At 40.7% G+C, this 461,373-nt stretch carries 380 protein-coding genes, 27 tRNA genes, 1 other RNA gene, 5 pseudogenes and 1 riboswitch (2 of these 414 cut by a window edge); of the genes and pseudogenes, 261 read left to right on the top strand and 152 right to left on the bottom strand.

The window, feature by feature from the left end; genetic code table 11:
• The 15 genes from csrA to AC0L4E_RS13820 all read left to right on the top strand — a co-directional run.
• Nucleotides 1–132, top strand: the 3' portion of a protein-coding gene (gene csrA, locus AC0L4E_RS13890) for a carbon storage regulator CsrA (protein ID WP_473679663.1). The gene continues 69 nt to the left of window position 1, outside the view; only the last 132 of its 201 coding nucleotides appear in the window; the start codon falls outside the window, past its left edge; its stop codon occupies nucleotides 130–132.
• A 495-nt stretch (nucleotides 133–627) separates the two neighbouring features.
• A tRNA-Ser gene (locus AC0L4E_RS13885) sits at nucleotides 628–719 on the top strand.
• Between the two features lie 23 nt (nucleotides 720–742).
• Nucleotides 743–819: transfer RNA gene (locus AC0L4E_RS13880), tRNA-Arg, on the top strand.
• Nucleotides 820–850: 31 nt separating this feature from the next.
• Nucleotides 851–927: transfer RNA gene (locus AC0L4E_RS13875), tRNA-Arg, on the top strand.
• A gap of 34 nt (nucleotides 928–961) precedes the next feature.
• Nucleotides 962–1,038, top strand: a tRNA-Arg gene (locus AC0L4E_RS13870).
• Between the two features lie 22 nt (nucleotides 1,039–1,060).
• Nucleotides 1,061–1,137, top strand: a tRNA-Arg gene (locus AC0L4E_RS13865).
• Between the two features lie 6 nt (nucleotides 1,138–1,143).
• Nucleotides 1,144–1,235, top strand: a tRNA-Ser gene (locus AC0L4E_RS13860).
• 69 nt (nucleotides 1,236–1,304) lie between these two features.
• Nucleotides 1,305–1,381, top strand: a tRNA-Arg gene (locus tag AC0L4E_RS13855).
• A 757-nt stretch (nucleotides 1,382–2,138) separates the two neighbouring features.
• The gene (locus tag AC0L4E_RS13850; protein WP_473679662.1) at nucleotides 2,139–2,381 is read left to right on the top strand and encodes an OadG family transporter subunit; all 243 of its coding nucleotides are present in this window, start codon (nucleotides 2,139–2,141) and stop codon (nucleotides 2,379–2,381) included.
• A 15-nt stretch (nucleotides 2,382–2,396) separates the two neighbouring features.
• Nucleotides 2,397–4,193: a sodium-extruding oxaloacetate decarboxylase subunit alpha gene (oadA, locus tag AC0L4E_RS13845; protein WP_473679661.1), complete on the top strand. Its 1,797-nt coding sequence runs from the start codon at nucleotides 2,397–2,399 to the stop codon at nucleotides 4,191–4,193.
• Between the two features lie 8 nt (nucleotides 4,194–4,201).
• Nucleotides 4,202–5,332, top strand: a complete 1,131-nt coding sequence (locus tag AC0L4E_RS13840) for a sodium ion-translocating decarboxylase subunit beta (RefSeq protein WP_473679660.1) — start codon at nucleotides 4,202–4,204, stop codon at nucleotides 5,330–5,332.
• A gap of 768 nt (nucleotides 5,333–6,100) precedes the next feature.
• Nucleotides 6,101–7,399 carry a CmpA/NrtA family ABC transporter substrate-binding protein gene (locus AC0L4E_RS13835; protein ID WP_473681668.1) on the top strand — a complete coding sequence of 433 codons (1,299 nt, stop codon included), beginning with the start codon at nucleotides 6,101–6,103 and terminating at the stop codon, nucleotides 7,397–7,399.
• A 197-nt stretch (nucleotides 7,400–7,596) separates the two neighbouring features.
• Nucleotides 7,597–8,553: an ABC transporter permease gene (locus AC0L4E_RS13830; protein WP_473681666.1), complete on the top strand. Its 957-nt coding sequence runs from the start codon at nucleotides 7,597–7,599 to the stop codon at nucleotides 8,551–8,553.
• Nucleotides 8,554–8,604: 51 nt separating this feature from the next.
• Entirely contained in the window at nucleotides 8,605–9,447 is an 843-nt protein-coding gene (locus AC0L4E_RS13825) for an ABC transporter ATP-binding protein (protein WP_473679659.1), read from the top strand.
• A gap of 45 nt (nucleotides 9,448–9,492) precedes the next feature.
• Entirely contained in the window at nucleotides 9,493–10,761 is a 1,269-nt protein-coding gene (locus AC0L4E_RS13820) for an alginate export family protein (protein WP_473679658.1), read from the top strand.
• Nucleotides 10,762–10,843: 82 nt separating this feature from the next.
• On the opposite strand, the gene AC0L4E_RS13815 is transcribed toward AC0L4E_RS13820, so the two are convergent.
• Nucleotides 10,844–12,091 (bottom strand): dicarboxylate/amino acid:cation symporter, encoded by a 1,248-nt coding sequence (locus tag AC0L4E_RS13815; protein WP_473679657.1) that lies wholly within the window; start codon nucleotides 12,089–12,091, stop codon nucleotides 10,844–10,846.
• Nucleotides 12,092–12,455: 364 nt separating this feature from the next.
• On the opposite strand from AC0L4E_RS13815, the gene AC0L4E_RS13810 reads away from it, so the two are divergent.
• The 6 genes from AC0L4E_RS13810 (at nucleotide 12,456) to AC0L4E_RS13785 (ending at nucleotide 20,460) form a co-directional block, all read left to right on the top strand.
• Nucleotides 12,456–12,878: a YqaA family protein gene (locus AC0L4E_RS13810; protein WP_473679656.1), complete on the top strand. Its 423-nt coding sequence runs from the start codon at nucleotides 12,456–12,458 to the stop codon at nucleotides 12,876–12,878.
• 171 nt (nucleotides 12,879–13,049) lie between these two features.
• On the top strand, nucleotides 13,050–15,881 hold the full coding sequence (locus tag AC0L4E_RS13805; RefSeq protein WP_473679655.1) for a M16 family metallopeptidase: 2,832 nt from the start codon (nucleotides 13,050–13,052) through the stop codon (nucleotides 15,879–15,881).
• A gap of 276 nt (nucleotides 15,882–16,157) precedes the next feature.
• Nucleotides 16,158–17,747, top strand: coding sequence for a glutamate--cysteine ligase (gene gshA, locus AC0L4E_RS13800; protein ID WP_473679654.1), 1,590 nt, complete (start codon nucleotides 16,158–16,160; stop codon nucleotides 17,745–17,747).
• Entirely contained in the window at nucleotides 17,744–18,193 is a 450-nt protein-coding gene (locus AC0L4E_RS13795) for a hypothetical protein (protein ID WP_473679653.1), read from the top strand. Before gshA ends, AC0L4E_RS13795 begins: the two co-directional genes overlap by 4 nt.
• Nucleotides 18,194–18,440: 247 nt before the next feature.
• Complete coding sequence (locus AC0L4E_RS13790) at nucleotides 18,441–19,058, top strand: transglycosylase SLT domain-containing protein (RefSeq protein ID WP_473679652.1); 618 nt, start codon at nucleotides 18,441–18,443, stop codon at nucleotides 19,056–19,058.
• A gap of 223 nt (nucleotides 19,059–19,281) precedes the next feature.
• Nucleotides 19,282–20,460: a methyl-accepting chemotaxis protein gene (locus AC0L4E_RS13785; protein ID WP_473679651.1), complete on the top strand. Its 1,179-nt coding sequence runs from the start codon at nucleotides 19,282–19,284 to the stop codon at nucleotides 20,458–20,460.
• A 64-nt stretch (nucleotides 20,461–20,524) separates the two neighbouring features.
• On the opposite strand, the gene purK is transcribed toward AC0L4E_RS13785, so the two are convergent.
• Together purK and purE are read right to left on the bottom strand one after the other, a co-directional pair.
• Nucleotides 20,525–21,634: a 5-(carboxyamino)imidazole ribonucleotide synthase gene (gene purK / locus AC0L4E_RS13780; protein WP_473679650.1), complete on the bottom strand. Its 1,110-nt coding sequence runs from the start codon at nucleotides 21,632–21,634 to the stop codon at nucleotides 20,525–20,527.
• Nucleotides 21,634–22,125 (bottom strand): 5-(carboxyamino)imidazole ribonucleotide mutase, encoded by a 492-nt coding sequence (gene purE, locus AC0L4E_RS13775; protein WP_473679649.1) that lies wholly within the window; start codon nucleotides 22,123–22,125, stop codon nucleotides 21,634–21,636. The genes purK and purE overlap by 1 nt, the downstream gene beginning before the upstream one ends.
• 234 nt (nucleotides 22,126–22,359) lie before the next feature.
• On the opposite strand from purE, the gene AC0L4E_RS13770 reads away from it, so the two are divergent.
• From AC0L4E_RS13770 to AC0L4E_RS13750, 5 genes are all read left to right on the top strand, one after another.
• Nucleotides 22,360–23,208 carry a hypothetical protein gene (locus AC0L4E_RS13770; RefSeq protein ID WP_473679648.1) on the top strand — a complete coding sequence of 283 codons (849 nt, stop codon included), beginning with the start codon at nucleotides 22,360–22,362 and terminating at the stop codon, nucleotides 23,206–23,208.
• A 185-nt stretch (nucleotides 23,209–23,393) separates the two neighbouring features.
• Nucleotides 23,394–24,659 carry a YfbK domain-containing protein gene (locus AC0L4E_RS13765; RefSeq protein WP_473679647.1) on the top strand — a complete coding sequence of 422 codons (1,266 nt, stop codon included), beginning with the start codon at nucleotides 23,394–23,396 and terminating at the stop codon, nucleotides 24,657–24,659.
• A gap of 114 nt (nucleotides 24,660–24,773) precedes the next feature.
• Entirely contained in the window at nucleotides 24,774–25,370 is a 597-nt protein-coding gene (locus AC0L4E_RS13760; RefSeq protein WP_473681664.1) for a sigma-70 family RNA polymerase sigma factor, read from the top strand.
• On the top strand, nucleotides 25,363–26,301 hold the full coding sequence (locus AC0L4E_RS13755; protein WP_473679646.1) for a hypothetical protein: 939 nt from the start codon (nucleotides 25,363–25,365) through the stop codon (nucleotides 26,299–26,301). Before AC0L4E_RS13760 ends, AC0L4E_RS13755 begins: the two co-directional genes overlap by 8 nt.
• A 209-nt stretch (nucleotides 26,302–26,510) precedes the next feature.
• Entirely contained in the window at nucleotides 26,511–29,786 is a 3,276-nt protein-coding gene (locus tag AC0L4E_RS13750) for a S41 family peptidase (protein ID WP_473679645.1), read from the top strand.
• Nucleotides 29,787–29,972: 186 nt separating this feature from the next.
• Here the strand turns inward: AC0L4E_RS13750 and AC0L4E_RS13745 are convergent, their stop codons facing one another.
• Nucleotides 29,973–30,416, bottom strand: a complete 444-nt coding sequence (locus AC0L4E_RS13745; RefSeq protein ID WP_473679644.1) for an OsmC family protein — start codon at nucleotides 30,414–30,416, stop codon at nucleotides 29,973–29,975.
• Between the two features lie 400 nt (nucleotides 30,417–30,816).
• Between AC0L4E_RS13745 and AC0L4E_RS13740 the strand changes: the two genes are divergently transcribed.
• From AC0L4E_RS13740 to AC0L4E_RS13725, 4 genes are all read left to right on the top strand, one after another.
• On the top strand, nucleotides 30,817–33,786 hold the full coding sequence (locus AC0L4E_RS13740; protein ID WP_473679643.1) for a TonB-dependent receptor: 2,970 nt from the start codon (nucleotides 30,817–30,819) through the stop codon (nucleotides 33,784–33,786).
• 108 nt (nucleotides 33,787–33,894) lie between these two features.
• On the top strand, nucleotides 33,895–38,235 hold the full coding sequence (locus AC0L4E_RS13735) for an alpha-1,6-glucosidase domain-containing protein (RefSeq protein ID WP_473679642.1): 4,341 nt from the start codon (nucleotides 33,895–33,897) through the stop codon (nucleotides 38,233–38,235).
• 279 nt (nucleotides 38,236–38,514) lie between these two features.
• Entirely contained in the window at nucleotides 38,515–39,411 is an 897-nt protein-coding gene (locus AC0L4E_RS13730; protein WP_473679641.1) for a multidrug transporter, read from the top strand.
• A gap of 127 nt (nucleotides 39,412–39,538) precedes the next feature.
• Entirely contained in the window at nucleotides 39,539–40,795 is a 1,257-nt protein-coding gene (locus tag AC0L4E_RS13725) for a DUF481 domain-containing protein (protein WP_473679640.1), read from the top strand.
• A 9-nt stretch (nucleotides 40,796–40,804) separates the two neighbouring features.
• Here AC0L4E_RS13725 and AC0L4E_RS13720 read toward each other — a convergent pair whose 3' ends face one another.
• From AC0L4E_RS13720 to AC0L4E_RS13710, 3 genes are read right to left on the bottom strand one after another with little or no spacing between them, the layout of a single operon-like run.
• A complete protein-coding gene (locus AC0L4E_RS13720) occupies nucleotides 40,805–41,503 on the bottom strand; it encodes a phosphatase PAP2 family protein (protein ID WP_473679639.1) in 699 nt (232 codons plus the stop codon).
• Nucleotides 41,500–42,507: a ketopantoate reductase family protein gene (locus tag AC0L4E_RS13715; RefSeq protein ID WP_473679638.1), complete on the bottom strand. Its 1,008-nt coding sequence runs from the start codon at nucleotides 42,505–42,507 to the stop codon at nucleotides 41,500–41,502. Before AC0L4E_RS13715 ends, AC0L4E_RS13720 begins: the two co-directional genes overlap by 4 nt.
• A gap of 11 nt (nucleotides 42,508–42,518) precedes the next feature.
• The gene (locus tag AC0L4E_RS13710; RefSeq protein WP_473679637.1) at nucleotides 42,519–42,893 is read right to left on the bottom strand and encodes a VanZ family protein; all 375 of its coding nucleotides are present in this window, start codon (nucleotides 42,891–42,893) and stop codon (nucleotides 42,519–42,521) included.
• Between the two features lie 169 nt (nucleotides 42,894–43,062).
• Here AC0L4E_RS13710 and AC0L4E_RS13705 point away from each other — a divergent pair, with 169 nt between their 5' ends.
• From AC0L4E_RS13705 to hpf, 4 genes are all read left to right on the top strand, one after another.
• On the top strand, nucleotides 43,063–43,548 hold the full coding sequence (locus tag AC0L4E_RS13705) for a YajQ family cyclic di-GMP-binding protein (protein ID WP_473679636.1): 486 nt from the start codon (nucleotides 43,063–43,065) through the stop codon (nucleotides 43,546–43,548).
• Nucleotides 43,549–43,837: 289 nt separating this feature from the next.
• Nucleotides 43,838–44,872 carry a plasmid segregation protein ParM domain-containing protein gene (parM, locus tag AC0L4E_RS13700; protein ID WP_473679635.1) on the top strand — a complete coding sequence of 345 codons (1,035 nt, stop codon included), beginning with the start codon at nucleotides 43,838–43,840 and terminating at the stop codon, nucleotides 44,870–44,872.
• 12 nt (nucleotides 44,873–44,884) lie between these two features.
• Entirely contained in the window at nucleotides 44,885–45,799 is a 915-nt protein-coding gene (locus tag AC0L4E_RS13695) for a hypothetical protein (RefSeq protein ID WP_473679634.1), read from the top strand.
• A gap of 532 nt (nucleotides 45,800–46,331) precedes the next feature.
• Nucleotides 46,332–46,688, top strand: coding sequence for a ribosome hibernation-promoting factor, HPF/YfiA family (gene hpf / locus AC0L4E_RS13690; protein ID WP_473679633.1), 357 nt, complete (start codon nucleotides 46,332–46,334; stop codon nucleotides 46,686–46,688).
• 73 nt (nucleotides 46,689–46,761) lie between these two features.
• Here the strand turns inward: hpf and AC0L4E_RS13685 are convergent, their stop codons facing one another.
• The gene (locus tag AC0L4E_RS13685) at nucleotides 46,762–47,484 is read right to left on the bottom strand and encodes a YebC/PmpR family DNA-binding transcriptional regulator (RefSeq protein ID WP_473679632.1); all 723 of its coding nucleotides are present in this window, start codon (nucleotides 47,482–47,484) and stop codon (nucleotides 46,762–46,764) included.
• Between the two features lie 262 nt (nucleotides 47,485–47,746).
• Between AC0L4E_RS13685 and AC0L4E_RS13680 the strand changes: the two genes are divergently transcribed.
• Nucleotides 47,747–48,004, top strand: coding sequence for a TIGR02922 family protein (locus AC0L4E_RS13680; RefSeq protein WP_473679631.1), 258 nt, complete (start codon nucleotides 47,747–47,749; stop codon nucleotides 48,002–48,004).
• Nucleotides 48,005–48,206: 202 nt separating this feature from the next.
• Entirely contained in the window at nucleotides 48,207–49,256 is a 1,050-nt protein-coding gene (locus tag AC0L4E_RS13675) for an alkene reductase (protein ID WP_473681662.1), read from the top strand.
• A gap of 177 nt (nucleotides 49,257–49,433) precedes the next feature.
• On the opposite strand, the gene AC0L4E_RS13670 is transcribed toward AC0L4E_RS13675, so the two are convergent.
• A complete protein-coding gene (locus AC0L4E_RS13670) occupies nucleotides 49,434–52,160 on the bottom strand; it encodes an EAL domain-containing protein (protein ID WP_473681660.1) in 2,727 nt (908 codons plus the stop codon).
• A 385-nt stretch (nucleotides 52,161–52,545) separates the two neighbouring features.
• On the opposite strand from AC0L4E_RS13670, the gene AC0L4E_RS13665 reads away from it, so the two are divergent.
• Complete coding sequence (locus AC0L4E_RS13665) at nucleotides 52,546–52,887, top strand: zinc ribbon domain-containing protein YjdM (RefSeq protein ID WP_473679630.1); 342 nt, start codon at nucleotides 52,546–52,548, stop codon at nucleotides 52,885–52,887.
• A 191-nt stretch (nucleotides 52,888–53,078) separates the two neighbouring features.
• On the opposite strand, the gene ssrA is transcribed toward AC0L4E_RS13665, so the two are convergent.
• Nucleotides 53,079–53,433: a transfer-messenger RNA gene (gene ssrA, locus AC0L4E_RS13660) on the bottom strand.
• A 72-nt stretch (nucleotides 53,434–53,505) separates the two neighbouring features.
• A complete protein-coding gene (gene smpB / locus AC0L4E_RS13655) occupies nucleotides 53,506–54,003 on the bottom strand; it encodes an SsrA-binding protein SmpB (RefSeq protein ID WP_153913340.1) in 498 nt (165 codons plus the stop codon).
• A 201-nt stretch (nucleotides 54,004–54,204) separates the two neighbouring features.
• On the opposite strand from smpB, the gene AC0L4E_RS13650 reads away from it, so the two are divergent.
• The gene (locus AC0L4E_RS13650; protein ID WP_473679629.1) at nucleotides 54,205–54,642 is read left to right on the top strand and encodes a type II toxin-antitoxin system RatA family toxin; all 438 of its coding nucleotides are present in this window, start codon (nucleotides 54,205–54,207) and stop codon (nucleotides 54,640–54,642) included.
• Nucleotides 54,632–54,967 (top strand): RnfH family protein, encoded by a 336-nt coding sequence (locus tag AC0L4E_RS13645; protein ID WP_473679628.1) that lies wholly within the window; start codon nucleotides 54,632–54,634, stop codon nucleotides 54,965–54,967. The genes AC0L4E_RS13650 and AC0L4E_RS13645 overlap by 11 nt, the downstream gene beginning before the upstream one ends.
• 109 nt (nucleotides 54,968–55,076) lie before the next feature.
• Here AC0L4E_RS13645 and AC0L4E_RS13640 read toward each other — a convergent pair whose 3' ends face one another.
• Nucleotides 55,077–55,613 carry an outer membrane protein assembly factor BamE gene (locus AC0L4E_RS13640; protein WP_473679627.1) on the bottom strand — a complete coding sequence of 179 codons (537 nt, stop codon included), beginning with the start codon at nucleotides 55,611–55,613 and terminating at the stop codon, nucleotides 55,077–55,079.
• A gap of 329 nt (nucleotides 55,614–55,942) precedes the next feature.
• On the opposite strand from AC0L4E_RS13640, the gene AC0L4E_RS13635 reads away from it, so the two are divergent.
• The 6 genes from AC0L4E_RS13635 (at nucleotide 55,943) to AC0L4E_RS13610 (ending at nucleotide 64,449) form a co-directional block, all read left to right on the top strand.
• Nucleotides 55,943–56,791 (top strand): SAM-dependent methyltransferase, encoded by an 849-nt coding sequence (locus AC0L4E_RS13635; protein ID WP_473679626.1) that lies wholly within the window; start codon nucleotides 55,943–55,945, stop codon nucleotides 56,789–56,791.
• A gap of 28 nt (nucleotides 56,792–56,819) precedes the next feature.
• Nucleotides 56,820–57,026, top strand: a complete 207-nt coding sequence (locus AC0L4E_RS13630) for a hypothetical protein (RefSeq protein WP_473679625.1) — start codon at nucleotides 56,820–56,822, stop codon at nucleotides 57,024–57,026.
• 9 nt (nucleotides 57,027–57,035) lie between these two features.
• On the top strand, nucleotides 57,036–58,754 hold the full coding sequence (locus AC0L4E_RS13625; RefSeq protein ID WP_473679624.1) for a GGDEF domain-containing protein: 1,719 nt from the start codon (nucleotides 57,036–57,038) through the stop codon (nucleotides 58,752–58,754).
• Between the two features lie 1,145 nt (nucleotides 58,755–59,899).
• Entirely contained in the window at nucleotides 59,900–61,555 is a 1,656-nt protein-coding gene (gene aceB / locus AC0L4E_RS13620) for a malate synthase A (protein ID WP_473679623.1), read from the top strand.
• 361 nt (nucleotides 61,556–61,916) lie between these two features.
• Complete coding sequence (locus tag AC0L4E_RS13615) at nucleotides 61,917–63,392, top strand: HDOD domain-containing protein (RefSeq protein ID WP_473679622.1); 1,476 nt, start codon at nucleotides 61,917–61,919, stop codon at nucleotides 63,390–63,392.
• A 130-nt stretch (nucleotides 63,393–63,522) separates the two neighbouring features.
• The gene (locus AC0L4E_RS13610) at nucleotides 63,523–64,449 is read left to right on the top strand and encodes an alpha/beta hydrolase (protein ID WP_473679621.1); all 927 of its coding nucleotides are present in this window, start codon (nucleotides 63,523–63,525) and stop codon (nucleotides 64,447–64,449) included.
• Between the two features lie 148 nt (nucleotides 64,450–64,597).
• Here the strand turns inward: AC0L4E_RS13610 and AC0L4E_RS13605 are convergent, their stop codons facing one another.
• The 4 genes from AC0L4E_RS13605 to AC0L4E_RS13590 form a co-directional block, all read right to left on the bottom strand.
• The gene (locus AC0L4E_RS13605; protein WP_473679620.1) at nucleotides 64,598–65,074 is read right to left on the bottom strand and encodes a nuclear transport factor 2 family protein; all 477 of its coding nucleotides are present in this window, start codon (nucleotides 65,072–65,074) and stop codon (nucleotides 64,598–64,600) included.
• Between the two features lie 45 nt (nucleotides 65,075–65,119).
• Entirely contained in the window at nucleotides 65,120–65,944 is an 825-nt protein-coding gene (locus tag AC0L4E_RS13600) for a M90 family metallopeptidase (RefSeq protein ID WP_473679619.1), read from the bottom strand.
• Nucleotides 65,945–66,144: 200 nt separating this feature from the next.
• Complete coding sequence (locus tag AC0L4E_RS13595; protein WP_473679618.1) at nucleotides 66,145–66,546, bottom strand: CopG family transcriptional regulator; 402 nt, start codon at nucleotides 66,544–66,546, stop codon at nucleotides 66,145–66,147.
• On the bottom strand, nucleotides 66,506–67,252 hold the full coding sequence (locus tag AC0L4E_RS13590; protein ID WP_473679617.1) for an AAA family ATPase: 747 nt from the start codon (nucleotides 67,250–67,252) through the stop codon (nucleotides 66,506–66,508). The genes AC0L4E_RS13595 and AC0L4E_RS13590 overlap by 41 nt, the downstream gene beginning before the upstream one ends.
• Before the next feature lie 594 nt (nucleotides 67,253–67,846).
• Between AC0L4E_RS13590 and AC0L4E_RS13585 the strand changes: the two genes are divergently transcribed.
• Nucleotides 67,847–68,059, top strand: a complete 213-nt coding sequence (locus AC0L4E_RS13585) for a DUF3820 family protein (RefSeq protein WP_473679616.1) — start codon at nucleotides 67,847–67,849, stop codon at nucleotides 68,057–68,059.
• 58 nt (nucleotides 68,060–68,117) lie between these two features.
• Here AC0L4E_RS13585 and AC0L4E_RS13580 read toward each other — a convergent pair whose 3' ends face one another.
• The 4 genes from AC0L4E_RS13580 to AC0L4E_RS13565 all read right to left on the bottom strand — a co-directional run bounded on the left by AC0L4E_RS13580 (nucleotide 68,118) and on the right by AC0L4E_RS13565 (nucleotide 72,502).
• Complete coding sequence (locus AC0L4E_RS13580; protein ID WP_473679615.1) at nucleotides 68,118–68,660, bottom strand: GNAT family N-acetyltransferase; 543 nt, start codon at nucleotides 68,658–68,660, stop codon at nucleotides 68,118–68,120.
• Between the two features lie 139 nt (nucleotides 68,661–68,799).
• Nucleotides 68,800–69,102 carry an NrfJ gene (locus tag AC0L4E_RS13575; RefSeq protein ID WP_473679614.1) on the bottom strand — a complete coding sequence of 101 codons (303 nt, stop codon included), beginning with the start codon at nucleotides 69,100–69,102 and terminating at the stop codon, nucleotides 68,800–68,802.
• Between the two features lie 250 nt (nucleotides 69,103–69,352).
• A complete protein-coding gene (locus tag AC0L4E_RS13570) occupies nucleotides 69,353–71,152 on the bottom strand; it encodes a bifunctional metallophosphatase/5'-nucleotidase (protein ID WP_473681658.1) in 1,800 nt (599 codons plus the stop codon).
• Nucleotides 71,153–71,338: 186 nt separating this feature from the next.
• Nucleotides 71,339–72,502 (bottom strand): CNNM domain-containing protein, encoded by a 1,164-nt coding sequence (locus AC0L4E_RS13565; protein WP_473679613.1) that lies wholly within the window; start codon nucleotides 72,500–72,502, stop codon nucleotides 71,339–71,341.
• Nucleotides 72,503–72,672: 170 nt separating this feature from the next.
• Here AC0L4E_RS13565 and rlmN point away from each other — a divergent pair, with 170 nt between their 5' ends.
• From rlmN to der, 8 genes are all read left to right on the top strand, one after another.
• Nucleotides 72,673–73,794 (top strand): dual-specificity RNA methyltransferase RlmN, encoded by a 1,122-nt coding sequence (rlmN, locus tag AC0L4E_RS13560; protein WP_220753080.1) that lies wholly within the window; start codon nucleotides 72,673–72,675, stop codon nucleotides 73,792–73,794.
• A gap of 35 nt (nucleotides 73,795–73,829) precedes the next feature.
• Nucleotides 73,830–74,612, top strand: a complete 783-nt coding sequence (pilW, locus tag AC0L4E_RS13555; protein WP_473679612.1) for a type IV pilus biogenesis/stability protein PilW — start codon at nucleotides 73,830–73,832, stop codon at nucleotides 74,610–74,612.
• Nucleotides 74,612–75,628 (top strand): RodZ domain-containing protein, encoded by a 1,017-nt coding sequence (locus AC0L4E_RS13550; RefSeq protein WP_473679611.1) that lies wholly within the window; start codon nucleotides 74,612–74,614, stop codon nucleotides 75,626–75,628. Before pilW ends, AC0L4E_RS13550 begins: the two co-directional genes overlap by 1 nt.
• Nucleotides 75,629–75,666: 38 nt before the next feature.
• A complete protein-coding gene (gene ispG, locus AC0L4E_RS13545; protein ID WP_473679610.1) occupies nucleotides 75,667–76,782 on the top strand; it encodes a flavodoxin-dependent (E)-4-hydroxy-3-methylbut-2-enyl-diphosphate synthase in 1,116 nt (371 codons plus the stop codon).
• Nucleotides 76,783–76,934: 152 nt separating this feature from the next.
• The gene (gene hisS / locus AC0L4E_RS13540; protein WP_473679609.1) at nucleotides 76,935–78,209 is read left to right on the top strand and encodes a histidine--tRNA ligase; all 1,275 of its coding nucleotides are present in this window, start codon (nucleotides 76,935–76,937) and stop codon (nucleotides 78,207–78,209) included.
• A 49-nt stretch (nucleotides 78,210–78,258) separates the two neighbouring features.
• The gene (locus AC0L4E_RS13535; protein ID WP_220753075.1) at nucleotides 78,259–78,879 is read left to right on the top strand and encodes a tetratricopeptide repeat protein; all 621 of its coding nucleotides are present in this window, start codon (nucleotides 78,259–78,261) and stop codon (nucleotides 78,877–78,879) included.
• A gap of 12 nt (nucleotides 78,880–78,891) precedes the next feature.
• Nucleotides 78,892–80,079, top strand: coding sequence for an outer membrane protein assembly factor BamB (gene bamB / locus AC0L4E_RS13530; RefSeq protein WP_473679608.1), 1,188 nt, complete (start codon nucleotides 78,892–78,894; stop codon nucleotides 80,077–80,079).
• Between the two features lie 79 nt (nucleotides 80,080–80,158).
• Nucleotides 80,159–81,625: a ribosome biogenesis GTPase Der gene (der, locus tag AC0L4E_RS13525; RefSeq protein ID WP_473679607.1), complete on the top strand. Its 1,467-nt coding sequence runs from the start codon at nucleotides 80,159–80,161 to the stop codon at nucleotides 81,623–81,625.
• 146 nt (nucleotides 81,626–81,771) lie between these two features.
• On the opposite strand, the gene AC0L4E_RS13520 is transcribed toward der, so the two are convergent.
• From AC0L4E_RS13520 to AC0L4E_RS13505, 4 genes are all read right to left on the bottom strand, one after another.
• Entirely contained in the window at nucleotides 81,772–83,214 is a 1,443-nt protein-coding gene (locus tag AC0L4E_RS13520) for a DUF3300 domain-containing protein (protein WP_473679606.1), read from the bottom strand.
• 145 nt (nucleotides 83,215–83,359) lie between these two features.
• On the bottom strand, nucleotides 83,360–84,685 hold the full coding sequence (locus AC0L4E_RS13515) for an ATP-binding protein (protein ID WP_473681656.1): 1,326 nt from the start codon (nucleotides 84,683–84,685) through the stop codon (nucleotides 83,360–83,362).
• A 128-nt stretch (nucleotides 84,686–84,813) separates the two neighbouring features.
• Entirely contained in the window at nucleotides 84,814–85,488 is a 675-nt protein-coding gene (locus tag AC0L4E_RS13510) for a response regulator transcription factor (RefSeq protein ID WP_473679605.1), read from the bottom strand.
• A gap of 2 nt (nucleotides 85,489–85,490) precedes the next feature.
• Nucleotides 85,491–85,874 carry a PepSY domain-containing protein gene (locus tag AC0L4E_RS13505; RefSeq protein ID WP_473679604.1) on the bottom strand — a complete coding sequence of 128 codons (384 nt, stop codon included), beginning with the start codon at nucleotides 85,872–85,874 and terminating at the stop codon, nucleotides 85,491–85,493.
• Nucleotides 85,875–86,207: 333 nt separating this feature from the next.
• On the opposite strand from AC0L4E_RS13505, the pseudogene AC0L4E_RS13500 reads away from it, so the two are divergent.
• From AC0L4E_RS13500 to AC0L4E_RS13490, 3 genes and pseudogenes are all read left to right on the top strand, one after another.
• Nucleotides 86,208–86,758: pseudogene (locus AC0L4E_RS13500) on the top strand (cytochrome b).
• 117 nt (nucleotides 86,759–86,875) lie between these two features.
• The gene (locus tag AC0L4E_RS13495) at nucleotides 86,876–87,094 is read left to right on the top strand and encodes a hypothetical protein (RefSeq protein ID WP_473679603.1); all 219 of its coding nucleotides are present in this window, start codon (nucleotides 86,876–86,878) and stop codon (nucleotides 87,092–87,094) included.
• Nucleotides 87,095–87,326: 232 nt separating this feature from the next.
• On the top strand, nucleotides 87,327–88,325 hold the full coding sequence (locus AC0L4E_RS13490) for a choice-of-anchor H family protein (protein ID WP_473679602.1): 999 nt from the start codon (nucleotides 87,327–87,329) through the stop codon (nucleotides 88,323–88,325).
• Nucleotides 88,326–88,439: 114 nt separating this feature from the next.
• Here AC0L4E_RS13490 and xseA read toward each other — a convergent pair whose 3' ends face one another.
• Complete coding sequence (xseA, locus tag AC0L4E_RS13485; RefSeq protein ID WP_473679601.1) at nucleotides 88,440–89,768, bottom strand: exodeoxyribonuclease VII large subunit; 1,329 nt, start codon at nucleotides 89,766–89,768, stop codon at nucleotides 88,440–88,442.
• A gap of 121 nt (nucleotides 89,769–89,889) precedes the next feature.
• Here xseA and guaB point away from each other — a divergent pair, with 121 nt between their 5' ends.
• The 3 genes from guaB to tadA all read left to right on the top strand — a co-directional run bounded on the left by guaB (nucleotide 89,890) and on the right by tadA (nucleotide 93,764).
• Nucleotides 89,890–91,362: an IMP dehydrogenase gene (gene guaB / locus AC0L4E_RS13480; protein ID WP_220753066.1), complete on the top strand. Its 1,473-nt coding sequence runs from the start codon at nucleotides 89,890–89,892 to the stop codon at nucleotides 91,360–91,362.
• 150 nt (nucleotides 91,363–91,512) lie between these two features.
• Complete coding sequence (gene guaA / locus AC0L4E_RS13475; protein ID WP_473679600.1) at nucleotides 91,513–93,090, top strand: glutamine-hydrolyzing GMP synthase; 1,578 nt, start codon at nucleotides 91,513–91,515, stop codon at nucleotides 93,088–93,090.
• Between the two features lie 77 nt (nucleotides 93,091–93,167).
• Nucleotides 93,168–93,764, top strand: coding sequence for a tRNA adenosine(34) deaminase TadA (gene tadA, locus AC0L4E_RS13470; RefSeq protein ID WP_473679599.1), 597 nt, complete (start codon nucleotides 93,168–93,170; stop codon nucleotides 93,762–93,764).
• 182 nt (nucleotides 93,765–93,946) lie between these two features.
• Here tadA and mltF read toward each other — a convergent pair whose 3' ends face one another.
• The gene (mltF, locus tag AC0L4E_RS13465; protein WP_473679598.1) at nucleotides 93,947–95,410 is read right to left on the bottom strand and encodes a membrane-bound lytic murein transglycosylase MltF; all 1,464 of its coding nucleotides are present in this window, start codon (nucleotides 95,408–95,410) and stop codon (nucleotides 93,947–93,949) included.
• Between the two features lie 397 nt (nucleotides 95,411–95,807).
• Between mltF and purL the strand changes: the two genes are divergently transcribed.
• Nucleotides 95,808–99,689 carry a phosphoribosylformylglycinamidine synthase gene (gene purL / locus AC0L4E_RS13460; protein ID WP_473681654.1) on the top strand — a complete coding sequence of 1,294 codons (3,882 nt, stop codon included), beginning with the start codon at nucleotides 95,808–95,810 and terminating at the stop codon, nucleotides 99,687–99,689.
• A 155-nt stretch (nucleotides 99,690–99,844) separates the two neighbouring features.
• Here the strand turns inward: purL and AC0L4E_RS13455 are convergent, their stop codons facing one another.
• On the bottom strand, nucleotides 99,845–100,492 hold the full coding sequence (locus AC0L4E_RS13455) for a hypothetical protein (RefSeq protein ID WP_473679597.1): 648 nt from the start codon (nucleotides 100,490–100,492) through the stop codon (nucleotides 99,845–99,847).
• 1,929 nt (nucleotides 100,493–102,421) lie between these two features.
• Here AC0L4E_RS13455 and AC0L4E_RS13450 point away from each other — a divergent pair.
• The 3 genes from AC0L4E_RS13450 to cydX are packed head-to-tail and all read left to right on the top strand — an operon-like array spanning nucleotide 102,422 to nucleotide 105,269.
• Nucleotides 102,422–103,978, top strand: a complete 1,557-nt coding sequence (locus tag AC0L4E_RS13450; protein ID WP_473679596.1) for a cytochrome ubiquinol oxidase subunit I — start codon at nucleotides 102,422–102,424, stop codon at nucleotides 103,976–103,978.
• A gap of 15 nt (nucleotides 103,979–103,993) precedes the next feature.
• Nucleotides 103,994–105,133, top strand: a complete 1,140-nt coding sequence (cydB, locus tag AC0L4E_RS13445) for a cytochrome d ubiquinol oxidase subunit II (protein ID WP_473679595.1) — start codon at nucleotides 103,994–103,996, stop codon at nucleotides 105,131–105,133.
• Between the two features lie 13 nt (nucleotides 105,134–105,146).
• Nucleotides 105,147–105,269 (top strand): cytochrome bd-I oxidase subunit CydX, encoded by a 123-nt coding sequence (gene cydX / locus AC0L4E_RS13440; RefSeq protein ID WP_473679594.1) that lies wholly within the window; start codon nucleotides 105,147–105,149, stop codon nucleotides 105,267–105,269.
• A gap of 95 nt (nucleotides 105,270–105,364) precedes the next feature.
• Here the strand turns inward: cydX and AC0L4E_RS13435 are convergent, their stop codons facing one another.
• From AC0L4E_RS13435 to AC0L4E_RS13420, 4 genes and pseudogenes are all read right to left on the bottom strand, one after another.
• Nucleotides 105,365–105,847, bottom strand: coding sequence for a DM13 domain-containing protein (locus AC0L4E_RS13435; RefSeq protein ID WP_473679593.1), 483 nt, complete (start codon nucleotides 105,845–105,847; stop codon nucleotides 105,365–105,367).
• Between the two features lie 180 nt (nucleotides 105,848–106,027).
• Nucleotides 106,028–108,031 carry a methyl-accepting chemotaxis protein gene (locus AC0L4E_RS13430; RefSeq protein WP_473679592.1) on the bottom strand — a complete coding sequence of 668 codons (2,004 nt, stop codon included), beginning with the start codon at nucleotides 108,029–108,031 and terminating at the stop codon, nucleotides 106,028–106,030.
• A 169-nt stretch (nucleotides 108,032–108,200) separates the two neighbouring features.
• A pseudogene (locus tag AC0L4E_RS13425) lies at nucleotides 108,201–111,232 on the bottom strand (efflux RND transporter permease subunit).
• A gap of 38 nt (nucleotides 111,233–111,270) precedes the next feature.
• Nucleotides 111,271–112,383, bottom strand: a complete 1,113-nt coding sequence (locus tag AC0L4E_RS13420; RefSeq protein WP_473679591.1) for an efflux RND transporter periplasmic adaptor subunit — start codon at nucleotides 112,381–112,383, stop codon at nucleotides 111,271–111,273.
• A 259-nt stretch (nucleotides 112,384–112,642) separates the two neighbouring features.
• On the opposite strand from AC0L4E_RS13420, the gene AC0L4E_RS13415 reads away from it, so the two are divergent.
• Both AC0L4E_RS13415 and AC0L4E_RS13410 read left to right on the top strand, forming a co-directional pair.
• Nucleotides 112,643–113,287 (top strand): TetR/AcrR family transcriptional regulator, encoded by a 645-nt coding sequence (locus AC0L4E_RS13415; protein ID WP_473679590.1) that lies wholly within the window; start codon nucleotides 112,643–112,645, stop codon nucleotides 113,285–113,287.
• A 155-nt stretch (nucleotides 113,288–113,442) separates the two neighbouring features.
• On the top strand, nucleotides 113,443–114,372 hold the full coding sequence (locus tag AC0L4E_RS13410; RefSeq protein ID WP_473679589.1) for a DUF6268 family outer membrane beta-barrel protein: 930 nt from the start codon (nucleotides 113,443–113,445) through the stop codon (nucleotides 114,370–114,372).
• 98 nt (nucleotides 114,373–114,470) lie between these two features.
• On the opposite strand, the gene AC0L4E_RS13405 is transcribed toward AC0L4E_RS13410, so the two are convergent.
• From AC0L4E_RS13405 to AC0L4E_RS13390, 4 genes are all read right to left on the bottom strand, one after another.
• Entirely contained in the window at nucleotides 114,471–115,043 is a 573-nt protein-coding gene (locus tag AC0L4E_RS13405; RefSeq protein WP_473679588.1) for a chalcone isomerase family protein, read from the bottom strand.
• A 67-nt stretch (nucleotides 115,044–115,110) separates the two neighbouring features.
• Entirely contained in the window at nucleotides 115,111–115,590 is a 480-nt protein-coding gene (locus AC0L4E_RS13400; protein ID WP_473679587.1) for a DUF2947 domain-containing protein, read from the bottom strand.
• Between the two features lie 165 nt (nucleotides 115,591–115,755).
• Nucleotides 115,756–117,330, bottom strand: coding sequence for a methyl-accepting chemotaxis protein (locus tag AC0L4E_RS13395; RefSeq protein WP_473679586.1), 1,575 nt, complete (start codon nucleotides 117,328–117,330; stop codon nucleotides 115,756–115,758).
• A gap of 400 nt (nucleotides 117,331–117,730) precedes the next feature.
• Complete coding sequence (locus AC0L4E_RS13390; protein WP_473679585.1) at nucleotides 117,731–120,022, bottom strand: peptidase U32 family protein; 2,292 nt, start codon at nucleotides 120,020–120,022, stop codon at nucleotides 117,731–117,733.
• Nucleotides 120,023–120,148: 126 nt separating this feature from the next.
• Between AC0L4E_RS13390 and AC0L4E_RS13385 the strand changes: the two genes are divergently transcribed.
• On the top strand, nucleotides 120,149–120,811 hold the full coding sequence (locus AC0L4E_RS13385) for a glutathione S-transferase (protein WP_473679584.1): 663 nt from the start codon (nucleotides 120,149–120,151) through the stop codon (nucleotides 120,809–120,811).
• On the opposite strand, the gene AC0L4E_RS13380 is transcribed toward AC0L4E_RS13385, so the two are convergent.
• Nucleotides 120,808–121,590: an SDR family NAD(P)-dependent oxidoreductase gene (locus AC0L4E_RS13380; protein WP_473679583.1), complete on the bottom strand. Its 783-nt coding sequence runs from the start codon at nucleotides 121,588–121,590 to the stop codon at nucleotides 120,808–120,810. The genes AC0L4E_RS13385 and AC0L4E_RS13380 overlap by 4 nt on opposite strands.
• Before the next feature lie 117 nt (nucleotides 121,591–121,707).
• On the opposite strand from AC0L4E_RS13380, the gene AC0L4E_RS13375 reads away from it, so the two are divergent.
• Complete coding sequence (locus tag AC0L4E_RS13375; RefSeq protein ID WP_473679582.1) at nucleotides 121,708–122,052, top strand: winged helix-turn-helix transcriptional regulator; 345 nt, start codon at nucleotides 121,708–121,710, stop codon at nucleotides 122,050–122,052.
• Nucleotides 122,053–122,155: 103 nt separating this feature from the next.
• Here AC0L4E_RS13375 and AC0L4E_RS13370 read toward each other — a convergent pair whose 3' ends face one another.
• Together AC0L4E_RS13370 and AC0L4E_RS13365 are read right to left on the bottom strand one after the other, a co-directional pair.
• Complete coding sequence (locus AC0L4E_RS13370) at nucleotides 122,156–123,592, bottom strand: endonuclease/exonuclease/phosphatase family protein (protein ID WP_473679581.1); 1,437 nt, start codon at nucleotides 123,590–123,592, stop codon at nucleotides 122,156–122,158.
• 484 nt (nucleotides 123,593–124,076) lie between these two features.
• Complete coding sequence (locus tag AC0L4E_RS13365; protein ID WP_473681652.1) at nucleotides 124,077–126,662, bottom strand: acylase; 2,586 nt, start codon at nucleotides 126,660–126,662, stop codon at nucleotides 124,077–124,079.
• Between the two features lie 474 nt (nucleotides 126,663–127,136).
• On the opposite strand from AC0L4E_RS13365, the gene AC0L4E_RS13360 reads away from it, so the two are divergent.
• The 3 genes from AC0L4E_RS13360 to AC0L4E_RS13350 all read left to right on the top strand — a co-directional run bounded on the left by AC0L4E_RS13360 (nucleotide 127,137) and on the right by AC0L4E_RS13350 (nucleotide 130,109).
• Nucleotides 127,137–129,215 carry a protein-disulfide reductase DsbD family protein gene (locus AC0L4E_RS13360; protein WP_473679580.1) on the top strand — a complete coding sequence of 693 codons (2,079 nt, stop codon included), beginning with the start codon at nucleotides 127,137–127,139 and terminating at the stop codon, nucleotides 129,213–129,215.
• 100 nt (nucleotides 129,216–129,315) lie between these two features.
• Nucleotides 129,316–129,837 carry a protein disulfide oxidoreductase gene (locus AC0L4E_RS13355; protein ID WP_473679579.1) on the top strand — a complete coding sequence of 174 codons (522 nt, stop codon included), beginning with the start codon at nucleotides 129,316–129,318 and terminating at the stop codon, nucleotides 129,835–129,837.
• 212 nt (nucleotides 129,838–130,049) lie between these two features.
• Complete coding sequence (locus AC0L4E_RS13350; RefSeq protein WP_473681650.1) at nucleotides 130,050–130,109, top strand: prepilin-type N-terminal cleavage/methylation domain-containing protein; 60 nt, start codon at nucleotides 130,050–130,052, stop codon at nucleotides 130,107–130,109.
• A gap of 191 nt (nucleotides 130,110–130,300) precedes the next feature.
• On the opposite strand, the gene AC0L4E_RS13345 is transcribed toward AC0L4E_RS13350, so the two are convergent.
• The 7 genes from AC0L4E_RS13345 to AC0L4E_RS13315 all read right to left on the bottom strand — a co-directional run bounded on the left by AC0L4E_RS13345 (nucleotide 130,301) and on the right by AC0L4E_RS13315 (nucleotide 138,934).
• Entirely contained in the window at nucleotides 130,301–130,981 is a 681-nt protein-coding gene (locus tag AC0L4E_RS13345; protein ID WP_473679578.1) for an oligogalacturonate-specific porin KdgM family protein, read from the bottom strand.
• A 362-nt stretch (nucleotides 130,982–131,343) separates the two neighbouring features.
• Nucleotides 131,344–131,419 (bottom strand) — tRNA-Arg (locus tag AC0L4E_RS13340).
• Nucleotides 131,420–131,654: 235 nt separating this feature from the next.
• Nucleotides 131,655–134,105 (bottom strand): 6-hydroxymethylpterin diphosphokinase MptE-like protein, encoded by a 2,451-nt coding sequence (locus tag AC0L4E_RS13335; RefSeq protein ID WP_473679577.1) that lies wholly within the window; start codon nucleotides 134,103–134,105, stop codon nucleotides 131,655–131,657.
• A gap of 134 nt (nucleotides 134,106–134,239) precedes the next feature.
• The gene (gene neuB / locus AC0L4E_RS13330; RefSeq protein WP_473679576.1) at nucleotides 134,240–135,313 is read right to left on the bottom strand and encodes an N-acetylneuraminate synthase; all 1,074 of its coding nucleotides are present in this window, start codon (nucleotides 135,311–135,313) and stop codon (nucleotides 134,240–134,242) included.
• A gap of 8 nt (nucleotides 135,314–135,321) precedes the next feature.
• Nucleotides 135,322–136,491, bottom strand: a complete 1,170-nt coding sequence (gene neuC, locus AC0L4E_RS13325; protein ID WP_473679575.1) for a UDP-N-acetylglucosamine 2-epimerase — start codon at nucleotides 136,489–136,491, stop codon at nucleotides 135,322–135,324.
• Between the two features lie 46 nt (nucleotides 136,492–136,537).
• Nucleotides 136,538–137,683 (bottom strand): LegC family aminotransferase, encoded by a 1,146-nt coding sequence (locus AC0L4E_RS13320; protein ID WP_473679574.1) that lies wholly within the window; start codon nucleotides 137,681–137,683, stop codon nucleotides 136,538–136,540.
• Nucleotides 137,684–137,743: 60 nt separating this feature from the next.
• Nucleotides 137,744–138,934, bottom strand: coding sequence for a UDP-N-acetylglucosamine 4,6-dehydratase (locus AC0L4E_RS13315; protein WP_473679573.1), 1,191 nt, complete (start codon nucleotides 138,932–138,934; stop codon nucleotides 137,744–137,746).
• A 317-nt stretch (nucleotides 138,935–139,251) separates the two neighbouring features.
• Here AC0L4E_RS13315 and AC0L4E_RS13310 point away from each other — a divergent pair, with 317 nt between their 5' ends.
• From AC0L4E_RS13310 to AC0L4E_RS13300, 3 genes are read left to right on the top strand one after another with little or no spacing between them, the layout of a single operon-like run.
• A complete protein-coding gene (locus AC0L4E_RS13310; RefSeq protein ID WP_473679572.1) occupies nucleotides 139,252–139,896 on the top strand; it encodes an acetyltransferase in 645 nt (214 codons plus the stop codon).
• Nucleotides 139,897–139,906: 10 nt separating this feature from the next.
• Nucleotides 139,907–140,968 (top strand): nucleotidyltransferase family protein, encoded by a 1,062-nt coding sequence (locus AC0L4E_RS13305; protein WP_473679571.1) that lies wholly within the window; start codon nucleotides 139,907–139,909, stop codon nucleotides 140,966–140,968.
• Nucleotides 140,965–141,654, top strand: coding sequence for an acylneuraminate cytidylyltransferase family protein (locus AC0L4E_RS13300; RefSeq protein ID WP_473679570.1), 690 nt, complete (start codon nucleotides 140,965–140,967; stop codon nucleotides 141,652–141,654). Before AC0L4E_RS13305 ends, AC0L4E_RS13300 begins: the two co-directional genes overlap by 4 nt.
• 90 nt (nucleotides 141,655–141,744) lie before the next feature.
• Here the strand turns inward: AC0L4E_RS13300 and AC0L4E_RS13295 are convergent, their stop codons facing one another.
• Genes AC0L4E_RS13295 through AC0L4E_RS13285 form a run of 3 tightly spaced genes read right to left on the bottom strand, consistent with a single transcriptional unit; the run spans nucleotide 141,745 to nucleotide 144,522 of the window.
• Nucleotides 141,745–141,993: a hypothetical protein gene (locus tag AC0L4E_RS13295; RefSeq protein ID WP_473679569.1), complete on the bottom strand. Its 249-nt coding sequence runs from the start codon at nucleotides 141,991–141,993 to the stop codon at nucleotides 141,745–141,747.
• Nucleotides 141,983–143,290 carry a motility associated factor glycosyltransferase family protein gene (locus AC0L4E_RS13290; RefSeq protein ID WP_473679568.1) on the bottom strand — a complete coding sequence of 436 codons (1,308 nt, stop codon included), beginning with the start codon at nucleotides 143,288–143,290 and terminating at the stop codon, nucleotides 141,983–141,985. The genes AC0L4E_RS13295 and AC0L4E_RS13290 overlap by 11 nt, the downstream gene beginning before the upstream one ends.
• Nucleotides 143,291–143,340: 50 nt before the next feature.
• A complete protein-coding gene (locus tag AC0L4E_RS13285; RefSeq protein WP_473679567.1) occupies nucleotides 143,341–144,522 on the bottom strand; it encodes a flagellar assembly protein T N-terminal domain-containing protein in 1,182 nt (393 codons plus the stop codon).
• Nucleotides 144,523–144,810: 288 nt separating this feature from the next.
• Here AC0L4E_RS13285 and AC0L4E_RS13280 point away from each other — a divergent pair, with 288 nt between their 5' ends.
• Complete coding sequence (locus tag AC0L4E_RS13280) at nucleotides 144,811–145,521, top strand: FlgO family outer membrane protein (protein ID WP_473679566.1); 711 nt, start codon at nucleotides 144,811–144,813, stop codon at nucleotides 145,519–145,521.
• On the top strand, nucleotides 145,518–145,976 hold the full coding sequence (locus tag AC0L4E_RS13275) for an LPP20 family lipoprotein (protein ID WP_473679565.1): 459 nt from the start codon (nucleotides 145,518–145,520) through the stop codon (nucleotides 145,974–145,976). Before AC0L4E_RS13280 ends, AC0L4E_RS13275 begins: the two co-directional genes overlap by 4 nt.
• Before the next feature lie 207 nt (nucleotides 145,977–146,183).
• Here AC0L4E_RS13275 and AC0L4E_RS13270 read toward each other — a convergent pair whose 3' ends face one another.
• The 3 genes from AC0L4E_RS13270 to flgA form a co-directional block, all read right to left on the bottom strand.
• A complete protein-coding gene (locus tag AC0L4E_RS13270) occupies nucleotides 146,184–146,609 on the bottom strand; it encodes a flagella synthesis protein FlgN (RefSeq protein ID WP_473679564.1) in 426 nt (141 codons plus the stop codon).
• A 65-nt stretch (nucleotides 146,610–146,674) separates the two neighbouring features.
• The gene (gene flgM / locus AC0L4E_RS13265; RefSeq protein WP_473679563.1) at nucleotides 146,675–147,004 is read right to left on the bottom strand and encodes a flagellar biosynthesis anti-sigma factor FlgM; all 330 of its coding nucleotides are present in this window, start codon (nucleotides 147,002–147,004) and stop codon (nucleotides 146,675–146,677) included.
• Nucleotides 147,005–147,076: 72 nt separating this feature from the next.
• Nucleotides 147,077–147,799, bottom strand: a complete 723-nt coding sequence (gene flgA, locus AC0L4E_RS13260) for a flagellar basal body P-ring formation chaperone FlgA (protein WP_473679562.1) — start codon at nucleotides 147,797–147,799, stop codon at nucleotides 147,077–147,079.
• A gap of 319 nt (nucleotides 147,800–148,118) precedes the next feature.
• Between flgA and AC0L4E_RS13255 the strand changes: the two genes are divergently transcribed.
• The 50 genes and pseudogenes from AC0L4E_RS13255 to AC0L4E_RS13010 all read left to right on the top strand — a co-directional run bounded on the left by AC0L4E_RS13255 (nucleotide 148,119) and on the right by AC0L4E_RS13010 (nucleotide 197,390).
• Entirely contained in the window at nucleotides 148,119–149,039 is a 921-nt protein-coding gene (locus AC0L4E_RS13255; RefSeq protein WP_473679561.1) for a chemotaxis protein CheV, read from the top strand.
• Nucleotides 149,040–149,204: 165 nt separating this feature from the next.
• On the top strand, nucleotides 149,205–150,038 hold the full coding sequence (locus AC0L4E_RS13250; RefSeq protein ID WP_473679560.1) for a CheR family methyltransferase: 834 nt from the start codon (nucleotides 149,205–149,207) through the stop codon (nucleotides 150,036–150,038).
• A 149-nt stretch (nucleotides 150,039–150,187) separates the two neighbouring features.
• On the top strand, nucleotides 150,188–150,586 hold the full coding sequence (gene flgB, locus AC0L4E_RS13245; RefSeq protein WP_473679559.1) for a flagellar basal body rod protein FlgB: 399 nt from the start codon (nucleotides 150,188–150,190) through the stop codon (nucleotides 150,584–150,586).
• Between the two features lie 2 nt (nucleotides 150,587–150,588).
• On the top strand, nucleotides 150,589–151,005 hold the full coding sequence (gene flgC, locus AC0L4E_RS13240) for a flagellar basal body rod protein FlgC (RefSeq protein ID WP_473679558.1): 417 nt from the start codon (nucleotides 150,589–150,591) through the stop codon (nucleotides 151,003–151,005).
• A 24-nt stretch (nucleotides 151,006–151,029) separates the two neighbouring features.
• The gene (gene flgD / locus AC0L4E_RS13235; protein WP_473679557.1) at nucleotides 151,030–151,800 is read left to right on the top strand and encodes a flagellar hook assembly protein FlgD; all 771 of its coding nucleotides are present in this window, start codon (nucleotides 151,030–151,032) and stop codon (nucleotides 151,798–151,800) included.
• Nucleotides 151,801–151,904: 104 nt separating this feature from the next.
• Nucleotides 151,905–153,269: a flagellar hook protein FlgE gene (flgE, locus tag AC0L4E_RS13230; RefSeq protein WP_473679556.1), complete on the top strand. Its 1,365-nt coding sequence runs from the start codon at nucleotides 151,905–151,907 to the stop codon at nucleotides 153,267–153,269.
• 224 nt (nucleotides 153,270–153,493) lie between these two features.
• A complete protein-coding gene (flgF, locus tag AC0L4E_RS13225) occupies nucleotides 153,494–154,237 on the top strand; it encodes a flagellar basal-body rod protein FlgF (protein WP_473679555.1) in 744 nt (247 codons plus the stop codon).
• Nucleotides 154,238–154,248: 11 nt separating this feature from the next.
• The gene (gene flgG, locus AC0L4E_RS13220; RefSeq protein WP_473679554.1) at nucleotides 154,249–155,037 is read left to right on the top strand and encodes a flagellar basal-body rod protein FlgG; all 789 of its coding nucleotides are present in this window, start codon (nucleotides 154,249–154,251) and stop codon (nucleotides 155,035–155,037) included.
• 25 nt (nucleotides 155,038–155,062) lie between these two features.
• A complete protein-coding gene (flgH, locus tag AC0L4E_RS13215) occupies nucleotides 155,063–155,737 on the top strand; it encodes a flagellar basal body L-ring protein FlgH (protein WP_473681648.1) in 675 nt (224 codons plus the stop codon).
• A gap of 64 nt (nucleotides 155,738–155,801) precedes the next feature.
• Nucleotides 155,802–156,863, top strand: a complete 1,062-nt coding sequence (locus AC0L4E_RS13210) for a flagellar basal body P-ring protein FlgI (RefSeq protein WP_473681646.1) — start codon at nucleotides 155,802–155,804, stop codon at nucleotides 156,861–156,863.
• Nucleotides 156,864–156,880: 17 nt separating this feature from the next.
• On the top strand, nucleotides 156,881–157,990 hold the full coding sequence (flgJ, locus tag AC0L4E_RS13205; RefSeq protein WP_473679553.1) for a flagellar assembly peptidoglycan hydrolase FlgJ: 1,110 nt from the start codon (nucleotides 156,881–156,883) through the stop codon (nucleotides 157,988–157,990).
• Nucleotides 157,990–159,924 (top strand): flagellar hook-associated protein FlgK, encoded by a 1,935-nt coding sequence (flgK, locus tag AC0L4E_RS13200; protein WP_473679552.1) that lies wholly within the window; start codon nucleotides 157,990–157,992, stop codon nucleotides 159,922–159,924. The genes flgJ and flgK overlap by 1 nt, the downstream gene beginning before the upstream one ends.
• Before the next feature lie 11 nt (nucleotides 159,925–159,935).
• Nucleotides 159,936–161,138 (top strand): flagellar hook-associated protein FlgL, encoded by a 1,203-nt coding sequence (gene flgL, locus AC0L4E_RS13195; protein ID WP_473679551.1) that lies wholly within the window; start codon nucleotides 159,936–159,938, stop codon nucleotides 161,136–161,138.
• Nucleotides 161,139–161,241: 103 nt separating this feature from the next.
• The gene (locus AC0L4E_RS13190) at nucleotides 161,242–162,069 is read left to right on the top strand and encodes a flagellin N-terminal helical domain-containing protein (RefSeq protein ID WP_473679550.1); all 828 of its coding nucleotides are present in this window, start codon (nucleotides 161,242–161,244) and stop codon (nucleotides 162,067–162,069) included.
• Nucleotides 162,070–162,306: 237 nt separating this feature from the next.
• Nucleotides 162,307–163,131: a flagellin N-terminal helical domain-containing protein gene (locus AC0L4E_RS13185; protein WP_473679549.1), complete on the top strand. Its 825-nt coding sequence runs from the start codon at nucleotides 162,307–162,309 to the stop codon at nucleotides 163,129–163,131.
• Between the two features lie 117 nt (nucleotides 163,132–163,248).
• A complete protein-coding gene (locus AC0L4E_RS13180; protein WP_473679548.1) occupies nucleotides 163,249–163,632 on the top strand; it encodes a flagellar protein FlaG in 384 nt (127 codons plus the stop codon).
• 87 nt (nucleotides 163,633–163,719) lie between these two features.
• Nucleotides 163,720–165,087 (top strand): flagellar filament capping protein FliD, encoded by a 1,368-nt coding sequence (fliD, locus tag AC0L4E_RS13175; protein ID WP_473679547.1) that lies wholly within the window; start codon nucleotides 163,720–163,722, stop codon nucleotides 165,085–165,087.
• 6 nt (nucleotides 165,088–165,093) lie between these two features.
• Complete coding sequence (locus AC0L4E_RS13170) at nucleotides 165,094–165,414, top strand: hypothetical protein (RefSeq protein ID WP_473679546.1); 321 nt, start codon at nucleotides 165,094–165,096, stop codon at nucleotides 165,412–165,414.
• Between the two features lie 12 nt (nucleotides 165,415–165,426).
• Complete coding sequence (gene fliS / locus AC0L4E_RS13165) at nucleotides 165,427–165,831, top strand: flagellar export chaperone FliS (RefSeq protein WP_473679545.1); 405 nt, start codon at nucleotides 165,427–165,429, stop codon at nucleotides 165,829–165,831.
• A gap of 447 nt (nucleotides 165,832–166,278) precedes the next feature.
• On the top strand, nucleotides 166,279–167,709 hold the full coding sequence (locus tag AC0L4E_RS13160; protein WP_473679544.1) for a sigma-54 dependent transcriptional regulator: 1,431 nt from the start codon (nucleotides 166,279–166,281) through the stop codon (nucleotides 167,707–167,709).
• 145 nt (nucleotides 167,710–167,854) lie between these two features.
• Nucleotides 167,855–169,132, top strand: coding sequence for a sensor histidine kinase (locus AC0L4E_RS13155; protein WP_473679543.1), 1,278 nt, complete (start codon nucleotides 167,855–167,857; stop codon nucleotides 169,130–169,132).
• A complete protein-coding gene (locus AC0L4E_RS13150) occupies nucleotides 169,125–170,474 on the top strand; it encodes a sigma-54-dependent transcriptional regulator (RefSeq protein ID WP_473679542.1) in 1,350 nt (449 codons plus the stop codon). The genes AC0L4E_RS13155 and AC0L4E_RS13150 overlap by 8 nt, the downstream gene beginning before the upstream one ends.
• 206 nt (nucleotides 170,475–170,680) lie before the next feature.
• On the top strand, nucleotides 170,681–171,022 hold the full coding sequence (gene fliE, locus AC0L4E_RS13145; protein ID WP_220754729.1) for a flagellar hook-basal body complex protein FliE: 342 nt from the start codon (nucleotides 170,681–170,683) through the stop codon (nucleotides 171,020–171,022).
• A gap of 109 nt (nucleotides 171,023–171,131) precedes the next feature.
• On the top strand, nucleotides 171,132–172,751 hold the full coding sequence (gene fliF / locus AC0L4E_RS13140) for a flagellar basal-body MS-ring/collar protein FliF (RefSeq protein ID WP_220754753.1): 1,620 nt from the start codon (nucleotides 171,132–171,134) through the stop codon (nucleotides 172,749–172,751).
• Complete coding sequence (fliG, locus tag AC0L4E_RS13135) at nucleotides 172,741–173,787, top strand: flagellar motor switch protein FliG (protein WP_220754730.1); 1,047 nt, start codon at nucleotides 172,741–172,743, stop codon at nucleotides 173,785–173,787. Before fliF ends, fliG begins: the two co-directional genes overlap by 11 nt.
• Before the next feature lie 76 nt (nucleotides 173,788–173,863).
• Nucleotides 173,864–174,982 (top strand): flagellar assembly protein FliH, encoded by a 1,119-nt coding sequence (fliH, locus tag AC0L4E_RS13130; protein ID WP_473679541.1) that lies wholly within the window; start codon nucleotides 173,864–173,866, stop codon nucleotides 174,980–174,982.
• Entirely contained in the window at nucleotides 174,951–176,288 is a 1,338-nt protein-coding gene (gene fliI, locus AC0L4E_RS13125; protein ID WP_473679540.1) for a flagellar protein export ATPase FliI, read from the top strand. Before fliH ends, fliI begins: the two co-directional genes overlap by 32 nt.
• On the top strand, nucleotides 176,288–176,734 hold the full coding sequence (fliJ, locus tag AC0L4E_RS13120) for a flagellar export protein FliJ (RefSeq protein WP_473679539.1): 447 nt from the start codon (nucleotides 176,288–176,290) through the stop codon (nucleotides 176,732–176,734). The genes fliI and fliJ overlap by 1 nt, the downstream gene beginning before the upstream one ends.
• 208 nt (nucleotides 176,735–176,942) lie before the next feature.
• Entirely contained in the window at nucleotides 176,943–178,514 is a 1,572-nt protein-coding gene (locus AC0L4E_RS13115) for a flagellar hook-length control protein FliK (RefSeq protein ID WP_473679538.1), read from the top strand.
• 96 nt (nucleotides 178,515–178,610) lie between these two features.
• The gene (gene fliL / locus AC0L4E_RS13110; RefSeq protein WP_473679537.1) at nucleotides 178,611–179,135 is read left to right on the top strand and encodes a flagellar basal body-associated protein FliL; all 525 of its coding nucleotides are present in this window, start codon (nucleotides 178,611–178,613) and stop codon (nucleotides 179,133–179,135) included.
• Between the two features lie 27 nt (nucleotides 179,136–179,162).
• Nucleotides 179,163–180,191 carry a flagellar motor switch protein FliM gene (gene fliM, locus AC0L4E_RS13105; RefSeq protein ID WP_220754736.1) on the top strand — a complete coding sequence of 343 codons (1,029 nt, stop codon included), beginning with the start codon at nucleotides 179,163–179,165 and terminating at the stop codon, nucleotides 180,189–180,191.
• Nucleotides 180,192–180,200: 9 nt separating this feature from the next.
• Nucleotides 180,201–180,587, top strand: coding sequence for a flagellar motor switch protein FliN (gene fliN / locus AC0L4E_RS13100; RefSeq protein ID WP_248984009.1), 387 nt, complete (start codon nucleotides 180,201–180,203; stop codon nucleotides 180,585–180,587).
• Between the two features lie 36 nt (nucleotides 180,588–180,623).
• The gene (fliO, locus tag AC0L4E_RS13095) at nucleotides 180,624–181,052 is read left to right on the top strand and encodes a flagellar biosynthetic protein FliO (protein ID WP_473679536.1); all 429 of its coding nucleotides are present in this window, start codon (nucleotides 180,624–180,626) and stop codon (nucleotides 181,050–181,052) included.
• 5 nt (nucleotides 181,053–181,057) lie between these two features.
• A complete protein-coding gene (fliP, locus tag AC0L4E_RS13090; protein ID WP_473679535.1) occupies nucleotides 181,058–181,804 on the top strand; it encodes a flagellar type III secretion system pore protein FliP in 747 nt (248 codons plus the stop codon).
• 12 nt (nucleotides 181,805–181,816) lie between these two features.
• Nucleotides 181,817–182,086 (top strand): flagellar biosynthesis protein FliQ, encoded by a 270-nt coding sequence (gene fliQ, locus AC0L4E_RS13085; protein ID WP_220754739.1) that lies wholly within the window; start codon nucleotides 181,817–181,819, stop codon nucleotides 182,084–182,086.
• A gap of 3 nt (nucleotides 182,087–182,089) precedes the next feature.
• Entirely contained in the window at nucleotides 182,090–182,896 is an 807-nt protein-coding gene (gene fliR, locus AC0L4E_RS13080; RefSeq protein ID WP_473679534.1) for a flagellar biosynthetic protein FliR, read from the top strand.
• Between the two features lie 7 nt (nucleotides 182,897–182,903).
• Nucleotides 182,904–184,034, top strand: a complete 1,131-nt coding sequence (gene flhB / locus AC0L4E_RS13075; RefSeq protein WP_473679533.1) for a flagellar biosynthesis protein FlhB — start codon at nucleotides 182,904–182,906, stop codon at nucleotides 184,032–184,034.
• Between the two features lie 116 nt (nucleotides 184,035–184,150).
• On the top strand, nucleotides 184,151–186,250 hold the full coding sequence (gene flhA, locus AC0L4E_RS13070) for a flagellar biosynthesis protein FlhA (RefSeq protein WP_473679532.1): 2,100 nt from the start codon (nucleotides 184,151–184,153) through the stop codon (nucleotides 186,248–186,250).
• 30 nt (nucleotides 186,251–186,280) lie between these two features.
• Nucleotides 186,281–187,666, top strand: a complete 1,386-nt coding sequence (flhF, locus tag AC0L4E_RS13065; RefSeq protein WP_473679531.1) for a flagellar biosynthesis protein FlhF — start codon at nucleotides 186,281–186,283, stop codon at nucleotides 187,664–187,666.
• Nucleotides 187,667–187,670: 4 nt separating this feature from the next.
• The gene (locus AC0L4E_RS13060) at nucleotides 187,671–188,552 is read left to right on the top strand and encodes a MinD/ParA family protein (RefSeq protein ID WP_259651356.1); all 882 of its coding nucleotides are present in this window, start codon (nucleotides 187,671–187,673) and stop codon (nucleotides 188,550–188,552) included.
• On the top strand, nucleotides 188,545–189,264 hold the full coding sequence (locus tag AC0L4E_RS13055) for an RNA polymerase sigma factor FliA (protein WP_220754744.1): 720 nt from the start codon (nucleotides 188,545–188,547) through the stop codon (nucleotides 189,262–189,264). The genes AC0L4E_RS13060 and AC0L4E_RS13055 overlap by 8 nt, the downstream gene beginning before the upstream one ends.
• 44 nt (nucleotides 189,265–189,308) lie before the next feature.
• A complete protein-coding gene (cheY, locus tag AC0L4E_RS13050; protein WP_080916243.1) occupies nucleotides 189,309–189,692 on the top strand; it encodes a chemotaxis response regulator CheY in 384 nt (127 codons plus the stop codon).
• 14 nt (nucleotides 189,693–189,706) lie between these two features.
• On the top strand, nucleotides 189,707–190,444 hold the full coding sequence (locus AC0L4E_RS13045) for a protein phosphatase CheZ (RefSeq protein WP_473679530.1): 738 nt from the start codon (nucleotides 189,707–189,709) through the stop codon (nucleotides 190,442–190,444).
• 16 nt (nucleotides 190,445–190,460) lie between these two features.
• On the top strand, nucleotides 190,461–192,716 hold the full coding sequence (locus AC0L4E_RS13040) for a chemotaxis protein CheA (protein ID WP_473679529.1): 2,256 nt from the start codon (nucleotides 190,461–190,463) through the stop codon (nucleotides 192,714–192,716).
• A 24-nt stretch (nucleotides 192,717–192,740) separates the two neighbouring features.
• Nucleotides 192,741–193,886 (top strand): protein-glutamate methylesterase/protein-glutamine glutaminase, encoded by a 1,146-nt coding sequence (locus tag AC0L4E_RS13035; RefSeq protein WP_473679528.1) that lies wholly within the window; start codon nucleotides 192,741–192,743, stop codon nucleotides 193,884–193,886.
• 13 nt (nucleotides 193,887–193,899) lie between these two features.
• Nucleotides 193,900–194,342, top strand: a pseudogene (locus tag AC0L4E_RS13030) (membrane anchored protein in chemotaxis locus).
• Nucleotides 194,343–194,372: 30 nt separating this feature from the next.
• On the top strand, nucleotides 194,373–195,164 hold the full coding sequence (locus AC0L4E_RS13025; RefSeq protein WP_473679527.1) for a ParA family protein: 792 nt from the start codon (nucleotides 194,373–194,375) through the stop codon (nucleotides 195,162–195,164).
• Nucleotides 195,148–196,389, top strand: coding sequence for a chemotaxis protein CheW (locus AC0L4E_RS13020; RefSeq protein WP_473679526.1), 1,242 nt, complete (start codon nucleotides 195,148–195,150; stop codon nucleotides 196,387–196,389). Before AC0L4E_RS13025 ends, AC0L4E_RS13020 begins: the two co-directional genes overlap by 17 nt.
• 8 nt (nucleotides 196,390–196,397) lie before the next feature.
• On the top strand, nucleotides 196,398–196,892 hold the full coding sequence (locus tag AC0L4E_RS13015) for a chemotaxis protein CheW (protein ID WP_102529032.1): 495 nt from the start codon (nucleotides 196,398–196,400) through the stop codon (nucleotides 196,890–196,892).
• 99 nt (nucleotides 196,893–196,991) lie between these two features.
• Entirely contained in the window at nucleotides 196,992–197,390 is a 399-nt protein-coding gene (locus AC0L4E_RS13010; RefSeq protein WP_473679525.1) for a DUF2802 domain-containing protein, read from the top strand.
• Between the two features lie 9 nt (nucleotides 197,391–197,399).
• On the opposite strand, the gene AC0L4E_RS13005 is transcribed toward AC0L4E_RS13010, so the two are convergent.
• The gene (locus tag AC0L4E_RS13005) at nucleotides 197,400–197,699 is read right to left on the bottom strand and encodes an EscU/YscU/HrcU family type III secretion system export apparatus switch protein (RefSeq protein WP_473679524.1); all 300 of its coding nucleotides are present in this window, start codon (nucleotides 197,697–197,699) and stop codon (nucleotides 197,400–197,402) included.
• A 26-nt stretch (nucleotides 197,700–197,725) separates the two neighbouring features.
• A complete protein-coding gene (locus AC0L4E_RS13000; RefSeq protein WP_473679523.1) occupies nucleotides 197,726–199,780 on the bottom strand; it encodes a hypothetical protein in 2,055 nt (684 codons plus the stop codon).
• 320 nt (nucleotides 199,781–200,100) lie between these two features.
• On the opposite strand from AC0L4E_RS13000, the gene AC0L4E_RS12995 reads away from it, so the two are divergent.
• Both AC0L4E_RS12995 and AC0L4E_RS12990 read left to right on the top strand, forming a co-directional pair.
• Complete coding sequence (locus tag AC0L4E_RS12995) at nucleotides 200,101–200,901, top strand: MlaA family lipoprotein (RefSeq protein WP_473679522.1); 801 nt, start codon at nucleotides 200,101–200,103, stop codon at nucleotides 200,899–200,901.
• Between the two features lie 50 nt (nucleotides 200,902–200,951).
• The gene (locus AC0L4E_RS12990; protein ID WP_473679521.1) at nucleotides 200,952–202,121 is read left to right on the top strand and encodes a response regulator; all 1,170 of its coding nucleotides are present in this window, start codon (nucleotides 200,952–200,954) and stop codon (nucleotides 202,119–202,121) included.
• A 378-nt stretch (nucleotides 202,122–202,499) separates the two neighbouring features.
• Here the strand turns inward: AC0L4E_RS12990 and AC0L4E_RS12985 are convergent, their stop codons facing one another.
• A complete protein-coding gene (locus tag AC0L4E_RS12985; RefSeq protein ID WP_473679520.1) occupies nucleotides 202,500–203,972 on the bottom strand; it encodes a peptide MFS transporter in 1,473 nt (490 codons plus the stop codon).
• Nucleotides 203,973–204,586: 614 nt separating this feature from the next.
• Between AC0L4E_RS12985 and AC0L4E_RS12980 the strand changes: the two genes are divergently transcribed.
• The 4 genes from AC0L4E_RS12980 (at nucleotide 204,587) to AC0L4E_RS12965 (ending at nucleotide 207,828) form a co-directional block, all read left to right on the top strand.
• Nucleotides 204,587–205,147 carry an OmpA family protein gene (locus AC0L4E_RS12980; RefSeq protein ID WP_473679519.1) on the top strand — a complete coding sequence of 187 codons (561 nt, stop codon included), beginning with the start codon at nucleotides 204,587–204,589 and terminating at the stop codon, nucleotides 205,145–205,147.
• A gap of 22 nt (nucleotides 205,148–205,169) precedes the next feature.
• On the top strand, nucleotides 205,170–205,994 hold the full coding sequence (locus AC0L4E_RS12975; RefSeq protein ID WP_473679518.1) for a mechanosensitive ion channel family protein: 825 nt from the start codon (nucleotides 205,170–205,172) through the stop codon (nucleotides 205,992–205,994).
• Nucleotides 205,995–206,144: 150 nt separating this feature from the next.
• Entirely contained in the window at nucleotides 206,145–207,170 is a 1,026-nt protein-coding gene (gene ltaE, locus AC0L4E_RS12970; protein WP_473679517.1) for a low-specificity L-threonine aldolase, read from the top strand.
• A gap of 289 nt (nucleotides 207,171–207,459) precedes the next feature.
• The gene (locus AC0L4E_RS12965; RefSeq protein ID WP_473679516.1) at nucleotides 207,460–207,828 is read left to right on the top strand and encodes an acyl-CoA thioesterase; all 369 of its coding nucleotides are present in this window, start codon (nucleotides 207,460–207,462) and stop codon (nucleotides 207,826–207,828) included.
• 80 nt (nucleotides 207,829–207,908) lie between these two features.
• Here the strand turns inward: AC0L4E_RS12965 and AC0L4E_RS12960 are convergent, their stop codons facing one another.
• The 4 genes from AC0L4E_RS12960 to AC0L4E_RS12945 all read right to left on the bottom strand — a co-directional run bounded on the left by AC0L4E_RS12960 (nucleotide 207,909) and on the right by AC0L4E_RS12945 (nucleotide 212,632).
• Complete coding sequence (locus AC0L4E_RS12960; protein ID WP_473679515.1) at nucleotides 207,909–209,210, bottom strand: NAD(P)/FAD-dependent oxidoreductase; 1,302 nt, start codon at nucleotides 209,208–209,210, stop codon at nucleotides 207,909–207,911.
• A gap of 541 nt (nucleotides 209,211–209,751) precedes the next feature.
• A complete protein-coding gene (locus tag AC0L4E_RS12955; protein ID WP_473679514.1) occupies nucleotides 209,752–210,117 on the bottom strand; it encodes a cytoplasmic protein in 366 nt (121 codons plus the stop codon).
• Nucleotides 210,118–210,595: 478 nt separating this feature from the next.
• Nucleotides 210,596–211,744 carry an L-threonine dehydrogenase gene (gene yiaY / locus AC0L4E_RS12950; RefSeq protein ID WP_473679513.1) on the bottom strand — a complete coding sequence of 383 codons (1,149 nt, stop codon included), beginning with the start codon at nucleotides 211,742–211,744 and terminating at the stop codon, nucleotides 210,596–210,598.
• A gap of 267 nt (nucleotides 211,745–212,011) precedes the next feature.
• On the bottom strand, nucleotides 212,012–212,632 hold the full coding sequence (locus AC0L4E_RS12945; RefSeq protein ID WP_473679512.1) for a peptidylprolyl isomerase: 621 nt from the start codon (nucleotides 212,630–212,632) through the stop codon (nucleotides 212,012–212,014).
• Nucleotides 212,633–212,951: 319 nt separating this feature from the next.
• On the opposite strand from AC0L4E_RS12945, the gene AC0L4E_RS12940 reads away from it, so the two are divergent.
• Nucleotides 212,952–214,235 carry a DEAD/DEAH box helicase gene (locus tag AC0L4E_RS12940; protein ID WP_473679511.1) on the top strand — a complete coding sequence of 428 codons (1,284 nt, stop codon included), beginning with the start codon at nucleotides 212,952–212,954 and terminating at the stop codon, nucleotides 214,233–214,235.
• A 38-nt stretch (nucleotides 214,236–214,273) separates the two neighbouring features.
• A complete protein-coding gene (locus tag AC0L4E_RS12935; protein ID WP_473679510.1) occupies nucleotides 214,274–215,338 on the top strand; it encodes a CobW family GTP-binding protein in 1,065 nt (354 codons plus the stop codon).
• Nucleotides 215,339–215,495: 157 nt separating this feature from the next.
• On the opposite strand, the gene nadK is transcribed toward AC0L4E_RS12935, so the two are convergent.
• A complete protein-coding gene (nadK, locus tag AC0L4E_RS12930) occupies nucleotides 215,496–216,374 on the bottom strand; it encodes an NAD(+) kinase (protein WP_220754827.1) in 879 nt (292 codons plus the stop codon).
• A 98-nt stretch (nucleotides 216,375–216,472) separates the two neighbouring features.
• Here nadK and grpE point away from each other — a divergent pair, with 98 nt between their 5' ends.
• Nucleotides 216,473–217,090 (top strand): nucleotide exchange factor GrpE, encoded by a 618-nt coding sequence (grpE, locus tag AC0L4E_RS12925; RefSeq protein WP_220754826.1) that lies wholly within the window; start codon nucleotides 216,473–216,475, stop codon nucleotides 217,088–217,090.
• Nucleotides 217,091–217,213: 123 nt separating this feature from the next.
• Here grpE and dxs read toward each other — a convergent pair whose 3' ends face one another.
• From dxs to xseB, 3 genes are read right to left on the bottom strand one after another with little or no spacing between them, the layout of a single operon-like run.
• Nucleotides 217,214–219,100 carry a 1-deoxy-D-xylulose-5-phosphate synthase gene (dxs, locus tag AC0L4E_RS12920; RefSeq protein WP_473679509.1) on the bottom strand — a complete coding sequence of 629 codons (1,887 nt, stop codon included), beginning with the start codon at nucleotides 219,098–219,100 and terminating at the stop codon, nucleotides 217,214–217,216.
• 20 nt (nucleotides 219,101–219,120) lie between these two features.
• Complete coding sequence (ispA, locus tag AC0L4E_RS12915; RefSeq protein ID WP_473679508.1) at nucleotides 219,121–220,002, bottom strand: (2E,6E)-farnesyl diphosphate synthase; 882 nt, start codon at nucleotides 220,000–220,002, stop codon at nucleotides 219,121–219,123.
• A gap of 2 nt (nucleotides 220,003–220,004) precedes the next feature.
• Nucleotides 220,005–220,241 carry an exodeoxyribonuclease VII small subunit gene (xseB, locus tag AC0L4E_RS12910; RefSeq protein ID WP_102529053.1) on the bottom strand — a complete coding sequence of 79 codons (237 nt, stop codon included), beginning with the start codon at nucleotides 220,239–220,241 and terminating at the stop codon, nucleotides 220,005–220,007.
• 417 nt (nucleotides 220,242–220,658) lie between these two features.
• Here xseB and pomA point away from each other — a divergent pair, with 417 nt between their 5' ends.
• The 3 genes from pomA to thiI all read left to right on the top strand — a co-directional run bounded on the left by pomA (nucleotide 220,659) and on the right by thiI (nucleotide 224,217).
• Nucleotides 220,659–221,426 (top strand): flagellar motor protein PomA, encoded by a 768-nt coding sequence (gene pomA / locus AC0L4E_RS12905; protein WP_248983975.1) that lies wholly within the window; start codon nucleotides 220,659–220,661, stop codon nucleotides 221,424–221,426.
• Nucleotides 221,427–221,429: 3 nt separating this feature from the next.
• Nucleotides 221,430–222,371, top strand: a complete 942-nt coding sequence (locus tag AC0L4E_RS12900) for a flagellar motor protein MotB (protein WP_473679507.1) — start codon at nucleotides 221,430–221,432, stop codon at nucleotides 222,369–222,371.
• Nucleotides 222,372–222,762: 391 nt separating this feature from the next.
• Nucleotides 222,763–224,217 carry a tRNA uracil 4-sulfurtransferase ThiI gene (thiI, locus tag AC0L4E_RS12895; RefSeq protein WP_473679506.1) on the top strand — a complete coding sequence of 485 codons (1,455 nt, stop codon included), beginning with the start codon at nucleotides 222,763–222,765 and terminating at the stop codon, nucleotides 224,215–224,217.
• A gap of 193 nt (nucleotides 224,218–224,410) precedes the next feature.
• On the opposite strand, the gene AC0L4E_RS12890 is transcribed toward thiI, so the two are convergent.
• Complete coding sequence (locus tag AC0L4E_RS12890; RefSeq protein WP_473679505.1) at nucleotides 224,411–224,647, bottom strand: hypothetical protein; 237 nt, start codon at nucleotides 224,645–224,647, stop codon at nucleotides 224,411–224,413.
• Between the two features lie 181 nt (nucleotides 224,648–224,828).
• Here AC0L4E_RS12890 and AC0L4E_RS12885 point away from each other — a divergent pair, with 181 nt between their 5' ends.
• The 4 genes from AC0L4E_RS12885 (at nucleotide 224,829) to rlmM (ending at nucleotide 228,248) form a co-directional block, all read left to right on the top strand.
• Entirely contained in the window at nucleotides 224,829–225,743 is a 915-nt protein-coding gene (locus AC0L4E_RS12885) for a transcriptional regulator GcvA (RefSeq protein WP_473679504.1), read from the top strand.
• Between the two features lie 50 nt (nucleotides 225,744–225,793).
• Nucleotides 225,794–226,525: an alpha/beta family hydrolase gene (locus AC0L4E_RS12880; RefSeq protein WP_473681644.1), complete on the top strand. Its 732-nt coding sequence runs from the start codon at nucleotides 225,794–225,796 to the stop codon at nucleotides 226,523–226,525.
• Between the two features lie 38 nt (nucleotides 226,526–226,563).
• Complete coding sequence (locus AC0L4E_RS12875) at nucleotides 226,564–226,953, top strand: DUF423 domain-containing protein (protein WP_473679503.1); 390 nt, start codon at nucleotides 226,564–226,566, stop codon at nucleotides 226,951–226,953.
• 200 nt (nucleotides 226,954–227,153) lie between these two features.
• Nucleotides 227,154–228,248 carry a 23S rRNA (cytidine(2498)-2'-O)-methyltransferase RlmM gene (gene rlmM, locus AC0L4E_RS12870; RefSeq protein WP_473679502.1) on the top strand — a complete coding sequence of 365 codons (1,095 nt, stop codon included), beginning with the start codon at nucleotides 227,154–227,156 and terminating at the stop codon, nucleotides 228,246–228,248.
• A gap of 132 nt (nucleotides 228,249–228,380) precedes the next feature.
• Here the strand turns inward: rlmM and AC0L4E_RS12865 are convergent, their stop codons facing one another.
• Entirely contained in the window at nucleotides 228,381–229,391 is a 1,011-nt protein-coding gene (locus AC0L4E_RS12865; protein ID WP_220754816.1) for an isocitrate dehydrogenase, read from the bottom strand.
• A 481-nt stretch (nucleotides 229,392–229,872) separates the two neighbouring features.
• On the opposite strand from AC0L4E_RS12865, the gene AC0L4E_RS12860 reads away from it, so the two are divergent.
• Nucleotides 229,873–232,635 (top strand): S9 family peptidase, encoded by a 2,763-nt coding sequence (locus AC0L4E_RS12860; RefSeq protein WP_473679501.1) that lies wholly within the window; start codon nucleotides 229,873–229,875, stop codon nucleotides 232,633–232,635.
• Nucleotides 232,636–232,752: 117 nt separating this feature from the next.
• Here AC0L4E_RS12860 and AC0L4E_RS12855 read toward each other — a convergent pair whose 3' ends face one another.
• From AC0L4E_RS12855 to AC0L4E_RS12835, 5 genes are all read right to left on the bottom strand, one after another.
• Nucleotides 232,753–233,220 (bottom strand): DUF3192 domain-containing protein, encoded by a 468-nt coding sequence (locus AC0L4E_RS12855; RefSeq protein WP_473679500.1) that lies wholly within the window; start codon nucleotides 233,218–233,220, stop codon nucleotides 232,753–232,755.
• A 3-nt stretch (nucleotides 233,221–233,223) separates the two neighbouring features.
• Nucleotides 233,224–234,000 carry a flap endonuclease Xni gene (gene xni / locus AC0L4E_RS12850; RefSeq protein WP_473679499.1) on the bottom strand — a complete coding sequence of 259 codons (777 nt, stop codon included), beginning with the start codon at nucleotides 233,998–234,000 and terminating at the stop codon, nucleotides 233,224–233,226.
• A gap of 174 nt (nucleotides 234,001–234,174) precedes the next feature.
• A complete protein-coding gene (gene ppnN / locus AC0L4E_RS12845) occupies nucleotides 234,175–235,539 on the bottom strand; it encodes a nucleotide 5'-monophosphate nucleosidase PpnN (RefSeq protein ID WP_473679498.1) in 1,365 nt (454 codons plus the stop codon).
• A gap of 35 nt (nucleotides 235,540–235,574) precedes the next feature.
• On the bottom strand, nucleotides 235,575–237,131 hold the full coding sequence (locus tag AC0L4E_RS12840) for a GGDEF domain-containing protein (protein WP_473679497.1): 1,557 nt from the start codon (nucleotides 237,129–237,131) through the stop codon (nucleotides 235,575–235,577).
• A gap of 171 nt (nucleotides 237,132–237,302) precedes the next feature.
• Nucleotides 237,303–239,462 carry a tetratricopeptide repeat protein gene (locus AC0L4E_RS12835; RefSeq protein ID WP_473679496.1) on the bottom strand — a complete coding sequence of 720 codons (2,160 nt, stop codon included), beginning with the start codon at nucleotides 239,460–239,462 and terminating at the stop codon, nucleotides 237,303–237,305.
• 186 nt (nucleotides 239,463–239,648) lie between these two features.
• Between AC0L4E_RS12835 and AC0L4E_RS12830 the strand changes: the two genes are divergently transcribed.
• Complete coding sequence (locus AC0L4E_RS12830; RefSeq protein ID WP_473679495.1) at nucleotides 239,649–241,454, top strand: M61 family metallopeptidase; 1,806 nt, start codon at nucleotides 239,649–239,651, stop codon at nucleotides 241,452–241,454.
• A gap of 141 nt (nucleotides 241,455–241,595) precedes the next feature.
• Here AC0L4E_RS12830 and rdgC read toward each other — a convergent pair whose 3' ends face one another.
• A complete protein-coding gene (rdgC, locus tag AC0L4E_RS12825; protein WP_473679494.1) occupies nucleotides 241,596–242,507 on the bottom strand; it encodes a recombination-associated protein RdgC in 912 nt (303 codons plus the stop codon).
• A 344-nt stretch (nucleotides 242,508–242,851) separates the two neighbouring features.
• On the opposite strand from rdgC, the gene AC0L4E_RS12820 reads away from it, so the two are divergent.
• From AC0L4E_RS12820 to AC0L4E_RS12795, 6 genes are all read left to right on the top strand, one after another.
• The gene (locus AC0L4E_RS12820; RefSeq protein ID WP_473679493.1) at nucleotides 242,852–243,811 is read left to right on the top strand and encodes a porin; all 960 of its coding nucleotides are present in this window, start codon (nucleotides 242,852–242,854) and stop codon (nucleotides 243,809–243,811) included.
• 217 nt (nucleotides 243,812–244,028) lie between these two features.
• Nucleotides 244,029–244,718, top strand: coding sequence for a phosphate regulon transcriptional regulator PhoB (gene phoB / locus AC0L4E_RS12815; RefSeq protein ID WP_102529072.1), 690 nt, complete (start codon nucleotides 244,029–244,031; stop codon nucleotides 244,716–244,718).
• 219 nt (nucleotides 244,719–244,937) lie between these two features.
• Nucleotides 244,938–246,236, top strand: a complete 1,299-nt coding sequence (gene phoR / locus AC0L4E_RS12810; protein ID WP_473679492.1) for a phosphate regulon sensor histidine kinase PhoR — start codon at nucleotides 244,938–244,940, stop codon at nucleotides 246,234–246,236.
• 267 nt (nucleotides 246,237–246,503) lie between these two features.
• Complete coding sequence (locus tag AC0L4E_RS12805; protein ID WP_473679491.1) at nucleotides 246,504–247,448, top strand: hypothetical protein; 945 nt, start codon at nucleotides 246,504–246,506, stop codon at nucleotides 247,446–247,448.
• Between the two features lie 258 nt (nucleotides 247,449–247,706).
• Nucleotides 247,707–248,678 carry a PstS family phosphate ABC transporter substrate-binding protein gene (locus AC0L4E_RS12800; RefSeq protein WP_473679490.1) on the top strand — a complete coding sequence of 324 codons (972 nt, stop codon included), beginning with the start codon at nucleotides 247,707–247,709 and terminating at the stop codon, nucleotides 248,676–248,678.
• A gap of 207 nt (nucleotides 248,679–248,885) precedes the next feature.
• Entirely contained in the window at nucleotides 248,886–250,610 is a 1,725-nt protein-coding gene (locus AC0L4E_RS12795) for a M1 family metallopeptidase (protein WP_473681642.1), read from the top strand.
• Between the two features lie 2,342 nt (nucleotides 250,611–252,952).
• Here the strand turns inward: AC0L4E_RS12795 and AC0L4E_RS12790 are convergent.
• The gene (locus AC0L4E_RS12790; protein WP_220755581.1) at nucleotides 252,953–253,438 is read right to left on the bottom strand and encodes a glutathione peroxidase; all 486 of its coding nucleotides are present in this window, start codon (nucleotides 253,436–253,438) and stop codon (nucleotides 252,953–252,955) included.
• Between the two features lie 380 nt (nucleotides 253,439–253,818).
• On the opposite strand from AC0L4E_RS12790, the gene AC0L4E_RS12785 reads away from it, so the two are divergent.
• A complete protein-coding gene (locus AC0L4E_RS12785) occupies nucleotides 253,819–254,358 on the top strand; it encodes a YfaZ family outer membrane protein (RefSeq protein ID WP_473679489.1) in 540 nt (179 codons plus the stop codon).
• Between the two features lie 99 nt (nucleotides 254,359–254,457).
• Here AC0L4E_RS12785 and AC0L4E_RS12780 read toward each other — a convergent pair whose 3' ends face one another.
• From AC0L4E_RS12780 to AC0L4E_RS12745, 8 genes are all read right to left on the bottom strand, one after another.
• Nucleotides 254,458–254,619: a small highly charged protein gene (locus AC0L4E_RS12780; protein ID WP_220755583.1), complete on the bottom strand. Its 162-nt coding sequence runs from the start codon at nucleotides 254,617–254,619 to the stop codon at nucleotides 254,458–254,460.
• A gap of 164 nt (nucleotides 254,620–254,783) precedes the next feature.
• On the bottom strand, nucleotides 254,784–255,254 hold the full coding sequence (locus AC0L4E_RS12775) for a copper resistance protein NlpE (protein WP_473679488.1): 471 nt from the start codon (nucleotides 255,252–255,254) through the stop codon (nucleotides 254,784–254,786).
• A gap of 51 nt (nucleotides 255,255–255,305) precedes the next feature.
• Nucleotides 255,306–256,451 (bottom strand): patatin-like phospholipase family protein, encoded by a 1,146-nt coding sequence (locus tag AC0L4E_RS12770; protein WP_473679487.1) that lies wholly within the window; start codon nucleotides 256,449–256,451, stop codon nucleotides 255,306–255,308.
• Between the two features lie 217 nt (nucleotides 256,452–256,668).
• Nucleotides 256,669–258,384 carry a proline--tRNA ligase gene (locus tag AC0L4E_RS12765; RefSeq protein ID WP_473679486.1) on the bottom strand — a complete coding sequence of 572 codons (1,716 nt, stop codon included), beginning with the start codon at nucleotides 258,382–258,384 and terminating at the stop codon, nucleotides 256,669–256,671.
• A 229-nt stretch (nucleotides 258,385–258,613) separates the two neighbouring features.
• Complete coding sequence (locus tag AC0L4E_RS12760) at nucleotides 258,614–259,231, bottom strand: acyltransferase (RefSeq protein WP_473679485.1); 618 nt, start codon at nucleotides 259,229–259,231, stop codon at nucleotides 258,614–258,616.
• 78 nt (nucleotides 259,232–259,309) lie between these two features.
• The gene (gene tsaA, locus AC0L4E_RS12755; RefSeq protein ID WP_473679484.1) at nucleotides 259,310–260,047 is read right to left on the bottom strand and encodes a tRNA (N6-threonylcarbamoyladenosine(37)-N6)-methyltransferase TrmO; all 738 of its coding nucleotides are present in this window, start codon (nucleotides 260,045–260,047) and stop codon (nucleotides 259,310–259,312) included.
• Between the two features lie 24 nt (nucleotides 260,048–260,071).
• Entirely contained in the window at nucleotides 260,072–260,467 is a 396-nt protein-coding gene (rcsF, locus tag AC0L4E_RS12750; protein WP_473679483.1) for an Rcs stress response system protein RcsF, read from the bottom strand.
• A gap of 153 nt (nucleotides 260,468–260,620) precedes the next feature.
• On the bottom strand, nucleotides 260,621–261,025 hold the full coding sequence (locus AC0L4E_RS12745) for an H-NS histone family protein (protein ID WP_473679482.1): 405 nt from the start codon (nucleotides 261,023–261,025) through the stop codon (nucleotides 260,621–260,623).
• A gap of 446 nt (nucleotides 261,026–261,471) precedes the next feature.
• On the opposite strand from AC0L4E_RS12745, the gene AC0L4E_RS12740 reads away from it, so the two are divergent.
• The 3 genes from AC0L4E_RS12740 (at nucleotide 261,472) to AC0L4E_RS12730 (ending at nucleotide 265,892) form a co-directional block, all read left to right on the top strand.
• Entirely contained in the window at nucleotides 261,472–262,221 is a 750-nt protein-coding gene (locus AC0L4E_RS12740; protein ID WP_473679481.1) for an electron transfer flavoprotein subunit beta/FixA family protein, read from the top strand.
• A gap of 2 nt (nucleotides 262,222–262,223) precedes the next feature.
• Entirely contained in the window at nucleotides 262,224–263,147 is a 924-nt protein-coding gene (locus AC0L4E_RS12735) for an electron transfer flavoprotein subunit alpha/FixB family protein (protein ID WP_220755591.1), read from the top strand.
• Between the two features lie 891 nt (nucleotides 263,148–264,038).
• Nucleotides 264,039–264,259: riboswitch (Lysine riboswitch) on the top strand.
• A gap of 76 nt (nucleotides 264,260–264,335) precedes the next feature.
• The gene (locus AC0L4E_RS12730; protein WP_473679480.1) at nucleotides 264,336–265,892 is read left to right on the top strand and encodes a Na+/H+ antiporter NhaC family protein; all 1,557 of its coding nucleotides are present in this window, start codon (nucleotides 264,336–264,338) and stop codon (nucleotides 265,890–265,892) included.
• Nucleotides 265,893–266,066: 174 nt separating this feature from the next.
• Here AC0L4E_RS12730 and AC0L4E_RS12725 read toward each other — a convergent pair whose 3' ends face one another.
• Nucleotides 266,067–268,202 (bottom strand): M3 family metallopeptidase, encoded by a 2,136-nt coding sequence (locus AC0L4E_RS12725; protein ID WP_473679479.1) that lies wholly within the window; start codon nucleotides 268,200–268,202, stop codon nucleotides 266,067–266,069.
• Nucleotides 268,203–268,553: 351 nt separating this feature from the next.
• Between AC0L4E_RS12725 and AC0L4E_RS12720 the strand changes: the two genes are divergently transcribed.
• Nucleotides 268,554–269,132: a thymidine kinase gene (locus AC0L4E_RS12720; protein WP_473679478.1), complete on the top strand. Its 579-nt coding sequence runs from the start codon at nucleotides 268,554–268,556 to the stop codon at nucleotides 269,130–269,132.
• A gap of 191 nt (nucleotides 269,133–269,323) precedes the next feature.
• Here AC0L4E_RS12720 and AC0L4E_RS12715 read toward each other — a convergent pair whose 3' ends face one another.
• Nucleotides 269,324–271,114, bottom strand: a complete 1,791-nt coding sequence (locus AC0L4E_RS12715) for an acyl-CoA dehydrogenase C-terminal domain-containing protein (RefSeq protein ID WP_473679477.1) — start codon at nucleotides 271,112–271,114, stop codon at nucleotides 269,324–269,326.
• A gap of 212 nt (nucleotides 271,115–271,326) precedes the next feature.
• On the bottom strand, nucleotides 271,327–272,235 hold the full coding sequence (locus AC0L4E_RS12710) for an alpha/beta fold hydrolase (RefSeq protein WP_473679476.1): 909 nt from the start codon (nucleotides 272,233–272,235) through the stop codon (nucleotides 271,327–271,329).
• Nucleotides 272,236–272,453: 218 nt separating this feature from the next.
• Between AC0L4E_RS12710 and AC0L4E_RS12705 the strand changes: the two genes are divergently transcribed.
• The gene (locus AC0L4E_RS12705) at nucleotides 272,454–273,050 is read left to right on the top strand and encodes a TlpA family protein disulfide reductase (RefSeq protein ID WP_473679475.1); all 597 of its coding nucleotides are present in this window, start codon (nucleotides 272,454–272,456) and stop codon (nucleotides 273,048–273,050) included.
• Nucleotides 273,051–273,204: 154 nt separating this feature from the next.
• On the opposite strand, the gene AC0L4E_RS12700 is transcribed toward AC0L4E_RS12705, so the two are convergent.
• Entirely contained in the window at nucleotides 273,205–274,548 is a 1,344-nt protein-coding gene (locus AC0L4E_RS12700) for a coproporphyrinogen III oxidase family protein (RefSeq protein WP_473679474.1), read from the bottom strand.
• A gap of 468 nt (nucleotides 274,549–275,016) precedes the next feature.
• On the opposite strand from AC0L4E_RS12700, the gene AC0L4E_RS12695 reads away from it, so the two are divergent.
• The 3 genes from AC0L4E_RS12695 to AC0L4E_RS12685 all read left to right on the top strand — a co-directional run bounded on the left by AC0L4E_RS12695 (nucleotide 275,017) and on the right by AC0L4E_RS12685 (nucleotide 276,975).
• Nucleotides 275,017–275,508 (top strand): DUF1097 domain-containing protein, encoded by a 492-nt coding sequence (locus tag AC0L4E_RS12695; protein ID WP_473679473.1) that lies wholly within the window; start codon nucleotides 275,017–275,019, stop codon nucleotides 275,506–275,508.
• 335 nt (nucleotides 275,509–275,843) lie between these two features.
• The gene (locus AC0L4E_RS12690; protein WP_473679472.1) at nucleotides 275,844–276,293 is read left to right on the top strand and encodes a hypothetical protein; all 450 of its coding nucleotides are present in this window, start codon (nucleotides 275,844–275,846) and stop codon (nucleotides 276,291–276,293) included.
• A gap of 280 nt (nucleotides 276,294–276,573) precedes the next feature.
• A complete protein-coding gene (locus AC0L4E_RS12685) occupies nucleotides 276,574–276,975 on the top strand; it encodes a hypothetical protein (protein WP_473679471.1) in 402 nt (133 codons plus the stop codon).
• A gap of 153 nt (nucleotides 276,976–277,128) precedes the next feature.
• Here AC0L4E_RS12685 and AC0L4E_RS12680 read toward each other — a convergent pair whose 3' ends face one another.
• The 3 genes from AC0L4E_RS12680 to AC0L4E_RS12670 form a co-directional block, all read right to left on the bottom strand.
• A complete protein-coding gene (locus AC0L4E_RS12680) occupies nucleotides 277,129–278,430 on the bottom strand; it encodes a hypothetical protein (protein WP_473679470.1) in 1,302 nt (433 codons plus the stop codon).
• 328 nt (nucleotides 278,431–278,758) lie between these two features.
• Nucleotides 278,759–279,307 carry a hypothetical protein gene (locus tag AC0L4E_RS12675; protein ID WP_473679469.1) on the bottom strand — a complete coding sequence of 183 codons (549 nt, stop codon included), beginning with the start codon at nucleotides 279,305–279,307 and terminating at the stop codon, nucleotides 278,759–278,761.
• A gap of 235 nt (nucleotides 279,308–279,542) precedes the next feature.
• The gene (locus tag AC0L4E_RS12670) at nucleotides 279,543–280,313 is read right to left on the bottom strand and encodes a sulfite exporter TauE/SafE family protein (protein WP_299573569.1); all 771 of its coding nucleotides are present in this window, start codon (nucleotides 280,311–280,313) and stop codon (nucleotides 279,543–279,545) included.
• 336 nt (nucleotides 280,314–280,649) lie between these two features.
• Here AC0L4E_RS12670 and azu point away from each other — a divergent pair, with 336 nt between their 5' ends.
• From azu to AC0L4E_RS12655, 3 genes are all read left to right on the top strand, one after another.
• On the top strand, nucleotides 280,650–281,117 hold the full coding sequence (gene azu / locus AC0L4E_RS12665; RefSeq protein WP_473679468.1) for an azurin: 468 nt from the start codon (nucleotides 280,650–280,652) through the stop codon (nucleotides 281,115–281,117).
• A 1,448-nt stretch (nucleotides 281,118–282,565) separates the two neighbouring features.
• On the top strand, nucleotides 282,566–282,772 hold the full coding sequence (locus AC0L4E_RS12660) for a hypothetical protein (protein ID WP_473679467.1): 207 nt from the start codon (nucleotides 282,566–282,568) through the stop codon (nucleotides 282,770–282,772).
• Between the two features lie 511 nt (nucleotides 282,773–283,283).
• The gene (locus AC0L4E_RS12655) at nucleotides 283,284–283,652 is read left to right on the top strand and encodes a hypothetical protein (protein ID WP_473679466.1); all 369 of its coding nucleotides are present in this window, start codon (nucleotides 283,284–283,286) and stop codon (nucleotides 283,650–283,652) included.
• A 416-nt stretch (nucleotides 283,653–284,068) separates the two neighbouring features.
• On the opposite strand, the gene AC0L4E_RS12650 is transcribed toward AC0L4E_RS12655, so the two are convergent.
• The 8 genes from AC0L4E_RS12650 to AC0L4E_RS12615 all read right to left on the bottom strand — a co-directional run bounded on the left by AC0L4E_RS12650 (nucleotide 284,069) and on the right by AC0L4E_RS12615 (nucleotide 293,011).
• Entirely contained in the window at nucleotides 284,069–284,725 is a 657-nt protein-coding gene (locus tag AC0L4E_RS12650) for a 3-oxoacid CoA-transferase subunit B (RefSeq protein WP_473679465.1), read from the bottom strand.
• Between the two features lie 10 nt (nucleotides 284,726–284,735).
• Nucleotides 284,736–285,452 carry a CoA transferase subunit A gene (locus AC0L4E_RS12645; RefSeq protein ID WP_299573555.1) on the bottom strand — a complete coding sequence of 239 codons (717 nt, stop codon included), beginning with the start codon at nucleotides 285,450–285,452 and terminating at the stop codon, nucleotides 284,736–284,738.
• Between the two features lie 102 nt (nucleotides 285,453–285,554).
• Complete coding sequence (locus tag AC0L4E_RS12640; protein WP_473679464.1) at nucleotides 285,555–286,478, bottom strand: hydroxymethylglutaryl-CoA lyase; 924 nt, start codon at nucleotides 286,476–286,478, stop codon at nucleotides 285,555–285,557.
• A gap of 2 nt (nucleotides 286,479–286,480) precedes the next feature.
• The gene (locus tag AC0L4E_RS12635; RefSeq protein WP_473679463.1) at nucleotides 286,481–288,535 is read right to left on the bottom strand and encodes an acetyl/propionyl/methylcrotonyl-CoA carboxylase subunit alpha; all 2,055 of its coding nucleotides are present in this window, start codon (nucleotides 288,533–288,535) and stop codon (nucleotides 286,481–286,483) included.
• A complete protein-coding gene (locus AC0L4E_RS12630) occupies nucleotides 288,535–289,368 on the bottom strand; it encodes an enoyl-CoA hydratase-related protein (protein WP_473679462.1) in 834 nt (277 codons plus the stop codon). Before AC0L4E_RS12630 ends, AC0L4E_RS12635 begins: the two co-directional genes overlap by 1 nt.
• Before the next feature lie 39 nt (nucleotides 289,369–289,407).
• Nucleotides 289,408–291,015: a carboxyl transferase domain-containing protein gene (locus AC0L4E_RS12625; RefSeq protein WP_473679461.1), complete on the bottom strand. Its 1,608-nt coding sequence runs from the start codon at nucleotides 291,013–291,015 to the stop codon at nucleotides 289,408–289,410.
• A 193-nt stretch (nucleotides 291,016–291,208) separates the two neighbouring features.
• Nucleotides 291,209–292,378: an isovaleryl-CoA dehydrogenase gene (locus AC0L4E_RS12620; protein WP_220755177.1), complete on the bottom strand. Its 1,170-nt coding sequence runs from the start codon at nucleotides 292,376–292,378 to the stop codon at nucleotides 291,209–291,211.
• Between the two features lie 237 nt (nucleotides 292,379–292,615).
• Nucleotides 292,616–293,011, bottom strand: a complete 396-nt coding sequence (locus tag AC0L4E_RS12615; protein ID WP_220755178.1) for a MerR family transcriptional regulator — start codon at nucleotides 293,009–293,011, stop codon at nucleotides 292,616–292,618.
• Nucleotides 293,012–293,396: 385 nt separating this feature from the next.
• Between AC0L4E_RS12615 and AC0L4E_RS12610 the strand changes: the two genes are divergently transcribed.
• Both AC0L4E_RS12610 and AC0L4E_RS12605 read left to right on the top strand, forming a co-directional pair.
• Nucleotides 293,397–295,316, top strand: a complete 1,920-nt coding sequence (locus tag AC0L4E_RS12610; protein WP_473679460.1) for a propionyl-CoA synthetase — start codon at nucleotides 293,397–293,399, stop codon at nucleotides 295,314–295,316.
• A 276-nt stretch (nucleotides 295,317–295,592) separates the two neighbouring features.
• Nucleotides 295,593–296,069, top strand: coding sequence for a hypothetical protein (locus tag AC0L4E_RS12605; RefSeq protein ID WP_473679459.1), 477 nt, complete (start codon nucleotides 295,593–295,595; stop codon nucleotides 296,067–296,069).
• Between the two features lie 196 nt (nucleotides 296,070–296,265).
• Here the strand turns inward: AC0L4E_RS12605 and AC0L4E_RS12600 are convergent, their stop codons facing one another.
• From AC0L4E_RS12600 to AC0L4E_RS12565, 8 genes are all read right to left on the bottom strand, one after another.
• On the bottom strand, nucleotides 296,266–297,015 hold the full coding sequence (locus AC0L4E_RS12600) for an SDR family oxidoreductase (protein WP_473679458.1): 750 nt from the start codon (nucleotides 297,013–297,015) through the stop codon (nucleotides 296,266–296,268).
• A gap of 251 nt (nucleotides 297,016–297,266) precedes the next feature.
• Nucleotides 297,267–298,277, bottom strand: a complete 1,011-nt coding sequence (locus AC0L4E_RS12595) for a LysR family transcriptional regulator (protein ID WP_473679457.1) — start codon at nucleotides 298,275–298,277, stop codon at nucleotides 297,267–297,269.
• A gap of 309 nt (nucleotides 298,278–298,586) precedes the next feature.
• A complete protein-coding gene (locus AC0L4E_RS12590) occupies nucleotides 298,587–299,117 on the bottom strand; it encodes a hypothetical protein (RefSeq protein WP_473679456.1) in 531 nt (176 codons plus the stop codon).
• 11 nt (nucleotides 299,118–299,128) lie between these two features.
• On the bottom strand, nucleotides 299,129–301,354 hold the full coding sequence (locus AC0L4E_RS12585; protein WP_473679455.1) for an aldehyde ferredoxin oxidoreductase: 2,226 nt from the start codon (nucleotides 301,352–301,354) through the stop codon (nucleotides 299,129–299,131).
• Nucleotides 301,355–301,375: 21 nt separating this feature from the next.
• Nucleotides 301,376–302,023, bottom strand: coding sequence for a 4Fe-4S dicluster domain-containing protein (locus tag AC0L4E_RS12580; protein ID WP_473679454.1), 648 nt, complete (start codon nucleotides 302,021–302,023; stop codon nucleotides 301,376–301,378).
• Between the two features lie 581 nt (nucleotides 302,024–302,604).
• Nucleotides 302,605–303,138 carry a hypothetical protein gene (locus AC0L4E_RS12575; protein WP_473679453.1) on the bottom strand — a complete coding sequence of 178 codons (534 nt, stop codon included), beginning with the start codon at nucleotides 303,136–303,138 and terminating at the stop codon, nucleotides 302,605–302,607.
• Between the two features lie 11 nt (nucleotides 303,139–303,149).
• Nucleotides 303,150–305,375: an aldehyde ferredoxin oxidoreductase gene (locus tag AC0L4E_RS12570; protein WP_473679452.1), complete on the bottom strand. Its 2,226-nt coding sequence runs from the start codon at nucleotides 305,373–305,375 to the stop codon at nucleotides 303,150–303,152.
• Between the two features lie 21 nt (nucleotides 305,376–305,396).
• Entirely contained in the window at nucleotides 305,397–306,044 is a 648-nt protein-coding gene (locus tag AC0L4E_RS12565) for a 4Fe-4S dicluster domain-containing protein (RefSeq protein WP_473679451.1), read from the bottom strand.
• A gap of 391 nt (nucleotides 306,045–306,435) precedes the next feature.
• On the opposite strand from AC0L4E_RS12565, the gene AC0L4E_RS12560 reads away from it, so the two are divergent.
• The 3 genes from AC0L4E_RS12560 to AC0L4E_RS12550 all read left to right on the top strand — a co-directional run bounded on the left by AC0L4E_RS12560 (nucleotide 306,436) and on the right by AC0L4E_RS12550 (nucleotide 311,315).
• Nucleotides 306,436–308,835 carry an OmcA/MtrC family decaheme c-type cytochrome gene (locus AC0L4E_RS12560; protein WP_473679450.1) on the top strand — a complete coding sequence of 800 codons (2,400 nt, stop codon included), beginning with the start codon at nucleotides 306,436–306,438 and terminating at the stop codon, nucleotides 308,833–308,835.
• Between the two features lie 333 nt (nucleotides 308,836–309,168).
• Nucleotides 309,169–310,698 carry an NADP-dependent phosphogluconate dehydrogenase gene (gene gndA / locus AC0L4E_RS12555; RefSeq protein WP_473679449.1) on the top strand — a complete coding sequence of 510 codons (1,530 nt, stop codon included), beginning with the start codon at nucleotides 309,169–309,171 and terminating at the stop codon, nucleotides 310,696–310,698.
• Nucleotides 310,699–311,177: 479 nt separating this feature from the next.
• Nucleotides 311,178–311,315, top strand: a complete 138-nt coding sequence (locus tag AC0L4E_RS12550) for a hypothetical protein (RefSeq protein ID WP_473679448.1) — start codon at nucleotides 311,178–311,180, stop codon at nucleotides 311,313–311,315.
• 78 nt (nucleotides 311,316–311,393) lie between these two features.
• On the opposite strand, the gene AC0L4E_RS12545 is transcribed toward AC0L4E_RS12550, so the two are convergent.
• Complete coding sequence (locus AC0L4E_RS12545; RefSeq protein ID WP_473679447.1) at nucleotides 311,394–312,266, bottom strand: 1,4-dihydroxy-2-naphthoate polyprenyltransferase; 873 nt, start codon at nucleotides 312,264–312,266, stop codon at nucleotides 311,394–311,396.
• Nucleotides 312,267–312,502: 236 nt separating this feature from the next.
• Here AC0L4E_RS12545 and tesB point away from each other — a divergent pair, with 236 nt between their 5' ends.
• The 3 genes from tesB (at nucleotide 312,503) to AC0L4E_RS12530 (ending at nucleotide 315,193) form a co-directional block, all read left to right on the top strand.
• Nucleotides 312,503–313,366: an acyl-CoA thioesterase II gene (tesB, locus tag AC0L4E_RS12540; RefSeq protein ID WP_473679446.1), complete on the top strand. Its 864-nt coding sequence runs from the start codon at nucleotides 312,503–312,505 to the stop codon at nucleotides 313,364–313,366.
• A 5-nt stretch (nucleotides 313,367–313,371) separates the two neighbouring features.
• Complete coding sequence (locus AC0L4E_RS12535; RefSeq protein ID WP_473679445.1) at nucleotides 313,372–313,767, top strand: YbaY family lipoprotein; 396 nt, start codon at nucleotides 313,372–313,374, stop codon at nucleotides 313,765–313,767.
• Nucleotides 313,768–313,942: 175 nt separating this feature from the next.
• A complete protein-coding gene (locus AC0L4E_RS12530) occupies nucleotides 313,943–315,193 on the top strand; it encodes an MFS transporter (RefSeq protein WP_473681640.1) in 1,251 nt (416 codons plus the stop codon).
• Nucleotides 315,194–315,830: 637 nt separating this feature from the next.
• Here AC0L4E_RS12530 and AC0L4E_RS12525 read toward each other — a convergent pair.
• The 9 genes from AC0L4E_RS12525 to gltX all read right to left on the bottom strand — a co-directional run bounded on the left by AC0L4E_RS12525 (nucleotide 315,831) and on the right by gltX (nucleotide 318,699).
• A tRNA-Glu gene (locus AC0L4E_RS12525) sits at nucleotides 315,831–315,906 on the bottom strand.
• Nucleotides 315,907–316,022: 116 nt separating this feature from the next.
• Nucleotides 316,023–316,098 (bottom strand) — tRNA-Glu (locus AC0L4E_RS12520).
• A 108-nt stretch (nucleotides 316,099–316,206) separates the two neighbouring features.
• A tRNA-Glu gene (locus AC0L4E_RS12515) sits at nucleotides 316,207–316,282 on the bottom strand.
• Between the two features lie 107 nt (nucleotides 316,283–316,389).
• Nucleotides 316,390–316,465, bottom strand: a tRNA-Glu gene (locus AC0L4E_RS12510).
• A gap of 107 nt (nucleotides 316,466–316,572) precedes the next feature.
• Nucleotides 316,573–316,648, bottom strand: a tRNA-Glu gene (locus tag AC0L4E_RS12505).
• 118 nt (nucleotides 316,649–316,766) lie between these two features.
• Nucleotides 316,767–316,842, bottom strand: a tRNA-Glu gene (locus AC0L4E_RS12500).
• 108 nt (nucleotides 316,843–316,950) lie between these two features.
• Nucleotides 316,951–317,026: transfer RNA gene (locus AC0L4E_RS12495), tRNA-Glu, on the bottom strand.
• A gap of 82 nt (nucleotides 317,027–317,108) precedes the next feature.
• A tRNA-Ala gene (locus AC0L4E_RS12490) sits at nucleotides 317,109–317,184 on the bottom strand.
• Between the two features lie 105 nt (nucleotides 317,185–317,289).
• On the bottom strand, nucleotides 317,290–318,699 hold the full coding sequence (gene gltX, locus AC0L4E_RS12485; protein WP_473679444.1) for a glutamate--tRNA ligase: 1,410 nt from the start codon (nucleotides 318,697–318,699) through the stop codon (nucleotides 317,290–317,292).
• A gap of 823 nt (nucleotides 318,700–319,522) precedes the next feature.
• On the opposite strand from gltX, the gene AC0L4E_RS12480 reads away from it, so the two are divergent.
• The 7 genes from AC0L4E_RS12480 to AC0L4E_RS12450 all read left to right on the top strand — a co-directional run bounded on the left by AC0L4E_RS12480 (nucleotide 319,523) and on the right by AC0L4E_RS12450 (nucleotide 320,279).
• A tRNA-Val gene (locus tag AC0L4E_RS12480) sits at nucleotides 319,523–319,598 on the top strand.
• A 40-nt stretch (nucleotides 319,599–319,638) separates the two neighbouring features.
• A tRNA-Val gene (locus AC0L4E_RS12475) sits at nucleotides 319,639–319,714 on the top strand.
• A gap of 37 nt (nucleotides 319,715–319,751) precedes the next feature.
• Nucleotides 319,752–319,827 (top strand) — tRNA-Val (locus AC0L4E_RS12470).
• Between the two features lie 37 nt (nucleotides 319,828–319,864).
• Nucleotides 319,865–319,940, top strand: a tRNA-Val gene (locus AC0L4E_RS12465).
• Nucleotides 319,941–319,977: 37 nt separating this feature from the next.
• Nucleotides 319,978–320,053: transfer RNA gene (locus tag AC0L4E_RS12460), tRNA-Val, on the top strand.
• 37 nt (nucleotides 320,054–320,090) lie between these two features.
• Nucleotides 320,091–320,166, top strand: a tRNA-Val gene (locus tag AC0L4E_RS12455).
• A gap of 37 nt (nucleotides 320,167–320,203) precedes the next feature.
• Nucleotides 320,204–320,279, top strand: a tRNA-Val gene (locus AC0L4E_RS12450).
• 280 nt (nucleotides 320,280–320,559) lie between these two features.
• Here the strand turns inward: AC0L4E_RS12450 and AC0L4E_RS12445 are convergent.
• Nucleotides 320,560–322,389 (bottom strand): ABC transporter ATP-binding protein, encoded by a 1,830-nt coding sequence (locus tag AC0L4E_RS12445; protein ID WP_473679443.1) that lies wholly within the window; start codon nucleotides 322,387–322,389, stop codon nucleotides 320,560–320,562.
• Between the two features lie 184 nt (nucleotides 322,390–322,573).
• Here AC0L4E_RS12445 and AC0L4E_RS12440 point away from each other — a divergent pair, with 184 nt between their 5' ends.
• The 8 genes and pseudogenes from AC0L4E_RS12440 to sstT all read left to right on the top strand — a co-directional run bounded on the left by AC0L4E_RS12440 (nucleotide 322,574) and on the right by sstT (nucleotide 331,413).
• The gene (locus AC0L4E_RS12440; RefSeq protein ID WP_473679442.1) at nucleotides 322,574–324,199 is read left to right on the top strand and encodes a DNA-3-methyladenine glycosylase 2 family protein; all 1,626 of its coding nucleotides are present in this window, start codon (nucleotides 322,574–322,576) and stop codon (nucleotides 324,197–324,199) included.
• Nucleotides 324,189–324,743, top strand: coding sequence for a methylated-DNA--[protein]-cysteine S-methyltransferase (locus AC0L4E_RS12435; protein WP_473679441.1), 555 nt, complete (start codon nucleotides 324,189–324,191; stop codon nucleotides 324,741–324,743). Before AC0L4E_RS12440 ends, AC0L4E_RS12435 begins: the two co-directional genes overlap by 11 nt.
• 134 nt (nucleotides 324,744–324,877) lie before the next feature.
• Nucleotides 324,878–325,057 (top strand): annotated as a pseudogene (locus tag AC0L4E_RS12430) (hypothetical protein); the annotation flags it as partial.
• 187 nt (nucleotides 325,058–325,244) lie between these two features.
• A complete protein-coding gene (locus tag AC0L4E_RS12425; RefSeq protein ID WP_473679440.1) occupies nucleotides 325,245–326,573 on the top strand; it encodes a DEAD/DEAH box helicase in 1,329 nt (442 codons plus the stop codon).
• A gap of 119 nt (nucleotides 326,574–326,692) precedes the next feature.
• Nucleotides 326,693–327,163, top strand: coding sequence for a phosphatase domain-containing putative toxin (locus AC0L4E_RS12420; protein ID WP_473679439.1), 471 nt, complete (start codon nucleotides 326,693–326,695; stop codon nucleotides 327,161–327,163).
• Nucleotides 327,164–327,285: 122 nt separating this feature from the next.
• Nucleotides 327,286–328,803, top strand: a complete 1,518-nt coding sequence (locus AC0L4E_RS12415; RefSeq protein WP_473679438.1) for a phospholipase D family protein — start codon at nucleotides 327,286–327,288, stop codon at nucleotides 328,801–328,803.
• 87 nt (nucleotides 328,804–328,890) lie between these two features.
• Complete coding sequence (locus tag AC0L4E_RS12410; protein ID WP_473679437.1) at nucleotides 328,891–329,769, top strand: chemotaxis protein; 879 nt, start codon at nucleotides 328,891–328,893, stop codon at nucleotides 329,767–329,769.
• A 420-nt stretch (nucleotides 329,770–330,189) separates the two neighbouring features.
• Complete coding sequence (sstT, locus tag AC0L4E_RS12405) at nucleotides 330,190–331,413, top strand: serine/threonine transporter SstT (RefSeq protein WP_473679436.1); 1,224 nt, start codon at nucleotides 330,190–330,192, stop codon at nucleotides 331,411–331,413.
• A gap of 100 nt (nucleotides 331,414–331,513) precedes the next feature.
• On the opposite strand, the gene AC0L4E_RS12400 is transcribed toward sstT, so the two are convergent.
• Together AC0L4E_RS12400 and AC0L4E_RS12395 are read right to left on the bottom strand one after the other, a co-directional pair.
• Nucleotides 331,514–332,173, bottom strand: coding sequence for an RluA family pseudouridine synthase (locus AC0L4E_RS12400; RefSeq protein ID WP_473679435.1), 660 nt, complete (start codon nucleotides 332,171–332,173; stop codon nucleotides 331,514–331,516).
• Nucleotides 332,174–332,287: 114 nt separating this feature from the next.
• Complete coding sequence (locus tag AC0L4E_RS12395; protein ID WP_473679434.1) at nucleotides 332,288–332,884, bottom strand: acyl carrier protein phosphodiesterase; 597 nt, start codon at nucleotides 332,882–332,884, stop codon at nucleotides 332,288–332,290.
• A gap of 180 nt (nucleotides 332,885–333,064) precedes the next feature.
• On the opposite strand from AC0L4E_RS12395, the gene AC0L4E_RS12390 reads away from it, so the two are divergent.
• The 6 genes from AC0L4E_RS12390 to secF all read left to right on the top strand — a co-directional run bounded on the left by AC0L4E_RS12390 (nucleotide 333,065) and on the right by secF (nucleotide 338,997).
• Nucleotides 333,065–333,262, top strand: coding sequence for a hypothetical protein (locus tag AC0L4E_RS12390; RefSeq protein ID WP_473679432.1), 198 nt, complete (start codon nucleotides 333,065–333,067; stop codon nucleotides 333,260–333,262).
• 223 nt (nucleotides 333,263–333,485) lie between these two features.
• A complete protein-coding gene (queA, locus tag AC0L4E_RS12385) occupies nucleotides 333,486–334,526 on the top strand; it encodes a tRNA preQ1(34) S-adenosylmethionine ribosyltransferase-isomerase QueA (RefSeq protein ID WP_473679431.1) in 1,041 nt (346 codons plus the stop codon).
• A 144-nt stretch (nucleotides 334,527–334,670) separates the two neighbouring features.
• Nucleotides 334,671–335,804 (top strand): tRNA guanosine(34) transglycosylase Tgt, encoded by a 1,134-nt coding sequence (gene tgt / locus AC0L4E_RS12380; RefSeq protein WP_220754786.1) that lies wholly within the window; start codon nucleotides 334,671–334,673, stop codon nucleotides 335,802–335,804.
• A 31-nt stretch (nucleotides 335,805–335,835) separates the two neighbouring features.
• Nucleotides 335,836–336,168 (top strand): preprotein translocase subunit YajC, encoded by a 333-nt coding sequence (gene yajC / locus AC0L4E_RS12375; RefSeq protein WP_153913152.1) that lies wholly within the window; start codon nucleotides 335,836–335,838, stop codon nucleotides 336,166–336,168.
• A gap of 17 nt (nucleotides 336,169–336,185) precedes the next feature.
• Nucleotides 336,186–338,036: a protein translocase subunit SecD gene (secD, locus tag AC0L4E_RS12370; RefSeq protein ID WP_473679430.1), complete on the top strand. Its 1,851-nt coding sequence runs from the start codon at nucleotides 336,186–336,188 to the stop codon at nucleotides 338,034–338,036.
• A gap of 13 nt (nucleotides 338,037–338,049) precedes the next feature.
• Nucleotides 338,050–338,997 (top strand): protein translocase subunit SecF, encoded by a 948-nt coding sequence (gene secF, locus AC0L4E_RS12365; protein WP_473679429.1) that lies wholly within the window; start codon nucleotides 338,050–338,052, stop codon nucleotides 338,995–338,997.
• Between the two features lie 156 nt (nucleotides 338,998–339,153).
• Here the strand turns inward: secF and AC0L4E_RS12360 are convergent, their stop codons facing one another.
• Both AC0L4E_RS12360 and AC0L4E_RS12355 read right to left on the bottom strand, forming a co-directional pair.
• Nucleotides 339,154–339,375, bottom strand: a complete 222-nt coding sequence (locus AC0L4E_RS12360) for a hypothetical protein (protein WP_473679428.1) — start codon at nucleotides 339,373–339,375, stop codon at nucleotides 339,154–339,156.
• A complete protein-coding gene (locus AC0L4E_RS12355; RefSeq protein WP_473679427.1) occupies nucleotides 339,372–339,770 on the bottom strand; it encodes a DUF3224 domain-containing protein in 399 nt (132 codons plus the stop codon). The genes AC0L4E_RS12360 and AC0L4E_RS12355 overlap by 4 nt, the downstream gene beginning before the upstream one ends.
• Before the next feature lie 130 nt (nucleotides 339,771–339,900).
• Between AC0L4E_RS12355 and AC0L4E_RS12350 the strand changes: the two genes are divergently transcribed.
• The 5 genes and pseudogenes from AC0L4E_RS12350 (at nucleotide 339,901) to AC0L4E_RS12330 (ending at nucleotide 343,607) form a co-directional block, all read left to right on the top strand.
• Entirely contained in the window at nucleotides 339,901–340,218 is a 318-nt protein-coding gene (locus tag AC0L4E_RS12350) for a putative signal transducing protein (protein ID WP_220754780.1), read from the top strand.
• A 380-nt stretch (nucleotides 340,219–340,598) separates the two neighbouring features.
• Nucleotides 340,599–341,539: pseudogene (locus AC0L4E_RS12345) on the top strand (precorrin-2 dehydrogenase/sirohydrochlorin ferrochelatase family protein).
• A 141-nt stretch (nucleotides 341,540–341,680) separates the two neighbouring features.
• A complete protein-coding gene (locus AC0L4E_RS12340) occupies nucleotides 341,681–342,217 on the top strand; it encodes a YaeQ family protein (protein ID WP_473679426.1) in 537 nt (178 codons plus the stop codon).
• Nucleotides 342,218–342,473: 256 nt separating this feature from the next.
• A complete protein-coding gene (locus AC0L4E_RS12335; protein WP_220754777.1) occupies nucleotides 342,474–343,049 on the top strand; it encodes a CBS domain-containing protein in 576 nt (191 codons plus the stop codon).
• Between the two features lie 96 nt (nucleotides 343,050–343,145).
• The gene (locus tag AC0L4E_RS12330; protein ID WP_473679425.1) at nucleotides 343,146–343,607 is read left to right on the top strand and encodes a GNAT family N-acetyltransferase; all 462 of its coding nucleotides are present in this window, start codon (nucleotides 343,146–343,148) and stop codon (nucleotides 343,605–343,607) included.
• Between the two features lie 120 nt (nucleotides 343,608–343,727).
• Here AC0L4E_RS12330 and AC0L4E_RS12325 read toward each other — a convergent pair whose 3' ends face one another.
• The 14 genes from AC0L4E_RS12325 to AC0L4E_RS12260 all read right to left on the bottom strand — a co-directional run bounded on the left by AC0L4E_RS12325 (nucleotide 343,728) and on the right by AC0L4E_RS12260 (nucleotide 360,760).
• On the bottom strand, nucleotides 343,728–344,057 hold the full coding sequence (locus AC0L4E_RS12325) for a rhodanese-like domain-containing protein (protein WP_473681638.1): 330 nt from the start codon (nucleotides 344,055–344,057) through the stop codon (nucleotides 343,728–343,730).
• Nucleotides 344,058–344,133: 76 nt separating this feature from the next.
• On the bottom strand, nucleotides 344,134–344,352 hold the full coding sequence (locus AC0L4E_RS12320; RefSeq protein WP_473679424.1) for a YgaP family membrane protein: 219 nt from the start codon (nucleotides 344,350–344,352) through the stop codon (nucleotides 344,134–344,136).
• Between the two features lie 11 nt (nucleotides 344,353–344,363).
• The gene (locus AC0L4E_RS12315) at nucleotides 344,364–347,639 is read right to left on the bottom strand and encodes an efflux RND transporter permease subunit (protein ID WP_473679423.1); all 3,276 of its coding nucleotides are present in this window, start codon (nucleotides 347,637–347,639) and stop codon (nucleotides 344,364–344,366) included.
• 4 nt (nucleotides 347,640–347,643) lie between these two features.
• Nucleotides 347,644–348,726: an efflux RND transporter periplasmic adaptor subunit gene (locus AC0L4E_RS12310; protein WP_473679422.1), complete on the bottom strand. Its 1,083-nt coding sequence runs from the start codon at nucleotides 348,724–348,726 to the stop codon at nucleotides 347,644–347,646.
• Nucleotides 348,727–348,918: 192 nt separating this feature from the next.
• Entirely contained in the window at nucleotides 348,919–350,181 is a 1,263-nt protein-coding gene (locus tag AC0L4E_RS12305) for an OmpP1/FadL family transporter (RefSeq protein WP_473681636.1), read from the bottom strand.
• A gap of 381 nt (nucleotides 350,182–350,562) precedes the next feature.
• Complete coding sequence (gene putP, locus AC0L4E_RS12300; RefSeq protein WP_473679421.1) at nucleotides 350,563–352,014, bottom strand: sodium/proline symporter PutP; 1,452 nt, start codon at nucleotides 352,012–352,014, stop codon at nucleotides 350,563–350,565.
• Nucleotides 352,015–352,157: 143 nt separating this feature from the next.
• Nucleotides 352,158–352,859 (bottom strand): DUF3379 domain-containing protein, encoded by a 702-nt coding sequence (locus AC0L4E_RS12295; protein ID WP_473679420.1) that lies wholly within the window; start codon nucleotides 352,857–352,859, stop codon nucleotides 352,158–352,160.
• Complete coding sequence (locus AC0L4E_RS12290) at nucleotides 352,852–353,415, bottom strand: sigma-70 family RNA polymerase sigma factor (RefSeq protein ID WP_220754765.1); 564 nt, start codon at nucleotides 353,413–353,415, stop codon at nucleotides 352,852–352,854. The genes AC0L4E_RS12295 and AC0L4E_RS12290 overlap by 8 nt, the downstream gene beginning before the upstream one ends.
• A gap of 72 nt (nucleotides 353,416–353,487) precedes the next feature.
• Nucleotides 353,488–355,113, bottom strand: coding sequence for a BatD family protein (locus AC0L4E_RS12285; protein WP_473679419.1), 1,626 nt, complete (start codon nucleotides 355,111–355,113; stop codon nucleotides 353,488–353,490).
• The gene (locus AC0L4E_RS12280; RefSeq protein ID WP_473679418.1) at nucleotides 355,107–357,107 is read right to left on the bottom strand and encodes a vWA domain-containing protein; all 2,001 of its coding nucleotides are present in this window, start codon (nucleotides 357,105–357,107) and stop codon (nucleotides 355,107–355,109) included. Before AC0L4E_RS12280 ends, AC0L4E_RS12285 begins: the two co-directional genes overlap by 7 nt.
• Nucleotides 357,107–358,153 carry a vWA domain-containing protein gene (locus AC0L4E_RS12275; protein WP_473679417.1) on the bottom strand — a complete coding sequence of 349 codons (1,047 nt, stop codon included), beginning with the start codon at nucleotides 358,151–358,153 and terminating at the stop codon, nucleotides 357,107–357,109. The genes AC0L4E_RS12280 and AC0L4E_RS12275 overlap by 1 nt, the downstream gene beginning before the upstream one ends.
• Nucleotides 358,141–358,686 carry a DUF4381 domain-containing protein gene (locus AC0L4E_RS12270; protein WP_473679416.1) on the bottom strand — a complete coding sequence of 182 codons (546 nt, stop codon included), beginning with the start codon at nucleotides 358,684–358,686 and terminating at the stop codon, nucleotides 358,141–358,143. The genes AC0L4E_RS12275 and AC0L4E_RS12270 overlap by 13 nt, the downstream gene beginning before the upstream one ends.
• Nucleotides 358,687–359,631 carry a DUF58 domain-containing protein gene (locus AC0L4E_RS12265; RefSeq protein ID WP_473679415.1) on the bottom strand — a complete coding sequence of 315 codons (945 nt, stop codon included), beginning with the start codon at nucleotides 359,629–359,631 and terminating at the stop codon, nucleotides 358,687–358,689.
• A 172-nt stretch (nucleotides 359,632–359,803) separates the two neighbouring features.
• Nucleotides 359,804–360,760, bottom strand: a complete 957-nt coding sequence (locus AC0L4E_RS12260; protein ID WP_473679414.1) for an AAA family ATPase — start codon at nucleotides 360,758–360,760, stop codon at nucleotides 359,804–359,806.
• A 397-nt stretch (nucleotides 360,761–361,157) separates the two neighbouring features.
• Here AC0L4E_RS12260 and fadI point away from each other — a divergent pair, with 397 nt between their 5' ends.
• Both fadI and fadJ read left to right on the top strand, forming a co-directional pair.
• Nucleotides 361,158–362,468 (top strand): acetyl-CoA C-acyltransferase FadI, encoded by a 1,311-nt coding sequence (gene fadI / locus AC0L4E_RS12255; protein WP_299574271.1) that lies wholly within the window; start codon nucleotides 361,158–361,160, stop codon nucleotides 362,466–362,468.
• A 5-nt stretch (nucleotides 362,469–362,473) separates the two neighbouring features.
• Nucleotides 362,474–364,594 (top strand): fatty acid oxidation complex subunit alpha FadJ, encoded by a 2,121-nt coding sequence (fadJ, locus tag AC0L4E_RS12250; RefSeq protein ID WP_473679413.1) that lies wholly within the window; start codon nucleotides 362,474–362,476, stop codon nucleotides 364,592–364,594.
• Nucleotides 364,595–365,274: 680 nt separating this feature from the next.
• On the opposite strand, the gene AC0L4E_RS12245 is transcribed toward fadJ, so the two are convergent.
• From AC0L4E_RS12245 to AC0L4E_RS12235, 3 genes are all read right to left on the bottom strand, one after another.
• Nucleotides 365,275–366,324, bottom strand: coding sequence for a hypothetical protein (locus tag AC0L4E_RS12245; protein ID WP_473679412.1), 1,050 nt, complete (start codon nucleotides 366,322–366,324; stop codon nucleotides 365,275–365,277).
• 80 nt (nucleotides 366,325–366,404) lie between these two features.
• A complete protein-coding gene (locus AC0L4E_RS12240; protein WP_473679411.1) occupies nucleotides 366,405–370,694 on the bottom strand; it encodes an EAL domain-containing protein in 4,290 nt (1,429 codons plus the stop codon).
• Nucleotides 370,695–370,965: 271 nt separating this feature from the next.
• Nucleotides 370,966–373,773: an insulinase family protein gene (locus AC0L4E_RS12235; RefSeq protein WP_473681634.1), complete on the bottom strand. Its 2,808-nt coding sequence runs from the start codon at nucleotides 373,771–373,773 to the stop codon at nucleotides 370,966–370,968.
• A gap of 198 nt (nucleotides 373,774–373,971) precedes the next feature.
• Between AC0L4E_RS12235 and sixA the strand changes: the two genes are divergently transcribed.
• Nucleotides 373,972–374,445, top strand: coding sequence for a phosphohistidine phosphatase SixA (gene sixA / locus AC0L4E_RS12230; protein ID WP_473681632.1), 474 nt, complete (start codon nucleotides 373,972–373,974; stop codon nucleotides 374,443–374,445).
• Nucleotides 374,446–374,529: 84 nt separating this feature from the next.
• Here sixA and smrB read toward each other — a convergent pair whose 3' ends face one another.
• Complete coding sequence (gene smrB, locus AC0L4E_RS12225) at nucleotides 374,530–375,057, bottom strand: endonuclease SmrB (RefSeq protein WP_473679410.1); 528 nt, start codon at nucleotides 375,055–375,057, stop codon at nucleotides 374,530–374,532.
• A gap of 80 nt (nucleotides 375,058–375,137) precedes the next feature.
• Here smrB and prmB point away from each other — a divergent pair, with 80 nt between their 5' ends.
• From prmB to AC0L4E_RS12195, 6 genes are all read left to right on the top strand, one after another.
• On the top strand, nucleotides 375,138–376,082 hold the full coding sequence (gene prmB, locus AC0L4E_RS12220) for a 50S ribosomal protein L3 N(5)-glutamine methyltransferase (protein ID WP_473679409.1): 945 nt from the start codon (nucleotides 375,138–375,140) through the stop codon (nucleotides 376,080–376,082).
• A 42-nt stretch (nucleotides 376,083–376,124) separates the two neighbouring features.
• On the top strand, nucleotides 376,125–377,219 hold the full coding sequence (aroC, locus tag AC0L4E_RS12215; protein WP_153913125.1) for a chorismate synthase: 1,095 nt from the start codon (nucleotides 376,125–376,127) through the stop codon (nucleotides 377,217–377,219).
• Nucleotides 377,220–378,392 (top strand): MFS transporter, encoded by a 1,173-nt coding sequence (locus tag AC0L4E_RS12210; protein WP_473679408.1) that lies wholly within the window; start codon nucleotides 377,220–377,222, stop codon nucleotides 378,390–378,392.
• A 61-nt stretch (nucleotides 378,393–378,453) separates the two neighbouring features.
• Nucleotides 378,454–379,644 (top strand): ATP-NAD kinase family protein, encoded by a 1,191-nt coding sequence (locus tag AC0L4E_RS12205; protein ID WP_473679407.1) that lies wholly within the window; start codon nucleotides 378,454–378,456, stop codon nucleotides 379,642–379,644.
• 3 nt (nucleotides 379,645–379,647) lie between these two features.
• Entirely contained in the window at nucleotides 379,648–379,923 is a 276-nt protein-coding gene (locus tag AC0L4E_RS12200) for a YfcL family protein (protein WP_473679406.1), read from the top strand.
• A 73-nt stretch (nucleotides 379,924–379,996) separates the two neighbouring features.
• Nucleotides 379,997–380,563 (top strand): RNA methyltransferase, encoded by a 567-nt coding sequence (locus AC0L4E_RS12195; RefSeq protein ID WP_473679405.1) that lies wholly within the window; start codon nucleotides 379,997–379,999, stop codon nucleotides 380,561–380,563.
• Between the two features lie 4 nt (nucleotides 380,564–380,567).
• Here AC0L4E_RS12195 and AC0L4E_RS12190 read toward each other — a convergent pair whose 3' ends face one another.
• Nucleotides 380,568–381,029: a hypothetical protein gene (locus AC0L4E_RS12190; protein WP_473679404.1), complete on the bottom strand. Its 462-nt coding sequence runs from the start codon at nucleotides 381,027–381,029 to the stop codon at nucleotides 380,568–380,570.
• 88 nt (nucleotides 381,030–381,117) lie between these two features.
• Complete coding sequence (gene mnmC1 / locus AC0L4E_RS12185) at nucleotides 381,118–383,097, bottom strand: FAD-dependent 5-carboxymethylaminomethyl-2-thiouridine(34) oxidoreductase MnmC1 (protein ID WP_473679403.1); 1,980 nt, start codon at nucleotides 383,095–383,097, stop codon at nucleotides 381,118–381,120.
• 265 nt (nucleotides 383,098–383,362) lie between these two features.
• Between mnmC1 and fabB the strand changes: the two genes are divergently transcribed.
• The 14 genes from fabB to lepB all read left to right on the top strand — a co-directional run bounded on the left by fabB (nucleotide 383,363) and on the right by lepB (nucleotide 400,723).
• Nucleotides 383,363–384,574 carry a beta-ketoacyl-ACP synthase I gene (gene fabB / locus AC0L4E_RS12180; protein ID WP_473679402.1) on the top strand — a complete coding sequence of 404 codons (1,212 nt, stop codon included), beginning with the start codon at nucleotides 383,363–383,365 and terminating at the stop codon, nucleotides 384,572–384,574.
• A gap of 241 nt (nucleotides 384,575–384,815) precedes the next feature.
• Nucleotides 384,816–385,958 (top strand): 4-phosphoerythronate dehydrogenase, encoded by a 1,143-nt coding sequence (locus tag AC0L4E_RS12175; protein WP_473679401.1) that lies wholly within the window; start codon nucleotides 384,816–384,818, stop codon nucleotides 385,956–385,958.
• Between the two features lie 2 nt (nucleotides 385,959–385,960).
• Complete coding sequence (locus AC0L4E_RS12170) at nucleotides 385,961–386,977, top strand: aspartate-semialdehyde dehydrogenase (protein ID WP_153913116.1); 1,017 nt, start codon at nucleotides 385,961–385,963, stop codon at nucleotides 386,975–386,977.
• Nucleotides 386,978–387,156: 179 nt separating this feature from the next.
• Nucleotides 387,157–390,642 carry a FimV/HubP family polar landmark protein gene (locus AC0L4E_RS12165; RefSeq protein ID WP_473679400.1) on the top strand — a complete coding sequence of 1,162 codons (3,486 nt, stop codon included), beginning with the start codon at nucleotides 387,157–387,159 and terminating at the stop codon, nucleotides 390,640–390,642.
• Nucleotides 390,643–390,757: 115 nt separating this feature from the next.
• The gene (truA, locus tag AC0L4E_RS12160; RefSeq protein WP_473679399.1) at nucleotides 390,758–391,543 is read left to right on the top strand and encodes a tRNA pseudouridine(38-40) synthase TruA; all 786 of its coding nucleotides are present in this window, start codon (nucleotides 390,758–390,760) and stop codon (nucleotides 391,541–391,543) included.
• Between the two features lie 60 nt (nucleotides 391,544–391,603).
• Nucleotides 391,604–392,932 (top strand): bifunctional tetrahydrofolate synthase/dihydrofolate synthase, encoded by a 1,329-nt coding sequence (gene folC, locus AC0L4E_RS12155; RefSeq protein WP_473679398.1) that lies wholly within the window; start codon nucleotides 391,604–391,606, stop codon nucleotides 392,930–392,932.
• A 4-nt stretch (nucleotides 392,933–392,936) separates the two neighbouring features.
• The gene (locus AC0L4E_RS12150) at nucleotides 392,937–393,524 is read left to right on the top strand and encodes an SPOR domain-containing protein (RefSeq protein WP_473679397.1); all 588 of its coding nucleotides are present in this window, start codon (nucleotides 392,937–392,939) and stop codon (nucleotides 393,522–393,524) included.
• Nucleotides 393,525–393,639: 115 nt separating this feature from the next.
• Nucleotides 393,640–394,128: a CvpA family protein gene (locus tag AC0L4E_RS12145; RefSeq protein WP_473679396.1), complete on the top strand. Its 489-nt coding sequence runs from the start codon at nucleotides 393,640–393,642 to the stop codon at nucleotides 394,126–394,128.
• Between the two features lie 33 nt (nucleotides 394,129–394,161).
• Nucleotides 394,162–395,673, top strand: coding sequence for an amidophosphoribosyltransferase (purF, locus tag AC0L4E_RS12140; protein ID WP_220754945.1), 1,512 nt, complete (start codon nucleotides 394,162–394,164; stop codon nucleotides 395,671–395,673).
• 320 nt (nucleotides 395,674–395,993) lie between these two features.
• Complete coding sequence (locus AC0L4E_RS12135) at nucleotides 395,994–397,061, top strand: DUF4382 domain-containing protein (protein WP_473679395.1); 1,068 nt, start codon at nucleotides 395,994–395,996, stop codon at nucleotides 397,059–397,061.
• A gap of 193 nt (nucleotides 397,062–397,254) precedes the next feature.
• Entirely contained in the window at nucleotides 397,255–397,500 is a 246-nt protein-coding gene (locus AC0L4E_RS12130) for a DUF2164 domain-containing protein (protein ID WP_473679394.1), read from the top strand.
• A 117-nt stretch (nucleotides 397,501–397,617) separates the two neighbouring features.
• Nucleotides 397,618–398,508: a dienelactone hydrolase family protein gene (locus AC0L4E_RS12125; protein WP_473679393.1), complete on the top strand. Its 891-nt coding sequence runs from the start codon at nucleotides 397,618–397,620 to the stop codon at nucleotides 398,506–398,508.
• Nucleotides 398,509–398,610: 102 nt separating this feature from the next.
• Entirely contained in the window at nucleotides 398,611–399,669 is a 1,059-nt protein-coding gene (locus AC0L4E_RS12120; RefSeq protein ID WP_473679392.1) for a DUF1254 domain-containing protein, read from the top strand.
• 334 nt (nucleotides 399,670–400,003) lie between these two features.
• A complete protein-coding gene (lepB, locus tag AC0L4E_RS12115; protein ID WP_473681630.1) occupies nucleotides 400,004–400,723 on the top strand; it encodes a signal peptidase I in 720 nt (239 codons plus the stop codon).
• Nucleotides 400,724–400,784: 61 nt separating this feature from the next.
• On the opposite strand, the gene AC0L4E_RS12110 is transcribed toward lepB, so the two are convergent.
• On the bottom strand, nucleotides 400,785–400,967 hold the full coding sequence (locus tag AC0L4E_RS12110; protein WP_473679391.1) for a hypothetical protein: 183 nt from the start codon (nucleotides 400,965–400,967) through the stop codon (nucleotides 400,785–400,787).
• Between the two features lie 411 nt (nucleotides 400,968–401,378).
• Between AC0L4E_RS12110 and AC0L4E_RS12105 the strand changes: the two genes are divergently transcribed.
• From AC0L4E_RS12105 to AC0L4E_RS12080, 6 genes are all read left to right on the top strand, one after another.
• Nucleotides 401,379–403,397, top strand: coding sequence for a DNA topoisomerase III (locus AC0L4E_RS12105; RefSeq protein ID WP_473679390.1), 2,019 nt, complete (start codon nucleotides 401,379–401,381; stop codon nucleotides 403,395–403,397).
• 114 nt (nucleotides 403,398–403,511) lie between these two features.
• Entirely contained in the window at nucleotides 403,512–404,390 is an 879-nt protein-coding gene (locus AC0L4E_RS12100; RefSeq protein WP_473679389.1) for a prohibitin family protein, read from the top strand.
• A 179-nt stretch (nucleotides 404,391–404,569) separates the two neighbouring features.
• Complete coding sequence (locus AC0L4E_RS12095; RefSeq protein WP_473679388.1) at nucleotides 404,570–405,505, top strand: heparin lyase I family protein; 936 nt, start codon at nucleotides 404,570–404,572, stop codon at nucleotides 405,503–405,505.
• 201 nt (nucleotides 405,506–405,706) lie between these two features.
• Nucleotides 405,707–406,153 (top strand): hypothetical protein, encoded by a 447-nt coding sequence (locus tag AC0L4E_RS12090; RefSeq protein ID WP_473679387.1) that lies wholly within the window; start codon nucleotides 405,707–405,709, stop codon nucleotides 406,151–406,153.
• Between the two features lie 270 nt (nucleotides 406,154–406,423).
• Complete coding sequence (locus AC0L4E_RS12085) at nucleotides 406,424–407,410, top strand: HlyD family secretion protein (protein ID WP_473679386.1); 987 nt, start codon at nucleotides 406,424–406,426, stop codon at nucleotides 407,408–407,410.
• Between the two features lie 211 nt (nucleotides 407,411–407,621).
• On the top strand, nucleotides 407,622–408,116 hold the full coding sequence (locus AC0L4E_RS12080; protein ID WP_473679385.1) for a hypothetical protein: 495 nt from the start codon (nucleotides 407,622–407,624) through the stop codon (nucleotides 408,114–408,116).
• A 273-nt stretch (nucleotides 408,117–408,389) separates the two neighbouring features.
• Here AC0L4E_RS12080 and AC0L4E_RS12075 read toward each other — a convergent pair whose 3' ends face one another.
• Nucleotides 408,390–409,688, bottom strand: coding sequence for an alpha/beta fold hydrolase (locus AC0L4E_RS12075; RefSeq protein WP_473679384.1), 1,299 nt, complete (start codon nucleotides 409,686–409,688; stop codon nucleotides 408,390–408,392).
• 400 nt (nucleotides 409,689–410,088) lie between these two features.
• Here AC0L4E_RS12075 and AC0L4E_RS12070 point away from each other — a divergent pair, with 400 nt between their 5' ends.
• From AC0L4E_RS12070 to AC0L4E_RS12040, 7 genes are all read left to right on the top strand, one after another.
• Nucleotides 410,089–410,733 (top strand): MBL fold metallo-hydrolase, encoded by a 645-nt coding sequence (locus AC0L4E_RS12070; protein WP_473679383.1) that lies wholly within the window; start codon nucleotides 410,089–410,091, stop codon nucleotides 410,731–410,733.
• A gap of 258 nt (nucleotides 410,734–410,991) precedes the next feature.
• Nucleotides 410,992–412,029, top strand: coding sequence for an XdhC family protein (locus AC0L4E_RS12065; RefSeq protein ID WP_473679382.1), 1,038 nt, complete (start codon nucleotides 410,992–410,994; stop codon nucleotides 412,027–412,029).
• Nucleotides 412,029–412,685 carry a nucleotidyltransferase family protein gene (locus tag AC0L4E_RS12060; RefSeq protein ID WP_473679381.1) on the top strand — a complete coding sequence of 219 codons (657 nt, stop codon included), beginning with the start codon at nucleotides 412,029–412,031 and terminating at the stop codon, nucleotides 412,683–412,685. The genes AC0L4E_RS12065 and AC0L4E_RS12060 overlap by 1 nt, the downstream gene beginning before the upstream one ends.
• 3 nt (nucleotides 412,686–412,688) lie before the next feature.
• Nucleotides 412,689–413,156, top strand: a complete 468-nt coding sequence (locus tag AC0L4E_RS12055) for a (2Fe-2S)-binding protein (RefSeq protein WP_299574163.1) — start codon at nucleotides 412,689–412,691, stop codon at nucleotides 413,154–413,156.
• Nucleotides 413,157–413,158: 2 nt separating this feature from the next.
• Nucleotides 413,159–415,432 carry a xanthine dehydrogenase family protein molybdopterin-binding subunit gene (locus AC0L4E_RS12050; RefSeq protein ID WP_473679380.1) on the top strand — a complete coding sequence of 758 codons (2,274 nt, stop codon included), beginning with the start codon at nucleotides 413,159–413,161 and terminating at the stop codon, nucleotides 415,430–415,432.
• Nucleotides 415,433–415,902: 470 nt separating this feature from the next.
• Nucleotides 415,903–417,228: a DUF6602 domain-containing protein gene (locus AC0L4E_RS12045; RefSeq protein WP_473679379.1), complete on the top strand. Its 1,326-nt coding sequence runs from the start codon at nucleotides 415,903–415,905 to the stop codon at nucleotides 417,226–417,228.
• A gap of 98 nt (nucleotides 417,229–417,326) precedes the next feature.
• Nucleotides 417,327–417,833 (top strand): GNAT family N-acetyltransferase, encoded by a 507-nt coding sequence (locus AC0L4E_RS12040; RefSeq protein ID WP_473679378.1) that lies wholly within the window; start codon nucleotides 417,327–417,329, stop codon nucleotides 417,831–417,833.
• Between the two features lie 217 nt (nucleotides 417,834–418,050).
• On the opposite strand, the gene AC0L4E_RS12035 is transcribed toward AC0L4E_RS12040, so the two are convergent.
• The 10 genes from AC0L4E_RS12035 to AC0L4E_RS11990 all read right to left on the bottom strand — a co-directional run bounded on the left by AC0L4E_RS12035 (nucleotide 418,051) and on the right by AC0L4E_RS11990 (nucleotide 427,936).
• Nucleotides 418,051–418,857 carry a substrate-binding periplasmic protein gene (locus tag AC0L4E_RS12035; RefSeq protein ID WP_473679377.1) on the bottom strand — a complete coding sequence of 269 codons (807 nt, stop codon included), beginning with the start codon at nucleotides 418,855–418,857 and terminating at the stop codon, nucleotides 418,051–418,053.
• Nucleotides 418,858–419,123: 266 nt separating this feature from the next.
• Nucleotides 419,124–419,933 carry an exodeoxyribonuclease III gene (xthA, locus tag AC0L4E_RS12030; protein ID WP_473679376.1) on the bottom strand — a complete coding sequence of 270 codons (810 nt, stop codon included), beginning with the start codon at nucleotides 419,931–419,933 and terminating at the stop codon, nucleotides 419,124–419,126.
• Nucleotides 419,933–420,232 carry a YciI family protein gene (locus tag AC0L4E_RS12025; RefSeq protein WP_473679375.1) on the bottom strand — a complete coding sequence of 100 codons (300 nt, stop codon included), beginning with the start codon at nucleotides 420,230–420,232 and terminating at the stop codon, nucleotides 419,933–419,935. Before AC0L4E_RS12025 ends, xthA begins: the two co-directional genes overlap by 1 nt.
• 16 nt (nucleotides 420,233–420,248) lie before the next feature.
• Nucleotides 420,249–420,794, bottom strand: coding sequence for a septation protein A (locus tag AC0L4E_RS12020; protein ID WP_473679374.1), 546 nt, complete (start codon nucleotides 420,792–420,794; stop codon nucleotides 420,249–420,251).
• Nucleotides 420,795–421,103: 309 nt separating this feature from the next.
• Complete coding sequence (trpA, locus tag AC0L4E_RS12015; protein WP_473679373.1) at nucleotides 421,104–421,913, bottom strand: tryptophan synthase subunit alpha; 810 nt, start codon at nucleotides 421,911–421,913, stop codon at nucleotides 421,104–421,106.
• A gap of 9 nt (nucleotides 421,914–421,922) precedes the next feature.
• Nucleotides 421,923–423,128 carry a tryptophan synthase subunit beta gene (gene trpB, locus AC0L4E_RS12010; protein ID WP_473679372.1) on the bottom strand — a complete coding sequence of 402 codons (1,206 nt, stop codon included), beginning with the start codon at nucleotides 423,126–423,128 and terminating at the stop codon, nucleotides 421,923–421,925.
• 71 nt (nucleotides 423,129–423,199) lie between these two features.
• A complete protein-coding gene (gene trpCF / locus AC0L4E_RS12005) occupies nucleotides 423,200–424,678 on the bottom strand; it encodes a bifunctional indole-3-glycerol-phosphate synthase TrpC/phosphoribosylanthranilate isomerase TrpF (protein WP_473679371.1) in 1,479 nt (492 codons plus the stop codon).
• Nucleotides 424,678–425,718, bottom strand: coding sequence for an anthranilate phosphoribosyltransferase (gene trpD, locus AC0L4E_RS12000; protein ID WP_473679370.1), 1,041 nt, complete (start codon nucleotides 425,716–425,718; stop codon nucleotides 424,678–424,680). The genes trpCF and trpD overlap by 1 nt, the downstream gene beginning before the upstream one ends.
• A complete protein-coding gene (locus AC0L4E_RS11995; protein ID WP_473681628.1) occupies nucleotides 425,718–426,326 on the bottom strand; it encodes an aminodeoxychorismate/anthranilate synthase component II in 609 nt (202 codons plus the stop codon). The genes trpD and AC0L4E_RS11995 overlap by 1 nt, the downstream gene beginning before the upstream one ends.
• A gap of 59 nt (nucleotides 426,327–426,385) precedes the next feature.
• Complete coding sequence (locus tag AC0L4E_RS11990) at nucleotides 426,386–427,936, bottom strand: anthranilate synthase component 1 (RefSeq protein WP_473679369.1); 1,551 nt, start codon at nucleotides 427,934–427,936, stop codon at nucleotides 426,386–426,388.
• Between the two features lie 478 nt (nucleotides 427,937–428,414).
• Here AC0L4E_RS11990 and rnm point away from each other — a divergent pair, with 478 nt between their 5' ends.
• From rnm to AC0L4E_RS11860, 26 genes are all read left to right on the top strand, one after another.
• Nucleotides 428,415–429,275: an RNase RNM gene (rnm, locus tag AC0L4E_RS11985; RefSeq protein WP_473679368.1), complete on the top strand. Its 861-nt coding sequence runs from the start codon at nucleotides 428,415–428,417 to the stop codon at nucleotides 429,273–429,275.
• Nucleotides 429,272–429,889, top strand: coding sequence for an L-threonylcarbamoyladenylate synthase (locus AC0L4E_RS11980; protein ID WP_473679367.1), 618 nt, complete (start codon nucleotides 429,272–429,274; stop codon nucleotides 429,887–429,889). Before rnm ends, AC0L4E_RS11980 begins: the two co-directional genes overlap by 4 nt.
• Nucleotides 429,890–430,124: 235 nt before the next feature.
• On the top strand, nucleotides 430,125–430,913 hold the full coding sequence (locus tag AC0L4E_RS11975; protein WP_473679366.1) for a segregation and condensation protein A: 789 nt from the start codon (nucleotides 430,125–430,127) through the stop codon (nucleotides 430,911–430,913).
• Between the two features lie 32 nt (nucleotides 430,914–430,945).
• Nucleotides 430,946–431,533, top strand: coding sequence for an SMC-Scp complex subunit ScpB (gene scpB / locus AC0L4E_RS11970; RefSeq protein WP_473679365.1), 588 nt, complete (start codon nucleotides 430,946–430,948; stop codon nucleotides 431,531–431,533).
• Complete coding sequence (gene rluB, locus AC0L4E_RS11965; RefSeq protein ID WP_473679364.1) at nucleotides 431,534–432,406, top strand: 23S rRNA pseudouridine(2605) synthase RluB; 873 nt, start codon at nucleotides 431,534–431,536, stop codon at nucleotides 432,404–432,406. It begins immediately after the preceding gene.
• A gap of 364 nt (nucleotides 432,407–432,770) precedes the next feature.
• Nucleotides 432,771–433,103 (top strand): hypothetical protein, encoded by a 333-nt coding sequence (locus AC0L4E_RS11960; protein WP_473679363.1) that lies wholly within the window; start codon nucleotides 432,771–432,773, stop codon nucleotides 433,101–433,103.
• Nucleotides 433,104–433,214: 111 nt separating this feature from the next.
• Nucleotides 433,215–433,305, top strand: a tRNA-Ser gene (locus tag AC0L4E_RS11955).
• A 1,140-nt stretch (nucleotides 433,306–434,445) separates the two neighbouring features.
• Entirely contained in the window at nucleotides 434,446–435,462 is a 1,017-nt protein-coding gene (locus AC0L4E_RS11950) for a hypothetical protein (RefSeq protein WP_473679362.1), read from the top strand.
• Between the two features lie 92 nt (nucleotides 435,463–435,554).
• Nucleotides 435,555–436,019, top strand: coding sequence for a GNAT family N-acetyltransferase (locus AC0L4E_RS11945; protein WP_473679361.1), 465 nt, complete (start codon nucleotides 435,555–435,557; stop codon nucleotides 436,017–436,019).
• Between the two features lie 187 nt (nucleotides 436,020–436,206).
• The gene (locus AC0L4E_RS11940; RefSeq protein ID WP_473679360.1) at nucleotides 436,207–436,728 is read left to right on the top strand and encodes a nuclear transport factor 2 family protein; all 522 of its coding nucleotides are present in this window, start codon (nucleotides 436,207–436,209) and stop codon (nucleotides 436,726–436,728) included.
• A gap of 17 nt (nucleotides 436,729–436,745) precedes the next feature.
• Nucleotides 436,746–437,144 (top strand): ACT domain-containing protein, encoded by a 399-nt coding sequence (locus tag AC0L4E_RS11935; protein ID WP_473679359.1) that lies wholly within the window; start codon nucleotides 436,746–436,748, stop codon nucleotides 437,142–437,144.
• Between the two features lie 422 nt (nucleotides 437,145–437,566).
• A complete protein-coding gene (locus AC0L4E_RS11930; RefSeq protein WP_473679358.1) occupies nucleotides 437,567–438,739 on the top strand; it encodes an HlyD family secretion protein in 1,173 nt (390 codons plus the stop codon).
• The gene (locus AC0L4E_RS11925) at nucleotides 438,729–439,778 is read left to right on the top strand and encodes a DUF2955 domain-containing protein (RefSeq protein ID WP_473679357.1); all 1,050 of its coding nucleotides are present in this window, start codon (nucleotides 438,729–438,731) and stop codon (nucleotides 439,776–439,778) included. The genes AC0L4E_RS11930 and AC0L4E_RS11925 overlap by 11 nt, the downstream gene beginning before the upstream one ends.
• A 52-nt stretch (nucleotides 439,779–439,830) precedes the next feature.
• Nucleotides 439,831–440,853 (top strand): helix-turn-helix domain-containing protein, encoded by a 1,023-nt coding sequence (locus AC0L4E_RS11920; protein ID WP_473679356.1) that lies wholly within the window; start codon nucleotides 439,831–439,833, stop codon nucleotides 440,851–440,853.
• Between the two features lie 292 nt (nucleotides 440,854–441,145).
• The gene (locus AC0L4E_RS11915) at nucleotides 441,146–442,264 is read left to right on the top strand and encodes an AI-2E family transporter (protein ID WP_473679355.1); all 1,119 of its coding nucleotides are present in this window, start codon (nucleotides 441,146–441,148) and stop codon (nucleotides 442,262–442,264) included.
• Between the two features lie 6 nt (nucleotides 442,265–442,270).
• Complete coding sequence (locus tag AC0L4E_RS11910; protein ID WP_473679354.1) at nucleotides 442,271–442,930, top strand: ion channel; 660 nt, start codon at nucleotides 442,271–442,273, stop codon at nucleotides 442,928–442,930.
• Nucleotides 442,931–442,995: 65 nt separating this feature from the next.
• On the top strand, nucleotides 442,996–444,600 hold the full coding sequence (locus AC0L4E_RS11905) for a hybrid sensor histidine kinase/response regulator (protein WP_473679353.1): 1,605 nt from the start codon (nucleotides 442,996–442,998) through the stop codon (nucleotides 444,598–444,600).
• A gap of 269 nt (nucleotides 444,601–444,869) precedes the next feature.
• Nucleotides 444,870–449,426 (top strand): response regulator, encoded by a 4,557-nt coding sequence (locus AC0L4E_RS11900; RefSeq protein ID WP_473679352.1) that lies wholly within the window; start codon nucleotides 444,870–444,872, stop codon nucleotides 449,424–449,426.
• Between the two features lie 36 nt (nucleotides 449,427–449,462).
• A complete protein-coding gene (locus AC0L4E_RS11895; RefSeq protein ID WP_473679351.1) occupies nucleotides 449,463–450,482 on the top strand; it encodes an HD-GYP domain-containing protein in 1,020 nt (339 codons plus the stop codon).
• Nucleotides 450,483–450,794: 312 nt separating this feature from the next.
• Nucleotides 450,795–451,388: a lipid-binding SYLF domain-containing protein gene (locus AC0L4E_RS11890; protein WP_473679350.1), complete on the top strand. Its 594-nt coding sequence runs from the start codon at nucleotides 450,795–450,797 to the stop codon at nucleotides 451,386–451,388.
• Nucleotides 451,389–451,896: 508 nt separating this feature from the next.
• Nucleotides 451,897–452,541: a UvrY/SirA/GacA family response regulator transcription factor gene (gene uvrY, locus AC0L4E_RS11885; RefSeq protein WP_102527121.1), complete on the top strand. Its 645-nt coding sequence runs from the start codon at nucleotides 451,897–451,899 to the stop codon at nucleotides 452,539–452,541.
• Nucleotides 452,542–452,589: 48 nt separating this feature from the next.
• The gene (uvrC, locus tag AC0L4E_RS11880) at nucleotides 452,590–454,422 is read left to right on the top strand and encodes an excinuclease ABC subunit UvrC (RefSeq protein ID WP_473679349.1); all 1,833 of its coding nucleotides are present in this window, start codon (nucleotides 452,590–452,592) and stop codon (nucleotides 454,420–454,422) included.
• A 45-nt stretch (nucleotides 454,423–454,467) separates the two neighbouring features.
• Nucleotides 454,468–455,016 carry a CDP-diacylglycerol--glycerol-3-phosphate 3-phosphatidyltransferase gene (pgsA, locus tag AC0L4E_RS11875; RefSeq protein WP_473679348.1) on the top strand — a complete coding sequence of 183 codons (549 nt, stop codon included), beginning with the start codon at nucleotides 454,468–454,470 and terminating at the stop codon, nucleotides 455,014–455,016.
• A 383-nt stretch (nucleotides 455,017–455,399) separates the two neighbouring features.
• Nucleotides 455,400–455,475 (top strand) — tRNA-Gly (locus AC0L4E_RS11870).
• A 14-nt stretch (nucleotides 455,476–455,489) separates the two neighbouring features.
• A tRNA-Cys gene (locus AC0L4E_RS11865) sits at nucleotides 455,490–455,563 on the top strand.
• Nucleotides 455,564–455,619: 56 nt separating this feature from the next.
• Nucleotides 455,620–455,705: transfer RNA gene (locus tag AC0L4E_RS11860), tRNA-Leu, on the top strand.
• Between the two features lie 483 nt (nucleotides 455,706–456,188).
• On the opposite strand, the gene AC0L4E_RS11855 is transcribed toward AC0L4E_RS11860, so the two are convergent.
• A complete protein-coding gene (locus AC0L4E_RS11855; RefSeq protein WP_473679347.1) occupies nucleotides 456,189–457,064 on the bottom strand; it encodes a polysaccharide lyase family 7 protein in 876 nt (291 codons plus the stop codon).
• A gap of 463 nt (nucleotides 457,065–457,527) precedes the next feature.
• Here AC0L4E_RS11855 and AC0L4E_RS11850 point away from each other — a divergent pair, with 463 nt between their 5' ends.
• Nucleotides 457,528–458,082, top strand: coding sequence for a TetR/AcrR family transcriptional regulator (locus AC0L4E_RS11850; RefSeq protein WP_473679346.1), 555 nt, complete (start codon nucleotides 457,528–457,530; stop codon nucleotides 458,080–458,082).
• Nucleotides 458,079–459,170 carry an alcohol dehydrogenase family protein gene (locus AC0L4E_RS11845; protein ID WP_473679345.1) on the top strand — a complete coding sequence of 364 codons (1,092 nt, stop codon included), beginning with the start codon at nucleotides 458,079–458,081 and terminating at the stop codon, nucleotides 459,168–459,170. Before AC0L4E_RS11850 ends, AC0L4E_RS11845 begins: the two co-directional genes overlap by 4 nt.
• 9 nt (nucleotides 459,171–459,179) lie before the next feature.
• Here the strand turns inward: AC0L4E_RS11845 and AC0L4E_RS11840 are convergent, their stop codons facing one another.
• Nucleotides 459,180–460,019: an SGNH/GDSL hydrolase family protein gene (locus tag AC0L4E_RS11840; protein WP_473679344.1), complete on the bottom strand. Its 840-nt coding sequence runs from the start codon at nucleotides 460,017–460,019 to the stop codon at nucleotides 459,180–459,182.
• A gap of 108 nt (nucleotides 460,020–460,127) precedes the next feature.
• Complete coding sequence (gene yqfB / locus AC0L4E_RS11835) at nucleotides 460,128–460,445, bottom strand: N(4)-acetylcytidine aminohydrolase (protein WP_473679343.1); 318 nt, start codon at nucleotides 460,443–460,445, stop codon at nucleotides 460,128–460,130.
• Nucleotides 460,446–460,608: 163 nt separating this feature from the next.
• Between yqfB and AC0L4E_RS11830 the strand changes: the two genes are divergently transcribed.
• A protein-coding gene (locus AC0L4E_RS11830; RefSeq protein WP_473679342.1) for a leucine-rich repeat-containing protein kinase family protein crosses the window boundary here: on the top strand, nucleotides 460,609–461,373 show its 5' portion. Its footprint extends 603 nt past the window's final position; only the first 765 of its 1,368 coding nucleotides appear in the window; it begins with the start codon at nucleotides 460,609–460,611; its stop codon lies off the right edge, out of view.

The following is a 461,373-nucleotide window of genomic DNA, read 5'->3' as shown; positions in this document are numbered from 1 at the left end:
GGTGTTAAAGGTAACCAAGTACGTATCGGTGTGAATGCACCTAAAGAAGTATCAGTTCACCGTGAAGAAATTTACCAACGTATCCAGTCTGAAAAATCTGGAAACACTTCACCAGAAGGTGGCAATTTCTGATAAATCAGAATTGTGAAGCGTTATACCATTAAAGCCAGTGTCAGCTGGCTTTTTTGTGCCCCCAATTTGATATTTTAGTTTATGCCTGTTCACTACTTTCATAGTACAGTTTTGCACTCTTAACCCCTTAAGTTATCTTTCTCGGTAGGTTTTCAACGCTTATATTTTTACGTTTTAAATAACAGCCTCACTCACTAATAATGATGCCTGTTATGGCTGTTTCAATACTCTTTCAATTGTGAATCTCATTTGTGGTTTGTGTATAAATCAAATAATCACCAAAAGTTGATTTAAAATTTAGAACAAGCCGTTTTCCGATGAGGGTTAAATCTAGATTCAATTGTTTTAATCGTAAAACACAAAAATCGGCACAGTGAATTGACAATATTTGTGGCTTAAGTCGGCAATATGATTAAAAACAGTTCAAATGAATATATGTTTCTGAAAAAGGGTTTGACTTATTTTCTTCAAACAGTAATATACCGCCCAAGAAACGGAGAGGTGGCCGAGTGGCCGAAGGCGCTCCCCTGCTAAGGGAGTATGGGCTTTAACTCCCATCGAGGGTTCGAATCCCTCCCTCTCCGCCATTTCTTAAAAAATAGTAAGCGATGCGGATGTAGCTCAGCTGGATAGAGTACCTGGCTACGAACCAGGCGGTCGGAGGTTCGAATCCTCCCATCCGCACCATTGCTATTTTTGTGTTTGAATTATTTAATGAGCGGATGTAGCTCAGCTGGATAGAGTACCTGGCTACGAACCAGGCGGTCGGAGGTTCGAATCCTCCCATCCGCACCATTAAATCATTCAAAAGCTTTACCATTTTATATATGCGGATGTAGCTCAGCTGGATAGAGTACCTGGCTACGAACCAGGCGGTCGGAGGTTCGAATCCTCCCATCCGCACCATATAAAATTCATACCAAATTATGCGGATGTAGCTCAGCTGGATAGAGTACCTGGCTACGAACCAGGCGGTCGGAGGTTCGAATCCTCCCATCCGCACCATAATTCGGAGAGGTGGCCGAGTGGCCGAAGGCGCTCCCCTGCTAAGGGAGTATGGGCTTTAACTCCCATCGAGGGTTCGAATCCCTCCCTCTCCGCCATTATTTGCATATATTGAATATGCAACTAAGCTCAATTAGCACTGAGTATGAAGTGATAGTAAAAAATTTGCGGATGTAGCTCAGCTGGATAGAGTACCTGGCTACGAACCAGGCGGTCGGAGGTTCGAATCCTCCCATCCGCACCATGATCAAGAAAATACCCTGTAGTTTACTACAGGGTATTTTTTTGCCTGAAATTCACTCATTCTAGATCTTATTTAGAATTCGCCTCAATACTTATCTGTTGCAACCACGCCTTATATACAAGTCGTTCTGACTGAATACGCTTTAGGTTTCCGCACTAGTAAATGAAGAGCATTAAGAGAGACTCAGTGCCATTCATCATAGTGAGCAGAATACTTCACTAGTTTTAATTCCCTTTAGACTATTTATTTCATATTTAGTCATTTTCAAGTGATAAAAATGGCATATTTATGCTTTTCGGCATTACTGCACAGGTTTGGGGCGCTTGGCTGTTCTTATTCTTGATATCTCTTTTTATAGCTAAATCGTCATGATCTTGTCATTTTTTGATTAAAACCTACAAAATTGAATAATTCTCAGTAATACCTTAGTTATTTTGTTGAATTGTCACATAGTGAGGTCGAATATTATTATTTTTGGTCTGACCAATTTACAAGGTGTTGGATTAATTGTTATAGATTAGTTATATTTTTCGTCGATGAAGAATTTAATATAACCAAACCTATTAGTTTAAGCTCTTTTATATAATCTGAAATTGGTTAATATGGACTGAATAATTATTCTAAGTAGCGTTAATCCAATACTTGATGCTTAAAAATGGTGCATCGTTTATTGAGCTAAAAGGCTTCATCGGCTTTACGCAATTAAAATGGATCCTATGTGCAATCGCTGATTGAACATTAAGACAAGAGAGGATGTATGACTTCAATATCTGAGCAGTTATTTAACGCCCTAGGCGTGATGATAATGGGGATGAGCTTAGTATTCATATTTTTAAGTATGCTAATTGTCGGTATTAAAATCGTCGCCAGATTATGTAAGTCAGAGAATCAACCTGCCGTTGCTCATGTGCCAGCACCTGCCGCAGCATCAGCAACACTTGATCCTAAGTTAATAGCAGCAATTACTTCTGCTATTCATCAGTATCGTGCAAAAGATTAAAGTTTAGGAGTTTTTATGAGCAAGCCTTTAGCGTTAACAGATGTAGTATTACGAGACGCCCATCAGTCTATTTTGGCAACCCGCCTTCGTTTAGACGATATGTTACCTATCGCTCCTTTACTGGATAAAGTTGGTTTTTGGTCTTTAGAGTCATGGGGTGGTGCAACGTTCGATTCTTGTATTCGTTATTTAGGCGAAGATCCTTGGGATCGTATTCGCGAACTTAAAAAAGTTATGCCAAATACACCACAGCAAATGTTATTGCGTGGTCAGAATTTATTAGGTTACCGCCACTACGCTGATGACGTAGTGACGCGTTTTGTCGAACGCGCCCACACAAACGGTGTTGACGTGTTCCGTGTGTTTGACGCCATGAACGATGTACGTAATCTCGAAACCGCAGTTAAAGCAGTTAAACAGGTTGGTGGTCATGCACAAGGTACGATTTCATTTACTACTAGCCCAGTTCACACGGTTGATACTTGGGTTTCAATGGCTAAAAATCTTGAAGATTTAGGTTGCGATTCGCTTTGTATTAAAGATATGGCTGGCTTACTTAAGCCAATGGAAGCCTACGACCTTATTAGCCGTTTAAAGTCGCAAACTGATTTAACTGTGTCTATGCATTGTCATGCGACAACAGGCTTGAGCACTGCAACTTACCAAAAAGCCATTGAGGCAGGTATTGATGTGCTTGATACTGCGATTTCATCTATGAGCCAAACCTATGGCCACTCAGCCACTGAGACGCTGGTAGCAATGGCAGAAGATAATGGCCGTTCTACTGGCTATGACATGGCAACGCTTGAAGAGATTGCTGCTTACTTCAGAGAAGTACGTAAAAAGTATGCTCGTTTTGAAGGCGCACTAAAGGGTATTGATTCACGTATTCTTCGCGCTCAAGTTCCTGGCGGCATGTTAACTAACATGGAAAACCAACTAAAAGAGCAGGGCGCTGCAGATAAAATGGATGCCGTGCTTGAAGAAATCCCACGTGTTCGTGAAGATTTAGGTTTTTTACCTCTAGTGACTCCAACATCTCAAATTGTCGGTACTCAATCAGTCATCAACGTATTAATGGGTGAACGTTATAAAACTCTGGCTAAAGAAACTGAAGGCGTACTGAAAGGTGAATACGGTGCTACACCTGCCCCAGTTAACGCTGAGCTACAGGCACGCGTGTTAGATGGCGCTGAAGCTATTACATGCCGCCCAGCAGACCTTATCGAGCCAGAGCTTGATAAGCTTCGTACAGAGTTAGCTGACATTGCTAAGAAAGACAACTTTGCCTTAGCTGCTGAATCTGATGATGATGTAATGACTTACGCATTGTTTAATCAAATCGGCCTACAGTTTTTATCAAACCGCGGTAACCCTGATGCATTTGAGCCTGTACCAAGTGCAGATGATATGGCTGTACCAGCTGCAAAAGCTGAAAAAGGTCCTGAGACTTACACCGTAAATGTACAAGGTCAAAACTTTGTGGTCGAAGTCAGTGAAGGCGGTGACATTAGTCAAATTGTTCCAACTGAAGCAGCATCTGCAGGTTCACAAGCTCCAGCGCCACTTGCGCCACACGCACCAGTGAGTAATGAAATCAAAACCACAATGAATGCGCCGCTTTCAGGAAATATTTTCAAAGTCTTGGTTAAGGATGGCGATCAAGTTAATGAAGGTGATGTGATCATCATTTTAGAAGCGATGAAAATGGAAACCGAAGTTCGTGCTGCAACTACCGGTGTTATTCGTAACGTATCAGTTAAACAAGGTGATGCTGTGACAGTTGGCTCGCCACTGTTGGCATTAGCGTAGGAGATAGCATGGAAGGATTAATGGCCTTTTGGTCTGAGACGGGTATTGCTAACTTCGCACCTGATCAATTATTCATGATGGCGATAGGGGGTTTATTACTTTATCTCGCTATCGCTAAAGGATTTGAACCGCTACTTTTAGTGCCTATTGGTTTTGGTGCAATTCTAGCGAACATTCCTAATGCAGGTTTTACCGACGAAGGTGGCTTACTTTGGTATGCCTACTACGTGGGGATTGAAACTGGGATTTTCCCATTGTTGATTTTCATGGGCGTTGGCGCACTAACTGACTTTGGTGCACTGATTGCAAACCCTAAAACATTGTTATTGGGCGCTGCTGCGCAGTTTGGTATTTTTGCCACTTTGCTTGGTGCAATTGCCCTTAACTTAGTACCTGGTTTTGAATTTAGCATGCAAGATGCAGCTGCCATTGCGATTATTGGTGGTGCTGACGGACCTACGGCAATCTTCTTAGCCTCTAAACTTGCCCCTGACTTATTGGGTGCAATAGCGGTCGCTGCATATTCATATATGGCATTAGTACCGCTGATCCAGCCTCCGATTATGCGTCTTCTTACAAATGAGTCAGAGCGTAGCATCAAGATGGAACAGCTGCGTGAAGTGAGTAAGAAAGAGAAAATCATCTTCCCGTTGATGGTTGTTGGTATGACTATTCTATTTTTACCTGCAGCCACACCGCTGGTAGGGATGTTCTGTTTAGGTAACTTAATGCGTGAGTCTGGCGTAGTTGATAGATTATCAAGCACAGCACAAAATGAGTTGATCAACATTGTGACCATCTTCTTAGGTCTTGCTGTAGGCTCTAAGTTACAGGCTGAAGAGTTCTTACGTATTGAGACTTTAGGTATTCTGGTATTAGGTGCTGTAGCGTTCAGTATTGGTACGGCTGCTGGCGTGACAATGGCAAAAATTATGTCTAAGGTTTCAGGCGGCAAGATTAACCCATTGATTGGTGCCGCTGGTGTCTCAGCAGTGCCTATGGCCGCCCGAGTTGTGAACAAGGTAGGTTTAGAGTCCAATCAGCAAAACTTCCTGTTAATGCATGCCATGGGACCTAACGTTGCAGGTGTACTTGGTAGTGCAGTTGCTGCGGGTGTATTACTGGCAGTACTAGGCTAGTGATATAGGCATAGCTATTGTTAACACTGATTTAAGTTTTAAAGCCACTCATTGAGTGGCTTTTTTATTGGCCTAATTACCTTCCCGTATCTATAGGTCTTTTAATTCAACAGCCTTTTAATTTAATAGCCTTTTAATTCGATAGGCTTTTAACTCAATAGCCTTTGAAGTCAATAGTGTTTTATTTCAACAGCGTTCGATTTCAAGGATTGGCGAATTACCACAACATCAAACACTTCAGCTTGAATCTGCTCTTAAACAAAGCTTTTAAACAAAGTTTGGGGTAAAGCTCTCGAGACAAAAATCCAACTTAGTTTTAGTAAATACTTTGATTGCACCTCTTTAGGGTAGGTAGTTGTGTTAAGGCTACCCATTTAGGTGCGGTAGGATCGAGTTCGCACTAAATTGGTACTACCCTTTATAGGTACTACCTTGCTGTATAATAATATTTTTATTTAAAACAATAGGTTGTTAAGTTGGCACGGTTGCTGAATAGTAAAATACAGCTATTAAATAAATTAATGTCTCTTGTTAGTCACGATTAATGGCGATTATTTAGCCTTGTTTCGTGATTTATGAGAGTGAAAACCAGATAACACATTTAAGCAAAGGCGCTTAATTATTCCTAAAGGAGTAATTAGGCGCCTTTTTTTGTTTTGCCTATTTAAAACTTAACTTTTTAAATTTAACAAGGATAAAAAGATGAATTGGAAAAAAGCACTTAAACATACCTTATTGGCGGTATCGTTTACCGCGGCGGTGCCAGCAATGGCGGAAGTCGGCTTTCCTGAAAAAGAAGAGTTAACTTTCGGTTTTATCAAATTAACTGATATGGCACCGATTGCTATTGCTTACGAAAATGGCTACTTCGAAGAAGAGGGCTTATACGTCACCATTGAGGCTCAAGCAAATTGGAAAGTGTTATTAGATGGGGTTATTGATGGACGTTTAGATGGCGCGCATATGCTAGCGGGTCAACCTATTGCAGCTACTATTGGTTACGGAACTGAAGCTCACATTATCACGCCTTTTTCAATGGACTTAAATGGTAATGCGATTACTGTATCAAACGATATTTGGAAGAAAATGAAGCCAAATATTGCTAAAGACAGCGAAGGTAAACCTGTTCATCCGATTAAAGCTGATGCATTAAAGCCTGTAGTTGAGCAGTTCACTGAAGAAGGTAAGCCTTTTAAAATGGGCATGGTATTCCCAGTATCAACTCATAACTATGAACTGCGTTATTGGTTAGCGGCTGGTGGAATTCACCCAGGTTATTATGCACCGCATAAAGGCGATACTTCAGGGCAACTTGATGCTGAAGCTTTCTTGTCTGTAACACCTCCACCACAAATGCCTTCAACCCTTGAAGCCGGTACTATTTACGGTTACTGCGTGGGTGAGCCTTGGAACCAACAAGCAGTATTTAAAGGGATCGGAGTACCGGTTGTTACTGACTATGAAATTTGGAAAGACAACCCAGAGAAAGTATTTGGGATTACAGCAGAGTTTGCTGAAAAATATCCTAACACCACTATTCGTTTAACCCGAGCGCTGATCAAAGCCGCAAAGTGGTTAGATGATAACGATAATGCTAATCGCCCAGCAGCAGTTAAAATTCTGTCGCAATCTAATTATGTTGGCGCAGATTACGACGTCATTGCAAACAGCATGACAGGCACCTTTGAGTATGAAAAAGGTGACAAGCGTGCAGTCCCTGATTTCAACGTGTTTTTCCGCTACAACGCCACTTACCCATATTACTCTGACGCGATTTGGTACCTCACTCAAATGCGCCGTTGGGGACAGATTTCAGATGATAAGCCTGACGCTTGGTACAAGGACATTGCTGCCAAAGTTTATCGCCCTGATATTTACGCAAAAGCTGCACAGTCGCTGATTGATGACAAAACCATTGATGCAAAGCACTTCCCTGATTTTGCAACAGAAACCGGTTTCAAAAAGCCACAGCAACACTTTATTGATGACATCGTTTATGACGGCAGTGCGCCAAATGATTATTTGAGCAAGTTCGCGATTGGTTTAAAGCAAGGCGACAAACTATAAGCGTTTGTTCCTATGAGGGAATTAGTAAACCGAGGTTAATAAACAAAGGTTTATAGGTGAAGGTTAGTAAGCACAGTTTTAGTAAACAGCGATTAGTACACAACGATTACATAATGGCTGGGTTTACCGCTTACTAACCTTGTTAAGTCGTTAAGGAATACATGATGACAAGCATTACACGGTTAACAGATCGATTAATGATAGATAAAAGTAAGGTGACTTCTTTTTTATCTTTAATGAGTCAAGCCAGCAAAGCGTTATTGCTACCTGTTATTGGCATCACTGTCTTTTTAGTGATTTGGTCAATTGCAGCCAACAGCATCAATACTTCATTGGGTAAATTCCCAGGCCCAGTAGCCGTGGCGGGGCAGTTTGGGGCTTTATATGAAGAGCACAACGCTGAAAGAGTAAAAGCTGAAGCTTTCTATGAACGCCAAGAAGTACGCAATGCAGCAAGGTTAGAGGCCGACCCGACCTATAAAGTTAAAGTGCGGGCTTATACAGGTAAAGAAACCTTTTTAGACCAGATTTTTACCAGTTTAATCACTGTGATGTCAGGTTTTATCTTAGCTGCGTTGATTGCCATACCAATGGGAATTTGGATGGGGTTAAGTCCAACGTTAAATGCAGCGCTTAATCCTATTGTGCAGATTTTTAAGCCTGTTTCACCTCTAGCTTGGTTACCTCTGGTCACTATGGTGGTGAGCGCGCTTTATGTATCACCAGATCCCATGGTGTCTAAGTCTTTCATTAACTCTCTATTGACCGTCACCTTATGTAGCTTGTGGCCAATGATGATTAACACCTCGCTTGGGGTCGCCAATATTGATTCAGATTTGGTCAACGTTAGTCGTGTATTACGTTTATCGCCGTTAACTCATGTGCAAAAAATCGTCTTACCTGCATCAATTCCACTGATATTTACCGGCATGCGTTTATCGCTTGGTGTGGCTTGGATGGTATTGATTGCCGCAGAAATGCTCGCGCAAAACCCTGGTTTAGGTAAGTTTGTTTGGGATGAATTTCAAAACGGTAGTTCAGAATCATTAGCACGCATTATGGCTGCTGTGGTGGTTATTGGTTTGATTGGCTTTTTACTCGACCGAGGTGTGCTAGCACTGCAACGCTGGTTCTCATGGGATAAAAGCAAATAGCTTTTTAAAGTCGCGGTTTAAATAAAGTAGTCATTGAAAGAGGACAGTCTAATGAGCACCTTTTTAGATATAAGTAACATTGATATGGATTTTCCCACTCCAAGTGGGCCATTTAAAGCGCTTAAGGAAGTAAACCTTAAAATTAATAAAGGCGAGTTTGTCTCACTGATTGGCCATTCTGGTTGCGGTAAATCGACCGTTTTGAATATTGTTGCGGGTTTATATCAAGCGACCAAAGGTGGGGTGATTTTAAATAGCACTGAAGTGACCGAGCCTGGGCCTGAACGTGCGGTAGTGTTTCAAAATCATTCGTTATTACCTTGGTTAACGGCTTATCAAAACGTGGAGTTAGCGGTTAAGCAGGTTTTTCAGCAGAAAATGAATAAAGCTGAAATGAAGCAATGGATTGAGCATAACCTTAAGTTAGTACATATGGATCATGCGATGCATAAGCGTCCTAGTGAGATTTCAGGTGGTATGAAGCAGCGTGTAGGCATTGCACGTGCATTAGCCATGCAACCTGATGTGTTACTGATGGATGAACCATTTGGGGCACTGGATGCGTTAACGCGCGCCCATATGCAGGACTCATTAATGGAGATCCAAAATGAGTTAAACAATACCGTCATTATGATCACCCATGATGTTGATGAGGCGGTGTTGCTGTCAGACAAAATTGTGATGATGACAAATGGACCAGCTGCAACAGTGGGTGAGATTTTAGAGGTTAACTTGCCGCGTCCAAGAGCCCGATTAGCACTGGCTGAGGACAAAGAATATAACCGTTTAAGAGCTGAGGTATTGAAGTTCTTGTATGAGAAGCAACGTAAAGTTGAGAATATTAATATTAGTAAATCCTCAATTAGTAGTAGTGAAACTGCCAAAGTAAGCTAAGATTTTTGTGATGGACAAGTTTTAAAAAAAACAAAGGGAAATATGATGAAGAAGACTCAACTTGCAGGCTTTATTAAGGAAATGTGTTTTAAAAACAAGTGGACCAAACCAGCATTAAGTGCGCTGGCACCAGTATCGCTAGCACTGGCAACAGCCACAAACGTACATGCTGCAGAAGCCACTAGTATTGCTGAAGCGGTGACCGAAGGTAAAGTGAACCTAGATATGAACCTTCGTTATGAAATGGTAGAGCAAGACAATGCGCTTAAAGACGCAGATGCATTTACATTACGAACTCGACTGACTTATGCCACAGCTGATTACTATGGCTTTTCATCACTAGTCGAATTTGAAGATTCACGTGTTGTTGCAGGCGTTGATGATTACAACAATACCTTAGGTAAAAATCCTGATTACTCTGTAATTGCCGATCCTGAAACCACTGAACTTGACCAATTATTCCTTAAATACAAATTTAAGGGCTTTAGTGTTAAGGGCGGTCGCCAAGTGATCACCTTTGATAACCAGCGTTTCGTTGGTCATGTGGGCTGGCGTCAAGACAGACAAACCTTTGATGGTGTCATGCTTGAGTATCAGTTCAATGATGTTTTCAAAATCGACTACGGTTACATCACTCAACGTAATCGTATCTTTGCCGAAGAAAAAGATATCGATTCAAAAGATAACTTGATTAACGCTTCACTTAAAACAGGTTTTGGTACCTTAAGTGGTTATGGTTATTTACTTGAAGTGGATAATGACATTGAAAACGGCTTAGACACCTATGGTCTTCGTTTTGCTGGTAGCACTGATGTTGCCGATATCAAGATCTTGTACTCAGCAGAATATGCGACTCAGGACTCAGATAACGCAGATCAGTCTTATTCAGCTGATTACATGAGCCTTGAGGGTGGAGTAGGGCTTTCAGCTGTGACCTTCAAAGTGGGTTATGAACTGCTGGGCTCTGATGGTGGCGACTATGGTTTCTCGACGCCACTGGCGACATTGCATGGTTTTAACGGTTGGACAGATCAGTTTTTAACTACACCGAGTCAAGGTTTAGCTGACTTGTATGCCTCTATAGGCGGCAAAGTATTAGGTGGTAAGTGGGCTGTGGCATACCATGAATTTGATGCTGATGAGTCGAGCGAAAATGTCGATGATTTAGGTTCAGAGGTTAATGCTGTATTTAGTGTGCCTGTGTACGACCATTACACATTAGGTGTTAAGTATGCATCGTACTCTGCAGGTGATGTTGCAGCGGGTAAAGTGGATACGGATAAAGTATGGTTATGGGCCAACGCTAAATTTTAGTTCTAGTTCTAGTTCTAGCTAATAAAAATGGCAGATGATTTCATCTGCCATTTTTAGTTAAATCTTAAGTGCGCTTTAACTATTACGCGGTTTGCTCAACAACTTTATCATTTGAGTTGAATTGCGCTTCATCAAACTGACCTTCGCTCTTACCAATTACAACAGCAGTCATCATATCGCCTGTGACGTTAGTTGCTGTACGGATCATGTCTATCACACGGTCAATGGCAGCAATAAAGGCAATCCCTTCAAGCGGTAAGCCAACAACACCTAAAGTCACGGTTAACATCACCATCGCGCTACCAGGAACACCTGCAGTACCAACAGAGGCAACTGTTGCTGTGACAGCAATTAGCATGTAATCAGTCATATCTAACGGAATACCGTAGATTTGGGCAATAAAGATAGCGGCAATAGCTGGATAAATACCACCACAACCGTCCATGTTCATTGTCGCACCAAGCGGTAATACAAACGCGCTATAACGCTTTGATACGCCCATAGATTCAGTACATTTACTACTGGCTGGTAATGTACCAAAGCTTGAAGCGGTACTGAAAGCCACTAACTGCGCAGGCATCGCTTTACGGAAAAACTGCACTGGGCTTAATTTCGCCACAAACTTAATCAAGCCGCCATAAACGAAAATAATATGGATTAAGGCTGCAACGTAAATGGCTAAAATGAACTTACCTAGTGGTAATAAGGTTGATAAACCATATTCGCCAACAACCCATGCCATTAAACCAAATACACCGATTGGAGTGAGCTTTAAAACCATGCGGGTTAATTCAAACATCACTTCAGCGCCAGCGCTAATGGTGTTTTTTAATGGCGCAGCTTTTTCGCCAACGGTGTTAATTGCAATACCTACTAAAGCTGCAAAAACGATTATCTGTAATACTTTGCCTTCAGCTAACGAAGCAAAAGGGTTTTCAGGGATCATATTAAGCAGTACTTGGGCAAATCCAGGAATATCGCGGTCACGCACTTCAGATGTGGCCAGTTCAATACTGCCGCCCATATCAAATGAGCTACCAATGGCAAGACCAATAAATGATGCAGCCGTGCCCGTTAACATAAACAGTCCCAAGGTTTTTAAGCTGAGTCGTTTGAGGTTCGCTTGGGTACCTAAAGAAGTGATACTGACAACGATGGCACAAAATACTAACGGCGCAACCAGCATTTTAATGGCACTAATGAACAAGTCGCCAAGAGGTTTAAGCATTACGGCGCTATCGCCAAGGGCGATACCCGCTAATATACCGAGTCCAAAACCTGCCAGCACTTTCTGCCAAAAAGGAATACGTTTCAAGGTTTGAAAAATCATTTCAATTCCAACTATTTATTATACTTGCTCTTTAAAGTAAGCAAGGGGATTATTATTTCAATAACCTAACACAATCACACATAAAGGCCATTGATAGTCATTGTTGATTTGTTTGTAAGAGAGTAGCAATGCGTCGATAAGCAACATCATGTTCAGCTTATTTTAATATTGCTTAACTACAGTCTTTAGCTGAACAATTTTCGAATTGTATTGAGTGTTCCAAGATGGAACAAACCGTTTTTGATATAAGTTATATCATTTACATAATATGTTAAATGCACTTTAAAATTCAACAACTTGCTAACTTGGTTGTATTGTGTTTTTAAAGTGTTTAAAACTCTATAGATATCATTAGGTAAAGTGAATGACTGCGTTATGGTTAATGTTTAGTGGGGCTTTTTTAGCGGCAACTTTGTTACCTGGAGGTTCAGAAGTTTTACTTGTGGCCTTATTAACAGATGCTCCCGAAACTTGGTTGTCTTTGTTAGTGGTTGCCAGTGTGGGTAATTCATTAGGGGCTATCACTAGTTATTATTTAGGCTATTTAGGCCGCTTTGCTAAGACTCCAGACGACTTTGCCTCTAAAAAATACCAACATGGATTAAAATTAATCGAGAAATATGGCTACTGGGCATTACTACTTTCTTGGTTGCCATTAATAGGTGATATTTTGTGTTTAATTGCCGGTTGGTTAAAGCTACCTATTGTGCCGTCTACCATTATGATTTTGACAGGAAAAACAATTCGATACTCTTTAATAGTAGCGGCCTTTATGTGGGCGTGGTAAAAGAGAAGTCATGGTATTGAGAATGAATCAAATTTTATAAAACGCAATGTTCAGTGAGGGTTTTTTCGGCTATTGAATTAATCGGGAAGTTAAAAATGAAACCCTATTAATACAGTGTTGTCTGACATGTATCTAGCAAACCTCATTGACCTTTTATTCAAGGAGAATAAAGTGAAAAAATGGATCTTGGCAGCGGCAATTTCTATTGCGATTAGTGGTTGCGCCCATGAAGCGACAACCTCTTCTGCATTACCTGAAGGCGTGACCTTACTTGAAACCGTTCAAGTATCAGATGCGATAGGCATCCCTTATAAAAAATACCAACTTGAAAATGGCCTAACGGTCATTTTGCATCAAGATAGCTCAGATCCTTTAGTACATGTCGATGTGACCTACCATGTGGGCTCAGCCCGTGAAGTAGCTGGCCGCAGTGGTTTTGCTCATTTATTCGAACACATGATGTTCCAAGGTTCACAAAATGTCGGTGATGAGCAACATTTCAAAGTCATTACCGAGGCAGGTGGTACCTTAAATGGCACCACAAATACCGATCGTACTAACTATTTTGAAACTGTACCAAGTAATCAGTTAGAAAAAATGTTGTGGCTAGAGTCAGATCGTATGGGTTTCTTGCTTCCAGCTCTGACTAGCGAAAAATTCGAAGTTCAACGTGAAACGGTTAAAAATGAACGAGCACAACGCATTGATAACCAACCTTATGGCCGTTTAAATGAGCGCTTTAATCAAGCGATGTTTCCTGCAGGGCACCCATACTCTTGGCCTGTAATTGGCTGGCCAGAAGATTTAGAACGTGCCACCGTAGATGATGTTAGAAACTTCTTTAAACGTTGGTATGGCCCTAACAATGCAACACTTACCATTGGCGGCGACTTCGATGAAGTACAAACCCTTGCGATGGTGAATAAGTATTTTGGTGAGTTAGCCCGCGGTCCTGAAGTTAAAGCTGACCCTAAAACGCCAGTAAGTTTAGATGAATCTCGTTATATCTCTATGGAAGATAAAGTGCATTTACCGCTTATCTATATGGGGTTCCCAACAGTGTACGCTCGCCACGAAGATGAAGCTGCATTGGATTTGTTAGCCAACATTTTAGGTGGTGGCAAAACCTCACTGTTTTATAAAAACTTAGTCAAAGATGGCTTTGCTGTACAAGCGTCAGTGGGACATCCGTGTCAAGAGCTATCGTGCCGGTTAACTTTATATGCGTTAGCCAATCCAGCAAGTGGTGCAAACCTTGCTGACCTTGAGCAAAAGATGAATGACTCAATTGCTGAGTTTGAGCAACGTGGGGTGACTGATGATGATTTACAAAAAGTAAAAGTACAATTTGAATCAGATACAATTTACGGCATGCAAAGTGTTAAAGGTAAGGTGTCGACACTGGCTTACAACCAAACCTTCTTTGATGACCCAAATATGATTGCAAGCGATCTTGAGCGTTATGCGAATGTCACCAAAGAAGATGTGATGCGTGTATTCAACACTTACATCAAAGGCAAGCCTATGGTGGTGATGAGCGTTGTACCAGAAGGTGGCAAACAATTAATTGCCAAGCCAGATAACTTCACGCCGACCATGTTACCTATTGCTGAAGAGGCTGTAACTGGTACTGAAAATGTTCGTCAGATTACTTCAAGCTTTGATCGCAGTGTGATGCCTAAAGTGGGTGAAGCGCCAGTACTTAAAGTGCCAGAGTTGTGGACGGCAAAATTAGATAACGGCATTGAAGTCATGGGCACTGAAAGTGACGAAACGCCAACGGTTGCGTTATTAATTTATCTTGAAGGCGGTAACCGATTACCAGAAATGGATAAAGCAGGTTTAGCGTCAATGACTGCGTCAATGTTGAATGAATCAAGTGAGAAACGTACCACAGAAGAGCTAGCTGGCGCACTTGAAATGCTAGGCAGTAGTATCTCGTTTGGTGCTTCAGCGACTCAAAGCTTTATTCAAGTATCGAGCTTAACGGAAAACCTAACCCCAACTTTAGCTATCTTACAAGAAAAGCTATTTTCGCCAGGGTTTGTTGAGGCTGATTTTGAGCGTTTAAAGCAGCAAGAAATTCAAGGACTGCAGCATCAAGAGTCAGATCCTAACTTCCTTGCAAACCGCGCTTTTTCAAGCTTACTTTATGGTGATGACAGCCACTTAAGCGCTAATGCAGGCGGAACACTTGAAACCGTATCTGCGCTAACACTTGATGACGTTAAACAGTTTTATCAGCAGCAATACAAAGCAGGTAATGCACAAATGGTCGTGGTGTCTGATTTGAACCAAAAAGAAATCATGCCGTCGTTATCTGTGTTTGAACAATGGCAAGGAAAAGCCAATGACTCAATGACGTTACCAACACTGCCTGACCTTGCTGGTGGCACCATTTATGTTATTGATAAGCCTGAAGCGGCTCAGTCTGTGATAAAAATTGGTAAACGTGCATTACCTTATGATGCTACAGGTGATTATTTCAAATCCTTCTTAATGAATTACCCATTGGGCGGCGCGTTTAACAGTCGCATAAATCTGAATCTACGTGAAGATAAAGGCTACACCTATGGCGCACGTACAGGCTTTAATGGTAATGATTTAACCGGACGTTTTGAAGCATCCGCAAGCGTTAGAAGTGATGTTACTGCTGAGTCGGTTACTGAGTTTGTCAACGAAATTGAGCGCTTTCAGAAAGATGGCATGACGGAAAAAGAGTTAGCCTTTATGCGCAGTTCTATTTCTCAAGGTAAGGCGCTAGATTATGAAACGCCTTACCAGAAAGCTGGCTTTATGCGTATCATCCAACGCTACCAGCTGGCCGATGATTTTACCGAAAAGCAAGCTGAGATAGTGGAAAACGTTACAGCGGCTGAGTTAAATAAATTAGCGGCAGAACAGCTTAAATTATCCGAAATGATCATGGTAATTGTGGGTGATAAGAAAGCAATCTATCCAAAATTAGAAGCATTGGGCTATCCTATTAAAGAGATTAAATAAGCTTAGCTATTGCATTTGAAACTATCGACCCTATATAGGTTTTATAGGGTCTGATACAATAAAGTAATACGAATAACGGTGACAATATAAATGTTACCGTTTTTTCTTTATTTGACGTTTAATAACTGAGCTTTATTTACTGATGAAACGTAAATTTACTCATCAATTGTATTTATTTATGCAATCTGAGAAATAATGTCGTTTAATATCAGGTCTAGCAGTTTGAATGTCGCGAATGAGTGCGACGAATACGAGCAACAATAAGAGAACAGCAAATTGAATTCATTCAATAAAATAATCGATCTTCTTTCTAACGGCGAAGGCCGTGATTCTTTACTTGGTATGCAACGCGGTATTGAGCGTGAAGCATTACGTATCGATGATTCTGGTCAATTAGCAAAAGATAGCCACCCAGAAAAGCTAGGCTCTGCATTAACTCATTCTCGTATTACCACTGATTACAGTGAGTCACTGCTTGAGTTCATTACCCCTGTAAATACTAATATTGATACCTTATTAGAAGGTCTGACTAAAACTCATGCCTACAGCGTAAAAAACATGAACGGTCAGTCGCTATGGCCTGTCAGCATGCCGTGTTATGTCGGCGATGAAAAAGACATCCCAATTGCGCGTTATGGCAGCTCAAATAACGGCAAGATGAAAACCTTATATCGTAAAGGCTTAACACATCGATACGGTCCGCTAATGCAAATTATTGCTGGTGTGCACTTTAACTTTTCGGTTTCAGAGCAACTTTGGGATACCTTGTATGAGAACAGTGACAAAAGCTTATCTCGACAAGATTTTATTTCAGAGTCTTATTTTGGCATGATCCGTAATTACCGACGCCTTGTTTGGGTGTTGCCGTATTTCTTTGGCTCGTCTCCTGCACTGTGTAGCTCTTTCGTGAAAGGCCAAGATGTCGGTTTTGACTTTAAGAAAACCGGCAAAGGCACCTTATATCTCCCATATGCAACATCACTGCGTATGAGTGATTTAGGTTATACCAATAAAGAACAAGAACAGCTTAATATTAGTTACAACTCGCTGCCTGAATATTTATCTGGCGTGGGTGAAGCCATTAGAATGCCTTCGGCAAGTTTTGCTGAAATTGGCGTAAAAGTTGATGGTGAATATCGCCAGCTTAATAGCAATGTGTTGCAAATCGAAAATGAGTTTTACTCGCCAATCCGTGCAAAACGAGTAGCTAAATCAGGTGAAAAACCTTCTGAGGCGCTAGCAAGGGCTGGGGTTGAATATATCGAAGTGCGTGCATTAGATGTTAATCCATATAGCCCTATCGGCATTGATGCGAGTCAGGTGAAATTCCTCGATTTATTCTTGTTGTATTGTTTGTTGTTGTCATCAGACAAAACGGATGATGCTGGTGAAGCTGAAATAGCAGCCAATCTTAAAGCGGTTGTTGCTGAAGGTCGTAAGCCTGGGCTTGAGCTTAGCCGTAAAGGCGAACAAGTTGCCCTAAGTGAATGGCTCAATGATATTTTCGAACCAATGAGCCGTATTGCAAAACTGCTTGATGGCGAAGGTAGTCAATATCAAGATGCATTGACCCAGTGGCATGCAGCAATTAGTGATCCAAGTAAAACGTTATCAGGTCGCGTACTTGAAGACGTGGTTAATCAAGGTATTGATCATGGTGTGTGGGTGAAGCAATTATCTCAGCAATACCATCAATACCTAGTAAATTACCCGTTGTCTGAAACTGCGATGGCTGGGTATGAAACAGAAGCCAAGCTATCACTACAGCAACAACAAGAAGTTGAAGCACAAGTGACCGTTAGCTTTGACGAGTTTCTAGCGGATTACTTTGCTGATCTAGCTGAACCAGCTGCTGTAAACCAATGAACAAAGCTGCGTTAATAACAGTAAAGATTGCACTAACATTAACGACTGTTGCGTTGCTGCAAGGCTGCGCAACATCAAATGAAGATGAGTTTACCTGCGGCTCGGTAGCGAGCTATATTACACCGCCGACAGCAGATAACTTATATCGTGTTGTTGTCACCCACCTTAACGGCAAACCAGTAATTTCTCGGCCTTATTACAAATTAGCTGCTGGTAGTCATGAGTTTACTGTCGCAGAATTAATTGAGTCAGCTGATCTCAAAGTCAAACTAGCCGCAAGGCAAACTAAAGCCATCACGGTGGAAGTTGAACGTGAGCAGCGTTACCACTTAGCTGCAGAGTTTAAACAAGATAAAGTTTACAGCGGTCTCAATACTGACTACTGGCAACCTGTTGTATGGCAACAAGAGTTTCATGAATGCGTCTTTGCTAACCCAATGGAATAACTCTTTATAAGCTTTTCTTTTCTAACCTTCAAATGCACTATTCATCTGTTGATGTTTACCTCATATATTTATTACTCTTTTACAAAATAGTGTCATTTTATTCCCTTGATAAGTCGCCTTATTAATCAATAAGTACAAAGGCTAATTTTATGCCAATCTCGATTGCATCTACATCCTATAGATGTGAAAATCGAGCCAATGTATTGAATTTGCATTCAGTTGATTTAATTTGTTTATAAGGGTTTTTATGAAGTGGTTTTTCCGTGCCTTTAGCGCCGTTATTTTTCTACAACTTACAGGCTGTGCCACACCACCACCCAAAGAACCTGATAATTTATGTTCTATTTTCCAAGAGAACCGGTCTTGGTATAAAGCTGCGGTGAATACCCGTGATAAATGGGGAGTGCCAGTGCACATTCCGTTAGCGATGATGTATCAAGAAAGTTCGTTTAAACATAATGCCGCACCACCAATGGAGTACTTTTTAGGGTTTATTCCTACAGGGCGTGCAAGTGATGCCTATGGTTATGCACAAGCCAAAACCATGACATGGGATGACTACGTACGTGAAACGGGGAACTCATGGTCGAGCCGCAGCAATTTTGATGATGCGATGGATTTTATGGGCTGGTTTATTTATAAAACCCATAAAATTAATGGCGTTTCAAAATGGGATGCTAAAAATCAATATTTGAATTACCACGAAGGTTGGGGCGGATATAAACGCGGTACCTATAAAGCTAAAGCTTGGTTAGTGCCAGTGGCAAACCGTGTGGATGCTCGTTCTAAAACCTATGCCGCTCAGTACCGAACCTGTAAAGAGGACTTAGATTCTTCTTGGTTATGGCGCTTATTCTTCGGCTAAGTTAGCCCTTTTATAAAGCCCCGCAAAGTCGGGGCTTTTTTATGTCATAAATTCCATCCTAAACCCACAATAAATCTAAACTTTCCTCAGCATCTTCCGATAACAAATGTAGCTATTGTGTTAATTGCGCTTTTCGCTTGGTAATTGACCTAAGAATTTGTAAGTCTCTCAAATAATAAGAACGATTATGTTCATATAATAAAAATTATTCCCGGAACTCTATATGCAAAATTATAATGATAATAAATTGCAGACGAAGTTACTTTTACCGTTGCTTTCGTTAGTGCTACTGACAGTTGTTGTAACCCTATTTTTACCAGAACCCATATCAAAGACTCAAATCGTATGTCTGCTCATCAGCTTAGGTGTAGCTCAACTTATTGTTGGTGTTTATCTGTTTAAGCAACACATTCAGCAAAGATTGAATAAATTAGGCCATTATTTAAGTTTAGTGATCAGCACTGAAACCGCACCAGATAAGCCATTAACAGATAGCAGTGATGATCAAATTGCGGCGATTACTAATAACCTCAGTGATTTTATTGAGGACTTAAAATCTGTTATCGATAATATTCGCACCGACGCAAATAATGTGCGAACAGGGTCTTATGAGCTTGCATCACAAATGGGCGCTGCAGAGTCTTCAGTGAATAAAAGCACTGATGAGAATGAACAAATTACCACATCGCTTTCTGAAATCGTGCACACTGCGGATGAGCTTTCTAACAATGCTGATGAGTTAAAGTCGACTTCAGTTCAGGTTAAAGAGCTACTAGAGCAAGGGACTGTTGATGCACAAAATAACCAAAGTTCTATGACGACTTTTGCTGATGGCATTGAAAGTATGGTGTCTGACTTAGATTTACTGAATATCGACAGTCAGAAAATCGGTAATGTTCTTGAAGTGATTAAAAGCATTGCAGAGCAAACGAACTTGTTAGCGCTGAATGCGGCGATTGAAGCCGCTCGAGCTGGTGAACAAGGTCGAGGTTTTGCCGTAGTTGCTGATGAAGTGCGTGCGCTTGCCCACCGCACTCAAGAGTCTACGGTAGAAATCCAATCAATTGTTTTAGAGTTACAAGCTAAAGCTGGCAACGCTGTTAATGCCATTGGTGAAAGTCAGCGTGTTACCCAAGAAAGCTTGCAACAATGCCAGCGAGTGAATCAAGCATTTGCTGATATCGGTATCGCATTCCAGCAGCTTGACAGTGTCGCTGGTAACATGACCTACAGCATTCAAGGTCAGCAAACATCAACTGGCAGTATTAATAATCGTGCAATAGAAATTTCGCGCTTAAGTCACGAAGTTCAGCTTAATCTAAAAGCGATTTCTGATAGAGCACAGCAGCAAAAGGCCAGTTCTGAAAACCTTGAGCAAGTACTGACAAGGGTATGTATCTAAAGTGATCAAAAAAGGAGCCGGTGGCTCCTTTTTTGTAATCAATCAGTAGTGACAATCAAAAGGTTTAGTCATTAAACTCTTCTAAAATCCACGCTAATGGTGCTTGATATTGCGTTGGCATCCACTGTTGCAGCTGAGCGATACTGTCATTGACCATATCTTTACTGTGTGCAGAAAGATTTAAATGACCGACTTTACGACCGACACGTACTTCTTTGTTGTACCAAAATAACTCAGCGTTAGGCAGGCTTAACCAGCGATCATCTTTATCGACACCGATTAAATTGACCATAACACACTGAAAGTTAACTTGTGGCTTATGGATAGGTAGTCCACAAAGTGCACGAAGATGTAATTCAAACTGGTTAATGTGACAACCTGATTGAGTCCAATGACCTGAGTTATGTACTCGTGGTGCTAACTCGTTTACCAATAAGTCATCACCAACTCTAAAGCACTCCATTGCCATCACACCAACATATTCAAGCTCATCCATCACGGAAGTTAGCATGGCTTCAGCTTGAGCTTGTAAGTGGTCTAGGCGGGTTAATGGTGCAATTGAGGCCATTAAAATGCCATCTTGATGTAAATTAAGCGTTAGCGGGTAAAAAACACATTCACCGGTTTTGGTTCTGACACCAACAATAGACACTTCTTCATCAAAATTAATCGCTTGTTCAGCAATCGCTTCATTTCGCCAATCAGCTGGGATTTGTGTTGCTTCAGCCTGCTTAAGCCAATGCTGGCCTTTACCATCGTAACCACCAGTGCGGCGTTTTAATAATACTCGATCACCGTATTGCTGATGTAAGGCATCAGCTTGAGTATTGTCATCAACTAACTCCCAAGGAGAAGTTGGTACTGATAACTCATCTAACAAGCTTTTTTGAGTAAAGCGATCTGCTAGGCGACCAAACACTGGGCCATTAATAAAATGCGGATGCTCGCTGAGTTGTAAGCTTAAGTTTGATTCAGGCCACTGCTCACGTTCAGCTGTAATTACATCGCTATCTTTCAGCGGTAAGCGCTCGTCAGATGGGGTCATGATATCAACTGGACGAACATTAATCGCTAGTGGTTGACCTGCATGAGCAAGCATTGCTCCCAATTGGCCATCACCTAATACCCAGACATTATGCTGTTTAGCGGATTGCTTAAGATCTTGCTGAGGCATTAAGCTTCCCTCGGATCTGGATTTTCAAGGATAGTGTTAGTTTGATCTTCGCGGAAGGCATCTAAACGAGTTGCAAGTTCAGCATCTGTCACAGCCAAAATTTGGCTAGCTAATAAACCAGCGTTAAATGCACCTGCGGTGCCAATGGCTAAAGTACCAACAGCAATACCTTTAGGCATTTGAACAATTGAAAGTAGGCTATCCATACCAGAAAGGGCTTTACTTTGAACTGGGACACCTAGCACTGGTAAGCGGGTTTTTGATGCGATCATACCCGGTAAATGGGCCGCGCCACCAGCACCACCGATAATGACTTTATAGCCTTTATCTGCTGCAGTGCTAGCAAAGTCCATTAGTTTGTCAGGAGTGCGATGTGCTGAGACAACTTCAACATGATACGGCACCTGGAGCTTGTCCATAATTTCTGCGGCGGCTTCCATGGTAGGCCAATCACTCTTAGATCCCATTACTACGGCAACAAGGGCTTGCATGATAACTCCTTAACACACTTATATTATTAGGTTATTTATACTTCTTCCCTGTGTAGGGTACAGGGTTTATAACAGGGAAATACCCCGCTATAAAAAAGGGGCTAGATAATATCATGTTGGCCTTATTTTGGCTGCTTTTCAGTGTTTTGTGCGGCTGAAACTCAGTTTCTGATTGCGAATGCTAAAAGTCTCCTCTAATGTTAGTTGCATAGGCTTTAAACTCGGAGGCACTCTATGTCATTCCAAAGGTTAAAGACTAAGGGACTAGTTTTTTACATTTCATTTATTTTTTTTGTGTTAAATCAACCTGCTTATGCCGAAGTACGTGCGGTGATCTTGACTGAGGTTGATGAAAATATTGTGTCTATTTCCGGTAATGAGGAGATGGAAGCAATTTCGCTATTAACGGAGTTTAGCGATAATCAGCTGACATTTGAGCAACAGCAAGTGAGTATGACCCGTGGTTGGCTAGAATTGTCTAAACAACAAAATAGCTGCATGTTCAATAAAATTAAAACGCCTGAACGACTTGATGTAGCGACCTTTTCCCATTACCCCATAACTGTTTATCCACCATTACGCTTGATTGTGTTGACTAAAAACCAGCATATTTTTGCCAGCCAGCTGGACTTAGCCCAATTACCCGAAAATACCCAAGGCGAAATAGGTGTCGTAAAAGACAGAGCTTATGGTGAATATATCGATAGTCAAATAGCGAAAACTCCCCATGAATTTTACGTTCGTGGTGGGGTCGGATCTTCAAACAAACTCATTGAAATGTTAAATGCTCAGCGGGTGTTAGGGATTATTGAATATAGCGAAGTAGTGGATGCTTACTTGCGGAACAACGACAAGACTCTTGATTATGTTTCAATTCCCATTCGTCATGTTGAACAGGCTATTTATGGTTATATTGCCTGTTCAAAAGGAGATAAGGGTGACAAGGTTATTGCTGAAATCGACCATGTGATGAGCCAACAAAGCTTTCAAGAGGCGTTTATTCGTATGCATGATGATTTTTTTGGTGAAGCCGAAAAAGCCATCTTAATCCCTGAGTTAGAAACACTGTTTAACCTGAGGTAACGCATTTGGATTCAATATGAATGCATCGGGTTAAGCTACCAGTGTAAGGATTAATGCTTAACTGCAATCGATAAGTTAAATCCTACTAAGTGAAACTTTTCGAAAATAAATAACCCTTTTTGACTCTGTTTACGTTATTACTAATAAGGTTGATATCAATCAACGACTTGGTAATGAGGCTAAACATGACAAAGCAAACTAAAAATGGTTTTCAACATCAACTTTATCTCGGATTATTTCCCTTAGTTTTTGCGGTTTGTGCATCCGTTAACGCTGCAGGCATTCACTCTGTTGAACAAAGCCAACTTGAAACCCAAACCGTTCCTGCTACTGAAGGGGTCAAACGTGTGCAAGCAATCACTCCTGAGCCATTGTCTTTACCGAAAAAACCACCTTATCCACCCGTAAAGCCTGGTTATTACCAAGGCGATCTTGCCATCAGTGGTCATGGCGGGAATATGGTGACTGGAGAAACACCTGTGTCGCAATTCAGCTTTATATCGAGTCAAGCCGATTATAAAGCGTTGCAGCAAGCCGTGAGTCATGATGATTTACCACAGCGTAATAGTATTAATAGCCATCAATTACTCAATCGCTTTGATTATCAGTTTTATAATACTGAAGCGGTTTCAACTAACTATGCCATCGCGACAGAACTTGCTCCATCACCTTACAATCAAGGTACTCATCTACTGTTAGTGAATGTTGAGCTTACAAAAAGTGCCAGTGACAAAGCGGCACTTGGTTTTAATTGGTTACAAGCTAAAGTTAAATTTAATCCACGATTAGTGTCAGAGTATCGCTTAATTGGCTTTGAAAATGCTTATCAAACTTCGTCACGTAAAAGACAAGTCACTGTCGGTAATTCTCGTCAGTATATTGCTTTATATGAGCTCAGATTTAACGAACAAGCTGAATATGCAACGACCAAAAATGTTCAGCCAGCCAACAACTCAATACATGCCCGTTACAGTGCTAAAGATCTGGCAGTTATTTCGTTATCTGATGGGCGCTCAAGCTCAGGTCAGCAATTTATTGATCAATATCCGATTGATATTGGTCAGCAACAAAAGTTTTTTGAGCAATCGAGTGATGATTTTAGGTTTGCTGCTGCGGTTGCAGGTTTAGGGCAACTGATTAATCAGAATAATTATATCCATGATTTTAATTACAACAAATTAATTGAGATCGCCATCGAAGCAACTGATGGGAACCTTGACGCGACGCGATCTGAATTTATAGCACTGGCTAAATCAGTGGCAGTTATTGCAGCAACTAAAGTTAATAATGGTTCAAGTGAAAGAACTGGAACACCAGCGCACCAACAAGAGCCTTACCCAATGCCGCAGCCAATAAAAACCAAACCGATTGGGCAGCTTCCTGAAGGTAAGCAGCAATTAATTGTACCTGTTGTGCCACCTCAACCTAAACCGGTAAATAAACATATTTAGTAGACAATAACATCTGCGCTGGGCACACTGGTTTAATGCAATTAAAACAGCACATAAACGAGTGTTTAACCCAAGGTAACCTGAGTGACTGAGACAGAGTTAAGTAATAATGCGATGACAGCTACAAGCATGTCAGATGAGCAATTAATGTTGAACTATCAGCAAGGTGATACAAGTGCTTTTGAGCTGTTATACAGCAAACACAAAGGCCCCTTATATCGCTATTTTGTGCGTCAATTAAGTAATCATTCGCTTGCTGAAGACTTATATCAAGATACGTGGGGCAAAGTGATTAACGCTGCTGGCAATTATCAAGTGACAGCCAAATTTACCACTTGGTTATATCGCATCGCCCATAACCTACTCATAGACCATGTTAGAGCTGTTAAGCCTTTAGATAAAGTCGAAGAGTTGGGAGGTGAAGGTATGGATAATTTTGATGCCAATATCACAAATGAACACGCACATAGTCGCCCAGATGAACAACTCGAAGATGTGCAAAAAGCCAAGTTACTTAAATCATGTATTGCCAATTTACCTGCAGTGCAAAAAGAAGCTTTTTTACTCAATATTGAATTAGGACTTACTGCTGCTGCCATCAGTGATATTGCGGATGTGACATTAGAAGCCACAAAAAGCCGTATTCGTTATGCTTATCAAAGCATTAAGCAATGTGTTGCAACCAAATGGCAAGGGGTGACTCATGAGTGATAAAGATAAGCCTCAGTCGGGGACGCAAACAGATGCTGTCAACATGACCGACGAAGCATTTAATGCATTGCAACAAGACATTAAAGCTTTATATCAGCAGCAAGATCTTGAAAGACCATCTGCTGCGATAGATGCGGCGATTTTATTGCAAGCTAAAGCCGTTCAAGGTGCTGGCGGGAGTAAAGCCAAGCAATTACATAACAATGTTGTGCCGATAAGCTTTTGGAAAAAACATCGCTTACCTTTATCAAGCGCAGCGTCTGTGATGCTAATCGCATCTGTTATGTTACTTAACCCTGATTTTAGCCAACATGCTAAAACTGAACTTGATGATAGTGTACCAGTCATGGCAGACACTGCTGCGCCTACACCAACACCTACACCTGCAATGATGCGCAGTGCGCCGCTTTCTAGTGAACAGCCAAGCACTCAGTCAAGTGCTCAGCTAGATATTCAACCAAATATTCAGAGTAGTAATCAATCTACTAACGAGCCAAGCAACTCTGTTGATGTTATTAATCAAGAGCAAGCTATCACTAAAAGTGCTCAGCCTAAATCGGTTCAGCAAGTTGCTTCACAAGCACAAACTAAAGGTCAAACTCAGGCAAAAGTACAAGCATTTGATATGCAAATACCTAACGATAATGCGATTAATAACGAGCGTGCTGGTGTTGAAATGAACCAAGCCGAATTACAAGTTATTGAAGAGTTTGCATCGAAAGAACAACAGTCTTTGACAGCCCCAGTTATGCAACATGACTCAGCAACTAAGGCGGTAGATAGACTTAATCAATTGGTAAAAGACAAAGACTATGTAGAGGCTGAGCGTTATATGCTCACTATCGAGCAGCGTTTTCCTGATATTGTTAATCCAACGCACCCGCAACATAAACAATATGCTGAGTTAAAACAGCTATTAACCACTAAGTAATGCTTGTTTTCGTCGAATGACGTTAACGGCTTCTAAGATTGGAGAGCCCTTTTTATATAGAAAGGGCTTTTAGGCCTGGTAACGCTCATTTAGTTACAATTTCTCGTCAGTAAATTAGCCTTTAAAGACTAATTGATACTGCTAAGTTGCAATTAATTTGCTAATTTGAGTCCTTGAAAATAATAATATTTACAAGGACTTTTCTGGCTATGAAACTTCGTCACTCTGTTACCGCTTGTTTATTGGCTTTAGGCTTGAGTAGTGCATCAGCTTTTGCGCTGAATACCGATAATCAAGGTTATTACCGCGCTCCCGCATTACATGATCAAACTGTAGTATTTACCGCCGAAGGTGACCTATGGGCCAGTCAGTTAAATCAAACCAATGCCAAGCGTATTACCACACAAGCGGCGGAAGAGTTAGATGCTGCGATATCTAAAGATGGTCAATGGATAGCGTATACAGCTAATTACGAAGGCGCCACAGAAGTCTATGTTATGCCAATAGGCGGTGGCGTGGCGAAGCGGGTGAGTTTTGAAAATAGTCGAGTCCGTCTTCAAGGTTGGACTGCATCAGGTGAAGTCCTTTATTCAACCGATAATGCCCATGGCCCTGCAAACTACTGGGTGCTTAAAACCGTAAACCCAACCTCATTAGCCATCACCAATTTACCCTTAGCTGATGCCATCGAAGGCACGATTGATGAGCAAGGCAAATATGTCTATTTTACCCAATTTGGTCTGCAAGCCAGTGGTGATAACGCTAAAGTATATCGCGGCGGGGCTTTAGGTGAAATTTGGCGTTTTGAACTTGGCAGTGACAATGAAGCGCGAAAGCTAACGACATCTCACGAAGGTTCAGTAAGACAGCCCATGCTTTGGCAAGACAGGTTGTACTTTGTCAGTGACCAATCAGGTAATGATAATATTTGGTCGATGCAACTTAATGGTACTGACATCAAGCAACACACACAGTTTGACGAGTGGCAAGTTCGCGATGCGACGTTAAATCAAGGCCGCGTTATTTTTCAGCATGGCGCAGATTTAAAAGTGTTTGATATTGCAGCGGCTGATTCGTCAATTCTTGATATAAGTCTGACATCTGATTTCCCTCATCGACGTGAACACTGGGTTAACGACCCAATGGAATACGCAACATCAGTTGAGTTTGCTGCTACTGGAGACAAAGCGGTCATTACAGCTCGAAGCCATGTGGCGATAGCGAGTCATGATGGTCGACGTTTAGTCCAGATCCAGAGTCCTGCAGAGTCGCGTATTCGAGATGGTATTTTAAGTATTGATGGAAAATGGGTTTATGGCATCAGCGATGCTTCAGGTCATCAAGAAATATGGCAGTTTCCAGCCGATGGAACCAAAGGGGCTAAACAATTAACCAAAGATGGCACTAGTTTACGTACCAGCTTACATTTATCTCCAGATGGACGTTATATCGCCCATGATGATTATGATGGCAATGTGTGGCTATTAGATTTAAAGAAAGGCAAAAACCAAAAGATTATTATTAATGGTGAAGGTCTTGGGGAATACCCCAATATCGTCTGGTCTGCTAACAGTCAATTCATCGCAGTCACTAAAGCGGAAATAGGTAAGCAGCGCCCGCAAATCGTGCTGTATTCTTTGTCAGAAGAAAAATCAAAATCCCTCACCAGTGACAAGTATGAATCTTTCTCACCAAGCTTTAGCCCTGATGGTCAATGGCTGTACTTTTTATCAAATCGTCATTTTGATGCGACTCCAGGTTCTCCTTGGGGGGACAGAAATATGGGGCCGATATTCGATAAACGGACTCAAGTTTTTGCTATTGCGCTGAAGGAGAAAGCAGTTTTTCCATTTGTTAAACCAACAGAGCTTAATACAAGTCAATTAGCTGAACAGTCTGATGACACAGATTTCGCCACTAAAAAAGTTAGAATTGATTGGCAGGGGATTAATCAGCGACTTTGGCAAGTTCCGATTGCATCAGGTAATTATGACCAATTAACCGTGTTAAAAGATAAATTCTATTTATTGGACACACAGGCCAATAAAACCAGTTTGAAATTGGTTAAGTTTGATCATTTATCCCCTGAGTTGAGCGAGTTTGGCAGTGATATTGCTGCCTACAAGGTGTCAGCTAATGGCGAAAAACTACTCATTACTAAACAGTCTAACCCTAGCGAACTTCATATTGTTGCTGTTGGCGATAAACTGCCAGCGGAGCTTAAAAATACCAAAGTTGATACCGCACAATGGCAATTAGCTATTTCGCCAATGCAAGAGTGGCAACAGATATTTGAAGATGCTTGGTTAATGCATCGTGATTCATTTTACGACAAAAATATGCGAGGTAAGAACTGGGCTGAAATTAAGAAAAAGTACCAGCCTTTACTCGCAAGGCTGACTGATAGAAACGAACTGAATGACATATTCAAGCAAATGATGGGTGAACTGGATGCACTCCATTCGCAGGTTAGAGGTGGCGATATTGCTAAAAATGACACTGCTGCAGGGGCAAGTTTAGGCGCTAGGTTATCGCAAACTTCAAAAGGGATTGTGATTAGCCATATTTATCAAAACGATCCAGAACTTCCAAGCCAAGCATCGCCATTAGCGCGGATTGAGGTGGATGCAAAGGTAGGTGATATTATTCTAGCCATTAACGGCAAGCCGGTGACCAATATTGCTGAAGTGACTCAAGGTCTTAGAAACCAAGCTAAAAAGCAGGTGTTACTGGATATCAAACGTGGCAAAAACAGCCATAGCACGATTGTGGTTCCACACGAAAATGCGACGGATGCTAAGTTACGCTATTTAGATTGGGTGAATAATAATGCCAATAAAGTTGCTGAAGCCAGCAACGGAGAAATGGGCTACTTGCACCTGTATGCCATGGGGTCTGGCGATATAGAAAGCTTTGCACGTGAGTTCTATACCAATTATGACAAAGCGGGTTTAATCATTGATGTTCGCCGTAACCGAGGTGGCAATATTGATAGCTGGATTATTGAAAAACTACTGCGCCGTGCTTGGGCATTTTGGCAACCAACAACTGGCTCAGCCAATGCTAATATGCAGCAAACCTTTAGAGGTCACTTAGTGGTGCTAGCGGACCAAATGACATATTCAGATGGCGAGACCTTTTCAGCAGGTATTAAAGCACTTGGCATTGCCCCAGTTATTGGTAAGCAAACTGCGGGTGCTGGGGTGTGGTTAACGGGTCGAAACCGCCTCACCGACAAAGGGATGGCAAGGGTGGCTGAATTTCCTCAGTATGCAATGGATGGCCGTTGGATTGTCGAAGGTTTTGGTGTAACACCTGATATTGAGATTGATAATTTACCTCATGCCACGTTTAACGGTGTGGATGCTCAGCTTAATAAAGCGATTAGTTACCTTAAAGATGAAATGATTCAAACGCCTATTTTACCTTTAAAGGCACAACCGATCCCTGCAAGCGGTGCGGCAGCGGATATTTTGCCGAACTAGTTATCATCTCCCCTTGAGTTTTAAAGCCGCTATCGAGTAATCACGTTAGCGGCTTTTTTATCTAAGTTTGATTGTTTAAATATGTATTACATGCATACTCAAACGGTTAATTTAGAGACAAAAAAGCCACTCATTGAGTGGCTTTTTTAGTTTTATTTAATAGCTCAATAGCGTATCTGTTTAGAATTAAAGGTTAATCTCTACTTCAGAGTTAATGCTATTTGCGATAAAACAATTTGCATGAGCTTTATCGTGAATTTTTTGCAGTACTTCTTGGCTAACTTCAACGCCATCTGCAAATATCACTTGTGGGTTTAAGCTCATTTTAGTGACGGCGAGTTTGCCCGTCTCATTTTTGCCTAATTCGGCAACAGCATTGTCAGTATAACTGGTAACTGATAGACGTTTTAAATGTGCTATCGCTAAAAACGTTAACATATGACATGACGATAACGCAGCTAATAAACTCTCTTCAGGATTAACCATAGCCTCATTCCCTTTGAATTCTGGGGCTGATGAAGCATTAATCACTTGGCCTGTACCAAACTCTATTTGATGATCTCGGTTAAACTCTGGCGCAGTATGCTCAAAATGATCTGCTTGCCATTTTACCGTTAACTTAAAACCCATCTAAAAATCCTTTATTAACAATATCAAATATTTAGATAAGCTTGATTTGAGTTTAACTCAAATAGTTTCAAACAATTATCTAGACATTTTTAGCTGAACAAGCATTTTACCTAAGTGACTGATGAAATCTACTAAAGCTTAGATATTTAACGACTAGCCTAGATGTAAAAATACCTTTGCATTTTTATTTGAACGTTTTTTATGCGCTATTTCATTCGCTTAGCTGTGATTTGATAATACGCGTTGTTAATCAAATGTTATGAATACGTATGCAATAAATTGAGGCTAATACTTATCCATGACTAGTATAGAAAAATAATAATGCCTGATATTCCATTAGTCTGAGTCGTATAACTGAATGTTGGGTGACTATAAAGTCAGTAAGGTGAGGGGAAACTCAATGTTCAATTGTAAACCTAGTGTTTTATCGCTAGCGCTAGCGGCAGCAGGAGTCAGTTTTATCTTAACTCCTAATCACGCATTTGCGGCTGAAGAAGTTAAAACGCAAACCATTCAGTCATCAACAGCAGATGTTGAAGTTGATGCTACTGAAACCACTGCGCCAACCAATGTGTTAGCAGAAAACGAACAAGAAGCAGATGATGACACTGGTATTGAGCGTATCAATGTTACCGGTTATAGCCGTAGCTTGATTGATTCACTTAATTCAAAACGTTATGGGGATACCGTTTCAGAGCAACTTTCTGCAGATGATTTAGGAGCGCTGCCAGATGTTTCGATGGCGGATGCATTAACTCGTCTTCCAGGTATTTCAGCCGTGCGAACCGGTGGTCAAGCCGCGGAGATAAACATTCGCGGTATGTCAGGTGGCTTCGTTTTTTCTACATTAAATGGCCGTGAGCAAGTCTCTACTAGTGGTTCTCGTAGCATCGAATTTGACCAATATCCATCAGAGCTTATTAGTTCAGCTGCAGTTTATAAATCGCCAAAAGCTTCACTGATTGAAGGTGGTGTAGCAGGTACTGTTGAGCTCACGACAGTCAGCCCATTAAGTAAAGAAAAACAACATAACTTTACTGCCAATGTGCGTGGTATGTATAACGATCGCGCTGATGAGGTTTATGGCGCAGAAGAGTTCGGCCATCGTTTAAGTTTCTCATATCAAGGTAAGTTCCTAGAAGATACTTTAGGTGTAGCAGTAGGTTACGCTCGCCTTGAGCAACCAAGCGTGGCAACTCAATTTATTGGCCTTGCTTACAATGACTCTAAAGATGTTGATGGTATTGATGGCGATACCAATGGCCCTGAAGATAACCCTGCTAATGAGTACATAAGTGAAGGTTTTGAAGTTCAACATTTAGGTGGTGTTGAAATTCGTAACGGTTATATGGCCGCCATTGAATGGGCACCAGTTGATAACTTTGTTCTAAAGGCTGACGCCTTTATGTCGCGCTTTGATAGTGAATCATTTGCCCGTGGGTTTAGAACAAAATTTGGTGGTTCAAGTGCTAGCGTATCAAACCCAACTTATGACGGTAATTCTGTCATCGGTGGCACCTTTAACCGAACCTCGAAAAGCTATACCCGGGTAGAAATTGTCAACGATGATAACCAAGACTTTGATGAAGTCGATAGCTTTGGTATTAACGGTGATTGGCAAGTTACAGATCGCTTAAATGTTAATGTTGATGTGTCGTTATCCGCAGCTAAAAGTGACTTCCGCAACGGTTTACTTTGGTCAAACGTGGCAGTTGATGCCAATGCAGATTCTCCTGTTTTTGATGAAAATGTATCAGTGAGTTATTTACTCAATGGTTTAGATTTACCAGATGTTGGCTTTAATCAAGCCGATGCTTTTTCTGATATTGACCGAGTGATGGTAAGTAAGTACGGGATCTACCCGTTTGAAAATGAAGATGAAGTAAAAGCGTATCGCGTCGACTTTACTTATGAATTAAATAATGACTTTATCTCGAGTGTTGAATTTGGCGCACGTTATTCTGACAGAACTTATTCTAATGACCGTTCAGTATTTGAATACGGTAATGATGGTGCCTTTTCTAACTCTGAGCCGCCTTTAAAACTCACAGACGACATGACGACAGTGGTTGATTGGGAAGGTGACTTCTCATACTTCCCATCTTACTTAGCGATTGATTTAGACAAAGCACTTAATGCGTGGTTCCCTGACGGTACACCTGACCCTGTACAAACTTGGGGTAATGCAGGTGGTGTGATTGATCCACAAGGCTATACCACAAACTACTCATGGTCAGTACTGCAAAGCGGCGATGTTTACGAAGAAGTCTTATCTGGTTACGTAATGGCGAATATTGATACTGAAATCGGTGGACTACCGATCACTGGTAACTTTGGTGTTCGTGTGGTCAATACCGACCAATCTGCCACTATGCTGCAAAACGTTGAAGGCGACCCAACATTAGGTGCGCAAAATATTACCGATGAAATTGGCATTATTAACCAAAACTATGCACCTACAGTACAAGGTGTGGATTACACCGATTACCTGCCATCAATTAACTTAAATTTCAAAGTGTCAGATGACTCACAAGTGCGTTTTGCTGCGGCAAAAGTGATGTCTCGTCCACCGATTAACCGTCTTGCTGGTGATATTAGTGCATCGGTTTCTGATGATGGTGAAATCAATGGTTCGAGTACCAATAACCCATTTTTAATGCCGTTTTATGCGAATCAGTACGACATATCTTATGAGTATTACTTCGATGAAGGTGCGATAGTCGCAGCGCTTTTCTATAAAGATATTGATTCATTTATTGATACCGTCGCCATTGAAAACTTCGACTTTAAAGGTAACGGATTTAACGTACCTGACTACATTATTGATGAAGACAGCGGCGAGCAAATTGAAACCACCAATGGCACCTATACCACCGCAGTAAACAATGCCGAAGGCGGTTATATTCGCGGACTTGAACTTGCTTATACCCAAGTGTTTGCATCATTGCCTGCGGGTTGGTCTGGACTTGGCTTTAACGCAAGTTACTCCTACACAGAGTCAGAAGTGCAATCAATTACCAACTTAGGTGGTGATACAGCTACTCAAGATCTTCCTGGCTTATCAAACAATGTTGTGAGCGCAACCTTGTTCTATTCCTATGAAGGTTTTGAAACGCGTTTAAGTGGTCGCTTCCGTGATGACTTTGTTTCTGAACAAGTCGCGATTAACGAACAAGTGGTGAACTTTGACGGTGAAACAGTACTTGATTACCAAGCGTCTTACCAAGTGACTGACGGTCTAGGCGTGTTGTTCCAAGTGAATAATTTAACCGATGAACCAACAAAGAGTTACTTCGGCACCGAAAACAAAACCGGCACCATTCAATACTTTGGTCGTGAATACTACTTGGGGTTCACTTATGCCATGTAATCAAAACAATAAAAACAACCTAACGTTAATTCGAGTGATGGGTCATCAAATTAAAAATAACAAACTGATGGCGCAATTTAATCAACATTTTATGGGGAGAAGTCACTCATGATGAGTATTTCTAAAGTCTTAAAGTTATCAGCAGTGGCGGCAAGTTTAGCTACGCTCGCTGGTTGTGGTGGTGGGGATTCATCTGAGCCAGGTGAAGTGCTTTTAACATGTAACGTGCCGAATATACCTAATGCAGCGGGTACAGAATGCATACCACCACCGCCGTTAAGCTGTCCAGCACCTAAGTTTCCTGATGCTAAAAATGAAAGTTGTATTGTGGGTTACAACCCTGAGCTTTCTGAACCAGTGGCTTATGCTGGCGAAAACCAAGCCGTGCTGTATTACAACCGCATAAAAGATAACGATAATAGTGATAGCAACACTAATTATCCCGGTTATAAGTTACATACTTGGAATAACGATACTTGTGATAGCTATGCCGCGCCATTTGACTCAACTGATTGGGCAAATGGTCATTCGTTTGATGGTATCGACCCTAATTACGGTGCGTATTGGATTATCAACCTCAAAGAAGGTTATGGCGAATGTGCTAATTTTATTGTTCACATTGGTACTGAAGGTTCTGGTAAAGCTTTAGGAGATGGTGATTTAGTCATGAACCTTAAAGTACTGGCAGAAGACGGTGAGCCAGAAGCAAACTTCAATCGCACTAACTTTACTATTCATGGTGAAAGTGATGTTTATGACTATCCTATTCTAGATGTTGGGTTTTCGATTGCTGGCGCCAGTGCACATTGGTTAGATCAAAACACCTTTGTGTGGAATGAAGATCCTGACGGCATTGCTAAGTTTGTTATTCATCATTCTGACAGCGCAGGTATTGCTGCTGACAATGATGGCAATATCACTGGAACACAAGTTGAAGTGATGTCCAGTGAGCTTACTGATGAGCAAAAAGCATTAGTACCACATTTAGCTGATTGGCCAGCTTATGAGGCGAACTTCAGTGCCGAAGAAGCTAAAATGATTGCTAAAAATCAATTAGTGATGGCAGCGTATGATGGCGATAACAAGCCTGTAGCTGCGAGCCATGTACAAGTGGCTAAAGTGCTAGATGCTTTGTATACCTCAGGTGAAAGCGATGCTGATGAAGCTGACTTGGGTATTATCTATGATGGTAGCAATATCATGGCCAAAGTGTGGGCTCCTACTGCGCAAACGGTTAATTTAAAAGTTTATGATGCTAGTAAAAACCTAACCAGTACTGAGGCTATGACGCTAGATGCTGATACCGGTATATGGTCATTTAGCGGTGATATGAGCTTAGACAGAATGTATTACCGTTATGAGTTAATGGTATTTCACCCAGTCACTAAAGCGATTGAAACTTTAGAATCTACAGACCCGTATTCGCTTAATGTCTCTACTAATGGACGCTACAGTCAGTTTATCAATTTAAGTGATGATGACTTAAAGCCTGATGGTTGGGATGACCACGAAGTGATGACGGTCGCCAACCCAGAAGATATTGTTATTTACGAAGGGCATGTCCGTGACTTTAGTGCACGTGATGAGAGCACTTCTGAAGCCAATCGCGGTAAGTATTTAGCCTTTACAGAAGAAGGTAGCGCGCCAGTTGAACATCTGCGTAAGCTTGCACAAAGCGGTGTGACTCATTTTCACTTGCTGCCATTAACTGATATTGCGACGATTAATGAAGATCCAGCCGAGCGTATTGATATCACAGATACCTTAGGCAGCTTGTGTGACAAGATTGAAGACAGCGCAGATGCGTGTGTGACTCAGGATAAGTCAGCGACGATTCAATCTATTCTAGAAGGGACATTACCGGGCTCAAAAGATGCCCAGGCACTCGTTAATGCCATGCGTGGTTATGACAGTTTTAACTGGGGATATGATCCTCAGCACTTTATTGCACCAGAAGGCAGCTATGCCAGTGATGCAGATGGGATTACCCGCGTTAAAGAGTTACGTGAAATGAACCAAGCACTGCATGGTTTAGGCCTGCGCGTAGTGCTAGATGTGGTGTATAACCATACCAGTTCATCTGGGCTTTGGGATAACTCGGTACTCGATAAAGTGGTACCAGGCTATTACCATCGCTATAACGAAATTACCGGCAATATTGAGTCATCAACCTGTTGTGATAATACGGCGACTGAACATCGTATGATGGACAAGTTTGTGACTGACTCTATGGTGATTTTAGCTGAGCAATATGGCTTCGATGGTTTCCGTTTTGATGTCATGGGCCATATGCCTAAGAGCAGTATTTTAGCAGCCCGCGACGCGGTTCAAGCAGTAGATGCTGATAACTACTTTTATGGTGAAGGTTGGAACTTTGGTGAAGTTGCAGACAATCGCTTATTTGAGCAAGCTGTTCAAGCCAATATGGCAGGGAGTGAAGTCGGTACATACAATGACCGTATTCGTGAAGCCGTTCGAGGTGGTGCTTTATTTGCTTTAGAGCAGAAAGATGATTACCTGCGCGATCAAGATACCTTACGTTTATCAATGGCGGGTAACTTACAAAACTACGTACTTAAAGACTTTAACGGTAATACCGCAACGGGTAGCAGCTTTAGCTGGAACTCACAACCTACAGCGTATGCGTTAGACCCTGCTGATAGTATTAACTACGTATCAAAGCATGATAACGAAACCTTATGGGATATTCTGCAGTACTCAAACGACATTGGTTTATCGTTAGATAGCCGTGTACGAGTGCAAAATATCGCCGCAACCATTCCATTAATGAGCCAAGGTATTCCATTTTTACAAATGGGTGGCGACATGTTGCGCTCTAAATCATTAGACCGTAACACGTATGACTCAGGAGATTGGTTTAACTGGGTCGACTTTACTAAGGGAAGTAACAACTGGAATGTTGGCCTTCCGTTAGAGCAAGATAACGCAGAAAAAATGGATCAAATTATTGAGCTTGCAGGTAACCCTAATTCAGCGCCATCTATGTCTGAAATAGAGTTTGCTTCAAACGTCTTTAATGAGTTCTTGTCCATCCGTAAAACAAGCCCATTACTACGCTTAACAACTGAACAAGACATTCTTGACCGTGTTGGTTTCCATAATATTGGTACAAACCAAACCCAAGGCGTGATTGTCATGAGTGTTGATGATGGTGCAGGGTTGGTGGATGTTGACCCTGCTGTTGACGCTATGGTTGTGATGATAAATGGTAGTGAAAATGAGCAGTCTCATACAGTACCAACCGCAGCCGGATTTAGTTTGCATCCGACGTTATCAATGTCGATTGATTCAACAGTGCAAAACGCAAACTTTAGTGAAGGCACCGAAGAGGGAACCTTTACCGTCCCTGCTTATTCCACGGCAGTGTTTGTTAAAAATCAAGGTGATAGCCAAGGTGCTGGCTTAAGTGCCAATGCGACAGCAGGTGCGCCTGATGTAGTTCCTTACGGTAGCACAGAGGTGTTCGTTCGTGGCGGCATGAACGGTTGGGGCGAAGTTGATAGCTTTACCTATATTGGAAATGGCGAATATCGCGTAGCGATTACATTAGCAGCTGGCGGTTATGACTTTAAGATTGCCTCTGCTGATTGGAGCGCCGTTGATTTTGGTGGCGTATCAGATGCTGAAGCTGGTGTCGAAGAAGATGTGGCTGAGCAACTTGCAGCTGGTGGCGCTAACCTAAGCTTTACAGCAGCAACTGATGCAACTTACGTATTCTCACTCAATGCTGCAGATAAAGATAACCCAGTGCTAACGGTATATAACGAAGAGCCATTTGTTGGCACCAGTGTCTATGTTCGTGGCGGCATGAATGGTTGGGGTGAAACTAATGAGCTTGTATACATGGGCGGCAGCATCTATCAAGCAGAAATCCTAGTTTCAGCTGCAAATCATGAGTTCAAAGTGGCTTCTAGTGACTGGTCTACGGTTGATTACGGAAGTTTAGATGATAATGGCGCAGTGACTTTGGGAACTGCAAAAGTGTTAGCCGTTTCAGGCACCAATATGAGCCTTAACTTTGAAGCGGAAGAAATGTACACCTTCACGTTTGATATGAGTAATCGTTCAGAGCCTGTGTTAACCGTCAACAAAACCGATATGTTTGCTGGTAACACTGTGTATATTCGTGGCGGTATGAATGGCTGGGGTGAAGTTGATGCTCTGAGTTATCAAGGCTCGTCAGTTTACACTGTAGATATCGCGCTTGATGCAGGTAATGCTGAATTCAAGATCGCCACTGGCGATTGGTCAACTGTCGACTTAGGTGCAATTGCAGGTGAAGAAACGGTCATTGAAGGCGACATGAAAACCTTAGCTTCAAAAGGTGCAAACATGATGTTTGACGTTGCAACAGCGGGAACTTATCGCTTTACTGTGACAGGCCCTAGCACTAGCTCACCGGTTTTGACTGTGACTGCGGTTAACTAAAACAGATGAGTCATACAGTGATAATCATGCATTGATAATCATACAGTGATAATGCTTGTTAATTAGAGACTAAGTTACATGTGATTAGTACTTTATTGCAAAAGCCAGTTGGGTTCCCAGCTGGCTTTTTTATTTTAGGGTAACTGTCGGTTTCTATAGGATGAACCTCGCAATATTTTTCATCACCAACAAACATAAATAGCTCAAACTTTCCCCGTATCATATAGCTCAATGTGATAGGTTATAGGCCTCAAACCTCTGAATTATTGGGCATCATTAATGTGGATAGCACTTACGATACTTGCTGCTTTTATGCAGTCTTGGCGAAATGCATTTCAAAGCGAGCTAAGCCAGCAGGTTAAAGTCAGTGGTGTCACACTCGCACGCTTTATCTGGGCAGGACCTATTGCTGCAGTCTATTTATTTAGCCTCTATCAAATCCAACCTAGCGAACTCCCTAGCTTTAGTTATCAGTTTTATGGTTTTGTGATTGGCGCATCGCTAATGCAAATACTGGCAACGGGATTGATGGTTAAACTGTTTCAATTAAAAAACTTTGCAGTAGGGGCAGGGCTTGCTAAAAGCGAAGCGCTAGTCGCTGCTATTTTAGGTGTATTGTTTTTTGGCACTAGCTTGAGTTTATTGGGCTGGATTGGGGTGATTCTTGGCGCAGTGGCAGTGATGTTACTGAGCACTCAGCGCGGCGTTAAGCGGTTATCTCTCAATACTATTCTATTAGGTTTAGGCAGCGGTGTTGCGTTTGCATTTACTTCTCTTTGGGTCAGAGAGGCAAGTTTACTGTTGATTTCAGATGCAGGCTTGGTTAACCCAATTCCTTTTACCCATAGAGCAGCTTGGGTGTTGCTATCAGTGATAGGTCTACAAACGCTGATATTAGTGACATATTTAGGCATAAAAGACCGATTGACCTTAATGGCATTGTGGCAACGCCCTCGACTGACATTACTCATCAGTGTTTGTAGTTGCATAGCATCAATTGGTTGGTTTAGCGCTATGTCGCTGCAAGCGGTTCCTTACGTTAAAACCTTAGGTCAGATTGAAGTATTCTTTACCATGTTGATTAGTGTTTTTTGGCTTAAACAAAAAATAAAAATTAATGAAGTATTAGGGTTAGTGTTAATTGCTGTTGCGGCGATTTTAGTCATGTGGACATAGAGAAAACCATAGGTATTTGGCTTTGAAATCAATAAGGAATAATACCTAATTGTGATTTCAATTTGTTGTTTTTTCATACTATACTGGCGAAGATAAAACCAAGAAATCATTATTCAGGGAGAGTTTTATGGATCTGGTTGCTCATCGTTTCGCGCGCAAAAAAACGTCGTTAATAGTCACGTCGCCAATAGTCTCGTCGCCAAAAGTCACTAAGTGGAGCACGACGTTGAGTTGTGCAAGTTTGTCATTATTGCTCAGTTCAAATGTGCTCGCAGCGACAATTTCGGAAGAAGGGATCCTTGAAGACACAGGAACCCCTACAGCTCAAGCTTCAGTTGTTTCAAAGGCGACTCTTGATGAGTCAGCAATCGTTAAAACTTCCTTCACTCCCGAACAGCTGAGCTTACCTCAAGATAGCAAATACGATTGGCTACAATTCACTTCGTTAGAGCTGTTAAAAGGCGAAATTAAAAACTTATATGACGATAAATTAGAATTCGAAAGTGATGAACTGGATACCATTTTTATTGATTGGGAAGATGTAAAAGTTCTGCAAAGTGCTGGTGTTGTGAGTATTGGTTTTTTAGATTTATCTACTCACAGTGGTCAGTTACTGGTTAAAGACGGCATTATGTATATCGATGGCCAAGAGTTTGACCGCAGCCAAATATTGACGATTATTGCAGGTGAGCAAAAAGAGTCGAATTACTGGTCGAGTAAAATCTCCTTAGGGGCAAACTTCCGCTCAGGAAATACAGATCAAATCGATTATAGCGCTATCGCCAAAACGGTTCGCCGCACCACTGAATCTCGCTTTAATTTTGATTATATTGGCAATTATTCAAAATCTGACGATGAAGAGAAAATTAACAACAATCGTATTAATACCAATTTCGATTGGTTCTTATCAAAGCAATTCTATTTAAGACCCATATTCGCTGAAATCTATACCGACAAGTTTTTGAATATTGAATACAAACTCACAGTAGGTTCGGGTTTAGGTTATAACATTATTGATAATGCTAAAACGGAATGGAGTATTTCAGGCGGTCCAGCTTATACCTACACAAAATTTGATAATGTAGAAGACGGTGAAGACACTGATAGCGGTTCGGCTACTGTAGTCATTGAAACGATTTATGACACTGAAATAACCAGTGATATTGATTTTGTTACTTCTTATCGAGTCCAGTACGGTAATGACGATTCAGGTGGTTACACACATCACGCCTTGGCGACATTAGAGATTGAACTGACCGATATGTTCGATTTGGATCTATCGTTTGTTTGGGATCATACTGGCAGCCCACAACCAGATTCAGACGGGATCACGCCCAAGGAAAATGATTATCAATTTATTGTCGGTTTTGGTATCGATATTTAGATTGAACGATTAATGAGAAGGCTCAGTTTGGGCCTTTTTTTGTGCCTGAAAAAAGTGAATGTAGCCATTAATTGTCAGCTGACTTACTAATGTTCCAATAACTGCGCCAGCCAGTAAATCACCTAAATAATGATAATTCTGCCCGAGTTGCCCAATGATGACTGCAGCCATGCAAAATATCCAAAACAGTCTAAATCTCGGTGCAAAGTGCCAAAATAAGCTGGCAAAAGCGAAGGTGAGCAATGCATGCCCTGATGGAAAAGAATGAAAGCTATTGGAAAGTGAAAAGGGGTGAAAGCTTTCGACACCATGGCTAATCCATGAAAGGTTATCGTCTGTCCAAGTCTCAGGCCAAGTACGGCCAAATATTATTTTAGCGCCAACTCGAATACTGCTGGCGAAAATGGCTACCAGAATAATGATCCGCCGAATATGAAATAGCCTAGTTTGATAACGCTTATTGAAACTCATAAGCACAATCGTTGCCGCGAGTATTTCGAGCAACAAAGGTATTTTTGAAAAGCCTTCAAACATCAAGTTTGATTGGCTGTGTTGATGCATAAATTCGGCAATGCTTCGGTCAAAATAAATAACACTAAGCAGAGCTGCCATCCCAGCGAGAAGGTAAGCTGAGATAATTACAGGGCTAAAAGAGATTGGTGTTGGACTCAACAAGTGACTCATCGCTTGTTGTTTAGCAAATTTCACAGCGCGTTATCTTTGGTTAGCTGGTTAATTTTTGCTGCTAAAGCATCGTTAACCGGAGTCGAAATACCAAGCAGTTGTGCTCTAGCTGCAACAAAGCCATTAATCTGCTCAATTTCAGTGATGCGTTGATGTGTTACATCTTGGTGCATGGAGGAGTAGTTATTGGCGGTGAGCTGAATAACATTATAAATGGTACTGAGAGACTCAGTTAGCGAAAGTGAAACTCCTTCAGCCTTTGCCACTGCAACGCACTCAGTGGCAATAGCATTGATTTGATCTTGATATTGCGCTTGTGCGAGTTGGCCGTTATTACATTGCTCGATTGCAGTGAGTGGGTTGATGGCGCAATTGACAATGAGTTTTTGCCATAAAGCCAGCAAGATATTCGAGTGAGTCTCACTATTTGGAATCGCACTTAAAAGTATTGATTCCATTTGCTGCGTTATTGCCGCTCCGCGGACTTTGCCAATAACAGTTTTGCCTGTGCCAGTTTGGCGAACATGGAGTTGACCTAGTTTTAATGCGGCTTGAGAAGTTGTTCCAAGATATAAACTGATATCGTTACGTTGATGAGCTTCAATAAGCTTGATGACTTGAAGATGCGGCCCCAATCCATTGTGCAGCAATAGTAAGGTGACGTTAGTTGGCAGTTTATCAATGAGCGCTGCAACGGCATCATTCACCTGATAAGACTTAACGCACACAATAACCAGCTCAATATTCGATAGCTGTTCAGCCGTCACATCACTAAGATTATTAACCAAGCAAGGCTGAACTATGGTGTCATTGATTAATGGATTATCAGAAAACGTTTCAACACTCAGGGATTGCATCTGATGATCAGCTGTCGATAAACAGAAGTTTCGACCGAGTAAAAGTGGTTGAGTGGTTTCTGATGGATTGTTTTTAGGGGAATTCGTGTGAGTCAGCTGATGATAAATCAGCATGCCAATAGCGCCAGCGCCGATGATTGCAATATTGGGGGCAAGTTGATTTGAGCGCATATGTCACTCGCTTATGACGTTTTCGATGAACGTTTAGGAAACAGTTTAGCGGACTGATACTTTCTCAATACATACAAGAGCATATAAAACAAAGCGATACCAAATATATCAGCGACGACATCAGCCACAGAAGCGCTTCGATAAGGGATTTGAGATTGAATGACTTCAATCAATATTGCGTAAAAAGTCAGTACTGACCACATCCAATACCACTTAGGTTTAAATGCGAAATAAGCTAAAAAAGCTAAGCCGAAAAAGCTCAGAGTATGGCCAACTTTGTCCATGTTATTAAAAGTAATGGGGTAGTTCGGCTTTGAGAAAACAAGATAACTGACAACAAGAACAGCTAAAGCAAATGCAGCAGTGAAAAATAATTTTAATTTCATGTTGTCGTTTACTTAACCTGATGCCATATCGTCTGAGTGAAGCAATAATAAAAAAAGCCGCGGCTAAAGTCATTAAATTCCAGTTAATTAATGTTTTCTATTTTACGGAGGGTTTGCGCTTCCCGTTAAAATGGTATTATTAGCACAATGATTAAATGGGAGAATAACTATGCCATCAATGGACATCGTTTCAGAAGTCGATGAAGTTGAATTACGTAATGCTGTTGAAAATTCACGTCGCGAACTTGCAGGTCGTTTTGACTTTCGCGGTAAAGAAGCTGAGATTGAACATAAAGATCATACCGTTACGTTAAAAGCTGAAGATGATTTTCAATGTCGTCAGTTAGTGGATATCTTACGTATTCAGTTAAGTAAACGTAACGTTGAACCATCTGCAATGGATGTTGACGAAAAGTCAGTGCATAGTGGTAAAACCTTCAGTTTGAAAGTGAATTTCAAACAAGGTATCGATAGCCTGATTGCTAAAAAGCTGGTTAAACAGATTAAAGACAGCAAGTTAAAAGTGCAGTCATCTATTCAAGGCGACTCAGTGCGCGTTACTGGTAAGAAACGTGATGATTTACAAGCGGTCATGCGGTTAGCAAAAGAGTCTGAATTAGGCCAACCTTTTCAGTTTAATAACTTTCGCGACTAACTTTCGCGACTAATTTTTAAGGCTATTTTTCGCGACGAATTTTAAGACTACTTTTCGCGACTAAAAACCTTGGAAAACTGACTCGATTAATCAGTCGATTGGTAATGGCTTAAGCGTCATAAGAGATTAATGCTGTAACAGTAAACTGTTGCAGCATTTTTTTATTCTCTAAAAGTTACCTCTGCTATTTGCATATAACTAAAATTTTATTGGTTTTCATTTCAGTTGTTACCACTTGCTGTCGCCTTGGTGCTGCATACTTTTAAATTGCGACGTTAAGATCTGAGTTATGACCACTGCAAAAATGAAATTCGCCATCGATGATGGTTCTACCAATGTAAAAATCAGCTGGATAAAAGACGAAAAGGTGCATTGTATTACTTCGCCCAATTCTTTTCGTAAAGATTGGAAGAGTGCAGCATTACTTAATGGAAAGAAGATTTTTAACTATCAAATTGGCTCAACAAAATACACGTTTGACGCCACTTCAGACAGAGCTTTATCCACCACTCACGTCGCATACCAGTATGATGATTTAAACCTACTTTCAGTCCATCACGCGCTATTACAAACAGGTATCACTCCTTGTCCTGTTAGTATTTTAGTGACCTTACCCATTACTGAATATTACAACGCAGACGATTGCCAAAAGAACGAAGCTAACATTGAGCGCAAAAAAGCCAATTTATTGCGTGAAATTTCGCTCAACAAAGGCGACTTATTTGACATTGTTGAGGTAGAAGTCTTGCCAGAAAGTCTACCAGCAGTACTAACCACATTAGTGGATTCGGGCATTAATGCCTTTACTAAATCATTAGTTATTGATGTTGGTGGAACGACTCTCGATATGGGGGTGATTGTTGGTGAATTTGATGATGTATCAAGCGTATACGGTAATGCCACAATAGGTGTATCTATGGTAACTGACGCGGCCAGAAAAGCCTTAGCAGCAGCTGACAGCGATGCCAGTTACCTAGTTGCGAATGAACTGATTAAGAACCGTCATAACCGCGAATTTGCATGTGAAGTGATTAATGACTTAACCAAAGTGGATTGGGTACTTGAGCGTATCGAGCATAAAATCGAAGAGCTAGGTAATGCCATTGCCTATGAAGCGAAAACCTTTATGCGTAACCCTAACCGTGTTTATTTAGTTGGCGGTGGCGCAACCCTAATCGAAGCTGCTGTGCATGAAGCATATCCAAGCCTTGGCGAAAAAATAGTGTTACTTGAACAACCTCAAGAAGCCTTATCCCGTGAGATCTGTTGTTATCACGCAGCTGAAAGTAACGACGTCGATACTGATGACTCTGCAGCAGCTTAATAGGTAAAGTGTATGCGTATTCAATGTACTTTTAATCTAGCACCAGAACTTCATGAGCAGCATGGTTACGCCATTGAGAATCTGCGAGCATGGCAAGTCAGTGAGAAAGAACGCAGCGATGAAAAGGATATCGCCCAGCAAAGGCGCAGCATTTTTCATCGTGACATTTATTTGTCTGGTTTGTATTTGCATCAGTTATCGCCTGAGTTACCAAAACTTGTCAGTGAGCAATATCGTCCAAATGGCGTTAATGCAAAGCGAATTACTCAGCAAATATCATTGTTTGATGATGAGTTGGCTCGCGAGTCTCAACAATCTATTGATGAGGCTCCAGCTCTAGCTAAAGCAGTACTTGCTGATAGCCAATGGCTGAAGTTTGAAAAAATGCTCGCAGCGCATCAACAAACACACAAGCAAGAGCAAGCTGATGTAGATGCTAAAGCAAAGATAGAAACAGAAGCGAAGCATGGGCAGTTAATCGAGCAGTTAAGCGAACTTCTTAATAGTCAGTTTTCAGCGCAGTTGAGTCAATTTCAAACTCAAAATGAGCAAATACTGGCAGAGCTAAAAGTGCAAGCTGTAGCTCATTCACCTATTACAGATTCTTCAGGTGTTAGCTCAGCTGAAGCTAGCTCAGCCGAATTAAGTTTAGCTAAATCGAGCTTAGCCGAATCGAGCTTAGCGGCAATTGAAACAAGACTAGATGATAACAACGTCGAATTACTGAACGCCATTAACGCTAACCAACAAAGCTTACTCTCGGCATTTAACAGTATTAAAATACAAATGAGCAGTTTAAGTGATCAGGTAACTCAAAACTTGGCTAATGGTCATAAAGCCTTGTCGGCTGATGATCAAGCACAAGTGAAACAACTCAATACCCAGCTTCAACGTGCCAGTAAAGTTAAAGCTAAAGGGCTTTGGTAGTTTGAGTCAGTAAGTTGGACAGATAGTTAACGTCAGCATTTACAAAAAGCCCAACTTAAGCTTGGGCTTTTTTATGTTTTAAAGAAATAAAGCCGCTAAATAATGATTAAAAATAATATTGATAACTGAGTTGAGTGAACTGGTTTGATTAATGTTTGAACATCTTCATTGCTCAGATACTTGCTAAAAATAATTTATTTAACAGGGTAATGCACAAAACATAGAATCAACAGGATGAAAAACAAACGAAATATAAGCTTAATTGTTTGAAAAATGACAATAAATACAAATTCATCGTAAAGACGACAAAAGTTGCAGATTTTGTTGGAGTTTTATGTCTATACTAAAGCTGTAAAGCACGTAAATGACATACGTATGAAAAGCAGATAGTTTGTTTGTAAAGTTAACAATAATTTATACAACTACCCTTGTGATCTAGAACAAACGCCCCAAAATCTACTTATGTAAGAATAAATATCTGCTAGAAAGTGAAGTATATAGCAAGGCTATATTATTAAAGGATAAGTTATCTATGAAAATAAATCTTTCAGGTCACCATGTTGATGTTACAGATACTGTAAAAGAAGACGTTAGCGCAAAGTTCACTAAAATTGCCAGCCATTTCCCTACGTTAATATCGCTCGATATTATCATCTCAAAAGAACACGGCGAATTTGAAGTTGAAATCACGACAAATTATGAAGGAAGTCGTATAGCCGCAAAATCCTCAGACCCTGTTATGTATCCAGCACTTTCAAGTGCAGGCAAAAAACTCGATGCAGCACTAAAGCATCGTAAAGGACAACTTAAAGCTGATTTGCACAATAAGCCAAAAGTAACAACGCCTGAAATCGCGCATGAAAAAGTTCAAGAAATGGATCTAAAATAAGCGATTTACGTTAATTAACGTATAAAAAAACGCAGTCAATTGACTGCGTTTTTTATTGCTTTAAATAAACGAATTAATCGTTGATTTCAGCATTGTGGTAAACGTTTTGTACATCGTCACAATCTTCTAAAGCATTAATGAACTTGTCGAAGGTTTCAACATCTTCGCCTGTTACTTCAGTCATTGTTTGCGGTACAAAAGTGATGTGCTCAACTTCGAAGTTGATATCAGCATTATCGTCAGTTAATGCAACACGAACCTTGTTAAATTCAGTAATTGGGGCAAATACGCTGATCATACCGTCTTCTAGTTCAACGTCAGTAACATCAACATCTGCCATCATCAATAATTCTAAAATGGCTTCATCGTCTTCACCTGCAAATACAAACACAGCTTGGTGATCGAACATATGAGAAACAGTACCTGGGCCGCCTAACTTAGCGTCGTTTTTAACGAATGCTTGACGTACTTCAGTAAAGGTACGTTTAACGTTGTCAGTTAAGCAATCAACGATGACTGAACAGCCACCAGGACCAAAACCTTCATAACGAGCAGTATCGTAATCTTCACCACCACCGCCTCGGGCTTTTTCAATGGCACGTTCAATAACGTGAGTCGGTACTTGGTCTTTTTTGGCGCGGGTAATTAAGCTACGAAGCGCTAAGTTACCATCAGGATCAACACCACCATTTTTGGCACAAACGTATATTTCTTTACCGTAGCGCGAGTAAATACGCGTTTTTTGGCCGGCAGTCTTTGCCATAGATTCTTTGCGGTTTTGGTATGCTCTTCCCATCTTGATCTCGTTTTTAATGTCGAAAATTGCCGCTGATTCTAACAAAAATAATCGCAGCTGTTTAGTCTATATAGGCACTGCAGTTGATGCAGATCAGCCGATAGAGGATTAGTGAGTTCAATTTACCATAGATGCTGTTAAATTTGTGTAAGATATTGATTGCAAGAATGAGGTATAAGTTTCAATATTCGTCTAGACTGATACGAGTGTTATAAAAACCATATCGTAAGCATGTAGTTAGCATCGGTAAGAGAGTAAAAATATGACAAAAGAGAGTCAAGAAACCGCCAGCACCAATGAAGATAATAAAGCGACGGTAACAGTATTATTTTATGAAGCGCCAGTAGGGCTGTTAATGAAAAATATAGTACTAACAGGTTTAGATGTGAGTGAGACGGGAAGGGTAATGCTTCCCAATGAGTTTAGGGCGGGAAAATCAATCATTGCTGTACTTGATGGTGAATGTAAAATTCTTAACTCACTAGGTGAGCGTGTGTATTCCCAGAAAAATTTAGTCTGATGTAGAACTAATTTTTTATTTATAACGTACCTAAATGTTAGTAAAAATAAGGCGACTACTTGTGAGTCGCTTTTTGTTTTTATTGAATATAGATAATTCGACCCCATCTATTAAATTAACAATGAAAAATTTAAGCTAAGTTAAACCTCCAGCTTAAGTTTTAAATAACAGCGAATCGCTATTTCAAGGAAGTACTATGCCAATGCCTGCTACGTTATTTACCCCGTATAAACTCAATGACACGCTTACCCTTAATAATAAAATCTTAATGGCGCCACTCACACGTTGTATGGCTGACGATGACTTAGTCCCAACTCAAACGATGGCTGATTACTATGCTCGCCGCGCTGATGCTGGCCTAATCATCAGTGAAGCCACCATTATTCGTCCTGATGGGCAAGGTTACGTCAATACACCGGGTTTATATACTCAAGCGCAAATTGATGGCTGGAAAGTCGTGACTCAAGCTGTACACGATAAAGGCGGGAAGATTTTTGCCCAGCTGTGGCATACCGGCCGCGTCGCTCACCCGTTCTTTTTTGGTGAAGAAAACGGTGAAGTGTTATCAGCATCAAATATAGGAATCGAAGGCACTATTCCACGTAATCGAGATTTGACATATCAGGAGCCTAAAGCGGCGACAATTGAAGATATTGCCTCACTAGTCGCTGACTATGCAACCGCTGCAGATAATGCCATAAAAGCCGGTTTTGATGGGGTCGAAATTCATGGTGCAAATGGTTACTTAATCGATCAGTTCTTACATTATTCATGTAATAACCGCACCGACGAATACGGCGAAACCCCAGAAAATATGGCACGTTTTGCCGTTGAGGTTATTGATGCCATTATCGAAAAAATTGGTAGTGATAGAACAGCGATTCGTTTATCGCCGGGCGCCTATTTCAATATGGAGCCAGACAACCGTGACCGCGCTGTATTTGATACCTTATTAAAGCAACTTGAACCGCGCGATTTAGCATTCATCCACTTAGGCATATTTGATGATGCTATGGAGTTTGACTATTTAGATGGCCAAGCCTCAAGCTATTTACGTAAGCAATATAATCAAACGATTGTTGGTGTCGGAAGTTATACCGCGCAAACGGGTAGCGATGCGATTGATAATAATCAGTTTGATTTATTAGCCATTGGCCGCGCTTTTATTGCTAACCCTGATTACGTCGCTAAAGTCCGCGATGGTCGTGAATTAACTGCTTATGATGATGCTATGCTCGCTGAGTTAGTTTAATTATTTTAACTATTGAGTCATTGCGACTCAGCATTAAGTCAAAAAGCTAACTTACGACTTGCTAGAAATTAAAGACCACGAAGTATCGTGGTCTTTTTCGTATGAGTGTTTGTATTAATGTATGTGTGAATCGAAAATCGAGAAGATTAAAACCATAAGTACATACGCATCGAACGTCTAAAGTGTTTCTGTATCTTGATACGCCAATGCTGCTTCTATAGTAGGCGCAGGCTTACCCAATAAATAGCCTTGAGCATAATCAATCTTATATTGCTTTACTTGCTCAAGCACTTGCTTGGAGTCCACAAACTCGGCAACAGTTTCAATACCCATTTTTTTAGCAAAATCCGTTACAGTGGCAACCAAATATTGGGCTTTTTCATCTTTATCTAAATAGCGAATAAGCGAGCCATCTATTTTAATAATATCGATGTCTAATCTCATCAAATGCACAAAATTAGAGTAACCCGCACCAAAGTCATCAATGGCAATTTTACAGCCATAGGGTTTTACTTTGCCGATAAAGTCATGGACTAAATCGTAATTGGTGATCTCTTCACTTTCTAGTAGTTCAAAGGTCAACCTTGTGGCTGTTTCAGGATAACTTTTAAGAAGTGTAAGCAATGTTGCTACTCGTTCAGGATCGGCAATGTCTTCAAGAGAGATATTGACTGAAAACTCATAAGGCAGCGAGTTAAATAATGAAAACGACTTTTCAAGCATTACTTGCATCATTTTTGGATAAAGACGCGAACGAACTGCCGTTTGCATAAACTGAGCCGGTGTCAGCACCTTGCCGTTAGCTAAGCAAATTCGCATTAAACATTCGAATTTCGGTTTGGCACTTATTACTTGGTTTGCACTTTCTGGACTGTCATTAATTGAAAGTGGTTTGATTAGCTGCACATAAGGGGTAACTAGGTTGTTTTGTACTGCTGAAACCAGTAACCGACTTTGATGCATATTGGCTTCAAAAGCTTGAGGGTTAGACATGTCAGCTGTAAATAAACGGTAGCGTTGGTAATGACGCTTTGCCATACGTCTGGCTAGGTCAGCATGTTGATGTAACTGAGAATACTGCTCATTGATACAATGGGCGCCGCCAGCACTTAAAGTAATGTAGAGTTCGTTTTCATCAATCACAATCGCTTGGTGGGAAATATGATCGATTAGCTGCTCGGCTAAGTCTTGTAATTGATGGTCATCAAACGTGCTGATAACCAAAACCACAAATTCATCAACCCCAGTTTTATATAAAATGTGGGGAGTGGCATTCATTTCGATACTATTAGCCACTTTTTGAATAATTATATCGCCGGTTTTTACACCATAAAAGTCATTAATTTCGTCAAAATCAGTAATACTGAATACTAACAATGAGCTGGCTTGATGTTGTTTTAAATCGGCATACAGCTTTTTACGGTTGGGTAAGCCTGTGAGGTTATTGAAATAAGCCTCATTAAAGAGGTTACTGTTTTGCTGCTCAATCTTATGGAAGCTCTCGGCTAGCGACTGTCTCATGACTTCAAAATTATCACCAAGCTGTTGGATTTCATCTTGGCTGTTGATGTTCAGCTTTTGGCTAAGATCACCTCTGACAATTTTTTGAGTCCAATTGGTTAATGTCAGAATATCTGCAGTGACAATTTTCCCGACACTCATCAATAACCAACTGGCTAAACTAAGCACGCCAGACAGTAATAGCAGCTGAAATAATAAGGTGTTGAGTAGTTCTGCGCCGTACAGCTTGACTTGCATTGAACCACCGTAAAAACCTTGCAGCTGACCACGGGAAATAATTGGTTGCATCACTTGGCTAAAACCCAATACCCATTCACTTTGACGTGTTTTATTGGTTTCAACATGACGTATTGCTGGAGGACGTTTGGCGGTGACTAGTTGCCCGTTAAGGGCGTTTTCTTTTACCTCGGGAATGAGGTTAGCCCACATGCCTTTGATGAAGTAATCATGAGTATTAGCAAACCCTAGCTTTTGAGCTCGGTTTAATTGAATTGATTGATTTTGTTGTCGATGATGCAGCGAAATCAACTCGCCATTTTTATCTAATACGGCAAAGTCAGATAAAGTGATTTGAAACAGGCTGGTTTGCTTTTTATCTATTCGAGTCGTTGCTTGTGCAAAAAATTGATCAATAGCATTGTTTATTTGCTGTTTTTGGTTATTTAAGTCATTAAAATCAATATGGTTACTGGCTAATACCAAATGCATATTATGTAAGGTATCACTGATACTGAGTTTTATCAGTTGTCTGTTTTGATGTAATTGATAGCTAAAGAAGATGATTTGGATACAGATTAAAATTAGCACATTCGACAGCATCAATTTGCGATAAAGCGGCATTTTCAAGTGTAGTAACCAATACAGTAATGGCTCTAACAAGCAATACAATAAAAATGCGCCTATAACTGCCAACGTTAACAGTCGACTAATCACAGCCACCTTTGGCCAGTCTGCTATTTCAATAAGAGAGTTTTTATCTCCCCAAGGGTTAATGGCTGTATTAGGGTTGTTGGGGTCTAAAATCCAAATCGCATCAGCTTGTCCCTCAACCTCTAACACCAATTTATATTCAATATCGCCTGGGTGTAATGGGAGTTGGTAGTGCCACTGGTTTTCGCCTGAAGGCCGCATCTGATAAAAGGGGTCATCGCTATGCCAGTCAGAAAAACTGCCACTTACAAAAACGTTGGTAACATGACTTGTAGATGTTAGCCCATATTCTTGATTGAGCTTGTCTGAAAGGGGGAGCGATAAATTGATCTCGTAAGGCGTTAGTGCACTGGTTGCAAGGTAAGATACAAGCCAAGTTTGAAGCGGCCATAAACATAATAAGGCTAATAGGATCCCCAGCCTTAATTTCCATTTATGTAAATAATGAGCCACTAAACTCAATGAAAAACCTTACTCATAACCGTAATCAACCCGAAAGATAAAAGTTGAGTTAATAATCACAGTGAAGTTGATGTAATTATTAACAATTATGTATCAATATGGGCTGAATTTTAGACAAGGTCAACAGGGCGATAGAGAAAATTTATCATGTCATTATTAAAAAGGGAGCGAGTTTATTGAACGCTAGAAAGGAGAGTGAGTAAGCGCTTAATATAGCTTTAAGTCATATTCAATCACTGAACTGTGATGCGAGCAGCATTCAGTTGCTAGCCGATATTTAAGATGTTACGTATAATGTAAACCATCTATTTCTGTTAATTGGCAATGTTATTGTACAAATTCAGCAGAAAGCCTTTCAAATTAAAGAGAAAATATCATGAGCACTATCCCACCATGTCCTAAATGTGAATCAGCTTACGTATACGAAGATGGCTCACAACTTATTTGCCCTGAATGTGCTCATGAATGGAACCCAAACGAAGAAATCGTTGATCCAGATGCCATCATCTTAAAAGATGCTGTAGGCAACTTACTGGCTGAAGAAGACAAAGTAACCCTAATCAAAGATCTTAAAGTAAAAGGTTCTTCATTAGTGCTTAAAGTCGGCACTAAAGCTGTTATAAAACGCTTTGTTGATGCTGACCACGATATCGATTGTAAAGTCGATGGTCACGGCCAAATGATGCTTAAATCTAAGTTTGTAAGAAAGCAAAACTAATCTAGTTTTAGCGCTTAATAAAAACTTGAGAACACCTGCTAAATAGCAGGTGTTTTTTTATGTGTGAAATAGGAAAACGTAAAAAGGAAACATAGACCTGAGTTCAGTTCCCGCTGCCACATTTGATCCGTAAGGTGAAACTCAGACAAACAAAAAGGGCTTAGCATTGCTGCTAAGCCCTTTTTATAATTTGGTGGAGGCGGCGGGATTTGAACCCGCGTCCAGAAAGCCTACATCCAAGGCGCTACATGTTTAGTCTCTCTTTTGGTTAACCAAGTACACTCCGAAAGACAGGATTGCAATTGGCGAGTCCGATACTATTTCGCGGTTCACCCTCGGACGGAGTTCCCTCGCTATCAAATGTAATATGACCATCTTGAATCCCTGCCCATTTGAGAGACGTGGGTAAGATGGCTAGCTAGCCTAAGCTGCTAGAGAGTAGTTAGAGTCGTTAGCAACTATAACAGTGCGGCTTTTTACGAGGCCAACCGCCCCTCGACATGCTCCCAGGGTTTCGTGAATCCTGTCGAATCCAGAATCGCCCCCAAAGTTTGTTGATTGTATCGGGTAAACACTAAAAAACCTAATGCATTTCACCAATTAACAATCGTTTGTTCATTATCCGTCCAGTCGACTCTTTTTCATGACACGTGATTGTTCAACTTTCCACTCACGTTCTTTAGTGTCTTGGCGCTTATCGTGATCTTTCTTACCTTTACCTAAACCAATTTCTACTTTTACCCATGCGCTTTTACGCCAGTATAGAGAAAGTGGCACTAAGGTGTAGCCTTGACGCTCAATTAAGCCTTCAAGTTTGTCGATTTCGCTGCGCTTCATCAGTAGTTTTTTAGTACGAATAGGATCGCACACTACATGAGTTGTTGCTGTGTTTAGCGGCTGAACGGTACAACCGTGCATGAATGCTTCACCGTTTTTGATGAAGACATAACAGTCGGCTAAGGTGACTTTACCCATACGCAGAGATTTAACTTCCCAGCCTTGTAGCTCAAGTCCAGCTTCTATTTTTTCTTCAATTTTAAATTCAAAGGTCGCGCGCTTATTACGTGTAATCGTAGCGGGTGGATTCTTTGATTTTTTCGAATTCTTTTTTACCATAATCGCGTGTACTGCCCGCTGTTATCCCATTTAAAAGATCTGATCATTTTTAATTGTGACAGATATGGGGGAGAGAATAATCTAATCAAGGGATTATACCCAAAACACTTAAAGATGCGAGTTTATTCATTAACCGTAATAGATGCGTTTTAATGTAGGCGTGTTAAAATTGGCATATTGTTATCGAAAGTGTTGTTATTCATGCCAAAAATTTCAAAAAATGTACTCGTTCGTTTCAGTGCAATGCAAATGTATGATCTGGTTAATGATGTTGAGTCTTACCATGAGTTTTTACCTGGCTGTGTAGGCGGTAAAGTGCTTGAATTTGATGGTAAAACAATGGTGGCTTCGGTTGATGTTTCAAAAGCAGGCATTCGTAAAACCTTTACCACGCGTAATCAGGTTGTGCCGGGTAAAACGGTATCGCTAACCCTTGAAAATGGGCCATTTAAAAATCTTGATGGTATTTGGCGATTTACAGAGTTAACAGAAGATGCCTGCAAGGTAGAGTTTGATCTAAATTTTGAGTTTTCAAATCCACTAGCTGATATGGCATTTGGACGGGTATTTAAAGAGTTAATGAACTCAATGGTGACGGCTTTTACTGATAGAGCCAAGGTGATTTACAATGACAAATGAAGTTGAAACATTCGCTGTTGATGTGATTTATGCGCTGCCAACTCAGCAGAAAATTATTACAGTGAATGTCACACCTGGCACCACTTTTATTGAAGCGGTTAAGCAAAGCAATATGGTGAGTTTTTTTCCTGAGATTGATCTTGAAAAAGTAAAGCTAGGTGTTTTTAGCCGACAAGCTAAACACGATGAAGAATTACAGCAAGGTCAGCGTATTGAGATATACCGCCCTTTAATTGCCGACCCTAAAGATGTGCGCCGTAAGCGTGCTGAAAAAGCCAAGGAAGAAGGGCGTAGCAATAAAATTACTGGAGCTAAGTTAAATTAGCAGTTAACGATAGTTGTTGGTAGCTGAATAACTGCACCCATTAAAAAAGCGGAAAGAATTATCTTTCCGCTTTTTTGATTTAAGCTTGTTTATTTAGAAGTGTAAAACCCTAATCGGCTTTGTCATTTCCTTGAGAACCACCAGTCGGTACATTGTTCTCATTTTCAATACGTTCTTCTTCAACTAATGGCTTCGCATCACCACGAATTGCTTTTTTAGGCTCTTGCTCTGGTAACAAAGGAGCCACAACTGGAGCTGACACTGTTGGCAAGGCGCCTTCATTAAGCGGTGTATCAAAGTCATCACTTAATTTGTAATCACCTTCTACTCGCTCGAGTAAATCACCATCAAAATACAAGATAAGCTCTTTATGAGTCACGCTGGCATCACGGCCACTTTTAAAGTGATAAACGTAGTACCAAATATTATCAGCGAAGCTATCACGAAGAACTGGGCGACCTAAAATATATTCTGCCTGCTCTTTGGTCATTTCAACACGTAGCTTTTCTACTTGTTGTAACTCCATGTAGTTACCTTGTGGTACATCAGGCTTATAGATTAACCAATCAAAAACACTACACGCACTTAAAGATACTGAAAGCGCAACGGCGCCTAAAAGGGTAAGACTTTGTTTTTTGTTTATCATTGTCTGCGCTATTTCCTAAAAATCTGACGCCATCATACCCAAGGCTTCCCTATGCTGACAAGTGGCTATTAACTGTTGAATGCTATAACGGTGTGAATAGTAGAGTAGATAGCGCTAAGTTAGTTCCTTAATAGTGGAGGAAAGTCGTCTATTTACCCCGAAAATGTATATTGAATGTTATGAAGTTGTAGAAATTCGTGGTAAATCCTTGTGTAATTATATAAATTTGAATTATGGGGATTAACTGAGTTCGATAATATCTATTACCTAAGTCAATTCATCAACCTATACAGCCCAACCCATCTGACTAAAAAGAATAACGATTAATAATGTCACTAATAAAAGCAGCTGAAATAAATAAAGACTCATTATCACTCCCCAAAAGTGCAGGTAGGCTGACTTTTGTTGGTACTGGTCTGCAGCTTGCGGGACAGATTAGTGTATTGAGTAAAAGCTATATCGAAAATGCTGATTTAGTTTTTTCACTTGTACCTGATGGCTTTACTGAAAGCTGGCTTGTAAGTTTAAATTCAAATCACCGCTCCCTTCAGCCTTATTATGCCCAAAAAGGTGAAGTTAAAAATCGTCGGGATACCTATTCGCAAATGGTAGAAGCGATACTTGAACAGGTAAGGTCTGGGTTAAATGTGGTGGTTGCCTTATATGGTCACCCAGGGGTATTTGCTTGTGTGTCCCACTTATCGATTAAGCAAGCGAGGCAAGAAGGACATCAAGCGGAAATGTTACCTGGAATATCGGCAGAGGCTTGCTTGTGGGCTGATTTAGGTATAGATCCAGGTACATCTGGGCATCAGAGCTATGAAGCCACTCAATTTATGCTGTACCAACACATTCCTAACCCTAAAACTCATTTGTTGCTATGGCAAATAGCTTTGGCTGGCGAACACACTTTGACCGAGTTCTCAACAACATCAGAACGCTTAGAGATTTTAGTGGAACATTTATCTCAATGGTATCCACTTGCACATGAAGTTGTTATTTACGAGGCTGCCAACTTACCGCACTTAAAACCTAGAATTGAACGTTTCAGCCTTAGGAAGTTGCCTTATGCTGAGCTAAGCACCATCAGCACATTATTAATACCTCCTTCAGAGAAGCTCGCTTTAAATGTCGACATATTAAAGCGTCTTGGGATTGAAGCTGGCGATATTGGATAATCTTTTCAACACAAAAACGGGAATTACTATGTCAAAACTTAGCTCATTTTTAACCGACTTAAGCTCGGATGCGAAATTAAAACAAGCATTTGAAAAATCGCCGCAACAAGTCATGCAAGATTACGGATTGAATAAAGAAGAGCAAGAGGCATTGTTGTCATGTGATGAAAGTAAAGTATGTGCGTTAATTGGTGATGTTGATAAATCTAAAATATTGTTTGTTCATCATTCCTAGGTTATTGACTTGAAGCATATTTTATTGTTTTTGGTTTTTCTAAGCTCTTTTGCTTTTGCCAATATTGAACAGCAAATTGACTTAGAGTTATCGCAATTAGAAAAAACAATGAAAACTTCCCCTGATGAAGGGGAAGTGCTCTTTAGCGCCTTACAAGATAAAAAGTCGATTTTAAATAATGATCAGCTTGCTAGATTATGGATGATTGATGCCCAAAGACAAATAATGATAGGCAATTTTGAAACTGCACTTATTCGTCTAGATGAAGTACAGAATGTAGCAACAGATAGAGTATTATTGACACAATCCTATATGTATAAGGTCACTTCATACATAGGTTTAAAAAATTACACTTCCGCATTTATCGAATTAGAAAATAACCTCGCTCGAGTAGAAAACTACCAAGATATCGAATTAAAACTAGAGTCATATTTACGCATTTTAAATGTATACCTAGATATGGATGCATATAAAGAAAGTAAACGAATTTCTAAAAAAGTATTGGCCTTGAACAAACAACAGTCACCTAAAAGCCATTGCTATGGACTTGTAGGGCTAGGCTACAGCAATTTGAATTTGAGACTCTATCGAGAAGCTTCCTCCACTTTTGACGAAGCATACGCTTATTGCCAAACTCACGAGTTTTCTCTTGTTGCGGCTATGGCTCTTAAAGGGTTAGCTGAAATCAACTTAGAAATGAGTGAATATAGTACTGCGAAACAACAACTTGAAATAGCTTTGGTCGTTTATCAGAGATTCAATTTTAGCTATGAGCTATCAAGGACTAACGCACTATTAGCGATAGTTCATTACCATATTAATGAATACGAAACTTCGATGTATTACGCCGAACTGGTTAACGCATTACCAAATGACTCTATTTATATGTTACCCAAGAGAAAAGTAAGTGAAATTCTATCAATGCTTGCAAATCAACAAGGTAATTATAAGGAAGCTTATCAATATCAAGTTCAAGCTCACGCCTTGGATATGCAGATAATTAATGAGAAAAAAGTAAAAGAAAATGCTTACCAAATGGTAAAGTTTGATTCAGCAGAGAAAACCCGCGAGTTGAACCAATTAGTCCAAGATCATGAAATGATAGCTAAACAACGAAGTATTTTGAATAATGAAAAGAGTTCCTCTTTCATGTTCTCTACGGTGCTTGTTGGTACGGTTGTTTTTTTGACCTTAATGTTATCGGCGGCATGGATGCAACGTAATCAGTTTCGTAAGCAAGCTCAAATCGATGCGTTAACTGGATTATACAATCGTGGTGCAGGGCTTGAAAAAGCAGAGAATGAATTTGTACATGTACAAGCTCGCGATGAAAGCTTTAGTATTATTGTGATTGATTTAGATTGGTTTAAAAAGATTAATGACAGCTTCGGTCATGCTACGGGTGATTGGGCGTTGAAAAAGGTCTCAGAGACGATTAATAGCTGCGTTAAGTCTAGTGATATTGTTTGTCGTCTGGGCGGAGAAGAGTTCGCGATATTTATGCCATGTACAAATATCGACATTGCTTATGAACGTGCACAAGAGTTGTGTGATGCTTTTGCGAATATCAATACACGTTATTCTGGACATCAATTTACCATTACTGGCAGTTTTGGCGTCAGTGAACTAACTAAAGATGATTTAAGCTTAGATCCAATTCTAAATCGCGCTGACAATGCGCTATATCAAGCCAAGTCAGAAGGCAGAAATCGAGTGGTTAAGTCTTGATAATCTGTGAGCTATATTAAAAAACACTTTTGATACTTACATCTAATATAAAATACTAGCTGAATGATTCATGCTCCGTTAGGAGACTGGCTAATAAGCTCTAAATACAGCAATCAGCAACTTCAACTCTTTAAGTAAACAATTAATATTGAATGGTTTTATTGCACATCCTTAAGTTATTAGTACTTCCTTAAATATTACCTCTTATCGTTTTCTCTTAAACTTTTATGCCCCTGTGCTAACTCTAAGTGCTGTCTTTTAATATTAGAGCTATAGCTCATTACTATTGAATGAAATTTTGATATTTAGTCACTCAAAATATATCGACTACATAATTAGATTGTAGTCTTAGTGCCATTAAGTAAACACACACGCCATTTTAAGGTCTAGTCACCTTAAACATCTGAAGATGATTCCTCTTTTAAGTGTTGTAAATAGGCTTAGATTTCAGCTAATAAATCGAAAAATGACATTTTTTTTACTTTTTTATAAAAAATATCGTTTTTTTTCAATGAAACCAATAAATTTTGTGATGTTGATCGGGTAACATCTACCTTGGCGTAGAGTGAATGCTCTAGAAATGTTATCTAGTTTACGTTAACGTCAAATTGAAACGGTTGTTTGAATTTTGTAATGGAGGGCTTTTGGTTAAGTTGTTGTTTTAAATTGAATTATCGTATTTACCTTTAGGTTAGTTCAAAACAAAAGCCTGATTCTACTTTGGTATAAATATAGAAAATATATGTAAATATATTTATACGGCTGGTAATTTTATAACTATATATAAATACGGGCGTAGTTATTGGATAAGTTGTAAGACAACTTACCATGATAAAAGTGTTTTTAATTTTTTGGTTGTTATTTACGTTCTTTATCAATGGTTTATTGTTTATTTTCTTTTGGTAATACCAATTTGTTGAATTGTTTTTGCTTGTTTTTACTCCATTTTGTGTTGTTGCAAATGCAACGGTTTCTCGTTAGGTTTTAGTTCGAAACAAACATTTGGTGGTTAAATATTGGCAGGTTTGTGTTGAAGGTAGAGAAAGTGAGGTATTGAAGGTTAAGTGCGGCAATATTAAGCCGACGAGTTTCAAACTTGCTTACTTCTCTCTTTTTAAAACGGACTAATGCTCAAGGGGCTTAATATGACAGCAGAACAATTAATGGCTAGATATGCTAAATCACAGCCAAGTGCTGAAACTGAATTACCTACTAGTGTAGATCTTGCACTAATCGGTCCTAAGGTCCCTGGCCAAGAAGCGATTTTTAATGACGGTGCGCTTTCTTTACTTGCAGCGTTATGTGAAGAGTTCAATCAAGAAGTCCCGCAACTATTGGCTAAGCGTAAGCAAAAGCAACAACGTATTGATAATGGTGAGTTACCAGATTTTTTACCAGAGACACGTGCCATTCGTGATGGTGAGTGGGCTATTCGTGGTATGCCTGAGGACTTAACTGACCGTAGAGTTGAAATAACGGGTCCAGTTGACCGTAAAATGATTATTAATGCCTTGAATGCCAATGTAAAAGTGTTCATGGCTGACTTTGAAGATTCACTGGCTCCAAGTTGGGAAAAAGTGGTTCAGGGTCAAATTAACCTTCGTGATGCAGTAAGAGGCGACATCAGCTTTACTGCTGAAAATACAGATAAACATTACAAATTAGAAGAAGACCCAGCGGTATTAATTTGTCGCGTGCGTGGTCTGCATTTAAAAGAAAAGCATGTGGAATTTAAAGGCGAACCCATCCCTGGTGGGTTATTCGATTTCGCCATGTATTTTTACCATAACTATCACCAGTTATTGGCGAAAGGAAGCGGACCATATTTCTATATCCCTAAACTTGAAAGCCATATTGAAGCGCGTTGGTGGGCAAAAGTCTTTGCTTATGTTGAAGAACGTTTTTGCTTAAAGCCTGGCACTATCAAATGTACTTGTTTGATTGAGACATTGCCTGCAGTGTTTGAAATGGATGAAATTTTATATGAACTGCGTTCAAACATTGTTGCATTGAACTGTGGTCGTTGGGATTACATCTTTAGCTACATCAAAACGTTAAATAAGCATGCTGACCGTGTGTTACCTGATAGACAAGCGGTCACCATGGATACACCATTTTTAAGTGCTTATTCAAGATTATTAGTTAAAACCTGTCATAAACGCGGTGCATTAGCTATGGGCGGTATGGCTGCCTTTATTCCGGCAAAAACACCTGAAGCTAATGAGCAAGTATTACAGAAAGTAAAAGGCGATAAAGAGCTTGAAGCACGTAACGGCCACGACGGTACTTGGGTAGCACATCCTGGTTTAGCAGATACTGCCATGTCAATTTTTAATGACTATATCGGTAATGGTACTAACCAGTTGCATATTACCCGTGATGTTGACGCGCCTATTTTAGCCGATGAGTTATTAACGCCATGTGAAGGTGAACGTACAGAAGAAGGCATGAGATTAAACATCCGCATTGCATTACAGTATATCGAAGCTTGGATCCAAGGTAATGGCTGCGTGCCGATTTACGGCCTAATGGAAGATGCCGCTACAGCCGAGATTTCACGTACTTCAATATGGCAGTGGATCCAGCATGAAAAATCATTATCAAATGGCAAACTTGTCACTAAAGCTTTATTTAAAAGCATGTTGAGTGAAGAGCTTGGCACAGTAGAGCAAGAGTTAGGTAGTGACAGATTTAACCAAGGAAAGTTTAATCAAGCAGCGACGTTATTTGATGAAATTACGACATCAGATGAACTTGTCGACTTCTTAACCTTGCCAGGATATGAATTATTAACGGCTTAATCTTAACAGAGTTTATTGTTAGAAACGTTTAACCAGAAAGAGTTGCTTTAATTAATGACTTATTTCTGAACCAATTTAGCTGCTTTGCAGCTGATGTCCCCCGGGGTTACTCACCTACAGGTTACACCGGGTTTTTTATCCAGTATTCAGAATATTAGCGCAAGCTAGTTGTGGTTCTTAATGCGAGGATTTTTAACTTCCTACCCAGTAAGTTTTCAACCATTCGCTTGTGTTGCGGCTCTTCGGAGTCGTTTTTTTTGCGAAAAATACCGAAGAAAAGCTGAATCGATTACATATTTGATACAATTGGTATTGGTAAAAGGTTATAGTAAAAATACTGTCATAATTGATGAGTATGGACTTGAAAACCTCACTACCAATAACAAAAGGTGTCGATTACTGGACTAAACGTATCAGTGATCAAGAAATGCCTGCTTTGTGTTCCACTATAAGAGACTTAGAGAAATTAGCTAAGGATGATGTGTCTTCTTTAGCCTCTCTTGGCCGCAGTGTTATGCATGATAATGCGCTCACGACTCGTATTTTACGGGTGGCGAATAGTGCTATTTACAATAAAGGTACCAGTCATGTCACCACGGTTAGCCGTGCTGCTGTGGTTTTGGGATTTGATACTATTCGTAATATTTGTATTACTGCTAAATTACTCACAAGCCTGCTTGAAAACCACAACCTATCAGAATCCGTTTATCAAAGATTAATCAAATTGATGGCCCATTCTTTTCAAGCTGCAATGCTCTCTAGAGTGATGTTAAAAGACTATGATGAAGCGTTACGTGAAGAGGTGTTTATCGCGTCTTTGCTGTATCGCATTGGTGAAAGTGCTTTTTGGAGTGTCGGCGGTGATTTTGTTGATCATTTAGACCAAACATTGCTTACTGCTACTTCGACTAAAGATGAAAAAGCGATAGTCCGTGAACATCTAGGCACATCTTTTTCTCAATTAACTCAAAGCATAGCTAGAGCTTGGGGCTTAGGTGATGTACTGACCACTTCATTGTCACACCCTGATGAGAGGATGCCTGAAATACGCAGTATATTTTTGGCAAATGAAATTACAGATGCTTTAAATCAACCCCATATCAATGCAGAAAAACTCAATGAGCTATTAAGCGCAGCTGCTGAAATTCAGAATATTAGCTTAGAACAATGTAAAGCTAGGTTTAGTCGCTGTGCTGAGGCGACGATTCGTTTAGCAGAAGATTATGGTGCTATTGAGTTAGTGCAGCATTTACCTGAAACCGCTGAGATCATTTCAGAGCTAGATAAGCCTGCAGAAAAGCCGGTATTTCGTGAAGCTAATTTAGTTCTGCAACTAAAAAAACTGCGTGAATTGACAGAACTTGCGATTCAAAAAGCTGACTTTAACCAAGTAGTGCAAACGACATTAGAAGGCATATTAGATGGTGTTGGCGTCGATCGTTGTGCAGTGATGCTGTTGTCGCCTAACCGAAAGCAATTATCACCGCGCATTGCATTTGGAGAAGGGGCTGAAAAGTTTAAACAAGAGTTACTGATTGAAATGCAAGGTGGCAGCAACCCATTTATGCAAAGCATTAATCATAAACAAGCAAATTGGTTACATGAGTTTGATGAACGAAAGCTAAGTGAGTTAGCTTCTTTTGTGAGTGCTAATTTTAACCATAACAATTTTAAATACGGTTTCATGATTGCGCCGATTGTTGTTAATGAAAAAACGATTGGGTTGTTTTATGCGGATAAATATATTTCATCAAAACAAATAACTCAGCAAGATTTTGATAGTTTTTGCCATTTAACTCAGTTAGCTAATCTTTGTTTCGGGCTATCAGTCCATTAGAGTCTCGACTCATTTTCCGTTAATTAACATAGGTCATTCAACATTGTTTAAACGACTTAATCATACGAGTGTCTATTTTTCGATATTGTTCAATGCCCCTATAACTAGAGTTCTAGTGTCAAGAGCACTAATGACAAGTATATTAGTACCATGCGTGCTCATATCAAACGTGATTGCAACTGAGTTAACTCACTCACCCTCTACCCAACAACTTCGCTCAGACAGTATCATTGCTGAAGATAAATCACGGCAACGATTGATTCCAGTTGAGCTTTATTACCCTGTAGCAGAGTTTAATTGCACTGGAAACCGTCAATGCCCTGTGATGATTTTGAGTTCGGGGTACGGCCTGCTTCATACTGAGTATCAATTTATAAGCCAGCACTTTCAAAAGCGAGGGTATTTGGTTATTGCGGTGCGTCACGAGTTACCTTCAGACCCTCCTTTATCAAGAGTTCAGCCTTTTTTACAAACCCGTGCTGAAAATTGGCAACGTGGGGCTGATACGCTGAATTTTATTCAGCACTATTTTAGTGTTCAGTACGTTAATGCAGATCAGTCACCGCAGGATGTATATCCTTATGTGAATTCGAATTTTGATTTTGAACATATTACTCTGATCGGTCATTCAAATGGCGGTGATATTTCAGCATTACTGGCAACCACTGGTACGACTGTTTTTGATGTAAATGCTCTTGATACAAATGCTCTTGAAATAAAGAACCCTGATGAACAAGGTGTGGCTGTAATCAATGATAAGGGTGAATCATCGGATGCTAACCAGTTTGAAAAGAGCCTGGTGGATTACATCAGCCGTATTATTACCTTAGACCACCGTAGAGTGCCTTTACCAAGAGATCCAGCAATTGACGTGCTTTCAATAAGAGCAAGTGATTACCCAGCTGACGAAGGCGTTCTTCCTACTGAGGCAGAAGATGCAACAAATATTGCTGTGGTTATGATTAATGACTCAAGGCACAACGATATGAGTGATTATGGGCCTATGTGGTTAAAAGAGCGGATACTTAGCATTATCGATGAGCATATGCAGTTTTAGCTGTTAAATGGACTTGATGATTAAACAAAAGGCCTGTGGATTGACTAATTCACAGGCCTTTTTGTTGGAGGAGTAATTTGAGCTTAGTTCTTTTCTATTCGCCACTTAACTATTCTTCTTTAACTGCAAGCTCATAACTAATTAAGGGTTAATTCTCTTTAATAAGCTTTGCTACCGCTTTAGCATCTTCATTAGGCACAGCAATGCTTAAATGGTATTGGACTATCTTCCAGCCATCATCGGTTAATTGTAGTGCTCCTGTACCACGGCATAAGCCGTAACTGGCGCTTTCAAGTAACTCATCAAATACGATAGTGTTGTCAAACTGCAATAACTGGCGAGATTTAACCTCATAATGCCAACCATCTGTAGGTCTTGCATAGCCTGAAAATTGCTTCATATCCCAACGTTCAGTGGCATCGGTTCCGAGGAATATAGCGTTTGCATGATACAAAGAAAAGTAGCTGTCCCAGTTGGCATCACTGGCGTCTTGGTGGAGTTGATCTAATAGCGTATCAGCCTGTTGTTTAGACTCTATTGAGATCATGTCCTTGGCTTCAGCGGGAAGTGATGACATCACCCATAAGCTGCTAGTTAATAGGAAGGTAAGCAGGGCATTTTGCATGGGAATTCCTTGTGCATTTTTATGATAAATCAACTAACAATGAAATTACTGCCAGTTGATTGGGTCAAGCTGATAAAAGTGACTTAACTCTTTATAAAGCAAATTGTGTTGTTGGTAAAATTCTTGTGGTTTTTCAAAAAAGGTTTCGCTAATAACTGCAAAAAATTCAGCAGGATTGGTTGCGCCGTAATAGTTAAACAAAGAAGGGGTTTGCTGCCTCGCACAATGCTGTAAGTTTTCAAACTCTTGGCCTAATACCATTGACCAAGCTGAATAATCCGTAATATCTCTCAGTGGCGGAGCGCCATTCGCTTGGCCGTTTTCTTGGTCAAGCTGGTGGGCAAATTCATGGATAACAACGTTTTGACCATCAAATGGATCTGCAGCGCCATCAAGGGTGCTTTTCCAAGAGAGAATAATTTTACCATTGCCCCATGATTCGCCCAGTAAAACATTACGCTGATTGGACTCAACACCCGCAAAATCAGTTCCTCTTTTTTCGACAATAAAGGCGTATGGGTAAACCAAGATTTGTTTGAGTTTTGGATAAAAATCAGTTTGTCGATTCAGTAATAATAAGCAAGCTTGCGCTGCAATAGTGACTTTGACTTCGTCAGTAATTTGAAAACCATCACAGCCTACAAACTCTTTTTCTTCGATAAAAATTTGGATGTGTTTTTTTAATTGTAATTGCAGATCGGTTGGCATGGCTTTGAAGTAGGGAAATCGACGTTTAAGGATTTGACGCCATGCTTTCGGGAAGGGCTGTTGAACGATTCTTTCTCTGCGTCGCTGAGTTCGCTTTGGTTTAGAGACAATGAGACCAATGGCAATCACTGAAATAATGATCAGAGCCAACAATGCAAACATATGCCTTCCTTGATGAGTAATAAGCTTAAATAAGTTATTGGGCGATTGTTTGATAAATTCAAGGGCAGTTTAGTGAATACTAATTAATATAATTTATTTGTTATAAAAAAACTGGCAAACAACGTACGTTGATGCCAGTCAAAGAGGAGGGAGGGATTATTGTTTTTCTTGTACGCTATCTAATAACTAATGGTAATTCTTTACTTTATTTTTATTCCACTTTCTATTGCCCGCTGTTCTTTTTCGGATAATAAAAAGTGCTGTTGGATAAGTTGCCTTATCAGTTTCGATTTTGCACTATGACTGCTTAAACTTAGTGCCGTAAGTTGCTCTATAGCTGCCTCACTTAATGTAAAGGTTGCCCTTCTAAAAGGCTGCGGTTTACCAGTTAAGTGCGGTGTTTCATTTAATGGGTCATTGGCTTGTGTTAATGCCAATAGTTGCTCCATTGCTTGTTTATTAGAATCGTCTTGAATTCTATTATTGGGCTGTTTACCCATAGCGTATAAATTTGCCGCTTCAATAAAATCATCAACCGACATTTGCGGTGAAAATTGAGATTTACATGGCGTAACGTTTTTCTTGAGATCTGCTAGCCCCATAAGTCCCCCTCAGCTGCGTAACATTACCGGCTTCATTACGTTGTTGGATAAGTTGCTGTGCATTTTTAACTTCCAGCAATTCACATGCAATATTGCGAATTTCGTTAGCCGCTTTTCCGCTAGGGTCTATTTCAATAACAGATAAACCTGATTCTTCACTGTCATCGTAAATGTTACGGCTGTAAGTTATTGACTCAAGTACATTGATATCAAAGGTATTGCACACTTCTTTGGCTTCAAAAATTCTACCCGCTTGATTTGGTAAACTTGGGCATTGAGTGATGACAAATGAAGCTTTCATTTTTGGGTTTATCATCTTACAAGTCGCGATGATGTCATCCATATGTTCCACGGTTTTTAAATCGCGACGTTTAGGACGTAAAGGCATTAATGCATGGGAGGCAACTGACAGTGTGGCACGTAAAGCTAAGTTATCTTGGCCACCACAATCGACGATGACATAGTCATAATGTTGCTCAAGGCTGAGTAAATCATTTCGGATCTTTCCATATAACTGCACGCAATTGATGGCAGGCAGTTCAGGATTATTATTTCTTGCTTGGATCCAGTCTGATGTTGTTCTTTGTGGGTCACAATCAACCATGATGATGCTTGACTTGGCGTCTTTTGCGAGAAAAACAGCAACGTTTTGTGCGAGACAGCTTTTACCACTCCCACCTTTTTCTCCACCGACTAATATGATCATCTTTACTTCTCCTGATGGGACAACGAGAACGACTTTATAAACACTCGTTGTTGTTATACTCAGCCATATACAAATCAAACAAAATGGTGCAGCAGAAGTATTTAAAAATACTATTTATCGGCAACATTTAGCTTTAATGTTATTAACTTTATGTGGAGAGTTGTAACAGGTCAATTGGCGGTAATTTGACGTTAAAGTCCTTTTGACTTGTTCATGTATTTTTGACAAATGCATGAGTGAGGCGTTTTTTTGACTGATTAAGTTTTTAGCAAAACTTATTAGTTCAACCCTTTAATTATGAGTAACTTAAGGCGTAAAAACATTGACGCTAATATTTCAGTCATCAGTTAATGCTTCTCGACTAGTTAGCCGTCTTTCAAATTCATAGCTAAATAGTATTATAAAGCTTATTGATATTCCTAAACGATATACTGAGATTTGTATAATAAAGTGCAATCGAAAGTGAATTATCACAGTAAGCTTGATTAGGTATCCCTTTACTGTAAAAATCCATCACTAAATAATTGAGCTGTGATTATTGTATTTTTAGATTATTTTGCACCAGCTTGAGAAAAATTGTGGGATGACTAATTTATGAATGAAGCTCTACTGTTAGAGGCAATTAATCAAAGAATGCCTTTTGGAAAGTATGCGGGAAGAAAACTGCTAGAATTGCCAGAGCCATATTTAGTTTGGTTTCATGGTAAAGGCTTTCCAGAAGGGAAGTTAGGTGAGCAGTTAGCTTTGATGTATGAAGTGAAGTTAAACGGCTTAGAAGAAATGCTGCAGCCTTTATTGAAAAAGTAATACTGGTTAAACAGCTAGTGGCTGAATTACATGACGAGTTAATAAGCGAAATGTTTATTTAAGGTCTATCTAACTCCTTAGTCATATAGAACCCGTTAATAACTTGGTTTTTGGTTATTTGGTAACTCGGCTGGATCTGCTTAAAATTTTGTTTCAGAAAAAAGCCCTTTGATAAGTATGATGCATCGACACTTAAAGATGAGTAACCTTGGCTCAGGGCCCAAGTTTCAAGTGTTAGGTAGAGTTTTTCAGCAAAGCCTTGGCGTTGTAATGAAGGCAAAATATATAAACTGTCTATATACCCTCGGCTGTGAAAATGAGTCTCGACATTGATCAGTCCAATTACCTCCAGTGTTTGTTCCTGTGTTTCATCCTGTTGAGTTTTGCTGACAAGTAGCCAGCTTTGACTGCGTTGCAGTCGTTGTAGCCAATGCCTTTTGGAACGAGGTGCGCTAGACCAAGCATTTAATTGCTGCTTACTGTATCGAGGATGGTCAATGTGTTGAACACATTGATGAACCAGTAGGCTTACTGGTAGGGCGAATTTTGGTGCAAAAGGAATAATGGAGATATCATTATTTTTCATGTTTTGAGATTTCATTGAAAATGCTAATCTTATTTCAAACGATATTAAGCCTAAGTATGAGTTCAAATCAAAATATTCGACTCAAAAGTTAACCCCAAAAAAAATCGGCTAATAAAAATTAGCCGATTATCGATTTATCTGAAACTAAAGCGAGTTATTTTTTCTCGATTTTGCCTACAAATAATAACTCATCAAAGGTTTTGTTTAGCGTGCTGCTTGTGAAATCGTTCATCCACATTTGCTCATTCATGCTAACAGTATCGCCTTTAGTGATTTCAACTTGAGGACCTGCTGCCCAGAAAGTTTTATCTTCAGCTTTAACTTGTACGTAAGTGTAGCCACCGCTGTTCATTGTTTCTAGAACTTCACCTTGGTGCATAATACCAGCAGCCCAAGCTGAAGATACGCCTAACGCTAATGTTGCTGCAGCTGCTAATTTGATTAATTTTGCTTTCATGAAATCGTTTCCTATTTGATTAGGCTAATATTTGCAATGATTCAAGTCATGAATCCACATAAAGATACAGCATTAAATCATGAAGCCAGCACAGGGTCTGTGATCAGCTGCAGATTTGTGAATACTACATTATCATAAATAATATTAACCTTAACTAATGTATAGGGTTTTGTTTTTGATAATTGTTTAGCCAGTGATAATTGTTGGTAGGTGATAACTGACATTGAGACAATTTATCGCCTAATTCGCGTTACCTGTGACTGACGTAGTACACATTGGGTTGTAATGGGTTTTCAATTAAGTTGCCGTGCTGAGATACAAAGTCTACAAATGCTTCAGGTAAGGTCATGGTATTCAAATCTTGTTGCCAATGGGCTTTTAGCAGTGCGTCGTAGCCTTCTTTACCTGCCGCGGTATATGCACTGGATACACCTATATAAAGCTTCTCTGTATCGATTTCACGCCATTCACCTTGCTGAAACTCTTCAATGAGTGTGATGCGATGGTTCATTGCAAGCTTGCCATCATAAAAGTAGCGTATGCCATAAGCATAAGGGAAGCTACCTGCACCAGTACCTGTCACGCCATTATTCGTTGCTGAGTTAATCGCAGATTCCAGCACTTGGTATAAATACTTACCTTGGATTTGATATTTAACTAATGGCAGCTCGAATGGCAATATCCGACCGAGTACATCTGCAACTGATAAGTTTCCTTTATTAAGCGACTGCCTAACGCCGCCAGCATTATGTAAAGCGAAGTCTAATTCTGGTTCAGACAATTTGGTCGCTTTGTACATGCTACGACACACCCATGGGGCAATTTCGCTGCCATGAGGAAAGTGCTTACTTGGTAAACGGGTGTGGATTAAATCTCGTGGAATATGGGCCAGTACTTGCTCTTCTAGTGCGTTAAGTGCAGGGCGGTAATCGCGCATAATCGTTTGGTGCACTTCAGCGCAAGCCTCACTGCCTAACACACCAGGGTGCGCTTTTAATGTTGCGATTACTGTTGATATTTGTTCAGCAGTTATTATTGGCTCAGCTGTTATTAATGGTGAGGCATTTTTAGATTCTGGTGTATTCGAGCTTGTGCTTTCTTTGCTTGATGGCAAGTAGGATACTTCAACCTGTTCATCAAGCATAAAGTAGTTATTGCCATTGATTGCCGTGCAACGTCCTTGCTCATCAAATTCAATGTCGGCAAGTCCCAATACTTCGGCGTATTTACTGGCGTGAATAATCGGCGTGTTGTTAATGGTTTCTGCGTAATCCGTGTGGCTTAAGCCTAAATCGCTAAAGCTACCTTGCAAGGTGTGCGAGTGACCGCCGACAATAATACTGATACCGTCAACTTTTTCTGCTAGCTCTCTGTCTTGGTCAAGGCCAAGATGACTGAGGATAATAATATGGTTAATGCCTTGCTTTTTAAGCTTGTCGACTGTGTTTTTAGTCGTTTCGATGGCATTAATGAAATGAGTATCAGGATCTGGCCGAGCGATTAGCGGCATTTGGTCAAGAGTAATGCCGACAATGGCGATTTGCTTATCATAAAAAGGTTTTAGCAAAACCTTGGCACATTGCTGTTCGTTATCATAATCCAGTAGCATCGGATGATCTTTTAAGCGTCCTTCCTTATCTAATAGCTCTTCTGTTAAATCCATATTGCCGGCCAATAGCGGGAATTCAATTCGATTTAAAAAGGCTAAAACTGGGCTGTTACCGGCATCAATTTCATGATTACCCAACACCATGGCGTCAGGTTTGAGCATATTTAATAAATGCGCATTGGCTGCGCCTTGAAATTCGCGAAAATATAAAGTGCCTTGAAAGCTGTCACCGCCGTGAAGAAACATGAATGCTTGGTCTGTGTTTTGGGCTTTTGTTCTGGCAACTTCGATTTGATAACTGAGGCGAGCATAACCACCGGTTTTGGTTTCTGCTTGAAATTGTTGACCATCAACAGTCAAGTTAAATTGAATTTTGCTGGGCTCGAAATTTGAATGCGTGTCATTGATATGAGCGAGCGAAAGCGGGTAATTTTTAGGCATCATTTCCTCTGTATTTACAAGGTAAACAGTTAAAAGTTCCCTTGTTAGGTGACAATTATGGCAGCGTCAGATTGCACCTGTTATTTACGCTTTTAAAACTATTTTTAGTCAAAAAAGGGAGCAATGCTCCCTTTTATTTGATGGTTACTTAACTTCAACATGCTCTACTTCAATAAACTCTGATATTCAGTCTATTGACGTATCACTAGCAGGTTTTGAGGCAGCTTGAGTACTGGCAACTTGAATTTTGGGTTTGCCATTTAAGCTTTCATTATTGCCCATGCTTTCTCGTTTAGAGAACTCACCATCATCTGACAATACGATACCTTTATGTTTCATGCGTGTGCTCCATAACTTGCGAGCCAGCTGCTGCATATCGGTAACAGGGTCGTTTGAGTCGACAATTTCTAAACCAAGTAACGATTCAACAATGTCTTCTAAAGTAACAATACCCTCACCAGAACCATACTCATCAACAATCATGGCAATTTTAGTATTGCGCTTAATCATTAATTCGAATATTGGTAAGATTTTCGCCGTTTCAGGGATCACTAGCAGGTTCTTTTTCAATACACCGATAGACTCTTTAGGCGTATAGCGTTCTGCTTGAATGATATTGTTACGGTTGACGTAGCCGATAATGTTATCCGGGTCGTCTTCATAAACCGGAATACGGGTAAAAGGCTTAGCCAAATACTGTTGTACAAACTCACCTTGAGATAAATGTAATGGCAGTTTAAACATAACCGTTCTTGGGGTCATGATTGCAGATACTGGCATTTCTTTTACTGACAGCATTTGGGTCAAAATAGCTGACTCTTGCTTGTCTAGCTCGCCTGAACGTAGGCCTATCTCAGCCATTGCACTCATTTCTTGGCGAATATATTGGCCTTCGTCACCTTTGCCCATTAATTTGGTCACTTGAGATGACATCCAAATTAGCGGCTTGGTGAGCCTTTCCATCCAAACCAAAATCAATGACACAGGTGCTGCGAGTGAACGCCAGTAATTTGCACCTAATGTTTTAGGGATGATTTCAGAAAAGAATAAAATTAAGAAGGTAAGCACACCGGAGAATACACCGAGCATTTCATCACCAAAAACTTTTGCAGCTTGTGCACCTGCAACAGCAGCACCAACAGTATGGGCTATGGTATTTAATGTCAGAATAGAAACCAGTGGTGATTCCACATTTTGTTTCTGTTTATCAAGCCGCTCAGCAGCTTTCGGGTTAGTTTTTGCCAAATTGGCAATATAACTAGGGGTAACAGACAGCAGTACCGCTTCAAATACACTACAAAGAAATGAGATTGTAATAGCGATAAATACTATAATGATAAGAGTTATCATAAAGGTGGAATTACACCTCCATATGGCAGACCAATATTAGTCCACATAAATTTTAGCAATAGTAACGAAAGTATCAAAGCTTTAATGCGAGTTCACTGGCCAAATTTTGTAAGGATCTGTATAATTCGCCGCCCGCTAGCAGGTTTTAGGTTTTTTTGAGGTTAGACAACATGAGTGAGAAAAAGATCAATTTATTGGATCTTGATCGTAAGGCAATGAGAGCGTTATTCACCGAAATGGGCGAAAAACCATTCAGAGCCGATCAATTGATGAAATGGCTTTATCACTTTGGTGTTAGCGACTTCGAAGAAATGAACAACATTAACAAAGCATTGCGCGCTAAATTAGCTCGTAAGTGTGAAGTGGTTGCGCCAGAAATCTCAAACTTCCAAAAGTCTGAAGATGGCACCATTAAGTTCGCGATTAACGTGGGCCAAGGCCAAGAAGTAGAAACCGTTTACATCCCAGAAGAAGACCGCGCGACCTTATGTGTATCATCTCAAGTAGGCTGTGCATTGGAATGTACTTTCTGCTCAACAGCGCAGCAAGGCTTCAACCGTAACTTAACGGTATCTGAAATTGTTGGCCAAATCTGGCGTGTATCACAATTTTTAGGTTTCCAAAAAGATACTGGCGACCGTCCAATCACTAATGTCGTGATGATGGGAATGGGTGAGCCGTTACTTAACTTAGCTAACGTGATTCCTGCAATGGATATCATGCTAGATGATTTCGGTTTTAGCTTATCAAAGCGTCGCGTAACATTATCAACCTCAGGTGTGGTACCTGCGCTTGATAAACTCGGCGATGCATTAGATGTCGCACTTGCAGTCAGTATACATGCACCAAACGATGAACTACGTGATGTATTAGTACCAGTTAATAAAAAATATCCATTACAAGAATTCCTTGCAGGTATCCGTCGCTATTTAGCTAAATCAAACGCTAACCGTGGCCGCGTGACCGTAGAATATGTAATGCTCGATCATATCAACGACAGCACAGACCAAGCACATGAGCTGGCTAAGTTGATGAAAGAAACTCCATGTAAAATTAACTTAATTCCATTTAACCCTTATCCTGGTTCGCCATATGGTCGCTCTTCTAACTCTAGAATTGACCGTTTTTCGAAAGTATTAATGGAATATGGGTTAACCGTGATTGTGCGTAAAACCCGTGGTGACGACATTGATGCTGCTTGCGGTCAATTAGCGGGTGATATTCGTGATCGAACTAAACGATTAGCGAAAAAACGCATGCAAGACAATGCTATTTCGGTCACAATGGATTAACTGTTTGTTTGTATAGATTAATAGGCGTAAGAAGCATGCACGGATTGCCGAAACTTTTAATTATTGTTGCCATATCATTACCTTTAGTGGGTTGTGTTACCGAAAGAACGTATAGTGGTACGGATATTCCAGTTTCTGAAAGGACATTGGATAAAACCTCAGCTGCAAAAGAGAGAATGCAGCTGGGTTTGACCTACTTGAATCGTGGCAACATGGAACAGGCAAAGTTTAATTTGAATCGTGCAGTTGAGTATGCACCGCAGTTAAGTGCAGTGCATACAGCTATGGCTTATTACTATCAAACTGTTGATGATGTTGAACGCGCAGAAGAATCTTATCGCAAAGCCATTAACACCAGTGATGCTACTGGTGATGCGATGAATAACTTTGGGGTGTTTTTATGCCAACAAGAGAAATACAGTCAAGCTGAAGTGATGTTTAAAAATGCGATTAATGCCAAAGAATACACCCGCACGGCATCAAGCTACGAAAACTTAGGAGTGTGTAGTCTTTCGAATGGCGAGTCTGAAAAGGCCAAACAGTATTTTGAAAGTGCATTACGTTACGATCCAAGACGACAGTCCACATTGATGGAGCTGATTGATTTAGCTATCGCTGAAAATGATTATGATGCGGCTAAATCAAACCTACAGCGTTTTCATCGAGTGGCACAGCAAACGCCTGAAAGTTTAGCTTTAGGAATTAAAATATCGCGTGAGTTGGCGGATTATGAAGCGCTTCAGCGCTATGGCATTACTTTAATAGCCAAATATCCAGCCTCTGAGCAAGCGAAAGAATATAGGGCTACTTTGCATTAATGACAAATAATAACAATGAGACTTCCCAGATAGATGGGAATGACGCTGAGCAAACTGAGTTACTAGAAGAAGTATCAACTGCTGGTATGCTGTTACGTACAGCGCGTGAAGCAAAAGGCTTATCAGTCGATGCGGTTGCAACTCAGTTGCACTTGCGTCCTAGCGTCATCGAAGATATTGAAAATGATATTTTTGATAATATCTCGTCGGCAACATATGCCCGAGGCTACGCTAAAAACTATGCTAAATATGTAGAGGCTGATGTTGAAGCCCTACAACAATGTTTAGCTCAACAACTACCTGACGAAACTGCTGCAATGCAAAGTTTTTCTCGTAAAACGACTCGTGATGCTCGTGATAGTCGTTTAACGATAGTAACTTACCTAATCATTTTAGCTTTATTAGCCTTGTTAGTTGTTTGGTGGGTGCAAAAGGACTCTTTGCTCAGCGGTATAGATTTGTCTAAACCGACAGCTGAAGAAGTTGCTGCAGCCAATGTACCTGCAGTCAGTCAAACAGAAGATTTATTAGAGCCAGAAATCGATCCGAATATGGCCTATATAGAACCATCACAAATGCCTGTAGAGACTGCATCGGGAGCAAATGCTGATACACAAGCAGCCTTAGGCTTGGCTAATGATGCAACGCAAAGCGTAGAACCTGCGGTTGATACACTGCAGTCTGCTAGTGCATTAGTTGCTAACACAGACGTTACTAGTACTGATCTAGTAAACACTGATGCAGCGCAAAATACAGCTGAGTCATTAGCAGCTAATGATGCAATATCGATGAGTTTTACCGCCGACTGCTGGGTTAACGTAGTTGATGCAACTGGTAAAACTTTAGTTGATGGCGTTAAAGGTTCTAGTCGAGTCGTTGAAGCTAAAGGTGTTGCGCCATTTAAACTTATTTTAGGCGCACCGCAAGTCGTGAAGATTCAATTTAATGGTGAAGATGTCAGCTTAGCTGACTTCTCAGAAGGCCGTGTGGCTAGGTTAACCTTACCAAGAGTGTAATGTTAGCTGTAACTAAGTAAGCAGTAGAGCAATAGATTATGTATAACGAATCTCCTATTATTCGCCGTCCTTCAAGTCGTATTTATGTTGGCGATGTGCCTATCGGTGATGGTGCCCCGATAGCTGTTCAATCAATGACGAACACTAAAACGACTGATGTAGAAGCAACAGTGGCGCAAATTCGTGCACTTGAAAAAGTGGGCGCGGATATTGTGCGTGTTTCTGTGCCGACGATGGATGCTGCTGAGGCATTTAAGATAATTAAACAAAGTGTCAATGTGCCTTTGGTGGCTGATATTCACTTTGATTACCGTATTGCACTAAAAGTGGCTGAATACGGCGTAGATTGTTTGCGAATTAACCCTGGTAATATCGGTAACGAAGAACGTATTCGTAGTGTGGTTGAATGTGCTCGTGATAAAAACATTCCAATCCGTATTGGGGTGAATGGCGGTTCTTTAGAGAAAGATCTCATGGATAAATACCATGAGCCAACGCCAGAAGCTTTGCTTGAATCAGCCATGCGTCATGTGGACATTTTAGACCGTCTTAACTTTGACCAGTTTAAAGTCAGTGTTAAAGCATCAGATGTTTTCTTAGCGGTTGAGTCTTACCGTTTATTGGCAAAACAAATTAAACAGCCACTGCATTTAGGGATCACTGAAGCGGGTGGTGCTAGAGCTGGCTCAGTTAAATCAGCCGTCGGTTTAGGGATGCTACTGGCTGAAGGTATTGGTGATACGTTACGTATTTCACTTGCAGCCGATCCAGTTGAAGAAATTAAAGTTGGCTTTGATATTTTAAAGTCACTGCGTATTCGCAGCCGCGGCATTAACTTCATTGCGTGTCCTTCTTGTTCGCGCCAAGAGTTTGATGTAATCAACACGGTTAATGCTCTTGAAATGCGCCTAGAAGATATCACCACAGCAATGGATGTTTCTATCATTGGTTGTGTCGTAAATGGACCTGGCGAAGCGCTAGTTTCCGATATTGGTTTAACGGGTAGCCATGGCAAAAGTGGTTATTACGATGACGGAAAACGTCAAAAAGAGCGTTTTGATAACAATGATTTAGTGGATTCATTAGAAGCTAAAATTCGTGCAAAAGCAGCGATAATGCAAAATAGAATCGATATTAAAGACGCAACAGAATAAGTTTGTTTTAGACAATAAATACACCTTACCAGCGATGGTAGGTGTATTTTTGTGTAAGGCATGTAGATTAATTTAAGCCCTCGGTCATCGATTTTAAATCGAACAAATCGATTAATGTTAAACCAAGGCAAGTTAACTCAAGTAGGCAAAACGTGGCTAAACAGATCCAAGCAATTCGCGGAATGAACGACATTCTGCCAACGCAAAGCCCAGTATGGCAAAAAGTAGAAGGGGTTATCCGTTCTACTGTTAGTGCATATGGCTATAGCGAAATCCGTACTCCGATCGTTGAATCAACAGATCTTTTCAAACGTTCTATCGGTGAAGTTACCGATATCGTTGAAAAAGAAATGTATACCTTTGCCGATCGCAATGAAGACAGCTTAACCTTACGTCCGGAAGGTACTGCTTCTACTGTTCGTGCGGGTAACGAACATGGCTTACTGTATAACCAAGAACAACGTTTATGGTACATGGGACCAATGTTCCGCCATGAACGTCCTCAAAAAGGCCGCTACCGTCAATTCCACCAGTTTGGTGTTGAAGTTTATGGTATTCCAAGTGCAGACATTGATGCTGAAGTATTAATGTTATCAGCGCGCCTCTGGGAATCTTTCGGGATTACTGAACACGTCAAGTTAGAGCTTAATACATTGGGCGATCCAGCTGAGCGTGCAGCCTACCGTGATGCATTGATTGCGTTTCTAGAGCAGCATAAAGAGCAGCTTGATGAAGATTCACAGCGCCGCATGTACTCAAACCCACTGCGCGTATTAGACTCTAAATCACCACAAGTTCAAGCATTACTGGCCGATGCGCCAGCATTAATGGAGTACTTAGGTGAAGAGTCAAAAACACATTTTTCAACCTTATGTGAACTCTTAGACGCTGTTGGCATCCAATACACAGTTAATCCTCGTCTTGTTCGCGGTTTAGATTATTATAACCGCACTGTTTTCGAGTGGGTTACTGACAGTTTAGGTTCGCAAGGCACTGTATTAGCTGGCGGTCGCTATGACGGTTTAGTTGGTCAGCTTGGGGGTAAAGATACTCCTGCTGTGGGTTTCGCAATGGGCCTTGAGCGTATTGTGTTATTGCTTGAAACCCTGGAACTGAACAAAGACGTTGCACCTGTTGTTGATGTTTATGTCACAGCAATGGGCGAAAACTGTTTAGTTGAAGCAATTAAAATTGCTCAAGAGTTGCGTCAAAGCCTGCCACAGCTTAAAGTCATGAGTCATTGTGGTGGCGGTAACTTTAAAAAGCAGATGAAACGTGCTGATAAAAGCGGCGCTGAGTATGCATTAATCATTGGTGAGAACGAAATCGCAAACCAACAGGTTGCAGTTAAGCCATTGAGAAATAAGAACGAACAACTTTTGGTTGCCCGAGACGATTTGGCGACCACGATTAAATCATTATTTTAATATTGGCTTATAGCTAATAAACAGAACTGAATAGAAAGGGGAAGTGCGCGTGGATATTTATAGCACAGAAGAACAACAAGTAGATGCTATTAAGCAGTTCTGGAAAGATTACGGCAGCTCTATCATTGTAGGTGCAGTAGTAGGTCTAGGTGGATTGTACGGTTGGAATTATTATTCTGACGTGAAAATTGAAAATGCTGAAGCAGCTTCAGAAGCGTTTCAAAGCATTGCCGCTAATAGCGCAGACAGCACAGCTGTTATGGCTGCTGTTAGCGATTTTGGTCAGCAACATGATCAACAAGGTTATCAAGCACTGCTTGAGCTAATGTCTGCAAAAGCTGCAGTAGATGCGGGTGATTTAGATAAAGCTGAAGCGGCTTTCACTAAAATCATCGCAGCTAACCCAGGTGCAGCACTTAGCTCTTTAGCGACGATTCGTTTATCTCGAGTTCAAGCTGAGCAAGGTAATTTAGGCACAGCATTAGCAACTTTAGACCAAGTTAGCGATGAAGCATTTAATGCACAACGTGACGAATTAAAAGGTGACTTCCTAGTGCGTCAAGGCGACATGGACAAGGCAAGAACTGCATACCAAGCAGCTGTAGACAATGGCGGCTCGTTATCAAGTCCTGCACTACAAATGAAGCTAGACAATTTAAACAAGGCATAAGGAATTAGCCGAATGAAGTCTTTATGCAAAACCTTGCTAGCAGCGGGCTTAAGTGTCGCGCTGCTATCTGCTTGTTCTTCTAATGATAATGAAGAAGAAGTTGTAACAGAACTTACTGAAATCCAAGCTACAGTATTTCCAGAAGTAAATTGGAGCGTCAGTGTAGGCAATGGTGTGGGTGACTATTACTCACAACTTAAACCAGCCGTTTTCTATGGTCATGTCTATGTTGCTGACCGTAACGGTACTGTTGTTGCTTACGATCAAGAAACAAGTAAGGTCGCTTGGCGTAAAGACTTAGCGTCAGAATTTAAAGATACTGCGCTGGCTAAAACCAAAGAAGCACGTATTGCAGCTGGCGTAACTGTTGGCCGTAATAAAGTCTTTATTGGTGGTGAATCAGGTTTGCTTGTTGCACTTGATGCCAAAACAGGTGACGTTGCTTGGCATGCTATTGCTAGTGGTGAGCTATTATCGCCACCAACAGTTTCTGAAGATTCTGTAGCTGTGCATACCAGTGACGGTAACTTTGAGTCATTCTCAATTGAAGATGGCAGCAAGTTATGGACCCACGAAATGCAACTGCCAAACTTGACCCTGCGTGGTACAGGTTCAGCTGCATATGATTCAGGTGGTTTCTTCCTAGGTACAGCTGATGGTAAAATATCAGTTATCGTTAAAAACAACGGTCAAGTGGCTTGGGAACAAGCGGTATTCAGTCCAACTGGCGGTAACGAGTTTACTCGTATGGCCGATGTGGACATGACACCGTTAATTTTGGGCGATAATTTATACGCGGTAAGTTACAATGGTAACTTGGTGTCAATGGAGCTAAGAACAGGTCGTGTTGTTTGGACACGTAAGTACTCAAGCTTTAATGAATTAGCCGCAGCAGGTGTTGGACTTTATGTCGTTGATGACCATAGTCGTATTTACTCAGTAGATAGACGTAATGGTTTGGAACTTTGGAGTAATACTACGTTAACAAACCGTGGTTTAACTTCTCCTGCAGTTATTGGTTCTTATATTGTGGTAGGTGACTTTGAAGGTTATCTACACTTTATCGATCGCAACACTGGCGAAGTCGCTGGTCGAGTTGAGGTTGATAGTGATGGTTTATTCTCGCAGCCGGTTGTGGCTGGAGACAAAATTTATGTGCAAGGTCGCAGCGGGAAGCTAGCTACTGTAATCCTGCCATAAATTAACCAGTAAACCTTATTAGAGCCCCTGGAAGTGTGTTCCGGGGGCTTTTTATTTAAAAGTTTTTAGAGGCAAAATCATGATCCCTGTAGTGGCCCTTGTGGGGCGACCTAATGTTGGTAAGTCAACTTTATTTAACCGTCTTACTCGCACAAGAGATGCGCTTGTCGCCGATTTTCCTGGTTTAACTCGTGACCGTAAATATGGTCGTGCGTTTTTATCTGGTTACGAATTTATTGTGGTTGATACTGGTGGTATCGATGGCACTGAAGAAGGGATCGAAACAAAAATGGCTGAACAGTCGCTTGCTGCGATTGAAGAAGCTGATGTCGTATTATTCTTAACTGATGCTCGTGCTGGTTTAACTTCTGCTGATCTTGCGATTTCAGAGCATTTACGTAGCCGTGATAAAACCACCTTTGTTGTTGCCAACAAAGTTGATGGTATTGACGCTGATTCAGCTTGTGCTGAGTTTTGGTCGCTGGGTTTAGGTGAAGTTTATCAAATGGCAGCTGCGCAAGGCCGCGGCGTGACCAATATGATTGAATATTCTTTAGCACCTTATGCTGAAGCAATGGGTATTACTCGCCAAGATTCAGATGAAGAAGGTGAAGAAGTACGCGAGTACACCGAAGAGGAAGCCGAAGCAGAACAAGAGCGTCTGCAAAGCTTACCAATTAAATTGGCTATCATCGGTAAACCAAACGTAGGTAAATCAACACTGACTAACCGTATTCTAGGTGAAGAACGTGTGGTGGTTTATGATGCGCCAGGTACGACTCGTGACAGTATTTATATTCCAATGACGCGCGAAGATCGTGAATATGTATTGATTGATACTGCGGGTGTTCGTCGCCGCAGTAAAGTACATGAAACTATCGAGAAATTCTCGGTCATTAAAACCCTTAAAGCTGTAGAAGATGCCAATGTTGTTTTACTGGTTATCGATGCACAAGATGGTATTTCTGAGCAGGACTTAGGTTTATTAGGCTTTGCATTAAACGCAGGTCGTGCAATTGTGATTGCAGTGAACAAATGGGATGGTTTAGACCAGTCATTTAAAGAAGGTGTTAAAAGCGAACTTGATCGCCGCTTAGGCTTTATTGATTTTGCCCGCATTCACTTTATTTCAGCATTGCATGGTACGGGTGTTGGTCATTTATACGAGTCTATTGAAGAAGCGTATGACAGTGCGACGCGCCGCGTAAGCACTTCAATGTTGACTCGTATTATGCAAATGTCACAAGATGATCATCAGCCTCCATTGGTTCATGGTCGCCGCGTTAAGCTTAAATATGCCCATGCTGGAGGTTACAACCCGCCAATCGTTGTTGTGCATGGTAATCAGGTCAGTAAGTTACCTGATTCATACAAGCGCTACATGATGAACTATTTCCGTCGTTCATTAAAAGTAATTGGTACGCCAATTCAAATTCGTTTCCAAGAAGGTGCGAACCCATTCCAAGGTCGTACTGAGAAACTGACGATTAGCCAAGAGCGTCGTCGTAAACGTGCTATGAGCCATATCAATAGCCGCAAGAAGTAATCTTCTGACAGCGTTTATTAAGATAATAAAAAAGCCTGAATTGAAAAATTCAGGCTTTTTTTATGCTAATCAATCGCTAAGCTAATCAATTTATAAACTAATCAATAGCTTCGTTAGTTCATCATTGAGTTAATCAATCACTTTAGTTATCTAGCCTTTTGTTGAGGCGCAGATGAACGATGTCTTGAATGACTCTTACTCGAAGAGCGGTTATGACTTTTTGATTGTGCTGTTGATCTCTGTGTTGTTGCTCTTTGGTTCGACGACCTTTGAGTTGTCGCTCTTTGTGTCGAAGAACGCTGCGTAGCGGCTCGTTGGTTCGATTGCTTATAATGAGTTGCCTTATTTGACGAACTCGGACTTTGCGAAGCTTTATGTTGAGAAGCCTTATGCTGCGACGTCTTATAATGCGAGGTGTTATAACTTGGCGACTTGTATTTGCTCGAGTTATTCGAACGGTTGTGATTCACCTTCGCCGTCTGATTGACCGATTTGTTATAAGTGCTTTTGTTATGACTCGCTGTATTTCTTTTATTATCCTTTAATGCCTTGTTAACGCGACTCTGTTGCGACTGTTTTGCGTAGTTGGCTTTATGCTTACTATTAACCGGCTTTACTGCTGGGTTATGTGAAGGCTTATGAACTGGTTTATGAGCAATACTGGCCTTGTTATAACGTTTTTTGTCATAACGATGGCTCACTTTTGGCGCTTTGTAAGCAACGCCACGTCGATGAGCGGGTTTATGTTTCCAACGTTGCGAACCAGTGCTGTATGCAATTTTATGTGGTTTACGGTAATAACGAGTATTACGATGGTTAACTACTACGACGCGATGATGTGACCAATGTACAGCGCCAAAGAAGTAGTTAAAGTTAATGTATACGCTAGGACCCCAATAAATTGGACGGTGTGGGCGATAATATGCGTACGCTGGATAATGCCAGTAAACTGGAGGATAAGCATGCCAGCGCCAATGACCGTAAACCACTCGCGGATCGTACACTGGTACATAAATAACTTCAGGCTGTGCTGGTTCAATAATAATCTGCTTTTCAACACGGGTAACAGTCATGTTATCCATTTCATTAAAGCTATCAGCTTCGTCCGCTTGCTGTCTAAGAGTCTGAATACTGGCAAGTACCATTGCTTCATCTTCTAAGAAGGCTTCGCCTAATTCTTGAGTCCAGTCTAAATCTTCATTTAACTTTTCAAGTACAGTCGGAAAAGCAACCAGTGCTGTTACGCTAGGATCCCAAGACTCAAGTTCAGCCTGTTGCATTTTTTGCTCGTTGCTCAAACTATTATGTTGTTGCTCCCAACGACGGGCTTGAACAATCTCAAGTGGGTAAGTCGCTGCTATTAATATATGGGTGAGCAAACTGTCTGGATAAAGGGCAATAGGCGCTAACATTTGCGCTAGCTGAGCTTCTGAAGGCTGAGTTTGCTCATATTGCGCGTCACTATTTCTTTCAACAGCATTACTTCCAACAGCATTGCTATCAACAGCCATTACCGCTGCTGATGACATTAGGCATAAGCTAATAAGCCCAGCCTTAATGAGTTTTGTGGGGATAGATAATCGGATCATTTTATCTCCAGGTACCAAACATCGGTACTTTACGAATGTTAGAGATAGCATAACTAAGTGAAAATGAACGTAAGATGAAAGCTAATCACGCAAGGGGAGTTATTTGAGAAAAATGCCGATAATTAAAGCGGGTTTACATAGTAAGCTAGCTGGCAAAGGTTACTGTAAATTTAGCGCCACCATATAGCTCTGATTGGGAAACGGCTAGTTCACCTTGATAGGTCTTCACTAAGTCTTGAACGATAGCCAAGCCAATACCGTGACCTTGGTGATAAGTGTCAGCGCGAATACCACGTTCGAATACATTTTGGCGCTGTTGCTCAGTGAGCCCGTCACCATCATCTTCAATAATAAAACGTAGAGTTGAATCAGTTTGCTCTACCGATAAACACACTTGTGATTTTGCAGCCTTACAAGCGTTATCCATTAAATTGCCAAGCATCTCGTGTAAATCTGCTTCTTCACCCTTAAACATTAGCTTTGGCTCAGCTTGATAATCAATATCCACATAAGATTGCTGATAAATTTTTGCTAAGGTTCTAATGAGTTTACTGGCTACATCATCGATGCTTATGCCTATATGCCAAGCTTGATTAGCGCTGGATTTCGCTTTGTTTAGTTGATAACTAATGATGTTATTAATATTGGTGGCTTGCTCTTTTGACTCAGCACTTAAATCAGTTTGGCTTTGCAGTACCGCTAACGGGGTTTTTAAACTATGGGCTAAATCAGCGAGTGCATTTCGGTAACGCTGCCTTTGTTGCTGCTCTGTGTTAAGTAAAATATTGAGTTGATTAGCCACCGCATTTAATTCGTTGGGGTAATCCTGTTTTAAGCGAGTTTGTTGACCCTTATCAACCAGTGCAAGCTCTTTGGTAAATTGATTTAATGGTTTTAACGTCCAAAATAGCCAAATCCCTTGTACGAGTGCCAGTACCAACATTAAAACAATCAGCCAAGTCCATAAGGTGGTATTAAACTCACTAATCTGTTGTTGATAATCGGCGTCATCTTTAACAATGTGAACTGTGATTGCCAGCGGCTTTTCATTGGTTTCAAAACTAACGCTAAAGCTATAAACCACGTGGTTGTTATCGCCATTGCCGGCTAAATCATCAAAGCTAACTTGAGTCAGGGCTCCTTGCCCCATCAGTGGAGTAGGCAGTGCTAAGGCTGTTGAGCTGGTTGTTGGCAGGTTTAAACCAAAAAAGGATTCGGAATACCAAAGCAGTTGATTGTCTGAGGTGATCAGCGCATATAACCCTGAGCCAATGACATTAAACTGATTTTCTATCAGATAATTAGGCATGACGACTTGATCGTCTTTAACCTCGGCGACCGCAAGCACTGAATAAACATAAGCTCGCAGTTGATTGTTTATCGATTGAGTAATTTGATGTTGGAAAGCGCTATTAACAGTCACGCCGATCAGCGGCAGTAATACTAAAATTAGTAATAAACCGCTAAGCATCAACCGAAACTTGAGTGAGTTTACGCCGCCAGATAAAAAGGCTTTTTTAGGAGTGTTAGACCAGCGTGCTTTAAATGAACTTAGCCCACTGGTTAACTTACTTATAGCAGCAAACCTCATCATGGCAACTAACTTAATTGTCGCAGGCGATAACCTTGACCGCGCAAGGTTTCTATCAATTTATAATCGCCATCGGGGTCGAGTTTTTTACGTAATCGACGAATAAACACTTCAATCACATTAGAGTCTAAATCAAAGTCTTGATCGTAAATATGCTCAATTAAGGTGGGCTTAGAAATCACTGCACCTTGGTGCAGCATGAAGTATTCAAATAGCTTAAATTCAGAGCTGCTAAGGATGATTGGATTTTGTAAGTGCTTCAATTCAAGGGTACGAGTGTTAAGGCTAAATGGCCCGTTAGCCACAATAGGACTAGCTTGTCCTGCTGAACGTCTAATTAGGGCATTTAGGCGGGCAACCAGTTCTTCTGGTTGAAACGGTTTAGTTAAATAATCATCCGCGCCAGAATCTAAGCCCAATACTTTATCTTGCCAGCCATCACGGGCGGTTAAAATCAAAATAGGGTAATCAATTTGCTTATTTCTCAGTTGAGTAATTAAGCTCAAACCATCGATTTTAGGTAAGCCAACATCGATAATAGCGGCGTCATACTGATATTCTGTCGCTTGGAATAAGCCATCTTCACCATCCGATGATATATCGACACTATAATTCGCGGCTTGTAAATGCTCAGATAAGTTACGCTGCAAGCCTACATCATCTTCAACTAACAATATTCTCATGGTTAATTCCTCGAAACTGAACCAGTACGTGCATTAACGGTGGCATAAAATACCATTCCCTGATTAGAGAGCATTTTGACTCTGTAACCTGGCGAACCGCCTACTTTTGTCGATTGAACTGATAACACTTTTGCAGAATATTGTCGTTTGGCGAGTTGAGCTGCCTGTGAGGAGCTTTTAACTGCTAAAGATTGAGACTTACCTGAGCCACCCTTTGATTTGTTATTGAAGCCTGGGTGTTTGAAGTTTACTGAAGATGACATGGAAATAGCACTGCTGATATTGCCTGTCACTGACAATGGGGCAGCCTGAACAGACCATGTTGTCATTGAAAACAACATGAAAGATAACAGGGTAATGCCTAATTTGTTGATTAATCTGCTCATTCGCGGCGTCCACATCAATATATATCTTTAAAATCAGTTCTCAGTGTAAAAGATCCCTTTCAATATAGAAACATCTGCATAACCGAAAATCACCTAGCTCTAGTGACGATGTTAATTATGGGGGGACTTAAATGAATAGAAGATGAATGGCAAAAGATCTATTGGAGGATACAGATGAAAATGAACAACTTAAATGTGCAAAGTTATGTCAATCGAGTTGTAGTACTAGGCGATAACCTTTAAGTTTACAGGGTGATTATTTTGTTGTTTCAAAATGCGGCGCTAGTTGAAATATAGCTGAGCATTTGAATAAATTTACACGGAGAAAATGAAATGCAACTCGACACCTCGACGACTTTGAGCCCTATCACTCGAACGCTACACTGGATTGTCGGTGTTGGCATGATTTCTCTGCTTGCCATTGGCGTATTTATGGCAGAAACCAAAACCTATAGCCTGTATTCTTGGCATAAATCATTTGGCTTTATCATCTTTTTTGTAGTGCTATTACGCGTGCTGTGGCGTATCAAAAATGGTTGGCCATCTCCAGCAGGTAACTACACTCAAATAGAACATAGTTTGAGTAAACTTGTACATGGCTATTAATTCTAGGCACCTTATTATTGCCTATCTCTGGCTTTTTAATGTCGTCATTAGGTGGTAATGGAGTTGATGTATTCGGGCTTGAAATTGTTGCGCGCAATGTTGACCCTGCTAACCCTCAAAAAGCACTGGCACATTATCCGCAGATCGCTTCATTTTTTCATAGCGTTCATCATTGGGCTGGCTATGCCATTATCGCATCGGTATTTTTACATGTGGTAGGTGCGCTAAAACATCATATTATTGATAAAGATAATACCTTGAAGCGCATGCTTAAATAATATTGCTGTAATTAAGGTATGAACTTTTTGAAGTAAAATAGAGAGACGTGCTCTATTTTACTTCAGTTATAAAATAACATACGTTAATCTTTCTGAGTCTATTTAATAAGGATATTTATGGATTTTAAAAACAACAAATGGATTTGTTTTACCCTTGTAATATGTCCAATCATTATCGTGTTTAGTGTCTATGAATTGGGGCGGTTATTGGGTTATCTAATTTATTCAGATAATGCCTTAGCGTCCTATGCAAATGTTGGCCAGCTTGGTTTATTTGCAGCTGCGATTTGGGCTATAGGCGAGTTATATCGAACATACAAAGCTTTGAATCCGTAGGAGCAATAATTCCATTTTTTGAGTCATAGATTAACTACTTTATTTAGTCATATTCCTTTCTACTTCCTTTCTGTTTTATTCCGGCGCCAACTATTTATTTAGCTTTGGCGCTTTGTTTGTTCATCTTGCATTCATTTTAAGTGTTCTTAAATAAAGGAACTTAAATAACATTCGCACACCATGGGTTAATTTAATTAATTTTGGTGCTGATTCTGAATGAGAGGGAATAATGATGGATATTCAAATTAATAAGCAAAATCGCTTCAATCAGATGGCGACAGTTATTGGATGCGTATGGATGCTGACACTCAGTTTACCCGTAACAGCACAAGATACGCTTAACCCAAATATCATTGTGGTGAGCGAAGGGCGGCAAGTAAATAACGCATCGTTTGCTGTTGGAAGTGCTCCCGCTTTGACCGCAGAGCAGCAACAATCATTAAAATTGTTAGTGGCTGAAGAAAGAGCGAAGCGTCAAAGTGATATCGCCCAAGGTAAACCTATAGCTGTACGGGCTAGTCGTGAACAAATCACTTCTGAGCGTAAGGCGGGAATATTGTCAGCGGCAGCACAGCGAAGCGTTAATGATGCTAATGCTATTGAAAAAGCATCCGCTGAAAAGGCCAAAGTGTCAGATAGCGCAACTGACACTAACCTTGGATTAAATCAAGAATCTAATCATTTATCTAATCATGTGCGGCAGCAATCAATTGTCGGTTATCGTGATTTTGATATTTATGATGCTTATAGTCGTTTGTTCGACGATTTTGATGAAGATGGGTTTTATCAAACTTTTAGTGTGACCTTTGATGCCGATGTCTATGGTTTTACTCAAGGTGAACCTGCCAATGTTTATGCAGAGCTTTATTTAAGTCGTAATGGTGGACCGTGGGAGCATTATTATTCTACTGAAGTATTTACTATTTATGGTGATGCTACAGACGATGACTACGAGGTACTCACAACCTTAGCCCAAGGCTATAAAACCGATTATTACGATGTGTTGATTGATTTATATGAGCTAGGTTATGAAGACATTGTTGCGACATTAAGTGCCGATGAATCTGACGGTTTATATGCTTTGCCACTGGAAAGCAGTGACAGAGATGAAGTGTACGAACAAGAGTATGTTGAAGTGGTAGAGACTGAAGTGATTGTCAGTGGCGGTAGTGTGTCATTAACAGCTTTGTTGATGCTATTGATGATGAGGCTTTATCGTCTTAAGGCATAAGTTAAACATTAAGTTTTTAGACGAGCCTAAAAAAGTCATCCCGCTCATGGCGGGATGACTTTTGTTTTTACTCAGAACAGAACGGATGCACTATAGAGCTATAGCATTATTGCTCTACTGAACAACTGACTTAATCTCACCTTGATTTAGGGTCGTGGTCAGTGTGTCGCCAGCATTAACTTGCTCAGCATTATTTAAAATCTTCCCTTCAGCGTCACGGGTAATACTGTAACCACGGCTTAATGTAGCTAATGGACTAACGGTTTCTAGCTGATGGGCACTGTAACTCACTTGCTGATTGGCATTGGCAAGCCTTGCTTTCATTGCTTCTTTTAAACGGCTGGTGAGATAACCCACTTTGTTTTGCTCTAAGGTTAACTTATGAGCGGGTGATCGCTGTTGCAGTCGGCTTTTAAGTTGTTGCTGAGCTAGCGTGGCATTAGCAAGCTTATGACGCAGGGCTGATTCAAGCTTTAACTGCATTTCATCAAAGCGCTGCTCAAGTTGTTGTAGTTGCCTCTTAGGATCTTCACGTTGCAACTGGTGGTTTAGCTCAGTCAGCTGTGTGCTTTGGTGTAATAAGTAATGACGCATAGCTTGGCGCAATCTTGAAAACGTCAGGTTGAGCTTTTGGGTTTTATTGCCCTTATCGTCCGATAATAATTCAGCACCCGCAGACGGAGTCGGGGCGCGCACATCTGCTACATAATCACTGATAGTGGTATCAATTTCATGGCCCACAGCGCTGACAACGGGCAGGGCGCTATTATAAATCGCGAGTGCTAGGTCTTCATCGTTAAAGCACCATAAATCTTCTAATGATCCACCACCACGTGTAAGCAATAAGATATCGACCTCTAAACGTCTATTGGCCGTGGTAATTGCATTGATGATTTGTTTCGCTGCTGTCGCGCCTTGTACTTGGGTTGGGTAAACCACCACTTCAATTGATGGGTCGCGAGTAGAAAGCACTTTAACCACATCACGAACCGCAGCTCCAGTTGCCGAGGTAATAACACCAATTCGTTGAATATTTTGTGGCAATGGACGCTTGGTTTCTGTTGCAAATAAGCCTTCGGCCGCCAATTTAAGTTTAAGTGCTTCATATTGCTGTGCCAGCAATCCATCACCAGCTGGCAACATTGACTCAAGCAGCAATTGATAATCACCACGGGGTTCGTAAACACTGATGGAGCCTTTAACTAATACTTGTTGACCATTAACCGGTGTGAAAGGAACCGTTTGATTACGACCTTTGAACATCGCACAACGAATTTGTGAGCGACTATCTTTTAATGTCATATACCAATGACCTGAATTTGGGGAAACAAAGTTCGAGATTTCGGCCTCAAGCCACACCTTTCCTAGCTCACCTTCAAGCAGCTGGCGGACTTCACCGTTTAATCGGGAAACGGTGTAAACATTATTTTTCGAGCTTTTCATCAAATTCAACCGACCAAGAGTATTTTTTCACTATTTTCCATTTACCAACCTAAATATGCAAGGTATAATCCCGCCGCAATATTTACCCTTTCTAAACCCTACACTTTCTGGGAGATGTTGCATGTTAAGATTAAGAAATGACGCACTAACATTTGATGATGTACTACTAGTGCCTGCTCACTCAACCGTCCTCCCAAATACCGCTGTTCTGAAAACTCGTCTGACTAAAAAAATTGAATTAAACACACCTATCGTGTCTGCAGCTATGGATACCGTAACTGAAGCTCGCTTAGCGATCGCGATGGCGCAAGAAGGTGGTTTAGGTTTTATTCATAAAAACATGACGATTGAACAACAAGCTGAAGAAGTACGTAAAGTTAAGATTTACGAAGCTGGTATCGTTCAACAACCTGTGACAGTAACACCAAGCACTACGCTTGCTGAGCTTAAGCAATTAACTGAACGCAATGGCTTCGCTGGTTACCCAGTGATTAACGATGCGAATGAGCTTGTCGGTATCATCACTGGTCGTGATGTTCGCTTTATCACTGATTGGAGCCGCACAGTAGAGCAAGTTATGACGCCGAAAGATCGTCTTGTCACTGTACTCGAAGGCACTAAGTTAGATGAAGTTCAAACGCTAATGCATTCACACCGCGTTGAAAAAGTATTAGTGGTTGATGACAACTTCAAGCTTAAAGGCTTAATCACGGTTAAAGATTTCCAAAAAGCAGAGCGTAAACCAAATGCATGTAAAGATGAATTAGGTCGACTACGTGTTGGCGCAGCTGTTGGCGCTGGTGCAGGTAACGAAGAGCGTGTTGAAGCATTGGTTAAAGCCGGTGTTGATGTATTGCTAATTGACTCTTCACACGGCCATTCAGAAGGCGTTTTACAACGTATTCGTGATACTCGTGCTGCCTTCCCTGATTTACAAATTGTTGGCGGTAACGTAGCAACAGCTGAAGGTGCTTTAGCCTTAGTTGAAGCAGGTGTTGATGCCGTTAAAGTCGGTATTGGCCCAGGATCAATTTGTACTACTCGTATCGTTACAGGTGTTGGTGTTCCGCAAATTACAGCAGTATCAGATGCTGCAGAAGCGATTAAGCATTTAGACATTCCTGTCATTGCAGATGGCGGCATTCGCTTTTCGGGTGATTTGGCTAAAGCATTAGCTGCTGGCGCGTCATGCATCATGGCAGGCTCAATGTTTGCTGGTACTGAAGAAGCACCGGGCGAAACTGAGTTATACAACGGCCGTGCATACAAGTCATACCGTGGTATGGGTTCTTTAGGTGCAATGACCCAAACTCAAGGTTCATCAGACCGTTACTTCCAAAGCGATAACGCTGCTGACAAATTAGTACCAGAAGGTATTGAAGGTCGCGTTGCATACAAAGGTAAGTTGAAAGAAATCATTCACCAACATATGGGCGGTTTACGTTCATGTATGGGTCTTACTGGTTGTGCAACCATTAAAGAATTAAATGAAAAAGCTGAATTCGTGAAAATTACATCGGCAGGTATGGGCGAGTCTCATGTCCACGATGTGACGATCAGTAAAGAAGCGCCGAATTACCGTAGCGGTTCTTAATTAAATAAAGGCGGCAATGTGATTGTCGCCTTTTTTCAATCTGCATAATGTAATTAACGCATTTATGAGTGACGAGTTTATTCGTAAAGCGCTTAATGCGTTTAGATTGAAGTACACCTACTCTAAGCAAAACCAGATATAAGGTATCCCATGAGCAACATTCATGAGCATAAAATCCTGATCCTAGACTTTGGATCGCAATACACGCAGTTAATCGCCCGCCGTATTCGTGAAATCGGTGTTTATTGTGAGCTTTGGGCTTGGGATGTATCTGAAGAGCAAATTAAAGAATTTGCTCCTAATGGCATCATCTTGGCCGGTGGCCCTGAAAGTGTGACGGCAGATAATTCGCCTCGCGCTTCTGAATACGTATTTAATGCTGGCATACCTGTACTGGGTATTTGTTATGGCATGCAAACCATGTCTGAGCAATTAGGCGGTAAAGTTATTCAAGGTGTTGGTGAAGGTGAATTTGGTTACGCACAAGTTGAAGTGCAAACTGAATCAGCATTATTCAAAAGCATTGAAGATGCTATCAGTGCTGAAGGCAAGCCATTACTTGACGTATGGATGAGCCACGGTGACAAAGTATCAGAAATTCCTGAAGGTTTTGTTACTGTCGCTAAAACCGAAACATGTCCTTTTGCTGCCATGGCAAACGAAGACAAAAAATTCTACGGTGTACAGTTCCACCCAGAGGTGACACACACTCGTCAAGGTAAGCGTATGCTTGAGCATTTTGCCCTTGATATCTGTGGTTGTGATGCCAACTGGAAGCCTTCATCAATCATTGAAGATGCTATTGAACGCTTGAAAAAGCAGATTGGTGATGACGAAGTTATCTTAGGTTTATCAGGTGGCGTTGATTCATCGGTAGTGGCAATGCTGCTGCACCGCGCTATTGGTGACAAACTAACGTGTGTATTCGTTGATAATGGCTTATTACGTTTGAATGAAGCTGAGCAAGTGATGGATATGTTTGGCGATCACTTCGGACTTAACATTGTTCACGTTGATGCGGAAAACCGTTTCCTAGACGCGATGGCTGGCGAAGCAGACCCAGAAGCTAAGCGTAAAATCATTGGTCATGTATTCGTTGATATCTTCGATGAAGAATCAAAGAAATGCGTTAATGCTAAATGGTTAGCTCAAGGTACTATTTATCCTGATGTGATTGAGTCAGCTGGTAGTGCAACAGGTAAAGCCCATGTGATTAAATCTCACCATAACGTTGGCGGATTGCCAGATGATATGGAAATGGGATTAGTTGAGCCATTACGTGAATTGTTTAAAGATGAAGTACGTAAAATTGGTTTAGAACTAGGTCTGCCATACGACATGCTTTACCGTCATCCTTTCCCTGGACCGGGTTTAGGTGTGCGTGTTTTAGGTGAAGTGAAAAAAGAATACTGTGACTTATTACGTTTAGCTGATGCTATCTTTATTGAGGAGCTGCATAAAGCAGATCTTTACAATAAAGTCAGCCAAGCATTTACGGTATTCCTACCAGTACGTTCAGTTGGCGTAATGGGTGATGGTCGTAAATACGATTGGGTTGTATCATTGCGCGCTGTTGAAACCATTGATTTCATGACTGCACATTGGGCACACTTACCATATGACTTCCTAGGTCGTGTATCTAACCGCATCATTAACGAAATCGACGGTATTTCGCGTGTGGTATATGATATTTCAGGTAAGCCACCTGCAACAATCGAATGGGAATAAGCTCCGATTAGATTGAAAAAAGGCGCTTAGGCGCCTTTTTTATTGCAACTAAAATAGAACGTAAATAAGAGACACTAATGACTCAAGCCAAAAACAACACTTATGCTCACACTCATCAAGTAAAGCAATTAACTGATGAAGAGTTAACGCAGCGTGATATTCAAGATGAGAAGTGGATGCGTGTGGCAATAGAGTTGGCGACAAAAGCAGAAGCCTTAGGTGAAGTACCTGTGGGTGCTGTTTTAGTTAAAGATGATCAGATGATTGCATCGGGTTTTAACTTGAGTATTACTGAACACGACCCGAGTGCTCACGCTGAAATGCAGTGTATACGCGCAGCAGGGAAAATCCTCGAAAACTACCGCATGTTAGGGGCAACCTTGTATGTCACCTTAGAGCCATGTCCAATGTGCGCGGGCGCGATGATCCACAGTAGAATTGAGCGAGTGGTATTTGGCGCCAAGGATTTAAAAACAGGAGCGGCGGGCAGTGTGATTAACTTATTACAAGACTCGCACTTTAATCACCAATTAACGGTTGATTCAGGCGTGTTAGCTGAAGAGTGTGCGAGTCAATTGAGTCAGTTTTTTAAACGTCGCCGTGATGAGAAAAAAGCACTTAAAAAGCTGCTAAAACAGCAATCAGACTTGTTGCTGCAAAAAGGCAAAGAATAGCTTTTGACGATTTAGCATTCTACGTTGTTTTAATTTAATACTGCTGCGACGGCGAGCATTATTATTCATATTCGGTCTTCTCATTATTCACCTACTTTAAGCTACGGATACACGGTTATGATAAACCGTTTTGATGACTGTTTTATTGCGCTGATGCCTGCGCAATTTTGCTAATGGCGGACTTATTTCGCTGACGATTGAGTAATATCTTCAGGGTTTTCGGTATTTTCTGCATTAAGACTGCTGGCATCATCAAGTTCAGTTTCAACTTCTTCTAACGATTCTTGCTGTCTGTTTTGATTGTCTACCCAGACTAACGTGTCGTAATAGCGGCGAATATTATCGACATAATGGGCGGCTTCACTGCCTCTGGCGTAACCGTAGCGTGTGTGCTGATAATATTTGCGTTGCTGTAATAAGGGTAAAACTTGTTTTACATCACGCCAAGCACTGGGATCTTTACCCATGCCGTCGGTAATTTTACGGGCATCTTCTACATGACCTAAACCAATGTTGTAGGAAGCTAGGGCAAACCAAATTCGCTGACTATCAGGGATTGAATCTGGTAATCGGTCGATCATTTTTTGTAGATATATAGCGCCGCCGCGAATACTTTGCTCAGCATCTAAACGGTTATCAACACCCACAGAGCTTGCTGTAGGCTGGGTGAGCATCATCATGCCGCGAACACCAGTTGGCGAGCGAGCTTTAGGGTTCCAGTGTGATTCTTGATAACCCGCTGCCGCCAGTTTTCGCCAATCTAAATCACCTGCATACTTTTCAAATAAGGCTTGGTATTCAGGCAGTACATTATCAATCGCGCGAATAAAGGCGCGAGTATCAACATAGTCAAAACGCTTTACATGGCCAAAATATTTTTCATTTAAATGTTCTAAAGTGCCATTTCGCTTTTGGATATGCCAAAACGATAACAATGAACTCAATAAATGATCGCTATTAACCGGTGGAAGTAACCACACCACCTCGGTCTTTTCATCCAGTACGATACCTTCTCGTAGTTCGGGTAAATAACGTTGATTGATAAGCAAGCTGTTTGAGTCTGCAATGGTGTAGAGCACTTCACCTGACGCCACCATTGAGAGCAATTCTTCATTGTTTTTATCGTAGACCTGCTGCCAAGTTAAATTGGGATTGGTTTGCTGCAGTTTAATGACGGTCTCAACGGCTGCTGATTCAGGGATAACCGTAATGTCGCCCTGAAGGTTATTAAAGTCGCGAGGTTTAAGATTACCAGATTTGTATATCAGTACTTGATTAACTTCATAAAGGGTAGGGCCGAGCAAGAACTGTTCGCGGCGATTATTGGTTGTCGTAATAGCGGCAGCGACAATATCAATTTCGTTTAGGTGCAGGGCGTCAAACAATAACTCTCGACTATGATACGGTACCATTTCTAATGGCACATCGAGGTACTTGGCAAACTTTGCCGCCATTTCATAATCAAAGCCACTCTCGCCTTGATCTGAGTTTAAGTAGGTTTGCGAGCCGTAAAGGGTCCCTACCTTTAACACGGTACGATCAGGCGTATGTTCAATAAATTCTGTTGCTTTCATATTCGCTTGATGACAAGCGCTAAGTAGCAAGCTTATTGAAATAATTGAGACTATCGTTATTAGTTTGGTCATGTCCCTCGAAAAATGAAGTGAGTAGGCTGGAGATAGAAATTAGTCGTTAATAGGCACGAATTCTCTAGCTTGTCGCCTATTTGTACTTCAAAGCGTCATTTAAAAAATCTAACTCTATAAAGATACTGTAGCAGTAGTTTTGTATTTCACCTAGTCTAATGCCATTGGCTGTTAAATTATACGGTTGAATTTATTAGTAAAATCGAATTTAAAAAAATAAAATAATAATGAAATGTTGCTGAAACATTACTACGAAAACTAGCCGATTATTTTTGATTGTTTTCATTAACGGGAAACACTGTTCTAGCAAGCCTTCTTAGGTGATTTATAAGGTGTGATTCCCTATAATAGCGCCAATTCTTACCCTGCCAATATAATCATAAGGTGAATTGACGTGATTGAGATCATTCGCGGAGCCCCAGCACTTTCAGCTTTTAGAATCCAAAAGCTTATGGAGGCCTGTGAAACTGCAGCCCTTCCTGTTGAGCAAATCTACGCTGAGTATGTCCATTTAGCTGATATCAGTGACAAGCTTGACGATAAAGAATATCAACAGCTTGAAACGATTTTAACCTACGGACCTGCCATTGAATCTCATGCTCCAGAAGGTTCATTATTTTTTGTTACTCCTCGTCCGGGCACCATTTCTCCTTGGTCTTCAAAAGCAACTGACATTGCTAAAAACTGCGGTTTAAGCAAAGTAAAACGCCTTGAACGTGGTGTTGCTTATTACGTCGCAGGTGCGTCACTGACCACAGAGCAATTAGCGCAAGTTAAAGGCCTAATTCACGACCGTATGGTTGAAGTGATTTTACCTGAGTTTGCTGCAGCATCTGTGTTGTTTGAGCGCACTGAACCACTACCGTTTAAGAGTATTAATATTCTTGCAGAAGGTCGCCGCGCGTTAGAAGTCGCCAACGTTCAGTTAGGCCTGGCTTTAGCAGAAGACGAAATTGATTATTTAGTGGATAACTTTGTTCGCTTAAACCGTAATCCTAACGACATTGAATTAATGATGTTTGCTCAAGCTAACTCAGAACATTGTCGTCATAAAATCTTCAATGCTGATTGGACTATTGATGGTGAAGTGCAGCCTAAATCATTATTCAAAATGATTAAGAACACCTTTGAAGTTACCCCAGACAATGTGTTGTCAGCTTATAAAGATAACGCAGCGGTAATGAATGGTAGCGTTGCGGGTCGCTTCTTCCCAGATCAAGACGGTGTGTACAACTACCACACAGAGCCAATGCACATCTTGATGAAAGTGGAAACTCACAACCACCCAACAGCAATTAGCCCATACCCAGGCGCAGCAACAGGTTCAGGCGGTGAAATCCGTGATGAAGGCGCTACAGGTCGTGGTTCAAAACCTAAAGCGGGCTTAACTGGCTTTAGTGTATCTAACCTTAAAATCCCAGGGTTTGTACAACCATGGGAAGGCGATTACGGCAAACCTAGCCGTATTGTTACGCCATTAGAAATTATGACTGAAGGCCCATTAGGTGGCGCAGCATTTAACAACGAATTTGGTCGTCCAGCACTTGTGGGTTACTTCCGTACCTACGAGCAAGAAGTATCAAGCCACAACGGTGTTGAAGTCCGTGGTTACCACAAGCCAATCATGCTTGCTGGTGGTCTAGGTAACATCCGTGAAGACCATGTTCAAAAAGGCGAAATTACTGTCGGCGCTAAGCTGATTGTTTTAGGTGGCCCAGCAATGAACATTGGTTTAGGCGGCGGCGCTGCTTCATCAATGGCATCTGGCCAATCTAGCGAAGACTTAGACTTTGCTTCAGTACAACGTGAGAATCCAGAAATGGAGCGTCGTTGTCAGGAAGTCATCGATCGATGCTGGCAGATGGGTGATGACAACCCAATTCAATTTATTCACGATGTGGGCGCGGGCGGTTTATCAAATGCCTTCCCTGAGCTTGTGAATGATGCAGACCGAGGCGCACTATTTAACTTACGTAATGTGCCTTCTGATGAGCCAGGCATGAGCCCACTTGAGATTTGGTGTAACGAATCACAAGAGCGCTACGTGATGTCGGTTGCGCCAGAGAACTTAGAAACGTTCAGAAAAATTTGTGAACGTGAACGTGCGCCGTTTTCAGTCGTAGGTGATGCAACAGAAGAGCAGCACCTAACCCTTGAAGATAGCCACTTTGATAACAAGCCAATTGATTTACCGCTTGAAGTGCTGTTAGGCAAGGCACCTAAAATGAGCCGTGATGTGGTGTCAGCAAAAGCGACCTCACCAGCTTTAGAGCAAGGTTCAATTGATATTAAAGATGCGGTTTCTCGTATCCTACATTTACCAACCGTTGCTGATAAGTCATTCCTTATCACCATTGGTGACCGTTCAGTAACAGGTTTAGTTAACCGTGACCAAATGGTTGGCCCTTGGCAGGTACCTGTTGCCGATTGTGCCGTTACCGCGTCAAGCTTTGACAGCTACGCTGGTGAAGCAATGTCAATTGGTGAGCGTACTCCGCTAGCATTATTAGATTTTGGTGCATCAGCTCGTATGGCCGTTGCTGAATCAATTTTAAACATTGCCGGTACTGATATTGGCTCATTCAAAGACATTAAGCTTTCAGCTAACTGGATGTCTGCAGCAGGTCACCCAGGTGAAGATGCTGGTCTTTATGAAGCAGTAAAAGCAGTCGGTGAAGAACTTTGTCCAGAGCTTGAGTTAACTATCCCAGTAGGTAAAGACTCAATGTCGATGAAGACTGCTTGGAATGATGAAGGTCAAGACAAGACAGTGACATCACCAATGTCGCTAGTGATCACCGCATTCGGTGTGGTTAAAGACGTTCGTCACACAGTGACTCCAGAACTTCGCACTGATAAAGGCGAAACTGAGCTGCTATTAGTTGATTTAGCTAAAGGCCAAAACCGTTTAGGTGGTTCTTGTTTAGCACAAGTATTTAGCCAACTTGGTGATGTTGCACCAGATTTAGATGATGCAGCAAGCTTACGTGGCTTCTTTGAAGTGATTCAGCCATTAGTCGCCGAGCAAAAAGTGATTGCTTACCATGACCGCAGTGACGGTGGCTTATTCACCACACTGGTTGAAATGGCATTTGCTGGTAACACAGGTCTGAACATTGATTTAGCTGCATTAAACGGTAACGACTTAGAGCGTTTATTTAATGAAGAACTTGGCGCAGTTATTCAAGTCACTCAAGCTGATAGCGCAGCGATTAAAGCACAATTTGCCGCCGCTGGCGTTGATTGTCATAGCGTTGCGACATTAACTGCTGATGATAACATCACTGTAGTTGACGGTGAGCGCGCAGTATTCAGTGATACTCGTGTCGCACTTCGCACTATGTGGTCAGAAACGACTTACCGCATGCAAGCTATGCGTGATAACCCAGAATGTGCCAAAGAAGAATTTGAGCTTAAGCAACAAGCAAAAGACCCAGGTCTGACGGTTGATTTAAGCTTCAACCCAAGTGAAGATGTTGCCGCGCCATATATCTTAAAAGGCGCAGCACCTAAGATGGCGATTATTCGTGAGCAAGGCGTTAACTCTCACGTTGAAATGGCCGCCGCATTTGACCGCGCAGGTTTCGAAAGCCGCGACGTTCATATGTCAGACATCTTATCGGGTCGCATTAGCCTTGAAGAATTCCAAGGCCTAGTGGCTTGTGGTGGTTTCTCTTACGGTGACGTACTGGGCGCAGGTGAAGGTTGGGCTAAATCAATCTTATTTAACGAACGTGCTCGCAGTGAGTTCTCACAGTTCTTCGAACGTGATGCAACATTAGCGCTGGGTGTGTGTAATGGTTGTCAGATGTTATCTAACCTGAAAGAAATCATTCCAGGTAGTGAGCATTGGCCACACTTTGTCCGTAACCGTTCAGAGCGCTTTGAAGCCCGCGCAAGTTTGGTTGAAGTACAAAAGAGCCCGTCGTTGTTCTTTGCTGGAATGGAAGGTTCACGCATGCCAATTGCTGTATCACATGGTGAAGGTCGCGCTGAATTTAAATCTGTTGAAGCACTAGCAGCGGCAGAAGCCTCTGGTACAGTGGCACTGCGTTATGTTGATGGTAATGGCCAAATCGCAACGCAATACCCACAAAACCCGAATGGTTCGCCAAATGCGATTACCGCATTAACGACAACAGACGGTCGAGTAACAATCATGATGCCGCATCCAGAGCGTGTATTCAGAACTGTTGCTAACTCATGGCACCCAGACGAGTGGGCAGAAGACAGCCCATGGATGCGTATGTTCCGTAACGCACGTGTTAAGTTAGGTTAAGCTTTACTTAACCTAATATTGAGTTAACAGTAAAAAGGCGACCAAATGGTCGCCTTTTTTATTGGATAGGACTTGTAAAAATAGACCTAAAAACGAATGCTCTTTTTAGAGAGGGTATATCGAGTTATTTGGCAGACATCAATATGATAGAGTTTTCACACATCTTCAGGTTTGTTAGTTGGCTTAATAGTATTAAATTTAGCGTCACTGACAGTGACTAAAGCAGCAATAAAAATGATTGCTAATAAATCAATTGAGATTGTTTGAACTGGTAAATTTTCTGTGTATTGATTAAAAGTAAAGCCTGGAGAAAATAACGCATTAATTCCAAACTGTAAGTTAGAATCCCAACTTATATTAGCGTAGATACCACCAAGTCCTGAATATGTAGCCGAAATAGCTCCAATTGCAATGTTAGGAACTTGAAGTGACTGGTTTAGTATTGAAAGCCAATAATATTTGTAATTTTCCTTTATTGCAGTCAAGCCAGCGATTAAATTAAGCGCTATCAAAGGTAAAGATACTGCGGTACTCAGTAGTGATGCAGAGCCATCAAATATTGAGGTGATGTAAAAAAACAAAATTGCTACAGCAGCAGTAATTTGAAAATAACCTATTACTTTAACCCGACTTTCAGCAAGCGAGAATGCTGTAGCCTTTTCATGTTCTCGTTTTTCATTTATTTCACCCTGCCTATTGGATAGTTCGCTAATTAAAGCTGCATAGTTAGGCGTACTGGGATCTATATTTTTTACATCAAGTAGTTCATCAGTTGAGTATTTAGAGTAGTCAATTGAGCTCATAACTTTCCTTGTTGTGATTACAGTTCATTGAGTATTGTTTTTGATAAGTCTTCGATTAAGTTGTTGATATACAGAATTTTACATTTGCATTGTAATTAATGTAAAGCCATTACTATTTAAGGGTTCTGATTAGGGCATGTTTACAATAAAGTCGTGGTGCTTCGCCCACACCAGACGAAAGGGAAACAACAGCATTTCCCTTCTCGACATCCCTTGCCGCCCCTTCGAAATTGCTCTGAAAAGCGAGCAAGCCTCATGCTTATTCGAAAATAGCTAACGCTTTAGAAAGGCCATCCATGGCCAACTAAAGCTAGCCTGACGTCCTGTCAGGCTTACGCCATTTTCTTCAAAGCATTTCTGCAATTTCAATGGGGAACATCAAGGCTGCAGGTTCGCTTATAGTTCCTAATTTTTTAGAAGCCAATTTTATTTGTTTTTTGATGCTTTTGATCTTCTTTGAATGTTCAATTTGAATTGAGGTAAGCAAGAAAATCGCGTGAGTCCAGACATGGATGTCTGGCTAGCTTTCGAGGGGAAGGGACGCCCCATCGGGAGCGTTAGTGATTTTTGTAGCTTGCTGAAGCGGGCTGCAAAGGAAGGTTAATGCTGGATGATTCTCCGTTGGAAATTTTGCTGTTTAAATTTCGCCGGAGCTGCGGGGTGTTCTAAGAGGGAGTCGCAGTTCACTCCCTTTTAGTCTGGTGTGGGCGAAGCGCCACGACGTTGACTTAATCCAAACGAAGTTTGGACAATAGGTCAATTCACAGCCCAAAGTTGATCAACAACCCAATATCAAACGTATGTTTGAATAGTTCCATTTTAGATATAAAAAGACATTAAAAAGCCCCTTAGAATCGAAATTCTAAAGGGCCATTCAATGCTCTATGTTGCAAGTGAGCTGCAAGAGCTGTTTTGCGCTAACAAAACATCAAGGGTAACGTCCGATGACTTTAGCAAGCTGACTGCATACTCAAGACATCTTTCGTTGTATTGCCGCTAACGGGTATCAAAAGGTAAGACACAAACGTTAGCAACAACAAAAAGCGATTTAGTACGCTTGGTACATCTCAACAAATACTTTTTTGTAGCTGTTGATGAAACGCTCAAATAATTTAGTCATTTTTAAATCTCCACTCAGTAATATTGTCAAATTAGTAGAGTTGGGGATGCAACTTGAAATCCATTCTGTTCAAGTTCAATCGGCCTTCTCTGAATACAGGATGTATTCTATGCCTGTTCAAAAAATAGCTCAAACGAATAAAATTAATCTTTAGGATTAGTAAAGCTAATGCAAAATGCTATTTTGGTTTAAGCTTGAAATGCTTTGTTGTGAGAAATTCTTTTAATATCATGGGTTAGTTGTGTTTTGTTGGTTTTATTTTGGGTTAAATATTCTATTGCAAAAATGTACAAAGTTGTTTTTTGTCACTAAGGGTGTTTTTATTAGTATTAGGTGGTTTAGGATTGTTGATTTTACAAAAATGTAAACAAATCCCTAGCAAGTATCTGCGTTTGTGTCAACTCCTAAAAGGTGGTAGTTTGCGCACCTGCTCAAAACCCGCATAAAAGCCATTTTTTATGACTGATTATGTTGATTGGTATCAAATTTCGGTGATATAAATTAAGGGTAAACAGTATTTGATTTTTGACTTAAGTGGTTGATATTAAGTGAATTATTGATATTGAGCACTTTAGTTTTTTAGTGTTAAGTCACCTTTTAAGGTTAACTGTGATGAATATCTCATTTATAAGGTGTTTTAACAAGATAAACTGAGCACGCGATTGAAACGTAGTTTAGCCTCGATTTAACAAGGTGTTAACCTGTTGTTTTGAGCCCTACTTTAGATTAATAAATTTTCCTGCAATGGCACTTGTTGTGATTGATGGGAATCGTCATGACAATTGGATGTACCGAGTAAGGAGTCACCAATGATTATTGAAGAGGTTGTAGAACTGTCACGATTGCAGTTCGCGCTTACAGCCATGTACCACTTTCTGTTTGTACCGTTAACCTTAGGTTTAGCCTTTATTTTGGCGATCATGGAATCACTTTATGTGATGACAGATAACCAAATCTATAAAGATATGACTAAATTCTGGGGTAAGTTATTCGGGATTAACTTTGCTTTAGGTGTGACCACCGGTTTAGCAATGGAATTCCAGTTCGGTACTAACTGGGCTTATTTCTCACATTACGTGGGTGATATTTTCGGCGCACCATTGGCCATTGAAGGCCTAATGGCATTCTTCCTAGAGTCGACTCTAGTAGGTATGTTCTTCTTCGGTTGGGATCGATTCAGCAAACGTCAGCATTTAGCAGTCACTTGGTTAGTTGCTATCGCTTCTAACATGTCGGCTTTATGGATTTTGGTTGCAAACGGTTGGATGCAAAACCCAGTAGGTTCTGTGTTTAACTACGAAACAATGCGTATGGAAATGACCAGCTTCGCTGAAGTGGTATTTAACCCAGTAGCGCAAGTTAAGTTCGTTCATACCGTAGCATCTGGTTATGTTGCTGGTGCGATGTTCGTTCTTGCAATCAGCTCGTACTACATCCTTAAAGGTCGTGACTTACCGTTTGCTCGTCGCTCGTTTGCGATTGCAGCAAGTTTCGGTATGGCATCTATCCTGTCTGTTATCGTATTAGGTGATGAATCTGGCTATAAAGTCGGTGAAGTACAACGCGTTAAGTTAGCAGCAATTGAAGCTGAGTGGCACACTGAGCCAGCTCCAGCAGCATTTACTGCTGTAGGTTTCCCGAATCAAGAGAAGATGGAAACTGACTTCGCGATTAAGATCCCTTATGCAATGGGTATCATTGCAACGCGTTCTATCGATGAAGAAGTGACAGGTATCATTGACTTAATCGACGAGCATGAAGTACGTATTCGTAACGGTATGGTTGCTTACTCATTCCTTGAGCAGCTAAAAGCTGGCGATGAAAGTCCTGAATTGCGTGCAAATTTTGAAGCAACAAAAGGTGACTTAGGTTACGGCTTATTGCTTAAGCGTTACACTGAAAACGTGGTTGACGCGACTGAAGAACAAATTAAAGCGGCTGCTAAAGATTCTATTCCTAACGTAGCGCCTATGTTCTGGTCATTCCGTATCATGGTTGGTGCTGGTGTGATTATGTTATTCGTGTTTGCTGCTGCATTCTGGCAAAGCACGCGTCATAAGATTGAAGAGAAGCCTTGGGTATTACGTGCTGCACTATACAGCTTACCGTTACCTTGGATTGCGATTGAATGTGGTTGGTTTGTGGCTGAATACGGTCGTCAACCTTGGACCATTTCAGAAGTGCTTCCGACCTTTATGTCAGCGTCGAGTCTAACGACTTCGGATCTGTGGTTCAGTATCATTTCTATCACTGTGTTCTACTCGATTCTATTAGTGATTGAATTGTTCTTAATGTTTAAGTTTGCTCGTCTAGGCCCATCAAGCCTTAAGACAGGTAGATATCATTTTGAAAACCAAGATGCTTAATCTGAGGACCTGATTATGTTTGATTATGAAATACTAAGATTTATCTGGTGGGCTCTGATTGGCGTATTGCTAATTGGGTTCTCTGTGACCGACGGTTTTGATATGGGTGTAGGTGCGTTATTACCAGTGATTGGTAAAGACGATACTGACCGCCGTATTATGATCAACACCATTGCACCGCACTGGGATGGTAACCAAGTTTGGTTAATCACCGCAGGTGGCGCACTGTTTGCTGCATGGCCTATGGTTTACGGCGTATCTTTCTCTGGCTTCTATGTGGCTATGATGTTGGTACTGTTTGCCTTATTCCTACGTCCAGTTGGCTTTGATTACCGCTCTAAGATTGAAGATCCAAGATGGCGTAAGTCGTGGGATTATGCGTTATGTATCGGTGGCTTCGTACCACCGCTGATTATCGGTGTTGCGTTTGGTAACTTACTCCAAGGCGTTCCATTTGATTTTGATCAGTTCTTACGTGCAACTTACCACGGTGGTTTATTTGGCTTACTAAATCCATTCGGTTTATTAGCAGGCTTAATTGCAGCATTTATGTTCGTGATGCAAGGTGCATCTTGGCTACAAATGAAGACGGAAGGCGAACTACGTGTTCGTGCAGCAAAAGCTGCTCAAATTACTGGTCTTCTCGTTGCTGTATTATTTGCTATTGCAGGTGTTTGGTTAGTAAACGGTATTGACGGTTATGTGATTACTTCTGCTATCGATACTGCTGGCCCTTCAAACCCAACGACTAAAACCGTTGCTGTTGAAGCTGGCGCTTGGTTAGCTAACTACGACAAGTACCCACTGACTATGCTATTCCCTGTATTGGGTCTGCTTATGCCTGTACTGGTTGTACTTGCTAGTCGCTTAAACCGTAGTGGTTTTGCCTTCTTATTTAGCTCATTAGCTATTGCAGGTATCATTTTGACTTGTGGCGCAGCAATGTTCCCATTCATCATGCCATCTTCTTTAGACCCGAATGTGAGCTTAACCATGTGGGATGCCACGGCGAGTGAGATTACACTTAATGTAATGACTTGGGCTGCAATCATTTTCGTACCGATTGTACTGAGTTATACCGCTTGGACTTATTACAAGATGTTTGGTCGCTTGAACCGTGAGTTCATCGAAAAGAACAAAACATCACTATATTAATTAAGGAGCCATTATGTGGTATTTCTCTTGGATACTAGGTGTATTACTAGCCTGTGCTTTTGGCATCATTAATGCGCTTTGGCTTGAGAACACTGAAAACTTAGACAGAATCAAAGAAGCTGACTCTGATAAGTAACAAGTAGTTTAAGCTAGAAAAATAAAACCCTGCACTTGCAGGGTTTTTTATTGGCTGAAAATAACAGTAGAAATAGCTGAGGTTTTATTTAACGATTAAATTGACTGATATTGCGCCGCAGTTATGAATTGATTGAAGCTTTCGCACCAAATGATAATGGTGTTGTAGTCGGCGACATTGACCTCAGTAGTGATTGGCACAAGAAAGTTATCGAAGGTTTTCACGTCAGCTACTTGAACCATGGTTGATTTTAAACGTATGAAGTCAGCTTCGGTTTCGACAAACTCTTTAGCCAAATACACTTTAAAATCAGGCCCAGGTGAGAGGTTACCATTGAGGGTAATAAACTCATCACCAATGGTGACTTTGCCTTCGCCCCAATGCAATGCATCGCTGTCTTTTAGGTCTCGGGTAAATTCAGTGGAAAAGCGTTGTTGGCTGTCGACTGATAATACTTGCTCGCTGCTAGGTGCATCTGGCGCGGTCAAAATAGGAAGTGCGTAAATACCGGCGCCAAAGCCCACGGTGAGTACGAGTGCATGGCTTGAAAATAATGCTGCTATGGTACGTTTTTTCATGCTTTTCCTTATCAATTTGAGCGAGTCATTTAAATCTGTCTTTAATTTTTGCTATTACGGCCATTTGCTATAAAACAAAAGGGCATGAACTTTTCAGTCCATGCCCTAATAAAGACCTGAGTTCGCTAAGGTTTATTTCAGCTAATAAAAAATCTTCTATCCAGTTAATGCTTAATAAGCCTAAACCTTAAAGAAATTAATCTTAGTTTTAAGATCACCAGCGAGTTCTGTTAATCCATCTGCTACTTCAACGGTCTCTCCAGCGCGCACTTGGCCTTCATTGGCGAGCGAAGATATTTGGTGAAGATTACGGGTAATTTCGTCTGCAACCGCGCTCTGTTGCTCTGTAGCGCTGGCTATACTGCTAGTGAATGTAGCAAGCTCACCGATACTTTCGGTGATTTGGCTTAATTGGTGACTGGTTTCCATACCTTGTTCAGCAGAGTGGGTTCCCAATTTGTGGCTATCTTCCATTTGCTGGGCAGTGCTTTTAACCTGTGACTGCAACTGGCCAATGGTTTTACTGATTTCTGAAATCGAGCTTTGAGTGCGCTGAGCAAGGGAGCGAACTTCATCAGCTACTACAGCAAAGCCGCGTCCTTGCTCACCAGCTCTAGCCGCTTCAATGGCTGCATTTAACGCCAATAAGTTAGTTTGTTCGGCAATACTGTTGATCACTTCGGTAACTTGGTTAATGGCTTCACTTTCTTTACTGACATTTTCAATGTTAGCTTGGCTTTCATTAAGCTGGGTTTTAAGTGAATTGAGTGACTCAACGACTTCGGTTAGTTGTTGATGACCGCTACGAGAAGACTCATCTACTTGTTGGCTTTTCGCTGCGCCTTCATTTGAGTGACTTGCCACATCACGAATAGAGGCTGACATTTCTTCAATGGCGGTGGCTATTTGATTGGTTTGCATCATGAGTGATTCAGACTCATCACCGTTCTGCCTTGCCATCTCTTGGGCTTTTTGCGCCTGAGATTCTAAGGTTTCAACTGAGTGCTGCAACGAGTCAATCAAGTCTTTTAAGTTTGCGGACATGTCTGCTGCGCTGGCGGTAATTTGATCTATTTCATTATTGCTATTGGGATCTCTTAGCTCAAATCGCTGTGACAAATCGCCTTTGCCTAATGCCTGCAATTGTTGCTGTAAAACCAGAAGTGGCGCCATTGCTTTAACTTGCGACATTGCCAGCAAACCGCTGATTAAAATAATCCCCAAGACAGCAACGCCAGCGGTGATATAAAGCAGCTGCATACTTTCGTTATTAAGCTCTGACGCTTCAGTTAAGCCGATTAACGTCCAATTCCAACCAGGGATATTAATGCTATTGGCAAACATGGTTTTCTGCTGATTATTGAGATACTCGTAACTAAAATGATTGCCGATCATTTTATTGGCATCTAAACCATTTAAAATTTCAGGACTGAGTTCATCCCCAGTATTAAATCTAGGGTGGGAAATTAACCTTTTATCGCTGTTTCTTACCAGCATATAGTAGCCAGACTCTTCAACCACCAGGTTGTTGATGGTTTTTTGCAGCTCAGTGATTGACTCTGTAATGTCAAAACCGATATATAAAATACCAATAACTTCGCCGCTATCGTTTTTGATTGGGCGGTAAACTGTCATGTAATCTTTGCCGAATAACTTGGCATACCCTTCGTAGGTTTCACCCTTAATTAGGGTTTGATAACCTGGGTGTCCTTTACCTAAATAGGTCACTAATGCACGTGAACCATCGACTTTTTTAAGCGAGGTTGAGATCCGTAAAAAGTCATCGCCATCTTTAACAAAGATAGTTGCAGTGCCGCCAGTGAGATTTGAAAAGCGATCTACTCGACTTTTGGTGGCGTTAATTTGGGTATTTTCATGAACGAGTGCAGGGGTTTGAGTACTGTAAATTCTGACACTGCGGTCAGGTTTATGAAAATTGCCAGGGTACATGGCACGAAGAATATCGGCATTTCGGCGGGCAAGGTTTAACAAGCTCACATATTGCAGCTCGATGAGCGCGGCATTACTTTGCATTTGCTCATTCATCGAATCAATGGCTTTTTCTTTTAATACATTCGACGAGCTGAAATAGGAAACGGAAGAAATAATACTGAATACCAGTACCGTAAGCGCTAACGAAAAGTACGTTATTTGTTTTGTTATTGACCAACTTCGATAGTTCATTTGATAAGTTCCGAGAAAAAGGTGAATACAATTTAGTAGATATACTCACAAATTGACTTGATTAAGATCATGAGAAGAATGAGAAATATCAGTAATTAGTTATTCAACATATTAAACAAAAAAACGACGCATTAATGCGTCGTTTTTCTATGGTTAGTAGTTGAAAATATTAAATTTGTACGGGCGACAATATTTCAATTTTCTGTGATTTTTTCTTCATTAAAATAAGATACATTGTCGGTACCCAAATCAGCGATAACATGGTGGTTAACAAAGTGCCGCCGGCGATAGCGATAGCGAAAGGTGGCCAGAAGCCGCCGCCTGCAATAATCAACGGTAAAAATCCGCCAATAGTGGTGATCGTGGTGGAACCAATATGTCTGCCGCAACCACTGACCAGTTCAATTATGGTGTCAGTATTGCCAAGCCTTGCTTCGGGGACATCTTCTAATTCGGCCAAAATCACAATGGCGGCATTAATCGCTAAGCCCATTAATCCGAGTAAACCTATGATCACCGTAAAGCCAAACGGATAACCAAATAGGTAAACAGCCAGTAAGCCTAACCCCGCAGATTGAAATGCACTGAGTAAGATGATGGCGGTTAATCTAAATGAGTTAAACGACAGTACTACTGTGGCGAGTAATAGAGTCACCACCACCACGATATTGGACAGTAAGTTACCTACTGCTTCATCACGTTTAGCACTCTCACCGCCAATTTCTAAATGGTAGCCAGAAGGCAGTTCAATTTGCTCAAGTTTTGCTTTGACATCATTTAGCACTTTACCGGGCAGCACGCCGCTGACAATATAGGCTTCAATAGTATTGACGCGCTCACCATTTCGACGTGGAATACCGCCGCGACTAACATTGATTTCATTATGAGATATAGCAGAAAGCGGAATGGTATCGCCTTGGCTTGAGACAAGGTTAAGTTCTGCTAAACGGGTGGCTTCCTCCCTTGAAGAATCAGCTAAACGCACTCGAACGGGCAGTGATTCTGTTTGCTCTAAAATGCTGCCGCCAATGATCCCTGTGGTCGCCATTTCAATTTGTTTGGCAATATCGGTCAGACTTAAGCCGCTCATTAAGCTGGCATCTTCATTAATTTGTAGCCACACCTTTGGCGTGCCAGCACTTAAAGTCGCGCGAGTATGAATCACATCTTCTGTTTGCATTAACAAACCGCGTGCTTGTTCGCCTAGCTGATTTAAAGTGTCTAATGATGGGCCGTATATTCGCAGTTCAACAGGTGCGTTAAATGGTGGGCCTTGTTCAAGCTTTCTTACTAGGATTTGTGCTTGGGGGAAGTCGGTATCAAATTCTCGTTGCAAGGATAAAATCAACCGATTAGCTGCATCAAAATCGGTGACCTTCACCATGGCCTGAGCGTAGTTGGTCGCACCTTGTTGACGCTGGGTAAGGTTGTAATAAAACGAAGGCGTATTGCCGCCCACAACCCAAGTGATCATTTCGACATCGTCGATGGATTCAAGGCGCTCATCAATGGCTTTAACTTGTTTTAAGGTGTTGTCTAAGCTCACATGAGGCGCTAAATACACTTCAATCTGAAACATGTCTCTGTCAGAGGGGGAAAGAATTGCTCTGTCATCTTGGTTGAGGCAAAAAAGCCTACCAGCGGTAGCACACCAATTAACAATGCGATGATTATTGGGCGTTTTAGGGCAAAGGCTAAGCTGGCTTTAAAAGCATGACCGAGTCGAGGGAAGGCCATGCCTTTTTGATACCAAGCCATTGATTCATTATCTTGACTAAATCGACCTGCAAGCCCAGCAATAATGGTATGCGAAATAAGGTAAGAGCCTAAAAGGGCAAACATCACCGAGATAGCAATACCGCCAACAAACTCACCAGCGGCGCCGGGCATTAAGACAATCGGTGCAAAAGCGAGCATGGTGGTTATGGTTGAGCCAGCTAATGGCAGCCATAAGTGGTGCAAGGTTTTACTGACGGCTTCAAGTTTACTTAATCCTTGTTTGCGGCGCTGAGCAATGGCATCAACAATCACAATGGCATTATCGACCATGATCCCAAGTGCAACCACTAGACCTGTCACCGACATTTGATGAATAGGAAGGCCGGTGTATTTCATACAAGCTAGAGTAAAAAGGGCGGTTAATGGTAATGACAAGGCAACGATAACAGCGTTTCTGAGCCCTAAGGTCAGCATTAAAACAAATAGGATAATTAAGAAACCTTGAATAAGGTTTATCACTAAATCACCAAGACGTACGCTGGTGTAGCCTTGTTGATCAAACAGCCATTGCACTTCGATGTTAGCAGGCAGGTTTGCGCTAAAGCTGTTTACCACTTGGCTCACTTGAGCCTGCCATTTATCGACGCGGTTATTTTCAATCATACGGGCTGAAACCAACACCCCAGACTCGCCATTAATGAGTGCGATACTGGTGGCAGGTGTTTTTGGCTGACGGCTTACTTTCGCTACATCAGCAAGGCGAATAATTTGGCCATTGCTATCTATTTTTAGCGGCACTTCGCTTACGCGGGTGATTGAATCTAGCTCACCAGATACTTCAATTAGGGCTTTAAATGTGGCGTTATTGATTTCACCTGCGGAGATCTTACTGTCAGCGTTAGCCAGAATAGCGGCAATACTGGCAGGAGTGAGCTTAAGTTGGCTGATTTTGTTACCGTCTAACTCGACTAAGATTTCTTCATCAGGCGTGCCTGATAATTTAACAAAATCAGTACCGCTTAATACCCGTAATTTACTTTGAAGCTCTTTAGCGTAGCGATTTAGCACATCAGTACGAATAGGTGTGTCGCTTTGCCACACTAAACCTAAAATGGCAGTGTTGGCATAACCAGTTTGATCATCTAGCAGACTATTTTGCGCCGAGGTGGGTAGCTGATATTTACTGTCAGAAATTAAATCTCGCGCTCTAGACCACACAGGCGCAGTATCAATAACGGTATCTTTCAGTTCAAGTTGAATCACTGAAATTCCAGGGCGCGAAGTCGATTGCACTAACTTTAATTCTTCTAAGCGGCGCAGTTCATTTTCCAGCACCTCAGTGACCAGAGCTTCAACTCGCTCGGCTGACGCACCAGGGTATTGAGTAACAACTGTGGCAAAACGGTTAGTAATGGTGGGGTCTTCGGTACGAGGCAAACTGCTTATGGCACCTAAACCTGCTACCAATAGCAGCGCTATCATTAAGCTGGCGAGCCTGCCATTTTCTACAAAGGCCTTTATCATAATGACCTCGCCACAGTCTCTGAAGTTGGTTTAACTAATTGGCCAACTACTAGTTTATGTAAGCCTTGGGTGACGATGACATCATCTTTATGGATTGCACCATTGATGTAAGCTTGCTGCTCAGTGGTATATAAAATATCTACGTCGCGGCGTTCAATTCTTGCCAAACCATCTTCATTTTTTTGCACCACAAATACGTTCCATAAGCCCCTCACACCATCGGTGAGTGAAGATATTGGCACCCAATAACCTGCAACCGCAATGTGTTGTTGGTACTCAAGGTAGGCTATTTCACCATTTATCACTTGCTTATTACTCGGTAAATCTACTCGTAATTGTACTGTGCGAGTGACAGCATCAATTTCGGCGCTGATCCCTGCAATGCGTCCTTTATAGATATTTTGACCAATTTGAATATCAACAATTTGATCTGTTTTAAGGTTTTGCGCCACGGTATTGGGGACACCAATGTAAGCCTGTTGTTGGCTAGTGCCGATTAAGGTAAATACCGGACTGCCTAAGGCAATGACTTCACCTAGATTATGATGACGCTTACTGATGGTGCCGTTAAACGGTGCGATGAGTGTTGATTTTAAAATTTTAAGTTCAGTGGCATATAGCGAAGCTTGTAAACGCTTTTGATTGGCTATAAGACTGGCAACTTGTTGCTGGTTTTCATCGAATTGCTGTTCAGACACATACTGCTTCTCCTTGAGTTCAATGGAGCGCCCCAAGTTACTTTGGGCTAGATCTAAGTCAGCTTGGGTTTGTTGCAGTGATGCACTGAGCTGTTGCTGCTCAGCTTCAAGTAATTGAGTATTTAACGTGGCAAGCTTTTGACCTTTAACAACAGCGTCACCACTATCGACTATGATATCGCTGAGTTTACCCGCAAGTTCAAAACCTACCCCAGTTGTGTCGGCTGAGCGAACTGTACCGGTATAACGCTGCTGATGCTCATAGCTCGGATTAAAGCTTAACGGTTGGGTTATCACATTAGGCACAGTAACAGCTACGCTGGGAGAAGCATCTTGTTTGCTACAGGCACTGAGCAAGAGTAACGAGATGGCGAAACTTATCGCTGTGAAAGAATGAGGCGCTGTTTTCATGGGAACATTCCTATTGCTAATGCAACTTCCTTGGCAATTCAATATAGATGATATTGACCTGCGAATAACATCGTGTGATGCTTGAATTAAGAACTAGACTGTCTAGTCCATTTTGTAATTAGTTTATTTCCATAAAACTAGACTGTCCAGTCTAATTTGTGATTAAATGTTAATTCTCGTAACAAGTTTGCTGCGGGAACATGTAAAAAAGGCTTTAAATCAATAAGCAAAGCCTCAAAAAATAAAAGATGAATTTATTATGATAACTGCGAAACACTCAACACTTTGCCAACATAATGCGCCGAAAACGCGTAGTGAGCAGAAATGTGCCCAAATACTAGAGGCGGCGATTGAGCTGTTTTGTGTTCAAGGGTTTCCAAATACCAGCATGGATTTAGTGGCGAAAAAAGCTGGGGTTTCAAAGCAAACCGTCTATTCTCATTTTGGCTCTAAAGATGAGTTATTCATTGCTGCCATTGAATCTAAATGTGTGGTGCATCAACTAACAGGTAACTTGTTAGAAGACGCGGCCAATGCCGAGCAAACCATCAGAATGTTTGCCACTCAATTTGGTGAGCTTATAGTCAGTGATGAAGTTCTCGCAGTATTCAAAACCTGTTTAGCTCATACCGATTCACATCCTGAATTATCTAAGCTTTATTTTGATGCAGGCCCTAAGCATATTCTTGGGCTATTAAGTGACTACTTTACTCGAGTCAATGAGCTAGGAGAGTTACATTTTGCTAATCCACACGATAGCGCCGTTAGACTGTGTTTAATGCTGTTTGGTGAGTTAAAAATGCGCTTAGAGTTAGGGCTTGATGCCACTGATTTACTCAAAGACAGGCAGAGCTATATTGATGAAACAGTGAGCCTATTTTTACATGCCCACCGCAAATCGTAAACGGGCACTGTTGTGAAAACCAAAAACTGTGTAATATCTCATAATATATTGAATTTGTGATCCAAATTGAATTGGTCATGGTATAGACCTTAGGATTTATCATAGATAATTTTGATACTAGACCCTAAAAATAATAATGAGAAAGGATGCAGTTAATGAAAGTTATTCCCAGCTTGTTCCAGGCTAATCAGCTTGATGTAAATTCTGTTAAAAAAGCAGTCAAGTTAACAGCGCTTGCTGGTCTGCTCCTCGCACCTCAAGTTATCGCGAGAGATTACTCCCCATTTAAGTTCCATGTTTCGCGCACTTCAACAGATTCTGCCCAAGTGGGTGACACAAATGCAGAGTTGCAGCGTGATGTTTGGCGCTTAAAGTTGTCGGGTTCTATGCCTATCAATAAAGAGTGGATGATCGGCGCTAATATTGGTTATGACAATTTAGATTATGGCTTTAAAAACATCGACAGCGATGTGTTAAATGGCCAAGTCACGCCATGGAACTCAATCAATAAATACAGCGCAGGTTTGTCATTCATTTATCGTCCAAATCAAAACTGGATGTTTATGGTTGCGCCTAAACTGCAATATTCTTACGCCAATACCGCGTCATCTTCAGATGCGCAAAGCTATGGTGTAGTTGGCTCGGCGATGTATCGCTTTGAGTCTGGCAACATGTTGGGTTTTGGTGTGGCATATCTTAATGACATTTCAGAAGTTAAAACCGTACCTTACATTGCAGTGCGCTGGAAAATTACAGATAAGCTAACCCTAGGTAACCCATTTGAAGCAGGTTTCAGTGGCCCAGCAGGTTTGGAATTATCTTATGAAATGAATGAAAAGTGGAATTTTGGGGTGGGAACATCTCGCCGCTCTGAGCGCTTTTTAATTTCTGATAGTGAGCAAACCATCGAAATGGAGGAGTGGGTAGGCTTTGTTCGTGCTGGATGGCACATTAGTGAGAAAGCGACTATTAATGCCTATGGTGGTTACTTCTTTAATAGTGAAATGGAGCTCAGTGAGCCAGATGTTACCGATGAAATTGAAAATCAGGCAGCGATTGGCCTAGCGTTTGATATTAAGTTTTAATCAGTAAATAATTCGATTATTGTGATAAACAAAAAAGCGACTAAATGGTCGCTTTTTTGTTCTGCTTAGATTAACAGTAAGAAAATTGAATTAAGCTATTATTTAGCCAACATATTCTTACGTAAGCTTTTTTGTGCAGGGTCGTCGCCTAACCAAATTTTAAGCAGTGCTTGTCTAAAAGCTTCGCCTTCAATAGTGGCTTGTTCAACGCCATTTTTAAAACTGGTTACGCCAGCACCTTTATGAGTCACAAAGGTAAATTGATCGCCTTTGCTAACTTCTTCAGTAAACAGTCCCATAAATTGTTCTATGTTTTTGTCTATTGATGCTGTATTGCCGTCGGTTGCGCTATCAAAACCTTCGTTAATGGCATCGACCATTTTATCTGAGGTGATCATACCTGAGGTAATGTTAAGGCGTACAACTGCTATTGATTGTTCTAATACAGATGCTAAATCTGTTGCTGGCGTTGCGATATAAAGGCTGCCAACATACAAATCCATAAAGAATTTACTGCGAACACCTGCGCCATTTAAGGCAAGAGATTGCTCGGCGATAGTCAGGTTATCAGCAAGCTCGACACCTGATACGGTTTTAGCTTGAGCCAATGTCGAGGTAAGTAAACTGGTTGAGAGAACTGCGGTTAGAGCGATTGTTGAAAATGCTTTCATAGGGGACTCGTTTTATAATTGTAATAGCCACGAGGGTATTAATCTGAGTACTCGTGGCAAATCGGTTTTAGCTGCGCATCCCTAGCTTGTATTGTCCATTTTGTTCAAACATGATTGCTTGTTTTTTCTTGGGAGCAATCAGGATTGGACCGTCATCAAAAAACAAAAATGCTTTCCAATTGCGGGCAAATACCGCCCAAGTTGTTTCGATAATTTGATATTTTTCATAACAGAAGAAGACTTGAGTCTCGTCATCCCAGTCAATGAATTCAGCAATGGGCTCCAATAATGCGTTGTCATCAGAATCCCATGCTGATTGCCAATGCTCTGTGTGTTTCCAAGCATCTTGTTTAGCCGCCCAGTCACCTTTTGAGAATAGTTCAGCACGATTACACTTATTACTTATCCATTGATTCCAGACTGTCATTGCACTCTTGTCGGTGAGAGGCTTGATTAACGCTTTATCTGTATCTAACACTGGCAAATCTTTATGGTTAAAAATCCACTTGCGCTTGTATGCATCTAATGGGATGTAAGTGTGTGCCAAAAATAGCTCCTAGGTTTTGAAAGAGGTTGGTCTAAATTAAGACAGGGATTATAACCACTCGGTCATCATAGTGCTAGGGGCAGCTGGGAAGGGTTATATTAATACAACAAGAAAGCTTGATGCGCAGTACTCACGGGGAGTGTAGAGCGCTGCGCACCAAACTTTTTAAACTCTAAAGCGCCTGATCAGCGAATGAAAAATACCGATAGTGCTTTCAAGTGATTCGCTCGCCGTGAGTGACTTATTGGCTGCATTGGCAGTATCAGATGCGCCGTCTGCGATATCGATAATCTGCTGGTTAATGTGCTCGGCCACTGCGCTTTGCTCTTCAACTGCAGAAGACATTTGAAAGGTCATGTCGGTAATATTAACCACCGCATCTTTAATTTCGCTTAGTGCATTACGGGTGTTTTCAACCACTTCTACACCGTGTTTTGCAGCAAGCTCACCTTGGGCCGACATTTCAACTGCGCTGGAGGTTCTTTGTGAGAGCTGTTTAATCACGCCATGGATTTGGTCGGTTGATTCGCGGGTTTTAAATGCAAGGGCGCGGACTTCATCTGCAACTACACTAAAACCGCGACCTTGCTCACCAGCGCGAGCAGCTTCAATGGCCGCATTTAACGCTAATAAGTTGGTTTGATCTGCAATGGATGAAATGAGGTTAGCGGCTTGACCGATTTCAGCGGTTGAATCAGCTAATTCCTTAACGGTAACAGCAATACTGTCGACGGTATGACTGAGTTGATGAATCGATGACAATGACTCATCGGCTAGGTTTGAACCCGCATCCACAAATTGAATGGCGTTTTCTGCGCTATGTGAGTTCTCTTCAATTTTTTGAGCGACTTCTTGAATCGCTTGAGACATCTCGGTGATTGCAGAAGCTATCTGTTGAGTGGCTAAACCTTGTTGTTCAACAGAGGTTTGGGTGACGGCGACTTGGGTTTTACTGATATTGGAGATTTCACCTAAACCAGAAACCGACTCGTTAATGCGAGTTAACGCTGTGCGGCACCTTGCCATTTCGCTGATAAAGGCAAGTTTTGCTTGAGCACTAATGCCGACATCGTCAAAGTAGGTTTGAGCTACGGTGGCATCAGCAAACGATTTAGGACTGATATTCAATAGTTGCTGCCAATGATTACCTTGCTGTTTAAGACTCCAAAAGCTGCTAAGCACAGCAGTGACAAGTGTTGCAAATAAACCAGTGTGATTGCCTTGAAAGCCGAAATATCCCATAAGCGCTAGGCTAGGTAGAGCAATAGGCAGTATCTTTGCCAGATGATGACCTAGCTGAGCCATTAATGGGGTTGCTGATTGCCCAGCAAGAATACGTGAATACGCCTTGGTCGCTCGCTGCTTTTCTGATGGTTCAGCGCAAACTCGCACTGACTCATAACCCACTAAGGTTTTGCCATCATATACAGGAGTAACAAACGCGCTGACCCAATAATAATCGCCATTTTTGCGGCGGTTTTTAACTAATCCCATCCACACTTTTCCAGCTTTAAGCGTTTTCCACATGGTGGCGAAAACGGCTGCAGGCATATCAGGGTGGCGAACTAGGTTGTGGGGATTTCCAATGAGCTCTTCACGGCTATAACCACTGGTATCGATAAAAGCTTGATTGCAATGGGTAATGATCCCTTTGGGATCGGTGCTGGAAACGAGCGGGGTATCGGGTGAGAAAAAGTACTCTTGGTTATTACCAGTACGGCTTGCAGTATGATTATCCATAATTCTTCTTATATTAAACTGCAGAGGTCATAAAAATACTCAAACTGTGATGTTGACCTCAAAATATACGGGCAATGTAATCTAAAAAATGTACAAATAAAAGTATACAAACCAACTGCTTACCATAGGGTATTTAGAATAAAATTCTGCAAGGCGATAAAAACCTTAGTTTAAACAGGTGTTTAAATGCAACTAGGTGTAATGTCGCTGTAACAATTTAATACACTTTTATTACAATTTAAGCTAATTCAAAGGGTTGTAATAAAGAATAGGCGAGTTATCTGCGGGGGGAGCCTGTCTAAGGGGATAAAGTTATTAGGCATAAAAAAGCCCAACGGTTAAGTTGGGCTCAAGTGCAGTTAGTTTAAGCTAATTGAACTGGTGTTGGTTTGATTAAGACTTATAAACCGTTTTTATACTGTAAATGAGTTGATTCAGGCACCATGGTGGCAAGCGTGCTGCTGACTTCATCTTTACCATCTAGTAAAGCTTCAAACTGCTTAATCAGTTCAACCTTATCTGGCGACTCTCTATCACCTGCACCAATATTGGTTAAATCAATCATAAAGCCATCGAACATATGACTTAAATCGTCAATGATCTCAGTATTTAAGAATTGGTCTTGGTTGTAGATGCTTGGGTAACCGGCTTTTTGTTTATCAATGGCGAACGAGTCACCTTTGAGATTTTTAATGCTGGTGGACTTATCACATGACAACATACAGCCATTATCAATACGCGGTTTTTCACAGCCAACACTTTGCTGGAAGAAACACTGACGGCTGGCCATTAATAGAATTGGGTGATAAATACTGTAAAGCATTTTAAAGTTATTCGGTCTGGCGATTTGCTTAATTTGTTGCTTGTTAATTTCATTTGAAATAAACGCGCCCGCACAGTCGAAGCCTTCTTTCATCGCCAATAACGCATAAGAGTTAGTGGTATTTAAAAACGGCCCTGCAATCCATTTAACACCGAGCTGTTGAGCGCGGTAAGCGATACCTGTGTTATTGGTGACAATAAGTGGTGGTTTTACTTGCTCTAAAATATTCAGCGCAACATCGTAATCTTTGCCAATAAGTACTGGCGGGAACCAAGGGATTAATCTTGGGTTTTGCTGTAAAAAATCAACGTACTTAGTGCAGCCACGTTTATAAGCGTCAGGTAACTTGAAGTAAATATCGCCTTCGGTCACATCGGCAAGATTGACATCTTCTTCGTCACAAATCAGCATCGACAGTGCAGGCTTTTGCTCAGCTGGTTTTGCATGGCGCTCAAGTTTTGGCAATTCCACTTCTGCTATGACTTCAATACCGTCATTCAAATAAGCTAATAGCTCATTTTTAAGTGTGGTGATTTCACGGTAAGGAATACTCATGCCATCGGTAAGTTTGTCAGTTTCAAGCTCAACTAAATCATAGTTAGCGTTATTGATATTTTTAAAGCGTTTTTCTATTGCTTCTTTATCAACACTTAATTTTTCACTTGGGCGCATTAAACTTATTGAGCTAAACATCACCGTTTTAGTGTCAGCATCAGCTAAGTCACTGCTGTTTTTTTCTGTGGTGACCGTTAATGTCAGTGGCTTATCTTGTTCACTGGCAAAACTTAACTTGAGTTTAATTTTCTCAATGCTTAAGTGAGCTATTTTATCGTCAACCGATGCATTGATTGCCTGCTTATCGAGTTGCAGTTGCTGCTGCGCATCATGGATTTGCACCACAGAAATAGACTCGCCTTTATCGGCTTTAAGTTGATCAACCAAGTGGTTTTTAGAGTTATCACGTGGATTATCAATAAACATTGACTGGTTTAAGTCACCGCGCAAAAAGGCATTAGTGAAATCACGGTTAAAGACTTTATATAAACGCTCGCCATCTTGGGTTAACTCACCTGTTTCAACATAGCCGTCAATTTGCTTACGGAAGCTATCAATAACAGTGTGAACGTAACTTGCACCTTTAATTCGGCCTTCAACTTTAAATGAATAAACCCCAGCATCAATAAGTGCAGGTAAGTCAAAAAAGGCGGAGTTGTCTTTAATGTTCAGTGGGAAGTTATTGCCAGATTCAGTGGTTTCGTATTCTTCACGGCATGCTTGGCTGCAACGGCCACGGTTACCAGAATTACCCGCACTGGCTGAGGTTGAATAACATAAACCTGAGAATGCGACACATAATGAACCATGAACAAACACCTCTAATAAAGTGTCATGCTCTTTAGCCACGGTTGCCAGTGTGGTGATTTCACGCAGATTTAACTCACGAGATAAATTAACTCGGGTTGCGCCAAGCTGTCTTAAAAACGGAATTTGACCCGCATTGTGGGTCGTTAACTGAGTCGACGCATGGATATCTAAGGTCGGGAAGTGTTTACGCAACACATAAAGCAGCCCCATATCTTGCACAATCACGCCATCTAAAGTGGTATTAACCAGTTTATTCAGCAGTTTCATCAGTGTCTTAAATTCTTGCTCTAAAATGACGATATTGAGCGTTAAGAAAATACGACAATCGTATTGATGGGCAAGTCTTATGATCCCGACCAATTGATCGAAGGAAATATTAGCAGCGCGATTACGGGCATTAAATGTATCTAAGCCGCAATAAACAGCATCTGCACCCGCAATAATGGCCGCTTTAATCGCTTCGACATCACCACCAGGGGCTAATAATTCAATCTTCGATTTCATGTTCTAAAAGGTTCTCAGTTAATTTTAGTGAGGGGATGTTACCCGTATATTTTGCTAATGAATATCGTTAAAGTACATTATTAATTAGTAAGCTCGTATATAAGTTGTAGGGAAAACAGCACAACAATGAATAAAATCATGGATTTACCCGTACTCTATTCGTTAAGAAATTGTCCGTTTGCAATGCGGGCAAGAATTGCGATTTATAAGTCACAGCAAGCTGTTTTACTGCGCGATTTAGTTTTGAGCGATAAACCCGCAGAAATGTTACAGGCTTCACCCAAGGGAACCGTGCCTGTTGTGGTGACCCCAAACGGCACCGTTATCGAAGAAAGTTACGAGCTGATGCTTTGGGCCTTAACTCAAGGTGATCCTGATGATTTATTGTTTGCTGATAATGATGAAGTACTCGATGTAATGCTGACGCTTATTTATCAATTTGATAGTGAATTTAAGCGCTGCTTAGAAAACTATAAATGCGCTAAACGCTATAGTGAGTCGAATATTGTTGAGTGCCGACAGGCGTGCGAAACCTATATCGAACAGTTGGAAAGACTATTGTCTCAGCATAGTTATTTAATGGCAGACAGAGAAAGCCTTGCTGATATCGCGTTATTACCGTTTATTCGCCAGTTTGCTCGTGTTGAGCGTCAATGGTATTTACAGTCGCCATATCCCAATTTAAGAGCTTGGCTTAATCGTTATTTGCAAAGCAAGATGTTCAGTAAAGTGATGACTAAACATCCGCTTTGGCTTGATAACCGCGAGGAGGTGGTTTTTGGTGGCTAGTTTCTACCGGCCATAACACCGCCATCCACATCCCAAACTGCGCCAGTGACCCAGCTTGATTGCTCAGTCAGTAAGAAGTCGATTGTTGCAGCGACATCATCGACTGCGCCAATGCGACCTATAGGATGAAAACCATCAAATGTGGCTAAAGTCTCGTCCATCACGTCTTGGTCTATGAAGGCGCCGTAAATCGGCGTTTTGACTACAGCAGGTGATACTGCATTCACGCGAATATTACATTCAGCTAGTTCCATCGCCATATGCTGGGTTAGTGAGTGCAAACCCGCTTTTGCCATAGAGTAAGCTGATGAAGGCGTGGCTTTAACCGCTTGTTTGCCCCACATTGAGCCGACATGCACGATTGAGCCACCACCGAACTTGCGCATATTGTTAGCAATTGCTTGCGAGATAAAAAAGCCGGCGCGGTTTAAGTTTAAATAACTGTCGTAGTCAGCAAGTTGGTGGTCTAAAAATGCGGTTGGTACGAACTTTCCTGCAGCGTTGACGAAATGACTGATGGGTTGCTTTAGCTCAGTGACAAACTTTATGATGCGCTCGATATCTTGAGTTTGATATAAATTGGCTTGTAAGGTTTGCACCTTGGCCTGCGGGTTAAGGTGCTCAAGTGCTGATTTAGCCGTTTGTAGTTTATCGTTTGAGCTGCCGATAATAATAGTATCGACACCTCGCTTGAGTATACGTTCAGCGCTGGCAAACCCGATACCGCTTGAACCACCCAGTACGATTGCTATCGAGTTTGGATTATTTGAGCTTTGCATGATGACTCCAATATAATTGTTGTGATGAGTTAATTTATGGACTCAGTGTAAGAAACTCATTAGGCTATTGAAAAGTAGGCACAATCTGGTGTTATAGGTACTAATTGGTACATATTTATGAAAACTAAAGAGAAAATATTTTCAAAGAAGTCTGCACCTGAAAAAAGTGCGCGAATGGTAGAAACGATTTATGGGTGTAAGTGGTCACTGACCGTGTATCAGCTATTAGCAAACGATATCAATCGCCCTGGTGCTATGGTTAATCATGTTGAAGGCTTAACCACCAAAGTGCTGAATGAATGCCTCAAACGAAACGTTGAGTTTGGTATTTTAGAAAGACTGACATTTAATGAAATACCGCCAAGAGTGGAGTATCAAGTTACCAAATTCGGGCAAAAGTTTTTACGGATTTTAGATGAGTTAGAAAAACTTCAACTAGAATTAGAAGCGGATGAAAACTAAGATAATCTGCGAGTAACATTGTAAATTAGACAATAAAAAAGCCCGCTAATTGCGGGCTTTTTAGTCTCAGTTTTAAGACTGAATTATTGTGTTTACTGACAGATTAAAGCTCAACGTTAATCCATACTAAACGGTGATCAGAAGAAACTGATTTTCCGCCGCCGCCCCAAGTTCCAACGCGCTCATCGTTCATCATTAAACGACCATCTTCAAATGATGCTGGCCAGAATACGCCTGAGTCAGTCACATTTAAGTCGCTAGATGGGATAACGTGGTCTAAACGAAGACCTGAAGTACTAGTCACAACATCTGGATACTTAGTGCCCCAGTTTGACTCGCGACATTCGCCATTAGATAGACACTCAGGGCCGCCTAAGCTGCTAGGTGCGTAAATACCATGAGTGGCAAGTTGGTTTACTTGCTCGCTGTACATAAGATCTTTGATGGTATCTAAGTAGCCGTCGCCTGATTCAGGGTCAGCATTTAAATCACCTAAGATAACAAATGATGCGTCACTGTCGATGCCGCCTTTATTGCCTTCGTCATCATAAATGTAGCTACCGTTACCTGAAATGTAGTCATCCCAGAATTTGATTTCAGCGCGGTTTAATAATTTATTATTTTCAGTCACTGTATCGAAAATTGGCGGTGTAGGGTGCGACATTAATAAGTGAATCACCTTGTCACCATCGTCAGTTGGGATGATGATTGGCGCATCTACGTGGTTTTTAGAAGACATTGGTTTTTCAGCCCATGCTTCAGCTGTGTACCATTCGTCACCACAAGCCATTCCTTCAGGAATTGGGTTGTTTTCGTCTTCACAGTTGATGATAGTTGGGTTGGTTTCACCTGGCATGTCTTTCCATTTGAAGTCTTGGAAAGTACGTACGTTGGCAGTATCGATTGGGTATTGTGATAGTAAACCGAAAGCGTATTGACCGTGGTAGAAACCAAAGCCCCATGCATCGCCTGGAAGCGCGACAGTGCCGTTACGGTCTAAATCATGATCGCTTAATAAGCCAGTGTTTGTTGCGAAGCTTTCAGCGTAACCAAATTGAATAGGCTCAAGCATTTCAGGCGCTTGGCCGTCACCTTCAACGTCAGTGTGCCATGTTGCACCAGCAGCTTGCTGAGGTACTGAAAGGTAGTTTAAGCGGAAGCCTTGAATCGCTTCTTGATCTTCACCAGTGCCGTCGTTGTTGAATTCACCCATTAATAATACTGCTGGGCGCTCTGTTTGAATAATGGCGGCAACGTTACGGATTTGAATCACTTTTTCTGCAACAGCTAGCTCTTCGTCAGTTAAGGTGCCGTCGAACCACTTGTCCATTAAATCTTGTTGTACAGCTGGAGTCAGCTTCATTTCTTCAACAAGATCTGAGTAGGTGTTTCTGTCAAAAGAAAGGTTATAAGCACCAATGCGCACATCGGTAGTTTCTGGTGCTGGTTCACCAGGGTAATAGTTATTTGTTTCGTCGTTACAACCCGCAAGTAATGCCACACTAACAGCAAGTGCTGCAGCCGTTTTTAATACTTTCATTTTAAAACCCCATTTTTTTATTTGTGCTTCCTTTTATAGGAAGTCGGTCGGGATTTTATACATGTGCAACTGTAGGCTCCAAATAAATACATGCTTTGTAAATTTATTGTGCACTCACAATTGATCTGGTTACTTATTTGTTTCGCTTGTGATTGTTTAAGGTTGTTTTTACGTTTGTTTTTATAGTGTTTATCATGAGGCGCTTAAGTTGCTTTTAAGGTGTAGATTGTTGCGGCTGTTACGATTTTAAGCTGTTGAACTGATGCGCTCTGTTTGCTAGGTAACAGATGTGTGACCTATCTTATATGTTGATTTTTTGCTAACAAAAAGCCCGCAAGTCGCGGGCTTTTTAATCATATTATTTATCAGTAGCGGTTATTCCGTTCCTGGAATAATATTTTCGATTGTGGTGAATAGCCTTTTGAAAGCTATTTACTCTTTTGAAGCTACTCACTTTTTTAAAAGTTACTCACTCTTTTAAAAACTATTCGCTCTTTTGAAAAGTGAGCTCTGTGGTGCTTTCAACCGATGCCGCAATGTCTGCTTCAGTGAATAACAACGGACGGAACTGCTTTTCAGTTGAATATAGTACACTTTGATCTGCAAACGATGGGCTAAGGACATTACTAGACTCTGAGTAAGTAAGAATACCTTTTGCCACAGGGCCATCGTCAGTAAAGCTTACTGCCATCATCCAGCTTGAACCATATCGGATTTGGTAACCTTCTGCAGTTAATCCTGAAGAAAGCGCAGCACCCGATACGGCATCCATCACTGCAGCATATTCATGCTGGGGTATTAAAGTATCATCGCCAGATAAACTGGTTGAGAATACATTAAATCCACCTTCAGCATTGTGAGTGCCAGGCCAAGGAAGTTTAGTGCCAGAAGCGCTGCCATCAGGCAATGATTTTTCTACAAACTGCACAGTGCCCATAGGCGCATCGACACTAAAACCTGCCGCTTCGACATTAAGTGCTGCTCGTGCAAGAGCAACCAGTGCGCTGCCGTCAGTGGCTAATGTATTAGGGGTCATTGCCGCATTTTGAAAATCAAATGGCACAGTTAACATGCTGTTTTGATCAAACTGATGTGCAAATTCACGAATTAACGCGCCGCCGACACTGTCGTTATCTTGCTTACCATTCCAACCTTTTAGCGCCATACACGCAGAGCTGATGTCTTTAGATATGGTGTCGCTAACCATAACAGCGGTGTCGCCTTGAGCGTCACATTGACTGATTAAATCTGTAAAAATTAAATCGTTTAAGTAAATGCGATTTGATAATGCTGCAGTTTCTAACTCATCAACGCTGAACTTGCCATCATCACCTGCGGCATCTTCCATTAATGTCAGTGCCATACGGGTACGAAGTGATAACTGGCCACGCTCCTTGCCATACATTGGTGAATAATCTTCTAATGGCTCTGCGAGGTTGGTTGACCAGAATGAATTATTCGAGTTTTGCACAAAGTCTGTACGTTCAAGTTTCGGTGCACGGTGATATGGCATCGGCCCGTCAAAATCAAAGATAGAAGTATTACCGGGTAGAATCGTAAAACCAGCTTGCTCTCTGGCTGCGATAATATCTGGGTTAGTTTTAAGTAATGATACGGCAAAGTCACTTAAGCCCGGCACTGTTGAGTCATCAATGTAAAACGCATTACCTTCTTTATCGGCGTACATGGTGTTATTAAAAATAACCCCGTCATAGTTTTTAAATGCTTGCTGAAATTCATCTTTATTACTGGCACGATTCATCGCAAACCAATGATCGATAGGATCTTTATTCGCCATGTTGGCATCTTGCAGCATAAAGGCTTGGCCATCATCCCACCCAAAAGGAGCAAGGGCCGCTGGCGCTTCAACAATCGGGCCTTTTGCTGTGGTGTATATGTCTTTTTCAGCAATTAACATGCCCGCTGCGCCGCCATTCACCACGACTTGTACGGTTTCTTTGGTAATCGGCATCGGTTTACCTTCGTAAAGGTATTGAAGGCGATCGCCACTGACAAGTTCAAGGTTATACATCACGAAATGTTCAGCGGTTGAGAAGGTGTGTGTCCAAGCTAAATCTTTATTAAAGCCAATATTAATTAAGCCTGGCATACCGACTAATGAGCCGCCCATAACATCCAGTTGGCCTGGAATAGTGATATGAGATTGCCAAAAACGCAGGTTACCTGTATGCGGGAAATGCGGATTACCTAATACCATGCCTTTACCGTTTTCGGTTTTATCTTTACCTAATCCCCAGCCGTTTGAGCCTAAATCACGTGGATTAGTTTCTGGGGTGGTAATGGTATTAGCGCGAGCGATTAGCTTACTGTTCACATCTTGGATAAACGCGGTTTGAGTGGCTGAAGGTGCTGGCCCAACAATGCGTGGTAAGTACTCTTCGCCATCACCTGGGTTTGCGTAAAAAATCAGGTCTAAGAAGTTTGCTGCGCCCGGAAGCAGGGCGATTGAAAATAAATAATTGGCAATATCCACGCCTTCGATGGGTTTTACCCAAGGCTGGCCTGCACAAAATGGCTCAGCTTCTTGCTCGCCTGCTTCAACATCGGCTAGGAATTGATTATAGCCTGCGCTAAATCCTTCCATTAAGGCTCGTGAGTTATAACTAAATTGAGGATACTGGGCTTCAGCCATTTCTCGTATTTTTAATGCCTTGTAAGCAAAGTCTGAGACTAAGTTGCCGTTATCTTCTGATGTCGGTAAACCTGTAGCAAAATCAATTGAGGCGTGTGGGCCAAAGTACATTGAACGTTCTGAGTTTGCTTTTACGAATCCGTCAGCCATGACACATAAATTGTCTTGAGCTTGAGCGTAGCCGCTTCCAAAGCCCAAGCTTTCAAGGTTGTCAGCTTGAATGTGCGGTACTCCGTAGGCTGTGCGGCGAATTTGCGCTTTAAGCATCCCATCTGGCGCAAAAGCTTGTAGAGGTGGGGTAACTTCTGGTTCAGGGGTAACTTCAGGGGAGCGGGAGTAGTCGGTGTCGTCACCACAACCTGCAAGAAAGACGGTTGATGCAACACCAACAGCCAGCATGATCTTATTCAAGTGCATTACTTTCATGGAAAAATATCCTTTTTTATTGTTGTCTCATTTCGCTTGTGGAGATGAGTGAGTCTTGCCTTTCCTTGTGCCTCAATTTCATTCATTTGCTTGCCCAATAAATAGCAAATGATGAAATACAACAAAGACACTGTATTTGATTAAATCAATCATTCAAACGTATGTCTACATTTTACCTGTTTCTGATTGTGTCAATTTTTTTGTATCAAAGTATTGAGTTTGTCTTTGAGGTCAAAACTGTTCAATATGGCCGTAAAATGCGTACATTGGCGAGCCTGTTCACAAATCTAACAATCAGAATCACATTTATGTGGGATAGATGAACTAATTTATCGGCTATACGGTCTATTATGCTGAGCTAGATTTGCCCGTATTATTGTTCTAAGAATTAACCCAAGACTTAATCCATGTATTAACCCGCTATTTCCACATGTTTGAAAACGGAAAAAGTAAGAGGAACGTTTGTTGAATATCGTCAAAATTTTATTAATTGCTTTGCTGACGCTTGTCTCAATCAGTATTCATCCATTTGCTAGTGCTGCCACAACTGGTTGGCTTGTGAATGATAATCACCCACCAGTTAAAGTACGCTTTATGCTGACGGGAGAGTTAGATGAAGACACCCAAACAGTTCCGGCCATTTTAGATGTTCAGTTAGATGATGACTGGAAGATGTACTGGCGTACGCCGGGAGAGGGCGGAATTGCACCTAAAATAGATTGGAGTGAATCGTCTAACCTTGGTGTGGTGGATTGGCAATGGCCGACCCCGCAGCAATACACCATTATGGGTTATAAAACGCAGGGCTATCAGCACGAAGGTGTATTTCCTATTCACCTGAAAGTTGACGATATTAACGCGAATACGGCTCTGAAAGGCAAATTCACCTTGTCTTCGTGCACCACAGTGTGTGTATTAACTGACTATGAACTTGAATTAGACTTTGTCGCTGACCAGCTTACAGCTGATACCGAAGCGATGTTCGCATTTAACAAGTCAGTTTCTACTGTCCCGCAACTGGTTGATTCAGAAATATCTGCAGAAAATATCAACATTGGCTGGGACAGCGTACAAGAATTACTGCAAGTCACAGTATTAGATAGCCAGTGGCGCAGGCCGCAAGTGATTGTTGATGGTGATAAAGAGACTAACTTCAATCCTATTGGCGTGACTCGTCAATCTCAGCCCGATGGCAGCGATGCTTGGGTAGCGCAATTTGAAGTATCAAATTGGTCTGGCGATCCAAAATTATTAGAGAAACAGCTTAATGTCACGGTGAGCGACAATCAACGCGCATACGAATATAAAACAGGGGTGCAGCCAACTTCAATTGAAGCTGCTGGCAGCTCACTGTTAACCATGATGTTGTTCGCCCTTATTGGTGGCTTAATTCTTAACGTCATGCCGTGTGTATTACCAGTATTAGGCATGAAACTGAGCTCAGTAATTGCTGCACCTGATCTACAAAAAAATCAAATTCGTTCACAATTTATTGCCTCAGCTTTAGGCATCATTGTGTCATTTTGGTTATTGGCCGCTTTCGTTATTACGCTTAAATTTACTGGGCAAGCAATCGGTTGGGGCGTACAGTTCCAAAATCCTTGGTTTATTGGCTTTATGGTGATTGTGACTTCGGTATTCGCGCTCAATATGCTTGGTGCGTTCGAAATTAATCTGCCATCGAGTTTACAAACTAAACTGGCTACCACTGGCGGTAATGATCATCGAGGTCACTTTCTACAGGGTATGTTCGCCACATTATTGGCTACTCCTTGTAGTGCACCGTTTTTAGGCACGGCAGTTGCGTTTGCCCTAGGCGCTGATGTATTGAGCTTATTGGTGATATTCACTGCGTTAGCCATTGGTATGGCGCTACCTTGGATATTAGTGGCAATGTTCCCACAAATTGCTCGTTACTTCCCTAAACCTGGGCGTTGGATGAACATCGTTAAAGTGTTCTTCTCGGTATTGTTATTGATAACTAGTTTGTGGTTAATCAGCTTGTTATCTAGCTTTATCAGCGTAATGGCATTGTGGGTAGTTGCGGCATTACTAGTGATTGTTTTCTTTGGTCTGATGGCTAAACAATATGGTCTGCCTGCTGTGATTGCCAGCTTTAGCATGGTGTTGATGATTGCTGCTATTGGCGCGTTTGCCACCTCAGATGATTGGTCAAATCCTCTGCCGACAGATTTAACATGGACGCCACTCGAGCAAACCGATATTGCTAACAGCGTGGCTCAAGGTAAAACGGTATTTGTTGATGTGACAGCAGATTGGTGTATTACCTGTAAAGCCAACAAGGTTGGGGTAATACTTCAAGATCCTGTTTATTCTGCGTTAAAGCAAGACAACATAACCTTGGTTGAAGGTGACTGGACAACGGCGTCTCAGCCAATAACGGATTACTTGCAAAGCCATGGTCGCTTTGGCGTGCCATTTAACGTTGTATACGGCCCTAACGCGCCAGAAGGTATCAAGCTGCCAGTGATATTAACCACTGAGCAAGTACTTGCTGCCATTGAGCGTGCATCAGGTAATTAATCAATTTTAATGTGTTGAACTGAATACAAAATAGATAATGCTCGGTCTTATCTATTAAGTGAAGCATCATCAGTAAACACATTGGAATGAATAATAGAACATGGCTGATTTAGATAAAAAAACTTTGACTCAAAAAGGATTAAGCGGCTTAAAGCAACTAGGCATAATGGTGCTGTTGTTTTTAGTTGTTTCTACTGCAGTTGATTTGTGGCGCGGTAAGGATATTCCCACAGAAGCTTTGCCGCCTATAAGCGCCTTGGACTTGGATGGTAACTTAGTTGATGTGATGGCCATGAGTCAAGAAGGCCCTGTTTTAGTCTATTTTTGGGGAACTTGGTGCCCAGTGTGCAATTTTGTTACCCCAGCCGTTGATATAATGAGCGAGCATTATCCTGTGGTGTCAGTGGCGATGAGCTCTGGTAGCGATGACAGGTTGAATCACTTTTTAGCAGATAAAGGTTACACCCTGAGTACGATTAATGATCAACAAAGTTTTTTAGCTAGAGAGTGGTCAGTACAAGTTACACCCACTGTGATGGTATTTAAAGGCGGAGAGCTTACGTCTTACACTACTGGTTTTACGAGCTTACCTGGCATGTGGTGGCGAATGGTGTTTGCCTAGTAGCAATAACCGTTAAGGTTTAACTCGGTCCTAATTCATTGCGGATTTTATTAAGGCTGACATGATTTTCATGTCAGTCTTTTTTGTCAGCTAAAAATCATAAAAAGTGGAATAAATAAAAACTTGTCAGTTACTTGAATGATAAAAAAGCACCTTAGGTAGCACTGTAGTAACGCGCGAAAACTTAAAAAACACGAGTTAATGAATATGACATTTCAATAGAAAGTCAGTTTAACGGTTTTACGTTAATTGAAATGCTTGTAGTGATGTAAAGGGAACAGATGTTCCCTTTATTGTTGTAGTGCTAGATAAATATTAGCTAAAGCTTATTATAAACAGAATGTTAGCCGTGTTTGTCGCTGGTGCATTGATTTATTTTATAAGCTATTAAATGTTTAAAATGCTTAATTACGATGAATAGCTTAACTATTTGTCCGACAAAAGTTGCTTTTAAATTGAACACCTAAAAGCTGTAACGTATACCTACTCGACTTCTTAATTCTCGCTGACTAGAATCATTTGCAACTGAAACATCACCAAACTCAACCCAAGGGGTCCAATTTCCTATCTTATAATGTGCAGTTAAATTATTCTCATAGTTAGTTCTGCTGTCGTTATAGAGCAGGTATTCTGAGTTGTCTGCGTAGTAATAGTTACCTTCAAAGCCAAATGACCATTTTTGGTATTTGTAACCTATATTAACCGTATAACGATGACGAAATTGTTTGATGTCTTCACCTGGTTTTACATCTAAACGATAGCGGCCACTTAATGACAGACCTTCAATGTTTTTGGGCGCATAAGTAAGTCGTAACTGGGGTTTGTAAGTCGCTCCTGAAGAACCAAACTCAATTGGCATACCTGGAATTAGCGTCCATTGGTCAGTTAGTTTTATCCTATAACCTAAATCTAATTCAGAACCATTTGATTGTAAGTCTTGCATAAACTTACCATCTTCACCTTTAAATTTTAGCTCTAAACTGACAGAAAAGTTACTGTCAAAAGTGTGTCCCATCTTCACACGACTTGCATGCTGATCAGTGCTGCTTTTATATTCCTGACGGAAATCAAGTGAGGCAGCATTAGCTTTAAAACTGAGTAAAGATACAACACAAATCAACAAAACTAATCGAGTAGATGACATGGCAAACTCTAGCAGTAACTAAGTTAATTTGTATTACAATATGAATATATAGAACTTCCAATATCGATTTTTTGAAATTGTGATCAGCGCCATGATTAGCCATTTTATGGCCTGATTTATTGGTAACAACTAGCCATATAAATTACCGAACGTTAACCCAGTAACCTATCTCGCTATGTTTTAACAACTTGGTATCATAGGTGTACCTTTGAATCGTTTACTTGTAAGAGCGGATGATTTGATTGGGAGAATGGTTAGCTCAATGTAAGGATAAGAAGTTTACTTAGGTTGAAGTAACAAAGAGTTTAGAGTGATTTCTGATGATTGAGGCTGAATAGATTTGAGGTATTAGAGTTTAAATATGGTCTCCCCACAAGGACTCGAACCCTGATCGATCGCTTAGGAGGCGACTGCTCTATCCTGTTGAGCTATAGGGAGACAAGGCAATTATACAAGGTTTGGTTTTGATTAAAAGTCTTGATATTTAGTTGGTTACTAGTTGCTTGTTAATTAAGCTAGTAAGGGCATGACATGAGAATGTAGCTGAGTTAGAAACTTTAAAATCACAACATTTTAAGTTTAACGGCTACTGATTTTATCTAATCAGTTTTAATCAGAACGAGTGATTTAGTGCAGCATCATTGTAGATGCTGCACTGACATAAAAGGTATGACTATTGAGACATATTCGATAGGTATTTTTGAGCGGTTAAGTTGCTTGGATTAATATTTAATACATTCTTAAATACTGTTTCTGCTGAATTTATCTCATTAACCTTAATTAGAAACATGCCAAATTTTATGAGTGTTTTTTCATCATTAGGGTTTTTATCGAGATAATCTAAATACACATTTAACGCTTTCTGATTGTTACCTGTCAAAGTAAGAATATTCGCATATTGAGGAAGATATTCTTCACTTATTTCTATTAACTTAACAAGAGTCTTTTCTGACAGCTCAACATCTAACAATTCGAATGACAGTAGTAATATTTGTCTTAGTTCTAATTCGGTTTGAAGATTTTGATCCATTCTTAGTAAATTATCTAGGGCAGCAGTTGGATTTTGCTCAAGAACACACAAATAGCTAGTGGCTAGGTAATATAACCTTTCAGCATATTTGTCTTCTTCAATAAGAGGGAAGACACCTTTCAGTAATAGCTTAAGTCCTGTGACGTTCTTGGTATTTTTTAACAGTAGTATTTTTTCTAAGGTATTTTCTAACGATGTATTGGTTTTTGCCTTGGAGAAATATGAATGCTTAAAGTTTGTTAGTTGATCTTCGTATTCTTCAGCTAATTGCTGAAAAATAATTTTATCTTCAGCACAAAGCTTAACGTTCGGGTTTAATTTTTGCCAAACTAATACTCGTCCAGGTTGATTGTCTTTACGCCACTGGGTGGCTAGCTTTTCTATTGAAGGAAGTGGTTTAAGCTCTTCAAGTCGTATCTTGAGTCTTTCAATAGTGCTTATAAGGAGGGTATGAAACTTTTTTGATGAGGTTAATAATGCAGAATAATATGCCTGCATCATCTCTTTCATGCTCTCTGTCGTCCAGTTATCAGGAGACTTTGTTGTTAAGAATTTTAAAAATTCACCATAGCCATAATCTTTGATAATTAAGGTCATATTTTCATGTTTACGCTTTATCTTTTCTTCAATGACCTCTATAGCATTAGAATCGTTTGGGCTGAGTATTTTTTTATTACAAAATACTAAAGCTTTGTTGGATAGGGCTATTATTTTGTCTACTTCTTTTGCCATTTTAATGAATTCTTTTAAATCACTTTCAATAACAGTCGTTGTTTTATCTATTGATGCTTTATCAATTAATTTAAGTAAATCTGAGTAAGTGTATTCATTACTGCCAATAGATATTTCTTCATGTTGTAGATGATCGATACCCTTAATTTTAGCCGCATTCGCGCCAAGGTTGATGAACCTAGCTTGTGGGTTATTGGCGACTTGTTGTTGCAGAGAGAGCGCTGCTTGCACAAAAGCGACAGGGGATTCAGCAAGGTGGCCTGAATAAGTTTCTACCCATTCATCGATACTACTGTTATTGATACCTGACGCTGACTCTACTGAGCCTTTAGCATGGGTTAATCCTTCAGCTGAATGGCAAAGGTCGACTCCTGAAAGAATGAGTTGCGTAAACCCTAACTCTAGCGCGACATTAACTGCAGTGTTGGTTACAGTTGGCCCTACGGTGACAATATTATTAGCTGTGTCGTCACACCAAGGATGCCTAGTATCTAAATGCAAAGATTCACCTTGCCATTGAGATAAGATTCTGTGGTTTACATAATGAGAATGAATAAACAAACTTTCTCGACTCAGCTTCATTATATCGCGATTCACTTCAAAGCTAATGTCGTAGGGATCGACCGAAACAATAATTTGAGCAGGTATACCAGCTTGGGAAAGTTTATAGGCCATTCTGGATACTGTAATAATAAATAAACGACTGTAGTTCTGCTTTATCCATTCAATATCATCATCTAGAGATGGGCCTCCACCGATGATCAGGCATGTTTTTCCTTTAAAGGTATTTCTAATAATCGATGCTGGGGTGACATTTTCAGTCAGGTTTTTTAATTCTTGAGTGACAAAGACTTCTTTAGAAGATTCAGCTTTTACTTTAAACGTTCGCGTTTTTATCGTTTGTAGGACAGCGTTAAAGAGTGTCGAGTACTCTTCAACTATTGCTGAGGTCGCAGCAATAGATTTTACAATTTTTACTTGGTTTTTAGCTAAGTACAATTTAGGTTTGTCAGAATTTATGTATTCAAAAAATTGCTCAGAATTATTGACGGATAAACTATCTTGGAACTCTTCAGGTATATCTATATTGAGAAATGACAGTACTTCATCAACTTCTACGAAGAAAAATATACTGTCTGCAGGCATTTCCATTTCTAAAATGTAATTAGCGAGAAGACCTGAATCAAGGCCAATAATAATATAAAGGGTGTTTTCAACACTCAGCGTTTTTTTGATCTTTTTATCAAAAAGTGTTCTTGAGTCTATGTTAACAAATGCATCTCGATTGACGCTTGTGAGATAGTATTCCCCAAATTCATTTACTGAAAATTGATTCTTTACTACTGACTCTGATCCGCTCATCGTATATGACCCTTGTTACCTTGATTGACACAATTTTGACTATTTTTAGCAATGCATGATTCATGCCTTTGTTTGTATTTTCAGGGTAATAGAGTATTAAGTCATTAGAATCTAAAACTCTAAGAGCATGGCTGTTAATTAACTATTAGCTCACCTGCTTTATAGGCTTGTTTAGCTATTTCGCCAATCGTAGACCAATAGTTTACTGGCGAAAGTCCTGAACCTGGCCTTTTAATGCACAAGTTGAGTTCTGTGAACTTTTCTCCTGCTTGAATATCTTTAGCTGCGACAATGCTTTTTCTCGCTATTTCTTTATTTTTTACTTCTGAAGGGGTTGGCGCTTTAACACTCGAACCTAGCGCGACTTCAACTTGACGAATAGCGCTCACCATACTTTTAAGTTCATTGGGATCAAGTGAAGCTTTATGATCAGGTCCTGGCATGTTTTTATCTAATGTGAAATGTTTTTCAATTATCACGGCGCCTCGAGCAACAGCCGCAATTGGAATCGTTATGCCTTTGCTATGGTCAGAGTAGCCTGTGGGTAAATCAAAAGCTTGGGCTAATGTGTCCATCACTCTTAAGTTTATCTCGTCAATTGGGGCAGGGTACTCGGTTGTACAGTGTAAAACTGTCACCTTGTCTTTCAGTGCTTTTTGTCCCTCTTTTGAGGAGTAAGCTTGCTGAAAAGCTTGTTTGCTGGGCAAAGCGTTTATATCTGCGGTATAACCGAAAGCAATCACTTCCAGCACAGCCTCAACTTCTGAAATATTAGCCATTCCAGTTGAGACAATTAAGTCACAACCAGTGCGAGCATGTTCAAGTACTAAAGGGGCGTTTGTAATTTCACCGGATGGGATTTTCAGTCGAGTTAATCCTAGTTCGTTGACTAAAAATTGTAAGCTTTCAGAATCGAAGGCTGTCGACAAAAACTCAATACCGAGCGTTTTACAGTGTTCGACAAGCTGTAGATGAAAATCATAAGAGAGCTCTAATCGGCTCAGCATCGATAGTTGTGACTCTACTTTTTGAGTATTTGATATTTGATATTCAGCTTGAACGGCACTTTCGGTTACAAGGTTTTTTGCTTTGAATGTTTGAAATTTTACTATATCCGCACCAGCTTCATATGCCGCATCTACTAACTGAAATGCAAGTTTCTCATCGCCATTATGGTTCACACCTGCTTCTGCAATAATTAACGTCATGCTCTTCCCTAATTCACTTTATTGAAACTGACATCATGAAAAGTTTTACAAGGATTAAACCTTAGCGATTTAACCAGTTCTATCACTTTTAAACTTGTGTTGCCTTGTCCATAAGGGTTAATAATTTTTTCATCTTTGTCTTTGTATTTTTGTGATATTGCATCGCTAATTGCTTGAATTATATTGTTGGTTGTTACTGTTGAATGTAAGACACTTTTAGCAGCTATACGACCTTGCTGACGAGAGCCAATATTCACTGTTGGAACGTCAAATGAGGGAACTTCGATAATACCGCTTGATGAATTGCCAATGACAGCTGCGGCATATTTTACAGCGCTGAGATAACGAAGGTGCCCTAATGAAGGAAGAGCGATAACTCGAGTACTATTTTGAAGCGCATACTTTTCGATAATTGGAATGATTTTACGTCCACCATCATCAGCATTTGGGTATGTCAAAATTACTTGATGGTCGGGGAATGTGTCAAGCGCCGTCAATATTGCGTGCATACTGGCTTCTGGCGATTCATCACTTAATGTTACTGGATGATAAGTAACGATAAAAAAGGGTTGTGTTATTTCAAAATCTAGAGAATTAGACAACTCTTTTAAAGTCATTAAATTGGAGCGTTGTAAGTGGTCTAAACCGATTGCGCCCACATTATGGACTCTTGTCGGTGCTTCACCTAACTGAATCACTCGTTGACGATATTCTTCTGTTGAGGTGCAATGTAAGTAACTTAATTTTGTAATCGCATGACGGATAGCGTCGTCATAAGCTCCTTCTGTGAGCTCTCCACCATGTAAATGTACAATAGGAATGCGAAGTATCATTGCTGTTTGAGCGGCTGCTAAAGCTTCAAACCTGTCTCCGAGTATGACTATTGCATCAGGTTGAAGTCTTGATAGTGCATCAGCAAAACCGATAACACCGAGCCCTATGCTTTTTGCAGTACCAACGGCAGAGTTTGAAGATAATAATATTTCGATTTTTTCATCGACAACAAAACCATCATTTTCAATTTGATGGAATGTCTCCCCAAATTCAGGTGATAAATGTGTCCCAGAAACTAATAATTGCAAGTCTAGTTCAGTGGAAGATTTAATATCTTTTAGTAGCCAATAAAGCAGTCCATATTCAGCTCTAGTACCTGTAAATACAGCAATTTTCTTATTCATTTTTACTACCTGTAGGTGACATGGTAAATAGCCTCACTTTTCTGTTTCATTGCTGCATCGGGCTACTAGGAAGGTTAATCAAATGCGCTTCAATATGCTCAGATACCGTTAATTTTCCGCGAGGCGCGTTTTTAAACATGGGTAAGCGGTGCATTAATTGCCAAACTGGTCTGGTCATTACGCCAGCTTGATTAGTTTCTTTTAGGAGTGAATCTCTAATATCGACTGACGGACACACTATTGCGTTTAACCAGTAGTTTGATTTGGCATATTCAGGCTCAACCATAAATTTAAAATCACTGCATTCAAAAAAGTCTTTATAGTGGTTCGCAAGTATTCTTTTCTCTGCTAAAAACTGTTCTAAAACTTCCATTTGAGCACAACCAAGGGCAGCGTTTAAATTTGGCATTCGGTAGTTAAATCCAGCTTCATCATGGAAAAATTCGTAAGGATGCGGAACTTTAGCTGTTGTTGTTATGTGTTTTACTTTTGCACCGAGCTTTTCTGTTTTGCATAAAACCATTCCTCCACCACCAGAAGTAATAATTTTATTTCCGTTAAAACTGATTGCTGCGTAATCGCTATAAGTACCGGTATGTTTGCCTTTGTAGAAAGAACCAAGGCTTTCTGCTGCATCTTCTATTAATTTAATGTTCCATCTCTTGCAGACGCTAGCAAGTTCATCTAATTCGACTGGGTGGCCGAAGGTGTGCATAGGAACCACAGCTCGGATAGGTCGTTTGGTTTGTTTATGGATACATTTAGCTTCAATTATTTCGGCATTAATAGTCAAATACTCCTCCATAGATTTCGGACATAATCCGAGACTCACTGGAGAAATATCGATGAAAATTGGTTCAGCTCCCATATGATGTATTACATTGCATGTAGCAACAAAAGTCAGCGCTTGAGTAAGTACAAAGTCACCGTGCTGAACCCCAGACATATATAAAGCGGTATGAAGCGCTGCTGTTCCGTTTGTTGTCGCAATAGCTTTTTCGCAGCTTGTGTATGAGGCTATTCGTTGCTCAAACTCATCGACATATTCTCCTACACTAGAAACAAAAGTGCTTTGGATCGTATCTAATACATACTTTTGCTCATTGCCATTAAATGTAGGTGCATGTAACGGTACAAAATCGTTAGTTTTGTACATATCACGAACAAACTTAATAATTGATGATGGGTTCATTGTTAAATCGCTATGTTAAGGATGAACTATGTTGAGTTACAAATGGCATTATTGATTTTATTACATTTTACTGTCGAGGTATTTTCCTGCTTCTTTGTGTGCAAAGTCTGGCAGCATAGTAAAAAACAGATCCACAATATCTTTTTTATTCCATTGTAAGTCCTGCTTCATTTTTCCGACTGTTTGCTCGAATAAATCCAGTAATTCAGGTTGGTAATCTGGCTTGCTTTTGATTATTCCTAGATTTTCAAATCGCTTCATATCTAATGTTTCTGCATCAGTATAAAACTCCTCAAAATCTTTCTCTCCAGTGGTATCACTGCTTGTAAAGTAACAAGGCCACTTTCCTTGTTGTGGAATAACTTTCACTAAATCACGGGCTTCATCTTCACTAGAGCAAAGGTGAGTTTCAAATCCTTGCAGCTTGATATATTTTTCTGCTATTTCCGCAAATGAAAGTAGGTGAAGTGACTCACTAAGCTTTGGAAAGAAGATATCTCTATTAGCGCCTAACAGGCATGACATTAAACACAGTTCGCCAGATTCCTGCGGAGTAACAAAATATCGCTTTATATCATTAGGGGCGACAATGGGCTGCTTTTTCTGAATGCGTTGGTTGAAACCATGTAAAAGAGAACCATCGGAGAAAGCCACATTTGCAAATCGAGCCGTAGAAATAGCAATTTGTTCACTTTTACGGGTTAAGAACATTTCCATTATTCGTTTTGATGCTCCCATCATGTTGACTGGGTTTGCTGCTTTATCTGTGGAGACACAAAAATACTTTTTGACACCATTATCTATTGATTGTTGTATCGTTTTTTCAGTGTTGAAAATATTGACATCAATCATCCGCATTAATGTGAATGGATCTTTTTCACTGCGAACATGCTTTAGGGCTGATAAATTTAAAACATAGTCATATTGCCCATCAGATTTAATGAAAGCATCGTATTCAATTGAGCCAATATCTAATGCAAATGTTTGAAAGTCTCCAGCGATGTAGCCTAACGAACTGCGGATATCTCTAACTAACTCAACCATGTTATTTTCACTGATATCAACAACGTGTAGCTTAAGAGGTTGGCGTTTAAAAATCTCTTTAGTTACAGCTTGGCCAATTGAGCCAGCCCCTCCAAGGACGAGAAATCTAGAACTTTCTACTATTTGGTTTAGTTGCTTTGCATGAGCCTTGATATCAAATTCAAATAAAGCTTTTTCTCGACCAATTAGTGGCAAAATACTACTCATTGATTGCTATCCTTGAGTTGGTTGTTATCGCTAGTTTATGAGCTTATTGAGTTTAAATCTTACAATCTTAAACACTTAAGATAAAGTTTAGTCATGACTTTAGTGATTCATTGTATAAAATTGAGTGTTGGGATGAATACTAGGCTAAAGGTTTCAGTGCTTTTTTAAGCAGAGGCTTCTGATCAACTGTCAATATTTATAGGCATGGAATTTGCTTTGGTTAATAACAGCGTCAGATTAACTAAAGTTATTCCCAATTAATTTATGTGGATATCTAATTGCGTATTGAATTAAACGGTAATAAGGAAATTAGACTTTTGGAAAGACATAACCATAAACCTGTCATTATCATCGGTGGTGGCGGCCATGCGAGTGTTTTAGTGGATATTTTACTTTCACAAAACAGAAGTATTATCGCCGTTTTTTGTCCTGACGAAATTTTGAATCAGTCTGTTTTTTCGGGGATCACGCAATATAAAAATGACGAAGATATTTTGACGTTTCAAGCTGAAGATGTCGTGCTCGTCAATGGTATTGGAATGTTGCCAAAGTCAGATTTAAGGTTGAAAACGACTCAAAAATTCCTTGCTAACGGTTATGAGTTTGAAACCGTTATAGCAAATGGCGCTTGTGTGTCTAACTATGCTCAAATTGAACAAGGCGCTCAAATTTTTACTGGCGCTGTTGTTCAAACAGGGGCATGTGTAGGCGCGCATAGCATCATCAATACCAATGCTACCATCGAACATGATTGTAAGGTTGGACAAAATAGCCATGTGGCACCGGGGGCTATTTTATGTGGTCAGGTTAATGCTGGTCATGGTGTTTTTATCGGGGCGGGTGCGACGGTAATTCAAAATATTCAGATAGGTGACGAAAGTGTTGTAGGTGCAAGCGCGTTACTGCGACATGATTTAAATTCGAATCAGGTTTATTACCCTAATAAAGCAGTTATCAACTAAAGGTATCAAGATGGATCTTCAATGGAAAAATGTACTGATACAATCTGACGCATCGATTTTAGATGCCTTAAAAATAATTGATGCAGAAGGGCTACAAATTGGTCTCGTTGTCGATCAGGAGCTAACCCTACTGGGTGTTGTCACTGACGGAGATATTCGAAGAGGAATACTAAGTAACATTGCTTTAGATGCCTCAGTCTTGGATATTATGAAAAAGTCGCCAATAGTTGCATCTGTCGAAACGCCTAGAGAAGAACTAATTCGAACGATGGAGCGAAGTCGTATCTTAGCTATCCCTTTGTTAAAGGGGAGTCGCGTAGTCGGTTTAGAGACACTTCATCAGTTATTTGAAAGCAAAAAATATAAAAACCCAGTATTTATTATGGCTGGAGGGTTTGGTACTCGCCTGAAACCAATGACAGATTCATGCCCCAAACCAATGCTGAAAATTGGCGGGAAACCAATTCTAGAAACAATTTTAAATCGGTTTATTAAGGCTGGGTTTACTAACTTCTATATTTCTACTCATTACATGCCAGAACAAATTCAAAGCTACTTTGGTGATGGTTCTAATTTAGGTATAAAGATTAATTATATACATGAAGATACGCCCTTAGGTACAGGTGGAAGCTTAGGTCTTCTTCCAAAAGATTTGCCTAAAGACTTACCTTTAATCATGATGAATGGAGACGTGTTAACTAAAGTCGATTTTACTCGATTATTGAAGTTTCATGAACAGCATAAAGCCAATGCCACTATGTGTGTCAGAGAGTACGACTATCAAATTCCATATGGTGTGATTGAAGGTGAGGGGAATTTAATTACTAGCATGGTGGAAAAGCCCGTTCAGCGCTTTTTTGTTAACGCTGGTATCTATATTGTTTCGCCTGAAATTGTAGCGTCAGTACCTGAAAATCATCGCATAGACATGCCGGTTTTACTTGAACAACATATGGATTTAGGTAAGCAGGTATTAATGTTTCCAATACATGAATACTGGTTAGATATTGGGAGATTAGATGACTTTAATCGTGCTCAAGCCGATATCCATACGTTAGGGGTTTTGAATTGATTGATAATAAGAGAGTTGTCGCTATTATTCCTGCTAGAGGTGGTAGTAAGAGGTTACCCCGTAAAAATATTTTACCATTTTCAGGGAAGCCGCTTATTGCTTGGACTATATGCTCAGCAACTCAATCAGGTTATATCGATCAGGTCGTAGTTAGTACCGATGACGAAGAGATTGCCTCGATTGCTAATCAATATAAAGAAAACATTTCTAGCCAAAGGCCCGAGAAACTTGCGTCAGACTCCGCGACTACTGAATCGGTCATACTTCATGAATTAACGAAACTAGATATTCAAGCTGATATTGTTTTGATTTTACAGCCTACCTCTCCATTAAGAGACTCCGCTCATATTGATGCTGCCTTGGAGTTGTTTATTAATAAAAAAGCTTATTCCGTTGTATCGGTCACTGAATGCGAACATTCACCTTTGTGGGCAAACACGCTTCCCGATGATGCGTCTATGGAAAATTTTATTAAGCCAAGTGCATTAAAAAGAGCACAGGATCTAGAGTGCTTTTATCGGTTGAATGGGGCTATTTATATATATGATGCCGAGACAATAAGATTAGAACAAAGCCTTCAATATAAGAGTGACAGTTTTGCCTATCACATGGACAAAAAGTCATCTGTTGATATCGATGACATCGATGATTTTGAGTTAGCGGAATATTATGCATCACGCAGGTGATGTGTGATGACTGAATCAAGAGTAATGGCTTGAATACTCATTCAAGTCATTGAAAATCATTTCTAAATCGACTTATCAATCTACATACACTTATAAGAATGACGTAAGTTCATATTCTAGGATATCGGCTAAACCTAACCAGTCATGCCTTTGTTGGGCATCTAACATTTGTGGTACTAGAGCAAGAATTGATTGTTTGTTTTCATGCTTTTCAATTATAGGTATTAAATAGTCCAGACCCAATTTCAGAAGATGAGATCCCTCTACTTCTTTGCCTAATCTAAATTCACTACTCGCTTTTTGAAAGTTAAGAATAAGTTCTTGGTTATTAGTGAGCATATTCTTCATGTCCCTTAAACGTTGTACCTAAAATTGCAGCTGAATTTAATGATGTTTGATAAAACTTGACTGTTTTTTTATTATTTCTAATAAATATCTCTAAGCTTCGAAGGTAAGAGCGAAATCCAAGGTGTGTTGGATTCTTATTTCCTAAACCGTTAAATACCCAATGAGTTGCAGTGTTGGCTGCAGGACCAAGGTGGCCATCATCCCATTGAGCATGGGTTTTATTACCAGGATAGGAAAAGTCGCAACCAAATAAACTTATTTGTTGGCAACCTAGATGCACAGCGAGATCGATTGCTGGATGAATAACACTGCCATTAGTAAATAAGCGAGTTTTTGGTATCTTTTGATTTAATTCATCGTAATTAACACTCGAACTGTAAGCGTTATACTTATTGCCTTTCCATGATTCTATTAACGTATTAGATGTAGAAGGAAAATAGACTAATGTAATTGATTCTGGAATTGGCTCGTGTAAGTGCTTTTTAGTGATAACCTTATCGATAGTGACTAGAATATCAGGAACAATATCGTTTGTTAGTAGAGGGCTTAATGCAGTATCAACAGCGATGATCAAGGGTCTCTTGTCTTCTGGTTTTTGTCGTTGTTTTCTTAAAAATGAGTAATGCTCTTCAAGAGTTGGCCCAGTCGCTATAACAAACACTTCTTTTTGCTTGAATACCTTTTTTAGTTCAACAACATCAGCGTCTCTATTTAATGCTTTTAAATTTGATTCTATTCTTTTTTCAAATTCGGGATCGGTAGTTTGATGTTTTTTATTGGCAAATTCTCGGTTATTTTCGTAAACCAATAAATCTCTTATTACAGCGTTTTCATCACTGGCAAGTTGTAAGTCTGGAGTTATCGCAAGATAATTAGTTGCTATGGCTTGTTGGTCTTTAATCGTCAATAATTGAACTTTAGGATGGCTTAACCATTCAGTTTGATCAGTGTAACTTAGCAATAAACTTAATAAGGCAAGATTTAAGGGCACAACAGATATTGACTCTAATTCCTCATTATCAATTAGAACGCTGGGAACATCTCCCATACCAAGGCCATATACAGTGACTTGTTTAGTGCTGGTTGCTATCTGACTTATGATTAAGTTTGCTTCAGCAAGCCGGTCATATCGGCTGCTGAGCTGAACACCGTCAACACTTATTGTTTGTTGCGCCGCAGATACCAGTTGTGCATCAAAATTGGTTATATTTTGCTTTATTAATGAATCGGCTATTTCAGGCCAGCGCTGTTTGATTACGCTATTATTTAATTCAAATAATTCTGTCATCTGGTTCTCAATCTAAGGCTGTACAGCTCAAATACATTCGACATTAACGTTTAAATCTTTATCACAATATCTTGAACTTGGATATTGCCCGTGCCTTCAACGCCTTCTAACACCGCGGTGGCACTTTCTTCTGATACTTGCTCAATAGTCACTGTAGCACGGTTTTTTGTCGCGACAGCGCGCATTAAGTTGACTCTATCAGGGATATTTTGCTGCAAAACGATTTGGAAATTATCGCCCATTTTGACGTTATTTTTACGGCCTAAGTTGATAATGATTCTGTTGCCTTGTTTCGCCACAATTTGCCCAAGTAGCGGGCGGCAATTAAGCAAGTTATCAATATCCTGTGTGCTTTGTTGTAGCAATTGGTTCATTGCTTGTCCGTATTCAGAACCCCAGAACCGCTGTGTTGATGGTGACACGGTTTCATCTCGGTCAAATTCCCATACAGCCATTGCTGAGTAATCTCTGCTCCAGACTTTTTCACCGCTGATACCATGGAACAAAGTAAAGCGTAAATTGATTTGACGCTCAGGATAATTGCTCCATAGGCCGAACATTGAGCTTTGATACGGCTCAGTGGAAATGTCTAACACTTCAGGTTGCAATATATATTGGCTATCGGTGATCTCTCCTAGCCAACTTGGGATCCTATTACCTTTGAAGTTAATAAGTTCGTTTCTATGGTCGAGTTTTTCCTCTGAATGCATGTGAGCAAAACTATATTCTGATAACCCATTAATCACTGAACCGTATTGTTGAGATAGAGCTTGCTCAAACTTAGCAAGTTGGCCGTAGCGTAATTGCGAGCGGTCACGCATGGTCGCTTGCGGGATCATTACCGCTGCTTTGAGTTGTTGGCTATGGCATTGTTGAGCCACTTTTTGTGACTGCAGGTTAAGCCTTAATAAAACGGTAATATCTGCTTTGGTAACTATTTCAGATACCAGTTCAATATTGTTGGCTTCGCCCATTCTTTGAATGTGAAATGCGTCTTGAGTCAGGTTGCCTTGATTGATGGTTTGCTGGCTATTGAAATTCACCCCAGCTTTTAAGCTGGCATAGTTAAGTGCCTGATTGATTGCCGCTTCACGGGCTTTATCGATATTCCCGTCAATGATTTTTGCTTGGCCTGATACTTCAACTTGTTGTGCCAAAGCTAAGCTACTAGCACTACTTGAAAGTATTGCTAGTAAGAAGAAAACGAATAATTTAAGGCTTAAATTTGGCATGTTCATTTCACTTTTGACAAATCAGTACAATTGCAGTGCCAACTAAATGACTTTTGGGCACTGTTTTTATTAATGTCTGAAATAAAGCAAAAACTGTGCCTGTTATTACCAAACTTGTTTTGTCAGCTCTGATTAATTTATCGCTCATTCTTGGTAAAGTTTTTAAGTAACCTGCCGATAAGTTTGAATAGAATGTGATTTTGATCACTTGGTATAAATTCAATAATGTTTCTATCGTTGAATTTGAAAACTGACTTCATTCAAATGCAACTGATTTAAGGGAAGGCTATGCGATCACTGATATTAATCCCCATTGCTTTAATGGTGGTTGCTTGTGCTAATAAAGAGCCAGCAGCTCCAGGTGAGCTGTCTTATGCCGTGCAGCCTACAGATACTAACTATTGGTTTGCATCAGAGCCAGAGGTTGAGTCAAAAAAAGAGCTTTACTATGACATCGAAAAAGTGGGTTTAGCCCCTAAATCTCAAATCAATATTCTTGCTGAAAAAATAGTGAATGAGTTGGTTTTACAAAATGATAGTTTGCGCTCAGATCAACCTTTGTTAGTCACTACCCCTGTAAAAGTGGGCGAGTTTAGTCAAACCGATGCATTAGGTTTACAGCTTCAACAGGGTTTTGTTGCTGCGTTTCACGCGCATGAATTTAACCTTGTGGATATGAACGTAGCTAATGCCATAAGAGCCACTGAACAAGGTGAATTTATTCTTAGCCGTGACTGGAAATTATTACCTTCTGATTTACCGGTTTCTCATGTAGTGGTCTCGACAATGGATACCACTACTCAGGGATTAGTCCTAAACGCTAGGATTGTTAATGTGACCAACAATCGTGTTGTATCGGCAGTGCAGACTTTCGTGCATCTAGCGAGCTTACCGGGGTTTTTATCACCATCCAATAAAGTTACTTCGCAAAATGGTCTGTTATTTCGTAATGAGCAATCGGGATTAGGTAAGGTTGCAGTATTAGGTGAACAATTATGAAAAAACTAGTAATTACAATGATGTCGGTTGTGGCACTATCTTTAGGCGGCTGTGCGAGTAGCGATAAATACGTGCAATGGGAAACTGAAGCGCCTGAGCAGTTCCCGACGTTAACCGCTATTGGTTATGCACCTCTAAAGACTCAACCGGCAAAAGATCAATCTCATAAAGTGTTAATGGCAATGCAAGCCTCTAAAATTGCTGCTTATCGTGAATTGGCTGAGCAAGTTTATGGCCAACAAATTGATGCAAATAGTCAAATGAGTGATTGGCTATTAAATAGCGAAACCGTTTCAGCTAATGTATCTGGCATGATTAAAGGCGCTAAGGTGGTTAAAAGTTATCCTGCTGGCGATATGTACGTGACTGAATTGGAGTTAGATTTCGCTCAAGTATGGGATCTTTATCAGCAAGCTAATCGACCAAGAAAGATTAAAGAAGTGACTTACTTTTAGTCGTATTATTAAGCTAGTTAGTGTTTGGTATGTGGACTCAAAGATATAAAATAAAGCCGCTGATAAGCGGCTTTTTTGTATCTATAGTGTTAATGAAACCAGTAAGTTGGTTGCAAGGCTATCACTAAACCTAATCTTAAAATCTATTCTTAAAAACCTAAATTTAAAACCTTTGATTTAATTCTAGGCTAACATCTGAGTCCATACCTAAGCTTTTAGGTTAGAGCCTAATGAAGAGATAGTTGAAGTATGGCCTTTATCATTATAAGTCAGGCTGGTGGCATTACGGCTCATTTGCATTGCTTGAGAGAAACGATTCAGGCTGGCAATATTAAGTTCGATGAGGCTGGCATTCTGATTATTGATGTCTTTGCATTGCTCTAAAATGACCTTGGCTTCTTCTACCTTTTGAACTAAGACAGCATCAGTACTGAGCAATTCTTTGTCTGGGTGATTGGCAAGTTTCTGGTCATTTTGTTGTAAATTATTAAGGCAGGTGATTTTTTCTCGAGCCAAGGCTAATAGAGTATCAGCGTCTTGGTCTGTTAATGCTTGTTTTTCTGCAGATACGAGTTTTTTCAGCGACGACAAGGTGCCGTGCTGAAAAGATAACAGCTGTAGTAATTCGTTCATAAGTTACTCTTTATAAAATCCACATTACTGGTGTAATGCTTAATTAGCCAAGAGTCATTATGATATTACTCTTGGTCGAAATTTAGTCCGCTCATGTCAGCTTCAAAACTTGCAATGTTAGCAGCGAGCTTTTCTGGGTCAACTTTGTATCGACCTTCTGAAATCGCTGTTTTAATTGCATCAACTTTGCTTTGATCAATTTCTGGTAACGATGCCATTTTGCTCTGAGCTCCTTGCAGCTGTTGCGCTTGCGAGGTGATGCTGACCGAATCAGTTTTCACAGCTGCTTTATCACTGCTTGGTGTTTCTGCAGTATTAGTCGCAGCACTTGAGTTACGATTAGTGCGTAACTGAGTGTGTGAAGCTGTTTTTAGATTGTTAATATCAATTGCCATGTAAGGCTCCAGCGTAATTTATGGTATTCCTAACAGGGTATCGGCCTTGCTGGAAAGAACTTTAGGATTATTTTACATCCTAACTTCAACTTCTCCAACACCTGTGACAATAACATCTAATCTTCTGTTTGAATTAGAGTTTTTGACTCTGATAGTATCTCCCAGGTTACCATCTCGCAGTGCTTCTCCTGCTGTTTTTATTTCAAAGCTACTTGTTTTTGCGTATATCGATACCGAATCGCCTTTACAGACAAAACATAGGTTATTATTAAGTAATGGTGCTTTTGCTGCGACTCGCCTTTTTGAACGCGTGCCAATAATGTCTGATATACCTGAGAAAAATTGACCTCGAATACTGTGTTGATCAACATAGTTGATTTCAATGGTGTCGTCAGTGATGAGCTCGCCTTTTTCGATAATACCTTTGGCGGTAACAACTGGGTAGAGCACCTCAACTTTTACAGATAAATACATTTGCCAAGGGTAATCGTACTCTGGACTTATACAGCTAATTTTGACGGTATTGGTACGGTTAATGGGTCGGTCACTGGCCATTTCTACCTGAATGGGTGGATAACAAGAAGGCGGGCTAAGCCTTCCTTCTAATCGTTGCGGCAAAATGTTTATTTTGGCATTGCTATTAAATGAAGGCGAGTCAGCAATTTTTTTTGCGACTGTCTCTTTAGCTAATGCGGTGATGGTCGATAAAGAATAGGTGATAGTACTGTCTTCACTGGCTAACGCCGGTAAAGGTGGGAACAGTATGATTAGTAACAATAGAATGTTTTTCTTCATATTTTGTTTCTAGCGAGTGGAGCCAGATGACCTCTACACATAAGATTAACGGTTTAAATCCGTTGATTTAAAAAGATTCGTATTGAACTCATTAATAGGTTAACTACAAGTCAGAAGTTTGACTTTTTCAGCTAAGAATATTGCTTTTTACTGATATTGTTTTAATTAAAGCAATAATTATGCCTATTAAGGTAAAGCTGAACATATAGTGGCAAAATCGAATTTAGCGTGTGTTACAATTTGATGGTAATTGATTTACTGTCGCTCTAAATCTAAGAAAAACGCCCATAAGGGTTGTACAAATAAACAAGGCAGGGTTATGTCGAGTATTCTTGAATCAGTCAATAAACGTACCCAACTCGTTGGCCAAAACCGACTTGAGTTGTTACTTTTTAAATTGAATGGCCGTCAACGTTTTGGTATTAACGTTTTTAAAGTAAAAGAAGTTTTACAGTGTCCGCCATTGACGACATTACCGCGTCTTAGCCCTATGATAAAAGGCATTGCTCATATACGTGGTTCGACTATTTCTGTGATTGATTTGAGTGCGGCAACGGGTGGCCGCCCATTAACGTCGACAGAAAACTGTTTCATCATTATTGCCGAGTATAACCGCAGTATCCAAGGCTTCTTGGTCAGTTCAGTTGAGCGAATCATCAATATGAATTGGGAGTCCATTATGCCGCCGCCACAAGGTGCAGGGCGTAACTCATATTTGACGGCGGTGACAGAAATTGAAGGTGAATTGGTAGAGATTTTGGATGTTGAAAAAATCTTAGATGAAATATCACCGGTTAAAACTCAAATAAGTAAAGAGGCTGATGAAGCGTTAACTATTGATCGTGAACAGCATTATCATATTATGGTCATTGACGATTCAGCGGTCGCGAGAAAACAAATTATACGCTCTCTTGAGTCATTGAATTTGCAAATCGATACAGCGATTGATGGTAAAGATGCCCTTGAAAAGCTCAAAGCCATTGCAACTGAAATGGATAATGTTGCTGACGAGATCCCATTAATTATTTCAGATATTGAAATGCCAGAAATGGATGGTTACACGTTGACCGCTGAAATACGTGATGATCCTAAACTTAAAGACATAAAAGTGGTATTGCACACCTCTTTAAGTGGAGTTTTCAACCAAGCCATGGTCGAGAAAGTAGGGGCTAATGATTTTATCGCAAAATTTAACCCAGATGAATTAGCATCTGCTGTGAATAAACACTTAATTTTATAAGCATTGTGGCAATAGTCTGTCTATTATTATATGCAGAGACAGTATATACAGAGGCAGACTTAGGTTTATTATGCCTTTTCGATAGGTTAAACAAGTTAAATAGTTAAGTGACCGGTTCACACTGAGATAGCCATAAGGGTAATCTCTTTATAATAGGGTGTAAATGTGACTAATAAATCACTCGCTGAAGCAGAATATAATCAGTTTAAGCTCTTTTTAGAGCAGCACAGCGGCATTGTATTAGGTGACAATAAACAATATTTAGTAAGAAGTCGTTTAGCACCTTTAATGGGGAAGTATGATCTTCCTTCATTATCTGAAGTGGTTAAACGTTCGATGAAGCCAACAGAAAGGCAATTAAGAGCAGAAGTTATTGATGCGATGACCACAAACGAGACATTGTGGTTCAGAGATAAATATCCTTTTGAATTGCTTCATAATACCCTATTGCCAGAATATAGCCGTTTAGGCCGTCCATTAAAGATTTGGTCAGCGGCTTGTTCATCAGGGCAAGAACCCTATTCTTTAGCAATGACTATTCTTGAATATCAGCAACGAAAGCCTGGTGCTTTACCTGGTGGTGCAACAATCCAAGCTACCGATTTATCACCGTCTATGCTTGACCGCTGTAAAAATGCGGAATATGACAGTTTAGCTTTGGCGCGAGGCTTGTCTCCAGAACGTAAACGACAGTTCTTTGATCCATTACCATCAGGCAATATGAAGGTTAAAGATAATGTTAAGCGTTTAGTGAATTTTAGAGCCCATAATTTGCTAGAGAGTTATAGCTTACTTGGCAAATACGACATTATTTTCTGCCGTAATGTACTGATTTATTTTGCCCCCGAGGCAAAAGCTAAAATACTGCGGCAATTTGCTGCCGCTCTAAACCCAAACGGCATATTATTTTTAGGGGCGTCAGAATCTATTTCAGGCTTAACTGATGAATTTAATATGGTTCGATGTAATCCAGGTATTTACTACCAAAAGAAAAAATAATATCAAGGCATTGTAATTAAAGGTTTTTTAGCTATTTAAATGCCAGCGTTCGCTGGCATTTTCTTTTTTATAATTTGTTTCAACTTTTCTTTTATATTGTGGCATAGCCTTTGCTTTATTCATCACAGTTAGCTGATGGAGGCAATTTTATGGCGATTAATTTTGAAAATGGTTTGGGGATACATCAATACTCGTTGGGCATACGCGCTCAAAGGGCTGAAGTGCTATCTAGTAACATTGCCAATTCAAATACGCCTGGCTATAAAGCGCGTGATGTGGATTTCGCATCAGCGATGAATAGCGCACGCTCACATCAGCAAGGGTTGCAGATGAGTCAAACAACTGACAAGCACTTTGATTTAAAGGCTCTTAGCCAAGAGCATGTTAAGTTTCGCGTACCGAATCAACCTGATACAGGTGATGGCAACACTGTTGACTCTCAGCAAGAACAAGCCGCTTTCATGCAAAATTCATTAGAATATCAAATGTCTTTGGGATTCCTTGAAAGTAAGTTTACTGGCATGCGTAAAGCGATTAGAGGTGATTAATCATGAGTCTATTTAATATTTTTGATGTGTCAGGTTCGGGCATGTCAGCTCAATCAGTGAGACTTAATACTACGGCAAGTAACATAGCCAATGCTGACTCAGTCTCTAGTAGTGTTGAGCAAACGTATAAATCACGTCACCCAATTTTTGAAGCTGAATTGGCTAAAGCAACAAGTCAGCAGAATAGTTCTCACAGTGTTAGCGTTAAAGGCATTGTTGAAAGTGATAAGCCGTTATTAAAGGAATTCTCTCCTGATCATCCGATGGCTGATGGTGATGGTTTTATCTATAAACCTAATGTGAATGTGATGGAAGAAATGGCAGATATGATTTCTGCTTCTCGTTCATACCAAATGAATGTTCAAGTGGCTGATGCGGCAAAGTCAATGCTGCAACAAACGCTTCGTATGGGTAAGTAATATGAATTTTGTTGGAGGTAACAGATGAGCCTCGTTAATCCTTACAGTAGTCAAAGTTTGCCGCAAACCCAGTCAGCTAGCACTACGGGTATTGCTTCGAATACCACGCAAACTGAAACGAGTAATAATGCTTATTTAGACAGTGTTCAGCATGCTGCGGCTGCTGAAACGCCTGAACCCAATAGCCAAGAACTGACTCAAGCTGATTTCTTTGCATTGTTAAGTCAGCAACTGTCGATGCAAGATCCATTTAAACCCGTTGAAAACGATCAAATGATTTCTCAAATGGCGTCTTTTTCTACTGTTGATGGTATTGCAAAGTTAAATGAAGAAATTCTAAACCTAAGTAACTTAACCAGTTCAAGTCAGGCTTTACAAGCGTCAGGGCTTGTTGGTCAGAAAGTACTGATTCCATCTGATACCGGCCATATCTCTACTGATAGCCCTGAAGTGAAAGGGGTGATCAGTACGCCAACACCGATTGATAGCATTACGGTCAATATTGAAGATGAAAGTGGTCAAGTGATCAGAACATTTGAAGTTGATGGTTCTGCTGGCGGTAACGTTGATGTTGCTTGGGATGGCCTTGATAAAAATGGTGAACCAGTGCCAGAAGGTAACTATGCCATTAAAGCTAACGGCAAAGTAGATGGTAAATCTGAAGATTTAGCAGTGTCTACTTATGCACACGTGACCAGTGTTTCATTAGGTAATTCGACGACTGGCGCAATATTAAATCTTCGCGGTATTGGTGGTATTCAATTATCTGATGTACTCGCAGTTGCTGAAAGTTAATTTGCGGCAAGCAAGATATCGGCAAGCTTAAAAACTAAATTACGATAATTGCCAGAATATTGGCGATTAAAAACAAATAGAATTAGTAAGAGAAGGGGTAAATTATGTCGTTTAACATTGCTTTGAGTGGTATTTCCGCTGCTCAAAAAGATCTCAACACTACAGCAAATAACATTGCCAACGTTAACACTATCGGCTTTAAAGAGTCCCGTGCAGAATTTGCTGATGTTTATGCTAATTCTATCTTTTCTAACAGTAAAACAGCAGTTGGCGGCGGCGCAACGACGACTCAAGTTGCGCAGCAGTTCCAGCAAGGTAGTTTACAGTTCACCAGTAATTCACTTGATATGGCAATCAGTGGCGGTGGCTTTTTCGTCACAGCTTCTGAAGTGGGCACACAAGATCATTCATTTACTCGTGCAGGTGCTTTTAAAGTAAACTCTGAAAGCTTTATGACAGATTCTGCGGGTAATTACCTTCAAGGTTTCCCTGTGGATGCTGACGGTAACTCTACGTCGGTGAGTTTATCAAGCACAGTACCAATTAAAATCCCTGATACTGCTGGTAGCCCTGTAAAAACAAGTAATGTGGGCTTACAGATGAACTTAAATGTCGGTGAGTCAGCATTAGATCCTGCGAACTTTGATCCAAATGACCCTGATACCTTCAATAATTCAACCTCAGTAACCATTTATGACTCACTTGGTGAAGCACACATTATGACCACTTACTTTGTTAAGCCTACTGATGGCGCTTACACCGGCGAGAGTAACTGGGTTGCTTTTTATGCGGTTGATGGCAAACAAGTGGATATCGATCAAGCTAATGGTGGTTCATACGGTGTTGATACAACAGGTGATGGTATTGCTGATGGTACCGCACTAGCTGAAAATGCTTCTGGCTGGAAAGGTTCAGTATTAAAGTTCAATGATGCGGGTGCTTATACTGGCTCTGACCCAACCACAGTAGAAACCGTAGAGCTTGGTGTTAACGGTGCCAATGTTTTAGGTCCTGGCGCTGATGGTACCCAAAAAATTACCCTTGGATTTAATAACCCAACACAATACGCATCACCTTTTGAGGTGACAGAGTTAACCCAAGACGGTACTACAGTTGGTCGTTTAACTAATGTTGGCATCGGTGAAGATGGCTTAGTCACAGCAAGTTACAGTAATGGTACAACAGAGCCATTAGCACGAGTTGCTTTAGTTCGTTTTGCTAACGAGCAAGGTTTGACTCAAGTGGGTAATACATCTTGGAAGGCGAGCTTAGATTCTGGCGCCGCATTAGCAGGTGAAGCAAATAGTGGTACATTTGGTGGAATTCGCTCATCAGCGCTTGAGCAGTCTAACGTTGATTTGACCACTGAGTTAGTTGATTTGATTTCTGCTCAACGTAACTTCCAAGCTAACTCTCGTACGCTTGAAGTTAACAACACCTTGAACCAATCAATTCTACAAATCCGCTAAACATATTAAGAGTCTACAAGTTTAGCTCGTCAAAGAGTTGCCGCAATGGCAACTCTTTGCCATTTCTATTGTTACATACTCCCACATTCTTCCCTCTTTCAATATTTTATTTCATATTAAATTCATTTGGTTAGTCTTAATTCTTACTCCTTTAATATTTTGGCACACTGATTGCTAGTTCTGTATATATCTTTTGTTATGTAGAAAGTTTGACGGAGCAGCAAATGGACAAATTACTTTATGTTGCCATGAGTGGGGCAAAGCAGAATATGAATGCTTTGGCTGTTCGTGCCAATAATTTAGCTAATGCCAATACTGATGGTTTTAAAGCTGATCTAGCTCAAGCTCGCTCTATGCAAGCATTTGGCGAGGGATTACCTACGCGAGTGTTTGCCATGACAGAAAGTCCTGGACATAACTTTAACTCTGGCCCAATTAAAACAACGGGTCGCGATTTAGATATTGCGATTAAAGATCAAGGTTGGATTGCGGTGCAAAGTAAAGAAGGCGGTGAAGCTTATACCCGTTCAGGAAGCCTAAGTTTTGACAGTACAGGGTTACTCACAAATGGCCGAGGTAATCCGGTTATGGGTGAAGCAGGGCCGATAGTACTGCCGCTGCCAATCGATAAAGTTCAAATATCACCTGATGGCATTATTTCAGTAAGACCGCAGGGTGCAACTGCAGATGTGATCGAAGAAGTTGCACGAATTAAATTAGTTAACCCAAATAACGCAGAAATGATGCGCGGTGAAGATGGTTTATTCAGACTGACTTCGGGCTTAAATGCACCCAATGATCCTAATGTGACCGTTGAGAGCGGAGCAGTTGAGGGCAGCAATGTTAATGCTGTATCGGAAATGGTGGCGTTAATTGATATTCAACGTCAATACGAAATGCAAGTGAAGATGATGAAGAATGCCGAAGATCTTGATCGCGCCTCGTCATCTTTAATGAGAATTAGTTAGGAGTAATTATTATGCATCCCGCTTTATGGATAAGTAAAACTGGCCTAGACGCCCAACAAACCGATATTGCAGTTATTTCTAACAATGTGGCAAATGCCAGTACCGTTGGCTATAAAAAAAGCCGCGCGGTATTTGAAGATTTACTTTATCAAACGGTCAATCAAGCTGGTGGTATTAGTGCTGATAACACTAAATTGCCAAATGGTTTAAACATTGGTGCGGGTACCAAAGTCGTCGCGACTCAAAAGATGTTTACCCAAGGTAATATGTTAACCACTGATAATTCATTGGACATGATGATTGAAGGACCGGGTTTTTTTGAAGTCGAAATGCCCGACGGTACAGCTGCTTACACTCGAAATGGTCAGTTCAGTCTTGATGAAAATGGCCAGATAGTCACCCCAGGTTCTGGCTATGTATTGCAACCTTCAATCACTATCCCTGACGATGCCACATCGATTACGGTTTCAGCTGAAGGTGAAGTGTCAGTGAAATTATCTGGCGCGACCGAAAGCACAGTCGTTGGCCAACTCTCGATGAGTGATTTTATTAATCCATCAGGGCTCGATCCATTAGGGCAAAACCTTTACACCGAAACGGGTGCAAGTGGCACACCTATTCAAGGTACCGCTTCGCTAGACGGTTTAGGTGCAATTCGACAAGGTGCGCTGGAAACGTCAAATGTAAACGTGACTGAAGAGTTGGTGAACCTTATTCAAAGTCAGCGAATTTACGAAATGAATTCGAAAGTAATTTCAGCTGTCGATCAGATGATGTCTTACGTGACGCAAAACTTATAACGTCTGGTGATTAGGAGAGGGGATGATGAATAAATATCTAGTCTTAGCATCAGCGATTATATTGACAGGTTGTAGCTCAACTCAGCAAAAACCTATTCCTGATGATCCATTTTATGCACCAGTGTATCCAGAGGCACCACCAACAAAGACAGTGTCTACAGGTTCTATTTTTATTGATCACCAATCGTCGAGTTTATATTCGGATATTCGGGCCCATAAAGTTGGCGATATTATTACTGTTTTGCTTAATGAGTCGACTCAGGCTAAAAAAAGTGCCAATAACGAAATTAAGAAAGACTCAAATTTAAGTGTTGATCCAATATATGCCGGTGGTGGCAATGTCACCATTAAAGGGGTACCGCTTGATTTGCGTTACTCAGATGAAATGAATACCAAACGTGAGTCAGATGCCGATCAGTCAAATAGTTTAGATGGCAGTATCTCAGCCAATGTTATGCAGGTTTTGAGTAACGGTAATTTAGTGATTCGCGGCGAAAAATGGATTTCGATTAATAACGGTGACGAGTTTATTCGTGTTACTGGCATGGTCCGAAGCCAAGATATCACCCCAGAAAATACCGTAGAGTCAACCCGCGTTGCTAACGCACGTATTCAATACAGTGGTACAGGTACTTTTGCTGATGTCCAAAAGGTGGGCTGGTTAAGTTCATTCTTCATGGGCGAATGGTGGCCTTTCTAAGGAGTATGCCATGAAGATTAAATCATTTTTTGTGAGTGTTGTTATTTCCGCTGCGACTGTTGCGATGTTAACAGTCTCAGTGCCAACTCAAGCTCAGCGGATTAAAGATATTGCCAATGTTCAAGGGGTACGAAGTAACCAGTTAATTGGTTATGGTTTAGTGGTCGGTTTACCTGGAACCGGTGAAAAAACCCGTTATACCGAACAAACCTTTAGAACCATGTTGAAAAACTTTGGTATTAATCTTCCTGATAACGTCAATCCGAAAACTAAGAATGCAGCGGTTGTGGCAGTCCATGCTGAGATGCCAGCATTTATCAAACCCGGTCAAAATCTTGACATTACGGTATCCAGTATCGGTGAAGCAAAAAGCTTACGTGGCGGGACATTACTGCAAACATTCTTGAAAGGTGTGGATGGTAATGTCTATGCGATTGCTCAAGGCAGCTTAGTGGTGAGTGGATTTAGCGCCGAAGGGTTAGATGGCTCGCAAGTGATTCAAAACACACCCACCGTTGGCCGTATTCCAGGTGGAGCTATGGTCGAACGTAGCGTTATGTCGCCATTTGCAACGGGCGATCATTTGACTTTCAATTTACATCGCTCTGACTTTTCTACTGCGAAAAGTATGGCTGATGCAATCAACAGTTTTTTAGGTCCTGGAATGGCTCGTGCTCTTGATGGTACTTCTATTCAAGTGAGTGCTCCACGAGATGCTTCACAGCGAGTGTCATTTTTAGCCACACTTGAAAATGTTGAAGTAGAGATAGCCAGTGAGTCAGCCAAGGTCATTGTTAACTCTCGTACTGGCACCATCGTCGTTGGTCAAAATGTGAAATTAATGCCTGCTGCGGTTACTCATGGCGGCTTAACGGTTACGATTGCTGAAGCGACGCAAGTATCCCAACCTAATGCTTTTGCCAATGGTCAAACCGTTGTCACTACTGACAGTACTATTGATGTTGCAGAAGCTGATAGTCGCATGTTCCTATTTGACCCTGGTACCACCCTAGATGAGCTGGTTAGAGCGGTTAATTTAGTTGGTGCAGCCCCTTCAGATGTACTTGCGATATTAGAAGCGTTAAAGATGGCAGGCGCTTTGCATGGTGAACTTATCATCATCTAAAAATTGTCGGTACGACTATGGAAAAGCTGTCAAATTCATCGCACTTTCTGGATCTAGGGGGACTAGATTCATTACGTTCTCAAGCCCAGAAGGACGAGAAAGGGGCGCTTAAGGAAGTCGCAAAACAGTTTGAAGGCATCTTCATTCAAATGCTAATGAAAAGCATGCGAGATGCCAATGCGGCTTTTAAGTCAGACAGTCCGATGAATAGTCAAACCACCGAGTTTTTTGAAAACATGCGTGATCAACAAATGTCGGTGGACTTGTCTGATAAGGGAATGCTGGGTATCGCTGACTTAATGGTTCAGCAGTTATCTCCACAAGACACTCCATTCAAACCCGCATCAGTGTTACGCGGTGATATTGATTCAAAAATCAGTCATGCCATGTTTGATGATAAAACAGGCCAAAATGCTGACTCTTCACTTGAGCTATCATCGTTGCAATCGCCATTAGCATCACGGAATACAGCGAACAATAACCAACAGCCAGTTATCAATATTCAGCAACTATCGTCAAATCACGATGCAATTGATGAAACAGCGCTTAAGCAAATTCTGGCCGGTAAGGCTGTGACTTCAGTTGCCTCTAGTGGCAATCAATTGCCGCAATCATTGAATCAAGCACCAAGCGAGTTTGAAAATCCAGAGCACTTTGTTGCTGTGCTATATCCTCACGCTGAAAAAGCCGCTAAAGCATTGGGGACAACTCCGGAAGTGTTGTTAGCTCAGTCGGCTCTTGAAACCGGTTGGGGTCAAAAGATGATCCGTCGTCAAGACGGCAGTGCCAGTAATAATTTGTTCAACATTAAAGCCGATAGACGCTGGCAAGGTGATAAAACTTCCGTCAATACCCTTGAGTATGAACAGGGGATTGCAGTGAAGCAAAAAGCTGATTTCAGGATGTATGACAACATCGAACAAAGCTTTAATGATTTCGTGTCATTTATTTCAAATGGTGAACGGTATCAAGAAGCTAAAAAAGTGGCAGCGGAACCTGCCAAGTTTATTAATGCATTACAAAAAGCCGGTTATGCCACTGACCCTCAATATGCACAAAAGGTGTTAAAAGTGATGGAGTCAGTGACCAAAGGACTTAAGTCTGTACTACCAGGAGAGACTAACTAATGGCTGTTGATTTACTAAATATTGCCCGCACGGGTGTGCTGGCAGCTCAATCTCAAATGGGCGTGACCAGTAATAATATTGCTAATGCCAATACAGTAGGTTACCACCGCCAAGTTGCTGAGCAATCGACGTTAGAATCTCAGAAAATTGGTAGTAACTTTTACGGCCAAGGGACTTATGTCTCCGATGTAAAGCGCATTTATAACGACTTTGCGGCTCGTGAATTGCGCATTGGCCAAACTGCAATGAGTGGCGCAGAAACGCGATATGGCAAAATGAATGAAATGGACCAGTTGTACTCGCAAATTGGTTCTATGGTTCCTGACAGACTTAATGATTTTTTTGCCAGTATTAATAGTGTGGCTGATTTGCCAACAGATCTTGGAATGCGTGACAGCATGCTAGGCGCTGCGCAGCAAACAGCGACAAGTTTGAATCAAATGCAATCGCATCTTGATTCGCAGATGAAGCAGACAAACAGCCAAATTGGCGCTGTAGCCGACCGTATTAATGAAATTAGTAATGAGCTGGCAAATATCAATCTAGAATTGATGAAAAGTGGCAATCAAGATAGTCAGTTACTTGATCAACAAGATGCATTGATCCTTGAATTAAGCGAATACGCTGAAGTGAATGTAATACCGCTAGATAACGGTGGTAAAAGTGTCATGTTAGGCGGATCGGTGATGCTTGTTTCTGGCGAAGTAGCCATGCAAGTGGGAACAACAACCGGCGATCCTTACCCAAACGAAGTGAGGTTAACGACATCGTCAGGCAATCAAACTTTAGTCATTGATGGATCAAAGTTAGGCGGGCAGCTCGGTGAACTATTTAAGTTCAGAGATGAAACGTTAATTCCTGTCAATCAGGAACTCGGTCAGTTAGCTCTGGGGATTGCAGATGCGTTTAACGAAATGCAGTCTAAAGGGTTTGATTTAAACGGTGAGTTAGGTGAAAACATTTTCACTGATATCAATGATCCAAGCATGTCAGCAGGACGTGTTGGTGAGCATGAGGGTAATACTGGCACTGCTAAATTAAGAGTCAATATTGACGATGTCGGCCAATTAACAGGAAGCTCATATGAACTGTCATTTACTGCACCCTCTACTTATGAATTAAAAGACACTAAAACAGGTGATGTGCAGGCGTTAACTTATGATGCTGTTAATAATCAATTAACTGGCGCAGATGGCTTCTCTATTCAAATTGATTCAGTCCCTGCAGGTTTTGCTGATGGCGATACATTTGAAATTAGACCTAATGCTGGCGCCGCAGCAGGTATTGGGGTGGTGATGACCGATCCTAAAGGCATTGCTGCAGCTGGGCCACAAATTACCGCTGAGCCAACGAATTCTGGCGACACCAGTGTAAAACTGACCAGTATTGATAGAACTAACCCTAATTTCCCTATTACTGATAGTGAATTGACCTTTCAAATTGATACCGTCACTAATACTTATCAGGCATTTGATGCTGACGGTACGGCTATTGGTGGCCCAACTGCATTTACTCCACCTCAAATCAGTACCCCTTATGGTTTTGATTTTGAAATTGATGACAGCTCAACAGGCGGCGTGATTGATACATACACTTTCGATCTGTCTTTTGCTGAAGGTGATAACAGCAATATGGTTGAAATGGCGAAATTATCAGATGCCAAATTAATGAATGGTGGTTCGACAACACTAGCGGGTGTTTTTGAAGGAAGTAAATTAGATATCGGCAGTCAAACTAAAGCTGCTGCAGTTTCACTATCGTCAAATGAAGCGGTTTATTTACAAGCTTACAACCGAGTACAAAGTGAGTCAGGGGTCAATTTAGATGAGGAAGCAGCAAACCTCATGCGTTTTCAACAGTCTTATCAAGCTTCCGCCAGAATAATGTCTACCGCTCAGCAAATGTTTGAATCATTGCTTAGTTCGGTTCGTTAGGAGAGTTAGTCATGCGTATCTCAACTGCACAAATGTTTAACCAGAATACGACCAGTCTCTCCAAAGGACAGTCGGCAACCAATAAAATTCTTGAGCAACTTGCTAGTGGTAAAAAGATTAATACCGCGGGTGACGATCCTGTTGCTGCAATTGGTGTTGATAATTTAAGGCAGAAAAATTCACTAGTGGACCAATATGTCAAAAATATTGATTACGCCCAAAAACATCTAGGTTTAAGTGAAAGTAAACTTGGTAGCACCGAGACTCTGATGGCGAGTATGCGTGAGCAACTACAACGCGGCGCGAACGGCAGCTTGGCACAAAATGAGCGGCAAATGATTGCCGATGAAATGCGCGGTAGCCTTGAAGAACTCATGTCTATCGCTAATACCCGTGATGAGTCGGGCAATTATATCTTTGCAGGTAACGATACCAATAATCCACCGTTTGCTTTTGATAGTAATGGCCAAATTGTTTATAGCGGCGATAGCGGTGTGCGGCAAAGTGTTGTTGCCTCAGGTGTCACAATAGGAACAAATGTGCCAGGTGATACAGTGTTTATGAATGCCTTAAACCCTTTAGGTGATTATGGCGTCAATTATTTGCCATCCCAACAAGGCGAGTTCACTGTTGAAAAGGCGGCTATTTTTGATTCAGCTGCACATATTGAAGATACCTACACCTTTAAGTTTGTTGATAATGCTGGCGTGCTTGATTTACAAATTGAAGATTCTGGCGGCGCGGTAGTTTCTACTGTACCCAATTTTGATCCAAGTAATCCTGTGAGCTTTAATGGCATAGAGGTGAAACTGTCTGGAACCCCCGTAGCAGGTGACTCTTTTACCATGGAACCCCAAGAGACTGTCAGTATTTTAGACAGTATGAATGAGGCCATAGCACTCCTAGAAGACCCATCTTTAGCAAATACTCCGCAAGGAAATTCAAAGTTGGCACAGCTATTGAATAATATCGATAGTGGTCAAAATCAAGTCAGTGCGGCAAGGAGTATTGCTGGCAATAGCTTGAAAGGCTTAGAAAGTATTTCTACCAACCACGCTGAAGAAAAAATTGTGAACGATAGTGCGCTATCCATGCTTGAAGATTTGGACTATGCCGCTGCTATTACAGAATTTGAGAAACAGCAACTGGCATTAAATGCCGTGTCGAGTGTATTCGGCAAAGTGGGTTCAATTTCATTGTTTGATTATATCTAGCAATTTAATGCATAGAGTAATTAACAAGAATAACCACCGTTAAATTGTAAAATTTAGCCAAGCTCCAAAGTCTTGGCAACAAAACTAAGAATGAGGAATTAAAATGGCTATTACAGTAAATACTAACGTTACATCAATGAAAGCGCAGAAGAACTTGAATTCTGCTACATCTAACTTGAATACTTCAATGGAACGTTTATCAAGCGGCTTACGGATTAATAGTGCGAAAGATGATGCTGCAGGTTTAGCGATTTCTAACCGTCTTAACTCACAAGTTCGTGGTTTAGAAGTGGGTATGCGTAATGCCAATGATGCTATTTCGATTGCGCAAATCTCAGAAGGCGCAATGCAAGAACAAACCAACATGCTGCAGCGTATGCGTGACTTAACCATTCAATCAGAGAATGGTGCTAACAGTACAGCTGATTTAGAAGCGCTCAGAGCAGAGATTAATCAGCTTTCTGCTGAAATCACCGCTATTGGTGAAGCAACGGCTTTTGGTGACACTAAGTTACTGACTGGTGATTTTTCTGCAGGTAAGAATTTCCAAGTCGGCCATCAAGCTGGCGAAAGTATTTCTATCGTTGTAGGTTCATCAAATGCAAGTTCACTTGGGGTTAACTCTGCTGCGATATCTAATTCAACAGCTGCAGGGCGAAGTGCTTCTTTAGCTGCAATTGATTCAGCGATTAAAGAAATTGATACTCAACGTGCTGATTTAGGTGCGAAACAAAACCGTTTAGCCCATAACATTGCTAACAGTGCTAATACTCAAGCCAACGTTGCAGATGCGAAGAGTCGTATTGTAGATGTGGATTTTGCTAAAGAAACTGCTGAAATGACTAAAAACCAAGTTCTACAGCAAACGGGTAGTTCAATGCTTGCTCAAGCTAACCAACTACCACAAGTTGCACTCTCGTTATTAGGCTAATATGTAACATTAGTTATTTAGTTAAATATAAAACCGTATTTGCAGACAATTGCAAATACGGTTTTTTGCTGTTTGTAAGATACTGTTTTTATTTGAAATCACTAAATGAATAAAAAATGTTCAAAAAAACTAAAGTATCCAAATTTACTGCCGTTAAAGTATTTGTAACCCAATAGACCCGCCTGGCAATCTAAGACAGGCAAGTTTTAAAGCCAGGTATAAAGAGGAAATCAAATTATGGCTATTACAGTAAATACAAACGTTACTTCAATGAAAGCGCAAAAAAACTTAAACGCTTCTACTTCAAATTTAGCGACATCGATGGAACGTTTATCAAGTGGTTTACGTATTAACAGCGCAAAAGATGATGCGGCAGGTTTAGCTATTTCTAACCGCTTAAACTCTCAAGTTAATGGTCTAGAAGTTGGTATGCGTAACGCTAATGATGCAATTTCAATTGCACAAATTTCTGAAGGCGCAATGCAAGAACAAACTAACATGCTTCAACGTATGCGTGATTTGACCGTACAATCTGAAAACGGTGCAAACAGTACTGCGGATTTAGAAGCTCTAAAAGCTGAGATTGATGAACTTGCAACTGAGATTACCGCGATTGGTGATACAACTGCATTCGGTGATACTAAGTTATTAGATGGCGGTTTCGGCTCAGGTAAATCTTTCCAAGTAGGTCACCAAGCCGGTGAAAATATTACGATTACGGTTGGTTCTAGTAACGCTAGTTCTCTTGGTGTTAACGCTTCAGCTGTTTCAAACAGTACTGCAGCAGCAAGAAGCACATCACTAGGTTTGATTGATGCAGCAATTAAAGAAATCGATACACAGCGTGCAGATTTAGGTGCGAAACAAAACCGTTTAGCACACAACATTGCTAACAGTGCAAACACACAAGCAAACGTTGCTGATGCAAAATCACGTATTGTTGATGTGGATTTCGCTAAAGAAACTGCTGAAATGACTAAGAACCAAGTACTACAACAAACAGGTTCAGCCATGTTAGCGCAAGCTAACCAACTACCTCAAGTGGCGTTATCTCTTCTATAATTTGATTAGTTAATTAAATTTTGATGATTAGAGAAGGGAGATCTAGTTAGGTCTCCCTTTTGACGTTTTTGATATTGATCATATTAACCAAAAATGACTAAGAGGCGTAAGATGGCTATGGATATCAATTTTACTGGTACCTCAAATTCTCTTGTAGATAATATGGGAACCCGTCAACTGACCGAAAGTAAAACTCAGGTCGCTGAAGAAAAAACTAAAGTTGCAGAGTTAGTCAAATCGGAACAACAAGCAAAAGACTATACTGATAAGCAGTCAGCTGACAAAGAGTTAGCTGAAGTGACTGACGACCTGAATGATATGGCGTCAATAATGCGTAAAGGTTTGGCTTTTAAAGTCGATGATGATTCAGGTAAAAATGTGATCAGCGTCATGGATATTGACTCCGGAGACGTCATTAGACAGATCCCCAACGAAGAAGCGTTAGAACTGTCTCAAAAGCTAGCTGAAGTGGCAGGTTTATTGCTTAATACTGAAGCGTGAATAAAGTGACTTTAATCTTCAAACTTTCGCAATCAAAGTTTGAAGATAATGCGTAAACTGTTTTATTGAATACTATGTGAGGAAACTATGGCATTAACAGCAACAGGTATTGGCTCAGGCCTAGATATCAACACTATTGTAGGTGTTCTTGTCGATGCTGAAAAACTTCCTAAAGAAGCAATATTCGATAAAAATGAAGCGACGATAGATGCTAAAGTGTCAGCGATTGGCTCTTTAAAAAGTAAACTTTCAACCTTCCAAGATGCGCTACAGAAATTGAGTGACCCTGAGGCTTTAAATATTCGTAAAGTGTCGACCGGTGACAGTATTTATTTTGGCGCGACTGCTGATAAGACGGCTCAAACAGGCAGTTACCAAATTCAAGTTGAGCAGCTTGCAACCTCGCATAAAGTCGCAGGCGCCAATGTTGCAGACCCTAGTTTGGGTGTTGGCACAGGTAGTTTAGATTTATCCGTAAATGGCGAGGCTTTTTCAGTTGATATAGAAGCGACAGATTCTCTTGAAGACATTGCTAACAAAATTAACGGTTCAGCGGATAACTCTGGTGTTACAGCAACCATCATTAAAAGTGATGCAGGTAGTCGTATAGTATTTAGCTCCGATGAGTCAGGTACTGATAATGAAGTGACTATTAGTGCAACTGATACAACGGGCTCCGGCCTTAATGATATGTTTGGTGCTGGAAATTTAACGACACTTCAAACGGCAGAAAATGCGGTACTTTATATAGACGGGCAAAAAGTCACTTCGCAGTCTAATGAAGTGACTGATGCTATTGCTGGTGTAACACTTTCTTTAACGGATGCCGATGTAGCTAAAACAACGACATTGAAAATAGAACAAGATGACGAACTTGTTAAGAGTAATATTCAAGCATTTGTTGATGCTTATAATACGCTTGTGACTTCTATTAGTGATATGTCTAAGTACGATACCGAAAAAGAAGAAGCAGCGGCACTTCAAGGTGATTCAATGATCCGCTCTATTGAATCACAAATGAGAAATATGATCAGCAATCGAGTTGATGTTGATGGGCAAACGGTAGCTTTATACGATATTGGCATTGAAACAGACCGCTACGGTAAAATGTCTGTAGATAGCGCCAAATTAGATACCGCACTTAGCGAAAACATGGGCTTGGTTGAAGGGCTATTTTCAACACCTGATACCGGTATAGCGAGCCAATTAGACTCTATGGTAGATGGTTATGTTAAAACCGGCGGCATGATTGAAAGTCGTAACAATAGTTTAACCAGTGAAAAAAGTCGCTTAGATGATCAACGCGAAGCATTCAGCATAAAAATGGGGTTACTAGAAGCTCGCCTGTTCAAGCAGTTCAATGCGATGGATTTAGTGGTCGCTTCATTAAATCAGCAGAGTTCCGGTTTAGTTGAACGTTTGAACTCGCTTCCTGGCTCAGTCTCTAATAGCTAGATAAATATGAATAATATTACAGAACATAACAACAAAATCGAAGAAACATTAGTTGAATTAGAAAATACACCGTCAGAAAATGAAAAATCAGATGAGTTGGTATCTAAATTGCTTGTATTGATTGGTGAGCGTCAAATTTTACTCGATAGCATTGATGTCAGTGATGTAGGACTTGCGAAAAGAACACTTCAAGACCAAATAGCCATTGGTGAAGGGTTTGAAAAAAGGGCTCAAAATGTCCTTAAGCATATTCAATCGTTACTTCAAGCTAGAAAGAAAAATCAACGCCAAATAAATATTTATCAATCAGTCGATTCAAATAAGTAGCGAAGGTGACCTATGAGAGGCTCAATAAAATCATACCGCAAAGTATCTATTGATAGTGAGATTGCTGTTGCTTCCCCACATCGTATTATTCAAATGATGTTCGATGGTGCTTTATTGCGCTTAGCTCAAAGTCGCTACGCAATCGAAACACAAGATTTGCAAGGTAAAGGCGTAGCTATCAATAAAGCCATTGGGATCATTAATGGTTTGAATAACAGTTTAAACATGGATGTTAAAGATTCAGTTGCCAACAATTTGAGTGAGTTATATGACTTTATGCTTCGTCGTATATCAGAAGCAAATATTAACAATGATGTTAAAGCCATTGATGATGTATCTGGCATTCTTCGCACTATCAAAGAAGGGTGGGATGCAATACCTCAAGATATGCATCAAATGACTTCAGAGGCGAGTTGAGACTAAATGTAACCCTTGTAAGAAAAGGCGCCTATGGCGTCTTTTTTATTTGTGTCAGCGTACCTCATTTTAGCGTATTTTTTATGAGCAAATAGTTAGGCTAACCTATTATTGTTGCTTATAAAAACAACTGTTAGTGACTTAAATCAACAGCATGATAGAATAATGGCTTCTGACGCTTGATTCTCATGCTCTGATAATACAATATTTATTTTTGCGTATTCGTTTAAACTTTATTGCAGGTTTGGCTATATTTAAGTAAAGATTAAAAAATATGAGTATGCATTCTGCTATGTTAATGTTTATATTATAAATGTGTCATCTGACTCAAAAAAATATATCATGACAATCAATATTCAAATCAAGACTCTGCTATCAGCTGTGGTAAAGAGCACGAAACATGAATATGACCTTGAATAACTAATAACTAGAGCTTTGGCCTTCTTAATGATGCAAATAGAACAACGAATTTTAATTGTTGCTGAACCTTCTGAGCGTGTATCTCGTCTTTGTTGTATTTTTGAATTCTTAGATGAAAAACATCATGTCATTACGAAAGATGATCTTGCTTCGTTAACACGCGAATCACGTTTCAGAGCTTTGGTCATTGATACTGAATCTGTTTCTTCTGAATTTATTAAAGATGTTCAGTCATCAATCCCTTGGCAACCAGTATTGTTAATTGGCTCTATTGATAATAATGGTGCCAATGTTCTAGGTACTATCGATGAACCGGTCAATTATCCACAGTTGACTGAGTTACTCCATTTCTGCCAAGTTTATGGGCAAGCTAAACAACCTCAAATACCCACTAGTGCGAACCAGACTAAGTTATTTAGATCTCTTGTTGGACGAAGCGAAGGCATTGCCAATGTTCGCCATCTAATAAGTCAGGTTGCTTCTTCTGATGCCACAGTGCTGGTGTTGGGCCAATCGGGTACAGGTAAAGAAGTTGTCGCGCGTAATATTCATTATATGTCTGAGCGTCGTGATGGACCTTTTATTCCAGTCAATTGTGGTGCTATTCCACCAGAACTGCTAGAGAGTGAGCTTTTCGGTCATGAGAAAGGTTCGTTTACAGGGGCTATATCAACTCGTAAAGGCAGGTTTGAGCTAGCTGAGAATGGTACCTTATTCTTAGATGAAATTGGCGATATGCCACTGCAGATGCAAGTTAAGTTGCTCCGTGTATTGCAAGAAAAAGTATTTGAAAGAGTTGGCGGTTCAAAAACCATTACTACCGATGTCAGAGTGGTCGCTGCAACCCATCGTGACTTAGAAACGATGATTACTGATAACTTATTCCGTGAAGACCTTTATTATCGTTTAAATGTGTTCCCTATTGAAATGCCATCACTCAGAGAGCGTCGTGATGATGTGCCACTACTATTGCAAGAACTCGTTAGCAGAGTATTTAATGAAGGTCGCGGAAAAATCCGTTTCACTCAACGTGCGATAGAGTCATTAAAGGAGCATAACTGGTCTGGTAATGTTCGTGAACTGTCCAACTTAGTCGAACGATTAACGATTTTATTCCCAGGTGGGCTTGTTGATGTTAATGACTTGCCTCGAAAATATCGCTATATCGATGTACCAGAGTACAGCGTTGAAATTAGTGAAGAGCAACAGGAACGTGATGCATTAGCGTCAATTTTCAGTGATGATGAACCGATTGAAATTCCTGAAACACGCTTTCCAAGTGAACTACCGCCAGAAGGCGTTAATCTTAAAGATTTGTTGGCAGAATTAGAAATCGACATGATCCGCCAAGCGTTAGAGCAACAAGATAATGTTGTTGCTAGAGCTGCTGAAATGCTGGGAATTCGAAGAACGACGCTTGTTGAAAAAATGCGAAAGTATGGAATGGGTAAAGATTAACCGTTTTTGCAATTAACTGTTACAGTAAAGCATGCCTTTGGCATGCTTTTTTTTGCTCGAAAATCATGGGCTATACACTTGATATATATTTTGGCACACCAAATGCATTAGCTCATTCAAGAGTTAATATTTTGACGGAGTGGCTATGTTTTCGGGGCACAGCAGTTCAGCACAAACTATGGTAGAGCCAAGCTCCCTAGTGGACGCTATAAGTTCGGTAAATCGTTTGTCGAACGATGACAGTAAAAAGGTTATTCAGCAGCATGAAAGACTTGCTGCGAGTTCTGTAACCGTCAAAAAGGAAGTGAAAACAGATAGCGCTGAACATATCGGACGTTCAACACCGCAGAAGGCGGCTAATATGTCGAATCAAATGGCACACATTCTTCAAGCAATGCCATCTGGTGTTGTGATTATTAATGGCGATGGACTAGTCACGTTGGCTAACCCTGTAGCAACTGAACTTCTAGGCCGACCATTACAAGGTGCTAAATGGTTCGATATCATTAACCGTGCCTTCTCTCCCCAAGAAGATGACGGACATGAAGTCTCACTTAAAAATGGTCGAAGAGTGAAACTTGCTATCACTCCTCTGACGCCTGAGCCAGGGCAATTAATTGTCTTAACCGATTTAACAGAAACTCGTTTATTGCAGAAAAACTTGTCTCATCTGCAACGTTTATCGGCATTAGGTAAGATGGTAGCAACGTTGGCGCATCAGGTTAGAACACCATTGTCTGCTGCGATGTTGTATGCATCAAATCTTGCTAGTCCTAAACTCAATGACACTGCGAAAAAGCGTTTTCAAACTAAGCTAGTTGATAGATTGAACGAACTTGAACGGCAAGTGAATGACATGTTGTTAATGGCTAAAAATAAACAAGATGATGCTTCTGAGCCCATGACGGCAGAAGATATTATTGAGCCTGTTTTAGCAAATTGTGAACCCATTGCAGAGAATAAACAATGTAAGTTGAATTACTTCAACAATGCTAATGAAAAGATGCTAGCAAATGGGAATGCACTAAGCTCAGCGATTAATAATTTAGTGATGAATAGCCTAGAAGCCAATGCAACTGAAATTAGGATCATCACGGCTTCATCTGATGCTCATATTCATATTGATGTCATCGATAATGGCAAAGGCTTGGCCGCGGATATGCAACAACAAATTTTAGAACCATTTTTCACCACCAAAAGCCAAGGTACAGGATTGGGGCTTGCAGTAGTACAAACCGTGGTCAGAAACCATAATGGGACAGTACAAGTTTCATCACAACCTAATAAAGGGTGTTTGATAAGACTTTCATTTCCGATTTATCAAGCTATAAAAACTCAGGCAGATCAACTTGCCGAGAAAGAAACTATTAACCGTGGACCTTTAACTGAAAAGTTGAAAGGTGTGGAGGCATCACATGGCTGAAGCAAAATTATTACTCGTTGAAGACGATGCATCTTTACGTGAGGCCTTGCTTGATACACTGCTTTTAGCAAGCTATGAATGTATTGATGTTGCTTCTGCTGAAGATGCCATTATTGCGTTAAAATCCAATGAATTTGATTTAGTTATCAGTGATGTTCAAATGGAAGGCATTGGTGGGATCGGATTACTTAATTACTTACAACAACAGAATAATAAAGTTCCCGTATTGCTCATGACAGCCTATGCCACAATTGACAGTGCTGTGAGTGCGATAAAACTAGGTGCTGTAGATTATTTAGCAAAACCTTTTGCGCCAGAAGTGCTATTAAATCAAGTATCTCGCTATTTACCATTGAAACAGAATCTTGATCAACCAGTGGTTGCTGATGATAAAAGTTTGGCGTTACTATCTATAGCACAGCGCGTGGCGAGTTCTGATGCATCGGTTATGATCATGGGACCAAGTGGTTCTGGTAAAGAAGTACTCGCACGTTATATTCATCAAAATAGTACCCGTTCAGAGCAACCTTTTATTGCTATCAATTGTGCTGCAATTCCTGAAAATATGCTCGAAGCCACTTTGTTTGGTTATGAAAAAGGGGCGTTTACTGGTGCATATCAAGCTTGTCCTGGGAAGTTCGAACAAGCCCAAGGCGGCACGATTTTATTAGATGAAATTTCAGAAATGGAATTAGGTCTACAAGCTAAATTATTAAGAGTATTGCAAGAGCGAGAAGTTGAACGTTTAGGTGGCCGCAAAACTATCTCATTGGATGTGCGAGTTTTGGCTACATCAAATCGTGATTTAAAAGAAATGGTTGCTGCAGGTGGCTTTAGGGAAGATTTATATTATCGAATTAATGTTTTTCCATTAACTTGGCCTGCTTTAAATCAACGCCCTGCTGATATTTTACCTTTGGCGCGTCACCTGTTAGTTAAGCATGCCAAAAACGCTAATATCTCTCCAGTTCCAGCTTTAGATGAAGTTGCTTGCAGACGCTTATTGACTTATCGCTGGCCGGGCAATGTGCGTGAGCTTGATAATGTTATTCAGCGGGCGCTTATCCTTCATTCAGGTGATGACATTTCAACGAATGATATTATCCTCGATTCTAGTGAAGTTGATTTACAACAACCTGAACCGATGCAGGCAAAACCTGCAGCAGAAAATGACGGTTTGGGTGGTGAGTTAAAAGCACAAGAGCACGTCATTATTTTAGAGACTCTAAATCAATGTAATGGGAGTCGTAAAGACGTAGCTGAAAAGTTAGGTATTAGCGCAAGAACCTTACGTTATAAAATGGCAAAAATGCGCGATATGGGTATTCAAGTACCTGCATAAGCCTTTTATAGTTTTAATTTTTCAATGTTTAAACAAACCTAATTGATGTTTTGATTAGGTTTGTTGTTTATTTGCTAGTCAAACAGTCATCCTTAAGTGACAAATCAACACAATTAGCCCTCTGATTTCTATTGTTGGCATCCTACTTGCTAAATCTATTGTAACTGGTTTTTAGTCGTCAAATATCCGACGAATAGGAGATTACAATGCAGATTAGCTCGAATCCTTTCTTACAAGAAATGCAATCACTTCGTGGTGAGATTTCACCTAATCTACGTTCTCCAATGCAACCGGAAATGATCCAAAAAGTGGGCAACACATCAGGTGCTGACTTTGGTGAGTTGCTCTCTCAAGCTGTTGGTGGTGTGACAGAGTTGCAAAAAAACTCTGCCAATTTAGCCACCCGTTTAGAAATGGGTGACTCGACTGTGACCTTATCGGATACCGTAATTGCTCGAGAAAAATCTGGTGTGGCTTTTGAAGCGACAGTACAGGTAAGAAATAAGCTTGTAGAAGCTTATAAAGAAATTATGAGCATGCCTGTTTAGGCCTCTTTATTAGATTAGAAAGTAGGTAATTATTGTGAGTACAGATCTCGTATTAGATTCAGATACCGTGAGTGGCACAGGGATTCAGCAGGAAAATAAGCCTGGTTTGATGAGTTCTTTTGGCAGTGCTGATTTTATGCGTCAAATTACTATGATCTTGGCATTAGCCGTGTGTTTAGTATTGGCTGTATTTATGATGATTTGGGCGCAAGAGCCAGAATTTAGACCATTAGGGCAGATGGAAACCAACGAAATGATCCAAGTATTGGACGTTTTGGATAAAAACAAAATTGCTTATAAAATTTCTGGTGATGTGGTTAGTATTCCGGAAGACAAATATCAAAATGTAAAATTATTATTAGGACGTGCCGGTGTTGAAGCATCAAGCCAACCAACCGATTATTTAAGTAAAGATAGCGGTTTTGGCGTGAGCCAACGCATGGAGCAAGCACGTTTAAAACAAAGCCAAGAAGTTAATTTAGCTCGCGTGATAGAAGAATTAAAAAGTGTTACCCGCGCCAAAGTGATTCTAGCCTTACCAAAAGAGAATGTATTTGCGCGCAACAAGTCAAAGCCAAGTGCGACAGTGGTTGTCAGTGTTCGCCGTGGTAGCTTAGGCCAAGAAGAAATCGATTCAATCGTTGATATTGTAGCTTCAGCTGTACAAGGTTTAGATCCAACCCGCGTTACCGTTACTGACTCAAATGGGCGTTTACTTAATTCTGGTAGTCAAGATGCGGCTTCTTCTAGAGCCCGCCGTGAACAAGAGCTGGTTCAACAGAAAGAATCAGAGTATCGCAATAAAGTTGACTCAATTTTAATGCCGATTTTAGGCCCTGAGAATTTCACTTCTCAAGTTGACGTCAACATGGACTTTACTGCTGTTGAACAAACCGCTAAACGTTTCTCACCAGATTTACCTGCGATTCGTAGTGAAATGACTGTTGAGCGTAATTCATCAGGTCAATCGATGGGCGGTATACCTGGGGCATTATCAAATCAGCCGCCAATGGAATCTGATATTCCTCAAGAAGCCGGCGCTGCAGAAACAACTTCAACAACCGGAGATAGTCACCGCGAAGCCACAAGAAATTTTGAATTGGATACCACTATTAGTCATACACGTCAGCAAGTAGGGCAGGTTAGACGAGTGAGTGTGTCAGTCGCAGTTGATTATAAACCTGGGCCTGTTGATGAAAATGGTGTGGTAACAAGAATTCCAAGAACTGAACAAGAACTGACAAATATCCGACGTTTGCTAGAAGGTGCAATGGGCTTTACAAGTCAACGTGGCGATACCTTAGAAGTGGTGACAGTGCCATTTATGGATCAGCTTATTGAAGCTTTACCCGAGCCTGAACTCTGGGAGCAGCCTTGGTTCTGGCGCGCTGTAAGATTGGTACTAGGTGCGTTTTTAGTGTTAGTGCTAATACTGTTTGTTATTCGCCCGATGCTAAATAAATTGCTGAAAACAAATGATGTTGAAATGCCTGAAGAAGCACGTTTAGGTCATGAGCTCGCAGAGATTGAAGATCAATATGCAGCAGATACTTTAGGGATGCTTAATACTAATCAGGCTGATTACAGTTATGCAGATGATGGCTCAATTCAGATACCTAATCTGCATAAAGATGATGATATGATTAAATCAATTCGGGCTTTAGTCGCAAATGAACCTGAACTTTCTACCCAAGTAATTAAGAGTTGGTTACAAGACGATGGCAAATGATGACGTTGCAGTAGCAGAGGCTACTAAAGGGTTTAACCCTGATGATTTAACCGGTACTGAAAAAACAGCTATTTTACTGTTAAGTCTAAGTGAAGCTGACGCTGCTTCAATTTTAAAACACTTAGAGCCTAAACAGGTTCAGAAAGTGGGTATGTCGATGGCGGCCATGGAAGATTTTGGTCAAGAGAAAGTCATTGGGGTGCATAAGTTATTTCTTGAGGAAATTCAAAAATTCTCATCTATTGGTTTCAATAGTGAAGAATTTGTCAGAAAAGCCTTAACTGCTGCACTTGGTGAAGACAAAGCCGGTAATTTAATTGAACAAATTATCATGGGCAGTGGTGCTAAGGGGCTAGACTCATTGAAGTGGATGGATGCGCGTCAAGTTGCCACCATTATACAAAACGAACATCCTCAAATTCAGACCATTGTTTTATCTTATTTAGAGCCTGATCAAGCAGCTGAAATATTCAGCCAGTTTCCGGAAAATACTCGTTTAGATTTGATGATGCGTATTGCGAACTTAGAAGAAGTTCAGCCTGCCGCATTGCAAGAGTTGAATGATATTATGGAGAAACAGTTTGCTGGCCAAGGCGGCGCGCAAGCGGCGAAAATGGGTGGTCTTAAAGCTGCAGCCAATATTATGAATTTCCTCGATACAGGTGTTGAAAGCCAAATCATGGAAACTATGCGTGAGTCTGATGAAGAAATGGCGCAACAAATTCAAGATCTTATGTTTGTGTTTGAAAACTTGCTTGATGTTGATGATCGCGGCGTTCAAGTCTTATTACGCGAAGTGCAGCAAGATGTACTGATGAAAGCATTAAAAGGAGCTGATGACCAATTATCTGATAAAATTATCGGTAATATGTCTAAACGAGCTGGCGAACTATTACGAGACGATCTTGAAGCAATGGGTCCAATTAGGATCAGTGAAGTTGAAATGGCGCAGAAAGAAATTCTCGCAATTGCTCGTCGCTTAAGTGATAGTGGGGAAATTATGCTTGGCGGTGGTGGTGGAGAAGAGTTCTTATAACTTTTCACTACAAAGCACTCTCATCGAAGATCTGCACAATAATATAAATTAATTGCTGTAAAAATTAGGCCAGTTCATGACGGAATCTAAAACCAAAAAATCAATCGAAAATGATGACTTAGATTTCAGTCACTGGCAATTGCCTGATGTGACCGAAGAACAAACGGATTCACCGTCGAATTTATTTGGTCATCTTGGCAGCCAAAACCCGCCTGCTCAAACTGATGAAAAACCACTGTTACCGCCAACCATGGCTGAGATTGAGCAAATCCGAGTCGAAGCCGAACAAGAGGGCTTCGAGCAAGGTAAAGTTGAAGGTCATAGCCAAGGTCTTGAACAAGGTAAACTTGAAGGGTTGGAGCTCGGTCATACTGAGGGCTTTGCTCAAGGTGAGCAACAAGGTTACGAAGTTGGCCAAGTTAAAGCGAATGAAGTACTTGAACGGTTAACTAAACTAGTGGAGCAGTTCGAGAAACCCTTGATGCTACTTGATGCTGAAATCGAAGCAGAAGTACTAAATTTGGCCATAAACCTGGCTAAATCAGTTGTTGGTCATGAACTTAAAACTCATCCAGAACATATTTTATCAGTGCTTCGTCAAGGTGTCGACTCCCTCCCTATAAAAGATCAGCAGGTTAAACTTAGATTACACCCTGATGATGCGACTCTAGTGACCGAATTATACAGTGATGCGCAATTACAGAAAAATCATTGGGATATTGAAGCTGACCCATCACTTAATCCGGGTGATTGCATTATCAACAGTTTGCGTTCAAGTGTGGATCTTCGTGTTGAAGAAAGAATGCGTCAGGTACTCCATGATCTACAAGAACAAGCTGGTGGTATTCACGCAAATGTGCAATCGATAAAAGCTGAGCATCCTCAATACACTACTGAAGTCGTGGATCATTTACCCGAAAAGCAATCTTCAAGCTTAACGACGGAAAGCAGTCAAATGACTGAATCTACAGATTCAGTCATCAGTGAGAATGATACAAGTTTGCAAGAACCCACTCGTCATGAACCACCTATAGAAGAATCATCTATAGAAGATCACAGTTTCCAAGCTACAGATTCTTCAGTTGAACCTCATCACGCATCTGCAATTGAAAATGGTACAGATGAGCAAGCCAAACCATTAGAAACTGATGAGGTACTAGACGATGCAAAACCGTCAACATCAGTTACTGAATAAGCTTAAAGTTCAAAGTCAAAAAGTGAGCCCTCTCAGGCCTGTAGCAAGTGGCCAATTGGTGCGAGTAGTGGGATTAACCCTTGAAGCGACTGGCTGTAGAGCTCCCGTAGGCAGTTTATGTTCTATAGAAACGATGGCAGGAGAACTAGTCGCAGAAGTGGTAGGTTTTGATGACGAGCTATTGTATTTAATGCCAGTTGATGAATTAAGAGGTGTGTTACCAGGGGCGAGAGTGCAACCACTAGGTGAGCAATCAGGTTTAAACGTTGGCTTAAGTTTACTTGGGAGAGTGCTCGATGGTAGCGGTTTACCCCTTGATGGTTTAGGCCCGTTAAATACAGATCAACAAGCCTCTCGTCATGCGCCGCCAATTAACCCTTTAGCAAGACGAGCTATTTCAGAACCCTTAGATGTAGGTGTTAGAGCGATTAATGCCATGCTGACCGTAGGTAAAGGGCAGCGTATGGGCTTGTTTGCAGGCTCTGGCGTGGGTAAAAGTGTGTTATTAGGCATGATGACTCGTGGCACCACTGCTGACATTATTGTTGTCGGTTTAGTGGGTGAACGTGGCCGTGAGGTGAAAGAATTTATTGAAGAAATTTTGGGAGAAGAAGGTCGCGCAAGATCTGTAGTGGTTGCAGCGCCAGCCGATACCTCTCCACTGATGAGACTTCGAGCGTGTGAAACATCGACTCGTATAGCTGAGTATTTTCGAGATTTAGGCTACAACGTCCTCTTACTGATGGATAGCTTAACTCGCTATGCCCAAGCGCAGCGTGAAGTTGCGTTAGCTGTTGGTGAGCCGCCTGCCACCAAAGGTTATCCGCCTTCAGTGTTTGCTAAGCTACCTCGCTTAGTAGAGCGTGCAGGAAATGGTGGGCCGGGACAAGGCTCAATTACTGCATTTTATACTGTTTTGACAGAAGGTGATGATCAGCAAGATCCAATTGCAGATGCATCGAGAGCGATTTTAGATGGGCATATTGTATTATCTCGAACCCTCGCTGATTCTGGGCATTACCCTGCAATTGATATTGAACAATCTATTAGCCGTGTGGCACCCATGGTTATTGCGCCCGAACACCTTGAGTCGATGCGATTAGTGAAGCAAATGTATTCTACATATCAACAAAACCGCGACTTGATCTCAATTGGTGCCTATTCTCAAGGTAGCGATCCACGAATAGATAATGCCATTAGGTTACAGCCCGCTATGAATGCATTTTTAAGACAAGGCTTTAAGGATGTTATTTCGTTTAATGATAGCCAAACCATGGTGGGGCAAATTGCTGCCCAATGTAAATAATGCGCCGTGCAGATCCTTTACTGACAGTATTAAAAATAAATAAAGAAGCGGAAGAGCAAGCCGCTTTGCAATTAAAGTCGGCTCAATTAGAGCAGCATAAGTGCCAAGGTCAACTTGACGCATTAAATAATTATCGTCTTGAATACATGAAACAAATGGGTGAGAGCCAAGGGAAAACCCTAAGTGCCAGTGAATATCATTCTTTTCATGAGTTTATTAAGCAAGTCGATCAAGCTCTTATTCAACAAGTCAATGCGGTAAAAGAAGCGGAAAAGCAAACAGGTTACCGCCAAGTTCACTGGCAAGAAAAGCAACAAAAACGTAAAGCAGTAGAAATGCTGCTTGATAAAAATGCATTAAAAGCGCAGTTGATTGAAAATAAACGTGAGCAAAACGCCTCAGATGAATTTGCCATGCAGCAATTCATTCGCAAAACACCTCGATAGACATTGTAAACCTATTAACTAATTAATCATTGCACCAATCCTTATATTGCTAATCACTTGCTAGTTAATCTATATAAATTAATGAAGCTGGCATTTTATTTGCTTATTTATAGAGTTAGTCATCAAAGTGTCAGCTTTGTGACTGTTATTCTGAATTTGATTTTTAGGCCAATCAGTTCATTTTGAATGATTGTTAGTGGAGTGCGTTATGCAACAAATGAGCAGTATTTTACTTGGAAATAGCGGTAAAGCAGCCAATGCACAAGTTGCAGGCTCTGCGCAAGGAACGTCGCAAGGTACTGAAAACAATTCATTTTTATCAGCATTTAATCAAGCTGCACAAGTAGATATTGATAAAACGAAGCTAACAAAAAATGCTGACGTTTCAGCAGAAAATAATAAAGAAACGCTATCAAAAGAAGGCGACGTTGAGTTAATTTTTGCTCAAATAGGTTTAGCTGAAAACTTTGAATCAACATCTGATACTGAGGCTGGTGGCAAAGGTTTGCCGTCGGAGTCAGCACTTTCCTTACAGTTGCAGTCTCAAGAAGAACTTTCTCAAACAGGTAGCGAATTAGCATTAGTCGATGTAACGCAGCATTCAATAGATAAAGATTTGTTGAATAGTGATATACCTGTTGATGCTATTGGTCAAGATAGTGAGCTTGTAACCGCATCATTTTTAAATGGATTATCGACTGAACAATTAGATGCTTTGAGTCAGTTTTCGTCTATGAGTGAACAAGAGCTTGCAGGGTTGAGTCCTTCCGAATTGAACAAATTAATTATGAGCTTTAATCAGCAGACAGATTCAGCAAGTGCTCAGGTTTTACCTTTAATACCAGATGTAAAACCTAATGCTCAAACAGCTACAACCTCAATAAATGAAAGTGATAATGCTGCTGAAGCTAAAAAAGTGGATACAGCCACTCAATCTGCAATTCAATCAAACGCAGGTCAATCTAGTGCTGCTAACGTAAACACTACTCAAGCATTAACAAGTGCTCAATTAGCGAGTGCTGAGAAGGTTATTGCTGAAGAAAAAGCGATTTCTAATGCAAATAAATTGGATGCTAAGAATGCCGAAAAAGATACTAACTCAATTAATCTTAGTAAGGCTGAGTTAAGTGTTTCGTTAGATAAACCTACATCGAAAGTGGCTTTTAATAATGCTTTAGCGAATGCGGCAAGTAATGCCACTAATCATGGGTTAGCAACTGAGCTTGGAAAGGAAAGTGATGCAATAGATTCAAAATCACTTCAACACCAGACATTACAAAACCAAAGTAGTTTGACTCCGCAACACAAGAGTGATGTTCCTCAATTTCAACTTTCATTACGCCAAGGCGTTGAGTCCGCAGTACAAATGCAAGATATGATTCAAAAGTTTGCCCCAGTCATGAAGCAACAATTGATCACTATGGTCGGGCAAGGTGTTCAACACGCTGAAATACGTCTTGATCCTGCAGAGTTGGGGCATATGGTAGTGAAGGTTCAAGTAAATGGTGAACAAACACAAGTGCAATTCCAAGTTGCTCAGTCGCAAACAAAAGACTTAATTGAACAAGCCATTCCCAAATTACGAGAAATGTTGGCAGAAGAAGGCTTACAACTTGCAGATAGTCAGGTTTCTCAAGATGGCGATAATCAGCAAAAGTCTGAATATGATGAACAAAACAGCACTGGTGATAACATGTTGGATGAAATATCAGCACAAGAGCTCGACATAGTGACAAAACATGCAAAGAGTAGTAACTCAGCTATAGATTATTACGCCTAAGTCGGTAATCTATAGCCAATAAGTTAAGGCAGTCAAAGCCGTGTGATAATCGTGACAAGATTGACACCAAAATGGCACACATAAATGGAATAAATGATGGCTGAAGAAGAATCTCTAGAGTTAACAACGGACAATCAACCGAAAAGTAAGAAGAAGCTCATTATATTTATTGTTATTGGCATAGTGCTAATAGCATTAATTGTTGGAGTTGCATTATTTTTCTTAGGTGGTGATGACGAGCCTACATCGTCAACTCCAGGAACTGCAGCCTCAACCGAAACCGTTGTTGATGAATCAAAGAAAGGTAGAGCCAATTATGTTGGTATGCCGAGACCTTTCCTGTTTAATTTACCTGGTGTAGACAGAGCACGTTTAGTCGAAATCAAAGTGCAGCTGATGGTGCGAGGTGATGATGGTCAAACTGCGAAAATGCATATTCCATTGATTGAAGATGCCTTATTAACGACTTTTAGTGCTGCAGATGTGCAAAAGTTAAGCACTCAGGCTGGTAAGGATGAATTGAGGCAACTGGCGCTGTTAAATGTGCAAAATACATTACAATCAGTAGCAGGCCGAAAAATAGTTGAGAAAGTGCTATTTACTGGTTTTGTGATGCAATAACACCAGTGAATAAGACAAGGTGATGATGTGAGTGATTTATTAAGCCAAGACGAAATTGATGCGCTACTTCATGGGGTCGATGATGTTGATGAAGATGACATAAACGACGGTGAAGACACGCGTGTATATGATTTCTCATCTCAAGACCGAATTGTTCGTGGGCGGATGCCAACACTGGAAATCGTGAACGAACGTTTTGCCCGTCACTTGCGTATAAGCATGTTCAATATGATGCGCCGAGCTGCAGAAGTGTCTATTAATGGCGTGCAGATGCTTAAATTCGGTGAATATGTTCACACCTTATTTGTTCCGACCAGTCTTAATATGGTGCGTTTCAGTCCACTCAAAGGTACCGCACTAATAACAATGGAAGCACGACTTGTTTTCATTTTGGTAGATAACTTCTTTGGTGGCGATGGGCGTTTTCATGCAAAAATTGAAGGTCGTGAATTTACTCCGACAGAAAGACGTATTGTTCAGTTACTACTAAAGATTATTTTTGAAGATTATAAAGATGCCTGGGCGCCAGTAATGGACGTTGAATTCGAATATTTGGATTCAGAAGTCAACCCTGCAATGGCGAACATTGTTAGCCCAACAGAAGTAGTCGTGATTAACTCTTTTCATATTGAAGTTGATGGTGGTGGCGGTGATTTTCATATCACAATGCCTTACTCGATGATTGAGCCCATCCGTGAACTGCTAGATGCTGGTGTACAAAGTGATAAGCAAGATACTGATATGCGCTGGGGACAGGCATTACGTGATGAAATTATGGATGTACAGGTCGGTATTGATGCCAATATTATTGAACACGAAGTAAAACTTCGCGATGTGATGGAGTTTAAAGCAGGCGATGTCATTCCGATTGAATTGCCTGAGCACATCATGATGCGTATTGAGGATTTACCCACTTACCGATGTAAGTTAGGTAAATCTCGAGATAATTTAGCGTTGAAAATTAGCGAGAAAATTCCTCGCCCTGAAACAGCTAAATCAGAGTTACAACTAATTACACGCAAAAGTAGCAAAGCGCGTGATATTTCAGAATTATAAGGTGACATAATGAGTGATGATACTGACGACTGGGCAGCAGCAATGGCAGAGCAAGCCCTTGAAGAGGCTAATGTTGCCGAGCAAGTTGAACTTGATGAATTAGTAGATGAGTCGGCGCCTATTTCTCAAGAAGAGGCAGATAAGCTCGATAGCATCATGGATATTCCTGTCACTATTTCAATGGAAGTAGGGCGGAGCTTTATCAGTATTCGTAATTTACTTCAGTTAAACCAAGGTTCAGTTGTTGAACTGGATAGAGTGGCGGGTGAGCCCCTTGATGTTATGGTCAATGGCACTTTGATTGCTCACGGAGAAGTGGTAGTAGTTAATGACAAGTTTGGTATTCGTTTAACCGATGTCATTAGTCAAACTGAACGAATCAAAAAACTAAAATAATCTCTATTCTCAATATAAAGCGTTAAGGATTTATCCGTGCTAAATGCAGTTAGTTTATTCGTCGTTGCTAGTGCTGCTGTCACCGACGTTGCAGCCTCAGAACCTGTTAGTTCAGAAGTTGCAATTCGTGGAGCTGAAACATCAAATATTGCTGCATTATCTAGCATGATGGGGGGGCTAATACTTGTTATAGCGATAATTTTTGTATTAGCGTATATCGTCAAAAAGCTAAATTTGGTCCAGTCAAATCAAGGTGTCATCAAGACTGTCGCCATGACACCATTAGGTCAAAAAGAGAAGTTGGTATTGGTTGAGTTAGAAGGGCAACAATATTTGCTTGGGGTGACTGCTCAACAAGTCAATCTGATTGAAAAACTTGATACCGCAGTTAATGTTGAGACGGTATCGTTTGCCAGCCGATTAAAGCAGGCAAAGCAACAAGCAAGAGATCAGGCTAAGGAATAGCAATAATGAAAAAGTGGATAGTACTCGCCTTATTTGCCGCTGTATTTTTTACACCTTTTAGTTTTGCTGAAGAAGGTATTTTAAAAGCCGTTACTGTAACAACTGGTGCTGATGGCAGCACTGAATACTCAGTTACGATGCAAATATTGCTGCTGATGACAGCAATGAGCTTTATCCCAGCAATGGTGATAATGCTGACTTCATTCACGCGGATTATTGTCGTCCTATCTATTTTACGTCAAGCCTTAGGTTTGCAGCAAACACCGTCCAATCAAGTACTCATTGGCATGAGTATGTTCATGACATTCTTTATTATGGCCCCAGTTTTTGATCAAATTTATGATCGGGCAGTGGAGCCATACATCAATGAGTCACTGACAATGCAACAGGCCTATGAAGTGGGTAAAGAACCTCTTCGTGCGTTTATGCTGTCTCAAGTGAGAACCACTGATTTAGAAACCTTTATAGAGATTTCTGGCTACACTAATATCACCTCGCCTGAGGAAACGCCAATGAGTGTATTGGTTCCGGCATTCATTACCAGTGAGCTAAAAACTGCTTTCCAGATAGGCTTTATGCTGTTTGTACCATTCTTAGTACTAGATTTGGTGGTGGCCAGTATTTTAATGGCCATGGGGATGATGATGCTATCGCCAATGATTGTGTCGCTGCCATTTAAAATCATGCTATTTGTTCTAGTAGATGGTTGGGGATTAGTCATGGGCACGCTCGCAAACAGTTTCGGCACCTAGGGAGCGTTACTGATGTCACCTGAGTCACTGATTGATATTTTTCGTGAAGCCTTGTCTGTTATTGTATTGATTGTAGCGGCAATTATTTTACCAGGTCTATTTGTTGGCTTAATTGTGGCAGTATTTCAAGCTGCGACCTCGATTAACGAACAAACCTTGAGTTTCCTTCCAAGACTATTAACGACACTATTTTCATTAATGTTTTTAGGCCATTGGTTGGTGCAAACCATGATGGACTTTTTCTATAACATGGTGGATATGATCCCGATGGTGATAGGTTAACTGGTGGAAATCTTATTTGAAGAAATCAGCCGCACAATAGCAGCCTATGTGTGGCCATTATTTAGAATATCTTCCATGTTAATGGTGATGGCGGTTTTTGGCGCCAATACCACACCCGCCAGAATTCGTTTGTTTTTATCAGTTGCTATCACAGTAGCCATAGCTCCTGTTTTGCCTGCTCCAGTCGATCCAATAGAACTATTCTCATTAGGCGCAGTGTTTATTTCAGCTCAGCAAATTTTAATCGGTACAGCGATGGGGTTTGTTACCATTTTGGTGATGCAGACTTTTGTGCTTACTGGGCAAATTATTGGTATGCAAACCAGTTTAGGTTTTGCATCTATGGTTGACCCAGGTTCTGGGCAACAAACGCCAGTAGTGGGTAACTTCTTTTTACTTCTTGCAACACTTATTTTTTTGGCTGTCGACGGACATTTATTAATGTTCAAAATGCTGGTGGCAAGCTTTGATACCATTCCAATTTCAAATCAAGGTTTCAGTATTGCTAACTATCGTAAGTTAGCGGAATTTGGTGGTTATATGTTTGGTGCAGCGTTAACCATGTCAATTTCGGCAATCGTTGCGTTACTGCTTATCAACTTATCATTTGGTGTGATGACCCGTGCATCGCCACAATTGAATATTTTTGCCATTGGTTTTCCTATCACTATGGTGACGGGGCTACTTATTCTATGGCTAACCTTAGGACCCATCATGGCTCATTTCGATGAGGTTTGGCTGCAAGGCCAATTATTGATGTGTGATATTTTGCAACTGACCTGTCAAATTGACGGTTCGATAACTCAGTAGGTTACTGATGGCAGAAGATACAGGTCAAGAACGCACAGAGGACCCCACCGCCAAGCGACTGCAACAGTCGCGAGATAAAGGGCAGGTGGCGCGCTCTAAAGAGTTAGGCACTGCGGCTGTGCTGTTAGCATCTGCAGTTGGGTTTGCTATTGTCGGTCCCAACCTTGCTCGTAGTTTACATAGCGTGATGACCCAAATGTTGACTATGGAGCGGGATCAAATATTCGATACCAACTCAATGTTTCTTGTATGGGGCGTGATAGGTAATGAACTTGCGTTTCCGCTTATCAGCTTTATCGCTTTACTCGCCTTAATTGCATTTATTGGCAATATCATTTTGGGTGGAATGACTTTCTCTGTTAAAGCTTTTATGCCTAAGGGCAGCAAAATGAATCCTGCAAAAGGGTTCAAGCGGATGTTCGGTACACAAGCTTTGATTGAACTGACTAAAGGCGTTGCCAAGTTTGCCGTTGTCGCGGTGTCAGCTTATTTTTTGTTGAGCTTTTACTTCTCCGAAATAATGACATTATCGAGTGATCACTTACCAGGTAACGTTTATCACGCACTAGAACTGCTTGTTTGGATGTTCATTTTATTGTGTTCTTCAATGCTGCTTATTGTGGTGATTGATGTGCCGTTTCAAATATGGAATCACAATAAACAGCTTAAAATGACTAAGCAAGAGGTCAAAGATGAATACAAAGACACTGAAGGTAAACCCGAAGTAAAAGGCCGCATTAGGCAGATGCAGCATGAAATGGCTAACAAGCGAATGATGTCTGAGGTGCCAAATGCTGATGTTATTGTGGTCAACCCAGAGCATTATGCGGTCGCAGTTAAATACGATGTTAGTCAGTCTGCAGCACCATTTCTAATTGCCAAGGGAGTTGATGATGTTGCTTTTAGAATTCGTGAAATAGCTAGAGAGCACGAAGTCCCTATTGTGTCAGCACCGCCTTTGGCGCGAGCAATCTACCACACAACTAAAATTGAACAACAAGTACCTGAAGGGTTATTTACAGCTGTTGCTCAAATTTTGGCTTATGTTTTTCAGTTAAAACAATATCAAAAAGGCAAAGGTAAGCGTCCAAAACCTATTCCTTTGAATCAACCTATCCCTGATGATTTAAAACACTAAATCGTTTGCAAAACCTTCAATTAAACTTGCTGTTCTTTTAATAGTATTCTTTTGGCTTGGTAATTGCATTTTGACTAGGTCGGCGTCAAGAATATTACTATAAAGGTTTCCTACTGATGGATGTAAAAGCAGCATTAGGTCAAGTTAAGCAAGTTAGGTTCAGTACTTTTAAAGGTGTTGGTACGCCATTATTAGTGCTTGCTGCTCTAGGTATGGTGGTATTACCCATGCCTGCCTTCCTGTTAGATATTCTATTTTCATTTAATATTGCATTAGCGCTAGTTGTGTTACTTGTTGCTATTTACTCTGATAGACCACTCGATTTTGCCGCATTTCCCAGCGTACTTTTAGTCGCCACCTTACTTAGGCTGGCATTGAATGTCGCTTCCACTCGAATCGTATTGTTAGAAGGTCACAACGGCGGCGATGCTGCAGGTAAGGTGATTGAAGCTTTTGGCTCTGTGGTTATTGGTGGTAACTATGCCGTTGGTTTAGTGGTTTTCCTTATTCTCATTATTATCAACTTTGCTGTTGTTACAAAAGGTGCTGGACGTATTTCTGAAGTCAGTGCTCGATTTACTCTGGATGCAATGCCAGGTAAACAAATGGCCATTGATGCTGACTTAAATGCTGGAACACTGACTCAAGATCAAGCTCGAGTTCGCCGCGCTGAAGTTACTAAAGAAGCAGACTTTTATGGTGCGATGGACGGTGCGTCAAAATTTGTAAAAGGTGATGCAATTGCAGGCATCATGATTTTGGTTATTAATATTTTAGGTGGTTTTGTCATTGGTATGGTTCAACATGGGTTAGATTTTTCTAGTGCGGTTGAAATCTATACTCTATTGACTATTGGTGATGGCCTTGTGGCACAAATACCTGGCCTATTGTTATCTATCGCTGCTGCATTGATGGTGACTCGTCAAAACGAATCTGGTGACATGGGCGGCATGATGATAAGCCAGATGTTTGTCAGCCATAAGTCGATGGCGATTGCATCAGGCGTGTTGTTTATTATGGGTATCGTGCCTGGAATGCCTCATTTTGCTTTTTTAACTTTTGCGTTTATTACCGCCTTTGCCGCCTATATGATTTACAAGCGTAATAATGACAATAAAACTGCGGCACTTGAACAAGCTGTGAAGAATCCTGCAGAAGTGAAAGATGCTGAGCCAAAAGAGTTAAGTTGGGAAGACGTGCAGCACGTTGATACCATTGGACTTGAAGTGGGTTATCGTTTAATTCCATTGGTCGACAAAGGTCAAGGTGGTGAGTTACTTGGTCGAATCAAGGGTGTTCGTAAAAAACTATCGCAAGAACTTGGTTTCTTAGTGCCTGCTGTTCATATTCGTGACAACCTTGATTTATCACCTAATTGTTACCGAATTTCATTGATGGGTGTGGTTGTTGGTGAAGCGGAAGTAAGGCACGATTGCGAGCTTGCGATTAATCCAGGGCAAGTCTATGGCAAGTTAGACGGCATCGAGACAACAGATCCTGCATTTGGTTTAGAAGCCGTTTGGATAGCCCCAGAGCAGCGAGAGCATGCGCAAACTCTAGGTTATACCGTAGTTGATACAGCAACCGTTGTAGCGACTCATATCAGCCAGCTATTGACTAACAACGCTGCCAAATTACTGGGCTATGAAGAAGTACAACAGTTAATGGATATGTTGGGTAAAAACTCACCTAAATTAATTGACGGCTTTATTCCTGACATCATGCCGCTAGGTTCAGTGGTTAAAGTGATGCAAAACCTTCTAAACGAAGGCGTTTCTATCCGTGATTTACGCACAATCGTGCAAACCCTGTTAGAATACGGTACAAAGAGTAATGATACGGAAGTATTAACTGCTGCAGTTCGTATTGCATTGAAACGAATGATTGTTCAAGAGATCTCTGGACCGGAATTAGAAATCCCTGTCATAACATTGGCACCAGAGTTGGAACAGATGTTGCACAAGTCTATGCAAGCGACAGGCGGTGAAGGGCCTAATATCGAACCAGGCCTTGCAGAACGCATGCAGAAGTCATTATTAGACGCTTCTCAGAAGCAAGAGATGGTTGGACAACCAGCCATTTTATTGACATCAGGCATGCTAAGGTCAACGCTGTCACGATTTGTTAAATATACTATCCCGAATTTACGGGTTATTTCTTACCAAGAAATACCTGATGAAAAGCAAATACGTATAGTATCTGCAGTAGGGCAATAGCGATGACTTTCTGTTTGAAAGAGGTGCGTAGTGAAAATTAAACGATTTTTTGCCAAAGACATGCGTTCAGCATTAGCTCAAGTGAAAGAAACCTTGGGTTCAGATGCCGTCATTATGTCTAATAAAAAAGTCACCGGCGGTATAGAAATCGTTGCGGCAGTTGACTACGATGAGCCTAAAGCGGATGTCGCGGTTAATTCGCCAGTTCCTGGATTTATGAATGTTAGCGATGACCAAGTATCACTTGGGCAAAATAAGCCTACGGTGAAAGCACAAACCAAGGTAAGTCCGCCTCCGGCTGCTGATTCACTGCAAGCTTTGCTTGAAAAACAACATAATCGTTTGCAAGAACAAATGTCGCAGCGAGTTGAAGAACCTGAACTACCTGATTGGGCAAAGCAATTACAAGATACTAAGACTGCTAAAGTTGAGCCTAAAATTGAACAACAGCAATTTGCTCAACCAAGAACATCGAATAAAAGTCAGTCTGCTGAAATTGAAGCAATGCGAGAAGAGATGGCGTCATTGCGTGGGTTATTAACTCATCAAGTGTCATCTTTAATGAAAGATCAGAAAAAACGCACAGACCCTGTAGGGGCTATGCTTGAAAGTAAATTGATTAATGCTGAGTTTTCTCCAGCCGTTGCAGCAAAGCTTGCTGGCTTGAGTCAACAATATACACCTGCTGATCTAGTGAGGGCTTTACCGCAAAGTTTAGCTAACCTTTTAGATAACCAAGGTGATGATATTGTTCGCACTGGTGGCGTAGTTGCATTTGTTGGCCCAACAGGGGTTGGCAAGACAACATCGCTTGCAAAATTAGCAGCAAGATTCGCAGCTCATCACGGCCCAGAGCAGGTTGCACTGATTACAACCGATCATTATCGTATTGGAGCCTATGAGCAATTGGCAACTTATGGCAAAATAATGGGATGTCCGGTTAAACAGGCTCATGATCTTGCTGAATTAGAACAAATTCTCTATCAGTTTAAGAATCGTAAGTTAGTATTAATAGATACGGCTGGTATGGGGCAGCGTGATATGCGCCTTTATCAGCAATTAGACGATTTAATGGCAAATACAAGAATACCGATTAGAAGTTATCTAGTGATGTCGGCAACCTCTCAAAGAAGAGTATTGCAAGATGCTGTAGAGCATTTTAAAAGAATTCCACTTTCTGGAGTAATTTTAACCAAACTAGATGAATCAGTTTCGATTGCTGGCGCGTTAAGTGTATTGATTCAAAATGGGTTACCATTGAGCTATATAACCGATGGCCAACGTGTTCCTGAAGATATGCAAGTTGCCGATACACTGATGCTGGCAAAACAAGCGTTAGCAGCATTAAACGACACCAAACCTCAAACGTCACATGACACTGCGTGGTCAAATGACATGGCCTACGCATTCGAGTAAAAATATGACCCGAGATCAAGCAAGTGGTTTACGTATGATGAATCAACCAAATAACGAAAAAGTGAAAGTAATTGCAGTCAGTGGTGGTAAAGGCGGCGTGGGTAAAACCAGTGTGTCAATTAACACGGCTGTGGCACTAGCTGAAAAAGGCAAACGTGTTTTAGTACTTGATGCCGATTTAGGCTTAGCGAACGTTGATGTGATGTTAGGTATTAGAGCCGAGCGCAACTTATCACATGTACTATCTGGTGAAGCTGAATTAGACGATATTATTGTTCGTGGACCTAAAGGGATTGGTATTGTGCCAGCGACTTCAGGTACTCAGGCTATGGTTGAACTGACTCAAGCTCAGCATGTCGGCCTTATTCGCGCCTTCAGCGAGATGAAAACTCAATTCGATATTTTAATCGTTGATACCGCAGCTGGTATCTCTGATATGGTCTTAAGTTTTTCACGCGCATCACAAGATGTATTGATTGTGGTTTGTGATGAACCGACATCTATAACTGATGCTTATGCCTTAATTAAAATTCTGAGCCGCGAACATGGTGTATTTCGTTTCAAAATTGTGGCTAACATGGTTAGAAGTTTGCGCGAGGGCATGGAATTATTCGCGAAACTCAGTAAAGTGACTGATAGATTTTTGGATGTTGCTTTAGAATTAGTGGCGACGGTTCCTTTCGATGAAAACTTACGTAAATCAGTACGTAAACAGAAGTTGGTTATCGAAGCATTTCCTAAGTCACCCGCGGCAATTGCATACCACGGCTTAGCAAATAAGATTATGAGCTGGCCCGTTCCGCAACAACCTGGCGGACATCTTGAATTCTTTGTTGAACGTTTAGTTCAGCGTAAAGATACACAAGAGGATTCGACGAGTGAATAAAGCCGCAGCGTATACTCAGTTTGATAATAAAACTTCAATTGTTGAACAGTATGCTCCGTTGGTAAAAAGAATTGCACATCACATGTTGGCAAGGCTGCCGGCATCAGTGCAATTAGATGACTTATTACAAGCAGGGATGATGGGGCTACTGGAAGCATCATCGAAGTTTGATGGTAGTAAAGGGGCTAAATTCGAAACCTTTGCTGGGATTCGAATTCGTGGCTCTATGATTGATGAAATTCGACGTGGAGACTGGGTTCCCCGTTCAGTTCATCGTAATCAACGCCGTGTTGCGCAGGTTATCGATGAATTAGGGCAAGAACTTGGCCGTGATGCTAAAGATACTGAAATAGCAGAAAAATTAGAGATGACTCTTGAAGAGTATCATCACATTTTGAATGATGTTTCAGTAGGTAAAATCATCGGGATAGAAGATCTTGGTGTTTCTGAGGATGTGATTGTAACTGAAGAATCAACCCATGATGAAAGCTTTGATTCTTTGGCTGAAATGCAATTTAAATCTGCATTATCTGAAGCAATTACCACATTACCCGAAAGAGATGCGTTAGTTTTGTCGCTATATTATGACGAAGCATTAAATTTAAAAGAAATCGGTGCCATTCTTGAGGTCAGCGAGTCGCGTGTTAGCCAGATATTAAGTCAGGCAATGTTGCGCCTTAAAGGCAAGCTCAAGCATTGGACACAGGTATAATTATTAATATAGAGCACAGTGTGTAAAGCTCACCGGAGGAAACCTTGGACAAGAATATGAAGATTCTTATTGTTGATGATTTTTCAACAATGAGACGTATCATCAAGAACTTGTTGCGAGACTTGGGATTTAACAATACTCAAGAAGCAGATGATGGCTCGACCGCCTTACCAATGTTACAAAAAAGCGAATTTGACTTCGTTGTAACGGATTGGAATATGCCTGGAATGCAAGGCATTGACTTGCTTAAGGCGATTCGTGCAGACGATTCACTCAAGCATTTACCAGTTTTGATGGTAACTGCAGAAGCAAAACGTGAGCAAATTATTGCAGCAGCACAAGCTGGTGTGAATGGTTACGTAGTAAAACCGTTTACCGCTGCAACTTTGAAAGAAAAACTCGATAAGATCTTTGAGCGTTTAGCATAAGCTAAGGAAAAGTTATGCAGGCAGCCACATCGGGGTTAATTGATCTTGAACAAGCCAAGCAACTCGTAAAGTTACTTGAAGAAGGGCAGCAAGAACAAGCTGATGACGTCATTCGTGACTTATCAGCCCCTCTTCAGCGTGAGTTATTTGATGAAGTCGGTAAGTTGACTCGTCAACTTCATAGTTCATTAAATGAATTCCAAATTGATACGCGATTAGCTGAACTTGCCAACAGTGAAATACCTGACGCAAAAGAAAGATTGAACTTTGTCATCGACATGACAGAGCAAGCTGCAAATAAAACCATGGATGCAGTTGAAGAATGTTTACCTTTGGCCGATACAATAATTAATAACATTCAATCGGTCACGCCAATGTGGGACAAATTGATGCGTAGAGACATCGCCTTAAGCGAATTTAAATCTCTGTGCCATGACGTTCAACACATTATGTCTCATAGCGAGCATGACTCAGGACGATTAAAGGAATTGCTCAATCAAATTTTGATGGCGCAAGATTTCCAAGATTTAACTGGGCAAATGATCCGTCGTGTTATTGATTTAGTCAGAGAAGTGGAAAGCAGTTTAGTGTCAATGCTCACTATCTTTGGCGAGAATGCAGCAGACTCCGCACGGGTCGTTGATGAAAATAAAATTGAAGCAGAAGGCCCCATCTTGAATGCCGAAACACGAGAAGACGTGGTGACAGGGCAAGATGAGGTGGATGATCTGCTATCAAGTCTGGGTTTCTAATTAGGAGTCAAATTTAATGTCTTTTGATGTTGATGAAGAGATACTCCAGGACTTTTTGATTGAAGCTGGTGAAATTTTAGAGCTTCTACAAGAGCAGCTCGTTGCTCTTGAAAATAATCCTGATGATGCTGATTTACTTAACGCTATTTTTAGAGGTTTCCACACTGTAAAAGGTGGTGCAGGTTTTTTAAGCTTGGGACCAATGGTCGATGTTTGTCATGAAGCTGAAAATACCTTTGATTTATTGAGAACCGGCAAGCGTCAAGTAAACGCAGAGTTAATGGATATCATTTTACAGGCTGTTGATGCTATCAATAGTATGTTTGAACAAACTCAGCAAGGGCAGCAGCAAGACGATGCTGATCCTACTTTACTCGAAAAGCTTAAGTTGCTGAGCTCTGGTGCTCCCCTTCCTTCTGAACTTGGCGAAGCCTCTGCAGAACCCGCAGTAGTTGAAGAGTTCATTGAAGCCATCATCGAAGAACCAGCCGTTGCTGTAGAAACTACGGTTGAAAGCACAATAGAAAGTGTCGCTGCTGATGCAGACTCCGCTGGCAGCATTGATGATATTGATGAAAGTGAATTTGAAGCCTTACTTGACGCTTTACACGGACAAGGTAAGAGTCCAACATCCACGCCAGAAGCGCCAGTCGTAGCAGCTGTTATTCCTGAAGCGACAGAGAACGCTGAAAGCGCCGCTAGCGATGAAATCACTGACGATGAATTCGAAGCACTGCTTGATGAGCTTCATGGCTCTGGTGGGTTTCAGTCAACACCCAAGGAAAATGAGCCTGCTCCTGTAGCAGAAGAGCCTAAAGTTGACGCTGATGACATCACAGATGATGAATTCGAGAAATTACTTGATGAGTTACATGGCAAAGGTTCAGCTCCTGCAGCAGTCACGCCAACGCCTGTAGCCCCTACTGCGCCAGTCAGTCCTCCTAAGACTAACAAACCAGCTGCACCTGCTAAAGCACAGTCTCCAGTAGAAGCACCCAAAGCGCCAGCAGCAAAGGCCGCTCCTGCAGCTAAAGCACCTGCTCCAGCGCCGAAAAAAGCAGAACCAGCTAAAGCGCAAAATGCCATGCCTCAAGGCGAGACAACTGTTCGTGTCGATACTTCACGATTAGACCAAATTATGAACATGGTTGGTGAACTGGTATTAGTTCGTAATCGTTTAGTCAGTTTAGGTATTTCTCGTGATGATGAAGAAATGTCTAAAGCGTTAGCCAATTTAGACTTAGTGACTGCCGATCTTCAAGGCGCAGTGATGAAAACACGAATGCAACCGATCAAAAAAGTATTTGGTCGTTTCCCACGTGTTGTAAGGGATTTAGCACGCACGCTTAATAAAGAAATTGATTTAATCATGGTGGGTGAAGATACTGACCTTGATAAAAACTTAGTCGAAGCTCTTGCCGATCCCTTGGTCCATTTAGTGAGAAACTCGGTTGACCATGGTATTGAAATGCCAATTACGCGTGAAGCAAATGGCAAACCAAGAACCGGTACTATTACCTTATCTGCAAGCCAAGAGGGCGATCATATTCTTCTTAAAATTGAAGATGATGGCGCTGGTATGGATGCAGGTAAATTAAAAGAAATCGCAATCAGTCGCGGAGTGTTAGACGAAGATTCTGCTGCTCGAATGACTGATAACGAAGCTTATAATCTAATTTTTGCTCCAGGATTTTCTACAAAAGTAGAAATATCGGATATTTCTGGACGTGGTGTTGGTATGGACGTGGTGAAAACCCGTATAACCCAACTAAACGGTACGGTTCATATCGATTCAGTTCAGGGCAAGGGAACAATCTTAGAGATTAAAGTCCCTCTCACATTAGCAATTATGCCAACTCTTATGGTTGATGTTGCTAAGCAAGTATTCGCTTTACCTCTTTCAAGCGTTAATGAAATTTTCCATCTCGATCTAACTAAAACAAATGTAGTAGATGGTCAATTAACCGTTATCGTGCGTGATAAAGCCGTACCGCTATTTTATCTAGAGCAGTGGCTGCATCGAAATAAAACTAATTTTACTCATGGCGATAAAAAACAAGGGCATGTGGTTATTGTGCAGCTTGGTACTATGCAAATTGGTTTTGTTGTTGATGCACTTATTGGTCAGGAAGAGGTAGTAATTAAACCTCTTGGTAGTATGTTGCAAGGCACGCCAGGTATGGCAGGAGCGACAATTACTTCAGATGGCGGTATCGCACTCATTTTAGATGTGCCAGGTTTATTAAAATATTACGCCAAAAGTAAGAAGTAAAAGTTCCATTATTTAAGGAATTAAATGGCTACTAAAGTTTTAGTTGTTGATGATTCAAGTTTCTTCAGACGACGGGTCAGTGAGATTGTAAATCAAGATCCTGATTTAGAAGTTGTAGGCGTTGCTGTTAACGGTCAAGAGGCCGTTGATATGGCTGCCCAATTGAAACCTCAAGTTATCACGATGGATATTGAAATGCCTGTAATGGACGGTATCACTGCCGTGCGTAAAATCATGGCTGCAAATCCAACTCCAATATTAATGTTTTCTTCGCTAACCCACGATGGTGCTCAAGCAACACTTGATGCATTGGATGCTGGCGCACTGGACTTTTTACCTAAACGCTTTGAAGATATTGCATCAAATAAAGATGATGCGATTAAGCTTTTACAACAAAGAGTAAAAGCATTAGGTCGCCGTCGGTTATATAAACCAAGAACCATCCCTTCAAGCTCCAGAGTGGTAGGCTCTAGCCTTAGTAATGCAACTACAAGCGCTAAACCTTCTTTGAGTGGTAGGTCATCGACTGCAAACTCTGCAAGTCAATTGAATAGTGCTTCTACCTCTGTGACTTCGATTAGAGCCAGCGGCAAAAAATATAAAGCTTTATTAATCGGTACGTCGACAGGCGGCCCTGTTGCATTGCAAAAAATATTGACGGCTTTTCCCGCGAACTACCCACATCCGATTCTATTAATTCAGCATATGCCTGCAGCATTTACTCCAGCATTTGCAAGCAGGCTTAATAGCTTATGTAAGATAGAGGTAAAAGAAGCACAAACTGGCGATGCATTAAAGCCAGGTTGTGCTTATCTTGCGCCAGGTGGTATGCAGCTAATGGTAGAAAAAAGTGGCAGTCTTGGTCGTTTGAAAGTGATTGCTGGTAATGCAGATATGAATTACAAGCCGAGTGTGGATATCACCTTTGCGTCTGCTTCTAAAGCATTTGGTAGCGATGTTATGGCGGTGGTATTAACCGGTATGGGGGCTGACGGCCGCGAAGGCGCCAGAATGTTGAAAACGGCTGGTGCTACCATTTGGGCTCAAGATGAAGCAAGTTGCGTCGTTTATGGTATGCCGCAAGCTGTTGCATCAGCGGGTATTTCTAGTCATTCAATTGCATTAGAAAATATGGCTGAAGCTATAATAAAAGAAACTGCTCGTGGCTAAGGTTCAGCAATCAATGTCAACGCAGCAAATGTTGCTGGTGTTTCTATTGGTTATTGCAGTGGTCTGCTTGGGTAGTTTATATTTTGATTTAGCCAAAAAAACCGAGAACTCAATGCTGAAGTTAGCGCACTAAAGTCATCACAAGTATTGTTAATGGTACCTGATGAACAAGCTGCGCAAATTGCCGATTGGTTAGCTAGATATCCTGAACAAACCAAGGCTATGGCGGCAAGAGCGGCTAAAGGCGAAGATATCACCATGGCATTTGGCCCTGGTACTGAAGTAATTAGCTCAGCAAATGTTGACGCTTCCTTAGTGGGCAATAAGACATTAAATCCTGCACTTTCAAGTCAAGCAGTCACTGAAAATGCACAAGGTGTAAAAGTTATCACGTTGCCTCATGGCGGGATCCGCGTGACAACACGAGAAACAGAATCACCTAATAACAATAAATAGTGCGATTAATACTGAGTGACGAGGCGTGATTTGAAAGTATGGACAATAGCTAATCAAAAGGGCGGAGTTGGTAAAACAACAACTGTTGCGAGTCTTGCTGGCGCGTTAGTTAAGCGTGGGCAACGGGTATTAATGATTGATACCGATCCTCATGCCTCGCTAGGTTACTATCTAGGAATTGATTCAGAGCAAGTGCCTAGTTCTTTGTACGATATTTTTCTTGCCCATAAGAACCTTACTCTAGAAACTGTTGAAAAACATATTGTTCCGACTTCGATTGATGGTTTAGATTTAATACCAGCGACAATGGCGTTAGCAACATTGGATCGCGCTTTAGGTCATCAAGAAGGGATGGGCTTGGTACTTCGAAATGTCACCTCATTACTTGAAGATAAATATGATGTCGCCATTATTGATTGTCCACCCATACTAGGTGTATTAATGGTAAATGCGCTTGCTGCAAGTGAGCACATTATTATTCCAGTACAAACAGAGTTTCTGGCCATTAAAGGTCTAGAGAGAATGGTCAAGACGATGGGGTTAATGGGACGTTCTAAAAAAACATCTTATAGCTTCACTATTTTACCGACCATGTTTGATCGCCGCACCAAAGCTTCACCTACAGCGTTAAAGTCTTTAGAAGAAACCTATCCAGATACTTTATGGCCGGATGTTATTCCTGTTGATACTAAATTCAGAGATGCCAGTTTGGCCCATGTGCCGGTTTCGCATTTTTTCCCAAGCTCTCGCGGCATGAAAGCTTACAATCAATTATTAGACTTTTTGTTAGCGAAGGAGTTTAAGCATGTCAAAATCGGTTGACGAGACTGTTTTTGATTTCTTCTCTGTTCTATTACAAGAGCCTTCTATTGATGCTCCGATTGATGATGCTCCGATTGATGATGCTCCAACTAATGATGCTCCGATTAATGAAGCATCAATGCCAGATACATTAGCGCCTGATTTAGCATCATCGAGTGAAAAGGTTAGTGAAAAATTATCTGCAGTAGATTCGGTTAGCTTAAAAAAACAACATTCTAAAATTTTCTCTAAACCAAATGTTCACAGTGAGGCGAATGACAACAGTCAGCTTACTGAGAATAAGCTTACAGGTAAGAGTGAGCAGGATGCGGTAGCCCAAACGATTAAAGTTGATCCTTCTGACCCCAAAAAAACCTTTGCTGAGCCTCAAGTCGATAAAGCTGCACTTTCAAAATTGTTGTCAGCGGTGTCAAAGCCCGCTATTAAAATAGAGCAAGAACCTGAGGTAAAGGGAGCCGTTAAGGTTGAAGAAAATATTGCCCAGGCTCAAAAAACGCAGCAACAAGTACAAGATGATATAAAATCGAAAGCTCAATTAGTTAGGCAACAACTCGGTCAAGTTATCGGTGAAGAAGCAATAAGCGAGAAAAGCGACACTTTATCTTCTACCGATAATAAAGAATCTGAAATTTCAGCCGATATAAATCAAGATAAAGTAGAAACTTATATTAGTGATACCGATGATAAAGCTGATTCAGTAGACACTCAAGCGTCAAAGGTTCAGAAGTCGGCTATACCGCCAAGCATTACGCGAAATTTACAAGATGTATTAGATGATGAATTTCAGGTTTTATTTTTTAATGTTGCGGGGTTAACCCTTGCTGTGCCATTGGTAAGTTTGGGTGGTATTGTTAAAATAGAGCATATAAATCATTTAATTGGTCGTCCAGATTGGTTTTTAGGTGTACAAACCCGTCGGGAACAGAAGGTAAATGTTGTCGACAGTTGCCGCTGGGTGATGCCAGAGAAATACACTAAAGAATTGGCAGACAGTGTTGATTATCAATATTTGGTCATGCTTGAAGACAGTGATTGGGGACTTGCATGCGAATCCCTTGTCAATGCAGTTAGAATAGACAAATCACACGTAAATTGGCGTGAAAAACCTGGTAAGCGCCCGTGGCTTGCTGGAGTAGTAAAAGAACAAATGTGTGGTATTTTGAATGTGCAAGCACTTATCGAAATGCTAGATGCAGGATTAGGTTGTCAAGATTCGATTGACTGAGGTTATTTATGACAGACTCGAGAAATGTTGCGGCAGTGGCTGCAGGTAAAGAAGACGTAGTACTACAGTGGGTGACATTTAAGTTAGATAATGAAACTTACGGTATAAATGTTATGCAAGTCCAAGAAGTCTTGCGTTATACCGAAATTGCCCCCGTACCAGGTGCACCTTTGTATGTGTTAGGTATTATTAATCTTCGTGGTAATGTTGTTACAGTCATTGATACTCGTTCACGCTTCGGATTAGATGCTGCTGAAGTGGATGACTCTTCAAGAATTGTCATCATTGAGGCTGAAAAACAAGTTATTGGCATATTGGTAGATAGCGTTGCAGAGGTTGTTTACCTTCGCCGCTCTGAAATAGATAACGCACCAAATGTAGGTACAGAAGAAAGCGCTAAGTTTATTCAAGGTGTAAGTAATCGCGACAATGAATTATTGATTTTAGTCGATTTAGATAAGTTATTATCAGATGACGAGTGGGCAGAAATTACTCAGTTGTAGTCATATTTTCTATCTAAGTTACTAGACGATGAAAGCCAGCATTATTTTTTGCTGGCTTTTGTGTTTTAATAGCTTAATTCAATTTACTAAGGAAAATAAATGTCGCAAGAATTGCTCATTGCCATCGTTGTTTATGTTGTTAGTTGTGCTGTCATTTGGATGGTCTTCAGTAAAAAGACAACAAAACTACAGAGCAAAGTCGATGCTTTAACTGTATTAGTAAAAGAAAATGATCGACAGCGTGAAACGGTTAAAAAAGAATTGCAAGAATTACGAAGTGGTACAATAGGTGTCGGTCGAAGAGTTGTTGAACTCGAACAGAAAATTGGCAAACAATCTGAGCTAATTGAAGAAGCTAGCCAACAAGACCCACAATCTAAAATGTACTCTAGAGCCCTTAAAATGGTCGGTTTAGGTGCTGGAATTGAAGAGTTAATGCAAGAGTGTGAACTGCCAAAAGCGGAAGCTGAGTTAATAATTCGGTTACATAAAAAGTAACTCTGCTATTTATGCTTTTTCGATAATTTTTTGATGAAGGTTGTTCCATTGTTCCGGAAACTTCCCATCAAGCATATAAACAAACGCAATAAGCTCTGCAATTAACGTGTAGAGCTCTTCTGGTACTTCTTCACCTAACTCTAGCAATTGTAAAAAGTTGCTTAGATGCTCATCTTGATGGATATAGACTCCAGCCTCTTTAGCTAAAGATATAATTTCTTCCGCAATCAAATCTGTGCCAGTCGCTGTGATGGTAGGGGCACTATTTCCATCGAAACTTAATGCCACTGCCTTTTTTACTTCAGTCATTTGGGTTACCTATCTGGTTTAACTGGCTATGCATTGGTTTTTACCAAATAGTGATCACCTGGTAGCAGGGTTGCAGGTACCACATCAATTTGGGTGCTGATATCTCTTGCTTGTAAGCCCGCTTGTTGAATTTTACTCGCAAGTGAATTTTGGTATTGCTCAACCTTTTCTAGCACTTTCATATCATTGCCGGTAAAGGTGAGGTCAAGGTATTCACCTTGTTTATGAGCCTTCACCAGTAATGGTCCCTGAGCTAGATTAAACTTAAGCTGCAAATGCCAAGCAGTTTTCTCACTATCTGTATCGTCTTGCGGTTCCTTTTCAAACTTACCTTCTAATTGCTCATCTCTTTGGCCAATAGAATATGGTAAAGCAAAATACCAGGTTAGGTTTTGATTAGAGTCACTACTGCTTTGCTGGTATAGACCGATACTGCTGGCAAGTTTTCCCATTGCATCAAGGCTACCAGCTTTATCTAAGGCGGCTAATAATTGTGGCGCAGTAGAATTCGAATTGAATATTTTTTGCTGCAGCTTTGCCATATAAGTTTGCAGGCGAGGGCTCATTGCTGAGCTGCTATTGTTTAACTTAAAGCCTAAAATCAGCTGAAACAGAGTGGTTATCGCACCACCAGAAAGGTTGATGTTAGATGCGGAAACTGCATGTGATAAGTTTAAGCTGGCTAGACTTTTTAATTCAGCTTTGAGTAATCCTGGGTTTGCAAGTTCAGTTAAAGGCGACGGGTCGAGTCTTGGGATTAATTTTAACAATTGAGTGGCAAGGTTTTGCTGCATATTCGAATTTGCTTGGGTGGCTTGTATTGGCATTGCACCCGCTTTAGATAAATTTTTACTCAGTACTTCAAGTGGTGATTTTAAAGCGTTATCTAACCTTGCCTGAGCAGCATGATTTTCAGGACTAAGTTTACTGACAAGTAATTTAAGCTCATTGACCTGATTAGCTGTAAGGGTGTTTGGTTTGAGTAAATTTTGAGTCAGTTGTAAATCTAATTGATTAAACTGATTTACTGTTAATTTACCGCCTTGATTTAGATGGTGAGCTAATTGTCCAACATTTTTGCTGTTTAATGGCTCACGCAACAAAGCACTCAAATTCTGTGGTAAGTCATGATTTGATGTTGTTGAAATGGGCGGCTTAACTGATGAGTTATTTGTGGAATTTGCAGTAAAAGGGAGCAGCTCTAGTTTTTTTAAAAATTGGGTTAAAACTTGTACTGGCTCTGGCTTACTGATGACGGTATTTGATGTTTGAGCTAAAGCTAAGTCTACAGGTTTATTTGACGTTGGCGTCATGCTTACATTGTCGATAAGTTGTATTGGACTTAATCTTAAAAGCAGCTGACCTGCTGACTGGGTAATTTGAGCTAAATTGTAACCAGAAGGTAGCTTGTTAAGCGGTGAAACCATCACGTTAGTGCCATTTTCAAACTGCAAACGGTTTGTATTTATTTCTACTAAAGGTAAAGGGTAGCCTTGTGGGCGAGAGGCTAGGGTAAGTAGTTGTTGCGACGAGACTCCATTTGACTTGGCTAAGTTTAGTATCTCTATTGGAAGGTTCAATTTAACTGCTTGAGAGACTAAAACAACTTGTTGGTTCAAAGGTTGCTTTGCTGGGTTTACAGTATTAACATTCATGGATTCTAGTTGCTGTAAGGTGCTTGCATTAAGCATTAATTTCGCGCCAGCTTGGATTAATCTCGTGATTTGTTCATTAGCCTTAAATTGATAATGTTTGCCATCAATCTCAATAGAGATACTATCTGACTTAACAGAACTGGCTGAAGAAATTGAAGCCTGATTAGTGACTTTAGCTGGAAGTAATACGGTGTTAGCCGCTAGAGAACTTTGTGTACCTTGATTCGTTGACTGTTTGGTACCTGAAGAGCGATCTAGAAGGTTTTTATTGGTGATGCTAGTACTATCTGAACCTGTGTTATTTGAACTAGAGCTAGCAAGCTTAGTACCTGTAATAACTCTTTCGCCATGACGGTTTTGAGCCTCAATTGTCGAAGCTCTACTAGTTTGCTTGTCCGTTGATATGGTGTGTTTTATTGATGTCATGGCAAATCTAATAGCACCTTTAAATATGTTCTATTACAAAATAATTGTTGATCTATGAAGTCTCGGCAGTATTCTTAGCGATAATTGACTTACTAGAATATTATCAAAAATCGCATTAAATCTATTTCGTTTGGTATTAATCTTTATCGACTCAAAATGTTGAAGCTTTAATGTTTCAGTGCATTTCCTGTTGCTGATAATTTATGCTTTACTGAGTAGTAGACTGGTTAGTTACTGTATTGATTTTGTGTATTATTAATTAATTTTAGTAGATTGAACTTTGTTTGTATTGGGTTAGTTATTCCCATAAAGAGAGATGTATGAAGTATAAATGGATGTTACTTTCTTTGTTGTTGGGTTGTGCTTCTACTTCAACAAAAGCAGAAGAAGTTAGTGTTGAGAGCCTTGAGAACACTGAGAGAGTTCAGACTCAAAAACCGGCTGTGGAGATTATCTACAATGATCCTCGCGATCCTATCGAAGGCTTTAACCGCGCAATGTGGGACTTTAATTACCTTATTTTAGATAGACATTTATTTCGCCCCATTGCCCACGGCTACAACGATTACCTGCCATCTCCCGTTAAGTCTGGTGTAAACAATTTTGTCCGAAATTTCGAAGAGCCAAGCTCTTTAGTTAATAACGCCCTACAGGGTAAGTGGGGCTGGGCTGCTAACGCTGGTGGACGTTTTACAGTGAATACAACCTTAGGTTTACTCGGGGTTGTGGATGTCGCTGACATGATGGGAATGGTTCGAAAACAGGACGACTTTAATGAAGTGTTAGGTTATTACGGTGTCCCCAATGGCCCTTATTTTATGGCGCCTTTTTTTGGTCCTTATGTGACAAGGGAACTCGCGACAGATTGGGTTGATGGTCTATACTTTCCTTTATCAGAGTTCTTGTTGTGGCAATCTATATTAAAATGGGGATTAAAAAATCTCGATTCTCGTGCTTCTGCTATTGATCAAGAACGTTTATTAGATAATGCGCTTGATCCATATACCTTTGTCAAAGAAGCTTATTTTCAGTATATGGATTACAAAGTTTATGATGGCAATGTGCCTTCTAAACAAGATGACGATGAGTTACTCGAAGAATACCTATCAGAGCTTGAGTAACCCTGCCGAAGTATCAAGCTTCTTCGGCAGTTAGCTGCCGAGGGAGTTGTATGGCATTAACAGATGTCTCAGTGCTTTTAGTTGAAGATGATTCAGTTTTTAGACAATTACTTGCGGATTTTTTAATTCAACAAGGTGCTGTTGTATTTGAAGCTTGTGATGGTGACGAAGGCGTCGTTGAGTTTCAATCTCATATTGTTGATATCGTCATTGCTGATTTAAGTATGCCAAGGTTAGGTGGCCTAGGTATGTTAAAGCAAATCCTCAAAATAAACCCTGCAATTCCCTCAATTGTGATTTCTGGCAACAATGTTATGGCTGATGTGGTCGAAGCGTTACGTTACGGCGCTAGCGATTATCTGGTTAAGCCTGTTGCAGATTTAAAAATTATTGAACAAGCAATTGAGCAAGCGATTTCACCCGCTAATTCACCTGAGCAATCCTTTGACAGTATTGAATTTGGCCCGTTAGATTTTACAGATAGAGATGCGGTGATGAATTCAGCGGCAAGTATGAGCCAAGACTTATCCTATCAAGAACTCAGTGATAACTTCACTTTGCTTGAACATAATGCAGAAGCAGCTAAAAGTGTTCAACAGCAATTGTTTCCAGCCTCCAATGTTCATTACCCCAAGGCTCAAATTCATTATAGTCTGTGTAAAAATAGCGATGTGAGTGCCTACTTTATTGATTCGACTATGGTTGGTGATAATCATTTGATCATGTATATGGCTCACTTTCACCCTGAAGATAATCGTGCGGCTTTTGGTTGTGTATTACTTAGAAGTTTCGTAAACCAGAAATTAAAATTGTATAGAAATGGCCTCAGCACGACCTTGGTTGAGCCATTTAATATGTTGAGCTACCTCAATGACAGAATGGTTAACTCTGGTTTGAATCTATATGTGGATATTGTTTATGTCGCGCTAGAGTTGAACAACTTTCGGGTCGCCATTGGCCAAGCAGGTAGCGGATTAAGGTGTTATTTAAGAAATGATAGTGGTATAGCGCCTCTTGCGCTTTCAGAGTCCTTACAGCTAGGTACAGTTGAGTGGAATAAGCCTAGTATGCAATTTAGAACCTTAATGCCAAATGAGAAGATTTGTATTGCGAGTAATACTTCTCATCATCGGAATCTATTAATGAAGAATAAATTTGATGGTTTATTTTATGATGAAGATTTACCAGCTGGTGGTTTTATGGAACTAGAAGTTATCTGATGTTTTCTTTAGCACTAGGGCCTGTTGTTCTTTGCTGGTTAAGTTTTGTTCGAAATAAAAGCGTTTTAATTGAGGCGGATGGATTGATGCCTAGTCATCTAAGCAAAATTCATCCAACAAAGAGTAAAACGCTTTTAGTCGAACCCTTTGGGCAGCGTTTGTTGGCCATTTTTACTGCGTTATCGACTTTTTATGTAGAATAACTACACTACAAAGTCTCTACCTTGTATAAATGGCCAACAATTCGCTGCAAAAACAACCTTAAAAGATCAACAGGCCCTAGCTTGTATGCCGAAGATAATCGTAAATTGATATATGGTTTGAACATAAAAAAACCTCGCAATAGCGAGGTTTTTTTGTGAACAATAAACTCAGTAACTAGCTAGGTTTAATTGCTTCATGTTCAGCTGTAACTGCGATTTCTTCTGCTAAAGCTTCTTCTTCAGTTTCATTGTGACCTTCTGCGCCATGCATCCAGTCAACTAACTTGTCAGCCATGAAGTAAAGGATAATACCAGATACCGCTGAAGTGATTGCGATACCCGCGAAGATAGCCATTGCGTTAGCTAATTGCTCTTCTTTCTCTCCGCCATGTCCAATGAATGAACCAACGATACCGCCTACTTTGTTTGCAATAGCAACGAATAGGAACCATGCACCCATCATAAGCGAAGCGATACGCAGAGGAGCAAGTTTAGTTACCATAGAAAGGCCGATTGGAGATAAACATAATTCACCCATTGTATGGAAGAAGTATGCACCGACTAACCACCACATGCTTGACTTAGCATTTGCGTCGCCGCCCATTTCAAGTACAGCACCAATCATGAATAAGAAACCAATACCCAGAAGCACAAGACCTAATGCAAATTTGACGGGTGAGTTTGGTTCATTCTTGCCAAGGCGGATCCAGATAGAGGCAATCACAGGTGCAAAGATAACAATGAACATTGCGTTAAGAGATTGGAACCATGTAGTAGGAACTTCCCAGCCGCCAATCATACGATCGGTGAAGTCGTTGGTGAATAAGTTCATTAGACCACCGGCTTGTTCAAAACCAGCCCAGAAAATGATGGTAAATAGACCCATAACCATGATGACTTTAATACGGTCACGTTCAATTTTAGTCAGTGGCTCTTTACGCACTTCACCCATTTCCTGTTGCTTTTCTTTTTCAAGTTTAGCTGCAGGGTAGCGACCAATATCACCCAATAGTTTTTGAGCAAAAATAAATTGGATGATTAAAGAAAGCACCATACCAATACCAGCACAAAGGAAGCCCATTTGGAAGTTACCGTCGTAAGCAGCAACAACTGAACCTACAATGATACCTGAAAGGAATGCACCAACGTTGATACCCATATAGAAGATAGTAAATGCGCCATCACGACGATGGTCGCCTTCTTCGTATAAGTCGCCAACCATAGTAGAGATATTTGGCTTGAATAGACCGTTACCAATGATTAGGGTAAATAGACCAAAATAGAATGCAGTAGTTTCAGCACCTGGGATCCAGCTATGTGGGAAAGCGAGGATGAATTGACCAGCTGCCATTAATGCACCACCAATCATGATGGCTTTACGTTGTCCTAAATAATTATCAGCTAACCAACCACCGATGAGTGGGGTTAAATAAACAAGACCGGTGAAAGTACCGTAAAGTGAGATTGCATCACCTTGTGTCCAACCAAGACCATGTCCACCTTCTGTTTGAACTTTATCTACAAGATATAACACCAGAATGGCGCGCATTGCGTAGTAACTGAATCTTTCCCAGAGTTCTGTTGTAAACAGCAGGAAAAGCCCCTTGGGATGACCAAGCATGGTCCCCTGTGGTTTTGCATTGCTCATTAAGTCTTCCACCTTAAGCTTGTGATTGCCTGCGGGACAAAGGTCGCCACAGAAATTGTTGTCTGCAATGGTAATTAATTTCAACGTATTGATATTTTCAGGCTCAAGCCTTTTAGTGTTTCAATTTAGTTGCTATAAAATTAATCACTTTGTTGTTTATTTATTATATTAAATATCGTCTTTTTAAAGTTTTAATCATGAAAACCTCAAAAAGCTAACCTTATATACCCTTTAAAGCCCCTAGAAGTCAATGCTAGTGGGGTATCTGGCAGAGCAAATACTTGTACAAAATCACCATTTAATACAAATGCTGAGTTACGTATGTTGTGGTTTGGTGGTTTTTTGTAAATGTTGTTCTTTAAAAGTATTAGCAGTGAAAATGGAGCTCAAATGACAAATAATTAAGCACTTTACCTTAATCGAGTAATTAGCGAGTCTTAGAATTGAATCTATACTTGTGTTTAAGTTTGTTAATTGCTTTTCAAAGTCTTAACAAGGCTATAAAATGCAACTCATTGGATTTATGCTGCTAAAGTGAATTGTGGTGATAGTTGTTAATGTTTTTGCAACAACTTTAAGTGGTAATTCTGGTAACTGACAAGGTTGGAGGTAGGATGTTTTTTAAAGTATTACTCTTGTTAGTGTGCATATGTGTCAGCCTGCCATGTTTTGCTTGGGAAGATACCGACAAAGATGGTGTTCCTGATAAAAAAGATGCCTGTCCAGAGACACCAATGGGCGTTGTGGTGTTAGCTAATGGGTGCCAAGAAATTTCTGATTTAATCCCAGAGAGTGAATTACAAAACTTGGATTTGCAGCTGAATCAAATCAGTCATGTATCTTCAGAGCAGCTTTTGAAGATTTATTTTGACTTTGCCCGTGCAGACGTTTTGACCACACAATTTCCAACAATTGAAAAAATGTTACCTTTTTTGAGGGAAAGCCAAAATATTTTATTAGTTGGGCATACCGATAATGTCGGTTCTGAACAAACTAATTTGAACCTTTCTTTGCAAAGAGCCTTATCTGTAAAAAAGGTATTAGTTAATCAGTTTGCTTTTGAACCAAGCTCGTTAACAGTGCTAGGTAAAGGCAGTGTTGAACCAGCGGTTGTAAACAACACTGCTCAACAAAGACAATTAAATAGACGTGTAGAATTTATAGTAAAAAAATAATTTTTATTAAGGGAGTACAACAATGGAAAATATCGAAGGTCTAATGGATCAAGCACCTGAGTTTATAATGACTTACGGACTTAAAGTTGTCATGGCAATTGTGATATTTATCGTCGGTAAATATCTTGCTAAAGTGGCTAAAAAACTAACAACAAAAATGATGTTAGGCCGTAAAATTGATGAAACAGTGGCTTCATTTGTTGGCAATTTAGTTTGGGGGTTGGTGTTTGTATTCACCATCATTGCAACTTTAGGACAGATTGGTGTACAAACAGCTTCTCTTGTCGCTGTTATTGGTGCCGCAGGTCTTGCTGTTGGTTTAGCGCTTCAAGGTTCATTGTCAAATTTTGCCGCAGGTGTGTTGATGGTTATCTTCCGTCCGTGCCGTGTAGGTGATTTTGTTGAGGCAGCTGGTGTTGCTGGTGTGATTGAAGAAATTACCATTTTCTCTACTAAGCTCCGCACAGGTGACAATAAAACTATTATTGCTCCAAACTCTGCGATGATGGACGGCACAATTACTAACTACTCAACTAAAGAAACTCGCCGAGTTGATTTGGTTATCGGTGTTGGTTACACGTCTGATATCGCAGAGACTAAGAAAGTCATTTCTTCTGTATTAGACAATAACCAATATGTGCTTAAAGATCCTGCATACACAGTTGCACTTGGTGAACTCGCAGACTGTTCTATCAACTTTGTGGTTCGTCCATGGGTTAAGACTGCCGATTACTGGCCTGCTCATTTTGAGTTACTAGAACAAATTAAAAATGCTTTAGATGCAGCGAATATTGAGATCCCATTCCCGCAAATGGATCTTCATTTAAAAGATATGCCAGCTCAGTAATATTGAATGAGTAGATTAAAAGCCAGCATTAAATGCTGGCTTTTTTGTTTGCGAAATTTAACTCAGCGCAGGTAATATTTTTTAAGGTAGAATGAGTTTCTAATAATTTTAAACTGCTTTTAAACGAGCTTGATGTAGTTGAGAATAAACATGATAGATTTTCGAAGTGATACCGTAACCAAGCCTACCGATGCTATGCGCAAAGCCATGGCTCAAGCTGAGGTGGGTGATGATGTTTATGGAGATGATCCTACCGTCAACCGTTTGCAAGATATGGCCGCTGAGCGTTTTGGCTTTGATAGCGCCTTATTTGTAAGTTCGGGTACTCAAGCTAACTTATTAGCGCTTATGAGCCACTGTGAGCGCGGTGACGAGTATTTATGCGGTCAACAAGCTCATAATTACAAGTTTGAAGGTGGCGGTGCTGCAGTTTTAGGCAGTATTCAACCCCAACCACTTAATAATCAAGCTGATGGAAGCATTTTACTTAGCGATATTGAAGCAGCAATAAAACCTGATGATGTTCATTTTGCGCAGACTCGTTTGTTGAGCATTGAAAACACTATTGGTGGTAAAGTTTTACCACAACAATACTTAGCCGATGCGCAAACTTTAGCGTTCAATCGAGGTTTGAAAATCCATTTAGATGGCGCGCGCGTTGCTAACGCTGCAGTTGCTCAAAACGTTCAAATAAGCGAAATTACTCAATACTTTGACTCTGTGTCTATTTGCTTATCAAAGGGCTTAGCTGCGCCTATTGGTTCAATTTTATTAGGTGATGAACGGTTAATCAATAAAGCCGTACGCTGGCGTAAAATGCTCGGTGGTGGAATGCGTCAAGCGGGGATCATCGCAGCAGCTGCTGAACTTGCAATTACAGATCAAGTTGAGCGACTCGCTGAAGATCATGATAATGCTGCTTTACTTGCGCAACATTTAGCGGAAATGCCAGAATTAACTGTTGATGTTAAGCAAGTACAGACCAACATGGTTTTTGCAGAGTTAGATAAACGCTACGATGTAAACCATTTAACCTTGTTATTAGTGCAGCAGGGAATACTGATTAGTGCGACTTACTCATTACGTTTTGTTACGCATAAAGATATCAGTCGACAAGACATTTTAACTTTCATCGATGCGTTAAAAACTTGCTTACCTCAATCAGTTGTTAAGTAATCGGTTTTTAAGTGATCGATTGTTAAGTCGTCGATAGCCAATTAATCAATAGTCATGTCATCAATAGCCAAGTAAACGAAAGTTTTAATCTTGAATAGCTTCAAAAGCATAACTCATTTGGGGTTATGCTTTTTTTGGTGCAAAGGTTTTAAAATCTGCTTCTAGTTAGTTCAATAATCTGAATACTATAAAAGCATATTTGTATAAGGTGTTTAGTATCAAAAGCTTGCTTTGCTGGTATCGTTCTTGCTACCTCTTTGGGGGTGTTCATAATGTAAGGATCAATATAATGGAATATATAAGCCGTCATATTGTAAAACCTATTGATTTAAATTCTGATAAAAACCTTTGTTGCGGTCAATTGTTAAGTTGGTTGAATGAAGAAACATCGCTTTTCGCCCGCTGTGAAATGCACAGCAAATTATTAATGGCTAAATTGGTTTCAGAGATTAACTTCATGAGCCCAGCAAAGCTTGGTGATGTGATTGAGTTTGGAATGGAAGTGATTAGTTTGGGACAAAGCTCGATCACTCTTCGCTGTAAAGTACGAAACAGCTTTAACAATGCGCCAATCGCTTTTGTGGATAAAGTGGTATTCGTCAACATCAATGAAAGAGGCTTGCCAGTACCTCACGGCATAAGAGCTAACGCGGCTTAACCTGCTTGGTATATAAAAGCCAGCTTCAATGATATTGAAGCTGGCTTTTTAATTTAGCGTGATAACAACTAAATTCTATATTAATGTAGTTTTAAGTGTGGATGAATAATTCGGCCAATACCCTTGGCTAGCATCATCAAGGTGCCTTTTACCACACCATGTAATTCAATCAAATGACGACGGTATAGCGAAGTATATACAAAGCGTGCAATCTTACCTTCCACTAACACACCGCCACCCATGAATGACATCAAGTTACCTACAGTATGAAACTTTGATAGATTAACCAGTGAACCTAAATCTTTATAAACATATTCATTACTCGGCGCTTTACCTTCCAACATTAAAATAATGTTGTCAGCGGTCATCAATGCCATTTGTCTAGCTGATTGACCACGAGGAGGCACCCAGCTGCCATCTTCTTGAGGGCATGCTGCGCAGTCGCCAATTGAGAAAATGGTGTCATCAAGTGTGGTTTGCATATTTTGCTTCACCATCACTTGGTTAATATGGTTACTTTCAAGGCCACCAATATTGTTCAAGAAGTCAGGTGCTTTTACACCAGTAGACCAAATAACCATATCTGAAGGAATGAGGTTGCCATTCGTCGTTGATAAACCTTCTGGGCTCACTTCCGTGATACGAGTATCGGTCATCACGTTCACACCGAGCTGTTTAAGCTCACGGGTGACAGAGTTTGATATTTCAACTTTATCGACTTTTGGCAGAATACGTTCATCAGCTTCAATTAATGTCACTTCAAGCAGGCTAGTATCAATTTTATAGCCAAAGCCACTTAGCTGTTCCACTGCATGATGCATTTCGGCTGACATTTCAACGCCCGTTGCACCAGCGCCAACCACTGCAATTTTGATTTTTTCGTCAAGTTGATGATGGCTTGCGTAACGCATGAATTTATTCAGTAAAATTTTACGAATAGACATGGCTTGCTCAGTGTTGTCTAAGAACAAGCTATGCTCTTTAACACCTGGAATTTTAAAGTCATTGGCAACACTGCCAATTGCAATAACAGCGTAATCGTATGGGATTTTACGCGCTGGAAGTAATTCTTGACCATCTTCATCATTAATTGGAGCAAGAATAATGTGTTTATCTTCTCGATTAATATCGATCATCGCACCTTGCTGAAAATGATATCCATGATCTGAAGCATGGCCGCGATAGCTAATGGCATCAAGACCAATATCAAGTGCACCAGTAGCAACCTCATGTAATAAGGGTTTCCAAACATGACTTTCTGCACAGTCAACTAAGGTGACTTTTGCTTTACCTTTTTTGCCGACTTTACGGCCTAATTTAGTGGCTATTTCCATACCACCTGCGCCGCCACCTATGATGACGATATTTGGAACTGCTTGCATCCTGTGATGCTCCTTTACTTGAGATTAAATAGAATCAGGTAAAATTTCTTATATCAATAGCGTAATTAACCAAGGAGTAACTTAGTTTATTCTGGCTGACTGCATTGGGATTGAGTTGATTTGTGTGGCTAGTTAGCCATAAGAGTTAAATCAACAACATAGCGCTTACGCTAAATTCTTGTACATCAATAATTTCGACACAGCGAGTGGCTGGAATTGATTTTTACTGGGATAAGAAATTAATATGGGGTGTTTATATATCAAGCAATGGTTGCTTGTCTTCAATAGTTAATCAAAGTGTGAACCAATATTGATACAGTTTGTATAAATGAGGATTTGATCACTTTTATAAGCAGTGGATTAAGAGGAGGAAGAAAAACAAAACCGACAAGCAAAACTTGTCGGTAATACGAGTACATCACTAACACTATAAATAAGACTAAAAAATAACTAAAAATAAACGTTTGAATCTGAAATTTAGTTGCTATTTAAAGCATGTAATCGTTTTTGTGCTAGCTTTTTGTAACTTGGCGTAGTTTTTTTACTGAGCTTTAGCTAGGCGACCATTATAGTCTTCAACAAGGTGAGCGATAATCTTTTCAGGATCTGCGTCCTGACAACATTTATCTAGGAACACTTTGAAGGTAACTAATGAATGGGCATTGTTGAACATACGATTACTTTGCATTGCATAGTAAGTATCATCGGTGTTGGATTTTCTTACGACAAACTCGCCGCTTTCAAAAGCTTTAGTACCGGGTTCATCATGCCACTTTGTGATTCTGTTTAATGCGATTTCACTAGATTGATTGACTTCGACATGATTTAACCAGCTGGCTGGTTTTTCGTTTTCTTTGTAATGAGGACATCTTACGGTGTAGTTGTACACGTGAGTGATTGCTGTCATAGCTTACCTACTTTTTTAAGAATGTAATTCATCATAGACCGCTAATTTAACTTTGGTCAACGGTTATTTATAGAAGTTAGATCTAGTTAACAAATGTTCTGGTATTAACTTTTTTAAGTGTTAAATATCAAGCGCTTAAATGTTTACGGTGAAGTGCTTTAGCGTTTGTTTTTTGTACTGCGCAGCTTAAGCTACACTTTTTTATAGCTGGAAATTCAGCTATAAAACTTTCCAAGTAGAAACCTATGCACATTTACAATTTGAATGTGCATAGTGATTCATTTTTACAGCAAAATTTCGGGCTATTTTGCGATTTTAGTTATCGCAAAATTATTCAATCGAATACCTAATTAAGCCGCTACCTAATACAATCTCTATATTAAAATGTGACTACTCATACCATACAACTCAATAGCATCGTAAACTCATGCAGCCGTTATATTATGCTGTCGTTACATATAGTGTAGTCACTTTATATTTATAGTGCGTTAGTAAATATTTCACAAATCTCAGCGTGAGTTGCTTGTTTAGGGTTAGTAAAACCACAAGCATCTTTTAGTGCATTATCAGCAAGAACCGGAATATCTTCAGGGTTAACACCTAATTCGGTAAGGTTAGCCGGAATATTAACTGCGACCGATAAAGCCTTAATTGCATCAATTGCTGCTTCAGCACCTTGCTCATCGCTTAGGCCTGTAATATTAACGCTCATTGCTTTGGCGATATCTTTTAACTTCGCAGGAACTACTTTTGCGTTATAGGCTTGTACATGTGGAAGTAACAGTGCATTACAAACGCCATGCGGTAAGTCGTAAAAGCCACCTAATTGATGCGCCATAGCGTGAACATAACCTAAACTTGCGTTGTTAAATGCCATTCCTGCTAAAAACTGTGCGTAAGCCATTTGCTCACGAGCATCAATATTATCGCCTTGCTCAACAGCATTAATTAAGTTTGCTTGGATTAATTCAATAGCTTTGATTGCACAAGCATCGGTGATTGGCGTTGCAGCGATAGATACATATGCTTCAATCGCATGGGTTAATGCGTCCATACCAGTTGCTGCTGTCAATGCAGCAGGCTTTTCAATCATTAATTCAGGGTCATTAACAGATAAAATTGGCGTGGTATTTTTATCAACGATAGCCATTTTAATATGACGTTTTTCATCTGTGATAATACAAAAACGGGTCATTTCACTTGCTGTGCCAGCAGTCGTATTAATTGCCACAAGCGGCATTTGTGGCTTAGCGGACATGTCTAAACCTTCATAGTCACTAATTTGACCGCCATTAGTTGCTACTAAAGCAATGCCTTTTGCACAATCATGAGGTGAGCCGCCACCTAAAGAAATCACAAAGTCACATTCATGAGCATTTAACATTGCTAACCCAGCCTCTACATTACCCATTGTTGGGTTAGGTTGCACTCCGTCAAACACAAAAACGGCAATGTCATTGTCAATGAGCTTGCTAGTCACTTTCTCTACTAATCCGATGTTTACTAGTGGAGTATCAGTGACGATTAATGCACGTTTAAATCCTAAGGTTTTAATGTCATTAATTGCTTCATCAACACCACCTTGACCAATCACATTGACACTTGGGATAAAAAATTTAGTAGCCATAATATGCCTCTTTAACGCGTAAGTTTATAAATGATAAAATTCTTTTCTGTCGTTAAAGTAACAACCAAACGCACTGCTTTTTGTGATGAAAATCATATATTCATACTTGTTTTGTTTGATTTTGTAGTTTTAATACCAAATAGGGAGGTAGCGCTAATTTTGCCATTTAGGTTTGAACTAACGCATATTTATGTAGGAAATAAAAATGCCTATAACTAAATTAGTTATAGGCATTTAAAGTGTTTTAATTAGAAATTTTTAAGACGTTTACATCGCAGGGCAATTCGCTTCACTTACACTAGTGATGACAATGTCTGTAACAGGCACATCGTTACTCGTGCTGGTAATGTTGATTTGGTCAGCCACATCTAATCCTTCGATGACTTGACCGAAGACTGCGTAACCAGGACTCGTGCTATTTTGATAATCAAGGTCAGTATTAGTTAACGCATTAATGTAAAACTGTGAGGTGGCTGAGTTAGCAACGTTTGTTCTTGCCATTGCAATTGTATAATGAGCGTTTGTTAGCCCTTTATTTGATTCAAGTTCGATTGGATCATAACCAGGTTTTTCAACCAAACCTGAGGTAAATCCACCACCTTGAGAAACAAAATTATGAATAACGCGATGGAATATCGTGCCATCATAAAATTTATCATCAACATAACGTTTAAAGTTTTGCCCTGTGATAGGGGTATTGGTTGTATCTATTGCTAGAGTCATATCCCCAAGTGTTGTAGACATCAAGTAACAAATATCGGCACTTAGCTCAATATCTTCTACAGGTGGGACGGGATCTGGGTCGACAGGAGCTGGAGAGCTTGAATCTGAACTTCCACCGCAGGCTGATAAAGTCAGTGCAAATAGCAAAGGGTACAACAATTTCATTTTAGGCCTTTATTGTTTTGTTTTTGTAGCGCTTATGTTGCTCAAATGGGGTGTTGATTGCAATAGGAAATAGCGCAAGATACAAACTGTTACTTCGAAAAGGGTGATTAATCATTTCCCAATGGTTAATAGGAGCTAATAAAGAATAGTTAAAGTCATAGTGAAGATAATAGTTACACATTAAAACATCGCTAAATGGCAAATTTGATATTACTTCTGTGTTTAAGGGGAACAACTTTAAACCTTGCGAATAAATCGCAAAAATAGGCTTTAACCGTTACAATGACGCCATTATTGGTAGTGTAAATTAGAGAAACATATGACTTTTGATTCAATTGGCTTTTCACAGCCTATATTAGATGCAGTAACGGCTTGTGGTTATGACAGCATGACGCCAGTGCAGCAAGTTGTGATGCCATTGGCCATTGATGGAAAAGATATTCTAGCCAGTGCGCAAACTGGAACAGGTAAGACTGCGGCTTTCTCATTACCGTTACTGTCCTTATTAGAACAACAGCTTAGTGAGCAAGATAATAAAACTGCTTGGCAAAGGCTGCGCGTATTGATCATGACACCGACTCGTGAGCTTGCGATTCAGATTGAACAAAATATTGTCAATTACGCTCAGTTTCTTCCGTTTGAAAGCGTTGCTGTTTATGGTGGTGCGAGTATTAATCCTCAGCGTAAAGCGTTAACTAAAGGCGTAGATATCCTTGTTGCTACGCCTGGTCGCTTATTTGACATTATTGGTCAACATGAATTGGATTTATCGTTTGTCACTCACCTAGTGATAGATGAAGCTGACCGTATGCTGGATTTAGGCTTTGTTAAAGACATTGAAAAGGTAAAGCGTTTAGTTAATCGCCAGCATCAAACCATGATGTTTTCAGCAACTTATTCAGAAGCGGTAAAAAGCTTAGCGGCAAAAATGCTAAATGAACCTGAGTTTGTGCATGTGTCAAATCAAACGACAGCAGATACCGTTTCTCAATCGGTGTTCCAAGTGGATAAAAGACGCAAAGCGGAGTTATTGTCAGAACTTATTGGCCGTAATAATTGGCAGCAAGTTATGGTGTTTACCAGCATGAAAGAAACGGCTGAACATCTTTTAAAAGAATTGAAATTAGATGGCATTAAAGCTGCTGTTTTTCATGGTGATAAAACTCAAGGTGCAAGGAACAGAGCGCTAGAGGAGTTTAAGTCAGGCAAACTTAGAGTCATGATAGCGACTGATTTGGCAGCTAGAGGCTTAGATATTGAAGCATTGCCATTGGTGATTAATTTTGAATTACCACCTGAACCTGAAGATTATGTCCATCGCATTGGACGAACTGGCCGTGCTGGCTTAACTGGCGAAGCAATATCGTTAGTGGCACAAAATGAAATGGATTTATTAGCAGATATTGAAGCATTAATTAATTCTCAAATAGATATTCATATTCAGCCAGGTTATGAAGCTGGAGCGCCTTTACCTGCAAGGTATCGTGAAGTTGAAGCTGCAAAACCTAAAAAATCTTTTAAGCATAAAAGACCAAGTGGCAATCGAGGTAGTGATAAAGCGAAGCCAACTCGTCAAGGTAAGTACGCTAAAAAATCCAAGTAAACTTTTATTTAGCTACTCTAGAACAAGGAAGTTGCAGCGTGATCCTCAAACGTATTAATACCAACATTATTACTGGCTTTTTAGGAGCTGGTAAAACCAGCCTTATTTTGTCTTTACTCAAGTTAAAGCCTGAAAATGAAACATGGGCTGTGTTGGTTAATGAGTTTGGCGAGATTGGAATTGATGCAGGCCTTATTAGTGGTGTAAATACTGGAGATCAGATTGTGATTAAAGAGGTTGCTGGTGGCTGTCTTTGCTGCGCTGCTGGTATTCCTACACAAGTTGCTATTAATCAACTTATTCAAAAAGCTAAGCCTGATCGATTGTTCATTGAGCCAACAGGCTTAGGGCATCCTGCTGAAATTCTTAAAGTGCTCACTAATGAGTTTAATCAACAAGTATTAAAAGTGAATCAGACCGTCTGTGTGGTCGATGCGCGTAAAATATTGGATGAACGTTATTGTGAAAACGAGAATTTTAATCAGCAACTGCAAATCGCCGATATTGTTTATGCCAGTAAGGTTGATTTATATGAGCAACAAGAACTTGATGACTTGAGAATATTTTTAGAGCAATTTGAAACGAATAAATCTTTAATTAGTTCAGCCAGTGATAACGTCATAGCAAATTTGTTTATCGCACTTAATGAGTCCCATAAGCCAGTTATTAAAAAAGCGCAGCCGTTAGGTTCAATGACAAAGGCAAACTCGCTGTTAAGCCCTCAATCGACCTCGATATTTCAGTCAACTGCGAGTACAGAGCTTGAACAGCAGATGATTGAATTCAATCAGTTGGGTTACTGGTTAAAAGCTAACGAAGGCGAGGGTGCCTATAGTATTGGCTGGATATTCGAGCCAAGGTTATGCTTTGATTTCGATGCCTTGATAAAGTTAATTAATCAATTAATTGAGCAAGATATTGTCAGGTTGAAAGCGGTGATGATAACCGAAGAAGGCATTGCAGGATTTAACATGGTAGACAGTAAACTGTCTGTAATGGAGCTTGATGAAACCATGGACTCACGTATCGAGATTATTGCTTTAGCGCCATTAGGTGAAACAAAGCTTACTCAACAGTTGTTAGCATGTTTTGCGATAGATTAACTGCTACCGATAGATAACCTTAGAAAATAGATAACTGCAGGAAACGAGTCGCTAAGACTCATTTCCTGAGTGAAAATCTTATTGCAGAATAAATCTTGCAGCTGTTCAAGTTAGCTTTACCTTGAAATGAAGATTGTTCCGGTTTTAGCAAATGCGGCTAAAACAGCTTGCTGCCCCAGCCTAACTTGGCGCGTAATACATTAAAGTAATTATGACCTTTAGGGTGAATCATTCTTAATCTATCTTCGCTACGACTAATTAAAATCTCATCGCCTGGTAGTACTGACAAATGCACATGACCATCACAACTGACTTCTAAATTTTCACCATTGTCTGGCGATACAACCAATTTAATAGTACTACTGGCATCTACAACAATAGGTCTACAAGACAGTGTATGGGGAAACATCGGCACTAATATCAGCGCTTGCAGGTTTGGGGTTAAAATCGAGCCTCCGGCAGAAAGTGAGTATGCCGTCGAACCTGTCGGGGTAGATACAATCATACCGTCTGCACGTTGGCTGTACATGAACTGGTCATCGATATAAACCTCGAACTGGATCATGTGAGCGACTTTACCTGGATGCAATACCGCTTCATTCACTGCTGTATTACTTGATTTGAGCATGCCATGACGATGAACTTCAGCTTCAAGTAAAAATCGATATTCTGTGTCGTATTGACCATCTAACACTTTAGATAAGGACTCTTCAAAGTTATCTGGCGGTAAATCAGTCAAAAAGCCTAGGTTGCCGCGGTTAACACCGATCACTGCAATATCGTATCTCGCCAATACTCTGGCCGCACCTAACATATTACCGTCACCGCCTACGACGATGGCTAGGTCGCAACGCTCACCTAATTCAGTTAAATCAACAGATTCAATATCAACTTTGAGTTCAGAGGCCACTCGCTCTTCAGCTAAAATCTCAAAGCCTTGCATAGACAACCAATGGTGCAAACGCTTCAAAGTGAGGTTTGTACCTTGGTGATGTGGTTTGCCGATAAGGCCAATTGTTTGGAACTTTTTGGTCATATTAGTATTTGATTTGCTCAAAGGCTTGAAACAAAGAAATTGATCCCCATAATATGCCCATAGTAATCAGAAACAAAGCATTTTTAGCTGGAGTGAAAATGAGCAACGAGTCGAATAAAGCAGATCAAGAAGTAATTGATGCAGAAGTAATCACTGATGTTGAAACAGAAGTAGAAGCTGAAGCAACACAAGAAGTTGATGAGTTAACTCAAGCTAATCTTAAAATTGAAGCATTAGAACAACAACTTGCGGAATCTCAAGCTGCACTAGCTGATCGTAAAGATGTTGAAATTCGTGCTGCTGCAGAGACGGCAAACATCCGTACTCGTGCTGCAAAAGATGTAGAAAAAGCACGTGCTTTCGCTTTAGAGAAGTTTGTAAATGAGCTTTTACCTGTGTTAGACAACATGGAGCGAGCGTTAACAGGTGTTAATCCTGAAGATGAAGCGACTAAAGCTATTGTTGAAGGCGTTGACCTAACAATGAAAGGTTTCTTAAGTTCTGTTGAGAAATTTGGTGTGGTACAGGTTAACCCACTAGGTGATGCATTTAATCCTGAGCACCATCAGGCTATCGGTATGCAACCAAGTGCTGAATACCCGAAAGACACTGTTATGCTAGTGATGCAAAAAGGCTACACGTTAAACTCACGTTTATTGCGTCCTGCTATGGTTATGGTTTCGCAAGGCGGACCAAGCGTAGATACTCAAGCATAAATGGCTTTAGTATAAAACTTGCAAGATATTTGATTGGGGAGTTTGATGAGCGAATTTCCCAATTTAATGTATAAAAAAGGACTGCGATTGCAGTCCTTTTTTGTGGCTGATTTATATTAAACTTTAGCCAATATATTGTTGGATCTGTTCTAGTACACCAGCGCCATCAAGTTTTAACTCTTGAATGATTTCATCTGGTGCGCCGTGCTTAATAAATTCATCAGGTAAACCAATTTGTAGCACAGGCTTGATGATTTTCATTTTTTGCAAAGCCTCGATTACACCGCTACCTGCACCGCCCATAATGGCGTTTTCTTCAAGAGTTACGATAATGTCATGACTGTTTGCAAGTTCAGCCAGCAGTGCTTCATCAAGGGGCTTAACAAAGCGCATATCTGCAACGGTTGCATCTAAAGTTTCAGCGGCTTCAAGCGCAGCTGCCAGAGTCGTACCGAAGTTAATGATGGCAATGCTTTGGTTTGTGCTTTGATTATTTGCGCCTTGGCGCTTAATCAACCCTTTACCAATTGGCATCTTTGTCATTTCTTCGGTTTGCTCAATACCTGTAGCGCTACCACGAGGGTAACGAACTGCAGTTGGACCATCTTTATAGCGATAACCGGTATACAGCATTTGGCGACATTCATCTTCATCAGACGGCGCCATTATCACCATGTTAGGTACACAACGTAAAAAGCTTAGATCAAACGCACCTTGGTGGGTAGGACCATCTGCGCCGACAATACCACCACGGTCAATAGCAAATAATACCGGTAAACGTTGTAATGCCACATCATGAATGATTTGGTCATAACCACGTTGTAAGAAGGTCGAATAAATTGCGACAACAGCATTGAAGCCTTCACAGGCAAAACCCGCACCTAAAGTAACAGCATGTTGCTCTGCAATGGCGGCGTCAAAGTATTGTTTAGGGAATTTTTGCGAGAACTCGACCATTCCCGAGCCTTCACGCATGGCTGGTGTGATGGCTAACAGTTTTTCGTCTTCTTTAGCAACATCACACAACCACTTACCAAACACTTGTGAAAAGGTTGGTGAACTCGGTTTAGCTTTAGGTTTTCTAAACTGAGTGTGATCAAATTTAGGTACTGCATGCCAGCCAATAGGATCTTTTTCTGCAGGCTCATATCCACGACCTTTTTTAGTCATGATATGTAAAATTTGCGGCCCTTTAAGGTCACGCATATTTCGCAAGGTTTCAACGAGTGAATCAACGTCGTGGCCATCAATTGGGCCAATATAATTAAATCCTAACTCTTCAAATAGGGTTCCCGGTACGACCATACCTTTAAGGTGTTCTTCAGTACGTTTAGCCATTTCTTTGATGACAGGCATGCCCTTAAGCACTTTCTTACTGCCTTCACGAATGGTGGTATAAAAACGGCCAGACATTAGCTGAGCTAAATGGTTGTTTAACGCACCCACGTTTTCAGAAATTGACATCTCGTTGTCATTTAATACCACTAACATGTCATTGTGCAGATCGCCCGCGTGGTTCATGGCCTCAAACACCATACCACCAGTCATCGCACCATCACCGATAACGGCAACGACCTTACGATCTTTTTGCTCTTTTTCAGCAGCAACAGCCATCGCTAGCGCTGCACTAACAGAAGTGCCGGAGTGGCCAACACTAAAAGTGTCGTACTCGCTTTCTTCACGCCAAGGGAAAGGATGTAACCCATTTTTTTGACGTATGGTGTGCATTTGGTCGCGGCGACCAGTTAGAATTTTGTGCGGATACGCTTGATGACCTACGTCCCATACAACACGATCAAATGGCGTGTTGTAGACATAGTGAAGCGCTACTGTTAATTCAACAGTACCCAGTCCTGAAGCAAAATGGCCACTAGAGTTACTTACTGACTTGAGTAAGAATTGTCTTAACTCATCAGATAGTTGTGGCAGCATGCCTTGAGGCAGCTTTTTTAAATCTTCAGGCGTATTGGCTTGAGCTAATACGGGAAATTGAGAATTATCGAAACTCATAAGGAGATAAACTGTCTCTTTTATAATCTTCGCGCAATGATATAGCGGGCGAAGTCTGCAATTAACTGGCTATTGTAGGTCAAATTGGCCAGGGCTGATAGTGCATCGTTAATTAGTTGTTCGGCGCATTTGTTTGCACCGTCAAGTCCAAGTAAGCGCGGGAAAGTGCTCTTATTGGCTTCTTCATCACTGCCTTGGGGCTTACCCAGCTCTTCAGTACTGGCAGTAATGTCTAAAATGTCATCTTGAACTTGGAAAGCTAAGCCGATATTAGCGGCGAACTCTCGAATCATTTTTTGTTCATCTTGGTTAGCATTTGCTGCAATTAATGCCAGTTCTGCTGCGCAGCTAATAAGTGCACCCGTTTTTTTATTATGTAACTGGGTTAGCTGTTCAAGATTTATACGCTTATCTGTTGAACTCAGATCAATTGCTTGTCCGCCACACATTCCGCTGTAACCCGAAGCTTTTGCAAGGGCAGTTACCATAGCGAGTTGCTGAGGTGGCGTAATATCGTCACTTGGCTGACAAATAAGTTCAAAAGCCAGTGTTTGCAATGCATCACCAGCAAGGATAGCTGTGGCTTCATCAAAAGCGATATGCACTGTAGGCTGACCACGACGTAGTGCGTCATCATCCATAGCAGGCAAATCGTCATGAATTAATGAATAGGCATGAATACATTCAATCGCAGCCGCAGCATTGTCTAGGTGTTCTATTTTTGCACCTAGCATTTCGCCGATACTGTAGACCATAAAAGGACGAATCCGCTTGCCACCTAATAAAGCGCCATGGGTCATGGCTGCTTTCAATTCAGGTGCTGTATCATCTAGTTCAGCGAGTTTATTTCGTAGAACATTGTCGACACGTTGTTGATACTTTTCAATTGCTTGGGCTAACACGCTTATTCGCCTTCAACGGTAAATGGGCTCAGGTTGGTATCGTCTTCATCCAATAAGATTGATACTTTCTGTTGTGCTTGTTCAAGCTTGGACTGGCTTTGACGAACCAGCTTAATTCCACGCTCAAATTGTTTGAGGGCACTGTCTAGTGTGACTTCACCTTGCTCAAGATCTGCAACGATGTTTTCAAGCTCCGATAAGGACTCTTCAAAACTAAGATTCTCAGGTTTTTTTGCCACAATTATTATTCCTTCTGTTGTGCGGAGGACAAGGTATATCAGGGCGGGCTAAGGGTCAAATTGAGTCGTAGTTTATTTGCTCAATAGCACGCTTTGTGACTGAAAAATTATACAATTAATAAAAAATATCTAAACTTGGGCTAAGTTTGACCGATAACTATAACGAATGCCAGTTTCCTTAATCGCCTAATAATATTCTTCTTCATTAAAACAATCGTTTTATAAATGAGAATTGATGGAATTTTTATCACAACTGGTCATTTTTTATTAGAATGCTGCGAATTGAGTGTTTTTTTGTTATTTGAACTATTATCCCTGTCACTCAGGGTGTTACATTGATATTCATAACGCGGTTAATCATGTTGATGGTTATCAGTCAGTACGGCAGCATTTAAAGACTGCAATCAAGGAGAAATTGTGGATTTAGCAACCCTAATAGGTTTGATCGGAGCCTTTGCTTTTATTATTGGGTCTATGGTCAGCAGTGGTGGTATTTCCATCTTTGTTGATGTGCCGTCAGTGATGATCGTATTTATTGGTTCATTATTCGTCGTAATGATGAAGTACAATTTAAAGCAATTTCTTGGGGCAGTTAAAATTGGCGCCAAAGCCTTTATGTTTAAAATTGATAAACCTGAAGACTTGATTGAACAATCGGTGAATATGGCTGATGCTGCTCGTAAAGGCGGATTCCTAGCATTAGAAGAAGCCCAAATTACTAACAGTTTTATGCAAAAAGCGGTCGACATGCTAGTCGATGGCCATGATGGAGATGTGGTTCGCGAAGCACTTGAAAAAGATATTGCACTGACTGAAGAGCGTCACAAAACAGGCGTTGGCATTTTTAAATCATTAGGTGATGTCGCTCCTGCAATGGGGATGATTGGTACTTTGATTGGTCTTGTTGCCATGTTATCAAACATGGACGATCCAAAATCTATTGGCCCTTCAATGGCTGTAGCATTACTTACTACACTGTATGGCGCCATCATCGCCAATATGATTGCGATTCCAATTGCAGACAAATTACAACTAAGAATGGCTGAAGAGTTATTGAACCGAAACCTCATTATGGATGCGGTATTAGCGATTCAAGATGGGCAAAACCCTCGCGTTATTGAAGGCTTCCTTAAAAACTATTTATCAGAAAAACAACGTCAAATTGATACAACGGACGGAGAATAACTCATGGCTAAGAAAGCCAAGTGTGATTGTCCACCACCCGGAGCCCCATTATGGTTAGCAACCTTTGCTGATCTGATGTCATTGTTGATGTGTTTCTTCGTGCTACTGCTAGCATTCTCTGAAATGGATGTGATGAAGTTTAAGCAAATTGCCGGTTCAATGAAGTACGCTTTTGGTGTGCAAAATAAAGTAGAAGTAAAAGACATTCCTAAAGGGACTTCAGTCATCGCGCTGGAGTTTCGCCCGGGTAAACCGGACCCAACCCCGATTGAAATTATCAATCAGCAAACTAATGAAATGACCCAGCAAACCATTGAGTATCAAGCGGGTGATGATGCAAGTGCTGGCGGCGTGCAAAAGCAACAAGGTGAAGATAGAGGTGGTAATGCTGCAGCAACGGCGCAACAACAAGCGCAGGCCCAGCAATCTCAAGCGTCATCTGAGCAAGAAAACATTAACGATCAAGTTAAAAAAATGGCTGAACAGCTGAATGAAGAAATCGTAGATGGTGCCATCGAAATTGAATCATTAGGCCAACAAATTATTATTCGTATTCGCGAAAAAGGCTCATTCGCCTCGGGTTCTGGATTTTTACAACCACGTTTTAAACCTGTTGTACGCTCTATTGGTGATTTACTGAAAGATGTGCCAGGGATTATTACTGTCTCGGGACATACTGATGGTATGCACATTAGTAATGAGCTTTACAGCTCGAATTGGGACTTATCCAGTAAACGGGCTGTAGCGGTGGCGCACGAGCTTGCTAAAGTCACTGGTTTTGATGAATCTAGAATGCAAGTGGTTGGAATGGCGTCAAATGCGCCATTAGTGCCAAACGATTCTAATCAGAATAGAAGTCGAAACCGCCGGGTTGAAATTGCCATTGAACAAGGTAAAGCTAAAGAGTCTAGAGAGATTGAAGCGATTCCTGCGCCAGAACAATAACGATTGAATTTTGGCTTTGGTTTTACTTATGATTTTATCTGTTTTCGGACAGCTTAGTGATTTTAAACAAGTTTCAAGTGAACAAAAAAAGGCCGTTTTAATAATAGTAATGCACTTTTATTAAGCGGCTTTTTTATTGAGTTTCGTTTAACTCACACAAACTGGATACAGTCTGCGTAACGCTATTTAATGTGTTTGGTAAATAGCCAATTTTTGCTATAATCCCGCCCTTAAATGACTAGTCACCTTACTAGTCATCGTTTTTTATGCCTGTTTACACCAATAATGTAGCTAAAAGTGAGCTCTCAAATAACCAAAGAGAACGACTTTAAAGCGGCAGATTATTAGTGTTAATGAGGCTTATACCGAATCAGATGCCCGCGGAAGTCCAATGAAGTTTATCGTAAAGCTATACCCAGAAATCATGATGAAAAGTAAAACCGTTAGAATGCGTTTTACTAAAATCCTTGAAACAAACATTCGCAATGTACTTAAGAAAGTCGATGAAGATGTAAGAGTACAACGCCAATGGGATCGCATCATGATCCATGTAGCTAGTGATGAACAAGCAAGAATTGATGCTATTTCTGCGCGCTTAGAGTGCATTCCAGGTATTGCACACGTCATTCAAGTTGATGAATACAGCTTTGAATCGATTGATGATATTTACCAGCAAGTTTTACCTGTTTATAAAGATGAGCTCGCAGGTAAAACTTTCTGTGTTCGTGTTAAGCGCACAGGTAAGCACGACTTTAACTCTATTGAAGTTGAGCGTTATGTTGGTGGTGGATTAAATCAGCACACTGAAGCCACAGGCGTTAAGCTTAAAAACCCTGACATGACGGTAAATTTAGAAATCGATCATGAAAAGCTTTATATGGTTGTACGCCGCATTGAAGGTTTGGGTGGATTCCCAATGGCCACTCAAGAAGACGTACTGTCGCTTATTTCAGGTGGTTTTGACTCTGGTGTATCGAGTTACCAGTTTATTAAGAAAGGCGCACGTACGCATTATTGCTTCTTTAACTTAGGCGGCGCACAACATGAAATTGGTGTTAAGCAGGTTGCTTACCATTTATGGCAAAAATACGGTGAGTCACACAAAGTGCGCTTCATCACAGTGCCATTTGAACCAGTAGTTGAAGAAATTTTAGAACGTATTGATAACGGCCAAATGGGCGTTATCTTAAAGCGTGTGATGATGCGCGCAGCGACTAAAATTGCTGAAAAATACGGTATTCAAGCATTGGTTACAGGTGAGAGTTTAGGCCAAGTTTCTAGCCAAACGCTAACGAACCTTAACGTCATTGACCGCTGTACAGATTTATTGATTTTACGTCCGCTTATCACTATGGATAAACAAGACATCATTAACGAGAGTCGTAAAATTGGTACTGAAGATTTTGCTAAGGCGATTCCTGAATATTGCGGCGTGATTTCGCAGAAGCCAACAGTAAAAGCGGTATTAGCTAAAATTGAAGCCGAAGAGCTTAAATTTACAGAAGACTTAATCGATCGCGTTGTAAATGATGCGGTAGTTATCGATATTAAACAGATTGCTGAAAAGGTTGAAACCACCGTTAGCGAAACTGAAACGGTTGAAGCTATCGATAATGGTAACGTAGTGATTGATATTCGTGCCCAAGATGAAGAAGAGCAAAATCCGCTTAAAATCGACGATACAGAGATTTTGAAGATCCCTTTCTTTAAATTAGCGACTCAGTTTGCTGATTTGGATAAAGAGAAAACCTATTTACTATATTGTGACCGTGGCGTGATGAGTAAACTTCAAGCACTATACCTAACCGAGCAAGGTTATAGTAACGTTAAGGTATATCGTCCTTAACCACAGTTTGATAATGTCATAGACAATATCAAAAAATGAAATAGCCAACGGTATGACGCCGCTGGCTATTTTTTTAACTGAATTATTAGCAAACTGAGATAACCCCAATTATTTGCTAATAAAGGGGCATAAAAAAACCGCATTACCATAAATTTGGCTAATGCGGTTTTTTTGAAACTGTTTTTACAGTAGATTATTCAGCAATGCGAACTTCTGCTGTAGTCACTACAGTTTGGTCTTCTTTGTCGGCAACTAAGGTGCTTTTTACATCGACATCAACGTTGTTCTGCATTTCTGTCATGCTTTGTTCAAACTCAGCGTTGATTGATGCTTGAAGATCGCTGATATCAATGGTGGTATCAGTTGCGTTCGCAGCAAAAGTAAAAGAAGAGAGTAAAGCTACAGTAGCTAAAGTTTTTAAGTTAAACATAAAGGGTCGCCTCCGGGCTGACAAATCACACTGTCGGACACTTCCTCTTTTCCATTTTGAGATTGTCCAACTCACTATATTTCAATGGTTATAATTTAAACGAACAGAGTGTTCTTTACAAACGACAAAAAATAACGATAATCATTAGAAAAACTAATTAAAAAACGAGAGATTGATCACTATGTCGAGAAGATTGCCACCTTTAAATGCTGTTAAAGCATTCGAAGCAGCTGCTAGACACTTGAGTTTTACTCGTGCAGCAGAAGAGCTATTTGTCACTCAAGCGGCAGTGAGTCATCAAATCAAAGCGTTAGAAGATTTTTTAGGCTTAAAGCTATTTCGACGTAAAAACCGTTCTTTGTTACTAACCGAAGAAGGACAGAGTTACTTCCTCGATATTAAAGATATATTTATCCAACTTGGGGATTCCACCGACCGTCTTTTAGCCAGAAGTGCAATTGGTTCGTTAACCGTAAGTATGTCTCCAAGCTTTGCTATTCAATGGCTTGTGCCAAGGTTAGCAAAATTTAGCGAGAAAAATCCTGATATTGATGTTCGAATTAAAGCCGTGGATAGTGAAGCTGATTCGTTAACTGATGACGTGGATGTTGCCATTTATTATGGCCAAGGAAACTGGCCTGGACTACGCGCCGATAAATTGCGTAATGAAGTGCTTATTCCAGTATGTTCGCCTTTATTGTTGAGTGGACCTAAACCATTAGAGAAGCCCAGCGATTTAAAAAATCATACTTTATTACATGACTCAAGCCGCCATGATTGGCAGGCTTGGTTTAGACAATGCGGGATTAGTGAAATTAATGTTAACTCAGGTCCTATCTTCAGTCATTCGTCACTAGTTTTGCAGGCTGCGGCGCATGGTCAAGGTGTTGCATTGGGCTATAGCGTACTAGCAAGACCTGATATTAAAGCTGGTCGACTAGTGTGTCCTTTTTCAGAAGTGCTTGTCAGCAAAGATGCTTATTATTTGGTTTGTCAGCAGAATCACTCAGAACTTGGCAAAGTGTCTGCGTTTAGAGAGTGGATGGTGGACATGTTTGCTGAAGAGTCCCGTAGCGAACTACTGGCTGGTGGCTAATACGGCCCTAGTACAATAATTAAACGCAATGAGCAGTAATAGAAAAAATGATGAAAGTTGATGACGTAGTAGCTAACAACCCCATACAGGCCATTGAATCTATTTTACTGGGTGAGCCAAGTAAAACCTTAGTGATATTTGCTCATGGCGCCGGCGCCAATATGCATTCAGAATTTATGGAACAAGTAGCTGAAGACCTAGCCAAAACAGGTGTACAAGTTTTACGGTTTAATTTTTTGTACATGCAAGCCAATATGCAAGATGGCAAACGCAGACCGCCTGATAGAGCGCCTAAGTTGCTTAATTACTATCAACAGGTTTTAGCTGACGTATCGAATCAAATTAAAGACGGCAGTTTAGTCGCAGAAAATATATTCCTCATGGGTAAATCCATGGGAGGTAGAATGTCAGCGATGCTAATGACCCCTGAGTTAAGTGACATTGCTAAAGTGGAAATCCACCCAGAGTTTGAGCAAGTTAAAAAGCTTATCAAAGGTGTTGTGTGTTTAGGTTACCCGTTTGTGCCGCTTAAAGGTGGCGAACCACGTTTAGCTCCCATTAATAATGCGACGACTCCAGTGTTGGTGTTGCAAGGGGAGCGAGATAAATTTGGTGGTAAAGCTGAAATCCCAAATTGGGCAATTGATGAATCAATCTCATTAGGGTGGATTACTGATGGCGATCATAGTTTTAAACCTAGGAAGTCGTCAGGTACAAGCTTAGAGGCTAATTTGCAAGCCTGCGTTAAACAATGTCAGCAGTTTATAACATCACAGATTTAATCACTTTTTATGATAGTAGAATTTATAAAGGCAATGAAATGAAAAAAGGCTTGTTATTGTTAGCGACACTGAGCGGTTTTTTAGCGGTAGGGTTAGGTGCTTTTGGCGCTCATGGACTTAAAAATATCGCCCCACCTGAACTTGTCGCTATTTTTAAGCTAGGTGTGGATTATCATTTTTATCATACCTTTGCGATCATTGCTGTGGCATTTGCCGGCCATTGGATATCTTCAAAATTACTTAATTGGGCAGCAGGTTTGTTTTTTGTCGGCATATTGCTGTTTTCTGGTTCGTTATATGTGTATGCATTCACGGGCGCTAAATGGATTGGTCCGATAACGCCGATGGGCGGGTTTTGTATGCTTTTAGGCTGGTTGTTGTTTGCTGTGGCGATTTTTAAGCAAAATGACGACGATAAAGCTAGTTAGCTGTATAACATAACATTCAATATTTAATCAAAGCAGCTGAAATACATCATTTCAGCTGCTTTTTTTGTTTTGGTTTTTTGTCTTTTCAATTTACACAGTGTCAGTAAAGTTGCGTATAATGCAGCTCATTATTGTATTTTTATTCGTACACACTAACGCTACTCACTATAGAGCGGCGTTATTGAAGCTTAAGGTTCACCATGAAAAACCTATTTTTGTTCTGCCGTGCAGGCTATGAGAAAGATTGTGCTGCAGAAATTCAACAGCGCGCAGCTGACTTGAATATTGGTGGTTTTGTTAAAACCAATACCAACGATGCCTATGTTATTTACCAATGCTTTGAAGAAGATGGTGGTGAGCAGCTAGCTAAAAAAATTGAGTTAAACTCACTCGTGTTTGCTAGACAAATGTTTGCAGCAAATGACTTATTAAAAGATTTGCCAGAAACTGATCGCATGTCGCCAATTGTGGCTGCATTAGCGGGAGTAACTAAAGCTGGTGAGTTAAGAGTTGAGACCCCAGATACCAACGAAGCAAAAGAGCTTTCAGGTTTTTGTCGCAAATTTACTGTGCCACTTCGCCAAGGCTTAAAAAAGTCAGGCTCTTTACTTGCGCAAGAAAATGATAGAAGACCGATTATCCACGTTTGTTTTGTGGCACCAGGTCAAGCCTATGTCGGTTATTCGCTGACTAATAATAGCTCGCCACATTTCATGGGTATTCCACGCCTTAAAATGGCGGCTGATGCACCAAGTCGCTCAAGTCTTAAATTAGATGAAGCTTTTGGCCACTTTTTAACTAAAGAAGAACAAGAGCAACGCTGCCGTTCTGGCTTACATTCGGTCGATTTAGGTGCTTGTCCAGGTGGCTGGACTTATCAACTTGTTCGTCGAGGTATGTTTGTTGCTGCTGTTGATAATGGCCCTATGGATCAAAAGTTAATGGATACAGGACAAGTACGTCACTACCGCGCCGACGGTTTCCGCTTTGAGCCGCCAAGAAAGAACATTTATTGGTTAGTGTGTGACATGGTTGAAAAGCCTTCACGCGTAGCTGAGCTTATGGAAGCATGGGCGATTAATGGGTGGTTTAAAGAAGCAATTTTTAACTTAAAACTGCCAATGAAAAGCCGTTATAAAGAAGTCAAACAAATTCTTGATACTATGGCTGAGATTTTAAAAGAAAATGAAATCGATGATTTTAAAATCCAATGTAAGCACCTTTATCATGATCGTGATGAAGTGACAGTGCATTTATGGGTTAAGCCTAATACAGCTTGGAATTTTCACGATTAAGTCACAACTGACATCGCGAGTTGGCATTACGTGTTTATATAGCGAATAAATAAGAGATATTAAAAAGCCCTTAGTGAATCACTAAGGGCTTTTTTAAAACTTTTATATTACCGACTTATTGCCTGTATGAAATTAACCTAAACGGTCAATAACAGCTTGAGTGAAGTCAGTAGTACCATGAGTACCACCTAAATCACGAGTAGTACGGTCACCTTCTTCAATCACTGCAGAAACTGCACTGCGGATCATTTCAGCTTTATCAGCCATACCTAAGTATTCAAGCATTTGGATAGAGGCAAGGATAACTGAAGTTGGGTTAGCTAAGTTTTTACCAGCGATATCAGGTGCACTACCGTGAACAGCTTCAAAAATTGCAGCGTCACTACCAATGTTAGCACCTGGCGCCATACCTAGGCCGCCAACAAGGCCTGCACATAAGTCAGATAAAATGTCGCCGAATAGATTAGTGGTAACTAAGACATCGAAGTTTTCTGGATTCATAACCAACTTCATACAAGTTGCGTCTACGATCATTTCTTCTGTTTCGATATCTGGGTAACGTAGGCTAACTTCACGAGCTACTTTCAAGAATAAACCTGAAGTAGATTTCATGATGTTGGCTTTGTGGACGATAGTGACTTTTTTACGGTTTTCTTTACGTGCAAGTTCATAAGCAAATGTTGTGATTTGCTCTGCGCCTTGACGTGTAATGATACTGGTGGCTTCTGCTGTAGCACCGTCATCAGATACTTTTTGGCCTAAACCTGAATACATACCTTCAGTGTTTTCACGAACGGTAATAATATCAATATTGTCGTAACGTGCTTGAGTACCTTTAAAAGAAAGCACTGGACGTACGTTAGCGTATAAGCTGAATTTTTTACGTAGACTAACGTTAATTGAAGTGAAGCCTTCACCCACTGGTGTAGTAAGTGGACCTTTCAAAGTAATACGGTTTTTCTCGATGAGGTCTAAGGTACGCTGTGGTACTAATTCACCTTGTTTTTCTAGTGCGGCTAAACCGGCGTCTGCAAATTCATATTCAAAGTCGCAACCAGCCTTGTCGAGAATCTTTAAAGCGGAATCGATAATGCTTGGTCCAATCCCATCACCTGGGATTACAGTTATAGTACGTTTTGGCATGGATAGTCCTTCCACTTAGTGGTTACTGCATTTTCCTGTAAGTGTTAATAACACGGTTACGGGACGATTAACTAACGGTTTTGTTGCGGCGCATTTTAACGAATTTTGAAATTTTTTTACAGGATTTAGTGAGTTTAATCACATATTTTTTATATTTTTTAAGTTAATCCTCAGCTGATTGCTTTAAGATATTCACAACAGCTTAATTTAAAGGTTCAATATGCGTCATATTTCGACTTCGATTGTTGCTGAAACGTTAACTTAGCGGGTCGATTTACCAAGACAGCTTATTGCGGTTAGATTTTTTGAACAGACGACTTTGGTCTAACAGCTTAATAAACAACCTTTATTATCAAGTTCGCTAATTTTAATACGATACTGAACGATATATTTCAAATTGAAGCAAATGTGTCGTTTCTCAAGGTTGAAGTAGAAATGAGTCATTAAGGCTTAACTGCTTAAAATAATAAATATAATGAGGATGACTTTGAAGTTACATAAACTTATTCCTTTGACGTTACTGACAGCGTCAATGTCGCTTACCGCGGCTGAGCAAGCCACTTCTTTATCGCTGAATGACATCATGCATTTTGAAACGCTTAAACAGCCTGTACTTTCTGATAATGGAAGAACATTAGCTGTTGAAGCTATGCCTGATAGAGGCGATAGCCGTGCTTTAATCAATATCATCGAATCTAAGAAGCAGTTTGTCATAGCGGGCGGATCAGACGTTCAAGTAAATAGCCAAGGTAGCTATGCTATCGCAACGCTTAATCCATCTTTATTAGATAAAGAAACTTTAAAGAAGTCTGAGCTTAGTTCTGGACTGGCATTACTGAATACCGCAACGGGTGAACAACAACGTTTCGAAAAGGTAAAACAGGCAGAGTTTAGTGATGATGGATTATTTTTAGCGATCTGGTTTGACGTTGAAGATGAAAAACAGGCTGATTCAGATGATAAAGATGCGCCTAAAATCAATGAAAAAGACATTGGTAGCGAGATTAAGCTGATTAAATTAGCTGACAATTCTAGCCATGATTTTGTCAATGTCACTCAATTTACTTTTGACCGGGTGGGTAAGAACTTTGTTGTTGCCATAAATGACATCAAAGCAAAGCAACATTTCATCAAAAAAGTAAACCTAGCGAATAATACGCTAAAGCAATTGTATAAAAGTACTGATAATCAAATAGGTGAGTTGAGTCTATCTGACGATGGTAATTGGTTAGCCTTTACCCAAGGCGCCGCAACTGATGATCGTGATGAGCGAGAGTATCAGCTTTCGTTATTGAGCTTGGAAACTTTCAAACTTAAAGAAACCCCACAAGATGATGATTGGACCTTAAACCAATATTCTAAAGTCTTTTTCTCAGAAGACAGTTTACGCCTTTTCTTAGGCCGTGTTCCGCAGGTTGATAAAGTTATCTCGCTTGCTGAAATAGAAACCGAAGCTGATTTATTTGATGAAACTGTGGTAACAGGGTTGCGCAACTTAAAAGTCTGGCATGGCGATGATCCCAAAATTAAGCCACATGAAATCAAACAATATTCAAAAGAGGTAAAGCGCACTTACTTAGCCGTGCTTCATATTAATGCTAATCGCATTGTTCAACTTGCCGATGAAACGATCCCAAATGTTCAGTATGGAGAGCAGCAGCGTTACTTGTTAGCGACCTCTGATGTGCCTTATCAGAAGATGATTACTTGGGCAGGTTTTTATCAAGATGTGTATTTAGTTGATTTAAACACGGGCAGAAAGCAGCAGTTATTAACGCAGCACCCAACTAATGAAATGCCAACTTTGTCACCAAACGCTCGTTTTGTTGCATATTATCAGCAAGGTCAGCTATTTATGTATGACATTGCAGGAGTAAGAAAGCACACTATTTCAAGAAATATTAATGTGGGTTTTGCCAATGAAGACCACGACTACCCAGGTAATGCACCAAGCTATGGGTTTGGTCCTTGGTTAGCTGATGGTTCTGGCATTATCGCATATGACAAATATGATGTCTGGCAGTTCAATACATCGTCTTTTGACGGATTCATGCTAACAAAAGGCCAAGGCCGTGAGACGAGTACGCAGTTGAGAATTGAAGGTCTATATGAAGATCAAAATGCTCCAGCTGAAGTGACTCAGGAACAGTCAGTGCTAATTCATGGTTATAACGAATCGACTAAAGCAGACAGTTTATATAGTGCGACGATTGGCGTCCCCGGATTGACTGAGTTAGTGGATAGTAAAGCTAAGCTTAAAGTCCTTGCACGCAGTAAGAATGCTGACACCATTGTGTATTCAAAAGAGCGTTATGATTTATACCCAGACCTTTACACCGCAAGTGTGACTTCACCAAATGATGCGGTTAAACAAACGGATCTGGATAAGCAACGTGCTGGCTTTAATTGGGGCAGTGCTGAACTGGTTCAGTGGAGCGATGCTGATGGCCGCAAAACCGATGGTGTATTAATTAAGCCAACTAATTATCAAGAGGGTAAACAATACCCTGTGATGGTTTACTTCTATCGCTTTATGAGTGACCGTTTACATTCGTTCCCTCACATGGCAATTAATCATCGTCCAAACTTTGCTTGGTATGCTGATAATGGTTACGCTATTTTCTTACCAGATATCCGCTTTGAAGTCGGCTATCCTGGTGCATCAGCAGTTAAAGGGTTAACTTCTGGAGTACAAAAGCTGATTGATATGGGGATTGCAGATCCTAATGCTATTGGTATTCAAGGTCACTCTTGGGGCGGTTACCAAACGGCTTTTGCAGTGACTCAAACCAATATCTTTAAAGCGGCAGTGACTGGCGCGCCAGTATCGAATATGACCAGTGCTTACAGTGGCATTCGTCATGGTTCTGGTTTAGCGCGTCAATTCCAATATGAGACAGGACAAAGCCGTATTGCAGAAAGCCTATTTCAATCTCCACAAAAATACATTGAGAACTCACCTGTTTTTTATGTCGAGCGTATTCAAACACCTATGATGATCATGTTTGGTGACAAGGATGATGCTGTGCCTTGGGAGCAAGGAGTTGAACTTTATTTAGCTATGCGACGCACCGGCAAAGATGTCGTGTTTTTACAATATGAAGATGAGCCACATCATTTGAAGAAATACCCTAATAAACTGGATTATACAATTCGTATGAAGCAGTACTTTGACCATTACTTAAAAGGGGCAAAAGCACCAGAGTGGTTAGAGAAAGGCGAGGCTTATAAAGAATATAAATAGTCCAAAGGTTAACGGCCTATTTAATCATAGGCTTTGACCGATTAAGACATAAAAAATGCCACATTAAGTGGCATTTTTTATGACTGCAATTTCTGTCATTTACATCTTTACGAGGTGTTACTGTTGCTGAGAACTCGCGGACTGTTCTTGCTCGACAGAAGTGGGTTGCGAATTGACAGCGGGTGTTGATTCTATGACAACATTCAATATTGGGATTTGTAGAAACTGATCGTAAGTTTCTTGTCCCCAAGCGATGAGCTGATCATCTTTAAATAATAATGGAGTACATTCATCTTTGGTTGTTTTGCCGTCAGATTTCACGTGGTGCGTGCGGTAAAACATAATTTGAAAGTTAGCATCTGCGGTGGCTTTAGCTTCGGTGAAGTCTGCTCGGCCCATTTTTTGACGAATACTCGCAATACTCTGGCCAATGGTGATTTCACTAAGCATTCTATGATTAAACTCTTGTCTTTCCTGCCAGCTGCGGTCTTCAGGGCGGGGTTCATAGACGAGTACTACAGTAATGGCGAATACCACATAAGCAATAAACATTGAGGCAATAAGAAACGATAGGGAAGGCTTCATTATCTAAACTCTCCCTTCATGACTAGAAGGGACTCTGAATTGTTTCAGATTGATATTGAGTGGCATATGACATTGAAGTTGGGCGAGTTTATAGCTCACTCGTGCCATTTCTTTACCATCTAATAACTTCTGAGCTTGCTTTGCTCCTAGGTTATCAATTGATTTATATAAGTTGGCAAGACTTCTGAATTTGTTGAGTAAGTCAGCAGCTGACTTAGGGCCAATTCCAGCAATGCCAGGGACTTTGTTTCCTGAGTCGCCGGTTAAGGCAATAAAGTCCAAAATTTGATTTTGCTGCACAGCGAGTTTTTTCTCATATTCTTTAATATCAAAATATTGCTGCTTAAAGTGATCCCATATATCAATATTATTCTGACTGATTTGGCCAAAGCCTTTATCGGTAGAAACAATAATGGCTTGACCATTATTTTCAGCAATCTTTGTCGCTAAAGTCGCAATGACATCATCGGCTTCAGAAAGTGCGTCATGTGAATGCACGTTGACTTCAGCTAAAGCTGCTTTGATATCAGCTAAGCCTGACTTTAATGGCGCCGGCATAGGCTTGCGGCCTTTTTTATAGTCAGGGTATAACTGTTTTCGCCATGACTCCTCATCGCCATCCCATACAACTATGGCATGGCTGGGTTGATGATGTTTTAACAGTTTTTTGGCCGCTGAAATAGTGCGCTCTTTTACACTGGTGATGTCATTTTCATCTGGCAGTACAGCATGAATACGTCTAACAAGATTGAGACCATCAATGATCAATAGTTTATTCATGTTTAATCTTTTTTCGTTGCTGGTGGCACGGCTTAATAGAGCCTTGCAGGGAATATTTTATTTTTAACATCACAGGATAATTTATTCCATGTGATGCAGATTATGATGACTAATCATATAGCTATTTAACATGATATTAAACAAGGCACTGTATTTTACTTTGTTATTCCTAACTTACTCGTCTTGGGAGACTATTTGATAGCAAGGGACATAAGCGCTACCTGGCAGTTTCATTCTTTGCTGTTTAACAAAAGCGTTTAGCAGTTTATCCATCATCGTCATTAACTGTTTGTCACCGCGGATTTCAAAGGGGCCAAATTCGTCGATTAATTTGATAGTATCGCTTTTTACATTACCAGCCACAATACCTGAAAACGCACGTCTAAGTGTTGCCGCAAGCTCTGCTTTATTTGGCTGAAAATATAGATGCAAATTTCCCATCACATCGTGTGTAGGCTCAAATGGTAGTTGAAACTCTGGCTCTATTTTTAATGACCACTGAAATTGATAGGCATCGCCTAAACTTTTGCGTGTCTCTTTTACCTTTTGCATGCCTTGCTTCATTATGCGACCGACTTTTACAGGATCATCAATAATGATTTGATATTTGTCCTGGGCTTCTTGACCTAGTGTTGCACCAATAAAAGCATCGATTTCGGTAAAATAATCTGCGCTTTCTTTAGGGCCGGTTAAAATGAGTGGGAATGGCAGCTCTTGGTTGGCTTGGTTTAGTAAAATGCCCAAGATATAAAGCAGTTCTTCTGCAGTACCTGCGCCGCCAGGAAAAATAACAACTCCATGGCCTAAGCGAACAAAGGCTTCTAAGCGCTTTTCAATATCAGGTAATATGACTAATTCATTGACGATTTGGTTTGGCGGTTCGGCTGCAATAATACTGGGCTCGGTCAGTCCTATGTATCTGGCATTACTGACCCGTTGTTTAGCATGACCAATAGCTGCGCCTTTCATCGGTCCTTCCATGGCCCCAGGGCCACAACCAGTGCAAATATCTAGGCCTCTCAAGCCTAGTTCATAGCCGACTTCCCGAGTATATTGATATTCAATGGCGTTAATACTGTGGCCGCCCCAACATACCACGACGTTAGGATCTTTCATCGGCGAGATGACTCGAGCATTACGCAGAATATCGAACACAACATTGGTTATGTGACTGGCATTGGTGAGGTTGATGTGTTTTAAATTATCGTATTTGTTATCGATATAGACAATATCGCGTAGTACTGCAAAAAGATGCTCTTGAATTCCGGCAATGATTTCGCCATCAACAAAGGCTTGCTCTGGAGGATTAATTAACTCGATGAGTAGGCCACGCTCACGCTGCAGTACATTAATATCAAAATTGGAGTAAGTGTCGAATAGCGCTTCAGAGCTATCACTTTGCAGACCAGAGGCGAGAACGGCTAAAGAGCAGTTTCTAAGAAGTTGGTATAGTTCGCTTTTAGCGCTTTGTTTAAGGCGATTTACTTCCATTTGAGACAGTTGATCTAAACTGCCTCTGGGACTTATTTTTACAATCATATGCAACTCCTCAAAGAGATGAGTTGCAGTTGATATTAAATATCGATTACGACTCTATCTCTGCCATTATTTTTGGCTTTATATAGCGCAGCATCAGCACGTTCAAATGTCTCTTCGATACGCTCGTTGTCCATAACTTTTGCTGCACCAATGGATAATGTGACGGTAATACGCTGATTCTTAAATTTAAAAGGAATGTTCTTAATTTTTTCTCGTACACGGTTTAATAATAAACCAATATTGTCTTCATTGACTTCTGGTAGCAATAAAACAAATTCTTCACCGCCATATCTTGCGACAAATTCACTCTCTCGAAGGGAGTTTTTAAGCGCCATTGCGATAACTTGTAAGGTCTTATCACCCGTGCTGTGACCAAAGTTATCATTCACAGATTTAAAGTAATCAATATCAGTGACAGCCACCCAAAGTGGGGTATTAAAGCGTTTATGGTTTCTAAATTCTTGTTCCATACGATCTTCGAGAGCTGCCCGGTTAGGTAATTGTGTCAGTGGATCGAGTAAATTAAGTTTTTGATGCTCGAATAGCTTTTCTTTATAGGCATTGGCTTCTTTAGTCATGCTTGAGAGTTCTTTTCGCATCGACTCGATTGATTTACGTAATAAAGCTTGTTCCCGACTTTCCAATGCCTCTTTACGACTCAGGGCATCTTTTAGTGAAGCAAGTTGTACGGTAAGCGCTGTCTTTAATGATAATGAATCATCGGATTCAATTAGAATTCCATCTGCATTATCTACCCGTAAGTTGATTTCTTTATTAAGTTGAGTCTTAATTTGCTGTGAGCGATCGTTGTTGTTTGCTGTGTTGGTGACAACATCGCGCACCACACTAATGGCATCATTTAATGAATATAAGAAGTCTTGAGAAGCCGTTTTCTCACGGGCAATGTTGTTGAGCAATAAACTCAAAATGGTTTGATAGGATTCAAGTAAGGTATTGAGTTTAATATCACCCATTAATACTTCTTTCATCACTAAAATTTGATCGCGCTGTTCTTTTCTAAACTCTATCTCTGAAATTTTATGCGCCAGCTCTTTCGCTAGGATTAGGTGCTGAGGCAAGATGACATGGTCATCGCTATCTGCAAATTCCTTTTGAAGAATATGTTCATAAAAACTAATGACTTGCTCTACTTTTGGGATGTACTCCCATATAGTATGGATAGGCTTATTGAGATCTTTTTTGAAGTAATTAATTTCTTTTTTAATTTCATCAGGGGCTGAGTCAACTCTTTGTATCTGGCTGATGACACGAGATAGACTAGTACGACTCTCTTCTAAACGGGTCATTGTGTGGTGATACTGGCCTTTTAACAGGCGTTCAATTTCCACTAACTCTGGCAGTGCTTCATCAATCTGATCATAGCCTTGCAGATGATGACGTAATTTAGCTAAACGATTATCAAGTTCCAGGTTTTGTCCTTTGCAAGCTAGACTCAAATGCCCTAAAAATTGGATTAAAGTGCGTAATTTTTCATTACGATCTTCATGAATTTCTTCGAGGGCCAACTTAGCTGAATTAAGTTTCTGTTTTAATAGTGAAACTTGCGAAACAGCAGTTGAAGAATCTTTCATGCGTTTAGGCTCCCTGAAATGAACAAATAAATAACTAACAACTTCAATCATCTAGCGAGTTGAATGTTACAGATTGTATAGTAAAAACCACACTTTTAATACGCTATCAATTAACTATATATATGTATCGGCAAGTTCGTATGAAAGCTGAACTAACTGAAATTTTAGTGGTTAATTTTTAGGCCATTTGATATCCGAAATAGCCCTATTAGTCTCTGCTCGAATAATACCTCTTTGCAATGCATGAGTTAGGTTTAAATATAGAGGTTTAAAAAAGATTGCTGCTGGTGCAAAGTTTAATGTTCGAATACTGACGTAAGTATGGCCTATATCTATGCTTTTTGCTGCTGCCAATGCATATTGTACCGTTTCAAACTGTAATTCGGTGGTTAGTCTTAAATCCGGGTTCGCCAACAAAGGCAAATTGATGTGACCCATGATGCAATCTAACTCAAGATTCTGTAACTCAGAGTAGTTGGGCACATTAGTATTGATTGTTAACGCTTGATGAGAAAGTACCTCTGATATTTGAATTAAAGTTTGCTCTGGTGGTAAAGGGTCAGTAAAACAGAATGCAAACTCACCGGGTTTAATCAAATAAACTTTGCAGCTTAATTGTGCTTCAAATTGATTGATTAGGTTTTCGGTGATGACTTTAGATTCTGTAAGTCCAAATTCATTGTCTAAATCGGCCAATAGCTTAACACTAGCCAGAGCTATGGTTTTAGGTGAGCTCTCATCAGACATGCAGTGTAATAGCCCTTGGTACCCTTTAAGTTGAGTTTGAGGCTCTTGTAGGACTTGATTAGCAAGTAAGGCTTTTTGTTGTTTGAAGCTGTTTAATCTTTTTAAGCTATAAAGCCAGGCAAAAGATAAAATAAAGATGGCGGCAAGCAAGATGATAATAGCCATTTGCTGATCTTTACTATTTTTAATATAACCGCTGAGTTTGTGTTGATAGATATTGATTTCAAACTTTAATTTTTCTTCAGTTAAGTTTGATGTGAGTGTTTCTTCAACAGGTTCTTCTTCAGTGTTTTGTTGCATTTGGACTAATCTGTCCATCATTTCTAGAGCCGCAGGGTAATTGCGTTCTTCTCTATATGCTTTGGCTAAATATTCAAGTGCTTCTTGTTGCGCATCAGGTAATTGCTTTGAATCGGCTATGATTAATGCGGCAATCCCGTGAGTTATCGTTTCTTTCCACAATGACTGTTCAGACAATGCTTGGGCAAATAGCAACTCATTATAAACCAAGTAATGCATGATCCCTTTTTCTCTAAATATATCATTAGCCATTTGTAAATAGCTCATGGCTGAAGGGTAATTACTTAAATGAAGATAGGCTTCGCCAATGTTATGGAAATTAAGCCCTTGGCTTATTCTTCGATTATGTTTTTCATCTAATTGCTGTGCATTCAGGTAGTAGTCAATGGCTTTATTCCACTGTTCTTGATTAGCATAGATCATTGCAATGACAGTCATCGCTTTAGACTGAGATGCATCTCGCCCCAGCTTTTGATAACTGATTGCGGCTTCGTTGGCATTCTTAAGGGCTTCATCCCATTGACCTAGGTCGCGGTAAGCCCGAGATAGCTGAAACTGAGTTTGCGCTTGAATGACGGGATAGTTTAAACGGTTTGAAATTCGATAAGCTTCACTGTGATGTTGCAGTGCTTTAGCGAGTTGATTGCGGCCCGTGTAGTAAATGCCTATTGCTGTTTCAGATAGGGCGATGAAGTAATCATTACGCAGTCGATAGGCAATTTCACGGTAGCGTTTGTAATGATATAAGGCTTGCGTGTCTTGTTTCACTAATGTGTGTAAAGAGCTTAAGTTCTGATGCAGTATAAATTGCAAATTTAGACTTTGGTTATCATTGATATTGCTTATTTTATTAAGGGCTTCTTTAAATAAAATGATCGATTGTTTGTACTGTTGATCTTCAAGGCCTCTTATTCTCCCTTCAAGTAGTAAAATAATTGCTTCATGCATTGGTGTTTCTGCAAGAGATTCAAGCTGCTGAGTCAATAAACGGGCGTTATTAATTTTGTCTTCAGCTTTAAGGGCTGTTTCTAGAAACAATCGCGCCAAAATCTCTAAATCAGCATGTAACTCATCAGGGCGGTACTTTAAAGAGTCGGCAATGGCTTCAAATTCAGAGCGATTATTAAATGACAGTGGAAATTGAGTACGGGCTTTAAGTCGCTCGAATAATACATTGGGGGTTTCCATAAACTCAATTTCGCGTTGTTGGTTAACCTCAGCGTGAGCAGGAAACGTTACAATTAATAACAGTAAGGCGTGACAGAAAATAATGAGTTTTTGCATGGATTAATAACGACCTTATTATTATTTTTGTAAGCTTTTGTTGGAAGTGGGTGGGCGAACAATCTCGCTTGTTATAATATTATTTCGTAAAGATTAAACTTACCGTAAAGAATTTGTATGATATTGAAAACAAATAACTACAATGCATAAAAAACATAACAAGAATAATAACAGAAGGAATGTAGAGTGAAAGTCTCAAAACTGGCTATTTTTACTGCAGGGGTATTTTTTTCAGCAAATAGCCTTGCTGAAGTGAACTACCAAATTGATTTAACCCAACCACAGCATCACTTAGCAAAAGTAAAAGTGAGCTTTCCCGAATCATCAGCTGATGTGTTAACCGTTAACTTACCCGTATGGCGTACAGGTAAGTATGCTGTGCTGCCGTTAGCTGACGGCATTCGTCTTTTTGAAGCAACAGATAGCCAAGGAAAACCATTAACTTGGCAGCGGAGTGCTACAGGTGAATGGCAAGTTAACTTAACTAAACCTACTGAAGTGAATGTGACTTATCAGCTCTATGCCAATGACTTAGGTACTCGGGTGCGTCATATCGACAATACTCATGCATATCTAGATGCCAGTGGTGTGTTTATGTATAGCCCTGAGTTTCGGGATGATAATGTCAAAGTATCAATGAAAGTGCCTAAGGGGTGGGATAGCCATTCAGGTATGGAAAAGGGCCGTAAATCTCATTCTTTTATTGCCGATAACTATGATGTGCTTATTGATTCCCCAATAGAAACTGGTGTTAACACTCACTATAGCTTCGAAGCTGATGGCAGAGATTACGAACTTGTTTTTTGGGGCGAAGGCAATTACGACGCTAAGCAAGTTGTAGAAGATTTAACAAAAATCAGTAGTACAGCTAGCGTTATTTGGGATGACTATCCGTTTGAGCGTTATGTTTATATGGTACATGCAACCAGCGGTGCTCGTGGGGCTACAGAGCATTTAAACTCGACGATTATTCAATTACCTCGCTTTAATTTCAGAGAGCGCAAAGATTATTTACGCTTTATCAGCACGGCTTCACACGAGTTTATTCATACTTGGAATGTAAAGGCGTATCGTCCACAAGGATTGGTGCCTTACGATTATCAAGAAGCTAGCATGACAGAGTTACTTTGGATGGCCGAAGGTTCTACTAGCTACTTTCAAAATCAGTTATTGCTGCGTGCAGATGTGATCACTCCGAAGGAGTTTTTTGCCGACTTAGCTAAGCGAGTGAATAGCAATATGCACAAACCGGGTCGTGAAATTCAATCCGTATCAGAGGCTAGCCTTAATGAATGGACGAATACTGGTGGGGATTACGCGATAAACCACGGAGTGAATATTTACTCAGAAGGATATCTAGCATCTTTATCGTTAGACTTTAACTTGCTGAGTGATACTGAGTTAACGCATTCATATCGTGATGTTCATCGCCAGCTGTATCGTGATTTTAAATTGCCTAAGGGTTATAACGTCGATGACGTCAAAAGTATTTTAAACCGTTTATCGGGCAAGGATTATCAAGCTTGGTGGCAACAACATATTACTTCGCCGTTCAGTTTAGATTTTGATTCGCTATTAGCAAAGGCGGGTTTGGTTATTAGCTATGGCAAAAACGATGAGGCCACTGTTTATAGCGGATTAAGATTAACCGGTGCACATGATGATCTAACCTTGGTACACGTTAGCCGTAACAGCCCAGCTTGGAATGCCGGTGTGGTTGCAGGAGATGAAATTGTTGCCATTAATGGATTAAAAGTGACTGCCGCAGGCTTTAAAAAGCGTTTAGAAGACTTTAAACCTAGTGATGAGATTATAGTGTCATTGTTTAATAATGATCAGTTAAAGCAGATTGTTATTAAGCTGGATGAGCAGCCAAAAGGTGAGCTATCTATTAAAGGTATTGAAGACGCCAGTATTGAGCAAAAAGCGTTCTTAAAAGCATGGCTTGGAATTGATTGGCCATTTGATGAAGCTGGCAGCTTTCTTAAATAAGAGGTTTTATCAAATAAGCTCTCTCAAATAAGTCGCTTTTGAGAGAACGAAGTTAAGAAAAAGCCCCCATAACCTAAGTTGTGGGGGCTTTTTAAATTTATACGCTTATTTTCAAACTATTGCGTTGAAAATCGACAGCAATTAAATATTTTCTTCAATTGGACCAAGTGCTTGCTTAAGCGAATTGATGAAGGCTACAAGTTCGCCGCCCATCAATGCGAAATCCGCATCTAATTTAGCTAATGGATCTTCAGTGCCAACATCATCAGTCGCTGCTCTAAATTCTTCTGAAAATTTAAGGCGTTTTACGCTGGCATCTGATTGCAATAAAAATGCAATAGATTGGCCAAAATGAAGTGCCAATTTATGCACTTGTTTACCTGTGGCTAAATGAGCCAGAACTTCATCTTCTTGAAGCACTTGTTGCTTAAAGCGAACTATGCCGCCTTCATCTGAATCTGATTTCAGTTCAGCTTCATCTTGCATCTCAAATGGCTGTGGAGATGAGCCGTTACGTAACCACTCAGTCAATGTCGTTTCAATTGGCGTTGTGAAATGTAAAGGTACAACAGGCAAGCTGCCTAATGCTTTACGTAATAAAGCCAATAACTCTTCAGCTTTTGCTGCACTAGAGCTGTCCACGAGGATCATTTCAAGTTCAGGCATGATAAGCGCATGAGTTTGACTACGACGAGAAAATGCTCGCGGTAGCAATGTCATGGTTATCTCTTCTTTCATCGCGTCTTTTTCTTTCTTTGTGACTTTGCGACTTTCTTGATCTTCAATCATCGCCACTTTTTCATCAATGGCTTCCTTGATGACTTGGCCAGGAAGGATTTTTTCTTCTTTGGTGACACAAATTAGGTGACGGTTCTCAGCACTGTGTACTAAGGCTTGGCCTTTTTTGCCTAAAGCATTGGAAAAACCAAACTTGCTGATGTCTTGGCTTGAGCAAGGAGAAAAGGTGAAGTCTTCTAAAGCTGTTTCGAGTGCCTCGGTATCGGTAGTGAAAGGCTTGTTGAAACGATAAAGGGTGAGATTTTTAAACCACATATAAGGCGCTCATCAAAATTAAAAATGCAGTTTACGGTATCACAGCGCTGGGGTAAACCTTCAGGTTAATGATGAAAGATTGTCGTTAGAACAGAATTCATTAAATTGTCATAATTGCTTACCTGGTTATATTTTCTTTTTAAAACAGCGGCTTATTTGTTTTGTTGTGTGGTTTATTTAGCGTTGGCTAAATAAAATTAACGGATTGAAATATTTCTGCAACAAAAGGCGTGCAATATTCGCCTCGTTCCCAAGCTATTGGTTAGCAGTAATCTGTTAGTTCCAACCAAATAGCAGCAAAAACTAGGTGTAAAACACCAATAAATTATGTCTAAAGGATGATAATGATGAACGCTTTTTATAAAACTCTAGTTGCTTCAGCTATTACCGCTGCTACGCTTTCAACTGCACACGCTGCTGAGCCTCTTGAAGTATACGGTAAGTTAAATGTTACTGTTCAATCGAATGATGAAGGCAATGGTTCAGTTACAGAAATTCAAAGTAATGCGTCTCGTTTTGGTGTTAAAGGCGGATTTGAATTAAGCGATTCTTTAGAAGCGTTCTACACAATTGAGTATCAAGTTGATACGGGCAACTCAAGCTCTGATAACTTCACAGCACGTAACCAGTTTGTTGGTTTAAAAGGTGATTTTGGTTCTTTTGCTGTTGGTCGTAACGACACGATGCTTAAAAAGTCACAAGGTAAAGTTGACCAATTCAACGATTACTCTGGTGATTTAAAAGCGCTATTCAAAGGCGAAAACCGTTTAGCACAAACTGCAACTTACTTAACACCTAAGTTTGGTGATTTCCAAGTGGGTGTGACTTACGCTGCAGAAGGCGATAGCAAGCAAGAAGAAAATGATGGCTTCAGCCTTGCAGCTATGTATGGTGATTCAGGCCTTAAGAGCACGCCAGTTTACGCTGCACTTGCCTATGATTCAGAAGTAGCTGGCTACGACATCGTTCGTGCAACTGTTCAAGGTAAAATTGCTGGTTTAGTACTAGGTGGTATGTACCAACAAGAAGAAGCTGTTGATAGCGGCGAAAGCATTGATGGTTACTTACTAAGTGCTGCATACAAAATTCAACAAGTGACGTTGAAAGCACAATACCAAGACATGGAAGACAAAGGTGATTCATGGTCAATCGGTGCAGATTACTCACTAGGCAAGCCAACTAAACTATTTGCCTTCTACACTGACCGTACTTCAATGGGTACAGTGGAAGAAGATGATGGCGAAATCATCGATATCTCAATCGATGAAAGCTACTTCGCTGTAGGTATCGAGCACAAATTCTAAATTGAGTCGTTATTCATAACGATTTAATCAGAATAAAGTAGTATCACAAAGGAGGCGCATGTCTCCTTTGTGTGTTTTTAAACCAATGATCTAAGCTAAAACATGATAGATTTATGACAAAAATATGATTTTGTAGGCTTTATTAGCCCTAAGATCATATTTCTGTAATAAAACTGACCAATAATACTCATGCGGCAAATTAATCACAGAAACTATTATGACAGCTAAGATTTTAATTGTAGAAGATGAATCAGCGATCAGAGAGATGCTGACCTTTGTTATGGAACAACACGGTTTTACCACATCTGCTGCTGAAGATTTTGATTCAGCGATAGACTTACTGCAAGAACCTTATCCAGACTTGATCTTGTTGGATTGGATGTTCCCAGGTGGCAGTGGTATACAATTAGCGAAGCGTTTAAAGCAAGATGAGTTTACACGTCAAATCCCTATCATCATGCTCACAGCTCGTGGTGAGGAAGAAGACAAGGTAAAAGGCTTAGAAGTCGGCGCTGACGATTACATCACTAAACCTTTCTCTCCTAAGGAGCTGGTTGCACGTATTAAGGCGGTATTACGTCGCAGTGCACCAACACGTTTAGAAGAAACGATTGATGTACAGGGTTTGCTACTTGACCCAGTGAGTCATCGAGTATCGGTAGGTGAGTCAGTTCTTGATATGGGGCCTACAGAATTTAGATTATTGCATTTCTTCATGACACATCCAGAACGTGTTTATAGCCGTGAACAGCTACTAGATAATGTCTGGGGTACCAACGTCTATGTTGAAGATAGAACCGTAGATGTACATATTCGTCGCTTACGTAAGGCCGTTGAAGACTCTGGACATGATAAGCTTATCCAGACCGTACGCGGTGCGGGTTACCGTTTTTCAACCAGAATGTAATCACTCATTTTGGCCGCGGATGAAAGACTGCTGAATCGAATTGTTTATAAATGATACATACAGGAAGTGTTGTTTCGTTGACACATTTATTCAGCAGTTTTTTTAACAATCGGCTATAGTCAGTGTCATCATTTTAAGCTATCTTGTGAGCCATTATTTCTACCGACAATTAGTTAAAAATCCACTAAGAGATTATTTTCATTAATTATTAGGCTGCTTATGTTTCGATCTTATTCAGGATCCCGGTTGCTCCTACGCCTCGTTGGAATACTGCTAGTTTTTGCCCTCATCGGCGTCATCATTGATCAAGTCTCTCTTGCCATTATTGTTGGCAGTATTTTACTTTTAGGTTGGCATTATCGACAAATAAGTCGTCTAAACTTTTGGCTTTGGAAAGACAGAAAGCTAACTCCGCCTCAAGGTTCTGGCAGCTGGGAAGGGATCTTTAACGGTATTTATCGGCTTCAGGGTAAAAATCGTCGTCGTGTAGGTCAACTAGCGTCATTACTTAGCCGATTTAGACAAGGTGCTGAAGCGCTTCCTGATGCTGCAGTGGTACTCGACTCTGAGCACAACATTCTTTGGTGTAATAAACTGGCGCAATTGATACTGGGTTTCGTTTGGCCACAAGATAATGGCCAGCGAATAGATAATCTAATTCGTCATCCAGATTTTTCTGATTACCTAAAAAAAGGCGACTTTAAAGAGCCGCTTGAACTTGCGTCTCCAATATCAGAGCAACGGTTATTAGAAATACGCTTGATGAGTTATGGTGACAGGCAATTATTGCTAATTGCGCGAGATGTTACTCGAATCAATCAGCTAGAAGGCATGCGTAAAGAGTTTGTGGCAAATGTCTCTCATGAACTCAAAACACCGCTAACTGTTATTCAAGGTTACTTAGAGATCATGCAAAGTATGGAAGAGCCAGACAGCATGAATCACAAGCCTCTTAATTTAATGCAACAACAAACCCGTCGTATGCAGTCGATGGTAGAACAGTTATTAGCATTATCCCGTATTGAAGACGGTGCAGATATCGACCTTGAGCAAACCATCAATATGCGTCCAATGCTTGATATTTTGAAAGATGAGGCCTTAGCTTTAGCGCTGGACCAGTATGAATTGACTTTCTATATTGAAGAAAACTTAAATTGTCATGGCAATGAGGTACAACTGAGAAGTGCGTGTACTAACTTAATATCTAATGCGATTCGCTATACTGAACCCGGTGGAAAAATTTCTATTAGATGGGAAACGGTGCCAACAGGGGCTAGGTTTAGTGTGACAGACACAGGTCTTGGTATTGCGCCGCAGCATATTAATAGACTGACAGAGCGTTTCTACCGGGTTGATAATGCCCGTTCAAGTAAAACTGGTGGAAGTGGCTTAGGTTTAGCGATAGTTAAACATGCGTTGAATCATCACTATAGTGAATTGAATATCACCAGTGAACTTGAAAAGGGCAGTTGTTTTAGCTTTATTATTCCAACCCATTTAGTGGTTAATAAAAACTGACATAAGATTTAACACGTTTGCGTGAAATAACTTTTATAAGGCCAATTCAATTTCATTGAGTTGGCTTTTTTGTTGGATGAAATATTTCATATCTACACGATGTGATGGGCTTAACAGCCTTGGTTCATTGATTGCTTAATTACTTCTCCAGTTTAATTAATATGTTTTACAATATGTATCAGGGCTGTTTTTCTAAATAAAGCAGTTCTTCAAATAAGTTAATTTCTAAACCAGACCGTCTCTCACATTCATTATCATTTCGGAATTATGGCTAATTACTCTCAAAACATAAGTGGTTTTTTACTGCTCTCTATTATCAGTTTGTCGTCTTGGGCTGAAAATGATGTCAAAGAGCTGGTAGAACAGCAAACAACCCCTGCTCATTGGAGTGGTTTGCCCTTGATGGCAGACAAAGCTGCAGAGCGCGGTCATGAACTACCGATCCCTGTGGGAGTTAGCCTTTTTTATAACAATATTGATGCTGACTATGTAGCGGTGAATGACTTTCAAGTACAGGTAGATGGAGGTCTATTGGGGTTTAGAGGGCCAAATGACTATGTTGTACCAGCAGAAGATGTCAGCATTACTGGCACGGATAGAAGCGTACAGTTGAAAGTCGATGCTTGGATATTACCGTTTTGGAATGTCTACGGGTTACTTGGTTATACCGAGGGAAGCAAAAACATCCAAGCTAAGCTAGATAATGTTGAAGGGTTACCTTGTGACGAGGCATGTAATGGCATCGTATTGCCTATTCCTATCGAATACACAGCCAAAAACTATGGAATAGGAACAGTACTAGCAGGGCAAATTGACCCGATAATCGGTGATACTCCCGTCATCGTGATGGCAGTAGGTGCGATTGTCAAAGCGCACACAGATACCACTGACAGTGTTATTAAGACTAAGCTTGCTTCTGTGAGAATAGGGCAGCGTTTTGATGTCGGCAGTGACAAACTTGCTTGGTTTTTAGCATTTAGCCATCAGAGTGTTAATCAGAATGTCACAGGAGACTATTCTTTTGTGGGGACCGAACTTGAACCCTTAATGGAAGAGGTAAAGTTTGATATTGACCTTGCTAAAGAAGAGACTAAAAACATGTCTTTTAGCGTCAATTATGACTTTGGCTCTAAGAATGAATGGAATTTTTATGCTGAATACGGTTTCTTAAATTGGCAGCATTTAATTGTCGGTTTCGGTCGTAGGTTTTAATTTAAACGGAAACTGGCTGTCATAATTTTGTAGTTATGCCGCTATATTTTTTGTGTTGCTTCTTGTTTTTAGTGGTGTTATGGCACTGATTTTATTGTCTTTTATGTTATGTGTCACTACGTTTGGAAGGTTTGTTTCTTAATTGTTTAAAATGTTGATTGTCATACAACTGTCACATATTGGTCATAGACTTGTCATTGAAGCGATTGATACTGAGCGTGTCTTAAATAACAACGCTATTAATACCGGAGCATTACAATGAAACTTAAACAGCTAGTTGGCACTATCGCCTTTGCAGCAGCTGGTGTTTTTTCAGCAACATCGATGGCAGCAATTGATAAAACATTACCTGTATATGAAAAGACAAGTGGTGTTTCAGGCAACTTGTCATCGGTTGGTTCAGACACGTTAGCAAACATGATGACGTTATGGGCTGAAGACTTCAAACACATTTACCCTAACGTAAATATCCAAATTCAAGCTGCAGGTTCTTCTACTGCACCACCAGCTTTGACTGAAGGTACTTCTCAGTTCGGCCCAATGAGCCGTCAAATGAAGCCTAATGAAGTTGAAGCTTTTGAAAAACATTACGGTTACCAACCAACAGCTATTCGTGTTGCAATTGATGCATTAGCAGTATTTGTACACAAAGATAACCCAATTGAAGGTTTAAGCATTGAACAAATCGATGCAATCTTCTCGTCAACTAAAAAATGTGGTGGCGATGATGTTACTCGCTGGGCTGATGTTGGTCTAGAAGGGAACTGGTCTAAGAAAGACATTCAGTTATACGGTCGTAATTCGGTATCTGGTACTTACGGTTACTTCAAAAAGAAAGCACTTTGTAAAGGTGATTTCAGAGCAAACGTAAATGAGCAACCAGGTTCTGCGTCAGTAGTTCAGTCAGTTTCTCAAGGTCTTAACGCTATCGGTTACTCAGGTATCGGTTATAAGACTGCAGGTGTTAAAGCGGTAGCACTTTCTAAGAAAGGCGATAAGTACATTGATGCAACGGCTGCTAATGCTGCTAATGGTACATACCCATTATCACGTTACCTATATGTTTACATCAACAAGCACCCTAACAAAGATTTATCACCAATGGATCGCGAGTTCATCCGTTACGTGTTATCTAAGCAAGGTCAGCAAATCGTAGAAAAAGACGGTTATGTACCACTACCACGTAGTGTTGTAGCTAAAGACCTAGAGAAAGCAGGTATCAAGCTTTAATCACTAAAGTGATATTAGCTTAGATATATCTGATTAATAAAGCCTCATTCGTGAGGCTTTTTTGTGTCTAAAATCTATTGAACCAGCCACTCGATGAAGCCAAGATATTAGGCTAGAATAGCTGCATAAAAATACCTATAAGGAACTGTTGTGGCTGAACAATTTGATTTCAATACCGATTACCATTCTTTAGCGAATACTGACGAGATGAAAGTGCATCATATGGCGCTTTCCTTAGATGTAGACTTTGATAAACAGCAGCTAAAAGGTTCGGTCAATTTATTGTTTAACCGGTTAACTACTTCGACTCAATTAATTTTGGATAGTCGCGATTTAAACATTGCTAGTATCACTGATACCGATGGGCATCAGCTAGAATTCAGCCAGCAGCATGTGAATGAACTTCAGGGCGAAAAGATCACCATTGAAGTCGGCAGTGAACTTACCGAAATTGTCGTTAATTATCATACCTCCAAGGATGCTCAAGGGTTACAGTGGTTAACGCCAGCTCAAACCTTAGGCAAACAGTCTCCTTATTTGTTTAGTCAATCTCAACCTGTAAATGCTCGCAGTTGGATCCCGCTGCAAGATACTCCGAAAGCCAGAATGACTTTTAGTGCATCAATTCAAGTTAATAACGGTTTGAGAGCGGTGATGAGTGCGGCCAATTCTGTAGAAATGCCCCAAAGTGGCTTGTTTCAATTTGAAATGGAAAAACCGATCCCGACACATTTACTCGCACTTGCGGTAGGCGATCTTGCCTATGGTGAAGTGAGTGAGCGCTGCGCTATTTATACAGAACCAGCCATGCTTGAAAAGGCGCTCAAGGAATTTGAAGATACTGAATCAATGATTGTCGCTGCAGAGTCTTTACTTGGGCCATACCCATGGGGACGTTACGATATGATTGTACTTCCGCCAAGTTTCCCATTTGGCGGAATGGAGAACCCGAGATTAGCCTTTATAACACCCACTCTGATTGCTGGTGATAAAAGCTTAGTGTCGACTGTTGCCCACGAACTCGCTCATTCTTGGACTGGTAATTTAGTCAGTAATGCCACTTGGCGAGATTTATGGCTCAACGAAGGCTTTACTACCTACTTTACTAATCGCTTAGTTGAAAAGATTTACGGTAAAGAACAAGCTGATTTGGAATGGGTGATTGAATATGGTCGCTTACAAGAAGAAATGCTATCAATGCCATTAGCGTCGCAAACGTTACCTGCTAATGTTCAGCGCCAGGATGCGAATGACTCATTTAATCGATTTACCTATGACAAAGCATCTATGTTTGTCCATGAGTTAGAGTCACGATTAGGTCGCGAAGCGTTCGATAAGTTTTTATTTGATTATGTTGAGCATTTCAAATTTGAAGCGATTACCACCGAAGACTTCGTTAAGTATGCAAAGCAAACATTACTCACTCAACATAGCTCAGTAATTAGCGAGTCAGAGTTAATGATTTGGGTTTATGGTGAGGGGCTACCTGAGTGGTTTATTGCGCCAACCTCAACCAGTCTAGATAAGGTAACATTTGCTTTGCAGCAGTTTAGTGAGGGAGTTAATGCAGCAAAGCTTAACGTGACTGGCTGGCGAGTACATCATTGGCAATATTTCATCACTCAATTGCCTTTTACCTTAAGCCAAGTGCAATTAAAAGATCTCGATATGGCATTTGATTTTACTAACAGCCAAAATGCTGAGCTCGCATGTGACTGGTTTAGAGTTGCAATCAGAAATCAATACGAAATCGTGTTACCAAAAGTAGCAGAGTTCCTTACTCATATTGGCCGAGCTAAGTTTGTGAAGCCCCTTTATAGCGAACTACTCATAGCGGGATACCAAACTCAAGCAACGACAATTTTTGAGCAAGCGAGAGCGGGCTATCATCCTTCGCTGCAAGTGCAGTTAGACCTGATATTTAAAGATTGAAATTCAATCACTGGTAGCGATTAATTCAATAGCACTGGCAAATTTAAGGTAAAAAAATGGCAACCCAATGGGTTGCCAGAAGTATCTCTGCGGGACATGGCTAATAATGCGCTAGCGTATTAACTCGTTCCCAAATAAGGGGGATGATGATGAACAATTAATGAAAAACAACAAAAACGTTTTAAACTAATTCTTTCAGCGATAATTAAGTTGCCGTGATGAAGGGCTGGTTAACTTTAGATAATGTCTTGATTTACTACACAGTAAGTCATTATCAACTCGCTACAGTTACTATGAGTACCTAGCTTGGAAAAGGTTCAATCGGTTCGATAAAAAATGATCTTTTTTTTGATTTATTTAACCAATTTAATACCAATGCTTTCTCCTAAGCTTATCTATGCCGTACTAAATGATTTAAGTGACGGTTTCAGCTTTATCTCTTCATCAATTAATTCCTAATCCTAATCTTCAATCCTAATCTTCAATCTTCAGCTTTCTTGTTTTTAAAGCCGTTCAAGCTCATTCATAAACGCCCGTCATAGCCCTTTTTAGCAATGCAGAGAATATGTATTTAAGTTTTGCTAGTTAGAGTTGCATTAGGGAAGGTAAAAAAAATGGCAACCCAATGGGTTGCCAGAAGTATCTCTGCGGGACATGGCTAATAATGCGCTAGCGTATTAACTCGTTCCCAAATAAGGGGGATGATGATGAACATTTACAGGAAACACAATGAATAAGTCTAAAACTAATTCGGTTAGCGTTGATTAGTTTGCCGTGATGAAGGGCTAGTTAACCGTTGAAATTGTTATGAGATACTGTCAAAAAGCGGTAAGTCATTTAAACATTATCAACTCGCTACAGTTACTATGAGTAGCTACTTTTAAAAAGGTTCAATCCGATCGATAAAAAATGATCTTTTTTTAAATTATCTGTTGAGTGTGAAAGAGGTTAAGCGTGACTGGAGTTAAGCTTTAATGAAATATTAAAATTTAACTCAAAAAAAATGGCAACCCAATGGGTTGCCAGAAGTATCTCTGCGGGACATGGCTAATAATGCGCTAGCGTATTAACTCGTTCCCAAATAAGGGGGGATGATGATGAACAATTAATGAAAAACAACAAAAACGTTTTAAACTAATTCTTTCAGCGATAATTAAGTTGCCGTGATGAAGGGCTAGTTAACTTTAGATAATGTCTTGATTTACGAAACTGTAAGTCATTATCAACTCGCTACAGTTACTATGAGTATCATTGTTTGGAAAGGTTCAATGGGTTCGATAAAAAAATTCATTTTTAAAGATTATTTCTGTTAATTTCTTTCGCATCACTTCCTCAAACGTTTCTTTCGCTTAGCTCCTACCAATAGCTGCTACTAACATATCGTCACCTTCGAGTAACACACCGACACCTTCTCGGTAATCAATAGATTGCTTAGCAGTGGTTATTCTTTTCTGTCTTTGATATTCACCTTTGACACTGTAATTTTAAAATTTACTTAGGGTTATACAAAAACGGTAGAGACTGATTTACGATAAATCGAAAGCAAAAAAAATGGCAACCCAATGGGTTGCCAGAAGTATTTCTTGCGGGACATGTATCAAGGTTGCGCTAGCTTATCGATACGTTCCCAAATGTGGGGGATGATGATGAAACTTTAAAACAGAGAAAAAGTCTTAAAACTAATTCGGTTAGCATTGGTTGATGAGACCATGTTGATATGTTTATAAACTTTGAATATACCGTGATGAAGGGTTTATTCATTTTAAAGTAAATCGACATTATCAACTTGCTACATTACTCAGAGTCACGCTTTTCAGAAAGGTTCAAATTTTTTATAAAAAAGATCAAACTTTTTGTTATTCCCTTTTAGGACGGTAGTTCCAAGCTCGCCGTAACGACTAAACCTCCGAAGTAAATTTCCATCAATAAGAAAATTAATCCAATGACTAACCTGCATTAAACGCGCTATAAGGTGGATGAGTTAGCAATGCATGTCCTCAAAAGGAATGATGAAGCATGTAAAATAGGATAGCAAAAGATAAAAAACAGCCATAAAAAAAGGCAACCAAATGATTGCCTATCGATCCACTTTGAGATCAAGGGGACCGCGCTAGAAGTCCCAGGGAGATGATGAAAGTGAAATCACACTGTCTTAATAAATAAGACCCTCACCTGAGAAAATAGTTCAAAAAAAATACAAATAATTTAATGTTTTTCTCAATTAAATTTTTGTGTTTTTAAAATCAATCGTTTGCGAAAAAATAAATAGGCGCTAGCTTCTATTGATACTGCTTAGTATGTCGCTAGTTGACGCCAACGTAGTCATTTTTCTCAGACTTGGCTTACTTTAATAATGATTCAATTTCAGTCATTAAATTTTCAGGCTTCATTGTTGGTGAGTAGCGTTTTAACACTTTACCGTCTTTATTGATCAAAAATTTGGTGAAATTCCATTTAATGCCTTCACTGCCGAGTAACCCTTTGGCTGATGACTTTAGGAACTTATACAGTGGAGTCGTATTTGCACCGTTAACTTCAACTTTACTAAATAGCGGAAAACTGACACCAAAGTTAAGCTCGCAGAATTTACTGATGGTAGCCTCATCACCTTTCTCTTGCCCGCCGAACTGGTTGCAAGGGAAACCAAGCACGACAAAACCCTGATCTTTATAGAGTTGATAAAGGTGTTCAAGTGGCTTGTATTGGTGGGTAAAACCACACTCACTCGCTGTGTTTACAACCAAAACAACTTTGTCTTTGAAATCAGACATTGAAACTGTGTTGCCTTGAATATCAACAGCACTTTGCTCGTAAAAAGACTGGCTCATAAAAACTCCTTATAAATTTAATATCACTATATAGCAGAATTGAACTTAGTCAATTAAGTTGTGCGCAATTCAAATTATGTTGCAACCTTAATATATCGATTAAAGCTTTGTTGAAAGTGGCTCTCAGGCTTAAGCTGGTACTTTTAAAAATAGCCCCGCAATTGGTTGCCTATTCAGCACTGAATACTTAGTTATTAGTAAATACGTAACCAATCGCGAATGGGTATCAATAATTAACAAAATGCGGTGTATGTTGCTTCTGTGTGTGCAGTTTGTGTGTGTATTGCTTGAACCGTGAGCGATACAACTGATTTATAAAGACTAAAGATTTTAGCTCAGTATAATCTCGGCAAATTAAGTTTATGACCGAGGTTTGTAATATGAAAAAAATCATTTTGGCAGCTGCGATGGCTGTCAGTGGACTATCGTTAAGTGCGACTGCGAGCGAAGTTACATTTGGCTTAAGTGAGCATGTGGTATCTGCTAATTTAAAATCAAATATAAATCCTCATACAAACCTTGAAGGTGGGTACATCTATTCTGATAAGAAAGGTCATCTTGCTGAGTTTGCAATGCATATGACTCATCAAACTGGTGCACATACTATCGAAATCGGTCCTAAGTGGACATCGGTATGGTTTGATGACAGCCCAGATGGCAGTGTCATTTCTGTTGGTGGACATTATACGCTCGCCTTAGGCAATAAAATCTCACTTCACGGTGATGCTTATTATGCACCATCAGTATTATCGTTTTCAGATGTTGACGGATACACAGAATTAGGTGCAAAAGTGCAGTACGAATTTAACCCTAATATGGCTATTTTTATCGGTTATCGAAATATGAAGTTCCAATATGATGGTGGTTCGGACAGATCGTTTGAAGACGGCTTTTATATTGGCGGCACTTCGCGCTTTTAAGCGAATAAATTAAAAGTGTTGTTGTGGCGATAAAGTCATCGACAACAAAAAAGCAAGTTGCGGGGCAACTTGCTTTTTAATCGAATAAGTATAAACACTTTAGTGGTACTGGTTTACTTCAAAATCCAACTCTGCGTAATCATCTGCATAACGACGCTTAACATCTACTCTGCGTTGCTTGAGCTTCTTCGCTTTTGGCTTTTCTTCAACTTCGTTTTCCCAAAGGGCGTCGTCGATATCAAATTTGTAGTATTGAGACATATCTCTTTCCAACGTGTTTCTTAAACTGATTGATGACCACATAAAAAACATGATTGTTCAACTCAGTGATGAGTCGTACTCACTTTGAGTACACGGTCATTTTTACCTAATTTTAATTTGGAACGAAAGCAAAAAAAATCACCTAAGACGGTGAATTTTATTGTTCAATCTTTTGAATGTGATGATTGAGGCGAACCATTTGATCTTATTAATGATTCATCGGGGAGCTCTGCAATTTTATTTACTATGTATTTATCTTCATCATCGCCGCGAATACGTTGGCTTTCGACATTCAGTAAATACATTTTTCCATCAACGACTTGATAAATTTGGCCACGGTCTAAATAGATAATATTGCCGGTTTTATCCCAGTGAAATATGCCGCCATTTTTAAATGGAAGGGGAGTTTGTCCTAGATGTTCAGTAGAGATTTTATATTGGTTCGGTGGTATTAAAGTGAGGGTTGTCTTCATGCCATCACAACTTGGGCATGGAAAGGTGCCTTGATAAACCCCTGGCCAGTCGACGGTGTGTAAGCTTCCCTTGGCAGGGTCTGGGTCGAAAGTTAATTGTGGTTCAGAGCAAGCGGTGAGCATTATGGCTACTATCGCTACAATTATCCTTATTGCGCTCATGAGCATTCCTTTGGTGTTTAAACTTATTGAGTCGGCTATGACTTACATAACTTACTTGTTACTTGTGAGTGTTGGGTCGATATTAAAAAACGCTTTGATGGTATCAATTTGCGTCATTGCATCTTGGTAACCTAATTCAATTAAAGCACTCGTGTAGGCTTTTTCAAATAATAAATATGAAACGACACTGGAATCAGTTTCGCAATCAACCCCAAAAAATTTAAGTAACACCCTGATAGCAATAGGTAACTCTTTAAAATATCGCGCGGCAATTTCACTTAAATCTTCACTGGGTTTTATCACCAAAGTATCAATTTTTCGTAAATTTATTAGCTTAGCATCGGCTTCTGGAATTAACGCTAATGTGGTGTTAATCCGCTCTAACCGCTCCAAATCACTGTTTAAAGTATCTGAGAAAATAGTATCGAGCAAATGACCTGCAATGGTGGCTGTTTTGGGATGAGCATCGACTTCATTATGATGCTGTTGATGAGGGCTATCGAGATTAATCACCATAATTTTATCTGCGCCTAAATGTATAGGGCTGGATAGTGGAGACAGTTGATGCACTGAACCATCACCAAAATAGGCTTGATTCAATTTAATCGACGGAAAAACCAGTGGAATGGCAGATGTAGCCATTAAATGATCTGTGGTTAAAGTGCAGCGATTTCCTTGCCGCCTAGCTCTTTGCCAGTCACTTACACTGCTATTGGCTTGAAAGAAGCTGTAAGAGTGAGAGTCGTTGTAGCTTGATGCATCTAAGCTAATGGCTTTGAGTGCACCGCTGCCGATATTGCGTTCAATACGCTGAAAATCAATTAACTGGTTAAGCAGGCTGCGCAGTGGTGCATTATCCAATAAGCTGCCAGCATCAGTATTCATTTTATCGCTCTGTAGGCCTTTAAGCGCCATTTTACACAGATGTTTAAATACTCGAGGAAACGATGAATGATAGACTTTTTTCGTTTCAAAATGACGCCATACCCAATCTAGTTTTTTAACGCCTAAGTGAAAACATGAAGCGTGGGTGGCTAAAGATGTGGCGTTAATCGCACCAGCAGACGTACCACTGATTATTTCAAACGGAATGTGATGATTACGAGGGTACAGTTGAACTAAGGCCTTTAACACCCCAATTTGATATGCTGCTCGTGCGCCACCACCGCCTAAAACAAGTGCAATTGATTCTGACAACTAAGATCTCCTTCCTAATGACTAACGTCATGATATCAGTATGGTTAATAATATCTGGTTCGACGAGTAATTGAACAATTATTTCATCTTTAACTGGCAGAGTTTTTAAGGCTGGGCAAATGCTTAGGCATAAAAAAACGCACCTTATGGTGCGTCTTTATCTCGAAAGGCCTTAATGTAAACTAAGGCTTTACGATTTGGATAAGGTTAAATTGAATTAGCCTTTAATTGAAGATTTGATGAAATCAACAATTTGATCAAATGGGATATCTTGCTTCTCACCCGTGCGGCGGTTCTTATATTCGAATACGCCAGCATCGATGTTGCGGTCGCCAATGACGACAACGTGCGGTAAGCCAACTAATTCCATATCGTTGAACATCACACCAGGACGCTCTTTACGATCGTCTAGTAAGATTTCAATGCCTTCAGCAGCTAAATCTTTATATAGCTGTTCAGCCATTTCTTTAACGCGATGAGATTTGTGCATGTTCATTGGTAAAATACCCACAGTGAACGGTGCAAGTGACTCTGGTAACATCATGCCGCGCTCATCATGGTTTTGCTCGATTGCAGCAGCAACGATACGGCTAACGCCTGCACCATAACAACCCATCATCATCACTTTAGACTTACCGTTTTCATCGAGTACGGTTGCGCCCATTGCCTCTGAGTAGTTGGTACCTAACTGGAAGATATGACCCACTTCGATGCCACGTGCAAATGCATAAGTACCTTTGCCATCTGGCGTCGCTTCACCTTCAACCACGTTACGGATATCCATAGCATGAGCTATTGGTAAATCACGTTCCCAGTTGATGCCGAAGAAGTGTTTACCTTCTTGGTTAGCGCCGGCGCCGAAATCACTGATAACAGCAACATCTTTGTCGATGATAATTGGCATTTCAAGGCCAACAGGACCTAATGAGCCTGGGCCTGCACCCACAGCCGCTTTGATTTCTTCATCGCTAGCAAATTCAAAAGGTGAAAGCACAAGTTCGTGTTTTTCAGCTTTTAATTCATTCAGCTCATGGTCGCCACGCACTACTAAGGCTACCAATGGTGCTTCTTCAGTTGCGCCTTTAACGATCAGCGTTTTCACTGTCTTAGTGATTTCAATATCAAATTGCTCAACTAATTCAGCGATAGTTTTTGCATTAGGCGTATCAACAAGGGTCATTTCTTGTGATGGCGCAGCTAATGTTGCTGTTGGTAGTGGAGATTCAGCTTTTTCGATATTAGCGGCATAGTCGCTATCAGTTGAATAAGCGATTAAATCTTCACCGCTGTTAGCCAATACGTGGAATTCGTGGGAAGTGTCACCACCAATTGAACCTGTGTCAGCAATAACAGAACGGAATGCTAAGCCCATGCGCGTGAAGATATTATTATATGCTTCATGCATTGCAGCGTATGTAGTGTCCATACACTCTTGATTCAAATGGAAAGAGTAAGCATCTTTCATCAAGAATTCACGAGCACGCATTACGCCAAAACGAGGACGAACCTCATCACGGAATTTAGTTTGTACTTGGTATAGGCTTAGTGGAAGTTGCTTATAAGAGCTCACTTCTTTACGCACTAAGTCAGTAATCACTTCTTCGTGAGTTGGACCAAGTACGAAGTCACGGTTATGACGGTCTTGGAAACGTAATAATTCAGGACCAAATTTTTCCCAACGACCTGTTTCAACCCAAAGATCTGCAGGCTGAACTAACGGCATTAAGATTTCAATTGCACCTGCTTTGTCCATTTCTTCACGGATGATCGCTTCAACCTTACGTAAAACACGTAGGCCGCTCGGTAACCATGAATATAGACCTGATGCATTACGACGGATAAAACCCGCACGTAGCATTAATTGATGACTGGCAACCTCTGCATTTGCAGGGGTTTCTTTTTGTGTTGAAAGCAGGTAATTGCTAACTCGCATTCCCAATGTCCACTTAGTAACTATTAATGGGCGACATTTTAGCACTTGCCACGATGTTGTCACCAGATAATTGATGCGAAGAATGCTTTATTGTGGCGGTTATAGAAGAGAGTTAATCGGCTAGGTTGTCAGCGATGTTGCTAACAACCAACTTAGCGGAGTAAATAACACTTATTTAAGTCAGGGCTAAGCCATTATGAAGTGCTTTTTAGTGGGGTAATTTAACAGGCTACTTATCTCGTCTATCGCCAATGATTTTGGCAGGATTTCCCGCAACAATGGCAAACTCAGGGACATCTTTTGTCACTATGCAGCCCATGCCGACGACGGCTTGATTACCAATTTTAACACCATCAACAATACCAGCTTGTGCGCCAATCCAAACATCATCACCTATGGTGATGCCTTTTGCACTAACAGGCTGCTGATAAATGGGAGAGTCTACTGACATGCCATGGTTAAAAGCATAAATCGTCACGTTATTGGCAATACGTGTTCTATTGCCAATGTTGATGCCGACTCTACCACCATCGAATGAACAACCATGATTAATTGCCACTTCATTCCCCATAGTGATTGGCCCATGTAAAAACACATCGGCGGCAATCATGCATTGATTGCCGATTTGGATATCTCGGCCACGCTCTGCAAATAAATGCGCTTCAGGGGCAATAAAACATTGCTCACCAATATGAATCGTTTCTACTTGCATCAATAATTGTTGAATGTCGTCTTGCCAAGGTTTAGCCCATAGCAAATGCTTTTCTTTTAATGAAAAATAAAGCCAAGGCATCCAAGATAAGCGTTTTTTATGTTGGCTTTGATAGTCAGGTTTATCATTTGTCATGGTTTTGGGCTTTTTTATTGTGCATTTAATCAAAGATAACAGTAGGCAGTTACCGCAACTTGGACATGCGTTGAGTTGTTAACATACCGAGGTTGGCTTTATTTCAATCACTTCAATTTTGTCATTATTAATACGCCAAAAAATATCGATATCATATAAGGCCACTTGATATATTTTAGGATCTGACTTTGCTTTTTTATATGCAGGACGAGGGTCTTGAGCTAAAACATCATTAACCACTTGCTGTAAATTTACCAATTGCTCAGCGCTAGAATAATCAGCAATTTGTTCTTGTGCTAGTGGGCTAAATTCAACGTCTATAAGTTTAGGTGCCGACTGTGCTATTCCACCACTGGCATTATCAATAGAGTCAGAAAAAGGAATATAGGGTTTAATATCGATAATGGGCGTGCCATCTAATAAATCCATTCCTGATATTTCTAAACAGACTTTGCCATTGCGTTGCACCACGTTGTGTAATTTAACCACAGACTGACCAATACCGTTTGGTCTAAATGTAGAGCGAGTGGCAAATACACCTAACTTTTCATTTCCACCTAATCTTGGTGGTCTAACGGTATTTTTCCAACCCTGGGCTAAGTTTTCGTGAAAACAAAAAAGCAGCCACAAGTGAGAGTATTGCTCAATACCACGAACTGCATCGAGGTTATTAACATGTGGAGCAAGTTCAACCCAGCCTCGTACATTTACCAACCCAGGTTGTCTTGGTATTCCAAATTTTTGTTTGTACGGTGTGTGACATATTGCAACAGCTTCTATCTGAGAACTAAAAGACTGTTCAGAATATTTATTCATTTATTTAACTAATATATTTAACGGTTATTCAGTAATTTCAGTTTTAATTGCTTGGCCGACACAAAAGGCTTGGGTATAACAGGTATTGGTTTTCTGTTCTGTTAATAAGCACTTTTTCACAATTAATCCATTGGCACCTAATTCAACTGCTTTTTTACGAGCTTCTGTGCGAGCATCTGCGATATTAGCTGGCACGCCAGCTTCAGTTTCTTGGCAAGACTCGCCTTCAACTAACCCGACAATTTCAAACGCACCTTTAGGGCGCTCACCATCTTTGTATAACACTACAGCTGCAGGTTTGAAGTATTCATCAATCGCTTCACCGTCTAAATTACTGTTGAATGTGTAATTACCTGAACAAGCTGATAAAAGTAAAGTCGAAAGGGCAGTGAATAACGCAAGCTGACGAGAAGTGTTCATAATACGGCCTAATTCTTTTGAGTGCATTAAAGAGGGTTTTATTGGTTACAGTTTACATGGCTAGCAAGGCTGTGGAAATACTTGCTGATTGAGATATGCAGATAAAAAAAGAGCCTACCGAAGTAAGCTCTTTAATTGCAGAAAAGATAACCTTTATTCCATGCCAGGAATTAAAAAGTCTTCCATTTTCTTGCCAGCATCAATTTGCGTTTTAAATACAGTTGGCATACGGCCTTGGCCTGTCCACTGAATTAATTCACCTTCAACTTCAATTTGATATTTAGCTGGACGTGGAGCGCGTTTCTTTGGCGCCGGCTTAGCAGTGACTTCACCTAAATCTTCAATTGATAAACCACTGTTTTCAATTTGAGCTAATATTTCAGCAATACGTTCGTTGCGTTCTGCATTTGCTTCTAATTCAGCTTTTTCGTCTTCTTCTCTTTCAGTAATAATCTTTTCAAGTTTTACTGAAAGTTCACGTAAATCTTCTAGTGATAACTCTTTTACTGCAGCTTTAAAACGACGACCATGTGTTAAAATTTCTAAAAAGTCACTCATATCAATGTGCATCCTAATGATTTTAAATAATAAGTATCTCAAGTAATTCTGTGGCTATTAAATAATACTTATCAAAACTCTTGATTGTTTAATTGTAATCAACCGAAAGTGTAAATTGATTTGACCATTTAAAATGTTAAAAAAATAATAGTAGAAAAACACGGTTACTTGAATCGGCTTTAATAATAGAAACTAAACTTGTTTGGATCAAATAAAAAAATCATTAAATGAACAAAAATTAAATAAAAATGCGCAATTAAAGCGATAGATTAATAAATTATTACAAAATACAACTTATTTAGAAGCATCAACTTAACCAAAAAAATATAAAACAAGTGTTTGACTTCGGTTGACGTTAACGTTAACAGGACGTAAAGTTGTGCCATATTGCATTGGTGACAACCAATGTGCCATCCACATACATTGAAGGTGTAGAAGGAAATCCCATGAAAGTATTGGTGCCTGTAAAGCGCGTAGTCGATGCCAATGTGAAAGTCAGAGTAAAGGCTGATAACACAAATGTTGATACTGCTAATTTGAAAATGGCGTTAAACCCATTTTGTGAGATTGCTGTAGAAGAAGCAGTTCGATTGAAAGAAGCGGGAAGTGCGACAGAGATCGTGGTTGTCAGTATTGGAGCAAAAGCTGTGCAAGAACAGCTACGTACGTCAATGGCGCTGGGTGCAGACCGCGCTATTCATGTGCAAACAGATGAAGAGTTAGTGCCTTTATCGATTGCTAAAATTCTTAAAGCTGTGCAAGAAAAAGAACAAGCGGACTTAGTGATTTTTGGCAAACAGTCAATTGATGGCGACAATAACCAAACAGGTCAAATGCTTGCTGCATTAACCCAAATGCCTCAAGCCACGTTTGCATCAGAACTTAAGTTAAGCGCTGATGGCGCTGAAGTCACCCGTGAAGTGGATGGCGGTTTACAAACACTTAAAATGCCGCTTCCTGCTGTTGTGACAGCAGATTTGCGCCTAAATGAACCACGTTACGCTTCACTACCAAATATTATGAAAGCAAAGCGTAAGCCGCTTGAGACGCTTTCAATTGACGATTTAGGTGTGAGCTTAAAAGCACATCAAAACATCGTTAAGGTGACACCTCCTGCTGAGCGTCAAGCTGGGATCATGGTGAGTTCAGTAGCTGAGCTAGTTGAAAAGTTAAAAAATGAAGCGAAGGTGATCTAATTATGGCCATTTTAGTATTAGCAGAACACGACAATGCAAGTTTGAAGCTAGACACTGCAAAAGTGGTTAGCGCGGCTACAGCTATTGGTAGTGATGTTCATGTATTAGTTGCTGGCAGCGCATGCGGTGCAGCAGTTTCTGCTGCTCAAGCATTAACAGGTGTAAGTAAAGTATTAGTTGCTGATTCAGCTGCTTATGAAGCGCAAATGGCTGAAAACTTATCTGAGTTAGTGGTTAAGCTTGCTGGAGATTACGACTATATTGTTGCAGCTGCCACCAGTGTTGGTAAAGATACACTTCCTCGCGTTGCTGCACTTTTAGATGTAGCACAAATATCTGAAGTGATTGAAGTGGTTAGCGCAGATACGTTTGTGCGTCCTATTTATGCAGGCTCAGCCTTAGCGACAGTGCAAAGCTTAGATGACAAAAAAGTATTAACCGTTCGTACCAGTGCGTTTGATGCTGCGGGTAATGAAGGTAGTGCTGAAGCTGTTACCGTTGATTTTGTTGCTGAAGCTAAAACCGTGTTTGTTTCACAAACACTCACTGAGTCTGAACGTCCTGAATTGGGTAGTGCAGGTGTGATTGTTTCTGGTGGCCGCGGTATGGGCAGTGGTGAAAACTTTGCTATTTTAGAAGCGTTAGCAGACAAAATGACTGCAGCAGTAGGTGCATCTCGCGCCGCTGTTGACGCTGGTTTTGTACCGAATGATTTACAAGTAGGCCAAACAGGTAAGATTGTTGCGCCTGACTTATATATCGCTGTCGGTATTTCTGGTGCTATTCAGCATTTAGCGGGTATGAAAGATTCTAAAGTCATTGTTGCTATTAACAAAGACCCTGAAGCGCCAATTTTCCAAGTGGCTGACTATGGTCTTGAAGCTGATTTATTCGATGCTATCCCAGAATTAACCAACGCATTATAACTATCGCTGACAGTCCCCAGTCTGCTCCCTGTGGCTGTTATTGATTTGATATGAGTGATTGGACTAAAAAGGTTTTTGTCTTACAGGCAAAAACCTTTTTTAATGCCTAGAAAAACAATTAGGTATATTTGGGAAGCTATTGAACAGAATTTTATCGAGTATGATTGGATTTATTTGGGGCTTATTGGCTGAATTTATGCAAATTAAATCGCTATCAATTCCTTATTTGTTTAAAGTTCTTATTTAGCTAATGTCTCTTTAATAACTAAAGTCTTCTTTATCTGCTGAAGGTATTCTAATTCGCTGAAGGCTCTTTATTAGTTGAAAGCTCTTTAAATCGCTGAAGGCTCCATATTATTTACCAGTTATTTAAATAGTCTCGAATTTACTCATATTCAATATTTTAGTTTCCTAATGTAAATGTAAAATATTCTTAGTTAAGTATATGCTCTAATTAATCAGCCTCAGTTATTTTTCATAGCTTAATGGTTAATTTGGCAATGCGATATAAGGCCCATTTACCAGCTTGTTTACCTTAATAACCATCAGTGGCACTTTCTAATGCGGCAGTTTATTACTAAGTGCATCAACTGAATTAATGACAGTGAAAGTTATCATCTTCAATCAATTGCTAGAACTGCGAAACTAACCTCATCAATTAATAAAGAAAGCATAAAGCGGCATAATGAAGTGAAATGGTCGTTATTGATGGATAAACCTTCGTTTGCTAACAAATCGTTACACCACTGATAAGCTGCTGTGGTGTTTTTTGGTTGTGATGTTATTTCTCACAAGATAAGCTACTTTTATCTGGTAATTAACCTCGTGCTTATGTTTGTATAGTGGCGTGTAGCAGCAGAGAGCTTCAAATCAGGCTCTCGCACTGCTGAATACATAAGTAGAGGCGCATCAAATATCAGTAAGGTTAGGTTGGGTGATACCAATAACTTAGCGTGAAAGGATTTGGTGCCGAAGTGAACAGGTTATATCAATGCCGTTTGCTGGGGCAGTTTCCGAAAGGGGCTGCACTGTCATAGTAATTTTTATCCGTGAGGATAAAACAATGGATATCGATGTTGATATCGATATTACTGTGGAGTGCTACTGAAAAGATCCTTGTCTTCGCTTCCTGCGTTGTCTTGCCTTATCAGTTATCCTCCATTCGTACTCAACGAAGAAAATATAAAAATGATGATAACAAGTTATGCCGATTCGGCACTTTCGCTTTTGCCTCCTGTAGTGGCAATTATTTTAGCAGTGGTAACACGTAAAGTTCTTCTTTCACTTGGCTTAGGTATTCTTGCTGGTGTTGTACTTTTAAGTGACTTTTCGTTTGGTGCGGCTGCAAGTCATTTAGTTAGCACTGTGACAAGCTTAGTGTGGGATGACGGCGCGTTAAACGCGTGGAATCTACAGATTATTGGCTTCTTAGTGGTATTAGGGATGATCACCGCATTAATCACTGTAAGTGGTTCTGCACGAGCATTTGCCGATTGGGCACATCAGCGTATTCGTAATAAACGTGATGCTAAGCTGATGACTATGTTTTTAGGTTGTGTTGTCTTCATTGATGATTACTTTAACAGTATTGTTGTTGGTTCAATCGCTCGTCCTATTACAGATCGCTATCATATATCTCGCGCAAAACTGGCTTATTTATTAGATTCAACTGCTGCGCCAGTGTGTGTTATCTCGCCAGTTTCAAGTTGGGGCGCGTATATCATCGCACTTATCGGCGGCATCTTAACAGCACATGGTTTTGCTGACACGGGTCATTTAAGCGTGTTCCTGCAAATGGTACCGATGAATTTCTACGCCATTTTTGCTCTATTATTATTACTTTGTGTTGCTATCTTCGGTTTAGATATCGGCCCAATGCGTCAACATGAACGCAATGCCCAAAAAGGTGAGTTGTTTGACGAAAGCAAAGGCTTACCACCAGGTGCAACAGCTGATTTACCAGAAGCAGATACTGGTAAAATCATGGGCTTGTTCCTACCAATTTTTGTATTAGTTGCTGCAACGATTTACTTTATGGTTTCAACAGGTGCTGATGCACTTGCTAGCGAAGGCCTTAAGTTCAGTGTGTTAGGCGCATTTGAAAACACCGAAGTTAGTGAGTCATTATTTTACGGTTCATTAGTGGGTTTAGTGGTTACTGTACTGCTAACAATCCAACAAAAAATCAGCACTAGCATGATGTTTACTGGCCTTAAGGTCGGTGCCAAATCAATGCTTCCAGCTATTTATATCTTGTTATTTGCTTGGACTATCGCATCTGTGATTGGCGAGCTTGAAACAGGTAAGTACATGGCAAGCCTTGCGACTGGTAATATTCCGTTTGCATTATTACCTGCTGTATTATTTTTACTGGCTGGTTTAACCGCATTTTCAACCGGCACTAGCTGGGGTACATTCGGTATTATGTTACCAATCGCTGCCGATATGGCGATGGGCAGTGACAGCACTATGATGTTACCAATGCTTGCTGCAGTATTATCAGGCGCGGTATTTGGCGACCATTGTTCACCAATCTCAGATACCACAATTTTGTCTTCAACTGGTGCAAGTTGTCATCACCTTGACCATGTTATGACCCAATTACCTTACGCGGTTATTGTGGCGGTATTAAGCTTAGTGGGCTACACAGTACTTGGGTTTACTGGTTCTGTTGCTATGGGCTTTATTACTTGTTCTGTATTGTTTGTATTGGCTGTATTAGGGCTAAAAATTGCAACCAAGTAATGCTATTGAAGAGCTCTTTTGAAGGGCTCTTGTGAAGGGTTCTTGTAAAGAGACCTTAAAGTAACTATTTATAAATTGCTTTAGACTTTAGACTTTAGAGTTTAGAAAGTAAGCCATAAAAAATGCCACTCAATCGAGTGGCATTTTTGTATGTGGGTTATTCAAATCTTAGATTTATTTTAGTCCACGACGTTCTAGCAGGCCATCTGTCGTCGGTGCTTGGCCTCTGAAGTTTTGGTAAGCTTCCATTGGCGGTACACTGTTGCCCACTTCACGGATAGTTTTTCTGAACTTCATGCCGATTTCACGGTTTAAACCACCTTGGGTTTGCACGTAAGCAAAGGCATCAGCAGCTAGGATTTCACTCCACATGTAAGCATAGTAACTTGCTGAGTAACCACCAGGGAACGCATGGGCAAAGTAAGTTGAGCGGTAACGAGGCGGTACTGCTGGTAAATCTACGCCATGTTTCTTAAGTGCATTAGCTTCAAAGGTTTCAACATCTAGCAGCGGTGCATTAGCATCTAATGCGTGCCATTCTAAATCAAGTAGCGCAGCTGACATGTACTCTAAGGTATCAAAACCTTGGTTAAAGCTTCTTGATGCTAATAACTTTTGCAGTAAATCATCAGGAATTGGCTTACCTGTATCATAGTGTTTAGCGTAATTGGCTAATACTTTAGGGTGCGCAGCCCAATCTTCTTCAAATGTTGATGGGAATTCAACAAAGTCGCGAGATACAGAAGTGCCCGCAAGTGATGGGTATTTCACTTTTGAGAACATGCCGTGAGTACCGTGACCCATTTCATGGAACATGGTGGTTGCTTCATCGTAGCTGACAAACGTAGGTTGGCCTTCTGGCGCCTTTTTAATGTTCATCACGTTTACTACAACAGGCTTTTGGTTTAGTAACTGAGATTGCCCCACAAACGAGCTCATCCAAGCGCCGCCACGTTTGCCTTCACGGGCAAAGTAATCAGCGTAGAAGATTGCCATGCTGCTGCCATCTTCATCGAACATCTCGTAAGCTTTTACATCAGGATGGTATACAGGTAAATCTGGACGAGGCTTAAGCGTTACGCCGTAAAGCTCTTGAAGGGTAAAGAATACGCCGTCTTCTAATACACGGTTAAACTCAAAGTAAGGCTTGATTGATGCAGCATCAAGATCGAATTTTTCTTTACGTACTAACTCAGCATAATAAGCCCAATCCCATGGCGCTAAAGTAAAATCACCGCCTGTTTTGTTGATCATCGCTTGAATGTCAGCAGCTTCTTTTTGGGTGTTTTCAACAACGGCTGGCACCATTGAACCGAACATGTCGTATACCGCTTCTGGTGTTTTAGCCATTTGCGGTGCTAAGCGGTAATCAGACCAAGTGTCAAAACCAAGCAAGTTAGCTTTTTTAGCTCTTAACTGGGCTAAACGTGCCACTAAAGAAGCGGTCTCGTTATCACCTGTCAATCCGCGATTAGCTGATGCTTCCCAAACCTGTTGGCGTAGTTCACGGTTATCTAGCTGGGCTAATACAGGCTGGCGTGTCGTGTTGGTGATGTTGAGAAGGTATTGTCCTTCAAGTCCAGCCGCTTCAGCGTCAGCTTTTGCCGCTGCAATGGCTGATTGGGATAAACCTGCAAGTTTGCTTTCATCATCGACTTTAACTGCAATCTCTTTGCTGAGTCTAAGTAGTCGCTGAGCAAACTCGTTGGTTAATGTTGATTGCTCTTCATTCAAGTCACGAATTTTTTGTTTTTCAGCTTCTGTAAGTTTGGCTCCAGCAAGGACAAAACGCTGATGATAAACTTCCACTAAGCGGGTTTCTTCTGCGGTTAATGAACTGGTAGTGCGGCTATCGTAAATTGCTTGAATACGGCTGAATAACTCAGGGTTGAGGTTAATATTATCTGAGTGTGCCGCCATTTTTGGCGCCATAATTCCTTGAACTTTTCGAAGTTCTGGATTGCTGTTTGAGCCCGTTAGGTTATAAAAAATGCTAGAAGTACGAGTGAGTAATGTACCGCTTTTTTCCATTGCGACAATGGTGTTTTCAAATGTTGGCGCCGCTGGGTTATTGGCGATATCTAAAATTTGCTGATGATGCTGGGCCATACCAAGCTCAAGCGCTGGTTGGTAATGTTCATCTTTTAATTGGCTAAAATCAGGCGCTTGATATTGCAAGCTACTGGCTTGCAGTAATGGATTTTGAAGCTGCACTTGAGCTCCTTGTTCTGCGCTGTCTGAATGGGTGTTACTGCAACCGCTTAATGCGAGTGTAGTAGCAATGGCTACTGCGACAATTGATTTATGCATCGACTTTCTACTTCCTTAATTATAGTTGTTCATGCAATTTATCAATTGTTTCTTAATCGTATATGAAGATTTTGCACTTTCGTGATACCTGTAGCTGTTGTGAAGCATTATGGCCTGAAAATTGTGATCTAATTCATTGCAAAATGTAAATATTGTTAACGTTTTGAGGCTTTAAAGAAGGGCAGGATTGGATGTATTAGCGAGCTGTTAAGAGGTTTGAGGGTGATGAATATGAATAACCTTACAAGAAATACTGCTAGCTGCCTCACGCTATTTAATCCCAGCGTGGCTTATCTATAAATCGATTCAATGATAGACTAAGCACGATTATAACAATAAGGATCTCCTGTTTTGGCACAACTTTATTTCTATTATTCGGCAATGAATGCCGGCAAATCAACATCACTTCTACAATCATCTTATAACTACCGTGAACGCGGCATGAATACGCTTGTAATGACAGCGTCAATCGATGATCGATATGGTGTGGGAAAAGTTGCCTCTAGAATAGGGATCGAAACTGAAGCGCATGTTTTTGGCGCTGAAGATAACTTATCAAAGATGATTGAAACTGAGCTTGAAACCCAAAAGTTACACTGTATTTTAATTGATGAGTCGCAGTTTTTGAGTAAAGAGCAAGTGAAGCAGTTAACTCATGTGGTGGATAATTTAGATATTCCAGTACTTTGCTATGGCCTTAAAACTGATTTCCAAGGCGAGCTGTTTAGTGGCAGCCAGTACCTATTAGCATGGGCTGATAAATTGGTGGAGTTAAAAACCATTTGTCATTGCGGCCGTAAAGCTAACATGGTGGTACGTCTTGATGGAAATGGCAAACCAATGCGCGAAGGTGAGCAGGTGGCTATTGGTGGTAACGAAAGCTATGAGTCTGTGTGTCGTAAGCATTTTCGTGAATTTATTTGGGATTAATAAGCCCAGTTACCAGTCAATAGGTTACGAGCCAATAAGCCTCGAGCAATAAGCAACGAGCCAATAAGTAATATGGCAATTTGAATAAATAAACAGCGCCTATTGGCGCTGTTTTTGTTTAGCTTTCATTTTGCTCATCAGCGGTTTCATATCATGTTAATTGATGTTGATACCGCTAAATTAACGCGTTATTAAAAGTCAGCTTCGTCAAAACCTGCAATCTGTGCGCTACTCATTTCAACTTGCTTACGCAAGCTGCGAGTTTGGCATCCCCAATAACTCATGTAAAAAGAAGCGGTATTCAATTTAGCTTGATAGAAGGCGAGTTCATCGGTGCCTGCTTCAATCGCAGCAAGAGACGTTGCCGCAATACGCGACCACATCCACGCAAGAGCGCTAATGCCAAATAACTGCATATAAGGCATTGATGCAGCGCCAATCATATCGGGGTTCGTTGCTGCTGATTTGGCAATAAAGCCAGTGGCTTTTTCTAAGTCGCCCGCAGCATCCATTAGCCCTGCAATATAAGGCTTCATGGCATCATTGGTGCTGTGTTCACCAATGAACTGTTTGACCATATCTGACCACAAGCTCAGGGTAGCGCCTTTATCTGAGAGTAATTTACGTCCGACAAGATCTAAGGCTTGTACGCCGTTAGTGCCTTCGTAAAGCATAGCGATACGAATATCACGGACAAACTGCTCCATGCCCCATTCGTTAATATAGCCGTGGCCGCCATAAACTTGCTGTGCATCGACACAAGCTTTAAATCCTTGGTCGGTAACAAAACCTTTGACGATAGGGGTAAATAGAGCGGCCAGAGCTGATGCCTGTTTGGCTTTAGCTGGATCGTTATGACGCTCTGCTTGGTCTAGCCATAACGCCTGCTGACCCATTAATGCACGAGTGCCTTCATTGAATGATTTCTGTGACAGCAACATACGGCGGACATCGCCATGGACTAAAATTGGATCCGCGGCTTGGTCGGCTTGCTTAACGCCAGATAATGCGCGGCCTTGAATACGGTCTTTGGCGTAAACTAACGCATTTTGGTAGGCAATATCAGATACACCTAAACCTTGAATACCAACACCTAGTCTGGCTTGGTTCATCATAGTGAACATGGCTTTTAAGCCTTGATGGGGCGCGCCGACTAATTCGCCTACAGCGCCATCAAATAGCATTACGCAAGTTGAATTACCGTGAATACCCATTTTATGTTCAAGAGCGGTAGCGCTTAAGCTATTGGCTTTACCTAATGAGCCGTCATCATTGACCATAAATTTAGGTACAGCGAATAATGAGATACCTTTAACGCCATCTGGAGCATCAGGTAATTTGGCTAACACAAGATGAATGATATTTTCAGCTAAGTCGTGATCGCCAGAAGAGATAAATATCTTTTCGCCGCTAATAGCAAACGTGTCATCGCCAAGAGGCTTGGCTTTGGTGCGTAGTAAGGCTAAATCAGTACCCGCATGGGACTCTGTGAGGTTCATGGTGCCAGTCCATTCACCGCTGACAAGCTTTTCTAAATACTTTTGTTTGAGTGCATCACTGCCATGAACATGAATGGCTGAATAAGCGCCATGGGTTAATCCAGGGTACATAGCAAAAGCCATGTTGGTGGCGGTTTTCATTTCGGTAGCGAAGGTGCCAATGACTTCGGGTAAGCCTTGTCCGCCGTATTCAGGGTCGCAGGTAAGCGTTGCCCAACCATCATCAATGTATTTCTGGTAAGCGGCTTTAAATCCTTTTGGGGTGATCACTTTGCCGTTTTCAAGCTTGCAACCTTCAAGGTCGCCAGAGGCGTTTAATGGCAACATGATGTCGGTGGTGAAATCTGCCACCCCTTGTAAAATCGCATCGGTCAATTCAGGGTCGATTTCGTCAAACCCTTGCAGGTCTGTTTGCTGATATATATTGAGTAACTCAGATAAGATGAACTGGTAGTCGCGCAGGGGAGCTTGATAAATCGGCATATTACGGTCCTTTGTTGTTTGCTATCTGTCAAACTGCCGATACTAGCTAAGCAAGGTTAACAGATTCCATGACTGTCTATTTCTTTATTGTTTTAGTGTCTTTTATTGCAAATTTTAGCTTATTCTTTAAGCGTTAAAACTACCTTAACCAATTTCGAGTAAAAACTCAGCTTTATTTATTGGGTAATATATTGTATTAGTAATTAGGTCGATTATTCATTGATAATTTGGTGCATTTTCCAAAAATCGAATGCATGTTCTAATACTTGTTCTGGTGCTTCCACTTGAGGGTAATGACCAACACCTGCAAGGCTAATGGTGTCTGGATTAGGGATTAACTCTTGATAGCGCTTTAACATATCTCGACCGGAAATTGGGTCTTCTAAACCGTTAATAAATCGCATTGGTGTTGTATTTTGTTGTAGTGCGCCGACCCAACGGTCGCGATGCTTAACTCGCAGTTTCATGTACTGAATCAGCTTATGAAAGATACGGTTGCCTTGATTATGTTGGATCAATTGCCAGTATTTTCGCAGCTCATTTTCTTCAATTTTGATACTACAAATATTGTCGAAGTTACGTTTAAAGGCGTTATAACCCATAGCTTTAGCCACAATAAAGCCAATAGGACTAAGTAACAGCTTTTGGATTAGAATTGGATGAATCACCTCTGGGAATATGCCACCATTAAGCAATAAACTACTCAAAATTTCGAATGTCACAGGGGTATTGTGTTGCTTGGCATCACCTTGTCGTGCAAGTAACTCTTGGGTGACGGTATTACCGTAATCATGGGATAAAATATGAAGCTTTTCGATACCTATTGAAGCGACAACATCTTCAACTAAATTAGCTTGTGCATCAAAAGAGTAGGGGAATTCAGTTGGTTTATCGGAATAACCAAAGCCCATCATATCTAACGTAATCAAATGAAAATGCTGACTTAACTCATCCCAAATAGGCTGCCAGTCGTAACTGCTGGTTGGAAAGCCATGAATTAGTAGTAATGCAGGTTGAGTCTTATCACCTGTCTGTTTTACAAAGACATTACTCTCAAAATGTTTCGCAAAACAGTGTTTATGAAAGTAGCCATCATTCAGCCATTGCGTTAATTTCTGCATACATAATCCATTATTTTTTATTTAAAACTAACCTGATTAGACCAGTTTGTAAAACGCCTCAAAAATTAGTTCCTCATCATAAACTGCTATCTATTTTTGCTGCTTTAATGAAATAAATCGTGAATAGAAAATATACTTTAGTCGGTCTTAATATTGGAGTGCACATTCATAAGCAGACATAAGCAATCATTAGCGATTTTTTTATTAGGATGAAACATATGAAGACTAGCCAAGCGATATTAAGCCCAACATTAAAGGATAAACCCTTGCTGCGTATTAACGAGCTGCACCGTGAGTTACTAGGGGTGATAATGACCTTTTCAGTGTTGATTTTGTTATTGGTATTTTTCTCTGCTGAAGTGCGCGCTGATGATTCTCAATCCACTCTTGATTATGACTTTCCTCAAGCGAAGGCTTTTACTCTTAATGATGCTGAAGGAAACGAGTGGTCATTTGCAGAGCATGCAGGTAAACCCATCGTTATTCATTTTTGGGCGACCTGGTGCCCTTACTGTAAAAAGCTGCAACCTGGACTTGAAAGATTGCGGTTAGCTCACCTTGATAGCGATCTTGAAATGATTGCTATCAGCTTTAATGAAGACAAAGGGGCAATGCCTGCAGCTGTATTAGCAGAACGGGGGATTGGCATGAAAACCTTGGTTGAGGGGGACAGTGTTGCAGAGCTTTATGGCGTAACAGGTACACCCACCACAGTGTTTATTAACCGCGCTGGACAGTTAGTATGGTTAACACGGATTTCAGATCCTGACTCACCTAAATTAGCTCAAGCGATAGAGTTTCTATTATCTGAGTAATAGTAACAATGGCTGGACTTTCGAACCGCATTAGCAATTATTACCCCGCAATAGTGTTTATTACGGGGTGATAAATTATCGATATGCCCTTATGCCGTTTTGTAAGCTATACCTTTCGATACCCATGGCATTAGATACATCTGACATTTGAAAATCATGAAGTGATGATAGCTGACGCTTGGTTATTGCCTTCAGTTTCTCCGATAGACATAGTTAGCGGTAATTCTCTTGCTTGTTCCCGCAAGTAGTCCATTCCCGCAAGAAAGCCTGAGAACATTTTCAATGCGATAAACTGTCCTTCAACAGTAGTTTTGTAGTTATTGCCCTGTTTATTTAGTGCTCCGGCAGAAATTAAATAACTCATTTCAAGCGGAAATGCTTGCCACAAAGATTTACCCGTGTGGGCTTTAAATTGTTGGTTATCTAACAGGCCGTGACCCATCATCATCATTAAATGATGCTGCATTAGTGCTTTTGCTTCTAATGGCTTGGTGTAACACGTGCCCGTATGGCCAGCTTCAATACGGCTAATATAGTCAGGAATATCAAAACTTGAAATTCTAAACTGCTCGCCAAAACGGCCAAATGCGCCAGAACCTACTCCAAAACAGTCTTCACCGTCTAAGACATATTTGTTTTCTACTGGCTGACCAAAGTTGCGGCTGAATGTCCAAGGGAACTCCATGATATAACGTTCGCCCATGGCTTCTTTTACCGCTAAAAACTGTGGCCATAAATCTTCAGGGTTACCTGCTAAACAACCCGCTTTTTTACGGTTTTGGCCAATGCCAACGGTTAAAGGGTAAGTCGTTATTTGGTCAGGGCTTAAACGAATGGTTTGGGCTAAATCGCTGGCTACCGTTTCAGGAGTTTGCATTTTAAAGCCGTACATCATATCTAAGTTAACTGTTGGGATAACCTCTATCGCACGGCTAACATATTCAGCCTGTTGCAAGCCGCTGCCGAACTTTTCAAAGCGGCCACTGGCTTTTAAAATCTTGTCATCAAAACTTTGTACGCCAATCGACATGCGATCTACTAAGCCTTTTAGTAAATGTGGATTACCTTCCTTAAAATAGATAGGGTCACTTTCACAAGAGACTTCACGAACGCTAGTTATCGACTTAATCATTTCAATGGTTTCAATTAACTCATCTTCTAGGATCGTCGTGGTGCCGCCTCCGATATACACCCGATTAAAGCGATAGCCTTGAGCGATAACCATGCGGATTTCTTGTCTTAATGCTTTGAAGTAGGCCTTAGCAACGCCCTCATTAAATTTAATTTTATGGAATGAACAAAAACGGCAAAGGGTGTGACAAAAAGGAATATGGATATATAAGGTTTCAATTGGCTTGTCAGGTACAGCCAATTTGGTCACATCTTTTAAAGCCACGGCATCTTTTAAACTTAATGATTGCTTGATAGTCATGCCCATTGCCCAGTCAAGACTGCTGGTGGCTAGGTTCAACCTTGATGTTGATAAGAATTTTTTCATGAGTTGCCCTTAGACTTTAAGTTTACCAATGGGATGCATTCATATATCAACAGCAGTCATTGGTTTTATGCTAATTCAGTAGATTGATATCAGCCTAAATTAGCCAATCATTCCAAACTGTTGCATAAAGCATGAAAATACAAAAATCTACAAATATGGCGTCACTGAATAGTAAAAATTTGACCCCTATCACTTGTTCGAATACAAACTCAATGGCTAATTTAAATTAATGTTTAGGCTTAACTTTTCTGAATTAAACAAAAAACAACTTTAAGATCTAAATGTGGGTATATTTTGAATTAGTAATACCGAATGTTTGCAATGGCTTAATTTATTGTTTGCTGGTTTATTCTACAAAAGTAGGCCTAGATCGCTTTTTTTGTCGGTTAAATAGCGTAAATTACCCTTGATTATGCAATTATAAGAACGCTAAGTTTTTATTTGAAAACTATTATCAAGGGGTTATCTATGGAACATCGTTGGCAAATAGCCATATCAGCAGGATTACTGGCAGCTTTATGGGCTGGGGTTGCGGATGTATTTCAGTTAGTCACTTGGGTAGGTTTCTTAAGTTGCAGCACCTTTTTTGCTCAAACAGAAACTGGCGTTAAAGGCATGTTCATGGCCATGAGTACCAATCTATCTGGTGTATTTTGGGGCTGGTTGATTATTTCGGGTAGCGGCTTCTTTATATCTCCTATGGTGGGTTACGCCTTTACTGGTGTTGCTACAGCGGCTATGTGTTTGCAAGCAAGCTATCAGAAATTAGTGTTTATTCCCGGTGCTTTTATTGGTTGCTGTATTACTTTCGCTTTAGGTGCCGACTTAGCTGCAATATTACCGCCATTATTAATGGGGGCTGTACTGGGTTACAGTATGAGTTTATTAACTGGCCAATTGATCAGTGTTACGCCTAAATTTCAAAGCTTGTTTGCTGCAAATACTGCAAAAGAGCTTTAATATCGGCTATATGTTTGAGTAAGACTAAAGTGATATGAATTCTTAATCTTAATACCGCTTTCATAGCGGTATTTTTATGAGAGTTATTTGGCTTTTATCTTGCGCTTGATTATTTACATATTTATTAACTCATTTTTTATTCCTTTATCTTCAGTTGTTTGTATCACTTTAGTCTTACTTTTTTCGTGGGGAAAGACTGAGATGAATTATAATGAACTGATAAGCCTCAGCTTTATTTTTCGTAATGTATTTATAACCCTTTCGACTATACTCTTTAAGCTTATTTGGTTAAAAAATAAGCAGGTTAATTTAATTAACGATTAGGAGTGAGCGAAATGAACAAGACCTTAATAATTGCATTATGTGTTTTATTTAGTAGTTCCGTTTTTTCAAAGGATAGATTGGAGGTATACCAAGATTACGATCTAGGCACCGAACTCATGATGATGACGACAGTTAAAGTTGATCCGAATATGGGGGACATTTACCTAGCAGGATTGCAAAGCAGTTGGGTTAAAGCTGTCAAGATTCAAAAAGAGCTTGGCTTTATTAAAGATTGGAAAATATACGGCAGTGATCTCGCAACCAGCGGAGATTTCAACATGCTGCTTGTAGTGAGCTTTGAAAATGCTGCTGACATTGAGCCTAACAAGGAGAAATATCAAAAGTTCATGGAGAAATGGAGTGACTCAGATGAAAAAATGTCTAATGAAATTTCAGCCAAATACCCAGAAGTAAGAACCTTAACCGGTGAATATAGAATGCGAGAAATTATCTTAAAATAAGGTAATCGGGACTTGTTCATGCAGTACCGACGAATTTGAATAGGTTCCGTACTAGTAGGTTATTGTTTTAACTGTTATTCGTACTTTTTATTTTCCTTCCCCGCCCCAATTAGCTTCGTTTCATTTGTGTAAAATGCTATTAAATCGATAGGGAATCGTTACCAGTATGCTTTGCTGGTAATGACTATTTGTTTAGATCTTGCTAGTTTTTTATTTCGAATTTACTCTGGTATTTAAACTCGTTAGGATGGCGCTTTTTTAAAATACAGCAAGGTTCAATATGAAGTCTGCAACACTGTTTATCTCAATCATTTTCTTAATAACCTTAACCCTCACACCCAAAGCGAAAGCAGCGCCTGAAGTCGGCTTAATGGTGGGTAGCGATTCTGGTATTAATGTCAAAATGGATAACTACAAATTTGGTGTTGGTTTCGATGACTTGTCATTTACTCTTGATAAAACCTTTAACTTTAAAGGCCACCCTCATTTTTATTGGGGTATTGGCGGTAAGATTGCTGATGGTAATAAAGATGATATTCAGCTTGCAGGTAGAGCAGTATTTGGTGCACACACTAAAGTAGAGCGCTTTACTTTTTTCATCGAAGCCCAGCCAACACTGTATTTACTTGATGATGTGAAAGTAAAACTAGAAGCTATTGGTGGCGTTAGATACCATTTTTAATGAGTGTTAAATATCATTGGCTGACATTGTGTTGCAGTTAATGGAATATAAGTTAGCTATCTTGAAAATAAATTCAGCTCGCGATTAACAAGTTAAAAGCGAGCTGAATCAGGTTTATACCTATATCTTATCTATATTGTTAGTTTGCTGTGTTTAATTTCGTTGGAAAGACATTTGCGTATCGAGGTTTCCATCGCCATCTTCATCAATACGTAAGAGCAAAGTATTGCCTTGCGCAGACATTGTAAATGTTGGGCCACCTTCACCAGTAAAACCAGATAAGCCTGTATCGCCATTACTATCAAATGTTTGGCTAACAGTGACTTGATTTGATTCTGCATCGACACTGTAAGTTCCCCATTCCATACCTGAATCTTCAGTTGCATCATCTTGGTCAACTTCGGCATGAATGTATGTACCATCGGCGTTAAATAACAACATTAGCAAATCATTTTCATCAACTAATTGGTCGTCAATTGCTTTAATTAACCAGGTTCCGACAAGATTATCATTAGCTTGTTTATCAAAGGTTAAGCTGTCATCAATTGTGTCATTGGCATCTTCATCAATAGAAAGAACTAATTGTTCTTCAATAACTTCGGCAAATAATAAAGGCGCACCAACTGTGTCAGTAAAGTCAGTCAAACCTGTATCGCCGTTGCCATCAAATATTTGGCTGGCAGTGACGCGGTTGGTTTCACTATTACGGATATATGTTCCCCATTCCATTCCTGATTCTTCTTCACTATCATCAGAGTCAACTTCGAAATGAGCATAGGTACCGTCATTGAAAAAGACTAAAGTCAGTAAGTCATTTTCATCTTCTGCATAATTCCAGGTGCCAACAATACCAACTTGAACGTTGTTTAATGCCATTTGCTCTGATAAATGTTCTACAGCATCGGTGGTGTCAACTAAGCTGGTTACCGCTGTATCTTGGCCGCCATTTTCAATGGTTGCTTTGACTGCAGAGTCTTCAGCAAAAGCTTCAGAAGCTAAGTTAAAATCTACTGGTTCAGCTGTTGCGGTGGCGGTATCTGAGATAGTAATACCATTAGATGTATCACCATCTTGATCGAGTGTTTGTAATAACCTGGCAATATTTACTACCTGATCATCATCGATATTTTCAGATTCAGCAATATTGAAAGGGGTAACCACTCCTGATGCAGGTGTTGCTGGGAAGGTAAGGTCGCCAATAAAGAAAGTGACGCTTTCTCCTTCAATATACTTGTATCTGCCTTCATCGTCGGTCACGCCAGTTTGAGTCTCTGTTCGGTAACCAATACCAATGACTGCACTATCGATAATAATCCCCTCAATCAGCGTAGGAGCTGGCGTTTCTTCTTCAGGCTGGGGTATTTCAGGTTCAGGTCTTGGAGTTTCAGAGTCATCGCTACTACCGCAACCCAACAGTAAACTTGAGATGAGTAGGGCTATTAGTTTATTGGACATTTTTCTCTCCTTAGAAATTGTCGAACCACCTATTGTTTCATTAGGTGACCATTTTTAAGGTCAAAAAATAGGTAAATCGGCAAGCTTTACCATAGTGAGTTTATGGTTTCGGATATCATCACTTTTCTTTGGTACTCACAAAAAGCTAAAGTGGCTACCTTAGCTATTTGCTTTTCAGGGGCTAATTGAATTTATATTATGATTAATAATTAACCACAATAAGACTAACTGGTGATTTGTATCTCTATAGGTCTGAGAAAGTTGTAAGGTATTGTAATTATTCTAATAGTTTCTTTTTGGTATAGCTTTTTTTAGCAGTGTTACCCCGTTATCGCTTAAATGCTTGTCTGACTTTAGTGACAAAATTAAGCTTTAAGGCTTGTTTGCTAGAGAGTAAATCAGGCTGAAACTGTGCGATTAAGCGGTACAAATGATAATGAGTGACTTTTTTAGCGACAAACCAATCGAGTCGGATAAATGAACCACGTAAAGTAGAACGTTCAAAGTCGACTAAGCCTAATTTATTCTTATTATCAACAATGATATCTCGTATAGGTAATGCGTGACGGGCAACACCTGCATCGAGCATTTTGTTCACTATGACAATCAAATCTTTTAAGTTATCACGGTTTAAATGAGCAGGGGTTTTACCTGAAATCTTTGACATCATCAGCGTCTTTTTAGCGTCATCACAACTCAGTAAATTCGGTATACCATTAATCTTCTTGAGCCTCACTAATGACTCTTTTTCGATGTTATAACGGCTAATGTATTTGCGATAAGGTTTAAAATGCTTCTCTACTGAATCATTACCAATCGCGAGGTACATTTTTTCAGTATCGTAAATTCCGTTTACTATTTCTGTCTGGGTTTTCATTGAGAGTTGTTTCTTGTTAAAGAGTTATTTCAGTTTATTTTAGTTTAAGTCCCTTCGGTATAGCACTTTTGACTGAAGGTTATAAGAGAGTTTTACTTTGCTTAAACCCCAGTCTGTTACTACGGTAACAAAACGGTGACTTGCTAGAAACCATAGACTTATATCCGCAATCATCACCGATTTGTTGTTAATAAAGAAACCAGAATTTGAGTGGCTAACTATATGCTTCTAATTTTTAAAGATATGTGGAGATAAAGAAGTAGCCGGTAATAGCGCAGCTAATTGCAATCACAAACGTTCTCATGTGTTTTGCTGATATTTGCTTAGATATATGTGCAGACATATAACCGCCAATTAGAGTGCCAACTAAAACAACAAAACCTTCGAACCATGCGATGGCATCATTATAAATAAACAAAATGATGGCAATGAGTGACACTGAAGAGGAAATCACTAATTTAAGGCCATTCATCGCATTAATATTTGTGTGGCCTGCTAAAGCAAGATAACTCAGCCCGATAATCCCTAAGCCGGCATTAAAAAAACCACCATAGGTACAAACCAATAGCAGCACTAAAAACAATAGCACAGCGCCAAATTGTGAGGCGTATTTATGCTTGCCTGACAAGCTGCTGACCCATTTGTTAATTTTAGAACCAAAAATAAACAGCACTGTGGCAAATAGTAATAACCAAGGAATGGCTTCTTGAAATAAAGCTTCTGGGGCAATGAGTAATAACCAAGCCCCTAAGCTGCCACCGAGTAAACTGGCGCCTATGATGATAGTTAACTCTTTTTTGTGTGCTTTTAGTTCATGTCTAAATGCAAAAGCGCCACTAAGGTATCCTGCGAGAGAAGAAAACGTATTGGTCGCATTTGCCATAATAGGTGGCACGCCAACAAACAGTAGTGCTGGGAAGGTGATAAAGCTGCCACCGCCGGCTAATGAGTTTAATACTCCACCCAAAAAACCTGCAACTAACAGCAATACGACATCAAAGGTCATTTAAGTCACCAAAAATAAAGGAATAGGTTGCGAGGAAAGCTCGCAATAACAGTGTGGGCAATCATACAGGCTTTGTTGTAATTGAATATTAAATAATAGTTCTTTAAAGCACACTTTTTGAAAGGCTTCTTTAAAGGGGAATAGAGGAAGTTTGAGAATTAAAAATCAATTTACCATTAAGATTTCAAGTGGTGCTTTATTTTTACTAAAGACTTTAGCTAATAAACCTTTAATTAATTTACAATTGATAATCATTCTCATTTGTTTGGTATTGTTTTAGTATGCCCTTGTTTTGCAGAAACACTGCAATTAATAATCATTTCAGAAGGGAATAACATGACTAATATTATTAAGATAGCTATAGCTGTGGGTTTAATAGTAATGAGCTTAAATGCCAATGCTAATACGACTGAAAGTAAGTGTGAACTGACCATCACTGCTAATGATGCTATGCAATTTGATAAGAAAGCGTTATCAGTACCAGCAAGCTGCAAAGAGGTGACGTTAAATCTAAAGCATTCTGGTAATTTGCCTAAAACGGCAATGGGTCATAACTGGGTATTAAGCACAGCTGATAATGTGCAAGCGATTGCCAATGATGGCATGACGGCAGGGGCTGATAACAGTTATATAAAAGCGGGCGATGAAAGAGTGTTAGCGCATACTGATGTAATTGGCGGCGGTGGTTCTACGTCAATTACTTTTAGTATTGACGGATTAGACAGCTCGGCAGCTTACCGATTTTTTTGCTCATTCCCAGGCCACTGGGCAATTATGCAAGGTAGTTTTGTAATAGAAGCTTAGTGATTGTTTTAAGGCAATGAGCTACCAGTCATAATGATTTAATATCGTGATACTTCGTATCAGCTGTATAAGGATATACGAATGTCACGATGACATGGATGCTTGCTAATGACCTACGGTCACCAAGATTTAAAGTCGTGGTGCTTCGCCCACACCAGACGAAAGGGAAACAACAGCATTTCCCTTCTCGACATCCCTTGCCGCTCCGACGAAGTGTTGATCTTCATGCTAAATAAGCGAATTTGCTACCGCCTCAGATTCGCATCTTCTGTATATGGATATACGAATGTCACGATGACATGGATGTCAAAGAGTGACCATGGCTCAACTGAGGCTATGTCGGCGACGATAGGCCGGATGTTTGCTTATGACCTACGGTCACGAAGATTTAAAGTCGTGGTGCTTCGCCCACACCTGACGAAAGGGAAACAACAGCATTTCCCTTCTCGACATCCCTTGCCGCTCCGACGAAGTGTTGATCTTCACGCTAAATAAGCGAATTTGCTACCGCCTCAGATTCGCCATCCATGGCTCAATCTGAGGCTATGTCGGCGTCCTGCCTCCATCACGCAAATTAGCTTAACGCATTCAGACACTTCCAACGGAGATCATCGAGCCAGCAGGTTAATTTGGTAATGGATAGAGAAAGTTTGATCTGACCCGACTTATTCACGACTTATTGCATCTGACGTATATGGATATACGAATGACATGGATGACCTGTCGGTCACGAAAATTTAAAGTCGTGGTGCTTCGCCCACACCAGACGAAAGGGAAACAACAGCATTTCCCTTCTCGACATCCCTTGCCGCTCCGACGAAGTGTTGATCTTCATGCTAAATAAGCAAATTTGCTACCGCCTCAGAATCGCCATCCATGGCTCAACTGAGGCTATGTCGGCGTCCTGCCTCCATCACGCAAATTAGCTTAACGCACTCAGACACTTCCAACGGAGACCATCGAGCCAGCAGGTTCATTTGATGTTGGATAGAGAAAGTTTGTTCTGACCCGACTTATTTTGGATATACGAATGTCACGATGACATGGATGCTTGCTAATGACCTACGGTCACGAAGATTTAAAGTCGTGGTGCTTCGCCCACACCAGACGAAAGGGAAACAACAGCATTTCCCTTCTTGACATCCCTTGCCGCTCCGACGAAGTGTTGATCTTCATGCTAAATAAGCGAATTTGCTACCGCCTCAGATTCGCCATCCATGGCTCAATCTGAGGCTATGTCGGCGTCCTGCCTCCATCACACAAATTAGCTTAACGCATTCAGGCACTTCCAACGGAGACCATCGAGCCAGCAGGTTAATTTGGTGTTGGAAAGAGAAAGTTTACTCTGCCTCCACTTATCCTACTCAGACCCCACTTATCCCAAGACTGTTTACTCTGATCCCATTTATTTTTAAAGTGTAATTAAGTTTTTCCTCAAAGTGAGCAAGATGGCTACTAATAAAGTTAAATGGAATGGAAGAAAAGGGACAGTTAAATTATCCATATTTGTAGTTATCATTATTGCTTTAAATGTTCTGACATACATGTATAAAGATTTAATGCTTTACGGTTATATTTTTTATAGCAGTGATTATAAAGAAGATAATAAGGTCGTATTGTTTTCAGATGAAAGTGGTGGCAATCAGTCATTTTAACTGAGTGATTACTATGTCATAGCTCGAAGGGAGCCTAGCGTACAGTATCTCGTTTACACTAGTTTATTAGTATATGAGGATGGCGTTATTAGAATTGATAATCTATCCGTTAACAAAAAAGAGCTAATAGAAAAATTGTATTCTGAGCATTATATTGAAGATATTTACGTTATAGAAAACTGTTCTGTATTTAGGTTTATTAAACCTTTTAAGGGGGTTGAGCATGAGTATCTTGCGCTTCTAGACGGTGTTCAAGCTGTATTGTCATTTGATAGTAGCGATGGCGAAGGAGGTAGTGCCTCTGAAATATGTAATATTTTTAAGAATGTGGATAGTTAGTCTAGTTTAAGAACCTTGCTGTTTCTATATCGTTTGCTTTTTAGGCACTTTCAACGGAGACCATTGAACCCGCAGGTTCATTTGGTATTGGATGGGTAACTAATGACCTATCGGTCACAAATATTTAAAGTCGTGGTGCTTCGCCCACACCAGACGAAAGGGAATTATATAAATGGAAAATCCTTATAAAGGCTGTGAGCGTCAAGATACCTATTCTTTTATACAGTCGGCTATAATTCCAATAATGTTTATGCAGGGAAGTATTTTTTCCACTTTTTCGGAACATTATGTTGTAGGAACCGTATGCGGGATTATATTTTTACTCGTTCTTTTTTCACAGGAAGAAATAAAACTGTTTAGATATGATGCAGATTTTAAACTTATTTTCTTATGTGTTTATGCTTCCACTGGATTGTATTCAGCAATCTTAGGTTTCTTTGATAAATTATCACCAATGTCGATTCTTATAGTGATTGATATCAGTTGGGTTATGTATATTTATTATGTATACGGAAGAGTTTATTTAGAAGGCAATAAGTGAAGAAAATAAGTTTAGGTAAAGTAAATTGAATCTCTAATTAAAAACAAACCTACGGATTCAACAATCTCCATTGAAGTGTCCGATGACGTTAAGTCAATTCACGTGATGGAGGCAGGACGCCGACATAGCCTCAGATTGAGCCATGGATGGCGAATCTGAGGCGGTAGTGAATTGGCTTAGCTAGTCAGAGGAAAAACACTTCGTTGGAGCGGGTGGGTGTTCCAAGAGGGAGTTGCCGTCCACTCCCTTTTGGTCTGGTGTGGGCGAAGCACCACGACATTAATCTTTCAAACCTCAATCCAAACGAAGTTTGGTGCTCTCATCACTAAAAACTCAAATTACTCCAACAAAAAAGCGAGCCTCCAATTAAGCTCGCTTTTGATCTTTTCAAAGTTAAATTGAATCAAGCATTCAATTTAAAACACCATTTCTGGTACATGCTCTGGCACGACCAACTTACCCGCTGTTTTTGATTGGATCTCTTCCACCGACACCCCTGGTGCACGCTCTAATAAGTGGAATGCGCCGTCTTTGATTTCCATAAAGGCAAGATCAGTCATAACACGTTTAATACAGCCGTAGCCTGTTAATGGCAGCTCGCATAAAGGCAGTAGCTTAGAGTTACCTTTTTTATCAGCATGCATCATGGTGACGATGATATTGTCAGCGCCAGCCACTAAGTCCATGGCGCCGCCCATGCCTTTAATCAGTTTGCCTGGGATCATCCATGAGGCGATTGAGCCGTTAACATCGACTTCAAATGCACCCAGTACGGTTAAATCTACATGTCCGCCGCGGATCATGGCAAAGCTTTCTGCAGATGAGAAAAACGATGCGCCATCAACTGCTGTGACAGTTTGCTTACCAGCGTTGATAAGGTCGGCATCAATGGTGTCTTCAGTTGGGAACTCGCCCATACCCAGTAAGCCGTTTTCAGATTGCAGCATGACGCTCATTCCTTGTGGAATGTAGTTAGCCACTAACGTTGGGATACCAATGCCGAGGTTAACGTAAAAGCCATCTTGCATTTCTTGTGCTACACGTTGAGCAAGTTGTTCTCTTGATAATGCCATGTCTTGCTCCTTATTTTGCTGCCGCTTCGGTTGGTTTGACAGTGCGTTGCTCGATGCGCTTTTCAAAGCTGGCTTGAATTACACGGTCAACGTAAATACCGGGGGTATGAATATGGTTTGGGTCTAACTCGCCCGGCTGGACAATCTCTTCGGCTTCAACCACGGTAATTTTGCCCGCGGTTGCCATCATAGGGTTAAAGTTTGCGGCTGTTTTACGGAAGATTAAGTTACCCATAGTGTCAGCTTTCCAAGCGCGAACGAGGGCAAAGTCAGACGTCAGTGAATCTTCAAGTACGTAATGACGTCCTTTGATTTCACGGGTTTCTTTACCGTCTGCGATTGGGGTGCCGTAACCTGTTGCTGTGAAAAAGGCAGGGATACCTGCGCCGCCGGCACGAATTTTTTCAGCCAATGTACCTTGTGGGGTCAAGATAACGTTAAGCTCACCCGATAACATTTGCTGCTCGAAGGTGGCATTTTCGCCCACATATGAGGCAATCATGGTAGCGATTTGACGCTGTTTAAGCAGTAAACCTAAGCCGAAATCGTCAACACCAGCGTTATTTGAAATGGCAGTTAAACCAGATACGCCCATTTTTACCATGTGGTTAATTAACCCTTCTGGAATACCGCATAGGCCAAAACCACCGACCATGATTGTCATGTCATTGGTTAATCCATTTAAGGCTTCTTCGTAGCTATGAACGACTTTATTGAGTCCTGCCATCATCTTGTCCTTTTCAGTTTGCTAAGGTGCAAAGTGTGTACTTATTCTGTGTTTGTCTATTAGCTCGTTAAATTGAGCGAATAGCTCTGCTGTAGCTAAAAACTAATCCGCGCTAATCGCTTGTGCCACTTTTGAGCCGTTTTGGCGACCTAATGCTTGGCTAATTTGGTTGCCTGCTTTGGCAAGCTTAGTTAAGTCTATGCCAGTTTCTATCCCCATGCCGTGAAGCATATACACCAGATCTTCTGTGGCTAAATTACCCGATGCACCTTTGGCATAAGGGCAACCGCCAAGACCTGCAACGGATGAGTCAACCACGCTAATACCAGTACTTAAGCACGCCTCAATATTGGCAAGTGCTTGGCCGTAAGTGTCATGAAAATGCAAAGCGAGTTTTTCAACAGGGACTAATTTAGCCACTGCTTCAACCATCTTACGGGCTTTAATAGGTGTGCCAACACCAATGGTGTCGCCAAGTGAAATCTCGTAACAGCCCATTTTGTAAAGTATTTCAGACACGCGGGCGACTTCATTGATATCAATGTCCCCTTCGTATGGGCAGCCTAGTACACATGATACGTATCCACGAACAGGGATATTACGGGCTTTAGCCAGCGCCATCACTGGCTCGAAGCGGGCAATTGATTCTTCAATTGAGCAGTTTATATTGCGCTGGCTGAAGGTTTCAGATGCTGCGCCAAATATGGCAACTTCATCGGCGCCAGCGTCAAGCGCAAGTTCCAGCCCTTTTAAATTCGGGGTTAGCGCTGAGTAAACAACGCCTGCTGTTCGAATGCTGTTTTGACTATTTATCGCGTTAAACACATCTTTTGAGTCCGCCATTTGCGGCACCCATTTAGGTGACACAAAACTGCCAGCTTCGATGCGCTTGACGCCCGCATCGGCAAGTTGCTCAATTAAGCTAAGCTTATCTTGAGTCGTGACAAGCTTTTCGTTTTGCAGGCCATCACGAGCGCCAACTTCAAAGATGCTGACATGGGTAGGAAGCGAATTAGCAAGGCTCATATTTAATCTTCCTTCGCTTCTACATTAAGTGCTTCAACATTCAAAAGCTGGGCACCATCAGTGACTAACTCGCCGCTTTGGAAATAAAACTCACTGACGACACCATCAAACGGCGCTTCAATGGTGTATTCCATTTTCATGGCTTCCATGACTAATAAGCCTTGGCCTTCAGTAACACTATCGCCAACTTCCACAAGGTGGGTGACTACAGTGCCATTCATTGGCGCTTTGAGTTTATCGGCGCTATCTACCGTATCTTCTGCTACTTGAGCCAGTACCGCTTTAAAGTGGTAACTACCGCTAGGTAAGAAGAGGGTAAAGTCATCACCTTCATGGCTTACAGGGACTTTGCTTTTATGGCCGTTAATTTCAGCCAGTAATACGTCATCCTGAATAGAGCCAGCAAGTTTGAGTGCTTGACCGTTAAGACCTAGGTGCAATGCATCGCCTAAGTCAGTAATCACTAGGTTTTGTAGGGCAGGTTGCTCTGTATTGTTAGCCGAACTGCTGTCACTAGTCACTGAGTCAGTGAGTAGAGCTACGTGATGAACGCTTGCGCTATTGAGTCTGAAACCGCTGACTTGTCCCCAAGGTGAATAAGGGTCGTCACTGTTAGTGGCGTTGACTTTTGCAGCCTCTTGACGTGCAAGGACTTGATAAAGCCCCGCAAGAGCTAATGCATTATCTGATTCATTGGTGACATCGCCAATTAAGCTACTTGAGTAGCGTTCGATAAAGTCGGTACAAAAATCAGCTTCGGCAAAGGCTTTATGTTCAGCGATATTAGCTAAAAATTCGATATTATGTTTAAGACCGCTGATTTGGTATGAGCTTAATGCGTGGGTTAAACGCTGCAGTGCACGTGGGCGAGATTCATCCCATACAATCAATTTTGAAATCATTGGGTCGTAAAAGTTACTGATGACATCGTTTTCACGAATACCCGAATCAATACGCACATAGCGGTTTTGATCTGGCTCACGCAAGAAGTTTAATTTACCTGCTGCTGGCAAAAACTCATTACGTGGGTCTTCAGCGTAAATACGCACTTCAAACGAGTGGCCATGAATACTGACTTCATCTTGTTTTAGCGGTAACTCGCTGCCACTGGCAACCATTAGCTGCCATTTAACTAAATCTTGGCCCGTGACCATTTCAGTCACTGGATGCTCCACTTGTAGACGAGTGTTCATTTCCATGAAGTAAAAGCTGTCGTCGGTATCTAATAAGAACTCAACTGTACCCGCACCAACATAATCAATGGCTTTAGCAGCGGCAACGGCGGCTTCACCCATTTGCTGACGCAGTGCATCTGAAAGACCCGGCGCTGGCGCTTCTTCGACTACTTTTTGGTGACGACGTTGAATCGAGCAATCACGGTCTGATAAGTAAATGGTATTGCCAAAGGTGTCGGCAAATACTTGCACTTCGACGTGACGAGGCTGACGTAGGTAGCGCTCCATTAATAATTTGTCATTGCCAAACGATGAGGCTGCTTCACGGCGAGCGGAATTTATCGCATCAAGCACTTCTGCTTGGTTTTCAACGATACGCATGCCTTTACCGCCGCCGCCAAAGGCGGCTTTAATCAGCATTGGATAGCCAACATTTTCAGCTTCGGTTAGTAAAGTTTCATCGTTTTGGTCATCACCGTGGTAACCAGGCACTAACGGCACATTTGCTGCGCCCATAATGATTTTAGCCGCGCTTTTACTGCCCATTGAGTCAATGGCATCACTGCCAGGTCCTACAAAGGCAATGCCGTTTTGCTCACAGTTGCGGGCAAAGTCAGCGTTTTCAGATAAAAATCCATAACCTGGATGAATAGCTTCAGCACCTGCCCTTTTAGCGATATCGATAATTAAATCGCCTTTAAGGTATGACTCAGCAGGCGCGCTGCCGCCGATATGAAATGACTCATCGGCCATGGCAACATGACGGGCATTGGCGTCGGCATCAGAATATAGCGCAACAGTGCGGACACCCATCGCGCGAGCGGTATTAATAATGCGACAAGCAATTTCACCGCGGTTAGCAATTAATAATTTAGTAAACATTATTGAGCTCCTTGCGCATCAGGCTTGGTGCTTTGGGAAGGTAAATCATTCCAAGCGGGTGAGCGTTTTTCAAAGAATGCATTGAGGCCTTCTTGGCCTTCATCTGATACACGAATACGAGCAATTTGCTCACTGGTATAGGCGAGGGTGGTATCGTCAATCACGCCATTTTCAAGACTTGATACTAAAGTTTTAACCCATGCCATGCCTTGAGGGCTGTTGGCCTTGAAAGCATCAATAAAGGGTTTAGCTGCAGTGTCTAAATCGTCATTAATCTCATGGATCACTTGATGAGTTAACGCAACTTCTGCGCTAAAGCGCTCAGCCGTTAGCATGTAACGTCTTGCTTGGCGGTTACCCATAGCGCGCACCACATAAGGGCTTATGACGGCTGGGATGAGACCGAGTTTGACTTCGCTTAAACAAAAGCTGGCACGCTCATTGGCAATGGCGATATCGCAGCAGCAAATAAGTCCGAGTGCGCCGCCAAAGGCTGCGCCATTGACTAAGGCGATAGTCGGCTTAGGAAATTTATCTAGCACGTGCATTAATTTAGCCAGCTCATGGGCGTCATTGAGGTTTTGCTCAAAGTCCATTTTGGCTTGCTTGCGCATCCAGTTAAGGTCAGCGCCTGCACTGAAGTTTTTACCGTTGGCGCGCAATATTAATTGCTGGCATTGGTCGTTTTCGGCAAAGGCTTCGATGGCGGTGATCATTTCATTAATCATCACTTCATCAAAGGCATTATGTTTTTCAACGCGGTCTAAAATTAACTCACCAACGCCTTGGTTAAGCTGGCATTGGATGTATTGGTACGGGTTGGCTATTGCCATGTTTGCATGCTCCTATTGATATTGAATGAATAACCGCAATTACATGCGGAACACACCAAACTTGGTATCTTCAATAGGCGCATTTAACGCCGCCGATAACGCTAAACCGACAACATCTCGAGTCTGCGCAGGGTCAATAATGCCGTCGTCCCATAAACGGGCGCTGGCATGGTACGGATGACCTTCTTTATCGTACTGCTCAACAATCGGTTTTCTAAAGGCTTGCTCGTCTTCATCAGACCATTCTTGGCCTTTACGGGCTAAACCATCACGGCGAACCGTGGCTAATACGCCTGCTGCTTGTTCACCGCCCATCACTGATATGCGGGCATTTGGCCACATCCACATCATGGTCGGTTCAAATGCACGGCCACACATACCGTAGTTACCTGCGCCATAACTGCCGCCAATGATGACGGTAAATTTAGGCACATTGGCACAAGATACTGCGGTAACCATTTTTGCGCCGTGCTTAGCAATACCCTCATGTTCGTACTTTTTACCCACCATAAAACCTGTGATGTTTTGCAGGAACAGTAATGGGATTTTGCGTTGGCAACACAATTCAATAAAGTGCGCGCCTTTTTGGGCAGACTCAGAAAATAAAATGCCATTGTTAGCCACAATGCCGACAGGGTAGCCATGAATGCGGGCAAAACCACATACTAAGGTGTTACCGTAATTGGCTTTGAACTCGTCAAAGTCAGAGTCATCAACGACGCGGGCAATGACTTCTTTTACATCAAATGGCTTTTTAAGATCGGTGCCGACAATGCCGTAAAGCTCGTTAATATCAAACTTAGGTAGCTTAACAGGACTTAACTGAGCTTCAATTTGTTTTTGATGATTAAGGCGGGCAATAGATTTGCGGGCCAGCTCCAGTGCGTGGTCATCGTTTTGAGCTAAGTGATCAGCAACGCCTGAAATTTTGGTGTGCACTTCAGCGCCGCCAAGCTCTTCAGCGGAGACCTCTTCACCAGTAGCCGCTTTAACTAGCGGTGGACCTGCTAAAAAGATGGTGCCTTGTTCTTTTACAATAATCGATTCATCTGCCATGGCTGGAACGTATGCGCCGCCAGCGGTACATAAGCCCATTACAACGGCCACTTGCGGAATGCCTTTGGCTGACATTTGTGCTTGATTGTAAAAGATACGCCCGAAATGATCGCGGTCAGGGAATACTTCATCTTGACGCGGTAAGTTTGCTCCGCCTGAATCCACTAAGTAGATACACGGCAAATGACAGCGATTGGCGATGTCTTGGGCACGTAAATGCTTTTTCACTGTAATCGGATAATAAGTACCGCCTTTAACGGTTGCATCGTTAGCGATAATCATACATTCAACGCCGCTAACGCGACCGATACCAGCAATTACGCCTGCTGCAGGTACTGCTTCGTCGTAAACTTCGTAGGCCGCAAATTGGGAGATCTCTAAAAATGGCGAACCTGGGTCGAGGAGTTTTTCGACGCGCTGACGAGGGAGCAATTTACCTCTCGAAAGATGACGCTCAAGGGCAACGGGACCACCGCCTTGTTCAATCTTAGCGAGTTTGAGTTTCAAATCGTCTACGATGGCAGCCATGTCATTATGTTTGGCTTTAAATTCATCGCTACGGGAGTTAATACGGCTGCTCAATTGCGTCACAATGCATATCCTTATTGAATCAAGGGGAGCGATAGCATGGTCGAGACAATGGGGGAAACTCCCAACCATACTTCGCAAAACACTTTCCACTTCTTTAATGGCTAATTACCGATAGCTGTGGTGATTACTACACACTATTACCGCAAACTATCGGTTTAGGTTATGTCGTTTGAACGTTAGCTCAATTTGCTAACTATTTCGTTTCGTTAAACAGTTCTCGGCCAATTAGCATACGGCGAATTTCTGAGGTGCCAGCGCCAATTTCGTAAAGCTTGGCATCACGCAGTAAACGGCCTGTGGCATATTCATTAATGTAACCATTACCACCCAGTAACTGAATCGCATCTAATGCCATTTTAGTGGCAAGTTCTGCACTGTATAAGATAGCGCCAGCAGCATCTTTGCGGGTGGTTTCACCGCGATCGCATGATTTAGCCACGTTATACACGTATGACTTAGCGGCGTTCATGCCTGTGTACATATCGGCGATTTTGCCTTGAATTAGCTGGAATTCACCGATTGATTTACCGAACTGTTCGCGTTCGTGAATGTAGGGTACAACAATGTCCATACAGGCATTCATGATGCCTAGTGGGCCACCCGACAGTACGACTCGTTCGTAATCTAAACCGCTCATTAGTACTTTGACGCCGTTGTTTAGACCACCAAGAATATTTTCTTCAGGGACTTCACAGTCTTCAAAAACTAATTCACAGGTGTTTGAACCACGCATGCCCAATTTGTCGAGCTTTTGCGCTGTGCTGAAACCTTTGAAGGTTTTTTCGATGATAAAAGCGGTAATGCCATGAGGGCCTTTATCGATATCGGTTTTAGCGTAAATCACTAGGGTGTCAGCATCTGGGCCGTTAGTGATCCACATTTTGTTGCCGTTTAAAATGTAGCGGTCGCCTTCTTTACGGGCATTAAGCTTCATTGAAACAACATCAGAACCAGCATTAGGCTCACTCATAGCGAGTGCACCAATGTGCTCACCGCTAACCAATTTAGGTAGGTATTTGGCTTTTTGCGCTTCGTTACCGTTACGGTTGATTTGGTTAACACATAAGTTTGAATGTGCGCCGTAACTTAAGCCGATAGAGGCTGATGCGCGGGAGATTTCTTCCATTGCTACCACATGGGCAAGGTAGCCCATGTTTGCGCCGCCAAATTCTTCAGGCACAGTGACACCAAGTAATCCCATTTCGCCTAAAACTGGCCACATGTGATTAGGAAATGCATTGTCTTGATCAACTTGCGCTGCGATTGGAGCAATTTCGTTTGTTGCAAAGTCATTGATGGCGTCGCGAAGCATGTCCACGTCTTCGCCCAGGCCGAAATTAAGGCTTGTGTAGAGTGATGTCATTGTCTTGTGTCCTGTTGAATATAGGTTACTGCTGCCGTAAAACTATGTTGTTTCTTGGGCTTATAATTTTTATGGTCTAGCTGTTATTGCTAACATCGGAAAGCTTGAATTCTTTTTGACTCAATGCTTTCCTTTTTGGATATAAATCTGTTGTACCAATAGCGTCGATGAGTTTGGCTATTTTTATTGGTATTTCTTTAATACTTTTTGGGCCACGTATGCTTAGTCTTATTGAGTTTATTTGTCCTGTTCAAGCGCCGCACGGCATTGCTGCTCGGCTGAATTCAGTTCCATCAATACGACTTTAATATCATCCATTTGCTGTTGCAGTGATGCTTTCTTTTCTTCTACTAAGTCAAGCATGGTGTGCAACTGCGATGTACTGCTTTTATCTGCATCGTAAAGTTCAAACAAACGACGTGTTTCCGCTAACGAAAACCCTAAGCGCTTGCCGCGTAAAATCAGTTTTAAACGTACACGGTCTTTTAGACTGTAAATACGAGTTTGCCCACGGCGTTTTGGCTTTATTAGTCCTTGGTCTTCGTAGAAACGAATACTTCTTGTTGTGATATCAAATTCTTTTGATAAATCACTGATTGAATATGTAGATTGTGGGTTTAAATTTGCGCTCATCGTTTCACCAAAAGTACGTCTTTTGATGCAAGATATATGAAGTTTACGTAAAGGTAAAGTTTGCTGCCAGTTTGTAAAAGCAATTTGGGTCGGAATTATTGTAAATAGTGCTTGCCAAATGCGGAGGAGTTTTACAAAACATGCATGTATTGGCGGCTTAGCAGTATACCAAGTTTTATAAATTAATGGTCATGAAAAATTATACGAGTGTTTGAATTTCAATGTCTTAGCTAACGATTTAAGTGTCAGTTAACACACTTCGTGCTGCTTAAATGTTATATCCCTTGGTCTAATGGGGATTATTTTTTAACCACGCCATAATGAAATAAAAATAATCACCGTGATTAAAAATTAACTGATATAGCATATGACTGGGGAGTAAAAGATGGCTGGATTAGGGATGAAGATGCATCAGCAGTCTTTAGCTGATAAACAAGGCTTTTGGCAAGAGGCTGCTAAAGCAGTGACGTGGTTTACACCATTTGAGCAAGTGTTAGATGAGTCTAAGGCGCCATTTTATCAATGGTTTGCTGGAGGTAAAATGAACACTTGTTTTAATGCTGTTGACAGGCACGTTGAGGCAGGACATGGGGATAGAATTGCTATCGAATACGTGAGCCCTGTGACTCAAAACCAATACAGTATTAGCTATCAAGAATTGCTTTCTCAAGTCAGCCGCTTAGCGGGTTACATGCAATCAATTGGCATCGAAAAGGGCGATAGAGTCGTAATTTATATGCCAATGGTGCCAGAAACTGCCTATGCGATGTTAGCGTGTGCTCGAATTGGCGCTATTCATTCAGTGGTGTTTGGTGGCTTTGCTGCAAATGAATTGGCTACACGCATTAACGATGCTAAACCTAAATTAATTCTCTCTGCTTCATGTGGTATTGAGCCTTCAGGCGTCGTGAAATACAAACCGCTATTAGATGAAGCGTTAAATCAAGCCACTCATACTGTGAATCACTGTGTTATTTTAAATCGTCCGCAATACAGTGCAGAGATGCAAGCTGTAAGAGATGCTGATTGGCAGGCTTCAATAGCAGATGCCCCATTTGTTGATTGTGTTCCTGTTGAATCAACTCACCCTCTGTATGTGCTGTATACCTCGGGCACCACTGGGCAACCAAAAGGTGTGGTACGTGATAATGGCGGCCACGCGGTGGCGATGACCTGGTCGATGAAGCACATTTATAATATTGAAGCGGGTGATGTATTTTGGGCGGCATCAGATGTGGGCTGGGTGGTGGGTCACTCTTACATTGTTTATGGGCCGTTAATGGCTGGCGCTACCACGTTAATGTATGAAGGTAAGCCTGTTGGCACCCCAGATGCTGGCGCATTTTGGCGCATTATTGAAAGCTATCAAGTAAAAAGCTTTTTCACTGCACCGACCGCAATTCGCGCGATTAAGCGTGAAGACCCTGATGGGGAGCTTTTAAAAGGTGTTGATTTATCTTGCTTAGGCCAAGTATTTTTAGCGGGTGAGCGCTGCGATCCAGACACGCTTCATTGGGCTCAAGATAAACTCAGCAAACCTGTTATCGATCATTGGTGGCAAACTGAAACAGGTTGGCCTGTGGCGGCGAACTTAATGGGCGTGGATCCGATTGCGATTAAGGCTGGATCGCCCGCAAGACCTGTACCTGGTTATCAAGTTGAGGTGCTTGATGCGATGGGTGACCAAGTGCCTGCCAATGATAGCGGTAATGTAGTGATTAAACTGCCGTTGCCACCAGGTAATCTCACCACGCTTTGGAATAACGATGCCCGATATGTGGACAGTTATTTGTCGATGTATGATGGATATTACTTAACCGGAGATGCGGGCTATATCGATGAAGAGGGTTATCTTTATATTATGAGCCGCATTGATGACATCATTAATGTTGCAGGGCATAGATTATCGACAGGACGATTTGAAGAAGTCTTGTGTCAGCATGATGCTGTTGCAGAAGCTGCTGTGATTGGGGTGCAAGATAAGCTTAAAGGCCAAGTGCCATTGGGACTAGTGGTGCTTAAAAATGGCGTTAACCTATCAGATGAACAACTTTATAAGGAACTACTAGCATTAGTACGTCATGAAATAGGCCCTGTCGCTTCGTTTAGATTAGTCAGTGCAGTGCAAAAGTTACCTAAGACTCGTTCAGGTAAAATCTTACGTGCCACCATGCGTAAGATTGCTGATAACAATGAGTACACTATACCTGCGACAATTGAAGATCCAATGACATTGGATATTGTTCGCAGTGCATTAACGAAAATGGGCTATGCAGACTCGCTAACGAAAGAGTTAACTGTATAGGTTAAGAACGCTTAAATCGTTAACTAAACGCGAGCCAATTGGCTCGCTTTTTATTGCTCGCAAAAATCCAATGATAAAAAGTAGGATGTTATTAACGGCTTGGAAATGGACATTTTAGGGCTGGATAACAGAGTTATTTGGTCTAAAATGGGAGTTAAGTGCTGATTTATAGTGTTATTTAATCAAATTGAATTGTTTTTTATCCTATAATCGCTTGAGTATTTTATCCAACAGTAAGAATTAACCCGTAAGCAGACAAAGGCTTGAACAACGTTTATGAACAACATTAAAGAGTTACCTGAAAAAATTAATACCAAAACTAGCCGACTGTTTTGGTTAACTGTTTTTACTGGTGGGATATATCCGATTATTTGGCTATTCGCCAAATACCCGAAAATGGATGAAATTACTTCTATTCGAACCGCTGATGATTCGTTCATATTATCCATTGCCGTTTGCTTTGGTTTTGGTGGGGTATTGTCACATAGCGAAATAGGGTTGCTGGGTGGAATAGGTAGCTTGTTATTGGCGGGGGCGTTTTTTTTATATGTATTTTGGGCGTTTAGAGCGCGAGCGGCATTACAAGATTATGCCCATGTGAATTTCGGCATCGATTTAAAAATGAATAAGTTTTTCACTGTGGTACTGAATATTTTCTACATTAATTACTGCATTAATCAATTGCCTGAAGAGCAACAAAAAGGCCATCCAACTTATGGCAAAGGCTCGATTAATATTACAGAGCTAAAGTAACTAATACTCTCCCTCTGTAGTAACCATATAAAGTAAACATATGAAGTAAACAGATACAGCATTTGTTAAATTAAAAAAGAGAAGCCAATAGCTTCTCTTTTTTATACGAACAATTATTTTAGATGAACCGGTATCAAATTATTTATTAAGCAATTTCGCCTTGTTTTGGTTTGATAAATCCGCAGATTGTTGGTTTTTAGCTCATCTTTCGTAAAAGCTTATCAGGTAATATTCGCAAGATAAGTTGGATAAATGCCCATGGGTAACTAGGAACGTAGCAATTTGCGGGTTCTTTATTAATGGCTTTGACCATAGCGAGGCAACCTGTTTCTGCATCAACCATAAATGGCGCGCCATCTGCGTGATCGTTTATCTCAGTTTTGATATAACCCGGGTGAACACAAGTTACTGCTATTGGGCTGTTCATTACATCTAATCGGATCCCTTCAGTGAGTGATGTTAATCCCGCTTTAGTGGCGGCATAAACGGTCATTGCACGTCTAAAACCTCGTAGAGCGCTAATAGATGAAACAGTCACTAAATGACCAGCATTTTGTTGTCTGAATATTTTCATTGCGGCTTCACATTGCGCTAATGCTGCAACAAAATTGGTTTGGGCAGTTTGTTTGTTAGCTTCAAATAATCCGGTACCTATTGAACCGCCTTTGCCCATGCCTGCGTTAACTACGACTCGGTCTACAGTGCCCATGAGAGAATTGAACTGCTCGAATACATCAAAGACTTGTGGGTGGTCGTTGACATCTAATGCCAATATCCACACTGTCACATTGGGGTAGGTTTGGTTAATTTGTGATTTTAATTCTTCTAAGCGATCGGTACGTCTTGCACATAAACCTAAGTTGGCACCTTGCTTAGCAAATTCAAGTGCCATGCCTTGTCCAAGCCCAGAGCTGGCGCCTGTAATGATAATATTTTGTCTGAACATGAGGATTCCATTCTTCGCAAATTTTGTGACTTATTAGCCTTGGCATTATGGTCGCAATGTTATTATTGGTGTTTTATAAAAGTCTGATTTATTTCATTATTGGTGCTTTTATTCTAATTGATTATCTTGCGTGCTTCATGTCGGTGTGTCAAATCAGTCCTTTAGAGAGGAAGGCTACGAGCATAAAAAAACTCCAACTAGCGAGCTAGTTGGAGTCAGTTTTGAAAGGCATATTGCGACTAATACAGTGACTAACGTTCCAGTTGGCTGGCTTTGATACAGCCATTAGCACCTGAGCAAATGAGATCTGCAATTTTGTTTTTAACGCAGTTTGATAACTTACGCTCGGTTTTACGGGTTTGCATATACAGCGTCATATTTGGCTTATTACGCATTAATTCTACACGCTCTGTTTGTGGGACGATTTGTGCCCGCAGAGAGTCGTCATTAGTTAAGTAATCTACCGCACCTTGAGAAACCACTAATGTTATGGCGTCGGTGCCAGTGAGAAAGTCGTAAATTTCATTGAGATTATTGGTTTTAGCCGCCACTTTTAGTTCGCGATTTCTACCATCGGCAAATTGTTTTAACGGCGTAGCTTCAAGCTCGCTGTTAAAGTGTAAAACCTCAGTGAGGATCACAGGGTAGTTCAGTACTCTATCTAGAATGGGTTTATAGATTTCATCCCAGATAGGGTGATCATGTTTTGCTATCACAAAGGTGTCTGTGACTTCGCAAATTTTCTGGCTCTGAATGCCAACGTGTATTGATGGGTTACAAGTGATGACCATATCACACTGATTATTGAGCAGCATTTCTTCATCATTTGGACCATTGTCTTGTAGCACTGCAGATTTAACGCAAGTATTACCGCAGATGTTGTCGCACTGGCAATTGTATAGTTTTCTTAATACACCATTAGTGAAGCCTGAAGGTGCGTGGATCGTTATGTCGCTATCTAGGCTTTCGATGCTTTTATCAATTTCTTGGACAAGATCGATATGATTAATTTCGATTCTTTTGAGAATAGGGTATAAGCGCTGAGATTTATCTGTTATCTCAAGACCCGATACTTTTTTGATAAACAGGGGGTCATCGAAGGCTTCTCTGAGTCGTGATAAACAGCGGCTTATTTTTGATTGAGGAACGTTAAATGATTCAGCAGTTAGTTTTCCACTTTGAAATTCGTACAACCTTAAGAACACTAACAAGGTCATATAGTCGAGGTTAAGCAGCCTTTCTTGTGTCGTTGTAGGGATCATTATTCACGCTTATTATGGATTAACGTTACAGCTAATGTACCAATTTAGAGGTATTTTAGGAGTGAAAAATAATAAAATTTGTACTTCAATCACGCTTTTGTATGACTTATACGGTTGAAGTGTTAACTCACGAATAGTATTAGGGAAATCATTCTAAAGTCTATTTTATTTGGTGGATAAGGATTTGATTTTAAATATGTCATTACTGGTATGGCTATGAGTGCTAAATATACAAATGCCAATCAATCGATTGGCATTTTTTATTGCATTGCCGTGAGAGGTTACGGCATTGCATTAAGTAACATTAGTTTATGCTGACCACTCAAATGGATCATGATCAGCTAAGACCTTGGCATAAGTTGTCGTCATGGTTTCGATAGAAAAGTAATAACCTTTAGTTTCATTGTTGTTTTGGCTATCAAGTTGAAAGTGAATATCTTCACAACCTTCTGTGTTGTTGAACTTTTTATTCAATGAAGCTAATTCTGCTGTCTTAAGGTTATAAGGAGGGTGGATAAAATTAGTTGCTGCGACCAATTCACCCATTGCAGAATAACGGCGAATATAATCCGCCATTGTTTCGATTAACTTACCCTCTTTTACACCCATCCATTGCTTAGCGTAAGCCGCAACAATAGACCTCTTTGAATAGAAGTAGTGCTCGCTTGCTCCTTTAATGATCTCGATATCTTGGAACTGACTATCTTCAATCAATTGTTGGTGAGCTAACTCAACATTGTCTATTTCAAGCGTTAGACCTGCAACGGCAATGACTTGTTCGGCCGTCACAAGACGGCCGTCCTTACTTAACAAGCGAATATAATCAACTAGTTCAATCATAAATGGCTCACTTATGCAGGAAGCAGCGCTAAGCTTTCAAGCTTATCTGCCACATAGCCTAGTTTGAATTTTTCAAGTGTGGCACGAGTTGGGACACCGGTCTCTTTATCCCAACCCATTTCGGCATAAAACATATCCAAGCCAATTTGAATATCGTCTCTGTCCATCTTAATCGTACCTTCGTCACCGAAGTTCATGTCATGGTCTAAGTCGTAAACCCACTCAGATAACACGTCATGCTGATTGCGCTGATCAATCTCGTTCATTTGCAACACCGTTAATGCTCGGTGAAGTTGCAGTACGGCTTCGGCTTTAGCATCTAGCTCTGCTTCAGAGGTTTCAATACCTGTGACTAGACTAAACATCTGCGCTTCAATTGAGCTATCGCCTAGGTAATTCTTATTAACGTCGGGTGACACAATCAGTGGGAACATCCAATTACATAAGGTGAGCGAGTCATGAAGTACATTTTTTACTAAACACCATTTAGCAAACTTAGCTTTAGAGGTGTTCATTGGTTTGTAGTGCTTAACTGGATCAAATGCACCTTCGCCCCACATTGATGCAGCCACTTCGGCAATTTTTGTTTGTGGTAGCCCACAATTAATCAAGTTAATGTGTGAATGACACTGAGGGTCGCGATTAAATACGGTATTCAGTATCGCGCCAACTTGACCTGCTGATTCACTGGCATGGTGAACGCCACCAACCATCGAGCGGTTAAACACTTTCATGCTTTTATCGAGATAAACACTATAGGTTTTTCCTATCAGGCCGTAACCGGCATCTCCATCAAGCTCAAAGGTCAGTTCTGCCATTCGCGGTGTTTCTACTCCATTGAGAATATCTTCGATGTTGTATAACTCACCATCATCATTGATAAATTCATGTAAGCCTCGACCTAGACAACGGCCTAAGATATTTGAGCCTTGGTAAGTTTCACCGTAAGCAATACGTGTGTAAAAGTCTTGCATAAAGTGTGCATCTTGGGAGTTGTATTGGGTCCAATTAATCTGTGCAAACTCTTCAGCTGGAAGTAATATTTCCCAGAAATTACGTTTGTTGAATTCGCGCATCATATGAGACAGCTGACCGTAAGCGCTCCAAATACCAAAATTATCCATATAATAGGCGCCAACAGTTTGCACGTCGGTGCGCTTTTCACCATTTGCTGGTTGCCCCATGGCATACCAAGGGTCGAGGAAACCTAGACATACATTAGTAATGTTTTCGGTGGGTAACTTGTATTCGGTTTTCATTTTTGGATTTTTTATTTCGCAGAAGCAACGAATAGGGCACGAATGACAACCGCCAGGGCGTTTAAATATTTTGTTGGCTTCTTCACGACCGAAGTAAGATTCAGCCATAGATGTTCGCATACCAACTTTATGACGGTCGTCCCATGGGGTTTCACCCACATCAACAGGGTTATCTGCTGCTCCCCACTTGACTCCTGGACCACCACGCCAACGACTAATTGGGGCACTATATTCTGCCCAAGATTGTGGCTGATTAGGAACAACACCTTGGTTGTTAGCGCCAATAATACCGAGAATATGATCATCTAATGCACGTAATTGCTCATTGGATGTTGTTTCGGCAATTTCTACTGTGCCAGTACCGATAATCCCAATGGCTTTAAGTTTTTTAGAACCCAATACCGCGCCGTGGCCACCTGCAGAATGACCACCTTGAGTTTGAATGGTTGATTGGGCGATAAGGTGCTCACCACCTGGGCCAATAGCGGCAACTTGTGCTTCTTGCCCCATCATTTTACTGACCGCGGCGAAGGTGTCGAACATACCTAAACCCCAAATCGAACTTGCAGACTCTAAGGTCACTTTATCATCGACAATTTTAAGCCAAACAGGCGTATCTGACATTCCTTCGACAATAATGGCATCGTAGCCTGCAAACTTTAATTCAGGAGAAAAGTGACCGCCAAAGTGACCGTCTGTAATTAAATGATTGCGGATAACAGGGTTGCGAGAAGTAATGGTTGTTCTTGCTGAACAAATTGCGCCTGAACCACTCAATGGCCCTGCGGAAATAACTAAACGGTTTTCTTCATCCGTTGCTTTAATATTATCAACATGGTCATCCCATAACACTTTATAACCAATACCCATGCCACCAATATAATCGTGATAAGTTTCAGTTGTTTCTTTGGTTATTAATTTAGTGGTTAAATTAACTCGTAAAACATTTCCGGCCCAGCCGCCATATTGATTCGTCATAATTGTTCCTTTAGCTTTTAGTTAAACTAATTTTAAATATTTTTCGTGATGCTCAACTTCGGCAACGGCTTCTTCCCAGGTATAAAACTTAATTGCTGCTGTTGGGCAAACTTGGGCACAATTAGGCTTGCCTTCACAAAGGTCACACTTGAGAGATTTTCGAGTGGTTTTATCAATGGTAATAACTTGTTGCGGACATTTGTCTGCGCAATAACCACAACCAACACAGAGTTCGTCATTAACGACTCTTGCGCCCGTTTCTTCATGGACTGATATGGCTTCTTGAGGGCAAACGGTCATGCAGATATCACACTGTCGGCATGTGGATGGCACAATTGTACTGTCGCCTTCTTCGCCGCGCTGATCTTGGTAGTTTGCTTGAACGCCATGGGGGCCGAAGTTCAGGTTTTTGGCCACTTTAATTCTTGAGGTGCTTGGACTGACTGCTGATTTACCATGGCTCCAGCTACAGGCGATTTCACAGCGCCTACAACCCACACATAGCACAGGATCAACCACCATTAATCCACCGGGTAAGATTTCGACTATTGGCGCATCTTTGTCATCACTACTGCTACAACCGGTAAGAAAACTAACCAAGGTACCGCAGTAAACAGTCCCCACGGCCACTTTGGCGCCATTAGCAAGAAGTGCTCTCCTTGTAATCATATTTGTTTTCCTCTTAATTAATAAATATTGCTTTATTTGTTTATATTTATTGTTCGAGTATTATTGAGGAAGAATTAGAACAAATTGATTGTGATCACGTTTATTTATTAGTTTATGTTTTCATTATTAATATTTACGCTAGGTCACATTTTAAAATTTTACTAATAGTTGTTATGCCCATTTTTACGGGTTAATTTTATTAAGTGGATATGATTTCTTATTTGGGTAATTTTAATTATTTAAAAATCTAAAAGGTAAACCTTGATGTCTGTTTTTATACATCGATAAATTTATAGTGTTTTGTGCTATTGCTAATTTTATAAATTAAAATCATTGTAAAGATTGTAAGTTTCAAAGTCGCTCCTAATATCGTCGAGGGAATAAAGTGGTTGGGTAAGATGCAATGAGAGGTTTTTGGTACGAGACAATGAGAGTAGCCACCCATGATGTTGTATTTTACTGTTATTGCTTTGAGCTTTGGCTGCAGAATTGTTGCTGCTAAAGAGATTTAATGGTGAGTACATAAAAAATGCCAATCAGATGATTGGCATTAGTAAACAGATTCAAACGTTAACCTAAGTTTATGCAGACCACTCAAAGGGATCGTGATCTGCTAACACTTTGGCATAGGTATCAGTCATTGTTTGGATAGAGAAGAAATACCCTTGGCTATCTGTCTCATTAGTTTTCCCATCACGTTGAAAGTGAATATCTCCACATCCCTCCGTTTGACGAAACTTATCCATTAATGTCGCTAATTCTGCCTGCTCAAGTTGATAAGGTGGATGGATAAAATTTGTTGCTGCAACGAGTTCGCCCATCGCCGAATAGCGACGAATATAACTCGCCATAGTTTCAATTACCTTTCCATCTTTGACACCAATCCACTGCGCGGCAAAGCTACTGACAATAAACCTTCTGGAATAAAAGTATTGTTCTGTTTCACCTGCAATGATGGCGATATCTTGATACTGACTATCTTCAATCAATTGCTGGTGAGCGAGTTCAACATCTTCTATTTCAAGGTCAAGACCTGCAACGGCAATGATTTGTTCGGCCGTCACAAGACGACCATCCTTACTAAATAAGCGGATATAATCGACTAATTCAATCATAACTAAGTCACCTATGCTGGTAACAAGGATAGACTTTCAAGCTTATCCGCTACATAGCCAAGATTGAATTTCTCTAAAGTGGCTCGAGTAGGTACACCAGTGTCTTTGTCCCAGCCCATTTCAGCGTAAAACATGTCTAAGCCAATTTGGATATCATCACGGTCCATCTTAATCGTACCTTCGTCACCGAAGCTCATGTCATGATCTAAGTCGTAAACCCATTCAGACAACACATCATGCTTGTTGCGCTGATCGATTTCGTTCATTTGCAGTACGGTTAATGCACGGTGCAGCTGCAATACGCTTTCAGCTTTAGCATCAAGCTCAGCTTCTGATGTTTCAATCCCAGTCACTAGACTAAACATTTGCGCCTCGATGGAGCTATCGCCGATATAGTCACGATTTACATCCGGTGATACCACAAGTGGGAACATCCAATTACACAGAGTGAGTGAATCATGTAATACATTTTTCACTAGGCACCATTTAGCAAATTTTGCTTTTGAGGTGTTCATTGCAGTGTAGTGTTTAACTGGGTCAAATGCGCCTTCGCCCCAAAGTGATGCGGCCACTTCAGCGATTTTTGCATAGGGTAAACCACAGTTAATTAAGTTAATGTGTGAATGACATTGCGGATCGCGGTTAAAGACAGTATTTAAAAGTGCGCCAACTTGACCTGCTGATTCACTGGCGTGATGAACGCCGCCCACCATTGAGCGATTAAATACCTTCATGTTTTTATCAAGGAATACGCTATAGGTTTTACCCACTAGATCGTAATCAGCGTCTGACTCAAGCTCAAAAGTAAGTTCAGCCATACGGGGTGCGTCGACTTCATTAAGAATATCTTCGACGTTGTAAAGCTCGCCATCTTCATTAATAAACTCATGTAAACCACGACCTAAACAGCGCCCAAATATGTTAGATGTTGGGTAATCTGCGCTATAGGCAATACGGGTATAAAAGTCTTGCATAAAGTGGGCGTCGAGATCGGCATATTGCGCCCAGTTAATCGCTGTAAACTCTTCTGCAGGTAGAATGATTTCCCAAAAACCACGAGCGGTAAATTCGCGCATTAGATGAGACAGTTGCCCATAGGCACTCCAAATCCCGTTGTCATCCATATAATAGGCACCAACAGTCTGAATATCTGTTCGTTTCTCGCCGCTACTTGGTTTACCCATAGCATACCAAGGGTCAAGGAACCCTAGACACACGTTAGTAATGTTTTCGGTGGGTAGGTTATATTCGCTCTTCATTTTCGGGTTCTTGATTTCGCAGAAACAGCGAATAGGGCAAGAATGACAACCACCTGGGCGTTTAAAGATTTTATTGGCTTCATCACGGCCAAAGTACATTTCCGCCATTGAGGTACGCATGCCGACTTTTTGGCGATCGTCCCATGGGGTTTCTTCTAACTCAACAGGGGTGTCGGCTGCGCCCCATGTAACGCCCGGTCCTCCGCGCCAGCGACTACCAGTAGAACTGTATTCAGCCCAAGACTGTGGTTGGTTTGGTACTACGCCATTGTTGTTAGCACCAATGATCCCAAGAATATGATCGTCTAAAGCACGTAATTGTTCATTCGTTGTCGATTCTGCAATATCTACACTACCTGTACCGATAATGCCGATGGCTTTTAGTTTTTTAGAACCCAAAACTGCGCCATGTCCACCTGCTGAATGACCGCCTTGAGTTTGAATCGTTGATTGAGACACAAGATGCTCACCACTTGGGCCAATAGCGGCCACCTGTGCTTGTTGTCCCATCATTTTACTGACAGCAGCAAAGGTATCAAAAATGCCGACTCCCCATAATGAATCTGCTGGCTCAAGGGTGACAGTGTCATCAACAATTTTTAGCCATACAGGGGTTTCAGATTTACCTTCAATAATAATTGCATCGTAACCAGCAAATTTAAGTTCTGGTGAAAAGTGACCGCCAAAGTGGCCATCAGTTATTAAATGATTTCGAATAACAGGGTTACGAGAAGTAATTGTGGTTCTTGCAGAACAAATAGCACCAGAGCCACTTAATGGTCCCGCTGAAATAACTAATTGGTTTGCTTCATCAGTTGCTTTAATTCCATCAACATGATCATCCCATAACACTTTATAACCAATTCCCATGCCACCGATATAATCGTGGTAAGTTTCAGTGGTTTCTTTGGTTATTACTTTTGTTGTTAAATTAACTCTTAAAACATAACCGGCCCAGCCGCCATATGTATTAGTCATAATTATTCCTTGTTAGTTTTTTTAAACTAATTCTAAATATTTTTCATGATGCTCAACTTCTGCAACTGCTTCTTCCCAGGTATAAAACTTAATTGCACCTGTTGGACAGACTTCTGCACAATTTGGCTTACCTTCACATAGATCGCACTTAAGCGATTTACGTGTGGTTTTATCAATAGTGATAACTTGTTGGGGGCATTTATCTGCGCAGTAACCGCAACCAACACATAAGTCGTCATTAACCACTCTTGCACCGGTTTCTTCGTTAACAGATATTGCTTCTTGCGGGCAAACTGTCATGCAGACATCACACTGACGACAGGTCGATGGGACAATTGTGCTATCGCCTTGCTCACCCCGTTGTTCTTGATAATTGGCTTGAACGCCATGGGGGCCAAAGTTAAGGTTTTTAGCGACTTTTATTCTTGAAGTACTTGGGCTCACAGCCGATTTACCATGGCTCCAGCTACAGGCAATTTCGCAGCGACGGCAACCGACACAAATGATGGGATTGACCACCATTAGACCGCCGGGTAAAACTTCTACTATTGGGGTGTCTGGATCATCGCTGCTACCACAGCCAGTTAGAAAACCTACTAATGTACCGCCATAAATCGTTCCGACAGCCACTTTAGCGCCATTAGCAAGTAGTGCTCTCCTTGTGATCATATTTGTTTCCTCTTAATTATAAATATTGCTTTTATGTGTATATTTATAACTTGAGTATTATTTAATTAAATTTAAAACAAGTTGATTATGATCACGTTTGTTTTCTTACAAAATTTATAAATCACAATATATATCTTGAGTCACACTTTTTATGCTGGTATTTCATTATTTAAAAATAACCATTCTATTTGTTGTTTATGATGTGTGGGTTAATTCTATTTTTCGGAATTTTAATTTTTGTTTATAGCATTTTATTAAATGGAATTAGGCTTAGTTTGAATTAATATTTTATTTTTTAAATGGTTTCATGATTTTTATCACAATAAGATTTTTATAAATAAATAATTATTACAATAAATAAAAATACCGTGAATTAATAAAAGGAATAACAATGATGAGCAAATTGTTAACTAGGAAATATAAGAAGTGGATAACGCCACTTGTTTTAGTTCCAATGGTTGCACTTACAGCCTGTTCCGGTGATGACGGAAGTAATGGTGAAGATGGCGAGCCTGGTGACATTAATATTGCGATTTCTTCAGCGACTTCATTAAAAGCTGAAATTGAAAAAGTTACGATTGACGAATCGTTAAACGTCTCTTTTGAATTCTATTTGAGTAACGTCAATGGTGTTGCTGTCAGGGGGTTAGCTGATTTGGAGTCAATTCCGACTTTGGGTGCTGGTATTGCTAAACTGGGCGAGCAGCAACGACGAGTTAGACCATTAAATGAAGCTGATAGCGCTAGCGTTCAATCTACGGCTGAAACTGATTTGTCACCACAGTGGACAAGTTATATCAATAATATAGTGGAGCCGGGTGACGTTGCTGATAATGATTTAGAAGAGGGCTGGGATAAAAATAAAGGCACTCAATGGCAGGCCAGTATTGAATCTTCATGTAAAGAAGGCTGTATTGAAGCAATAGGCAATGGTTTGTACCGTTATACGTTTTCACAAACCTTAGACAGCTATTCAAATATTGATGGTATCAATACTGACTACACTGCTGAAAATATTCATCGGGTTTATTTAGAATTATTGCCTTATTCCGATGCCGAAATTAATACCATGTTAGTTAACACCACATTTGATTTTGATCCTCAAACAGGTTTTGCTGCGGCAGCAGAAGACACTCGGATATTACTGGCTGCTGAGCAAAGCTGTTATCGCTGTCATACCGATGACTTATCGGCAGACAATAGCTTATTAATGCATGGCAGCAAACGCTTTGATTATGAAGGCTGTGTCATGTGTCATACCAGTTATTCAGGGGATCCTGAAACCGGTGTGAGCATTGGTATGGCGAGCTTAGTACATAAAATCCATAAGAGTGATTACTTAGTGATTGGCTATAAAGGTTCAGTTCATGACTACAGTGATTTGTCTTATCCTGGTGATATGCATCAATGTCAGCAATGTCATATTGAAGACGGTGCGCCTCAAGCTGACTTTTACCAATATCCTGGTCAAGAAACCTGTTTAAGCTGTCATGAGAAATATGCACCTGATACTTGGAATGGTACTGCGGTAGGCTTATTCCATGATCGCGATGCATTTCCTGATGCATGGGCGATGAGCTGTAGTGGTTGTCACCCAGATAGTAACAATCCATTAGGTTCTGCCATTTTCCACAATGCTACGGTGAGCGTGACTGACACCTTGATGCAGCAATATCAGTTTGCGTTAACTGACAGTGTTGTAGATGAGGCGCAGGACACGTTAACTGCCACCTTAACCTTTAATCAGTTAAGCACTAATCCTGATGCTGATCCTGCTATTGATAATCTATGGATTGTCGCTTCAGGTAATAATCAACAAGCCGTAATGCCAACTGATAATGGCCAACGTAAAGTGTGGGATATTGTCTCAGGATCTGACGATATCACGCTCACTAGAGATAGTTCTGTTGTGACTGTGACAATTGCTAATGCCAGTGTTGCTGATTTTGGCTTAGAGGATAAAGGAACATTATTTGCCAAAGTAATGGCATGTGGTGATAAATCAACGGGGTTAGCAGCTTCATGTGATGCGTTGGGTTCAGACACTAATATTGTTGTTGCCGAAGTACCTGCTGACAGCACAATTGCCTTAACTGCCAATGTAGATGCTTACGCTGAATTGGTGAATAACCAAAAATGTGTGGCTTGTCATGATGAGCAATTCCAGCAACGTGTAAATGATGCGCACAGTAAAATATCGACTCCTGGTAATGGCGCAACCTGTGGTGCATGTCATTCACCGCAAGTAGCAACAACATTGACAGATGGTAGCTGTCAAAGCTGTCATACCAACGACATGGTTAAATACATGAATGCGACGCGTAAGCACACCCCAGGTGATGCTAGCATCAAAGCATTTAGAACCATCAATAACAGCTTAAGCTACCGTGAGTTAGTGCATTCATTGCATGCTAATACGCGAACCACTGTGGGTTATCAAGGTAACGAGCGTGAAGATATGACTTATCCTGCTGCGGCGAATGATTGCCGAGCATGTCATGACGAAGGCCAACTCGATATGGAAACGCTAGCAGCGCAAGATTCTGTGGTAGTAGCAACGCCTGATGCAACCATGACTGGTGAAGTTGCCGAGTATTCACCGACAGTCGCTACATGCTCAGCTTGTCATAACAATGTTGAAAGTTGGGCTGCCCACGCTGTAAGTTACGGTGGTGTATTCCAGCAAGATGCGAGCTCAGGCGCTATTTACCAACCTGGTGATGAGTCTTGTCAAACCTGTCATGGTGAAGGCAAAGGCTTTGGTATTGATGTGATGCACGGCTTTAATTAAAGCGACATAACGCTTGCCAAAGGGCTGTATGAGTTTGAAAAATCACTCCGATTTGCTCGTACAGCCCTTTTTTAATATTCGCCTTTAATGTTCTAAGGCTCATCATCACTTTTTACTCTGTATTTAAGCGACGCATTAATGATTTACATTTACTAGCACTTCTTATAACTATCTGTGTTTATTCAATAAAAGTTGTTTGTTTTTTATTCTTCCTATTTATGCAATAGAGTGTGCACATTTTGCGACTGTAATTTTGTTACATAAATCCGTATAATCCTCCTTCAAATGGATTCGCTACGCGCGATTAATCTCTGTGACCTTTGGAAAATAATAATGAAAACCCAATCATTTCGTTCAGACATCGGCGTTATCGGCCTCGGTGTTATGGGCAAAAATCTCGCGTTAAATATTGCTGATAATGGCTACCAGGTTGCCGCTTTCGATCTTGATAGTGAAAAAGTTAATGCCGCCATTAATCAAGAACAAGCAGAAAGAAAGGCCGACAAAGCACCCCGAATGCTCGGCTGTAATAATCTTACCGAAATGCTCGATTCATTAGCTAAACCTCGTGTGATCGTTCTATCAGTTCCTGCTGGTGGCCCAGTTGACGGTGTGTGTAATGCGTTAATTGATGCTGGTATTGAATCAGACGATATTATTGTTGATACAGGCAACAGTTTATGGACAGATACCGTTGAGCGTGAAGCGCGCTTTAAAGGTAAGTTTGTATTCTTTAGTTCAGCAGTCTCAGGTGGCGAAGTCGGTGCACGTTTTGGCCCATCATTAATGCCTAGTGGTGACAAAGATGCTTGGCAGTACGTTGCTCCTGTATGGAAAGCGATGGCGGCTAAGGTTGATCCTGAAACAGGCTTACCCATAGAGCGTTTCGAGCCAGGTAACCCAGTCATTGAGGGTGAGCCATGTACGACTTACATAGGTCCTGCTGGTTCTGGTCATTATGTGAAGATGGTGCATAACGGTATTGAATACGCCGATATGCAATTAATTTGTGAAGCATACCAATTACTTCATGATGGTTTAGGTTTATCTGCTCATGAAATTGGCGATATTTTCCATGGTTGGAATCAAGGTAGTTTAAACAGTTATCTGATGGAAATCAGCGCTGAAGTACTGCAACAAGATGATCCGCTAACGGGTAAACCGCTAGTAGAGATGATCTTAGATAAAGCGGGTCAAAAGGGGACAGGTTTATGGACTGCGGTGAGCAGTTTACAAATTGGTTGCCCTGCGCCAACGATTGCTGAAGCTGTTTATGCTCGTGCTGTTAGTACTCAAAAAGTGTTGCGTATTAACTTAAGCACTAAGCTTGCTGGCCCCGCCAAAGTTAGCCTTAACGATGCTGAAAAAGCCGAATTTATTGCTAATCTTGAAGATGCACTGTATTGCGCCAAAGTGTGCTGTTATGCACAAGGTTTTCAATTAATGGCGATGGCTGCAAAAGAGCAAAATTGGACTTTAGATTTTGCCGAAATCGCTAAGATTTGGCGCGCGGGTTGTATTATTCGAGCCACTTTCTTGCAATCAATCACCAAGGCTTATCAAGATGATGCCGACCTGCCGAATCTATTGATGGCAGAAACCTTTAGTGACAGTTTATCAGCTAAACATATTAACTGGCGTAAAACGGTTGCGGCTTCAGTGATGCAAGGCATTCCTGCGCCATGTATAAGCTCTGCCGTGGCTTATTATGATAGTTATCGTAGTGAAACGCTGCCAGCTAATTTACTTCAAGGTCAGCGTGACTTTTTTGGTGCTCATACTTTCGAACGAACTGACAAGCCAGCTGGTGAAAAGTATCATTTAGATTGGAGCGCTAAAGAGCGTACTTTATCTAAAGTATAGTTTTTACAGCGATAGCTTTTGTTTATAGGCAAAAGTTGCTTAATTTAGCTGGTTCAATTTAAACCGTTAAAATACTGTCTATTAGTCTATATCTAAAAACGCTTCTTTTTGAGAAGCGTTTTTTTATATCAGCATTTTTAATATTTAAATTAAGTTATATCTTAACTGTAGTTACAATGGTTAATAACGAATCATTCGTATTCAGTTGTTTTGTATATTAATTAAGAGATTATCTAAATTCATCAGGCCTTGTAAATGGTACAAGTCTAATATAGGTTAAATTAAGGTACTAACTGAAATAAGGGAATATACATGCCAACGAAAGCGGATAAGAAAAAAGATTAGTTGAAGCCATTGATGTTCTTACCACCGAATATAATAAATATTCTGATGCAGCAGTAAAACAACTCCCAGCGTTAGAAACTAAAGATAATGAAGCGTTAGAAAAGTTATTAGAAGTGGTGTTATTACGTGAGTCAATGAGCCAGAGAGCGACGTCTAAAGCGCCAGCTTCAATAAAGTTAAGGGCGTCTATTGCTGATGTGATTTTACTTAATGATGATTTTGATAGAAAGCTGATCTCTGCCAATGCTAATGCAGCTGTGGAAGCCAGTTAATTAATCATTAAACCCGTTATCTATGCGAGTTATATAAAAGCACTTCTTTATGAGAAGTGCTTTTATTGATTTTAAGCCCTAATTTAACACTAGGCCGATACTGAATAAAAAGCTAAACATCATCGTCAATTTTGCGGTTCTACCAAGTATTGGGTTAAGGGCTTCGCCACTGGTATTACTAAACTCACCGCTGAGCTGACGGGCATATACTAACGAAAGACCTGCTAATAAAACGGGTATTCCGGGTAGGTATCCCATTAAGAATCCGCCAATAATGATCCCGAAAGGTAAATAAACTAATGCTTGATATAGTATCCGAGCCTGAGCTTGACCGATGCGCACAGCAAGTGTGTTCTTGCCAGCTTTAGTATCTGTTTGAATATCACGAGTATTATTGACTAACATTATCGCCGCGTTAAACATGCCTATTGCGCTGCCTAAGAGCCATGCGCTGGTGCTGGTATCACCAGCTTGAATGTAATAACTGCCGACAACAGCAACTAAACCGAAAAAAACGAACGCTGCAACTTCACCTAGTCCATGAGACGCAAGCGGGTAAGGGCCGCCGCTATAACAAACTGCACCAAGTAATGCAGCAACGGCTAAAACGGCGATAGGCCACCCCCCATGTACAATCAGGGCTGAACCGACAAGTAATGCCAATACTAGGCACAATATCATGGCATTGCGGACACTATTTGGTGAAATCATGCCGCTTTGGGTAACACGAACTGGACCAACACGCTCGTCGGTATCAATGCCGTTCTTAAAGTCGAAATAATCGTTTGCTAGGTTAACGGCTATTTGTAATAAAATGGCACACAACATAGAGATACAGGCAATTGTAAAACTGAATTGTTCTAGGTGCAGCGCTAGAATATTACCAATTAATAAAGGACCAATTGCAGCGGGTAGGGTGCGTGGTCGAATAGCTAAAATCCAAGATTGCATATAGTTAAGGCTTCAAGGTATTGAGTTAAATTAGGATTGCCTAATAGCATAGCAATTTTTTACGATTAAGTACGAGATTGTGATCGCGCAATTTGGTAAAAAGTTATTGTTATTTTTGCTGATTTTTTTCATATTTTGTACATATAACCATAAATTTATGATTATTTTTACTATTGATATGCGGTTCTAAGGTAACCTTAGACAATTGAGATAGCATCAACAGCGTTAGGATATTTATGAGTCAGGTATTAAACGATTTATTGTCATTACTGTCATTAGAACAAATAGAGCTTGGTCTTTATCGTGGTCAAAGCCAAGATTTAGGATTTGGCCATGTGTTTGGTGGACAAGTAATGGGGCAAGCATTAAGCGCTGCGAAACAAACGGTCAGCGAAGATAGACATGTGCATTCGTTGCATTCATATTTCTTGCGCGCTGGTGATGAGAAATTGCCAATTGTTTATGATGTTGAGAATATGCGCGACGGTGGCAGTTTTAGTGCAAGGCGAGTGAAAGCGATTCAAAAAGGTCGTCCAATTTTTTATATGACTTGCTCATTTCAAACGCCCGAAGCTGGATATGACCATCAGGCGATCATGCCAGACGTTCCCGGACCAGAAGGCTTATTGAACCAACAAGAACTGGCGCTGACGATGCGTGATAAAGTGCCGGCAAAAATACTAGAAAAGTTCATGGCTGATTCACCGATTGAGATGCGTTTAGTTAACCCTGTCCATCCAATTGCGCCAGACTCGACTGAACCTAAGCGATATACTTGGATGCGCGCCAGTGGCAATATCCCAACAGATCATAGCGTACAAGAATATTTGTTGGCTTATGCCTCAGATTTTAACTTTCTAGTCACAGCAGCTCAGCCGCATGGGGTATCATTTTTAACGCCAGGTATGAGAATGGCAACCATAGATCATGCTATGTGGTTCCATAGGCCGTTTAATTTTTCTGACTGGTTGCTCTATAGTGTTGAAAGTACTAATGCGAGTGGCGGTCGTGGTTTTGTAAAAGGGCAGTTTTTTGATCAACAAGGGCGTTTGGTTGCATCAGCAACTCAAGAAGGTCTATTAAGAATGACGAAAGGGTAATGACGATGAAGAATGGTTTTAAAGCAATGGTCTTTGGGGTGATAACTCTAATATTGACGGCATGTGTCACTGTAACACCTGATGAGCCAGTTGTTATTAATGGCTATGCTGGTTATTTAGAGCGGGTAACTCTTCCTGCTGGCTGTCGAATCGATATTGCAATTATTGACTTAAATACCCCCGGCTTGATTATTTCGCAGAAAAACTTTGATATTGCTCGCGCTCCGGTGCCATTTAAATTTACGCTACCTGCGGACAGTATCGACGATGATATTGAATATGGTGTGGTGGCAATGATTTCATATCAAGGGCAAGTGATCTTTCAAACCTATGATAAATTTCCTGTTGTAAATAACGATAAATACACTACCGAAGTTATTATGAAACAAGTTGAACGTTAAACTGAATTTATTCCGTTTCAGCTAAATCGGTGTTATTTCGTTTGCGTCTTAATTTTTATTCCTAGGAATTAAGACGTAAATCACATCTTCTTATATCACTAATTGCATGTGCTGCTTAACAAGCAATAATCAAATTTCATTTCTTTTTATAATCGAGGCTTAAGTTGTGCCTGATTTGCGTGTTAATGCTGTAAATGAAGTCGATCAATCTCGTTCTGAGCATCGACTCATTTGGGCTTTATGTTTAGCCTCTATCGTTGTCTATATTAATCTTTATGCCGTACAAGGCATGCTGCCTTCAATTGCAGAACATTTTGATGTTACAGGCGCTAAAGCCACTTTAATTCTTTCTGTTACCAGTTTTTCGCTGGCTTTCTCGCTATTAATTTATGCGGTTATTTCCGATCGTATTGGCCGTCTTGCCCCAATTATGGTGAGCCTCTGGTTGCTGGTAGCTTCAAATGTTCTATTAATATTTGCACAGGATTTTGATGCATTATTAATGGTGAGATTGTTGCAAGGGGTTTTATTAGCTGCTGTCCCTGCAATTGCGATGGCTTACTTTAAAGACCAATTACCAGCTAGTTTTCTGCTAAAAGCGGCCGGTATTTATATTATGGCCAATAGTTTAGGTGGTATTGGTGGTAGGTTAATGGGTGGCTTGTTATCGCAATATTGCACTTGGGAACAAGCAATGACAGTCAATTTTGCTGTGACATTAACTGGTATTACGCTGGTAACGTATTTATTGCCAAGGCGAGAGCTAAAGCCTGAAAAAATTAAAGACTCTATTGGCGTGTTATCAAAGATAAAACAAGATATTGGTGGCTTTATTTACCATTTAACAGACCATCAAATGCGTTTAGTTTATGCCATTGGTGGGCTTGCGTTCATGATGATGGTGAATCAATTCAGTTTTATTCAGCTGCACCTTATGGATGACCCATATAATTTTAGCCGTTTTGCAGCCACTCTGATTTTCTTGTGCTATTTGAGTGGCACACTAACGTCTTATTTTTCAGCTAAGTGGGTGGTGAAATTTGGCGCGTTACGTTTATTTAAAGGTGCATTATTGGTCATGCTATTAGGGACATTGCTTACCTTAATGGATAACCTAGCCGCTATTACGCTAGGATTTTTACTTACTGCGAGTGGTTTCTTTTTAACTCATAGCTGTTGTAACTCATTTGTGGCCATCAGAGCGTCGACTCATCGTGCTAAAGCGACTTCTTTATACCTTTGCAGTTATTATCTCGGAGCGTCGCTTGGAGGGCCGTATTTGATGCTTTTTTGGCACCAATTAGAATGGCAAGGGGTTGTTATTGGATCTTGTGGATTATTAGCCTTGCTATCTGTGGCAATTATGCGACTGACTTATCATCAGTCAAAAGATATTGAACTCGAAAAGGTTGTTCAAACAAGCTAATTATTGTCGAGGTATAGAATAAACATTAGAGGCCGTAGGCCTCTTTTTTATATCTGTTATTCGGGTAATTTAAAAATCTACTGCAATGGGCTCTTAAAATTCATTGTTAATGAGCTGTATCACGAACTAGTTGAGTTCTTAATTAAGTAAATTATGTTGAGGACTTCATTTAGCACATCCCCTGAGAGTCTAGTTGAAGCTAGGGTAAATATTTCGATGATAACTAAGATAAATGGTTTATATGGATAAACACATCCTAAGCTTTAGCTTGTAATTGCCTGCATTATTTCTATTTTAATCACTGTATTTAATAAAACAGTCTCTTTGTTCAGGTGATGGAAAGGCTAATGATCAATACAAGGAGTTGTGTTGGTTATTGATATTAGGGTTAAAGCTAAGCTGGAGTGGAGTAAGGTAAGTTTTGAGTGATTAAATACTGCAGTATTAGAATGACATCTAAATCAGTGATGTGTGTTTAGAGGCCCATGTATAGAAGTTCATGTATAGAAGTTCATGTTTAGAAGATTGTGTAATGAAAGAGTTGAGACTGGCAAATTTCAGACATAAAAAAACCACAATTAAGTGGCTTTAATAACTCTTAAAAGCTATCTCTAATGATAAAGCTAATAAAAGAAGGTGGTATCCCCTAGGGGATTCGAACCCCTGTTACCGCCGTGAAAGGGCGGTGTCCTAGGCCTCTAGACGAAGGGGACCCGGACTGCATTAGACTCTGCAAAGAGTGAATACTCATTAAATCCTGTAGGCTAAGATTTAACGCTTAATTTCAAATCACCAATTACTCGGTAATTTATCTTCTTAAAAAAGAAGGTGGTATCCCCTAGGGGATTCGAACCCCTGTTACCGCCGTGAAAGGGCGGTGTCCTAGGCCTCTAGACGAAGGGGACCCGGACTGCATTAGACTCTGCAAAGAGTGAATAACTCATTAAGTTCTGTAGGCTAAAACTTAACGCTTTTTTTCAAACTATCGAAATAAATCAATAATTTTAAAATAGTGGTATCCCCTAGGGGATTCGAACCCCTGTTACCGCCGTGAAAGGGCGGTGTCCTAGGCCTCTAGACGAAGGGGACCCGGACTGCATTATACTCTGCAAAGAGTGAATAACTCATTAAGTTCTGTAGGCTAAAACTTAACGCTTTTTTTAAACTATCGAAATAAATCAATAATTTTAAAATAGTGGTATCCCCTAGGGGATTCGAACCCCTGTTACCGCCGTGAAAGGGCGGTGTCCTAGGCCTCTAGACGAAGGGGACCCGGACTGCATTAGACTCTGCAAAGAGTGAATAACTCATTAAGTTCTGTAGGCTAAAACTTAACGCTTTTTTCAAACTATCGAAATAAATCAATAATTTTTAAATAGTGGTATCCCCTAGGGGATTCGAACCCCTGTTACCGCCGTGAAAGGGCGGTGTCCTAGGCCTCTAGACGAAGGGGACCCGGACTGCATTAGACTCTGCAAAGAGTGAATAACTCATTAAGTTTTGTAGGCTAAAACTTAACGCTTAATTTCAAATTACCAATTACTCAGTAATTTATCTTCTTAAAAAAAGAAGGTGGTATCCCCTAGGGGATTCGAACCCCTGTTACCGCCGTGAAAGGGCGGTGTCCTAGGCCTCTAGACGAAGGGGACCCGGACTGCATTAGACTCTGCAAAGAGTGAATAACTCATTAAGTTCTGTAGGCTAAAACTTAACGCTTTTTTTCAAACTATCGAAATAAATCAATAATTTTAAAATAGTGGTATCCCCTAGGGGATTCGAACCCCTGTTACCGCCGTGAAAGGGCGGTGTCCTAGGCCTCTAGACGAAGGGGACCCGGACTGCATTAGACTCTGCAAAGAGTGAATACTCATTAAGTTCTGTAGGCTAAAACTTAACGCTTTGATTTAAGTATAATTGGTGGAGCTACACGGGATCGAACCGTGGACCTCTTCGCTGCCAGCGAAGCGCTCTCCCAGCTGAGCTATAGCCCCTCAACTATACTTAATACATTTGGACATGCTGCGATAAATAATCACGTTGTGTCTCAACTGCGAGGCGCATTCTATGCAGCCTCGCCAAAAGTGTCAACTCGTTTTTTAAGAATTTATTCTATCTGCTACAAATTCAATCGCTTTGGATATTCTTTGTTCGCAACGAGCCTTTCCAACCAAAAATAAGGTTAAATCTACAGCAGGTGACATACCAGCGCCTGTAACCGCTACGCGTAAAGGCATTCCGACTTTACCCATACCCACTTCAAGTTCTGCAGCTGTATCTTCAATTGCTTGATGAATAGCTTCAACTGTCCACTCAGGAAGTGCAGAAATTTTTTGTTGAATTAGCTTTAGTGGTTCCATTGCAACACCACGTAAATGCTTTTTAGCAGCATTTTCGTCGAAAGCGTCGAAATCTTCATAGAAGTAGCGGCTAGATGCAGCTAAATCTTTTAATGTTTTCGCTCTTTCTGCTAATGCTGTAACGACTTCTGCTAATGCAGGGCCATTAGCTGTATCAATTTTCTGATCATCCATATGCCACTGAAGGTGGTTTGCTACATATTCTGGCGCAAGTTCTTTAATGTAATGTTGGTTTAACCAGTTCAGTTTTTCAGTATTAAAGGCTGAAGCAGCTTTGTTGATATCGTCTAGTTTAAATAACGAGATCATTTCTTCCATTGAGAAAACTTCTTGATCGCCATGAGACCAACCTAAACGAACTAGGTAGTTAAGAAGTGCTTCAGGTAAGTAACCATCATCACGATATTGCATAACACCGACTGCGCCGTGACGTTTTGATAGTTTTGCACCGTCATCACCTAAAATCATCGATACGTGAGCATATTCAGGCACTGGTGCACCTAATGCTTTAAGGATGTTAATTTGGCGAGGGGTGTTATTGATGTGGTCTTCACCACGAACAACACAAGTTATGCCCATATCCCAGTCATCAACTACAACACAGAAGTTGTATGTCGGCGTACCTTCTGTACGAGCAATAATTAAGTCATCTAATGTATCATTAGCAAATTCGATACGACCACGAACATGATCATCAAAAACTACACTGCCTTCAGTTGGGTTTTTGAAACGAATAACGAATGGCTCGTCAGTATCACGAGGAGCATGATCACGACAATGGCCGTCATATTTTTGTGATTCGCCATTTGCAGCTTGTTCTTCGCGCATTGCTTCAATACGTTCGCGAGAACAGTAACACTTATAAGCAGTACCTTGTTCTAGCATTTGAGCGATGATTTCGTTGTAACGATCGAAACGTTTAGTTTGGTAATAAGGACCTTCATCCCAAGTTAGACCTAACCATTCCATTCCTTCAAGAATTGCTGCGCAAGCTTCAGGAGTTGAACGCTCAATATCAGTATCTTCTACACGTAAAACAAACTCGCCTTGGTTTGCGCGGGCATAAAGCCAAGAATAAAGTGCTGTACGAGCACCACCTACATGTAAAAAGCCTGTTGGGCTAGGAGCAAAACGCGTCTTAGTTGTCATAATGGGACACTGACCTATTTTCAAAACGTCTATATAAAGACAGATATAATAAAGTGGCCGATATTCTATACCCAAACCACCTTGTTATGCGAGTTTCACTATTGATAATTTAAACTGCGTCAATAAGCACAGCAATTAATGATAGATATAAGCAAAAAACTATAGCCAAAGAGAGTGCTAATTGCTTACTTAACCTCAACTCAGTTTAATAAATCCATATCAAACCGCTTGTTCAACGCCAACTATATTGAATTTACTTGCCATAGACTCGCTATTGATGCGTAAATTCGTCTTGTTATCAGTGCAAAGGTTAAGTTTGAATGACAGTTGACTATCTATTAGCTACTTAAATCTGGCTTATTCATCTTTTAACTCGGCTAATAACTCGGCTGAAGTTACTAATGAATTAAAAGTTGTAAGATATAGAGTGATAGAGAGGCCGACTAAACTTTGACTGAGCTGTGACTGAAGCTTGGCCTTGAACCTGTCAGGTGGATCGATTTAGTCGCTATTTGGGATTATTGATTCTCTTTACATAGATAAAGTAGTAATTAAGATTCGGTTGATTAAATGACAGAGCGACTTCTGATGAATGTATGATGATTTTACTCTCAATATTATTTGAGGGAAAAGCATTAAAGAGATAAAAGGCTAGAGGGCACGATAAACAATTTTGCTTTAAAGCAGTCTATTTCGTCATTTATCGCCATTAAAGCGTTTAACAATTCAACAATCAGCACGTTTTTACCACGGCTAAGCTTTTTAAATGAAAAAGTCGTTGACAGTATTTTGTTGCTCCCTATAATACGGCCCCACACAGCGAGGTCGATTAGCTCAGCTGGGAGAGCACCTCCCTTACAAGGAGGGGGTCACTGGTTCGAGCCCAGTATCGACCACCATTCTTTATTTATAGAGAATTAAATCATTGTGTAAATCCCAGGTCGATTAGCTCAGCTGGGAGAGCACCTCCCTTACAAGGAGGGGGTCACTGGTTCGAGCCCAGTATCGACCACCATTCTTTTTGTAAAGAATTAAAACATTACGAAATCCCAGGTCGATTAGCTCAGCTGGGAGAGCACCTCCCTTACAAGGAGGGGGTCACTGGTTCGAGCCCAGTATCGACCACCATTCTTTTTGTAAAGAATTAAAACATTACGAAATCCCAGGTCGATTAGCTCAGCTGGGAGAGCACCTCCCTTACAAGGAGGGGGTCACTGGTTCGAGCCCAGTATCGACCACCATTCTTTTTGTAAAGAATTAAAACATTACGAAATCCCAGGTCGATTAGCTCAGCTGGGAGAGCACCTCCCTTACAAGGAGGGGGTCACTGGTTCGAGCCCAGTATCGACCACCATTCTTTTTGTAAAGAATTAAAACATTATGAAATCCCAGGTCGATTAGCTCAGCTGGGAGAGCACCTCCCTTACAAGGAGGGGGTCACTGGTTCGAGCCCAGTATCGACCACCATTCTTTTTGTAAAGAATTAAAACATTACGAAATCCCAGGTCGATTAGCTCAGCTGGGAGAGCACCTCCCTTACAAGGAGGGGGTCACTGGTTCGAGCCCAGTATCGACCACCATTTCTTCTGCTTTACCTCTTTAATTTCTCAAATCTTATTGATATCTCAAACATTCAATTTTCTGTTTTATTATTCATTTTATTTTGCTGCAATCTATTCATTTTTTCGTTAAAGAGTCTATTTCGCATAATTTGTTGGCAAGCTTAAGCAAACCTTCATTGATTAGGTCGTTAACCGTATTGGTAATCTATATTCACTCTTTGAATAGGTAATTGAGCCATAAAAAAGCCGCTCAATGATTGCATTGAACGGCTTTGTGTCTTTACTCACTCAAATTAGGTTAATCAATGCCTAAAAATCCACCGGTTTGATGAGCCCAAAGTTGAGCGTAGATCCCACCAGATTTGATTAATTCTTGATGAGTACCTTGTTCAACAATTTTGCCTTTATCCAATACGATTAATCTGTCCATTGCTGCAATGGTTGATAAACGATGTGCAATAGCAATTACCGTTTTACCTTGCATCAATTCATACAAACTTTCTTGAATCGCTGCTTCAACCTCAGAATCTAACGCAGATGTCGCTTCATCAAGTAAAAGGATCGGTGCATTTTTAAGTAATACACGTGCAATTGCGATTCGTTGACGTTGACCGCCCGATAGTTTAACCCCACGTTCACCCACTTGTGCATCTAAGCCGGTATTACCGAAAGGATCCGATAGGTCTTGAATGAACTCGCTTGCCTGAGCTTGCTCAATTGCGGCCATTAATTGCTCATCTGAAGCTGTAGGGTCGCCATAAAGAATATTTTCACGGATTGAGCGATGTAACAGTGAGGTATCTTGGGTCACCATGCCGATCATTGAACGTAATGAGTCTTGGGTGACATCGGTAATTTTTTGATCGTCAATGGCAACATGACCTTTCTCGACATCATGAAACCGCATCAGGAGGTTAACCAGTGTGGACTTTCCTGCACCCGAACGACCCACTAAACCGACTTTTTCACCGGCTTTAATATTTAAATTCAGGTCGTTAATCACCCCTGAGTTTTCACCATAATTAAAGCTCACATCGTTAAAATCAATTTTACCATTATCAACGATGATATCTTTTGCATTGGGCTTATCTTCAATCTCAATAGGTTTAGATAAGGTGTTCATGCCGTCGGTGACAGTACCTATGTTTTCAAATAAAGAACTGATTTCCCACATAATCCACTGTGACATACCGTTAAGTCTTAAGGCTAAACTCACCGCGATAGCAATCGCGCCGACGGTAATGGCATTGTCTGCCCAAAGCCAAATGGAGACTGCAGCAATAGTGAATGCCAGCATGTAGTTAATGGCTTGGACTAATACGTTGATGATGGTGACAAGGCGCATTTGGCCATAAACTGTGTGTAAAAAGCCCATCATACTGTCTTGTGCGTAATCAGCTTCTTGCTTAGTGTGAGAAAACAGCTTAACAGTCGCAATATTGGTGTAGCTATCGACGATACGCCCTGTCATTGTCGAACGGGCATCGGCTTGCTTTGCTGAAATGGCTTTAAGTTTGGGGACTAATTTCCATTGTATTGCGACGTAGGCAAATAACCATATCAACATGGGCAACATTAAACGAATATCAGCGCTGGCTATCATGACTAACATTGAAGTGAAGTAAATCAGGATATACATCAATACATCCAGTAATTTCATCACTGTTTCACGCACAGCTAATGAGGTTTGCATCACTTTAGTGGCGATACGGCCTGCAAAATCGTCTTGGTAGAACGAAATACTCTGCTTAAGCAAATAACGGTGAGCTTGCCAACGAATCGCCATTGGGTAATTACCCAATAAGGTTTGATGGACGATAGAGGCGTGTAGCCAAACTAATAGAGGGATCACAACCAGCACAATAATCGACATACCGATTAAGGTATTACCTTCATCCTGCCATAAGGTTTCAGGGTTTTTAGTCACTAACCAGTCAACTAATTTACCCATAAAGCCAAATAAAGAGACCTCTAAAACGGCCAATGTAGCAGTTAACATCGACATGATAATCAGATGCTTTTCAAACCCACGAGTGTAATGGCGGCAAAAAGCATAAATGCCTTTTGGGGCTTGGGATGGCTCTTCTTGAGGAAGTGGGTTGGTTAACGATTCGAAAAATTTAAACATCAACTGCTCTAACAAATATTAGTTATTGCTAGGATACCGTAACTTGTGAACCAAGTGTTGAATTGATTATTACAATTCATGTCTGAAAAGAATCATCATTGAGTTCCGTTTTCCGCTAGTGAGTACAGGTAACTTTGGTTACAGTAGATTTACTTTAAGCTGTTATGAGCGTATCTAAGCCGTTATGAAGACTTCTAATATTAATGAAACCAACGGATCGAATGAAACGCAGTTGGTTTCGTTAAGCCATGATAGTGAATCAAATCAAGGCTCTGTTAATTGTCATTTGTCAGACGATGTTTGCAGGCAGGCAAGATTAAGTCGTGATGCTCGTTTTGATGGTCGCTTTTTCATTGGTGTCAAAACGACTGGTATTTTTTGTCGTTCTATTTGCCCAGCATCGCCCCCTAAAGAGCAAAATGTGGTTTATTTTGATTCTGCTATCAAAGCGGCTGAAGCAGGGCTTAGACCTTGCTTACGCTGCCGACCAGACAGTGCGCCGCAATCGAATGCGTGGCAAGGTACGAGCACCAGTTTACAAAGAGCGATTCATTTAATTGATGGTGGCTGTTTAAGCGGTGATAATGCAGAGTCTTTAACGGATTTATCAGCCCGCCTTGGAATTAGCTCGCGCTATTTAAGCCAGTTGTTTAACAAACAACTTGGTACCTCACCCAAAAAATATGCCTTATACCGTCAACTGATGTTCGCAAAACAACTGTTACATCAGACCCAGCTTTCAATGACCGATGTCGCTATGGCGGCAGGTTTTAATAGTATTAGGCGTTTTAACGAAGTATTTAAGTCCCAATTGCAGTTAACTCCTTCGCAATTAAGGCGCTCAAGTAGCGCTAAATCAGTCGAATCAAAAGACAAAACAACCTCACGTAGCCTGCAAACGAGTCCGCAAGGGATTAATTTACTGTTGGATTACAGGCCGCCATATCAATGGCCTCATATGTGGGCATTTTATCAATTACGCGCGGTTGAAGGCATGGAGTGGCTTAACGAAAAGACACTATCATATGGTCGCAGTTTTGCTGTGTTGCTTGACGACAAATTAATTAGAGGCACATTTGAAGTCGCTCAGATTAAGGCTAAAAATCAGCTTTCATTGAACGTACAATTTGAAGAGCAACAACACATAGGTTTCTTATATCAAATCGTGCAATACGTTCGTAAGTTACTCGATTTAGATGCTGATATGGATGTTATTGAAGCAGCGTTTTCGCCATTGGAAGTTATGGGAATGACTGTGTCATCAGGGCTGAGGATTCCAGCGACTGCGTCAGTACTTGAAGCGGGTTGCCGCGCGGTACTTGGACAACAAGTGAGTGTTGTTCAAGCCAGTAAGTTATTAAATCTGTTAGCGGTTAACTATGGTGATAAATGCACTATTGGGGAGCGGGAAGTGTTATTTTTTCCAACTCCTAAGCAAGTTGCCGATGCTGGACTTGATGAGTTTAAAATGCCAGGTGCAAGAAAGCGTGCTTTGAACGGACTGGGTCAATTTGTGGCACAAAACCCGTTAGCGTCACCTGAAACTTGGATAGAGGTTAAGGGAATTGGTCCTTGGACGATAGCTTACGCTCAAATGCGAGGAGAAAGTGACCCAAACATTTTTCTTGGTGGTGATTTGGTTATCAAGAATAGAATTAAAGCCTTAATTGCCAAACAAGATGCTATTACCGGCTTAGATAGGGAATTTACTCCCAAGTTATACCAACAACTCGTTGAGCAAATTAGTCATCAAGTGAGCCCATGGGGCAGTTATTTAACCTTTCAATTATGGAAAAATGATGAAAATTAATAATCAACCACCGTTATACCAGCAGGTTATTAGTAGCCCTGTAGGGAGCCTTAAATTACAAGCATCTGAGTATGGTTTAACTCACTTACAGGTGGTGAAAGATTCAGTTGCCAATACCAATGCAACAAATAATCAGCAAACTGATGCAGGTTCAGATGCAATTGCACCATCTGAAATTGAATTAGAGCAGGCTAAAGCTTATGTGGCGCAGGCGATAACAGAGTTAGAGCAATATTTTAAAGGAGAACGACAAACCTTTGATGTAAAACTTGCCGCTAAAGGCACTGAGTTTCAGCAGCAAGTGTGGCAAGCATTAACTGAATTAAACTTTGGAGAAATTTGCAGCTACGCCGCAATTGCCGACAAAATTGTACGCCCCAAAGCAGTAAGAGCTGTAGGTGCTGCAAACGGCGCTAACCCGATAGCTATTATTGTTCCTTGTCACCGCGTTATCGGTAAAAATGGGAGCTTAACAGGGTATGCCTATGGGCTTGAGATGAAACAATATCTATTAAGCTTAGAAGGCGTAAATACTGAAAACTAACATGTTATTTTAGGTTGATGTTGCTAGGGCCTGTTGAGCTTTACTAGTTAAGTTTTGTTCGAAGCAAAAGTATTTTAATTGAGGTGGATGGATTGATGCCTAGTCATCTAAGGACCTCTTTATTCATATAGACTCATCCAACAAAGAGTAAAACACTTTTAGTCGAACCCTTTGGGCAGCGTTTGTTGGCCATTTTTACTGCGTTATCGACTTTTTATGTAGAGTAACTACACCACAAACTCTCTGCCTTGTATAAATGGCCAACAATTCGCTGCAAAAACAACCTTGAAAAATCAACAGGCCCTAGAATATAAAAACAACAATAGTGAGATTTCATCAATCAATCTTCAACTTAAGTCACTCAAAGTCGCCTATAAAGTACATTCAGCCCATAAATTGCGCATAGCATGCGCAATATCGCTAACTTAAGCTGCTCAAATAAGCTAAAATAACTGCCAAAGTTATATTCAATTTTTATTTATATTTGAGCATCCTAATTTAATGACATCAGCTAATAATTCACCTGAAAACTTGCAAAAGAGTGCCACTGGTTTTGCCGAACTAGGTTTAATCGCACCGATCACTAACCGTCTTGCGGAAATGGAATATAAAACGCCAACACCTATTCAGGAGCAAGCGATTCCAAGTGTGATTGCAGGAAAAGATTTATTAGCGGGTGCCAATACAGGTTCAGGTAAAACTGCGACTTTTGTGTTGCCCATTCTGCAAAAAATTCATCAAGCGCAATTAAACACTAAAAAAGACAAAGGTAATTTTGTGTCTGCTTTGGTGCTAGTGCCGACTCGCGAGCTTGCTAAACAAGTTGCTGACAGTGTTAAGTCTTACGCTGTTTATTTTAACGGTGCGATTAAATCGACTGCTGTATTTGGTGGGGTATCTGCCAATACACAGATGTTAGCGCTTCGTGGCGGTACCGATGTGTTAGTCGCGACGCCAGGGCGTTTACTGGATTTGATTTCAAGCAATGCCATTAAGCTTGATAAAATTGAAACACTGGTACTCGATGAAGCAGACAGAATGTTAAGTCTTGGCTTCACTGAAGAGCTTTCAGCCTTGTTAGCGTTAATGCCGCAGAAAAAACAAACCTTGTTATTTTCTGCCACTTTCCCAGAAGAAGTTCGTACACTGACAGACAGTCTGCTGCAAGAACCTGTCGAAATTCAGCTTCAAAGCGCTGATGCCAGTACTTTGGTACAACGAGTATTTACGGTAAACCGTGAAAAGAAAACTGCATTACTCGCTGAGTTAATTAAGCAAAATAAATGGCGCCAAGCGCTGATATTTGTCAATGCAAAAAACAGCTGTAAGCATTTAGCCGATAAATTATCAAAGCGCGGGATTACCGCTGAAGTCTTCCATGGTGATAAAGGTCAAGGCGCGCGTAACCGAGTGTTAGATGGCTTTAAAGCTGGTGATATTGAAGTGTTAATTGCCACCGATATTGCTGCACGTGGCTTAGATATTGAAAAGTTACCCGTTGTGATTAACTTTGATCTTCCAAGAAGCCCTGCAGATTACATGCACCGTATTGGCCGTAGTGGTCGTGCTGGTGAAGTAGGTCTAGCGTTATCGCTTATTGCCCATGCTGATTATCATCATTTCGGCATCATCGAGAAAAAGAACAAGATTTGCTTAGAGCGCGAAACTTTTGTTGGATTCGAACCTGATGAAGAAATGCCAGATGATGAGTTTGCTGTAGAAAAGCCAATGGCAAAACCTGCAGGTACGGGTAAGAAAAAGAAGAAAAAACAAGCCCCTGTGAATGTTGATATTTGGGCTGGTAGCTCAAACAAAGACAGTTCCAAATAGCGACTTTTAATAAAATCTCAGACTTTACACTCTGAGATTTAAATCATTGGCGTTAGACTATTTTTAATAACCCAAACAGTTAATACATCCAAGTAATAGATTAAGAGTAACCATCAAATATGAAGCAGTTATTTTGGTTAGTAGATGGAGTCATTGCTGGTCGCAGCGGCCCAAATAAAGATGAATGGAATTTAGCTGAACTTAAAGCATCAGGGATTGGAGCAATCTTGTCGCTCAATAACGGCGAAGGTGTCGATAAAGCAGAGTTAGAGAACTTAGGCCTTCGCTATTTATGCACCCCTTTTTCTAGAAACATACCGCCGCAAGAGGGCGATGTTGCTATTTGTACTGAGCAAGCACCTAAAGCGCTGGCGTTCATTCGTCAATGTGAAGCCGATAACCTTGCTGTGTTGATCCATTGCCGCTCAGGTAAAGACAGAACCGGTATTATGATGGCGTATTACTTGATGGATAACGGCGCAGCGCCAGTACATGCCGTCAGCCAAGTTCGCAGTGTTCGTGATATCGCTTTTAGTTCAGAAGGCTGGGATCAACTGGTCTTTGACGTGCTGTACGCATTGCAAGATTAATAAACTGGTCGTATGTTATTAAACTAGTTGGTGATATTAGCTTATTAGACTAGTTTAAAAGATAAGTTTTAGAATAGCTTAATCGCTACAAAGCGAAATAAATTTCAGGAAAGGGAACCTTGATGCTTAAAAATAAATACATATTACTATTTTGCTATGTGTTTGCTTTTATCGTATCGGGGTGTGCCTCTAAGGTAGAATTTGAGCCTCTTGAAAAGCAATATAAGCTTACCCCAGCAACAGATACTCCTCTCGCAAATTATATTGAATCGCAACAAAAACCGCACTTAACAGGCATCAAAGCCTTACCTGACGGCATAGATGCCTTTATCGCAAGACTTGCAATGATTGAAGGTGCTCGTGAGAGTGTTGATTTGCAATATTACATCTATCGCAACGATGAAACCGGTAAAATCTTAACCATGTTTTTGTATAACGCAGCAGAGCGCGGCGTAAGAGTGCGGGTTTTACTCGATGATATGACAACGGCGAACAAAGATGATGGCTTAATGGCCATTGCTAATCATCCTAATATTTCTATCCGTTTATTTAATCCATCTTATGAGCGCACCTACCGTGGTTTGGCTTTTATTACTGATTTTGGTCGCATGAACCATCGAATGCATAACAAGTCATTGACCATCGACAATTTAATTACCGTTGTTGGAGGCAGAAACATTGGTGATGAATATTTCTCTGCGAATAAAAATGTCGAATTTGGTGACCTTGATGTACTTGCTATAGGAACCGCTGTTGAAGAGGTATCGACTCAATTTGATACCTATTGGAATTCTGAGCAAGTAAACAGTATTCAGCAGTTGGCTGGTAATAATCAGCTAAACGTTGACCTAGAAGAATTAAAAGCCGAAGTTGCAGAATTCGAAGCAACCCTAAGTGAAGATGAATACGTAAAACGCCTTGAAGCTAGCACATTGCTTGAGCGGTTAAAAAATCAAAGCTTAGCATGGTATTGGGGCGAAGCTCAGGTGGTATATGACCCGCCGAACAAACTTGAAAAAAATGCTAATTCTAAAATACTGCTTGATGATTTAAGTTATTTCTTTGAACAAACTGAGCAGAAGTTATTAATCGTGTCGCCATATTTTGTCCCAGGTGATGATGCAACTAATGGCTTTATTAATGCTGTGAAAGAAGGCAAAAAAGTTACCATTGTGACCAATAGTCTTGCTGCAACAGATGTATTGGCGGTTCATGCTGGTTATCAACAGTACCGCCAAAAACTAGTTGAGGGCGGGGTTAAAATCTATGAGGTCAGAGGTGACCCATCCGAGAAAAAATCAAGCTGGAAGGGAAGTAGTAAAACCAGTTTACATGCCAAAACCTTTGTTATTGATGATACTACCGTGTTTGTTGGTTCATTTAATTTCGATCCCCGCTCAGCGCTAATTAACACTGAAATGGGGTTAATTATTGATAATCAGCAATTTGCTAAAGATATGGTAAACGGTATTGCCGAAACAGCAGACAGTAAAGCGTATGAGCTTGCTATGAAAGATGGCGATTTAGTCTGGCTAGATAATCTAAATAACAAGGTGATTTACGCTGAACCCGGTGCAGGTTTTTGGCGAAAGTTTATGGCCGACTTTCTAGCGTTATTGCCAATAGAGTCACAACTTTAAGCTTGATAAATGGTTTACCTCCTTTGCTATTTGCTATGTCATAAGGCCTGTGATTAACTCAGTTTAATATTAATTATCGGTGAGTTTATGAAGAGTAAAGCGAGTCAATCTCAAGGGTTGTTACTTTTTCACCTCTCTCATGTTCAGCAGTTTGCCTTAGGCACGCTGAAAATTCGCGAAATTGTCCCGTTTTCTTCGTTATCTAAAATTCCTCAGTCCCATCCTTCTATTCTTGGTGCTGCCACAATGCGTGGAAATACCATTGCTGTTATCGATATGGCAGCAGCTATTGGTTTTAAGGCCATTGAACCCAGCGAACAAAAAGATTGTTACATCATTATTACCGACTGCCAACGTATGGTGATTGGTTTTTTAGTGCGTGCGATTGATAAAATTATTGAATGTAACTGGCGCGACATTGAAGCTCCTGCCTCAAATTTAGGTCACAATGTATTTTTAACAGGGGTGACTCGACTCGACAATAAGCTAGTGCAGTTGCTGGATGTTGAGTTACTGATGGCAAAAATATTTCCATTAGATCCAGCTGCAAATCGAGCCATTTTAACTGATGTGCAGCGTGAGCAATTAAAGCCAATGCGGATTTTATTGGTTGATGACTCAAAAGTTGCCCGTAAGCAGTTATCTGATGCGTTAGACTCGATAAATATTCCCTACGATGTCACTGCCGACGGTCATGATGCTCTGCAAATCATGCGCGATGCCGCCGAGCAAAAAAAGCCAATTAATATTTTAGTGAGTGATATCGAAATGCCAGGGCTAGATGGCTATGAGTTGGCGTTTGAAGTGAAAAATAATCCAGACTTAGCCAATGCTTATATTATTTTGCATACATCGCTTTCTAGCGAAATCAGTGTGAGCCAAGCAAAGCAAGTTGGCGCAGATGAAGCATTAACTAAATTTGATGCCCACGAATTGATTGATGCCATGCTCCGTGGTGCAAAATAGCCAGATGAGTAGCTTCTATTTCAATGTATGAGCTAAAGATTGGTTCTGCGCTGAATTTGATGCCCACGAGTATGCCTCTTGGTACAAAATAACCAGATTATTAGCTTCTATTTCAATTTATGAGCGAAAGATTGTTTTGCGCTGAATTTGATGCCCATGAGTATGCCTCTTGGTGCAAAATAACCAGATTATTAGCTTCTATTTCAATGTATGAGCTAAAGATTGGTTCTGCACTATAATTGGCCACATGTTGGCTAAATGTGGTTTGTTTGGGAATAGTGAGTAATATTAGTGCATCATTTTGGACTCAGACTAGACTTTAGCCATTTCATCCGATATATACCTATCAGAGCTTATTAAAAGCCGCACAAATATTAGAGCTTATTAAAAGCCATAAATATAATAATCATAGGTCAAGCAATGAATCAAAATCAATCACTGTTAGCGCGGGTCGCTAGCGGTAGCTTAGTGCTACAAATTCTCGTCGGTATAATTCTCGGTGTCATTCTCGCCACAGTGTCAACTCCAGCTGCTACTCAAGTGTCATTTTTAGGTAGTTTGTTTGTTGAAGCACTGAAAGCAGTAGCACCAATCTTAGTTTTCGTCCTTGTGGCATCATCGATTGCCAATCAAAAGAAAAACACCCAAACCAATATGCGACCAATCATTGGTTTGTATTTGGTGGGCACCTTAGCTGCTGCACTAACCGCAGTGGCATTTAGCTTTGCTTTCCCAACAACCTTATTACTCGCTGGTGGTGTTGAAGGCTCTAACCCGCCACAAGGTATCGCAGAAGTTTTAAATACTTTGCTATTTAAAATTGTAGATAACCCAGTGAATGCCTTATTAACAGGTAACTACATTGGTATCTTAGCTTGGGCTGTGGGTCTGGGGATCACTTTACACCATGCTAGCGAATCAACTAAAAAAATCGTATCTGACTTAAGCGATGGCGTAACTAAAATCGTACGCTTCGTTATTCGTTTTGCTCCTATTGGTATCTTCGGTTTAGTTTCCGGCACCATTGCTGCGACAGGTTTTGATGCATTAGCAGGTTACGCGCAGTTGCTAGGTGTGTTGGTTGGGGCAATGCTATTTATTGCATTAGTGGTTAACCCAATCATTGTGTACTTGAAAATTAGACGTAATCCGTATCCATTAGTACTTAAGTGTTTACGTGAAAGTGGTGTTACGGCGTTCTTCACTCGTTCAAGTGCGGCTAACATCCCAGTTAACATGGCCTTATGTGAAGAGTTAAAACTTCATAAAGACACTTATTCAGTATCAATTCCGTTGGGTGCAACCATTAACATGGGCGGCGCTGCAATCACGATTACAGTACTGACCTTAGCGGCTGCGAATACTTTAGGTATTCAAGTAGACTTCCTAACTGCTGTGTTATTGAGTGTAGTAGCGGCTGTTTCTGCTTGTGGCGCTTCAGGTGTTGCAGGTGGTTCATTACTGCTTATCCCATTAGCGTGTGGTCTATTCGGTATTTCTAACGACGTCGCTATGCAAGTGGTAGCAGTAGGCTTCATTATTGGTGTGGTTCAAGACTCTGCTGAAACTGCGCTTAATAGTTCTACTGACGTGGTATTCACTGCTGCGGCATGTGAAGCTTCTGAAGCGAAAGAAAACAGCTAAAGCTTATTGTAAGCATTAAAAAAACCGCTCATATGAGCGGTTTTTTTGTTTGGAGCTTAAAACCTTTTTACAGGTTAGTTAGCACTTCAAAATAATATCTTTAGTCGCTGAAAGGGTGCTTACTGAAAAAGGTACGCTGCTTTTGAGTATACGGGTGAGTAATTGTTAGCATTTGTGCATGTAGACTCAGTCTATCTCGTAATGCGATGGTATTCTCATCAGCGTAAAAAGCATCACCAAGGATCACATGGTTTAAGGCAAGCATATGAACGCGAAGTTGATGAGTTCGGCCAGTTTCCGGCATTAGTTTAACCAGTGTATGTTCTGGGTGTCTTTCAATCACTTCATAATGAGTGATTGCCGTTTTACCTTGGGCTGAAACAACCTGAAAAGGTGGGTTCGTTTTGTCGGCTGCCAGTGACAAATCAACGGTGCCAGTGTCACTTTCAACTTGCCCTTTAACTTCTGCGATATAAACCTTCTTGGTTTTACGATCTTGAAATTGGGTTTTTAAGTGAGACTCAGCTTTTTTATTGCGGGCAAATACCATAATACCTGAAGTATCACAGTCTAAACGATGCACTAAGATGGCTTCAGGAAACAGCTTCTGAACACGAGTGATTGCACAATCGTGTGTTGCAGGTGCTTTACCTGGGTTCGCTAGCAGTCCCGCAGGCTTATTAATAACAATGATATCTCGGTCTTTATAGCGGATATCGAGCCAAGGAATACTAGGTGGTTGGTAATCAAAAATTTGCATGAAGTCGCATCGGTTTACAAAAATAGTGGGGTATTTTAGCAAAGTTTTGGCTGCGAGTATTGATTAACACGCAGCAATTAGATTTTAAGTAGAATGTGGAGTGATAAATGACAGTTAAGGCAAGTACTGCTCAGGGGTTTTTCTGCTGTAAATACGACTGTAGGCCATTAACTGTGGGTAAAAGGTTCTAAAAGCAATTTCGATATCAACGTAAAGTTTATCGACATCAGCAATGGCTGTTTTGAATAAGTCCGGCTTCGAAATACGACGGCTAACCCCTTCAATAGCTTTATTCATCCCTTGTTTGGTCTGATAAGCTGAAAGCCAGTCTTGTTCAATGATGTTTGGCGCTATTTGTTGTAGCTTTTCTGGCAAGTCTGATGTTGTCTCGAGGCTGTGATAGGCTTTTTTAGTAAAATCAGCTAATGACTCTTGATGATATTCATCCCAGTAATAGGCTAAGTAATGATCAAAAGCTAAATCAACCAGTATGGGAGCGACTCTTCGAGAAGATTTTGGAAACTGCTTAATTAAGTCCACAATTATTTCATGGCTATCGGTAATTTGGTCTATCTGCCTATGTAGCCAAATGCCTTGCTGTAAAGCCTTAGGGAAGTGTTTTATATCGCCTTTTGCAAAGTCACCAGCAAGATTTGCTGCCAAATGAGTATTACTGATATCGGCTAAATGTAGGTGAGCAAGAAAGTTCATATTTTGTACTTTTAATTTTTGAGTTTTTCAGTATGATGCTTAACCACGCATAGAAAAGCTAAACGCCACTGACGAGTTTTTTAAGTCTAGTTTCAATCATATAGATTTCTAGTCAAATGTCATTGGTATTATTTTCAAGGATGTTGCGTCATATTATAAAAATCGGTTTAAGGATCATGGATGATGAAAAACTGGATCATGTCAGTGTTAGGGCAACAGCCAAGTCGCAAGCGCACCAAGATCGATGTCGACCTTCGCTTTGAAAAGCAATCTTTTAGGCCTGAATCTAACTCCTTGGCTGAAGATACTCAATCTTCAAAATCTGCTGCTGAATTAGAAAGCAGCATTAATCAATTTGAATCGCCAAATTCAAAATAATCTCAACGAATAACACATCAGCCTGAATAATGATTGTAATTATTAACTTAAATTAAAAATCTCTTATTCTATTTGGGTTGGGTTGGGTTTTATCTTGAACCAAGTAAGCTTTTGACTATTACTTGCATCTAAATAGCACAATATTTAGTACCCTAAACTTGATATTAGCGGTCGGTAGCCCTAGACTAGCGGCCGTTTTTATTGTCTTTAAAAGAGTATTGATATGCGCGTTGCTGACTTTTCTTTTGATTTACCTGATGAACTTATTGCTCGCTACCCAATGGCAGAGCGAAATGCATCAAGATTATTGACCCTTGATGGCAATAGCGGCGAATTAGCTGATCAGCAATTTACCGACGTGCTATCTAAAGTAAATTGCGGCGATTTAATGGTGTTCAATAACACCCGTGTTATTCCTGCTCGTTTATTTGGTCAAAAAGCCTCTGGCGGTAAACTCGAAATTCTTGTTGAAAGAATGCTCGACGATAAACGAATTCTAGCCCATGTGCGCTGCTCTAAGTCGCCTAAAGTAGATTCAATTGTGATTCTAGATGGCGGTTATGAAATGACAATGCTAAAGCGTCATGACGCCTTATTTGAGCTTGAGCTTAATTCTGACAAAACGATTTTAGAGGTTTTGGAAGAAGTCGGTCATATGCCACTTCCGCCGTATATTGATCGCCCTGACGAAGATACCGATAAAGAGCGCTATCAAACGGTTTACAATCAAACACCAGGCGCAGTGGCTGCGCCTACTGCAGGATTGCATTTTGATGATGCAATGTTGGCAGCGTTGAAAGAGAAGGGCGTTAAGGTTGCTTTTGTGACCTTACATGTCGGAGCGGGTACTTTCCAACCTGTACGTGTTGAAACTATCGATGAGCATGTGATGCACTCTGAGTGGGCCGAAGTGTCTCAAGAGGTTGTCGATTTAATCGCTGAAACTAAAGCTGCGGGTAATAGAGTTATAGCCGTAGGTACCACCTCGGTGCGTTCACTTGAAAGTGCAGCAAAAGCTAGCGGTGATAATCCACTTGCCGAGTTTAAAGGCGACACTGATATCTTCATTTTCCCTGGTTACGAGTTCAAAGTAATTGATGCAATGGTGACTAATTTCCATTTACCGGAATCGACTTTGATTATGTTAATTAGTGCATTTTCGGGTTTTGATAATGTGATGAAGGCCTATCAGCATGCGATTGAACAAAAATACCGCTTTTTTAGCTATGGCGATGCCATGTTTTTAACGAAAAAAGCCCCGTAACGATTGATTTTGATCTAAAATACCCGCCCACAGAGGTGGGTATTTTTTTGGGTGAATTTTAACTTCAGCCTTGAAGTTATAACTTATGCCCTCATGTCTTATGCAACAACAACGAGTCAGACTGTTTATCTGGCAAGGTGATTTATGAATTTTGAACTTGATACTACAGACGGACGCGCACGTCGCGGTCGTTTAGTTTTTGAACGCGGCACGGTTGAAACACCAGCTTTTATGCCTGTAGGAACCTACGGTACCGTTAAAGGCATGACGCCAGAAGAAGTTCGCGCAACAGGCGCTGATATTCTTTTAGGTAACACATTCCATTTATGGCTTCGTCCAGGTGAAGAAATCATGCGTAAGCATGGTGATTTACATGACTTTATGAACTGGCAGCGTCCGATTTTAACCGATTCAGGTGGATTCCAAGTATTCAGCTTGGGTGATATCCGTAAAATCACCGAAGAAGGTGTGCATTTCCGTTCACCAATCAATGGCGAAAAGATTTTCTTAGACCCTGAAAAGTCGATGCAAATTCAAAACTCACTTGGCAGTGATGTGGTGATGATTTTTGACGAATGTACTCCGTATCCAGCAACTCATGATGAAGCGCGTAAATCAATGCAGATGTCACTGCGTTGGGCTCAGCGTTCACGTGATGAGTTTAATCGCCTAGAAAATCCAAATTCTTTATTTGGTATTGTTCAAGGTGGTGTATACGAAGACTTACGTGATGAAAGCGTTAAAGGCTTAACTGAAATCGGTTTTGATGGTTACGCGGTAGGTGGCTTAGCCGTTGGCGAGCCTAAAGAAGATATGCACCGCATTTTAGAACATGTGTGTCCACAACTGCCTGAAGAAAAACCTCGCTACTTAATGGGCGTAGGTAAACCTGAAGACTTAGTTGAAGGCGTTCGCCGTGGTGTCGACATGTTTGATTGTGTTATGCCAACACGTAATGCCCGTAATGGTCACTTATTTACCCCAGAAGGTGTGATTAAAATTCGTAATGCTCGTCATCGCGATGATACAGCGCCATTAGATGCAAGCTGTGATTGTTACACCTGTAAGAACTATTCACGCGCTTATTTATACCACTTAGATCGCTGTAATGAGATCTTAGGTGCGCGTTTAAACACCATTCACAACCTACGTTACTATCAAATTTTGATGGAAGGTTTGCGTGGTGCAATCCAGACGGGTACATTAGACGCCTTCGTTACGGACTTTTATACCAAGTTGGGTCGTGAAGTCCCTCCTGTACCAGAGTTACAAGACTGATTTTTAATCTAGAAAACAAGAAGAGAGTAATATGTTAATTTCAAATGCATACGCAAACGCAGCTGGCGCACCACAAGGTGGCGGCACGATGGAACTGATTTTCATGCTAGTAGTTTTTGGCTTGATCTTCTACTTTATGATTTTCCGTCCACAGTCAAAGCGCGTTAAAGAGCACAAAAACCTAATGTCAGCTTTGAGCAAAGGTGATGAAGTGCTAACAAGCGGTGGCATTTTAGGCAAGATTGCTAAAATCAGTGACGACAGTGATTACCTTTTATTGAGCATCAATGAAACAAGTCAAATCACTATTAAAAAGGACTATGTTGCAGCGGTATTGCCTAAAGGCTCTATCCAGTCGTTGTAAGCCAAGAGGGCTCAGGTGTGTTAAATAAATACCCAATGTGGAAAAACATCATGGTGCTGCTTGTCATCACCATTGGTGCTTTCTATGCAATTCCAAACCTTTTTGGTGAGGATCATGCAGTACAAGTCGTGGCGACTCGTGGCGCTGAAGTAACAACTTCAACTCTAACGTCAGTAAATGGAATACTTGAAAGCAAAGGCATTGCGGTAAAACGCGCTGAGCTCGAAGATGGTCAATTAATTGTCCGTGTTCAAGATGCAGAGCAGCAATTATTAGCTAGAGAAGCTATTGCTGAAAGCCTAGGCGATAAATATACCGTTGCATTAAACTTAGCGCCAGCAACCCCAGAATGGCTTGAAGCCATGGGCGGTTCGCCAATGAAGCTAGGTCTTGATTTACGTGGCGGTGTTCACTTCTTAATGGAAGTGGATATGGGCGAAGCCATTCGTAAAATGGAAGAAGCCAAAATTGCCGACTTTAGAAGCCAATTACGTGAAGAAAAAATCCGTTATGCAGGTGTTCGTAAAACTGCTAAAGGATTAGAAATCAAATTCCGTGATGCTGATAATCTTGCCAAAGCTGAGCGTTACTTAAAATCACTCAGTAATGAAATGGTATTCACTGACGGTAGCGTCGGTGAAAACTATGCACTGTATGCGTCAATGAGTGAAGACTACCTTAGACAAATTAAGGAAGAAGCACTACAGCAAAATATCACGACTATCCGTAACCGTGTAAACGAGTTAGGTGTCGCTGAGCCTGTAGTACAACGTCAAGGTTCTCAACGTATTATCGTTCAACTTCCTGGTGTTCAAGATACTGCTCGTGCTAAAGAAATCCTTGGCGCGACAGCTTCTATCGAATTCCGCATGGTAGACGATAAAGTTGACCAAGCAGCTGCAGCCAATGGCCGCGTACCTGCAAGTTCAGAAGTCTTTCCTCGTCGCTCAGGCGGTATTGCTGTACTGAAAAAAGAAGTGATGCTAACAGGTGATCATATCACTGGTGCTCAACCTTCTTTTGATGAATACAGTCGTCCACAAGTATCGATTAACCTTGATGCTAAAGGCGGTAATATTTTCTCGAACGTGACTAAAGACAACATTGGTAATCCAATGGCGACTTTATTCATTGAGTACAAAGACAGCGGACAACGTAACCCTGATGGCACAGTGAAAATGACTAAGATTGAAGAAGTCATTTCTGTCGCTACCATTCAGGCGCGTCTTGGTCGTAACTTCGTGATTAATGGTCTTGACCATGCTGAAGCGCAAAGCCTTGCACTATTACTTCGTGCAGGTGCATTGATTGCGCCAGTGACTATCGTTGAAGAACGTACAATTGGTCCAAGCCTAGGTAAAGAAAACATCGAAAATGGTAAATTAGCGATGATTTGGGGCATGATTGTTGTGCTTATTTTCATGCTGATTTATTACCGTGCCTTTGGTGTGATTGCTAACCTTGCACTAACTGCTAACTTAGTGATGGTTGTAGGTGTTATGTCAATGATCCCGGGTGCAGTTTTAACTCTTCCTGGTATTGCTGGTATGGTTCTGACTGTCGGTATGGCAGTAGATGGTAACGTACTCATTTTTGAGCGTATTCGTGAAGAGTTACTGGCTGGCCGTAGTGTTCAGCAAGCAATTCATGAAGGTTATGCTAACGCATTCTCAACCATTGCTGATGCGAACATTACTACGTTCATGACTGCATTGATTCTATTTGCTGTAGGTACTGGTGCCGTTAAAGGCTTCGCAGTAACTCTGATGATAGGTATCGCAACGTCAATGTTTACTTCTATTGTAGGAACACGTGTTATCGTGAATCTTATGTGGGGTGGTAAACGCGTTAAGAAACTGTCTATCTAAGGAGACGTTGACCATGTTACAAATATTTTCAGTAAAGAAATCAATCAACTTCTTAAAGCATGCAATGCCAATCAGTATCTTATCAATGGTACTGGTTATCGCATCATTAGCATCATTAGGAATTAAAGGTATTAACTGGGGACTTGATTTCACTGGTGGTACTGTTGTTGAACTTGAGTTTTCAAAGCCTGTCGATTTGATTGAGCTGCGCGGCCAACTTAACACAGAAGAATCCGATGGTGCAGTGGTTCAAAACTTTGGTTCTAGCCGAGATGTGCTAATTCGCCTTCCGGTACTTGAAGATCTTAAAAGTGATGACCAAGTTAATGCTGTCATGAAAGGCGCTCAATCTATAGATTCGAGCGTGATTCAAAAGCGTGTTGAGTTTGTTGGCCCACAAGTGGGTAAAGAGTTAGCCGAACAAGGTGGTTTAGCGGTTATTGTTGCGTTAATTTGTATTCTTATTTACGTTTCATTCCGTTTCGAATGGCGCCTTGCAATGGGCTCTGTTGCCGCTCTAGCGCATGACGTTATCGTAACCTTGGGTGTATTCTCAATCTTACAACTTGAGTTCGATTTGACGGTATTAGCGGGTTTGCTCACCGTTGTGGGGTATTCATTGAACGATACGATTGTTGTATATGACCGTGTTCGTGAAAACTTCCTTAAGATGCGTAAAGGTGGCCCTGTTGAAGTCGTCAATAAGTCGATTACTCAAACAATGAGCCGTACCATTATTACAACGGGGACAACCCTTGTAGTAGTGATTGCATTGTTCCTCAAAGGTGGCACCATGATCCACGGTTTCGCAACAGCATTGCTTTGCGGTATCTTCGTGGGTACATACTCATCTATTTACGTAGCAAGCTTCCTAGCGGTTAAACTAGGTATCTGTCGTGAACATATGATGCCAGTTGAGATTGAAAAAGAAGGCGCTGACCAAGACGCAGTTATGCCTTAGTCATTGCTATGTTTAATACAATAATGTGTTAAATAACTCAGCTTTATGAAAAAAATCAAAAAAAGCCACTCAATAGAGTGGCTTTTTTATATGTCCCAAATCTCTAAATAAAAGCATCTGCAAATTTGACTATCTGGAAATGAAATATTCGGTGTATTAACTGTTTTGAGATAACAAGTGTTGATGAACCAAAGGGGAGATAACTGCAATGAACTGGCTATTGGCAGGGTGAGAGACATCGAGTTTTACCCAACCGTCCGTTGAGAGTTGTTCTAAGCTGGTTAGTTGGGTATTGGTCACCAATTGAGCATGCCATGAACCTTGGGCTCTAATAATGCCATACTCTGTATGTAGTCGACTTATTGCAAAGGGGATCATAATTGGCTTATTTCTAATTGGTATTGAGCTTGGCCTTTTTCACCAGAGGTAAATGTGCCATGACCTTGAATATCAACTAACTCACCTTGGCCTGAATTTGGCACTATCATAAAACGGCTACTCGCCACGCCATTTTCGAACTTACCATCATGTTGTAATACGAAGCTGCCAGACTTACCGTTGATACTGACTTCTACGTTCTCATAACCGCAAAATACCGCCATTCCGTCGGCGGTATAACACATAATATATTTGGGCTGACTCACGCCTTCTAGATCGCCGGAATACATTTGTGTAATACTGGCAGACGTCTGTTTCGCGCCATCAGGGTGCTGGATATCGGTGGTTTCATCCCAGCTGGTGATTTGAAAAATGCCTGATATTTGAAGGTTCATATTGTTCTCCTCTTAGAACTAACATGAGCATATATTGAGTATAAAGTTTAATCAATGCTCGACAGCAAGAACCATTTCCAAGTAGGATAATTAAAAATTTGCCAGCAGAGCAATAGCAGTAGGAATAATAATGGAAGATAGAAAAGTATTATTAACCGGTGGAAACTTACTTCAAGCACACACTTGGAAAGGGTTATTGGAAACCAATGGCATTACTGTCGAGCTAACAGGTGAAGCACTTGTTGGTGGCGTGGGTGAACTCCCTGCGGAAATGCAAACTGTTGATTTATGGGTTAACCAAAATCAATTAGAAAAAGCGCAAACTATTCTTGAATCCCACGATATGGATCGCCCTGAGTGGCAATGTTTACATTGTCATGAAATGAACGACGGCAGTTTTGAGTTATGTTGGCAATGTAGCTCTCCTCAAAGCACCCCACACAATTAAAAATATTATTTAGGGCCTGTTGATTTTTCAAGGTTGTTTTTGCAGCGAATTGTTGGCCATTTATATAAGGTAGAGACTTTGTGGTGTAGTTATTCTACATAAAAAGTTGATAACGCAATAAAAATGGCCAACAAACGCTGCCCAATGGGTTCGACTAAAAGTGTTTTACTCTTTGTTGGATGAATTTTGCTTAGATGACTAGGCATCAATCCATCCGCCTCAATTAAAACGCTTTTATTTCGAACAAAATTTAACCGGCAAAGATCAACAGGCCCTAGTTGGATCATAATAAATGATTATCTTTGATAGCCAAATTGACTAGGACAATCCTTTGTTAAATTGGTTATAGTCAGCCTATGTTGATATTTCGAGACGAATAAATGCAATACTTTCCATTGTTTGTGGATACAAAAAATCTAAATGTATTAATTGTTGGCGCGGGTGAGGTAGCAACCAGAAAGTTAGATTTATTGTCTCGTACAGAAGCCGAAATAGATGTTATCGCTCCAAATATCGCAGATGAGATTAGCGTTTATGAAAAAAAGGCCGAATCAAATTACATCGCCGTGAAGTACAGTCTGATGATATTGCTGATTATGATGTGATTTACATGGCCACAGCTAATGAACAGCTGAATATGGATTATGCTGTAATCGCCAGTCAAAAAGGCATTTGGGTTAATGTAGTAGATAACCCAAGTTTCTGTAGATTCATTACCCCATCAATTGTGGACAGAGGCAGATTAGTGGTTGCCATAAGCACGGCTGGCGCTGCACCTGTATTTGCTCGTACTATTCGTTCACGCCTCGAAACTTTGCTGCCGCAATCCTTAAGCCCCTTATTTGATTTCGTCGCTTCTAAGCGCATAGAAGTACAACAAAAAATAACATCAGGTAAAGAGCGCAGATTATTCTGGGAACGTTTCTTTAATTTGAACAGCGATCGCTTTGATGGCGTGACAGAAAGCCATTATCAAGATGCTTTTGGTAGTTATGGCGCAGAAGGTGAAATTTTACTCTTCAATGAAAATGATAATGCGGCAATGCTGCCAATTGCTGCGATGCCATTACTGCAAAAAATAGATACTTTTTATTCCGATAATGCAGAAAGTCATCTTATGGAAATAGATAATAAATCTGTTACCGATATTAATGAGCTTGTTCGGCGTGATGCTAGCCGTGAGCCTATACCGTCGCTAAGCATCATTTCAACTAAATACCAGCACGGCGATAGAATGTTATTGGTAGTTAACCAAGAGAAGCTCAATAAACTAAAAGCACATTTCCCTATGGCTAAACATCTACAACCTGGCGCTTTATAACATTGATAAAGCGTTAATTTGGCAAACTTAAATGAGTTAATTAATCAAATAAACCTTGTTTATAGTTAGCTTCAGTTAAACCGAGTTTCATACTGACGTTAAACAGTATAAACTCGGTTTTTTTATTTGAATGGAACCCTCATGGCGCCTAAAGCTACGGTCTTTAAAGCAGCACTTCAAATTGCTGATATGGATAGACATTACTATGCAGATCATCAATTAACGATTGCTCAGCACCCTTCAGAAACTGACAGTCGCATGATGGTGCGAATTCTAGCTTTTATCATGAATGCTTCAGACTCTTTGCAATTCAGTAAAGGCCTTTGCGTAGATGACGAACCTGAGCTGTGGGAAAAAAGTTTATCTGATGAAATCAATCTTTGGATTGAATTCGGTCAAGCCGATGAAAAATGGCTTCGTAAAGCCTGTGGGCGCTCTAAGCAGGTTCAGTTAATTACTTATGCTGGTCGCAGTGTGCCGATTTGGTGGCAACAAAATGAGCAAGCTTTACAGCGATATAAGAACTTATCAGTATTCAATATCGATGAAGACAGCGTTAAAGCAATGGAAGTATTTGTCGCTCGCAATATGAAAATTCAAGTGAGTATCAGCGACGGGGAAATTTGGTTGTCTGATGACACTAATAGCTTAATGATCCAGCCAGAGCGTTTAAAGTAACAGCGCTAAAAAAGTAGACTATAATTTAACCGTTAACTTGTCTTTGTTACACAGACGCGTACTGTTTCTAAATTGGGTTTACACCAGCTTTTGTGGTGTCAGTGTTTAAACAGCATATCGACTTTAATAATATGCTTCAGAACTATATGCATTTGGCCGCCATAACTATCTTCTAAAGATACTGATTGAAACATCTAACAATAGACTCGATAACAAATTGGATTTTGTATTAGTTCAGTCTATGAAGGATGTGACAATGAAGACGCTATCATTACGAGCTGTTGAAAAAATAGATCTACTCGCTCGGCCGGAAGTGGCCGAGCATATTAATTTATTCTCTGCCGCCTCTGCTGTTTTTACCGATTTTAAAACCCTCAAACCTTTAGTCATTAAATTAAACACTGCAGCTGTAGATGTGGAACATTTGATGAAGCAATCCCATGTCAGGCTTAAAATAGTGATTGATGAAAAAGGTCACTTTATGGGGTTAGTCAGCTTACAAATGCTGCATAGTCAAGAAATGCAAAAGCATGTTGCACAAGGCTTTCCAAGAGAACAGTTATTGTTATCTGATTTTATGTTGCCAAAAGATGCGTTAAAGGCGATTGATTATCAGGAACTTTCTAAAGCTCGTATTAGCGATGTGATTGATACTTTGAAACATTCTCAGCATCAACATTGTTTAGTTGTCGACGAACAGTTAGGTGTTATTAGAGGGCTTATTTCAGCTAATGATATTGTCCGTAAACTCAAGTTACCTGTGGATGTGAACTTAAATCCGAGTTTTATGGAAATCGCAGACAGTATTGAAAAGGTGAAAGTGGCCAGCTAACGTATTTATTGTATAGGCTAAAGTGATGTCAATAACGTGTTGTTTTTCATATAAGTAATCATTAATGTGTAATAAAGTTTATTACATGGAGTGAATATGCAAATTAGAAAAGCAACGATGGCAGATGCCAAAGATGCATTTGAGATCCGCAATCTTGCTATTTTATCCCAATGTAAAGGGCATTATAGCGCTGACGTATTACTTAAATGGACCGAGGGTGATGTACCTGAAGCGTTTATTCATGACTTTGCCAAACACGGTTTTGTGACTGAAATAGCTGATAAAGTTGTTGGTGTTGGCATGATAGATCTTAACAGCGGAATGGTGGACGCTATGTTTGTTCGTCCTGAGTCCTTTGGTCAAGGTTTAGGTAGAAAAATGCTCGAACATCTAGAAGCACAGGCTAAGCAGGCTAAATGTAAAAAGCTGATGTTAGATGCATCGTTAAATGCGGCTAATTTTTACCGTGTTTGTGGTTTTGAAGGTAGTAAACAAGCTATCTTTCATTCTCCAAGAGGCATTGAACTAGCCTGTATCCCAATGGTGAAAAAGTTGTAAGTTATCTCATAATCTAAAGCCATTAATAGATTTGCTAGTCGTTACTGTATTAAAAAAGCCTCATTTGTTTTAGACAAGTGAGGCTTTTTTGATGCTATTTAAAAGTGCAAATAGTAAATATTAGTTAGCGCTTTGCTTTAAATGAGCCTGTAACATTTCAAGTCCGCCACCATTATAAGTTTGTGTAAAGCCAGCTTTAACTAGATCACCATTGGCAATGCCACTGCGTCTACCACTGCGGCAATACAGTACGATAGCGGTGTCTTTTGATAAACCTTGCTTAGTTAAGTGTGTTAACACCAATTCGAAAGGGATATTGACCGCTCCTTCCAAATGGCCTGCAGCAAACTCTTGCTCTGTGCGCACATCAAGTACTAATGCACCGGCATTAATTTTATCCCATGCCACACTAGGGCTCATACCTTGAGCGTTTGCATTGACTGCAAACATCAATGAGACGCTACATAAAATCAGTAATATGGCTCTTTGAAAAAAGCTTAATTTATCTTGTTGCACAATTAATCCTTCATTCTTTTTGTAAGTTAGCTAATTCGGCTGCAGGTTTTGCACCTAGCTTTTTAAATACCATCGCAGCAGGGCAGAAACCTGTAAAAGCACTTTGTAATAGATTAGCGCCAACAAAAACAGTTAGCCAGACAAAATTATGGTTCACCCACATGGTTAATGCCAATGACAGTAACACCATAAATCCTGCGAAAGCCATAATGATTCGTTCTAAAGACATACTTCTTCTCCTTAAGTGGGTTGTCGATTTTTCATAACACTAAAATACAAAATGGGAATAACAATCAAAGTAAGAATGCTCGATATAAAAATACCGAAAATTAAACTGATTGCTAAGCCATTGAAGATTGGGTCATCAATAATAAATAGCGCACCGATCATCGCTGCAAATGCGGTTAACATGATGGGCTTAGCGCGCACGGCACCAGATTGAATCACCGCTTGTTCAAGTGGCATGCCTTTGGCGGTCTCTAGCTTAATAAAGTCCACTAACAGGATTGAGTTACGGACAATAATGCCAGCTAGTGCAATCATGCCTATCATCGACGGTGCGGTGAAATGGGCTCCCAACAAAGCATGACCTGGCATAACGCCTATGATGGTTAATGGAATAGGAGCCATTATCACAAGAGGGACGAGATAAGACTTGAAATGGCCTACAACCAGCAAGTAAATAGCTATCATCCCGATGGCATATGCAATTCCCATATCTCTGAAGGTTTCATAGGTAATTTTCCATTCTCCATCCCATAAAATGGCGACTTCATCTAAACCGTCAGGTTGATGAATCAAATGCTGTTTTATTGGATAAGGGTTAACACCTGAGTCATTATCATCTTCAATGCCCGCAAACATGCTGAACATGCCATAAAGCGGACTATCAGTTGGTCCCGCCATATCTGCAACGACCATGATCATCGGCACCATATTCTTATGAATAATCGGTGTATTGATGTTGCCGTGATCTATTGTGACGACTTCACTTAAACTAATACTCACCCCAGTTGCATTGGTTAATCTTAATGCGAGTATTTGCTGCAAATTAAGCTTTGATTCTTCACTCGCTTGTAGGCGGATCGGCACGGGTAATTGATAGTCTTTATTGTGTAAATAACTCACATCACTGCCATTTATTGCTGTTGAGATCGTATCGACAATATCCGAGTAATGCAGTCCTAATAGCTGGGCTTTACTTCTATCGATATGTAAACGCCAATGAGCAGCGTTACTTGGCAGATAAATATCAACATCAACCACGTGTTCAGTTTGCTTAAATCGCTGCTCTAACGCATTTGCAGTTTGCTCACGCAGTTGTGTCGTTGGTGCATAAACTTCTGCCAATATCGGTGACCATACTGGTGGCCCAGGTGGCACTTCGACTATTTTTACATTTGCTTGGTAAGGCTTGGCAATTTCGTGCAGTTTAGCGCGAACTGAGGTAGCGATTTCGTGGCTGTCACGACTTCGCTCAGACTTATCCACCAAGTTAACTTGTATGTCACCTAACTCTTGGCTTTGTCGCATAAAGTAATGTCTAACTAGACCATTAAAGTTGATTGGGGCATGAGTGCCTGCGTAAAGTTGCAGGTGCTCAACTTCTTCAACACTCAGTAAGTAGTCACTTAAGTCCTTAAGAGCTCGCTGGGTTTGCTCTACAGGAGTTCCTTCAGGCATATCGACTAACACTTGAAACTCAGATTTATTATCAAATGGCAGCATTTTCAAAATAACAGCTTGTCCAACAGGCAGAGCAACTGCCATAGCAATTAATAATAAGATTCCGCCCGCTAAGCCTAAGCGAGCTAACCCTGCTTTTTCACCGATAAGAAAAGGACTCATTAGTTGGGTGAATAAGCGCTGTAACTTGCTATCACTATTTTCTGATTTAGTTTTTTCTGAGCTGATTTGCTGAGAGTTGGTTTGTTTAGAGTTACTGTGCTGAGCATTGCAGGGCTTATCATTGCTGTGTCTCAGCAGTTTCAAGCTCAGCCAAGGAGTAACAACAAATGCCACAACCAAAGAGATAAGCATCCCCATACTAGAATTAATAGGGATAGGGCTCATATAAGGCCCCATAAGGCCAGAAACGAATGCCATTGGCATAAGTGCTGCAATTACAGTAAACGTGGCTAGAATCGTCGGACCGCCAACCTCGTCAACAGCTAATGGGATCAGCTCTTTTATGTTTTTGTTGCCCATTGCCATATGACGATGGATATTTTCAACCACCACAATGGCATCATCAACCAATATGCCAATGGAAAATATGAGTGCAAATAGGGAGATTCGATTGAGGGTGAACCCCCATGCCCAAGATGCAAATAAGGTCATTGCTAGAGTGACAATTATGGCGATGCCTACCACTAAGGCTTCTCGCTTACCCATGGTGATTAATACCAGCAGCACAACAGCCATCGTGGCAAACATCAATTTTAATATAAGGGTATTGGCTTTATTTCCTGCGGTTTCACCGTAGTTTCTGGAAACTGTGACTTCGATATTATCTGGGATCAGCACATTATCGACTTTTGCTAAACGTGTCATGATCTGTTCGGTAATCTCAACGGCATTTTCGCCACTTTGTTTTCCGATAGCGAGCGTTACAGCTGGATAAGTCCCCGTTGCGTCAACATGCCATACATTGTTGGTGGCGATATCAGCTTTTAAGCTGATTTGAGCAATATCGGATAAATAGACAGGGCTAGCTTGAGATTGCTTATCAGCGTTACTCACTTTGACAATCAATTGACTTACATCATCAATGGTTTGCAAGAATTGACCAGTTTGAACTTTGATAACTTGGTTTTGTTGTACCAAATCACCGGGCATAGATATCTGATTATTATCGGTAAGGACTTGCTTTAAGTCTGAAAAACTTACCCCATAATGATTCATTTTTAACGGGTCTAGTCTGACGTTAACAGTAAGTTCTTGTCTGCCCATAGAGTAGATTTCACGGGTACCTTTAACGCGCTTAAACTCATTTTCAAGTTCAGTCGCGATAATGGTGAGATCTTCTGCATTCACCTGAGGATCTTTTGACCACAAGGTTAAGCCAACAATTGGAACATCATCAATGCCGCGAGGCTTAATTAAAGGCGTGCCAATTCCTGCAGCATTGTTAAATTTATCTTGGTTAGATTGCAGCTGATTATACAAATTAACGATGGCGTGATCACGAGGTACACCCACATCAAACACTGCAATAATTAATGCACCGTCATTCATCGAAAATGAATATAAAGTATCTATTCCTTTAAGTTCAGAAATGATTTTTTCGGCGGGTAAGGTGACTTGTCTAGACACTTCTTCAGGAGAAGCGCCAAGATAAGGAATATAAACATCAGCAAAGGTGACATCTATTTGTGGCTCTTCTTCTTTTGGGGTAATCACAGTGGCAAAAAGGCCCAGTAATAACGCCAATAATGCTAATAATGGGGTAATCGCACTCGATTGAAAGGCGTTAGCTATTTTACCTGAGATACCAAGAGATGTAGGTTCAGTCATGATGTTATTCGCCTGAAGTTGCAGTGTTTAACAGGTGACTTGCTGCGTTGCTAATTATTTTATCGCCTGCCATCAGGCCAGCCTCAACAACATATTGTTCATTATCTATTTTGCGTAACCTCACCTGAGTTTGCACCAGTTTGTCATTGTGTTGACGAAATACTGCGGTGTAATCGCCCCGTTGAAAAACGGCTTCACTTGGAATAATTATTTGCTCAACGGCAGCATCAGCAATGAATACCTTAACCCACTCACCCGGTGAAATAGCCAGATCTGTTTGCGGTAAGTTAATCCGAACTTGGTAACTTTGACTGGTGTTTTGCAAGAACACATAAGGATTAATTTTGGTCGAGTTTATGCGTAATCCTGATGCTAACTCCACTGAAATGATGGTATTTTCGTTAACTAACTGACGATAGCGCTGGGGAAGCTGAAAAATAGCGCGCATTTTGTCGGTTGAGTAACCTGCGTAAAGGGCTTGGCCAACATTGACAGTTTCACCTTGTTCAACAAAGCGCTCTGTAACTCGGCCACTAAAAGGCGCACTAACTGTGGTGTAATTTAACGTTTCTTTTGCTTGTATTAGTTTGGCATTGGCAGCAGTTACAGCTTGTAAGCTTGAGGCTGAGTTGGCTGTTGCTTCATCCATAGCACCTTTAGAAATCGCTCCTTTAGGAAACAATTCTTGATAGCGCTTAAATTGGGCTTGGGATTCAATATTTCTCGCTTGAGCTTGAGCTAACTCTGCCTCCGCAGTAGCTAGGCCTGCACCTTGCTCTTTACTGGTTATTTCCAACAATGCCGCACCTGCTGGCACGATATCGTTTACATCATAGTTAAGTTTTAGAATTCTTCCCGCTGTCTGCGCCGATACTGTGGCTGCTTTTATCGCCTCTATTTGACCATCAAATTGTAGGTAAGTAATGCGCTTTTCAGGAGTAACGGTGAACAGTTCATCCGCAGAAGCAAGATTACTAGACTCTTTACTTGTTTCTTTGCTTGAGTCCGCTGCAAAAATCAAAGATGAGTAACAACTCATTAGTACAATTGAGGTAAAAGTAAAAAGAGAAGCTCGAGTTAGCCACATAAATATATCCAACAATAAAAATGATCCATAAGAAAATTCTAATGGACTTTGTTGTTGAGTGCAATCTATTTATGAGAAAAATCTAATGGAGTGATATTTTGATATTTAAAGTGAGAATTAACCCACAAAAAAGCCGCCTGAATAAACAAAGGCGGCTTTCATTAATCAAATTAAACTATTGAATAGGATAATTTAGAAAGTATGGTTGTATTGAAGTGAGAAGTAGTTCGCGCCAGACTCAGTATAAGCACTTACTTGGCCAACTAGAGCACTATCCTCTAAAACGTGAACCTTTTCACCAGCAACTAGAGTGTAACCGAAGTCGATGCTTGATTTATTGCTCAAGTTATAAGTGAAACCTGCTGAATACCACATGCGATCCGAGTCAGGAATTGATAAAGAAGAAACTTCACCTACAACACCTTGGTCACTTGCAATACCAGCACGAACAGTCCAAGTTTCATTGATATCGTACGTACCACCTAAACTAAAGAACCAAGAATCTTTCCAGTTATAATGCTTGATGACATCACTTGCAGTGCCAAGGTCGCCATCTACAACACTGATGTTGTCAAATGAACTCCACTGGGTCCACTGGGCAGTGTAGTGAATTGCAAACTTTTCAGTTAGCTGATGAAAACCAGCAAGCTGTGCGATATCAGCAATTGGAATTTGGATTTCATCAAAGTTTTCAGCTGGTGTTAATGGGTTCGAATTGTAAGCTATGTCACCAGAAGCTTTCATTTCAGGGCTAAATCTGTAGCTTAAACCAATTCTGTGGTTTTCGTTAAACTCATAAGCTAAACCTACAATACCACCAACAGCCCAGCCGTCAGCTTCAACGTCAACTAAATTTAATGGAACCTCACCAACAACGGGTAAAGTGATATCGCCGTTACGAGTTAATGTTCCTGAACCATAAACAGCGTCAAGACCTAAGCCTAAGCTCAAAGAGTCATTAATACGGTATGACACGCTAGCGTTAAAGTTAACCGTAGTTACTTCAGTATTACCCAATAAATCAATTGGAGTATTGAAGTCATGATCACTATTTAGTGTTGAAAGGTCAGTACCTGTACCATAGTTTGAGAAGGCTGCAACACCGTACGCCCACTTATCGTTGATTGGGCTAATGTAGTAGAAGTTAGGAATGAATTTAGCTTCAGCAGCGTTATCCATACTTCCAATATGGTTGTCGCCGTACTGGACATCACTTACTTCAACTTGAACGTCTGCATATGAAGCACCTACAGAAAGTGTCTTCTCATCAAATAATGCCATTGCAGCAGGGTTACGTGATAATACTGACGCGTTATCAGCGATGATTGCATCACCAGCCATTGCACGGCCAATACCAGTTGCTGATTGGCTATTTAACTGAAAACCAGCAGCCATTGATTGTGTGCTAGCAAGCGTTACTGCTGCAGCTAGTAGAGTCTTGTTGAATTTAGTCATCGTTTTAATCTCATCGTTGTACGTCAGTTTATTAATTTGCTCAGTACTCATTCTTGCTTAGTACTGGGCTCCCCAATTAACACCAACTTAGTAATTGCGGGCATATTAGGTAACAGTTGTTACCTCTACAACTCCGACCAGTTGCTAGTCATTGTTAATATTAAGTTAATTTCTGCTTTTGGCATTTTTAGGTCAAACTGAGTAAATACTCTATAAACGCTGTACTGTAGGGCTGTTGAGAATTTTGTGTTGAAGGTTGAAATATTATAACGAAATATTAAGTAACAAGGAGGTAACAAGATTATTTTGTAAAAAGGAGTACAGTTGTACGCTGAGAGGTCCGATTACTGTTCTATAGCCAGTAATCGGACTGTTTAGAAATTAAAGCGAGGCTTTAAAGTTAGCGAATTGAGTCTTGATTGTCTCAGCAGGTGGAGATAATTTACTGACTACAACACCGACTATAGTTGCAAATAAGAACCCAGGTAGGATTTCATATAAATCGAATAAACCGCCAGAAAGCTGCTTCCAAACGACAACAGTTACAGCACCTACAATAATGGTTGCGATAGCACCATTGCGGCTATAGCCTTGCCAGAATAATGAAAGTAGTACCACTGGACCAAATGCTGCCCCGAAACCTGCCCAAGCATAACTCACCAAGTCGAGCACTTTACTGTCTGGGTTAAGTGCAATCACAATCGCGATAATCGCAATAGCAAGAACACCAAAGCGGCCAACTAACATTAACTCTTTGTCTTTAGCTTCAGGACGTAGCCACTTACGGTAAAAGTCTTCAGTGATCACACTTGAACAAACAAGAAGCTGAGAATCGATAGTACTCATAATCGCAGATAAAATTGCCGCAATTAAGATACCGCCTATCCATGGGTTGAACGCAACTTGTGCTAAGTGAATAAATACTGTTTCTGAGTTCGCTAAAGGTGCATCTGCAAAGTAAATAGTGCCAGCAATACCAGTGGCGAGAGCACCGATTAATGCAACTAGCATCCAGCTCATCGCGATACGACGAGACAATGGAATATCATCAGGGCTTCCTATTGCCATAAAGCGAGAAAGAATATGTGGCTGACCAAAGTAACCTAAACCCCAAGCAAGCAAAGAGACCAAGCCGATAGTGGTCATATTACTATGTAGTAATGACAGCATTTTCGGGTCAAGTGTTTCTAATGCTACTTGCGTATCAGGTTTACTGAAAATAGCGATTGGCACGATTAATAGTGCTAATAGCATTAAGCAACCTTGGAAGAAGTCGGTCCAACTTACTGCGAAAAAACCACCTACAAAGGTGTAAGCCACAATAATCACTGAGCCTATCATTAGGGCAACTGTGTAATCTAAACCAAAGATTTGTTCAAATAGAATTGCGCCGCCAACCATACCTGAAGAGGTGTAGAAGGTGAAAAAGACTAAAATAGTAATTGCAGAAACGAGTTTTAAAAAACCTTGCTTGTCTTCAAAACGTTTTTCAAAAAAGTCGGGGAGGGTAAGGGCGTTGTCTGCCGCTTGGGTGTATATACGTAGACGTCTTGCAACAAATAACCAGTTTAGCCATGCGCCGAATACTAAACCAAAGCCAATCCATGCCTCGCCTAAACCACCTAAATAAACTGCACCCGGTAAACCGAGTAATAACCAACCTGACATATCTGATGCGCCGACACTTAACGCTGTCACGGCAGGGCCCATTTTGCGGCCGCCTAGAATGTAATCATCTACTGTGTCTGTTTTGCGGTAGGCCCAATAGCCTATGCCCATCATAAGGGCGAGATAACCAATGAATGTAATTAGAATTGGAGCTTCAATTGCCATGCTACTTCCGTATTGTTCTCTTTATTGTGCGGCATATGCTAACAGATGTTTGACATAGTGCACAATTTTGAAAGGAAGTATGAAGAGTTATTGACCAGCCAATGAAATTTCATTAGCTGGTTTGTATGTCAGATGTTTGAAATTTAGATAAAAGTTTGCTCAATTTCGTTTCTTACAAGCTGAAGGTCTGCATCTTGTTCACCTACAAGTAACATGAAGGTGTCTGCGGTTTGAAAACCTAAACCTTGATAGTTCTGATCTGCGAACGATTCTTCAATCACCATTCTATTTTCTGCAGGAATAATAAATAAGGTGACTTTGCCTTGCTCGCCTTCCATCACTAGGTGCAAACTTTTCACGCCTTGGAAATCACAGTATGAAGTGTAAAACACTTTTCCAGGCTGCTGGATGAACTTGGCATTTTCTAATCCACCAATACCAGCGAGCTTAAAGTTAACATCTTCAAAGCCAACGTTTTGATCCACGTTCATGGCTTTTGGTTCATGGTAAACATGGGTAAGGGCATGTTCAGCTAAATCTACAGGCGTAAAGCGCAGCATGCTGAAACTTAATCCAATCACTAAAGCAACAGATGCCGCCATCGCCATTAAATAACGAGTGTGCTTCTGCTGTTGATGTTTGCTAAGTTGCTGTCTGAGAATGAGCTTTTCAGCTAAATCATCAGGCACATCAATATTAAGTGCGTTAGTCAGTTTACTGTCCAATGCTTTTAACTCGTTAACGAGTTTTGCATCAGTTTCAGACGCTGCAATCTGTGCCAAGAAATCTTCGTCTTGGCTATTTGGGTCACCATAGGCATGGCGACGAAATTTTAGATCATCCATTTGATTGACCTCTAACTTCGGGAGACTCTAAAGCGTCTTTTAATTGATTACGGGCGCGAAATAATCGCGTCATGACGGTATTTCTGTTTAGCTCTAACAAATCAGCGATTTCTTCACCGCTAAATCCACCAATAAGTTGTAATAAAAGTGGCTCACGATATTCAACTTCTAATTGGCCAATCTGTTTACGTAGCCAATATTGCTCAGTTTGTTCTTCGGTGGTGGAAGACTTTTCATCTTCAAGCAATTCTTGCTCTACATCACTATAGTCAAACTGTTTACGCTCAAATCGGCGCGCATTCTCACGACGTAAAATGGTAATTAGCCAGGCTTTAGCGGCTTTATCATCTTTTAACGAGTCTAAAGCGCGCCAAGCGCGTAGAAAGGTTTCTTGAGTGACGTCTTCTGCCACATGTTTATCGCCGATTAACCAATAGGCATATCGAAAGATATCAGTGTGAAGTGCCCTGACGAGGCTGTCGTATCGTCGCTGTTTATTTAGCATGTCAGATAAGACCGTGGGTTCGGACTTTTTATTTCGCAAGCTATCGAACATTTTATGACTTATTGTTAAATATTATGTTCGATAGCTTAAAAGGTTAGCTGTGAATAGCAAGCATAATTACGCTTAAGGATTCAATGAGCTAAGTGGTGATGTGGTATTTTGTTGTTGATTTACTTGCGTTTGTTTAATTGCACTTAACAACATATTCTTATCAATGCTTGACGATGATTTGCTGTATTTTGCTTGTTGTAACTGATGAATCGCTTTCGATAAAGCATCGGATAAATATGCGATATCAGACAAGGTCATTGGTTTTGCAAGCCTTGCACTATAAAGCTGTTGCAGCAAAGAAATCACCAAAGTGACGTCATTGTTATCACAGGCTTTAGCTATTTCATCAATACTAGCGGGTGATTTTACTGTTGTATTTGAAGTTGGCGCCACAGATATGTGAGCTTGTTTTTTACTTCGGGCGTTAATCCATAATGCCAAGGTAATTAACCATAACGTTGCAAACAATAACGTTAGCCAAGGCCAAATACCTGATTGTTGATTGTTTGCTTGAGTTGGCTCTGCGATGGCAACGGGCGTAGATGCAACTGTGCCAGTAATGGTGACAGTTCTTGCTGGAATTGTGGCATATTGCTGCTGACGTAAATGGGTGTTCCACCAAGGGATAGTGATTTCAGGCAAAGTGAATGTCCCCGGTTTAGTGGGCACAATTGCGCTGGTTAAACTGTATTGAGCAATGACTTGGTTATCACGTACTACAGTTTGTCTAATTGGCTTTTCAGGATAAGATTTTAATCCGTCTGGCATGGTCAGTTTTATGTCTGGCAAACTGTTGCTGTCAGCATTTGATGCGACGATATTAATTGTGCGAGTAATCGGAGTGCCAATCTCAAATTCATTACCTTGATCTTCCGGCCATACCTCTTTAGCAATTAATAAGTCACTTGCTAGCCATTCACCTTGGTAAACATCAGGAATCGACATAATCGTCATTTGAGTGTCTTCTGCTCTTGCTTGCATTGGTCTGCTTTCATTAAAACCAAACATGCCGCCTCGTCTTGGCGCTTCAACAAGAATATCACCAGAAAACCCCGCGCCTTTTATTGCTAAAGTACCAGCAGTATCCGCAATAATTGAGTAGGTTCTTTCAATAACTCTAAAACGGCGGCCATCGACCACTTCAACCGAATCTTTGTCTTCCCCGATTTGTTTTATCTCTGTACCTGCAATTTCAGGTGCGCTAATGACGCCACGTTGCAACTCGGCAGCTAAAAATAGCTTCACTTTATAAGTAATAAGCTGGCCAACATAAGCTTCGTTGGTGCTCAATTCACCTTCTACAAACAAATTACGCATTTGCTGAGGCTGACTGCCCGCTTTTGCAACGGTTAAGTTAATAAGATTAGATTTTATACCTTCCATAGTAAACGATGGAATCGTCACTGTGCCGGCGTTTTTGGCTGATAATAATACTTGCCATCGGGTTTCTTTGGTGGCGTCAAAGTTAACGATTTGAGTACTTCTGCCGACGCTGGTACGACCGACAACAAAATCTTTTAATAAAATTGAAGTGTCTAATGAGCCTGCATTGAGATCGGCATCGGCAGTCACGTTTAATACAAAGTATTCACCTTGCATCACTGGGTTCCTGTCAACAGTCGCTTGGATTTGACTGACTGCGAAAGCTTGCCCTGTAAAAAGAATTGCAAGAAGGGCGATAACGACTCTATTTACCACTGTTGTTTGTCCTTAGGAAGTTGGCCACTTTGGCGACGCTTTTGATATTCCAATTGCATTTTGTTTCTTATTAGCACTTGTGGATCTTCGCTTACGGCGCGAAGAGCACGTTCTAAGTCTGCTGGTAATGGCTCTTCTGCTAGCTGTGATGAAGCAACAGCTTGAGATGATTCAGACTGCTTATCTGACTCTTCCATTTGTGCTTTTTCCGCTGCCTTAGCTTGAGCTTGTTGTTCTGCAGATTGATCTTGCTCTGGCTCAAACGCTGATTCTGGTTCATTCTCAGGTTGAGCTTGCATTTCAGCTTCGTTTCCAGATTGTTTATCTTCATCAGACTCACTTTGAGAAGGATCAGGTTGGGCTTGATTCTGCTCACTACCTTGCTCATTTTCTTGGTCTGACTGATTCTGTTCAGCGTCACTCTTTTCTGATTCACTTTTGTCAGAGCTGTCTTGAGGATTTTGTTGTGACTGTTCCTGTGGCTGCTCTTGAGACTGCTGCTGAGAAGAGTCCTGTGACTGGTCGCCAGATTGGTTATCACCTTTTTCATTTTGACCTGATTCACCCTCGTTTGAATCATTTTGGTCAGATTGGTTTTGGTCCGAACCGTCACCCGATTGTTGTTCTTGCTGTTGTTTCATTTGCTCAGCAAGTTCAAGGTTTTTTTGAGCTTGAGGGAATTCAGCTTGTTGTTTCAATGCTTGTTGGTAACGACTAATTGCTTCATCGAGCTTATTTAATTGCATCAAACTATTGGCTTGATTATATAAACCGTTAGCGGAGCTATCTTGCTCAAATCCAGCTAATGCATTTTCATAATCGCCAGCTTTATATTGGGCACTGGCTTGCCAAAGAGGCTGGTCAAATTGCTCAGCTGCATTGGCGAAATCTTCACTTGTTTGAGCTTGATTAAAGGTTTCGCTAGCTTGTTGATCTTGGGTTTTCCATAAATCATCCCACGTATTCGCCATCGCAGGATTGGGTTGAAATATAAGCCCAAGGGTTAGGGCGGTAAACACCGGCACTAAAGTAAACCTAAAGCTGAGTAACACTGGGATAATCAGTAGCATGGCAATATATGGACCTAAATCTTGCCAGCTTTCACCTTCAAGTTCAGTTGCTTTAGCGTCGCCGTCATTGGCCAGCCAATTTTCAAGTCGACTTAAGGAGCTACCATCTGCAGTCGCTGGGATCATGAGTCCGCCCGTTGGGCTGACTAATTGTTCAAGTAACTTAAAATCTGTTTTATCAATTACTATTTCGCCACGGTTATCACGTAGTAGTTGTCCATCAGGTAATTGAATTGCAGCGCCTTGGCTGGTGCCAAACGCCATCACTGAAACTCGATAGCGACTGCCATCAAGTACTTTGGTTGCATCACTGTATTGCTGTGGATTAACGCCATCAGTCATGACAATAATATCACCAGTGATGTGACCACCTTGAGTAAGTAACTGCTGTGCAAGTTCAATGGCGGCGGATAAATCTGAGCCCCTAACTGGCATAATATCTGGTGTGAGTGTTGGTAATAAATTAAGTAAAGTAGACTTATCTCGGGTCAAAGGGCTTATGGTAAAAGCATCTCCTGCAAAGGCGATTAAGCCTGTTTCACCTTCAGATAAATTGGTTAAAAAGTCTGTGGCTCTATATTTTGCTTGGGACAAACGGTTAGGTTTTTGATCCGTAGCATACATGGATAAGGACATATCCATTACCAGCACACGACCTTGCTCACTGCTGTAAACGGGTAAGCTTTGCTTATTAACCGCAGGCCCGGATATTGCAATAACTGCGATAACCCAACACAACATAAGTAACCACTTCGGCTGCTTTTTTACTTGGCTGGTTTCACTGATCAAGGTGTTAGCCAAATGCGGCGCAATATAACTTTGCCATGCAGAATTACTTTGTTGGCTTCGCCATAAGAATATTGCGATGGCAATTAATGGGATGAGCGCCAATAACCATTCTGGACGAATAAAATGTAAACTCATTATAGTCCTCCAGTTGGTTTGCTTGAGCCAGAACTAATATTCGACTTAAGAGTTGCCTGTTTGTTGACAGCAAGATTTAGCTTATTGGCGAATTGACCTCTTAGACTGATAAACACGCTTACGAGTAAAGCTAACAATAATGGCCAATAAAATAGCTCACTTTTGGGGCGGTAAGTCAGCTGATCTCGGCTAACAGGTTCAAGTTCGTCAATCTTTTGATAAATCTGAGCTAACTCTTCACTGTTTCGAGCTCTAAAGTAATGACCGTTAGTCATGTCGGCAAGACTTTGCAATTGATCTTCATCTAAATCTAGCGAAGGGTTTACGCGCTCAGTGCCAAATATACTGCGACGCTCCATGACTTCTGCACCGACGCCGACGGTATAAATGGTGACATTACGCTCAGCGGCAATTCTCGCAGCCACTTCAGGCTCAATATTACCGGCGTTATTTGAGCCATCGGTCAGTAATATCAATACACGGTTACTGTCATTGACCATGTCAAAACGTCTTACCGCTAAGGCAATGGACTCACCAATGGCAGTTTGTTTACCCACAAGGCCGATTTCACTGTCGGCAAGAAACTTAGCCACAGAGCGTCTGTCTTGAGTTAACGGCGCTTGAAGATAAGCGTGATCAGCAAATAAAATAAGTCCGAGTCTGTCGCCGTTTCGTCTTTCGATGAAATCACCGATAACATGTTTTATAAGGGTGAGCCTATCGACGGTTTTACCCTCAACGACCATGTCTTCTATTTGCATGCTGCCTGATAAATCTACGGCTAACATAACATCTCGTCCTTCAGAAGGTAGCTCTATTGGCTCACCTAACCATTGAGGACGAATTAAGGCGCACAGAAGGCACAACCACATCAACCAATAGGCTTTACGGCTTGGTTTATGTTGGCTGACAGTAACTTGTTGCTCTGTTTCGCCAATACCGGGTAATTGCAGATGACCACCTGTGTTTTTTGCTACCTGTTTTTGTTTGAGTAAAAAAGGTAACGGCAATAACAAGAGTAACCATGGCCAAGTTATTGAGAACATGTTGCCTCCGATTGCTGGCTTGTCGGAGTGCTTTGCGCTTGTATTGGCACTTTATTAAGCGCAATCAAATGACCTGATTTGTTGAGCCATTTTTCAGTTAAATTTTTGAGTTGCATACAATCTTGCTTTGATAATCCATCTTTTTGGTAACGCTTTTTCAGTAGCTCGCTCATTTGATTCGCATCTTGCGCTGATAATCTAATGGCTAACCATGAATACCAAATATCACCATCTAATTTGGCAAAATCTTCACGGGGGAAATAGCTCATTGCTGTTCTTTTTAATAAAGTATTAATGTCAGTTGCGTACTGAGGTGTTGATACGTCAAGCAATTCAAGTTCAGCCAATGCAACTTTTTTAGGCGCATTATAGCGGCGGTTTTTCTTAAGTTTTGTGACTGCAAAAATAATGACTGCAATAATAACTATGGCGAGTATCCAAAACCCAGGCGCGATGGGTAACTGGCTAATTTGCTCTGGAAGCACAATATCTTCCAGTTGTGATAATGCTGGGTTAGCTTGCGCAGTATTCATTTAGCGTAATACTTCCAATTGTTCGCTGAGGCTTTTGCCTGCATCAATAAAACGAGTTGGGACTTTTATCATTTTCATCAGTTCGATAAATTGCTGCTGACTTGCGAGTTGACCACTTAGCCAAGCATCGTAACTGTTTCGAGTTAATGTCAGTTGCTGTTTTCCGTCTCTTACTGGTAATGCAAAACGTTTAGGCAATGATAGTGTGCCTTGCCTTAGCGGATCGCTAATGACAAAAGCACCTACATCACAATGACGTTTAAGTTCGGTTAATGCGGCTAAGCATTCTTGGGTAAAGTGCTGTCCGTCGGTAATAATCCACACCAATGAACCAGGCTTTGCAATACGTTGCAAGCGCTGACATGCCCGTAAAATATGTTGTGGATCCTGTGGCAGTTCATCAAAGTGATTTAGTTGATTTTCATGCATTTTGATAAGTGCAGATGTTAACTGCAATATACCTTGGCGACGGCTGCGCGGTTTGAGTTCAAGGTGCTCAGTTTCACTGGCAATAAACGCCCCGAGGCGATCGCCGTGATTAATCGCATTCCAGCCAAGGGTTGCGGCAACATGAGCTGCTTGAACTGATTGAAGCAATAAACGTGAACCAAAAAACAAACTGTGACTGAAATCAACGAACAGAATAATGGGTCGTTCCCGCTCTTCAACAAATAACTTTGTATGAGCTTTACCAGTTCGAGCTGTGACGCGCCAATCTATGGTTCTGACATCGTCGCCGTTTTGATAATGACGCACCTCAGCAAACTCCATCCCGCGGCCCTTAATTAGGCTACTTCGATGTCCAGCTTGGCTTGCTTTTGCTCGGCTGCGTTTATCTGGCATCGCGCGAGCGGTGCTTTGGCAGCTAATGAGTTCTTGCTCATTTAGATTCACGCCATTACTAAATAATGGCAATGAACCCTCAAGCGTTTGTTCAACGGGCATAGTGCAATGGTTCCAATTTTAAGGCGCTAACTATAAGGGAGTTAGCCTTTGCAATGTTCAAGTGTGACTAATTTAAGTGCGACTTAGTTTAAGAGTTACTTAACTTAAAAGTTACTTAATTTAAGAGTTACTTAATTTAAGAGTTACTTAGTTTCAGGTGACGGAGTCAAACTTAAGGTACCGCAACTTGGCTTAAAATGTGGTTAATAACATGATCAGCATTTATGCCTTCTGCTTGCGCTTGGTAACTCAGCAATAAACGGTGTCTGAGTACATTTGGCGCAACTGCTTGAATATCTTCTGGTGAAACAAAGTCACGTTCTTGCAGCCAAGCTCTTGCACGAGCACAACGCTCGAGTGAAATAGAAGCACGTGGGCTCACACCATATTCAAGCCACTTTGCAAGTTCTGGGCTGTAACGTTCAGGTTGTCGAGTTGCCATGATTATTTCGACAATATAGCTTTCAAGTGGTTCAGCTAAGTAAAGCTCCATTGCTTGTTCACGGGCTGCAAATACGTCTGACTGCGCGACAGGTTCAATTGTTGGTAGCTTTTTCGTCACGGCTTCATTTCGAGACTGACGTAAAATTTCGCGTTCGGTTTCTGCACTTGGGTAATCAAGATTTAAATGCATTAAGAAACGGTCTAATTGCGCTTCAGGTAGTGGATAGGTTCCTTCATTCTCAAGTGGGTTTTGTGTTGCCATCACTAAGAATAAATCAGGAAGAGGGTAACTATTTTTACCCACAGTCACTTGACCTTCAGCCATTGCTTCTAGCAGTGCAGATTGAACTTTAGCTGGGGCACGGTTAATTTCATCAGCCAAAATCAGGTTATGAAAGATTGGCCCCGCTTCAAATTCAAATGTAGCAGTTTGAGCGCGGTAGATGTCTGTACCGGTTAAATCGGCAGGCAATAAATCTGGGGTAAATTGAATTCGATGAAAATCACCTTCAACACCATCGCAAAGCGCTTTAACTGCACGCGTCTTTGCAAGGCCTGGAGGGCCTTCAACTAATAAATGGCCATCGGCAATGAGTGCGATGAGTAAGTTCTCTGTTAATACAGGTTGTCCCAAAATGACATTATCTAAATAAGCGCGTAAGGAATGAAATCGACTCAAAGGCATGATGATACTCAATTATTTGCTGAAATTTGTTCTAATTAAACCCATGTTAATGAATTTCATTAGCCTTTGGCTAGTATGATTAACAGATTTTCATTTTTATTTGTTAGTTCACAAACAAGATAGTCGCTAACTTGGTAACTAATGTCTGAATTATTATTAAATATGACATTTAAAAGTTAAAGCTCTAAATTTTAACTTTATGATTTTATAGAACTTAAATCTATGTTGATTGGTATTTTTGGGTTTATTTTGAGCTTATTTTCATACGGATGTTTAAAACTTGGTAATTAAAAGTTAGAATCAGATCACACTTTATGGTCAGACCAGATCTGTCTGACAAAAATGGATATTCACTGACAAGCCATTTGAAGGCTAAACAATTACAAGAGGGTGAAAAATGAGTGATAGACAACAAGTAACCAACGCCCGCGGGGAACGCATTGCAATCGTTGCGGGTTTACGTACCCCATTTGCAAAACAGGCGACCGCATTTCACGGCGTATCAGCATTAGATATGGGCAAAATGGTGGTTAATGAATTGCTATCACGCTCAGAACTAGACCCTAAAACTATCGAACAATTGGTTTATGGCCAAGTGGTACAAATGCCAGCGGCACCAAATATCGCTCGTGAAATTGTGCTTGGTACGGGCATGGATGTGTCGACAGATGCATACAGCGTAACGCGTGCATGTGCTACGAGTTTCCAGTCGGCAGTGAATGTGGCTGAATCAATTATGACTGGCAATGTCGAAATTGGTATTGCAGGTGGCGCGGATTCTTCTTCTGTATTACCGATTGGCGTTTCAAAAAAGCTCGCTCACGCACTGGTTGATTTAAATAAAGCCCGCACATTTAAACAAAAGTTTGCCATTGCACGTCGTCTAGGCCTTAAAGATTTAATGCCTGTACCGCCAGCGGTAGCAGAATATTCTACCGGTTTGTCTATGGGGCAAACCGCTGAGCAAATGGCTAAAACGTACTCTATTAGCCGTGCAGATCAAGATGCGCTGGCACATCGCTCTCATACACTTGCTACTGAAACTTGGAATACCGGCAACTTACGTGACGAAGTGATGACTGCTCACGTGCCTCCTTACAAACAGTTTATTGATCGTGATAACAACATCCGTGAAAACTCGGTACTAGAGTCGTACGCTAAATTGCGTCCAGCATTTGATCGTAAACATGGTTCTGTTACCGCTGCAAACAGCACACCGTTAACCGATGGCGCTTCAGCCATTATTTTAATGAGTGAGGGCAGAGCAAAAGCTTTAGGTTATCAGCCTATTGGTTACATTAAGAGTTATGCATTTACAGCAATCGATGTGTGGCAAGACATGTTAATGGGACCATCTTACGCTACACCGCTTGCATTAAAACGAGCAGGAATGGAGCTTGAAGATTTAACTCTTATCGAAATGCACGAAGCTTTTGCGGCGCAAACCTTGGCGAATATGCAGATGTTTGGCTCGAAAAAGTTTGCTGAAGAAAAGTTAGGTAGAAACCGTGCAATCGGTGAAATCGATATGAGTAAGTTTAATGTATTAGGTGGCTCGTTGGCTTATGGCCATCCATTTGCTGCTACTGGTACTCGATTAATTACTCAAGTGTGTCGTGAGCTTAAGCGACGTGGTGGTGGTACTGGTCTCGCTACAGCATGTGCTGCTGGTGGTCTTGGCGCAGCAATGATTGTAGAAGTGGAGTAATTAACATGGAAAAGACATTTAATTTATCTCGCCGTGAAGACGGTATCGCTATTCTGACTATGGATGTTCCTGGTGAAACCATGAACACCTTAAAAGCTGAATTTGGTCCAGAGATCAGTGAAATATTAGCTGAAATTAAGCATGACGCTAGCGTTAAAGGCTTAGTGGTTATTTCAGGAAAATCAGACTCATTTGTCGCAGGTGCTGACATCAGTATGCTTGACGCTTGTACCAGTGTATCGGCTGCTAAAGAACTTTCGCAACAAGGGCATGTGGTTTTTAATGAGTTAGAAAAATTATCGATCCCTGTTGTTGCAGCGATAAATGGCGCTTGTTTAGGTGGCGGTCTAGAACTGGCTTTAGCGTGTCATTTACGTGTATGTACTGATGATAAGAAAACCATTATGGGTGTACCTGAAGTGCAGCTTGGTTTGCTACCTGGTGGCGGTGGAACTCAGCGTCTACCTAGAAAAGTGGGTATTACTACCGCGCTAGATATGATGCTTACAGGTAAACAAATTCGCCCTAAACAAGCCTTGAAAATGGCATTAGTTGACGATGTTGTGCCTGAGTCTATTCTATTAGAAACCGCCATTGCGATGGCTAAAAAAGGTAAGTCAGCCGCTAAGGTCGTTAAAAAGAGTGCATTAAATAAAGTACTTGAGTCTACCAGCATGACTCGCGATATTATTTTTGACCAAGCAGCAAAACAAGTACTCAAAAAGACTCAAGGTAACTATCCTGCGCCGGCTAAAATCATCGACTGTGTTAAGCAGGGGATGAATAAAGGAATGATAAAAGGCTTGGAGGTGGAAGCCAGTCATTTTGCTGAATTAGTGATGTCACCAGAATCAGAATCACTGCGTAGTATTTTCTTTGCAACCACTGAAATGAAAAAAGAAACCGGTGCAGAAGGTGCAGAACCTCGAAAAGTGAATAAAGCGCTTGTGATTGGTGGTGGCTTAATGGGCGGCGGCATTGCGTCTGTGACGACTACGAAAGCCAAGATTCCAGCTCGTGTAAAAGACATTAATGAAAAAGGCCTGAGCAATGCATTAGCTTATGCATATAAGTTATTGGCTAAAGGCGTAAAACGTCGTCATATGACACCAGCTGTTAGAGATAACTTAATGGCGCTGATGACAACTACCACTGAGTACAAAGGCGTAAAAGATGCCGATATCGTCGTTGAGGCAGTATTTGAAGATTTAGCACTTAAACATCAGATGGTGAAAGATGTCGAACGTGAATGTCATGAAAATACAATTTTTGCCTCTAACACTTCATCTTTACCTATTGGCCAAATTGCAGAGGCTGCATCGCGCCCTGAAAATGTCATTGGTTTACATTACTTTTCGCCTGTCGAAAAAATGCCGTTAGTAGAGGTTATTGCCCACAAAACGACGTCACCTGAAACCATCGCAACTACGGTAGATTTTGCTCGTAAACAAGGTAAAACACCGATTGTTGTCCAAGACGGTGCTGGTTTTTATGTTAACCGAATCCTTGCGCCATACATGAATGAAGCTGCTCAAGTTTTATTGTCAGGTGAAAAGGTTGAGAGCCTAGATAAAGCATTGGTTAAGTTTGGTTTCCCAGTCGGCCCAATTACATTACTTGATGAGGTTGGCATTGATGTCGGTGCTAAGATTGCGCCAATTTTAACTCAAGAGTTAGGTGAACGTTTTAGAGCGCCAGACGCATTTGATAAGTTACTTGCTGACGACCGAAAGGGACGTAAAAACGGCAAAGGTTTTTATCAATATGGCAATAAGAAATCGAAAGCTAAACTCGTTGATGAGTCTGTATACCAAGTACTTGGTGTCAGTAATCAAACGACAGGTTCTGCCAGTGATATCGCTATGCGTTGTGTCGTGTTGATGCTAAATGAAGCTGTGCGTTGTCTCGATGAAGGGATTATTGCTAATCCTCGAGATGGAGACATTGGCGCAATATTCGGTATTGGTTTCCCGCCATTCTTAGGTGGCCCATTCCGATATATGGATTCAATGGGCATTTCAACTCTGGTGTCAAAATTACGACAATATCAACAGCAGCACGGCGATCGTTTTGAACCATGTGATAAATTAGTTCAAATGGCTGAAAGTGGTACTATGTTTTATTAGTCTTATTTCATACTTTTAGCTATTGGTAAAATAACAAAGTGGCAACATGTTGCCGCTTTTTCATACAAAAGTGGCAGGTTTGTGCCTAAAATATAGCCGACAAGTCTATGGTTAAGCTTCTAGCTCTTTGCCGATAATAGTAAATGGTTGTGATATTGGTTATAATCTCGCCATCTTTACGCTTGGCTGGGTTAGCTGTGGTGTTCAATGATTATGGAATGACGTTAACTGAATGAATTATAGAGGTTTCAGTGATATTTCTTATTATCTTTGTGTCGTGTATTTCTGGATTTTATCTAGGTAATCAGGCTTTTTATAATGGTATGGCTGTCAAAAGATGGTCACTAGCAGGCTTCCTAATGGGGCCATTAGCGTATCCGTTATTCAACAGTCATAAGTATTTATTGATAAGAAAGCTATCTGTAGAAAATGAACAGACTAATCATTTTTGACCCAATAAATACCAATAAAAAAGGGAGCATTTGCTCCCTTTTTTATTGGCTAAAGCTACTTAATAGCTCGCCTAGTAGATTGATCTTTAGAGTGTTCAAGCTTAACTCCACCAAGCTTTTGCTTTAATCACTTCTAAGTGTTCTAAACCCTCTGGTAATTTAACTTTTTTACGCTGTGGTTGTGCAATACCAAGAGCTTTCTTTAAAGAATTAAACATAATGACTTCCTTAAGCGATGCTTGAGTTGCTGAATTTAATGTATGGGTTTCCGGCTATTTGTGCGTTAGTTTCTGTGAACTTGATGTATGGATTACCAGCTACTTGAGCGTTAGTTTCAGAGAACTTAATGTATGGATTACCGGCTACTTGAGCGTTAGTTTCAGAGAACTTAATGTATGGGTTACCGGCTACTTGAGCGTTAGTTTCTGTAAACTTGATGTATGGGTTACCAGCTACTTGAGCGTTAGTTTCAGAGAACTTAATGTATGGGTTACCGGCTACTTGAACGTTAGTTTCAGAGAACTTAATGTATGGATTACCGGCTACTTGTGCGTTAGTTTCAGAGAACTTAATGTATGGGTTACCGGCTACTTGAGCGTTAGTTTCAGAGAACTTAATGTATGGGTTACCAGCTACTTGTGCGTGAGTTTCTGTAAACTTGATGTATGGGTTACCGGCTATTTGAGCGTTAGTTTCAGAGAACTTAATGTATGGGTTACCAGCTACTTGTGCGTTAGTTTCTGTAAACTTGATGTATGGGTTACCGGCTACTTGTGCGTTAGTTTCTGTAAACTTGATGTATGGGTTACCGGCTACTTGAGCGTTAGTTTCAGAGAACTTAATGTATGGGTTACCAGCTACTTGAGCGTTAGTTTCAGAGAACTTAATGTATGGATTACCCGCAACTTGTGCGTTAGTTTCAGAGAACTTAATGTATGGGTTACCAGCTACTTGAGCGTTAGTTTCAGAGAACTTAATGTATGGATTACCCGCAACTTGTGCGTTAGATTCTGTAAACTTGATATATGGGTTACCAGCTACTTGAGCGTTAGTTTCAGAGAACTTAATGTATGGATTACCCGCAACTTGTGCGTTAGTTTCTGTAAACTTGATGTATGGGTTACCGGCTACTTGAGCGTTAGTTTCAGAGAACTTAATGTAAGGGTTACCAGCGATAGAATTGATTGGCTTTAGTGGCGCATTAACACTTACTTCCATTGTATTGTTAGCAGCAGAAGTAGAAGTTAGAAGTGCAGCTATGATAATTCCGTTAATCATTGTATTAATCTCTCAGTTCAGGGTTAATAAAAGTTTTTTATTTGACGTCTGAACTGCTAGATGCACTTGTTGTGCCAATGTTAACTTATGTTGCGTTTTTCCTCTTGTTTGTTGAAATTGATATTCAACAATTTAGTAAAATCAATTTCAGGCACAGGTTTACTGAAAATGTAACCTTGGATTTCTTCACATTTAAGTGCTTTTAAAATATTCAGCTGAGCATCATCTTCTACACCTTCACCAACAACTGATAATCCCATGTTATGAGCAATGGTGATAATGCTGTCTACCATTTTCAGATCTCTATCGGATTTACTGATGTCATCGACGAAGGATTTATCAATTTTTAAGCAATGGATTGGAAAGCGCTTTAAATAAGATAAGGAAGAATAACCAGTACCAAAATCATCTAGCGCTAACGTGACTCCCATTTTGGCAAGTTGGTTCATGACTTTAATCGCGTTTTCAGGATTTTTGATAATAGTGCTTTCAGTAATCTCAAGTTCCAAATGACAAGCAGGCAGTTTAGTTAACTGTAATACGCTTGAGATACGTTGTTGAAGATCTGGAAGGGCAAACTGCCTTGAAGATAAGTTAATCGCAACACGGCCGTTAAAGATGCCTTGTTCGCGCCATTTCTGCGCTGCAAAACATGCTTTTCTTAAAACTAAGTCACCAATTTCCACAATAAGGCCGTTCTCTTCAGCCAGTGGAATAAATTCATTGGGAGAAATTATGCCGTGTTCTGGGTGCACGAGCCTAACTAATGCTTCCATACCGACAAGGTCATCTTCTTTTAGATCAACTTTGGGCTGATAGTAAACTTCAAATAAATCTTCTTTTAAACCTTCACGGATCAAGTTTTCAATTTCAAGTTGACGTAAAGCATTCTGGTTTAAAGATTCAGAATAGAATTGATAGCGATTACCACCACCGGATTTGGCATGATACATTGCAATATCTGCTTTACGCAGTAGAGCTTGTTCATTTTGCTCATCCTCAGGGTAAAGCACGATGCCAATACTTAAACCGACTACTAGTGATTCATTGTCTATTTTAAATTCTTCTTTTAGCGCATCAATAATTCGAGAAGCAATCGCGGCACATGAACCAATATCAGGGTTATGATCAACTAATATTGCAAACTCATCACCGCCTAGACGATATAAACTAACGTGTTTAGGTACATTATTCTGAATGCGCTTTGCTACATCCACTAATAACTCGTCGCCAATTTGATGACCTAAAGAGTCATTGATGCGTTTAAAGTTATCTAAATCTAATACCATTAAAGTATGGTGAATGTCTTTTTTAACTAAATTGTTTAGCGTGACTTGTAAACTAGAACGGTTAGGCAGACCGGTTAAGATATCGCTATTGGTTAACTTTCTGAGCTCTTCTTCTTGTTGTTTACGGCGAGTAATATCTGAGAAAACACCAACGTAATGAGTGGTTTCACCTTGTTGGTTATATATGGCATCAACGGTGAGTTCCATTAAGAAGTGGCTACCATCACCTTTATTAGCTTCTAATTCATTACTCCAGCGCCCCTGCTGAGAAAGAGAGGCATGTATTTGATTAGTGTAAGACTCGGGGTAACGTCCAAAAGTAAATAACCCGCCAATAAACTCTTCTCGAGATTGGTTTGTTAACTCACAACAAGCATCATTGACTTCAACAAAATGATATTTTTCATCTAAGATAAACATCCCTTCGGAAATATTTTCAATTGCACGTTCGAATAAACGCAATTGTTCTTCCGTTTGTTTAAGGTTATTGATGTTTTTAATGGTACCCGTCATTCGAACCGGGTTTTCTTTGTGATCTCTTTCTACAATTTTGGCTCTATCTAAAATCCACATCCACAGGTTTTCGCGACTTTTTACACGGTAAGCCACTTCAAAATGATCAGATAGACCTTTAAAATGGTCGTTTAATGCTGTCTTAACGCGGTTTTGATCTAAAGGATGAATGTTACTTTCTTCGCCAGGTTTGCCAGAACGTTGACCATCCTGCGGGAACTCGAGTGTTCCCCAAATATTAGAACGATAAATCTCACCGGTTTCAATGTCCCAATCCCACATTTCATCGCCGCTGCCCCAGAGTGAAAGCTTCAATCTTTCTTCACTTAATGCGATTTGCTTTTGGATTTCACGTCGGCGTAAGATTATTTTGGTTATGATAAAGACTAAAATAAAGCCAAGTAGTGTGTATGACAGCTTAGCTTCAAAAGAGTAGTACCAAGGTGGTGTGACTGTTATTTGAATCGTTTTTGTTTCACCTTGCTTTTCAGAAAGTTTATTAACAGCATAAACATTGAAGAAGTAAATGCCTGCAGAAAGGTTAGTATATGTAGCAGAGTTAGTATTTTGAGATGATAACCAATCGTCATTTAACCCTTCCATTTGATAATAGAAAGTAAAGTCTTCTAATGGTTTTCCTGGTGCTATAAAAGTAAATGAAAAGGGGTAGTCAGAATATTTTAGAGTTATATTTTTTTGCTTGTTTATCGGATGTTGTAATATTCCTCCACCAATTGCTTCTGAGATGTTAAACAACTGAAAGTCATTTAACACCACATCTGATGAATCAATACTTATAATCTCTTGATATATCTCAGTAGGGTTGATAATACTTAGCCCATTAGAACCACTGAATAAAGCGGTGTTTCCACTTACCATGGAACCTTGAGAGTTATAGTCACTCTGAGCACCATGTTTAGTTGAAATAGTTATATTTTTAGAGTTTATTTTGTTAGTTAAATTTATTTCAGTTGCTGACGAAGAAATAATAAAATTATCAAAAGCTTCTATTGAATATATTAATTTATTATTTTTGAAAACCTGTTCAAAAATTAGATTTTTGGTAGAAAGCTTTATTAGGGAGTTGCGAGTGCCAAATAGTAAGTCGTCGCCATCTAATTCTAGGCTAGTCACCATGTTTTTGTTATATATTTTATCAACAGTGTCATTAACTATCTTAAATAATCCTCCTTGGGAAGCAACCCAAAATGTATTACCTTGCTTTACTAAGTCAAAAATGGGATAGCGCTCTCCTGTAGAGAGAACTTTCTTTTCAATATCATTCTCAAATATCAGAATCTCTCCATCAATAGTTGATAAATAAATCTCATTTTGTTCTTTATCACTGGTGACATTAGTTATTTGCTTATCAGATATTTTTTCTTGTTTTAACGTTGATAAATCAATTTTTGTTAGCCCATCTAGGTTGCCAATATACAAATTATTATTAAGTACTTGAATAGATTTTGGACCATCAGAATCTAGAATCTCAATTATATTAGTTTCATTTAAATTTTTATCTAATACTTTAATGTGAGAGGAATCAATAGCAACAAAAAAATTCTGTGAGTCTTGAGTTATTGACCATATGTTATTAGTCACTAGCTTGGAGTTTTTTATTAAATTTCTGCTTCTATCTACTTTTATAAGCCCTAAGTTTACATCTGCAATAAAAGTCGCAGATTTAGTTTCTTTTATTATTGGGCGTTTAATAGAACCCTCAGTAGGAATGAACCCCACATGTTCAATGTTTTTATTTTTAGAAACTTTTACAATGTCAGAACCAACAATTGATGTTATTTCAATTTTATCTTTAGACTGCTCTAAGTATGTAAGTGATAAATTAGAAAATTTTTCTGTTTTATTGTTGTTGAGACTAAGTAAACCGCTTTTTGTTGAAATAATAAGTTCATCATTCAATAGTCCAATATCATTGGAATCTTTTTCAATAAGAGTTAAGTTGTTATCTGTTAATTTGAAAACATTACCGTTATAGTTTCTTATATAAAAACTATTATTAATCTCTACAACTTTTTTTACTTCTTGTAATACTTCACTTTCAAACCCCCAAATTATCCTTGTGAGTTCTTTATTCAGAACTAAAATTTTGTTATTTAGTCCTAGAGCAATACCTTGAGATAAAGCAGAAACAAACCAGATCGGCTCATTTATTGGTTTAGATTCAACGATCACAGGAGCAAATGTTTCTAATTCGCTATTAAAAACAGCTAGCCCTTTATCTGTCCCAACAATGAGTCGACTCCGGTGATCGATAAAGAGTGTTTTTATAAATGAGCTGGGTAAATTTGAGTGTTTATCTTCCGCGTAAAAATGTCTGAAATTCTTTCCATCGAAACGGTTTAGTCCATTCACAGTGCCAAGCCAAACATAGCCTTCGTTATCTTCAACAATACTTGTTACAGTAGATTGCGATAATCCATCATCTACATTGTAGTTTTCTATATTAAGCAGTAATTCGTAATTATTGGTTGAATCAGCAAAAGCAAGGCTCGTCAATGCATGGGCAAGGAGAAATGTACAAATTAACAACCGACTTATCATTGGCATAAAAAGGATACTTTTATCTTCTGTGATTTAGAATTATTCAACGTAATACTCCACTTTTTCAGAAAGTTAATACTTTGTCAAAAATTGGTAAGAATAAAAAAATATATTTCAACTCCCTGTATTAAAAACATACAACCAACCGCTTGCAACGATTAAAAATCATCCTAAATAAACTTCATTTACTGCCACAGGCAGTTTTTTACACTGTAAAAAGTATCTATGATGATAATTTTATAAATTCTGTAAAAATTTTTAAACGTCTTGTTCATTACTAGAATTCAAACTTATCGGCATCTTGCTTAAATCCTTTTAAGTCTGTAATCACTTGTGCTGTAGGCATTGGTTCCAGCTGACTGTGTTGCTCGCCTGCGTTAAACATCACTAGTCTGTCACTGTGCTTACTGCGCATATTGCTCACGATAAACTTAATAAGGTCGGCACGAGTAAACGTCTTGATTTCTTCAACGACTCTTTCTCGCTGTTTAAAGTCATAATCTCTATTGCCAAGACAAACCCAGTAACGCTGGCTTCTACTTTTAAGGTTGGCATCTTTTTCTAATATTTGATTAATTAAGCCTAGCTTTGTGGCTTCCCACTGCTCTTTAGTAATTTGCATAACGGCATAATTAAAGTCAGCGATAAATTCGTCAATGGCTTCGAGTAACTCGCGAGGTCCTGTGGTAGGCGATTGTATGTAGAATATCATCCCTGGGTGGCGATTGAGTGGCAGATATCCTGTTCCGACCATATAACCAAGCTGTTTTTCTGTCCTTAGCTCATGAAAAAAAGTAGACGACATTGTGTGGTTTAGCAAACTAAATAAGCCAACAGTATTAGCCGTAGTCTCATTTGACTGATAATAAACAATGATTGCACTGTCTTGATGTTCAACAGAAAGTTCACGCATTAACGTGCCTCTGCCAGTAAGGTTTATTAGCTCGCGACTGGACTCAGAGCTCGGTTTAGTGACTAATGAGAGTACCTGTTTTAATCGTTTTGCAAGTTGCTGGGTTTCACTGACGAGCCAATCGCCATAGACTAAGCCTTCTACATAGATTTTTTCATAAAATGCACTCACATGATCGTGAAGCTCATCTAAGGTTACATCTTCAAGCATTTCTGCCATTTTCGCTGGCTCATAAGAGCGTTTCTGTAGTGTGACTGTAAGGCTGGTAAACAGTTGAGCAATAGGCTTAGCTTGAGCCACATTTGTCCAACTTCTTAGTAGCTGCTTTTTAATGAGTTTAAAGCGATCTTGAGTAAAATTGCGCTCTCTGGCTTTTTCAATCACTAGAGCCAACAAGGTTTCTTGATTACCTGTGAAGCCGGTTAGATGTAGGGTTATACCCCCTTGATGAGGGTATATATTATAATTAAGCCCAGCAACTTCAGCTTGATAAGTTGATTCTGTTAAGTAATCTAAAACCATCTCAACGTATAACCGTGTTAATGCCGCATGTTTAGGTGTCGGGCTCGCATTCTCTGAGTCCAATGAAAGGTACAAATGGCCTTTAGGTACGTTAAATTCGTCATCTTTACGATGCCAAATTCGATATCCTTCATCTTCAGCAACCACAACAGGTACATCACTGTTACTGGCTTCGTCACGAGATTGTGGATCATTCACAATAAACGGGTTTTTTGTCGGTAGTGACAATTCAGTTCTTGGTTTTGCCTGTTGCCAATGAGCTATTTTCTCAGCAGGAATATCTTCAATTGAGTAGGGAGTAAAATACCATTTAGCTTGCTGGTTAGTACTGACTTCTCTGGAAACCAACTGAGTACGCATATTGGATGGGGAGAACATCTCTAATAAGCTTAATGCTTCATCAGGATTTAGCCCATCCATACGATAGTCGCCAAAGACAATGTCTTCGACTTTATAGTGCTGCATGTTGATGCTTAAATGACTGGCTAAATCGAGTATTTTGATTTGTTCTTGATATTTAAAGGCGGTAGATAACAGACTTGAACGCTCATCATAACGCCAAGATTCTATTCCTGAAGTGCGTATAAGCTCAATATATTCAAAAGTACACTCAATAATAGTATCGACTTGCTGAAGACCTTTCTCTGTAAGCTGAATACTGATGCTGTAATCTTTAAAGTTGTAGCCATTGACGCCACCACCTGCTGATAAATTATTGGCATAACCTTGTTCTTTTAAATAAGACAGCAAGCTACCAGGGCTTTCATTGCCTAATAAGTGGCTGATAAATGTAAGTGGTTTTCGTTGGTAAAATGGTTCAATACAGGGAAGGGCAAAACTGATATTTAATCTTTTTTGGTCTTTCACTGGTGAAATGTTGATGTGCTTGAGCTTAGCATCTTCATGAAGGTACGGGGTATCAGGATAGGTAAGTTCAACATTTCGATTATTGATTTGACAAAAAAAGTGTTGGGCCAATTTAGCTTGAGCATCCAATGACAGCGGAGATACTAAACAAAGCGTCATGATATTAGCGCTGTATTTCGACTGATAAAAGTCTAAGAGTTCCTGCCTTACTTCAGCTTCATCCCCAGCAAGGGTTTGCAAATTGCCTACTGAAAATTTACTAAAAGGATGCTCGGGATTAACCGACTCTTTTTGAACTTGATAAACACGTCTAATATCGTCTTTTAATTTTAAACTGTATTCAGAGTCGATGGCATGTCTTTCTCTGTCTACTAATTCTAGATCGAATTTTGGCGCTATAAAAAACTGGCTGAATCTATCTAATGACTCTTCGAAATGTTCGGCATCGATACTGTAGAAAAAGTTGGTTTGTTCGGTGCCTGTCCAGGCGTTATTTGAGCCACCATGCTGATTAATAAACTGATGATATTCGCCAGAGTCAGGAAATTTTTCTGTGCCTAAAAATAGCATATGCTCAAGAAAGTGAGCCATGCCAGGGCGAGAAATAGGATCATCAAAATGACCTACAGACACTGTCATGGACGCAGCCGCTTGTGTCGCTGTGTTATCTTCAACGAGTAAGACCCTTAATGCGTTATCAAGCACAATATGGCGATATTGGCGATGGTCATTTGGGCTTGTGACTATGTTATTTTTTGTATCAAGTGCTGTGTCTGGTTTTATGGTCAAGATAATGCTCCAGATAAGAAGGCTTGTTATATATTGATCTCGTTGGCGACTTTTAGCAAATATCTAATGAAAATATCGACTAAAGACTAATTAATTTTACTTCATTGATACTTTGTAGATGGCCTTTTTAAGGCTACAATTGAAAAACAAACACAATAATAATGAGTAGCGACAATGGGCAGCAATAGAAGTATGCAGCTATTTTTGATGCGACATGGTGAAGCAAGTTTTGATGCACCATCTGATAGAGAAAGAATGCTGTCGCAATTAGGCCGCACTCAATCTAATGCCATGGCGAATTGGTTAACCGAAAAAGTTGCTAGTGTGGATCTAGTGATTGTGAGTCCATACTTAAGAGCTCAGCAAACTTGGCAAGAGGTAGCTAAACACTTACCTGAACCAAACAAGTGGTTAGTTTTAGATGATATTACGCCTTCAGGAAGCCCACAAATTGCTGTGGATGCTATTTTGGCTTATGCAGAACATTACGATGCTCAAAAGGTGTTAGTCATTGCTCACATGCCAATTCTGGGATACATGGTCAGCGAATTAGTCGCCGGAATGGAACCACCTATTTTTGCCACTTCAGCTATTGCGTCAATTGAGAGAAATGAACATGGCGGTCATTTTGAATTGATGCAAACTCCTGCGCAAATGAGTGCTTAAAACGAGTTATAATCAATGTGTAAACTATAAACTAGGTGAGTGCTTGGTTTTGAAATATTCAGCACTCACAACTTGTTATTAAAACTATCTTCGATGAGCATGGTCGCCAATATCAACCAAGATGAGTAAAGCAGCATCAGCGCCCCATTCTTTGGGGGCTTGATGAAAAGCTTTCACTTTTGGGTGCTGAGCAAGCCACATCGGTAGTTGTTGCTTTAAAATTCCTGAGCCGTAACCATGCATTACGCAGCAGCAAAGAATGTGTTGTTTGACACATGCCTGCAGTAGCGCAGCTAATTCAAGTTTAGCTTCAGCTTGGCGCATTCCATGTAAATCAAGTAACAAATCAGGCTGATAATCTCCGCGACGCAATCGCTTCAACTCAATTTTTTCAACGCCTTCGTTTAACCAGCGCATGGGCCCTTCAACAGGCAAAATAGGTTGATAATTATCTGAAAAATAACTATCAGCATAAACTTGCTGCTCTTTGATTTCGACTTGTTGTTTGGATTTGACCGACTGCTTAAAGTGGTGTTTATCTTGATTTAACGGTTTAACACCGCCAAATTGCTCTGAAAACAGCGCAAAGTCAGGATTATTTTCTTTATTCATGGCGCTATTGTATTGAATTCTAGGTCATCTTAATAGACTTCAGTTACAATGGTCAGGAACAATTTTTCAGGAGTTATGTTTTGGATAAAATCTTTGTAGATGAAGCTGTCACCGAATTAAGAACCGTTGGCGATATGTTGCGTTGGGCTGTGAGCCGTTTTAACGATGCTAACATTTATTATGGGCACGGGACTGATAACGCTTGGGACGAAGCGATTTCTTTGGTTTTTCATGCATTACATCTTCCTGAAGAAATCGGTCAGCAAGTGGTGAACTCCAACCTGACGAGCAGTGAAAAGCACAAAATTGTTGAATTAATTATTCGCCGAGTGCGTGAGCGTTTACCGGTTCCATACCTAACTAACAAAGCCCGCTTTGCTGATTTAGAGTTTTATGTTGATGAACGTGTGTTAGTGCCACGCTCACCAATCGCTGAAATGATCAATAATGGTTTCAGCCCATGGTTATACAACAAGCCTGTATCTCGTGTTATGGACTTATGTACCGGTAGTGGTTGTATTGCTATTGCATGTGCTTACGCGTTTGAAGATGCTGAAGTTGATGCATTAGATATTAGTGAAGATGCACTAGAAGTCGCTCAAATCAATATCGAATCATTAAATGTATTAGACCGAGTTTTCCCAATTCAATCTGATATTTTTTCATCAATTGAAAAAGGTCCACATTACGATTTGATCGTATCGAACCCACCATACGTAGATGAAGAAGACATCGGCGATATGCCAGATGAATATCATCATGAACCAGCTATAGGGTTAGCATCAGGTCGTGATGGGTTAGATTTAACCAAGCGTATTCTTGCTAATGCAGCAGATTATCTAACCCCTGATGGTTTATTGGTTGTCGAAGTCGGTAATTCGATGGTGCATTTGAACGAGCAATTCCCTGATGTTCCATTCACTTGGGTAGAGTTTGAGCATGGCGGAGACGGTGTGTTTGTTCTTACCTATGATCAGCTAGTTGAAAATGAATCACTTTTCGCCATCTATAAAGATAGTGAATAATAACGATTAGAAAAATATATCACGTTGAGGTAATCAGATAGCATGTCGGGAAATAGCATAGGTCAGAATTTTGTCGTAACGACTTTCGGTGAAAGTCACGGTGTTGCATTAGGTTGTATTATTGATGGTTGCCCACCAGGTCTTGAACTGACGGTTGAAGATATGCAACACGATTTAGATCGCCGTCGCCCTGGTACCTCTCGTTATACAACTGCGCGCCGCGAACCTGATGAAGTGCGTATCTTATCGGGTGTTTTTGAAGATAAAACAACTGGCACTTCAATTGGTTTGTTAATTGAAAACACTGATCAGCGCAGTCAAGATTACTCTAACATCAAAGACTTATTCCGTCCGGGTCATGCTGATTACACTTATCAGCAAAAATATGGCCTACGTGATTACCGTGGTGGTGGACGTTCATCTGCCCGTGAAACGGCAATGCGTGTAGCAGCTGGCGCTGTAGCTAAAAAGTACCTCAAACAAGTTCATGGTATTGAAATCAACGGTTATATGTCTCAGCTTGGACCTATTTGCGCAGAATCGGTCGATTTAAACGAAGTTGAGCAAAATGCGTTCTTCTTTCCTGATGCATCAAAATTAGAGCAACTTGATGAGTATATGCGTGATTTGAAAAAATCAGGCGACTCAGTTGGCGCTAAAATCACTGTTGCAGCCACAGGCGTGCCTGTTGGTCTAGGTGAACCAGTATTTGACCGACTTGATGCAGATATTGCCCATGCTCTCATGGGGATTAACGCAGTTAAAGGCGTTGAAATTGGTGATGGTTTTGGCGTGGTTACTCAAAAAGGTTCAGAAGGCCGCGACTTAATGTCTCCAGCAGGATTTGAGTCAAATCATGCTGGTGGAGTATTGGGTGGGATTTCTTCAGGTCAGCCAATTGTTGCTCATATTGCACTTAAGCCGACTTCAAGTATTTCAGTGCCAGGTCAAAGCATGACAGCACAAGGCACGACCGCTGATGTTGTCACTAAAGGTCGTCATGATCCATGTGTCGGCATTCGCGCAGTACCGATTGCTGAAGCTATGTTAGCTATTGTGTTGATGGATCATTTACTTCGCCATCGCGCTCAAAATCAGGATGTGGTTTCTCAAACCCCTGTTATCGGTATGAAATAAATGCCTAATGCGTTATCTGCTGAGCCTAACGTCCGTTGGCTCAGCGCTTGTTACTTTTTCTTTTTTTCAATTCTTGGATTAATGGTTCCTTACCTCGGTGTCTTTTTTGATAACCGAGGCTTTAATGCGCAAGAAATTGGATTTCTGATGGCGATACTCATGGGGACGCGCATTATTGCTCCCAATGTGTGGGCTATGGTGGCTGATAGAACGGGAATGCGTTCTGAATTAGTCAAATTCGGCTCAGCTGCGGCAGCGATAACCTATATCAGTTTTTTCTTTGACGGCAGCTTAACGTATCTTGCCTTAAGTCTGATGGTTTATACCTTTTTTTGGAATGCCATTTTAGCTCAACTTGAAGTCATTACTCTTGAAAGTTTAGGGGATGAGTCTCATCGATACGGTGCTATTCGCAGTTGGGGCAGTGTCGGATATATCTGTTTAGTGATTTTTGCAGGCTTTGCAATTAGTGAGTATGGGGCTGAAATTGTGCCATCAATTGGCATGGTGCTATTTGTGGGTATGTTTTTATGTGCCTTAGCCTTACCCAACAATAGAGCTTCACTAGGTGATGCTGCCTCTAGACCTCCTTTGAAGTTAACTTCCCCTATTATCTGGTTCCTGATTTCTGCGATTTTATTACAAATGAGTGTTGGGCCATTTTATGGCTTCTTCGTTTTGTACCTTAAACAAGCTGGATATTCTGAGGGCATAGCAGGATTGTTTGTGGCTTTTGGTGTGGTCGTTGAAATCTTAATGTTTATGCTAGCGCCTAGGTTGCTGGGGCGATTTGGCGTGAAGATATTATTGATTGTCAGTATCGCTTTTACGGTATTAAGATGGGTTTTGCTTGCCTACGGGGTCGAAAATCTTTTGCTCTTGTCTATCAGCCAAGCATTGCATGCCTTCACTTTCGGCTTAACCCATGCTGCGTCGATACAGTTTATTCATCGAAATTTTGATATTGCTCATCGCAGTAAAGGCCAAGCTTTATATGCTAGTTTAAGTTTTGGCTTAGGCGGCGCGATTGGGATATGGATAAGCGGGATGATATGGGGCGACGGTTCAGGCTCTGGGCAGACTTGGTTGTTTGCCTCTTTTTGTGCGGTACTATCGTTAATCGCGGCTGTTGCGATTAAAGAGACAAAACCAAATAATCAAAGCACTTGTTAGTGTTAGTTGGGTTATTAGATTTACATACCTGATTTAAGGTAAAAATAAAGGATTCATTGTAGTGAAGCGTTTTAGATTAGGTTTGATTATTAACCCATTGGCAGGATTAGGCGGCAGTGTCGGCCTTAAAGGCTCTGACAATGTGGCGCAATTAGCATTTGAAAAAGGCGCTGAGCCTAAAGCTGGTTTAAGAATGCAGCAAGCCTTAGCTGTTATCGAGCCGTTTAAAGATCAAATTGATATTATTACGGCTTCAGGTGATATGGGGCAAAACCTTGCTGTTGAGATGGGTTTTTCAGTTACTTGTATTCATTCATATCAAGCTAATGATTCTGCGCTGCAATTGTCTACTTCAGATCAATCGTCCACTCTAAATCAATCATCTGCTGAAGATACCCAGCAGACTGTCAAAGCACTTTTAAATGAATCGTTGGATTTATTGTTGTTTGCAGGTGGAGATGGCACAGCTCGTGATATCTATGCCGTAATTGATGATTCACTACCGGCACAATTGCCCGTTTTAGGTGTGCCAGCAGGCGTAAAAATTCATTCTGGCGTGTATGCCATTACGCCACATGCTGCAGGTCTCGTCGTTAGTATGTTACTCAAACGCGAGTTAGTTAGTTTGATGAGCGCCGATGTGATGGACATTGATGAACAGGCTTTTCGAAAAGGCACGGTTAGAGCAAAACGTTTTGGTGAAATGCTAGTGCCTGCTGAGCCGCGTTACATTCAAGCGGTAAAAATGGGCGGCAAAGAAGTGGATGAATTAGTGCTGGCAGATATTGCAGCAGATGTCATTAATCAAATGGAAGATGAGCTGTATATTATTGGCAGTGGCTCAACTGTTGCCGCTGTAATGGAAGATTTGCATCTCGACAATACCTTATTAGGTGTAGATGTTATTCAGCATCAACAACTTATTGCATCAGATGTAACGGCTAAAGAGTTACTTGAATTAACTGAAAGCAAGCCAACAAAGTTAGTTATTACTCTCATTGGTGGCCAAGGGCATATTCTCGGTCGAGGTAATCAGCAACTTTCGCCACAGCTGATTAAACGTATTGGAAAAGACAATATTATTATCCTAGCGACAAAAACTAAGTTAAAAGCACTTGAAGGAAGGCCATTAATTGTGGATAGTGGCGACCCTGAATTAGATAGTGCGCTTGCTGGTTATTATAAAATTACCACTGGATACCACGATTACGTGATGTACCAAGTCGCCAACCCAGATTTATCGGAGAGTTAGAGCATGTTAGAGAAGTATGATGCGGCATTAGAAGGTTGGATTGAACATACAGTTGCCAATGGTGATGATGACGCGCTATTTGCAAGTGGTTACTTACAAGGCCATATCGCAGTGGTTTTTTCTCAGCTTGAACAAGAACAACTTAGTGGTATTGAAGCGTTAGATGACAAAATGGTTGATTGCTTGGCACTGGCAAACGATGAATTAGAACAAGCTGACTTTGAATTAGTCCAAAATGCTTGGCAACAATTACGTCAAATTATCAGCGATATCAAATAACGCGATATTACGTAAGCTCTGATGTTAACTAAGCATTAGTTATTAAATAAATAGTAAAAGTAAGTGATATTGCATGACCGAACCAATCAATACTACCGATAGTACCTTCGAACACTTAGGCGCAGCTATTGGTCTTGTTAACCCTAAAACCCCAGTCAATGTGGGTGGTATTATGCGCGCTGCGGGTTGTTATCAAGCAAAGTCAGTGCTTTACACTGGTAACCGTTACGAACTTGCTGCTCGCTCAGGCGAAGCGCAATACGACGTTGACACTAAAAATGCAGCCAAAACGATCCCGTTAACACGGGTGGAGTCGCTGCTTGAGCAAGCACCGGAAGGCGCTAAAATTATTTGTGTTGATTTAGTGGTTGGCGCAACACCGTTGCCGTTATTTGAACATCCGCAAAATGCTTTTTATATCTTTGGCCCTGAAGATGGCACCATTCCGCAGCAAATTATTGATGCTGCAGATGACGTTGTGTATGTGCCAACTGTGGGATGTATGAATCTAGCTGCATCGGTCAATGTATTGTTATATGACCGTTTATCAAAAAGTGCCCAAGTCGCTGCTGATGACGAGCTTATTCGTGAGAGCCGCGATAACAATAATCGCACCAAAGTCAAAACTTGGCTCAAATAGCTTTTTAAGCAGATTTACTATATTGCTGAATAAAATGGTCAAGTTTAACTTGGCCATTTTTATGGGCTATTTCGGCTTCAAAGCATTGCAATATGGCAGTCTCATGGGCGGCGATTAAATCAAATATCTCTTGATATTCAGTACAGTCTTTTGTCCATTGACGGTATTCTGCCTCAAAAGGTTCAACCCAAGTCTTTAGAGTTTGCACAAGTTCAGTCCACTCTAGCCCCAACCACTTTTGTGCATCTTCATAGCCTTTTTGCGTCATTTTATCGACTGGGTAGCTAAAGCGTTCAGATTGCTTTAACAGGTGTGATAATAGTAACTCAGCAGTTAGTGTCTCTACTTCAACAAGCTTATTCCATAGGAGCTGACGTTGAGGGTTTTGTTCTACATTCTGTAATAAAGTAAAAAAGGCGATGCCGTACAACTCGCCTAAATAAGCTTGGTGGACCTTTTGATTCATAACACTTCCTCTAGCAAGTTTAGGGTATGGATATTAAGTGAGTTTTTATCATTTTGCTGACTATGTACTTAATGTAAAACTCAATAAGTTAGACCATTAAAGATTTGCCTTTGAGTAGTTTTCTTAACCACATGCGATTAGGGTTTAACATTGCGAACATGTCATAACTGATTGGCGGTGTTTGCTCGCAAATAATGGAGGCTAACGCCTCTGCAGCTAGCGGTCCTGAACTTAACCCCCTTGAACCTAACCCTCCTAAAACGTATAAACCTTGATGTGAAGGTGCGATGTGCTGGCGCCAAAATTTGCGACTCGCAACAGTGAGTTGATGGTCTGCTAATGGCTCAGTGTGATATTGCGCGAATATGCTATCGATGTCTGGTGCTAATCCCATCATAGGGCAATGGTCTCGAGTGACCATTCGAACGCCGACTCTCGCTTTTTCATCTGATACATCCACATCATTTACCCAATCCCTATCGGGGAAACTATGATGCATTTTTTGAGCGTTTTCTTGTTGTTCATCAGGGCAGTAATCAAGGTTGTCAGGTGACTTAACGTAGCTTGCTCCTACACAATGATGTTGGTTATTTTCTGGGGTGAGGTAACCATGAGCGCAAATCACCGTTTGTAATTCGGTAAGTTTACCTTTTGACGGAATATGGCTCACCTGGCCGCGAAACCCTGTAACTTGCAGTGAACGAGTTTGTGCAAACTCCGTTAGCTGTGCGCCAGATGCTACAACAGCTACAGGGTGTTCATAATACTGCTTACCTAACTCATTATCCTCAGTCGTGGTTAATCGCCAAACTGAATCTGTTTTGGTTAATGCTGAAATTTTGCAGCTAAGCTTTACCTTTACTTCATTGCCTTTATTTGAGGCAATTTTCTGTGCTTGTTTTATTGCAGCGACTGCAAACTCTTGAGGACAAATCCAGCCTGCTAACGGGTAATAAAATGCAGGTTTATCGATTTGAATATTGGCAAGTTCATTCGCTTTGGCGGAACTCACTGAAAATGCGATTTCGTTTGGCCAAGTCTGACCATCAATAATCTTATTTAACCTTGCATCGCTGCGCTCATCAAAGCCTGTTTGCAACACGCCGCATAACTGATGGTCTATTTGATGGCCTGCAGCAGTTAATTCCTCTAAACGGCGACGACTATACAAAAAGGCCTGTTGAAAGTATTGGCTCATTAAACCGTTATCTGGGGTTAAAAGCGGGTAAATGGCGCCTTGCTTGTTGCCTGACGCGCCATCAGCCAGTATTTCGTCTTTACAGTAAATGGTGACATTTTTACCTTTTTCAGCCAGTGACAAAGCAAGGTGAGCGGCGGCAATGCCACCGCCGATAATCGCAATGGAGTCATTACCATCTTTTGAACTCAAATTTGCGTGCGGTAAACAATAGGCATACTCGCTCAATAATGATTGGCGGAGTGCTTTTCGCTCACAGAGGGGAATTTCATTTTTAAGCCGTTTTAAAGCATCACTCTCACGTTTCTGCGGATTTGAAACTAAAGCAAATCCAGCACTCTCAGCGTAATGGGTTAGTTTTGATGGAGCATTTTCTTCATCAAAAGCATAAATACGAGCACTGTCGAGACTGATCCTGCCCATTTGCCAGAATAGCTTTTGAGTGAAGTGTTGATCTAAATACTCGGCTTGCGTCGTATGAGGTAAGCAATGCCAGTGCTCTAGCTGCCCTTGTTGGCTAAAGGGGAGAGTTTGAATACTGCTTTGCAGATTACCAAAGTAAATATCAACGACAAATTGACCTTGGTTAAAACTGAGCCGCTGGCATCCGCTAATATTGGCAATAGAAGATGTTGTTAATTGCATAACATAATCATCCCAAGGGTGTGATGTTAACTCACTACTAACTTCAGCTTGTTGAATTAAATGGCTTAACTCCAAAGAACTTAAGCTGTATGCATCAAATACACTGAGGTGGATTGATTGGCTAAATTGTTCAGATAATTGCCAAAGCAGCATGACTTCCATGCCAATTCCAAACCCAAGCTGACCAATACACAAGGTTTTGTGAGAGTTTGGCTTATCTGACAAGACAGTTTCATAATAATGCCTTATGCTTGCTGCATAATTAGGGTTTTGACAGTAACTACTTGGAAAATTAGTCGATATTGTTGCACAATCTCGGGTAACTATAGGGAAGTCAGTGGTTAAATTGGTCAAAGCTCATACTCAAATTTGGTTCTATTGAGATTATTTTACCTATGTTTGTTGAAAGCTGACCACTTTATTCGTCTAAAGCGGATATCATTGCGGCAGCAAAATTAGGTACTGACACGTACAAAATGGATAGCAAAAAATGAAAAGAGTCGTAATAACAGGTTTAGGTGTTGTTTCAAGCATCGGTAATAACAAGCAAGAAGTGACAGATTCACTTAAAGCTGGACGTAGTGGTATTACCCATTCTGACCAATTCGAAGAAATGAAATTACGCAGCCATGTATGGGGCGAGATTAAATTAAACCCAGCAGAGCACATTGACCGTAAAGCGCTACGTTTTATGGGAGATGCTGCCGCTTATGCATACATTGCTATGCAAGAAGCTATCAGCGATGCAAACTTAACTGAAGAGCAATATTCTCACCATCGTGTGGGTTTAGTTGTTGGCACCGGCGGTGCATCTTCTAAAAACCAAGTAGAATCAGCTGATAAGCTACGCGAGAAAGGCGTTAAGCGTGTAGGTCCTTACATCGTACCTCGCATTATGGCGAGTACCGCGAGTGCATGTTTAGCTACACCATTCAAAATTAAAGGCATGAACTACTCAATCAGTTCGGCTTGTGCAACATCAGCTCACTGTATTGGCCATGCGGCTGAACTCATCCAAATGGGTAAGCAAGATATGGTATTTGCTGGTGGTGCTGAAGAATTAGATTGGACCCTGACGATGGGGTTTGATGCGATGGGTGCATTATCAACTAAGTACAATGAAACGCCTGAAAAGGCTTCACGTACTTATGATGCTGACCGTGATGGTTTTGTTATCTCTGGCGGCGGCGGAATCGTGGTTGTTGAAGAGCTAGAGCACGCATTAGCTCGTGGCGCTAAAATCTATGCTGAAATTATCGGTTATGGTGCTTCTTCAGACGGTTACGATATGGTTGCTCCATCAGGTGAAGGTGCTGTGCGTTGTATGCAAATGGCACTTGCTGATGTTGATACACCAATTGATTATGTTAACACTCACGGTACGTCTACCCCAGTAGGTGATGTGCGTGAACTTGAAGCATTACATGAAGTCTTCCAAGACAACATTCCGCCAGTGGCTTCAACTAAGTCAATGACAGGTCATGCTTTGGGTGCTGCAGGTGTTCATGAAGCGATTTATAGCATGATAATGATGGAAAACAGCTTTATTGCGCCAAGTATCAACATCGATACTCCAGACGAAAAAGCGGCTGGCATTCCATTAGTCACTGAATATCGTGATGCCGAGCTAACCACTGTAATGAGTAATAGCTTTGGCTTTGGTGGCACTAACGCAACATTAGTGATGCGTAAATTTAAGTAATAATATTGAGCTTGTCGTTATGATGCATTTAATGACTCAATAAAAGCTGGTATTAAGATTGAATATTTAAAAACCTTTAACGGAAACGTTGAAGGTTTTTTTGCTTATGAAGCAATCTAATCGCTGCTTAGGGTCTAAATTCAAAATAGAATTCATTATTTCGTTTTTGAAGGTAACGACTGTTTCTCATTACTTGATAGAATAAGGAAATTGTGTCGTTTTAAGATGGTAAATCCCAAGTATGAAGATTGTTGCTGATGAGAATATGCCTTATGTCGAAGCGTTATTTGGCGAACTAGGTGAAATAACCCTTGTTAATGGCCGTCAACTGAGCCCAGAGCAACTGGTCGATGTCGATGTGTTATTGGTTCGTTCCGTCACTAAAGTTAATAAGCAGCTACTTGCTAAAGCTAATAAGCTTAAGTTTGTCGGCAGCGCGACAATTGGCACTGACCATATTGATCTTGATTACCTTCAAGCAAGCAATATTCCCTTTAGTAATGCCCCTGGTTGTAATGCTACCGCTGTGGGGGAGTTTGCGTTTATTGCCATGTTGGAACTGGCTAAACGATTTAAACAACCACTTAAAGGGAAGGTTGTAGGCATTGTTGGAGCTGGTAATACCGGCTCAGCACTTGAGCATTGTCTAAAAGCTTACGGCATGCAGGTTTTATTGTGCGACCCTGTATTGGCTAAGCAAGGCGATAAAGTCAATGCATCTCGCGATTTTGTTCCCCTTGATACCATCATTGAGCAAGCTGATATCATTAGTTTACATGTGCCGATTACACGAACTGGTGAAGATAAGACTTGGTATTTGTTTGATGAAGCTAAACTCAAACAACTTAAACCCAATACTTGGTTATTAAATTGCTGTCGCGGCGAAGTCATTGATAATCGCGCCCTGATTAAAGTAAAGCAGCAAAGAACCGATTTAAAGCTGGTTTTGGATGTCTGGGAAGGGGAGCCTAACCCCATGCCAGAGCTTGTTCCATTAGTTGAATTTGCGACTCCACATATTGCCGGTTACAGCCTTGAAGGGAAGGCCCGAGGAACGCATATGTTGTTCCAAAAACTGTGTAATATTCTTAATCTTGAGGTCGATAAAAGCGTCAGTAATTTGTTACCCGCTTTTAATATCAGCCAGCTTAGTATCAACAGTGAGCTTTCAGAAATCCAGTTACTGAATATCGCAAGGTTAGTCTACAACCTCAGTGATGACGACTATTTGTTTAGAAATAGCTTTCTTAATAACCATGGGTTTGACCATATGAGAAAAAATCACACTCATAGACGTGAATTTAGTGCATTGTCGCTAGTCAACACGGGGCAATCTGAGGTAAATTGGCTATATAAATTAGGTTTTTCAGGAGTCGAGCGTTAATTATGTCACAGGAATTTAATGTTGTTGTTTTAGGTGCGTCGGGCGCAGTGGGTCAAACTATGATTGAGATCCTCGAAGAGCGAAAATTCCCAGTCGCGAACTTATACCCATTAGCAAGTAGCCGCAGTGCAGGCGACACCGTAAGTTTTAATGGTAAACAAGTAGAAATTCTTGATGTGGACACGTTCGATTGGAGTAAGGCTCAAATTGGCTTTTTCTCTGCTGGTGGTGATGTATCTGCTAAGTGGGCTCCTATTGCTGCTGAGAATGGCTGTGTTGTAATTGATAACACCTCACATTTCCGTTACGACATCGACGTACCGCTTGTGGTACCAGAAGTGAATCCGCAAGCGATTGCAGATTTTCGTAACCGTAACATCATTGCTAACCCTAACTGTTCAACCATTCAAATGTTAGTGGCTTTAAAACCGATTTATGATGCATTTGGAATTTCGCGTATTAACGTTGCGACTTATCAGTCAGTGTCTGGATCTGGTAAACAAGCCATTGATGAACTTGCTGGCCAAACATCGAAGTTACTTCAGGGCTTACCGGCTGAAAACAAAGTTTATCCTAAGCAAATTGCATTCAACGTGTTACCGCAAATTGATGTGTTTATGGAAAATGGCTACACCAAAGAAGAAATGAAAATGGTGTGGGAAACACAGAAGATTTTTGGCGACCACGATATTGTAGTTAACCCAACGGCTGTGCGTGTTCCAGTATTCTACGGACACTCAGAAGCTGTGCATTTAGAAACCCGTCAACCTGTTGAAGCTGAAGAAGTAAAAGCTGTTCTACGTGACGCTGAAGGAGTGGTGTTATTTGAAAGCGATGAAGACTACCCAACTGTGGTAACTGACTCTGCTGGCACTGATCCTGTGTTTGTAGGTCGTGTAAGAAAAGATATTTCTCACGATTACGGTATAAATTTATGGGTAACGGCCGATAACATCCGTAAAGGTGCTGCTTTAAACAGTGTGCAAATAGCTGAAGTTCTCATTAGAGATTATTATTAATCTACTGTGAATAGAGTTATTTAGACTAAAAAGCCTGCAGCCTGCAGGCTTTTTTCGTTTTACCGCTGTCAGCAGTAGCAGGGTGACTAAATCTGGTTTATAGTCTTAATTAATAAAAATAAATGACCTAAAGCCAGTTGTCACGAAGACAACTCGATCGCGCTCAAAGGGAAAGATTGATGATTTTTCGTACCTCTTATTTTGTTGGCATTATGGCCTGTGCAATGGCCGTTGTTTCTGCTTCTCATTTTATCGAGCCTGCCCATGCAGAAACGCTCAAAATTACTGGTCCAAATGGTGAGGTCAGCTCCGCGCCAACTCGCCAATATGGCCCAACAACTTCAGCAGATACCTTTTGGAGCATTGCTCAAAAAGTAAGACCCAACCAAAATATTTCCGTATATCAAGTGATGGCAGCATTATTTGACGCGAACCCTCATGCTTTTAGTAGTAATAATTACAATTCATTAGAACGCGGCATGACATTGCTAGTGCCATCTGCTGATGTTATGGCCCAAATTGGTCGTGCTGAAGCTAAAACTAGGGCTGAAAATAACGACAAACGTCTGCCTAATGCTAATCAAAGTACGACATCAACAACGCCACCTGCGATCCCAGCGACAAATAATTCAGCGGTAGCTAATCAACCGTCAGCGCAAAAGCCATTACAAATTGTGGCTGAAGCCAAGCAGCCCACTGCTGCAGAGTTAGCAAAACAAGCAGCAGTTAAGAGCCAACCTCAAATTGATGAGTTAACGGTTAAATTAGAAGATGCACAAACCAAGGCCTTATCATTAACTGACGAGCTTGCCCGAGCAGAAGATATGTTAATGGTGAAAGATGCAGACAACGCTGCACTAAAAGCCAAAATCCAAGAGTTAACTTTGCAGTTATCAGCAATGCAAGAAGACTTTCAATTACTCACTGAAAAATACCAAGGGCTAGAGACGACTCATCAGCAGTTAGTTGAACAAAATAATAAACCTGAGGTGGTAGAAGAGCCGACTGATTTCTGGCGTTCAATTTCAGACAATATGATGCTGCTAGCACTGGTTGCAGCCCTGCCTCTAATTATTATTTTCTTGCTGATATTTTGGCTAATGCGCCGCAAAAATAATGCATCGAATGAAGCTGAAACTTCAACAGAGCCTTTGGTGGAACAGGGGGTTTCTGAGCCTGAAGCAGAAGTGGATGATATTGAAAACTTAGCGATTCATTTAGATGAAGATGAAGCGGCAAGCGACAGTATCGATGATTTGCTTGATTTAGAAACTGCAGCCACTGAAGAGCTAAGCTTGGATGAATCTTCTGATGCAGACATGTACATCACCGAAGATGCGGAAACGACAGAAGAAGCTGAAGGAACATCATTAGATGATCTTTGGGCCGAAGCAATGGAAGAGCAAGAGGAAGACTTACAACCTCTTGAAGCTGATGAAGATGACCTTGACAGTTTACTTGAAGGTTTAGACTCGCCGATTGAGTCTGAAGAGACCGTTGTCGAACCAGATACTGTTGCGGAACAAAATACAGCAGACACTGATGATTTAGATAGCTTATTAGCAGGCTTTGACGAACCTGAGTCTGACCCAGCGCCAAGTTTAGATTCTAGCTCTGACTCAAATATTGATGCAATAGATGACAATATCGACCCACAAGATGATATCGACAGTCTATTGGCTGATTTTGATATACCTGAAGAGTCAGCAGCTAGCGATAGTCAATCGTTGGAAAGTGACACTCCAGCTACCGACGCACAAGACGATATTGATAGTTTGTTAGCTGGATTTGATATACCAGAAGAGGCAGAACCAGAAGCCTTAACAACAGAAGATGAGCCTGCAGCGTCAGCACTAGCGGCTCAAGCGACAGATACTCAAGATGATATCGATAGTTTATTAGCCGACTTTGATTTACCTGATGAAGTTTCAATCGATGCTGATTTAGCCGTTGGGGCAGAACTCGAGTCAGAGGCTGAAATTGAGCCTGAGTCAGTGGCAGAGTTAACACCTGAGCAAACTGAAACGGCTGCCGATGAAGATGACTTAGATGCGCTTCTAGCATCCATTGATGCGCCAGCGGAAGAAGAGCATGACTTTACCGCAGAGATTGCCGCCGAATTAGAAGATGATGTTTCAGTCAGCCTTGATGAAACGGCCAACATAGATGATCTCATTGCTGAAGTTGATCCTGAGAAAGAGTTCGCCCCGCTCAGTAATGAAGGCCTAGATGTTGAGCAGGTATTGAGTGCGGAACTTGAAGAAATAGAGTCTGAACTTGAAATTGAATCAGACAATGACGACATCGACTCGCTGCTTTCAGAGTTAGAATCGACGGGGTCAGAAAACGAGAAAGATGTTGCGACACTTGATCCAGAGTCTGATTTTGATACCAGTACTGATTTAGAAATCGACAACATCATTGCTGATATTGAACAAGAGCAAGTTACATCTGAATTAGAAAACACGGATGATGCGGCTCAGCTTGACACTGAAGTTGAAGCTGAACTAGCAATTGATGAACAAACTAGTTTTAACTCTCCATTAGATGCGAGTAACGAAGCAGCCGATTTAGACGAATTGCTAGCTGACTTAGATGTCACTGACTCAAATGAGACAGATCTTAAGTTTGCGCCAGGTGATGAGTCTGCATTGGATATGCAAGATGATTCGCCTTCTGAGCTGCAATCAGAAAAAGAAGCAGTGTCTCAAGAAGATCCGCTGGTCGCTGAATTGCTTGCTGCCGAGCAGCTAGATAAGGTTTCGCAACAAAGTAATGAAGAGCAAGACTCAGATATTGATGAGCTTGATGCCCTGTTAGCGGATTTTGATGTCGATAAAATCGCCGATGAAGAAGCGCCACTATTTTCAAATGATGACGCAGTGGTGCCTGAGCAGAACTTTGAAGCAGATTTAGACTCAAAAAGTGCAATAGAGCAAGAACAAACTACTGTTTCTGAACAAGAGTTTGACGCTATGTTATCTGAGCTTTCAGTATCTGAATCTGAAGATAATGAACCGAGTGTCGAGTTGAATATTGAAGAACAACCAGACACAGAAGTTGCTGCTAAAGACTCAGGTTTCTTTGATGATTTAAAATCTAAGAAAACCGAATCGCCAGGTTTGGACTGGGAAGCGGATTTGTTTCAACAAGCTTCTAACCATCCAGCTTCTGAACAAACTGACACTGTCAGTAACGATGATGATAGTTATCAATTAGTTGATGATAACTTAACAGTAGATGAAGCATTAGCTGCACTAGATGCTCAAGAAAGCCTTGCAGCGAATGAAACTGCTAAAACTGAATCCGAGCAACTTGATAGTTCAGCTACACCTTCTGAGGCGACACTTGACACGTTTGAGCAAGAAAATGGCTTTATCGATATCGATAAATTACTTAACGATGCCGATGAGGACATCGACTTAAGTGATCAATATAAAGACGTCGATGTAGATATGGGAGAGGTTAATTCCCTAATCGGCAATGCTGAAATGATTGATGTTGATGATGAAGAGAACTCAGTCAATGCCAAGTTAGATTTAGCTCGCGCCTATATCGAAATCGAAGATGAAGATGCCGCCAAAGCGATTTTGAAAGAAGTTCAAATTGACGGAAATGAACGTCAACAAACAGAAGCGGGTAAACTGCTTGATAAAATGAGCTAATAAACAGCGAATATAGTGTGTTAACTAAGCAGCAAAAATGATGAAACGGCGCAGCATGCATGCGCCGTTTTTTTTGTGCTAAAATGCGCGCTCTTAAAATTTGAGGGTTATTTCAATGCGTGTGGCGTTAGGTGTCGAATATGATGGTAGTCAATACTTCGGTTGGCAGCGACAGAAAGAAGTTGTTTCTGTGCAGGCAAGAATCGAGGCCGCTTTATCATCAATAGCCAATGAACCAATTGAGATAATTTGCGCTGGCAGAACCGACTCAGGAGTTCATGGCACAGGCCAAGTAGTGCATTTTGACACTCAGTCTACTCGTCAAATGTCTGCCTGGACGTTAGGTGTCAATGCCAAGCTGCCTGATGATATTGCGATTCGCTGGGCAAAAGAAGTGGATGATACCTTCCACGCTCGTTTTTCAGCCACGGCACGTAGATACCGTTATATTATTGATAACAGTGAATTTAGACCGGGTATTTTACGTAATGGTTTAAGTCATTATCACTACGAACTTGATCATGAATTGATGCATCAAGGTGCGCAGCTGTTTGTCGGCGAACACGATTTTACCAGTTTCCGCGCCCTGCAATGTCAGGCTCACAGCCCTGTAAGAACCATTGAATTTGTAAATGTTACTCGCCAAGGGCGATTCATTATGATTGATATTAAAGCCAATGCTTTTTTACATCATATGGTGCGAAATATTGTCGGCACGCTCATTGAAATTGGTCAGTCAAATCAAAAAGTAGAATGGGTCAACGAGCTACTTGCATTAAAAGATAGGAAGTATGCTGCGCCAACATCAAAGCCAAATGGCCTATATCTCGTTGATGTGACTTACCCAGAGCATTACCAATTACCAAAGCCGCCTATGGGCCCATTATTTATGCTCGATTAATTAGCTCAGCTTTACGAGTTAAATCGTGGATAAATCAGACTTGTTGAGTTAAGGAATAACATGAGTTCAGTAAGTGCCAGTTCTGTGAAAGATAGTCAAGCTATCAAGGCGCCAGATAAAGATACGAGTTTAACTCAGTGGTTAGATTATTTACTGTCTATTCATCCAACTGAAATTGAAATGGGCTTAACTCGTGTCACTGAGGTGGCTCAGCGTTTAAATGTACTAAACCTCGATTCTCAGGTTGTTACTGTTGCTGGCACCAATGGCAAAGGGACAACCTGCGCCATGATTGAGTCTGTATTACTGCAAGCGGGTAAAACCGTTGGCGTGTATAGCTCTCCTCACTTAGTTAACTTCAATGAACGAGTTCGATTAAATCATCAAGATGTTTCTGACGAACGGTTAATCGAAGCTTTTATTGCGATTGAAACTGCCAGAACTCAGGCTCAGCAAGCAGAAATCTCATTAAGCTTTTTTGAATATGCCACACTTGCAGGGCTGTATATATTTAAGCAGACTCAACCTGATGTGGTGTTACTTGAGGTGGGTTTAGGTGGACGCTTAGATGCCACTAACATTATCGATGCAGATGTCACTGTCATTACTTCAATCGATATCGACCATCAAGAATATCTTGGCGACACCCGAGAGCTAGTTGGGCGTGAGAAAGCTGGTATATTTCGCGAAAATCGCTTAGCCGTGATTGGCGAACCTGACTTGCCAAGTTCAGTGCTCGAATATGCCGCAGAAATTAACGCTAAGGTATATCGAGTTAATAAAGACTTTAGTTATCACCTTAATGGCGATAAATGGCAATTTAGTGGCAATAAGAGTGTCATCAATAAACTAACCTTACCTAAACTGCCTTTAGCTAATGCAGCGACTGCCATAGCCGTCATTGAACAAACATGGCCAGCGATTAGTGCTACTGATATTACCACTGGCATCGCAACAGCGAGCTTGTCAGGGCGACTAGAGCAAGTGTTAGATAAACCTGTTGTGCTGGTCGATGTTGCTCATAATCCCCATGCCGCAAAGTATTTAGCATCTCAATTGCAACAATATAAACCTGCTCGCATTATTGCTTTGTGTGGCATGTTAAAAGATAAGGATGCATCCGCTGTACTTACTGAGCTTAACGGCACAGTTGATGAGTGGTATTTTACTAGCCTAGATGTTGAGCGCGGCTTAGATGCGCAAACGTTAGCAAATCAGTTATCGATGAGTTCAGCCAATGATTCAACTAAACCTGCGTCCTATCAGTTTGATTCAATTAGCCAAGCGTGGCAGGGCATAAGTGCAAATATAACTGCAGATGATGTGGTAATTGTATTTGGCTCATTTTACACTGTGGCTGGCTTTAGCAAAATTTTACAAAGGGAATAAACATTTGTCTGCTCAATTTCAAAACCGATTAGTGGGAACCGTTGTTATCGTAGCGCTTGGGGTGATATTTTTGCCTGACTTACTCGATGGCAAGAAACAACGAGAAATCGAAGAGTTCACTGAAATCCCGCTGCGTCCAGTAATCAATGAGCAAGCAACAGATACCATTGGTGAAGGTTACAAACCTGAAACCTTTGAAGTTGAAGAAATCGCCCAAACTCAAGACCTAGGAGTATCAGAAGATACTGCTCAGGAGTCGGTCGCAGATAGTTCACCTGCTCAAACTGCCGAAGTTAAACAAGTTGCTAAAGCTAAGCCTGAAGTGAAAAAAGTGGAGCCTATTAAAGCGGGTTACACTTTGCAGTTGGGTGGATTTAACAATGCCAAAAATGTTGAAGATTTAGTTAAAAAGCTTAGAGAAAATGGCTTTACTGCGTACACCTTGCCTGCAAAACCAATTGATGGTTCGTTGACTAAGGTATTCGTAGGTCCTGAGCTTTCGACTGATAAACTGAAAACATACCAGAAAAAAATCAAAAAAATTAACGGTCTTCAAGGCAAAATTGTTCAATACAATCCCCTAGAAAACTAACTATTCACTATTGTTTGGTACAGCGCAAAGTCAATTTATCTAGCAGTTGGTGAGAAAGTTTTCTACCTCTGTTAGAATCGCGCCGTCTTAACATCTATACCGGATCCCCATCTCAATGGTTTGGATTGATTACGCTATTCTCATCGTTATCGGCTTATCAACTGTCATCAGTTTGATCCGCGGATTTGCCAAAGAAGCCATGTCTTTAGTGGTATGGTTCGCTGCCTTCTTTATCGCCAGCCAATTCTATCAAGACTTAGCCGTTCATTTAACGCAAATGAACGATGAAATGACCCGCAATGGTGTTGCCATTGCCGTGTTGTTTATCGCCACACTTATCTTGGGCGCATTAGTAAACTACTTATTAGGTCAACTGGTTTCTAAAACTGGTTTATCAGGTACCGATCGAGTCTTAGGCTTGTGTTTCGGTGCGCTGCGCGGGGCACTAATTGTCAGCGCTATCTTATTTTTTCTGGATGCTTTTACCGGTTCGCCAAGTCAAGACTGGTGGAAAGAGTCAGAACTTGTACCCCAATTTGGTGTGGTGATTCAGTGGTTTTTTGACTACTTGGAAAACACATCTAGCTTTGTACCCAAAATATAAATATAAAACATCTTACAATGAGGAAGCTTACCCATGTGTGGTATCGTCGGAATAGTTGGTCAATCATCGGTTAATCAAACCATTTATGATGCTTTGACCGTGCTTCAGCACCGTGGTCAAGATGCAGCAGGTATTGTGACTGTTGACAAGAGTGCGTTTCGTTTACGTAAGGCAAATGGACTAGTTAAAGACGTTTTCGAAGTTAAACATATGCAACGCCTGCAAGGTAAAGCTGGCATTGGACACGTGCGTTACCCAACAGCGGGCAGCTCAAGTGCTTCAGAGGCGCAACCTTTTTATGTTAACTCACCATTTGGTATTTCTTTAGCCCATAACGGTAACTTAACTAACACGGTTGAACTGGCTGAAAGCCTAGTTAAAAAACGTCGTCATGTTAACACCACCTCAGACTCTGAAGTTCTGCTAAACCTATTAGCGGATGAGCTTCAAGAAACTCGTAGTTTAACCTTAAGCGCTGATGAAGTATTTGATGCCGTGGCGAAAGTACACGCACAAACGCGTGGTGCTTACGCAGTTGCAGCGATGATTATTGGTCAGGGCTTAGTGGCATTTCGTGACCCGTTCGGTATCCGTCCGTTAGTGCTTGGTAAGCACGAAACACCAACGGGTACTGAGTACATGGTCGCTTCTGAAAGTGTTGCATTAGATGCAGTCGGCTTTGAAGTGATGCGTGATGTTGCGCCAGGTGAAGCGATTTATATCTCGTTAGATGGCCAGCTATTTACTCGCCAATGTGCAGTAGACCCAAGCTACGCGCCATGTATTTTTGAGTTTGTTTACTTTGCTCGTCCAGATTCAGCGATGGATAAAATTTCAGTTTACGGCAGCCGCGTAAACATGGGTGCTAAGTTAGGCGCTAAAATCCAAAAAGAATGGGAAGATCATGATATTGACGTGGTCATCCCAATTCCTGAAACATCGTGTGATATCGCTTTAGAAATTGCCCGTTGTATGGATCTGCCTTATCGTCAAGGTTTCGTAAAAAATCGCTACATTGGCCGTACGTTTATCATGCCAGGCCAGCAAGAGCGTAAGAAGTCAGTACGTCGTAAACTCAATGCTATCAACACAGAGTTTAAAGGTAAAAACGTATTGTTAGTCGATGACTCTATTGTACGTGGTACTACGTCTGAGCAGATTATTGAAATGGCTCGTGAAGCAGGCGCAAAGAAAGTTTACTTTGCATCAGCTGCTCCTGAAATCCGTTTCCCTAACGTTTACGGTATTGATATGCCAACGACCAATGAGCTTATTGCTCATGGCCGCGATGCTGACGAGATTGCAAAAATCATTGGCGCAGACGGTATCATCTTCCAAGACTTAACCGACTTAGTTGATGCTGTAGGAATGGAAAATCCTGATATTAAGCGTTTTGAAACCTCAGTATTCGATGGCCAGTACATCACTAACGATGTTGACCAAGCCTACTTAGACCACTTAACGCAGTTACGTAACGATGATGCTAAAGCGAACAGCAAAGACATCGGCACTAACTTAGAAATGCACAATGTTTGTCATCCTTAATATAAGATGATGTGTTAGTTTTTAAAAAAGCCAGCGCAAGCTGGCTTTTTTGTGAGTCTAATCCAATCAACAGCTGAATATTCAATAGATTTACAGAGAATGCATATGTTTGTTGTTTTGAGGTGATGTAAATCTATAGTGTGGATAAGCTGAAAATGTCGTCAAACCAAGCCGTCAAATGATCAACTTATATACATTTTTAGTCTATATGCTCAACAGCGTTTATACTGTGCAGATATTAACAATAAATGAATAAACAGCGATCGAGTGAAACTAAAAGGATTTGAGACTCATCAATGGTGTTCTATTAAGGATTTATGATGACAATTAAAAAATATTCGCGCCTAGCATTGGCCGTTGCAATTAGTAGTGTATTAGTCGGTTGTGGTTCGGACTCTGACTCAAATCCAACACCAGAGCAAGGTGTGTTTAATTTAGGGGTTTCAGATAACCCCGCATCAGCCAATGTAGTCAACATTGCATTTAAGCAAGTCGTGTTAAAAAACAGCGATGGTTCAACCTCTTTTGATGTAAACACTGGAGACGATGGCTTACAACACGTCGATTTATTAAGTGTACAAGGCACTGAAATAGAGACATTAGTCAGCGGGCAGTCAATTCCTGTTGGCGAATACCAGATGTGTATTTACATGCAAAACAATGAAGTCTCAACTGATGAGAGTTCATATGTGCTGTCTGGCGCAGAGCAAGATACTGACACCAATGACTGGGTCGGTGGTGTGGTTGAAGGGCTTGTTACTAATAGCAATGGCTCATGCGGTGGTGTTGGAGCAGAAGAGGAAGATACTGGTAGACTTTTCTTCAATAAATCATTCACCATTGCAGCTGGAACCAATAATTTTGTGGCTGAATTTAACCTGACCAAAGGCCTACAAGGACCAAAAGGTAATAAAGATTATTGGACCCTAAAACCGACTTCTGTTCAGTTAGTTAATACCGCTGAAGTGGGCGCAATATCAGGTCAAATCAGCGAACAAACTATGGCTGATTGTGAGACTGCTGCTGGTGGTTCTGAATTTAGTTCTGCTGTGTACCTTTACCCTAATGACACCGCACTAGAGTCTATGGCTGACTTCAGAGACGCTGACTACGGCGAAGATGAAATTGCGCCAATAGCCTCAGCTAGAGTTAACCCAACTCTTGATGCCAACGGTGACGTTGAAAGCTATGGATATGAGTTTGGTTTCGTGTCTGCAGAAACCTACAGTTTAGGTTATACCTGTTTAGCACAAAACGATGATCCAGAAGATACCAACATTGCTGAGCCAGATGATGGTTCTTTACCATTCTTTTTAAATGCTGAAGAGCAGGGTGTTGTGGTTGTTGAAAATGAAACAACTGTAAGAGATTTCCCAATGGCGCTATAGTCGCTAATGAGTTATTCATTACTTTCTAAAAGAGAGGCCTAGCTTCTCTTTTTTTATGCCATAAAAGCGTAAATTAGTTTGTTTTACTAATGGTAATGTAGTCATACTTGGCCGAATTTTAATTAATCACTTTTTAAAACGGAATCAACCGTTTTAAAAGGTTTAGCAGTTAATACGAAATAGAGGCTATTTAATGTCTAAAATCGAATTTTCCGCAGAGCAGCGTGAAATGATGGTGCAAAAGATTCAAACTTATTTTGAAGATGAGCTTGATCAAGACCTTGGTCAATTTGATGCTGAGTTTCTATTGGATTTTTTTGGCAACAATATTGGCGCGCATTTTTACAATCGTGGCTTACATGATGCCCGAGCTATTTTCGAAGCACGTATTGAAACCATAGATGAAGATATTTACGGCATTGAGAAGGATATAAAGTAGCTTTTCCGTTAAATCAAACACTTAATATTTGTATGACAAACTATTTACTTTCTGCTTTAGCTCCCCTAGGTTAGTCATAACACGGGCAAATTAACGATTGATTAATGGAGAAAAGCAATGTCTCAGCCAACAAGGAATGATATCCCACAAGAAGCATTTGACTGGTATGACGAATATGCACACGGTGGAATGGATCGCCGGACCTTCATGAAAAAGCTAGGCACATTAGTGGCTGTGGGCTATTCAATGGCGGTACTCACATCCGCATTATTGCCTAACTATGCGCTTGCTGAGCAAGTCTCGTTTAATGATGCAGATATCAAAGCTACTTACGAGACATTTGACTCACCTCAAGGATATGGTAAAGGCCAAGGTTATTTGGTCACTCCCACTAATAAAACGGGCCCATTGCCAGTGGTGCTGGTTATTCACGAAAACCGCGGCTTAAATCCTTACGTTAAAGATGTGGCTCGCCGTTTAGCAAAAGATGGTTTTATCGCTTTTGCGCCAGATGCTTTGTTTCCTTTAGGCGGATATCCTGGTAACGATGACGAAGGTCGAGCGATGCAAAAGTCGATGGACAGAGATAAAATTCAGCAAGACTTTGTTGCAGCAGCTAAGTTCTTAAAATCTCATGCAAACAGTAACGGTAAACTAGGCGCTGTCGGTTTTTGTTTTGGCGGTTATATCGTTAATTATCTTGCCGCAGTTGAGTCTGATTTATTAACTGCTGGTGTACCTTTTTACGGAACCCCTGCCAAAAAAGAACTTCGTGAGAATATTAAAGCCTCATTAATGGTGCAACTTGGCGAAGATGATGAACGAGTTAATAAATCATGGCCAGAGTATGAGGCTGACTTGAAACACTTAAATGTGCCTTACCAAATGCACATGTATAAGGGCGCTAAGCACGGGTTCCATAATGATTCCACTGCACGTTTCGATGAAGCTAATGCCAAACTAGCTTGGGATAGAACAGTAAACTTTTTTAACGAAAAGCTCGTATAGGACTGAGTCACAAGACCTAAACAGACGAGTTTCCAATGAGGCAAAGGCTTTGCCTCATTTATTCGCCTATTGAATAGTCGTCGTTCTTTAATGGAGATAAAGATGAACAAGCGCCATATATTAACTGTCAGTATCCTTTCAGCACTTAGCTATCAAGTCCTAGCCGAGCCCGTAGATCATTTAAGTGATTTTTTCTCTGCTGATGGTGCCACTGTGACCAGTGCAAGTTATCCTACAGATGAAACATCACATCAGCTGTTAAAAAATCAAGATATTGTTGGTATTAATAAGCTACTGCATAAAAGAAAACTGACTCCGACAGATCAACAACCAGTCGTTCGTATGAATCGCGATACTTATTATTCACTGGCAGTGGTTGATGTATCTAAGGGCGCGACGATCACTATCCCTCAGCTCCCTGAAGGAAGGTATGTGTCTGTTCAGCCTGTAACTGAAGATCATCGTATCCAACCTATGTTTTATGGAGCAGGCACCTTTGATTTACACACTCATAGCGGTGAGCATTTATATCTTGTTGTACGCCTAGATGCTTCATTCTCAGAGGCGGAAGCGGTTAAATACCAAGACCAAATGATCATTAATGCCAAAAGTGATGTGCCTTTTACCGCAGAGCCCGTTACCCAAGCGTCATTTAAAGCTGTCGAAGATGCCCTAAAAGCTAAAATGCCAGGGATTACTAAGCGTGATGGTAAGGATGCATTAGTCGGGATGTTTACGGCCCCTAATGATGATTCTAACAAGCTGTTCACCCAAGAGAAGTATGAAGTAGGTGCAGCAATAGGTTGGGGCGGCGCTCAGCAAGTAGATAATATTTATGAAGTGTCAGGTAATTACCCTGCAGATAAATGTCATCAGGCCACTTTTAAAGACCCAATGAACAAAGCGTTTTGGTCTATTACCGTTTATGACAAAGCGGGCTTTATGTTTAATGATCTTGCCAACTTGAGTTCAAATACTGCAAAGCCCAATAAAGATGGCACGTTTACCATCAGTTTCGGTTGCGGTGATGATGCAATCAATAATATCAAAACCAGTAACGAATCAGGTGTATTCAATTTAGGTATTCGCCATTACCAACCCAGCGATTTAGTCAGCAAAGAAGGTTATCGGTTATTGCCTTTAGTAAAAGCTGTCGACTAATCTAGGCCCCTTTGTTGAGTTTTAAAGCCACTTTATAGTGGCTTTTTTTATGGCTTACTAAGGGCATTAACGTTTTTATTTCGAACAAAACTTAGCCTGCAAAGATCAACAGGCCCTAGTCACTCTATGACAAGAGTTAAAACTCCAAATTAAATGAGTGAAGATGACATTTATTGATGTGAAAAAGACTATTAGTTCGCAAAATCTAACACTGACTTAAAGTAGTGTTTTATAAGGTGATGATTTTCTTAGTTAAATTTTGTTGGCTTCATTATTGCTTATTTCAATGCTTATCAAGGTTAGTTAAACCGTGAATATATAAGGGATTATGATGATAAAAAAGCTTGCAAAGATACTTAAAGAATACCAATCACTGATAATTTTTATCCTATTAATGAGTGTATTTAGAAGTGCCGTCGCTGATTGGTATACCGTACCAACAGGGTCAATGAAACCCACTATTGTTGAAGGTGACAGAATCCTTGCCAACAAGATGGCATACGATATTCGAATTCCTTTCACCCATGTTTCTGTATATCAGACTGGGGAACCTGCGCGCGGCGATATTATTATTTTTGACTCAGAAGCCGCTGACAATAGGTTAGTTAAGCGTGTGGTCGGTGTGCCTGGCGATACAGTAGCCTTAGTTAACAACCAATTGGTTATTAATCAACATGCCTTAAGCTATCAAGATAAACCGCTGCCAGTAATTGCTGCAAAGCAACAGGCAGAGTTTGATTACCCGCAAGCTAATCAAACACCAGCAGATTTACCTAGCCAAGATAGAATAGAAGATTTACTCGGCATGAAACACTCAATCAGAGTGAGTAAATTGGGCTCAGTTCGCTCAAGCTTTAGTGAGGTAACAGTACCTAAGGATTACTACCTTGTGCTCGGTGATAATAGAGATAATAGTGCTGACTCAAGAGTCATTGGATTTGTGCCCCGCCATGAAATTATTGGCAGCACTGAGAGTGTGGTGATGTCTTTAAATTATGAAAATGGCTATTTACCAAGAACAGAACGGTTTTTCCATTCTTTAATTAGCGGATAGCTGCTAATTAAAGGTACATACAACCGCTAATATTGAAAATTAACGGTTGTATGTGATTTCATCAGAAAGCGTTGGTTAACATATTAATCAGTTCTGACTCAGTTGTTGGCATTTTTGCCAATTCAATTGTTTCAGGCGAACCGCCATTCAGCATATAGGCATTGGTGGTCAAATGATCATGGTGAAACCACTTACCGTTAACACAAACGTCTGTATAGCATTTCTCACATTGCTTTAATTCCATAACGGCCTCCTGACCTCAATTCTGCGATAACTAAACCTATCTCAAGAATTTGTTAGCAATGATGATCTAGATCAACTTTTTTCCAGCTTTCATAAAGCAGTAGCAGTCGATATGGTTGTTTTTTAGTGCCAAAAAAGTCAATTGTATGGCTAATGGGGTGTTTTTATATTCTTTATATTTCGGTTGTGAAAATTTACTACAAAAATAGGCACATTAAATAGTGAACAGCTAGCTATAGAAGCCTTTGAACGTTATATAAACTCTCTTAGATGTTATTTATTGCCAATTCTTGTTAAATCTAATTTCAGTGAATATTTACTGTTAATAATCACTGTAATTATATACAGTAAGAGCCATAATATTAAAAATACAGTGTTAAAAGCGCTTCCCAATCTAGATGGTTAGACTTGAATGATCCTATATATTGCCGAGAAACCAAGCTTAGGCCGAGCCATAGCTGATGTATTACCAAAGCCACACAAAAAAGGTGATGGTTACATTATGACCGCTAACGGTGATTGTGTTTCATGGTGTGTGGGGCATTTATTAGAGCAAGCTGAACCCGATGCTTACGATCCTGCTTACAAATCTTGGCAGCTAGCTCATCTGCCAATTGTGCCTGAACAATGGAAATTAAAGCCAAAGTCAAAAACACGCTCGCAATTATCTACCTTAAAAAAACTGATAAAGCAGGCATCCAGTCTGGTTAACGCTGGCGATCCTGACAGAGAAGGGCAGTTGTTGGTGGATGAAGTCATTTCTCATTCAGGGGTAAAAGCGGATAAAATTGCCCAAACTCAACGCCTGCTGATCAGTGACTTAAATCCTTCAGCGGTTAAAAGAGCCCTCGGCCAAATGCGAACCAATAAAGAGTTTGTGCCACTTTCAACCTCTGCATTAGCCCGCAGTCGCGCTGATTGGTTGTATGGCATGAATATGACTCGCGCTTATACCATTCAAGGTAAAAAGGTGGGCTATCAAGGGGTACTATCGGTTGGGCGAGTCCAAACCCCAGTACTTGGGTTAGTCGTAAGACGTGATGAAGAAATCGCGAACTTTATTCCTAAACCTTTCTATGAAGTGTTAGCGCATTTATTAACTGAGCAAAATGAATCATTCACAGCTAAGTGGAAACCCAGTGAAGCTTGTCAGCCATATATGGATGAAGAAGGTCGAGTGCTGGCAAAAGGCTTAGCTGAAAATGTTGTTGGTCGCATTAGCAACCAACCTGCTGAAGTCACTAAACTTGAATCGAAAAGTAAACGCCAAAACCCGCCACTACCATATAGTTTATCGGCATTACAAATTGATGCTGCTAAACGATTTGGCATGAGTGCTAAAGAAGTCTTGGATATATGCCAAAGCTTGTACGAGCGCCATAAACTGATTACTTATCCTCGCTCAGATAGTCGTTACTTACCGGTTGAGCAACATGGTTTAGCACCGCAAGTCATTAATGCGATTACTAAAAACGATCCTTCGTTAACGGCTAAAGCTGATGCGCCAAATGCCAAGCTTAAATCTAAAGCATGGGATGATAAAAAAGTGGATGCTCACCACGCAATTGTACCCACTGAAAAAGTCAGTAATTTAGCTAACTTGTCGTCAAAAGAAGCCAAGTTATATTCCCATATTGCTAGACAATACTTAGCCCAGTTTTACGCTGCATACTTATATGACGAAACTCAGGTTGAAGTCACTATCGCGGGTGGCTTATTCACTACCAAAGCCAAACAAGAAACCTCATTGGGCTGGAAGCAGTTATTCGCATCAAGTAACTCAAGTGCTAATGGTTTAAACCCAAACAAAGAGGATGACGAGTTAGCCACGCTACCTGCGCTAGCAAAAGGTCAGCAATTACATTGCCCACATGGAGAGCTGGTTGAAAAAATTACTCAGCCGCCAAAGCATTTTACCGATGCGACATTATTAGGGGCAATGACCGGAATTAACCGTTATGTCACCAATGCTGAAGTGAAAAAAATCCTCAAAGATACAGATGGTTTGGGCACTGAAGCCACACGGGCAGGTATTATTGAGTTGCTATTTAAGCGTGGCTATTTACAGCGCCAAGGTAAGGCGATTGTAGCGACAGCTGTGGGTAGCGGTTTGGTGAATTCATTACCAGAATCTGCCACAACGCCAGATATGACAGCGCTATGGGAAAGTAGTCTCGATGCCATTAGTCAAAAACAGTTACGTTACGATGCGTTTATGACGCCATTAATCAATCAATTGAATGAACTGATAACTCAAGCGGCTAATCAATTACCCAATGCGTTATCTGGGGTAACGGGCCCAGGTTATAAAAAGCGTCGTTCAGGTTCAAGAAGTGGTGCTAAAAGTGGTTATAAACGTAAATCAACTGCCAGCGCCTCCAAGGGGACTGCTAAATCTACAAAAACCACCAAGAGCCGCAGTAGCAAGTAAATTAATTGTTTAGCTTGATTGATACACTTTATTAAATTGTGTTGCGATTTGGTTTGTTTTAGGTAACCTAGCGCGTTAGGAAAATGCTATGTTATTTAAATCATTAGGAAGTTTATGAATATCAAGGACGTAATTACCCCCTCTTCGCTTTTTAAAGCGTTACCATTTTTATTGCTCATCATTGCTGTGTTTAACTCTTACTACATAGTCATTGAAGGTCATGTTGGTGTGGTTAAACGCTTCGGAGAAGCAAAAGATCAGCAAAACCCAGGTCTGCATTTTAAAATCCCTTTTATTGAAACAGTAGAAATGATTGAAGTCAGAACCCGTAAAAATGCAGAAAAAATGGCATCAAGCACCAAAGAGCAGATGCCAGTGACAGTTGAAGTATCGGTTAACTGGACAGTGAATAAAGAAGCCGCATTAGAACTGTTTAAAAGCTACGGCGGATTGAGTCAATTTGAGCAGCGTATTTTAGACCCTCGATTTCGTTCAGCCACAAAAGATACGATTCCTCAGTTTGAAGCTGAACAATTGATTCAAGACAGAGCCAGTGCGATTCAAGGCATTGAGCGTCGTTTATCTGAAGAAATGGCTGATTTTCCGGTTGTCGTTGATAACATTCAAATCGAAAATATTATCTTGCCGCAAAAGTATATTAACTCTATTGAAATTAAACAAACTGAGAAAAACTTAGCTGCGGCAGAAGAGCATAAGCTTGAAAGGCAGCGCCTAGAAGCATTACGTGCAGTGAACACCGCTGATGCTAAAGCAAAAGGTATTTTAAAAATTGCCGAAGCAGAAGCTCAGTCGATATTACTAAGAGGTAAGGCCGAAGCTCAAGCGATTGAAGCTAAAGCCAAAGCGCTTAAAAACAACCCGTTAATTGTCACCTTAACTGAAGCGCAAGCATGGGATGGAAAATTACCGACAACCATGATGGGTGAAGGTGTGATGCCAATAATGGATATTCGTGAGACTCAAGGTAACTAGTTTTTTATAAGCGACACCAATATTTGATTGACCATAAAGCGCAATAGCAATATTGCGCTTTTTTATTGTTGTTTATTGAGTAAATAGTTTACTCAATATAAAGTTCCTTATTCTCAATACTTTCGCTAATCTGAAAGCATAAATAAAACGTTTTGCTTGAGCGAAAAGGCTAATGAACAATGGGAAGATTGGGAAAACTGGGAAAACTGCAATCTTCTCGCAATCGAATAACAGTTACTAAAAGTGCAGCCTCAGTTGTTGCTGCCACTGCACCTGTAGCGTTAATACTTGTCATTACATTGATAGACTCAGCTAAACCATCTTTGGCTGGAAATGCTCAAGTGCTGACTGCAAGTTCTCAACTACAGGCTAGCAGTCGTGTTATCTCAACAGGTATTTGGCATGAAACCTTTGATGAGCAAAATTTAGATAAGTGGTCATATATTCTACATTCTCAAGGTATTAGCGTTCATCCTAAACCGAATCCAGCTGATACTGCTGATTCGATCTCTGCTTCAACATCTGTCTCAAACTCAAACTCTGCTTCAAGTATGGCTCAAGATTATGCTGCTTTAATCGAGATTACAGGCGAACAATCTTATCTTTGGCGTGGTATAGATGCACTTAATCGGGTGGAGTTACAACATAAGCCAACACATACCAGAGAAGGCCAAACGACAAGTGTGAGCTGGCAGTTTATGCTTCCTGAATTGTTCAGTGAAGACACCCACCAAATAGCGTACTGGGAGTCCGATAAAACCTATCGCCAAAGTTATCGACTACAACTTAATGGTGCAAGGATGAGTTTGGTATCTAATATTGCCAAAACGGTAGTGATAGATGAGCAAGCTGAAACGCAAAACAAGCAACAAGCCTTATGGCAGATTGATAATATAAAACCAAACGTTTGGTATACCGTTAAGTTAGAAACTCGCTGGTCAATGGATAAAGGCCATATACAAGTATCATTGGATAACCAACAACAAGTCGATTTAACCTTACAAACCTTAGTTGCCAATAATGAGAATATGTTTATTCAGTTAGGGATTCTACGTCAGCGTTCTGAACGAGTTGAATCAATCTGGTTAGATGATGTGAAAGTCAGTCATTTTTAATCTGCTTTACTATTTCTGATTTTATATTTTAATTCTTCAGTCAGTTCGTCAGTTCGTCAGTTCATTCTTCAGTTAACCAGCCAGCAAATTAGTCAATTTATCCTCCCCAATATTGTGGCGTAAAATGGTAACTTTTGCCGCCAGCCTCAACCTATAATTTCTGCCATTACAAGATGATTAAACATCAAATTGAGGCAGGTTATGACACATTCAGTTTCTAATACTATTCCTAAAACCAAACCCGCAGCAGGTTTTGTCAGTCGCCATAAAACCAAGTTTATTATTTTGATGACGCTAGTCTCGATAGTTCTTGGCTCGGTACTACTGGCGAGTGGCTTTACTGTGCACCATCAAGATATTCCAGCAGATTATTGGACTACGACTTCCGCGCTTAAAGGCAAGTTCCTCGATACCGAGATCTTTATCGGCGCACTGACCATGATGCTGATTGTCACGATTTGCTTAGCGATTTGGGGGTATTGGAAATTGCACTCATTACCTAAAAAGCATGCCGAACATACAGGGCAAGCAAAATTGGTGTTTTGGTTATGTACTATCGGCTTTTTTTACAATGAATTGTGGATAGCTTCGATCTTAATTGTAGTGACAGATTGGAAGAAGATTTCTGCAGTGATTAGGGCCTGCTGATCTTTGTAGATTAAGTTTTGTTCGAAATAAAAGCGTTTTAATTGAGGCGGATGGATTGATGCCTAGTCATCTAAGCAAAATTCATCCAACAAAGAGTAAAACGCTTTTAATCGAACCCTTTGGGCAGCGTTTGTTGGCCATTTTTACTGCGTTATCGACTTTTTATGTAGATTAACTACACCACAAAGTCTCTGCCTTGTATAAATGGTCAACAATTCGCTGCAAAAATAACCTTGAAAAATCAACAGGCCCTATAGGGAGACAAGCATAATGAAAGAGCTACTTTACCCATATATATTGATTTGCTGGATTCTATTGAAAACCGGTTTGGTTAAACGCACCACAGCTAATTACATCTCAATGGTAGTAGTGGGCGTGCTGATAAACTTAGCTGTGTTTTTTGCCCATCGTTTTTATTCACCTGTGGATTTAACTGACTCATCAGTTGTAAGAGCACAAACGGCGATATTAAGTCCGATAACTGAATCAATCGACCAATATTACGTTGAGCATAATCAGCGCGTTGAAAAAGGGCAGTTGTTATATACCTTGGTAAATAACGAAGAGAGCAATAGCTTGCGTCAAATTGAAGCGGAAATTAACAGTCTCAATAGTGAAATCAGCCAAACAGAACAAGACTTGGCAAGGCTGACTCAAGTTAAAAATGTGGTGGCAAAACGCGATATTGACCAATATCAGTCTAAGCTAAGCTCGCTAAAGTTTGACCGTGAATCATTGCTAGCGCAGCAGCAACAAGCTGAATTTGAGAATAACCAGCTTGAGATCCGTGCGCCTTTTGACGGTGCGATTACTCGAATCGACACAGCTGCTGGTTCTAGAGTGGGTAACATTCAATTGTGGAACACTGAAACAAAGATTTTAGAAATGCGTATCCCAGATCAATTATGGGATAGGGTGAAGCAAGGTCAGTTTGCTGAGTTCTATGTTGATGCTTATCCAGGTCATATTTTTCGAGGCCGAGTGCATTCAATATCATTAGCGACAGGTGAAGCAAGAGGAAGTCATGGTAGCCAAGAGCAAGGCGTCGCCCAACAGCTTATCAATAATTCGAAAAACATTGGTCGCACCGTGTTAATTGAATTTACCGACCCAGAAGGTATTGAAATCCCAATTGGCGCTCGAGGCTCAGCGTGGATATCAACTGAAAAGCCGTTTTCATTATTAGGTCCAATCGATATGTTAGGCGCGGCTACGTTACGGTTAAAAGCTATGAAGAGTTATTTCGGCGCTTTTTAATTCAGATTCCTCTATTTTAAGGGCTCTCTAATTTAGGAGCGCTCTAATTCAGGAGCATTCTAATTCCGGACCTTTGTAATGATTAAATTAAGCTAATTAGGGCTTAATTTAATCGGCGTTAGTAACTTATTTGTTTGAATATTGTTGATAACTAGTTACTATTGATGGGCAAGCTAATCGTTTATAAACACAGATAAATTAGAGGTTTACTATGTCAGAAGAACAAACCACGCTAGCTAGACCATTACATGGCTTTAATAGCCCACAACGTTATTTTGTAGGTTATACCTTAGCGGTGCTAGTTGATTTAACTGTGTTGAACTTACTTGCTGAGTATTGGCAACATATTACCGTGTCGTCTTTTTCGGTAACCTTATTAGTGGCCATTTTACTGCAGTTATTACTCAAGCTGACCATTGCCTTTGAGCACAAGCTAGCTGACCACTTTAAGAGCAAACCGGGTACAGCGCCGAAAATTTATCGCGCCTTAAGCACATGGGCAATTTTGTTCTTTTCAAAAATTATCATGCTTGAAGCAATTAACTTAGCTTTCGGCGACAGCATTACCTTTACAGGGCCATTTAACGGCATAGTGGCCTTCTTCGTATTAGTATTCGGGATATTATTTGCTGAATTTATGGTGTCGAAAATTTACTTTTCACTACGTGATAAACCGACAGATGAAGCGGCAGCTGAAACAGCTTAAGGTTATGTAGCTTGCATGCAGGGAGCTAAAATAATTAAGGCTCCCTGCGGTTTTTAGCTAAGTAAACACTAAAAACTTAGTAATAGTGACTTGAACTGTCAGATGAATTTGAGCCAAAAAAATGAGTAAGCCAATAAAGGATTACTCATAAAAATTCACTAGTTCACAACATAAAGGGCGGAACACGAGTGATTATGCGCCTTGTTACTTAACTGAAAATTAAATTAGTCTTTCACATTGTGATCTCAAGCCGTTTTTTGACCTAAAGTCATATCATCTCAAGGATTTTTGACGATTTAATGAAATCAGCTTATCTAACACTCGTTCACCATCAATACGAATACCATTGTGCTCATACTCTGATGTCATCCAATATTGAAGGTTATCAACTAACTGCGCTGTTTCAAGGCTGTAGTTCATATCAACATACATATCTTCGCTGTATATCGCTGCTGTAACGGGCACTGTATTTTGCATTAATACATCAACGTCATATAAATTGCTCCAATCAGATTTAGTCGCAACAGCATCGGCTAACGCTTTAAGTGGTTTTAACTGATTAAATTGCTCAAACATCCATGGATAAATCATCTCGCCAGTAAATAACAGACGTTGACCTTTTTGATAATTAAACTGCTGGAACTGCTCTCTCACACGATGGGCAGACCAATTTGCGCCTTGTTGATGGAATTGCTGGCAATAAATTGATTCATGCATCAAGGCAAAAATTGGGTTGGTGTTGTAGTCTAAGAATTGGCTAAATTGATGTAAGAAAAGCGGATTAATCTGCTTGCCTGAGGCGGTGTCAATTAACGCTTGTTCTAACAGGTAATAAACCGCCTCTGGGCCTTGTTCCATACCAATATTAACCCCAAGCAGCTGTAGCATTTCAACGGTGAGTTGCTCGCCAGTGGCTAAAATGACTTGGTTGTTATCGATATAGTCAGCAAGCTCAGAGGTTAATTGCTCTGCATCTTTAAAGCGGCGATAAAAGTCATTGTTCTTTTTAATCACTCGTTGATATGTCGCTTTATAAACATCATCAGCGCGTCGAGTTAAAGATGGAATACCGCCAGTAATAAAGGCTTCTTTAATCGAATCCGGCGCAGCAGACAAGTAATGCAGTACACAAAAACCACCAAAGCTTTGGCCTAAAATGCTCCACTGAGTATTGTTGGTTAATTTAAGGCGAATAAACTCAGCGTCGCGAATAATATTATCGGCGCGAAATTGGCTAACGTACTCCACTTGCTCTTCAAGTGCTAAATGGCTCAGGGTGACATGATTGATTAAACTTGAAAGGCCGGTGCCTCGTTGGTCGAGTAAAATAACTCGATATTCTTCTAAGGCACGCTTTATCCAGCCGCTATTCTCAATGGGTCTAACTGCGCCAAACCCCGGGCCACCTTGAAAATACACTAAATAAGGTAGGTCTTTTTTCTGGCTTTCAGTGCTGACGATTTCACGGGCAAATACCGTTATTTTCTCTCCTTCTGGTTGCTGATAATTGAGCGGAACCGAGAAAAAATGTTTCTTTGAAACAATACCTGAGAGAATGCTGTCCATTTGCATGCTTTACCTGTGAAGAGAGACTAGAGAAAGGTAGTATTGTAGAAAGCTTAACTATCGATCACAATGAAAACTTATGCTGATTTGGCTAAGTTTTGTTAGCGAAAGCTAATTTATGTTTGTAATAGTTTACAAGCACTTCAATTCATTTTAAGAACTCATCTTCAAATACAGTGCTATATAGGTGATGTATTCATATTGAAATAAGGAACTAAGAGTAAATTAACCCTGTTTATTGCTTAAATAGTTTCATTGAACATACGGTCAATACATCAAGTCGGCGTCAACCGTTCGGGTTATTGTGAATTTTTTATAAATATTTAAAAGATAGATCAAACTTTTTTACGCCACTTGAAGCATAATAAGCTCAAAGCAAACACTTGCTACTGTGAGGAAATAAGAAATGAAATACCAAATCATTCCAGTCACCCCGTTCCAACAAAATTGTAGTGTGATTTGGTGTGAAAAAACCAAACTAGCAGCAGTGGTTGATCCAGGCGGAGACATTGACCGCATTGTGACTGAAGTCAGTAAGTTAGGGCTAACTCTAGATAAAATTCTATTAACTCACGGCCATATTGATCATGTTGGTGGGGCTAAAACTCTCGCTAATCAGCTCAATATCCCGATTGTTGGGCCGCACATAGCCGACCAATTCTGGCTAGAAGGCTTAGCGAAGCAAAGCCAAAATTTTGGTTTCCCGCACATTGATTCCTTTGAACCAACTCAGTATTTAAACGAAGGTGATGAAGTCACCATTGGTGAACAATCCTTAGCAGTGCTGCATTGTCCAGGCCATACGCCGGGTCACGTGGTGTTTCACTCAAAAGAATCACACCTTGCATGGGTTGGTGATGTCTTGTTTAGAAGTTCAATCGGCCGAACTGATTTCCCACAATCAGATCATAAGCAGCTGATTAACTCGATTACGCAAAAGTTATGGCCACTAGGCGAAAAGGTGAGTTTTATTCCGGGTCATGGCCCAATGTCCACTTTTGAAGAAGAACGTCAGCACAACCCATTTGTGGCCGATCAGTTACTGTCTTAAGTTATTTGCTCATTTCTGCATATACAGTTACATTTTTTTACCTAATATCTGCACCGATGCAAACCAGCGAGTTGACTGACTCGCTGGCTAATCCCTCCAAGTTTACGTGGTTTGTCACTTCCTTTAGTTATCACTAATCTTTGCATTATTTACATCCTTTGTTAGCTTATAAGCTCCAACACAAGATTGTGCTGGCAGTGACTCGTATCCTAACTAGGCTATGAGTTAATTAAGGATTGATTGAGCAGGCAAGGATTTATGGCGCATCACTTATTATCACTATTGGATATTTGGGCTGAAAAACCGCAACTTGAATGGGCATTAGCCGTTATTACTTCGGTTGAAGGTTCATCTTACCGTAAGCCCGGTGCCATGATGTTATTTGACCCATTAGGCAAAACTCTGGGAATGCTCAGTGGTGGTTGTCTAGAGGCCGACTTACGCCGTCATGCTCAACAAGCAATTCAAACTCAACAAGTGTTTCATCTTACTTATGACGCCACCGATGAAAACGACACGAGTTATCAGCTAGGTTGTGGTGGCTTAGTTAATATCATGATGGTGCCATTACTGGCTGACAACCATTACCTTGGTTTACCTGAGCTGCACCAGCAATTAACTCGTGGTTATCACGGCCATTATCAATTATCCCTCAATAACAATGCCAGTCATGCTGGCGAGATGTCAGGTAAATTCATTGCGTCTGATACCGTTAAGCCAATTCAAACTAACGACTTATCGAATAAAGCTCAGCAACTCACATTAGCTGAGAAAGAGTATTTATCGATACCAGTTCGTGCGCCATTTCATTTAGGCATATTCGGCGGCGGATTAGATGCACAGCCTTTAGAGGCAATGGCTGCCCAATTAGACTGGAAGGTTACCGTATTTGATAGTCGCTCAGCCTATGCTCGCAGCTATGATTTTCCGGTTGCTAAAATCAATAAAACCCCACTGCAACAACTTAAAAGTGACGCATTAACTCAATTAGACGCAGCTGTTGTGATGAATCACAATCTTGAGTTAGATGCACTAGCGCTTAGCGCATTACAGCCAACCGATATCGCCTATATTGCGTTATTAGGCCCAGGGCACAGACGAGATAAAGTGCTAGGTTTAGCCAAGCTTTCACAGCAAGAGTTCAGTGGCTTCTTTTCAGCGCCCGCAGGGCTTGCACTGGGCGGCGAACTACCGAGCTCAGTGGCATTAAGTATATTATCGCAGTGTCATGGTGTGCTTCATCATAGTATCGGTAAAGATGATGACTTAAGCCGCTTAGATAAGGTCATGAGCTAGTGACTTTTTTATCTAAAGCCCCAAAAGTGGTGAGTGTCATGCTGGCTGCAGGTCAGAGTGCCCGTTTTGATGGCGCTAAACTTGCGGCCACAGTGTCAGGCCCTAAGGTGAACGATCCTGACCCAAATGCTGAAAACCACAGCCTATTAACTCACAGTTTATTATCGTTAAGCCAAGCAGCTGAGCAGATTGATATTGGTAAACCGTGTGTGATTTTAGGCGGTCATATCGATGTGTTATCGCCGCTGATACCTATCAATACGCCAATTTTAATTAATAGCGACTGGCATTCTGGCATAGCCAGTTCTGTGGCATTGGCGGCTAAATATGCCCAAGCTGAAAAAGCGGATGCATTGCTGCTCACACTCGCCGATCAAGTGGCCATTTCTTGTTTACATTATTTAAGCCTCTATCGTTTGTTTTGCCTTTTTGGTCAAACGACAGCAGCTTATTATCAACAAAATCCTGGTGTGCCAGCCATTTTTCGTGCTGAAGATTTTGATGCCCTTCAGCAATTAGCAGGCGACTCAGGGGCTAAAAAAATATTAAAACAACATTTAACTAATCAAACTTTGGCCGTGTTTCCGTTAGAGCAAGCCGCCATAGATATTGATACTAAAGCCGATCTTAGCTGGTGGTTGGCGAACAAGGAGTAAGTGATGACGCAACAAAAGCAAACACTTGAAGTGAATGGAAAAAGCTTCACCCTAGATGCCGACCCCAATATGCCTATCTTATGGGCGCTGCGAGACATTTTGGGCTTAACTGGCACCAAATATGGCTGTGGAGCAGGCCTTTGCGGTGCGTGTACTGTGCATATTGATGGCGCGCCAGTACGAGGTTGTTTAACCAGCATAAAACAAGCTGCGGGTAAGTCAGTGACCACCATTGAAGGACTTGAAGCTGAGAAATTAAAAGCGGCTTGGGAGAAACATAACGTGCCGCAATGTGGTTATTGCCAAGCAGGGCAGTTAATGTCGGCAGCCGCATTACTTACCACTACGGCTAAGCCCACTGAAGCGCAAATAGATGATGCGATGTCGGGCAACATTTGCCGCTGTGGAACTTATCCGCGTATTAAAGCTGCAATCAATACTGCTGCTGATAACAGTAAAGCGGAGGTATAACCATGACCACATTTACCGCAGTTGAAAATATTAGCCGTCGTAACGTGCTTAAACTATTTGGCGCAGTGGGTGGAGGCTTAGCACTAGGCGCATCAGGTTTAGCGTGGAGTCCCATGTCTATGGCACAAGAGGCTATGGCACAAGGGGCTAGCGCTCAAGGCAAACAAACGCAGCTGAACATCTTTATCGCCATTGGCGAAGACAACAAAGTGTATTTAACTTGTCATCGCTCAGAAATGGGACAGGGTATAAGAACTGGTGTGCCGCAAGTATTAGCTGATGAGTTAGAAGCTGAATGGGATCAAATAGTGGTGGTTCAAGGTTTGGCTGATGAACAGTATGGCAGTCAAAACACCGATGGTAGCCGCAGTATTCGTAAACATTATCAAAAAATGCGTCAAATGGGCGCAACAGCTAGAAGCATGCTAGAACAAGCCGCAGCAAATCAGTGGCAAGCAACACCTGCAGATGTGTATGCTAAAGCGGGTAAAATTCATCATAAAACCAATGGCAAAAGCCTGTCATTTGGTGAGCTTGCCATTGCAGCCTCTGCACTTGCAACACCAGCGCTTGATAGCGTGGCATTAAAGCCAGCTTCGAAATTTACCCATATCGGAAAATCGCCCACCATTGTGGATATGGACGATATGCTTAACGGCAAAGCTGAATATGGTTTTGATGTCAAAGTAGCAGGAATGGTGCACGCCTCAATTACTCGACCGCCAGTATTCGGTAGTGATGTAGCTACGTTAGATGATAGCGCCGCCCGTAAAGTGGCAGGGGTGTTAGATGTCATTCAAATCCCAATCGTAAAAGGCGCGCCGTTGTTTCAGCCGCTTGGCGGAGTTGCCGTTATTGCAACCAATAGTTGGAGTGCGCTGCAGGGACGTAAAGCATTAAAAATCACTTGGACAGACTCTGCTAACAGCCAATATAACTCGGATACCGATTTAGCAGAGCTTGTGAAACGCGTTGGCGAGTCTGGTACAGTTATTCGTCAATTGGGCGACTCTGTTACTGATTGGAGTGACGATAATAGTTTATCAGCGGTTTATACCGTGCCGTATTTGACCCATGCCATGATGGAGCCGCCAGCGGCTGCGGCATCAGTGACGAAAGATAGCTGCGAGATTTGGGCATCAACTCAAACGCCGCAAAGCACTCAGAAAAATGTCGCTGGGGTTTTGGGCTTAAAAGACGAGCAAGTTAAAGTGAATGTCACCTTACTGGGTGGCGGTTTCGGGCGTAAGTCAAAACCTGACTTTAGCGCTGAGGCAGCGTGGTTATCTCAAAAAATCGCTAAGCCAGTTAAGCTTTTATGGAGCCGAGAAGATGAGATTCAAAACGGTTACTATCATGCGATTAGTGCCCAGCATTACCAAGCGAAATTAGATGGCAATAAAGCCCCAACGGCGTTACTTGCACGTACAGGTTTCCCATCGATTAGCTCCACTTTTGCCGAAGGTGTCGATATGCCATCAGCAGGGGAGTTAGATCTTGGTTTTTCTGATATGCCGTTTAACTTAAGCCAAATTCAGTTGGAATCTGTTAAAGCTACAGCGCATTCTCGTATCGGTTGGATGCGCTCAGTATGTAATATTCAACATGGTTTTGGTGTCGGCAGCTTTGTCGATGAACTTGCCGTTAATGCTGGTAAACCCTGTATTGGTATGTGGCGTGAGCTGTTGGGCAAACCGCGTCATGAAAAGCTTGAAAATCAAGTGGTGAAATACGGTAACTATGGCGAGACTCTAGCAGACTTCCCCATTGATATTGGCCGTTACTTAGGTGTAATTGATGCAGTTGAAAAGGCCATGGTTAAACAGCCTAAAGTCAAAGCCAATCAAGGCTGGGGCTTTGCAGTACATCGCAGCTTTGTTAGTTACGTAGCGGTTGCAACCTTAGTCGAAATGGATGGCGATAAGCTCACTGTATTAAAAAGCATTGCTGCAATTGATGCCGGTACTGTGGTTAACCCAGATAGGGTGCACTCACAAACTGAAGGTGCGATCATATTTGGATTAAGCCTAGCGATGATGGGCGAAATTAGTTACAAAGACGGTAAAGTTGAGCAATCTAATTTTCATGACTATCCGCTGCTACGCATCGGCCAGTCACCAGAGATTGAAACCATTATTGTCGAGTCAGATGCCAAACCTGCAGGCGTCGGTGAACCTGGCGTGCCACCCGTGGCACCTAGTTTAACCAATGCAATATTTGCAGCTTCAGGTAAACGTTATCGCGATTTACCTCTGAGTAAAGTACTGAAGATGTAGCTTAATTAACGAGAGTAATATCAATGCCCAAGCTAGTTAATAGCTTGGGCATTTTTTTGGACATAAATAAGCGGAATGAATAACGGAGTTGGTATTTTAAGCTACCTAACTATTATCAGAATTTAATGAATAACTGTGTATTGTCAAATACATACCTGTATCACATAAATGCAAAGTTTGTTTCTCGTTATGTAAATAAGTAATTTCTCCCCCAAAATCCTCGTTAAGCGTCAAGTATCTGAAAATAAGTATGTTTTTACCTTAATGGTATACATGCCGACCCCAAATTATTCTCGGTTAACTCAATTCTCGTTTTTATCCAAAGTTAAGCTGATTGATTTAGTTAATAGTGGCTGTTAAGTTACTAAAATTATTAATAAATAAAGTTTTATGTGATTGAGTTTTGGTAAAAATCCCAAGGGTGTTTATCGGAATTCTCGCTAATAAGCTGTTAGCTTTTAAGGAGATGTATGCTCAAAAATATCATCGAGATAATTGAAGCTTTTATTCAGAAAGAAGTTGAAATTGTCTCTAGTCAAGAAATGCCCCATATGCCAACGCTTGGAGATGCATATGAGTGTATTAGCAAAGATTCTATTGAACGTGCACTTCCTTCTTCTTTAGATTTAAGGGTAGTATCTGGTTTCATACGCGGTTTACCTGAACAAATAGATTGCATGCTTGTTCATGGAGAGGGTGAACAATATGGGCGTACAGATAATTACTTTTATGACATTGAGAATGTGCTTGTAGTTTTAGAAGTTAAAAAAACTTTAAATAAAACAGACTTGGTTTCCGCATATCAGCAATTAGCTCCTGTTTCTAAGATTGCATTTGAGAAGTTTGTTGCTGAACTTGAAAATAATGTATTTCCTGATTGCTCCGAGGCGCATCGACATTTTTCACAAATTACAGGGAAAATAGCAACAGATGAGTGGCAACAACTAGATTACTCACCAGTCACCGATGCAATGATGATGAGTATCCTAACTCAGGAGTTACAATTCCCAGTTAAAATCGTTCATGGTTATGGTGGATATAAAACAGAGAGTGGATTACGTAATGCTTTTCTAGACTTTTTAGAAGCGAGTGATCCTAAAGAAGAGATTCTTGGCATCAATGCACTCCCAAACTTAATTACTAGTGAAAATTTTAGCCTCTATAAAACAACAGGGCTTCCATTTGTCCCTGAGTTAACCGATGGTTATTGGCCCATCATGGCATCAAGTAGGGGAAATGTGGTTGAGCTGATGATTGAGGTGATCTGGAGTAAGATTTCAAAATTTTGCAATGTAAAAATGCCTTGGGGGGAAGACTTAGATATTGATACTAGTGCTGTATTACTGTTAGCTGAACCAATCTATGATGCTGGAAGTGAATCTGGAGGCTGGAAGTTTCATACTCGTGAGCCTAACGAAGCTAGCCTTGCAAAACCAAGATCTTCTTCAGAGTGGAAACCTGCTTTTTTCTCAGAAGAGCTTTCAACTTTATTAATGCATTTGCAATGGAATTCCCATCTAGATAAACAATCAGATTTCTTTAAATCAGTAGCTGTAGAAGCTGGTATTTCAGATGAAGAATTAAGAGATACCTTATTAAAAACTAAAATTATGGCAGAAGAAAATGATAGATATATTCGATTTATCCTTCCTGTCGTGCATATGGTCTTTTTGGACGAAGGTGGAATGATAGCATCAGATGACAATGATAGACTTGATGCTTGGTTATCCAAAAATGATATGTCAGGCAAAGGAAAAATGGTCTTTATAAATTCAACGCAACTAGCACAAAGCTAACAAGTTGCTTAAACGGAATAAAAACAGTTGGCCATCGCTTCGCGATTATAGCCAACCATTTTTATCCGCTTAGCAAGGCGTTATATCTCTAGGAGTTCATGTTGGCTGTAGTGGAAACTGAAAGGTTATGTATTCGTAAAATTACTGCTACGGATGCTCAAGAACTTTCGAAAGTATTAGCTGACCCTACAGTAATGAAATACTCTACTGTGGGAGTCCACTCTGAACAACAGCTTCAAGAGTATATTACTAACTGTCAGAGACAATATGACCTAAATGGTTATGGACACTGGGCTATTTATGATTCCAGAACTTCAGATTTTATAGGTGTTTGTGGGTTAAATAAGAATCAGATAGATTCAGGTGAAGTCATACATATCAACTATCGTTTAGCTGCTAGCCAACAAGGTAAAGGTTATGCTGTTGAATCTACGCTTGGAGTTTTAGACTTCGCAAAGTGCTCATTAAAACTTGATGCTATATACGCACTCATCGAGCCTGAGAATATTAGCTCTGTTAAAGTAGTAAACCGCACGGGCTTTGAGTTTATTGAGACTTCATCATTTCGAGGTTTCAGGGTTGATGTCTATCAAGTAGTTCTATAAAAACGAGATATAACAAGAAACTATGGCGTAAATAGCTACTTTCTTCGGTTTTTCTAGCAGCAACTAAACGTTGCTATCCTCAATTCTTGAATGAAAGCTGCGTTTGCTTTTGAGGCGCCGCTTTTGTTATTCATTTTGGCACTGCACCAACTACCAACCATTTATAAAGACATTTAATTTTTGAATAGTTTCAATATCAGCCCCCCTAGTTTAAAGTCTACTTCGTTAACTCAGAAACACCGCTATAGCTCCGCTCCGCATTGAGCAAAATATCCTGATATAAGTTGGTTTGCTTTAATTGCGAAATAGCCTCATCGACTAACATGGCAGTATGAGGATCGTGGCAAGCAATGTTGCGAGGTGCTTGATCGAATAGCCTGACCTTGGTGACTTCAAAAGGTGATTTAATTCGGCCGTCAATTTGGTGGCGATAATAATCAAAAATCCGTTGTTCGAGAATGATCGCTTGAATACGCTCACTAAATAACATCAAGATTTGGTTTTTTTGGCTAGCGATTTCATTATAGCTTTTATGGGTTTTCGATAACTCTGAAAACTCTGAACCTAGGTATTGATTCGCATTTTGAAAGCCTACTAATGAGTAGTTTTTAAGATCTTGAACCGTGTCTATTTTTAGTTTGTTTTTGGTCAGAAAAAACACACTATTTTGATATTCGATTAAACTTTGAGTTAAAAAAAGTCCGTCGCTATTTGAGGGGGAGTTGATGATGCAGTCGACTTTTTTGGTTTTGACTAATCGCAACGCTCTAAGATTAGTCGCAAAAGTGATTTCACCTAATTGCAGATTATTTGATGATAAAGCTGCATCTAATAATTCATATTGCAGGCCGCTTTTCTTATCAACAAAAAAGTAGGGTTCAATACTATTACTGGTGGTAAAATTGATAATTCTATCTTCAGAGGCACCAACAGGATCGCTTGCAAAAATAAAGCTATAAGAAAGAATGAAGCTGAAAAAGGCAGGCTTATAACTTGAGGTTTTTGGGTATTTGATATGCTTCAACTTATAAAGTCCTTTTAAAGTTGTTGCTCAATACTGAGCTATAAAACTTATATTTGCATTCTCTAATGTAATGAGTAACAACACAATTACTATTTTGCTTGGATTTAGTTAAGTTACTTTATAAGAAAGGACTGTGTATGAAAATATACAGTGAGAGGTACTCCCTGCCTTATTTGAAGCGTAATAGCAAAAAGCCTAACTCAATAAAGTTAGGCTTTTGGATATACCGCTTCTATTTACTGTTCATATCAAACTAGTCATTTTTCCTAGTCTGAGAATGTGCTCCAAATCGGCGCGTGATCTGATGGCTTTTCAATACCACGTAAATCGTAATCGACATCTGATTCGGTTAAGCGTGGTAATAATGACTTAGTCACCATAACCACATCAATACGCAGACCACGGTTATCGACAAAGCCTTTACTGCGGTAGTCAAACCACGAGTAACGTTCAGTGCGCTCTGGGTGTAATTCACGGAAGCTATCAACTAAGCCCCAGTCTTTTAAACGTTGTAGCCATTCACGTTCTTCTGGCTGAAAACTACATTTACCGGTTTTAAGCCAGCGTTTAGCATTCACGTCACCAATACCAATATCTAAATCCACAGGCGAGATGTTGATGTCACCAATAATGGCAATGTCTTCATCTGGCGTGTGATTGTCAGCAAGGTGCTGCATTAAGTCTTGGTAGAACTTACGCTTAGCTGGATATTTGGTTTCGTGGCTGATGTTTTCGCCTTGGGGGAAATAACCATTCATCACGGTAATCACACGGCCATTTTCTTGGGTGAACTTACCCATGATCATCCGGCGCTGGGCATCTTCAGCATCATCTTTAAACCCTTTGATGATTTCGATTGGCTCAGCTTTTGAGAGCATAGCGACACCGTAATGGGCTTTGCCGCCATGGTAATGCACGTGATAACCCATAGCTTCTACGTCTGCTACTGGAAATGCTTCGTCGTGAACCTTCGTTTCTTGCAGGCCGATAACGTCTGGTTGATGGCTGTCGATTAACGCTTGCAGTTGATGTAAGCGGGCGCGAATACCATTGATGTTGAATGAGACAATTTTCATTACACAAGTACTCGCTTAAATGGCTTAACAATCACGCTAGCGTATACGCCAGCCTCGATGTATGGGTCTTGGTCTGCCCATGCTTGTGCAGCCACTAATGAGTCAAACTCAGCAACCACTAATGAGCCTGTAAAACCGGCTTCTGCTGGGTTTTCGTTATCAATAGCAGGATGTGGACCAGCAACCAATAAACGACCTTCAGCCGCAAGTGCTTCAAGTCTTGCTAAGTGAGCAGGGCGAGCACTCATGCGTTTCTCTAAACTGTTTTCAACATCTTGTGACGAGATCATGTACCACATAGATAGGTTCCTTGAATTATTTTATTTGTTCCGATTCATCATGTTCCATATGTTTATATAGGTACATAACGGTAATAACAGTATTGACTAGGGTAAGGGCGGTTAAACCAAATACTTTAAAGTTAACCCAAGTTTCTAGCGGCAAGCTAAAGGCAACATAGATGTTGGCAATACCACAGGCAACAAAGAAGGTCACCCAGTACCAAGTGACGTGTGCCCAGATATTGTCGGGGCATTTCATTTCTTTGCCGAGCATGCTTTTAAGGATTGGTTTATTGATTAACTGACTCACCATTAATGCGATGGCGAAGAAGGCATAAACAATGGTCACTTTCCATTTGATGAAGGCATCGTCGTGGAATATCAGGGTTAAGGTTCCGAAAAATGTCACCATGGCAAAGGTGATTAAATGCATTTTCTCGACTTGTTTATAAAGGATATAAGTGACAATAAGCTGCACTGCGGTAGCGGCGATAAGCGCGCCTGTGGCAGTGTAAATGTCATAAAATTTGTAGATGGCGAAAAAGATGACCAACGGAAGAAAATCAAGCAATTGTTTCATATGATGCGATAGCCTAAATAGATAAATCAGTTTACTGATTAATAGCCGTCATCGCTTTATACAAGCTTGAATTGGTTATTAACCATTATGGTAATAGTAGGCTCAGAGTCTAGCATGGCTGCAGGGTTCATATGAAGGGTAACAAGGGCTTGTTTACTGGATTTAGTCGTAATTTAGTCGTAATAACGGTTAATAAAACTTCATAAAGGCGATAACAAAATGCCACTCGAATGAGTGGCATTGATAGTCTTAAATCAAGCTTAATAATTAGAGGAATAACCCATTATTTTATTCGCTTATTTTGAACTGCTACTTATGAGTCGCCGCTTTCATGTTGCGGGTAAACTCTCCTAGTGCGCTAAGTAAGGCTTTTTCATCGTCTTTGTTACGCTCGATGATTTTTACCACAGCAGAACCTGAAATTGCACCCGCAGCGCCAGCTTTAATGGCTTCGCTCACTTGTTTAGGCTCGGCAATACCGAAACCTAATAATGGTGGTGGTGCATTAAACTCTGCAAGTTTAGCAAGGACTTCACCAATAGGTGCACCCGCTTTTGACTCTGTGCCAGTCACGCCTGCACGCGATAACAAGTAGGTATAACCTTGACCGTGTTCACTGACCATTTTGATGGTGTCAGTATCAGCATTTGGCGGTGCGATAAAGATAGGGGCAACGCCATGTTTATGAGCCGCTTCGCTGAACGGCGCTGACTCTTCAACAGGCACATCAGCAATCAGTACTGAATCCACGCCCGCTTGTTTAGCTTTAGCGTAAAACTCGTCAATGCCGTTGGCAAATACGAGGTTAGCGTATAACAGTAATCCAATCGGCATGTCAGGATATAACTCACGAACTTGTGTCAGCAGCGAGAAACAATCTGCAACGTTAGTGCCTGAATCTAATGCGCGTAAGTTAGCGCCTTGAATCACTGGACCATCGGCTAATGGGTCTGAAAACGGAAAGCCAAGTTCAAGGGCATCAGCGCCATTATCCACTAAGGTTTTAATGATCTTTAACGAGATCCCTACGGTTGGATCGCCAAGGGTCACGAACGGCACAAATGCACCTTGCTGTTTTTGCGCTAATTGGTCAAAAGCTGCTTGATAACGATTAGTCATGATAAGTCCTTACTTCGCAGCTTCAGCAGAAGCTTTTTGTTCTAAAATGTCAGAGACGGTGAAGATATCTTTATCACCACGGCCCGATAAGTTAACCACTAAAATTGTTTCTTTAGTGGCTTCTTTAGCCATACGGACTGCATAAGCAATAGCATGAGCTGATTCTAGTGCTGGGATAATCCCTTCTGAGCGTGCTAGCAGCTGGAAACACTCTAATGCTTCATCATCGGTTGCTGACTCGTAACGCGCACGACCAGTGGCATTAAGGTAAGCATGCTGCGGGCCAACAGACGGGAAATCAAGACCCGCTGACACTGAATATGACTCTTCAATTTGACCGTCGCTGTCTTGCATCAATGGCGCTTTCATACCAAAAAAGATACCCGTTTTACCGTGCTTAAGCGGTGCGCCGTGCATTGGCGTATCAATGCCTTTACCTGCAGGTTCAACGCCGATAAGTTCAACGTCTTTTTCATCGATGAAGTCTGCAAACATCCCAATCGCGTTTGAACCACCACCGACACATGCGATAACCGCATCTGGTAAGCGGCCTTCTTTTTCAAGAATTTGCTTTTTAGTTTCTTCACCAATCATACGTTGGAATTCACGTACTATGGTTGGGAAGGGGTGCGGGCCTGCTGCAGTGCCAAGCAGGTAATGCGCTTTGTCATAACTTGCTGACCAGTCACGCATGGCTTCGTTACAGGCATCTTTTAGGGTGGCCGAGCCAGAAGTCACAGGAATGACTTCTGCGCCCATAAGCTTCATTCTAAATACGTTCGGCGATTGACGTTCAACGTCTTTCGCGCCCATGTAAACCTTACATTTAAGGTCTAGTAACGCACAGGCTAATGCCGTTGCTACGCCGTGTTGGCCTGCACCAGTTTCAGCAATAATCTCTTTTTTACCCATGCGTTTAGCCAATAAAGCCTGACCTAACACTTGGTTGGTCTTGTGCGCGCCGCCATGGAGTAAATCTTCACGTTTAAGATAGATTTTAACCATAGGGTTAGGGCTTAAGTTACGGGTTAAGGTTAATGCGGTAGGGCGACCTGCATAGTTTTTCAGTAACTCGGTAAATTCTTTTTGAAACTCTTCATCTTCTTGGGCTTCAACAAAAGCAGTTTCGAGTTGCTTTAGTGCTGGAACAAGAATTTGCGGTACGTACATGCCGCCGTATTCGCCGAAATAAGGGTCAAGCTTGAGCTTTGTCATTGGGTCTTCCTTATCAATATTGTGTGAAATACCCATGTAGGTTATTTCGTAATGCTGTATTAAATTTGGTGCTAATTCTTTCTGATTGCTGTGAATGCTTGGGCAATCTTGTGCGCATCTTTAATGCCGGGCTGTGATTCAACGCCTGAGTTGAGATCTAATCCGTAAAAACCTTGTTGGTTAGCATCGAATGCGTTTTCAGGTGTTAGCCCACCTGCAAGCATGCTGTTTTCTCGTTCTGCGTTGGTTATCGCAGAAGTCTCGAGTAACGCTTGCCAGTTAAAGGTTTCGCCAGTGCCGCCAAAGCCTGTAGTGTTTTTGCTGTCGAATAAGTAACGATCGCAGCCTTGTGGTTTATCGCCCACCTTATTGCTATTGCTATTGCTATTGCTATTGCTATTGCTATTGGATGTGGTATCGACGCTGACCGCTTTCCAGATTTGGCAATCAAGTTTGGCATCGGCAAGTAATTGCTTTAACTCAGCTACTTCAGCACTGGTTTCGCTGCCGTGCAATTGCACTACCGCTAAACCGACTGTTTTTACTGTCTCAACAATCTCAGCGTTGGCTTTATTAACGAATACGCCAACAAAGTTCAAACCGATGTTATTTGGTTTGCTTTGATTGACTAATTCAGCTGCCTGTTCAACAGTGACGCTTCGTGGTGATTTTGGATGGAAGATTAACCCCCCAAACACTGCGCCAGCTTCAGCTACTGCTTTAATATCTTCAAGGCGAGTTAAGCCACACACTTTGTTACTGCCAAAAATCAGTTGACGACAAGCAAGGTCGATATCGTCTTGCGCCATGATAGAACTGCCCACAAGGTAGCCGTCTACTAATGGATTTAAGCGTTTAACCTGTTGGTTATTATAAATGCCAGACTCACTAATAATCACTCTATCAGTAGGAATTTGCGGTGCTAAAGCTTCAGTGGTGGCCAAATCGGTGCTTAAGTCACGTAAGTTGCGGTTGTTAATACCCACAATACGCGCATTAAGATCAATGGCTCGCTCAAGTTCTTCTTGATTACTTACTTCTGTTAGCGCATCTAAATTGTATTTAGCGGCTTCTTCAGCCAATAACTTGTATTGCGCATCATCAAGTACTGACAGCATTAATAATACAGCGTCAGCGCCTTGATGGGCTGCCAGCTTGATTTGATATGGGTCGACAAAGAAGTCTTTACACAAAATCGGTTGGCTGACTCGAGCGCGAACTAGCGGAATGTAATCAATATCGCCTTGGAAGAACTGCTCGTCGGTTAATACAGAAATACCTGCTGCGTATTTTCCGTAAATATCGGCAATCGCTTCAACATCAAACACTGGGCGAATAAGCCCTTTTGATGGACTGGCTTTTTTACATTCAAAAATATAACCGGCATTTGGTGCTTTAAGGGCATCAAATAAACTGCGGTCAGATATTTTAGGTTGTAAGCTCGCTTCAGGGTAACGCAGCTTAAGCGATGCAATGTGCGCTACTTTGGTATCAACAATTTTAGTTAATACGTTTGATTCTTTATCTGTTTTATTCGCGACTGTAGGCATTAGTGTGCTTCCTCTTGCTGACTTGCTTCAGCCAGTTGAGTTAATACTGAAAAGGCTTTGCCGCTATTGATTGTTTCAAGGGCAAGTTGAGTACCTTGCTGCACTGAGTCACAAACACCACTGACATAAAGTGCGCAGCCTGCATTAATCGCTACAGCATCACGGTGGGCAGGTTTACCTTCGCCTTTTAAAATAGCTTGAGTAATAAGGGCATTATCACTTGGCTCACCGCCCTCAAGGGCTGAGATTTCAGCAGGTTCAACACCTAATTCTTGTGGCGTGAGTTTATAAAAGCGAATGTTGCCGTCGTTAAGCTCTGCCACTTGGGTTTCGCCGTGTAGGGCGACTTCATCCAGACCGCTGCCGTAAACGACCATGGCACGTTTAACACCTAAAGCGTTTAACACGTTCACAATTGGCGCAATTAATTTAGGCGAATATACGCCCAATAGCATGGCTTCAGGTTTAGCTGGGTTAATCAGTGGGCCTAAAATGTTAAAGATGGTGCGGGTTTTAAGGGCTTGTCTTACAGGCACGGCGTGGCGCACACCAGCATGATAATGCGGTGCGAATAAAAAGCATAAGCCGAAGTCTTCAATGCATTGGCTAGCAACTTCTGGTGGCATGGTTAACCCAATACCGCAATGTGATAACACATCTGATGCACCTGATTTACTCGATACGCCGCGATTGCCATGCTTGGCAACTTTTGCACCAGCAGCAGCGGCAACAAATGATGCTGTGGTAGAGATATTAATGGTGTTATGACCATCGCCACCTGTACCTACAATATCCACCACACCAGTTGCTAATGATTTAGCGCTGCGCGGAAAAGGTTTAGCCGCTTTACGCAGTGCATCTGCTGCACCGGTGATTTCTTCAATGGTTTCGCCGCGCATTTTTAGTGCCACTAGCATGCCTGCCATGGCTACTGGATCCATTTCACCTTCAACGATTGCGGTGAATAACTCTGCGCTTTGGTTGCGGGTTAACGCATTGCCTTGATAAAGTGAGTCTAATAGAGGTTGAAGTTGAGACATTATAAGGCTCCCTTTTGGCTACTTTCATTGGCATGGGTTAGGTAAGTCAGCGTTTGGGTTAATAGCGTGCTACCTAAAGTGGTTAAAATGGACTCTGGGTGAAACTGGAATCCTACCGCTTTATCTTGTGGGTGGATTACCGCCATTGGCATGTCTTCGGTGGTGGCAATCACATCTAAACAGTCTGGCACTTTAGTCGCGACTAAGCTGTGATAACGCGCCACTGGCAGCGGAGAAGGTAGATTAGCAAATACACCTTCGCCATTGTGCGTAGTTGGGCTAGCTTTACCGTGAACCACAAATGGAGCACGTTCAACTTTGCCGCCGTAATACTCAACCATGGCTTGATGGCCTAAACAAATACCTAGCATTGGTACTTTGCCCGCAACTTTGCCGATAAGCTCCATCATGCAACCTGCTTCATGAGGTGCGCCTGGGCCTGGAGATAACACTAAGGCTGCTTGGCCTGATTCAGCGATAAGTTTTTCAGCTAAGTAATCAGCACTAACGTCATTACGATAAATCAGCACTTCGAAGCCTAAACTGCGAAATTGATCCACCAAGTTGTAGGTGAATGAGTCAAAGTTATCTAATAAATACAGTTTCATATTGCTAATGCTTTTTGACGTTTGTTGGTTTGAATTCATGCTGCTCGTGCTCTTTAAACTCATAGTCCACCGCCCATTTTAATAGCTGAAATAACGGCTTGAGCTTTTTGACGGGTTTCGTCGGCTTCAGCTTGTGGGTCTGAATCAAATACCACGCCAGCGCCGGCTTGAATAAAGGCTACATCGTTTTTAACAAAGGCTGAGCGAATCACGATACAGGTATCCATGTCGCCTAGACCATTTACGTAACCAACAGCGCCGCCGTAACTACCGCGACGTGCTTGTTCAGCTTGTCTGACTAATTGTGATGCACGTACTTTTGGCGCGCCGACTAAAGTGCCCATGTTCATGCATGCTTGATAAGCGTGTAGGGCATCTAAATCTTCACGTAATTGACCTGTAACACGGCTAACGAGATGCATAACGTGTGAGTAGCGGTCAACTTTGAGTAACTCTGCGACTTTACGGCTGCCGCTTTGGCTAATACGAGCAATGTCGTTACGAGCTAAATCAACCAACATTAAGTGCTCAGACAGCTCTTTTTTATCAAGGCGTAGTTCAAGTTCAATACGGCTATCTAAGTCAAAATCAATGCTACCGTCGGCTGTTTTACCGCGCTGACGTGTGCCCGCAATTGGGTATACTTCAACTTGATTGCTCGCTGCATCATATTTAAGCGCACTTTCAGGTGATGCGCCAAATAAGGTGAAGTCTGGGCCGCGAAAATAGAACATGTATGGGCTAGGATTGGTTAAACGCAGTGCTCTATATGCACCTAGCGTATTGGGACAAGGTAAGCTGAAGCTTCTTGAAGGAACGACTTGGAAAATATCACCAGCAACAATGTGCTCTTTTAAATCAACCACAGTTTGCTTAAACGTTTCGTCACTGATGTTAACTTGCGTTTCAGCATCGACCGTCACTAAAGCTTGAACTGGAGTCAGTGTTTGGCATTGCTGATTAACATCAATAGCACGCTTTGCAAGTGTCTCAGTTAGCTGTGCGTCTGTTGAAAACTGGTGGGTAATGATTTCAGCGTGTTGCTGCTGGTGGTCAACTAAAATAAGTGTTTCTGCGAGGTAGAATAAGTAATCAGGGCAATCGTTATCTGCATTAGGCACTTCTGGTAGCGGCTCTACAGTATCGATTAAGTCATACGCCAGCACACCACCTAAAAACAAATCTTCAAAGGCATCTTTTTGGTCAGTTTGAATGTGTTGAACGAACATTCTTAAACCATCAAGAGGAGACGTCGACTTTAAACGGGCATCTTCATCTTGTAACTGCTTGGCTTTAGCAAGGTTAATGACTAACACCTTGTCTTGCTGTTGCTGCTCACTTGTTTTGAAGAAGTCACTGATAGGTGCAAGTAAACTAGCACCGTTATCGGTGAGGGCGCTGAATGCCAGTTTGTAACCGTCACAGCGAACCATCATGGCGGCGTGGGTTAACACAATGCTTTTTAAGTGATCTTTGCTTTCAATCTCAGCGGATTCTAGCAACATAGTATGTGGCGCATTGGCGGTCACATGCTGATAAAGGCTTAATGGATCAGCATGATACGCTAACGGTTGTTTTTGGGTCACTACATGGGCGAACTGATGTTCCATAATACTTATTGCGCCTCTCTAATATGTTGATTCTTCATACTCGATACTCTTATTGGTGCCAGTGTCGTGCTCGGTTTGCGTTAGTTTTATCGGAGAGTGCAAGCCGTAAATAGCAAGAAAGCCCACATCTCTGCGGGCTTTCTAGTAAAATCTTGTTGTTATTTAAATAACTACAACGCTTCACACCACCCGTTAATTTGGGAAGTGCCACCACCAATTGATGTTAAGTGCGTTAAAGTTAGTCATTTAAATCGAATCTCTTGAGTTTAGGTTGTATATCTAAAAAAGTTAGCAAAATGCGTTTGGCTAACGTATGCCTTATAGAAGACCTTAGCTGAGGTTTAAAGTCAATTGAATATTTCTCAAATTTGGTATTTTTTTGTTCATCAAGGTGAAAGTGGCATCAATTTGCTGAATATGTAGCAAATAATCACTTCAGGGTTAAGCTTTTCAACAAAGATTAAAGTACAATAACGTTATGATAACAGACTCTCTCTTGGCCGATCTTCACAGCCATACGACCGCATCAGACGGCGTACTTACTCCTTCTGAACTTGTTGAACGCGCCATTGAAAAGGGCGTTGAAATGCTAGCCATTACTGACCACGATACCGTGGCAGGTCTTGCTGAAGCACATCAATTTAATCAGCAACATGAAAAGCCGCTTAAATTAATCGACGGTGTTGAAATTTCAACTCGTTGGCAGAATTTTGATATCCATATTGTTGGTTTAAACATGGATAAACAAGCGCCAGAGTTACTTGATTTTTTAAGTCGTCAACGTGAATTACGTGAAGAACGCGCTCAAGAAATCGGTGTACGTCTCGCAAAAGCAGGTATTGAAGGCGCTTATGAAGGTGCTAAAAAATACGCCGATGGCGCAGCAATCAGCCGAGGGCATTATGCACGTTGGTTAGCTGAAAACGGCTATGCTAAGGATATGCCGAGTGTATTCAAACGTTACTTAGCTCGTGGGAAAACAGGTTATGTGCCCAATAATTGGAGTGACATGGCTACGGCTATCGACATTATTCATCAAACTGGCGGCGTGGCTGTTTTAGCACATCCAAGCGGTTATAAATTGTCGGCTAAATGGTTAAAACGTTTGGTGCGTGAATACAAAGAAGCCGGCGGTGATGCGATGGAAGTCGTATTGGGCCAACAAAGTATTGATGACCGCGCTAACTTAGTCGCTTTAAGCCATATGAATAACTTGATGGGTTCTATTGGCAGTGATTTTCATTTCCCGAGTAATTGGATTGAGTTAGGCAAAAATTTATTCCAACCTGCTGGCGTACAGTGGGTTTGGCAATCAGAATCTTGGACGGAGCGACCATGAGCCAATTTTTTTATATACATGACGAAAACCCGCAAGCAAGATTAATTAGCCAAGCGGTAAACATTTTAAAGCAGGGGGTGATTGTTTATCCTACTGATTCAGGTTATGCATTAGGTTGTATGATTGGCGAAAAAGATGCCATGACCCGTATGGCGCGTATTCGTAAAATCGACAACGATAATAACTTCTCACTGATGTGTCGTGACTTATCTGAACTGGCTAACTTTGCCCGTGTCGATAACCAAGCATACCGCTTACTGAAAAGCTGCACGCCAGGGCCTTACACTTTTATTTTTAAGGCCAGTAAAGAAGTGCCGCGCAGATTACAGTGCGATAAAAAGAAAACCATTGGTATTCGCGTGCCTGATAACTTGATTGCGTTAGCGCTGTTAGAAGCCCTAGAAGCGCCAATTATGTCGACCAGTTTAGTGATGCCTGATGAAGAGTTTGCAGAGTCTGATCCTGAACATATTCGCGATATTTTAGAGCACAGTGTCGATGCCATTATTCATGGCGGATACTTAGCTGAAAACCAAACGACAGTGATTGATATGTCCGATGGTGACATGGTTATTGTGCGTGAAGGCGCAGGTGACATCAGCCCGTTTGAATAAGGTTTTTGATCAAATTATAGGGCGGTTTCGGGCGCAGTATAACTTTTGACCTGCAAGTTTGTGGGATAGTTGTTTCAACCCTAGGCAATAGTGCGTATAATCGCGCGTTCGGTAATTTCTAGCTATAGTTTTGACGTATTAGCCAGAGTGTAAAGCAAATCAGTTTACCATTTGTTATGTGTTGCTACTTGTTTTAACCAACTGATATTAAGTCATTAAATTAAGGAATAAACCAATGCAGGGTATCCAAAAAAGTTTACCCCTAGCGATTGTTCGCGGTGAAGCACTTGATGCCATGCCGACCGATTTGTTTATTCCGCCAGAAGCGCTTGAAGTGTTTTTAGAGACATTTGAAGGGCCGTTAGATTTATTATTATATTTAATTCGCAAGCAAAAACTGGATGTTGTTGACTTGCCGATTGAAAAAATTACCACTCAGTATTTAGTCTATATTGATATTTTAACTGAAGCGCGAATTGAACTGGCTGCTGACTATTTAGTTATGGCAGCGACACTTGCGGAAATTAAATCTCGACTGTTGTTACCTAAAATAGTGACCGCAGACGAAGAGGAAGAAGATCCTCGCGTGGTGTTAATTCGCCAGTTAAAAGCCTATGAAGTGATAAAGCAGGCAGCGGCCGATTTAGATGGGCTGCCACGATTGGAGCGCGATGTATATTTAGCACAAGCTAAAGCCGCACCAAACATTAAGCCGGTTATCATGCCTCCTGAAGTATCATTAGTTGATATTGCTCAGGCGTTTTCTGAGGTATTAAAACGAATTGATGCGAACGAACATCATCATGTGAAGCGTGAGTTGTTATCAACCCGCGAGCGGATGAGTCAGATTTTAGCAAAACTGTCGACTGAGCATTTTATCCCTTTTACTGATTTATTTGATGTCAGTGAGGGCAAAGCGGGTGTGGTAGTGAGCTTTTTAGCCTTGATGGAATTAGTCAAAGAGCTATTAGTTGATTTGGTTCAAAATGAGCCGTTAGCACCGATTTACGTGAAAGCGTTTTAATCGATGCAGCACAAGATATGAGAAAGGACATCATGCAAATAAACGACATTCAATTAAAACAATTAATCGAAGCCAGTTTATTTGTAATGGGAAAACCACTCAGTATCAAAATGATTAAAGACACTGTTTTAGTTAAGTTTGATGTGTCTCGAGCAAGGATTAAAGCTTGCTTAGATGAGCTACAACAAGATTATCAAGAGCGTGGGGTACAACTGGTCGAAGTGGCTAGTGGTTATCGCTTTCAAACCCAAGAGTTGCTGAGTGAATTCTTACAACCTTTGTGGCAAGAAAAATCCCCTAAATATTCTCGGGCGACGTTAGAAACCTTAGCGGTAATTGCTTATCAGCAACCAGTAACGCGCGGTGATATTGAACATGTAAGAGGTGTGGCCGTCAGCAGCCACATAATAAAGAGTTTAGCTGATAGACATTGGGTAAAAACCGTCGGTCATAAAGAAGTGCCAGGGCGACCAGCACTCTATGCTACGACCACAGAGTTTTTATCCTATTTTGGCTTGAAAACCTTAGCGGATTTACCTTCGCTTAGTGATGAAGAGTCATTGCAGGTGCTATTTGAGAAAGTATCAATGGCACCACAACAAACAGAAGAGTCGAACTAGATGAGCGAAAAATTGCAGAAAGTCTTGGCCCGTGCAGGCCATGGCTCCCGTCGTGAGATGGAGGCATGGATTGCTGCAGGCCGTATTAGTGTAGACGGAGAAATTGCCAGTTTAGGTGATCGCGTTGAAGCGGATGCCAAAATACGCATTGATGGCCGTGCCATCGTTATCAAAACTGAAGAAGACATCATTTGTCGCGTATTGGCTTACCATAAGCCAGAAGGTGAAATTTGTAGTCGTAAAGATCCAGAAGGCAGAACCACAGTGTTCGAACGTTTACCAAAAATACGTGATTCACGTTGGGTAGCGGTTGGACGTTTGGATATCAATACTTCAGGTTTATTATTATTCACATCAGACGGTGAGTTAGCGAACCGTTTAATGCACCCTTCAAATGAAGTTGACCGCGAATATGCGGTACGTACTTTTGGTGAAGTGCCAGAAGCTGCAGTACAGCGTTTACGCAAAGGCGTAACCCTTGAAGATGGCCCTGCAAGTTTTGATTCTATCAAACCTGCTGGTGGCGAAGGCTTAAACAAGTGGTGGCATGTCACGCTTAAAGAAGGACGTAACCGTGAGGTTCGTCGTTTATGGGAATCACAAGAAGTACAAGTGAGCCGTCTTATTCGTGTTCGCTACGGTATGGTTGAATTACCTAAAGCATTGCCGCGTGGTGGTTGGACTGAGCTTGATATGGAACAAGTAAACTACTTGCGCCAGTTAGCCGGTTTAGAGCCAGAAACACGTACACTACTTGGTACCGATAAGCACAGTGTGGCGCGTGCACAAGTTAAAGGCGCTAAAATTCGCCGTGCGGTACGTAAGCATAAAACAGCCGTTGCGCGTCCTAAGTCGACACGTCAACGTGGTTAAACTTTTATAGCAGTTAAGCTATAAGTTGTATTTACTTATTAAGGTCGCCATTGGCGGCCTTTTTTATTGCGTGCTGTTTATTACACGCGGTTTATAGCTTGTAGTTAATTGCTTGTAGTTAATTGCTTGTAGTTTATAGCGTGCCGTTTATTGATATGCCGTTTGTCATCAGCGTTGCAATTCAGCCTTTGCTAAAGGCTTAAATAGAGCTTACTCACCTTAATCAATCATATTCGATGTAGGATATGCTCAAATGGTTATAAATATAATCAAGGGCTTCCTTGAAACTGTGTATATCGCTAACTATATTTAATTTGATGTTTTTTTAGCCAGTTACATACACTTACTGTTGAGGGAGTATTAAATGAAAAAGTTAATCGTCATGGTAGTAGCTTGTCTTTTATATGGCTGTGCATCGGCGCCGACATGGAAAGGGATGTCTGAAAGGGAAATTGCAGACTGGAAAGCGATAGGGTTTGATGCTGCAAAAGCACAAACATGGAGTAAGAGTGGTTTTAATGCTGAGCAATCTCAGCAATGGAGTAAAGCAAGTTTTGATGTCGAGTCAGCATCGGATTGGTCAAAAGAGAAGTTTAACCCAGAAGAAGCGGGAACTTGGAAGCAAGCTGGCTTTGAATTAGATGATGCAGTTGATGATAGGGCGAAAGGCTTAACCCCTGTAAAAATGGATAAATAGTGCTTATTTTAGGCATTAAAGCCGAGATTGCTGCTCAAATAGCCAAATAGACAATTTATTTCAATTTCTACTTTACACCAGCGAGTGAGATCGCTATTATCTCGCTCGTTCGGAGAGATGGCAGAGTGGTCGAATGCACCGGTCTTGAAAACCGGCATGGGTTTGTAGCCCATCTAGGGTTCAAATCCCTATCTCTCCGCCATATTTATCGAAAGAGCCCGCTAGCAATAGCGGGCTTTTTTGTATCTGTATTTTGGAGTATTGCCAATTGGTTTGTAGCGTCTCAATGTAGGGTCCAAATCGCTACCTCTCCGCCATATTAAGAAAAGCCCGCTATTTTATAGCGGGCTTTTTGCTGTTTGGATTTTGAAGTTTTAATGAAAATGGTTTGTAACTCATTAATGTAGGGGATATGACCGTTTATGTTCCAAAGTTTAAAAATCAAAGTCGTGGCGCTTCGCCCACACCAGAGCAAGAAGGGTGAAACTGCTCACCCCTCTTGTATCTCCCCAGCAGCCCCGGCGAAATTTTCTGGAAAGCGAAAGATTTCCAACGGGGGACTATTCAACTTTAAACCTCACATCTAGTCTGCTTCAGCCATTATCGAAAAGGTCTAACGCTTTCGATAGGCCATCCGTGGCCTAACGAAAGCTAACTTGGCATCCATGCCAAGCTCACGACCTATTCTCGATGACCTCAATTCAAATTAAGTCTTTTAGCTGATTAGGTTCTTGGTCTTTGTAGCTTTTTAATTGCGACGAATATAGTCAAATCGAAGAGACAATAATCCCAGTGTGAAACGCTCTGAGCGAGAGGCATGGATGCCGAACTGGCCCCTTAACATGGATGTTATTTGTTTTCGCAGAGCCCACATGGATGCTTACTTTTAAATCAAGAGCTAGCGTCTCGCAGTTTTTTGCACATAAGGTCGCTCTTTCACATCCGTGTGATCGCGACATTCCGTTCATCCTGGGCATTGCAGCGGCAGGCAATGGATTAGATTGAAGTGATGGTCTTCGATGATTTAGCAAAAATAAATGAATTATAAAGTTTGAACTTGTAACTCATTTCAGCACCGAAATAGTTTAGGGAGTGTATTAAAGCTAAGTAAAGTTTACTCAATGTAATGATATACGCCTTGCGCATATCATTTATGATTATTTGTCATTTGATGTAATGGTCAAGCTTCAATATATTAGGTACATGATTATTAGCAACCGCTTGAGTTAATTGTGGTAATTCATTAGTCTAGTTTGACTGTCTATACGCTAATAATGTTTTATTTCATTGTTGCAGTGTTGAAAAGGATTTCCCTTAATTGCATAGACTAAAAAGAGGCCGTATGAAAATTGTGAACTTAACTACAATAGCTTTGATGACAAGTGCAATATTATCTGGACAAGCTATTGCTGAAGATAAACCGAACACCCTAACTGTTAATGCTGATAATTTTACTCATGCAGAAACTGCTCGAAATTACCGTAATTGGGGGAGTAAAGGAGCTACTCAAAAATTTTTTAAAATGAGTGGTTTGCCTCCACGCGGTAAGTCTGCGCCAACGGTTCAAATGAATGACGATACCTTATATGGGGTTGCTATTGTCAAAACTATTGAGGGTAAAGCAACATTTTCTATACCAGCTTCTGATAATTATATGGCTGTTCAAGTGGTAACTGAACGGGGTCATGGCCAACATTATGTTGTTGAAGACGGCAAATACAGCCTCGCGGTAGAATCTGAATTTGCCTTGCTTATTTATCGGTCAGGCACTGAAAATGGCATCGATGCAGCGAAAGCGGCTCTGGATAAAGTTGAAGTTTCAGACTTTAATTTTGCGGTAAACTATCAAGTTCAACCTTATGATTATACTGAAGTTGAAACGTGGGTGAAAAAGTACACTCAAGAAGTAAATAGTATGGATAAGTTTACTTATACTTTTCCGCGTACTTCTGACAAAGTGACTGATCTTCATCAATGGAATTTAGAGAATGCGGCAGGATGGGGTGGTGCCAGCCCTGAAGCTTGGGTAGGTAATAAGTATTCAAATAGTCCGAAAATGAAAGCGGCTATATGTTATGCGACGACATTTAAAGACCCAGAGAATAAATTTTTCACTTCAATTACGGCTTATGATAGTAACAAGTATTTAATGCAAGACGTACGGAACATTAATTCTCATTCATGGGATAAGAACGAAGATGGTTCAATTACCGTGTCATTCAATTGCGGCAATACAGCGCAAAACAATATTGATACTCAAGGGAATGACTTTACGTTCACCACGCGTCACTACGGTGTTAACCCGAAAATAATGAAGAGTAAGAACGACCCGATTATTGCTGGAGTTGAAGCAAAATAATCAAATTTATGACTATACCAATAGATGTTAAATACAGTGTAAGTGCTGATGAATATCACCACTTACACTTATGTCATTTGGAACATTAATCGATGTCGAACGTTACGTTAGTATTGGCTGTAAGTGAAGACGCAGTGTTACTGAAATCTCTAGCCGTTAAAGCCTTCCACGCTGACTTTGAGCAGTATGGGAGCTTTCCTCCGCATATCGAATCCACGCCTTGGCACCAGCAAAGTATTGAGTCTGGTCACTACTATATTATTAAATATGGAAATCAAAATGCGGGTGGCATTTTAGTGGTGCTGAAGAGTTTGACTGAAATTGAGGTGAAGTATTTTTTTATTGCACCTGAGTTTCAGAATAAAAAAATAGGTTCTGAAACCATAAATCTACTTGAAAAACGTTACTCTCAGATCGTTAATTGGTCGCTAGTTACTCCCTATAAAGCTTTTCGTAATCATCATTTTTATCAAAAATTGGGCTATGAAAAAGTAGGCGAAATTCAGCCAGATATTAATGAAGCGTTTTGGCTATTTGAGTACCAAAAAACGATTTGACTACCTTTTTCTTTCCTTTCCCTAGAGCTACTTGTTGCTCAACTTTCAGTTTAACTCTCTTGGTTTCATCCCTTTCAATTTAACCCGTTCGCTTGCAAACGTTGCAGTTCATTATTTTATTCAGTAAGTTACAGACTTAAATTAGTGAAACAAGATGTAATGGTATATTGATAGTAAGGGAAATATGATGAAATGGAATTTGGTAAGCAATATCGCGAAATTACGGGTGTCATTGATGACGTGGTTGGCGCTATCGCTCCTCGCTTTATCACCGTTAAAAGCGCTTGCTGAGGATAAACCTACTGCTGCTGAGTTTGACTACCAAGGCTTTACTCAGCAGTACTTTGAAGCATGGAAAGGCTCACAGAAACCTGATGCCACTCAAGAAGATTTAGAACATTATTTATCTTTTTTAACTGATGATGTGGGTTACCAGCATTTACCTTGGAGCGATGACGATAGCCGTCAGCCTGATGGTAAAGCAGCACTTCGTAAAGGAATGACCTATTACTTAGCATCACACGATGAGTATTCAGCCAAACTGACTAATCAAGCCTATGGTCATAATGTGATTATGATTGAGTTCCATACTGTGGCAAAAGGCACACACCCTGATAATGGCCAATTAACCCTACATGATAACTCAGCGTTTGAAGTGCTTGAAATAGACGACGGTAAGGTGTCAGTGATTAGGCATTATTCGAATTAATCAAAGGTAGGAAGGCGATGACTGGGATTACAGATTTAAATCAATTATTAGCTAATATGTCGCCAGAGTTAAAAGCTGGTGAGTTTGTATTTTGCCATGTAAAAGGGCGAATTGCTGAATATGCCCATTTAGACCCTTTATGCCTTTTTCAGGAGCAAGAAGGGTTAACACTCGTGTTATCTGCAGAGGCAGCTTTACAAGCCTATTTACCGTTTGAAGGACGCTTTAAGCAAATCACTTTAACGGTGCACTCTAGTTTAGAAGCGGTGGGATTAACTGCGGCTATCGCTCAAAAGCTGACTGAACACGGCATCAGTGCCAATGTTATTGCTGCATATTATCATGACCATATCTTTGTTCCTGTCGATAAAGCAGCACTTGCCATGACTGCACTAAAGGAATTTTCAACTATTTGATAGCACTGAGTTAGTATCACTTGGTTTGCTACAAACTATTCTAAGCCAGTTACAAAAACTGTTTCAAAAGTCATTACAAGGACTATTCCAAACAAGCAGGTTATAAAGCACTAGTGACAAAAGTGCGGCTTTAAAAAAGTTTTTATTAGGCTTAAATGCTTTGCTAACTCCGATGATTATCGTTCATTTCTATCAAGCTTCTGATTCTAAAGTTCATTTAACGTACTTATTCTCTAGTCAATTTAGCTACTCAGCGCCGATAGCCAATATAACTAACTAATTTAATGGTTATATTTGAGTTCTATATCGAAATAATTCTATACTGCAATTACACTAACAAATCTCTAATTAACTGTTAACATTCTGATGAGTTAACAACTCAATTTAGCAGCTCAAATATAGCGTCGATTCAAGGGAAGGTTATGACTGATAAGAATAAAGAAGTTTCTTCAACAGAGGTTGTTGCTCAAACAGAAGACGCTCAAGCCCAAGTCGATAAAGCTTCTACTGCTGATACCCCAGCCGATAAAGCAAAGAATCAAAAAATTCGTAAAATCACCAATATCATTTTAATCGTGGTGTGTTTTTTATTTGTTTTTCATCTTATTGCAGACAGATATATTCCTTCTACCGATTTAGGCCGTATACGTGGTTTTGTGGTGCCAATTACGCCGCAGGTATCAGGTGAAGTGATTGAAATTACGACTTCTCCGAATACATTAATTCGAGAGGGCGAAGTGCTAGCGCGGATTAATCCAAAAGATTATGAAATTGCACTGTTTACAGCACAGCAAAATGTGACTCAAGCTGGGCAGAATATGGGAGCATTAACAGCTAATGTTACCGCAGCAAAAGCTAAAGTTGCCAATGCTGAAGCTAACTACACCAACGCCAAAGTACAATCAAAACGTATATTTACAATGGTCGAGCAAAATGTGATGTCTCAGGCTGATGCGGATAATGCCCGCGCAGAATTAGCCAGTGCAGAAGCGGGTGTTGCCGCGGCAAATGCTGACTTAGCCAAAGCTGAAGAGCGTTTAGGTTCAGAAGGTGAAAATAACACAGCTGTTAAATCTGCATTATTAGCACTTGAACAAGCAGAGCTTAATTTGGCAAGAACCGAAATTAAAGCGCCAACTGACGGCGTAGCCTCTAACTTTCGTTTAAAAGAAGGGTTTTACGCGAGTGCAGGGCAACCTGTTATGACGTTTATTTCGTCTGAAGATGTGTGGATTGAAGCGAACTTTAGAGAAAACAGCATAGGCAACATGAAGCCTGGCGATAAAGTCGAGTTTGCACTGGATTATGCTCCCGGCAAAGTATTTACCGGCAAGGTCGCTTACATCGACTACGGTGTTGATTGGGGCCAAAACGAGCAAACAGGTAAGCTTGCGCAAACAACCGGTCAAACTGGTTGGTTAAGACAGTCTCAACGTTTCCCTGTGACTATTGTATTTGATGAAGATGAAGCGAAAGGTTTACGCCGAGTAGGTGGTCAAGCTGATGTGATGGTGTATACCAAAGAGAGCTCAGTCATGAACTTGTTTGGTAAATTTTGGATTCGCCTAGTGAGCTGGTTCTCTTATGTCAGATAAGCAAACCGTTGCCATAGCCCCAGAACTTGAAGAAGCGATATATACCCGTCGGGTTATTCGTTTCACTTTAGGTATCGGTTTAGCTGTGGCAATTTCAGCGGTATTTGCTTGGCAATTAGCGTTTATTGTTCCAGTGTTCGTGGCTAAGTTTTTAGTCGATAGAACCGAGCCCACCATGCAAACTGTTTATGAGTTGTTGTTATCAATGGTGGCAACGATTGCGATTGCGTGGCTAGTCAGCTTTGGCCCTGTGCAATATCCGATGGTGTTGTTGCCACTTCTTGCATTGCTGATGCTATGGGCTTACTACCTTTTTTCAAACCCTAAGTGGAATTTCTTTGCCACCATTTTAATTGTAGCAACCTTAGTGTTGCCCTATTTAGGCATACTGCACCCTGGCGCCGCCATTTTTGTTGGTGTGGGATTAAGCTTTTCAGGTGTAGTGGCAGTGGTCATTTTTACCTTATTGCATATTCTATTGCCTGATTTATCCCCGAATCGAGAAACTCATGTCGCTGCTGGACTAACCTCTGATGAGCGTCTTTATGAGTCTGTTCGTGCACTGATAATTGCCTTTCCTGTGATTACTTTTTTCTACTTATTTGAGATTACTGGCGCGCTATTGACGATGATTTTTATCGCCATTTTGTCATTACAATCAGCAGGGAGTAAGAGTGTAAAAGTGAGCTTGTTTTTGCTGATCACTAACGGCATTGGTGGTGCAATGGCGGTGGTGTTTTACAATTTATTAGTGATTGTCCCTGAGCTTACTTTTTACGTGGGTTTAGCAATGATATGTGCCTTGCTATTTAGTCAAAAGATTTATGCTAATCCAGAGAAAGCGCCTATCTTTGCGGGAATATTTTCAGCGTTATTGGTGGTGGTCGGCTCGACTGCATCTTCAACTGATGCTGATGTTGCTACCAATTTTTATATTCGAATTGCGCAACTGTTCCTTGTGGGAGTATACATGGTAGTGGCATCGTTCTTTCTTGAGACACGTAATTGGAAGTTCTTACAAAAAAGAACTGCAATGTAGTGCTTTAGCTATTTGTTTTTGTTTCGTTGACCGTTAGTTTGAGGTGAGATAAATGCCATCACAAGTTTTTGAAAAAGAACCAAGCGCTTTTATTCCACTTTTACGTGCCGAATACATAGCTCCGTTTGTGGCTAGGCTTAAAGATTTTGATAACAATGTTTATCCGCTTATCGAGCAAGCGGGCCTTCCTGAAAGCTTACTGACAAACGAGTACGATTACGTTTCAGAGCAAGCAGTATTAAACCTTTTAAAATTAATGGCCGAAAAGCTGGGGAAACAACGCTTTGCTGAGTGGTTATACCAAGTCGCTAGATCAATATTCATCCCTCAACATTTAGCTAAAATCTCCTTAAAAGGCACAGTCAGGCAAGCATTAACTGATTTTACTCATGTGGTAAACCTTGAGTCTAAACAAACCCAAGTACATTTGAAAACAGCCTTGAAAAAGGTGTGGTTTGCTCGTTTTCGTCAAAAAGAAGATCCCATTGAAAGTGACCTTTCTGAGCAATTTGCATTAACCATGATGGTTGAGTTAGTGCGAGCTGTGACTCAAACCCATTGGCAACCGATTGATATTGCGCTGCAGTCTTCAAACGAAGCCCATTACTTAAACGTGTTAAAGCTTAATGAGTCGCAAGTGTTTTATGCCCGTAATGTGACGGCGTTAAGTATCTCTGATGCGGTTTTAGATGGTCCTGTAAAGCTGAAAGAAGGGTGGGAGTCCACCTTAAAAACCATAGTAGAAAGTCCTAAAGGATTTGTTGCTAGCCTTCAGTTTGCATTATTACCTTATATGTCTTCAGGACGATTACCTATAACAGCTGCAGCAGATCTTTTAGGATTAAGTGTGCGTACTTTGCAGCGTAGGCTTTCTGAAGAAGGGGTGAGTTACAGCCAAATGGTAGAAGGGATTTATTTTCAGCAAGCTAAGACTCTTTTATTAAACAAGGATATTGCTGTCACCCAGATATCTGCCTCCTTGGGCTATGCTGATGTGGCGCATTTCTCCAGAGCTTTTAAACGCATGTCTGGTTTCTCACCTCGAGTGTTTCGTCAAAATAACCAAACAAAATGAACTTGATTTAAATTTTGCAGTAAATTTCGTTATAACCTCTGCCGTAAGTCTAAGTTTTATATTGCAAAATCATTAGTTAACAGTTTTAAATGTTCTTTTATTAATGATTCGTTGGTTAATGAAATGTTTTTGTGTTGTAGCAGGTGTTTTATTGGTTAAGTTGCGCTATATTTTTATTAATAAACGTATCAAAATTACTTTTGTTTAAAAGAGTTAGCGACCCATAACTGACAACTTGGCTTGTTAATATTATTTTTAAATGGAATGACATTAAATCAGGGACAGACATTATATGAGTGATAAACCAATTTCGAACTCTGCGGAGTTTACTCATGCAGCAGTGGATGCAGCGATTAAAATTGCGTTAATTTTCGCGATGGTGATTTGGTGTTTTAAAATCATTCAACCTTTCATTATGCCTATTTTGTGGGGTGGTATTATTGCCATCGCTTTATACCCTGTTGTAAAACTCGTTAGCCGCAAGCTCAAACTGACTATGGCTAAATCTAGCTTAGTGATCACCTTACTTTCATTAGCTTTGTTAATTGTTCCCACCGTATTGTTTTCAGGCGCCATAGTGTCTGGCACCCAAGATTTTGTCGCTGAAGTTCACGATGGTACTTTAGTGATCCCCGCACCTAAAGAGTCGGTTGCTGAACTACCCTTAGTAGGCGATAAGCTTTATAACGTTTGGTCTTCAGCGTCGTCTGACTTAGAGAAGTTAGTTAGAACTTATGCCGATGAAATAAAAACATTTTCGACTAAAGCTGCTGGCGCATTTGGTAGCTTTGGTATGACAGTCTTACAGTTTTTAATATCAATTATTATTGCTGGCGTGTTTATGGGTAAGGCTGAAGGTTCAAACCAAATGTTCCATAAAGTGTCAGTAAGGCTTGCAGGTAAGCACGGTGAAGAGTTCTCATCACTTGCTGTTGCAACCGTTCGTAGTGTGGTGCAAGGAGTTATTGGCGTTGCATTTATCCAGTCTATTTTAGCGGGTGTTGGCTTAGGGTTAGCTGGCGTACCTGGCACTGGTATTTGGATGTTATTGGTGCTCATTTTAGCCATCATTCAATTACCGCCAATATTAATCTTGGCACCTATCATTGCTTATGTATTTAGTGTCGAATCATCTACTACTGCAATTATCTTTATGATTTGGAGCATTTTAGTGAGTGCCAGTGACGCGTTCTTAAAGCCTATGCTAATGGGACGTGGTGTTGATATTCCTATGTTGGTGATTTTGCTAGGTGCTATCGGCGGGATGATTTTATCTGGCATCGTTGGTTTGTTTGTCGGCGCCGTAGTACTGGCATTAAGTTACAAGCTGTTTTCTGCATGGTTAGTTGTTGAAACGGCCGAAGTGGATACTGACTTAGTGTTACCTGAAGTTGAAAAAACAGAAGGATAAAGCTCGATGGGCAAAGTGATGTCGCAAGAAGACAACTTTAGTTATTTACTGGGGTCTTTAGTATTAGTGTTGTTAAGTGCGGCATTGGTTGAACAGTTTTTCGATGCTGGGCAAATGATTGTGGTAGGCACTACCGTAATGAGTTTATCTATTTCGGTAATTGGTTTAGGTGAAAACAAGCGCTGGATACGTTCAACCTTTGGTTTGATGTTTACCACACTGATTTTTGCCAGTATTGGCTCAGTATTTGAATTGCTTAATTTGGATATTATTGCCCTATTAACCATTCTTTCTTTTCTGATTGCGGCAACTTCAAGGGCTGCGAAACAAGTATTATTTTCTGGCAAAATTTCAACTAATCAAATTGTTGGCTCTATCTGTATCTTTTTACTTTTAGGGCTTATTTGGGCGTTTACCTATTTATTATTAATCGAAATTTTCGGTCCTGCCTTTAATGGTATTGAAGTACAAAAGTGGCCAGATAATTTATCTACTGCAATTTATTACAGCTATATCACGCTAACCACTGTGGGTTACGGTGAGATTTCTCCCAATATGCCTATTGCACGATTTTTTGCTTTTTCTGAGGCTATTTGTGGTCAGTTTTATATGGCGATTATTGTTGCCAGTTTAGTCGGGGCAAAAATGTCTCAAACTGAAAGTTAGCACAAGGCTAATTATACTTTACTTTTCAATTCGGTAGAGTGATTGATTCTAATGGAAGAGGTCGCATGGATTTAACTAGGAAAAGTGTGTTGATTGTGGATGATATGGACGCCATCCGTAAAATCAGTTCAGATCAATTACGTCGTTTTGGTATTGGCCATGTTCATCAAGCAGAAAATGGCGCCAAAGCACTAAAGATACTTCAAAATTATCCGATTGATTTGATTATCTCCGATTGGAATATGCCTGTGATGTCGGGTATCGAGCTATTGAATGAAATTCGACAGTCTTCCAAATGGCGACATCTTCCTTTTCTGATGATAACCGCTGAGGCGGCAAGAGAGAGGGTAAGCACTGCAATCGCAAGCGGCGTCACAGATATTGTCATTAAGCCATTTAACACGGTGACCTTGCAGCAACGTGTTTCTCAATGTTTGAGTGGTCATATTAGTAATAAAGCTCAGCCTCTCCAGCAAGATGAACACTCACTAGTTACCGAAGCACTAACTTCTTCAAGCCAGCCTAATGCTATCGATGATAAAGAGGCTCCTCGCTCTTCTGTGTTGGTCGTGGATGATACTACCGATAATCTCACTTTGATTGGTGGATTATTAAAAGATGATTACCAAGTTAAGTTGGCAAAAAGTGGGTTAAAAGCTCTTGAAATTGCCCAATCTGATTCACCACCGGATCTTATTTTATTAGATATTATGATGCCAGATATGGATGGTTTTGAAGTTTTAAAACGCTTAAGAGAGCATCCTCAATCAGTACATATCCCAGTAATATTTGTTACTGCATTAACTGAAGATAAATATCAACTTCAGGGCCTAGACTGTGGCGCTGTAGATTATATCAGTAAACCAATTCAGCCAGATTTACTCAAATTGAGAGTGAGAAATTTGATGGCTTATGTACAAATGCATAAGCGTCTGCAATCAGATTTTGACAATATGGTGACCACAGAAAAGCTAAAACAAGAAGTACAGCAAATATTACAACATGATTTAAAGGGGCCAATTGCGGGATTAATGGCGTTAATCGAGCAAATTAGTCGGGACCCTCATATTTCAAAAAGTAATCTAGAAAATACTCACATCGCTGAAGATATGTCGTTTCAATTGTTGAATATGATCAACATGTCTAGCGAGCTTTATAAAATTGAAACCGGTCGATTTACCCTAACACCTAAGCCGTTCTCTATGTTCAATTTGCTGGAAAAAATTATTGCGGTGTTAAAGAAAACTTTCCAGGTAAAGCATCTTTTGATTTATCTCGATTGTGAAGAGGATGGTGACGAGGATTACCTAGCACTGGGTGATGAAAGTCTTAGTTATTCGATGTTATTTAATCTGCTTAAAAATGCCTGTGAAGCCGCGCCAAGCAAGACACGAGTATCAGTGTCATTAAAGCGAATTGATAGCGTTTCAAATACCGAATTTGTAAAGCCTGCATTGATTATCACTATTCAAAATGTTGGGGCTGTAGAAGAACATATCCGCGACACTTTTTGGAACAAATACATTTCAGCTGGTAAAGATAATGGCACGGGGATTGGTACTTACTCGGCTAAGTTACTCGCAGAAGCACAGAATGGACACGTTGCTTTAGAAGTAAGTGATGAAAATGAGACGACAAGCGTTTCGATTTCAATCCCTCATGCGGTATAAGTAATCTAAGTTATTGTTTTTTATGTTAAATATGTTTAGTTTGGGTGTTTGGGTAATGAGTAAAAAAGCCAAATAAATAGCAGTCCGATCTATCACTGTAATATCTGATGTAATGGAAACAGATGGAAATGAATATAACTTTATCCTCGATAGCAATTGGATTGTTTTTTTTATTATTGTGGCTGTTTTTTCGACTGAGAAAGCAAGCTAATAATGACCTTTCAACTTTTTTTGAAAGTGGCATTAACCGGACTTTCACCGGTTTAATCGTGTTTAGTTTCCTAGCATTGATTTCGCTGATTGCTACGATTGGTTTAAACATCGCTTATAAACATGATTTAGAAAAAAGTGGTTTAGCATTAAATTCTGTCGCGTTGACGACAGATGCCGCTTTGTCCTCATGGGTTAGAGGTTGGGAAGATAGAGTGGGAGCGGTTGCGACCAATCCATTGTTACTACAGCGCGCTATGTTTCTAACTAAAATCGGTCCAAATAAAGAAGAACTTCTTGAAAGTGATCATTTAGCTTGGTCTAGGGATGCTTATAAAAGGTACAGTGAATCGTTTGGTTCGTTAGGTTTTTTTATTATCACATTAGATGGGAAGAATATTGCCTCAAGTCGTGACAATAATCTTGGCGTTACTAACATCGTTAAGCGTGAGCATCCCAAACTATTTGCTAGAGCTATCAAAGGGGAAATCGTCATCACCCCGCCGATGAGATCTGATATTGCATTATCAAATCCTTATGGTATCGAGCGTGCTGATACCCCAACTATGTTTGTACTCAGTCCTGTTACTCAAGATAATGGCGAAATTACCGCTGTGCTTTCACTTCGAATTGACCCTTACCTAGAATTTGCGAAATTAACCAAGAGTGGCGCAGTTGGAGATACCGGCGAATCCTATTTTGTTGATGAGCAAGGTCGAATGTTGTCCCACAGCCGCTATGAAAAACATCTGATTTCTTTTGGGTTACTAGAAGAAGGGCAAATGTCAGTACTAAACCTGAACGTCACCGACCCAATTCATGAGTTATCTGCAGAGAACCCCGCAACTGTTAATCATAATGATCTTAGACTTACGTTTTCTGCCAAGCAGGTTAGCGCTAAACGAAACGGAAGCAGCTACAAATCTTATCGAAACTATTTAGGTGTTGACGTCATAGGAGCTTGGAAGTGGGATGAGCGTTACGGTTTCGGTATTGTCACAGAAATGTCTATTGACGAAGCTAGCAGTAATTATTCGTACTTTAAAACCATCATCATTATTCTCATTAGCGTCATTGCGTTATCTTGCCTGTTGCTCACTGTAGCAAGCCTTTGGCTTAGCCGTCATGTTTTACGTCGATTACAAATTAGTAATGAGAAGTTAGAAAAAACAATTTCAATTCGTACTAAAGATATTCAAGAACGAGAAAACCGTTTATGGGATCTATATGAAAACTCAGCAGTGGCTTATGCAACTTTAGACGTCAATGGTAAGTTTACTAAGCACAATAAACAGTTCGCTTTAATAACGGGTCATGACCGTAAAGACTTCACTGAATTAACCTGGGCTGATGTGCTTGATACTGACGATGAAGAAGGTCAAAGAATTTTCAAATCAGCTCTTAAAGGTGTAGATACTTCAGATGCGCGGCTAATTTTAAATACAGAGTCAGGTCAACATCTTGCCGTTTCTCTTACTGTAAGAACTGAGTTTAATGATGATGCTAGCTTGGATGAAATTCGATTATCACTGCTTGATATTGATGAGCAGGAGACCGTTCGAGCTGAGATGCAAAAAAATCAACAACAATATCAAACCTTAGTAGAGAACATTCAAGGGGCGGTATTTCGTTGTAATTACGTCGATTTAGTCAGTAATGATTTTACCGTTTCTTATATTAGTCCTAATTTTGAGCATATCACCGGCTACCCTGTTGCAGACTTTACCGGCGTAAACCCTAAGCGGCGCTTTGTTCATTTAGCGATTGATGGCGACGGAGAAATGTTCTTTGAAACCGTCCGTGAAGCTGCATTAAACAACAAGAGAGTGGTTGTTGATATGCGGATCCTGAATCGTTCTGGTGAGCTCAGGTATGTTCAAGTTATGGCAAAGTTTGAAACGTCTGAAATTAATAGAAGAGGTTTTTTCGATGGTACTTTATTTGATATTACAGAACAAAAACTTGCTGAAAACCTGTTATTAGACTCTGAAGAAAAGCTTGAAGTTGCAGCTAAAAGTGCGCAAATGGGTATGTGGGATTTTTATCCTCATGAAAATCGTGTTGTCGTCAATCGAATGTATAGCCAAATGTTAGGTTACGAACGACTTGATATTTGTGCAAATGAAGATAAATGGGCAGAGCTTACTTCGGGAGCAGAAACTTTTTTCAGCTTGATTCACCCAGATGATCATACGGATATTTTTGATTTAAAACAGCCTGTTGCCAAAGGTGATGACGAAAAAATTATTCGTCAAGAGTTTAGGATGCTCCGTAAAGATGGCAGTTACGACTGGATCTTGAGCATTGGTCAAACCTATCAATACCATGAAGATGGCAGCCCAGAACGGATAAGTGGCGTACATATCAATGTTAATGCAGCAAAAGAGTTAGAAAGAGAACTCGCAGCGGCCATTGCCGAAGCTGATGATGCCAACAAAGCCAAAGGTGATTTTTTGGCGAATATGAGCCATGAAATTCGCACTCCAATGAATGCCATTATTGGCATGTCACATTTAGCGCTCGAAACTGATCTGAGCCGTCAGCAGCGTAATTACATTGAAAAAACCAATGGCTCAGCTCAATCATTATTAGGGATCATTAACGATATTCTCGACTTCTCTAAAATTGAGGCTGGCAAATTAGATATTGAAAACATTGATTTAAGCATTGATGAGTTACTCAACAACGTCAGTAACCTTATCGGTATTAAAGTGGCTGATAAAGGCTTGGAATTGTTGTTCGATATTGATGAGAACATTCCTAAAAACTTGTTAGGTGATCCATTAAGAGTTGGGCAAGTGCTCATCAATTTAGCGAACAATGCCGTTAAGTTTACCGAGCATGGCAATATTATCATCTCAGCTAAATTAGCTGAGATTACGCCAAATCAAGCCAATATCACTTTTTCTGTTGCCGACTCCGGTATTGGCATGACGCCTGAGCAGCAGTCGCGACTGTTTAATGCGTTTTCTCAAGCCGATGCATCAACGACTCGAAAGTATGGTGGTACAGGACTTGGCCTAGCTATTTGTAAAAACCTTGCTGAATTGATGAATGCCGAGATTACCTTAAGCAGTGAGTCAGGTGTTGGCAGTACTTTTAATCTCAATATTCCTTTTGACTTAAACCCTATTTCTTCAAACTCTCCTATGGAGCAAGACTTTTCTTATCTTGATGGCAGGTTGGTTTTATTGGTTGATGATAATCAGGCTGCGAGAGAGATATTATCTAACTTGTTAGTTAATGTAGGAATGAAAGTCAAAGTGCTAGATAGCGGCGCAGCTGCCATTGCTTGGCTCGACAGCGGTGAACAAACTGATGTCGCTATAGTCGATTGGCAGATGCCTGAAGTCAGTGGGATTGATGTTGCGCGATTTATTGGCGAACTCGCGCCAGAAATAAAACCTAAACTCATCATGATTACTGCATATGGCAAAGAGGACTTATTGCTCAGTGCTGTAGATGTTCATTTCGATAGCATATTAACAAAGCCGCAAACCCAATCTAGTCTCATCAAAGCGCTTTCTTACGTTATGTCTGACGAAGAGTATCAATCTAGACATACAGATGCTGATAGTGAGCTGTCGAAGGCTCTAAAGCATTTAGCGGGCGCTAATATACTGATTGCTGAGGATAACGATTTAAACCAAGAGCTCATTGAAGAGCTACTTAACAATAAGCAAATCGAAACAACCATCGCAGCTAATGGTCAGCAAGCCTTAGAGTTTGTGGCCGAGCAAGATTTTGATGGGGTGTTAATGGATTGCCAAATGCCAGTGATGGATGGGTATTCCTCAACCAGAAAAATACGTGAAATACCACAAAACCAAGCTTTGCCAATTCTTGCGATGACAGCCAATGCTATGGCAGGAGATCGTGAAAAAGCGCTTGATGCAGGCATGAATGATCATATACCTAAGCCTATTGATGTCGAAGCGATGTTCATAACGATGGCGAAATGGATAACCCCAGCAAATCCGACTGAAATAGAACTCATTGAGCAAAACGGTACAGAGAAATTAGACTCAAATATTATAGAAATGAAGCATGTTGATACTGCTCAAGGCTTGATACGAACTCAAGGAGATGTGCGTTTATATCATAAGTTATTAGCTAAATTCGTTTCTGGTCAAAAAGGGTTTATTGGCGCATTTTCGAAGGCAATAGCAGTAAATGATGAACCTTTAGCAGCTCGACTCGTACATACATTAAAAGGTGTTGCTGGCAGCATCGGCGCAATTAAGTTAGCTGAACAGGCCTTACATTTGGAGCAAGGGTTGTCTGAAAGTGACGTGAGCACGTTAGCTGACATTGAACTTGAGCTGTCTAAAGTATGTGAAGAAATATCCACTTCAATTCCAGCATCGCAAATCGATAAAGTTCAACTATCATTAGACAAGTCATTAGCAATCAAAACCTTAGAAGTTTTAATTACTATGCTTGAAAGTTTTGATATGGAAGCGACTGAATATCTCGATAGTCACGGTGATTGTTTAAATGTAGAGCCGTTAGTACACAATTATAAATTACTTGAAAAGCAGTTGAATGATTATGAATTAGATACGGCCATGGAAATCGCTAAACAGATGATTGAGCAATTATCGTTAATGGACTAAATAATGACGCGTTGATGGATTTTACAAGGAGTATAGATGGAAAAGCAGACTATATTAGTAGTGGACGATACCCCTGAAAACATTGATGTTTTAGCAGGGGTATTAAAGTCAGATTATCAGATTAAGATTGCTAAAAATGGTGAGTTAGCACTTAAGATTGCTCGTAGTATCAGTTTAGACTTAATTTTGTTAGATATCATGATGCCGGGCATTGATGGTTTTGAAGTATGCAGACAACTCAAACAAGACGAAAGAACCCGCCATATTCCAGTGATATTTGTGACCGCTAAAATTTCTGCTGATGATGAAATAAAAGGGCTAGAACTCGGCGCAGCCGATTATATTACTAAGCCATTTAATCCTCCCATAGTACAACGTCGCGTACATACTCAACTGGCATTAACAAATCAAAACAGAATACTTGCAATTAAAGTACAGCAAAAGACGGCTGAAATTGCCCAAAACCAATTGAACGTCATTCGCCGCTTAGGCCGTGCAGCTGAATATAAAGACAACGAAACAGGCATGCATGTTATTCGCATGAGTTATTACACCCACGTGCTAGCTCTTGCTGCAGGGATGAATGAATCTGCAGCTGAAGTGCTAATGAATGCAGCGCCTATGCACGATGTAGGTAAAATCGGTATATCTGATGCCATTCTAAAGAAGCCCGGAAAACTCGAATTTGAAGAGTTTGAGGAAATGAAGAAGCATTGCTTAATCGGTGCAGAAATTCTGGGCGACAAGGATTCAGAATTAATGACCATTGCCCAAGAGGTTGCACTCACTCATCACGAAAAGTGGGATGGCAGTGGCTATCCCCACGGACTAAGTGGTGAGAATATTCCGTTAAATGGTCGTATCGTCGCCATTGCAGATGTATTTGATGCGTTAACCAGCGAGCGCCCATACAAAAAGGCGTGGACAGTAGACGATGCTATCGCACTTATTAAGCGCGAAGCTGGGAGTCACTTTGATCCCAAGTTAGTGCCGTTATTTGTTGATAAACTGGATGAAATTTTAGAAATAAAGGCTAAATTTAAAGATGATGAGTAATGCTATTGCGGTCTTTATGTTGAACTTAACGATTAAATACCTATGTGAAGGGGGTTAATATTACATGTGGCGTAGAATGGTAACAAATGTGTTAGTGCTCGATTATAATAAGCCTATATCGAGTTAAGCGCTAAGCCAGCAAGCGAAAAATGCTAAACGATGTAAGGCTTATTCAGAAGCGGTTAAGTAACACAGTAGTCATCTACGTGGCTTATTTCTGAACGGATTACCCACTCTATGTGAGTGAACTTATTTATCTGTGTAACTTGCCAATAACGGCAATTTAAACTTATTTCGACAGAGGAAAATTACATGTCTAAGACTTTTATCAGTAAAAAATTACTTTTAGCTGCTGTTATGGTGCCTGCTTTATTAACGGGTTGTGCGACAGGTGATAACCCTGAATCTAAAAAAGCCAATGCGCGTAAAGAAACACAGTCAGCGCTGCAAGAAATTTACGCTGAACATAGCGGCGCTAAGACTGCGGTTGCTCAGTCAGTGGGTTACGTAGTTTGTACTGGTAGTAATAGCTACTTGTTTGCACTATCAACAGGCGGCGGTGTTTGTGTATTAACCTCAAACGGTCAAAATTCTTATTACCGTTTCGCAACTGGTGGAGTAGGTGCTGGTATTGGTTGGAAACAAATGGCATTCGTCCAAGCCTTTATGGATATGGACGCGATGAATCGATTTAAAGAGTCAGGCTATGAAGGTCAAGCGCAAGCAGAAGCCAGTGCTAAATATGAAGATAGTGGTGACCAAGCTTCGGCAAACCAATCAGTTGATGTTAGCGGCGTAAAAACCTACCAAGTTAACCTAATGGGTGCTGCAGCACAGGCGACGGTTCAAGGTTATAAGTACTGGGAAACTGACTTTTCTGACGACTTTGTTGAAAACGAAGAGTAAGCGCATCGTTTAATAAACTTTTTGAATGAGTTTTTTGATATTACTAAATAGCTAAGCTTATTCAATAAAAATTTTAAACCGCAACTGACTATTCAGTTGCGGTTTTTTTTATTCAATTAAGTCAGTAGCAATATTTCTCAGATGAGTATTTTTACTGTAGGTTTGTCAAAATTTAGACACTTGAATAATTTTTGGCGTTTAGTGAGTTGATTTAGATAAATTAATTAAGCTGTTTTTAATCTTGGGTGTAAGCCGTTTATTTCAGGGGTTTATGCTGATATTGTTATTAAAAATAGTCTATTCAGCATAAAATAGCGTAGGTTGTTGGAGTGATTTTTAATCATAATTAAATTTATACTTCAATTTTATGCGAAGAACTTAATAACTAGACTATTCCTACAAGCATATGCGTTTATTTCGCTTTCCGTCAGTCGCTCAATAAGCTAAATTACTCATGTACGGATAATAATAAAATTCAGGACGAATCTGTTTTTAAGGTGGATAGAAGTTGATTTCAGTATATTTAGTTGATGATCATGAATTAGTGAGAACTGGCATTCGTCGTTTATTAGAAGATGAGCGAGGGATAAAAGTGGTTGGTGAAGCACCTGACGGCGAAACTGCAGTGCAGTGGTCTCGTCAAAGTGAAGCCGATGTGATTCTGATGGACATGAATATGCCAGGTATGGGCGGATTAGAAGCTACCCGTAAAATTCTACGCTATCAACCAGAAGCGAAAATTATCGTACTAACTGTTCAAACAGAAGATCCATTCCCTACCAAAGTCATGCAAGCCGGTGCGTCAGGTTATTTAACCAAGGGCTCAACGTCACCAGAAGTGCTACGTGCAATTCAACAAGTGTCACGCGGGCAACGTTACTTATCGCCTGAAATAGCTCAACAAATGGCGCTAAGTCAGTTTAGTCACTCTGATGAAAACCCGTTTAGCAGTTTATCTGAGCGAGAATTGCAGATCATGTTGATGATCACCAATGGTGAAAAGGTTAATGACATATCTGAAAAGCTTAATTTAAGCCCTAAAACAGTCAACAGTTATCGCTATCGATTATTTGCCAAATTAGATATTGGTGGAGATGTTGAGTTGACCCGCCTAGCTATTCGCTACAAAATGCTCGATGCCAGTTCTTTTTAGACATTAGGTGTTCATACTAAGGTATCGAAGCCTATTTTAGGATAGTTGATGCCTTCAAGCTTTAATTCAAAATTATTTTTAAAAACCGTTTCATCTTCACCGGGTGTTTATCGTATGTACGATGACAAAGGTGAAGTGATTTATGTCGGTAAAGCAAAAGATCTCAAAAAGCGCCTTTCTTCGTATTTCAGGGCGAACCTGCCCAACGTTAAAACTCAAGCGCTTGTTGCCCGTATTGCTAATGTCGATGTGACGCTAACCCATAGCGAAACCGATGCATTACTGCTTGAAAACGATTACATCAAACAATACATGCCTAAATACAATGTTTTGTTACGTGATGATAAATCTTATCCGTATATTTTATTAAGTGGCCATAAGCATCCGCGTTTGGCATATCACCGCGGTCCTAAAAGAGAGAAAGGCCATTACTTTGGTCCTTATCCTAATGGCGGTGCTGTGCGTGAAAGCTTAAACCTCATGCAAAAGCTGTTTCCGATCCGCCAGTGTGATGACTTGTACTATAAGTCTCGCTCACGTCCTTGTTTGCAATATCAGTTAGAACGTTGCAGCGCGCCATGTGTAGGGCGTATCTCAGATGAAGATTATGCAGGGCAAGTTAAACTGGCTAGCTTATTTTTACGAGGTAAAGACCAGCAAGTTATTAGTGAGCTGGTGGCTAAAATGGACACTGCAGCCAATGAAATGGAATATGAATCTGCAGCGCAATATCGTGATCAAATTACTGCATTAAGACGTGTCGCTGAACAGCAAGAAGTGTCAAACCACAAGGGCGACATGGATGTGATTGGTGTGCATTACGCATCAGGCATTGTGTGTTTTCATTTATTGTTTATTCGCGATGGTAAAATTTTTGGTAGCCGCAGTTATTATCCTACTGTGCCACCGGAAACCGAGTTAGAAGAAGTGCTGGTGTCTTTCATCGGTCAGTTTTATTTAAATGCCGACATTCAAAGAACCATTCCAAAAGAAGTGCTGATCAGTGAAAACTTTGATGAGAAAAAAGTACTGGAACAAACCATTGCTGCAGCGTTAGAGCGTAAATTTGAAATTAAAACCCATGTACGGGGTGAGCGCGCTAACTTTCTACGATTAGCGATAACCAATGCAACGAATGCAGTGAATACGCGTTTATCGCACAAGAATACCGTTGAGCAGCGATTTCAGTTATTGGAAGAGGCGTTGGAGTTTGGTCATCAGATCACCCGTATGGAATGCTTTGACATTAGCCATACGATGGGAGAAAGCACGGTAGCTTCTTGCGTGGTGTTTAACCGAGAAGGTCCTCATAAAGCAGACTATCGTCGTTATAATATTAATGGGATTACTGGCGGTGATGACTATGCGGCGATGGAGCAAGCGCTAAAGCGTCGATTTGATAAAATTGATAACAACGGCAAAGTGCCCGATATTGTGTTTATTGATGGTGGTATTGGTCAGTTGCGTATTGCCCAAAAGATTGTCGATGAAAAGTGCGTGAACTTAGATAGACCACCATTGTTAATCGGCGTGACTAAAGGTGAGGGCCGTAAAGCAGGGCTAGAAACATTTGTATTTGGTGGCACAGAACAAACCTTTGAACTTGCCAGCGACTCGCCTGCATTCCACTTAATATTGCATATCCGAGATGAGTCACATCGGTTTGCTATTACAGGTCACCGAAATAAACGCCAGAAAACCCGTAATACTTCGACATTAGAATCAATCCAAGGCGTGGGACCAAAGCGTCGCAAACTATTGTTACAACATTTGGGCGGAATACAGGAAGTGAAGGGCGCTAGTGTTGCTGAATTAACAAAAGTGCCCGGAATTAGCCTAGAAATGGCACAAACAATCCATGATGCATTGCGAGGGGGATAAAATTAAGGCAAGATTGGCGCTGTTTCTGACTATTTGGTTTCTTCAATGCCTTTTAATTTACCTATAGCGCTAACATTATTCCGGTTGTTACTGTTGCCGGTTTTTGTCGTAGTTTTTTATCTCCCTTATTCTTGGGCGCCTTTTGCGTCCGCATTTATCTTCTGGTTGGCGGCGGTAACAGACGCGTTAGACGGTTATGCAGCAAGAAAACTCAAACAATCCACTCGTTTTGGTGCCTTTTTAGATCCGGTAGCGGATAAAATTATGGTGACAACGGCGTTGGTATTGTTGGTTCAGCAAAACGATAATATTTACCTCACCTTAGCTGCACTGTTTATGATTGGTCGTGAAATTGTTATTTCAGCACTGCGAGAGTGGATGGCAGAAATTGGCAAGCGTGGTGTTGTTGCAGTATCTTGGATTGGCAAATATAAAACCGCAGCGCAAATGGTGGCGATTGTTGGTTTGATTTGGCAACCGAATGAATTTTTGACCAATGTGGCATATGGACTATTCTATGTAGCTGCAGTGCTGACTTTCTGGTCGATGATGAGTTATATTTCAGCAGCTTGGAAAGACTTAACTGCTGAGTAGTGCAATAAAAGTTCAATAAGTTTATTTAGTGCGCATTCAGTCATTTTTGTTGAAAACAGCAATTGACACCGACACTGAAATCGGTAGAATGCACCCCCGTAGACAGCGATGCTTCAGCGTATAACCGAAAGGTTGCAACTTGATGACATCGAGGCCTAATCTGCGAAGATAGGCAAATGATTGCGAGATTAGCTCAGTTAGCTTTGTATCAGACGATACCTTGTTAAGTGAATTAATTAAGCTAAAGATGCGACATTAGCTCAGTTAGCTTTGTATCAGACGATACCTTGTTAAGTGAATTAATTAAGCTAAAGATGCGACATTAGCTCAGTTAGCTTTGTATCAGACGATACCTTGTTAAGTGAATTAATTAAGCTAAAGATGCGACATTAGCTCAGTTGGTAGAGCGATACCTTGCCAAGGTATAGGTCATCGGTTCGAACCCGATATGTCGCTCCAATCATTCTCTATACGGCGCGATGGCAGAATGGCTATGCTGCGGATTGCAAATCCGTCGACCTCGGTTCGACTCCGGGTCGCGCCTCCACAATTTTTGTTTAGTTGTTTAGTGGATTTAAACTAAACGGTTAAAACAACACTTATGCCCGAGTGGTGGAATCGGTAGACACAAGGGATTTAAAATCCCTCGCTTAATAGGCGTGCCAGTTCAAGTCTGGCCTCGGGTACCATCATTTACATACGACTTTTAGTATTAAAGAGTATGGTGCGAAAAAGCCTCAACGAAAGTTGGGGTTTTTTTGTATCTGAAATTTGAGTAATTGAAGAAAGATAAAATCCCTCGTCGTTTTAAAATCAGGCGTGCCTGTTTAAGTCTGGCCCCGGCTACCATTATAAATAAGCCTCGACACAAGTCGGGGCTTTTTTATGTCTAATTTTTTAGATTAAGAAAATTAAAATCCCTCGTCGTTTTAAAATAGGGCGTGCCAGTTCAAGTCTAGCCCCGGGTATCATTATTCTTAGATGAAGAGCTTACATACGACTCTTTAATCTTGATAGACAGTATTAAAGAGTATGGGGCTTTTTTGTGTTTGCAATTTGAATATGTTTAGCGATAGATACTTGATATTTATATATGTACAGCGAGAGTTAGCCGTTTTTATGCTGCCAGCGAACTCTCATTGATTAACGTTCTGTTGTACAAGAAGCTACAATTATTTTTGCTCAATCTTATAATCTAATTGATAGAAGTGAGCTTCACTTTTGCCATTTTCAAACTGGTTGTATACACCTGCTTTGAAGTAATTGAGCATCTCTTTCCAGTACGTGATGTCATGCTCCACTTGGTTCTCACCATCTCTATTAATCACTAATTTTGAATCACCAACAATGATATCGAATTTAGTTGGGGCATTTGGGTCATATGCGCCGAGATCAAAGCGAACATAGGCATTTTTACAATCTGATGTGTCGCGGTTACCGCTGTCTTTACTGCAGTTTACTGCATTGTTTTTAATGATCGCCCAATAATGATCTTTAACCCCTTTGCGGTCAGCTTCATACACTAAGCGTAATAGTGGGTGAGGGATGTAACCTACACCATGCTTGCCATCATCAAAGGTACCTTTATTGTGCACTTGTAAGAATGTCATAGCGTCATTTTTAGAAGGACTATCTTTCACTGATTCGCGCGGGTTGATTGGCTTTAGTTCAGCTGAAAGATGATAAAAAGTATTAGGGCTATCTGACTTGAAGTTTTCAAGAACTCTTAACTCATTACGTAACTTATAACCTTCCATGTTCATGACTAGCGCTTTAGAGCCTTTATCTACGTAGAAGTGCTCGTTAACGATACCGCTAAAGTCACTGTCAGTGGCTAATTCATATTTACTGCCAGGCTTTGAATTTGGGGTTGAAATTTGCAGCTTTGACGCAGATAAAATATTAGAAAATTGAGAATAATCTGCTGGCGCTTCACGTTCCCCCGTTGCTGCGGGATATGGATTTACCGTTGGTTCGGTTGTCGCTGCACATGCTGTTAATAAACCCGATACGATTAAGGTTAAAGGTAGTACTGTTAATTTTTTCATTGTAACTACATTCCTACTTATGGCTTTTATGAATTATTTCGTATTACTTTCTTTGAATTACTTTATCTGGATTATCGCTCTGAACATCATCTGCGATGTTCGTAATGGCTTAGTACCAATATAACGCTAAATAATACATTTGACGTATAATAATACAAATTAAGTATGACTCAAATCACAACATATTTACTCTTTCAACAAACGCAGTTCAAATGTGCGTGTATCTAAGTAAAAACTTACATTTCGTTTACTCTCTTTTAATTGGATTTAAGCTAATTTATTAATCTATAACAGCATTTTTGAATAAAAAATTTAGTGTTATTGGGATTTAACATAAGAATGACAAGTATTGATTTCGGAATGATGTATCAAGCATTAGTTGAAATCCATTAGAGATATTGACAGGGTAGAGTGTTCATTCTACCATTGCGGGTAGAATGAATACTCTACCTAGGTGTGTTTTATGGAAATGGAACCAAACACTATTGACTGTCCACTACCTTTAAAAGTCCAAATTGCGGCAAGTTTAGAAAAGGCTTTTAGTCAGTTTGGGTTTGCAGAGCCCAGTGTGGCGCAGTTAAAAACGGCGTGTAACGTTAGTTTACGCACTCTGTATAAACATTACCCGTCAAAAGAGGCAATGATTGTTGCTGCACTTGAATACCGTCATCAAAGATATCTTTCTTTTTTGGCTGATGAGCCTTCAACGACAGGTACAGAGTCGGTTCTGCATATTTTCACTCAGTTAGAAAAATGGATGCAGCAATTTGCTCCCAATGGGTGCATGTCAATGAACGCGATAACTGCTTTTCCTGATAATCAGGATGTCATTGATGTCGTTGCAAGGCATAAAGAAGAGGTGCGTCAGCGCTTAGGGCAAGTGAGTAGCCGGCCAGATCTCGCATCAGCATTATTTCTACTTCATGAAGGCGCTTCAGCCACATGGCCATTATTAGGGCAAGAATCAATTCTTTCAGCCAAACAAATCATATCTATCATTATGGAGTCAGCAGTATGACGTCTTTAAAAGCATCAAATCTAAACCAAGCTATCCCAGAAACAATGAAAGGGGTTCAGTTAATTGGTCATGGTGGACCTGAAATGTTGCAGTTAAACCAGCATATTGCAGTGCCGACACTAACAGATAATGAAGTGTTAATTCGAGTACTCGCTGCGGGCGTAAATAATACCGATATCAATACCCGTACGGGGTGGTATTCCAAATCTGATGTTAAAAGCGGTGATGCTGAAAGTGATTACACTAGTTGGTCGGGAAATACATTTGTTTTCCCCCGTATCCAAGGGGCTGATGTATGCGGCGTTATCGTCGCGGTTGGTAATAAAGTTAACCAGAATCGAATTGGCGAGCGGGTATTGATCGAGCCGTGCCTTAGAGAACATAACGGCCAGCAGCTTACTTCGCCTTGGTATTTCGGCTCCGAATGCGATGGCGGCTTTGCCCAATACACCAAAGTGGCCTCGCAGTATGCCTGTGCAATTAATAGCTCGCTGACAGATGCTGAGCTTGCTTCATTTCCGTGTTCGTACTCAACCGCAGAGAACATGCTTACCCGTGCGAATGTTGGCTCAACAGATACGGTATTAATAACTGGCGCTTCAGGCGGTGTGGGCTCTGCAGCAATTCAGCTAGTAAAAGCGCGTGGGGCGAAAGTCATTGCCATCACTAGCCCAAGTAAAAAAGAGCATTTACTTAGCTTAGGCGCTGATAAAGTCTTAGCTAGAGATGTTGATTTAATAGAAGCATTAGGCAATAGCAGCATCGATGTAGTGATAGATTTAGTGGCTGGTAAGCAATGGCCGCAGTTACTCGAAGTACTTAAACCAGGCGGCCGTTATGCGGTTTCTGGTGCCATAGGTGGTGCGTTAGTCGAGCTTGATGTAAGAACTTTATATTTAAAAGACTTGAGTTTCTTTGGTTGTACGGTGTTAGCGCCGCAGGTTTTTCAAAACTTAGTTGCTTGCATTGAAAGTGGCAAAATTAAGCCTGTGGTCGCCAAAACTTTTGCCCTAGAAGATATCGCCACAGCCCAAGATGTTTTTCAGCAAAAGCAGTTTGTCGGTAAAATAGTACTCACGCTGGATTAACTGATCTTTTTAAGCAAGGTGTTGATGTTTAACGTTTTCAGTATTGAGTTTATTACTGATAAGTATCGCAGCTTGCTTACCCCAGTGTTGATAAATAGTTTCACTGGGGTGAAATCCATCCTTGGCCATCGTTGCACTCGCGAGTGACTGACGCATATCTAATTGCTCACAAGGTAAAGCACTGCCTTTAATCCATTGAGTTAAAGCATGATTAAACTCATTGGATCTGGCGCCAAGAAACCATCTGAATGGCTGTGGTAAAGCTGGAAAGGCAGCCATAGGCGGGACACTGGTTATGATAATTTGTTGGCACGCCAATGATGTAAAAAGTAACTCGCACAATTGCTGTTGCTGACTAATCCAAGTCTTAGCCGAAATAGGGCTTAATACATCATTCACACCTAATGAAATAACCACCACATCGGCAGAAATTTGATGTGGCTGAGTTAGAATATAATTGAATTTGTTAAGACAGTTTTGGGTGCTATAACCACTCTTTGCGATTAATTGCCATTTGAGTTTGTAATCACCTAGAGCCGAGGATTGTGTTGTTTGACTCATCATTGAGGACAAGGAAGTGACTAATTGGCCTGATAGCGCCTGTTGCTGAGTTTCTACCCCAACACCAGCAGCCGCTGAATCACCAACAATCAATAAAGATAAAGTCGTGGAATTTGCATCCGAACCATCATTAACTTCAGAATTGAATGACGAGTTATCAGCGCCGTTTAGTTTTACGACTCCTTCACGAAGTCCATTAGGCTCAGGTAGCTTAAGTGTGGTTTTTTTTACCCAAATAGCTTGCAGTAAATATACAGGCCATAAAAAGATTAAGCTTAAATAATGCAATGTCGGTCATCCTTTCCGTTAATCATTGATAGTCAGTTATAACTTAAATACCTAACTATTTCATCTGCTTGATTCGTTTAACATGATTAATTTAGTGAAACCTATCAGTTAACTAACCAGCTGATATTTAATTTCGAATAACTGTTCAACGCCTGGGTAAACTTCCTGAATGAGCGACTTAAGAAACGATAGTTCCATGTTTTCTTGCTCAGCATGCTCCTCAGTTAATTGATGAAAAGCCACTTTTGTCACCGCTAATACCTTAATATTGCAAAACCAACGGTCATCTTCAAAAGTCGACACCGACAGGGTTTCACCGACTTTAAAGTGAGATTCTGACTCATCTCGTAAAGTAATGGTTTTAGCCCCAGATAAAATGTCTTTTTCAAAACGACCAAAAAAGCTTATAGGTGTTAATTCACTCATTGAGTAACCTTCTATTACTTTGCAAATATTACTTATCTAATATCGCCATTCAAATATCGTCTTAATATTTTGCGCTAGTTTGAGCTGAAATGACAATGGATTGATGGATTCAACTTAACTCTGGCTTTACAGCCTTAACTTGTTGGTGGCGATCCCTTATGATGTGCGCAATTTTAATCGAATAGATATTCAGGAAGGTCATTTGCACACTTTGGCGCAATTAAAATCGGGCGAATTAAACGGTCAGAAATTACAACGTATCCAAATTGCTGAGCAATTAGCTGAATTCCCACATGAAGTTTTAGCGTTTGCTGACACCTTAGAGGTGCTTGATCTATCCAATAATCAGTTAAGCAGTTTGCCTCATGAGTTTGCACAATTAACTGAGTTGAAGATTTTATTTCTGTCATTTAACTGTTTTACTGAACTTCCAGCAGTGATTGCCAAGTGTCCTAAGCTTGAAATGATTGGCTTTAAAGCCAATCAAATCACCACAGTTGCAGAAAACAGTTTGCCGGTTGATACCCGCTGGTTAATTTTAACCGACAACCAAATTACCCAATTACCTGAGTCAATCGGTGATTTACATCGATTAAAGAAATGCGCGCTAGCGGGTAATAAAATCACTGCACTGCCAGATAGCATGGCGAATTGCACTGAGCTTGAGTTACTGCGCATTTCAGCCAATGAATTAACCCATGTGCCTGATTGGTTGTTGTCGCTACCTAAACTGGCTTGGCTGGCATTTAGTGGTAATCCAGTGACTGATAATCACGTTAATCATGACGCGTTTTGTCAGGCGAGCATGGCCGAGTTCGAACTCGGAGACCAACTAGGACAAGGCGCCTCTGGGGTGATTTACCAAGCCCGCTGGAATAAGGCTGAGTTACAAGCGGATATCAGCGATATTGTTGCACTGAAGATGTTC

It is taken from the genome of Shewanella sp. GJ50-10 (genome assembly GCF_055808815.1).
Note: the sequence above shows the minus strand (reverse complement) of the source record. Positions and strands in the feature narration are given on the sequence as shown.

Excerpts from the sequence above, each read along its gene's own strand:
- AC0L4E_RS13850 (WP_473679662.1), top strand. The coding sequence starts at position 2,139 with ATGACTTCAATATCTGAGCAGTTATTTAACGCCCTAGGCGTGATGATA.
- oadA (WP_473679661.1), top strand. The coding sequence starts at position 2,397 with ATGAGCAAGCCTTTAGCGTTAACAGATGTAGTATTACGAGACGCCCAT.
- AC0L4E_RS13840 (WP_473679660.1), top strand. The coding sequence starts at position 4,202 with ATGGAAGGATTAATGGCCTTTTGGTCTGAGACGGGTATTGCTAACTTC.
- AC0L4E_RS13835 (WP_473681668.1), top strand. The coding sequence starts at position 6,101 with ATGGCGGAAGTCGGCTTTCCTGAAAAAGAAGAGTTAACTTTCGGTTTT.
- AC0L4E_RS13830 (WP_473681666.1), top strand. The coding sequence starts at position 7,597 with ATGATAGATAAAAGTAAGGTGACTTCTTTTTTATCTTTAATGAGTCAA.
- AC0L4E_RS13825 (WP_473679659.1), top strand. The coding sequence starts at position 8,605 with ATGAGCACCTTTTTAGATATAAGTAACATTGATATGGATTTTCCCACT.
- AC0L4E_RS13820 (WP_473679658.1), top strand. The coding sequence starts at position 9,493 with ATGAAGAAGACTCAACTTGCAGGCTTTATTAAGGAAATGTGTTTTAAA.
- AC0L4E_RS13815 (WP_473679657.1), bottom strand. The coding sequence starts at position 12,091 with ATGATTTTTCAAACCTTGAAACGTATTCCTTTTTGGCAGAAAGTGCTG.
- AC0L4E_RS13810 (WP_473679656.1), top strand. The coding sequence starts at position 12,456 with ATGACTGCGTTATGGTTAATGTTTAGTGGGGCTTTTTTAGCGGCAACT.
- AC0L4E_RS13795 (WP_473679653.1), top strand. The coding sequence starts at position 17,744 with ATGAACAAAGCTGCGTTAATAACAGTAAAGATTGCACTAACATTAACG.
- AC0L4E_RS13790 (WP_473679652.1), top strand. The coding sequence starts at position 18,441 with ATGAAGTGGTTTTTCCGTGCCTTTAGCGCCGTTATTTTTCTACAACTT.
- AC0L4E_RS13785 (WP_473679651.1), top strand. The coding sequence starts at position 19,282 with ATGCAAAATTATAATGATAATAAATTGCAGACGAAGTTACTTTTACCG.
- purK (WP_473679650.1), bottom strand. The coding sequence starts at position 21,634 with ATGCCTCAGCAAGATCTTAAGCAATCCGCTAAACAGCATAATGTCTGG.
- purE (WP_473679649.1), bottom strand. The coding sequence starts at position 22,125 with ATGCAAGCCCTTGTTGCCGTAGTAATGGGATCTAAGAGTGATTGGCCT.
- AC0L4E_RS13770 (WP_473679648.1), top strand. The coding sequence starts at position 22,360 with ATGTCATTCCAAAGGTTAAAGACTAAGGGACTAGTTTTTTACATTTCA.
- AC0L4E_RS13765 (WP_473679647.1), top strand. The coding sequence starts at position 23,394 with ATGACAAAGCAAACTAAAAATGGTTTTCAACATCAACTTTATCTCGGA.
- AC0L4E_RS13760 (WP_473681664.1), top strand. The coding sequence starts at position 24,774 with ATGACAGCTACAAGCATGTCAGATGAGCAATTAATGTTGAACTATCAG.
- AC0L4E_RS13755 (WP_473679646.1), top strand. The coding sequence starts at position 25,363 with ATGAGTGATAAAGATAAGCCTCAGTCGGGGACGCAAACAGATGCTGTC.
- AC0L4E_RS13750 (WP_473679645.1), top strand. The coding sequence starts at position 26,511 with ATGAAACTTCGTCACTCTGTTACCGCTTGTTTATTGGCTTTAGGCTTG.
- AC0L4E_RS13745 (WP_473679644.1), bottom strand. The coding sequence starts at position 30,416 with ATGGGTTTTAAGTTAACGGTAAAATGGCAAGCAGATCATTTTGAGCAT.
- AC0L4E_RS13740 (WP_473679643.1), top strand. The coding sequence starts at position 30,817 with ATGTTCAATTGTAAACCTAGTGTTTTATCGCTAGCGCTAGCGGCAGCA.
- AC0L4E_RS13735 (WP_473679642.1), top strand. The coding sequence starts at position 33,895 with ATGATGAGTATTTCTAAAGTCTTAAAGTTATCAGCAGTGGCGGCAAGT.
- AC0L4E_RS13730 (WP_473679641.1), top strand. The coding sequence starts at position 38,515 with ATGTGGATAGCACTTACGATACTTGCTGCTTTTATGCAGTCTTGGCGA.
- AC0L4E_RS13725 (WP_473679640.1), top strand. The coding sequence starts at position 39,539 with ATGGATCTGGTTGCTCATCGTTTCGCGCGCAAAAAAACGTCGTTAATA.
- AC0L4E_RS13715 (WP_473679638.1), bottom strand. The coding sequence starts at position 42,507 with ATGCGCTCAAATCAACTTGCCCCCAATATTGCAATCATCGGCGCTGGC.
- AC0L4E_RS13710 (WP_473679637.1), bottom strand. The coding sequence starts at position 42,893 with ATGAAATTAAAATTATTTTTCACTGCTGCATTTGCTTTAGCTGTTCTT.
- AC0L4E_RS13705 (WP_473679636.1), top strand. The coding sequence starts at position 43,063 with ATGCCATCAATGGACATCGTTTCAGAAGTCGATGAAGTTGAATTACGT.
- parM (WP_473679635.1), top strand. The coding sequence starts at position 43,838 with ATGACCACTGCAAAAATGAAATTCGCCATCGATGATGGTTCTACCAAT.
- AC0L4E_RS13695 (WP_473679634.1), top strand. The coding sequence starts at position 44,885 with ATGCGTATTCAATGTACTTTTAATCTAGCACCAGAACTTCATGAGCAG.
- hpf (WP_473679633.1), top strand. The coding sequence starts at position 46,332 with ATGAAAATAAATCTTTCAGGTCACCATGTTGATGTTACAGATACTGTA.
- AC0L4E_RS13685 (WP_473679632.1), bottom strand. The coding sequence starts at position 47,484 with ATGGGAAGAGCATACCAAAACCGCAAAGAATCTATGGCAAAGACTGCC.
- AC0L4E_RS13680 (WP_473679631.1), top strand. The coding sequence starts at position 47,747 with ATGACAAAAGAGAGTCAAGAAACCGCCAGCACCAATGAAGATAATAAA.
- AC0L4E_RS13675 (WP_473681662.1), top strand. The coding sequence starts at position 48,207 with ATGCCTGCTACGTTATTTACCCCGTATAAACTCAATGACACGCTTACC.
- AC0L4E_RS13665 (WP_473679630.1), top strand. The coding sequence starts at position 52,546 with ATGAGCACTATCCCACCATGTCCTAAATGTGAATCAGCTTACGTATAC.
- smpB (WP_153913340.1), bottom strand. The coding sequence starts at position 54,003 with ATGGTAAAAAAGAATTCGAAAAAATCAAAGAATCCACCCGCTACGATT.
- AC0L4E_RS13650 (WP_473679629.1), top strand. The coding sequence starts at position 54,205 with ATGCCAAAAATTTCAAAAAATGTACTCGTTCGTTTCAGTGCAATGCAA.
- AC0L4E_RS13645 (WP_473679628.1), top strand. The coding sequence starts at position 54,632 with ATGACAAATGAAGTTGAAACATTCGCTGTTGATGTGATTTATGCGCTG.
- AC0L4E_RS13640 (WP_473679627.1), bottom strand. The coding sequence starts at position 55,613 with ATGATAAACAAAAAACAAAGTCTTACCCTTTTAGGCGCCGTTGCGCTT.
- AC0L4E_RS13635 (WP_473679626.1), top strand. The coding sequence starts at position 55,943 with ATGTCACTAATAAAAGCAGCTGAAATAAATAAAGACTCATTATCACTC.
- AC0L4E_RS13630 (WP_473679625.1), top strand. The coding sequence starts at position 56,820 with ATGTCAAAACTTAGCTCATTTTTAACCGACTTAAGCTCGGATGCGAAA.
- aceB (WP_473679623.1), top strand. The coding sequence starts at position 59,900 with ATGACAGCAGAACAATTAATGGCTAGATATGCTAAATCACAGCCAAGT.
- AC0L4E_RS13610 (WP_473679621.1), top strand. The coding sequence starts at position 63,523 with ATGACAAGTATATTAGTACCATGCGTGCTCATATCAAACGTGATTGCA.
- AC0L4E_RS13605 (WP_473679620.1), bottom strand. The coding sequence starts at position 65,074 with ATGCAAAATGCCCTGCTTACCTTCCTATTAACTAGCAGCTTATGGGTG.
- AC0L4E_RS13600 (WP_473679619.1), bottom strand. The coding sequence starts at position 65,944 with ATGTTTGCATTGTTGGCTCTGATCATTATTTCAGTGATTGCCATTGGT.
- AC0L4E_RS13595 (WP_473679618.1), bottom strand. The coding sequence starts at position 66,546 with ATGGGGCTAGCAGATCTCAAGAAAAACGTTACGCCATGTAAATCTCAA.
- AC0L4E_RS13590 (WP_473679617.1), bottom strand. The coding sequence starts at position 67,252 with ATGATCATATTAGTCGGTGGAGAAAAAGGTGGGAGTGGTAAAAGCTGT.
- AC0L4E_RS13585 (WP_473679616.1), top strand. The coding sequence starts at position 67,847 with ATGAATGAAGCTCTACTGTTAGAGGCAATTAATCAAAGAATGCCTTTT.
- AC0L4E_RS13580 (WP_473679615.1), bottom strand. The coding sequence starts at position 68,660 with ATGAAATCTCAAAACATGAAAAATAATGATATCTCCATTATTCCTTTT.
- AC0L4E_RS13575 (WP_473679614.1), bottom strand. The coding sequence starts at position 69,102 with ATGAAAGCAAAATTAATCAAATTAGCAGCTGCAGCAACATTAGCGTTA.
- AC0L4E_RS13570 (WP_473681658.1), bottom strand. The coding sequence starts at position 71,152 with ATGCCTAAAAATTACCCGCTTTCGCTCGCTCATATCAATGACACGCAT.
- AC0L4E_RS13565 (WP_473679613.1), bottom strand. The coding sequence starts at position 72,502 with ATGATAACTCTTATCATTATAGTATTTATCGCTATTACAATCTCATTT.
- rlmN (WP_220753080.1), top strand. The coding sequence starts at position 72,673 with ATGAGTGAGAAAAAGATCAATTTATTGGATCTTGATCGTAAGGCAATG.
- pilW (WP_473679612.1), top strand. The coding sequence starts at position 73,830 with ATGCACGGATTGCCGAAACTTTTAATTATTGTTGCCATATCATTACCT.
- AC0L4E_RS13550 (WP_473679611.1), top strand. The coding sequence starts at position 74,612 with ATGACAAATAATAACAATGAGACTTCCCAGATAGATGGGAATGACGCT.
- ispG (WP_473679610.1), top strand. The coding sequence starts at position 75,667 with ATGTATAACGAATCTCCTATTATTCGCCGTCCTTCAAGTCGTATTTAT.
- bamB (WP_473679608.1), top strand. The coding sequence starts at position 78,892 with ATGAAGTCTTTATGCAAAACCTTGCTAGCAGCGGGCTTAAGTGTCGCG.
- der (WP_473679607.1), top strand. The coding sequence starts at position 80,159 with ATGATCCCTGTAGTGGCCCTTGTGGGGCGACCTAATGTTGGTAAGTCA.
- AC0L4E_RS13520 (WP_473679606.1), bottom strand. The coding sequence starts at position 83,214 with ATGATCCGATTATCTATCCCCACAAAACTCATTAAGGCTGGGCTTATT.
- AC0L4E_RS13515 (WP_473681656.1), bottom strand. The coding sequence starts at position 84,685 with ATGCTTAGCGGTTTATTACTAATTTTAGTATTACTGCCGCTGATCGGC.
- AC0L4E_RS13510 (WP_473679605.1), bottom strand. The coding sequence starts at position 85,488 with ATGAGAATATTGTTAGTTGAAGATGATGTAGGCTTGCAGCGTAACTTA.
- AC0L4E_RS13505 (WP_473679604.1), bottom strand. The coding sequence starts at position 85,874 with ATGAGCAGATTAATCAACAAATTAGGCATTACCCTGTTATCTTTCATG.
- AC0L4E_RS13495 (WP_473679603.1), top strand. The coding sequence starts at position 86,876 with ATGGATTTTAAAAACAACAAATGGATTTGTTTTACCCTTGTAATATGT.
- AC0L4E_RS13490 (WP_473679602.1), top strand. The coding sequence starts at position 87,327 with ATGGATATTCAAATTAATAAGCAAAATCGCTTCAATCAGATGGCGACA.
- xseA (WP_473679601.1), bottom strand. The coding sequence starts at position 89,768 with ATGAAAAGCTCGAAAAATAATGTTTACACCGTTTCCCGATTAAACGGT.
- guaB (WP_220753066.1), top strand. The coding sequence starts at position 89,890 with ATGTTAAGATTAAGAAATGACGCACTAACATTTGATGATGTACTACTA.
- guaA (WP_473679600.1), top strand. The coding sequence starts at position 91,513 with ATGAGCAACATTCATGAGCATAAAATCCTGATCCTAGACTTTGGATCG.
- tadA (WP_473679599.1), top strand. The coding sequence starts at position 93,168 with ATGACTCAAGCCAAAAACAACACTTATGCTCACACTCATCAAGTAAAG.
- mltF (WP_473679598.1), bottom strand. The coding sequence starts at position 95,410 with ATGACCAAACTAATAACGATAGTCTCAATTATTTCAATAAGCTTGCTA.
- AC0L4E_RS13455 (WP_473679597.1), bottom strand. The coding sequence starts at position 100,492 with ATGAGCTCAATTGACTACTCTAAATACTCAACTGATGAACTACTTGAT.
- AC0L4E_RS13450 (WP_473679596.1), top strand. The coding sequence starts at position 102,422 with ATGATTATTGAAGAGGTTGTAGAACTGTCACGATTGCAGTTCGCGCTT.
- cydB (WP_473679595.1), top strand. The coding sequence starts at position 103,994 with ATGTTTGATTATGAAATACTAAGATTTATCTGGTGGGCTCTGATTGGC.
- cydX (WP_473679594.1), top strand. The coding sequence starts at position 105,147 with ATGTGGTATTTCTCTTGGATACTAGGTGTATTACTAGCCTGTGCTTTT.
- AC0L4E_RS13435 (WP_473679593.1), bottom strand. The coding sequence starts at position 105,847 with ATGAAAAAACGTACCATAGCAGCATTATTTTCAAGCCATGCACTCGTA.
- AC0L4E_RS13430 (WP_473679592.1), bottom strand. The coding sequence starts at position 108,031 with ATGAACTATCGAAGTTGGTCAATAACAAAACAAATAACGTACTTTTCG.
- AC0L4E_RS13420 (WP_473679591.1), bottom strand. The coding sequence starts at position 112,383 with ATGAAAACAGCGCCTCATTCTTTCACAGCGATAAGTTTCGCCATCTCG.
- AC0L4E_RS13415 (WP_473679590.1), top strand. The coding sequence starts at position 112,643 with ATGATAACTGCGAAACACTCAACACTTTGCCAACATAATGCGCCGAAA.
- AC0L4E_RS13410 (WP_473679589.1), top strand. The coding sequence starts at position 113,443 with ATGAAAGTTATTCCCAGCTTGTTCCAGGCTAATCAGCTTGATGTAAAT.
- AC0L4E_RS13405 (WP_473679588.1), bottom strand. The coding sequence starts at position 115,043 with ATGAAAGCATTTTCAACAATCGCTCTAACCGCAGTTCTCTCAACCAGT.
- AC0L4E_RS13395 (WP_473679586.1), bottom strand. The coding sequence starts at position 117,330 with ATGGATAATCATACTGCAAGCCGTACTGGTAATAACCAAGAGTACTTT.
- AC0L4E_RS13390 (WP_473679585.1), bottom strand. The coding sequence starts at position 120,022 with ATGAAATCGAAGATTGAATTATTAGCCCCTGGTGGTGATGTCGAAGCG.
- AC0L4E_RS13385 (WP_473679584.1), top strand. The coding sequence starts at position 120,149 with ATGAATAAAATCATGGATTTACCCGTACTCTATTCGTTAAGAAATTGT.
- AC0L4E_RS13380 (WP_473679583.1), bottom strand. The coding sequence starts at position 121,590 with ATGCAAAGCTCAAATAATCCAAACTCGATAGCAATCGTACTGGGTGGT.
- AC0L4E_RS13375 (WP_473679582.1), top strand. The coding sequence starts at position 121,708 with ATGAAAACTAAAGAGAAAATATTTTCAAAGAAGTCTGCACCTGAAAAA.
- AC0L4E_RS13370 (WP_473679581.1), bottom strand. The coding sequence starts at position 123,592 with ATGAAAGTATTAAAAACGGCTGCAGCACTTGCTGTTAGTGTGGCATTA.
- AC0L4E_RS13365 (WP_473681652.1), bottom strand. The coding sequence starts at position 126,662 with ATGCACTTGAATAAGATCATGCTGGCTGTTGGTGTTGCATCAACCGTC.
- AC0L4E_RS13355 (WP_473679579.1), top strand. The coding sequence starts at position 129,316 with ATGGCTGATTTAGATAAAAAAACTTTGACTCAAAAAGGATTAAGCGGC.
- AC0L4E_RS13345 (WP_473679578.1), bottom strand. The coding sequence starts at position 130,981 with ATGTCATCTACTCGATTAGTTTTGTTGATTTGTGTTGTATCTTTACTC.
- AC0L4E_RS13335 (WP_473679577.1), bottom strand. The coding sequence starts at position 134,105 with ATGAGCGGATCAGAGTCAGTAGTAAAGAATCAATTTTCAGTAAATGAA.
- neuB (WP_473679576.1), bottom strand. The coding sequence starts at position 135,313 with ATGACGTTAATTATTGCAGAAGCAGGTGTGAACCATAATGGCGATGAG.
- neuC (WP_473679575.1), bottom strand. The coding sequence starts at position 136,491 with ATGAATAAGAAAATTGCTGTATTTACAGGTACTAGAGCTGAATATGGA.
- AC0L4E_RS13320 (WP_473679574.1), bottom strand. The coding sequence starts at position 137,683 with ATGAACCCATCATCAATTATTAAGTTTGTTCGTGATATGTACAAAACT.
- AC0L4E_RS13315 (WP_473679573.1), bottom strand. The coding sequence starts at position 138,934 with ATGAGTAGTATTTTGCCACTAATTGGTCGAGAAAAAGCTTTATTTGAA.
- AC0L4E_RS13305 (WP_473679571.1), top strand. The coding sequence starts at position 139,907 with ATGGATCTTCAATGGAAAAATGTACTGATACAATCTGACGCATCGATT.
- AC0L4E_RS13295 (WP_473679569.1), bottom strand. The coding sequence starts at position 141,993 with ATGCTCACTAATAACCAAGAACTTATTCTTAACTTTCAAAAAGCGAGT.
- AC0L4E_RS13290 (WP_473679568.1), bottom strand. The coding sequence starts at position 143,290 with ATGACAGAATTATTTGAATTAAATAATAGCGTAATCAAACAGCGCTGG.
- AC0L4E_RS13285 (WP_473679567.1), bottom strand. The coding sequence starts at position 144,522 with ATGCCAAATTTAAGCCTTAAATTATTCGTTTTCTTCTTACTAGCAATA.
- AC0L4E_RS13280 (WP_473679566.1), top strand. The coding sequence starts at position 144,811 with ATGCGATCACTGATATTAATCCCCATTGCTTTAATGGTGGTTGCTTGT.
- AC0L4E_RS13275 (WP_473679565.1), top strand. The coding sequence starts at position 145,518 with ATGAAAAAACTAGTAATTACAATGATGTCGGTTGTGGCACTATCTTTA.
- AC0L4E_RS13270 (WP_473679564.1), bottom strand. The coding sequence starts at position 146,609 with ATGAACGAATTACTACAGCTGTTATCTTTTCAGCACGGCACCTTGTCG.
- flgM (WP_473679563.1), bottom strand. The coding sequence starts at position 147,004 with ATGGCAATTGATATTAACAATCTAAAAACAGCTTCACACACTCAGTTA.
- flgA (WP_473679562.1), bottom strand. The coding sequence starts at position 147,799 with ATGAAGAAAAACATTCTATTGTTACTAATCATACTGTTCCCACCTTTA.
- AC0L4E_RS13255 (WP_473679561.1), top strand. The coding sequence starts at position 148,119 with ATGTCGAGTATTCTTGAATCAGTCAATAAACGTACCCAACTCGTTGGC.
- flgB (WP_473679559.1), top strand. The coding sequence starts at position 150,188 with ATGGCGATTAATTTTGAAAATGGTTTGGGGATACATCAATACTCGTTG.
- flgC (WP_473679558.1), top strand. The coding sequence starts at position 150,589 with ATGAGTCTATTTAATATTTTTGATGTGTCAGGTTCGGGCATGTCAGCT.
- flgD (WP_473679557.1), top strand. The coding sequence starts at position 151,030 with ATGAGCCTCGTTAATCCTTACAGTAGTCAAAGTTTGCCGCAAACCCAG.
- flgE (WP_473679556.1), top strand. The coding sequence starts at position 151,905 with ATGTCGTTTAACATTGCTTTGAGTGGTATTTCCGCTGCTCAAAAAGAT.
- flgF (WP_473679555.1), top strand. The coding sequence starts at position 153,494 with ATGGACAAATTACTTTATGTTGCCATGAGTGGGGCAAAGCAGAATATG.
- flgG (WP_473679554.1), top strand. The coding sequence starts at position 154,249 with ATGCATCCCGCTTTATGGATAAGTAAAACTGGCCTAGACGCCCAACAA.
- flgH (WP_473681648.1), top strand. The coding sequence starts at position 155,063 with ATGAATAAATATCTAGTCTTAGCATCAGCGATTATATTGACAGGTTGT.
- AC0L4E_RS13210 (WP_473681646.1), top strand. The coding sequence starts at position 155,802 with ATGTTAACAGTCTCAGTGCCAACTCAAGCTCAGCGGATTAAAGATATT.
- flgJ (WP_473679553.1), top strand. The coding sequence starts at position 156,881 with ATGGAAAAGCTGTCAAATTCATCGCACTTTCTGGATCTAGGGGGACTA.
- flgK (WP_473679552.1), top strand. The coding sequence starts at position 157,990 with ATGGCTGTTGATTTACTAAATATTGCCCGCACGGGTGTGCTGGCAGCT.
- flgL (WP_473679551.1), top strand. The coding sequence starts at position 159,936 with ATGCGTATCTCAACTGCACAAATGTTTAACCAGAATACGACCAGTCTC.
- AC0L4E_RS13190 (WP_473679550.1), top strand. The coding sequence starts at position 161,242 with ATGGCTATTACAGTAAATACTAACGTTACATCAATGAAAGCGCAGAAG.
- AC0L4E_RS13185 (WP_473679549.1), top strand. The coding sequence starts at position 162,307 with ATGGCTATTACAGTAAATACAAACGTTACTTCAATGAAAGCGCAAAAA.
- AC0L4E_RS13180 (WP_473679548.1), top strand. The coding sequence starts at position 163,249 with ATGGATATCAATTTTACTGGTACCTCAAATTCTCTTGTAGATAATATG.
- fliD (WP_473679547.1), top strand. The coding sequence starts at position 163,720 with ATGGCATTAACAGCAACAGGTATTGGCTCAGGCCTAGATATCAACACT.
- AC0L4E_RS13170 (WP_473679546.1), top strand. The coding sequence starts at position 165,094 with ATGAATAATATTACAGAACATAACAACAAAATCGAAGAAACATTAGTT.
- fliS (WP_473679545.1), top strand. The coding sequence starts at position 165,427 with ATGAGAGGCTCAATAAAATCATACCGCAAAGTATCTATTGATAGTGAG.
- AC0L4E_RS13160 (WP_473679544.1), top strand. The coding sequence starts at position 166,279 with ATGATGCAAATAGAACAACGAATTTTAATTGTTGCTGAACCTTCTGAG.
- AC0L4E_RS13155 (WP_473679543.1), top strand. The coding sequence starts at position 167,855 with ATGTTTTCGGGGCACAGCAGTTCAGCACAAACTATGGTAGAGCCAAGC.
- AC0L4E_RS13150 (WP_473679542.1), top strand. The coding sequence starts at position 169,125 with ATGGCTGAAGCAAAATTATTACTCGTTGAAGACGATGCATCTTTACGT.
- fliE (WP_220754729.1), top strand. The coding sequence starts at position 170,681 with ATGCAGATTAGCTCGAATCCTTTCTTACAAGAAATGCAATCACTTCGT.
- fliF (WP_220754753.1), top strand. The coding sequence starts at position 171,132 with ATGAGTTCTTTTGGCAGTGCTGATTTTATGCGTCAAATTACTATGATC.
- fliG (WP_220754730.1), top strand. The coding sequence starts at position 172,741 with ATGGCAAATGATGACGTTGCAGTAGCAGAGGCTACTAAAGGGTTTAAC.
- fliH (WP_473679541.1), top strand. The coding sequence starts at position 173,864 with ATGACGGAATCTAAAACCAAAAAATCAATCGAAAATGATGACTTAGAT.
- fliI (WP_473679540.1), top strand. The coding sequence starts at position 174,951 with ATGCAAAACCGTCAACATCAGTTACTGAATAAGCTTAAAGTTCAAAGT.
- fliJ (WP_473679539.1), top strand. The coding sequence starts at position 176,288 with ATGCGCCGTGCAGATCCTTTACTGACAGTATTAAAAATAAATAAAGAA.
- AC0L4E_RS13115 (WP_473679538.1), top strand. The coding sequence starts at position 176,943 with ATGCAACAAATGAGCAGTATTTTACTTGGAAATAGCGGTAAAGCAGCC.
- fliL (WP_473679537.1), top strand. The coding sequence starts at position 178,611 with ATGGCTGAAGAAGAATCTCTAGAGTTAACAACGGACAATCAACCGAAA.
- fliN (WP_248984009.1), top strand. The coding sequence starts at position 180,201 with ATGAGTGATGATACTGACGACTGGGCAGCAGCAATGGCAGAGCAAGCC.
- fliP (WP_473679535.1), top strand. The coding sequence starts at position 181,058 with ATGAAAAAGTGGATAGTACTCGCCTTATTTGCCGCTGTATTTTTTACA.
- fliQ (WP_220754739.1), top strand. The coding sequence starts at position 181,817 with ATGTCACCTGAGTCACTGATTGATATTTTTCGTGAAGCCTTGTCTGTT.
- flhB (WP_473679533.1), top strand. The coding sequence starts at position 182,904 with ATGGCAGAAGATACAGGTCAAGAACGCACAGAGGACCCCACCGCCAAG.
- flhA (WP_473679532.1), top strand. The coding sequence starts at position 184,151 with ATGGATGTAAAAGCAGCATTAGGTCAAGTTAAGCAAGTTAGGTTCAGT.
- AC0L4E_RS13060 (WP_259651356.1), top strand. The coding sequence starts at position 187,671 with ATGACCCGAGATCAAGCAAGTGGTTTACGTATGATGAATCAACCAAAT.
- AC0L4E_RS13045 (WP_473679530.1), top strand. The coding sequence starts at position 189,707 with ATGCAGGCAGCCACATCGGGGTTAATTGATCTTGAACAAGCCAAGCAA.
- AC0L4E_RS13040 (WP_473679529.1), top strand. The coding sequence starts at position 190,461 with ATGTCTTTTGATGTTGATGAAGAGATACTCCAGGACTTTTTGATTGAA.
- AC0L4E_RS13035 (WP_473679528.1), top strand. The coding sequence starts at position 192,741 with ATGGCTACTAAAGTTTTAGTTGTTGATGATTCAAGTTTCTTCAGACGA.
- AC0L4E_RS13020 (WP_473679526.1), top strand. The coding sequence starts at position 195,148 with ATGTCAAAATCGGTTGACGAGACTGTTTTTGATTTCTTCTCTGTTCTA.
- AC0L4E_RS13015 (WP_102529032.1), top strand. The coding sequence starts at position 196,398 with ATGACAGACTCGAGAAATGTTGCGGCAGTGGCTGCAGGTAAAGAAGAC.
- AC0L4E_RS13010 (WP_473679525.1), top strand. The coding sequence starts at position 196,992 with ATGTCGCAAGAATTGCTCATTGCCATCGTTGTTTATGTTGTTAGTTGT.
- AC0L4E_RS13005 (WP_473679524.1), bottom strand. The coding sequence starts at position 197,699 with ATGACTGAAGTAAAAAAGGCAGTGGCATTAAGTTTCGATGGAAATAGT.
- AC0L4E_RS13000 (WP_473679523.1), bottom strand. The coding sequence starts at position 199,780 with ATGACATCAATAAAACACACCATATCAACGGACAAGCAAACTAGTAGA.
- AC0L4E_RS12995 (WP_473679522.1), top strand. The coding sequence starts at position 200,101 with ATGAAGTATAAATGGATGTTACTTTCTTTGTTGTTGGGTTGTGCTTCT.
- AC0L4E_RS12990 (WP_473679521.1), top strand. The coding sequence starts at position 200,952 with ATGGCATTAACAGATGTCTCAGTGCTTTTAGTTGAAGATGATTCAGTT.
- AC0L4E_RS12985 (WP_473679520.1), bottom strand. The coding sequence starts at position 203,972 with ATGAGCAATGCAAAACCACAGGGGACCATGCTTGGTCATCCCAAGGGG.
- AC0L4E_RS12980 (WP_473679519.1), top strand. The coding sequence starts at position 204,587 with ATGTTTTTTAAAGTATTACTCTTGTTAGTGTGCATATGTGTCAGCCTG.
- AC0L4E_RS12975 (WP_473679518.1), top strand. The coding sequence starts at position 205,170 with ATGGAAAATATCGAAGGTCTAATGGATCAAGCACCTGAGTTTATAATG.
- ltaE (WP_473679517.1), top strand. The coding sequence starts at position 206,145 with ATGATAGATTTTCGAAGTGATACCGTAACCAAGCCTACCGATGCTATG.
- AC0L4E_RS12965 (WP_473679516.1), top strand. The coding sequence starts at position 207,460 with ATGGAATATATAAGCCGTCATATTGTAAAACCTATTGATTTAAATTCT.
- AC0L4E_RS12960 (WP_473679515.1), bottom strand. The coding sequence starts at position 209,210 with ATGCAAGCAGTTCCAAATATCGTCATCATAGGTGGCGGCGCAGGTGGT.
- AC0L4E_RS12955 (WP_473679514.1), bottom strand. The coding sequence starts at position 210,117 with ATGACAGCAATCACTCACGTGTACAACTACACCGTAAGATGTCCTCAT.
- yiaY (WP_473679513.1), bottom strand. The coding sequence starts at position 211,744 with ATGGCTACTAAATTTTTTATCCCAAGTGTCAATGTGATTGGTCAAGGT.
- AC0L4E_RS12945 (WP_473679512.1), bottom strand. The coding sequence starts at position 212,632 with ATGAAATTGTTGTACCCTTTGCTATTTGCACTGACTTTATCAGCCTGC.
- AC0L4E_RS12940 (WP_473679511.1), top strand. The coding sequence starts at position 212,952 with ATGACTTTTGATTCAATTGGCTTTTCACAGCCTATATTAGATGCAGTA.
- nadK (WP_220754827.1), bottom strand. The coding sequence starts at position 216,374 with ATGACCAAAAAGTTCCAAACAATTGGCCTTATCGGCAAACCACATCAC.
- grpE (WP_220754826.1), top strand. The coding sequence starts at position 216,473 with ATGAGCAACGAGTCGAATAAAGCAGATCAAGAAGTAATTGATGCAGAA.
- dxs (WP_473679509.1), bottom strand. The coding sequence starts at position 219,100 with ATGAGTTTCGATAATTCTCAATTTCCCGTATTAGCTCAAGCCAATACG.
- AC0L4E_RS12900 (WP_473679507.1), top strand. The coding sequence starts at position 221,430 with ATGGCTAAGAAAGCCAAGTGTGATTGTCCACCACCCGGAGCCCCATTA.
- thiI (WP_473679506.1), top strand. The coding sequence starts at position 222,763 with ATGAAGTTTATCGTAAAGCTATACCCAGAAATCATGATGAAAAGTAAA.
- AC0L4E_RS12890 (WP_473679505.1), bottom strand. The coding sequence starts at position 224,647 with ATGTTTAACTTAAAAACTTTAGCTACTGTAGCTTTACTCTCTTCTTTT.
- AC0L4E_RS12885 (WP_473679504.1), top strand. The coding sequence starts at position 224,829 with ATGTCGAGAAGATTGCCACCTTTAAATGCTGTTAAAGCATTCGAAGCA.
- AC0L4E_RS12880 (WP_473681644.1), top strand. The coding sequence starts at position 225,794 with ATGAAAGTTGATGACGTAGTAGCTAACAACCCCATACAGGCCATTGAA.
- AC0L4E_RS12875 (WP_473679503.1), top strand. The coding sequence starts at position 226,564 with ATGAAAAAAGGCTTGTTATTGTTAGCGACACTGAGCGGTTTTTTAGCG.
- rlmM (WP_473679502.1), top strand. The coding sequence starts at position 227,154 with ATGAAAAACCTATTTTTGTTCTGCCGTGCAGGCTATGAGAAAGATTGT.
- AC0L4E_RS12865 (WP_220754816.1), bottom strand. The coding sequence starts at position 229,391 with ATGCCAAAACGTACTATAACTGTAATCCCAGGTGATGGGATTGGACCA.
- AC0L4E_RS12860 (WP_473679501.1), top strand. The coding sequence starts at position 229,873 with ATGACTTTGAAGTTACATAAACTTATTCCTTTGACGTTACTGACAGCG.
- AC0L4E_RS12855 (WP_473679500.1), bottom strand. The coding sequence starts at position 233,220 with ATGAAGCCTTCCCTATCGTTTCTTATTGCCTCAATGTTTATTGCTTAT.
- xni (WP_473679499.1), bottom strand. The coding sequence starts at position 234,000 with ATGAATAAACTATTGATCATTGATGGTCTCAATCTTGTTAGACGTATT.
- ppnN (WP_473679498.1), bottom strand. The coding sequence starts at position 235,539 with ATGATTGTAAAAATAAGTCCCAGAGGCAGTTTAGATCAACTGTCTCAA.
- AC0L4E_RS12840 (WP_473679497.1), bottom strand. The coding sequence starts at position 237,131 with ATGAAAGATTCTTCAACTGCTGTTTCGCAAGTTTCACTATTAAAACAG.
- AC0L4E_RS12835 (WP_473679496.1), bottom strand. The coding sequence starts at position 239,462 with ATGCAAAAACTCATTATTTTCTGTCACGCCTTACTGTTATTAATTGTA.
- rdgC (WP_473679494.1), bottom strand. The coding sequence starts at position 242,507 with ATGTGGTTTAAAAATCTCACCCTTTATCGTTTCAACAAGCCTTTCACT.
- AC0L4E_RS12820 (WP_473679493.1), top strand. The coding sequence starts at position 242,852 with ATGATGAACGCTTTTTATAAAACTCTAGTTGCTTCAGCTATTACCGCT.
- phoB (WP_102529072.1), top strand. The coding sequence starts at position 244,029 with ATGACAGCTAAGATTTTAATTGTAGAAGATGAATCAGCGATCAGAGAG.
- phoR (WP_473679492.1), top strand. The coding sequence starts at position 244,938 with ATGTTTCGATCTTATTCAGGATCCCGGTTGCTCCTACGCCTCGTTGGA.
- AC0L4E_RS12805 (WP_473679491.1), top strand. The coding sequence starts at position 246,504 with ATGGCTAATTACTCTCAAAACATAAGTGGTTTTTTACTGCTCTCTATT.
- AC0L4E_RS12800 (WP_473679490.1), top strand. The coding sequence starts at position 247,707 with ATGAAACTTAAACAGCTAGTTGGCACTATCGCCTTTGCAGCAGCTGGT.
- AC0L4E_RS12795 (WP_473681642.1), top strand. The coding sequence starts at position 248,886 with ATGAAAGTGCATCATATGGCGCTTTCCTTAGATGTAGACTTTGATAAA.
- AC0L4E_RS12790 (WP_220755581.1), bottom strand. The coding sequence starts at position 253,438 with ATGAGCCAGTCTTTTTACGAGCAAAGTGCTGTTGATATTCAAGGCAAC.
- AC0L4E_RS12785 (WP_473679489.1), top strand. The coding sequence starts at position 253,819 with ATGAAAAAAATCATTTTGGCAGCTGCGATGGCTGTCAGTGGACTATCG.
- AC0L4E_RS12780 (WP_220755583.1), bottom strand. The coding sequence starts at position 254,619 with ATGTCTCAATACTACAAATTTGATATCGACGACGCCCTTTGGGAAAAC.
- AC0L4E_RS12775 (WP_473679488.1), bottom strand. The coding sequence starts at position 255,254 with ATGAGCGCAATAAGGATAATTGTAGCGATAGTAGCCATAATGCTCACC.
- AC0L4E_RS12765 (WP_473679486.1), bottom strand. The coding sequence starts at position 258,384 with ATGCGAGTTAGCAATTACCTGCTTTCAACACAAAAAGAAACCCCTGCA.
- AC0L4E_RS12760 (WP_473679485.1), bottom strand. The coding sequence starts at position 259,231 with ATGACAAATGATAAACCTGACTATCAAAGCCAACATAAAAAACGCTTA.
- tsaA (WP_473679484.1), bottom strand. The coding sequence starts at position 260,047 with ATGAATAAATATTCTGAACAGTCTTTTAGTTCTCAGATAGAAGCTGTT.
- rcsF (WP_473679483.1), bottom strand. The coding sequence starts at position 260,467 with ATGAACACTTCTCGTCAGCTTGCGTTATTCACTGCCCTTTCGACTTTA.
- AC0L4E_RS12745 (WP_473679482.1), bottom strand. The coding sequence starts at position 261,025 with ATGAGTGACTTTTTAGAAATTTTAACACATGGTCGTCGTTTTAAAGCT.
- AC0L4E_RS12740 (WP_473679481.1), top strand. The coding sequence starts at position 261,472 with ATGAAAGTATTGGTGCCTGTAAAGCGCGTAGTCGATGCCAATGTGAAA.
- AC0L4E_RS12735 (WP_220755591.1), top strand. The coding sequence starts at position 262,224 with ATGGCCATTTTAGTATTAGCAGAACACGACAATGCAAGTTTGAAGCTA.
- AC0L4E_RS12730 (WP_473679480.1), top strand. The coding sequence starts at position 264,336 with ATGATGATAACAAGTTATGCCGATTCGGCACTTTCGCTTTTGCCTCCT.
- AC0L4E_RS12725 (WP_473679479.1), bottom strand. The coding sequence starts at position 268,202 with ATGCATAAATCAATTGTCGCAGTAGCCATTGCTACTACACTCGCATTA.
- AC0L4E_RS12715 (WP_473679477.1), bottom strand. The coding sequence starts at position 271,114 with ATGCCGATTTATCAAGCTCCCCTGCGCGACTACCAGTTCATCTTATCT.
- AC0L4E_RS12710 (WP_473679476.1), bottom strand. The coding sequence starts at position 272,235 with ATGCAGAAATTAACGCAATGGCTGAATGATGGCTACTTTCATAAACAC.
- AC0L4E_RS12705 (WP_473679475.1), top strand. The coding sequence starts at position 272,454 with ATGAAGACTAGCCAAGCGATATTAAGCCCAACATTAAAGGATAAACCC.
- AC0L4E_RS12700 (WP_473679474.1), bottom strand. The coding sequence starts at position 274,548 with ATGAAAAAATTCTTATCAACATCAAGGTTGAACCTAGCCACCAGCAGT.
- AC0L4E_RS12695 (WP_473679473.1), top strand. The coding sequence starts at position 275,017 with ATGGAACATCGTTGGCAAATAGCCATATCAGCAGGATTACTGGCAGCT.
- AC0L4E_RS12690 (WP_473679472.1), top strand. The coding sequence starts at position 275,844 with ATGAACAAGACCTTAATAATTGCATTATGTGTTTTATTTAGTAGTTCC.
- AC0L4E_RS12685 (WP_473679471.1), top strand. The coding sequence starts at position 276,574 with ATGAAGTCTGCAACACTGTTTATCTCAATCATTTTCTTAATAACCTTA.
- AC0L4E_RS12680 (WP_473679470.1), bottom strand. The coding sequence starts at position 278,430 with ATGTCCAATAAACTAATAGCCCTACTCATCTCAAGTTTACTGTTGGGT.
- AC0L4E_RS12675 (WP_473679469.1), bottom strand. The coding sequence starts at position 279,307 with ATGAAAACCCAGACAGAAATAGTAAACGGAATTTACGATACTGAAAAA.
- AC0L4E_RS12670 (WP_299573569.1), bottom strand. The coding sequence starts at position 280,313 with ATGACCTTTGATGTCGTATTGCTGTTAGTTGCAGGTTTTTTGGGTGGA.
- azu (WP_473679468.1), top strand. The coding sequence starts at position 280,650 with ATGACTAATATTATTAAGATAGCTATAGCTGTGGGTTTAATAGTAATG.
- AC0L4E_RS12660 (WP_473679467.1), top strand. The coding sequence starts at position 282,566 with ATGGCTACTAATAAAGTTAAATGGAATGGAAGAAAAGGGACAGTTAAA.
- AC0L4E_RS12655 (WP_473679466.1), top strand. The coding sequence starts at position 283,284 with ATGGAAAATCCTTATAAAGGCTGTGAGCGTCAAGATACCTATTCTTTT.
- AC0L4E_RS12650 (WP_473679465.1), bottom strand. The coding sequence starts at position 284,725 with ATGGCATTATCAAGAGAACAACTTGCTCAACGTGTAGCACAAGAAATG.
- AC0L4E_RS12645 (WP_299573555.1), bottom strand. The coding sequence starts at position 285,452 with ATGGCAGGACTCAATAAAGTCGTTCATAGCTACGAAGAAGCCTTAAAT.
- AC0L4E_RS12640 (WP_473679464.1), bottom strand. The coding sequence starts at position 286,478 with ATGAGCCTTGCTAATTCGCTTCCTACCCATGTCAGCATCTTTGAAGTT.
- AC0L4E_RS12635 (WP_473679463.1), bottom strand. The coding sequence starts at position 288,535 with ATGTTTACTAAATTATTAATTGCTAACCGCGGTGAAATTGCTTGTCGC.
- AC0L4E_RS12630 (WP_473679462.1), bottom strand. The coding sequence starts at position 289,368 with ATGGCAATAGCCAACCCGTACCAATACATCCAATGCCAGCTTAACCAA.
- AC0L4E_RS12620 (WP_220755177.1), bottom strand. The coding sequence starts at position 292,378 with ATGACATCACTCTACACAAGCCTTAATTTCGGCCTGGGCGAAGACGTG.
- AC0L4E_RS12615 (WP_220755178.1), bottom strand. The coding sequence starts at position 293,011 with ATGAGCGCAAATTTAAACCCACAATCTACATATTCAATCAGTGATTTA.
- AC0L4E_RS12610 (WP_473679460.1), top strand. The coding sequence starts at position 293,397 with ATGGCTGGATTAGGGATGAAGATGCATCAGCAGTCTTTAGCTGATAAA.
- AC0L4E_RS12605 (WP_473679459.1), top strand. The coding sequence starts at position 295,593 with ATGAACAACATTAAAGAGTTACCTGAAAAAATTAATACCAAAACTAGC.
- AC0L4E_RS12600 (WP_473679458.1), bottom strand. The coding sequence starts at position 297,015 with ATGTTCAGACAAAATATTATCATTACAGGCGCCAGCTCTGGGCTTGGA.
- AC0L4E_RS12595 (WP_473679457.1), bottom strand. The coding sequence starts at position 298,277 with ATGATCCCTACAACGACACAAGAAAGGCTGCTTAACCTCGACTATATG.
- AC0L4E_RS12590 (WP_473679456.1), bottom strand. The coding sequence starts at position 299,117 with ATGATTGAACTAGTTGATTATATTCGCTTGTTAAGTAAGGACGGCCGT.
- AC0L4E_RS12585 (WP_473679455.1), bottom strand. The coding sequence starts at position 301,354 with ATGACGAATCAATATGGCGGCTGGGCCGGAAATGTTTTACGAGTTAAT.
- AC0L4E_RS12580 (WP_473679454.1), bottom strand. The coding sequence starts at position 302,023 with ATGATTACAAGGAGAGCACTTCTTGCTAATGGCGCCAAAGTGGCCGTG.
- AC0L4E_RS12575 (WP_473679453.1), bottom strand. The coding sequence starts at position 303,138 with ATGATTGAATTAGTCGATTATATCCGCTTATTTAGTAAGGATGGTCGT.
- AC0L4E_RS12570 (WP_473679452.1), bottom strand. The coding sequence starts at position 305,375 with ATGACTAATACATATGGCGGCTGGGCCGGTTATGTTTTAAGAGTTAAT.
- AC0L4E_RS12565 (WP_473679451.1), bottom strand. The coding sequence starts at position 306,044 with ATGATCACAAGGAGAGCACTACTTGCTAATGGCGCTAAAGTGGCTGTC.
- AC0L4E_RS12560 (WP_473679450.1), top strand. The coding sequence starts at position 306,436 with ATGATGAGCAAATTGTTAACTAGGAAATATAAGAAGTGGATAACGCCA.
- gndA (WP_473679449.1), top strand. The coding sequence starts at position 309,169 with ATGAAAACCCAATCATTTCGTTCAGACATCGGCGTTATCGGCCTCGGT.
- AC0L4E_RS12550 (WP_473679448.1), top strand. The coding sequence starts at position 311,178 with ATGAGCCAGAGAGCGACGTCTAAAGCGCCAGCTTCAATAAAGTTAAGG.
- AC0L4E_RS12545 (WP_473679447.1), bottom strand. The coding sequence starts at position 312,266 with ATGCAATCTTGGATTTTAGCTATTCGACCACGCACCCTACCCGCTGCA.
- tesB (WP_473679446.1), top strand. The coding sequence starts at position 312,503 with ATGAGTCAGGTATTAAACGATTTATTGTCATTACTGTCATTAGAACAA.
- AC0L4E_RS12535 (WP_473679445.1), top strand. The coding sequence starts at position 313,372 with ATGAAGAATGGTTTTAAAGCAATGGTCTTTGGGGTGATAACTCTAATA.
- gltX (WP_473679444.1), bottom strand. The coding sequence starts at position 318,699 with ATGACAACTAAGACGCGTTTTGCTCCTAGCCCAACAGGCTTTTTACAT.
- AC0L4E_RS12445 (WP_473679443.1), bottom strand. The coding sequence starts at position 322,389 with ATGTTTAAATTTTTCGAATCGTTAACCAACCCACTTCCTCAAGAAGAG.
- AC0L4E_RS12440 (WP_473679442.1), top strand. The coding sequence starts at position 322,574 with ATGAAGACTTCTAATATTAATGAAACCAACGGATCGAATGAAACGCAG.
- AC0L4E_RS12435 (WP_473679441.1), top strand. The coding sequence starts at position 324,189 with ATGAAAATTAATAATCAACCACCGTTATACCAGCAGGTTATTAGTAGC.
- AC0L4E_RS12425 (WP_473679440.1), top strand. The coding sequence starts at position 325,245 with ATGACATCAGCTAATAATTCACCTGAAAACTTGCAAAAGAGTGCCACT.
- AC0L4E_RS12420 (WP_473679439.1), top strand. The coding sequence starts at position 326,693 with ATGAAGCAGTTATTTTGGTTAGTAGATGGAGTCATTGCTGGTCGCAGC.
- AC0L4E_RS12415 (WP_473679438.1), top strand. The coding sequence starts at position 327,286 with ATGCTTAAAAATAAATACATATTACTATTTTGCTATGTGTTTGCTTTT.
- AC0L4E_RS12410 (WP_473679437.1), top strand. The coding sequence starts at position 328,891 with ATGAAGAGTAAAGCGAGTCAATCTCAAGGGTTGTTACTTTTTCACCTC.
- sstT (WP_473679436.1), top strand. The coding sequence starts at position 330,190 with ATGAATCAAAATCAATCACTGTTAGCGCGGGTCGCTAGCGGTAGCTTA.
- AC0L4E_RS12400 (WP_473679435.1), bottom strand. The coding sequence starts at position 332,173 with ATGCAAATTTTTGATTACCAACCACCTAGTATTCCTTGGCTCGATATC.
- AC0L4E_RS12395 (WP_473679434.1), bottom strand. The coding sequence starts at position 332,884 with ATGAACTTTCTTGCTCACCTACATTTAGCCGATATCAGTAATACTCAT.
- AC0L4E_RS12390 (WP_473679432.1), top strand. The coding sequence starts at position 333,065 with ATGATGAAAAACTGGATCATGTCAGTGTTAGGGCAACAGCCAAGTCGC.
- queA (WP_473679431.1), top strand. The coding sequence starts at position 333,486 with ATGCGCGTTGCTGACTTTTCTTTTGATTTACCTGATGAACTTATTGCT.
- tgt (WP_220754786.1), top strand. The coding sequence starts at position 334,671 with ATGAATTTTGAACTTGATACTACAGACGGACGCGCACGTCGCGGTCGT.
- yajC (WP_153913152.1), top strand. The coding sequence starts at position 335,836 with ATGTTAATTTCAAATGCATACGCAAACGCAGCTGGCGCACCACAAGGT.
- secF (WP_473679429.1), top strand. The coding sequence starts at position 338,050 with ATGTTACAAATATTTTCAGTAAAGAAATCAATCAACTTCTTAAAGCAT.
- AC0L4E_RS12360 (WP_473679428.1), bottom strand. The coding sequence starts at position 339,375 with ATGATCCCCTTTGCAATAAGTCGACTACATACAGAGTATGGCATTATT.
- AC0L4E_RS12355 (WP_473679427.1), bottom strand. The coding sequence starts at position 339,770 with ATGAACCTTCAAATATCAGGCATTTTTCAAATCACCAGCTGGGATGAA.
- AC0L4E_RS12350 (WP_220754780.1), top strand. The coding sequence starts at position 339,901 with ATGGAAGATAGAAAAGTATTATTAACCGGTGGAAACTTACTTCAAGCA.
- AC0L4E_RS12340 (WP_473679426.1), top strand. The coding sequence starts at position 341,681 with ATGGCGCCTAAAGCTACGGTCTTTAAAGCAGCACTTCAAATTGCTGAT.
- AC0L4E_RS12335 (WP_220754777.1), top strand. The coding sequence starts at position 342,474 with ATGAAGACGCTATCATTACGAGCTGTTGAAAAAATAGATCTACTCGCT.
- AC0L4E_RS12330 (WP_473679425.1), top strand. The coding sequence starts at position 343,146 with ATGCAAATTAGAAAAGCAACGATGGCAGATGCCAAAGATGCATTTGAG.
- AC0L4E_RS12325 (WP_473681638.1), bottom strand. The coding sequence starts at position 344,057 with ATGTTTGCAGTCAATGCAAACGCTCAAGGTATGAGCCCTAGTGTGGCA.
- AC0L4E_RS12320 (WP_473679424.1), bottom strand. The coding sequence starts at position 344,352 with ATGTCTTTAGAACGAATCATTATGGCTTTCGCAGGATTTATGGTGTTA.
- AC0L4E_RS12315 (WP_473679423.1), bottom strand. The coding sequence starts at position 347,639 with ATGACTGAACCTACATCTCTTGGTATCTCAGGTAAAATAGCTAACGCC.
- AC0L4E_RS12310 (WP_473679422.1), bottom strand. The coding sequence starts at position 348,726 with ATGTGGCTAACTCGAGCTTCTCTTTTTACTTTTACCTCAATTGTACTA.
- AC0L4E_RS12305 (WP_473681636.1), bottom strand. The coding sequence starts at position 350,181 with ATGACTAAATTCAACAAGACTCTACTAGCTGCAGCAGTAACGCTTGCT.
- putP (WP_473679421.1), bottom strand. The coding sequence starts at position 352,014 with ATGGCAATTGAAGCTCCAATTCTAATTACATTCATTGGTTATCTCGCC.
- AC0L4E_RS12295 (WP_473679420.1), bottom strand. The coding sequence starts at position 352,859 with ATGGATGATCTAAAATTTCGTCGCCATGCCTATGGTGACCCAAATAGC.
- AC0L4E_RS12290 (WP_220754765.1), bottom strand. The coding sequence starts at position 353,415 with ATGTTCGATAGCTTGCGAAATAAAAAGTCCGAACCCACGGTCTTATCT.
- AC0L4E_RS12280 (WP_473679418.1), bottom strand. The coding sequence starts at position 357,107 with ATGAGTTTACATTTTATTCGTCCAGAATGGTTATTGGCGCTCATCCCA.
- AC0L4E_RS12275 (WP_473679417.1), bottom strand. The coding sequence starts at position 358,153 with ATGTTCTCAATAACTTGGCCATGGTTACTCTTGTTATTGCCGTTACCT.
- AC0L4E_RS12270 (WP_473679416.1), bottom strand. The coding sequence starts at position 358,686 with ATGAATACTGCGCAAGCTAACCCAGCATTATCACAACTGGAAGATATT.
- AC0L4E_RS12265 (WP_473679415.1), bottom strand. The coding sequence starts at position 359,631 with ATGCCCGTTGAACAAACGCTTGAGGGTTCATTGCCATTATTTAGTAAT.
- AC0L4E_RS12260 (WP_473679414.1), bottom strand. The coding sequence starts at position 360,760 with ATGCCTTTGAGTCGATTTCATTCCTTACGCGCTTATTTAGATAATGTC.
- fadI (WP_299574271.1), top strand. The coding sequence starts at position 361,158 with ATGAGTGATAGACAACAAGTAACCAACGCCCGCGGGGAACGCATTGCA.
- fadJ (WP_473679413.1), top strand. The coding sequence starts at position 362,474 with ATGGAAAAGACATTTAATTTATCTCGCCGTGAAGACGGTATCGCTATT.
- AC0L4E_RS12245 (WP_473679412.1), bottom strand. The coding sequence starts at position 366,324 with ATGATTAACGGAATTATCATAGCTGCACTTCTAACTTCTACTTCTGCT.
- AC0L4E_RS12240 (WP_473679411.1), bottom strand. The coding sequence starts at position 370,694 with ATGCCAATGATAAGTCGGTTGTTAATTTGTACATTTCTCCTTGCCCAT.
- sixA (WP_473681632.1), top strand. The coding sequence starts at position 373,972 with ATGCAGCTATTTTTGATGCGACATGGTGAAGCAAGTTTTGATGCACCA.
- smrB (WP_473679410.1), bottom strand. The coding sequence starts at position 375,057 with ATGAATAAAGAAAATAATCCTGACTTTGCGCTGTTTTCAGAGCAATTT.
- aroC (WP_153913125.1), top strand. The coding sequence starts at position 376,125 with ATGTCGGGAAATAGCATAGGTCAGAATTTTGTCGTAACGACTTTCGGT.
- AC0L4E_RS12210 (WP_473679408.1), top strand. The coding sequence starts at position 377,220 with ATGCCTAATGCGTTATCTGCTGAGCCTAACGTCCGTTGGCTCAGCGCT.
- AC0L4E_RS12200 (WP_473679406.1), top strand. The coding sequence starts at position 379,648 with ATGTTAGAGAAGTATGATGCGGCATTAGAAGGTTGGATTGAACATACA.
- AC0L4E_RS12195 (WP_473679405.1), top strand. The coding sequence starts at position 379,997 with ATGACCGAACCAATCAATACTACCGATAGTACCTTCGAACACTTAGGC.
- AC0L4E_RS12190 (WP_473679404.1), bottom strand. The coding sequence starts at position 381,029 with ATGAATCAAAAGGTCCACCAAGCTTATTTAGGCGAGTTGTACGGCATC.
- fabB (WP_473679402.1), top strand. The coding sequence starts at position 383,363 with ATGAAAAGAGTCGTAATAACAGGTTTAGGTGTTGTTTCAAGCATCGGT.
- AC0L4E_RS12175 (WP_473679401.1), top strand. The coding sequence starts at position 384,816 with ATGAAGATTGTTGCTGATGAGAATATGCCTTATGTCGAAGCGTTATTT.
- AC0L4E_RS12170 (WP_153913116.1), top strand. The coding sequence starts at position 385,961 with ATGTCACAGGAATTTAATGTTGTTGTTTTAGGTGCGTCGGGCGCAGTG.
- AC0L4E_RS12165 (WP_473679400.1), top strand. The coding sequence starts at position 387,157 with ATGATTTTTCGTACCTCTTATTTTGTTGGCATTATGGCCTGTGCAATG.
- truA (WP_473679399.1), top strand. The coding sequence starts at position 390,758 with ATGCGTGTGGCGTTAGGTGTCGAATATGATGGTAGTCAATACTTCGGT.
- folC (WP_473679398.1), top strand. The coding sequence starts at position 391,604 with ATGAGTTCAGTAAGTGCCAGTTCTGTGAAAGATAGTCAAGCTATCAAG.
- AC0L4E_RS12145 (WP_473679396.1), top strand. The coding sequence starts at position 393,640 with ATGGTTTGGATTGATTACGCTATTCTCATCGTTATCGGCTTATCAACT.
- purF (WP_220754945.1), top strand. The coding sequence starts at position 394,162 with ATGTGTGGTATCGTCGGAATAGTTGGTCAATCATCGGTTAATCAAACC.
- AC0L4E_RS12135 (WP_473679395.1), top strand. The coding sequence starts at position 395,994 with ATGACAATTAAAAAATATTCGCGCCTAGCATTGGCCGTTGCAATTAGT.
- AC0L4E_RS12130 (WP_473679394.1), top strand. The coding sequence starts at position 397,255 with ATGTCTAAAATCGAATTTTCCGCAGAGCAGCGTGAAATGATGGTGCAA.
- AC0L4E_RS12125 (WP_473679393.1), top strand. The coding sequence starts at position 397,618 with ATGTCTCAGCCAACAAGGAATGATATCCCACAAGAAGCATTTGACTGG.
- AC0L4E_RS12120 (WP_473679392.1), top strand. The coding sequence starts at position 398,611 with ATGAACAAGCGCCATATATTAACTGTCAGTATCCTTTCAGCACTTAGC.
- AC0L4E_RS12110 (WP_473679391.1), bottom strand. The coding sequence starts at position 400,967 with ATGGAATTAAAGCAATGTGAGAAATGCTATACAGACGTTTGTGTTAAC.
- AC0L4E_RS12105 (WP_473679390.1), top strand. The coding sequence starts at position 401,379 with ATGATCCTATATATTGCCGAGAAACCAAGCTTAGGCCGAGCCATAGCT.
- AC0L4E_RS12100 (WP_473679389.1), top strand. The coding sequence starts at position 403,512 with ATGAATATCAAGGACGTAATTACCCCCTCTTCGCTTTTTAAAGCGTTA.
- AC0L4E_RS12095 (WP_473679388.1), top strand. The coding sequence starts at position 404,570 with ATGGGAAGATTGGGAAAACTGGGAAAACTGCAATCTTCTCGCAATCGA.
- AC0L4E_RS12090 (WP_473679387.1), top strand. The coding sequence starts at position 405,707 with ATGACACATTCAGTTTCTAATACTATTCCTAAAACCAAACCCGCAGCA.
- AC0L4E_RS12085 (WP_473679386.1), top strand. The coding sequence starts at position 406,424 with ATGAAAGAGCTACTTTACCCATATATATTGATTTGCTGGATTCTATTG.
- AC0L4E_RS12080 (WP_473679385.1), top strand. The coding sequence starts at position 407,622 with ATGTCAGAAGAACAAACCACGCTAGCTAGACCATTACATGGCTTTAAT.
- AC0L4E_RS12075 (WP_473679384.1), bottom strand. The coding sequence starts at position 409,688 with ATGCAAATGGACAGCATTCTCTCAGGTATTGTTTCAAAGAAACATTTT.
- AC0L4E_RS12070 (WP_473679383.1), top strand. The coding sequence starts at position 410,089 with ATGAAATACCAAATCATTCCAGTCACCCCGTTCCAACAAAATTGTAGT.
- AC0L4E_RS12065 (WP_473679382.1), top strand. The coding sequence starts at position 410,992 with ATGGCGCATCACTTATTATCACTATTGGATATTTGGGCTGAAAAACCG.
- AC0L4E_RS12055 (WP_299574163.1), top strand. The coding sequence starts at position 412,689 with ATGACGCAACAAAAGCAAACACTTGAAGTGAATGGAAAAAGCTTCACC.
- AC0L4E_RS12050 (WP_473679380.1), top strand. The coding sequence starts at position 413,159 with ATGACCACATTTACCGCAGTTGAAAATATTAGCCGTCGTAACGTGCTT.
- AC0L4E_RS12045 (WP_473679379.1), top strand. The coding sequence starts at position 415,903 with ATGCTCAAAAATATCATCGAGATAATTGAAGCTTTTATTCAGAAAGAA.
- AC0L4E_RS12040 (WP_473679378.1), top strand. The coding sequence starts at position 417,327 with ATGTTGGCTGTAGTGGAAACTGAAAGGTTATGTATTCGTAAAATTACT.
- xthA (WP_473679376.1), bottom strand. The coding sequence starts at position 419,933 with ATGAAAATTGTCTCATTCAACATCAATGGTATTCGCGCCCGCTTACAT.
- AC0L4E_RS12025 (WP_473679375.1), bottom strand. The coding sequence starts at position 420,232 with ATGTGGTACATGATCTCGTCACAAGATGTTGAAAACAGTTTAGAGAAA.
- AC0L4E_RS12020 (WP_473679374.1), bottom strand. The coding sequence starts at position 420,794 with ATGAAACAATTGCTTGATTTTCTTCCGTTGGTCATCTTTTTCGCCATC.
- trpA (WP_473679373.1), bottom strand. The coding sequence starts at position 421,913 with ATGACTAATCGTTATCAAGCAGCTTTTGACCAATTAGCGCAAAAACAG.
- trpB (WP_473679372.1), bottom strand. The coding sequence starts at position 423,128 with ATGACAAAGCTCAAGCTTGACCCTTATTTCGGCGAATACGGCGGCATG.
- trpCF (WP_473679371.1), bottom strand. The coding sequence starts at position 424,678 with ATGCCTACAGTCGCGAATAAAACAGATAAAGAATCAAACGTATTAACT.
- trpD (WP_473679370.1), bottom strand. The coding sequence starts at position 425,718 with ATGTCTCAACTTCAACCTCTATTAGACTCACTTTATCAAGGCAATGCG.
- AC0L4E_RS11995 (WP_473681628.1), bottom strand. The coding sequence starts at position 426,326 with ATGAAACTGTATTTATTAGATAACTTTGACTCATTCACCTACAACTTG.
- AC0L4E_RS11990 (WP_473679369.1), bottom strand. The coding sequence starts at position 427,936 with ATGGAACATCAGTTCGCCCATGTAGTGACCCAAAAACAACCGTTAGCG.
- rnm (WP_473679368.1), top strand. The coding sequence starts at position 428,415 with ATGATAACAGACTCTCTCTTGGCCGATCTTCACAGCCATACGACCGCA.
- AC0L4E_RS11980 (WP_473679367.1), top strand. The coding sequence starts at position 429,272 with ATGAGCCAATTTTTTTATATACATGACGAAAACCCGCAAGCAAGATTA.
- AC0L4E_RS11975 (WP_473679366.1), top strand. The coding sequence starts at position 430,125 with ATGCAGGGTATCCAAAAAAGTTTACCCCTAGCGATTGTTCGCGGTGAA.
- scpB (WP_473679365.1), top strand. The coding sequence starts at position 430,946 with ATGCAAATAAACGACATTCAATTAAAACAATTAATCGAAGCCAGTTTA.
- rluB (WP_473679364.1), top strand. The coding sequence starts at position 431,534 with ATGAGCGAAAAATTGCAGAAAGTCTTGGCCCGTGCAGGCCATGGCTCC.
- AC0L4E_RS11960 (WP_473679363.1), top strand. The coding sequence starts at position 432,771 with ATGAAAAAGTTAATCGTCATGGTAGTAGCTTGTCTTTTATATGGCTGT.
- AC0L4E_RS11950 (WP_473679362.1), top strand. The coding sequence starts at position 434,446 with ATGAAAATTGTGAACTTAACTACAATAGCTTTGATGACAAGTGCAATA.
- AC0L4E_RS11945 (WP_473679361.1), top strand. The coding sequence starts at position 435,555 with ATGTCGAACGTTACGTTAGTATTGGCTGTAAGTGAAGACGCAGTGTTA.
- AC0L4E_RS11940 (WP_473679360.1), top strand. The coding sequence starts at position 436,207 with ATGAAATGGAATTTGGTAAGCAATATCGCGAAATTACGGGTGTCATTG.
- AC0L4E_RS11935 (WP_473679359.1), top strand. The coding sequence starts at position 436,746 with ATGACTGGGATTACAGATTTAAATCAATTATTAGCTAATATGTCGCCA.
- AC0L4E_RS11930 (WP_473679358.1), top strand. The coding sequence starts at position 437,567 with ATGACTGATAAGAATAAAGAAGTTTCTTCAACAGAGGTTGTTGCTCAA.
- AC0L4E_RS11925 (WP_473679357.1), top strand. The coding sequence starts at position 438,729 with ATGTCAGATAAGCAAACCGTTGCCATAGCCCCAGAACTTGAAGAAGCG.
- AC0L4E_RS11920 (WP_473679356.1), top strand. The coding sequence starts at position 439,831 with ATGCCATCACAAGTTTTTGAAAAAGAACCAAGCGCTTTTATTCCACTT.
- AC0L4E_RS11915 (WP_473679355.1), top strand. The coding sequence starts at position 441,146 with ATGAGTGATAAACCAATTTCGAACTCTGCGGAGTTTACTCATGCAGCA.
- AC0L4E_RS11910 (WP_473679354.1), top strand. The coding sequence starts at position 442,271 with ATGGGCAAAGTGATGTCGCAAGAAGACAACTTTAGTTATTTACTGGGG.
- AC0L4E_RS11905 (WP_473679353.1), top strand. The coding sequence starts at position 442,996 with ATGGATTTAACTAGGAAAAGTGTGTTGATTGTGGATGATATGGACGCC.
- AC0L4E_RS11895 (WP_473679351.1), top strand. The coding sequence starts at position 449,463 with ATGGAAAAGCAGACTATATTAGTAGTGGACGATACCCCTGAAAACATT.
- AC0L4E_RS11890 (WP_473679350.1), top strand. The coding sequence starts at position 450,795 with ATGTCTAAGACTTTTATCAGTAAAAAATTACTTTTAGCTGCTGTTATG.
- uvrC (WP_473679349.1), top strand. The coding sequence starts at position 452,590 with ATGCCTTCAAGCTTTAATTCAAAATTATTTTTAAAAACCGTTTCATCT.
- pgsA (WP_473679348.1), top strand. The coding sequence starts at position 454,468 with ATGCCTTTTAATTTACCTATAGCGCTAACATTATTCCGGTTGTTACTG.
- AC0L4E_RS11855 (WP_473679347.1), bottom strand. The coding sequence starts at position 457,064 with ATGAAAAAATTAACAGTACTACCTTTAACCTTAATCGTATCGGGTTTA.
- AC0L4E_RS11850 (WP_473679346.1), top strand. The coding sequence starts at position 457,528 with ATGGAAATGGAACCAAACACTATTGACTGTCCACTACCTTTAAAAGTC.
- AC0L4E_RS11845 (WP_473679345.1), top strand. The coding sequence starts at position 458,079 with ATGACGTCTTTAAAAGCATCAAATCTAAACCAAGCTATCCCAGAAACA.
- yqfB (WP_473679343.1), bottom strand. The coding sequence starts at position 460,445 with ATGAGTGAATTAACACCTATAAGCTTTTTTGGTCGTTTTGAAAAAGAC.